Here is a 368,311-nt window from a genome sequence, read left to right as displayed (position 1 = left end):
AGCCAGAGCGGGATGGGCCACTGCCTGCGATACTCGCCCAAGGCGACTACTCACGACCGTTTTTGCGCGGTATAAAGCCGTATCGTAGATGTATGACTGAAGCGGAGCGTTCTGCAGGTGCTGATGACGATAACCAGATTCGCGCAATGGAACACGTGCGCGGAATACGACTTGCATCGCGAGGACTGTACAGTGCAATGCATCATGCGTTCACGACCCCTGATGGGAGTGTGGATCGCGCTGCGGCGATGCTGGCTCTCGACGAGCAGATTAGCCGCTTTCTCTCTCTTCCCGGAAACTCTCCGGCGACTGCGTTACTTGCGGTTGGTCGTATTGCCTCTGAGATCGACGCTGAACTTGGCGCGCGATCCGGACTCACCTCGGAGCAGCTATCTCGGCAAATTGACCAGTACCTTCTCGCGTCGGGCTTCACGGCCTAATCTCATTCGCGGTATCTCCGTAATTGAGGTAAACTAGACGAGTTTACGTCTGCTGTCATGGGCGACGTGAATGACACCGCCTTCCGGAATGGCTGGGAGAGCGGGAGAGCTCGTGCGTAAGTACGTGTTCGAAGAAAGGAAAAATCATGGCTAAGGCAAAGAAGGTTACGGGTCTGATCAAGCTTCAGATCCCCGCCGGCGCTGCCAACCCGGCACCCCCCGTGGGTCCTGCTCTGGGTCAGCATGGCGTCAACATCATGGAGTTCTGCAAGGCGTACAACGCTGCGACGGAATCACAGCGCGGCAACATTGTTCCCGTTGAGATCACCGTTTACGAGGATCGTTCGTTCACGTTCGTCCTCAAGACTCCTCCGGCAGCTGAACTCCTGAAGAAGGCCGCTGGCGTTCAGAAGGGTTCGGGTACCCCGCACACCGTTAAGGTTGCAAAGGTTACCGCTGAGCAGGTTCGTCAGATCGCTGAGCAGAAGAAGGCTGATCTGAACGCCAACGATCTCGATGCTGCATCGAAGATCATCGCGGGCACCGCTCGCTCCATGGGCATCACGGTCGAGTAAGGGGTATCGCAATGGCTCAGAAGTCTAAGGCGTACCGCGCCGCAGCTGCCAAGATTCAGGCAGACAAGTTCTACGCTCCCAGCGAGGCAGTTGCTCTCGCTAAGGAGACCGGTTCCGCAAAGACCAACTCGACCGTTGAGGTTGCGTTGAAGCTTGGCGTGGACCCCCGCAAGGCTGACCAGATGGTCCGCGGCACGGTTAACCTGCCCCACGGCACGGGTAAGACCGCACGCGTCATCGTGTTCGCAACCGGTGCAGCAGCAGAGGCAGCAATCGCTGCTGGCGCTGATGAGGTCGGCGGCGACGAACTCATCGAGAAGGTAGCCGGCGGCTACACCTCGTTTGATGCAGCAGTCTCGACCCCCGAGCTCATGGGTAAGGTTGGTCGTCTCGGTAAGGTACTGGGTCCCCGTGGCCTCATGCCGAACCCGAAGACCGGCACCGTGACCCCCAACACCGCTAAGGCTGTTGAGGACATCAAGGGCGGCAAGATCGAGTTCCGCGTTGACAAGCACGCTAACGTTCACTTCATCGTGGGCAAGGCGTCGTTCACCGCTGAGCAGCTCGACGAGAACATCACTTCGGTACTCGAGGAAATCTCGCGTCTGAAGCCTTCGTCGTCGAAGGGCAAGTACGTCATCAAGGGCGCTGTCTCGACCACCTTCGGTCCTGGCATCCCCCTCGACGTTTCGGGTCTCTAAACCGAACGGTTGTACACAGGGCCTCCTCGCATCACTGGTGCGGGGAGGCCCTGTTCGGTATATATAGACTTATGTTTGGCTACTTCAAGCCAGCTTCGGCCGATGCGCCGATCCACCAATTCCACGATGGGAGCGTGATGACGAGGCTACAGGCGCACGCACCCCAGCTGACTGGCTACTCGGTCATCGGGCTGCTCGGGACTGGTGGGTACGCGCAGGTCTTCCGGTATGAACAGAACCTTCCTCGGCGCTCAGTCGCTGTGAAGGTATTGGACACCTCACTGGAAGCCCAGCAAGATCGTTCGATGTTCGAGGCCGAGGCAAACGTGATGGGGCTGCTCTCGAACCATCCTTCTATCGTCACGATATATTCGGCGAGTGTCGCAGCTGACGGTCGGCCATATATTGCGATGGAGTATTGTCCCGGCTCATTCCGTAGCGCTGCGAAGGGGGCTCCGATGACGCTCGACCGAGTGCTTGACGCAGGGGTGCGGATCGCCGGTGCATTGGAATCAGCGCATCGTTCCGGCGTGCTGCACAGGGACATTAAGCCTGCAAACGTTCTGCTCGGCCACGCTGATCGTCCGTTGCTCACAGACTTCGGCATCGCGTCGCTCCAGGGGAGCATGCGAGGAGAGCGGACGGAGCTTGCAATGTCGCCACAGTGGGCAGCACCTGAGGTGTTGACGCTGCAGACGAGCGGCACAGTAGCGAGTGAGGTTTGGTCGCTAGGCGCGACACTGTACGGAATCGCGGCCGGGCACCCGCCGTTCGCATCGCCAGATCCGGACCAAAATACCAGTACCAAGCTGCGTGACCGCATTCAGCGCGCACACTACGTCCCTGTCCAGGGTGCACAAGGGTATGAGCCATTTGACAGGGTAATTCAACGTGCGTTGGCTCGCGATCCGCGTGACAGATATGCGTCGATGCTTGAGTTCGGGGAATCGCTCCGGGCACTGCAGCGTGCGTACGGCTTCGAGCCAACAACGATGGACGTCGTTGATTTTGGCGCGCCACCTGAGCCCTCAGGTGCAACGCCAGCACGACTTGCTTCCGTGCGCACGAAAACGCGGGCGGATCGCAGGGAAGAGCTGAGATCCGCACACACCGGTTCGCCCCGAGCAGGTGTGACACGTGTTCGTCGACGCGACGAGCGACCCCGAGATGCTGGCTGGAAGCCGCGCACATTGGTATTCGCCGGCGCGGGGGCAGGCGCAGTCGTCGCATTCGGTTTAGCGCTCATGCTTGCTGCTCAGGGATTCATTTAAGCGATGGCTGAGGCAGGCTCTTCAAAGAAGACTCCAGTGCAGAGAAGACGTCGACGTTCAGTCCTGAACTGGGTGTGTGTCATCACCGTCTTGGCACTCGCAGTTACCGTGGCTATTGTGTCGCAAGGCTTTGACGCGCGTGAAGCTTCGCGTGAGGACCCAACGGTATGGGCGATGCGTAGCAGCGGGCAGTATGCGCGCGTGAACACCGAAACCGCCGAAATTGACACTGTGCGGATCGCAGAGTCTGCATCAGGGGTGCTGCAGTCTGGTTCGCGAACTGTAGTTCTTACAAACGGTGGCTCTCGGGCATGGGGAGTCAACCCTTCTGCGCCAGTCGACCTCCGCGCACAGGACATGCCGGCCAGTGGAGAAAACACGGCTGAAGAAGCTCGAACAGTGAGCGACAATCCAGCCACAGAAACTGAGGCAGAACCGACGGCTACACAAGATGTAGTAAACGGCGAGATTTCAGTGCCTCCAGGGACCAGAGAATCTCTCGTCGCCGGCGATTACGTCTTGTTTAGAACGGATGAGGGTAAGGCGTTCCTCGGTACATTGAGCGGTGGCCCGACGGGCCCAGCTGGAACAACGGCAGTCGCTGGTGAGATCCTTCTCGACCCATTTGCGGCATCGAACGATGTCGGCTCCGGTGAGAATGGAACTGAGGCTGACGATGCCGCTGCCGCCGCTGCGACATCCGAGAACCAGCGTGTCTTCACCACCTCAGCCGCAGCGCTCAATAGCGACGGCATTGTTGGACTGTACTCCGCGGAAACCGCAGAAGTCAGAATTTATGATGCGCTGCAGAATAGGTTCACGAAGACTGTGTTCACCTTGCCCGACGACGTGCCTGAAGAAGGCCTCGAGATGGCTCTCTTCGGCGAGGAATGGGCGTTGTATGCGCCGGCGACTGGCGCTCTGTGGAGTTCATTCGATCCGAATGGGATGGAAGTCCCTGCGAAGGGCCTGAGCCATCTGCAGCAGTCATCGGTTGCTGAATCGGGAAGCGATATGTTGATTGCGGATGAGCAAGGACTCATCCGGGTCTCCGCAGACGGGAAAATTCAGCGAGAAGAGGCAGCGGGTAAGGGCACGCCAGCCAGACCAATAGATATCGGTTCCAAGCGCTACGCTGCGTGGATCGGGGGAGACAGCGCCTCTCTGTGGGAGGAGGGCGCGGATCTCCGAACACTTGCGTTAGATAGCGCAGTGGCACTGCAAGGCATCGTCACGCCAGTACTGCAAAGCAATGGGACACGAGCGTTGCTTGCCGAAACGCAGACCGGCATGATGTGGACCGTACCTGCAGGCAAACTGATTCCGGTGGAGCAATGGTCGCTCTCCGAACCACCGAAACAAGAGGACGGCGCAGTTGTTGTCAACGACGCAACGGACCCTGAACCGCCAGTCGCAGTCGACGATTCATTCGGCGTACGTGCCGGAGAGCAGGCGCTCTTGCCAGTGCTACTCAATGACTACGACCCAAATCGCAAAGATGTTCTTACTATCGTCCCGGCAAGCGTCACAGATGCGGATCTCGGAGATTTTGGGACAGTTGAACTCCTTTCAAACTCGCAACTGTTGACCGTGCGTGTTGCACCAGGAGCAACAGGTTCTGCGAAGTTTACTTACCGCATTACCGATGGCGTATATGTGTCAGAACCAGCGACGGTGACACTGACCGTTAAGGCAAAAGAGATCAACACCGCACCTGAATGGTGCGCGGTTGAGTCTTGTCAGCGTGAATGGCCAAACCCAGAAGTTGCGCCAGGGGGCACCCTCGTACTCCCTATTCTTGAGGGGTACGTTGACCCTGAGGGTGACCCGATGGTGCTGCAACGCGCAGAACTTGTTGATCCCACCGTTGCGGCACGAGTGCTTGTTTCTGCAGACGGACGACTGGCCTTCCGCCATGACGACCCCAATGCAGCTGACGAAGACATTGCAGTGAAAATCAACGTTGCCGATTCACGCGGTGCGTCTGCCAGCCGCGAAATGTGGATTCGAGTGCGAGGTGACGCTCAGCCAACGATGGAATCTATGGCGGTAACTGTTGCCACCAATGAGCCAGCAACAGTACGGCCGCTTTCGCGGGTGACCGGTGGATCTGGGGCCTACGTACTGCTCGACGCCGTAGTCACGAGCGGTGAGGCTACCGCAACGACGAACGTGGGCGCCGGTGCTATTGATGTGACCGCTACAGAAGAGGGTGAGACACTTCTCACCGTCACGATTCGTGACAGTATCACTGGTAGCGAGACGAGCGGTGTTGTGCGGGTCACCGCCGTTGCCTCGCGTCCAAAACTCGCTGTACCGCCCCTGCGCGCTTTCGTGCAGCCACTTTCTGACGCGACGGTGGACGTGTTAGAAGCTCTTCCAGGAGCCAACCATCGAGGGCTGGTCGTGACAGATGTGCAGATTGCGGACGGTGAGCTCACTGCAGACGTACTCGAACACGCTCGTATTCGTGTCTCTGGTACGACTGCTGACGGTGGACCAGGACGCATCGGCTCAGCGCAGGTCTTCGTGTCTGAGGGCGGCACGACTGCGACGGGGCAACTGACCGTTTTCCAGGTACCTGATGGCATCAGTTCGAGTGCGATTGCGGTTGCTGACACAGCGACCGTGCGAGCCGGGTCCGTCGTTGATATCGGTGTGCTGGACAACGACCTAGCGCCGGCGGGTGAACGTCTCGTGCTGCATCCACAGGTCACAGGAAGTGGAGCGAAGGGAGAACTCGCATTCGCTTCAGGAAATACGCTTCGATATCTTGCCCCAAAGGTGCCAGGCGAGTACACGCTGACCTACACGACCTACGGGTCAAGCACACCTGAATCAAGCGACACGGGAACCGTTCGAGTAACCGTGAAGCCTGCTGAGGGCAATAGAGACCCCCAACCAACGGCACTGACTGTGCGACTTGCTGCTGGGGAGAAGAACACGGTGAGGGTGCCGTTGTCAGGTGTGGACCCAGATGGGGATCGGGTTCGACTCGTCAGCGTGAGCAACAGCGGCGACGCACAGATCACCGCGTCAATTGCGCCTCGGTCTGCCTCAATCGATGTGCAGGCATCTGCGCAAGCGACACCCGGGACTCACGAACTCTCGTATCTCGTGCGCGACGGTAACGGAGGTGAGGCCACCGGGCTGTTGCGGGTAGTGGTGACCGCGACCGCAGCACCGAGCATTCCTGTTGCATATACCGATCATGTGCGAGTGCAGCGAAACACCTCAGAGCCTGTCGTCGTTCGACCACTTGACAACGATGTTGACCCGGCTGGCGGAAAACTCCGAATTCTTGAGGTGGCTCCTAACGTCCCTGGCGGCAAGGATTCGCCGGTATACGCAGATCTGATGGAACGCATCGACCTTTCTGAGATGAAGAAAGGCCGGATTGCCGTCTCTGCGGGCGAGCTTGGAACGGTGTCGTATCGGTATCGCGTGCAGTCGTCTGAGACAAAGAGCACAGCTGACGGCTTGATCGTGGTGCAGACCTCAGAGCGCATTGGACAGATGGCGCCGACTGTGCGAGACACTCTCCTCACCACCCGTGACCGCGTTGATCTTTCGAATAATGGTGTCGACGTCGTCAGCGATCGCGTGTTCTGGTCTGGCGGCGACGTCAATACGCTCAAGCTTTCAGTCTGGGGGAAGTCTGCCTCACGCTTTACCGCAACAGGAAAGCGGATCTCAGGTGAGTATCGTGCATCGGGCGACCTCGTACCGTTCAAACTGAGTGGCCTCGACGCGAATGGTGCAGAGGTTGAGGCTTTTGGGTTCCTGGTGATTCCGCCACTAGATGACCTCAGGCTAACCCTCAAGCCAGGATTGTCTCCGCTGTCAGTGAAAGAAGGCAAGAGCGCGACGGCCTCGCTCGAGAGCATGGTCGATCTCGGCAGAGGAGACGTCGTTGAGATGTCGGCGGGTAAGCTTCCCGTGCAACGGTCACAGGCATCCTGCACCAGTGATGGGGCTGGAATTGTGTACCAGGCGGGTAAGAACGGTCCGTGGACTGATAGCTGTGTCATTCGAGTGAAGCTTGCAGAGCAAACACAATGGACAGAACTCGCGGTTCCCATCGCGATCGTGCCGAACGAACCTGTTGCGACACTTGAGCCATTGAGCCGGTCGATTAGCCCTGGCACGACCGAGAGCATCAATCTGACGGATATGGTGCGCTGGGAAGGGAATCGGACGGGCAAGCTGTCCAGCCTACGTTTCACGTTAAACGGTGACGACGGGCAGTTTGAGATCTCACAAAGCGGCAGCAGTCTCTCGGTTCTGGCACCTGCAGACGCGGTGCCCGGTACTGAACGAGCCCTTAATGTCACTGTGACAGGTGCAGGTGAAAGTCAGTCCATATTGAACCTTCGGGTGGGCGTTGCTTCGAAGGACGCTCCGGTCGGCGGGTCTGCCGCGCTGAGTTGTGTAGTCGGATCTCAGTGTGCGACTCCCGTAACGGAACTCCCGGGGAACCACGACCCGTTCCAAGGGAAGAAGGGCGGCGGGCTCGAGCTTGTTTCCGTTGCCGGAGGTGAATGTGCAGTCGCAGGGTTTGCCGTCGAGGGAGACCGCGTTGTAGTCACATGGCCAAACGGGTCTGACGGTTCGGGCGGAAAGTGCACTGCAACCTTCACCGTGCGTGACGCCCAAAAACGAGTTGGTACGGGCACGGTAGAACTGGACGCACGAGGCGTCCCACGTGCACCAGTCTCAGTTGTGCCTACTGCGGCTGGCAGAGACAGCGTCACCCTGGCCGTAACGCTCAGTCAGCAAGCTGCACACCCAGCAGTCACTGGTGTGGACCTCTTTGCAGACGGCGCTCGAGTTGGAGACTGCAGGTTGTCGGAGAACAACGTCGCAACGTGTACGCATAGTGGCCTCCGACCAGGTGATAAACACACTTACACGGCTCGTTCTGTCAACGGAGTTGGCCAATCACAGCCGACGGCGAATGGGGTAGAGACCTGGGCGTACGTTGCTCCTGAAGCGCCATCAGTCTCTGCCTCAGCAACCGGCTGGCCAGAAAATGAAAGCCAGAGCCGTGGGCGCTTACGGATCACGATTGGTGACGCAGGCGATGCGGAGCGAAAGCTCTGGATCGGTGGCGTGGAGACTCCGCTAAATGCAAGCGGTGTCTACGAAGCAACAGCAGGAGTGCAGACGGTCGCGGTGATGGCGGTTGACCCTGCTTCCGCGTTGCCTCCAGCTTACGCAGGGGGCAACGAAAGCCAGCAGAACCGTATTGAAGCAGAGGTTATCGGTGCGCCAGCCCTTTCTGCGAAGCTGGCCAGCAAGGGTGACACCGGATACGTGTTCACTACCAAGGCAACGGGTAGGGGAAATATCGCATTGACCTATGGGCTTACGCCCGGACGTGGCGATGCCCAGTGCACTGGCGCATCAGAAAGCGGTGAAGGATTGAATGCCTTCTCTTACTACGCCGGTGCGGTGTGCGCAGCGTCCCCATACGGAAAGGTGAAGGCTCAGGCAGGTTGGATTTTCACGAGTGGAGCGGTCCCTGCACTCACTGGTGGTCAGTACCAGGTGAACTCCACACCGAATGTCCGCCCAGGTGGGCTCGACATTGACGGAGTCGTCACATACGGTGCGACACAGCCTGAGCTAAACGGCAAGATTGAAGGCGCGGTGCTTGAATGGTCTACACCGCTTGAATCGTTGAATTCAAGCGTGACCGAGACAACTGTGAAGCAGTGCTTTCGCAAGGAAAGCGTTGATCGGTGTTCAGACCCGCTGGGTGTGACTCCAGCAGGTGGAAAAACACCGTTCGAGGTTTCGTTTACCGGAACGTGCGTGACCACTGAAAGCGAGCTCGGTCTCGGAGGTGCTTTCACGCTTGCGGGAACTCCGGGCGCTGAGCCGGTATTCACTCAGATTCCAAATACACAAAACGTAGAAATGTCTTGGCCAGGTGGACAGTACGGTAGCGCGACATTCACAGGAGTGATGTGCTCAATACAATCACCAACGGCCAGCATTCCAGATCCGACACCGGGTCACCAGGTCAATCAGTGAGATGAAAGAGCGAGAATCATGAGCGCAACAGATCTGAAGAACGTTGGCCCCCTCACCGATGAGCGCGCCCAGTGGGCAAGGGATGCGGTTGGTACTGTTGCGACGGCAATGGAACAAGCAATCCACGGCAAACGCCGTGTTATTGAGCTCGTGCTCACCACCATGATTGCCGAAGGACATGTACTTCTTGAGGACGTGCCTGGAACGGGAAAGACCGCGCTCGCGCGCTCGCTTGCGAAGGCGGTACAAGGACAGTCCTCCCGTATCCAATTCACACCTGACCTGTTGCCCTCAGATGTCACCGGCACGACGGTCTATCACGAGCGCGAGCATCTGTTTGAGTTCCACAAGGGGCCGGTCTTCACCAACGTGCTCCTTGCCGATGAAATCAACCGTGCGAGCCCAAAAACGCAGTCAGCGTTGCTCGAGGTAATGGAAGAACACCAGGTCACCGCAGACGGTAAGACGCACGAGGTTCCTGCGCCTTTCATGGTGATTGCGACACAGAACCCAGTTGAACAGGCAGGAACATACCGACTTCCAGAAGCGCAGCTTGATCGCTTCATGCTCAAGACATCGATCGGATACCCAGATGAGGTTGCGATGCGTCGAATCTTGGAGCGCGTCGTGCCAGCCGAGGTACCCGAGGTGTTGAGCCTTGGATCGCTCGTTCAGCTTCAACAGTTTGCCAAGCTCGTACGCGTCAGTCCGCTGCTGACCGAGTACGTGACGCGAATCGTTGAAGCAACGCGTCGATCACCCGAGGTCAGATTGGGAGCCAGCGTGCGCGGAGCGTTGGCGCTCGTACGACTAGCGAGTGCTTGGGCCTTGCGCGATGGCCGAAATTATGTGGTCGCGGAGGACATTCGGGAACTCGCAGTCCCGGTGCTTGCACATCGACTGGTACTTGAGCCTGAGGCAGAATTTGAAGGAGTGACCCCAGAAGCAGTTGTCGGCCAGGTGCTGCTTGAGACACGCGTTCCGCAGGAGAACGGCACCGCGTGACCCCCGACCCATTCGTCTCTCCGGATCAGGTAGCGGTATCCACCGTGTCTGAGGCGGACTCGCGCTTGCGTAGAAGACCCCACCGGGAGGAAACACAGACGGGGAACCGAACTGGTACGCGTACGAGAACACGAACCCGCACTCGGACTCGTGGCGGAAGCAACAATGGGACAGGTCCCAATTCCGCACCAGCAGCGCTCAGCCGGAGAACACGTGCCAAACGATGGGCTCGTGATGCGAAGGAGACGCTTGTCACCTGGGCTCAGGCAATGCTTCACGCAGTTACTCCGTTGGGGTGGTTCGTCATTGGTGTGACCGTTGTCGGCCTCATTCTTGGATCCGCATATGGTTGGGTAGAGGCTTGGTACGTTTCCCTCGTCGGCATAATTCTTCTGCTCATCGCAGGCCCGTTTCTTATCGGCAGCCGCACGTATGAGGTCGCCATCAACTTGGATAGAGACCATGTTGTGGCAGGAGGCGCCATCGAAATTGGCATCAAGGTGCATAACAACAGTGCGCGACCGGCATTTCCCGCGCTCGCAGAGCTTCCGGTCGGACCTGCGCTGCGTGAGCTCGCAATCCCATTCCTCACACCTCGGCAAGAGAAATTGCTCCCGACTTCGGTGCCGACAGTACAGCGAGGGGTGATCCCGGTTGGCCCGTTGACTATCGCACGCCGAGATCCGTTGTCCCTGCTCCGGCGCGAGGTCACCTGGGAAGATCGGAAACTCGTCCACGTACATCCGCCAACCGTGCAGCTTCCAACGAGCTCATCTGGAATGGTGAGAGACATCGAAGGCATCGCTAGTCGCCGAATTGTTGACTCAGACCTCTCGTTCTATGCCGTCCGCGAGTACGTGCCCGGTGACTCAATCCGACATATCCACTGGAAATCAACGGCACGCACCGGTAAAACGATGGTGCGACAGTATGAAGAAACTCAGACTGCTCGGGTGGCGGTGCTGTTCGATGCGATCCGTGATGAGTACGCCAATGATGAAGAATTCGAATTGGGTGTAGGGCTCGCTGCGTCACTCTCGCTGCAAGCGGTGCGTGAGGGACGCGATCGTTTCGTCGCGAGCGGCTGGGTGCCGAACGGACGTCGAGCGCGGATCGACGGCCTTGAAGAGATCCCTTCGCGTGAGGCAGTGCAGCTGATGAACGCTTGGTCTGCCTTACAACCGATGCCTGAAGCACAACCGATTGAGGTGCTCGCCAACACGCTCGCACATTCACTGCGTGACCTATCGGTTGTCATGATCGTTACAGGATCACACGTGAGCTTCGAACGGTTGCGTCGGGCTGCGATAACATTTGCGGGCGACGTACACGTACTTGCTATTCGTGCGGACATGCATGCCGATCCGCGCATGCAACGTCTCGGGGCAGTGTCACTGTTCACAGCTGGCGCGCTTGAAGACTTGCCACAACTCCTCGTGAGGAGCCTGCGATGAACCGTTCAGACGGACGCAAGGTGTGGCGTAAATCCCCTCCTGTGTGTGTAGCAGGGGCGATTGGGCTCTCGCTCGGAGTAGCAAGTGCATGGCCGATTTACGAGACGTCTTGGCTTGGCATCGTCGCGTTGAGCGCATTCGTGTTCGCGGGAATCCTCGGACTTGTGCGGGAGCGATTCGGCCTGCGCACGCCTGTATACCTCGCGCTCGCGGTGGTTACCTTCGTGGTGACTTTGGTTCCTGTCGCGCGACCACAGTCATTTACGCAAGGGCTTCTCGCGGGATTGGTTGATGGGCTTAGTGCGATCGTGCTTGGCTGGAAACAGCTGCTGACACTTTCGCTCCCCGTTGGGTCATATCAATCCGTGCTTGTTCCGGCATATGTTGTGTTCTTCGTGAGCATGCTCGCGGTAATGCGGATCGGCTTCATGCGCCCGCGACTGGCTGGGTTCGCGGTGGTCCCGATGCTCATGCCACTCGCGTTCGGAACTGTGTTTGGAAGCTCGGCCGTCAGCGCTCCTGTAGATCTTGGCATGATGACTCTCGTTGCGCCTCGCGAGATCAGCTTGTGGGTCCTTGGGGCAGTTGCATCTGCATTGTGGATCCTCTGGGTGACCGGTGCTGAACGTCGAGCAGCTCTTCGTCTCGGGCGTCAGCAGGCCGCAGACTCGGTCACGCGCACGAGTTCAAGCAGATTGTTAGCTGGCCGTGGCGGGCGCCTGTTCTTTGGCGCGGTGACTGTGATTCTCGCGTTTGGTATCGCTGCCGTGGCCGTGCAGACGGTTGACGCTGGTGCTCGCGCAGTTCCGCGTGATGCCGTAGCCCCGGAAATCGTCGTACGTAAGCAATCGAGCCCCCTCTCGACATATCGAGCTGCAAAACAGGACGAGGCGATTGATGCACCGCTGTTTTCAGTCGAGTCCGCTTCCGCTGATGGCGCGCTTCCAGATCGACTTCGTATCGCGGTGCTCGATGAATATCACGGTGTCGACTTCCATGTTGGTTCCGGTGAAGCCGGCCGATTCGCTCGACTCCCGAGCGGTAAGGCGAACGCAGACGATCCGGTAGTGCGGGTGCGAATTGATGATGCATATACGGCCATTTGGCTGCCGACTGCCGGGCTGAGCGAACCACCTTCGTTCACCGGGGCTAGGCGTGCGGATCTTGCTGACGCGCTGTATGTGAATCAAAACACAGGCACTGCAATCGTGGTGCCCGACGGTAGTGGGCTGCAAGGTGGTGACGGGTTTACCTCACACATGCAACGCACAAGTAACACGGATGTCTCGAAGTTGCCCGCCCAGCGCTCGTCACTTGTGGATCTTGAGACGATGCCAGAGCTTGACGCATGGCTGAAACGTCAGAACCAGAGTGCGACAGGTGAAGGACTCACCGAGCTCATTGAGCGATTACGAGCACGTGGGTATCTCAGCCATTCTGTCTCGCCAAGCGAGTCCGGCGCAGATGGTGTTCCTGCGAAGTGGCTCACGCGTTTGTCTGAGTCATATGGAACGAGTTTCAAACCGAGCCTTGGCGGTCACTCTCAAACACGTGTTGAGTCGCTGTTCGCAGAATTGAACTCGCAAGAGATTGCGGCAGGCGAGAACGCTGATCCTGCTGCGCTCGTCGCTGGTGTAGGCGACGATGAGCAGTTTGCCGCAGCAGCAGCCCTCATTGCACGTGCACTCGGATATGAATCACGGGTGGTCGTTGGGGTGCGTCTGAATGAGTCTGACGTGCAGGGCGTCCCTGCGTGCGAGGGACAGTGCACTGGCGAGAATCTTGCCGCCTGGATCGAGGTGCGGGGCGCTGACGGAAATTGGGCTGTGATCGACGTGACACCCCAGCTCTCGATGCTCCCGCAACTCATCGAACAAGGCGAGCAACTCCCAGAATTTCCAACTGCCGCTGAACAACGTGACGCGCACGAGGTAGATCCGCCGATCGGAACAACGGATCAGAATGAATCTGATGATTCCCGAACAGAGGAAGCCTCAAACTCTTGGCTGTGGCCGATAGTTCAAGGCATTGGGCTATTTGCAGGTGGACTCGCGTGTATTGCTGTGCCCGTCCTGTTCCTGCCCTTCGCGAAGCGATTCAGAGCGCGCAAGCGAAGAGCTGAGGCTGTGCCTGAGCTTCGCGCACTCGGTGCCTGGGCTGAACTCGTTGATCGTGAGCGAGACGCTGGCTTCGATATTGATGAGCGTCACACCCGGCCCCGAATTGCCGCTGAGATCGGTCATCCCGCCGTTATCTGGGCAGCGTCACAGGTGGACCGGGCGGTGTTTTCATCGGCTGGTATCGACAGCGAAACTGCGGACTGGATCTGGAAGGCTGTTGAAACCCACACTGAAGAAAGACGAGAAAATCTTTCGAAGCGTGAAAGGCTCAAGGAAGCGTTTGCGTTGCACTCGCTGTGGCCGTTCGGCGTGAACGGCCCGGCAGCTCGACGTAGCTCTCAGAGAAAGGCAGGGTGATGGCTGCAGCGATTCGGTTGGAGTACGGTGCCCAGACACATCCAGGCATGCGCCGCACGGTCAATGAAGATGCCTTTCTTGCCGCTGACCCTGTGTACGTCGTTGCCGATGGCATGGGCGGTCATGAGGCAGGCGATCGCGCGAGTGCCGCGGCCGTTGCCGCTTTTGACACGCTTGTTGGTAGGAACGACCTGACGTATCTCGAAATTGACGAGGCCTTGCAGAAGGCACGTCTCGCAGTACTCGAAGTTGCGGCAACTACTCAACGAGGCGGTGGCTGCACACTCACTGGTGTTGTGCGCATTATGCACACTGGTGTTCCACAATGGCACGTACTCAACATTGGCGATTCGCGTGTGTACGAGTATCTTGACGGTGAACTTCGCCAGATTACTCGTGATCATTCGTTGCGGCATGAGCTCCTTGCGCAGGGAAGCCCGCAGGCGAATCTCACCCCGCGCAATGTCATCACCCGTGCACTCGGTTCGGAGGACAGCCGGCACGATGCGTGGCTCATTCCGTTGCAAGTGGGTTCTCGTTTGCTGGTGTGTTCCGACGGGCTCACCACCGAGCTACAAGACATTGAGATTGCGGAGGCACTGTCAACGAGCCAGGAGCCAGATGTGCTCGTGTCACAGTTGATTTCGCTCGCGTGTGAACGTGGCGGGCGGGACAACATTACGGCGATCATCGTTGATACTCTCGCACTAGATCTGGCCCCAGTTGCCCCGCCTGAGACGAATGACTTTCTTGACCTCGGCGATGACACAGAAGACAACACTGCTGAACAGGATCACACGGTTCGCGTTGCTCCCGCTGATCGCTTCCGAGCAGAGGAACAACGATGACGACTCCGCCGCCTCATAGCCTGGAGAGCGACGCAGACGACTTGACGGTCGTGAGCCCGCGATCGCTTCCCACGCCAAGTCGAGCGGCAGCTCACGGAAGACCCGATCCGCACACCGATCTCCACACTGGAACACGCACCCGGGTGCGGGACCGCACCCGCACCCGGGACCGCACGCTACCGGCTGAGCGTAAGCCATGGGAACCGTCGCCCTCGGTGCTTGCCGAGGAAGCTTTGGCCAGCCAGGAGTCTGATCCTGGAAAATATCAGGCGAACGTTCTGCCGGTTGTTTATGGGGTGCGTACTGGCGACCTCGTCAGTGCTGAAGGCCTTACCGGTGCGCCGACGCTCCGTCGGGTTCCCCCTGCGCCTTCGACAGTGGGGGCGGATCCCGGATCCCAGACAGAACCTGTCGACCGGAGCAAGCTGGTCTCAATCGCGAGCCGCACACTGCGCGGCAGAGTCGTGACGATCCTCACTTTTGTGGCCGTGATTGTCGCAAGTGTGAGCGGGATCGTCGCTATTGCGCGTGTCGTAATGGGATAATCGACATCACTGGAAACTGACACAGTGGATAAGGGGCGTGAGGTTCGACATGAACGTACCGATGGTGCTGCCGATTGAGGTTGGCCAACCAGACCCCGTCGCAACGATTTCGATGGCATTCGTCGTGATTTCGGTGATCTGGTCGCTCGTGGGACTCGCGTTCTTTGTGTGGTACCTCTGGTCACTCAGCCGTTTGTTCCCACTGTTGGGGCTGCCAGCAGGCCAGGGTTGGATTCCGGTTTGGAACCAAGTACGCCTGATCTCTCGCGGAGGCTTCCCCGGCTGGATCATGGCGCTTGTGATTATTCCTGGCGTGAGCATTGTGCCATTGGTCTTCTTGTTCATGGCGATTCACCGCCTGCATAAAGAATTTGGTGCGAAGACTGCGTACATTTGGTTTGCAATCTTCCTGCCTCCCGTCTGGGCAATGGTGTTTGCGGCTCACATTGAGCAGTCAGCACTTGGCAGCAGTGCTGCCGCTCGCCCAAGCGCTAACGGCCAGATTCCAGTGAAGGCGACTGCCACCGCGGTGTCGCGTCCAGCCTCTCCAGCCCCTGTTGCTGCTCGTGCTGCCCAGGTAGCTCCAGTGCGGCCTACCGCGGCTCCTGCAGCGCCTGTCGCTCCTGCAGCGCCTGTCGCTCCTGCGGCTCCTGCAGCACCTGCTGCCCCGCCCGCGAGGCGTCAGGCCGCACCGGTGCCGCCGCAGCAGGTAACGCCTGCGGCCACTGCTGCACCTGTCCAGCCTGCAGCGCCTGTCGCCCCTTCTGCGCCAGCCGTCTCGGTTGCGCGGCAGAATCCGCCCGAAGAACCTTGGGCCGCGGTTCCGGAGGAGGCCCCACAGAACGAGGACTGGGGATTCAGTCGCACAACTGAGGAAGCCTTCCATCAACTTGCTGAAGAGGGAGCCAAAGCGGCCCCTTCGACTCCTCTCGAACCGACCGCTCCGCCTCGGCCATTCATGTGGCCGGAACCAGACTTTGCAACACCGGTGAGGCCGAAGCCGGTTGCTCCTGCTCAGCCGGTTGCTCCTGCACAGCCTGCTGCAGCCGCCGTGCCACCGGCCACAGTTGATTCGGCAGCAGTGCAGACGCCTCCCGTCGCTCCGACGCAGGAAGCACCAGCACCGATGCCAATCACACAAACTCCAGCCGCCCCGCAGACTGCTGCGTCAGCGCAGAGTTCAGCGCCAGTGCCGCCCAAGGTTGTGACGACACCTCCTGCTGGCATCGTGCCACCGGCTGAGCCTGCACCGGCATCACCGGCAGCACCTCCCGCTCCAGCTCCTGCACAAACACCAGAGCCTGCAGCGAAGGCAGCATCTGCGGTCCCATCAGTGTGGCCGATCCTGCCAGAAACGGTCGCGCCTCCCGTCGCACCCGCAGCGAATCGACTGTTCTCGACCGACGATGATGACGATGATCACACCATCGCAGTCGTGCGTGGCCCCCGCTGGGGTCTCGTGCTTGCGAACAACGAGGTACTGGTCATCCCCGGTGAGGACGTCATCATTGGGCGAAAGCCAACACCAACAGATGAGTCAGTGACAATGATCGTTGCGGATCCCACCCGTACACTCTCGAAGTCGCACGTGCGATTGGTGCGCACACAGACTGAATGGCACGTCGTCGACCTCAACTCGACGAATGGTGTTGCCACTCAAAATGCTGACGGAGCATGGGCCGAGATCGCGCCAGGTGCCCGTGTACCTGCGAGTGAGCGCATGATGTTTGGCACGCTCGAGGTGCGACTCATCCCGATCGACTAATCCAAGTTTTGATGTTGGATCCCCGCCAACGGTGCCGGCTGGGGTGTGTCGCCAATCGAGGAATAGCTCCCACCCGCTGCTTCCTACGAGCGGGCAGCGGGTGGCTCTGACGCTGTCAGATCCGCGCCCTTGCTTTCTGCGCGCCAGAACGCTCGAGCCGCAGTGAACTCAGCATCGATCTCTGCGTTGTGCTTGCGCGTGAAGAGACTGACCACAATGGCCGCGATCATCGCAAGCACGAAGGCAGGGAGTAACTCATACAGACCAGTGCCAAGCGCTTTCCAAATGAAGACCGTTGCGGTGCCGACAACCATCGCGGCGAGTGCGCCCCAGGTGGTGAGCCTACGCCAGTACAAACTCAACAGCATGACCGGGCCGAAGGCGGCGCCAAAGCCGGCCCACGCAAATGCGACGAGCGCCAGGATTGAATCGTTCGGGCTGAACGCGAGCGCGCCAGCGATCAGCGCGATCAACAACACACCAAGGCGACCGAAGTTGAGCAGCACCTTTTCGCTCGGAGCTGGCTTGCGGATGAGTCGGTAGATGTCTTCCACGATTGCAGACGAGCACACCAGCAGCTGGCTCGAGAGCGTGCTCATGATCGCAGCGAGCACTGCAGCCAGTACGAGACCAGCGACCAGGGGATGCAGCAGCGTCTGAGCGAGCAACAGGACGATGGTTTCTGGGTTGGCAGGTGCGCCACCAAACGTGTCGAAGTATGCGATTCCGACGAGTCCTGCCGACAATGCGCCAGCGAGTGACAAGAACTGCCAGCTCGTGCCAATCAGACGGGCACTCCGAGCTTCAGCGGGGGAGCGCAGCGCCATGAATCGGATGACGATGTGTGGTTGCCCGAAGTAGCCAAGACCCCACGCCAGGCCAGAAAGCACCACAAGAACGACGGCGCCGGTGGAGAGGTCTGATCCGCCAAAGATTGAGAGGTTGCCGGGACTTACGGACTGCACGATCGTTGCCGTCTCACCGAGACCGCCAATATTGATGATCGCGATGACGGGAACGACGATGAGAGCCGTGACCATCATGAGTCCTTGGACGACGTCGGTCAGCGACGCCCCAAGGAAGCCTCCGAAGAGTGTGTAAACGAGTGTCACGGCCGTGATGAGTAGCACGCCGGTGACGTAGTTGCCGCCGAACGCGCTCTCAAAGAACACGCCACCGGCAACGATGCCGGATGATGCGTAGAGGGTGAAGAACACCAGAATGATCGCGCTAGAGACGATCCGGAGCAGATGAGTCTTGTCACGCAACCTGTTCTCAAAATAGCTGGGAATCGTGATTGAGTTCTTTGCCACCTCACTGTATGCGCGAAGACGCGGCGCAACGAGACGCCAGTTGAGGTACGAGCCGATGAGGAGGCCAACTGCGATCCACCCCTCGATAAGGCCGGTCGCGTAAATCGCGCCGGGCAGACCCATGATGAGCCAGCCAGACATGTCAGACGCTCCTGCGCTCAGCGCGGCCACCCAAGAGGGCAGGCCGCGGCCTGCAAGCATGTATCCCTCGTGGCTGTTCGTGCGCCGGAATGCCAGGAATCCGATGAAGAGCAGCACCGCGAAGTACGCACCAAGCGCAATGTAGAGGAACAGCTGATCCGACAAACGGATTCCTTTCGTCGAGCGGGAAGGCCAGAAAACTCAGCTACAACTCTATTCCCCACAGGAAAAATGGCTGCTCCCTTGTGCGCCATCACATTTCTCAGCGGGTTTCCGGTTTGACCACGGACAATGAGTGAACCCGTGCAGGGCTCAATAGGGCGCTATGCAGTGAGACACGCCCGTCAATTGAGCTGTGCGTCCCTCTCTGACTGCAGGCGTAATGTGTGAACTGCAACGAAGCCAACCGGAATCTCGAGGAGAGTGACCGTATGAAGACGATCAGCTACAACCTGCGCAAGAACCGTGCTGCCTGCGAGCTGCACGAATTGGTTGACGCGCACGATGCTGACGTACTCTGCCTACAGGAAGCCGATGCGATGGCTTTGCCTGAACGCCTCGGCAAGCTCAAACTCGTACACGCAACCGAGAAGAACCGTCTTGGTCTTGCAATGTATGTCGACAGTGAGCGCTTCCACGTGCGTGAGTCGCGCACGTTCCAGCTCAAGAAGTCAATGCACGACCGTGTGCTTGCGCCAGCTCACGAGCGTCTGCTCGGCGTGCACATGCATGACTATGAACGCGATTCAGATGTGGTTGCCGCGTCATTCCATGCTGCGCCGCTGACCGCACTGAACTCGCTGCGTCGGAGTCAGATCCACGCCGCCCTTGCTCAGCTGCGCACGTTTGGTCATGGTCTGCCCGTGCTGATGGTTGGTGACTACAACTACCCGGTATTTAAGAAGCGCCTCGATGCTGAGATGCGTGACACTGGCTACAACTTGAACCTCAGTGACAAGCGCACGTACACGCGGTACGGCATGTTCCGTGGCCACTTCGATTTCGCGACTTCACAGGGATTTGACGTCGCAAGCGTGCAAACCCTTGGGCGAGGCATCTCTGATCATCTGCCAATCATGGTGACGTCGCTCATTAACGAGCCCGTCGTCTACACGGCCGCACCCGAACGCAAGCTGGAGCTCATCTAGCAGAAACACACAACTACCTCGGGTGGCTGGTACGCCGCGCTTCCGCGGTGACTCAGCCGCCCGCGGTAGTTGTGTGTTTCAGGCCTTAGCTTTGGACGTCAGCGATCCCGAGCCGTGCCGGAATGTCTGCGACGGACGCGATGACCTCAGCAGTACGCGGTGCTGAATCGCACAGATCCGCGAAGTCGGTGGGACGAAGCTCACCGGTCAAGACGCCAAAAGTGAGCGCGGCACCAGAATTGATGCCGGCCTGCACGTCGACGAGTGTGTCGCCCGCTGCAAGCACAGATGAGACGTCGTGAACTCCGGTGGCCTCCATCGCACGTTGGATCATGTACGGGGCGGGACGGCCTTCAGCAACCTCATCGCCGCACACAAGCGCATCGACGACGACCGCGCTCGCTGCGGGAGCTTCAGGGCCAACGCCCCATGCGATCGCGTCGAGAATGCCGGTCGCGATGTCGCGTGAGAATCCGGTAGTCAGTGCCACTTTGATCCCTGCCGCGCGCAACTGGGAGATCGCAGTCGCGATACCGGGGAGTGGCGTCGGAGGCTGCGCGGTGTACTTCTCGGTCAATAGGGCGCTGAAGCGATCGTATGCGCGTGACACACGATCCGCTGGCATCTCTGGGTCACCGCCACCGAGCTCGATGAGCGCGGTGATCGCTGCGCGCTTCTCTGTGCCCATCCAAGTTTGGAGGTCGGCTGGGGCAACCGATACACCGGTCTCCTCGACTGCCTCGCGGAGCGCGTCATAGACAGCTCCGCCGTCGTTGATAGTGGTTCCTGCCATGTCGAATACGGCGAGGGTAATCATTCTGAAGTGCTCCTTATGACGGTGAACGATTGCGTAGGTGAAGTGTTAGGCGGCACTGTGCCTGGTGAATGCGGTGCGGTGTTCTGCGCTGTTTTCGATGACGAACGTCGCCATCGCGGGGAGATACCGGTCGTCGGCGGTCTCGATGATCCTGCCGAGTCCGTCGTACGCGATGCGGCGAACTCGAAGCAGGGGAGAGCCCGGGGCGACACTGAGCTGTTCACACTCGAGCGGAGGAGCCGCGATTGCGTCGATCGTGTGTCTGGCGCGGATCGGCACCACACCCTGCTGCAGGAGATGCTGGTAGATGCTGCCAGCGTTGAGGTCGGCGGTCAGGAGGGTGTGTCCGATCGCGTACGGATATACCGAACGCTCAAGCATGGCTGGCTTGTCATTGAGGAGCCGCACACGGGTGATTTCAACGATGACGTCGCCTGCATCGATTTGCAGTTCGCGCGCGATGTCGTCTGGTGCGGGGCGCGGATCCTGCGTCACGACGCGCTGCCCGGGGGTCAGCCCGAGCTCTCGTGCCCACTCGGTGAATGACAAGAACGTGTCAAACGATTGCGTTGGAGCGGTGCGTTGTACGCGAGGTGGGGCGCCCCTGCGGCCGATGATCATGCCTTCTGAACGCAGTGCCGCAAGTGCTTGCCGGACCGGACCGCGCGACGTGCCAAATTCTGCAACGAGTGCCTTCTCACTCGGCACACGGTCGCCCGGCTGCCAGATGCCTGCGCGAATGCGTCTGGCCATCTCGTCGTACAGCTGCGCATGCAGTGGTGATCGGTCATCCATGGCTGTCAGCATATGAGTTGTATGTACTAGTTTTCGGGTCTAACCAGTGACGCAATGGTGAACGAATAGTGACGGTTTTCTGGCCGAAAATGACCACGGTGAACGCCTTGCGAACAGACCCGAAAAAAGTTGTCATGACTACTTTTCGGCGCGCATCATCGAAACATGATCACCACGCACCAGCCGGAACACGTCGTCATTGTCGGCGCCGGCATCATTGGCCTCGGCCACGCAGTTGCTGCGCTTGACGCGGGCTACCGCGTCACCGTTCTTGAGCAGGATCACGCTGCGGTCCTCGCAAGTGTCCGAAACTTCGGCCATGTGTGCGCCTCAGTGCAGGCAGGGGAGCTCGGTGAGCTCGCCCAGGAGAGCCTGCCGATCTGGAGCGGCCTTGCTGAGCGTGCGGGCGTCGAAGCACGCCGCTCGGGAACCCTCGCAGTTGCGCGCACCGAAGCCGAAGAAGCCGTATTGCAGGAACTCATCGCCGAACGTGCTCCAGAAGGAGCGCGCCTCCTCACCGGGGCGGAAGTGAGCGACCAGTTGCGGCTGGACCGTTCAGCGCTGCGGCCGGTGCACCTCGCTGGCGCGTTGCTGCCGAGTGATGTGACCGCTGATCCGCGCACAGCTGTTGCGCGCATCGCGGCCTGGGTCGCGGCCCACGAACGTGGCGCTGTGCAGTTCGGTACGACCGTATTTGGGGCGGATCACGGTGCAGCGCACGTTACGGTCGCGACCAATCAGGGTGACATCGTCGCCGACCGCATCGTCATCGCGGCCGGACACCTGGTTGGCCGCTTGTTCCCAGAGCTCGCTGAACAGCATGCGGTGCGCGAGTGCGTGCTGCAGATGACGCGAGTGCGAGCACCACACAACATGGACTTTGGCCCGGCCGTGCTCACTGGAACATCCATGCTCCGGTACGGCGCGTTTGCGGGTCCTGCCGCTGATGCACTGCGAGCTGAGATGCAGAAGAATCGCCGCGACCTCATCGAGATCGATGCAAACGCGATGTTCACTCAGCAGGCAGACGGGACGCTCCTGGTCGGTGACTCGCACGAGAGCCATACCTCGGCACCACCGTTTATGCGCGAAGCGTGGACGGAGCTCCTCCTTGCCGAAGCAGCGCATGTACTCGGTGCACCGCGACTTGAGGTGATCGAGCGGTGGCAGGGCATCTATGCCACGAGTTCGAAGCAAGACATTTTGCGCGCGACACCCGCACCGGGTATCGACGTTGTCTCGCTGACGACCGGTGTCGGCATGACCGTCGGACTCGGCCTTGGCGCTCGCACCGTTGCGAGCTGGGGCTAGGCCTGGCGCCGGTCCCACTGGGAGCCACGACGCGGCACTTGGCCATTAACACTTACTTATCAACTTTCCGTTTTACTCACTGACCAACAACTCCCAAGGAGAATCGTGAAGAAAATTACTCTTGCTGCGACCGCGGCACTCACCCTGCTCGGTCTTGGCCTGACGGGCTGCTCGGCGGCCGGCGAAGATCAGACGAGCGCTGAATCGGTGACCTGCCCTGGCGGACAGATCCGTTTCGGAGTGCTGCCCTATGAGGATCCTGAAGCACTCGAGCCTGCATATCGTCTTCTCGCAGATGCGCTCTCCGAGAAGCTTGATTGCCCGGTAGAGGTACAGATCACCGAGGACTACGCGGCTGAAGTGCTCGCGATGGAAAATGACCAGCTCGAAATCGCGCAGTTCGGCCCGCTCGGCTTCGTCTTCGCAAATGAGCGTGCAGGTGCAACCGCACTCGCCTCATTCGGTGACGCAGAGGGACAGCCGACCACTTACACCGGTGGTATCTGGGTGCCGAAGGACTCGCCGGTTAAGACGATCGAGGATCTCAAGGGTAAGACCCTTGCACTCGGTAGCCCCGGTTCAACCTCGGGTGATGCGCTGCCGATGTCGGCACTGGTCGACGCAGGCGTCGACGCTGATGTGCAGTGGGACTACGCAGGCGGCCACCCCGAGGCGCTCCTCGCGCTCGTGAACGGCACCGTTGATGCCGCACAGATCAACTCGCAGACCCTCGCTACTGCAACCGAGGCTGGCACCTTTGACCCCGCGGGCTACCGCCAGGTGTGGGAGTCGGAAGAGATCCCGAACGATCCGGTCACCGTGCGCAGCAACCTGCCCCAGGAGTTCCAGGACGCAGTGAAGGACGCCCTGCTCGGACTCGATTCGGCCGATGTCGCAAAGGTGAGCAAGTTCCTCGGTGTCGACCCCGCGGGCCCCATGATCGAGGTCTCGAACGACACCTACCAGCCGCTCTTCGACCTTGCGAAGACGATGAACCTCACTGAGAAGGACGTATAACCCGTGAGTCTCGCCGCACCCCACGCGACCGGTATCGCCACAGTGTCTGGCACCGCATCGCTTTCGACCGCTGAGGCAGCAGGCGCGATGAGCGCAGGCGCACACGGCGCAGCAGAGGTTCTCCTCGACGTGCAGGCCATTTCGAAGAGTTTCGGCGATCGCGTCGTACTCCAAGACATGAGCATGCGCGTGCACGCAGGTGAAGTGGTGGCTTTCCTCGGAGCCAACGGTTCTGGAAAGTCCACCACCCTCCGCGCGGTCAACGGCCTCATCGAGGCCGACTCTGGCGATATCGAAATCGCTGGGGTGCGGCTCCACGAGGCGAGCGCACAGCGTCGTGCTGATGCACGCCGTACCGCTGCCACGGTCTTCCAGAAGATCCACCTCGTGCAGCGCCGAACCGTGCTGCAGAATGTGTGCGCTGGCGGTCTCGCTCGGGTCCCGCAGTGGCGGTCTGTGCCCGCGCTGTTCCCACAAGACCTCAAGCGCGAAGCAATGGTCTGCCTGGAACGTGTGGGATTGGCGGATCGCGCACACGACCGCGCTGGCAGTCTCTCTGGCGGTCAGCAACAGCGAGTAGCTATTGCACGCGCACTCTGCCAGCGCCCGCGAATGATCCTTGCAGATGAACCAGTGTCTGCGCTCGACCCGAAGGCAGCGGACGACGTCATGTCGCTGCTGCACGAACTCGCTGTCGAAGAAGGCCTCGGCGTCGCAGCAGTGCTGCACCAGCCGCAGCTAGCCCGCAAGTACGCGCACCGCGTTATCGGTCTGCGTGACGGCTCGCTCGTCTTCGACAAGCCCACCGACACCATCGACGATGCCGAACTCGCATCGCTCTACATCTAAGGATTCCCGTGCTGACTAACGCACCTGAGCAGCCAGTGCCCGCCGCTGCCGTATCCGATGTGCCTGTCGATGGCGCCCTTGCAGGGCCCACCGGCGGCAAGAACAGCGACGGGCGCGCTCGCCGCATGGACGTGCCTCGTGATCCGCGCACGGCAGGCCGAGCCACCTCGTGGGTGACCCTTGCGGTCGTGTTGCTTGCGCTGCATTGGTTCGCGTTCCAAGCGACCGACTTTAGAGTCGACGCGCTCGTGACCGGCGCGAACGGAATGGCTCGCTTCATTAGCGAAGCGTTCCCGCCCGACATGAGCTCAGAAACCCTGTTGAAGGGCATCGAAGGGGCACTGACGACGCTCTGGATCGGTCTCCTGGGTACGACCCTTTCGGTGCCGTTCGCGCTCCTGCTTGCTGTCTTTGCGGCTCGCACGACCACTCCGAATGCCTTCACCTTCCAGGTGGCACGTGGCATCCTGTCGTTCTTCCGTGCGGTGCCAGACATCGTCTTCGCGCTGATCTTCGTCACCGCGGTTGGTCTCGGACCGTTCGCAGGCGTGCTCGCGCTCATCTGTCACAACACCGGCGTCATGGGCAAGCTCTGGGCAGAAGCGATGGAAGACATCGATCCAGGACCAGAACAGGCGCTTCGCACAGCTGGTGCTTCGCGTTGGCAGGTCGTTTCGAACGCAACTATCCCAGGTGTGCTGCCGCAGCTCACCGGCCTGCTGCTGTACCGCTTCGACGTGAATGTGCGTTCGTCGCTCGTGCTCGGTCTCGTCGGTGCCGGTGGCATCGGCCTCCTCATCAACAAGGCGATCAAAACCTTCCAGTTCAACGAGATGTTGACTTACCTCATCATCATCCTCATCGTGATTGTGGCGGTAGACCTGCTGTCGGGTTGGATTCGAAAGCGGCTGCAGCAGTAGCTTCGTGGACGTCGATTCCGAACAGAGTCGCGAGGGCCAGCGCCGCATCGTCGCTGCGACCCTCGCGTCCGAGTGTGCGGATCCGCGTCATCGGCTCGTGCAGTAATTTTCCGGTGAAGCGCCGCAACGCGGTGGCAGCCTGATCGGACTTGCAGATCTCTTCTTCGAGGATCGCTGCAACGTGTGTTCGCAAGGCGAGCAACGCTGGCACGGTGTCTCGTTCTGCTTGTGACGCGTGAAACTCGGCAGCTGCGGCTCGCACAATCTCGCGGGCCTCTGTCTCTGCGCTCAGCTCTTCAACTGGCGCATGCTGTGCGATGGTTTCGAGGTCGAGTAGGGAAACCCCAGGAAGCTGCGCGACCGCCGGATCAATGTTACGGGGCATACCGAGGTCGATGAGCAGGAGCTCCTGGCCATCCGGGCGTGCTGACTGAGACTGATCCGCCGAGTACGGGGCCGCCGCAAGAAGCTGCGCCGTGAGCACTGGCTCTTCTGCCCGTGTGCAGGCGACGACGAGGTCGGCATCGGCGATCGCGGCCGCAAGATCTTCCTGCGCTACTGCGGCAAGCTGGTGCTGTTCGGCATATTCGTGAGCGCGACCAGATGGCGAATAGACGCGAATGGACTCAGCACCTCGTGCTCTCAGCGCCGCAACAGAGGCGCCAGCGTATGCACCGGTGCCGATGAGGAGCACATTCGCGCGTTCCCAATCTGGGATGCGGGCCTCTGCGATCCGCAACGCAAGACGTACGAGGGAACGGCCGCTCGTACGAATATCGGTGCGATGGCCAACCTCGCGCGACGTTCGGGTGGCGTTGCGAAAGAGATGCTCAAGATCGTGCGTCAAAGTGCCGTGCTCGCGTGCGGCATCGTGTGCACGGCGCACCTGGCCAGCGATTTCGCTTTCGCCGACAACCGCCGACCGCAACCCAGCTGCAACCTCGAAGAGGTGCTCGACGGTGCCGTGTCCAGAGCTTGCCCGCACCACCTCGCCCAAGTCAGCCACGGGAACTTCTGCCGCCTGCGCAATGCGTGCAACGAGCGGATCTGCGATCCAGTCATCGGGCGAAGCGGCAAGATCCGCGTACACCTCGAAACGATTACAGGTTGCGAGCACGACGGTTCCCCGGGTGAGTGCCGGGTCGGCAAGTTCTGACGCGATGGCTTCGTGTCGCAACGAGAGACGTTCGAGCAGTCCGAATGGCGCGCGATCGAGCGGAAATGACAGAGAAATAAGCATGTAGGGCGAGATTTCAGGCTGGTGGTCAAGGATCAGAGATAAGCAAATCATCACTTTCTGTGTACATCTGATCTAATACATCAGACGTGGGTATTAGTATCTGGTGCGATGAATGCACTATCGACAACCCACCCCTTGGTTTCGGGCCGCACGAGCGGTTCGCCGTTGATCCGCGCCCTGCGCGGTGACCGCCCAGAGCGCGTGCCCGTGTGGTTTATGCGGCAGGCCGGTCGCTCGCTTCCTGAGTATCGCGCACTGCGTGCCGAACACCGCATGCTCGATGCGTGCCTCAATCCTGAACTTGCAGCCGAAATCACCCTGCAGCCCGTGCGCAGGCACGGTGTAGATGCGGCGGTGTTCTTCAGCGACATCGTTGTCCCGTTGCTGCTTGCGGGTGTCGACGTCGACCTTGTCGCTGGCACGGGGCCGGTGTTTGCGCAGCCGATTCGTACGGCGGCAGATGTGGCTCGTGTTCGTGCGGAGCACTCGCCTGAACGCCTGCGTGCCGCACTTGATCCGATTCGTGAGGCGGTTGCGCTGACCGTCGCCGAGCTGGGTGACGTGCCGCTCATCGGATTTGCGGGTGCGCCGTTCACCCTCGCGGCGTACCTCGTGGAGGGTCGGCCATCGCGGGAGCACTTGCGAGCTCGTACGCTCATGCATGCTGATCCCACGGTGTGGGCAGCGCTGCTCGATTGGGCAGCTGATTTGAGTGCGGTGTTCCTCGAAGCGCAAGTTGAGGCTGGCGCGAGCGCGGTGCAGTTGTTTGACTCGTGGGCTGGCTCGTTGAGTGTTGCTGACTACCGCTCGGCGGTTGCGCCAGCGTCTGAGCGCGCGCTGTCGCTTGTGCGCGCGATGACCGCTGGCGACGCGACGGTCCCGGTGATCCACTTTGCAGTAGGGTCGGGGCACCTCCTCGAAGCGCTTGCAGAGGTTGGTCCAGACGCGGTGGGCGTCGACTGGCGGATCCCCCTCGACGAAGCGAGCGCTCGCCTCGGCGACGCGTTCCCGCTGCAGGGCAACCTTGACCCAGCGTTCCTCGCGGCTGGGCCCGCTGCGCTTGAGGCGCACCTGGCCGAGGTGCTGACCCGCGGCGAGCGCGCTCCTGCTCATGTGTTGAACCTTGGGCACGGGGTGCCGCCAGAAACCGACCCTGCGGTGCTCACACGGATCGTTGAGCTTACGCATGCCTGGCGTTCCTGAGATGCATGCCTTCCGTGCTGCGAACGCACCGTCTGTGGCGGTCGTTGGTGGCGGCATCGCCGGTCTCGTGGCCGCGTGGGAACTCGCCAGTGCTGGTGTCGGTGTGACGCTGTTCGAGCGTGAGCCGACCCTGGGCGGGCGTATCGCGAGCGCAATGCTTGCGGGGCATCGTGCTGATCTCGGTGCTGAGGCCTTCGCCACCAGGGGTGGCGGAGTGCGAGCGTTGCTCACAGAACTGGGAATCGCTGATGAGATTGTGTCGCCTGCGGCTCTTGGGTCGTGGGTGTTCTCGGGCGGTCACGCAATGCGGTTGCCTGCAGGCGGTGCGGCCGGTATTCCCGCCGTGCCCCTGTCTCGCGAATCGCGCAGCGTGCTGGGGTGGGCAGGGGCACTGCGTGCTTCGGTTGAGCGTGTGTGGCCGATCCGCACCCGTGTGACTGGGGATACCTCGCTTGCAGAGCTTGTGCGCGGGCAGCTGGGGCAGCGGGTGCTTGACCGGCTCGTGCGTCCGGTGTGCCTGGGGGTGTACTCGCGGGAGCCTGAATTGATGCAGGTTGACGCGATCCCGGGGCTGCGGGCTGCGTATGCGCGCACCGGAGGCCTGGTGCGTGCCGCGCGTGAGCTGCGTGAGTCTGTGAAGTCGGCGGGTGGTGCGGTGGCGGCGCTTCCCGGTGGCATGTTCAGGCTCATCGATGTGTTGGAGGCTGAGCTGGACCGTCTCGGGGTGAAGATACGCACCGGTGTGACGGTTGCCTCGGTTGCGGGTGCGGATCGCGACCGTCACACACTTCTGGACGAGCAGGGCGAGTGCCTCGCGGAGGTTGACGGTGTCGTGATTGCTGCGCCTGGAACCGTGGCGGGCGCGTTGCTTGATCGTGGTGAACGCGGGCCGGTGCCGACCGCACGTGATTCCCTGGTTGAGGTCGTCGCGATCGCGCTCACGGATGCGCGCTTGGATGCCGCTCCGCGTGGAACTGGCGTGCTTGTCGCCCCAACTGCTGAGCGATCGGTGCGGGCCAAAGCACTGACCCACGTCACGGCGAAGTGGCCAGATCGTGCGGCGCAACGCGGTGCCGGTGAGCACGTCCTGCGGCTTTCGTATGGTCGTGCTGGTGCTGCACCAGACACCCTTGGAATGTCTGATGCCGAAGTGCGTTCGCTTGCGTTGCGGGATGCTTCGGCGCTGCTCGGAGTGGCATTGACTGACGCGTCAATTCATGCATGCGTTCGGCAGCAATGGCATGCCGGGCAACAGCCGAGCGGAACGATCGAAACGCCGCCACGCATTGTTGTCGCTGGTGACTGGGTACACGGCACCGGTCTTGCCTCAGTCATCCCTGGCGCGCGCACGGTTGCGCGCGACCTCATCTCTACTTTGCAGAACCTCCACACAGAAAGCACGGCGCAATGAGCTCCAACACCGTCACCCGCGCTTCAGGCCCCGTCGCCGCAGCTCCCAACCGTATTCGAGTGGGAACCAGGGGGAGCGCCCTCGCTGTGACCCAAACCACCACAGTTGCCGAAACCATTGCCGAGGTCACTGGGTGTGAGGTGGTGCTGGTCACCATCAAGACGCACGGCGATGTATCGCGAGCCCCCCTTGCGCAGCTCGGCGGCACGGGAGTGTTTGTGAGTGCCCTTCGTGACGCACTCCTCGCTGGAGAGTGTGATGTTGCGGTGCACTCGCTCAAGGACTTGCCGACCGGTCCGTGCGAAGGAATCACACTCGGTGCGGTGCCTGAACGCGCGGATTCACGTGATGCGCTTTGTGCACGCGACGACCTCACCTTTGCGACGTTGCCTGCTGGCTCACTCGTGGGAACCGGATCTCCTCGCCGCACCGCGCAGCTGCTCGCGCGCAGACCTGACCTGCGGGTCACTGACCTTCGTGGGAACGTCGATACCAGGCTCGGTCGTGTTGGCGCCGATCTTGATGCGGTCGTACTTGCGTGCGCGGGACTTGACCGGCTGGGGCGTGCTGACGCGATCTCGCAGCGCTTCTCGCTCATCGTCGCGCCAGCGGCTCCCGGCCAGGGCGCGCTCGCGGTGGAAGTGCGTACCGCTGACCTCGCAGAGCCTGCGTTGCGCCGGGCGCTCGAGGCGCTCAACAACTCCGAGGCGCGAGCTGAGTCGCTCGCCGAACGCGCGCTGCTTGGCGTGCTCGGGGCGGGGTGCGCAGCCCCCGTGGGAGCGTCCGCGTGCGTGACTGATGGTCGACTCGAACTCACTGCTGCCGTGTATTCCGAGGACGGCAGTGATCACGTCACGGTCACCGCGCACGAGCAGTGGGACGCAGGGAACGCGGATCGATCCGCCGCCTACAATCACAGCCTCGCAGATGCGGTGCCTGTCTGGCTGGGGGAGCGGGTCGCGCGCGAGCTCATCGATCGCGGCGCCCTAACGGTCGCGCCAGCAGGCACGCTCGGCGTGACGGGGCCGTACGATCCCGCATTGCAGGGCGTCGCGTGAGTGCGCCGCTTGCTGGTATCCGTGTGCTCGTTCCTCGCGGCTTGACAGACGGCGCTCCCATCGCTGAGCGCGTGCGCGAGCTTGGTGGGGAACCCATATGCGTACCGTTGCTCACAGCCGAGGCGCCGACAGGAGAGGACGCCGAAGCGTTCACTCATGCCGTAACTCGTTGGAACGCCGGGCAGTACGACTGGGCTGCGCTGACGAGCGCGCGCGGAGCCGAAGCCTTTGTACTGGCCGGTGCACTGCCGCACGTCGGTGCGCGGATCGCCGCCGTCGGCCCAGTGACTGCTGCTGTGCTGCGTGACGCCGGGTTCGAGGTGGAGGTCATGCCAGAGACATTCACCGGAGCGGCGCTCGGCGACGCGCTCGTTGCTGTGCTTGATGACCGGTCTGGCGATGCAGGTGCCAGGGCTCGAGTGCTCCTGCCGCTCTCGGACATCGCGGCACCCACTGTCGAGCGAGCGTTGCTCACAGCGGGTCACCGCCCAGAGCGGGTGACCGCATATCGCACGGTTGCCCTGCCAGCGACTCCAGTAGAGGATGCTGCGCTCGCCGCCACGGTCGACGCGGTGCTCGTACTCAGTGGCTCTGGCGCACGAGCGACACTGGCGCGGTTTCCTTGGCTTTCTACCGATGTTCGATTCGTGGCGATTGGTCAGCCGACGGCGACTGAGCTTGAACGGCTTGGGCGATCCGCCCCCATTACTGCAACTATCCACAGCGGCACGGGCACGGTTGACGCGCTCGCCGCTTCGTACTTGACTCACACCACTCACCCATCTCAAGGAGTAACCGCATGACTCACCACACCGTACCGATGCAGCGCCCGCGGCGACTGCGATCGACGCCAGCAATGCGACAACTTGCTGCAGAGACCCGGCTGCACTCTCGCGATCTCGTGCTGCCGATGTTCGTGCGCGAAGGCATCACCGAGCCGCGTGCGATCTCATCTATGCCTGGGGTGGTGCAGCACACGATGGACTCGCTCCGCGCAGCGGTAGTCGATGCGGCTGAAGCAGGGCTCGGGGGCGTTATGCTCTTCGGCATCCCCGAACACCGCGATGCGATGGGAAGCGCGGCGACTGACCCAGCTGGTGTGCTCAATGCTGCAACACGTGCAGTGGCAGCAGAGGTGGGTGATGCGCTCGTCGTGCAGACTGACCTGTGCCTCGATGAGTTCACCGACCATGGGCATTGTGGGGTGCTTGCAGGCGACGGAGCTGTAGATAATGACGCGACGCTCAAGCGGTATCAAGACATGGCGCTCGCGCAGGCGGCATCAGGTGCACAATTGCTCGGGCTCTCGGGAATGATGGACGGTCAGGTTGCTGCTGTGCGATCCGCGCTCGATGAACAGGGATACACCGACACCGCGATCCTTGCGTACTCCGCAAAGTACGCATCGGCGTTCTACGGCCCCTTCCGAGAAGCCGTTGACTCGCAGCTCACCGGCGACCGACGCACCTACCAAATGGACCCGGGCAATCGACGCGAGGGGCTCCGCGAAGCAACGCTTGACATGGCTGAAGGCGCAGACGCTGTCATGGTCAAGCCAGCTATGAGCTATCTTGATGTGCTCGCCGATGTTGCAGCGGTGAGCACGGTTCCCGTTTGGGCCTACCAAGTATCGGGTGAGGCCGCGATGATCGAAGCCGCGGCGGCAAACGGCTGGATTGACCGCGAAGCGGCAATTACCGAGTCGCTGATCGGTATTCGACGTGCGGGGGCTGATGCCATCCTCAGCTACTTCGCTACTGAGGTTGCGGGGTGGCTGCGATGAACAACGCACACCAGTCGGGCATCGGTGTACCTGCCGTGAGTAACGCCTCCCTTGCCGCGCGAGCGGCACGCGCCATTCCCGGCGGCGTGAATTCCCCAGTTCGCGGGTTTGGCTCTGTCGGTGGCACGCCGCGCTTCATGGTGAGTGGGCAGGGCTGGCGGATGACCGATGCAGAAGGCACAGAATACGTGGATCTCATCGGTGTATGGGGCCCAGCACTCTTGGGACATGCGTTCCCCGAAGTAATCGACGCCGTGACGCGAACCGCAGCGCAGGGACTCGGCTTCGGCACGTCTGTCCCTGCCGAAGCAGAACTTGCTGAAGAGATCATGCAGCGCATGCCAGAAGTTGAGCGAGTGCGCCTCGTATCGACAGGCACTGAGGCAACAATGACCGCGATCCGTATCGCGCGTGCAGCGACCAATCGTCCACTCATCATCAAATTCGCAGGGCACTACCACGGGCACTCAGACGGACTACTGGCAGCCGCAGGTTCTGGGCTCGCCACTTTCGGGCTCCCCGGCTCTGCTGGAGTCACCGCAGAGATCGCTGCGCAAACCCTCGTGCTTCCGTACAACGACCTCACGGCGATCGAGGCAGCATTTGCTGCGCACTCCGGCGAGATCGCTGCAATCATCACCGAGTCCGCTGCTGCAAACATGGGCATTGTGCCACCGGCGCCCGGGTTCACTGCAGGGCTGCTACGCATCGCGCATGAACATGGTGCGCTCGTCATCACCGACGAGGTACTCACCGGGTTTCGGGCAAGTGCCGCTGGGTACTGGGGTATCGAACGAACAGACATGGTCCCAGGGCAACGCCCAGACCTGTTCACGTTCGGAAAAGTCATTGGCGGTGGCCTCCCACTCGCGGCACTCGGCGGTCGCGCTGAGCTTATGGACCTGCTTGCCCCGCTGGGGCCGGTCTACCAAGGCGGCACCCTGTCAGGAAACCCGGTCGCGGTAGCTGCTGGCCTGGCAACAATGCGCGCAGCAGATGCTGGGGCATATACGCAGCTCAACTGGTTTGCTGACGCACTCGCACGTGAAACTACTTCCGCGCTCGCCGCAGCTGGGGTCGCGCATCGGGTGCAGCGCGCGGGAACACTCATGAGCGTGCTGTTTGGTGACTTTGACACACCGCCGAGCGGCTATGACGAGGTGCTCCGTCAAGACACTGACCAGTACCGAGCGTTCTTCCACGCCATGCTTGACGGCGGAGTGCACTTGCCACCGAGCCCCTTCGAGACCTGGTTTGTCAGCGCAGCGCATGATGCGGTGGCACTCGACCGCATTGTTGCTGCATTGCCAGCAGCAGCGCGGGCAGCGGCAGCTGCAACTTCGTAGGCGGCAACTTCGTAGGCGGCAACTTCGAGGGCGACAGCCGCGGGGGAATAAGTCGCTGGGGAGTAAGCCGCTGAGGCGTGAGCCGCCGAGGAGTGACCCGCAACGGTCGAACGTGAGTTTGAGAATCCCAGTAAAGTTCTAGGACGAGCCAATGAAAGTGCCGCTACGATGCACTTAACAGCAAGGAGAAAGGCACCCCAGAGCTCATGTGTACACGAGTAGTTTGGCCAGATGCGAACGGCGCAGTCATTGTCGGCCGCAACATGGATTTCAACATTGACCTCCTCACGAACCTCTGGAAGCTTCCCCGAGGCGTGGAGCGCAATGACGGCGTGAACGGCAAGCTCACCTGGACGGCAAAGTATGGCAGCGTCATCGCCACCGCGTTTGACATGGTCGCGTGCGATGGCATGAACGAAGAAGGGTTCGCCGGTCACATTTTGTGGCTCGCAGAATCGCACTACGGTAAGCCAGCAGAAGATGATGTGCAGCTCAGTCAGGCGCTCTGGCTGCAGTACTACCTCGACAACTTCAAGACGGTTGCAGAGGCCGTCACCTGGACCGAAGAAACACAGATTCAGATCGCTGAACTCATGGATCCGATTCGTCGCACCCCGCCGACCCTGCACCTTGCCATCAACGATGCAACCGGCGACTCAGCGATCATCGAGTACACCGATGGGCGGCCCAAGGTCTACCACAGCCGTGAGTACCAGGTGATGACGAACTCACCGACCTACGATCAGCAGCTCGAACTGGTGAAGCAGTATGAAGGGCTTGGTGGCAATAAGCCCATCGGTGGCAGCACGCTCGCAACCGACCGATTTGCGCGAGCGGCTTACTACGTAGGGCGGCAAAAGCAGCCGAAGACGCAGCTTGAGTCGATGGCTGCGATGCTCAGCATCATGCGTAATGTGGCACAGCCCTTCCGTATCCCAGACCCGGGAAAGCCTGACGCGTCACAGACTATTTGGCAGACCGTGCTTGACCTGACGAACAAGCGCTACGCGTTCGAATCGACGACTCGACCGAACACTGTGTGGGTAGATTTCAACGAACTTGATTTTTCAGAGGGTCTGCCCGAGATGAAGCTTGATCTGGTTGGCAAGATGGCACTCGAGGGTGGCATTGCTGGCAATGTCGGCACCCAGTTCAAGGCTGTTGGACCGCTCATGAACAAGGGGCTGAAACTGGGTCTCAAGTTCCTGCAGGTTGCTTCGCAAAAGCAAGACGAGTTTGCAGTTCTCATGAAGGAGTTTCAGGGGATGATGAAGGCCTCTTGAGCCTGACCGCTATGGATCCGCGCCCGCACTCCTCTCCTGCATCGGGCTCGGAGCAGCGCAACGCCTAGACAACGCAGAAGCGCCGGTACTCACCTGTGTGAGCACCGGCGCTTCTGCTGTGTGCCGAACTAGTGCTTCTCTGAATGCTCAGACGAGGGTTCGCGACTGCACTCGTACTCGTTTGCTTCATTAAACTTATGCAGCAACGTTCGAAGTGCGGTGAGCTCGTCAGGCGTCCACGCTGCGAGACGATCAATGTAGTTGGTCGCTTGAATGGTACGAAACTTCTCGATGAGTGCCTCAGCCTGGTCGGTGTGGGCGAGGAGCATGACACGTCGGTCTTGCGGAGACTCGGACTCGGTGATGAATCCCTGCTTACGCAAGAATGCCACCTGCCGACTCACCGCCGCCTTGTCGATGTCCATTCGCGTCGAAATCTCTTTCGCGCTAATCGGGCCAGACCGCATGATGATCTGCAGAGTAATGAGACCGAGGCCACTCAATCCTGGGCACATACCCTCAGATACATGAGCCCAACGCCGCCGTGTCAAAGCGACGGTCTGACCAAGCTCAGAGAGGAGACCGGTGACGAGAGATGTGCGCTCGTCACCGTCTGAGATCATGCCTGGTCCTTCTGCTCTTCAGTTTCCGAAGCAGTCTCAGCTGCTCGAAGCTCTGCGATCCGCTCTGCATTGCTCTTCGTCTTGAGTGGCAGGTTCGGGAGGAACAAGATCGCAACGATCGCAACGATTGCGACCGGGCTTGCATACAAGAAGATATTACCAATTGCGTGACCGTACGCCGACTCGACGACCTCACGAATGGGCGCGGTGAGCTCGGCGATCTTCGGAAGCTGTCCGCCTGCGAGCGCTTCAGCTCCCTTCAGATCTTCTGGCGCCAGATGCGCAATGCCATCGCTGACAAAAGTCGTGACCTTCTGAGCCAGGATCGCTCCCATGACCGAGATACCAGCGGTACCACCGATGGTGCGGAAGAACGTCACTGCCGAGCTGGAAGCGCCGAGCTGTGTCGGGTGCACAGTGTTCTGGACGACCAGCACCAGGTTCTGCATGGTCATGCCGACGCCTGCACCGAGGATCGCCATCGAAATGCCGACGTACCAGTAGTTGGTGTCGTACCGGAGCTGGCCCATGAGCAGCAACCCCGCCAGTAGGAGGAAGCCGCCGGTGACGACGTAGCCCTTCCACTTGCCGGTTCGGGTGATGAGCTGACCAACGACTGTTGAAGAGATGAGCACGCCGGCCATCATCGGAAGAGTCAAGAGGCTCGACTCGATCACCGTGCGACCGCGAGCGAGCTGCATGTACTGGCCGAGGAACACTGCGGTGCCCATCATTGCCAGGCCAACAGCGATCGATGCGATGGATGCCATGGTGAACGTGCGGTTCTTGAAGAGGTCAAGCGGGATGAGCGGCTCTTCTACCTTCAGCTCAACGAACACGGCGATGACAAGCAAGACGATGCCGCCACCAACCATGAGCACGGTCTGCCAGGACCACCAGTCGAAGTTCGACCCTGCGAGGGTGACCCAGATGAGCAAGCTCGAGAAACCCGTCGAGATGAGAGCGGCGCCCCAGTAGTCAATCTTGATCTTCTGTTTGATGACGGGGAGGTGCAGCGTCTTCTGCAGCATGATGATCGCAACGATTGCGATGGGGGTTGCGACGTAGAAGTTCCAGCGCCAGCCGACAGTGTCGGTCAGGAGGCCACCGAGGAGGGGGCCGCCGACAGTCGCGACTGCCATGATCGCGCCGAGGATGCCCATGTACTTGCCGCGCTCAAGCGGGCTGACGATCTCTGCGAGAACAATCTGACCGAGAGCACCCAAGCCGCCGACGCCAATGCCCTGCAGCACGCGGAAGGTGATGAGCCAGGTCGAATCATGCGCGAAGCCAGCCATTGCCGAAGCAATGATGAAGACGATGAGTGCGACCTGCAACAGCACCTTCTTGCTGGTGAGGTCGGCCAGCTTGCCCCAGATTGGGGTCGAGATTGCACTCGCAAGCATGGTTGCTGTGACCACCCACGTAAACGATGCCTGGGTGCCACCAATGTCGGCAATGATGATCGGCATCGAAGTGCCGACGACGTTCATTGCGAGCATGGAAACAAAGTTTGCAAGGAAGAGGCCTGCGAGGGCCATGTTCTTCGCGCGTCCGGTGAGGACGCCTTCGAGGTGTGTCTTCACCGACCCGGTTGTTTGGGTACTACTCATTCGCGGATGAGATCCTCTCAATTGGTTGACGAAGATCAACTATAGAGGAATTGGTTGTGAAATGACAACTAATTGTGGTGATGGGTTTTGGGTGGGTGGGTGGTGCGACTCGTCGTTCGGCTACCCGGCTGGGAGTTGATCCGCCCTTGTATGCCGCCTTCAACTGCAAAACAGCCCTAAGTCTGAACGAATTTGGCACTAATCGTCCTGACGATGGCCGATTTGCAGACGTGGGGCCGCGTAATGTTACGGCCTCACGCACATGGTGATGCGCGGATCGGCACCCCACGCATGCTCAGTCAGCAAAAAGCGGTGCGGCACAGGGACAACCTGTACCGCACCGCTTGGGGCGGGAGAACCGACCAGCGCCGGCCTCGCTCCGCCGGCCTCGCCCTAAACGTCAGACTCGCGCTGCGCCCGCTGCGAGAAGTACACGGGGATGAGCGACAGCAAAATCATGAGCGTTGCAACGACATTGACCTGGTTTACCTCGTTCGGGCGCCCCATCTGGTTGAGGATCCAGAGTGGGAGCGTCTCGACGCCAGGTGGCGCGGTGAAGATCGTGACAACAATCTCGTCAAATGACAGGGCGAAGGCGAGCAGGCCGCCCGCGATAAACGAACTGCGGAACTGTGGGAACGTCACGAGCTTGAACGTCTGCATGATGCCTGCACCGAGGTCCATGGACGCTTCTTCGAGGTTCGGGTTCATGCGACGCAAGCGAGCGATCACATTGTTGAACACCATGACGACGCAGAAGGTGGCGTGGGCGATGATCATGCCCCAGTACCCCACGTGCAGTCCCATGGGCTTGAGCACCTGATGGAACGTGTTCGAAAGCGCGACACCGGTGACAATACCTGGCAGCGTGATCGGCAAAATGATGAGCAGATTGACGGTGTTCTGACCAAAGAACTTGAAGCGCTGCAGCGCAAAGGCTGCGAGTGTACCGAGCAGCAGGGCGATTGCCGTTGCAATAACTGCGACGATGACCGAGTTCAAGAACGCGGCGTGCGCTGCCGGGTTCACCAGCGCCTTATGCCACCACTCGAGTGAGAAGCCCGGAATGGGCCAGCCCGAGACGCGGCCTGAGTTGAACGAGTTCATGATGATCACGAACATCGGGATGTACATGAAGCCCAGCACAACTGCGGTGATCGCGCCGAGAATGATTTTGGTTGAGCGGCTCAAGCGAAGCATGACGTTTCCTCCGACTTACTGGGGCTTACAGGTTGTTCAGTGCGCCGGTGCGGCGGACTGCCCAAAGGTAGACAACGACGAGCACGATCGGGACGATCGCGAATGCTGCTGCGAGTGGTGGGTTGAGGTTGATGTTCTGTGCGATGACGGTGCCGATCATCTGGGTGCTACCGCCGACGTACTGTGCCGCGATGTAGTCACCAAGGCTGAGCGAGAACGTGAAGATCGAACCTGCGATGAGCGAGGGCATGAGCAGTGGGGTGACGACGGTGCGGATCGTTCGTCCGCCGCGAGCACCAAGGTCAGAGGATGCATCGAACAGGTTGGGCTGGATCTGCGAGACCGCAGTAAAGACGGGGATCGCCATGTACGGGAACCACAGGTAGACCAGCGTGAGCGTCACGGTGACGATGCCGAAGCCCGGTCCTGAAATGCCGAGCGGTTCGAGTGCCCAGTTGAAGAAGCCCTGCTCTGTCCAGACGAGGCGCATGCCGATGACCTTCACGAGGTACCCAGCCCAGAGGGGGAGTGTGACGAGCACCGCGAGCACGGCGCGCAGCTTCGGGCCTGCAACCTGCGCCATGAAGACCGCGAGGGGCACTGCGAAGAGCGCACAGATGAGGGTCACGGCGAGCGCGATGCCGAGCGTGCGGCCTGCGGTGGCGAGATACGCGGGGATCGTGAAGAGATCCTGGAAGTTTTCAAGGGTAAAGCCTGGCTTCACACGTGAGGTGAAGGGATCCGTCGTCCAGAACGCTGTGATGAGCAGCAGCGCGAGTGACAAGATGTAGACGCCCACAAGCCAGACCATGGGAAGTGTGAGGAGCGCTGCGAGGCGCGACTTGGGGCGCCGGTAGAGCGCGGTCGAGAGCGGCTTGGGGCGGCGTTCGAGAAGAGATGGAGTACTCACGGGGTGTCCTCATTGACTGGCTGCGTGCGGGGGAGCGCGCGGGGGGGGGGGCTACGTGCGGGGTATCGCGCTCACTCCGGTGGAAGCCGTGCGCGGTGAGAGGGGGCGTGGGGCGGATCGCCAAGCGGTCAGATCCGCCCCACGAATGTCGGGTGGTTAGCCCTTCACGGTCTGCCAGGCCTTGGTCCAGTCCTGGTAGTTGGTGCACTGAACGTCCGTGCGGCCGTCGATGCACTGATCGATCGGGGTGGTCCAGAACCACACCTGGTCGTAGTAGTTCTCGTCGGTTGCGTTGAACGCGTCGCAGTGTGCCTTTGCCTCATCGCTGGTGTCGCAGAACGCGGCGTTTGCGGGGGCCATGCCGAAGTTCATTGCGATCGCGCCGTTGACCTCGGGGGAAGAGGTGTAGTCCATCCACGCGTATGCGCAGTTGGGGCTCTTCGCGTCAGCTGCGAGCATCCAAGCATCTGACCAACCGGTCGCGCCCTCTTCTGGCAGCACGCTTGCGAACTTCGCGTCATCGCCGGTTGCTTTGCGGAGCACTTCCCACGAGGTTCCAACAACGGAGTTGCCGCCGGTGAACGAGGTGACGTTGGTTGCGGGGCTCCAGTACTCCGAGACCATCGGGTTCTGCTGCTTGAGGAGCTCGGTTGCTGCCGCCAGCTGATCCGCATCAAGTGCGTATGGGTTCGTGATTCCCAGGTCAGGCTGGTGCTTCATGAGGTAAATCGCGGCGTCAGCGATGTAGATCGGGCTGTCGTATGCAGCGATCTTGCCTGCGTACGGGCTGTCCTTCTCCCAGACGACGTCCCAGCTCGTGGGCGCTTCCTTCACTTCTTCAGTGTTGTACTGGAGGATGTTCGCGCCGCGGCCGATCGGTACACCGTAGGCGTTGCCGTTCAGCGTGTCATAGAGCTGACCCTGCATGCCGGCAACGATGTCGTCACCGAAGTTCGGGATGAGGTCGGTGTTGATGGGCTGAACGTTGCCATCGACAATGAGGCGGAGGCTCGCGTCACCCGAAGCTGAGACGAGATCGTACTCGCCTGTACGCATGAGAGTCACCATTTCATCACTGGTTGCGGCAACCTTGCGGTTGACGACGCAGCCGGTGTCTGCAGTGAACTGGTCAGCCCATGCGGGCTCGACGAAGCCAGACCATGCAACGATGTTGACTTCCTTTTCGAGGTCGCCGAGCTCCGTCATCATGGGGATCTCGGGGACATCGATCTGCAGGCCGCCGGCTTCGCCTGTGCCGCCTGCGTCGCTGCTTGAGCAGCCGGTGAGTACGAGACCCAGTGCAGCCGCAATTGCGAGCGGCGCAATGAGTGCCTTCTTCTTGTTCATCAGAACTCCTTTGTTGATGTGTGTACGGGGATGAAAGTTTGGTGACGTGCGATGTTCGCCCCGATGTGGGGCGCGGATCGACCTAGGCCGCGGCTGCCGCAGCTGGCGCGGTGCCTGGGATCGCGGTTGCGAACTCGCGGGGGAACTGCAGTCGCACGTTGTCGCCACGAGCGATGGTGATGCTGGTGGTCGGCAGGTGTGCGTTCTGGCTTTCCGCGATGTATCGCTGGCCATCTTCGCCGTCGATGAGGTAGCGGGTGTGTGCGCCTGCGTAGACTGTTTCGGCGATTGCGCCTGCGATTTCAACCGTTCCTGCGGTGGCGGCGGGCGCACTCGCGTCGACGAGCGAGATGCGCTCTGGGCGGAGGCTGTGGAGATCCGAGCTGCCAAAGTAGTGCTGTGAAAGCTCTGGCGAGATGATGTTCGTGACGCCGAGGAAGCGGGCGACGAACTCAGTCTCGGGGAACTCGTAGACCTCGCGGGGCGATGCCACCTGTTCGATCTTGCCGTTGTTGAAGACGGCAACGCGATCTGAGAGCGTCAGCGCCTCCTCCTGATCGTGTGTGACGAAGATGAAGGTGATGCCAACTTCACGCTGGATCTGTTTGAGTTCGACCTGCATCTGCTCGCGGAGCTGCTTGTCGAGGGCACCAAGCGGCTCATCAAGCAGCAGCACCTTCGGGCGCAAAATGAGTGCACGCGCGAGTGCGATTCGCTGACGCTGGCCACCTGAGAGCTGTGATGGCTTGCGGGTTGCGACCTGGCTCAGACGAACCTGCTCAAGCGCTTCGCCGACGAGCTTGGTGCGCTCTGCCTTTGCAACGCCGCGAACCTTCAGGCCGTAGCCCACGTTTTCTGCAATCGAAAGATGCGGGAAAAGGGCGTAGTCCTGGAAGACGGTGTTGACCTCGCGGTCAAAGGGCGCGGATCGGGTGACGTCGGTGCCGTGCAGCACGATCTGTCCCGCGGTGGGCTCTTCAAAGCCGGCGATCATGCGGAGGACCGTGGTCTTGCCTGAGCCTGAAGGGCCAAGCATGGAGAAGAACTCGCCGTTGCGGATCTCCATGTCGAGATCCTTGACAGCGGTGAAGTCACCGAACTGCTTGAGAATGCCGCGAAGTGATACCGCGCTCTCTGTGGAATTGAGTGTGGGGGCGGAGTGGTTGGCCATGTCGCGGTCTCCTCAACAACGATGTCGAAAACTGGAATGCTATGAAAACTAACATATGGGATTAAATGATTTAAACCGAAAGTCAACAATTTCGATCACAGTTCGGTTACGTTGTTACACAGGATCAGCAGGGTGATGTGTGCCAGACTCGTCCTCGGAAGCAATGATCCGCACCCACAGGAGCTCGGAGGACGACGTGACTGAGACCCCCGCGCAGCTGGCGTACACGGGTGATGCAGGTGGCGAAATGGTTCACGGTACCTCTCGCTTGCGCACGGCGGCCTTTGCCCCGATTGGCGAAGAGGGTCGCGCTGAGCTGGTGATTTCGCGGATCATCCAGGCCATCACGGTTGGTGCGTTCGTCGAGGGTGAGCGGCTGCCAAGCGAGACTGAGCTGTCGCATTTGTTTGGTGTCGCGGTTGTGACGGTTCGTGAAGCGCTCGGCGTGCTCCGAACGCGTGAGCTGATTGAAACAAAGCGCGGCCGTAACGGCGGCAGCTTTGTGCGCACGAGCCATGGTGCCGTTGAAGAGGTGAACGCACGATCGCTCGTTGAGCTGCCGCGACTTGCCCTTGCTGATCTTGGCGTGCATTACGAGACCATCGTGACGGCATGTGCGGAGTACGCATGTATGCGCGCCACCGATGATGAGCTCGCAGTGGTGCGAGAAATGCTCGATGCGGCCCACGGGCTCCCGGCGGATCTGTGGCGACGCCGCATCACCGAGGTGCAGCTTGAGCTGTCAGCGCTGAGCCAATCTGTTCGCTTGACGACCGAGCATGTGCGGCTGCAGACGGAGTTCACCCCCTTGCTTGCCTTGCAGGATGGCGACAGGGTGGCGCGTGAGGAGACACACGCGTACTTGAAGGCTCAGATTTCTGCGACAGAACGTGGCGATGTTGATCTTGTGCGCAGCGCGGTGCGCGAGAGTGTGCGAGGATCGGTTCGCTGGCTTGTAGGATTCCGAGCAGAGTTGCTCGCCGGTAATACAATCAGCGAAGTACGCGCAGCTGCAGAGCAGAAGCGCACAGATCAGCAGTCAATGGAGCAGGTGGATCTTGAGTGAAAGCGTGTCGGTAGACCACGCTGAGCGTGACGCAATTGCACGCGCAGCGATGGCACGCATTGATGGCTTCTTTGATGGCGTCTTTGCCCCGCTTGATGCGTGGGTGCCAGGGCTTGTCGATACGCTTCGGCCGCATCGTCAGGCTGGCCTGACAGGTCAGCAGCTTGCCGCAGTTGTTGAATCGGAAGCGCATCGCATTCTCGATTTTGGCGAGCGCCCAATTTATGGCGCAGGTTTCTGCGCAAGTGATGTGTTGGTTACGGAGGGCAACCCGCTCGCGTGGTGGCAGGGTCCTGAAAAGCTGCTGCTTGCCTCGTCGACGTTTGGTCCTGGCAAGGCCGCGATCGACCTTGAGCGACTTGAGTGGTACCGCATCCCTCGTGAGACCGGTGAACGACACTGTGCTGGTCCCTTTGTTGATTACTTGTGCTCAAATGAGGTCACGATTACCTCAACTGTGCCGGTGCAGGTCGACGGCGAATTCTGGGGCGTGGTGTGCGCTGACGTGCTCGTGGGTGACATTGAAGAACAGCTTCTCGAACGTGATCTTGGGCTCACTGATGCGACGCTCGTGAACTTGAGTGGTCGAGTGGTGGTGTCGTCGTCAGACGAGTACGAGACTGGCGATCGGTATCGTGGATCTCAGACGCACGCGGTCCGCTCGGAACGCTACCCGTTTGTGTTGTATAGCGGATAGGGCAGCGAGAATCGTCAGTCGGATGCCATTCTGAATTTTCCCAGGTTTTATGTTTATCGTTATGACATGCGTAACGATAAACATAATGCGTCGCCGATGGTGCGCCGTTCGATATCAACGATCACGATCGCCTGGGTGGGTCTGCTCTTTGCCGGTGGAGCCGCTGTTTTTGCAGTCATTGACCTCGCTCAGACACTGAACTCGCTTGCGCGCGGACAGGTACACACGAGCATCCCCCTGCCGTACGATGAGGTTGAACGAATGGGAGCTGCCTGGGGAACCCAAGTCGATTACTTGGCAAATGGATACGCAGATGTTGGCGTCACGGGGGTGTCAGCGGATCTCATTGACCTCTTCCGAACCTCGGCGCTGATGGAAAACCTTGTGACCATTTCGCTTGCGTTGCTTGCGATTATCGCGATTCTCTTGCTCTTCGTTGGCAAGTTGCGGTGGAACGCGCTTGCCGGCCTCACGATTTCAGGAGGGCTGCTCTTTGCCGCTGGATCGGTCTTCGCTGGTAAGGCTGAGAAGTTTGCCTCAGAGTCGCTGTCGATTGACCTGTATGCGCAGAACAACGTGTGGCTTGAGCCAGGGTTTCTGTCTGGACTCAGCGCAGTCCCATTCTTCGTGGGGATTGGCATCGCTGTGATTGGATGGTCAATGCGGACGAGTGGCCGATTCGCGAGCCAAGCAGATGGGGTGGTCTAGTTGCCAGAGACGCGAATTATCGTCTCATTGGATGCGCTCTTGAGTGAAAAAGAGATGACGCTGACGGAACTCTCAAAGCGAGTTGGAGTATCGGTCGTGAATCTCTCGTTGTTGAAAAACAATCACGCAAAGGCGATCCGGTTCTCTACTCTTGAGGCCATCTGTGACGCACTCGAATGCCAGCCGGGAGACCTCTTGTCGTTTCAGCCTGAGGTGAATGCGATAGGTGAAGAGCTGACCTAGAGCTAGGCCTAGATTGGCCTAGAGCAGGTGGCCGCCACCAGTGACGCGCATGCGCTCGACAAGCTTCTTCACGTCCTGTGCCTTGCTCTTCGTGGTGACAAGGAGCACATCTTGGGTGTCGACGACCACGGCATCTTCAACACCGACAAGGGCGACGAGTCGGTCACTCTCAGAGACGACGATTCCGCTTGAGGCGTCTGAAAGTACCTGAGCGCCGTCACCAAGGACAGCAAGATCGCTCCCACTTCCGCGACCGCGGGTGAGGAGGTTCGCGACGGAGGCGAAGTCACCGACATCATCCCAGTCGAAATGTGCGGCCACACACACCATCTTTCCGGCAGCTGCGGCCGGCTCGGCAACCGTGTAATCGATCGCAATTTTCTCGAGTGTCGGCCACAGGCACTCGCGCACCGCGGCACCCTTCTTGGTGTCCCAGGTTGCGGCCATCTCGCGGAGCGCAGTGACAAGCTCGGGACGTGACTCGGCCATTTGGTCGAGGAGTACCGTTGCGCGTGCAATAAACATGCCGGCGTTCCAGAGGTAGTTGCCGCTTTCGAGGTATTGCTCAGCGCGTTCCTGATCAGGCTTTTCTACGAACTCGGTGACGCTGTATACGTCGAATGGAGCGATGTCATTGCGTGCGGGACCGCACGCAATGTAGCCGAAGCCCGTCGATGGGTGGCTTGGGTGGATGCCAATGGTGACGATTGAACCCTGATCCGCCGCGTGCGCGGCAGCGGTGACTGCGCGCCTGAAGAGGACATCGCCGCGGATCACATGGTCTGCAGCGAACGAGCCGATGATTGCATCTGGGTCGCGGAGCTCAAGAATTGCAGCTGCGAGACCAATCGCCGCCGAGGAATCCTTTGGCTCAGATTCGGTGATGAGATTGTTCGTCTGAAGTTCAGGAAGTTGCACCTGGACCGACTCCCGATGCGCATTTCCGGTCACCACCATGATGCGATCAGTGGGGGAGATGGGGCGCAAGCGATCCCACGTAGCACGCAGCAACGAGTCGCCTGAACCGGTGAGGTCGAGGAGAAACTTCGGTGCATTCGCCCGGGAAAGTGGCCACAGTCGAGAACCGACACCTCCAGCCGGAATCACGCATGTCAGGCGATCAAGAGCGGAGCTGGTGACAGTCGAATCGGTCATGGCTCACAAGCTTACGTGGATCGGATTCCTGGCGCTGTAGGGAAAACCAGAAGACTGTGGGACATCGGGGTGCTCAACATGGTGTCATAATGGAAGGCAGCGGAACTCTACTTCGACGCCCGCGACCCGTTCGTGTGCCCTGTTGGCGGCGAGCGGATTTCTTGCGTCGAAGCATCGTTCTGATCTTCAAACGCCGGCGACGTCGGCGCATGCGGAGCTAAGGAGGAAGCTCGTGACAGCCCAAACTGCACAGGCCGCGGCGGCGAAGCCGAAGACGAAAGTCGGCGGCACGCTCTATCGCGGTAATGAAGGAATGTGGTCGTGGGTGTTGCACCGTATCACCGGTGTCGCGATCTTCTTCTTCCTTCTCGTACACGTGCTTGACACTGCACTCATTCGTGTGAGCCCTGAGGGCTACAACGCGGTCATGAGCGTCTACAAGACTCCGATCATGGGTCTTGGCGAGGCAGCACTTGTCGCGGCAATCGTGTTCCACGCGTACAACGGCATCCGTGTGATTCTCGTTGATTCCTGGAGCAAGGGTCCGAAGTACCAGAAGTCCATGTTCTGGATCGTCATCGCACTGTGGGCTGTAACGATGGCAGGCTTCCTGCCCCGTCACCTCATGAACGTGTTCGGTCACTAAGGCGGAGGAGAAAAGATAATGACTATGACTATCGACGCTCCCCGTTCGCAGAAGCCTGCGAAGAAGAACACTAACTGGGAGAAGTGGGGCTGGATCTACATGCGCGTTTCGGGCGTTCTGCTCGTCGTGCTCGTGTTCGGTCACCTTGCATCAAACCTCCTCCTCACCGAGGGTGGCGTTCATGCAATTAACTTCGGCTTTGTTGCCGGCAAGCTTGCAAGCCCGTTCTGGCAGGTCTGGGATACCCTCCTGCTCTGGCTCGCACTCATTCACGGTGGCAACGGCATGCGCACCATCGTGAACGACTACGTCACCCGTCCCGGTGTCGCAAAGACTCTTAAGGTTCTCCTCTTCATCTCGGTTGCAGTGCTGGTCCTTCTCGGCACGCTCGTGATTTACACGCTGAACCCTTGCCCGGCCGGCACTCCTGCCGACCTGCTTCCGTCGTTCTGCCCGGCTGTCTAAGCCTGACCAACGACTTACAGACGTACTGAAACGAAGTTAGGACTAACGTGACCACCGATACCCATGCGGGCGAGGAAGTTACCGTCAAGGACGGCATCACTTATCACCAGTTCGACGTAGTAATCGTCGGCGCTGGTGGCGCAGGAATGCGCGCAGCGATCGAGGCAGGCCCCAAGGCTAAGACCGCGGTTATCACCAAGCTGTACCCGACCCGTTCGCACACTGGTGCGGCACAGGGCGGCATGGCAGCAGCCCTCGCAAACGTTGAGGACGACAACTGGGAATGGCACACCTTCGACACCGTCAAGGGTGGCGATTACCTCGTTGACCAGGACGCGGCCGAGATTCTTGCAAAGGAAGCCATCGACGCGGTCATCGACCTCGAGAACATGGGTCTTCCGTTCAACCGTACGGCTGACGGCAAGATTGACCAGCGTCGCTTCGGTGGTCACACTCGTGACCACGGCAAGGCAGCTGTTCGCCGTGCTTGCTACGCAGCAGACCGCACCGGCCACATGATCCTCCAGACGCTGTTCCAGAACTGCGTCAAGCTTGGCGTGAACTTCTTCAATGAGTTCTACGTGCTTGACCTGGTGATGACCGGTGAGGGCAAGGATCGTAAGCCTGCTGGCGTCGTTGCATACGAGCTTTCGACTGGCGCAATCCACGTGTTCCAGGCAAAGTCGATCGTCTTCGCGACCGGTGGCTTCGGCAAGATCTTCAAGACCACCTCAAACGCACACACCCTGACCGGTGACGGTGTTGGCATCGTGTGGCGCAAGGGTCTTCCCCTCGAGGACATGGAGTTCTACCAGTTCCACCCGACCGGCCTCGCCGGCCTCGGCATCCTCCTCACCGAGGGTGCACGCGGTGAAGGTGCAATTCTGCGTAACGCGAGTGGCGAGCGCTTTATGGAGCGCTATGCACCGACCATTAAGGACCTCGCGCCTCGTGACATCGTTGCTCGCTCGATGGTTCAGGAAGTGCTCGACGGCCGCGGTGCTGGTCCACACAAGGACTACGTCTACCTCGACTGCACGCACCTTGGTGCTGAGGTTCTCGAGACCAAGCTTCCTGACATCACCGAGTTCGCGCGTACCTACCTGGGTGTCGACCCGGTAGTTGAGCCTGTCCCGGTCTTCCCGACTGCACACTACGCAATGGGTGGTATCCCCACCAACGTTGACGCAGAGGTGCTCATGGACAACGACACCGTTGTTCCCGGTCTCTTCGCTGCTGGCGAGTGCGCGTGCGTTTCGGTTCACGGCGCAAACCGCCTCGGTACCAACTCTCTCCTCGACATCAACGTCTTCGGCAAGCGTTCGGGCAACCGCGCAGCTGATTACGCGAACGAGGCAGAGTTCGTTGCACTCCCTGAAGACCCGGCAAAGGAGGTGCGCGAGCTCGTCGAGGGCTTCCGCACCGGCACCGGCACCGAGCGTGTGGCGGATCTCCGCCGCGAGCTGCAGGAAGCAATGGACCGTGGCGCTCAGGTGTTCCGCACCGAGGACTCGCTGACTGAGGTTCTCCGCGTGATCCACGACCTGCGTTTGCGCTACAAGAACGTCGGTGTTCAGGATCGCGGCTACCGCTACAACACTGACCTCCTTGAGGCGATCGAGCTCGGCTTCCTGCTCGACCTTGCAGAGGTGCTCACGTACACCGCTCGTAACCGTAAGGAGAGCCGTGGCGGTCACATGCGCGACGACTACCCGAAGCGTGACGACGAGAACTACATGCAGCACACCATGGCGTACCTCTCAGGTGATCCGCACTCAGCGAACCCTGAGGACCACATCCGCCTTGACTGGAAGCCAGTCACCTTCACTCGTTATGAGCCCATGGAGAGGAAGTACTAGGTCATGAGCACCGCTACAGCAGAGGCCGCAACCACGGCAGCTCCCGAGGCGCCAAAGCCTTTCACCGTCACGCTCCTCATCCGCCGCTACCTTCCTGAGCAGAAGGATGAGGCGTACTGGGAAGACTTCGACGTCGAGATGTACCCGACCGACCGTATTCTCGATGCGCTCCACAAGATCAAGTGGGACGTTGACGGCACGCTCAGCTACCGTCGCTCGTGCGCACACGGCATTTGCGGCTCGGACGCCATGCGTATCAACGGCCGCAACCGCCTCGCGTGCAAGACCCTCATCAAGGATCTTGACATCACGAAGCCCATCTACGTTGAGGCAATCAAGGGCCTGCCCCTTGAGAAGGACCTCATCGTCGACATGGAGCCGTTCTTCGCGTCATACCGCGAGGTGCAGCCCTTCCTCGTTGCGAACACGGCACCTCCCGAGGGTTCGGAGCGCATCCAGGACATCGCTTCACGTGAGCGCTTCGACGACACCACCAAGTGCATCCTGTGTGCTGCGTGCACCTCGTCGTGCCCCGTCTTCTGGACCGATGGTCAGTACTTCGGCCCCGCAGCGATCGTGAACGCACACCGCTTCATCTTCGACTCGCGTGATGACAACGCTCAGGTCCGTCTCGACATCCTCAACGACAAGGAAGGCGTGTGGCGTTGCCGCACCACCTTCAACTGCTCTGAGGCATGCCCCCGCGGTATCCAGGTCACCAAGGCAATTGCTGAAGTGAAGTCTGCGATCCTCAGCGGCAAGACGAACTAGTTCAGATAGGTTTGTGCCTATCGCACGAACTCTGAGTTCACTATGACGACAGACCCCACCAACCTCCGCCCAGTACTGGCTGAGATTGGTGGGGTCTCGTCGTCTCGCCAGGAACGTGTGCGTGGCGTACAAGCGCTCTGGGCGTGGGTGCAGCACACGCGTCCGTTCCGGGCCTGGTCACACTTTGTCGACATCGGCGGTGTCGTGATGGCGTCTGGTATGAGTTACCAGGCGCTCTTCGCCGTCTTCTCAGCACTCTGGGTCGGCTTCGGCATCTTCGGAATCTTCTTGCGCGGGCAAACGGAGCTCATCGAGACGATTGTCGCCCAGATCAACACCTTCATCCCCGGACTGGTGGGCGAAGAAAACGCCGCAGTATCGCTCAAGAGCTTGACCACCAATCGAATCATTGACTGGACGAGTCTCGCTGCCGGTGCCTCGCTGCTCTGGATCTCGATTAACTGGTTCACGGGCACCAGACGTTCGGTCCGCATCATCTTCGGTCTCGAAGTTAAGCGTTATCGCAATGCCGCGATTCTCAAGCTTCGTGACTTCGGCCTCGCCTTTCTGCTGCTTCTCGCGGTCGTGCTCTCTGCCGCATTGACCATTCTCAGCAGCAATGTCATGCACTGGCTGTTGGGTTTGTTCAGCGAGCCGCACTTCACCTGGTTGCTCACCTGGCTTGGCACAGTGATCCGCTACGCCCTGCTCTTCCTCGTCGATATGCTCGTGCTCGTCGCAATTCACCGCATGCTTGCCGAGATCCGCGTTCCTTGGCGTCCACTGCTGTTTGGCTGCGGCCTTGGCGGCGCAGCGTTGCTGGTGCTGAAGATTCTCGGCGGCGTCCTCCTTGGTGGCGCGACCAGCAATCCGCTGCTCGCATCTTTTGCAGTATTCATCGGTTTGCTCCTGTGGTTCAACCTCATTTGCCGCGTGATTCTTCTCACTTCTTCATGGATCGCCACCGGGCTCCATCCGAGCTACGGGCTCCCCATGCAGTGGGTGCACTCACCGACGGAAGAAACTTCGAGCATCACGCACGTGAGCCCTGCGAACCAAGTGCTTGCTGCCGAGAATCGCAGTCCTGGTGGATACCGCTTCGGGCAGGCTGCTGCACTCGCATTTGCTGCGGTGTCTGGTGATTCCGTTGTGGACGACAGTCTTGAACCAACGGATCACACACTCGAAGTGCGGGCCGGTATCTCCGGTCGCGTCAACGAGTGGGCTGTTCCTGACCGTGCCTTTATTGGTTCAGGGGACTTGCTCGTGACGGTGTCAGGGAAGAGCGGCGCGCGGATCACCGAAGAGGCCAGTGACACCCCGCAGAATCCGTTTGCAGGCTACGTTGCAGAGGAAGCGATCCGCGCCCCCGGCACCGGGTACGTCAGCTTCACCATGCGTGCCGGTGAGAAGGTGCAGGCAGGCGACTTGCTCGCGCGAATCGAGCCTAAACGCCCGCAGTCGTCCTGGAAACAACGACTGCGGCAAACAGATCGCAAGAGTACGGCAGAATAGTAGCTGTTGGCGCACTGCGCGCCGCGTGCGACGTACATAACCACTGAGAGGCAAATGTGGCGAACGACAGCATCAAGATCGGCGTGATTGGTGGGGGCCAGCTGGCTCGCATGATGGTTCCGCCCGCAATTCACCTTGGCCTGCGTATCAGCGTGCTTGCTGAGGCAGCGGGTATGAGTGCAGCTCGTGCGGCAGACGCCGTTGGCGACTACCGCGATCCGGAGACCGTCTACGCGTTTGCCGAGACGGTCGACGTGATTACCTTCGACCATGAGCACGTGCCAGGGGAGATCCTCCGCGAGCTTGAGGCTCGTGGCAAGCAGGTCCATCCGCGCCCAGACGCGCTGCAGTTCGCACAGGACAAGATCCTCATGCGCGAGAAGCTTGAAGAGCTCGGCGTTCCTGTTCCGGCCTGGGCAAAGGTTGCTGATGAGGCGGCGCTGCAGAACTTCATCGATGCGCACGGTGGCCGTGCTGTCGTCAAGACTGCTCGCGGCGGCTATGACGGCAAGGGTGTCCGTGTGGTGAGCGAAGCCGCCGAGGTGCGCGACTGGTTTACCGCACTTGCCGAGGACGCTCGTGGCGGGTTCTTGCTCGTTGAAGAGCTCGTTGATTTTGTGCGCGAGCTGTCGCAGCTCGTCGCTCGCCGGCCGAGTGGTGAGATCCGCACCTGGCCCGTCGTTGAAACGATCCAGCGTGACGGTGTGTGCGCTGAGGTACTCGCACCCGCTCCGGTACAGCACGCGTCGACGCTTGACGAGGCTGCCGAGATCGGACTGAAGGTTGCGGAGGGCACTGGCGTGACCGGTGTGCTCGCGGTTGAGATGTTTGAGACCCGCGATGGCCGCGTGCTCGTGAATGAGCTTGCGATGCGTCCGCACAATTCGGGCCACTTCTCTATCGAAGGCTCGGTAACGAGCCAGTTTGAGAACCACATCCGTGCAGTTGCGGATCTCCCGCTCGGCGACACTTCGATGACACGGCCTGCTGCCGTCATGGTGAATGTGCTTGGTGGCCCGTCGGAGGGCACCATGCTTGCTCGCTACCAGCAGGCGCTTGCTGAACACCCAGCCGCTAAGGTGCACAGCTACGACAAGCAGTCGCGACCGGGCCGCAAGGTTGGTCACGTGACCGTTACTGGCGCGGATCTTGAGACCGTTCGCGCGGCTGCGGTCGCGGCAGCGGCGGTATTCGAGTAGATCACTGCTTCGACGTCACGAATGACATGAAGCGAGCAAGAGATTGCTCGTAGTCACCGTGGTGAGAGCAAACGTCGAGGTCTGGCAGCAATGCTCGGCCTCGACGTTTGTTGTTTCTACGCCGAGGGATCCTCACCAGCGGCACGGAGGCCAGCGACGAGCGCGCGCAGGCCAAACTCGAACGTGGCGAGCGCTGGAGTCTGGCCCGCGGCGTCTGCTCGGGTTCGCGCAGCGAGTTCCGTGCGTGCAAGGACCGGAGCGACATCTGAGCCGTCCGGGAGCGCGGTGTGGGGGCGCAGATTGTCGTCTGGGGCCAGGGCGTCGAGTGCCGCTCCGATGACAAACGATTCGATCGCGACGATTGCGGGTACGACGAGCTGCTCAGGATATCCGCCGCGCACCATTGATGCTGCGATCCGCTCGTAATCAGCGACGGACTCAGGCTCACCGGCGACTGGCATCGTCGCAAGTTCAGCGATGAGAGCGGGGTGTGAGCCGAATGTGTCGCGGTAGTCCGTTGCCCAGTCGATGATTGCCTCGTACCATGGCCGATCGGCGAATCCGTGGTCACCTACCCGGAGTGTGAGCTGGCCCCGCATACCGGCGATGAGCGCGTCTCGGCCGTGAAAATGATGATGCAGTGCTGATGGCTGCACCCCGAGCCGTCTCGCGAGCGCAGCGAAGGTGAAATCGGCGCCGCCCTCTTCTGCAAGCGCGAACGCTTCAGCAAGAATGAGCGATTCTGAAAGCACAGCCTTTCGTGGCCTACCTGCGCCCCGTTTCGGCTGTCCATCCATCACGTCTTCACACATCGTTCCTCAATTCGGGACGTCTCAGATTGCGGCATTTATTGAATGCGCGTAAATTGGCACCTGTCCCGGTTAGGAACACAGCGGAGAAATGTCTCCCTCATCATATTCGGATAGCGAAGGAGCAGTCGTGTCACCGACACTAGCGGAGATCATCATTGAAGGCGCGACGGTACGCTCGCAGGTACCCGGAGATGACGATCCTCGTACTCGCTCGATCGCAATTGCCGACGGTCGCATTCTTGGCGTTGGCGAAGCAGCGGCGATACGTGATGCATTCGCGGGAGCGGGGACGCGGATCGATGACGCGGCCGGGCAAACCGTCACACCCGGGTTAATTGATGCACACTTGCACCCCATTCAAGGTGTTGAGCTTTGCCAGGGCATTGACCTGGGGGCAATCACCAATCGACGAGAGCTCGATGAGGCCTTGCGTGACGAAGCAGCGCGTTTGCGCGCCCACGGTGCTCCCGGAGACAACCTCTGGGTGCGCGGTTGGAACCTCGACTACGCCGTGTTCGACGGGGTGCCACTGACCTCCGCATTGATTGATGAGTCCGTCGGCGAACTTCCGTCGCTCCTGTTCTTCTTTGACTTCCACACCGCGCTCGCGAGCACACACGCCCTCGCCCGTGGTGGCATTACTGGTGCGCGAGAATTCGACGATAGCTCTGAGATTGTCGTCGACGGCACCGGTCGCCCGACCGGTGAACTCCGTGAAGAGACCTCATACCAGTCGGTTGTTGCCGCAGCACCGACTCCGACGTCGGAAGAAACGCTTGAAGCGTCCCGCGCGACCTTCGCAAAGATGCGACTCAGTGGGCTCACGGGTGGCACGATCATGGACGGCAACTCCGGGACGCTTGACCTCCTCGAAGCGCTCGACTCCTCTGCAGCTGGGCTTCCGGTTCGAATCGTAAGCGCAATGGACGTACGCCCTGCATACAGTGACGATGAGCGCGCAGCGATCCGCGCACAGCGTGATCGCGCTGGCAAGCGGTGGCGCGGCGGCGTCATCAAGCTGTACGCAGACGGCGTGATCGATACCGGTGCAGGTTGGCTGTACGAAGCCGACATCGACGGTCAGGGCCTCGCTGGTTTCTGGGATGACCAGTCTCGCTTCGTTGATGCTGTGCGCGAGTTCACTGCAGCAGGTTTCCAGATTGCAACGCACGCAATCGGTGACCGTGCGGTTGGCGAAACGATCACAGCGTATGAGGCGGTTGGGTGCCGTGCGGCCGGCCGTCCGGCACACCGCATCGAACATCTTGAGACGTTGGACCCAAGGGACATCGCACGACTTGCGCAGCACGGCATCACTGCTTCGATGCAGATTCCGCACCTCCAATGGCGGATCGCTGACGGAAGCGACGAGTGGGCTCGTCGTCTCGGCCCGACACGAGCCGCGCGCGGCTGGAATGCCGGAGCCGTGCTTCGATCCGGGGCACCGCTTGCGCTTGGATCAGACTGGCCGATCGCAGATCTCGACGCGCGCTACGGCCTGGCATGGTCGGTCTTGCGGCGCGAACCGGGCAAGCCAGAGAACTTTGTGTATGAGCCCCACGAGCGGCTCACCGGTGCAGAAGCGCTGCACGGATACACTCGAGGCGCAGCCCTCGCTCAGGGCGATACCGATCTTGGCGTGATCCGCCAGGGGGCAATCGCCGACCTCGCTGTTTGGAGTGAGGACCCGACGCTGGTGAATGGCGATGATCTCGTCGACCTGCCAGTCGTAGCCACCTATCTCGACGGAATTCGGGAGGATAACGCCGCGTAGACGCGGGGTACCTCACGGGCTCTGGCTAACCCTCGAAAGATTGTATGCAGATTCAAAACACTGCACTGGCGCTGTTGCCAGTACTCACCGTACTCATCGTCTCTGTCCTGACGAAGCGAGCGCTACTCGGCCTGCTGTCGGGCACCGTGGTGGGCGCGGTGTTGCTCGGTGGCTGGGGATTCTTTGACACCCTCGTCGCTACGTTCGGCGCTTCACTGTCGAATGAAACCGTGCACTGGCTCGCACTCGTTGTCGTGCTCTTCGGCATTCTCATTGCCTATTTCAACGTTTCAGGCGCGGTCAACGACTTTGCCCGGTGGACCGAACGCTTTGTGAACTCGCGACGCAAGTCGCTGCTCCTCACTTGGTTGCTCACCATTGCGCTGTTTATTGACGACTACCTCAACGCTTTGACCGTTGGCACGTCGATGAAGCGAGTCACCGACCGGTACGGTGTGCCGCGCACGATGCTCGGCACAATCGTCAAGCTCACCAGCGCCCCGATTGCGGTCATCATTCCGTTCTCAACGTGGGCAGTCTTCTTCGCAGCCCTGCTTGAACAGGATGGCGTTACCGTCAACGGCTCTGGCTTCGGCGCCTACCTGTCAGGACTGCCGTATGTCTTCTTCGGTTGGTTCGCTCTTGCAATCGGCCTGCTGCTCGCACTCGGCGTGCTCCCGCTCTTCGGGCCGTTGAAGCGTGCACAGCAGCGTGCAGACGAAACCGGTGACACCCTTCCTGCCGGGCTTACCCCAGAGGAACGCGCGTTCGAACTCGCAGAGTCGAAGGACACCGGTCACCGCCCGCTTCCGTACAACTTCCTCATTCCGATCATCACCCTCATTACGGTCACCATCGTGAGCGGTGTTGACATCGTCAAGGGTTCTGCAGCAGCGGTGATCGTGGCGATCATTTTGTACCTCGTGCAGAAGCGCATGACCATCAAGGATGTTTTCGAGCAGGCGTTTGAAGGCATCATGAGCATGGGCTACGTGATTGTGCTTTTCGTGCTGGCATTCATGGTGCAGCAAATCAACACCGAGCTCCAGCTCGTTGAATGGGTTGTTGGTGCAACTGAGCCAATCATGCACGGTGCATGGTTGCCCGCAATCGTCTTCCTCGTGTGCGGTATTTACGCATACGCAACGGGTGCGTTCTGGGACCTCGCAGCTGTCATCACGCCAGTGGTCTTGCCGCTTGCCATCGCTGTCGGCGTTGATCCCGTGCTCGCTGGTACCGCAGTGTTCTCGGGCGCGGCACTCGGCTCGACGACCTGCATGTACGGTGACGGCATCACGCTCGCATCGAAGTCGGTCGGCGTGAAGCCGCTGAGCCTGATGCTCTCGATCCTTCCGTACGCTGCAATTGCTGGTGTACTCACACTCATCGCGTACATCGTCGCAGGGTTCGTGCTCGTCGGCGCATAACTCACCATCCGATACAGACGGCCCGGGTTGCCACGACACAGTGCGTGGCAACCCGGGCCGTCTGTATTGGATCTCTTGTTGGACCTACGTCAGTCAAGAGCAGTGCTGTGAGCGCCTGGCCGTTCTAGCGATCAGCGCGCCGCAGCGTGCAGCGTGCGCCGCCGAAATCGATGGCGAGTACCTCATCAAGGAGATACCGCACGTGCGGTTCGCAGAAGGCAGTGCCCTGCGCGGTGATCAGCGCCGTGCCGTTCGTGGAACCGAGGTCGGTGAGGCAAATGCCGTCTTCGTTGTAATCAATGACCGCGTGCACACGTGAGAGTAGCTTGTCTGGGTCTGCAAGGCGAAGGAGTGCTGCTCGTGGGTATGCCGAACGTGGATTTGGTTTGCGACCAACGAGGGTGAGGGGCGCAAGCACGTAGGTTTCGTCGGTGTCAGTTGTCAACAGCCAGGGGATCAGTGGAGCCGGTCGGTTCATGATGACCGTCGTCTCGTCGGTGGTATCGCAGTCGGTCGCCTCAAGGTAAGAGGTGCCGGGTGCTGGACCAACGACCTGATTCGTCACAGCAGGAGGTGTTTGCAGCGCAGCGGGAACTGCAGCAGATATGGTGCCGGTGTGCTGTGACGCGTGCGAAGGATGCACCTGGGGTGCATCTGGCAGCGGTGACAGCTTCGCAAAACTGGGGACGATCTTTTCGGGATGCAGCCCAGGGCCAACCGGTGTGGTGGGGGACTCAACGACGGCTGCGCCGAAGGAAGCCTTTGGCGCTACCGGTACGAGGATCTCGTCCTGCTCGGGCGCGCTTGGGTGCTGTGTCATATACTTCGTCTCCGGGTTACGTTCCGGAGTTTGCGCTGCAGTGTGAGTGATAACCCGTCAGCAGACCCGGTTCGCCAAGGTAAGCATTAAGCTTACTCTTTTCGTTAGATACGCGCACGCTGTACAGGGGATGTGCGAAAGCAACCATGTCTGCCGAATCTTCTGTCACCGGGTGGCGAGCTTTGGCGTTTTACACACATTCGTCAGACACCACAGGTACTCTTAATGCATGGCAGACAGCGCGGCAAAAAACGGTACCAAGAACAGCGAGAAAAGCGTTCCACAGAATGAGCAGCACCGTCGACGTGCGCGTCGTGAGCAGAAGAGTTCTTCTGCGAAGGTAGCGGCTCCGCTCGTCGGTGTGATCATGGGCTCAGACTCTGATTACAACGTCATGTCAGAGGCGGTCCAGGTGCTTCGCGACTTCGAGGTTCCGTTTGAAGTCGAGGTCGTTTCGGCGCACCGTACCCCTGAAAAGATGGGGACATACGCTCGCGAGGCTGTTGGCCGCGGTCTGAAGGTCATTATTGCTGGCGCCGGTGGCGCAGCTCACCTGCCTGGCATGGTCGCATCGATGACCACGCTGCCCGTCATTGGTGTTCCGGTTCCGCTTGCAAAGCTCGACGGTATGGACTCGCTCTTGTCGATCGTGCAGATGCCTGGCGGCATCCCCGTTGCAACCGTCTCGATCGGCGGTGCAAAGAATGCTGGCCTGCTCGCAGTACGAATTCTCGGCGCGAGCGACCCTGAACTCGCAGCAACTCTTGATGAGTACGCGCGTGGGCTGAGCGAAATGGTCGAAGAGAAGAATCTTGCGCTCCAGGAGCGAGTCGCCGCTGAGGCAACTGACAAGAAGTAACGAAAATGTCTGTCGCTGCGTCGCGTCAGTAGACAGTTCACGGGCCGGGTCTTTCGAAAGAGAGGCCCGGCCCGTTGCGTGAATAACCCGTTGCGCGCAGGCGCTTCGGCGCCAGCGATTCAGGACATCAACGAGTTGTCACGTCCTGTCAACGGCCTGTCAATGCAGTTCGCTTAGATGTCTGCGTGGGTCTGCCAGAGATGCCAGGCTGTGTTCTGCCATGAGAACGTGCGACCGCGATCGCCCGCGAGCACCGTGAGATGCTCGAGTGCGTCATTGTGGTTCGTGCACAGACGTGCGAACTCTGCGGTGAATTCCTCAGAGGTGGGAGCCGCTGATCCTGCCTCGAGCACGAGCTCTTCAGTGGCAGCATGGCCCGAGTGCAGTACGGGAACCCCGGCAGCAAGCGCTGCAATCACTGCATAACCGGAGGCCAAGAACGATTGCGGCTGCAAGAACAGTGAGGCGCCATCGATGATTGCGCCAACATTCGAGAGGTCACCTGGATCCACAACAGTGACTCGGCCGGCGAGATCTTCGGGAACGGTGATCGTGCCCAGACGGGTTGCCTCGGGAGCTGCGTCTTCACCTGTCGCGTTCTTCTGGGCGCGAGGCTTCTCAGCAGTCGCTGACCTTGTAAACACCGCAGGATCAAGACCATCAATAATGACGAGGTGCTCAGCTTCGGTATGAGCGCGCAGCGCGTCAAACGCCCACGACAGTCGGCCGCGTTCGTCGGGGAGCGCAGTGGTGACTGCATAACGTGCTGGAAGTCCGAGCGCCTCACGGCGTTCTGCGGCGTCGCTGCCAGCCAAGAACTCGCGGGGGGCCGCGAAAGGAACGACCTGCACCGGGAGGTCCGATCCGCACACCTCGGTGAGGGTGTTTGCGGTTGCGTAGGTTGTGGTGAGGATGACGTCGGCGAACTTCGCGGCGCGGCGAACGAAGGCACGCAAGAGGCGCGCCTGGTTCGGGCTCATGAGCTCGGGGGCCTCCCACTGCAACAGGTGGGGGATCGTGATGGTCGACTGCGTGCCGAAGTCTTCTGCGCGTGCACGCAGCGGAACCATCGGAGTGAGCGCGTGGAAGAGTTCGCCGTCGAGTGGTCGAGCGGTCGCACGCGACTGCCACAGCATCGGGAGAAGATTCTTACGCAGAGGCAGCTGCTCTGCCGAGATGCGCGCAGAGGGGAACACTGGGAGTTCGGAGTCGCTTGCTGCAAGGTAACGGACGCTGCAGGAGCGGGGAGCGTTTGCAGAAAGCGCGACCGCAAGGTCTCGGGCGGCAAGGCGCTGCACGGGAGCCTCCCAATCAGGGAACGGTTCTGCAACAACCGTAAGCCTCGCCATTTCGCCCCCTTCAAGCCGCTGTTTTGTGATGCACGTATGACCATCTGAAACAACGCGCGTACGCACATACTATCTTTCAGCGAGGTGTAACTTGTGTTTTCCCACAGCGAGTGCGAGAGTTCACCGGATTTTTTGAGTGATCCGCACCTGGAAACCAGGGTGAGCGAAGTACGCTGGGGAACATGCGTGTGTTATTGACCGGTGGAGCGGGCTACATTGGCTCGCACACTGCCCTGGTGTTGCTCGAGCGTGGCCATGAGGTTGTCGTTCTCGATGATTTCTCAAATAGCAGCCGTGAGGCTGTGCGCCGTGTCGAGGAGTTGACCGGTAAGACCATCCCAGTCATCGAGGCGGATCTGGCGGATCGAGAGGTCGCGACGGCAGCGCTCGCAGACGTGGCGTTTGACTCCGTGGTGCATTTTGCCGGGCTCAAGGCTGTCGGCGAGTCGGTCGCGCAGCCAACTCGGTACTACCGCGTCAACATCGATTCCACGCTCGTGCTGCTCGACCTCATGCGCGAACGCGGCGTTGACAAGTTGGTCTTTAGCTCATCGGCAACCGTGTACGGCGACCCGGAGTATGTGCCCCAGGACGAGGCGCACCCCGTTGGCGTCGGCCTGACGAATCCGTACGGCTGGTCGAAGTTCATGAACGAGCAGATCATTCGTGACGCACAGGTTGCCTGGCCCGAGCTCGGTGCCGTGCTCTTGCGATACTTCAACCCGGTCGGAGCACACCCGTCCGGTCGGATCGGCGAGGACCCCTCGGGCATCCCGAACAACCTCATGCCGTTCATCGCGCAGGTTGCTGTGGGAAAGCGCGAGCACCTCAGCGTGTTCGGCGACACCTACAACACTCCCGATGGCACCGGTGTACGCGACTACATTCACGTGATGGACCTCGCTGAGGGCCACGTGGCCGCACTCGAACGCATTGCCGCTGGCGTGACAACTTACAACCTTGGATCGGGAACAGGTTCGAGCGTGCTGGAAGTCGTTCGCGCGTTCGGCGAAGCCGCAGGTCGTGAGATTCCCTACGTCATCGCTCCAGCACGCGGCGGCGACGTCGCAGAGACTGTCGCAAACCCCACCAAAGCAAACGTTGAGCTTGAGTGGCAGACCACACGCACGCTCGCAGATGCCTGCCGCGACTCCTGGGCATGGCAGTCGGCGAACCCCCAGGGCTACACCGCATGAGCGGAACTCAGGTAGACCTCGAACGGCCCCTGCGGTATCCCGATACGTCATCGACCCCGGTCATGACCAAACGGGCACTGTGGCTCATCATCATCGGATTCCTCCTTCCAGGTAGCGCGCAGATGCTCGCGGGCAACAAAAAGCTTGGACGCTTCGGCATCACCGTCACGATCGTTATGTGGCTTGCGGCTATTGGTGCGATCGTTGGTGCGCTGAATGCTCGTGTTGCGACGCTTTCGGTGTTTACGAACAGCTTCTTCCTGCTCGGTCTGCAGATCGTTGTCGTCTTCGTGGCGATCATGTGGCTCATCATCGGTTTCGACACGCTCCGCATGGTGAAGCTCGTGAAGGTCAAGCGCAGCTGGCGCATTCCCATCGTCCTCCTGTCGGTCATCCTCACCGTGGTGCCCTCGGTCGGTGCGGCTTGGGCGGCGAGCACCATCAGCGCGGGCCGCGAGGCGATCTCTAGCCTGTTCCGATCCGCGCCCCCTGTAGACCCGATCGATGGGCGCTACAACATTCTCTTGCTCGGTACCGATGCGGGCGCGGATCGCGAAGGTCTACGCCCAGACAGCATCTCGCTTGTCAGCGTTGATGCAGAGACGGGCCAGTCGGTGATTGTGGGTATTCCGCGCGATATGTACAACGTGCCGTTCCCAGAGACATCGCCGATGTACCAGGACTTCCCGAACGGCTTTGGTGTTGATTGGGGATGTGACGTCGGTGATTGCAAGATCAACGGCGTGTACGCGGAGGCAGAGTTCTTCTATGACGAATCGCCGTACCCGGACGCTGAAGCGAACGGCTCCACGCCGGGCATCGAGGCCACGCGAGACGCTGTTGAAGGTGTGACCGGTCTGAAGCCACAGTTCTACGTCCTCCTCAACATGGACGCGTTCGAGCACATGATTGACGCGCTCGGAGGCGTGACCATCAACGTTGAGGAAGATCTGCCGATCGGTGGCGACGCAGATGGCAACGGTATTACCGGCTGGGTGGAAGCTGGTGAGCGCAAGCTCAGCGGTTACGAAGCTCAGTGGTACGCGCGTTCACGTTATGGCTCAGAGCGCGGTGACTGGGATCGTATGGACCGTCAGCGCAAGCTGCAGGCCGCAATTCTTGCGCAAATGAAGCCACAGAATGTGTTGACCCGTTTCCAGGAGATTGCCGCGGCAGGCACCGAGCTCGTCGAGACGGACATTCCTGACTCGATGCTCGGCCCGTTCGTCGATCTCGCTGCGAAGGCAAGCGGCCACACCCCGGTCAATGTCGAGCTCACCCCGCCGGCGGTCGACCCGGACGACCCCGACTTCGACGTGGTGCACGATCTCGTCAGGCAGGGCGTCGCCGCGGCGACACCTGTCAAAGAAGAGTAAAACTCGGCGCGTCTCAGGCAGTTACCGGGCAGTAAATGACATCGTGCATTTCCTGCCCGGTTTTGCTTTTCTGCGCAATCTTCAGCATGAAATTGTCTGTATGGCGTATGCTGGGTTGGTTTGCCCGCGCCGCTGAGAGCTGTGGGACCGTGTGCGGATCGTTCGCCCACGAGAACAGACAGGAAGGACGCGCACGTGAAGGTAGCAGCCGTGCTGGTCGCCTACAATCGCCGCGATCTGCTGCGTGAGGCCCTCGAAGGTCTAGCCGCACAGGAACGCCCCGTCGATCGACTCATCGTTGTAGACAACGCATCCGACGATGGTTCACCCGAGGTCGCTGAGGCGATGCTCGAGAGCTGGGGCGAGCGCGCCCGGCTCATCCGTCTTGACGCAAACACTGGTGGTGCCGGTGGATTCGCTGTAGGTATCGCCGCGGCCGTCTTGGACGCCGAGGTTGACTGGGTCTGGGTCATGGACGATGACACCGTGCCCGGTCCGCAGGCGCTCTCTGGCGCGCTTCGCGCGCATGAAAAGTACCGGGCGACCGGTCCTGACAATCTTGCGGTCATGGGTTCGCGTGTGGTGTGGACCGATGGCAACGACCATCCCATGAACACACCGAAAGCAAAGATCGGTGCTGATCGCAACGAGCGGCAGCGGGCAGCATCGGCTGGTGGCATGGAGATCCGCTCGATCTCATTCGTCTCTGCGTTCTTGCGCGCGGAGCGCGTGCGTGAACTCGGGCTCCCGATCGCGGACTACTTCCTCTGGAACGACGACTTCGAATTCTCGGCACGCCTGTTGCGTGACGCACGCGGCCTGTACGTTCCCGACTCGGTCGTGACGCACAAGACCGTGAAGCGTGGATCAAGCGACCAAGACCCCGGCCCCCGTTTCTTCTTTGAGGTGCGCAACAAGCTTTGGGTGTTCCGCTGCAGTCGTGCGCTCACTCCGTGGGAGAACCTCATGTACACGGCGGCAACCGTACGCCGCTGGTATCGCACCTTCAAAGCCTCGGAGGAACGCGCCCAGTTGCGCGACTGCCTCAAGCGCGGCTGGAAGGACGGCTGGGGCACGAACCCTCGCGCGACGCGTCTCGTGCTGCGCGACGTTGGCGTTCCCGTTGACGTGCAGATCGAAGTTGACCGACTCTCAAAGGTCGAACGTCGACGCGGACTGTCTCGCCTCGGACTGTTCAAGCCCGCAGATCGTTAAGCTTGAGGGGTGACTTCAGACACCCCTACCGCGCCGTTCTCGCTCCTCCTTCCGGTGTACGCCGGAGATAACGCGGAGTTCTTGCGGCTCGCGTACGCGAGTTCAGTCGATGATCAAACGCTTCGCCCAGCGGAAGCCGTCATCGTGCAAGACGGACCGGTCGGTGCAGAGCTCGCTGGTGAGTTGGTGCGGATCGAGCGTGACAGCGTCATCCCTGTGCGTATTGTCCGCCTGGAAACGAACCAGGGGCTTACTGCAGGACTGAATGCCGGACTCGCTGCGTGTGCGCACCCGATTGTTGCGCGTATGGATGCTGACGACGTGTCAGAACCAGAGCGGTTTACGCGCCAGTGGCAGGTAATGTCCCAGGGGTACGACCTTGTCGGTACCGGCATGAGCGAGTTTGAAAACGACCCCGACGTTGTCGCGGCGGTGCGCGTGCCACCGGTGGGGGAGGAGCGGATCCGCGCCCACGCGAAGACCCACAACCCGTTCAACCATCCCACGATGATGTACCGGCGCGAGGCGCTTGCGGCGGTCGGCGATTACCAGACGTTCGGCAAGATGGAAGACTACTGGCTTGGCGTGCGCCTGCTCCAGAACGGTGCACGCTGCGAGAACATTGCAGAGCCCCTGGTGCGGTATCGCGTCGGAGCTGGTGCCTTTGCTCGCCGAGGCGGTTGGACCGAAGCCCGCACGGAGTGGGCGCTCCAGCGCGAACTGTTGCGCATGGGCTTTATCGGGCGTGGTGAGTACGCGCGCAACGTCGTCGTGAAGGGCGCGTACCGCCTGATGCCAGCTTCGGTGAAGCGCGTGCTCTTCCGACGCTTTGTCGGGAGCGGGCTGCCGGGGGATAAGGCCTCAGATAACTAAAACCTCTCGCGGTAGGATCGAGGGATGAAGTTGTTGACGGTTGCTATCCCGGCGCACAACGCAGAGCGTTATCTTGATGACTGCCTGGCATCGGTACTTGACCAAGGTATCCCAGAGGACGACCTCGAAGTCATTGTCATTAATGATGGGTCTACAGATAGCACGCTCATCACCGCTCAGCGTTGGGCAGCAGCCCACCCCTCGATTCGGGTGCACGACCAGGTGTCACACGGAATTGCCTACAACCGAAATCTCGCGCTAGAACTCGCCTCAGGGGAGTATTTCGCGTTTCTTGATGCTGATGACATCGTTGCGCGCGGTTCCTATCGCAAGCTCATCGATGCGCTTTCTGCGTCAGGGTCTGACTTCATTACGAGTCCGGTCTACCGTTTCACTGATTGGCAAAAACAGGCGTGGATTTTTACGAGAAACGCTGACTTGTTTGACGAGCCTGCAATAGGGCTTCGGTTCACTGAGGAACCACAGTTTGTTCGTGACTTTATGGTCTGGAATAAAGTCTTTCGTAAGAGCTTCTTGGACCGTTCGGAGATCCAGTTCCCCGAGGGAATGATCTATGAAGATGTCGCTGTAATGCCGCGGCTCTTCATGGCCGCCGAACGGTTTGACGTCTACAACAAGCCTGTGGTTTTCTGGCGAATCACTGACGGAAGTATTACCCAAACTCTTCGCCCGGCGAAGGCGCTTGACCGACTAGAAGTCCTTGCGGGACTGCGTGAATTCTTCCTCTCGAGTGGAGCTGACGATGCACTCATTGATGAATTCGACTTTGCGGTTCTCGACTACAACCTTCGTTGGTTGTACCAAGAGTTCTACCGTTACGATGATGCGACCCAGTTGGAAATTCTCACGCGCTCACGCGAGCTGATTCGGCCGATTCATGAGACGGTGATCCAACGTGTTCCTGAACCACTTCGTACTTGGGTACATCTTTCCCGTGGTGGGCATGACCGAGAACTCACGAGGACTTTGGAAGATGCTCCGCAGCTTGTGAATCTGCGAATCGATGCCACTCCAGACGACGTGCGGAAGGGTGAAGCTGATGCGCGACGGAAAGCAGTGCAGATCCGCCGTGCTGAGCTGCGGCACAAGTGGCTTCGCCGCGTCCGCAATGTCTGCATCTATCTCGTTTTTCGTCCCATCGTCTTGCTCCTACCGATCGACCAACGTCGTGTGTTCATAGCGAACTATTGGGGGAACAAGTTCTCGCTTTCCGACGGGCCCGCAGCACTTGCGGTGCGTATCGCCCAAGAACGCCCTGACATGAAAATTACGGTGCTGAGTACGAAGCGAAACAAGCGCGAGATTCAGAGCTCGGTACGGGAGCTGATCGGACCCAATCCCAGGGTGAGCGTGGTCAAGAACAACTCATTCCGATACTTCTATTATCTTTGGAGAGCTAAGCATCTCTTCAACGATGTGAACTTTTCAATTGGTTTCAACGTGGACCGTTTTGTTGAGAAACGACCAGGCCAGATCGAAATTCAGACAACCCATGGCACTCCGCTGAAAAAGATGGGCGTGGATTCTGAAGCCGCGATCAGCGCGGAGGAGATGCCGAAGTTTCTCGCGAAGAGTAAGCGCTATGACTACCTGGTGGCGCCAAGTCCGATGGTTGGAAAGATCTTCGCAGACTCGCATGCGGTCTCACCGAAGCTGTTGCCAACGGGACTGCCGCAAAATGATGGATTGTTTGATTCAGTCACCAGTGATGAGATTGCTGCAATCAAAGCGAAGTACGACATTGACCCATCTCGGAAGCTGCTGGTCTATGCTCCGACGTATCGCTATCGGGGCGGTACGGCCTTCCCCTATGCAATTGACTTTGCACGTCTCAAGGCAGAAATTGGCGATGAATACCAGGTCGTGATTAAGACTCATCCATTTACGCATACTCGACTTGATGCGCTCTACTTCCGCGAGCTAACCGATCGTGCCCTTTCCCCAAGTGGTAAGCCGTTTGTGAAGCTCTTTGGCGAGTTGCGCGAGGAGAAACCGCGCGTACCCGTCTACTTCAGTGCAGACAAGCTCGACATTCCGTTGCTCAAGCAAGAAATTCCAGCTGATATCAACCAGCTTATGCGTGCAGCAGATGTACTGGTCACTGACTACTCGTCGATTCTCTTCAATTTCCCTCACCTTGATAAGCCACTCATCGCTTTTGCCCCAGATGCGGAACTGTACGAATCAAGCCGCGGCATGTACTTCCGGCTTGCAGATATCGTGCCGGGCGCGTTTACTCGCAACACCGAAGAACTTGTCATTGCCTTGCGCGAGGCTGCATCACCAGAGCAATGGGAGGCATCATACGGTTCGCGTATTAGGGAGTTCACTCAGCAGTTCCACCTCTGGGAAACGGGTGATGCGACCGGACGAATTTTGCGTGAACTCGGAATTCTGAATGAAGCGGACGCAGGGACAACGGCGCGAACACGGTAACCGCTGATTGCCTCCACCCCGGAATCCTAGAAGTTGGATATGAAGGCGAACATGAGGACCTGGCGTTACTCGTTCAGGACTTTGGTGGGACATTGAGGTGGTTGTAGTGCGCATAGGAATTGCCTCAAGAATTTTTGAGCCCGAATCGAGTACGGCATCCTTTCGATTGCGCGCATTGGCAGAAGCTCTGACCGAGGCGGGGCACGATGTGACCGTACTCACTATGAAGCCCCCGAAACGTCTTGCTGGCGTGAGGAGCGAGACTCGGGGATATCGGGTGAAGCGGGCGCCAGTATTGCGCGACAAAGCGGGATACGTTCGTGGGTACGTGCAGTATATGAGCTTCGACATCTCTTTGTTCTTCCGATTGCTATTCTCACGGAGCTTGGTATTAGCAAGCAGGTGAAAACGATCGGAAACGGTGTCGCTGCAGAAACGTTTGCTGCCGGAATGCGACCCTGGACATCTTGCAGGGTGAGTTCTGATTTTGTCTACGCAGGAACGGCGTCAGAGTGGCACGGTGCATCGGTGTTTGTCACAGCTATGCCGACGGTTGTTCAGTCGTTCCCGAATGCCCGATTGCGCTTCATCGGAGGGGGATCAGAACGCGATGCACTCATTGAGCTTTCGCAAAGATTGGGCGTCGCAGAAAACGTCCTATTCGAACCATCTCGTTCGCCGGGTGATCTTGAGCCTGTTCTTCAAGAAGCATGCGCGACGGTAGGAAGTGTACGACCTGCAGTCGGGTATGATTTAGCGTTTCCGAGTAAGCTCTATAGTGCTGCGGTATGCGGTGCACCGAGGATCTTTGCAGGAGTTGGACCTGCACGTGCTCTTCTCGAGCAGAAGGTTGCTGATCTGCCAAATGGCGGATCGGTGAGCTTTGATTCGGAAGAAGTAGCGAATGCAATGATGCGTGCATTACAGACACCGGTCAGCATCGAACGATGCACTGCGGTCTCCGCGTGGGCCCAAAAAATGTGTCATTACGCGCTGTAGCTCACAGCGCAGTAGCAGAACTGTAGGTGGACGCTGTTGTGAGGTCCGTGTCACACGTTTCACGCACCTCTACAGCACAGGCTCACACTCAGGCTAGTTCGGCAAGAAGGTAATGCCCGCTGCAACTGTGAACTGGGCCTCGCCATGCTGGAATGGCATGCTGCGCACCCCACCGTCCTGGAACGAGCCGCGAGGGCCGCTGACAATAAAGCCCCAGGAACCGGAAGGGCCGCCTGCTTGGCGATACCCCTCCGAAAACAGTCCAGTGCCCACGCCAGCCGTTCCTACGAGCGGAGAACTCGTAATGAGTCCACGTTCGAAGTGCTGTACCCAGCCTCCACCGTTTTCAGTGATGCGTTCTGCAGGCCCACGAGGAACGCCCCACTGGCCAGGGCTTTCCATGTAGTAGTCGTAGATTGCGCCCTCAATCGGGTAAGGGCTCTGCAAATCATCGAGGGATTCTGCGCGAACGTACTCAACTGCCTCATCAATTGGGCCGTCAAACATCATCTTGCCGTGATTCAAGACAATGCCGCGTTCGCAAAGTTCCTTCACCTGGGAAGCATTGTGGCTCACGACAAACATTGTTTTTCCGTTTGCCTGAAACTCCTTCATCTTCGAAGTGCATTTCTTCCGGAACTGGGCATCGCCGACTGAGAGAATCTCATCAACAAGGAGAACGTCGAGCTCAGTGTGTACCGCTACTGAGAATCCCAAACGCGAGTACATGCCGGATGAGTAACGCTTGACCTCGGCATCGATAAACTCGCCGATCTCAGAAAATGCGAGTATTTCGTCGAAACGGGCATCAGTCTCTTCTTTTGACATGCCGAGGATTGCCGCGTTCAAATAAACGTTCTCGCGGCCGGTGAGATCAGGATGGAAGCCAGCACCAACCTCAAGTAGGCCAGCGACACGGCCACGTGTGCGAATCCAGCCTGCGTCTGGACGCATGACGCCAGAAAGCAACTTGAGAGTTGTGGACTTACCGGAACCGTTGCGTCCCAACAAGGCAACTGATTGACCCTCAGGTACCTCGAATGAAACATTATCGACAGCGTTGAAGGTGGTCTTGAGATTCTTCCGCTTCAGTGCCGAAATTACGGTCTCTTTCAACGAGCTCGTATGGTTGATTTGGAAGGTCTTCATAACCTCATTGAAGACGATCGCAGGCTTAACCTGCGGCTGGTCGTTAGAGAGTCTGGGCAAACTTGCCCTCCAATCGGCGGAAAACCAGCTGCCCGACTAGCAGCGTGATGATAGAAATGGCCAGACCGATGCCGATGTTGAGCAGCATATGGTCGGGTCTTGAGGTGTTTCCTGCCATAGGAAGCCAGAAAGCGTCATGGAAGAGCTCGACAGCAGTTGTCATCGGATTCGCCATGTACAAGTTGTAAAGCCAGTCAGGGGCACGGTCGCGGATCATCGTCCATGAATAGAGCACCGGTGAGGTCCATGTGGCAAACATCAAAATGAGATCAACGAAGTTTCGAGAATCTCGATATGCGACGTTCAATGCACCAAAAAATAGGCCGAGTCCCAGGGCAAAGAGCAGAATGATGAATACGCCGAGCAAGAACGCTCCAACTGCTGCAAAACTGATCGTCCAGCCCAAGAAGAGTGCAACAACCAGCAAAACAAGCGCCTGAGGCAAGAAATGTACGAGCGCGACACCAACAGCGGCAACAGGAAATAGCTCTCGTGGCATGAAAATCTTCTTCACGAGAGCTTTGTTATCAACGATGGCACTCGTTGTATTGCGTAATGCTTCACTAAAGAGATTGACGGCGACGATACCAGCGACCAGATAGACAGGGAATAGCGGCAGACCCTTGTTCGTATCGAGAATGACGCCAAACACGAGGTAGTACATCAAAAACTGGGCAAGAGGTCGAATGTACGACCAGACCCATCCAAGCGCTGACCCGTAGTAGCGGGTCGAAATGCCCTTCTTCAGCAATAGCTGTAGAAGATATCGATGTTTGAAGACATCAACAAGGCCTCGGCTTGCACCGGGTGTTGAGAAATCGGAGTCGTTGATCGCCGCGTTCTCAGTCATAAGGATGATCCTATCGTGGGAAGTGCAGTCGAAAAAGAGGCGGTGATCACCCTGGCGTTAATGCGAGGTAACCGGACGGATATCTTCGAATTCACGCCAGGTCTCAATCGCTTTGGTGAGTGATCCGAGCGCAGTCGGAAGCGCTTCGTCGTTGAGGAAAAAGTCACCGGTTGAATATCGCTCAGCGAGTATGGAGATCGCCATCTCCTCATGACCAGCGCGCTCAGCGCCAACTAAATTTACGCCTGTAAGTCGTGGAGGAGTTCCGTACACCTTGGCAAAGGGTGGCACATCACGAGTCACAGGTGTTCCCATGCCAATCATCGAACCCTCCGCGATGATTCGTCGCTGGTGCACGACCGCGTTCATACCAATGTTCACCCGGTCACCGACGATACAGTGACCTCCAATTGATACTCCTGCGGAGATAGTTGTCTGCGCCCCGACAAGCACATCGTGCGCGAGGTAGGCACGATTCAGGATCCAGCTGCCTGCGCCGACTGTAGTCTCACGGTTGCTTCCCTGATGAATGACGACGTTCTCGCGGATCACGGCTCCGCAGCCAACACGAACACCTGCGTGCAGTAACTCACCGGACCATGCAGTGTTCTGTGGAAGGTTCGACATTTCCGGAGGCGCACCAATCTGTGCTCCAGCGCCAATCCATACGTCGTCTTCGATCACGCAGGGGCCGAGAATGACAGCCCCTGGGCCGATGCTCACACCTGAGCCAATTGTTACGCCTTCACCAATAAAGGCCGTTGGGCTGATGCGGTTACTCATGACGCACTGACGTCGGAAAGCCGAATGGTTTCACCCGACTTGCCAGATTCAATCGAAGCCTCGATCACTCGCAGAGTTTCGAGTCCCTCACGCAAAGTAACTGCGTCATGCCGGACACCGAGGATGGCATCACGGAATGCTTCATGCTCGCTCTTGAGTGGCTCTCTCTTTTCGAGTGCGAACCGAGTAACCGTTCCTTCGCTCACACCTCGGAACGCAGAGACGGCGTCCCACGACGTACCAATGGTGCCATTTTCGTAGAATGTCAGATCGGCCGTGAGAGTATCTGCAACCATCGCTCCACGTTCGCCAGTCACGATGGTGAGACGTTCCTTAAAAGGAGTAAGCCAGTTCACAACGTGATTGACGATAATGCCGTTCGAAAGCTTGCCCGAAATAAGAATCATATCTTCGTGTTCGCGGCCGCTTTGGTGCGCAGTGTCAGCTGATACACGATCGTAAGAGGACTGCGCAAGCCAGGCCGTAAGATCCACATCGTGGCTACCAAGATCCTTAGCAACCCCAACGTCAGCGATGCGTGCGGGGAACGGGCCCTGTCTGCGAGTCTGGATCTGGTAGACCTTCCCGAGATCGCCGTTTGCAATGCGCTCCCGAAGGCTCAATAGGGCGGGGTTAAAACGCTCAACATGACCAACGGCTGCAACAAGTCCGTTCTCTTCGAACGCATTGACAAGTCGGTGGGCTGCATCAATGTTGTGTGCGACGGGCTTTTCAACGAGAGTGTGAATTCCAGCGGACGCAAGCTTCAGCCCGACCTCCTCATGGAACTTTGTCGGCACTGCCACAATTGCTGCATCAATGCCGGCGCTGATGAGGCCTTCGACAGAGTCAAACATGGGAGTGTCACCTGAAACACCGTGTGGGTCGCCCATGGCGTCTGCAACCGCAACGAGATCGATGCCTTCGGTTTCACGGATTACACGCGCATGGTGGCGACCCATCATGCCAAGTCCGATGAGTCCATATCGAATGCTCAAGTTGTTGCTCCTTACCAATTTTGGGGTGATACACAACGGCCAGCGGGCCGAGGAGATCTATCAAATTCTATCGAAGTGAGATCGTCACTGGTTGCTATCGCATCCAGTGACCTCATACAGTACGGCCTCACCTTCGCGATCAAGCTCGGTGAACATGTCAGAGAGGGATACGTCGGTCACTCCTAAGAACGGAACCGCGCGTTTCGTTCCCTGGAATACATATTTGGTCCCGAAGTCAAGTACATAGTGAGCATTAAGCTCATCTACCAACTCGCAGGCCCGCGGGGTGCCGTACTTGAGCTCTGAAGAGAGCTCAGTAATTCGTGGGTCGTAGTTGCCACTTGCATGCGGGGTGAGTACAGGAACGCCTGCGATTGCGTAGGCGAGAGCGCTACCGTTCCAAGGATTACTGATAATGACCGCATCTGCTGGCAACGTCTCTGGCAGACGCTCAAGTATTGCGCGCTCATCGTTGTCGAGGAGATACGCTGCTTCTCCAGAGGACTCGTACTTCGAACTGACATATTGAATTCCCGCGTGGGCACCAGCTCCTTGGGTGGACGCGAGCAGGAACAGAGCTGCGAGCACTGAGGCTCCGCAGTAGAAGAGTTTTGGGCGCTGTGAAAGGCGTGTCCATCGGATGATCCCACCACGCAAGATACTCCAGCTGGTACTGGCTCCCATCACGAGGAATGGGAAGAGTCCCATCCAAGCGAGAGCTGAGAGCCGCCATGGGGTGTTGTACCACGGAGTCAAGAAGAATGTTCGCCACTCAGCAGGCGGAAAACCGTCAGAAATGATGTACAAGCCGAGGAAGAGCATGCCCGTGATAACAGTCCAGCGTAGTTTCTTGAGCAGGATCACTGAGATGAATCCGACAATGAAGAGCACCGTAAGCGGCCACGCGTGTCCCTCTAGATGGGGGCTCATCCCAATAGCATCGAGCGCTGCGCCAAGAGGCTTGTGGTCCCCGCCCCATGGAGCAGTAAACGTGCGTCCAATGAGCCAAGCGAAGTAGACCAGAACGATGAGCGAGACGAACCCACAAACTGCGAATGCTTTTCGTAGCGTTGGAGGAAGCAAAGCGGGACGCAAGGCTCCATCTCGCTGCATCACTGGGACTCGGCGGAAAGCGCGCACAACGAGGTAGATGCTCGGCCCAATCATCCATACCAAGACGCTGTGGAGTCCATTCGGGTGGGCGAGCATCACTGCACCTATGGATCCGAAGATGAGGAGCAGCGAGGAACCAGGGGAGTTTACATCGCTTCGGCGGGCCTGCGCCAAAGCGAAAAACTGCATGAACCCGATAAGGAAGTATGGGATCAGCGCAAATGAAAGCAGGTTTGGGTAAAGGATTCCGTATCCAGTGAGCGCGAGCGGGAAACTCGGGATTGCGACTGAAAGGATCCCTGAAATGACAGTAACGCGAATGCTCGGCCCGGCAAAGGCGCGACCGAGACCCACCATGCCGATGGTCCAAACAACGGCAACAACACTGAGCAACGCTGCGTTCGTGGCCAGCGGAATAGAAGCCCCGCAAATTTGCACGATGAGGGTTACGAATCCGTGCCAGAGCGCCGGGTAGGAGACTACTGATCCTGGGGATGACAGGTCCATATCAAACGGTGATGCGCTGCCCTCCTCGAGGATCATTCGCACCGCATTGAGGTGGAAATTTACGTCATAGGTCTGTGAGATCGCGTCCGGTGTCTTGAACGACAGAATCACTGCGGTTGCAATTGCAAGCCCACCAATTGCTGCGGAACACACTGGTATCCAGAGCCCTTGGCCAGATGTCGTGTTCCTGCTCGACACATGACGAATTACAAAAACCTTACGGAGGAGCAAAAGAACCAGGCTAAACGCTGCAGAAACAACGACGAGCGGGACGATCGACCAAAAGACACCGAGGGCAGGAGCGGCGAGGGAAGTGATCCCCATTACTGCGAAAGCAGCCGGAATTGTGATGATTGCAATGGCGAAGCCACGTGCTCGAAGGGCGAACGCAGCAGGAAGGCCAAGGAGCGCGATGATGCCGAGCGCAGTGAGTACCGGCGCGACAATGCTGAGCCAGGCGAGCATTAGATGTGATCCCCAGTCGTTTCTGAAGGCTTCGAAATATTCATATTTTCGGTGAGGCGAGCGTCCATGAGCGCTACAGCTCGGGCCAATTCTGTGACGCGAGCGTCAGAACGGGCCTTCGCCCTGATCGTCGCGACAGCAAATACAAGCACCATGATGATAAATACGTATAGAAGGAGGTCAGCGCCTCTTCCAATCCCAAAGAAATGGGCTACAGAGGTGAGCATCCCGGGGAAAATGATCGCAAGCACTGCTGCAAGGACGAAGAGTAATGCGAAGATGCGCTTTAGCGCGAGAGAGCGCTCGCCTGGCAGAATCTTGACGGCATAAGCAGCAGCCCCGATGACTCCGGCGATGAGCAAGAATTGAAAGAAAAACATGTTGCCCCGTTACCGAATGATGAGGTCAATGAGAATGTTGACTGAGTTCAGGAGAGACTGTCCCTTGGCGCGAGAGTAGTCAGTGTAGATGACTTCGACGGGCTGCTCGACATAAGGAAGTCCAGTTCTGCCCAGTTGTACGACGATCTCAGTGCCGTGTGCCATTCGGTCCTGGCGCAGTTTGATGCGACGAAGTGCATCAGCACGAATGACCCGAAGCCCATTGTGTGCATCCGTGAGTCGAGTACGTGTTGTGAAGTTGGTAACAGCCACAGCGGTTTTCAAGACAATCTTCTTCAAGAAACCGGGCTTGGTCCGGTCGTCGAGGAATCGCGAGCCAAACACGATTGCGAGCTCTTCGTCACGGGCGCGCTGCAACATTGCCTTCGCATCAACAACACGATGCTGGCCATCAGCGTCAAACGTAACCACATACTTGGCGCCGCGTTCAAGCGCGTATTCGAAACCTGTTTGTAATGCCGCACCCTGTCCAAGATTGATTGGGTGAGTTACGATCCGCGCTCCAGCCGCGCGCGCATTACTTGCGCCCCCGTCATGTGATCCGTCGTCAATGCAGACAACGTTTGAGAAGGCTGGGGTGAGATCTCGAACGACATCTCCGATGACCTGAGCCTCGTTGTACAGGGGTATAACGACCCATGTGTCCGCTTCAAGGGATGCGCGGGCGCGAGTTTCTGCAGTGGGCATACGTCCTATTCTGGCAGATAAGCAGATTTTTGCCTGTGATCTGAGGGGCTTCGCTGCTTGAAGGGCCGCAGAAGAGTGGATATCGTATGTCAGTACGAGTCTCAACTTCAGGTAGAAGGTTGGTCGAAATGCCACACCGCTCGGTTTCCCGCAAAACCGCAAGTCAGCGGCAGCGCTGGCGCGGTGTGCTCACCGCAATTGTGGCGGTGGCAATTGCCGCGAGCCCGCTTGTTGGCAGTACCTCGGCACAGGCCGCCAACATCACGGACGGTTTCAACCCGGGCAAAATCATTGCGGACGACCTTTTTTACGACGGTTCAGCAATGAGCGCCGCGGCTGTGCAGACGTTTTTGAATCAGAAGGTGACACGATGCATCATTGGGGATCCAGGCTATAGGCCAGGTGATCTGTCTCCGAACGGAACGGGAAATCGTATTGCGACATCCTGCCTCAAAGACTTCAAGATGACGACCCAAAGTCGGCCTGCAGATAAGTACTGCAAGGCTTATACCGGGGTGAAGAACGAGACCGCAGCGCAGATCATCGCAAAGGTTGGCCAAGCCTGTGGCATCAGTCAGCGAGTGATCCTGATCATGCTCGAAAAGGAGCAGAGCTTGGTCAGCGACAGTTGGCCTGTGACCCGTCAATACGATTACGCAATGGGCATGGACTGCCCTGACAGTGGGCCTGGTAATTCCGCAAACTGTGATGCGTCTGGCGCAGGCTTCTATCAGCAGGTTCTGCGCGGAACGCGCCAGTTGCAGGTCTACCGGTTGAACCCCGATTCGTTTGGATACCAGCCGTACAAGACACACACGATTCAGTGGCATCCCAACAGTAGCTGCGGTACCTCACAGGTGAAGATCGAGAATCAGGCGACTTCGGCGCTCTACATCTACACTCCGTACCGTCCGAACCAGGCAGCACTGAATGCGGGTTGGGGAGAAGGAAATGTCTGCTCGACATACGGCAACCGAAACTTCTACAATTTCTATAAGTCTTGGTTCGGCGACCCCCTAGGCGCACCAGTATTCCCGATCACGGGAGATATGCGTACCTATTGGAACGCAAATAAGTCCTGGCTGGGGGAGCCGACAGGCGAGGCGAAGAACGTCGCCAGCGGTGGCGGCGGAAAACTGCAGTATTTCACCGGTGGTTTCATGTATCGCGCCAATAATGGCGCACCGGTCGGGTTCACAAAGAACAGCCCGATTATTTCCGCATTTGGTGCAGCTGGAGGCATCGAAGGTTCATGGGGCTGGCCCCTGTCGCCTGCGGTGAGTCAAGGCTCTGGGAATAGCGTTGTGCGGTTCCAGGGTGGCGCCGTTGTTGAGACCAAGTCTGTCGGTGTCTTCCTCGTCCCAGAGGGAACCCGCCCTGCATGGGAAGCCACTGGCGGCTATACAGGCACCTTGGGATACCCACGGGCCAGTGCTACCTCGATTTCGAGTGAAGGGACGTCGCAGACGTTCAAGAGCGGAACGCTCTACAACTCCAACAAGCAGGGTGTTGTTGGCCTGGTTTCCGGTCAGATCTCGGCCGCATTCTCCGAAGCGGGTGGCCCGAAGGGCGCCTGGGGTTGGCCGCGAGGACGTCAGGTGTGTCGAACCGATGGAACACAGTGTCAAGCGGATTTCGCAGCAGGAGTTGCGACGTGGACAAAAGCGAATGGAACCGTGTTCTCACATCTGCCGAGCGACGCCGAAACAAAACCCGTGAAGCCTGGAAGCGGCGAGAGCGTCAAGGGAGGCGCAGCATGAAAACTCGAGTATGCAATCTATTGCTCTCAGGGGCGTTGGTGCTCATGCTCACCGCCGGGGTGCCGAGTATCGCGATCGCAAGCCCAGCTGTGGTCTCGCAGGAGCCGGGGCATCAGGCCCCAGAGAGCGGCCAGAGTACCGGCACAAGTGATGGTGCTTCACAGCCTGAGCAGCCCGGTGAGAGTGGCGGCGACACCGCCTCCGCCAACGCGCAAGGCGATGGTGACACGACAGCGGATCCTGTCGTTCCAGACGAGGAAGCTTCAGCTGATGCTGACGGTGTTGCTCCGGCTGAGCCGAGCATTGAGGCACCGCTGGAAGAATCCACAGTGCCTCCCAAAGCGCAAGCAGAGCTGCGCGCAGTGATCCCACCTTCAGTCCAAAAAGTCATGCCGATGGCGGGCGGGACGTGGACAGAAGGTACGAATCAGAGACTCTCGGGAGATGATCGGTACGCGACTGCAGTCTCGATCTCAAAGTACGCGTATCCCAACGGTGCGAGCACTGTGTTGCTTGCAAACGGCCTCGACTATCCTGACGCACTGAGCGCAGCAGCGTTCGGTGCAAAAATTCAAGCTCCTCTGCTGCTTACTGACCCAAATACCCTGCCCACGAGCGTGAGCGCGGAAATCAAGCGACTGCGTCCTTCACAGGTGATCATCGTTGGTGGTGAAGCCGTAGTGAGCGCCAAAATTGAGCGTGAACTAGGGGGCAGCGTCTCAAGTGTGCAGCGAGTTTTTGGTAGCACACGGTATGAAACTTCGGCAGCGATTGCACGAGCTGGGTGGAAGACGTCGAATGCTTCGTTCATTGCAACAGGTACTGCGTACGCAGATGCGATGTCAGCAAGTGCAGCGGCAGGAAAACTCGGCGTTCCGGTGATCCTCGTACCTGGCACATCGACTCAGGTACCAGCATTTACAGCGCAAGTGCTCTCTGACTTGGGGGTCAAGGACCTGCACGTCGCCGGCGGGACAGCTTCAGTGAGTACCACGATGTTGCAACAAGTTTCCATCGGGGGCCGCACCTCAGTGCGGTACGGCGGAGCAGATCGCTACGAAACCTCTGCGAAAATTGTGAACGGAGTGTATTCAGGCTCGTTCGACACGTACTGGGCTTCGGGAGTTAACTATGCAGACGCGTTGACCGGAGCGGCCGCAGCAGGAGCTCAGGGTGCGCCGTTGATGCTTGTGACGCCGACTTGCGTGCCACCCTCTATCTACGATGCGAATGATCGAGTCGGAAACGGAAAGACACGCTTGCTCGGCGGTGCTGGCGTACTCACACAAGAAGTCCTGCTCGGGAATGAGTGCATGACCCAGCCTGTTGGAAGTTCAACTGCGGAATGGACCGGTGCGCAAAAGATGTACACCCGCGTGAATGAAGCTCGATACTTCGCGGGTGTATCGCCTGGCCGCCTCTATGGCCCCGATGCTGACAGTCCAGCGCTGACATGGTCACGCGGAAGAGTAAATACCAGTGCGCAGTTGAACAATTCCTTGCGTAAAGAGCAGCCATGGACTCAGTACCAAACGGTCGTGCAAACCAGTGCAAGCGGTGACAAAGCTTCGCGCCTGGTTGCACTCGCCACTGGTGACAAAAACGTAGGGTCCTGGCTGGTGAAGCCGTCTGGCGGTATGCGGACGGTATACAACATTGGATATGCCGTGTCGGGCAGCAAAGCAACCGGAACTATTTATATGGGCGTCAAGCTGAAATGACAGTCAGGTTGTTTTGCAGGTAATCTGTTCTTTGGGTTGACTGAGGTATGGCCAGTCCCAAATTCACTTCAAGAGTGGGAGTTTTCCATGACTACGTCTTTTATCCCTGCGGCAAAGCCGATCATTGGTGACGAGGAGCGCGCAGCGGTAGACCGTGTGTTGCGCTCAGGCATGATTGCCCAGGGGCCCGAGGTGCAGGCATTTGAGCAAGAATTTGGTGCTCATTTTGTGAATGGCCTCCCCACAGTCGCTGTGAACTCGGGTACGAGCGGTCAGCATCTTGGCCTCCTCGCAGCTGGTGTCGGCCCAGGCGATGAGGTAATTGTTCCTTCGTTTACGTTTGCGGCCACGGGAAATTCGGTTGCTCTCACCGGTGCAACGCCGGTCTTCGCCGATATTGAACCCAACACGTTCACCCTTGACCCTGAATCAGTGCGCGCAGCGATTACGCCACGCACAAAGGGCATCATGCCTGTACACCTCTACGGACACCCGTTCTTGGTTGACGATATCGAGGCAATCGCGCGTGAACACGGCTTGGCCATCTATGAGGATGCGGCACAGGCGCATGGTGCCCAATGGGGTGGACGCCCAGTTGGTACAATTGGTGACTTCGCAATGTTCAGCTTGTACCCAACGAAGAACATGACGTCAGGCGAAGGCGGCATGATCACCTGCGCAACGGCTGAAATCGCTCGCAATGCCCGACTGCTACGCAACCAGGGTATGGAGACGCAGTATAAGAACGAGGTCATCGGCTTTAACGCCCGTATGACTGACATTCACGCTGCGATCGGTCGTGTGCAGCTGACAAAGGTTGATGCGTGGACTGCCCAGCGTCAGCAGAACGCCTTGAATCTGAATGAAGGCTTGGCAAACATTGACGGAGTCACCGTCCCGTATGTGCACCCACAGGCTGAACACGTGTACCACCAGTACACGGTTCGACTAGATTCCTCCGAACGAGACCGTATCCACTTGGCTCTGAAAGAGGAGTATGGCATTGGCTCGGGAGTGTATTACCCGATTCCTAATCATCGTCTTCCGTCGCTTGCACGCTTCGCGCCCGGACTTGAACTTCCCGAAACTGAACGCGCAGCGAGTGAGGTGCTTTCGCTTCCGGTGCATCCCTCACTTACAGAGGAAGAGCTCGACCGTATCGTGACAGCGGTTCGGAAGGTCGCCCGCGCGGGAGCCTAATGCAGGGCGAAAACGAAAGCGCTGCCGAATTGCTTGCAGGAGCTGCCCCAAGCTCCAGACCCGTCGACGTCGTGATTGCGAGCCGAATTTATTCGCCAGAGCCATCCGCTGCGTCATTTCGACTTGGGGCGCTCGCGCGCGCGTGTGTCCGTGCAGGTGCACGGGTGCAGGTGCTGACTTCGCGCCCACCGGCCGGCATTGCTCTGCAATCAGAAGAAGTCGGAATCACTGTTCGACGCGCGCGAGTGTTGCGTGACAAGGCTGGATACGTGCGTGGATACGTACAGTACATGAGCTTTGATATCCCCCTCTTTTTCCGCCTGCTTTCGGTTCGCCGGCCGTCGCTTGTCGTTGTTGAACCCCCGCCTACAACGGGGGTGATCGTGCGGGTTGTGTGCCGAATTCGACGGATTCCATACGCGTACTATGCGGCAGATGTCTGGTCAGACGCAGTTGGGGCAGTGGGCACGCCAGGCTTCGTTGCACGTGTGGTGCGGTGGTGTGAGTTGTTTGCCATGCGAGGCGCCTCTCGCGTGCTCTCCGTGAGCACGGGGGTCTCTGAGAGACTTGCAGAACTCGGTATTACTCAAACCGTGGAGACTATAGGTAACGGCGTCGAAGCTTCGGCATTCGCCCAGGATGGCGAAGCTGTGGACCTTGGCTCTCCCTATTTTCTATATGCGGGCACGGCATCAGAAGTGCATGGTGCGTCTATCTTCTTCGACGCATTTAGCTTGGTTCATGCTGAACGTCCCGAGGCAAAACTCGTCTTTCTCGGTCAAGGAACCGACCTGGAGTTGATCCGAGAACGTGCGGCACAGTTGCCCTCAGGGACGGTCCGATTCCTTCCTCGGGAAGAACCAGCGGGAGTCGCGCGCTGGCTCAGAGGAGCGGTAGCTTCTCTGGCGAGCGTGAGACCTGGGCAAGGGTATGACTTTGCGTTTCCCACCAAGATGTACGCCTCTGCGTGCGCTGGAACAAACATCATCTTCTCAGGAGTTGGCCCGGGAGCCGATTTTATTTCTCAAAGCGAAGCTGGTTGGGCGACACCGTATGACGCTGACGCTGTTGCTGATGCGATGCGTCAGGCACTTCAGGTAGCCAAACGTGACGATGCAGGCGTCAGCCGTGATCGCCTCGCTTCCTGGAGCCGTGAACATGTGGATCTTGACCGGGTAGCTGACCGTGCGGTCATGACGCTTGTCGACGGCCCTGAGGGGACAACCTTGAACGAAGGACGTGACCGGTGAAGGTTTTGTGGATCACGCTGCAACGGTTGTTGCCGCTTCTACCGCCGAAAGCTCGCAGTTTTCTCACCGGATATAGCGTGCTGAGCTCGCTGCTCGCACTGCTAGATGTTGCGGCGCTCGGACTCCTGGCGATGTCCATGGGGGGAATGGCGCAGGGGAAGCCTGTGCAACTGCCACTCATTGGCGAGGTAGCACCTGACGGATATATTTGGATTCTGGCAGCTGCATGCGGGCTCATCATTGGAAAGTCTGTTGCCCAGGTCGCGCTCCAGTGGCGCGCAACTCGACGGTTCGCTGCCTTCGAACTCGAGATTGGTGATCACCTGTTCAACGCGTATATTCGTGCGCCCTGGACAGAGCGACTCCAACGCAGTACCTCGCAGCTGGTTCGAATGGCAGACGTTGGAATCGCTGCGGTCATTGCAGGTTTCCTGTTGCCACTCACCACACTGCCCTCATTGCTCACAACTGCGGTCGCCGTGATTGCGGTTATTGTTGTGGCTCAGCCAATTACTGCGCTTGTCACACTGGTCTACTTGGGCATCATCGCAGTGATCCTGTTCCTGTGGGTCTCTCGGAAATCGGTTGAGGCTGGCCGCGTAAATCGCGACTACTCTTTCAAAGTCGCCGGGCTGATGACTGAGATGGTGGGCGCCCTCAAAGAAATTACGCTTCGTGACAAAGCTGGCGAGGTAGCCGATGTCATCCACGAAAATCGCATTCATACGACGCGTGCCAGAGCGAACCTGAGCTTTTTGGGAGCGGTACCGAAATTTGTACTCGAGTCAGCACTGATTGGTGGATTCGTGCTGGTTGGCGGCGTTGGATACCTCACCGGCGGCATGCCTGAAGCATTCTCCGCGGTCGCATTGTTTGGTGTAGCCGGGTTCCGACTCGTTCCATCGCTCACGGGCTTCCAAGCAATCATCACTCAGACGCACTCCAATCTTCCCCAGGTTCAAGCCGTCATGGATGACATAGACCTTGCGCGAGGCTATCTCGAGCGCGCTGAGGTAGTTGGACATAAGCCACTGAGAGGCGAACCTCAGGTGCTTGAGTTCGCTGATGTTGCATTTACCTACCCTGGTGCAGAACAGCCTGCAGTGAAGGACATTTCGCTGTCGATTCCGATTGGCACGACCGTAGGTCTTGTTGGATCTTCCGGCGCGGGCAAATCAACGATTGTCGATCTCATCCTTGGGCTGCTTGTGCCGTCGTCCGGACGTATCTTGGTAGACGGTGAGCCGATAGAAAACGTTCTCGCAGACTGGCGTTCTCGGGTGGGATACGTACCGCAAGACGTTGCGCTATTTGACGGAAGCGTCGCTCAGAACATTGCACTTACCTGGGGTACCGAAATTGACCTTGATCGTGTGAAAGTGGCGCTTCAACGTGCGCAGCTATGGGAGGTTATCGAGCAGCGGCCAGGTGGACTGCACGGACGCGTAGGTGAACGAGGCATGTCGCTTTCTGGCGGCCAACGACAGCGGCTTGGCATTGCTCGGGCTCTCTATTCTGATCCGCTCATTTTGGTCATGGACGAGGCAACCAGCGCGCTCGATACGAAAACTGAGTCTGATGTTGCCGCCGCAATCCATGAGCTGCGCGGCGAGGTCACCGTTGTGGCGGTCGCACATAGGCTTTCGACGATCCGCGAGAGTGACCAGGTCCTGTTTATGAAAGACGGCCGTATCGAAGCCAAGGGCACGTTCGATGAGCTCGTCGAACAAGTACCTGACTTTGCTGTACAGGCCGCGCTCGCAGGGCTGGCGGATGATCCGCGCCCCACCCAACAGCCAGAGGAGGGTCGTGATGTCTGAAGCAAAGCCCTCGCTCCTGATCCTGTCATTTTCACCGATCGTGAATGATGCACGTGTGCTGAAACAGGTGAAACTGTTCGCGGAGGACTACATCGTCACGACCTGTGGGTATGGCGAAGCGCCAACCGGGGTCGCACACCACATCCGTATTCCAGATGACCAAGTGATCTGGAACTTGTACGGTCGGTACATCACCCTCAAACAATATCGTGCCGTGTACGGCCGTCTCGGTGGAGTGCGTTGGTGCCGTCAGCACCTGCCTCGGGGAGAATGGGACGTCGTGCTGGCCAACGATGTGGAGTCTGTGCCGCTTGCGCTCGAACTGCGTGCCCGTCGAGGCGTTCACGCCGATCTTCACGAATATACGCCAAGGATGAAAGAACATAATCTGGCGTGGAAGAAGAAGATCTCTCCGTACTACGTTTGGTTGTGTCGAAAGTACGTTTCCCGTGCAAACTCATGGACGACCGTGAGTGGTGGGCTGGCACGTGAGTATGAACGAGTATTCGGGTTTGCGCCGAAACTTGTCACGAATGCTGCCCCGTACCAAGAACGGGTTCCAACTGCTGTCAGCGAGCCAATCCGACTCGTGCACAGTGGCGCGTGCCTGCGTGACCGGAACCTGTTGGACATGATTGATGCAGTGGCGCTTGTTCAGCGACCAGTGACACTCGATCTATTCCTGACAAAGAATGATCCCGCCTACCATGCAGAACTCATTGCGCGTGCGGCAGAAGTACCAGGGGTCACCGTACATGAGCCAGTTCCATATGCGGAGCTGGCGGAGACGCTCGCGAAGTACGATGTCGGCGTATTCGTGCTGAAACCGATCAACTTCAACTATGAATGGGCTCTTCCAAACAAACTCTTTGACTTTGTGCAGGCTCGTCTTGGAATCATCGTCGGGCCTTCTGCGGAAATGGCGCAGATCGTGCGAGAGAGGGGACTTGGCGCTGTGACCCACGATTTCAGCGCGGAGAGCCTGGCCTCGGCAATCAATGACTTGCAACCAGAACACGTTGCTGCTTGGAAGCAAGCGTCACACGCTGCCGCTCAGGAGCTGTCAGCCGAGCAGCAGGTTCTTGGCTGGAAAACCGCGATTGATCGGCTCGTCAAGGACACTGTGTGAGTGCTCACCTGCTCATCGATATCGTCATTGCGGTACATGACCCGCGTCGGCCAGTACTGCGTGCGGTCGACTCGATATTTGCTGCGTCGCGGGATGATACCCGTGTGACAGTCGTATGCCATGGGATCGACGTCGATAGCGTGCCCGGACTTGCTTCGCGCATTAACGAACGAGTGAGGGCGGTACGTTTTGATGACGGCGTCCGCAGCCCCGCTGGCCCGTTCAATCATGGAATCGAGCTTGCAACTGCCGAGTATGTCGCCATTATGGGGAGCGATGATTGGCTAGATACTGGGGCGTTGGATGCCTGGGCGCAACTTGCGTTGAAGAATGACGCAGATGTGCTGCTCGCAGGACTCTCACATCAAGGGGGCGGTGCGATCCGTAACCCGCCTGTGCGGCCGTGGCGACGAGCCGCACTCGACCCGGTACGTGATCGACTATTTCATCGTTCTGCGCCGCTTGGGCTTATCCGCCGCACGCTACTTTTGGATCCTTCACAGCGGCTCACAGCTGGTCTTCCAACGGGGGAAGACCTTGCGCTGAGCACACGGTTGTTTGCCACAGCGAACAACCTGTGCGTCGCGCTTGATGCGCCGCGTTACGTTATTGGTGCTGACGCAGATGGACGCGTCACCTCCGCTGCATACTCACTCGCTGAGCTGGTCTTACCCGTCGAGATGCTTTTTGCAGAGGGGTGGTTTCAGACGCTCCCTGAGCGTGTGCGTTGCGCTGCGGTCCTCGCGCGTATTCGGGGAAGCGTTCTGTCACATCTCTCCGCGTACTCAGATGCAGATTGTTGGTCAGCAGAGAATCTCGCGGCTGTGCGCCGGATACTTACGCGCGCGATTGAGCTCGTACCAACAGCGTTTAGGCCACTGCCGCTTGCTGACACTCGTATGCTGAATGCACTTGTCGAGAATGACGTCACAGCCGACTCGGCGGCTGCAGCGGTACGATCTTGGACCGGGGCCGGCTTTCGAGAACGTTTATTTCCTGCACGAATCACATATGTGCTCCACCCCGAAAGTACACCGGTGCGGTATCTGGGATACGCACTCGCGAAGCTAGGAGCTTGAAATGGAAAGAACGGAGTACAGATTATGCTTCCGCGCGGTGTGACTCAGGTAGCTGGCCGGGTTCTCAGGCTGTTTCCTGATTCCTGGATACGAGCGCTGCTCCCCGCTCGATTTGGATACGACGCCGAAGCAATGACTGTGCCTTCCGCTCCGGATTCACAGGTGCGCTTGTTCATAGGTCCGGTGAATTACGCAGGTCAGGGATTTGCCTGGGCCCGTGCTGCAGAACGGCACCTTACATCGGTCGGGGCAGTCTCGATGGCTTACACCGGCATCGGTGAATTTGGCTTCCCAATCGATCAGGCGGTGCCAGCAACCGGGTATGTATTGTCGTCGCAATGGCAGCGACGTCAATTTCATGCTGTTTCCGGTGGGTTTACTCACGTTTTGATCGAAGCCGAACGCAATCTGTTTGGAAGGGTGTTCGACCAGACAGTTGTACATCAGGCACACGCATTGATTGAGGCAGGTGTGAGCGTAGCAATGCTCGCCCACGGCACTGACTTGCGGCTCCCTTCACGACATGCAGCAACTGAGGAGTTTTCTCCCTTCCGCGAGGGGGAGTGGGACCAGACATCGGGGCTTGAGCAAGAGGCTCAGCGGAATCGTCGGATGCTTGATGAACTTGGGTTGCCAGTATACGTTTCGACGCTCGGACTTTTGGCAGATGCGCCGGACGGAGCGCAATGGCTACCTGTCGTGGTCGACCCTGAGGTTTGGAAACCTGGCACTGAAGCTGGGAGGCGAGACGTGCCTGTGGTGGTACATGCTCCGAGCCGAGGAGTGGTGAAAGGCAGTGATCTTATCGAACCAGTCATGCAGCAGCTCCATGATCAGGGGGTCGTCGAGTACCGGCGGATCTCTGGTGTCCCAGCACACGAGATGCCCGAGATCTACCGTGGTGCTGACATCGTGCTAGACCAGTTCAGGCTTGGCGATTACGGTGTTGCAGCGTGCGAAGCGATGCTCGCCGGAAGAGTTGTAGTGGGGCACGTCTCTTCTGCGGTTCGCGAGCAAGTACGGCTTCGTACTGATCTGGACCTCCCCATCGTTGAGGCGACACCTGATTCGTTGGAATCGGTGCTTTTGGGCTTGTGCGCGAATCCCGACAGGCTGAGTCAGGTAGGGGCTGCAGGCCACTCCTTTGCCTCTGCTGTGCACGATGGCCGGCTGTCTGCAGCGGCACTTGAACCGTTCCTTCGACAGGGGGAGTCAGCGCGTGTCTGAACGACCAACCCTTCTGATTATCTCCTTCTCACATCTCGTCAATGACGCCCGACTCCTCAAGCAGATCGAAGCGTTCCGACTCGATTACCGCGTGGTCACCTGTGGGTATGGGCCAACACCCAACGGGGTTGTCGAACACATTCGGTTGGCCGAAGAATATCCGGTGTGGGCATATGATCGTCTGTCGCTCATACTTCGACAATACAAACGGGCGTACTGGCAAAATCCAGCTATTGCTGATGCGCGCAAGCGGCTCAGTGGTCGAGAATTCGATATCATTCTTGCCAATGATGTCGATCCCATGGGCATCGCTCTCGAACTGAACCCCACATACGGAGTGCACGCGGATCTGCACGAATACTCGCCGCGCCAGAAAGAGGACCTCCTGCGTTGGAGGCTCTTCGTAGCCCCCTTTGTCTCGTGGATGGTGCGAACCTTCGTGACACAGGCAGATTCTTGGTCCACTGTTTCTGGTGGCCTTGCGCGTGAGTATCATCGGGTGTTTGGGTTTGAACCACAGGTGGTTACCAATGCGACGCCCGGACGGGACTTCGAGGTTGAACCGGTGGGTAAACCGATTCGCCTCGTGCATTCTGGTGCTGCGTTGCGGGATAGAAAACTTGAAATCATGATCGATGCACTCGAGCAGACCAACAGTGCGGTCACACTCGATCTGTATCTGACACACAACGACCCAGAGTACGTGCAGGAGCTTCGCGAACGCAGCGTGCAGCTACCAACGCTCACGGTGCACGATCCGGTGCCGTATGCGCAACTCGTTGAGACCTTGCACGCATATGACGTGGGAGTGTTTGTGCTGGAACCGCTGAACTTTAGCTACCGCTGGGCACTGCCCAACAAACTCTTTGACTTTGTGCAAGCGCGTCTGGGAATGGTCGTAGGGCCTTCTCCTGAGATGGTGAGCTTGGTCCAGGAGCACAGGTTCGGTGCAATATCAGATTCCTTTACGGCCGCGGATCTTGCCGCACAGTTTGACGCGTTGACTCTTGACAAAGTGACTGACTGGAAGCATGCGGCAAACGCCGCAGCGCACGCTCTGTCTGCGGAAACACAAACCGCGAAATGGCGGATTGCGATCGAGCGACTTCTTGATTCAAAGGGCGGCCCCAGTGGGCCACCGAAGTCGCTCAGCAGATGATCGCATGGAAAATAAGGTTAGAGACGTTGATCACTCAAGCTAAGCGGATCGTCGGCGCGCTGATTGATGCGCTTCCAGAGCGGTTAGCGGTTCGTCTAAACCCAGCAAAGTACGGCTATGCCTGGAACGACGTCCCGCAGCCTCCTGAAGCGCCTCAGACACCGGTGCGGCTATATATCGCCCCAGTAAATTTTGCTGGCCAGGGCTGGGAATGGGCGCGTGCAGCAGAAATGCTTCCCGGTGTCGGTGCCGTGAGCATGCATTACTTGGTTCCTGGCGACTTCGGGTTCCCTGGAGACAACATCGTGCCGGTCAACGTTTTCGCCCGATCACGCAGTTGGCAACGGGATCAATTTGAACGAGTCGCGAGTTCGTTCACCCATGTGCTCATCGAAGCTGAACGACCGATCTTTGGAAGCCTCTTCGGGGGCGATGTGGTAGCCGAAGTGCATGCGCTGCAGGGCCGAGGAGTCAAAGTCGGTATGATCTCGCATGGCAGCGATCTGCGCCTCCCCTCTCGGCATCGTGAACTCGACAAATGGTCCCCGTTCCACGACGTGGAATGGCGAGAAATCGACGTGCTTGAGCGGCAGGCAACTGCACACAGGGAGGTTCTCGCTGCTATATCGGCACCGGTATTCGTGTCGACGTCGGACCTTGTCGAGGATTGGCCTGCGGCACAACTCCTTCCTGTTGTCGTTGAGCCGACGGCATGGCAAGGTGGCAATGCGCCACTGCGGAACCGTGTGCCTGTCGTGCTTCATGCTCCGAGCAAGGCGCATATCAAGGGGACGCATCTGGTGGAGCCGTTACTACAGCGCCTCCACGTGGCAGGTCTCATCGAGTACCGGCAGGTTCAGGGAATCCCTGCCGCAGAAATGCCTGCGCACGTGAAACAAGCTGACATCGTAGTCGAGCAATTCAGGATCGGCTGCTATTCACGTGCTGCGGTAGAGGGACTCGCAGCAGGAAGAGTCGTCGTTGGACATGTGCACGACCAAGTACGAGAACATGTGCGAGAAGTCACCGGGCGAACGCTGCCCATTGTGGAAGCAACCCCAGAGACGCTCGAAGAAGTCTTGCATGACATGATGACCAATCGTGAGCGGTTTCAAGAGGTTGCCGCTGCCGGCCCGCGGTTTGCCTCAGAGATCCACGATGGCCGATTCTCAGCTCAGGTGCTTGCGCGTGCATTCTTAGAGATCGATGAGGTGAATGGCTAAATGGGGGACACCTCACATTCCAAGACACCGTTTTCGTGCACACACGATGTGCCTGATATTGACCTGATCGTTGCGGTGCATACCCCACAGCGCGATATTGCACGAGCCGTAGGGTCAGCCCTGCTGGGAACACAGGCGCGAGTGAGAGTAACCGTCGTCTGTCACAATGTGAGCACAGAAGCCATCAAACCAGGCCTTGGCGCGCTCGCAGACGATGAACGCGTTCGCACAGTCGGCTATGACGACGCGCTTCGAAGCCCTGCTGGACCGTTTAACCACGGGCTGGATTTAGCAACGGCACGATACGTGGCAGTGCTTGGATCAGATGACGAGCTCGAATCTGGTGCACTGGATTCGTGGCTGCGCGTGGCCGACGCAAGCTCAGCCGGTGCAGTGATCGCGGCCGTCCGCCATGTTGGCGGAGCGCGTGTACCTTCACCTCCTGCTCGGCCTATGAGGCAAAGAAACCTTGACCTTGTGCGTGACAGACTGAGCTATCGGAGCGCGCCCCTTGGACTCGTATCACGAGCGCAGTTTCCTGACCTCAGGTTCACGCCCGGACTCCGTACCGGTGAAGACATTGCATATACTGCGGCCCTGTGGAGTGCTGCCGTCAACCTTGCATACGATCGTCACGGACCTGCATACCTCATTCATGCAGACGGCGCTGAACGTGTGACTACCGCTGCGCCGCCCATCGCCGGGGATCTCGAGTACCTGGAACCGTTGCTTGCGAGCAATACCTTCAACGGTATGGACGCTGCGCAACGAGGCAGTCTGCTTGTAAAGACCATGCGAAGCTCGTTGTTCGGGCTACTGTACAATCGACCGCTCACAGAACAATGGCCTGCGAGTGAGCGTAGCGCCCTCGCGGTGGTCACCACACAGGTGATGAGCGAACTTGATCGCACGCCGCAGAGCGATCGGGTGTTCTCGCGGGCTGAACGTAGGCTGATAGCTGCAATGCTTACGCCAGACGTGTCGGCTGAGCGTCTGTTGAGCCTTGTTCAGGAGCGCAAGCGATTTACTTCGCCGGGAGCTTGGCTGACGCCTCGACTGCGCGATACGTTCAGGCGGGAAGCGCCCGTTCGGTTTGTCACCGCTTCATTCTGGGCACGAGTAAAGTGAGCGTCCCGAAGAATTCTGTCGAGCGGTAGACTTGCAACGTGAAGATCGCTGTAATCGCCACCGGAAAAATTGGCCTCCCTCTTGCTACGCAGTTCGCGAGTATGGATCACGAGGTCGTTGGAATCGACGTCAACCAGGCACTCGTTGACTGCATCAACCGTGCGGAGGAGCCATTCCCTGGCGAGTTCGGGCTGGCTGAAAAGCTCGCGGATCAGGTGCCTGCCGGCAAGCTGCGTGCGACAACTGACTACGCCGACGGTATTCCCGGTGCTGACGCAGTCGTTATCGTCGTGCCGCTGCTCGTTGACGAAGAGACCTGGCAGCCTGACTTTAAGTGGATGGACGCTGCGACCCGTTCGCTCGCAGAGCACCTCACTCCCGGCACGCTTATCTCGTACGAGACCACCCTGCCAGTAGGAACGACGCGAAACCGCTGGAAACCACTCATCGAAGAGGTTTCTGGCCTCACCGAGGGCGAAGACTTCCACCTGGTCTTTTCTCCCGAGCGTGTGCTCACCGGCCGCGTGTACGAAGACCTGAAGAAGTACCCGAAGCTCGTCGGTGGTCTCAATGAAGCAGGCACGAAGAAGGCGATCGAATTCTACGAGCAGGTGCTCACCTTTAACGAGCGCGACGATCTTCCTCGCGCGAATGGTGTCTGGGACATGGGCACTGCAGAAGCAGCCGAAATGGCAAAGCTCGCTGAGACTACCTACCGCGATGTGAACATCGGTCTTGCGAACCAGTTTGCGCGTTACGCGGACACGATTGGTGTTGACGTCTACAAGGTCATTGAGGCGTGCAACTCACAGCCCTTCAGTCACATCCACCGTCCTGGCATCGCCGTTGGCGGACACTGTATCCCGGTCTACCCCCGCCTGTACCTCTCGACGGACCCCGCAGCAGACATCGTTCGCACCGCGCGCAACTACAACGCGACCATGCCGAACTATGTGGTTGACCGCGTCGAGCAGACGATCGGTGACCTCGCAGGCCAGCGTATCGTTGTGCTTGGAGCGTCATACCGCGGTGGCGTGAAGGAGACTGCGGTCTCCGGCGTCTTCCCGACCGTTGCAGAACTCACCAAGCGTGGAGCAGTTGTGACCGTGCATGATCCCGTCTTCTCAGACGAAGAGCTCGCGGCATTTGGCTTTACTTCACACAAGATTGGTGACGCAGTTGACGTGGCAATCTTGCAAGCAGACCACGCGGAATACCGCGCGTTCGGTCCAGCGGACTTCCCTGAGATCAAGCTCTTCGCAGATGGTCGTAACTACACCGACCCGGCTGCATGGAAGGGCGTTCCCCGTATCGTCATCGGTGCCGGTAACTAAATAGCCTGTGCTCGCGGGGTTACCCGAGAGTACAAAACGGCCTCCTGCCGAATGAACCACAGCGGTTCATTCGGCAGGAGGCCGTTTTCGTGCGATCGAGCAAAGCATACGATTGTTCTCCCGCGAGCTTATGAGGGAGGCAAGCTACGTCGTTGGAGGCTGATCTCTCGTGGCGTCATCATTGTCCGCTGCACGGCCCGCGCCGAAGCTTTGCTCCGCGAGATCCATGAGCTCTGCAACGCGTAGGCTGTTGCGTCGATACTCGTCGAGCTCGTCTTCAAGCTCAGTGATACGGTTCGTGAGCGCTTCTAGCTGGGCACGAGTGCCTTCTGGGCGTGTGCGCATAAATAGTCGCCTCAGGCGCTGTCGCATGGAAACCTCCGGAGTTGGGAATGGGCGCTCTGAGAGCGTAAAACGCACGCCGTAAGGTCGGCGGTCGGCGCTCGTGAGCGAAGATTTCAGCATGAAATAGTCGAATGACAAACCGAATTTGTGGGCTTCGTTAGCGAGCTCAAACTGGTTCAGATGCCAGGTAGTTGGGTCACCAAAGCTTACGTCGGTCGCAGGCTTGGCATGCAACGTTGCATAGGCTGATCCGCCAGACTGTAAAGCCATGCGAATCAAGCGGAGCAGGTTTTCACGCGCAAGGTGCCCAAGCTGTTCGAGGACGTGATTCGCTACGACATCGAAGCGGCCATCGACACCATTCTGCCTAGGAGAAGCAAGGGAAAGTGTGCGGTACAGATTCACGTGTGCGGTCTGAAAGGGTGTTGATGTGCTCGAGGAACGGTCTTGGGCGAGCTGAAGGGCCGCATATGAGTAGTCTGCCGCAATGACCCGTCGGCGCGAAAGCACACCAGCTGCTGCAAGGCGTTCGCTGAGAATTCCGCTTCCAGCACCGATATCAAAGAGTGTCGGAGAAGTGAGCTCGGGAGAGTGCTCAAGAATCCAGTTGGCGCCGTCGCTCCAGGTGGCATCGGTTTGTTCACCGCGGTTCAAATATCTGGTGTTCCAAAAATCGCGACCGAAATGGAATGAACCAAACCAAGCATTGAAGCGGCGAGAGGTAGCAGACGGGGTCTGTAGCCGGTACCCGGGGATCGGTGTGCGCCAGTTCTCGTCATAGTTGATGACGAGCCAGGCCTCAGGGTCCGCTGGCGCTGGGAACTCACGTCCAGTAATGGTTACCGCGCCGAAAGGAAGCATTTGGTCAGGCCGCAGATCACCGCGAACGTGGAAAGGCTGATTGATCTTGCCGTCCTCGGTGAAGAACGCTGTGAAAACATCGACATAGTGGTCGACGAGGCCGGAATCAGCGCGGAAGTACAGCTGCATGTGCGTTGCGCTGTGGCGCACGAGTTCGTACCCGAGCGCAATGAGGGCGTGGCCGACCCGGAACCCTTCGCGGGCGACGTCTACCGGGTTCGTGAACTCCGACAGATAGGCAACGTCTGCGTCATCGTCGTGGGGGAGCAACGCTCCCTCTCGGATTCCGCCGAGCAAGGTTCCGCCAACGACAAATGGGCGCAGCCCGAGATCGTGAAGATGAGCGATAACTTCTTGGGTGCGATCAAGGATGCGCTCTTGAACGCCGGGATTGCCTGCCTCAAGCGTCTTTCCGAGCAGGCCCCATTTGTTGACGGCAAGAGGGATCCCATCAGCGTCGCGTACCTGGGTGCGGATCTCATCAGCAGAGAACATCACATCAGACTGGGCGAGAACTTCGCCATCCGCGCTATTGCGTACGGTCAAGTGCGTTGCGCCGCGGAGGTACGGTCGGAGCGAGTCAGGCCATGGGAAGGCATCTTCGTCTGTGCGCTCGTTCTCGACGAGGTCGATTGACCAGATGCGGTCCTCATCAAAGTAGACGTCGACTGACCTCACTGCATCCGAAATAGGAGGCAGCGTGAGCGATGAAGGAGTTACGAGAATTGCCATAGAGAAGTGGGTGTTCTGAGCCAGCCTGGTCGCCAGAACTACCCACTCACTCTATCGGGTGCGCGTCAGAAAGAAATTCGGCGGGTGTCGCAGACTGTCGTCTGCGACACCCGCCGAATTCCGAAACGTGCAAGAAGCACGCGACGTTCCTGTGTGCGAACGCGTGGTCAGCTACTACCGGCCTTCGAACGTCGCTTCCCACTCCTCTGGGGTGGTGAGACGCGGCATCGCGCTGCGGTACTCAGCCGCAAGACGATCCCAGTCCTTCACAATCTTGCGGTTGAGCTGCATCGCCTCTCGCAGGAGTCGACGGAACTTCGCCTGATCGTGGCGGTACCACATCTTGCCTGCGCCATCTGCGGAGCCAACGATGACGCTCTCATGCTGGGGAATCGTCCACCAGAATGCATCACGCTTCGCGTACTCGAGCTCAGGCTCACGGGCTTCAGCCTCTGACGACTTGCGCAACCACGCCTTGGGAATACGTTTTGCCGTGAAGAGTGCAAGTTTCGCGCCGCCGAACGCCTCCGGACGCTCCCCGACATTGGGAAGTGCGCGGCCTCCGGTAGAAGTGGGCGCGTCAGCGTCACTCGTGCGGTACACGCGAGTCTCGGGGTAGTCCTTCGCCGTTGCGCGTGCTGCAGGCATGTCTTGTGACATGGTGGCGTGGAGCTGCTCGGGACCAGCGAGTACCGATCGCATGCCATCAACGGCAAGCTGGACCGCGTAGTACTGCATGTTCAGCAGCTGCTTCACATTGATACGGTTGAGGTTCTTCAGCATTCCGCGACCGCACGATGGTGTCGCATGCAGGAGGCCTGCAACAATACGGTTGCGCGTATGGAAGAAGGACTGCCAGTCCTGGGTGTCATCTTTGTCAAGCCATGACACGTGCCAGAGCGCGACGCCAGGCATGGAAACGGTGCGGTAGCCGGCAGCCTTTGCGCGCAGACCATATTCTGCGTCATCCCACTTGATGAAGACCGGGATCGAGAGGCCGATATCTTGAATGACCCGCTTCGGGATCATGCACATCCACCAGCCGTTGTAATCGGAATCGAGACGCGAATGCATCCACGGAGTCTGGCGGAGGTTCTGCTTGCGGAAATCGTGGCGGTGCTGCTCAGGGAATGATGGACCCCAGACAAATGCATCTGGACGGACGACCTCTGCCCAAGCGTGCATGACTGGCTTGTCGAGCAGATCAAACATATGACCGCCAACGATCACCGGGGTCCGGCTGAAACGGCCGAACTGGAGCGCTCGCAACGCGCTCTCCGTCTCAAACTCAATGTCATCATCAAGGAGGAGGAGGAAGTCTGTATCTTCACGCTTGAGGGTCTCAGCCATCGAACGCGAGAATCCGCCTGATCCGCCGATGTTCGGCTGCACGATGAGCTGCAGCTTGTCGCCGAGCTGATCCGCGATCTCGGCAAAGCCAGGCTCATCTGCAACCTGCTTTGAGCCCTGGTCGACGAGGAAGATGCGGTCAAGGTTCTCAAGCAGGGTCGGATTCGCGGCAATGTTGCGCAACGTCACGACACAGTAGTCAGCCTTATTGAAGGTCGTCATGCCAAGGCTGAGTTTGCCTTCTGTCACCGGAGCTGACTCGGTGGTCCAGTTGCCCTGAAGCAGCGTCAAGTCTTCGTCACCCGCAACGAGATCGAACCACAGCCAGCCGCCGTCACCGAACATCGTGAGGGGGAGGGAGAATTCGGTCTCAGCGGTACCAGTCACCTGGGCTGAGTCGACGCGCTGCTGGGCACCGCTCGCATTTGACCGGTACACGAGGATCGTGCCCGTGCCAGTGGTCTGTAGTCGCAGACGAACCTCGGAGACTGTTGTCCACCGCTGCCAGTACGAAGCGGGGAAAGCGTTGAAGTACGACGCGTAAGAGACGCGCTCACCAGCGCGAACGCGCGTGCTCTCACGTGACAGCACGCTGTCGATGCTTGCGACATCACTCAGACGAACGGGAGATTCATCAACTTCGGTCCAAGTTTCAGCATCTGCGTACAGCGGCAGCACATCTGGGTCTTGGGCCTGCGGGAACACGACATGCTGGAGCGTAGTGGTCATAACTCTCAATTCTACCGAGACGACACTCTGGGGAGCGGAGTTTTGCGCGTTCTTGGAGGTGATTCACGAGAAGTTCAGCAAGCCCTTACCTAAAACCTGCTGCGAAGTGCGGATCAGAGCGCGGCAATGTCGGGTGCCCCGCATAGACTGGTGCGCATGGATCTTCTTGTAGTTGGATCAGGTTTCTTTGGTCTCACCATTGCTGAGCGCGCGGCGAACGCGGGCAAGAAAGTCGTGGTGATTGACCGTCGTTCACACATTGGTGGCAATGCGTACTCAGAGGCAGAGCCCGAGACTGGCATTGAGGTGCACCGGTACGGTGCTCATCTCTTCCACACCTCAAATGAGCGTGTGTGGGAGTACGTGAATCGCTTCACGAGCTTCACGAGCTACCAGCACAAGGTGTATTCGAACTTCAAGGGTGAGATTTACCCGTTGCCGATCAACCTCGGCACCATCAACCAGTTCTTCCGCGCCGCCTACGGCCCCGAAGAAGCACGCGCACTCATCGCTGAGCAGGCAGGCGAGTACGACACAAAGACCGCGCAGAACCTCGAAGAAAAGGGCATTTCGCTTATCGGTCGCCCGCTCTACGAGGCGTTCATTCGTGACTACACCTCGAAGCAGTGGCAGACGCCGCTGACTGAGCTTCCCGCAGAGGTCATTTCGCGCCTTCCCGTTCGTTACAACTACGACAACCGCTACTTCAGCGATAAGTACGAAGGTCTGCCCGTCGACGGCTACACCGCGTGGCTTGAGAAGATGGCCGATCATCCGAACATCGAGGTTCGACTCAACACTGACTTCTTCGATGAGTCGCAGCCGCTCAACAAGCGTGACGTTGTCGGCAAGGTTCCGGTTGTGTACACCGGCCCCGTTGACCGTTACTTCGACTATGCAGAGGGTGAGCTCAGCTGGCGCACGCTTGACTTCGAAGAAGAGGTTGTCCCTGTTGGTGACTACCAGGGCACCAGCGTGATGAACTACGCGGGTGGCGAAGTTCCATACACGCGCATCCACGAGTTCCGCCACTTCCACCCTGAGCGTGACTACCCGGCAGACAAGACGGTCATCATGCGCGAGTTCTCGCGCTTCGCGACCCGCGAAGATGAGCCGTACTACCCGGTTAACACTCCTGAAGACCGCGACCGTCTGCTGAAGTACCGCGAGCTCTCAGACGTTGAGCCGCAGGTGCTCTTCGGCGGTCGACTGGGCACCTACCAGTACCTCGATATGCACATGGCCATTGGTTCAGCACTCTCGATGTTTGACAACAAGCTCGCAGAGGTTCTCGGGGTAGACCCAAGCAACTAACGATTCCCTCGTGTGAGGTGGCAGCCCGCGCATGTGTGTTGCCGCCTCACACGTAACGGTGGGATCCGCGCCACGGCAGGCACCGCACCCAGGTAATACCGCGCTTGGACGATATCCCGCTTGGGAAGGCAACTCACCTGTTGGTGGCCTTACTCAGATACGAAAGGCACAGTATGAAAAAGACGATTCTTGGGAGTTCAGCTGCCCTGGCACTCGCCGGAATGCTGGGCCTGTCGGGTTGTTCCGTTGTGAACGAAGTCACAGCAGGTGGCTGCACCGTGCTGTACGACCAGATTGACACTGCGCTCGGCCAGCTCGGCACAGGCGACGTGCAGATTTCAGCTGCAGAAGTGCAGCAGTTCTTCACCGACCTTGAAGCGCAGCAGCCCGACGCGTATGCCGCGCTTCGAGACGGCACCTTCAGCGAATACGTCGCAAGCCAGAACATTGATGTTCAGGCGCTCACCGGTGGCGCGTCTGAGATCAATGTTGGCGATTTCATTACACCTGACAATCTCTCGCAGATCGATCAGGTGATGCCCTCAGTAATTGGCACCATGGAAAGCCTCGGCTCGGTCTGCGAGCCCAAGTAGCGGGCTAGCGCCCCTCAGCGGAGGGCTAGCCTCTCGAAAGGCCCCCGTTCCTGCGAACGGGGGCCTTTCTTACGCATGAATGGCCTGTTCTCGCAAAAACCGCCCAGTTTCGCGGGGTCGGTGTCGCTGGCTTCGCGGCGGGGGCTTCGCCTCGCTGGCCTAGCCTCCCAGCAGCCCCAGCCCCAGCCTCGCAGGCTTAGCCTCACGGGGATGAGCGGGCTCGAGCTGACAGCCCGCCCCGGCGAGAACCCCTAGGAAACGGCGGTTTCTGAGTCGGGGCCGTTGTAGCGAATCCCAACACGATCCGCGACCCGCCAGACTGCAAGAATCAGCTCGGGAACCTCGTCTGCAATTTGCTGCAGCAGTTCGAACTCAACGCGATCAGCATTTGCCTTGTGTTCGGCTGCTTCGGCGCCGTCGCCTCGTCCGGCAACGCGTGCAAGGGCGAATTCAGCGAGCTGACCTCGATCTTCGAGCGTCTCTGTGACGAGCTCACGAACGACAAGATCATCTTCTTCTGGCACGTCGATGACGGCCTCTGCAGGATCCCAGCCTTCGCGCATGCGGTTTTCGAGCATGGTCATTCGTTCAATGCGTGCGAAGGTGCGTAACCGCTGGAGACGGTTGGTGGTCATGCCGATGCTCACGACTGCACCTGCGAGTCAGGGTCACTGACTGATGGCTGAGCAGCCTTTGCAGCGGCCGCTTGTGTCGCCGAAATTGTCGGAATGGTTCCCGTCGCCGCGTCGCGAGTGATCGGGACATGCCGCCAGGGCACCTTCACCGGCTCGGAATCGGGCGATGGCAGCTGGAAGTCGAAGCGTGACTTCACCGCGAGCACAACGAGCAGCACCCAACCGCCCTCAATGAGGAGACGGCTCTCGGTGAGCGACTGCACGAGCAATGCTGCGAGTATGAGCAGCGGCCAGAGCGCGCTCGTTGCGTAGGGGAGTGGAGGACCGTAGCCGCGGCGAGGCTGATCCACTGCACGGAACCACACACGCCAGAGCGTCAGTGCAACAAGCGGGATGAACGCAAGCAGACCGACGATGCCGACCTGGAACCACACGTCGAGCCAGGCATTGTGCGCGTGCGGGACGGGCAGCCCAACCTTCGTGTCGAGGCTCTTGAACGGCTCAACCCATGTTGGCCAGTAGCTCACCCAGCCCCAGCCAAACCACGGCCGCTGTTCAGCGAGCTCAATGACGCGTTCCCAGATCTCGGTGCGACCGGTGAGGGTTGCTGACTTGCCGAGCAGGCCAAACACCTGGGTGCGCCAGAACAACGAAACCGCGATAGAACCAAAGAGCAGTACGCTGCCAATGATGTAGAGCGGCGTGCGCTTGCCCGGTGGCATTCGACGTGCCCAGAGCGCAAAGGCGAGGGTAATTGCGATCACAATGAGCGCGACCATAACCGTTGCCGCACGGGTGAGCGCGATCGAGAGAAGTGACATCGCAAGCCAGAACCAGCCGTTGAACCGACCAACGAGTCCGGCACGCAGCTGCACGCTGAAAATCACAACACCGAGCACGCCAAGGAAGCAGAACATGGCGGAGTTGCCGAGTAGCCCCTGGATAGGTCCGCCTGAGAAGAGCAGGTCGCGGCTCCACCACAGGAGCTTTGAGGGAGTTTCTCCCTCGGGAACGTCAACCCACCACGCAACAACATAGTGCCCAACGAAGAGCGAAACATACAGCTCGAATAGGAACGACAAACCGATGAGGTACCGCAGCGAGGTTGCGAGCGTGCGCAACACCTCATGCCACGTGAGGGTGAACGCGAGCACAATGGCAACTACTGTGGTGGCGAGCTGTGCGAGCACGCCAAGTACAGACTCAGCCCGATACTGCGACCAAATGATCGACAGCGTCGCGATCGCGAGGAACCAATATAGCGGTGACGGGAGCCGGTACCAGCGAAAGCGGGCAGGCTTCACCTTGATAAAGAGCACGACGCCGATCACGGTCAGGACGCCGGCGAGGGCGAAGTAGATGGGCACACCGGTGATCCAACGCACAGCGTTCCCGCCGAGCGTGAAGATGAACACGCTAATTGCGTAGGCGCTTACGCCGAGTCTCGTTTTACCGGAAGCCATAGTAGGTATTGTAGAGCGTGGTCCCTCGCAGATCCTTATGCGAGGTTCGCTGGGTGCGGCAGAATGTGCGCACCGACCAGGAGGCCCAAGGAGCCGTGTGCTGATCTTCATCGAGAACACTCCGCGCGCATATGCGTGGGGTTCCTCTGAAGCGCTCGCTGAAATGCTCGGCCGAGCGCCGAGCGGCGCGCCCGAAGCTGAGCTGTGGCTTGGCGATCATCCGGGTAGCCCGGCGAATGTCGCGAAGGCCGCTGGCACGTCACTCACCCTCATCGACCTGATCGCGAGTGACCCCGAACGTTATGGTGTGCGCGGCGGGCCGCTTCCCTTCCTCACGAAGCTCTTGGCTATCGGCGCACCGCTCTCACTGCAGGTGCACCCAAACCTTGAGCAGGCGCGAGCTGGGTTTGCCGCTGAGGAAGCCGCAGGAATTCCGCGTGATGCGGCCAATCGCAACTACCGTGATCCGAACCACAAGCCTGAATTGCTCGTTGCGCTGACTGAGGTGCGCGCGCTCAGCGGGTTCCGTCCGTTGAATCAGGTGGGCGCGGATCTTGCCACGCTCATCACCGTCGCATCCGAGCATGCCGCGCAGCTCACCACACCAGCCGAACACACGGCTGCGGCAGAGCTACGATCCGGTATTGAGCTGCTTGAGGTGCTCCATGAACACCTCTCGCGCACGCAGCGGACGGACGCTGAGTTCCGTGCATGGCTGCTCGAAGTCATGCAACATGATCCGCGCGTCCCGCTCGCGATTACTGCGGTTCGTGCCGCAGCTGAGGCAGGGAGCGGAAGCACGCTCGATGCCGCGCTTGCATCGGGTCGTGCTCAGGTGCTTCGTGAGCTCTTGCAGGCATATCCGAGTGACCCTGGTGTGCTCGTGTCCTTGCTGCTCCACTTGCTCGTCCTCGAGCCAGGCCAAGCGATCTTCCTTCGCGCAGGCCAGTTACACGCCTATCTCAGCGGTGTCGGTGTCGAGGTAATGGCGGCGTCGGACAATGTGTTGCGCGCGGGGCTCACCTCGAAGCACGTCGACATTGCTGAACTGTGCCGGATCGTGGACACCAACGATCTCTCGGACCCGTATCTTCCCGGCATCGCGATCGCACCAGGTGTGACCGTGTGGCGGCCGGAGGTGGAAGACTTCCAACTGTTCCGAGCGCGACTTTGTCCTGCGCCTGAGGAATGGGACGATCCGCCCACGGAACCGATGCCGCGCGCGATTGAATGTCCGGCTTCGGAGATTGAGATTGCGGCCGAATATCCGCTCGTGCTCGTCGTCACTGACGGACGTGTGCGCGTGGATCGGCCAGACGGTGAGATCTCTGAGGTGGCCAATGTGCGCCGTGGGCAGTCGCTGTACGTTTCAGCTGGGGAGCCGATCCGACTGACCGGCTCTGGTGAGGCGTATCTGGCGACGGTCGGTGTCGCTGGCACCTCAGCTGGGTAACCAGTACGGTTTGCGCGGGCTGCGCGGGCTGCGCGGGCTGCGTGTTCCGTAGCGCGCGGCATGCTTGACCCGCGCGGCGTGCGCTCTGCGGAGCCCGCAACACACGTCAAAACGGGCCGTTCTCTCGAACACGACGCTTTCTTGCGTAAGAAAGCTGGTGTTTCGAGAGAACGGCCCGTTTTCGAAGAGTTGGGGTGGGTGCGGAGGTGATCCGCCCCCACCAGCAACTGCTAGCGGCGGTTGCCCTCCAGCGGGTATTCCTCGCCGAGCACGTCGATCTGCTCTGTTGTCGGATCGCCCTCTGAGAAGTCCATCATCGGAACTGGCTTCCTGAAGCCCTTGGTGACAAGTGCGATGATGACGACACCGACGACGATCCAGATACCGCCGACGAGCCAGGTGAGTGCCTCAAGCGAGGTCCACAGCCAGATCGTGAGGCCGAAACCGATGAGCGGCGCAATGATCTTGGTCAGCACGGTGCTGAACTTGATGGGCTCGCGGCGTCCGCCCTTGGGGAAGATGTAGGTGCGGATCACCGACAGGTTCACCATTGCGAATGCTGCAAGTGCGCCGAACGAGATCATGAATGCCACGGTGTCGAGCGACAGGAAGAGTGCCGAGAGCGCGAAGATCGAGACGACACAAGCCGCAATGATCGGGGTACCGAAGCGGTTGTGCAGCTTCGCGAGTGGCTTCGGGAGCATGCCGTCACGGCCCATTGCGTAGAGGATTCGCGAAACAGAAACCTGACCGGTCATGCCTGAACCGAACGCGCCGACAACGTAGATCGCTACGAAGAACGCAGTGAAAGCTTCGCCGCCGATGTTGTTCATCACGGTCACGCCAGCAGCGTCAACCTCGGTCGCCGAGAGCGATGCCCAGTCTGGCTGGTACGCAAGTGCGCCTGCCCACGAGACGAGGATGAAGAAGAGACCACCGAGCAGGGTCGAGAAGATGATGGCGCGGGGGATGTCGCGGCGCGGGTTCTTTGCTTCCTCAGACAGGGTTGAGACCGCGTCGAAGCCGAGGAACGAAAGCGCGAGAATCGCAGCACCCGAGGCGATTGGGCCGAGGCCACCCTCACCGAACGTGAATGGCTCAACGAGGCTAACTGACATGTCGCCGCCGAATGCGTGCTTGAACGCGAGCACCATGAAGATGACGACGAGCAGGACCGAGAGGGCAATGATGACGAAGTTGACCTTGTTCACCAGGTTGATGCCGAGGATGTTGAAGAGCAGCACGAGCAACAGGGCAGCGAGGGTGAAGACCCAAACCGGGATCGCGGGGAACTGCGTGTTCAAGTAGATGCCGATGAGCATGAAGTTGATCATCGGGATGAACAGGTAGTCGAGCAGCATGACCCAACCGGTCAGGAAGCCTGCGGCACCGCCGAAGGACTGCTGCGTGTAGGTGTACGCCGAGCCCGCGACCGGGTAGCGCTTCACCATCGCTGCATAGCTGCCTGCGGTGAAGAGCATCGCGATCACTGCGATGACGTACGAAGCTGGCAGGTGGCCATCAGTTACCTGGTTCACGATGCCGTAAGTAGTGAAGACCGTGATGACGGTCATGTAGGTCACGCCGAAGAGGGTGAGTCCGACAACACCGAGTGAACGGTGTAGCTTCGGGGTAGCCTGCGAGCCGGTGGATGTAGTAGCCACGAGTTCTCCTTTGAACGGTAGGTCGTCCCATACATTAGTGGAATTTTTCGGCGAAATTTGACACTTGTTTTGAAAAGAAGTGAACACCGTACGTTTTCCACAGAATCGCTTCGGAATTTTGTGGTTCTGCTCAGTATGGATCCGCAAATTCGGTGGAAATGCTCCTTGTCGCGCGCAGAAAATTTACGCACAAAATGTGTCGTTTTCGGTGGGTCGCGCGTCGCTGGATGGCATGCTGCTGTCTCCAACCCCGCGAGATTGGTGCTTGCTGACAACGATGGCCCGTATTTGCGCATGAAAGGGGCTGCTGTGTCAGAAAGGCCTGGTTTCGCTGGGTTGGGCAGGTTCTCGCGGGCAAGGGGGCGGTGAAGCCGGAGCACCCAGGAGCTGAACCTGCCTGGGCTGTGGCTGGGGCGGGAGCGCCCAGAAACAGAACCGGGCGGGGCGCGGATCGAGATCCACACCCCGCCCGTAGTTCAGCGGAGAGAGTCAGCGGCACTGACCAGCAGTCAATGTCGCGAACGAAATGCCGGTGTTAGCGGCGGTTGCCCTCGAGGGGGTATTCGTCGCCGAGGGCGTCGATCTGCTCGGTCGTGGGGTCACCCTCTGAGAAGTCCATCATCGGGACGGGCTTCTTGAAGCCCTTCGTGACGAACGCGATGATGACGATGCCGATGATGAACCAGACGCCACCAACGAGCCAGGTGAGGGGCTGCAGCGAGGTCCAGAGCCAGATAGTGAGCGCGAAGCCGATGATCGGCACGACAAGCTTCGTGATGACGAGGCCAGCGGTGAGCGGCTCGCGACGTCCGCCCTTGGGGAAGATGTACGTGCGGATCACCGACAGGTTCACCATCGAGAATGCTGCGAGTGCACCGAAGGAGATCATGAACGCTACGGTGTCGAGCGACAGGAAGAGCGAGGCAAGCGCAAAGATCGAGACAACGCACGCAGCAACAATCGGGGTGCCGAAACGGTTGTGCAGCTTCGCGAGCGGCTTCGGAAGCATGCCGTCACGGCCCATCGCGTAGAGGATTCGTGAGACGGAAACCTGGCTAGTCATGCCTGAGCCGAAGCAGCCGATGACGTAGATTGCCACGAAGAACGCGGTGAGCGCGGATCCGCCGATCGATTCCATCACCGTGACACCAGCGGCATCGAGTTCGCCAGCCGACATTGCATTCCAGTCAGGCTGGAACGCGACGGAGCCGGCCCACGCGACGAGGATGAAGAAGAGACCGCCGAGCAGCGTCGAGAAGATGATTGCGCGGGGGATGTCGCGGCGGGGGTTCTTTGCTTCTTCAGAAAGCGTCGAAACCGCGTCGAAGCCAAGGAACGAGAGCGCGAGAATTGCTGCGCCAGCTGCCACGGGGCCGAGGCCGCCATCGCCGAAGGTGAACGGCTCAAGCAGGCCAACGCTCATGTCGCCGCCGAGTGCGTGCTTGAAGGAGAGTACGACGAAGATCACGACGAGCACCGACGAGAGGGCAACGATGATGAAGTTGACCTTGTTCACCAGGTTGATGCCGATGATGTTGAACGCGAGAACGAGCAGGAGCGCCGCGAGTGTGAACGCCCAGATCGGAACCGCGGGGAACTGCGTGTTCATGTAGATACCGATGAGCATGAAGTTGATCATCGGGAGGAACAGGTAGTCGAGCAGCATGAGCCAGCCCGTCAAGAAGCCAGCTGCGCCGCCAAAGGACTGCTGCGTGTAGGTGTAGGCCGAGCCAGCGACCGGGTAGCGCTTCACCATCGCGCCGTAGCTTGCTGCAGTGAAGAGCATGGTGATGACGGCGATGACGTACGACGCGGGCAGGTGCCCATCGGTGAGCTTGTTCACGATGCCATAGGTCGTGAAGACGGTGACGACCGTCATGTAGGTCACTCCGAAGAGCGTGAGGCCAACGACGCCAAGTGAGCGCCGCATCTGCGGCCCCTCTGTGGTCTGTGCGCGGTTTGACAAGGCAGTTCTCCTATGAACGGGGTGCTGGGTAGGTGAAACCCGCCAGCGGGTGGAGGTGCAAACGAGCGGGCATTGCGCGCTTGCTCCGGGTAAATCGGCTCGGCCAAGCCGGCTGGTTCAGTCATAAGTGCTGAACCAGCCGCGCTTGCCGAGTGAAGCGGAGGTTAGAAGGTGCGGTCGCCCGCGAGCCAGGTGCCCTGCACGCTGATCTCGGGGATGGTCTCGGGTTCGACGCTCAGCGGATCCGCGCTCAGCCAAGCCGCATCAGCGGTCTGGCCGATGGCGAGCGTGCCGCGGTCAGCGGTGAGTGCCTGGCGTGCGATGCCCGAGGTGTAGGCAGCGAGTGCTTCGGCAGCGGAGACGCGCTCCTCTGGGAGCCACGAGTCGCCCTGCAAATCGGCCTTGCGAGTGACCGCGGTCGCGAATGCGGGACGCCAGTCGACCGTGGTGACCGGCCAGTCGCTGCCGAAGGTGACAGTTGCACCGCTGCGCTGCAGCGATCCGATGCTGTACTGCCAGCCCGCGCGGTCGTGGCCGATGTGTGGGATCGTGAGGTCGCGCATGATCGCGTCGCACTGCGCCCAGTACGGCTCGAAGTTTGCGACGACGCCAGCCGCTGCGAAGCGAGGGGTGTCTGCGGGGTTGAGCAGTGACACGTGCGCGATAACGTGTGCGCGCTCACGCTCGGGGTTGGTCGCGTTCACGTTTTCAAGTGCGGTGAGTGCGAGGCGGTTCGACTCGTCGCCGATTGCGTGAATGTGCAGCTGGAACTCCGCAGCGTCGAACGCGAGGGTTGCCGCCTCAAGCTCTGCGTAGGTCCAGTTGGGAAGGCCGCGGTCTTCGGGACGATCCGCGTAGGGCTCGGTGAGTGCTGCGGTGTGGCTCTCGATGACGCCATCCATGAAGAACTTGATGGTGTTTGCCGAGAGGCGATCCGCGCCCTCGTTCTGCACGCGCTCACGAAGCGCGATGACGATGTCGAGCTGCTCGCGCCAGTTGCTTGGCTCAGCGCGGAACGCGATGTTCACGCGGGTGTGCAGGCGGCCAGCGCGAACCGCAGCGAGGTAGATCTCAAGGTCAGGGCAGCCAGCGGCGCTTGCTTCGACCCAGGCATCCTGGATCCAGGTCATGCCTTGCTCGGCATAGCCACGGGTGGCTGACTCAATTGCGCCAAGCTTCTGCTCGGTTGTGAACGCCGGCGCGACGTCGGCGAGGAAGTTGTTTGCTGCGGCCTCCTGCAGGGTGCCGAGCGGGGTTCCGTCCTCGCGGCGCACGATGCGACCGAGGTGCGGATCGGCCGACTCAGACGTGATGCCACCCGCGCGAAGCGCTGCGCTGTTGACCCACGCCGTGTGGTAATCAAACGAGCGAAGAATGGTGGGGGTGTCACCGGTGACCTCATCGAGGCGCTTTGCGTCGAAGAGTCCGCCGGGCTCGAGGGTCGCGTCGTAGCTGCCGCCAACGATCCACTCAGCCTCGGGGTGAGCCGCCTTCCACTCGGCAACGGAGGCAAGAATGCCGTCAACGCTGTCGTGGTTGCGGATCTCGGGACCGAGCTCTTCGAGGCCGCCGAGCAGCGGGTGAGCGTGACCGTCACCAAGCGCGGGGACGAGGGTGCCACCCGCGAGGTCGATGGTCTCAGTGCCAGGCTGATCGATCAGTGCAACAGCGTCGTCACCGTGTGCGACAACGGTTCCGTTCGAGAATGCGATTGCAGAGGTCGTGGTTTCGTTCTCTGCCGAGATGATCACTGTGCCACCGTGGAACACGGTTGTGGGTGAGGACATGGTGAGCTCCTTTGCTCGAATCGCGGTTGGGTTGGCCTGCCGGGTTGGCGTCGCCACGTCTGATTAAATGAACGATGTTCGTTTAGGGATACTAGCCTAAGAATTGTTCGATGACGAAATGGGGATGCACATGGCGGCTGCAAGGTCTACATCGCGACGCGTAGGGCGCCCCAAAACACCGGTGTTGTCGCGCGAACTTATTTGCGAAACGGCGCTGCACTTGCTTGATACCAAGGGCGAAAACGGCGCAAGCATGCGAGATATCGCTGAAGAGCTTGGCGTGCGACCCTCAGCGCTCTATAACCACGTGCGCGGTCGGGATGACATCTTCGACGGCGTACGCGAGCTGGTTGTTGCGCGGATCGATGTCTCGTGCTTTGCCGAACAGCCATGGGAAGAAGCCCTGGTGACCTGGGCGGATTCGTACCGCGGAGCCTTCGTTGCGCACCCGCCGACGGTCACACTGTTCGCAACCAGGCCGATTGCACCCGACGCCCAGACAAGTCACATGTACGAGGTTGTAGTTGGGGCGCTTGTTGATGTGGGGTGGCCACGCGAACGCGTGCTGTCAATTATTGTTGCGTTCGAGAACTTCCTGATCGGAGCGACACTCGATGCGCTCGCAGCACCGGACATGATGGATCCTGGTGAGCGCGAAGACGTTCCGAAATTTAGCGCAGCGTATTCAGCGCGCGATGTGATGCTGGATGACATGCCGGGCGTGTCTCCCGCGGATGATGCGTACCGCGTTGGGCGCGACATGCTGCTTGCTGGGCTGCGGGTCGAGTTCGACCGGTTGTAGGCGGGTTCGTGCGTTCGCTGGTTCGCGAAGCCATGGAGCGCGCCCGTGGCTGAGCGCCCGCAGCGGAGTGCGTGTGCAGCTGGGGCAGTCCGCGGCTGAGCGCGCCCACAACACAAACGCGCACGGGCGCGGAGGCGCGATCCGCACCCCCGCGCCCGTGCGCGTACTGCCGTGTCGAATTACTCGAAGATGATCGTGCGATCGCCGTCGAGCAGGATGCGGTTCTCTGCGTACCAGTTCACGGCACGACGCAGCACGCGAGACTCGACGTCCTGGCCCTGCTGCATGAGCTCCTGCGGGTTGAACGAGTGGTTCGCGCGCAAAACGTCCTGCTCAATGATCGGACCCTCGTCGAGGTCGGTCGTCACAAAGTGCGCCGTCGCGCCGATGAGCTTTACGCCACGCGAGTGCGCCTGCTTGTAAGGGTTTGCGCCCTTGAAACCAGGAAGGAACGAATGGTGGATGTTGATCGCACGACCCTCGAGTGCTGCGCAGAGCTCGGGGGAGAGGATCTGCATGTAGCGCGCGAGCACGACGAGCTCGATGTTCTCCTGCTCGACAACCTCGAGCACACGTGCCTCAAAGGCCGCCTTCTCTTCGGGGCTCTTGACTGACTTGTACTCGAACGGAACGCTGTTGAACTCGGCGATGTCGCGCACGGTCTCGTGGTTTGAGAGGACAAGCGGAACATCAATCGCGAGCTGACCTGCGCGCTTGCGGTACAGGAGGTCGTTCACGCAGTGCGTTGCGGTCGACGCGAGGATGAGGGTGCGCACCGGACGTCCGGCGCGATCGAGGCGCCAGTTCATGTGGTAGCGCTCGGTGACGGGCGCGAGAGCGTTCTCGAAGCGCGAGTCAAAGGTCTCTGGCTGGGCAACGGCCTCAACCTGCAGACGCATGAAGAAACGACCGGTGTCAGTGCTTGCGAACTGCTGGCTTTCGAGGATGTTTCCTCCGGCTGCCACGATCGCTCCAGAAATCGAATGCACGATGCCGGGGCCGTCGATGCAGGAAAGTGTCAGCACCCACTGGGTGTCTTCAGGAGTCGTAGCAATGGTATTCACATGCCTCAGGGTAGTAGATCACGCGCGCGACCGCACTTGCGCGGGTTGGCTGTGTAACAAGGTGGGCGGATCAGCTCCGCACTTGGTAGACTCAACACGTCGTGACTGGCGTAGGTGGATTAACCATCGGGAAGCGACACATTTACCTCAAAAGGCCGCTCGCCTGGGCTGCACGAGATACGGGTTCTCCCGTGCCTCGTGAAACGACGCTGAGGCGTCGAATTCCATTTCGATTGATATTGGAGAGCACATGTCAACCCAGTCAGAATTCTTCAACGAGCCGCTCGCGGTTGTTGACCCTGAGATCGCACAGGTACTCGAGCAGGAGCTCGGTCGTCAGCGTTCGACCCTCGAGATGATCGCGAGTGAGAACTTCGTTCCCCGCGCTGTTCTCGAGTCGCAGGGCTCGGTTCTCACCAACAAGTACGCAGAGGGCTACCCCGGTCGCCGCTACTACGGTGGCTGCGAGTACGTTGACGTTGCTGAAGAGCTCGCACGCGAGCGCGCAAAGTCGCTCTTCGGTGCACAGTACGCAAACGTTCAGCCACACTCGGGCGCTTCGGCAAACGCTGCTGTGCTCTCGGCAATCGCTGAGCCTGGCGACACGATCCTCGGTCTTGAGCTTTCGCACGGTGGTCACCTGACTCACGGCATGAAGCTCAACTTCTCGGGCAAGTTGTACAACGTTGTTCACTACGGCGTTGACCCCGAGACCATGCTCATCGACATGGACGTTGTCCGTGCAAAGGCACTTGAGCACAAGCCCAAGGTCATCATTGCTGGCTGGTCGGCATACCCCCGCACGCTCGACTTCGCTGCGTTCCGCGCGATCGCTGACGAGGTTGGCGCGACCCTCTGGGTTGACATGGCGCACTTCGCTGGTCTCGTTGCTGCTGGTCTGTACCCCAACCCGGTACCTCACGCACACGTCGTTTCGTCGACCGTGCACAAGACCATCGGTGGCCCCCGCTCGGGCTTCATCCTCACGAACGATCTCGATCTCTTCAAGAAGATCAACTCGAACGTGTTCCCCGGCCACCAGGGCGGCCCGCTCATGCACGTGATCGCTGCAAAGGCGACCGCGTTCAAGCTCGCAGCGACCGATGAGTTCAAGGACCGCCAGGTTCGTACGCTCTCGGGTGCGAAGATCCTTGCAGAGGCGCTCACTACCGAGGCTTCGAAGGCTGCAGGCGTTGACGTGCTCACCGGCGGCACTGACGTGCACCTCGTGCTCGCAGACCTCCGCAACTCGCCGCTGGACGGCCAGCAGGCAGAGGATGCGCTTCACAACGTCGGCATCACCGTGAACCGTAACTCGGTTCCCTTCGACCCCCGCCCGCCGATGGTCACCTCTGGTCTGCGTATCGGTACCCCCGCGCTCGCAACCCGTGGCTTCGGCGACGCAGAGTTCGCAGAGGTATCGGACATTATCGCGCTGACTCTGCAGCAGACCGGCGACATCGAGGCGCTCAAGGCTCGCGTCACCGCACTCGCTGAGGCATTCCCGCTGTACCCCGGCCTCGAGACCTGGTAATTCGAACCTGGTAATTCGAGACCTGGCAAGCAATCCTTTGTGAAGGACTGCTCGGTGCGTCAGCTTGGCTGGCGCACCGATTCCACTTTCGTCAAGCTTTGCTGATTGAGCAGAGCAGGGTGAAGTGACGAGTCGCAGTGCCGCACCCCGCCGGGGTCGGCCTGCGGCTCGTGCGCTTTTGCCCCTCATCTAGAAAACAGCCATAAACCAGAAGGTTTTGGCCGAATTCATGCAGACGAAGGTCAAAACTCAAGACGTGGGGACGTGCTGGGCGCGGAAGCGTCGCATCAGCACCAGCGCACGCACCCCGCGCATCACAGACTTTTGGAGAACACACCATGACCGCACAGAAGCTGGACGGCACCGCAGCAGCGGCCGCCATCAAGGCAGAACTCACCGAACGCGTCGCGAAGCTTGCAGCGCGCGGCATCGTCCCCGGTCTCGCGACTGTCCTCGTTGGCGCAGACCCCGGATCACAGTGGTACGTCGCAGGCAAGCACCGCGACTGCGCTGAGGTCGGCATCTCGTCGATCAAGCGCGAGCTGCCAGAGACCGTGACGCAGGAAGAGCTTGAAGCTGTTCTCGACGAGCTCAACGCAAATCCTGACTGCACTGGCTACATTGTGCAGCTTCCGCTGCCGAAGCACATTGATACCGACCGGATCCTCGAAAAGATTGACCCGGCGAAGGACGCTGACGGTCTGCACCCGACGAACCTCGGCAAGCTTGTCCTGAATGCGAACACCGAGATCACCTCGCCGCTGCCTTGCACCCCCCGTGGCGTGATTGAACTCGTTGAGCGCAATGGGCAGTCTTGGGCAGGCAAGAACGTCGTCGTTGTTGGTCGTGGCGTCACCGTCGGTCGTCCGATCGGACCGCTGCTCACGCGCCGCGAGTACAACGCAACCGTGACCCTCACGCACACTGGCACGGCTGACCTGTCAGCTGAGCTTCGTCGCGCAGATGTGATCGTGGCGGCTGCTGGCGTCGAAGGGATTGTGAAGCCTGAAGATGTGAAGCCCGGTGCGATCGTGCTCGACGTTGGAGTTTCACGTAAAACCGACCCTGAAACTGGCAAGAGCCGTGTCGTTGGTGACGTGGATCCTGCGGTCACCGAGGTCGCAGCGTGGATGTCACCGAACCCCGGTGGGGTCGGCCCCATGACTCGTGCGCTGTTGCTCAAGAACGTTGTCGAGATGGCCGAGCGCGCACACGCCTAATTCCAGGCAAGCTGGCAGTTTATCCCCGTTGAGCGAGCCGAGCGCTCGTGCATGAGGCGTGAATCGACAGCCGTATTGACTGAGGGGCGCGGATCCGCACACCCCCTGAACTGAGTCCCCGTGACGCACCGCGCGCCACGGGGACTCAGTCGTTTCATCTCGGAATCGGTACCGGGTTGCCCGTAAAATTTCCTCAACCGCAGCTTGCAGACAGGCGACGCTGGTACTCTCAACTCGTGATGATCACTGAAGCATTGAGCGCGTTGCAGCAGTTTCCTGCCCTCCTCGGTATTAGCTGGCTCGACCCTGAGACCTTGCTCGAGGCCGGTGGCTGGGCAGCGTTGATTCTTGCGTGTGCCTTTGTGTTCCTTGAAACTGGCGTGCTGGTCCTGGCATTCTTGCCAGGCGATTCGCTGCTCTTTACGGTTGGGCTTTTCAGCGCAACCGGGATCATCAATGTGCCTATCTGGGTGACCTGCATTGCGCTCTTTATCTTCGCTTTTGCTGGAGACCAGATGGGCTTCATGATTGGTCGGAAGCTCGGTCCGACGATCTTTAAGAAAGAGAAGAGCCGCTTCTTCAACCCAGAAAATGTCGAGCGCACCCACGCCTTCTTTGAGAAGCACGGAGCGAAGTCGATCATTATTGCGCGCTTCCTCCCGGTATTCCGCGCGTTTGTGCCCGCTGCCGCGGGTGTCGGCAAGATGAGCTACAAGCACTTCGTCGGTTATAATGCGATCGGTGCCTTGCTGTGGGGCGTTGGTGTGACGCTGCTCGGATACTTCCTGGGTCAGATCCCGTTTGTACGTGAGTACAGCGAGGTCTTCATTATTGTGCTCGTGCTCATCCCCGGCATTCCCATCTTGATTGAGGCCATCAAAGCGTTCATGCACTGGCGTCGCAATCGTCGGGCAGCGGATTCCCAGGCTGAGGTGCTGCCCGCGGCAGAGACTGCCCAGACTTCTGACTCAGCGCAGTAGGTAACTTTTCAGCAAGAGTTCTGGTCAATCTGAAGTTCGCTGCGTACGATCAAGCCATGATTGATAGCAGCAAGATCCGCACCCCGCGCACTTCGATCGGTCGCCGCGCGACCGCGGCGATGGTAGGCGTTGGCCTTGCGATGTCGTTTGCGCTCGTGGGTTGCGCACAAAGTGATGGAAATACTGACGCTGGGGGAGAAATTACCAACCCGGTGGTGGCTCCAGAGATCATCGCTGTTCGAGATCTCGAGGGCGCCGATGTAAATCTCATCGTTGGGCAAACCTTGGTTGCGAAGATTCCTGAAGACGACCTCGGTGGCTACCTGGCCGAGCTCAGCGATGACTCTGTCGTGGAGTTCTCACCCGACAGTGAGACAGACTCTGCCTCGTTCAACCCTGGGTTCACTGCACTCAATGTCGGGACGACAGAGGTGCGACTCATTGCAGCAAACGACATGGCGTACGAGTTTACGATCCACGTAACTGCGAAGTAACGCCGCCATGGTTCAGGTGTCACAGCAGGGCACCTGGCCATAGTTCCGAAATTTGGCAGAAGCGCAAGTCGGTGTTGCCGCAAACTTTCAGGAAAGCACTGAGCATCGCAGGGTAATGTGAACCAATGTGCTGAGCGATCTTGAGACTTATTCGACCCTCGCCTTGTATTCATCGATGATGGTGTACGCAATTGCGTTCGTCTTCTACGTCGTTGACCTGGCAAACCGAAGCGGTGACGCTGCCGTCATTGGCACCAAGCGTTCACGATCGGTTCGTATTGGCTTCTCGCTCACGGTGCTGGGTTTCGTCTTGCACGCTGCTGCGACCGTACTTCGCGGTATCGGCGCGGGTCGTGTGCCCTGGGCAAACATGTACGAGTTTGCGCTCACGGCGACCCTCGCAATCGTGGCGATCTATCTCGTCGTTCAGTTCTTTGTTGATCTGCGATTCCTCGGTGTGCTGATCACCGGCATGGCAGTGCTGTTCCTCGGTATTTCGAAGGTCAACTACTACGTCGCGATTGTGCCGCTTCCGCCGGCACTCGATTCGTACTGGCTCGTGATCCACATTTTGGTTGCGGTACTTTCGGTCGGTTTCTTTACGCTTGCCTTTGGCCTTGCCATCATGCAGCTGCTGCAGACCCGTCGTGAGAACCAGATCAAGAATGACGTTGAGCCCAACATGAAGTTCCTCGCGAGCTTCCCAACCGCAGTGCGCCTCGAGGATGTTGCGTACCGTCTCGCAATCATTGGCTTCGCCTTCTGGACCTTCACCTTGATCGCTGGTTCGATCTGGGCAGAGGCTGCATGGAGCCGTTACTGGGGCTGGGACGTGAAGGAAGTCTGGACCTTCGTGATCTGGGTGCTTTACGCTGGCTTCATTCACGCACGTGCGACGCGCGGTTGGCGCGGTACCCGTTCGGCTTGGCTGAACATCATCGCGTATGCTGCCGTCATCTTTAACTTCACAATCGTGAACGTATTCTTCAAGGGCCTGCACGCTTATTCGGGTCTGTAATCCGAAAGGACCCGCGCGATGACATGGGAACTCGTTCCTGGCTCTGGTGAGTCTGCAAGTGCGAAGAGCCGTGGGCCCTGGTGGGGTCTGCTCATCGTTGGTGGCATCGCGGCGGTTGCCGGCATTGGTCTCATGACTTGGCCGTGGGTGACTGCCAAGTGGCTACTGTCAATCTTGCTCGGTGCTGCCCTCATCGCGAATGGCCTTGCGATGGTGCTGCGCCGAGGCACCAGGTCTTCTGGCGCGACGAACGCTGTTGGCGTCTTGTTGATGATCGCTGGTGTGGTCATGATCGTGTTTGCTGAGACTGCTGTCGCACTGCTGGTGTCGTTCATGGGTGTCGCCTTCACGATGCTCGGCGTGCTGTGGCTGGCGATCGTGTGGGGATCATCGATGCGCGAACGTGTCGCGCTGTGGATTCCGCCGATTCTCATCATTCTTGCGGGACTTGCAGCGTGGATCTGGCCGCAGACGGCGACGAGCTTCCTTGCCGTGTTGATTGGCTTCTTCACGCTCGTGCTCGGCGGAATCTTGATTTGGTCAGGGTTCGCGCTCCGAAAGTTCACGCTCACCACTGAGGGCTAGCCATGCCCGGCCGAGCAGGGGCGCGGGTGCTGATCGCTCCAGACTCGTTCAAAGGGTCGCTGGGCGCGGATCGTGTGGCCGCGGCTATTGCTCGTGGGTGGCACTCGGTGCGGCCGAGTGACGAGCTCGTGCTGCGTCCGATGGCTGACGGGGGAGAGGGCACCCTCGCCGCGCTGAAGTCTGCGATCCCAGACTCAGTGTTGGTGCCGGTGACCGTGCCAGGGCCGATTGGTGAACCGGTCTTCGCACACTGGCTCCATCTGCCAGACGGAGACGCCGTTGTCGAGCTCGCCGAAACCAGCGGCATGTTGCGACTGCCCCATAGCGAATCAGGCGAACTCATGCTGCACCCGCTCGAAGCGCATACCCGTGGTGTGGGAGAGGCGATCCGCGCCGCGCTTGCAGCTGGTGCCAAACACGTGCACGTCGCGCTCGGAGGGAGTTGCTCGACCGATGCAGGGGCCGGGATCCTCGTGGGTCTTGGCGCAAGACTCCTCGATGCGAGGGGAGTTAAGGTTCCGCTCGGGAACCGCGGCCTCGGTGACGTTCACGTCATTGACACACGGAGAATGGCTGAGATTCCCAACCACTCCCTCACGGTGTGGAGTGACGTTGCGGCCCCGCTACTCGGACCGCGTGGCGCTGCAGCACAGTTTGGGCCTCAGAAGGGAATTACTGCGGAGCTGTTGCCTGGCGCAGAAGCCCGCCTCGCCCACATTGCACAGGTGTTTGAGCTTGACCCCATGACGCCTGGTTTCGGCGCTGCAGGGGGCGCTACGTGCGCTCTCGCATGGCTTGGAGCAGAGATTGTCCAGGGTGCGTCAGCTGTTGCGATGCTCGTTGGCCTCGCCGAGACCATGACTGACGTCGACGTGGTCATCACGGGCGAAGGCGCCTTCGACGCGCAGAGCGCTGAGGGAAAGGCACCTGCGCTCATCATGGAGCTTGCATCGCGCGCTCACGTCCCTGTCTCGCTCGTCGCTGGGCGGATCGATCCACGCGCAGACACCTTGCCTCTGGCGCAGGCAGTTTCGCTCACAGACATCGCGGATCGCGCATCGGGTGAGGATCCGATGCGCGATGCCGAAACGCTCCTCGTTCGTGCGGGCCGAAGCCTCGCCGCGACTACCCGCGTGAAATGACCGGCATCGTGCCGGTCGGGGTCTCACCGTCGTCATAGACGTCTGCGGGCGAGCCGATGATTTTGGCATCGGGAGTGCCGACAACCTCGAAGTCCTTTTCGGGGTAATCGAACTGCGCGAGTACCCAGCGCATTGCCTCAAGGCGTGCACGCTTCTTGTCGTTGGACTTCACGACAGTCCAAGGTGCGTGCGGAGTATCGGTGTAGAAGAACATCGCGTCTTTGGCCGCGGTGTAGTCGTCCCACTTATCAAGGCTCGCGAGATCCGTTGGCGAGAGCTTCCACTGCTTCACCCGGTCCTGTGAACGTGACTGGAAGCGGGCGCGCTGTTCGGCCTTGCCGACGGAGAACCAGAACTTAATGAGGTGAATACCAGACTGCGAGAGCAACCGCTCAAAGTCTGGCGCGGAGCGTGTGAACTCGAGGTACTGCTGTGGGGTGCAGTAGCCCATGACGCGCTCGACACCGGCTCGGTTGTACCACGAGCGGTCGTACATGACGATCTCGCCAGCTGCAGGAAGGTGTGAAACGTAACGCTGGAAGTACCACGACGTGCGTTCCCGCTCCGTTGGGACCTCAAGTGCGACGACGCGGGCGCCGCGAGGGTTGAGGTGCTCGGTGAAGCGCTTGATCGCACCACCCTTGCCAGCAGCATCTCGTCCCTCAAAAATGATGACGATCTTCTCGCCGGACTCTTTGACCCAAGCCTGGAGCTTCAACAGCTCGATCTGCAGCTTGCGCTTCTCTTTTTCATAAGCCTTGCGCGTGATCTTCTCGCTGTAGGGGTACCCCTGTCGCCAGGGAGCGTCAGGCCCATCGTCATCCGAAGTGTCGACGGCAAGCAGTTCAGCAAGCTCGTCAATCTCGGGTGTGAGGTCGATCTGGGTGTTCTTCGAGTCCGTGTTCATTCGTGGTCCTTTTCCACTCTGGACGGGCTCTTATTATCCCATTTAGCCCACGAAACGTGCGATAGCTTGTGAGGCTTCGCGCAGCTTTTCGGCCGCAACGTCGCCACCTTCTTTAGCTGCTGTTGCAACGCAGTGGCTGAGGTGGTCTTCGAGCAAAGCAAGGGCGACTTTCTCAAGTGCTTTCGTCGCTGCAGAAACCTGTGTGAGGACGTCGATGCAGTAGGTGTCCTCTTCGATCATGCGGTGTACACCGCGCACCTGGCCCTCGGCGCGACGAAGACGCTTGAGAAGATCACTCTTGTGATCCGAATAGCCGTGATGTTCTTCCATGTCTGAATAGTAACGTCAGAGCATGGGCGTTGGCGCGGATCCACCGTTGCGTCTGTGGCGAACAGCGATCGATAGGCCGCCTCCGATGAGCACAAAGACGGCAATCCAGATCGCGATGTACAACGGGAACTCAGCCGCGGGGATCCGCTCACCGATCAATACCGAGGCCACAACGAGCAGTGCGGGTTCGAGGTAACTCAACAAGCCAAAGAGACTGATGGTGAGCAAACGAGACGCAAGGATGTAACACATCAGTGCGACGCCGGTCCAGACCGAGAAGAGTGGTGCGGCCCACCAGAGCACGGGGTTCGCCTCGAGTGCGCTGCCGTCTCGTACAGCCATCACCACGAAGGTAAGGGCGAATGGAGACATCGCGACGAACTCCCAGAACATGCCGCCGAGATCGTCCAACCCAAGCGCGCGCCGCAACACGAAGTAGCACGGGTAGCCCAGGCAGACGAGCAGCGTCTCCCAGGAGATTGAACCAACACGCACAATCTCAAAGGTGACGCCAACTGCGGCAATGCCCGCGGCGAGCCACTGCCACCACACAAGTTTGTCTTTGTAGAGGAACTTGCCGACGAGAACAAGCACGAGTGGCAGCAGGAAGTAGCCGAGTGCGACCTGCAGGCCACGGCCATGCAGAGGAGCCCAGGTAAAGATCCAGAGCTGCGTCGCGACAAGCATTCCGCACAGCACGATGCCGAGAATCAGCAGTGGCTTTTTGAGGATGCGCTGCCAGATCTCAGCGATACGGGTGCGCTGGCCAATGATGAGCAGGCCAAGCGCGATGATCGGAATCGTGACGAGGTTACGAATTCCCCAGATTGATTCAGCAGATGCTGGGGCAAGCATTGGGGTCGCGAAATAGACGCCACCAAAGCAGACTGACGAGGCGACCGAGGCGATAATACCCCGCTTCGCCTCGATGTTAGAGCTCAATTGCTCCGATGACCTCGCCGTATGGGGTCTCGCCTGTGGGCTTGAAACCCATGTGCAAGAAGAACTCTTCAGGGCCATCTTCGCCGCGCTCCCAGAGCACGGTGAGGCGGCCGACATTGCGGCGACGAGCCTCTTCGATGAGTGCCTGCACTGCGAAGGTGCCGACACCAGTGCCCTGTGCGTCAGCGTCGACATTGATTCGCCACAGTGCTGCACGGAACTCTTCGTTCGCGGCATTGGGGTCGAAATTGCCGTGAATGAACGCGACAACGTGACCTTCCTCATTGAGGATCACGCGCTGCCACGCGCTGTCAGGGGGAGTGACAGCGGCAGCCGCTGCGTAGGACACAGGCGTAATGAACTGCTCCTGGCCAGGCTTCAGGCCCAGCCGGTTAACGGCGACAATGGTGGCTGCAGAGAGCTCTTCGATGGTGAGGTTGCTCATAGTCACAGAGTATCGCTGTATGTGTGTTCGGGGTAGTAGACGAATGTCCATTTCGGTAACGGTCTTCAAACGTCCGTGAATTCTGCGGTTGGTGGCCGTGAAATTTCTCTCGATGTCGAGATACCTCTCTGACTCCGATAGACTCGGGGATATGGGCCACAAGCCCCGTTCTATTGCACAATCAACAGGCTGGAGCATCGTTGGAAAAGATCAAGGTTGCAGGTAAGGTCGTCGAACTCGACGGCGACGAGATGACGCGAATCATCTGGCAGTTCATCAAGGACCGTCTGATTCACCCATACATCGACGTTGATCTCGAGTACTACGACCTCGGCATCCAGCACCGCGATGAGACCAACGACCAGGTCACCATCGATGCTGCACACGCGATTCAGAAGCACGGCGTTGGCGTGAAGTGCGCGACCATCACCCCTGACGAGGCGCGCGTTGAAGAGTTCGGCCTCAAGAAGATGTGGAAGTCGCCCAACGGCACGATCCGCAACATTCTCGGTGGCGTGATCTTCCGTGAGCCGATCATCATCTCGAACATTCCTCGCCTGGTGCCAGGCTGGAACAAGCCGATCATCATCGGCCGCCACGCATTCGGCGATCAGTACCGTGCGACCGACTTCCGTTTTGAGGGCGAAGGCACGCTGACCGTTGAGTTCACCCCGAAGGACGGGGGTGAGCCTCAGAAGTTCGAGGTCTACCAGTCGCCGAGCGATGGCATTGCCCAGGTGCAGTACAACCTCGACGCATCGATCCGTGACTTTGCTCGCGCATCGCTGAACTACGGCCTCTCACGCAACTTCCCCGTCTACCTCTCGACGAAGAACACCATCCTCAAGGCGTACGACGGCCGCTTTAAGGATCTCTTCCAGGAGATCTACGACACCGAGTTCAAGGAGCGCTTCGAGGCTGCAGGCCTCACCTACGAGCACCGCCTCATCGACGACATGGTCGCTTCGGCCATGAAGTGGGAGGGCGGCTACGTCTGGGCTTGCAAGAACTACGACGGCGACGTTCAGTCGGACACCGTCGCACAGGGTTTCGGCTCGCTTGGCCTGATGACTTCTGTACTTTCGACTCCTGACGGAAAGGTCGTCGAGGCAGAGGCAGCACACGGCACCGTGACCCGTCACTACCGTCAGCACCAGCAGGGCAAGCCGACCTCGACCAACCCGATTGCGTCGATCTTCGCTTGGACCCGTGGCCTGCAGCACCGCGGCAAGCTCGATGAGAACCAGCCACTCATCGACTTCGCAAAGACGCTTGAAGACGTCGTCATCAAGACCGTCGAATCGGGCAAGATGACCAAGGACCTAGCGATCCTCGTTGGTCCTGAGCAGGGCTTCCTCACCACTGAGGACTTCCTTGCAGCAATTGACGAGAACCTGCAGGCACGCCTGAGCTAAGTCATTTCGCTTGAGTGATCAAGCTACGAAGAGGGGCCTGTTGTTGCACATTTGTGCGGCAACAGGCCCCTCTTCGTGTATGTTATGGCGAATACACCGGTGCGATTCAGTGCGAGAACTCACTTCGCGTCAGTGCGCTGTGCTCGCGTGACGTCGCGACCTGAAGCGTGACGGTATCGGGGAGGTACCGGTCCTCACCAAACTCAATCGGAACGCCGCTCGGGGTGAAACTCACCCGGCGAACTCGCAGGAGCGGGCTTGAACGCCTGACATTCAGGAGCTCAGCGTCGGTGCGAGAGGCAGCGACCGCATCAATCGAGTATTCCGCATGTGCAGTCTCAACATTGAACTGGCGCTGAAGCACGTCAACGACTGACGCTTCATCATCTGGAATGCTCGCGACCTCTTGCGCGATCCACTCGGGGTATGCGGTGCGCTCGAGCATCACCACGCGACCGTCAAGCGTACGTGTGCGCGTGACCCGGCAGATATGGCTACCCGATGACACTTTGAGCTTTCTCGCCTCGCCAGATGAAGCCGTGCAGAATTCGACTTGGTGCACTTGGCCACCAGGGGTCATGCGCTTGCTTCGTGCCCACTGTGCGAACGAACGAAGCTCCATAAATGACTGGTTGTGTCGGCTTGAACGCACCACCCAGCCAGAGCCCTGCACCGGTGAGACCAGACCACGCTCCTCCAACGCTGCAAGCGCGAGTCGCACGGTCCCTCGTGCTGCACCGTAATGCTGACCCAGCTTGGTTTCGGACGGGAGGGTGGTACCGGGCAAGAACTCGCCCTCGATGATGCGGGCGAGTAGGTCGCGCATGATCTCTTTGTTGGGGCGGCCGGTTTCTAACGACATAATGCCAGCGTAGAGCGCTCAACAGGGGGAATCTGACGGCGCCGGGACAGCTGTGAACAGCTGTCCCGGCAATTCGCGGATCCTTGAGATCTGTTTGACAATCGTTTACCGAACTGTCGCACGCTCGACACCCGGTCGCGGGGTAATGATCAGGTGATTCAGCGGAACTCTTTCTCGGCAGGTGCCCAAGCCCTGCCATCATTCGCCGTACTATTCGACCTCGATGGCACGCTCGTAGATAGTGAACGGAGCTGGCTTGAAGCCGTACGAGCGTACGCTGCAGACGCCGGGCTGTCGCTCTCACCTGAGGTTGTTCGAACCTTTCAAGGTGTTTCTGTAGAGGACGCGAGCCGGCGACTGAAAGCGGTCCATGGGATCACCGCGTCAACGCGGGACATCGGTGACGCGCTTGAATCGCGGTCAATTGCAGCATTCTGTGGCAGGCTTCGGTGGCTTCACGGCGCAGACCATGCCGTACGCGGTATGCGTGAGGCTGGCGTACGCCTGGGACTCGTGACGAGTTCAACCCAGCGCTGGGTCAATGCTGTGCAGGAGCACATCCAGCTCGGGTCCTTCGAAGTCATGATCACTGCTGACGACGTCGACCGAACAAAGCCAAGCCCCGATCCGTATGTTGAAGCGGCGAAGCGGCTTGGCGTGTCAGCGGAGTCGTGCCTCGTGTTTGAGGATTCCCCAGTTGGTGTACGTGCGGCGCTCGATGCAGGCTGCCAAGTAGTCAGAGTCGGCGCAGCTGAGGGGCTTGAAGGCCAACGAGACACGCACCAAATCGCTGACTTCAGCCGTGTGAATGCTGCGTGGGTTCGAGCGATTCTCTCAGACGATGGCGCGCTTCGCTCACTCTCAAACTTCTAGTTTCTGATCTTTCTTAACTCTCATCCCTCTCAACCATTTCTTCCAATATTTTGTGAAAAGGAACACCGTGAAAAACGTACTTACCCGCAGCCTTGCGCTCATCTCTGGCCTGGCCCTCGCGGGCTCGCTTGCTGCTTGCTCTTCTGCAGCTCCCGCCGAGAGCGCGGAAGGCTTTGCACAAGACTCGGACACCTTGGTCATGGGTATGGTGCCTGATCAGCAGTCGGTCGACAGCACGTGGCAGCCGTTGGTTGACTACATTGCAGCGAAGACAGGCAAGAAGGTCGAGCTCGTACAGTCAACTGACTACGCCGCACTCGTCGAAGCATCGATTGCCGGCCGCATTGACATCGGTAACTTCTCAGGCTTCACCTACGTCGCTGCGACAAACGGCGGCGCGAAGCTCGCACCGATCGGCGTAACCGTGACTGAGGCAGGTGCGGAGCCAGGCTACGAATCGCTCGCAGTCGTGCCCAAGGGTTCTGACATCAAGACGATTGCTGACATGAAGGGCCGCAAGGTGTGCTTCGTGGATCCCGGTTCAACCTCGGGCTACTTGTACCCGAGTGCTGAGCTCCTTGCTGCCGGCCTGAACCCAGAGACCGACATCACCCCGGTGTTTGCGGGCGGTCACGACGCGTCAGCGCAGAAGACCGCGCAGGGGATTGAGTGCGAGGCTGGCTTCGCAGAGGACGCAGTTATCGAGACCACCGGCATTGCAGACGGTCTCTTCGCAGAGGGTGACCTTGAGGTCATCAACGAGGTCACCGTGCCTGGTGCTCCGCTCGTGATGTCGACGAACCTGCCGACTGATGTGCAGAAGTCGCTGCAGGACGCCCTGCAGAGCGTGACAATTGAGGACATCAAGGCTGAGGGCATCGAGGTCCCTGAAGCATTCGAAGCATTCTTCTACGAGTTGATCCCCGTCGAGGATTCCTACTACGACAGCGTGCGCAAGGTCTGCGAGGAGACCGGCGCTGCGCAGTGCCAGCCGTAATACCCCTGACAGGGTGCCTGGTCTCCCGCGCGATGCGCGCTGACCGGGCACCCCACCTCTCGCCCTCACTTTTTGCGTCTTGAAAGCCTGAACCATGCATCCTCATCATCCAGATATTCACCTTGAGCACGTCAGCAAGCGCTACGGTGCGACGGTCGCGCTCGACCACGTAGATCTCACTATTCGGGCCGGTGAACGAGTGGTCTTGCTCGGGCTTTCAGGCTCAGGAAAATCAACATTGTTGCGTCATGTGAACGGCTTGGAATGCCCCGATTCTGGCGTCGTTCAGGTATTGGGTGAACCCGTTCATTCGGCGACAGGTAAAGATCTGCGCGCGGTACGAAGCCGAATCGGTTTTGTATTCCAGCAGTTCGAACTCGTCGGGCCTCGTACCGTGCTTGAGAACGTACTCACTGGTGCTTTGGCCGGACTACGCGGGCCTCGCCTCGGGCTCTTTGGATATCCGAAAGCGTTGCGGATCCGCGCCGCCGAACTGCTTGCTGAAGTCGGCCTTGAGGATCGCGCATTCCAGCGAGCTGACACGCTCTCCGGGGGCCAGCAGCAGCGAGTGGCGATCGCTCGTGCACTGATGCAGAACCCTGAGGTATTGCTCGCTGATGAGCCTGTCGCATCGCTTGATCCGGAGTCGTCGCAGCAGATCATGACGCTGTTACACGAGCTGGCGTCGCGGCGTAATCTCACCGTCGTATGTAGTCTGCACCAGGTTGAACTCGCGCTTGCATGGGGAAGCCGAGTTGTCGGTCTGCAGCACGGTCGCGTCGTGCTCGATGCTCCTGCCTCGGATCTCGACGAACGCGAAGTCATGGAGATCTACCGCCGAATTGATCCAAGTGCTGAGACGAAAGCTCCTGAGGGGTCGCGTAAGCCTGTTGCCGTGCACGTGATGGCGGGTGCGGCTGCATGAGCGCCCCGCGAGTACACATCGCTCCTCGGACGTCGGGCGAAGCACTGGTGGTAGGGAAGCTCCCACGACCCACACGTGACTCTGTCGTTGCGACCACACTTCTTGGAGGACTCCTCGCGATCTCACTGTGGTCACTGAGCAACGTCGGGCTTTCGTGGCAGCAAGTGCTTCGAGGTGGCGAGTATGCTGCTTCATTCCTGTCGCGAACCGTTCCTTTTGTGTGGCCAGAGCCGATCGCGACATTGCGTCTCTCTGCGCTGACACTCGCAATCGTGTTCTGTGGAACTGCGATGGCTGCGGTGCTGTCAATTCCGGTTGCCTATATCGCAGCCAGAAACACAACCCCAAGCCGCGTACGCGGAGCGTTTGGCAGATTCCTCGGCGTCGCAACGCGTGCTGCGCCTGACGCGATTATGGCGATGATCTTTGCCTTGGTCATAGGCCAAGGCGCGCTAGCGGGCGTGCTCGCACTCGGTATTCACTCAATCGGCATGATCAGCAAGCTCACCGCAGACGCCATTGAACAAATTGACGACGGACCGCGGCTCGCCTTGCGCGCAGCTGGAGCCACGCGATCGCAAGAGTTCTGGGGTGCTGTGTGGCCGCAGATTCTGCCTGCGTACATCGCGATTGTCTTGCACCGAGCAGACATCAATCTGCGGGTGTCTGTCATCTTGGGTTTCGTTGGCGTTGCAGGCCTTGGACAGGAACTCAGCGTTGCGATGCAGACCCTCAACTACCGCGAGGCAATGCCGTTCGCAATCATCATCTTCGTGCTGTGCGTGGCATTCGAGATTGCCTCTGCGCTCATTCGGCGCTTCTTGCTTGGCACCCCGGTCGCCGGACGTAGCCTTGCACATCGTCTCGTGCGCAGCCTCCCTGATCCCGCTCAGTCAACGAAGAAGCTGGCTGAGAGCCACACCATCGCCGCACAGCGCGGGCGGGTGCCGTGGATAGCGGATCGCCTGCGATCAGCCATGCTCAGCTGGGGCGCGCTCACCATCCTGTTGTCTTCGATCGTGCTTGCGAGCACACAAGAAAGTGACTTCACGTATTTCTGGAAGAACCTGGGCATCGCTTGGGGCCGTATCTGGCCGCCAGCACTCGCGCAGTCGAAGTGGGAAGAAACGGCACTTGCCCTTGCCGAGACTGTGCAAATCGCTTTTGCAGCCACCCTGCTTGCGCTCGTCGGTTCGTTCATTATTAGTGCGTTCGCCGCACGAAATGTGGCACCGAACGCAGTGACACGGAGTACGGCGAGGCTGATGCTCGTGGTGATTCGCGGGCTACCCGAACTGTTGCTCGCGCTTTTCTTCATTATTCTGACGGGACTCGGGCCGGGTGCTGCGGTGCTTGCACTCGCAATTGGTGGGGTGGGTCTCCTTGGCAAGCTATTTGCCGATTCACTTGAAGAGGTGAACCCAGGCCCGGAGCGAGCACTACGCGCGACTGGCGCCACTCGTCTGCAAGTGTTCAGCGCTGCAACGCTGCCACAGGCCGCACCTGCACTCGTTGGACACACGCTGTATCTGCTCGACACCAACATTCGGTCCGCCACGGTACTTGGCATTGTCGGTGGCGGTGGCATCGGATACATGTTGTCGACGGCGGCGCGGATCAACCAGCATGAGCTGCTCTTCTTGCTGCTCTGCGTGCTCGTGATCGTTTTTGCGGTCGAAGCGCTCTCATCTTGGATCCGACGCCTGATTTCGTAGATCGTCTTCGCTGGTTACTTATTGGGCAACTGTGCACACCGGTGCATGCGCCCACGCGAATGTACCGGGCTCGTTTGCCCCGTGTTCATGCGTTCGCCACGTTTCAATCTCTTCGTCATGAATCAATGAGACAGCAGCTCGCAGCTGGCTCAACACCCCTGTGAAAGGAATCCCATGTTGTCGAAAAATCGCTCGTCGTTCGAGCGTCCCGAGTGCGGAAAGCTCTCGCGTCGGACCGTGCAGGGAAGCGCTGTCGCAGCGCTCACGGCTCTTGCACTCTTTGCTCCGACGCTTCCCGCGGTTGCCGCTGGGCCTTCCGCCCCCACTGCGGTGGAAGCGCCTGCCGAAGCGATGACGCAAGAAAAGATTGATGCCGCAAACAATGCTTACAACGGCGTCGATGCGAAGCTTGAACTCATCACCATGTCAGACACCGAGCTCGGGGGCAGCGCTACCGCTGAGAAGAGTGCTGAACAGGTCGCATATGAGGGTTCGCTGAAGCATTTCCAGACGCTGAAGTCTTGGGCAGCAGACAAGAAGTTTGACCCTCAAGTGATCATTGACAACGGTGACGTTGTTGGCGCGAATGAGCCTGAGTACTCGGATCATCTGAATGGCAAGAGCGAGAAGGTCGATGGCTGGTATCGAGCAATCGAGCGCCTCTTCCGTGAGAGTTTTCCTGATGCCCAGGTGCTGCTCACCCAAGGCAATCATGACATTGCCGATCTCATGGGTAAGAGCATCGATGCAGCACGGTCAGAACGAGCGGGTGCAAACGCTCCCGAGTGGTTCTACCCTGACGCAAGCACCGGCTATGTGAGCAACTTCCACACCACCATCGCAGGCATCGACTTCATCGGGCTGGACTACAACGGCAAAGAGACTTTTGGGTACGCGGGTCAGCAGCAGGGGTATCAGGAGTTCTTGAAGCAGACGCTTGCTGACATCTCTTCGCAGCCAGACTATGACCCCGCTCAGCCGATCTTCGTCTCGATTCACAGCGGATATGCCGGCACAACGCTCGGTGGACCCTTCCACGGAGACTACGACACCGCCGGGAAAGATCTGCAGAAGATCTTGGCTGATTACCCTCAGGCCATGCTCGGTTCGGCCCACACACACTTCTCGTCAAATCCTGAAACCAGCATCTATCAAAAGGACTTCACTGTCTACGAGAATGCGTCCATGAATTACATCTACCAAGATGTGCCTGGCGACTTCATCGGAGGCGGGTACTTCGGTGGGAATCAAGGCGATGCTGAAAATGGCACCCCGCAGAAGTCGGCCAACTTTGTAACGGTCATGGAAGACGGCACGACAGTGATCCGCCGATTCGATGTCACCCACAAGCGTTGGATCGGTATGCCCTGGGTAGTCGACGCCTCAAAGGGTAAGGAGAGCTTCACCTACACCAGTGACAAGCGCAGCAAGGTGGCTCCGTGGTGGGGCACCTCGCAGGTGACGAGTCGCGATGTGACGGAGACCTCGCTCACGTTGGGCTTTGACCATGCGAAAGATGACGAGCTCGTGAACTACTACGAAGTAGAGATCACTGACGCTGAGGGGAACCGAGTTCCCTTCTCTGCCAACCAGGTTCCTGACTTTGGAAAGAACAAGCCCAAGTCGGTGACCGGCAGCTTCAAAGCGTACTCCCGGTTCTACATGACACCGAACACGATGGGCTTCACCGTTGAGGGTCTGAAACCCGCAACGAACTACACCGTGAAGGTACACGCGTTTGATGACTTCCAGAACAAGTCTGAAGCACTCACCGGGACCGTGCGCACAGCCGGCGAGTTGACGCTCCCTGAGTTCCCGGCCGAGCCCGGAACGCTGCCGGGTGATGGCTTCCTGAACATGGCATTTGAGGGTGACCTGAAAGACACCGGTACCGCAGGAGCTCAGGCGACTCCTGAGTCGAGGGGCACCGTTGAGTATGTTGACTCTGACCGTCCTGGCGCTCAGGGCAAGGTAGCTCGTGTGGGCGCCGGAAACAAGAACTACATTGATCTTGGTGCGCGCCCAGAGTTCGACCTTGGTACGGACAAAAACTTCACCATGAATTTCTGGACGAACGTGACCGGTGTGAGCGGATACGGCTCGATCATCAGTAATAAGAACTGGACCAACTGGTACCGCTCAGGCATGAATGTTGCGCCGAGCGGAAGCGATACCAGCAAGCTTGAGTTCACCCTTGGCGATGACACGAACGGCGTCTATGCGACCGGAGACGTGACAAATTACAAGGGTTCCTGGCACATGATGACCTTCTCTGTGGACCGCGAGCGGAACATCGCGAGCACATACATGGACGGGGTGCTCGTGAAGGAAGCAGATATCTCACAGGTAGGCAGCCTCACGAGCGGGTTGAACATGCTTGTTGGTGTTGACGGTGGGAAGAACTATGGTGTCGGCCTCGACATGGATGACCTTCAGATGTGGGAATCAACGCTTTCAGCAGATGAGATCGCGGGACTGTACGCCGATTCAGACATCACCGCAGAACGCGACGCGCTAGGCGGGGCAATTGCGTACGCAAAGGACCTCATTGCAGCGAACGAAGTTGCGGCAGGCAACGGACGCGTGTTCGATGAGCAGCTCACGAAAGCGCTCGCCGCAGCCGTGTCAGAAAGCGGTGCACTGCTCAGCGCTGGTAGCGCCGACGCAGTCGAACTTCAGACGAGTTACGAAACTCTTCGCGCTGCGGTGCAGGCCGTGAAAGATCAGACTGTGCGTTACAGCTACACCGCTGAAGCCCACAACGGTACGATCTCGCCTGAAACTGGTATCGCAGACCTGAACGGTGAGGTGCGGTTGCAGCTTGCACCTGCAGCTGGCTACCAGATTGAAGGTTCGATTGTCGACATGACCGGTGCAGCGAGCTATACGTTCGAACAGGACGATCTCGTGCTGCAGGGCGTGGAAGGCAAGCTGGCTGTGTCTGTCAGCTTCGCAGATGCGAACGACGGGGGAACGGACCCTGGCACCGGAACTGATCCGGGCACCGGTACTGACCCTGGCACAGGCACAGATCCCGGGACTGGCACAGATCCTGAACCCGGCACCGGTGGAGCAAACGGCGCAGGAAACAGTGCAGGGAACGCTGATCCCGGAACGACGAAGGATCACCTGGCCGCGACCGGTACGAACGCCGCGACTGGTTGGGTAATGACCGGTATTGCGTCAGCGTTGGTACTGGCTGCTGGTGCGGTGCTGTGGGTGAAGACCCGCCTGCGTAAGCGGTCGTAGTCAACATAAGCGTGTGGGGGTGGGGTGCCAAGAGTGGCGTCCCACCCCCACACGCTTATGTGTGAGTGAAGGTGTATGCGTTTAGCGCATTGCCTTTCTCCGGGCAGTTGCAACGACTCCTGACCCAACAAGTAGGAGCACTACTGCACCACCAAGTGCCCACGATGACAGATCCGCTCCGCCGGTATTTGCGAGTGCGGGGTCCTTCTTCTTTGCATCTGGCGCGAGGGGGAACTTCGTGCCCGGAGTGACCGCCCCTTCAGCGGTTCCTTCGCCGTTGGCGGTACCACCGGCATTTGCATCAGTGCCTGGGTTGGGATCAGCCATGACCTTGATCAACACTTCTTGCGCCTGTGCGAACCCACCAAGCGAGACTTGTGGTGTGAGGGTGAAACTTGCTGAGAATGCATCTGCTTTCACGACCAAGGGGAAAGTGGCCGAGACTGACTCGCCCGGTGCGGCCTCGGGCAATGTCCAGGTAAGAAGATTGCCGTCGAGGGAGAACGCTGAGCCAAGCTTCGACGCATCAAGCGTCACGTAGGGAAGGGCAGAAGTGAGATCGACCGAAGCTGTACCGGTGAGTGGTACGAGGCCAGTATTTGTTGCCTGGAAGGAGTAATTGACTGTGGCCCCAGGAGCGACCGCTTCGAGCCCTTGTGATTGTGTACTGGTGTCTGCAATCGATGCGGCCTGTGTCTGCTCCTCTGGACTTGCCGAGAACGTGAGATTCCAAACGGAAGGCCATGCCGGCTTCGCAGGTTCTGCGAGCCAAGCGGCAAAGAAAGCGCTCAGGTCCTTGCCTGAGATTTCTTCTGCATATGCAATGAAGTCATCGGTAACGAAGCTACCGCCCAGGTGCTCTTGCGGCCAGCCAGTCATGAGTAGCGTGAAGACATCATCACCCAGTACCTCGCGGAGCGCTGCATAGGTCATTGCGCCGCGGTTGTATGTCTGCCAATCGAAGAGCTGAGTCTGAGCAGTCATTCCAGTCGGCGGTACTGTCCAGCGGCTGTGATCCGCGGGAGTGCTTTCCCACATTGCAAAGTAGCGCGCGGCGGTTGAAGTGGCTGGGTTGTTGTTGGAGATGGGGATTCCGTGTACTTCGTTGTAATAGGCAGATGCGAAGCTCGCCTGCCCCTCACTGATCCAGATGCTGTTCCAGTCGGCTGGGGAGACCCCGTCACCAAACCACTGGTGAGCGATTTCGTGTACCAGTGTTCCCTTGCTCACTGAACCAGGGAAGAACGAGCGGTCCTGGGTCTCAAGCGCGTATCCCACAGGGTTCACATCGACCACAATGCCAGTGCTGTTACCAGGGTACGGGCCGTACAGCTTTTCAAGGGTCTGCGTAATCTCTTCAATTTCTTGGCGACGCTGTTCGATGGTTGCTTTGCCTGCGTCAGGGAGCGAAGAATCGATGAATGACCACTCGGGTATCTTGCGGCCATCACTGAGCGTGATTTCGTCACTGACCACATCGAAATTGCCAATTGAGAGCATTGTGGCCATTGTGGCCATCTGGTTCTTCTGCGACCACACCCAGGTGGTCCGCGATCCATCATCAGATTGATCTTGCGAGATGAGCTCACCGTTGCTCGCAGCTGCCGCTGGTTTCTCCAGGATTTCGGTGGGAATCGTGATCGCGAAGTCGAAGGTCGCTTTGTCGGCAGGAGTGTTGTTGCTCGGTATCCACGTCATGGTTCCGACCGGCTGTCCGAGCGCGGTGGTGCCGTCAGCGGTCGCCACCCAACCTTCTGGAGAACCATCGTTGTCGATGTGCTTTTCTGGAATACCCGAGTAATTCACCTCGACGGTGAACTCGCCTGAGACCGGCTGTTGCGGGGTAATGATGAGTTTGAATGCCTCAGATGGCTTGTCTGCTGTTCGCTCATAAGTTGCGGGTTCACCATTGACAAGCAGGCTGTCGATCTCGAGCCCTTCAAAGTCCAGCGAAAACGACTTGAGCTCTGTCTCGGCCCGCGCTGTCATCGTCGAAGTTGCCACGATCGAACCGGCCAGCCGTTCGGCCGTTTCTTCGTTGACGTAGTCAATTTTGACGTCGTAGTGCAGCGCATCGTAGCCAGTGTTTCCAATGCCGCTAAACAATGAGTCACCTATTGATGGGCCGCCGTCAATAGGTGCAGCCTGTGCGGCAGTGGAGCCCAGAGCCGCCAGCGAACACGCAAGTACGCCTGCTGAAGCAATACGAGTCGCCCGCTTCAATAGCGCTGGCGGAGGGGTATCACGTGCTTGCCGCGGCTTCTTGCCACGTGTGAGAGCCAAATCTGGCATATGTCGATCTCCATTGATTCGAGGGGTGAAATTGTGCGTATTGCCCGAGCATGAACCATCAGTCAGCCGGTCTTGCGTCGTTGCCAGAACGGTGATTGGGCGCGCTCAAGCGGCACACCCAATCACCGTATCAACCAGGTGCGGTATTGGATAGACCACCGGCTGAGTCAGAGGAGCAGCCGGTTGGAGGGGTCTCTCGGACATCCCATCCAGAGAGCACAGCAACAGAATGCAGCTGTGCGTAGGAGATTGGACTACGCGTTGAGCATCGCGCGAACCCTCGGGATCACCTCAGTCCCGTACAGCTTGATGCTTTGCATCAGGAGATCATGCGGCATCGTCCCGTTGGCGTACTTCAGATCGAAGCGTTGTGCGCCGAGTGCCGTGATGGTGTTGGCGATCTTGGTGGCGACAGTCTCGGGTGAACCAACATGGAGCGCGCCGCTATCGGCTTCTGCCTCAAATTCTTCGCGTGTGGTCTCTGGCCAGCCACGTTCCTGTCCGATGCGGTTGCGGTTTGCAGCAAAGTGAACCCACAGTTCATCACGTGCCTGCTCATCAGTCTGAGCAATATGACCGGGTGAATGTACGCCGAGCGGCATGCGGGCCGGGTGACCTGGAGTGCCGTATCCTGCCTCGTCCTGTGCCTGTCGATACAGGTTCGCAAATGGTGCAAATCGGGCTGGGTCGCCGCCGATAATTGCGAGCATCATTGGGATGCCCATGCGTACGGTGCGCAGCACCGAGTGAGGGCTGCCTCCGACGCCGATCCAAGTTGGCAGGCCATCTGCATGTTCCGTCTTTGGGAAGACTTCCTGACCCGTGAGCGAACTTCTGTGACGACCAGCCCAGTGGATCGAGCCCTCGCTACGAAGCTGCGCGAACAACTCGAGCTTCTCGGTGAACAATGAATCGTAGTCGTTCATGTCGAAGCCGAAGAGCGGAAATGACTCGGTGAAAGATCCGCGACCGAGAATGATCTCTGCCCGACCGTTGCTCACAGCATCGAGGGTGGCGAAGCGCTCGTATACTCGGACGGGATCGTCGCTCGAGAGAACCGTCACGCCGGTGCCGAGGAGGATCCGCTCGGTGCGGGAGGCGATTGCTGCCAAGACCATTTCTGGTGAGGAGATCGCGAAATCATCTCGGTGATGCTCGCCGAGGGTAATTGCGTCAACCCCAACTTGGTCTGCAAGCGTGGCCTGCTCGACGACGTCACGAATGACCTGCGCGGCATGCACAGGGGCTCCCGTTTTGTCGTGCGAAATGTCGCCGAAGGTGTCAAGTCCGAGGACGACATCGCTCTGGTGCTGCTGAAGTTCGCTCATGGTTGGTGTAACCGGTCGCGGGGTGCGGGTATTCCTTGCGGTGTGTGGATCGTGCGCAGCTCAGATGGTGCGTAGCGCTTCGTGTCTCATGCATCGGCGTCCCAGCATTGCGAAAACAGCTGTTCCAGACACAACAGGCACTTTCATGCGCCAGTAAGACCATGTTTCGGCGGTTAGGCCCTGTTTCGGGGCACTGGCACTGGCTCCGGCACTGGCTCCGTTTGCGGGCGCAAAACTGACTCCGGCTTTTGGTGCTCCCAGGCAAGCATTACGTGGGGGAATGGGAAGAGGCCCGGCCGTCGATGGCCGGGCCTCTCTAGCGGGCTTGGACACTTATAGGGGTGGGGTCCGAAAAGCCACGCCCCGGGAGAAACTCACCGGAAAACACCGGGCCGCAGAATTTGGGGAACGGCCCGATGCTACTGCCGCGGGATATCCTTCGCGACAGGCTTATGAAGTTGTGAGGCGCGCAAATGATTTGCCTTGAGTATGATCGAGGCGTTCCTTTCGTGCGTTGTCAGAAGCATACTTTTCTACGTACAGCAATGCAATAGTTTGTACAAACTATTCACCAATACTCTGCTTTGGCAAAGTGCTAGGCGAGTTGAACGTGCCAGATCGTAAAACGCTCATGGCACTATAGAAAAGCTCACCTGTCAGTAGCGAAGATCCCACGTCGAAGCTGAGCAAGTCATGAATCCCGGAGGAAGAAACCACGTGTCAAATGAGGTTCGCCTTTCGTCAAGGAAGTTCATCTTGGCGATGCGAGTGCTTGCCTGTGCGGTGCTTCTGGGGATTTGTGTTGTGGCCGCGGATCGCCTGATTACTGAGACGAAGAGCGACAGCGGTTTCAGTGCAGAAGCCATCGGGATGACCTTTGGCCTGCTACTTGTCGGTGTACTCATCTCAGGATTGATCTGGTTTCTGAGCTGGGGGTACGAGTACTCAGTGTTTGATGCTGGTGATGTGCTGTTTGTCGGGCGCCGTCGACGTCGTCTCCCGTTGGAGTCGGTCACCGATGTTGTTTTTGTGGTGCCTTCAGGGAGAGGCGGCCGTGTCCACGTGCGGATTGAACTGCCACGCCGACTTGGTCCTGAGATCAGCTACATTCCACGTGACCTTGAGTTTGAATGGTCGGGAGTATCCGAGCCTCGCTCTGTCGTGGAGCTTCGGGCACGAGTGCAGCATGCAAAACTGTCACCGAATGAATAGCTTTGCTGAGTCGACCCGAATTCGTACCGACCGTTGTCGGAAGACGTGGTTGGGGCTATCGAACGCGAATTGACGCGATGTAGCCAATGACGACGGCGATCACGCCGAATGCCACGGGCAATGCCCAGTGCACGCCGAGCGCGAGCATCGAGGCTACGGCGCCAGCAATGAGTACGAGCTCTACAAGCGCCTGGGCGAAGCTGTCTGCGCGCAGTACCGGCTTGGGCGACAAGAAGAGCGCCCACAGGAGAACGGCAACGATGAGAGCTGCAATGCCGGTGATGATGCCAATGGGCATTGGCCACGCGAGGAAGCCCCACACGGTTACTGTGAGCACAGCGACAACCTGGAAGAGGCCGCGAATCAGCTGCAGAACCGCAGTGGTGCGGGCGCGCTTCACGATTGCGGTTGCTTCAGCGGGAGTCATCTCGGTGCTCGTTGCGTCGTTCATCACCCCGCAATTGTAGCTAACCAGCCGATGGTCTACCCGAGAGCTCGCCTATTGGTCCACTGTACTCGCGAGACTTACCGTGTAATCATGAACCGTTCAAGCTTCCCTCGCCGCTCCGTGCGTCGCCTTGGCCTTGCGCTACCTGCCGCGGCCCTGGCAGCTGCGCTCACCTTGACTGGGTGCGCCGGATCCGCCGAACCCACTCCCACTGCCGGTGGCACGCTCACCTATGGCCGCTTGGCGCCCGTTGACAACCTCGATCTGCATACACAGATCACGGCAAACAACGCGTTCGCCATCGACAAGATCTTCGAGCCGCTCGTCTCGTTCACGGAGACCGGCGAGATCGTTGACTGGCTAGCTGAGAGCCATGAGATCTCGGAAGACGGGAAGACTTACACCTTCACACTGCGCGATGGAGTGCAGTTCTCGGATGGCACTGACGTCACCTCCGCAGATGTGGTCTTCTCGCTCAAGCGTCACATTGAAGTTCCTGGCCCCCTCGCGTTTACTGCACCGGTCACTGACGTTGTGGCGAAGGGCGACAACCAGGTCGTGATCACGCTTGACACGCCCTACACTCCGTTCCTTTCAGAACTCGCAAACTTTGCGGCAGGTGTCGTTCCTGCCGACCTTGGCGGAAAGAGCGAAGAGGAGTTCTTCAAGGCTCCCGTCGGAACTGGCCCCTTCGTCGTGAGCGCGTGGGATCCCGCGGGTGACCTGACGTTCGTGAAGAACGAGCACTACTGGCAGGATGGCAAGCCTGCAATCGACGAGCTCGTGTACAAGTTCGTCGCCGATGATAATCAGCAACTGCAGCAGCTGACGGCCGGCCAGCTCGACGCAATCGAGCAGGTCCCCGCGGCAAACGCTGAGTCGGTGAAGTCAAACGCATCGACCGAGCTGTCACAGAGCGATTCGTGGGCGATCGAGCAGATCTTCTTCAATACACAAAAGCCCGAGTTTGCAGACCGCAATGTGCGTCGCGCTATCGCCCAGTCGCTCGACCTTGACGGCATCGCGAAAGCGACGACCTTTGGTACCTCGCAGGCGGCAACCTCACTGATTCCGCCATCCATCGAGTATTCGGCGGCAGATCCGGGTGTTGCGCTTGCGTATGACGTTGATGCAGCGAAGAAGGATCTTGCGGCCTCGGCCTACCCAGACGGTTTCACCGCGAAATTGCTCATCCCGAGCGGCAATGCGCAGCGCAACCAGATCGCTCAGATTGTTCAGGAGTCTGTCGCCAAGATTGGCATCACGATCGAGATTGAACAGGTCGATATCGCAACATTCCGTGATCGCTTTAAGGCCTTCGACTACGACCTCATGATCAACTCGGGCCAGTCAGATGCCCCGGATCCGAACGGTCTTATCAGTTTCCAGGCAGACCCAGAGGGCTTTAGTAATTCGTTCTGGACGCACTACACGAACGAAGAAGTTACGAAACTTATGCATGAGGGCCGCACGACTGCTGAAGGTCCTGAGCGCGAGAAGATCTACACCGACATCCAACAGATCCTCGCTGACGATGCACCGTACATCCCGCTGTACTTCGCTTCGAACTTGAAGGGTACGACGACGAAGGTGAATGACTTTGTCGTGCTGCCGAACGGTAGCGTCCGCTTCCAGGACGCATGGCTTTCGGAGTAGCTGCGGATCGGTGAAGGTGACCTGGTGCTAGGAAACCTATCGCCGCGCTGAACCGGCCCGTTCGTGTGCGGGCCCACACCGTAGGGGCGGATCGCGGGTGACTGCGATCCGCCCCTCTTCGTATCTTTTCCACAGGCACGCGCAACCGGACCAAGCGCGCCGCAAACAAAATAGGATTGGTGGGATGAAACGGGCAATTCGGGCAGTAGGTCGCACCCTTGCGATCTTGCTTCCCGTCATGTTCGGAGTCGTGACCGCGGTGTTCTTGCTCTTGCGGATCGTGCCGGGGGATCCGGCGGTCATGATCCTTGGTGAGCGTGCAACAGACGAACAAATATCTGCGCTTCGTACTGAGCTCGGTCTCAACCTGCCATTGTGGCAGCAGTACCTGTCCTTCCTCGGGCAAATCTTCCTGCACGGGGACACCGGCGACTCACTCGCAACTGGGCTCTCGACACGCGAGCTTGTGCTGAGTCGTGCTCCCATCAGCCTCGGCATTGTGGGACTCGCAGTCTTGTTCGCATTACTGATTTCGGTGCCACTCGCGCTCGCAGCCGCGAAACGGCAAGGTAAGGCCGTCGACCATATTGTGCGGGTGCTGCCGACGATCACGATGGGCATGCCACTGTTCTGGATCGGTTTGATTCTCATTCTGATCTTTGCCGTGCGCCTTGGTTGGTTCCCTGTGGGCGGCGTTGGGTCGTCACCATTGGATCCGCTGTACAGTCTGGTGCTGCCTTCGCTTGCGGTCGCATTAGGAATGGCGCCACCACTCATCAGATCGCTGCGTGCGCAACTGCTTGAAGCGATGTCACTCGACTTTGTCACGACGCTCCGGGTCGCTCGCGTCCCTGAACGGACGATTACCTGGAAGCACGTACTTCGAAACGCAGCAGTGCCGACGCTCACCTTGCTGAGTGTGAATACCGCGGCACTCGTCGGTGGCACACTCGTCGTCGAACGGGTCTTTGGCATTAATGGGCTCGGCACGCTGCTGTTCCAAGCCATCAGCACGCGTGATTTCCCGGTTGTGCAGGGGGTAGCGCTGTACTGTGCGGTGTTTGTCGTGTTGATCGGTCTGGTTGCTGGGGCAGTCTCGGCACTCATTGATCCGCGGCTGCGCGCTGAGGAAAGCAGGCGAAAGTGAGCGCGGAAACACCCCAAAGTATGCCGAGCGTCCCGAGTCCACATCGGGTGCGTCGGTCACGTCTCGCACGTGCATGTGCGTCACCATCATTTGTCGCTGGATCGTTGCTCACATTGATGATCGTCGCGGTAGCGGTCTTCGCACCGCAGCTCGCCCCGCAATCACCTAATGCTCAAGATCTCAGCGCGGGATTGTTGCCACCGTCAGCAGATCACTTCTTCGGAACGGATCAGCTTGGCCGTGACCTGTTTTCCCGGGTCCTCTATGCCGCCCGCACCGACATTGGCATCGCAGTTTCTGCTGCGATTGCGCCGTTCATTATTGGTGTGACAGCGGGGTTGGTTGCTGGCTATTTTGGGCGGGCAACCGACTGGGTGATCTCTCGGATCACCGACACGGTCATCGCGTTCCCTTTCTACGTCATCGTCATTGCGCTGGTGTTCGCAATTGGGGCCGGGCCCCAGGGCATTATCGTTGCGTTCGCTCTCGTCGGCTGGGTGGGGTACGCCAGGGTGATCAGAGCGATGACTGCGACACTTCGTGAACTCGGCTGGGTGCGTGCTGCCCGAGGAGCTGGCCTGAGCGATACGCGGGTCCTGATCCGCCACATTCTGCCAAACGTGCTGCCACAAGCGATCGTGCTGCTCACCACCGAGATCGTGCTGATCATGGTTGCAATCGTGACGCTTGGCTATCTCGGAATGGGGATCCAGCCGCCGACGCCGGACTGGGGCACCATGATCGCTGACGGGCAGGCTTTCGTCACGACACACTGGTGGTTGACTCTGCTGCCGGGCCTCGCCGTCGTGATCACCGGCGTCGCGCTGTCTCTTCTTGGCGATGGAATCGGTGATGCACTGCGCATCCGTCAGGCACCACCAAGGTCTACACACGCACCCATTCGTTGCGCGGGCGTCGTCGCACACCCCGTAGCTCGTGGGCAGGTCTGCGTGCGAGATCTGCGCATTGCCTCCTCAGCTACAGGCGCGCCCATCGTCGGCGGAGCGACCGGAATAGACATCGATCTGCAGCCCGGCGAAGCACTCGGCATCGTGGGGGAGTCAGGCTCAGGGAAGAGCCTGACATTGCGTGCGATTCTGGGGATGCTTCCCGTGGGAGTCGAATTCGGGGCGATGCACACGAAGCTTCCGGCCGACCGAATTGAAGTGTCGGTGGGAGGGCCAGTAGGAATGGTCTTCCAAGATCCCGCTACTGCGCTTGATCCCCTTGCTCGAGTCGGGGCACAGGTATTCGCGGCTTGCCAGGCAGCTGGTGCCAAAGACCCTGCCGCTCGGACGCTCGAACTCCTCGCAGCTGTACAGCTGCCAGCTGAAGAGCGCATTGCTCGCGCATTCCCGCACGAGCTATCTGGTGGGCAGCGGCAGCGAATCGTCATTGCGATTGCGCTGGCGGGAAATCCTGCCGTGCTGCTGTGTGACGAACCAACAACAGCGTTAGATGCCACAGTGCAACGTGAAGTACTTGCGTTGCTCACCAGGCTTCGCGCCGAGCGCGGTCTTACCCTCGTCTTTGTGTCACACGATCTTGCTGTTGTCGCGACGGTGTGCGATCGCATCGCGGTAATGTACGGCGGCGATATCGTCGAGCAAGGCTCGGTCGAACACATCGTCTCTGCGCCAGCCGCTGCCTATACGCGGCAACTCCTCGCCGCTGTGCCCGACGGCTCAACAATGCCGGTTCCCGCAGACGCCGACGCCTCGCAGATATTGACCGTTGATGCGCTTGAGGTGCGATATGGGGCGCGGATCGGCGTCACCGACGTCACCTTCTCCCTTCGCCGCGGAGAAGTCATCGGACTTGTCGGCGAATCTGGCTCGGGGAAGACGACCATTGCTCGCGCTCTTGTTGGTGAGCTGCCCATTGCGTCAGGCACGGTGCGTTTTGGACCAGCCGCAGGGGCATTTGAGGGCACAGTCCGAGCTGGTGACGGTGGCAGCAGCGCAATTCACCCTGGGATGTCGAGCCGCGCTCGGATCCGCGTCGCCAGCGCCCGCGCGCAACTCGTCCCGCAAGACCCGGCGGCTGCGCTCAACCCGAGACTCACCGTCGGCACCGTGCTTGCTGAACTCGTGCATCTCCGAGCACGTGAAACCGGCGAGACGGTCGACCGTGCACAGGCACGCTCACGTGCCAACGCCCTGCTCAGCGAAGTTGGGCTAGATATCGCCATTTCGAAGGCCTACCCGCACGAGATCTCTGGCGGTCAGCGTCAACGTGTGGCAATCGCTCGCGCGCTCGCCGTTGAGCCAGACGTGCTCGTCGCAGACGAGGCAACAAGCGCGCTCGACGTATCGGTGCAAGCGGGAATTCTTGCACTGCTTGACCGGCTGCGCGCCGAGCGCGGGCTCGCGATGGTGTTCGTCTCGCACGACCTCGCAGTTGTCAGGGAGATTTGCTCCCACGTGCTCGTCATGCGTGATGGATGCGTTGTCGAAAGTGGCGGCTCAGAGTTCTTTGCGAACCCGCGCACCGCATACGGGTGCGAACTGCTTGCTGCCGTGCCAGTGCTGCCGAAGCGACACTGAGCCTCTCACGTTAGCCAGCGATGCCAGGGTTCGTGGCAACCAATCCGTCGTATGCGGCCTGCACCTGGGCCTCCGGTTCGTTGTCAGTAAGAATGATGACCCATGCATCCTGCAAGAAGAGGTGCGTGGTGTACTGGTAAGGGTTGTGGCCGGTTTCACTGTATTCCGACCAGGTGAAGTAACTCGACGAACCGATCGAAACTTCCGAGATGTCTGGGTCAGCCTTGAGCGTTGCAATGAACTCATCACGAGCGTCTTTCGGGAGTTCAGAGACGATTTCGCGAGTGCCTGATTCCATGCTGAACGCGTACTGGCAGGCACGTGTCTGCGTTGTTTTGTCGAGTGCAGCACGGGTCGCATCGCCGATCAGCACGTCTTTGTTGTTTGTGCCAAATGGAGCCTCGCCATTGTTCACTTCAAGTCCGCGCGCAAGGACCTCATCGGTCTTTGCTTGGGCGAAAGCGTTCAGCTCTGCGCATTCCGGCAGTACGAGGGGCGCGTGCTTCTGCGGTTCTTTGTCCTTCGAACCCTGCTCAGCCGTCCCAGTGCCAGCATCCGGTTTCTTCCCTGACGCATCAGTCGTTCCAGTGTTGCCAGAGGTCGTGCCCTCTGCGACTGCATCGGGGTCTGCCCCGCGTGAGTTTACGGCGAGTGCGGCGGCGCCGATGCCAAGCAACACAACAACGGCCGCTGCGATCCACACCCACGGCAGTTGGCGCTTTCGCGTGAGGGGAGGAACGGGAGGCTCAGTCCCACTCCCAGCACTACCCATCGGCGCGCCGACGTTCGATGATTGATCCGACTCGCTGGGTGCAGCGCTGTCGGCAGCGTCAGAAGCTTGAGGTCCGGGCTGCCCACCAGTGTTGTCTGCCGGGGGAGTCAGGGTCGCCGCAAACATCTCATCGAGTGAGACGTCACCATCTTTGTACAAATCATCGGTTGAATACGGCGGATCAAACTTCGGCGACGTCGCCTGAGTCGGGTCGGACGCAGCATCGCTGTTGCGTGAGATGTCTTCGGGAGTGTTCGTCATGGCCGTCGCCTTTCGTCGAGGATGTGAACGCAAGGTGCCTGTAGCTCCAGAGTATCCGGCACAATGGGAATATGCGTCAGTCTTCTTCACCGGATTTCTCTGACCCGAACGCAGATGTCGCTGCTCCGGGGGAATCCGTTACGTCCGCGCATACGACCGTTCTTCCTGAGACAACCGTGCTGCAGGGTGACGATCGCAGGGGACGCCGCCGATTCGGTCGCGGCAAGCGGGACGCGGATCTCGTAGCTGCACCGATGCCACGCTCTGAGGTCGCGGTCGAGCCAGTTCAGGCGCCAGCGTCTCACACTGCTGTGGGACGAGAACGACCGGCTGCTGTACGCGGCCCAGAAGAAGTTATCCTGCGGCTGCGTCGACACGGGAGGCACCTGTTTCTCCCCGTCTTCATGTTGGTTGCGATTGCAGCGCTCGCGGGGTTCTATGTTGGGAGTTTTGGTGAAGCCTGGCAGAACCTGCTCGCTGGGGGCGGCGCGCTCGCGCTGGCAGTGTTGTTCGGACTCATGCCAATTCTTGGCTGGTTGAACCGTCGAGTGATTGTGACGTCAGAACGTCTCATTGCGAGCCGCGGGGTGCTCGTACGCACACGGAGCGATGTTTCGTTGTCTCGCGTGCGCGAGATCCGTACGCAGCAGCATCTCGGTCAACGAATGTGGGGGTCGGGTGACTTGCTGCTATTCGTCGGGGCAGAAACTCGGAAGTATCAAGATCTTCCAGATATCGAGCAGGTTCGTCGTGCGGTGCAAGTGCTTTCTGAGGAAAGCTTTGCGAGCGCGGATCAGATTGCGGCCCCACAAACGATCGGCAACACGCCGAAATCGTTTTTTGATTAAAAATACTTTTTGACTCGAAATGACGACAGGTGTCGCGTTATGTCGTCCGTTGAATGAGCACGTCAATGAGGTCGCCTGCGAGTCCGACGAGCTTCTCAATCTCTGATTCGTCCCGATCAACCCATCGACATTCAGGCTCGCCGACGGGGACGAAGTTCTCGTGCCGTTCCCACACCATGAGCGTTCGCTCGGCGCCAAGTACGTACTGCTGCCACCAGATTTGCCGCATGTAGTTTCGTGGAATCGTTCTCCACGATTTGTTCGTGGTTTTGATTTCCGCGAGCTCAAGATGGCCATTTTCCCGCTCAACTAGGCCATCCGGCGTCGCGAGGTGGCGCAAATCGTACTCGGCATGGAAAAGTGCCTGGCTAGGCGCGATGCCGTATTCACGAAGCACCCAGTCTGCGATCACTGGTTCTCGGAGGTTGCCATGTTCAGTGAATGCATTGCCGCGGAAGGTGCTGCCGAAGAGCTTTTCGTTCGCCGCATTCTGAATGGAAAGCGGTGTCGAGAGCTTGGCGACATCGGTCGCGGTGATGCCACGGCTACGAGCTTGGAACCAGGCTGCACGGTCCGTGCCGTCTGTCACGATTCGATTGGAGTACGGGAGACCAGACACGACGTCCATTGTGGCACGTCGTTTCACTGTTAGTATTCAGAGTTGCTTTGTAGCGTAATGAGACTCATGTAGTAGTCATTGTATATTCAGCGACTCTTCAGTGTGATGAGAGAGTATATTGACATGTCCACCGATAATTTGATAAGCGATCCCGAAAGCAGGGTTCGCGCCCTCGTAGTAGATGATGAAGCGTCGATCACGCAGCTCATTGCTATGGCGCTTCGTTATGAAGGTTGGGAGGTAGAAACCGCCTCGAACGCAGCGGAAGCACTTGAGCTGGTATCGAGCTTCAAGCCTGATGTTGCCGTGTTTGACATCATGCTGCCCGATATGGATGGTTTGCAGTTGCTGACTCGCACCCGCGAGGCTGGCGCGCTGTTCCCTGTCCTGTTCCTCACTGCGCTTGACGCAGTAGAAGATCGAGTAACCGGCCTGACTGCTGGTGGCGACGACTACGTCGTGAAGCCCTTCAGCCTTGAAGAGCTGCTTGCTCGACTTCGTGGCCTCGTCCGCCGTGCTCGCATGGGCGCAACTGGCGGCCCGGCTGCAATTCTTCAGGTTGGCGACCTCGTTCTGAACGAGGACAGCTATGAAGTAGAACGTGGTGGCGAGATTATTACCCTCACGAGCACCGAGTATGAGCTGCTGCGTTACCTCATGCGTAATGTTGGCCGAGTGCTGTCCAAGGCGCAGATTCTCGACCGCGTGTGGGCCTACGACTTCAAGGGGAAGCCCACCGTCGTAGAGCTGTACATTTCGTACCTCCGCAAGAAGATCGACACCGGTCGCCCGACGATGATCCACACCGTTCGCGGCGCGGGATACATGCTGAAGCCTGCGGTCTAACCAAATACCGCCGGCTGCACGAAAATCACCTCCACCGACAAAGTGGGGGTGATTTTTGTGTTAAGCTGATCCACGGCCCAAGACCGCCGGTAGGAATCTTCACAGATTTCCGTAATGTCTGCATATGCAGAAACCAGCGCAGGTACAGATATTCCTTGAGTAACTTCTCTCAGTGAAGCTCCGTGCATGCGCGCCGGAGCTTTTTCTTGTTTTAAGAACAAGTTTCGTGCGGCGCGGCCACCGACTAACGACCGTTGGTCGGAGACAACAACTAAGGGAGCGCCATGGCTACAAAGGACGCTACGGTTGCCGATCTTCAGCGCAAGTTTGAAGAGTCGAGTGCCGTTCTGCTGACTGAGTACCGCGGTCTCTCGGTTGCTGAGATGGGTGAACTCCGTAACAGCATCCGCGAGCACGCGACGTACGCTGTGGCGAAGAACACGCTGACCAAGATTGCGGCTAACAACGCCGGAATCACTGCGTTCGATGACGAGCTTGCCGGTCCTTCGGCACTCGCTTTCGTACACGGTGACACCGTCGCTGTCGCAAAGGCAATGCGTGACTTCGCCAAGGCACACCCTCTTTTGGTAGTAAAGGCCGGCTTCTTTGACGGAAACGCCCTTACTGCCGCTGAGGTAGGCAAGCTTGCCGATCTCGAGAGCCGCGAGGTTCTGCTGGCGAAGGCCGCAGGCGCTATGCAGGCTGCTCTGGTCGGTGCTGCACAGCTGTTCAACGCACTGCCCGCCAAGGTCGCTCGCGGCCTCGGTGCGCTGCAGGAGAAGCAGGACGCGTAAGGTTCGGCTCTCGCCGGATCCGCATTAACAGAATCCGCCTCGTTCACTGAGTGAATGAGGCAAACATCAAGGAGATACAAATGGCTAAGCTTTCGACTGAAGAGTTGCTCGCACAGTTCAAGGAGCTCACCCTCATCGAGCTCTCGGAGTTCGTTAAGGCTTTCGAGGAGACCTTCGACGTTTCGGCTGCTGCTCCCGTCGCAGTTGCTGCAGCACCCGCTGCAGCTGCTGAGGCTGTTGAGGAGAAGGACGAGTTCGACGTCATCCTCGACAACGTAGGCGACAAGAAGATCCAGGTCATCAAGGTTGTGCGCGAGCTCACCAGCCTGGGCCTCGGCGAAGCAAAGGCACTCGTTGAGGAAGCTCCCAAGGCTGTCCTCGAGGGCGCTAACAAGGAAGCTGCTGAAGACGCAAAGAAGAAGCTCGAAGAGGCTGGCGCAGGCGTCAAGCTCGTCTAAGTTTTTTCGCACTTACGCGATTCTTCGGAACGGGGTCACCTTCGGGTGGTCCCGTTCTTTTTTGTCTACATTTGCGCTGTTCGAATGCGTCTTCGAAATGTTAGACTTTTCCACTCTGTTTCTTGCGTTCTGGCAAACGTGCGAAACCTCGTTCTGTGAGTTCCTGAAAGGTGCACGTTGGCTCTGCTCTCACTCACGCTGAAACATGCAAAGCGCTATTGGTGGCTGATCGCGCTCGTTGTTGTGTTGCAGCTGGTGTCTACTATTTGTGGTTTGTGGCTTCCCAGCCTCAACGCAAAAATCATTGATGTCGGTATTGTCAATGGCGATACTGACTACATCTGGAGTACCGGCGGGTTCATGCTCGTCATTGCTCTCGCCCAAGTTTTTGCCGCGGTTGCCGCGGTCGTATTTGGTTCACTGACCGCTATGGGCGTCGGACGTGACCTGCGTCGCGAGGTCTACCGCAAGGTTGATTCGCTCTCAACGCTCGAAACCACGTCATTCGGCGCTGGCACGCTCATCACCCGCGGCACAAATGACGTGCAGCAGGTGCAGATGCTCGTGCTCATGACGCTGAACTTCATGGTGTCAGCACCGATCATGTGCATCGGTGGCATCATTATGGCCCTGCGTGAAGACGCGGGAATGTCATGGCTCGTGTGGGTCTCAGTGAGCCTGCTCGCTCTCATCGTTGTTTTCCTCGTGTGGCTTCTGCTTCCGCTGTTCCGCACGATGCAGGACCGCGTTGACGACATCAACTCTGTTCTGCGCGAGCAGATCATGGGTATTCGGGTGGTCCGCGCATTTGTCCGTGAAGACTTCGAAGCCGAACGGTACCGAGGCGCGAATGAGCGCATCACGAAGGTGTCGGTCAAGGTGGGTAACATCTTTGTGCTGATGTTCCCCATCATCATGATGGTGTTGCACCTCGCCACCGCCGCTGTGCTCTGGTTCGGCGGTCACCGTGTGGATGCGGGGGACGTGCAGGTCGGTTCACTCACTGCCTTCCTCCAGTACCTCCTCCAGATTCTTGCGGCAGTCATGATGGGCGTCTTTATGACCATGATGATTCCGCGTGCTGTTGTCTGTGCAGAACGAATTCGCGAACTCCTCGACACCAAGCCGTCGTTGACGTTCAATGAAAACGATGTTGTTGCGACACCGACGAGTGGCCGCATTGAATTCGCCGGGGTCACCTTTGGATTCCCTGGTGCTGAGCAGCCGGTGATCAAGAACGTCAGCTTTGTTGCTGAGCCGGGGAAGACGACCGCCATCATCGGTTCGACTGGCTCTGGCAAGACGACTCTGCTCAACCTCGCCCTTCGCCTGTTCGATCCACAAGAGGGAACGATCCGCATTGACGGACAACCCATCGAAAAGCTCACGCGCGCCCAGCTTGCGCAGACAATGAGTCTCGTGCCTCAGCGTCCGTACTTGTTTAAGGGCTCGATCGCCTCGAACCTCCGCTTCGGTGATGCGCAGGCGACTGACGAACAGCTGTGGGAAGCGCTTCGCGTAGCCCAAGGTGAGGACTTCGTTCGCGAGAAGGATCTCGGTCTCGATGCGCCAGTTTCTCAGGGTGGAACCAACGTCTCCGGTGGCCAGCGTCAGCGTCTGTCAATCGCGCGTGCGCTTGTAGCAAAGCCTCGGGCCTACCTGTTCGATGATTCCTTCTCGGCGCTTGACGTCGCGACTGACGCGCGCCTTCGCGCAGCGCTTCCCGAGGCCACCAGCGGCGCAACCCGCATTATCGTTGCGCAGCGTGTCTCGTCGATTGTGGACGCGGATCAGATCCTCGTCCTCGAAGACGGCGAACTTGTTGGCCGCGGTACCCACGATGAACTGCTTGAGTCTCACGAGATCTACCAGCAGATTGTCGCTTCTCAGATGGATACGGTGGGAGCAGAGTAATGGCAAGAAAGTCACGCACTCAGTCAGCCGTCGCTGAAGCTGAGATCGCAGAGAGCATCGAAGAAGAGTTCACCCCGGGTGAGCTTGACGGCGACATGTTCGGCAATGCCTCGGCCAAGAAGGCAAAGCACTTCTGGCCATCGGCGAAGCGACTCTTCGGTTTGTTGAGCCCCGAGAAGTACACGTTCATGCTGGTCGTGTTGCTCGTTGTCGCTTCAGTCGTGTGCACGGTCATCGCCCCGAAGATACTCGGCCAGGCGATGGACGTCATCTTCAACGGGGTGAGGGGCGATGGCATTGACTTCGGTCACCTGTCGCGCCTGATCCTCCTTGTGCTGGCGCTCTATCTCGTTTCCTCGTTCCTGATGTGGCTCGAGGGCTACATCCTGAACGGGCTCGTCATGCGGGTCGTCTACAAGCTGCGCCAAGATATTGAAGAGAAGATCAACCGCCTGCCGCTGAGCTACTTCGATAAGCAGCAGCGCGGTGACGTGCTCTCACGCGTCACCAACGACGTCGACAACATTCAGCAGGCGTTGCAGCAGGGGTTCTCTCAGCTCATCAGCTCGTTCTTGACGGTCGTCGGCATCATCGCAATGATGTTCATCGTTTCTTGGCAGCTCGCACTCATCGCGCTGATCGCGCTTCCGCTGTCGGCAATCATCGCTGGCATCGTCGGCGTGCGTGCTCAGAAGCTCTTTGCTGCACAGTGGAAGAGCACTGGCGAGCTCAACGGTCACATTGAGGAATCATTTACTGGCCACGAGCTTGTACGCATCTTCAACCGCGACCGAGAAATGGCCGAGCTCTTTGACGAGCGCAATGAACGCCTCTACAACTCGGCGTTCAAAGCACAGTCGCTCTCTGGCTCGATCATGCCGTCGATGCAGTTCGTTTCGTACCTCTGCTACGTGCTCATCGCAGTCGTCGGTGCGCTTCGCGTCACCGCCGGTCAGCTCACCCTGGGTGATGTAACCGCGTTCATCCAGTACTCACGTGAGTTCTCGCAGCCTCTCGGCGAGATGGCCGGTCTTGCGAACATGATGCAGTCCGGTATTGCATCGGCTGAGCGCACGTTCGAGCTCATGGACGCTGATGAAGAAGCACCCGACAGTGAAGCTTCGACGAAGACCCATCTGCCAGAGCGAACGAGCGGGCGAGTGGTGTTTGAGAACGTGTCGTTCAGCTACACGTCTGAGAAGCCGCTCATCCAAGACCTCTCACTCGAAGCTGAGCCGGGCAACACGGTTGCAATTGTTGGCCCGACAGGTGCTGGCAAGACGACTCTCGTGAACCTCATCATGCGCTTCTATGAGCTTGATGGCGGGCGGATCACGCTCGACGGCGTCGACATCACCGAGCTGTCGCGTGCTGAGCTGCGTGGACACGTTGGCATGGTGTTGCAAGATGCCTGGCTCTTTAAAGGCACGATCCGCGAAAACATTCGCTACGGTCGCCTCGACGCAACCGATGACGAGATCATCGAGGCAGCACAGGCCACCATGGTGGATCGCTTCGTGCGTCAGCTCCCCGAGGGTTATGACACGGTCATCGATGAGAACGGTTCGTCGCTTTCGACTGGTGAGCGTCAGCTACTGACGATTGCTCGTGCGTTTATCGCTCGTCCGTCCTTGCTCATCCTTGACGAGGCAACCTCGTCCGTTGATACGCGCACTGAGGTGCTCGTGCAAAAGGCGATGCAGACCCTCCGTCAGGACCGCACCTCGTTCGTGATCGCGCACCGTCTCTCAACGATTCGTGACGCGGACACCATCCTCATGATGGAATCCGGCCGCATTGTCGAGCAGGGTACCCACGAGGATCTGCTTGAGCGTGATGGGGCATACGCCGCACTGCACATGGCGCAGTTTGCTGGTACGGATGCCGACGAGGCGGATCCCGGTCTTGACGAGTCGGGTGCTTCTGCCGATGCTGAGGGGGTTGCGGTCGCTGAGCGTTCTGCGAACTCTGAAGCCTCGAACCCAGGCTCAGGCGAGGCGAAGGGTGGCAACTCACCCGAGGTTGAGGCTGGTTCCTGATTTCGTGAATTGATCAGCTAGAATACAAGAAGCCCCTCATGTGGTGGCATCTCGGCGAACTCCCCCAGGTCGGAAACGAAGCAAGGGTAGTCGGGCTCTGTCAGGTGCATGAGGGGTCTTTTGTGTTTTCAGACGATGCTGGCTCTCTGGCGCATGGCAATCTGGCGCATGGTTCTCTGGCGCATGGCATTTCTGTGCGGGGCAGACCTGCCTGATGCCTTGAAACAAGGCGTTTCTGTCGAGAAGCCCCCTTATTTGCGGCAGAAAGCCTCATTCTCGAGAGAAAGGGTCGTTCTCGCGCGGGTGACGGACGAGGGAGCTGCGACGGGCCCGAGAAGCACCCGCGCAGCACCGGTGAAGCGCGTGAACTCGCACAAAACCCCTGATCCGCATACGCGCGGGCCGCGACTGAGTGAGCTCGCTAGCCGCCATGCGTCCGCACGCCTCACGCGCAGAGTAGTTTGATGTCGAATGAACCTTGTTTTGACGTCAAGAAATCAAGCTGTGCGGGGCCTGCAGGCTGACTAGGCTGGAAGAATGGCAGCAAGCATTTACCTGACTTCCGCCGAGGGACACACCGGCAAAAGCGCGGTCGCGCTCGGCATTCTTGAGTCTCTCGTCTCGAAGGCAGCGCGTGTGGGCGTATTCCGCCCCGTCATTCGTTCGGCGTCAACGCCCGATCGTGTGCTCGAACTCCTGCGAGATCGAACGACCGCCAACTTGCCCTATGAGGCGTGTGTTGGCGTTACCTACGAAGAGCTGAATTCAAAGCCAGAAGCATCGATGGCGCGGATCGTCGCGGCATATCGGGCGATGAAGCGTGAGTGCGATGCAATCGTTGTTGTCGGCTCTGACTACAGTGACATTGCTTCGCCAACCGAGCTCGCGGTCAACGCGCGTATCGCGGCAAATCTTGATACGCCTGTGCTGCTGGTGCTCGGTGGTCGCCGCCCCGAATCTATCGCGGTGCTTGGCCAGTCGGTTGCACGTTCTGCTCCGGAATTGTCGCTCGTCGCCGAGCTCGGAATCCACGAGCTGCACGCCGAGCATGCGACCCTGCTTGCGACCATTGTGAACCGTGCCGACCCCGACCAGCTCGTCGAAATTCGTGAAGAGGTTTCACGGGTCGTTCCCGACGGTGCTCCGGTATGGGTGCTTCCCGAAGAGATTCTGCTGGTTGCCCCGCAGGTGTCTGAGATCATGCGTGCGGTCGACGGCCGACTTGAGCGTGGCAGCACCGACCTGCTCGCCCGCGAAGCAACGCACGCGGTTGTCGCTGGTATGTCGATGCCGAATACGCTTCCGCGTCTCATCGAGGGGTCAGTGGTCGTTCTCGCCGCCGACCGTTCTGAGCTGTTGCTTGCCGTCACTATGGCGCACGAAAGCCCGACGTTCCCGACTATCGGTGCGGTCGTGTTGAACGGTGACTTCGAGTTGCCAGAGTCAGTTTCACTCTTGCTTGATGGCATCGACTCGACGCTTCCGGTGATCCGCACCGATCTTGGCACCTTTGACACCGTTCAGCGGATCTCAAATACCCGTGGTGTGCTGACCGAAGAGTCGCCGCGTAAATTCGATACGGTACTTGCCAACTTCCGTGAGCACGTTGACGCTGACCTGCTTCGTGAGCGTCTGAGCCTGCATCGTGGTGGCGTGCAAACGCCTGCAATGTTCACCTACGACCTGTTCCAGCGAGCAGCTGAGGCGAACGCCCACATCGTGCTTCCCGAGGGAAGTGACGACCGCATTCTCCGTGCCGCGAGTACGCTTCTGTCGCGCGGCACCGTGCGCCTCACCATTCTCGGTGAGGAAGCCGTGGTGCGTAAGCGCGGTGCTGAGCTCGGTCTCGCAATCGACCGTGCGAATGTGGTGAACCCCAAGACGAGCCCGCGCCTCGAAGCGTATGCGCAGGAGTACACGAAGCTTCGCGCACACAAGGGCATCGACCTTGAACAGGCCTACGAACGAATGGCGGATCACAGCTACTTCGGCACCATGATGGTGCACCTCGGTGACGCCGACGGCATGGTCTCTGGCGCTGCAAACACGACCGCAAACACCATTCGTCCGAGCCTGGAGTTCATTAAGACGAAGCCGGGTGTCTCGGTGGTGTCGAGTGTGTTCTTCATGCTCCTCGCTGATCGTGTGTTGGTCTATGGCGACTGCGCAGTGAACCCTGATCCGACCGCTGAACAGCTCGCGAGCATCGCGCTTTCTTCGGCAGAGACTGCCGCAGAGTTCGGGGTGGATCCGCGCGTCGCAATGCTCTCGTACTCGACAGGTGCGTCTGGTTCTGGTTCTGGCGTCGACAAGGTACGTCAGGCCACTGAGCTTGCGCAGGCTGCACGTCCTGACCTGCTGATCGAAGGTCCTATTCAGTACGATGCCGCGGCAGATCCCGAGACCGGTGCGTCGAAGCTGCCGGGTTCTGAGGTTGCAGGGCGCGCGACGGTCTTCGTCTTCCCTGATCTCAACACGGGAAACAACACGTACAAGGCAGTGCAGCGCTCAGCTGGCGCAGTAGCTGTCGGCCCGGTCTTGCAGGGCCTGAATAAGCCGGTCAACGACTTGTCGCGTGGCGCCACTGTCGAAGACATCCTGAATACCGTTGCGATTACTGCTGTGCAGGCCGGAATGGCTGCTAGCTCGGAGGCCGTGTGAACACGAACATGACCGATTCGGCAAAGATTCTGGTGCTGAACGCAGGGTCCTCGTCGATCAAATATCAGCTGGTTGATCCCGAGACTGGTGTGCGACTCGCAAACGGGCTGGTCGAACGTATTGGCGGTGAAGCTGGGCAGATCCGCCACAACACTGGCGAAACCACCGTCGTACGCGAGTTCCCGATCGCTGATCACACCGAAGGCTGCCGTGCCGTTGTCGAGGCGTTCGCAGAAGCCGATATGCCAATTCACGAACTCGGCATCGTCGCGGTCGGTCACCGCGTGGTGCAGGGCGGCGATGAGTTTATCGAGCCGACGCTCATTGATGACCACGTTGCAGAGCGGATCCTCGCGCTTGCCGAGCTCGCGCCCCTGCATAACCCTGGGCATTACGCGGCGATTGTGGCCGCCCGTCAGGTGCTGCCAGACCTGCCGCACGTCGCAGTGTTCGATACTGCCTTCCACCAGACGATGCCGGCTTCCTCGTACACGTACGCGATCGATCGTGAAGCTGCGCGCGAACACGGGATTCGCCGCTATGGCTTCCACGGCATCTCGTATCAGGTGGTTTCGCGGCGTACTGCTGACTTCTTGGGCGAGCCCGTTGAATCGCTGAAGCAGATCATTCTGCACCTCGGTAATGGCGCTTCAGCATGTGCAATTGACGGCGGTAAGTCGGTCGACACCAGCATGGGCCTCACCCCGCTCGAAGGCCTCGTCATGGGGACTCGATCAGGAAACATCGACCCGGGTGCGATGCTGCACATGCTGCGCCGTGGCATGTCAGTGGACGAGCTTGACGAGCTTCTGAACAAGCGTTCCGGCTGGCTCGGGCTTGCCGGGTCAAACGATTTCCGTGACATTCGCGCCGGTGCTGCTGCCGGTGAGGCGGCTGCAGAGCTCGCTATCGAGGTGTACGTGAAGCGGATCCGCGAGTATCTTGGCGGCTTCCTCGTTGACCTCGGGGGAGCGGACACGATTGTCTTCACCGCAGGGGTCGGTGAGAACGCACCCGACCTCCGCGAGCGCGTGTGCGCGGATCTGGCCTGGCTCGGCATCGAACTCGACCACGAACGCAACTACGCAGACGCCAGCGGTCCGCGAGTGATTAGTACCGATGCATCACGCGTGCGTGTGCTCGTGGTTCCCACCGACGAGGAAACTGAGATCGCGCGCCAAACGCAGCAGCTCGTCCATTTGACTTCGCACTGAGCGGCATACACACACCACTCAGTGCGTTCACACGTAGGGCGGAACCGATCATCGGTTCCGCCCTACGTGTACATACGGCATGAAGTTCCTCGCATGTGGGATCCGTGGCTGCGCCGGTCAGCCTGGTTTTCCACCTGCGTATTCATGCCGTTTCTTTCTCGCCGTAGCCGCTGACACACGTAGTGGTTGCGGACTTCAACGAGAACAGTGCGATCTTCCACGGATTCCGCAGGCAAAACACCTTTGCTCTGGCCGTGGAGTGAGCAGTATTGAAATACATCAATCACCGGCGATTGCAAAGGAGCAACGTGACATCTACGACGCAGATGATTTATCTCGGTCGAAAGGAACGGCCCAAACGGGGATCTTTGCTCTTGCTGATCCCAGGGGTAGCTTCGGTGGTACTTCTTGGCATCCTTCCGCTCTTTATCGTTGCTCGGAACAGTTTCGCGGTCGCAGATGACTACGGCGGAATCGTGGGTGGATTTACCTTCGAGCATTACGCAAAGCTGCTTGACCCTGTGTATTCGAAGACGATGCTTTTCTCCCTTGGCCTTGGTCTCCTCAACACGCTTGTGTGCGTGGTTGTTGGGTACATCACCTCGTACTACATCGTCTCCAGGCCAGAGGGCATGCAAGGCTTCCTGCTGCTGCTCATCATCATTCCCTTCTGGACTGATTTCTTGGTGCGTACGTTTGCGTGGATCACCATTCTTGGTTCTGGCGGACCCATCGCAGGCGTGCTTGGCATTTTTGGAATCTCAGGGTTCTCGATGATTCCGAGCAACGTCGCAGTGGTGCTTGGGCTGCTGTACTCATTCCTGCCGACCGCGATCTTCCCCATCTATGCGTCCATGCGGTCGATCGATGGTTCGCTCAAGGAAGCGGCGACTGACCTTGGATGCAGCTGGTGGGGCGTGCACCGACGAGTGATTCTTCCGCTGAGCCGACCAGGAATTCTGGGTGCAGCATTGCTCACCTTTATTCCCACTATGGGGGTCTTTGTGATCCCAGTGCTGCTGGGCGGAGGCAAGGATCCGCTCGTGGGAAACCTCATTGTGACCCTGTACACCGAATTCCGTAATCAGCCCATGGGCGCAGCCGTTTCGATGATGCTCCTGGTGCTCATGGTGCTTTCGATGGCACTCATCGGACTCCTCTTGAAGCGTTCTTCAGGAAAGAAGCAGGGGGCCTAACAACATGGATCGCATTGTGAACGGCATTGCTCGTGCCGTCTTCGTTTTCCTCTACATTCCCATCGTTGCGGTGATCGTTTACTCGTTCAACGCAGCCGGAACAAACAGCAGGTTTGATGGGTTCACCCTGCAGTGGTACTCGGACCTCTTTGCCGATGGCGCGCTGATGCAGACGCTCCGTACGAGCGCACTTGTTGCGGTGCTTGCTGCAACCGTGGCCACCGCCGTTGGCATCATGTACGCACTCGGGCTGGCCAGATATAAGGGCCGTGGCAAGGCCGGCTTTATGGCGCTCATTGCGCTGCCGCTTATTGTTCCAGAGATCGTGCTCGGTGTTGCGCTGCTCAGCGTATTTAGCGCGACGAAGATGCCGCTTGGCATTACCACGCTCGTGCTCGGTCACCTGATCGTCTCACTCCCGCTGGCGACCCTCGTGCTGATGAGTTCAGCAGCGATGCTCGACCCCAGCCTGCCTGAGGCAGCCACAGACCTTGGCTGCTCACCCTGGCAGACCTTCACGCGTGTCTACTTCCCGCTGCTGCGGCCGGCCGTGATCGCAGCGTGGCTGCTGAGCTTCACAACCTCCTTTAGCAACATCGTGATGTCGACGTTCTTGAGTGGCGTCGGGTCAACGACCCTTCCACTCAAGATCTACTCCAGCCTGAAATCCGGTCTCACGCCGAGTATCAACGCACTGGGAGCACTGCTCATCTTGCTCACGCTTGTCATTGTGCTTGCGGTCGGTGTCACCCAAATGCGCCGAATCCTTGTCGACTCGCGTTCATAAGACCTCAACAATTTACCCTCCTCATTTCACCTGTTCGAAAGGAACATCATCGTGAAGAAAACAACTTTTGCTGCAGCTGGCATCGTCGCCGCGCTTGCACTTTCCGGTTGCAGCGCAACGAGCGGCGAAGGGGCCGCTCAGCAGCTCAACGTCTACGCCTGGGCCGACGAGATTCCGCAGAGCGTATTTGACGCGTTTACCGAAGAGACCGGCATCAAGGTCAACGTTGACAACTTTGACAGCAACGAAACCATGATTTCTAAGCTCGCGACCGGCAGCTCCGGATACGACATCGTCGAGCCAAGCCAGTACGCGGTGCAGCAACTTGTCGGTCAGGGGCTTGTGGAGCCTCTGGACAAGTCAAAGATCGAAGGGCTCGACAACATTGCCGAGAAGTTTAGCGACCCGATTTACGACCCGGGCCTCGAATACTCGGTGCCTTGGGTGTGGGGTACCACGGGACTGTTGTATAACTCGGAGTGCACTGGGGGCGAAGAAATCACCAGTTGGAAGTCACTGTTTGATAAGAAGTGGGAAGGCAAAGTGAACATGCTTGACAACATGCTCGCTGCCTACATCGCTGGTCTGCAGGTCAACGGTTATCCCGCGAACAGCAAGGACGAGAAAGAGATTGCCGCCGCAACTCAGTCGTTGATTGATCAGAAGGCAATGCTCTCGGGCTACAACTCAACGAACTATGGCGACCTTGTCGCAAGCGGTGATGTCTGCATGTCCATGGCATGGGGCGGTACCCAAACAGCAAAGATCGTTGATGCCAATGAGCAGGTTGAATACGTCTTGCCGGAGGAGGGCGGCAGCCTGTGGGTCGACGGTATCTCGATCGCAAAGGGTGCCCCGAACCAGGAAGCGGCATACGAGTTCATTAACTTCCTCCTTCGCCCAGAGATTGGTGCGATGGCGACAAACGATGCCGGTCTCGCGAGCGCGAACGTCGCTGCTGCAGAGCACGTCTCCGATCAGGGACTGCTCACGAACGCTGCCGTGTACGCATCGGACGAGCAAGTAGCGAACGCAGACTTCATCGTCGATCCAGGCGCAGCAATGAAGTTCTATCAGGACGGCTGGACCCGAGTTAAAGCGTCATAACGCTTGCTGTCCCATCGACGTTAGAACGATAAGCGATTAGGTTCATGAATACTCAGACCACCACCCTCACACCGCCCGCAGTAGAGATTTCAGGGATCTCAAAGTCCTTTGGTGAACATCTCGCTGTGCACCCGCTTAACCTGGAAATTGGCGAGAACGAGTTCTTCTCGATTCTCGGCCCATCTGGTTGCGGCAAGACGACGCTCATGCGCATGATTACGGGCTTTGAAACTCCATCTTCCGGACGAGTGCATCTCGGCGGAGTCGACGTAACAAACGTCTCCACCCGCCACCGTGACCTCAACATGCTGTTTCAGAGTTATGCACTGTTCCCACATCTGTCGGTGTTTGAGAACGTCGCGTTTGAGTTGCGTGTCCGTAAAGTGCCGAAGGCAGAAGCAAGCCAGCGTGCGCAGGAAGCGCTCGAACTCGTGAAGCTTTCGCACCTTGGGGACCGAAAGCCGGACCAACTGTCAGGCGGCCAGCGCCAGCGAGTTGCGCTTGCTCGTGCGGTCGTATCTGGCCCCAAAGTGGTGTTGCTCGATGAGCCGCTTGGCGCACTCGACCAGCAGCTTCGGAAAGAGATGCAGTACGAGCTCAAGCGTATGCAGCGCGAAGTCGGCATCACATTTATCTATGTGACGCACGACCAAGAAGAAGCGCTGACGATGTCTGATCGCATCGCTGTGATGTCCGACGGTGTCGTGCAGCAGGTTGCAAGTCCGGAAGACATTTACAACCAGCCCGAGACTCGGTTTGTTGCTGGATTTATTGGCAGCTGCAATCTCATTGATGTCACTGTGCCCGCCGGTGAATCTGGTCAACAGGTCACCGTGAACGCCGAGGACATCGGTGCACTCGTCGGAGTACTTGCGGAGGGTGTTTCCCACGAACAACGTGGAACCCTGCTGCTCCGACCAGAACGAATCGATGTCAGCCGCACTGGCGACGGGTTGCGCGGAACCGTGGAAACCCTGACCTTCCTCGGTGAAGAGTGGCACGTTCATCTGCGCGTCGGTAGCGAGATCATCAAGATCTCGCTCTCAAGCCTGGTTCGCGAACGTGATCTTCCCGGTCTCGTTGAAGGCGAAGAGCTTGTGCTGTCTTGGCGTCCACAAGACGCACGAATTGTCATTCGTTAACCCAGCCGCACGGCAAACCAATCAGTTAGGAGAGTTGTCTCATGAGAGTTGCAGTGGCGCAAACATCACCGGGTATTGATGTGGAAGCGAACTTTGAAACGATCGGCCGTTACGTTGCAGAAGCAGCGAGTGCTGGTGCAAAGCTGGTGGTCTTTCCCGAGGAAGCCGCACTCCTTGCGGACGACTCAATTAAGCCGCAGATGCCGGAGATTCTTCGAGAGATGTGGCCCCGCTTCGAAGCGCTCATTGCAGATCTTGCGCGTGAGCACGGTCTGACAATTATCGCTGCGGGGTACGAACCAAACGATGCTGGGATGCCGTTCAACACGATCCTTGCAGTGGATCCATCAGGTGCGGAAATCGCTCGGTACCACAAGATGCACACGTACGACGCGTTCGCATATCAGGAGTCGGCGTACGTCACTCGTGGACGTGAACTGCCTCCCGTCATCGATGTCGACGGCTTTCGGGTCGGAATCGCAAACTGCTATGACGTTCGATTCCCTGAGCTGTTCCGCAGTCTTGCTGATCGCGGGGCTGATGTCATCGCGCTCTCAGCTGCGTGGGTGTCAGGTAAGGGCAAGGAAGAGCACTGGGAGGTGCTCACCCAAGCACGTGCAATCGAGAACGTGAGTTGGGTGCTGGCCTCTGGCACCGTTGGCGAGGACTCAGCGGGGCTGAGCCGGGTGATCGATCCACTCGGAGTCGTCGTCGCCGGCGCGAACGCGCATACCGAAGGACTCGTGTTTGCTGACCTTGATCAGTCTCGCACCGAGGCAGCTCGCCGCATGCTTCCTGCTCTCGACAACCGACGTATTGAACTGAGCTACAACGTCGCTTAGACGTTGCAGCAAGAAAAGAGAACGACATGTTTTTCCATACTGGGGATGCCCCAGCCGGGCTCTCAGCAGAGCTGCGCCAGAAGCTCGAGAACCTCAGCTTCCCAACTCTCGGTCACTACCTTGAGGAGGGATTCACTTCTCCAGAGATCCGCCGTATCGTCGCGGCTGGAGGACGCGTGATCGGAACCGCGTTCACCGTTCGCACGACTGCGACGGACTCAACCGCACTGCACCACGGCGCTGGTCTCATTGGTGAGGGTGACGTCATGGTCATCGATACCGGGGGCGACCGTATGCATGCGCCGCTTGGAGAAGTGGTTGCAGCCCAGCTTGTTCATCGTGGCGCGGCTGGTGCGGTGGTTGATGGTGTCGTGACCGACATAGACGAGATCGCAGATCTTGGCCTGACCGTGCACGCTCGTGGCACGAGCATGCTGACGACCAAACTGCACGGAATTGACGCCGGTGGTGTGAACGTTCCTGTGACCTGTGGTGGCGCGGTCGTGCACCCAGGAGACATCGTGCTGGCTGACGCGAATGGCGTGCTGTTTGTTGCACCAGACGTATTGGCGCGGATCGTCGACATTGCACTCGCAGACGACGCCGAAGAGCCCGAACTCGTTGCGGAACTGCGCACAGGTAAACCACTCGGAAGCCTCACCGGAGCGACAGAGACGGTCGCCGAACTGCTCGCGCTCGCTGAACCTCAGTAACTGATTACTGAGTCTGCGATACACCCCTTTGTGTGGCGAGCACGCTGCTCACACTCGTCTCGCCACACATCACTCCTGAAAGGAACAATTACTCTCATGCTTCTCAAAGCAGCAATTAACGGCGGTCGTACGCTCGAAGAACATCCCGCTGTCCCGCGCACCACGCAAGAAATCGTTGATGCGAGTCTCGCTGCTGTAGCGGCTGGTGCCGACGTGGTGCATGCCCATGTGCTGACCGAGGCTGGAGAGCAGACCATTCACCCCGATTCCGTTGGCACGTGGGTGCGTGCAATGCGTGCAGCTGACCCCAGTGTGGTCATTGGCACGACGACGGGCTTGTGGACTGTCTCATCACACGAGGAACGCATGGCGCATGTCGCAGGGTGGCCAGCAGACGCGTTGCCTGATTTTGCGTCAGTCGCATTTTGCGAGGAGGGCGCTGCGGAAGCTGCTGAACTCGTGCTTGAGCGCGGCATGATTCTTGAGTCTGCTGTCTGGTCGATGGCCGATGTTCCTGCGCTGCTTGCTGCGCCGAGCCTGCACAAGAACGTTCGTATTCTTATTGAGCCAGAAGTGGAAGACGTTGCTGAGGCCGTCGCGCTTTGCCGAGAGATTGCTGCGCTTCTGCGAGCAGAGGGGGTTACCGCCCCAATTCTTTACCACGGCTACGACGCGACCGTGTGGCCGATCGTTGAAGCAGCAATTGCTGATGGCTGTGAAACTCGAATCGGGTTTGAAGACGGCGTTGAACTGCCTGACGGCTCAGCGCCGGCAGACAACGCTGACCTCGTGCGTGCTGTGCGAGAGCTGGAGTCACGCTGAACTTGAACGGTCCCGATCAAACGCCCCTCCCGAACGAAGAGATAACCTGGAGTTCTTCAGCGAGAGGGGCGTTTGGGATGCTTGACGAGCTCGATAGGCGATTGATCATGCTGCTTGCCCGTGATGGGCGCAGGAGCTTTGCATCGCTCGCTGAGGAGCTTGAGGTCTCGCAGTCAACAGTGCGTTCTCGCCTTGCCAAGCTCCGGGAAGATGACGTGCTTCAGATCGTGGCGCTGTGCAACGCGTTGCTTCTCGGACATCAGGTGGTTCGACTGCTGCTCCGAGTGCGAAACCTCACCCCGCGGTCTGTTGCAGACAGCCTGCTCGGAATTCAGCACATCAATCACGTAGCGCTCGTTGCAGGTTCGCATGACTTGTACCTCGAGGCAACCTGCCGCGATCAGCCCCAGCTGATCGAGCTCATGGATGAGATTCGCCGTCAACCAGGTGTTGCTTCGATCCAACCGATTATCGTCACGTCACTCGCGAAGGACTACACCTGGGAAGGCCTGCGCGGTACCGCGGGCCAGAATGCAGGCGACCCCGAAGCTGAGTAGTGAGTGCACGCCCTCACTAACGGCTTGGGCGAGCAATGAGTCGCCCTGCACGATTCGCTGGGATTGCGTCTCGGAAGCCCTTCCACAGGTAGTCGTCTTTCATGACCTCGAGCACGGTTAGCGTTTCTAGTTCAGAAATGCCCTTGATGCGTCGCAAATCTTGGAGAACGATACGTCCGAGTTCTTGCGCGTCTTGTGCGAAGACATCCAAGATGATGTCGTAATATCCGAGCGCACAAGCAACGTATTTGATGTTTGGGTGATCCGCGATTTCCTTCGCGACCTTGGCAACAGGCACACCGGCGATTCGAATTCCGACGTGCGCCGAAATGCCACCAATCTTTGTCTCGTCATACATCGCTGCTACGTAGATGATGCCCATCGAAACGAGACGGTTATAGCGTTGACGGACGGTCGGCTCAGAAAACCCGATGCGGCGGCCAACCTCGGAAAACGAGAGTCTGCCGTCGACGCGCAGGACATCGATGATGTCGCGATCCACATCATCAAGGAGGTGGCCTTCTGAGCGCGTCGATGCATCCATGCCTCGAATACTAGTGGATTCCCACAGCGTCGTTGCGCTCGCAAATTTGGCGCGCGTACGGAAGAATCGCTGCCATGAGGATCGCCGCAATTCAGCTCACACCGTCCACGGATCCTGCCGCGAATATCGCGCAGATGCGTGAGCAGGCGGCTGTGGCTGCTGCGCAGGGTGCACAGGTGCTGGTGTTCCCAGAGCAGACGATGCTGCTCCTACAGTCAGTCACGGCTGAATCACTCATCGCAGCTGCCGATGAGTGGTGGGACGCGTTCGTCCGTGCAACGTCCGAAATCGCGGTTGCGCATGACGTGACAGTCGTGAGTGCCGGATTTGAGCCCTCAGATGCCGCACTGCCGTTCAACACGATGCTCGCGGTCGGTCCCGACGGTCGTGAGCTGGCGCGCTACCGCAAGCTGCACCTGTACGTTGCGTTTGCAGCGAGCGAGGCTGACCACACTCGGGCCGGCGACGAGTTGCCTCCCGTGTTCGCCATTGAGCACGCGGGGGAGCAACTGCGCGTCGGACTCGCAAATTGCTACGACGTGAGATTCCCTGAGTTGTTCCGCAGCATCTCTGAGCGCGGGGCAGAGGCGACGTTGCTCGCTGCAGCCTGGGCCTCAGGGCCAGGCAAAGAAGATCACTGGGATATTCTCACCCGCACCCGCGCACTTGAGAACGTGCAGTGGGTGGTGGCATGCGGTGCCGTCGGCGGCGGATCACGAAACTCTGCAACCACGGGACTCAGCCGCGTCATCGACCCACTTGGCGTTGCCGTCACCGGCCTCGGACCGCGTGAGCCAGGCATCGTGATCGCTGATGTAACTGCAACAGCGGTTGCCCGCGCCCGCGCAGCACTCCCTGCTGTGGCGAATCGACGCATTGCGCTCACCTATGACGTTCGCTAACCAGAACGCGATCGCTGTCGCACCTCTCGACGCTCGAGGCCACGATGCACACTGAGTTCCCACGCGATGCATCCCTCGCAGACGTACGTGCCACCTGGCCAGATCGGGTGAAGTGGCAGGAAGTGCGCGAAGCGGATCCGCGCGCCTTTCGCACCGCGCGGCGAGGGGTGCTCCTGCTGCTTGCTGCGCTCGCCGCCGTTTGTCTGACCGTGTTCGTCTACCAAGATCCGGTCTTCATGCGGGGGATTCCCGGCTGGGACGGGTTAGTGTTTCCGCTCCTCTGCGTTGCCTTGCCGTGGTGCGCAATTGCATTGGTGGTCTTCGGCACGATCTGTGTGTCGATGCCAGGTGATACACGGCGCGAGATCACCATTCGTCGGTTTGCGGAACCGCGCGGCTTGACCGTCTCGCGGTTCGGTTTTACACCACCACGAGCTGGGGTGATGTTCGCCGAGTCGCCCGCGGCCTTGCAGATGTCTCACCGGAGACGCGCGATACAGATGCGACAGCAGGACCCATACGAGGACCCCTCACTCTTCCGCTCGTCATTTGTGATGTGGCGAGGCGGATCCGCGTACGACCCAGATCTTCAGGTTGCGATCGCGAGCTTTAGCGGACAGAAGGGTGACCCTCAGGGGCCACGTCACACGTTCAGGTACTTGACGCTGCGGCTCCCACGAGACCTCCCGCATATCGTGGTGGACTCGCGTCGCAATGGAAAGCTCCGCCAGTTCTCGCCAGCCGTGGTACCGATGAGTCTGGAAGGCGACTTCGACAGGTTCTTCACGGTCTATGTGCCGACAGGGTACGAACGCGACGCGCTGGAACTCTTCACCCCTGATGTGATGGCTTGTCTCATCGACTTTGGGAGCGGCTGGGACATGGAGATCGTTGAAGACCGAATGATCGTCGCATCTGGAAAGACCCGCAAACGGCATGACCGCGACGAGATCACCGCTTTGCTCAGGTTCGCCGAACTCTTCGGTGCAGAACTCGAGCATCAGGCCAAGACGTACTCTGATCCGCGCGCCGCATACCCGCGCACAGAGGTCGCACGCGGCGGTCAACGACTTGCCCGAAACTCCGGGGTCGTGCGAACACTCCTCATCTTGCTGGCTGGGGCAGTGGCAATTGCGTTGCCGAACATCATCTCGTGGATCATCGAACGCTGATAGCGACACCAGTCGTGACCCCTGAGCCGCAGATAGTGGCACACGAATCACTCTGCACTCGTCTCAATGTCAGTGGCCACAGGTAGCATGGACTTCGTGGTTGCAGCTCTTTATCGTCGGTACCGGCCCGAGAATTTCGCCGAGATGATTGGTCAGTCCCAGGTGACTGATCCGCTCATGACTGCGCTGCGCACTGGGCGCATCGGGCATGCGTATCTCTTTAGCGGCCCACGAGGCTGCGGCAAGACAACGTCAGCGCGTATTCTCGCGCGCTGTCTGAACTGTGCGCAGGGCCCGACGGACACCCCGTGTGGCACCTGCCCGAGCTGTGTCGAGCTGAGCCGCGGTGGCGGTGGTTCTCTCGATGTCGTTGAGATCGATGCTGCGAGCCACGGTGGCGTTGACGACGCCCGCGACCTGCGCGAGCGTGCAGTGTTTGCACCCGCGCGCGATCGCTACAAGATTTTCATCATTGATGAGGCCCACATGGTCACCGCAGGCGGTTTCAACGCGCTGCTGAAGATTGTTGAAGAGCCGCCGCCCCATGTGAAGTTCATCTTCGCGACGACTGAGCCTGAGAAGGTCATCGGGACGATCCGCTCCCGCACGCATCACTACCCGTTCCGTCTGATCGCTCCGGGAACGCTCGTCGACTACGTGCAGCAACTGTGCGATAGCGAGGGCGTGCAGGTTGAGCCTGGCGTGCTGCCCCTCGTCGTTCGCTCTGGCGGCGGTTCTGTGCGCGATACGCTGTCGATTCTCGACCAGCTCATTGCCGGTTCAGAAGGCAACCTCGTGCTCGCAGAACGGGCAGCTGGCTTGCTCGGCTTCACCAGCACTGAGGTGCTTGACGACGTCGTCACCGCGCTCGGTCAACGCGATGCCCGTGCAGCGTTTTATGCGGTTGATCGAGTGGTGCAGACCGGTCAAGATCCGCGCCGCTTTGTCGAAGACTTGCTTGAACGCTTGCGAGATCTCATCGTGGTGAATGCAACGAATATTGACGGGGCGACCGCGGTGTTCCGTGGGGTTCCACAGGACCAGCTTGCGCGAATGTTCGAGCAAGCACGCGTGTTTGGTGCGGCTGAACTGTCGGCGCTTGCAGACACCGTTGCGGCAGCCCTTGACCAGATGAGCGGTGTCACGACACCGAAGCTGCAGCTCGAACTCATGATTGCGCGAGCGCTCGTTGGTATGGGTGCGCCTGATGCGGGCGCAGCCGACTCCGGGTCAGCGGCACCGGTGACTCAGGCGCCTGCGGCTGCTGTCGTCCCCTCGCAGCGGCGGCCTGCTCCGCAAGCTCAGACAAGCCCTGCTCCGTCAATGGCAGCCCAGGCACAGCAACAGGCTGTGCCGACTCAAGCTCAGCCTCAGCCTCAGCCTCAGGCAGTTGAGCAGCCAGCCGCAGTGCCGAACGCCGCTCAGACGGCGGCATCGATTCGCGAGTTCCTGCGCGAGAGTGACAAGGCCCCACAGGCGCCCGTGGCGCCATCAACGCCGCCAGCTGCTGCTCCGCATGCCCAGCCGCAGCAGGCGCCAGTGCAGCGACCAGAACCGGTGCAGCAGCAGACTCCGGTGCAGCCGGTTCAGCCTGCCCAGGCAACTGCGCACTCGCAGCAGCAGCCTGCGAGTGCGCAGCGCCAGGCGGCGGCCCAAGCTCCTGCCGACCAACGCTCACAGCCGCACCCGAACGAGGGCGCTGCGAAGTTTGGTCGCCCGATCTCTGACGTGCTCAGCGCAGCCCAGATCGAAAGCATCGGAACTGAGCCGGTCGCTGCGCAACAGCCGAAGCCTGCAGCACAGCAACAGGCCGCTACACCGGTCGTGCCCGCGGCACCAGAAGTCCAGCTGACTCAGCCGATGCAGTCCTCTGCTGAGGGCCAGGCTGCTGCCGCACAACCCGTCCCTCTCGCTACCGGTGACGGCGAACAATTCGAAGAGACCGGTGAGCCAGACATTTCAGATCTGCAGGAAGTCTGGAGCGATCTGCTCGACGAGATCCTCGAACAGAACCGTGCGGCTTGGAACGCCGTTCGCCCGGTGCAGCCCCTGTCTCTAACTGGTGACGTCCTCGAACTCGGTGTTGCCTCTCGGTCAGATCTTGCAGCGTTCAAATCTGAGGGTGCTGGCCCGCTTCGCGAAGCTATCTTCGAAGCGGTTGGCATTCGTGTGAAGTACAAGCCGACCCAGGTGTCACCGCAGGCTTCGGTGCGTGAGGCGGCAGCCCCTGCCGCGCCCGCAGAGCCCGCAGGTTCGGCTCCCGAGGAGCCTCACCGAGCTGGCCCTGCTTCAGCCACTGATCCGACTGCAGACCGAATCTCCGCGCGCCTCAATGCGCTTGGACCTGCACTTGCTGCACCCGCATGGGCGGATCCGCAGCCCCCTGCACCCAAGCCAGGATCGATTGCGCCCTTGAACCCGACGGCACCAGCGGCACCCGCTGAGCCCACGACTGCAGAAACCGTTGACAGCCCAGCGTCACCGCCTCAGCCTGCGGAGTACGCCGAGGCAGCAGCGGTAGCTGTTGCTGAGTCGGTCGCTGTTGTTGAGACGGTCGCTGTTGTTGAGACGGTCGCCGTTGCCGAGCCTACTGACGATCCGGCTCCTGCAGTCGAGAACGCTCCTGAGACCTCTTCAACCGATGCTTCGGTTGAGGGTGCTGATCCTGAACCGGCAACGGTGTCGCCCCCGACTGAAGTTGCGGCTCCTGCAACCGTTGAGGTGCCAGCTCCTGTTGAGGTGCCAGCTCCTGTTGAGGTTCCGGCACCGGTTGATGATCCCGCTCCCGTAGTCATGCGCGACCCTGCCGACGACTACGAGCCGTACTTCCCTGATGAAGACGAAGATGCGTACTCTGATCCCTATGCGGGCATGTCGTCACAGGCGCCCCAGCAAGAACCCGAAGCAGATCGCCAGCGAGAAGAAGTAACTGCGGCATCGAAGGCTGCAGACACCGCAATCGCGGCCCGTCTCGCAGCTTTTGCGGCGCACTCGCAGGCACCTTCGACCCCCCAGCAGCAGGAGGTCTCCTCGCCTGACGTGTCAACTGCTGAATCTGTCGGCGTTGATGGTCCTGCCCGGGAAATGCAGACTCCTACTGCGCCCGTCGAAGCGCCAGTCGCTGCAAGCGCAGAAAGCGCGGCAGATGAGACTCCCGCGACGGAGCAGCGCAGCAAGCCAGCACCCTCATTCACGCGCTACGGTGAGGCCGTCGTGCGCGAAGTGCTTGGCGCCGTTTTCCTTGAGGAGCGCGAGCTTCCAAACCGAGCCGAAAGGTAACGCATGTACGACGCAATCGTGCAGGATCTCATTGATGAGTTCGGACGCCTTCCCGGCATCGGGCCCAAATCAGCACAGCGGATCGCATTCCACATCCTGCAGACCCAGAGTTTTGACGTAACGCGTCTCGCAGAACTCCTCAGCACGGTGCGCGAGCGAGTGCGCTTCTGTGATCTCTGCGGCAACATTACAGAGAACGAGCGTTGCTCAATCTGTAGCGACCCGAAGCGCGACCAAACGCTCATCTGCGTCGTTGAAGAACCCAAGGACGTCGTGGCGATCGAACGCACCCGCCAGTTCCGCGGTCTCTACCACGTGCTCGGCGGAGCGATCAGCCCGATCGATGGCATCGGCCCAGATGATCTCAATATTTCTGGTCTGATGCGTCGCCTCGGTGAGAACCAAATCCAGGAAGTCATCCTCGCGACTGACCCCAACCTTGAGGGCGAAGCGACTGCAGCATATTTGTCCCGCCTGCTCTCCAGCATGGAGGTTCCTGTGTCGCGCCTTGCCTCCGGCTTGCCGGTAGGTGGGGATCTGGAATTCGCTGACGAAGTCACGCTCGGCCGCGCATTTGAAGGCCGTCGCGTACTCGGCAACGCATAATTACGCCATTCTTACACGTCGCAGACGAGAGAAGTATGCCGCTCGTTGTAGACTGTGAGGCGGTATAGACCCTAAGGAGAGGACCCCACGTGGCTTTGATCGTGCAGAAGTTCGGGGGTTCATCGGTTGCCGACGCAGAGAGCATTCAGCGAGTTGCGCGGCGCATTGTAGAAACTCACGAAGCCGGCAACGAAGTTGTTGTTGTTGTGAGCGCAATGGGAGATTCGACCGACGAGCTGCTCGACCTCGCATCTGAGTGCACCGCATCCCCAGCTCCACGCGAGCTGGACATGTTGCTCACTGCAGGCGAGCGAATTTCGATGGCGTTGCTCGCCATGACCATTAAGGGCATGGACGTCGACGCCTTCTCGTTCACCGGCAGCCAGGCTGGCATGATCACGACACCCGATCACGGTTCTGCCAAGATCGTCGATGTCACTCCGGGTCGCGTGCGCGAAGCGCTCGACAAGGGTGCTGTCGCCATCGTCGCTGGTTTCCAGGGCTTCAGCCGTGACTCGCGTGACATCACTACGCTCGGTCGCGGCGGATCCGACACGACGGCAGTGGCACTCGCAGCAGCGCTGAACGCTGACGTCTGCGAGATCTACACCGACGTCGACGGTGTCTTCACGACCGATCCGCGCATGGTTCCCCTCGCGCGCAAGATCGACTCGATTACTGCGGAAGAGATGCTTGAGCTCGCCGCATCGGGCGCAAAGGTGCTGCACCTGCGCGCTGTCGAATACGCACGCAGGCACGGCGTAGTCCTGCACGTCCGTTCGTCGTTCACCGGCGAAGAGGGCACCATTGTTTACGACCCCGCAAAGGGTCACCCGAAGGGAGTCCAGGTGGAAGAGTCAGTCATCACAGGTATCGCAGCTGAGAAGAGCGAGGCGAAGATTACCGTTGGCGGCGTTCCCGACGTCCCTGGGAAAGCCGCGCAGATCTTCGAGGTCGTCGCAAAGACCGACGCGAACATCGACATCATCGTGCAGAACATCTCAGAAGAGGGTCGCACCGATATCTCCTTCACTGTCCCCGTTACTGACGGTGAGCGCGTGCTCGCGGCACTCGAGGCTGAGCGCGAAGCTCTCGGCTTTGGTCGCCTGAAGATGGACGACCAGATCGCAAAGATCGCTGTCGTCGGTGCAGGCATGCGCACGAGCACCGGTGTTTCGGCGCAGCTCTTCCGCGCTCTGTACGACGCAGGCATCAACATTGAGATGATCTCGACCTCTGAGATCCGCATCTCGGTCGTTACCCGCGCAGACCGCATGGAAGAGGCAGTCCGCGTACTGCACACGGCATTCGGCCTTGATGCAGAAGACGAAGCAACCGTATACGCCGGTACCGGCCGATAAAGGAGCACAACGTGGCTGAAAACACTGTTTCCGTAGGTGTCGCTGGCGCAACCGGTCAGGTTGGCGCTGTCATTCGTACGCTCCTTGAGCAGCGCGAGTTCCCGGTCGGCAAGATCCGCTTCTTCGCAAGCGCGCGTTCGGCTGGCAAGACCCTCACCTTCCGTGGCGAAGACATCGTTGTTGAGGACATCGATACCGCAGACAAGAGCGGCCTTGACATCGTGCTGTTCTCGGCAGGTGGCGCGGCTTCGAAGAAGTACGCCCCTGAATTCGCAGCAGCCGGCGCGACCGTCATCGATAACTCGAGCGCATGGCGCCTCGACCCCGAGGTTCCCCTCGTGGTCAGTGAGGTCAACCCACACGCGATCGACGAAGCGGTGCGCGGCATCATCGCAAACCCAAACTGCACCACGATGGCGGCAATGCCCGTCATGAAGGCACTCGACACGGCCGCTGGCCTCGAGCGTCTCATAGTGACGACCTTCCAGGCGGTCTCGGGATCCGGTCTTGCGGGTGCGGCTGAGCTCGAAGGCCAGATCACCGCTGCGGTCGAGACCGGCAATCTTGCAAAGCTCGTCCACGACGGCTCGGCGATCGACTTCCCAGCTCCGAACGTCTACACGAAGACCATCGCCTTCGATGTGCTGCCGCTCGCAGGCTCGATCGTTGACGACGGCGAAGGCGAGACGGACGAAGAGAAGAAGCTCCGCAACGAGAGCCGCAAGATTCTTGAGCTCCCAGAGCTCCTGGTTGCTGGCACCTGTGTGCGTGTTCCTGTCTTCACCGGTCACTCGCTGTCGATCCACGCAGAGTTCGCAAACAACATCACCCCGGACGAGGCACGTGCGGTGCTCGCATCGGCTCCCGGTGTTGAGCTCAGCGATGTTCCGACCCCGCTCGAAGCGGCAGGTAACGATCCTTCATACGTCGGTCGTATCCGCCAGGATCAGTCGGCACCAGCTGGCAAGGGTCTCGTGCTCTTCATCTCGAACGACAACCTCCGCAAGGGCGCAGCGCTCAACGCTGTGCAGATCGCAGAGCTCGTCGCAGCGAAGAAGCTCGCAGCGTAACTCGTCACGTTCATAGCAACGCAGAAGGCGCGGCTCCCGACAGGGATGCCGCGCCTTCTGCGTTGCAAACGACTACTGGTCGGAGTCGCTCGCTTCAAGCGTGATGAGTGATGCCTCAGGGCGGCATGCGAAGCGCACAGGCGCGTAGATGGAGTTGCCGAGGCCAGCACTCACGTTGAGGAACGCTGCGCGGTGGGCGTCGTACCACACGCTGAGCCCACGGGCCTGCGTCACTGGGAGGTCACAGTTAGACACGAGGGCGCCGAGCCCAGGAACGCGAACCTGGCCGCCGTGCGTGTGACCTGCGAAGATTGCATCGACCCCGTCATCCAACAGATCGCCGAGCGCGCGCTGATACGGCGCGTGCACGACACCAATACGCACGGGAGATGACTGAGACGCATCGGCACCGTCTGACTGCGTCAGATCCGCCAATGACTCCCGCATCGCGGCAGCATCATTCAGCTCAATGTGCGGGTCGTTCAGGCCGAGCAAGTCGAGCGTCGTTCCACGGAGCGTCATGCGCGCCGCTGCGTTGTTGAGGTCGGTGAAGCCGAGCTCCTCGAACCCGCGAGTGAGCGCGTCGGTATCGAGATCGTAGGGCCGCTTGCTGTGCTGACTCGGAGAGAGCAGGTACTTGAAGGGGTTCTTCATGACCGGCTTGAAGTAGTCATTTGACCCGTGCACGAACACCGTCGGCACGCCAGCGAACGCCCGCAGGGTCGAGATCAGTGATCCGCGCGCCTGCTCGTGCCCCATCATGTCACCCGTCAGCACAACGAGGTCTGGGCGAAGCTCGGCGAGCGACCGAACCCAGTTCATCTTGCGTGTCTGCCACGGTGCGAGGTGCAGATCTGAGAGGTGTAAAACCCGCAATGGAGTGGCGCCCGCTGGCAGCACGGGCAGCGTTTCACGGCGGATCGTGAAGAGCTGACGCTCCACGACAGTTGCGTAGAGACCAACTCCGAGGGCGAGCGCGCCCACCACCTTGCGCGTAGAAGTCATAGAATCAACTTTAGGCGACTTCACTGACCGCCAGTGAAGCATGAACCCGTACACTTACGTGTTCAGCATGATGATGAGAAGGAGCACCGTGACCGAGACGTCAACGCCCGTGCGATGGGAATACTTTGTAACGCCGCTGTTGCTGCACAATGAGGCCCAAATTCTCAATAATTGGGGTGCCCAAGGGTGGGAGCTCGTTCAGATCATCGATGGCCCCGCCGGCGGCAACGTCGCGTACATGAAGCGAAAGGTACAGAACGCATGAGCTCTGTCATTGAAGACCGCATCCGCGAACTTGGTTTCGAGGTTCCCGAGGTAGCTGCAGCTGTCGCAGCATATGTTCCTGCACTCCGCGAGGGTGACTACGTGTACACCTCGGGTCAGCTTCCCTTTGTTGCTGGCAAGCTCCCCGTCACCGGCAAGGTCGGTAACGGTGAAGGCCAGGTATCGGCTGAGAAGGCTGAAGAGATGGCGCAGCTGTGCGCTCTCAACGCGCTCGCAGCTGTGCGCGGCCTCGTCGGCTCGCTCGACAAGGTTGCTCAGGTTGTGAAGGTCACCGCATTCGTTGCATCAGACCCAGAGTTCACTGGCCAGCCCGGTGTTGCGAATGGTGCTTCGGTGTTCCTTGGTCGTGTCTTTGGTGACAGCGGCATTCACGCTCGTTCGGCTGTTGGCGTTTCGGTGCTGCCGCTTGACGCTCCTGTTGAGGTTGAGTTCATCTTCCGCGTGACTGACTAATCTCGCAGTGTTGGCAGGGGCCGTGGTTCGATATGAACCACGGCCCCTGCTCGTTTGTGGAGCGTTTGCCTGGGCGAGGTTGTCGCGTCAGCCGTCAGCAGCTTGATGGACCCTCGGCTACCAGATGATTGCGAAGCGGGTGATGGCGTCGATGAGTACTCCTGCTAGACCCTTCTCGTTTTGCATTTCTGCACGAGCTGCGAGTGCGACGTCTGGGTGGTCAGTGATGATGCCGTCGGCACCGCGGCGAAGGAACTCTCGGATGCCCTCTTCGTCGTTCACCGTCCAGCTGTAGAAGCCGAGCCCCTGTGACCAGGCTTCGCGCTGCATCTTTTCACTCGCCGTGAACTCTTCAACGACGACGAAATCTGCGCTTGTTTCTGGCAGGCTCACACCGGCGAACGCGAGAATGTAGCCGACAGTCAGATCAGGTCGAAGCTGCTTGAGACGTTCAGCACTGGGGTAATCGAGTGTGTGGAAGATGTTCTGCTCGAGGGCGTCAAGGTCTTCGAGTTCAGCGACGAGGCGGTCGACGTGGTCATCTGTCTCTGCCCCGCTGAGCTTGATCTCGATCAGTAAGGGTTGCTCGAGCTCGCTCGCACGCGTGACATAGTCGGCGAGCGACGGGATCTTGCCCGTATGCCCGTATTGGTCGGTCACGGTCATTGTGGTGAGCTCATCAGACGTGAGGTCTTTCACCATGAGGTTTTCACCAGTGAGCCTGGCGAGAGACGTGTCATGCATGACAATGAACTGTCCGTCTTTCGACTGCATGACATCGATCTCCACGAGATCGACCCCGGCGGCGTGAGCGGCCTCGAGGCCCTCGATGGTGTTTTCTGCGGCTTTGTCGCTAAACCCGCGGTGGCCGAGGACGAGTGTCTCTGGCGCCTCTGCGAGCTGCTGCATCGTCGTGATACTTGCGGCGCCAAGGCCGAGAGCCATCGTGACGCAGACCAGTGCGAACGTGCGTTTCGATCGTCGAGATGTCTGGGCAGATGGCCCAGGTGAACCAGGTGCGATCGGTTCGAGAACCTGATCGCCTGATCCGCTCATATGCACGAGGACCGCGCCGATCATGGCCGTTGTGGCAAATATCACGAGCATGCCGAGGACCTCTGCGAGCCCGAGGCAGAACGCAGCGACGACTGGTGAGGCCGTGGGCCAGATCGTATCGTTCAACAATGTGGGGAGAATCACCACAGCAACTGATACCGCCATGACGATGACAGAGCACACCATGACGACAGCAATCGCAAGTACCAGACGCACGCCTGCCCAGCCCGAGGTACGTCGCCAGCTCTGACGCATTGCGCGGCCGCCGGTTGCATCACTCAGCACGAAGATTGGCATGCTCAAGGCGAAGCGTACGTTCAAGAACGCCAACACGAAGATGAATGCGTACCAAATGGTCGAGCCGGTGGGGCTCTTGAGAAGTTCGCCAGAGACGAAGTGCGGGATCGAGATGCCCTGCGACAAGGTGGAGATGAACCCGAAACCGCTGAGCGGCACAACAAGCAGTACGTAGAAGAACAGTGCAGCTGAGGAAGGCCTGAGGAGCTTTCGTGCTGCGGTGCCAAGCTGACGCAGCACGGGCCGCATTTCGAGTAATTCGCCCGAGCGAATACGCGCAAGCATGATGATGAGCAGCATGAGCTGCACAGACATCAGCCAGAACGCAACCACCATGAGCACAACGATGAGTGCGATGGTGATGCCGATCCCGTCAGTGACCGCGAATGTGCCGATATCGAGGGCGAGCATACCGTTGGCGCGCAATGCTTCACGAAACAGCCAGCCAATGAGGGGAGCGGCGAGAAGCAGCATCACCATGTGGATTCCGAGGAGTACCCACGCGAGTGAGCTCCAGCGTGTGCGCACCGTCGTGAGGCTCGCACGGAGCGTCGGAAATGGGTTGATGATGTGCATTCTCTTGATAGTACGCGAGGCTCGCTTCAAACCAAGCAGCGGAGGGTTCGAGCGCGAATTGCGCTCGAACCCTCCGCTGTCATCAGGCAGGATCGTGTGAGGCGCTAGATGCCTGTGCCCACCTGCTGCTGGATCTGGGTGATTGCCACAGTATCTGCAAGGGTCGTGGTGTCACCCACGGTCTTACCCTCTGCAACCTGCTTGAGGAGACGACGCATGATCTTGCCGGAGCGGGTCTTTGGCAGCTCGCTCACAATGAAGACGCGGCGTGGTCGGGCGATCGCACCGATCTGCGTTGCGACGTGCTTGCGCAGTTCGAGCTCGGCCTCTTCGATGGAGAGGTCGTGCTGCTGCGACTTCAAGATCACGAACGCCACAACAGCCTGGCCAGTCGTCTCGTCATCGGCGCCGACAACGGCAGCCTCAGCCACCGAGTGGTGACCGACGAGGGCTGATTCAATCTCTGTTGTCGAGAGACGGTGGCCTGACACATTCATGACGTCGTCGACGCGACCCATGAGCCAGATGTCACCGTCTTCGTCGACGCGAGCGCCGTCGCCTGCGAAGTACTGATCACCAAACTGGTCCCAGTACGTTTCTTTGAAGCGTTCGTCGTCGCCCCAGATCGTGCGCACCATCGACGGCCACGGGCGGCGGATCGTGAGCAGTCCACCCTGGTCGCGATCAACGCGCTTGCCCTGCTCGTCAACGATGTTGACGTCGATGCCGGGCTGCGGCACCTGAGCCGAGCCTGGCTTGAGCGAAGTCAGGCCGGGAAGCGGCGAGATCATGATCGCGCCAGTTTCTGTCTGCCACCAGGTATCGACGATGGGGGCTTTTCCGCCACCGATGATGTCGTGGTACCAGCGCCATGCCTCTGGGTTGATCGGTTCGCCAACCGATCCGAGTACGCGCAGCGACGAAAGGTCGTACTGTTCTGGGACCTGACGGCCCACCTTCATGCATGAGCGGATCGCCGTGGGGGCGGTGTAGAGAATCGTGACGCCGTACTTCTGCACGACGCTCCACCAGCGACCCCAATCGGGAGTGTCTGGGGTGCCCTCATAGATGACCTGGGTGGCGCCGTTTGCGAGGGGGCCGTAGACCACGTAGCTGTGACCGGTAATCCAGCCAACGTCAGCGGTGCACCAGTAGACATCGGTCTCTGGTTTCAGGTCGAAGATGTTCTTGTGGGTCGTAGTGACCTGGGTGAGGTAACCGCCCGAGGTGTGCAGGATGCCCTTGGGGCGACCGGTTGTGCCCGATGTGTAAAGAATGAAGAGCGGGTTCTCTGCTGGGAATCCCTGGGGCTCGTGCTCTTCAGAGTAGTTGGTGATTTCGTCGTGCCACCAGAGGTCGCGACCCTCGACCATATCGATGTCGTTCTCGGTGCGCTTGACGACGAGCACGCGTTCGACGGTGTTCACGTCGCTCTCAATGGCGAGGGCAGCGTCGACTGTCGGCTTGAGCGCAGATGCCTTGCCCTTGCGGTAACCACCGTCAGCGGTGATGACGAGTTCAGCACGTGCGTCATCGATGCGTGAACGCAGGCTGTCTGCGCTGAAGCCGCCGAAGACGACCGAGTGCGCAGCACCGAGGCGTGCACAGGCGAGCATGGCGATGACCGTTTCGGGGATCATCGGCATGTAGATCGCAACGCGGTCGCCCTGCACAACGCCAAGCGCGGTGAGCATGTTCGCGGCACGCTTCACCTCAGCGGTGAGTTCAGCGTAGGTGATGGTGCGCGTATCGCCTGGCTCACCCTCAAAATGGATCGCGACGCGGTCACCAAGACCTGCAGCGACGTGACGGTCGAGGCAGTTTTCTGCGACGTTGAGTTCGCCGTCCTGGAACCACTTCGCGAAAGGTGGGTTTGACCAGTCGAGAATCTCGGTAAATGGCTTCCGCCACACCAAATTGTCGGCCTGCTTCGCCCAGTATGCTTCGGGTTCTTCTGCCGCCGTGACATAGATGCTGGGGTCTTGCTGATTTGCCTGAGCCGCAAATTCGCTGCTCGGGGGGTAGGTCTCGATGGTCTCTGCCAGGGGCAGGCTTTCGATGGTGCCGTAGTCGCTACTCATGAGTCGCCCTTCGTCGCTGAATTTTAGGTAGAACATCGCGTCGTTGCGTTGTCTTACCCGTTGAGGCTGACCTCAGGCTACCGCGATGACGAAGAGTGACTACCTCCGAAAGTTGTTGTTCTGTGGAGAATATATGCATCTGTTCTGAACTCTTAAACAGAACAAAACTTCCGGGAGTGTTTGTGGGACTTCCACGTTTTTCCGGAAAAGTGTGGTCGTGATAGCGAATCGGCGGCTCAGCGCAAGCGATGTCGTTCTCTCAATACCGTCGTTCTGGCCTACTGAGATGGCACGACGAGGCCGCCGGTTTCCTTGTCGCGCTTTCGTAGTCGGTGAGCCGCGACGCGCGTGCGAGTCGCGCAATTTGCCGAGCAAAAGCGTTGTGGTTCGCGTCGGCCCTCGTCAACGAAGGTATTGCTACATCCGTCGGCGGTGCAGATTCCCCAGGCGCAGCGACCGCATTCGGCAGCCCATTCAGCGAGCGCATGCACGGTGAGGTTGCGCAGCGTCGTTGCTGCGCTGTGTGTGTCAATGGGGGGACGGAGCGCCCAGCGACTGTCGGGGAGCTGATGGAGCTCGAGTGACGTGTTTGACGTGCGGAGGAGGGTGTTGAGTTGATCTGCCGCTCGTGCAAGGTCCTGCTCAGCGAACAGGTCGCGCAGTTCGGTGATGGCGCACGCGAAGGCGTCAGGGTCGAACGGTAAGTCTGCAAAATTCGCGTCTCCGTGTTCGATTGTGAGTGCCCGCCACTGCTGCGCTGTCTGCACGGTGTTGATTGCCGCCGTGGCGAATCGGAGGCCAAATGGTCGGCTATGCGTGGTGGAAACCGTGTTCATACTGCTAGTGTAACGGTATTAATCAGTTTTGGCGTTACAAAGGAGGTGGTGTATGAAACCGACTGTTGTGATTGTTGGTGCTGGGCCCATCGGACTCACACTTGCTGGACTCCTGTCGCAGCGAGACATCGAGGTGCTGGTTCTCGAGGCGCATCCAGGTCTGTCGAAACACCCGAAAGCGCGAGGTATCTCAGCGCGATCAATGGAGGTATTCCGCGCGCTTGGAGTGGAACAAGCAGTGCGAGAGGTCTCGCTGCCTAATGCACACATCCGGTTCTTCCGGGCAGATACGCTCGCGTCAGAAGAGTTTGTGCTGTCTGATCCGCCAGCTACCCAGGAGCGGGGGCATACCCCGGCACCTGGCGTGTTGTGTTCGCAGGATCTCCTGGAGCCGGTGCTCCTTGCGCATGCCAAGACAGCTGGCGCGACGGTCCAATTTGAGAGTCGAGTCACCGAGGTGGCAGACCTTGGGGACCGGGTGCGTGTTGGGTACACGCAGGCTGGGAAGCAAGCTGAGGTTGAAGCGGCGTATGTGATTGGTTGTGACGGCGCAAGGAGTATCGTGCGCGAGGCAGCTGGCGTTGGTCTCACTGGGCAGACGGATCTTGCGCGATTCCTCTCTATCCGGTTGAGCGCACCACTGACAGACGTAGTGCGTGACCGCGCTGCGGTTTCCTACTTCCTTGGGGGCGGGAAGGGCGGCTTTCTCGCGGTTGATAACCAGGACGAGTGGATCTACCAGTACCCGGTCCCGGACGGGATGAACGTTGCAGAGCTCCAGGGCGATGCAGGGCAGCTCACTGAGCTGGTGCGTGTTGGGGCAGGCCTGCCAGAACTTGAGGTGAAGATCCGCGACACGATGGTCTGGCGCATGTCAGCGCTCCTGGCAGACACGTTTGTTCGGGGGCGGATGATACTCGCAGGCGATGCGGCACATCAGACTCCGCCCACAGGCGGGCACGGGATGAACGTGGGAATTGGAGATGCTGACGCATTGGCTTGGCGGCTCGCTGAAGTGTTGGGTGGGCGGGCATCCGAACGTGTGTTTGCACAGTACTCACATGAGCGTCGTGCGGTTGCGCGCGCGGTGATTGATATTTCACTTGGCAATGTCTCTGGTGGATATGCGATCGACGACGAGCTCTTGTTGGGCACCCATTACGGTGCAGAGCCGCCAGTCACCGCTGAACCGTACGCTGCATCCCTCGATGCTGGGCGTCGACTGCCCCACGTAGTGGTTGGCGAGGCAGAAGGAATAGGTGCGTTGTCCACACTTGACCTGTTGCCTGGTCGGCTCGCAATAGTGACGGAGCTGCCAGATGCTGCGTGGGCAGCTGCTGCACGTGCATACGGGGTGTCGTATGTGCCGCTTCGCTCATCTGCCGCTGGTGAGCGTGAGCGCGGGGGTCGGTGCCCAAGCATTGGACTTGCAGCCGGCGAGGCACTGCTGGTCCGAGGTGACGGGCACATCGCAGCAAGGCTCAGTGCTGGAAACGTGGACGCGCTCGTGTCTGAGCTTGCGCACACACGGGGGCGCTGAACGGGGCGCTGAAGCCCGGGCGTGAGCACGCGTCGCGAAGTTTTCCACAGCGTCCGCGCACTGCTGTTGTGTGGGAGAGGAGGAGCCACTTGACTCCTCTCTTATGAGTAACCGTCAAGAAATGGGGAGCGGGGCCGCGCGTTCGGCTTCGCTTCCCATTGCGGCTCGACGTGCACTTGGCGGAGTGCTTGAGCTGGTTGACGACCCCGAGGTTCGTGACATCTTTGTTCAGGCGGTGGCTGGTGAAGGGCAGCTCTGGGTGGATCGAGCGGGTGTCGTCGCACAGATTCCGAACTGGCGAGTCACGCCAGAGACCGTGAATCAGCTCGCGCGCACGCTCGTCGCAGCTGGTGGGCGACACCTCGACGAACTACACCCGTGCGGCGACGTGCGACTCGGGGACGGCGTTCGCGTGCACGCAGTGCTCGATCCCATCGCGGTCGAAGGCGCCGTCGTATCTATTCGACTGCCTGCGGTCACGGTCTTGTCATTCGAGGAACTCCTTGCATCAGGGCTTTGCTCGTCAACTCACGGGTCGCGGATCAGGCAACTTGTTACTGAGCGCAAGAACTTTCTGGTTACTGGAGGCACCGCCAGCGGAAAGACCACTCTGCTCACTGCGCTGCTCGAACTCGTGCCAAGCGCTGAGCGGATCATCACGATTGAAGATGTTGCAGAGCTTCGCCCGAGACATCCCCACCGCATCGCCCTAGAGACCCGCCAGGCAAACAGCGAGGGGGTTGGTGAAGTGACGCTCGAGCAACTGCTCCGGGAGTCCTTACGAATGCGTCCAGACCGCATTGTGCTCGGCGAGTGTCGCGGCCCAGAACTGGCAACGTTGCTCACCGCGCTGAATACCGGACATGACGGCGGTGCAGGCACCCTGCACGCAAACGGTATCGCAGACGTCGCCGCGCGACTTGAGGCGCTAGGCCAAATGGCGGGCCTCGGCATCGAACTTCTCGCCCGCCAGGTGGTGTCAGCCGTGCACTGCGTCATACACGTTGAGCGGCGAAACGGGGTGCACCGCATTGCTGGGGTGGGGCGGCCTCGCATTGGCGAGGGCGGGCGGTTGTGTATCGACGAGACCCCATGGTGAGGTGGTGGCCAAAGAGTGGGGTGAGGCGTGATGATTCGTCAAGCGGAGATGCAACGTATGAGGAGCTCGTTTGGCTATTGCGACGATCCGCCGCCCTCATGCGTGGTGGCATACCTGCACACCGTGTGCTCGCACTCGCGATCGAAGGCGATGTTGTGCCGCCTGCTCCTGGATCATGCCTGCACCAGATCGTCACGAGGATTGTGGGCGGCGACTCACCCTCCGGCGCGCTCGCCGCAGTTGCGTCGCCTGCGTGCAAGGTGGTCGCAGCTGCGTGGCTCATTGGAGAGCGGAGCGGAGCCCCGTTGGCAGTTGTGCTTGACAGGCTGGCTGTCGCGTTGAATGCGCTCATTGATCTCGCGCACCGACGGGCAGTACTTGTGGCCGGCCCAACTGCGACTGTGAAGCTGGTCGCTTGGCTGCCGCCGGCTGCAATCGGAATGGGTCTCCTGCTCGGGCTGAACCCGCTGCCTGTTTTCGTCACTCCGCTTGGCGGGTGCCTGATTGTACTCGGCGCATTGCTGGAGTGGGGCGGGGTGTGCTGGGCGAGGCGCATGATGGCACGTGTTGAGCGCGCAGATCGGCTCGTCGGGGTCGAGTGCGAGCTGTTGTGGATCGCGCTCGCGGGAGGGGCTCCTCCCGCACTGGCGCGCAAGTGGGTGGCGAGTGCCACTGACGAGGCCGGTGCAATTTGGGTGCCATTTTGCTCGCTTATGGACGTGTCAACAGCAGGCAGGCTGCTTGCTGTCGCAAGCCAATCTGGCGTCAGGGCCGGAGGCCTGCTCCTTGAAGCGTCATCGCTCGCCCGTGCGCAAGCGATGACGCAACTTGAACGGCAGGCTGAGCGGCTAGGGGTGCGCGTGTTGGTCCCGCTCGCGACCTGCATCCTGCCAGCGTTTGTGGTGCTTGGCGTGATACCTGTGTTGGTATCTCTGCTCTCAGGAGTGGGGAGTTTGCCGTGAAGAAAATGCGGCAGAACACACCACCCACTTGAACATCTGATGAATGTGAGGCTAAGGTAATTTCTTGTCGCCTGGAGTTAAGTTTGGGCTTGACCTCTGGGTGCGACAGGTCGGTGTGACCCCCGCACCGACTCCTGCGGAAAAGAAACTGAGGAGCGTTCGTGAATCGCCGAATGACCCGATCCGCGTCCGTTGTAGCGCTTGCGCTCACGGCCGCACTGACCATGGCAGGCTGCTCGTCAGCTGCGTCTGACTCAAAGACTGACGAGGCTGCTGCATCGTCGGTCACGATCACCGACAACCACGGTGAGATCGAAGTACCGGTTAACCCTGAGCGTGTTGTCGTGCTCGACAACCATGCCTTCGAGACGTTGAGCGAGTGGGATGTCCCGCTTGTCGCTGCGCCGAAGGACGTCATGGGTTCTGTCTGGCCGAACTACACCGATGATGAGGCAGTCGCAAACGTGGGCAACCACCGCGAGCCAAACCTTGAGGCCATCGTTGCGGCTTCGCCGGACCTGATCATTGGTGGCTACCGCTTCGGCGACTACTACGACGACCTCGTGAAGCAGAACCCGCAGGCAAAGGTCATCGAACTTGCACCCCGTGAAGGTGAAGATATCTTCACCGAGCTCAAGCGCGAGAGCACCATTCTTGGCCAGATCTTCGATCACGAAGAAGAGGCTGCAGCGCTGAACACTGACCTCGACGAAGCTATCGCAGGTGCGAAGCAGGCATATGACGGCAAGAGCACCGTCATGGCAGTCAACACCTCGGCTGGCAAGATTGGCTACCTCGCGCCCGGCATCGGCCGTGCGGTCGGCCCGATCTTCGGCGCACTTGATTTGAAGCCCGCACTCGAGGTTGACGGTGCATCTGACGACCACATGGGCGACGACATCTCGGTTGAGGCAATTGCAGCATCGAACCCAGACTGGATCGTTGCGCTTGACCGCGACGCATCGTTCGCCGTTGATGAGCGTGAAGAGGGCTCAAAGCCCGCAGCTGAGCTCATCACCAACTCAGAGGCACTGAAGAACGTTACCGCAGTCACCGAAGACAACATTGTCATCCTCGACTCGAACTTCTACCTCACTGAAGACATTCAGGCCTACACCGACCTCTTCAACCAGTTGAAGGCAGCGTTCGCAGGTTAATGAATCAGCACGACCACGCGGCACCCTTAGGGGAGTCGCGGCCGGGGGTGTCCGCTCGCGAGAGTGGGCACCCCATCCGGCGTTTTACAGAAACCAAATCCATTGCCGCGATTCATGCTGCGGCCCAAACTGACGAAGCTGACGCGGGGGTCGCGCCGGCGAAACGTCTCTCCTGGCAGTTCGCACTCGCAATTCTGATTACTGCGGGCTTGCTCGTGGCATCTTTGCTTGTTGGTGCATACGACCTTCAAGCAGACTTTGGCAGCGAGATGTTCTGGATCACCCGTGTCCCTCGCACCCTTGCACTGCTCCTCGCTGGTGCGGCGATGGCGACGAGTGGCCTCGTGATGCAGATGCTCACCCAGAACCGCTTTGTTGATGCCACGACGTCTGGCACTACTGAATGGGCAGCGCTCGGGCTCCTGCTCACCGCGCTTCTCACTCCGAACGTCGGACTCGTCGGGCGCATGATCGTGGCGAGCATTTTCGCGTTTGTCGGCGCGATGGTGTTCATGCTGATCTTGCGCCGTATCGCGATCCGCCAGACCCTGGTGGTCCCGCTGATCGGCATCATGCTTGGTGCGGTGGTCAGCGCGCTCACCACGTTCATCGCCGCGCAGTACAACCTGCTGCAGATGATCAGCACGTGGTTCCTCGGGAGCTTCACCCAGGTTGTGCGCGGCCGCTATGAGGTGTTGTGGATCGTAGCGATCGTCACGTTCCTGGTGTTCTTGCTCGCAGACCGCATCACTGTTGCTGGTCTTGGTAAAGACGTCGCCACCAGTGTTGGTGTGCGATACGAAGCGATTCTCATCACTGGCACGGCGCTTGTCGCGGTAGCTGCGGGCGTGACGACCGTTGTTGTCGGCTTTCTGCCATTCCTTGGCTTGGTAGTGCCAAATATTGTGTCGATGATCCGCGGGGATAACGTGCGCACGAATCTTCCGTGGGTGTGCCTCGGCGGAATCGCGCTGGTTACTGCCTGCGATCTCATCGGCCGTACGATCATCATGCCGTTCGAGGTTCCTGCGTCACTCGTACTTGGAGTGGTCGGTGCGGTTGTGTTTATCACGATGCTGCTGAGGAGAAACAATGGCTAGTATCGTTCAGCTCACGAGTACTGGCGAGAGTCCAGAGATGGCGGATCCGCCCACTCGCTGGTTCACACGCAATTGGCCGATCCTGCTCGCCTTCGGTATTGCCCTACTACTGGCGATAGCAATCGTGACTTACAACAATCCAGCCCCACTCGGGAGTACAGGATTCTGGTCGATCGTGCGCTCACGCGGCGAAACCATCTGGACCATCGCCCTCGTTGCCGTTGCTCAGTCGGTGGCGACCGTGCTGTTCCACACCGCGACCTCGAACAGAATCTTGACACCGTCGATTCTTGGCTTTGACGCACTGTATGTGCTTATGCAGACGGTGCTGGTGTACCTCTACGGAACGTCGTCCACGAGCATGGAAGGCATTCCAAAGATCATTGCGCAGAGCGTGCTCATGGTCCTCTTTGCGACCGTGCTCTACGGCTGGTTGTTCTCGCGCAAACGGGCGAATCTCCATCTGCTGCTGTTGGTAGGTATCGTGCTCGGCGTCGGGTTCGGGTCGATTTCGTCGTTCTTGCAGCGCATGCTCACTCCAAGTGAGTTCGATGTGCTGAGCGCACGCCTGTTTGGCTCGATCAGTAAGGGAAATATTGAGTACCTCCCGATCGCTTCGGTGATTGTTGCGGGTGTGCTCGTTTATATTTGGTCGCGTCGTCGCACCTATGACGTGCTCGCACTCGGACGCGACGTCTCGACGAGTCTCGGGGTGCGATACAAGCGTGAAATTGTGACAGTGCTGGTGTTGGTTGCGGTGTTGGTATCGGTATCGGCGACCATGGTTGGGCCGATGACGTTCTACGGCTTCCTTGTGGCAACACTCGCTTACCAGTTCGCTCGTGGCCAGACCCACGCTGAAATCTTGCCGCTCGCTATCGGCATCGGTCTGATAACACTGCTCGGCGCGACGTTCGTGCTCAAGCACATCTTCTCTGCTGCCGGGCTCGTCACTGTGATTATTGAGTTCTTGGGCGGTCTGCTCTTCCTCATCATTCTGCTCAGAAAGGGACTGCGTTGATTGAACTCAACGAGATCAATAAGAATTACGAGGGGCGACACGTACTCGGTCCGATCAACCTCACGATCCAGTCGGGTGGAGTGACCGCACTCATTGGTCCGAACGGTGCGGGCAAATCAACGATGCTCACGATCATTGGCCGCCTGCTCGATGCAGACAGTGGCCGAGTGACAGTTGGTGGGCTAGATGTTCGTGCGTCTAAGCCACGGGAGCTTGCGAAGGTCGTATCGATTCTCAAGCAAGAAAACCATTTCATGGCCCGTCTGACTGTGCGTCAGTTGGTGACCTTTGGTCGTTTCCCTCATTCGGGTGGCAGGCAGACTGAAACGGACCGCCGCGCGATTCATGCGGCCATCGCGTTCCTCGACCTTGCCGGGATGGAAGACCGCTTTATCGATGAATTGTCTGGCGGGCAGCGGCAGCGTGCGTTCGTCGCGATGGTGCTTGCGCAAGACACCGACTATGTGTTGCTTGATGAACCTCTGACAGGGCTCGATATGCGCCACGCGGTCGGCATGATGGGGCAGGTGCGCGCAGCGGCTGATGCGCTTGGGAAGACCGTGGTCCTGGTGATCCACGATGTGAATTTTGCCGCAGCTTATGCCGATCGCATTGTTGCGCTTGCGAACGGTCAGGTGGTTGCGTCAGGTACCCCTGACGAGATCATTTCGCCAGAAGTCCTCGAACGCGTCTTTGAAACCCCCGTGCAGGTCGTGCGACACAACGATCATCCGGTCGCCGTGTATTACCGGCCATAGAGACGTTCGATCAAGGATCGAATGTCCACGATCCACGATCCACGATCCACGATCCACTGGCCGCTGGCCACGAATCACGGACCTCTGGGGCGGTGAGGGCGCTGGGTTGCCTGTAACCGTGAGAGAGCACGGCGCGACATGTCTATGCGCTGACCTCGCGAGTACATATACAACTGGACTCAGTGAATAGAGAAAGGAATCCGTGGTCATTTAGTTACAAAAAACATAGGCTTTTCACGTTCAGGCAACTGTGTCTGCACAATGTCACAGAGGAGTGCGTGATGAAGCCGACGCCCGAAACGACTGATCCTGTACAGCGGGCTGCCACAGCGCGCCCGATGGGGGTGCGCCTTGGAGCTGGAATAGTTTCATGCGCTCTCCTGGGGCGGGACTGCTGTTCGTGCCCGCTACGGCCCAAGCAGCAGACGCCGTGTACTCAGTGACTGATGCCTCTGATGACGGCATGGACCCGGTTCCCGGATCATTGCGCTATGCGTTTGAGGAGATCGCGGCTGACTCTGCGGCGGGCGGCCCCGCCAAAGACTACGTCGTCGAAATCGCTGCTGATGTTGACACCATTGAACTGGAGACAGACCTCGAAGCGATGCTGCTGGATGGTGCGAAGTCTTTTACGCTTCGTAGTTTGGGGGCCGAACATAGCCTGATTGATATGGGTGAGAACGCGGTCCAGGTCAGTGCAGAAGGAGGGGACACCGGCGTAAGCTTCTCCGACGTCGACTTTGTCAATGGGCATGTCTTAGGTGCCAGGTTTGCCGAAGGTGGCACACTCACGCTGAGTGACGTAAGTGTTTCAGGTGTCGAGCAAGGCCTGATCGACGGCGCGTCCGCGACAACGCTGGCCAATTCAACGTTGGTGGACAGCGACTGGCAGGTCATTGGCGCTGAAGGTGGCGAGTTGTTGCTGAATACCTCGGAATTCAGCAACGCTCCGGTGTCTGCTGATCTCCCCGGCGGTGATGCGCTCGTGAAGGGGTCACGTTTCCATTCGAACACCCTTGATGAAGTACTCCAGGTTACGGGTGCCGTAGGAGACCAGGAAGAACTGCAGAGCTTTGTGTTTCAAGGCAATTCAGTCGTTGGGAACCAAGCCGGCGGCGTGCGCGTGAGCCATGCCGTGGAAACGCAGGTCACGGATAGCACCTTTGAGGATAACCAGGGAGCATCGGGAATCTCTGTCGAAGGGGCAGACGTGCCGGGATCGACCTTGGTGGTTTCTGATGTCACCTTCACAGGCAACTCGTATGCTGAAGCGCCCCTGATGGTCATCGGTTCCCTACATGCAGCGACGGTGGCGAATTCTACGTTCGTCAGGAATAGTGGTGAGCAATCAGGAACGATTCGCTTCGATGCTGCGCTTGAAGAACAGGGGGCGACGCTCACTGAGGATCTCCTGGCCCCACGTACGTTCCGCGTCGCAGACAACGTGCTGCAAAGTAACGACAGCCACTACGAGTCAGTGGTCACGGTTGGTGAATGGTTGCAACATGTTGGCGCAGCGGTCAACGTTGAGCGCAATCTATTCGCAGAAAACATTTCGTAAAGTGCCGCAAGTGACATCGATATCGAACAACTGGGTGAGGGGCATGAGGATTCCGACGAGGTACTGCGTCTCGTTGACAACACCTTTACTGGATCGATGAGCCTGCCAGGCAAAGGACAGTCGATTCATTTGGGCTGGGTAGATGGCGCACGGGTTTAGGTGCACAACAACACGTTTGATGTAGAAGCAGACGGAGAACCCGCGCTTCACATTGATGACCTTGACAGTAACGGCGAGCTTGATATTGCCTTCGCAACGTTTTCTGGTGGTGGCGTTCGCGTCGGATACTACGAGGACATCGAGTCGAGTCCCGTGACATTGCAGTCAACGGTATTTGACACACCGAGTGACCCCATGTTGGTTGACTGCGACTGCGATGTCACGCTGAGGAGTGCTGACATTGTGACGACAGAACTCTCTGAGCGGATACCGGACGCGGAGGTGCAGACATCTCAGGCAATTGCGTTGCTCCCGCTTGCCGACAACGGTGGGCCGACGCCAACCCAACTGCCTGATGCAAACTCTGTGTTGCTAGGGAAAACGCAGACTGCTCCAACCGTCCCGAACGATCAGCGTGGAGTTCCGCGCCCCAGTGGCCCGGGGAGCGACATTGGCGCAGTCCAGCGTGTGAGTGGTTCAGTTGCGCTCAAGACTGATGTGACCGTAACTGAGGGGGACGACGTAGTAATTCCAGTGGTTCGTACCGGGAGCAGCGGGTTCGTGTTCGAGCTTGCTACCGATGTGGAGCTCACTACTGAAGACGGCACCGCGAAAACTGGAGTTGATTTCACCGGACAGGGTGGGACCGTAAGCTTCGCTGGCGAGAGCGCAGTACTTGACCCCGCACAGCAGGATGGCGTCCTGACGATTCCGACGCTTGCGCGTTCAGGCGCGCAGGGCGATCGGAGTTTTACGGTGTCGATCGTTTCGACGACGAATGGCGCGGTTAATGGCGAACCGAAGATGGTGACGGTGACCATTCAAGATTCCGACAGTGGTGCGAATGCAAATGCGAATGCAAATGCCAACGCTGGAGCTGGGGCCGGTGCAAACGCGAACGCCTCGGCAGCGAGCAACGCTACTGCGAACCAGGGAGCAGATGGAGCGAAACCCCACACGAACCTTGCACGCACCGGCGATGACGGTGCAGCGGCAGGATTCGTGGCTGGAGCGGTCCTGTTGCTACTCGGTATAGGCGCAGTGATGGTTGCGCGTGCACGACGGTCGGCGCTCAATCGGCAGTAGCGTGCGATAAACGCACACATCGCAGACCCACAGCGGCGTGCCACCGGTGGCTCAATGTCGGCCTACCGGTGGCACGCCGCGGTGTGCGGTGCGAAATGCGTGGATCCTAGGGGGTGTGTGCCGGGGCAATAACGGTAGTGGTGAGCGTATCGTCGCTCTCGGCCGTCTCAATGTCGAGGCCGGGCGCAGGGCGAGTGAAGCCACGAGTGAGGAACGCGAGATACACGACGCCGATAGCGAGCCAGACGCCGCCGATGAGAAGTGCGAGCGGGCTGAGATGGAACAGTAGGTAGAGATCGACCACAATGCCTAGCGCTGGGATGAGCATGTAGCCAAAGAAATGCATGGCCACCGGCATGCTCGAACGGTTCTTCCACCACAGCACAAAGACGCAAATATTTGCGATGGTGAAGGCCAAGAATGCACCGAAGTTGATGAGTGATGTTGCATCGCCCATGCTCAAGAACTGGCCAGCGAGCCCGATGAGCGCGATGAACACCAGGTTGAACGTCGGAGTTCGAAACTTCTCGCTCAGGTGACCAAACACCTTCTTTGGGAATACGCCGTCGCGACCCATGACAAAGAGCAGCCGGCTACCGCTTGCTTGAACTGCGATGCACGATGCGAGCCCGCCGATGAGCACAGTTGAGTTCACGAGGTCTGCAAAGACCGGTCCGCCGATGACGTTGAGTACCTCGAATCCTGCAGTATCGATGTCTGCGAATTCCAGACTCGGGTGCGCCCACTGCATCACGAACGCAGACACCACGAAAATAATGCCACCGCTGAGCACCACCGCGACGATGCCGCGAGGCACATTCTTACGGGGTTCTTTGACCTCTTCGCTGAGCGTGCTGACTGCGTCAAAACCGAGGAAGGAATATGCTGCGACGGCGGCACCTGCTGCGACGAGTGAGAACGTCGTCGACTCTGGCCACATCGCGACTGCTGGTGAGACCCCGCTTCCGCCTGCAAAGGCCATGCCGAAGCCGACGAGGCAGAGAATTCCAGCCATCACGAAGATGAGAAGGAAGCGGTTGAAGCGATCCGCCACCTTCATGCCGAGGATGTTCATTGCCGTGCAGAAAACAATGACAATGAGGCCCCACGCCCAAGGAGGCAGGAACGGGAACTGGGCAGAGAAAAACAGTCCGATGATGAGCCAGGCCACCATTGGCAGGAACAGGTAGTCGAGCAGAATGATCCAGCCGGCGAGGAAGCCGAGCTTGCTGCCGATGGTACGACGGGCATAGGTGTAGACCGACCCAGAGGCGGGGAATCTGCGCGCGAGCTTCCCATAGCTCATCGCTGTAAGCAACATGGCGAGGGTCGCGAAGACGTATGCCATCGGAGTGGCGCCCTGCGAAATGGTGGCAATGACACCGAATGTTGCAATCACAACTGCGGGAGCCATGTATGAAAGCCCAAAAACGATAAGGCCTGCAAGGTTGAGCTGGGGGATGAGTTTCTTAGCGGGGTCAGACACGGTCGATCGCTCCTTTGAGATCTTGGTCTATGACATGCACGTGTCGCCTCTTTGCGACTTCCGTACATCGTACGGATTGCGTGTCATGACAAGTACACGCAGAATCGTTGCGTTCGTCAAGTCTTATTTCGGGGCGTGTTAGCCGGGAAAGTGCCAGGGGGTTTGCGATTGAGAAGCTAGCCTTACTATCATCTGATGATGTTCGGACTTGTTGTTTCTGCAATGAAAGGCACCCCTTATGCGCACCTCTCGACTACTCGCGGTTGGCGCCGCGCTGGCGCTAACACTTGGTATGAGCGCATGCTCATCGGGATCAGCCGGAGACGCAACGGCAGGGTCTGACGGTGGCGGATCTGCATCGAGCGGCACGTTCCCGGTGACGATTGAACATGTCTACGGCGAGACTGTCGTGAAGAAGAAGCCAGAACGTGTGGCGACCGTTGCCTGGGCAAACCACGAGGTTCCTCTCGCGCTCGGTGTTGTGCCAGTCGGAATGAGTAAAGCGACCTGGGGGGATGATGACAACAACGGCGTGCTTCCCTGGGTCGAAGACAAGCTCGAAGAGCTGGGTGCAGAGACTCCGGTGCTCTTTGATGAAACCGATGGTATCGATTTCGAAGCAGTCGCAGACACACAGCCTGACGTCATCCTCGCCGCCTACTCGGGGCTGACAAAAGAGGAATACACGACGCTGTCGAAGATCGCGCCAGTCGTGGCGTATCCAGACGTTGCGTGGGGCACGTCGGTGAATGACATGATCCGCCTCGACTCGCAGGCGCTCGGTCTTGCGAAGGAGGGCGACGCGCTGATTGCAGACTTGGACGTGCAAGCAGATGATGCGCTTGCTGCGAATAGTGCGCTCAAGGGCAAGAAGGTGCTGTTCGCGTACATCGACCCGAACGACTTCAGCCAGATCGGCTACTACACCGCGAGCGATACTCGACCCGGCTACTTGCACGAGATCGGACTGCCCTACCCAAAGGTTGTTGAAGATAGCGTCGGGAGCAAAGACTTCTACCTCACGGTGAGCGCTGAAGATGCTGAGAAGTTTGATGACGTCGACCTCTTGGTGACCTACGGCGATGCTGAGTTCGTGAAGCAGCTGCAAGCTGATCCACTCCTCTCAAAGATCCCGGCAATCGCGGCAGGAAACGTCGCGATTCTGCCTGACGCAACACCTATTGCTGCGTCAGCGAATCCCTCACCGCTTTCGATCAGCTGGGGCCTCCAGGATTACCTGGAGCTACTTGCTGAGCCGCTGACCGCAGAGTGATCTCGCTCGTCCCTGCTGCTGTGCCGGCCGTTGCAACGCTGCGGCGACCGGTACAGCAGCGCCTGCTCTGGTTGCTTGCGGGCTGCCTGATTCTCACGGTGGTAGCGGCGCTCTCGGTGTCGTTCGGGGTGCGCTCGGTGTCTGTACATGACATCTTGGCAGCGCTCGCGGGAAACGACGGAACCATCGAGCAGGCCGCCATTGTGAAGCGGATTCCGCGTACCGTTCTTGCGATCCTCGTCGGTGCTGCGCTCACGATGTCTGGCGCGACGATGCAGGCAGTGACGAGAAATCCCATTGCGGATCCTGGCATTCTCGGTGTGACCACTGGAGCCTCGCTCGCGGTCGTCATCGGGATCGCGTTTTGGGGCCTCGCCGACCCCGTGAGCTTCATCTTGGTCGCGATCTGTGGAGCTGGTGTTACCGCGGTGTTTGTCTACATCATGGGCTCACTGGGCAGCGGTGGAGCGACCCCGCTCAAACTCGCGCTTTCAGGGGCAGCGGTCACCGCGGCGCTGACATCGCTCATCAGTGCGATCATGTTGCCGCGGGTGGAGCTGCTCCGTTCGTTTCAGTCGTGGCAGATTGGCGGTGTCGGTAGCGCAGAGTGGCCGAAGATCGCGATGCTTCTCCCAGCGCTCGCAGTTGGTACAGCGATCTGTTTGCTGTGTGCTCGCGGCATGAACACCCTCGCGCTTGGTGATGACATGGCAGCGGGCCTCGGTGAGCGGATCATGCGTACCAGACTGCTGTCTGCGCTCGGTGCGGTGATCCTCGCTGGTGCCGCCACCGCAATCGCTGGACCCATCGGGTTTGTCGGTCTGGTCATCCCGCATGTGTGCCGCATGCTTGTTGGCCCAGACCATCGCTGGTTGCTGCCGTTCTCTGCCTTGCTTGGGGCAATTCTGCTCACTGGTTCTGATGTGGTCGGGCGGGTTATTTCGCCGGCATCAGAGGAAATCCAGGTGGGAATCATCACCGCAGTTATTGGTGCGCCGTTCTTTATCTGGATCGTTCGCCGACAGAAGGTGCGTGAACTGTGACCGCCGTCATCATTGCTGGGCGTCGGAGCAGACACCGGAGACATGCGAGCGCGAGCATGGTGCTTGGAGCGCTGCTGATCGTGCTGTTTTCTGTGGCGCTGATGGTGGGCAACACGTTCTACGGGCCTACCGAGGTGCTGCAGGTGCTCACCGGTGAAACGGTGCCTGGTGCGTCGTTCGCTGTGGGGGAGTTGCGGCTGCCGCGCGCCGTTCTTGCGATCCTCGCTGGTGCTGCGTTCGGCATCGCAGGTGTGTGCTTCCAAACGCTGCTGCGAAACCCTCTCGCATCGCCAGACATCATCGGCATTTCTGGTGGGGCAAGTGCGGCTGCGGTCACTGGCATTGTGGCGTTCGGGCTCAGCGGCCCATCAGTGTCATTCTTGGCACTTACTGGTGCGTTGCTCACCGCAGCCGTGATTTTTGTTCTTGCGCGCAAGGGTGGTTTTGCTGGGACGCGGTTGATCCTCATCGGTATCGGGATCGCTGCGATGCTGCAGAGCGTGACTTCTTACTTGCTCTCGCGGGCCGCGCAGTGGGACATCCAGACTGCGATGCAGTGGTTGACCGGCAGTCTCAACAATGCGTCATGGGAGCGGGTAGTCCCGCTTGCGTGCGCGGCGATCGTGCTCATGCCGCTGCTGCTCTCGCAAGGGAAGAACCTGACGGTGCTTCGCATGAGCGACGAATCTGCAGCCGGGCTCGGTGTACATGTGACCAGGGCACGTCTGCTCGTGATCTTTGGTGCGGTTGCGCTGCTTGCGTTTGCGACTGCAGCAACGGGACCGATCGCGTTCGTCGCATTCATGGCAGGGCCTATCGCGGCTCGCATCACTGGCCCCGGCGCGAATCTATTACTGCCATCTGCACTCGTTGGCGCGGTCCTCGTGCTCGCTGGGGATCTGATCGGCCAATTCTTGATTGGCACCCGCTACCCAGTTGGCGTGGTAACCGGGGTGCTCGGTGCCCCGTACCTCATCTACTTGCTTATTCGTACCAACCGTTCAGGAGCATCTCTATGACGACGGCTCATTCTCTCGCCGCAGCCGATCTCACGCTTACCTACGGCGACCGCACGATCATTGATGAGCTCGATCTCACCCTTGCACCGGGAAAGATCACCGTCATCGTCGGCGCGAATGGGTGCGGAAAGTCGACGCTCCTGCGGGCGCTGGCTCGGCTGCTGCCGCCCGCAGCGGGTTCGGTGATGCTCGACGGCGAACCCATTCACGCTCGCCCGACGCGTGAAGTGGCTCGGGTGCTTGGGCTCCTGCCGCAGTCGCCCGTTGCCCCTGAAGGAATTCCAGTTGCGGATCTGGTCGGTCGAGGCCGTCATCCACATCAACGTGCCTTTGCGCGGTGGAGCAGCCGTGACTACGAGGTGGTTGCAGAAGCCCTCGCTGCAACGGGAACCGCAGAGCTTGCGGATCGCAGTATCGATGAGCTGTCTGGTGGTCAACGACAGCGGGTGTGGATCGCAATGGCCCTTGCGCAGGAGACTGACATCCTGCTGCTCGACGAGCCAACGACATTCCTCGATGTCGCGCACCAGGTTGAGGTGCTCGATCTCCTCACGGATCTGCGGATCGCACGCGGCACAACGATCGTCATGGTGCTGCATGATCTCAACCTTGCTGCCCGCTACGCCGATGAGCTTGTCGCGGTCAAAGATGGCCGGGTCTTCGCAGCTGGTGCGCCACGTGAAATGCTTACCGCTGACCTCGTAGAAGAGGTTTTCGGGCTTCCCAATCAGATCGCCATCGACCCGGTTTCTGGGGCGCCGATGGTCACCCCGAAAGGACGACATCATGTCTGTTAAGTCTGCTGCCCGATCGAAGCCGTCGTACGTGCTTCGCACCGCCGCCGTGCGAGCCGTTGAACGCGTCTCTCCGAGCTTTGCACGGGTGACCTTTGCGGGGCCAAGCCTTGACGAGTTTGGCAATTTTGGCGACGTCTTTGATGCCCGTATCAAGATCGTTTTTCCACCAGTGAGTGGGGTTCTTCCTCATATCGATGAGGAGTCTGACGACTGGTGGGCCGCGTATCTGGCAGTGCCAGAAGAGGAGCGCGGATCGATGCGCACGTACTCGATCCGCGAGCTACGAGAGACCGACACTGGTACCGAGGTCGTCGTCGATTTCGTGTTGCACCTGGAACCGGGGCTCACCGGCCCCGCATCGCTCTGGGCAAGTGCTGCCAGCGTGGGTGATGAGGTGTTCCTTGTCGGACCGCGCCGCGGAAGCACGGACCGTGCCGGTATTGAGTACGCGCCAGGAGATGCTGCGACCGTACTGCTCGCTGGTGACGAAACCGCTGCCCCTGCGATTGCCCGCATTTTGGAGGATGCGCCGCGCGACCTGCGCGGTATCGCGTTCATTGAGGTTCCAGAAGCGGCCGATGAATTGGCGATTGACGCCCCTGGCGGCGTAGACGTGCGATGGCTGGTTCGCGGCGCGCAGGACCACGGCACCTTGCTGATTCCTGAGGTGCTGAAGCACCTGGGAGACGATCAGCGTGAGCAGATTGTCGTCGAAGACCTCGCTGATGAGCAGCTCGTGTGGGAGACTCCGGTCTACTCAGGGCTCGGTGAAGAACTCGAGCAAGCAGCCGCGCCCGCGCATCGCTATCACTGGATTGCGGGGGAGAGCGGCGTGGTGACAACCCTGCGGCGACACTTGGTACGTGACCTTGGTATCGACCGCACCCAGGTCGCTTTCATGGGCTACTGGCGTCGCGGCGTCGCGATGCGCGGTTAACTGCCGGCTGGTTGCTCTGCGCGTCGACAGGACGCTCGGTGAGCGCAACGTTGACTCGTTGCACCCTAGTTTTTTGACTGTGCTGTAGGTACATTGCTCATATGACGGCAGAGCAGCTTGACCTCATCCCGGCAGGGACCGTGTTTACCCCGGACGACCTGACCTTCTATGCGAACAGTGAGCAGCGTTCACTTGCAGAGGCTATCCGCGATGCCGATGTGCTCGTGTCGTGCCCACACTCTGGGGCGCGGATCCCAGCTGAGGTCGCCCCGTTCCTCGCCCCGAATCTGACCCGGCGCTTGCAGTACGACTTCACCGATATGGCGACGAGCGCGATTTGTCGACGCTGGGCAGAGATTGATCCGCGGATCATCTATGTCGAGAATCCACATCCGCGTCTGATCCGTGATCCGAATCGCGCGAAGCCAGCGGATCCCGGTGCAAAGCTCCGAGAAGCAATTGCGCGGGTGCGTGCTGCCGGAGCGTGGCAAAAGGTCGACCTTACTGGCGTCGACGCGATCCGCCCTGTGACGTTCTCGTTCTATCCCGTGCTCGTCGTGCCAGAAACTGATGCCGAGCTCGACCACTTGGTGTCGACGTTTACCAGCGTCGCGGGCGCTGGCCTCGAGGTGTATGAGCGCACTCGTGACGAGCTCACGGAACGCATGCTTGCTGAGAAGCTCAAGACCGGTGGCAGTCTGACGCGACTGTCATTCCACGACACGATGAACACGACGACAACGCGAGACGGCGCGGTGAATGTTCCGCGTGCCGAGGCGGATCGTCTACCCAACGTGGTTTCGCTGTCCAACAGAGGAGACGGCTTCGGCGAAGAACGTACGGCTGACGACCCCATTGTGATGGATGCGGGTCGCATTCGGTCGCTGGCAGCGGCTCACCGTGAAGCGTTCGACGTCGCTGATCCAGCAGATGTCGCACTGAACAAGCCCTATCTGGGCAGTCAAGAGATCATCGCTGCTGGCGCGCGCTTCCGAGCTGCGGCAGCTGACGCTGATGCGGCTGGGCTCGTGCTCTCAGCGGTGCAGGCGGAGTTCCTTCGTGAGTTCCTGCTTGGCGAAGCTGCGGTGCGTGAACTTCATGAGCCAGGCGAACGGTGGATCACGGAAGATCCGGCCCGCATTGAGCAAATCGCACAGGCGTGCAAGCAGGCGTGGGACCTGTATCGCGGATCCGCGCCCCGCTAAACCCTGCAGAACGACGGCGGCCGGTCAGCTGATATGTGCTACCGGCCGCCTTCGTTCTGTGCGCGTTAGCCGCCCCAGATGACGCCGAACAGCGCGCCAACAGCGATCGTAAAGCCCGCGAGTACGAGCGTCGGGACGAAGAACGAGTGGTCAACGAGCTTCGTGCCGAGCTTGGTGCTGCCAGAAGTGTCAAAGTTCGCCGCAGCGATCTGAGAACCGTTGGTGGGGAGCAGATAGATGCCTGCGAAGGCACCGGCCCACATGCCGCTGAGGAGACCGAGCGGGATTCCCGCAGTGATGCCGATCGGCACGATGGTTCGGGTCGCCGTCGATTGGCTGGTCGTGAGTACACAGACGATGAAGATACCGAGGGCAAAGATCCATGGGGAGTTGCTGACCAGCCCGCCGATGCTTTCGGTGATGAGGGTGGTGTGTGCACCGAGGAAGGTGTCAGTGAGCCAGGCAAGGCCGAAAAGCGCGATCGCCGAAACCATACCGGCCTTGAAGACCGTCATCGTGGGAATCTCTGCCACCTTGGGGCGCGAGACCAACAAGATGATCGTGCCCGTGACGAACATGACGATCTCGATGATCGGGGTCATGCCGACTGCGACACCTTCGCCGTCGAGCGGGCGAAGATCCTTGAACAAGCCGAAGACCACGATTGCGAGGACGCCGAGCAGGAAGATGATCGCTGCCCACTTTCCCTCGCGAGTGACGGTGACTTCGGCCTCAACTGCCTTCGAAGCTGCTGTTGGGGCGGGGATCTTTCCTTCAGCGATGCGCGCCTGAATCTCAGGATCCTCTGCGATTTCTTTGCCGAGTCGCGAAACGACAAAGCTTGCGAGCACGATGCCGACAATCGCTGCGGGAAGCGTCACCTTGATGACATCGAGAAGTTCGAAGCCTTTGACCTCTGTGAGCGTGATCATTGCTGCCATCGCCGCGGAAACCGGGCTACACGCGAGCGCGACGCCGGTTGCGACAACTGAAAGTGAGAGCGGCCGGGATGGGCGGATCCCGTTGCGGTAGGAGAGATCCTGAATGACCGGGAGCAGCGGGTACAGAATGTTTGATGTGCCTGCGCCAACTGAGAACAGGAACGCCACGAGTGGAGCGACGAGGGTGATCTGTTTGGGGCTGCGTTCAATGAGCTTCGCTGCGATTGTGACCATCCAGTCGATGCCACCAGCAGATTGCATCATCGAAGAAGCAAGCACCACGGAAAGGACAATGAGGAGCGCGTCAACTGGGGGACTGCCAGGCGCAAGTCCGAAGACGAAGACGAGGATGGCGACGCCGGTTCCGCCCCACAGGCCGAGCCCAACACCGCTGGATCTGGTGCCCATAACAATGCATCCGAGGACAACAATGAGTTGAGCTGAAAAGAGCAGAATGTCGCTCATTGGACCTCTCCTTTGAACAGGGAATGTCTTAAGAATAGATAAGACATAGGCAGTTGCCTAGCATTGTAAAGAAAGAGTGGGTGTGTGGAGCTGCTGTTTGCTCCACACACCCACATATTTTGGTGCAGTTTCGTGGTTACTGCGCGATCACCTTGATGAGACCGGTGCGGCTCGTCGGCCGCGCCTTCCACAGCACGGCATAGATGGCGGCAGACGACACCGCGGTGAGGATCGGTCCCCAAGTGGAGCCAAGCCCAGCAAGCCCAGGCGCAAACGTGCCGATCTGCAACATGAACAGTCCGATGACCGTGCCGATCGCCCAGGCAAAGAGTCCATTGCTGTTGAACGCGCGGTAGTTCTTGTCATCAATCGCAGCGTGCTCAGGGTTCCGGCCGCGGTCAAGCAGCACGTGCACGAGTGCAATCGCCACCCACGCCGTGACGAGCACGCCCTGCCAAGCAAGCGCCAGCAGCAAATACTGCACGATGGGCAGCAGCATGAGCAGATAGATAATGACCGACGAGGCGATGACCCACGCGACGTTCGACATCTTGATGCGAAGCACGCGCTCGCCGAAGGCGCGCAGATTCGCGGCACCGAGGTAGTAGTTCGCGGTGTTGATGCGAGTCTGTGACGCGATGATGACCACGAGGCCGAAGATGCCCATGAGGCTGACCAAGCCGCCGGCAAGCCCTGTCTCAGACACTTCAAGATCAGGAATCGTGAACGTGAGGAAGATACCGATAAACGCCGAGAAGCCGAACGCGAGTACGTAGAACACCGGGCCGAAGGTGAAGCGCTGGTGGAACTTGATGTCCTTGCGCTTGCCGAGTGCTGCGAAGTCCATGGTGAACATCATCATGATCCAGACGCCCATGTACCCGGCGAAGGTGGCGAGCCAGCCAGGGCCGCCCATGGTGAATGGCAGCTCCATCTCAGGAGCATTGGTCAGCCAGGCATCTCCGAATCCGTAGACGACACCCGCCCAAATGACGGCCGCGATGAGACCGAAGAAGTAGATCGGCATGAGCCAGCCGTTGAGCTTGTCAATGAACCGGCGTGCACCGCCGATGATGAGTGGCGTTGAATACGCGACGACGATGAGGCTCCATACCCACATCTCGCCGCCGAATGCTGCCATGAGTGCGTAGGCCACAATCGAGCCTTCGAACACGGCGTAGTAGATGGCGACGAGTGCGAAGATAATCGTGGCAATCGAGGAGCCTGCCGTGCCGAGAATGGTGCGCGAGAACTGTGCAACAGTCGTGCGGTTGGTCATGGCATATCGTGAGAGCACCGCGTTGATCGCGCCGTACACGATGATCGTGAGCACGATGCCGATGAGTGCGTTCACGGTGCCGTAAGCGGCAGCCATCGCAGCTCCGATATATACGAAGAAGAACGCGCTTGCGACGCCGTACCAGGCGAGCGAGAGCGATCCGCGCGACATCTGGTCTTCGTCATTGCCCTCGCGGGCGAGTGCGTCAGTAGCTTCGACGTCTTGATTACTGCCGGTGAGATTGAGAGTCATGCGTCATACCTCCATTGGTATGTGCCAGTGCTGCCTACTGTGCGCATCGTTGCGTGTCGTGAAAGTAGGCAGCATTGAAGTGGGGTGCAGCTGAGGCTGCGGCGCCTGAAACCGGGTGACATCGTTGTCGTGTTTCAGGTGTCGGCGCACGAATGCCTGGCATGCGCGTGCCGGAGCGCCCGGGTCACAGGCTCCGAACCGAAGCTCGTGAGTCGGTGACCCGGGCGGGAAGGGCTGGGCGAGGGCTAGTTCGTCCAGTGATCCGCTGAACGGCGGATCATCTGCTCGCGGTGCTGCTTGGTGGTCTCGGCGAAGAGTTCACCGGTTCCCCAATCGAGGATGACGCCGTAGCGGCGAATCACATCGAGCATCTCAAGCGTGCCTGCACGGTACTGGGCTGCGATGTCGGCGGCATCGGCTTCGAGCCATGCGCGACGGTTCTCGCGGATCCACGTACGCTTTGCGTTCGTCGCATCCCGGTCGATCTCGTACTGATCAATATCTGGATCAATGGGAATGATGACGACGCCGTAATCTTCTGCAGCTCGCGCGACCGAAACGTAGTCGTCAATGACGTCTTCGAGCACTTCCTCTGGCGTGCGAGCGAGCGGATCGCCAAACCCGCCACCACCAGCAGACGGGCGGAAGAAGGTGTCGCCTGGCTTGACCGGTACCGATGAGAAGATTGAGCCGAGGAAGCTCTCATCTTCGGTGTCCTTGTTCAGCCAAACACCGTGCGGGATCGAAGGCAGGCCGCCCTCGATACCCCAGGTGATCGAGCGCGCGCGGTCGCAGCAGTAGCTCATGACAGTGGTGTCAGCGTCGGTGAGCGTGCCACCCTTTTCGACGCCGCAGCCACCGCGGAACCGACCGGGGCCGCCAGAATCAGTACCTATCTGGTGCATGGTCGTGAGCACGGGGGTCAGTCGTTCCTGGCCCTCACACGCCTGCACAGCGAGGCCTACGCCAAACACGGGAGCGGTTGCGCTCGAGCCGTCCTTGGTTGCGCGGCCACCCCAGCCGCCTGCCATCCAGTCGTACCACATGAAGTACGGCTTCTCTTCGGTGCGTGCATCGCGGCCGCCAACGAGGAGGTATTCGAGGTTGAATGCACACGCCATGGCGCGTTCGGGCATGATCTGTGACCACAGTTCGAAGATGCCGTTCATGATCTTCTCGTACGGACCCGAGACCGTGCCGGTGACCGCGAGGGGCCAGCCAGCGTTGATGACGGTGCCCTCTGGGCCGATGTCGGCGGTGACCGCGGCGTAGAAGCCAGAGTTCAGCGGTACGTCTGGGAAGAAGGTCTTCGTGCCAGCGTAGATCGCCGAGAAAGTCGTGCCGTATCCCGAGTTCAAGAATGCCTTGATGGCAGGGCCACCCTCGAGTGCGTAGTGAATGCCCTCGCCATCGAGCGTCATGGTGATGTCGATGGGGACGAGGCGTTCAGATTCACCCGGATCGAGATCGAGGTAGTCGGTCGTCTTCCACGTACCGCGGGGGAGATCTTCGAGGCGGCGAAGCACCGTGCGCTCGACGTAGTCCTGGGTCTCCTGCATTGCTGCTTCGACGGTCTCGGTGCCGTAGCGCTCGACGAGGCGAAGAATCTCGCGCTCACACACGGCGGTCGCTTCTGACTGCGCGTGCAGATCGCCCATCGCCTGCTCTGGTGCGCGGGTGTTGCCCACGAGCAGGTTTGCGATGTCGTGGAGATACACGCCCTTCGACCAGATACGAACGGGGGTGATACGCAGGCCTTCGCCGAAGTGCTCGGTTGCCGCAACGTTGAACGAACCGGGAACCGGGCCACCAATATCCGCCCAGTGACCCTTGTTCTGCGCGAAAGCGATGATGCGTCCGTCAGAGAAGACGGGGCGAATGAACGACACGTCATTGATGTGGGTACCGCCGCGGTAGGGGTCATTGACTGCGAAGACGTCGCCCGGATGAATATCATCACCGAACTCTTCGATCACTGCCTTGCACTGGAAGTGCAGGGTGCCAACGTGCACCGCGATATCGCCAGATCCCTGCATGACCGTGTTGCCCTGCGCGTCACAGAGCGCTGATGAGAAGTCACGTGAGTAAATGACGAAGGAGTAACAGGTGCGAAGAATCTGCTCGCTCATGAGGTCGACACTCGTCGCGAATGCGTTCTTCAGAACTTCAAAGGTGACGGGATCGAGAGCAGCTGCAGAAGCCACGGTCTGCGGCGCCGGTGCCGCGAGCGTGTCAAATGGGGTAGTCATCGGGTGACCTCCTCAAGGTGAATGCGAATGTTGAGCCACTCGTCGATCTCTGCGCGAGTGAACGGGGGAACGACCGTGGTTGAATCAAGCTGGTTGATGATTGCGGGGCCAGCGAACTGGGTACCTGCAGGCAGCGAGTCGCGGTCGTAGACGGGAGTGTCGACCCAGCCGGTGGTGCCGAAATAGACCGGGCGACGCTCTGCGGGAGCGCCGGGTGCCTGGACCACGGGCTCTGCCGGGCGGAACGACGGCTTCGGAATCTTGCCGACAGCTGCAAGGTGCAGCTGGTATACCTCGACGGGAGCGTCGTCCTGGCGGAATGCGAACTCGCGCTCGTACTGTTCGTGGAAGGTACGAACCGCCTGCTCAAGTGCCCCAGGGCCGGCGCCCATCGGAACCTGCAGCGAACGCCACTGGCCGAGGTAGCGCATGGAGATTTTGCGCTGCAGCATCGCATTCTCGTCAGAGACACCCTCGTGACGCAGTCGAGTGCTTGCTTCCGTTTCGAGCTGAACGAATGCCTGCTCGATGCTTTCCTCATCAGCCGCTGATGCGAGGCCGGTGAACATCTGGGCGAGGTCGTGCTGAATGTCGACGAGCAGGCAGCCCATCGCCGAGGTTACGCCGGGGTTCGGCGGTACAACGACCGAGGGAATACCGAGTTCACGGGCAACGTCGGCGCCGTGCAGTGCGCCTGCTCCGCCAAATGCGAGCAGTGCAAAGTCGCGCGGATCGTACCCACGACGAATCGAGACGAGACGAACAGCGTCAGCCATGTTTGCGTTCGCAACCGAGACGATTGCCTGCGCGGCTTCTTCGAGACCCATCTCGAGCGGCTCTGCGATGACGCGGCGGATCGCATCCTCGGAGAGGCTCTTATCGAGCTGCTTCACGCCGCCAGCGAGTGAGGTGCCGAGGCGACCAAGGACGACGTTTGCATCGGTGTTCGTCGGCTGATCGCCGCCGGTGTTGTAGCACGCTGGGCCGGGATCCGCGCCAGCTGACTGGGGGCCGTTACGCAGCGAGCCTGCGATGTCGGTGTACGCGAGTGAGCCGCCGCCAGCGCCGATCGTGAGCACCTCGATCGAGGGGAAAATGATCGGGTGGCCGTACTCAACCTGCCACTCCTGCGAGACGCGTAGCTCGCCGTCTGCGACGAGTGCGATGTCGGTTGAGGTGCCGCCCATGTCGAGGCTGACCGCGTTGTCGTAGCCACACTGCTGCGCGATGTGCTTTGCAGAGATCGCACCGGCTGCGATGCCAGACGCTGCGAGACGAACGGGGAACTTCTCGACAAGGCGAGGAGTCATGGATCCGCCACCCGAGTGCAGCAGCAGCAGATCGCCCTTGTATCCGCCATCACGCAGCTGATCGGCAAGGCGGTTCACGTAGCCCGAGACGAGCGGTGCGAGCACAGCGTTTGCGACCGCGGTGTTGAATCGGGGGTACTCGAAGATCTCGGGAAGTACCTCAGCCGAGGTGGTGATGGTGGCATCAGGGATGACCTCTTGGAGAATCTCCCGCATGCGGAACTCGTGCGCGGGGTTCGCGTAGGAGTTCAAGAAACAGACGGCGATGGTCTTCACATCGCGTCGCTTCAGCAGCTCTGCGAGATTACGTGCCTCGGCCTCGTCGAGCTCGTGCACGGTGTTACCGTCGGCGTCGATACGCTCGGTGACCTCGAAGCGGTCGCGGCGACGGATGTACGGGTCGGACACGTCATTGTACGCGTCCCACAGATCGTCCTTGGTGCCATCGCGAATCTCGAGCACGTCGCGGAATCCGCGAGTGGTGACCAGTGCTGCTGAAGGGAAATTGCGGGTGATCAGTGCGTTCGTTGCCACCGTGGTGCCGTGAGTGAAAAGTTCAACCTTGTCGAGGTCGATCTCGCCACGCTTCACGCCATTCATCACCGCGATCATGGGATCGCTCGGTGTCGATGGCACCTTGGTGACGCGCATCTGGTGCGTCTCCTGATCGAAGATGCAGACGTCGGTGAACGTACCGCCTACGTCTACCGCGACTCGAATATTGCTCATGGGTCCTCCTGAAATTCGTCATTGAGTTCGGGATGCATCCCAGAATCGACGGTTTTCGGCCGCTGGTCACTAGAGAAAACTAAGGATTCGAACAATCTGATTGTAGTATTTACAAGAATTGCGAAACTTCCTGTTCGGAACTCGTGTCGTACCGCGCGAGATTGCGTGGTCGACGCCGTAGCCTCGGCCGCAGGTTTCGTGGACTTTCACCGTTGAAAGGGAATTCTCACATGACCGAATCTGGGCGCACTGAGATTGATCGGCTGAAGACGACGCTCGAAATCACGCATTCGTTGCTTGCAGCAGTCTCATCGACGGATCCCGTTAAAGCGCTTGTCTCTCGCATCGCAAACCTGTGTCGAGGTGCAGCTGCGGTCTACAACGCAGAAGGCGATGTCGTCGCGAACACGGGAGAAGCGCCTGCAAGTCTCATTTGGTATGAAATTGCCGAGACGGTGCAACCTGATCATCAGTTTGTGGTTGGCAGATGGACGGTGCGTACGCGGCGCGTGGCCCTGCAAGACGGGGTGCACGTGATCGCGATTTCAAGCCGCGGCTCCGAGACGATCGAGCTCATTGGTGACCTGCTGCTCGATACCGCTGAACGGCTGCTTGGCGCGGTACATGGCATCCAATACGGGGCGAGCCAGCGAGACCGACGTGAAAATGAGCAGCTGCTCTCGGTACTGCACGATGGGCTCCTGCCAGCACGTGAACATCGAATCTGGAACAGGCTGGGGCAATTCGGCTTCACCGCATATGCGCCAGTGCGCGTGCTCGAAATTGCGCCGCGAGAGCACGAGCCAGCATCTGGGGTGCATCTTGAGCAGCTCATCGCCCAGGCACGCGCCGATCAAGTGCCAGCACTCATGATGTTGCGACGGCCAGATCTTGATACTCCAACGGTAGCGTCCGCGGTCGTGCCAGATACCCCAGCAGCGGACCATTGGATGCGCATTATCGCGAAGGACTTTCTTGTTGGCGCAGCAGCGCCGACGACCTCGCTCTCCGCCGTGCCAAGCTGTGTGCGCGAGGCCGAGACCGCACTCGATATTGCGCGTGGATGGGCCTCCGCAAGCGAGACCGTTGCGCCGCTTGATCCGGTGCTCATTGACCAGATCGACCTCTCGACGTGGTTGCTCGCGCACGTTAGTAAACGTGAATTGCAGCGCCGGATCGAGCGCACCCTTGCGCCACTCGAATCGTCGCAGTTGCAAGACACGTTGGTGACGTACCTCGCAAGCGATCAGAGTATTACACGTACGGCAGAGGCGCTGTTCGTGCATGCAAACACGGTGCGATATCGCTTGACCAGAATCGAGGCGGCGCTTGGGTATCCGATTGCGTCGGCCTTCGGGCTCTCAAACCTCATCCTTGCGCTCTACCCAGCACTCATCGGCCGGTACGCAGCCTTGGGACACACGAGCGTGGGGGCTGTGCACCCCGTTGGTGATGTGCACGGCCCCCACAGTGCCGCGAGAAGCTGAGAGCGCGGCCTAGTTCGACGCGGTTCGGGACTTCCTGCGTACCAACAAGGTTGACGCACCTGCCGCTACGAGCAGTGCAGCGATTCCGGCAGCTGGGGCCCAGTCAAACCCGCCGGTGTGTGCGAGCGGGGTGGGGGTTGCCGGGTCAACTGGTTTTGGGGTGGGTCCAGGGCCAGGCTTGGGGCCTGGGCCAGGTGGCACGACAGATCCGTCGGTGACTTTCAGGTTGAAGAGCTTGCTGTGAGTGCCGAACACGTCTGTCACTGTTACAGTGAACTGGCTCGCACCTGAGGCGGTTGGCGTGCCAGTAATAGCACCGGTCTGCGCATCGAGAGTGAGGCCTGCTGGGAGATCACCGCTTGACCAGACCATGTCTGACTGACCGGTGGCTGTGATTGTCTCGCTGGGGTATGCCGAGCCTTTCGTTGCGTTCGGCAGGTCATCGGCGCGGGTGATCTCTGGAGCCTTGCCTTGCATCTTTGCAGGCGAAGAGCTTGGTGCCTTGCCCCAGAATGGGTCAAGGAAGTGCCTACGGTACTGCAGCGGGTAGGTTTCGGCGTTGACGGTTCTCGTGAGTGTGTTGTTGGTTTCCCCTGGAATATCGGTCCAGGTTTCCCCGTCAGGTGACGATTGCCAGATCGCGCCAAATGGGGCACCGTATGCTGCTCCCGGCTCGTCTTCTGTGAGTGCAAGGCCTTCGGCATCGGAAGTGAACATCACGGTATCGCCGAGACGGTCGACGACGGCATCTACTGGGTGGGTGATGCTTGGTGCAGTGATAAATCCGAGCCTGCGCATCTCAACGTCGTAGTAAATGACGTCACCGTTCTCTGGCATTCGATACATGCCGGTGAGGCAGCAGCCGGCATCGCGCGCACCGATTTCAGCATCAGGCCCAAGGCCACCACCGGGGGTCGGGTTGCCGCTTGCGATAAACCAGTCGGCCGCCGAGTCGGCGAAGACCACGCCAAACCCATTCGGGCCAACCTCGGTGCGTCCGAGCTCTTCTCCTGAGGGGAGAGCCAGGTTGACGAGTGTTTCGGGATCGTCGAAGTAGGTTCCCCAGAGCGAGTCTTCTGACACATCAAATCCCAGTGGATCGAACTGACCTGCTGGCCCCTCTGGGAGGGTTGCGATGACTTCACCAGAGCTCATGTCGATGACATTGATGAGTGAAGAATACGGGGGATTTGGGTCGTAGTAGGTTTCGAAATACAGGTTGCCATTGGTAGAAACACCGGTGATCGATGGCCAACCATCTTCGTCACGGATGCGCTTTGACGAAGTCACAGTGGCACCATTAAGCGTGAGATATTCGCCTTCGGCGGTAATTGCACTGATGTCACCCGCTGCGTTCGCAACGATGTGAGTAAATGAAGGTGGGTACGACTCTCCTGGGAGCGGGTCAATGACGAATTGCTGATGGGTACGAGTGGCGAGGTCGAAGAGCGCGTACCCGTCGTATGTGACGATTGGATAGACCGGGCCCTGAGCCTTTGGTGTCTGGGTCATGAGGTAGCCCATGTTGTCGATTGCGGGGAACGAGCCGGTGATTTGCCGAGTTTCGGTGTCGATGGTGTTGCCCTCGCCCCACGAGTTCAGCACGAACACGGTGCTGTCATCTGGAGATACGAAGAAACGGTCGGGTCCAGCAAGCTCCTCGACAATCTCGATAAGCGGCCGAGGGTCCGCTGCCGAAGCGATTGCCGGCGATGCAGCGACACCGAATGTTAGGAGACCTGCGACAAGGGCGAGGCCGGTAGCTCTGTTCACATCGACGTGCAAGACTTCTCCTTCTTGAGGGCATTCTTGCTCGTAGGCTAACCACTAAAACTTCATAGAGTCAATGGTTTTGTGCGACAGAACAACTCATCTTGCAACAGGTGTCGTTTGCGTAGGAGGTAGTCACATTGCGCGTGCAGATAAGGTTGAGCGCTGCAGGCCGTCAAAGAATATGACGGCCTGCAGCGCTCAGTGTTGTGGTGTTATGCGCGGCGACGCTTGATGAAGATCACTCCACCCGCGGTGAGCAGTACCACGGCCAGTCCGATGGTGAGCGCAGCCTGGAACTCGGATCCACCAGTGTTTGCGAGAGCCCCTTCGGCACCTGCATGTGCTGCTGTTCCGGTTCCGTTGCCGCCGTTGCCGTCAGCGCCGGTACCGCCGGTACCGCCATCAGATCCACCGTCACTGTTGCCACCGTCGCCAGGGGTTCCTGGGCCGCCCGGATCAACAGGTCCAGTGGTGTTGTCTGCCACGGTAATGGCGTGTGCGGTAGTGACGCCGTTGACAGTGACCTGCAGGTGAGCGGTGCCCGGAGCGATCGCGGTGAGGGCGCCGGTTGCAGGGTTGAAACGAACCACGCCTTCGCCAGCCTTCTCGCTCGCGGTCGTGCTGACTGCGGCTCCGCGCTTGTCGGTTTCGACCGAGCCATCATCGATGACAACGGCTTCGCCGCCCCAGTTCGCGCTCATTGGCCAAGCGACAGGAACGATCCGCCCACCATCCTGTGAAATGGTCGCGTCGACAGCGACAGTCTCGCCGACAGTCATCGCACCTGGCACCGCTGCGGTGGCGCCAAGGGTGAGCTCGTCGACCCGCGGCTTCACCTCTGCCTGCAGCCAGTTGGTACGGCTGGTGACTGGCGCCGGATCGAGTCCGACAATGCCCGAGTTCGGGTTAATGCCGAGCATGGCCCAGCCAGTGAACCCGCCCTGGTTTGGTGCGCCCGATGGTGATTTGCCCGAGTTGCCGGTGAGCAACGTCGAGACACCTTCGTGGCTCGTTGCGTGGAAGACACCCGCGTGGCCATTGATCGAAGCGATCGACTTGCCGGTGTCTGCACGGAACTCTGCGAGGCGATCCTGGTAACGCTTTGCCTCGATGCGGTCAGAGATCTGGCTGTCCTTGCTGCTCTTCGGATCATCGACCGGGTGATGCGCGAACACGAGTACGCCGGTAATGGTCGAATCCTTCTCCGCTTCAGCGAGCGCGTCCTCAAGGAAGCGCATTTGCTTCTTGTCAGAGCCGTTGAACGAGCCGTTTGCGGTGTTCAACGTGACAACCAGCGTGCTTCCGACCTGCTGCTTGGTCTTGGTTGGGCCGAACTCTGCGATGAAGTTCTCAATCGGGCCGCCCATGACCTCATGGTTGCCTGGCACGTATACCCAGGGCAGCTTGTCGCCGATTTCTTCGTCGAGGATCTTGCGTGCGAGATCGAAGTCCTCTGGGGAGGCCTCGTCAACGAAGTCACCGGTGATGACAAACATCTCTGGCTTTGCCGCGAGAATCTCACGCAGTGTCTGACGTGCGCCCTGTACATTTGCGCCATCTGGGTTGCGTGCAACGAACTGTGCATCGCTCATGACGGCGATTCGCTGTGCACGCTGGTCCACAGTGCCGTTGGTCACGACGAGCGGATCATGCACCACCGACGCCTGCGGCTGCGCGACCTCAGGAGCAACGACCGCACGAATATCAGCGAACATGGTTTCGCCCGTGTACTGCTTTGCAGCGGAGGTTTCCATCATGCGTACTCGCTCGAGCTTGAGCGGGTACGCGGTGCCGACTGGAACGTTGAACGTGAGTTCCTGCCAACCAGTCCAGCTGGTGTGAGGGCCATCAATGTTGATGGTGGTACCGGCACCGGTCTTCATCTGCAGGCGGGGCCACGTGCTATTGCCGTCACCGTGTACCCACATCTTGAGCGCCTTGGGCTGCCCCGGAATTTCGATGGGTTCAGGCGCAACGGCATATGCGCCACGAGTGCCTGTTGAGGAGGCGAAATCGTAGGTGAGCTTCAGTGCGTTTTCACCGTTCGGCCCGGTGGCGCCTTCGAGTGCGCCGGTTGCGCGGTCAGAACGGAATGTCCAGTCCTTGGCGTTACTGAGGTCCGAGACAGGGACTTCTTCAAGACCAATGGTGACCGCAACATCGACACGGCGGTCGCCCGCCGAGAACGACACAGTGGCTGCACCAGAAGGGGTGTTCGGGGTAATGGTGAACGTGTTGCCATCTACTGACTCAACCGTGACGTCTGCGCCAGCGGTGACCGTGAGATCTGAGGCTTCGAGGGGAGCGCCAAAGCCATCCTTGTCGAGACCGGTGATCGTCACAGTGGCGCTGTCACCGGCATCAACGAGCGAGATAACGCTCTGGCTAGCGCGGAGGCGGTCGAGCTCGCCGAGGACACGAAGTTCGGTCGTTGCGGATTTGCCCTCTGCAGTGAACGTGACAGGGGCGGTGCCTGGTGAGACACCCTTCACCCTCACGGTGTCAGCATCGACTGGCTCAAGCGTTGCGTTGTCGCCATCGATCGTGAACTCGCCTGCGGTGGTGAGGGCGCTGCGGTTTGCATCAAGTCCAACACCCGCAACCGTGCGTGAGAAACCGGGGAATACTGCGTCGGCGTCCTCAAGGTCAGACTGTGGCTTCGCCATCACATCTGCGAGGCCAGTGTTCTCGGCAGTCGACGAGAACACGAGACTGTTTGGAACGCTGCGCAAATGCCCATCTGAAGGCGCATTTGCAACGCTCAGTTCGTCAGTCCCTGGCTCGCGCAGCAGGAGGGTGCTCGATCCGCCGCCGTCAAGATTGACCGCATTGTGCGCGCCGAGCTCAACCATGAACTCACCAAGCTCGTCCAGTGCCATGCCGCGTGAGTGGCTCTGACGGCCATCGAGCGAGACAACGTAGACCGTGCTGCCGTCTGCACTCACACCTACCGCCGTACGAGGTTCGCCCTTGCCAGGCTCGCCCACAACCTGGCCATCAGCTACCAGACGTTGGTTACCGCTGATTGCCAGGTCGACATCAGCGCTCGCCGCGACGGCCACTGGCAGCGCATCGCCGGGTTGTACATTTGCGAAGTGATCGACGCCAGCGCCTCGAGCCAGCAACACCCCGGTGCCAGCTGGGATGGCAGTCGGGCCAGTGATTTCTGCGAGGTCAGAGGTCATGCGCGAAACAACGCCGTCAACGACTTCGACTCGAAGGAACTTCGGATCGATGTTTGCCGGGCCGCCAATGGCGCGTGAGATGGGGTACTCGCCCCACATTGTGGTGAAGTACCCGATGCCATCTTGCGGAATGCCAATATTGTTCACCGTACTGACGTGCTGCTGTACGCCAGCGATGTCGACGGTCGCGGCAGAGGTGAGTGCCTGAATTGCGGCGAGTCCCTGAGCGACAGTGAAACTCTCAACGGGTGAACCGCTCGTGGTCTTCACACCTTCAGTGGAAGAAACGTTTGTGCCCTGTGCCACGCCAGAATTGTTGATGTCAAAGAACGAGCCGTTGACTGCGGCAACTGCATGATCACCCAGCGTGTGTTCGGTGACAGGTGCTGGGCTCGTGAGGCTGCCAGAATCTCGAACGTCCATGCTGAGGGACGGGGTTGACAGGTCGGCGACCAAGACGTCTCCGGTCACCCAACCCTCGCCCTGCAAACGATCAAAACTGGTGGCTTTGAGACCAGGCGCGACCTGACGGGTGTCTGCACGCAGCAGGCTGGACTCACGTCCACCGAGATCGAGTCCGCCAGTATCTGGTGCTGCATAGCTGGCGGTGACGGGGAGCGGAGCAGCGAGGGCAACGCCGCTCGTGACAAGCCCGAGGCAGAGACCTACTGCGAGCGTTGTTCTTGTTGAAGTGCGGGAGAACCAAGACACGTTATTGCCGGAAACCTTTCCTTAATCCCAAAAGGCGCGCGAATCTTGATGTTGCTGTCTTGCAGCAGATGATCGCACGCGATTATTGAGCGTAGGGAGGCGAGCTTTCGCGCTGGTGAACGGACGGTAACAACCGAACGACGGTTAGGCATCGCATGCCGGAGGCCCGAGCTCGTGTTGAGCCCGGGCCTCCGGCATGCGTGATTCGCGCTGTGCGCGGTCGCGGCTACTTGCTGTAATCGTAGAACCCACGACCGGTTGCGATGCCGAGGTAGCCCTTGTCGATGTACTCAGTCTTGATGAGCTCAGCGAACTTGCGCTTCTCGGGGTCGGCGCTGTCCTTTGACAGGTTGTAAGGAGTATTCATACCGACGATGTCGTAAATCTCGAACGGCCCCTTGGGAGCGCCGGTCGAAATGCGCCAGGTCTTATCGATATCTTCCACGCTTGAGACGCCACGCACGAGCAACTGAGCAGCTGCATCGAGGAAGGGGACAAGCAAGCTGTTGAGCACGTAGCCTGGCTGTTCCTTATGGATACGCACTGGCTCCATGCCAATTTCGGTTGCGAACCCGACTGCCGCGTCGAAGGCTACCGAATCAGTGCCGGGATGCTCCATGATCTCGCAGACGTTGAACATCCAGATCTGGTTTGCGAAGTGCATCGCGAGGAACTTTTCGGGACGGTCGGTGAACGGTGCGATGTCACTCGGCAGCAGCGTTGAGGAGTTGGTCGCGAAGATTGTCTTCGCTGGGGCAACCTTGCTCACCTGCTCCCAAGTCTGCTGCTTAATGTCGAGGCGCTCAGGGACAGCCTCAATAATGAGGTCTGCGTCCCTCACGGCATCGGCGAGGTCTGATGATGGGCGGATCCGCGCAACTGCGGCGTCAAGCTTTTCAGAGGTGGCGCCTGGCACATCGCGCAGATACGCGGGCTTGAGCTGCTCCCAACGAGCAGGAAGCTTTGCCAAGATGTCATCGTTGATGTCGTAAGCTACGACGGTCTTACCCGCGTATGCCGACTGGAAAATGATCTGTGACCCGAGCACTCCGGTGCCGAGGACGGTGAGATTCTGCATACTTCCTCCAAGATGTTGTCGCATCTCGGTGGGTGCGCCGAGACGCTACGCCGGCGTTGGATGGCAACGACCTTGGCGATACATAGATTCTCGCAGAATTACCTGATCAAACTGTGTAAAACAGTGAAATTGTGACGAGTTTAAACATCCTTGTGCGCCCCTCACAAAAGAGGGTCGTTTTCGCGCGATGCAAGCCCTGGATTTGTGTAGGTTTCGCGACCTATTGGTGCGCCCATCGGCCCGAATTAACAGCGTCTTTTAAGCGTCTATGTGGCCGTAAATCGGTAATGTGAGGCTACTGCAACTTGACCCACGTGAAGGAACACTGTGAGCCATCGAAGTTCATCCTCTGACCAGGAGGGTCGATCTCCCGACCCCCTCGTTGTTCGAGGGGGTGAGATCAAATGATTGTTGCGGCACTGACGCTCCTGCTCGGGGTGCTTCTCACACTGGCCATCATCGTGGCCTGCGGCTTCTTCGTTGCCCAAGAATTCGCCTACATGTCGGTAGACCGGTCACGCATGACCGCGCTTGCTGAAAAGGGCGACGCCCAAGCGCAACGGGTACTCGCCATTACGAAGCGCACCTCATTCATGCTGTCCGGTGCTCAGCTCGGAATCACGGTGACCGGTCTGATGATCGGCTACGTCGCCGAGCCGTTGATTGGTGAATCACTCAGCACGCTACTCGGCGGCGTTGGCATCGACCCTGTCGTGTCTGTGCTCATTGGCACGGCAGCTGCGCTCGTGCTTGCCACGGTCGTCACCATGATTTTTGGTGAGCTGTACCCGAAGAATCTTGCGATTGCGAGCCCAGAGAAGCTGGCGCGGATGCTCGCAGTACCGACGCGCATCTATCTGTTGCTCTTTGGCTGGCTGATTACGATCTTCGACAAGGCCGCAAACGTGCTGTTGCGACTCTTGCGCATCGAACCGCTCGAAGACGTTGACGAGAGCGCGAACTCGCGTGATCTCGAAGCGATCATTGAGGAATCCCGTCGTAGCGGTCACCTTTCGGACGATCTATCGAACGTCTTTGACCGCATTCTTGACTTTCCGCAGCGCGACGTTGGGCACGCGATGGTTCCGCGTTCTCGGGTCGACGCGGTGGCAGCGGCCACCACAGTGGGGGAGATCCGCTCATTGATGGCGGCAGGACACACTCGTTATCCGGTCGTCGGGGCAAAGGACGAACCGGTTGGTCTCGTTGAACTCATCGACGTGTTGCGCGGTGAGTATGCAGATGATGCGCCGGTCACCGAGATGATGCGGCCTGTCGTTGTTGTACCGAACGCCATGCGACTCCCGTTGGCACTGCAGCGCATGCGTGAGACTGGCAACGAGCTGGTCTGCGTGATCGACGAGCACGGCAACTTCGATGGCATTCTGACGGTTGAAGACCTCACCGAAGAAGTCATTGGCGAGCTCGCTGACGAACATGACACCGACGCTGAGCCGTCTCGCGCTGTTGGTGCGAATGCATGGGAGCTCGCTGGCGATGTCCACCTTGATGAGGTCGAACGACTCATCGGCCACGACCTCGACGCTGACAGAGACGAGACCGTCGCAGGCCTGCTCATCCGTACACACGGTGACTTGGTGCCTGTGGGCACGCGGGTGCGGATCACGCTGCCCGCAAAACCCGGCGAGGTCGCGCAGGGCGTTCTTGTCGAACGCTGGCTCGAAATACAAGTGACCGAGGTGGAGCGCCACGTACCGGCGCTCGTCAATGTGGAGCTCCTTGAGCGCACGGATGTAGCGGACGCGGGCGCAGCGGACGCGGGCGCAGCACCGTTGAATGTCGCGAGTTCGGATGAGGAGGTGTCCCGATGAGTTGGTGGCTTGTCACACTGATTACCGTCGCGCTGATCATCGCGAGCGCATTCTTCGTGATTGTCGAGTTCGCGCTTCTTGCTGCACGCCGCCATCGACTGGAGGCTGAGGCCGACCAGAGCCGATCCGCGCGGGCCGCACTTCGCAGCATGAACGAACTCACCGTGCTCCTCGCGTTCGCGCAGTTGGGCATTACGATCTGTACGTTCTTGCTTGGTGCAATCACCAAGCCAGCGATCGACTATGCGCTGTCACCGGTGTTCCTTGCGTGGGGCATTCCCGCCGTGGCCGCTGACATCACCGCGTTCATGCTCGCACTGATTTTTGTCACCTTCTTGCACCTGGTGATTGGTGAGATGGCGCCGAAGTCCTGGGCTATCGCGCATCCGGAGACCGCTGCAAAAGCAACAGCGATTACCGCTCGCGCCATGACGTGGCCGCTGCGACCGTTCCTGCTGTGGATCAACCGGATCGCGAACCGTCTCGTGCTCGCCTCTGGCGTTGAGCCAGTGGAGAAGGCCGCGGCCGGCGGCCAAGATGCTGACACAATCAGGCAGCTCGTTGCGAACTCGCGTGCGGCTGGCGCGCTCGAAGAACAGCTCGCAGAGCCGATCGCGCACACGATCTCGTTGTCGACACTCACGGTGCGTGACGTGATCGGTGACGGTCAGCGCCCGACTGCAGTGCCGCTCACCGCCACTGTGCGTGATGTGCAATCCGCAGCTGCAGCGTCCGGGCATCTGCGCATTCTGCTGGGAACCGACGCTGACTGCCAAGTTGCACACGTGCGCGATTCACTCACGGCGGCACCTGAGGCCCCGGCAGCGAGCATCGCACGTCAGCCGGTTGTGCTCGCTGCTGATGCCACTGCATATGACGCGCTCGTGCAGATGCGTCAGGCACGGCAGCAGCTTGCGGTGGTGACCGACGCGGATCGACTCGTCGGCGTGGTCACCCTTGACGATCTGTTGCGCGAGATCCTGCCTGGAACAGGTGAAGCGCAAGCTGAGGCACCGCAGGTCACTGCATAGACCAAGCTCGTGCAGAGACCAGAGCCCGTTCACCGACAATATGTTGATGAACGGGCTCTGTTCACGCATCAGTGCGCCTGATAGCCTCGCCTCATGCGGAACGGCAATGATGCAACACGTATTCCTGGTGCTTTGACGAGCACGAAACTCGCGAAGTGGGACGCGGCGTTTGCCGCTGACCCAACAGCGAAACTTGCGATGAACGCGGTCACGCGCACCTCAATTGAGGAGGTTGCACTCGACCGTGATCGTTTGCTTGGTGTGCAACTCAGCATGTCGAACCGGCTTGATGACTGGAAAGCAGCAGACCAGAAGAAATCTGGTCGTTGCTGGTTGTTTGCCGCGTTGAACCTGCTGCGAACAGATGCGCGCAAAAAGCTCAAGCTCAAAGACTTTGAGTTCAGTCAGAACCACGCGATGTACTGGGACAAGATTGAGCGCGCAAACTACTTCCTCGAAGACATGATCGGCCTCGCTGATCGCGAGCCGAACGACCGTACGGTCTCGTTCTTGTTGGCGAGCGTCGCCGATGACGGCGGTCAGTGGGACATGGAGGTCTCGATCTTCCAGAAGCACGGCGTCGTTCCCAAAGAGCTCATGCCAGAGACTGAGTCATCGTCGTGCACAGCGGCGATGAACACCTCGCTGCGCACGCTGTTGCGCAAGGGGGCCAGGTTGCTGCGCGAGGCGGTCGATGACGGCGCGAGCGACGCTGAGATCTCTGCGCTCAAAGACTCGATTCTGCAGGATACCCATCGGGTGCTCACGATCCACCTCGGGGTCCCGCCACGCAGCTTCGAATGGCAGTGGAATGATGACGACCGCGAGTTCCACTCAGGCGGAACCTTCACACCGCAGTCCTTCCTCGCATCCTTCACCGACATCAATCTGGGGGACTACGTGTGCCTCGTTGACGACCCACGGGTCGAGCATCCGAAGGGTCGCACACTCACGGTCGCTCACCTCGGCAATGTCGTTGGCGGTCAACCCGTGCGCTACCTGAATACCGACACCGGCACGATGAAACGCCTCGCCGCAGCGAGCATCGTCGCGGGGGAGCCGGTGTGGTTCGGTTGTGACGTCGACCCGCAGATGGAAGCCAAGCAAGGCATCTGGTCGGCCGACCTCATCAACTATTCTGCGACCTACGGTGTCGACCTCGCCACGACGAAAGAAGATCGCGTGCGCTACGGTGACTCGGCGATGACGCACGCAATGCTGTTCACCGGTGTCGATTTGGTGGGCGGATCGGCCCGCAGGTGGCGCGTGGAAAACAGTTGGGGTTCTGAAAAGTTCGACAAAGGCTTCTGCACCATGGACGATTCGTGGTTCGACGAGTATGTCTTTGAGGTCGTCGTCCACAAGGACTCGTTGCCCGCAGACCTAGCGGCTGCGTTGCATGAAGATCCGATCGTGCTCGATCCGTGGGATCCGATGGGCGCTTTGGCCTGATCCGCGCCCCACGAGGAAAATACCTCGCGCAGAGCGTGCGTCCGCAAGGCCTGCGGCCGTAAGAAATACGATGGCGGCCCCTCAGGAACTGAATCCTGAGGGGCCGCCATCGTGTGCTGTCAGCTGCTACTTCGCGGTCGCGAACTCGAAGCTGTTATCGGCGTTCGATACGAAGCTCGTGATCGAGTTGTCGACGACAACCGTCTGCACGGGCTGTACGAGCGGAATGAACGGACCAACCTGAGCTGCCTTCTCGAAGAGCGCCTCGTATGCGGGTCCACGATCGTCGCCCGAAGCTTTCGCTGCGGCTTCCTTCAGCGCCATAACCTCGGGAGCGGTCGATGCTTCCCAGCCTGCACGAAGTGAGACCGAGTCACCAGGGGTGAACGTGAGGTAGTTGGTGGGGTCAGGGAAGTCTGCACCCCAGTTACCGATGCCCATGGGCTGCTTGCCTGAGCGGTAGCCATCGAGCTGGGTTGCTGCAGGTGCTGGCTTGAGGTCGATATTGATGCCGGCTTCCTTCAGGTGTGCCTGGAGCGACTCTGCGAGGAGCGCGATGTTCACACCGAGCACGGTTGAGTCGCTGTTGTAGTGGAACGGAATCGCTTCGCCGTTGTAGCCAGCCTTCTCGAGGGAAGCTTTGACCTTCTCGAGGTCGCGCTGTGGTGCTTTATCGACGGGGACTGCGCCGAGGAACTCGTTGGGCACGACACTTGCCATGCGCGATGCGCCCTTGCCCGCGAGCTCGAGTACCTTGTCGTAATCGACCGCGTAGCGGAGTGCTTCACGGAAGTCCTCGTTCGAGGTGATGTCGCTGACCTCAGGATTGTCATTCGAGAAGATGTAGATGGTCTTGGTCGAGGGAACCGACGAAACCTGCACCGAGCCTTCTGGCAGGCTTGCGACCTGGTCAGGGCTGAGGTCGAGCACGACGTTTGCCTGGCCCGACTGGATATCGGTGAGCTGTGTTTCTGCCGAAACATTGTTCATGACCACGCGCTTGAACTTCGGCTCGGGGCCGTTGTAGTGCTCGTTGTAGGTGAGTACAACGCGGCTGTCTGGTTCGTAGGTTTCGATGACGTACGGGCCTGAGCCCTGCGAATTGGTGTTGAGGAACTGCTCAGCACCGTCCGACTCATCGGTGGTGCCACCGTTCTCCTTCACCACCTTTGAATTCAGGATGCCGAGGTTCGAGTTCGGAAGGATGTAGGGAATCGCTGGGTTGGCAGTCTCGCTGGTGAGCGTGACAGTCTTCTCATCTACCTTCGCGACGGTCACGCCGTCGAGGTAGAACGAGGGGTTGCCCTTCACACCCTGCAGGCGCTGGAACGACCAGACGATGTCATCGACGGTGACGGGGTCACCATTCGAGAACTTGGCGCCAGAGTCTTCACAGGTGAGGGTGGTCACGAGGCTGTCATCGGTGATGTCATATGAGCACAGGCCGTCGATCGGCTTGGTGAAGTCACCGTTGTCGAAGTTCAATACGGTCTGGTAGATCGCGTCATCGACGGTCGAGCCGGTGAACTCGAACTGGCGAGCCGGGTCAATCGTCATGAGGTCGAAGCTGGTCTGCACGACGAGGGTGTCGCCACCCTTCTTCTCACCGGCGTCGCCGCCCTTGTCGCCGCTACTGCACGCCGTCATGGAGGCTGCGAGGCAAGTAATTGCTGCAGCCGAGATCATTACTTTTGGATACCGCTTCATTGCGTACTCTCTTCTTCATTGAATCAAGCAGGGTGATCTCATCAGAGGAATCTGATGAGGGTATATAGATTTTTCCGAACTGAAACATCGCGTGGGGCCGAGTGGCTCGGCACCCATCACTGTGCGGGCGTCATACCCCGGGAATGACCCCCTTCCCATCGACGATCGGAATCGCCCCGAGCAGACGCTTCGTATACGGGTGAGCTGGAGTGTTCCAGATGGTTTCGGTGGGGCCGGACTCGACAATCTTGCCGGCCTCCATCACCGCCACACGGTCGGCGATTTCACGCACAACTGAGAGATCGTGGCTGATGAAAATCATTGATGCTCCCGACTCAATCGCGAGGTCGCGCATGAGTTTTGCGATCCGCGACTGCAAAAATGCGTCGAGTGACGCGATCGGCTCATCACCGATGAGCACCTTGGGCCCCGCAGCAAGTGCCCGTGCGATCGCGACGCGCTGTCGCTGACCGCCAGAAAAGGCGTGCGGGTACCGGTCGGCAGCGTTTGCTGGGAGGTCTACGGCATCGAGCAAGGCCTCGACGTTCCAGCGTCCTGATGGGTCGAGCGCAAGCGCATCTTCGATCTGGGCGCGGATCTTTCGTCGCGGGTTCAGCGAGGCGTACGGGTTCTGGAACACCATCTGAATGCCCATCATCGCTGCACTTCGTTTCTTGAAGCCGAGTGGCTTGACCTGATTGCCTTGGTACTCAATCGAGCCTTCAGAAGTCTTTTCGAGACCACAAATGAGCTTTGCGAGCGTGGATTTGCCGCAGCCGGACTCACCGACGAGACCGAGCACCTCGGATTCACCGAGCTCGAGTGAGACGCCGTTCACCGCGCGGAATCGGCCGCCACCGTTGAGTTTGTACTCGCATTCCACGTCTGTGAGCGTGAGGAGGGGTTCACCAGTGTTCATCGTGCGAGCTCCGTTCCTGGCAGCGATTCAATGAGCGAGCGCGTGTATGCGTGCTGCGGGGTGACGATGACCGACTCACGGTCGCCGATCTCGACGACGCGGCCGTGCTGCATGACGACGATCTTGTCTGCGACCGATGACAGCACGCCGAAGTCGTGTGTCACGAGGAGGACCGCGAGGTTGAACTCGTCGCAGAGATCGCGCAACAGCTTGAGCACGCCAGCTTGAACGGTCACGTCAAGTGCGGTTGTCGGCTCATCAGCGATGAGCACGCGGGGCGAGGCGATGATCGCGGTCGCGAAGGCGATGCGCTGCAGCTGGCCACCAGAGAACTGATGCGGATACTTTTTCAGCGCCTCTTCTGGGTTCGGCACTCGCGTTTTCGCGAGCATCTCGGCAGCTCGCTTGAGCGCATCTTTTTTACTGATCTTTTCGTGGTGTCGAATGTGGTCAGTCACCTGCTGGCCGATCGACAGCATCGGATGGAAGGCCGACGCCGGGTCCTGGAAGACCATCGCGAGCTGGTTTCCACGCAGATCGTTGTGCTGCTTTGGCGGGAGGCCGACGAGCTCCTGGCCATCAAAGTCGATGCTGCCGGAGAGCTTCGCCCCATCAGGGGAGAGCCCCATAATCGCCATGCCGGTTTGTGTCTTGCCTGAACCTGATGCGCCAGCAACTCCGGTGATGGTGCCTGCCTCAAGCGTGAAGGAGACATCGTGCAAGATGTGATTCGCACTCGGTCCTTCACCAACAACGAGGTTGAGGTCTGTGAGCTTGATGACGCTCATGCGTTCGCCCCCTGTACTTGCTTTGCAGTGCGCGGGTCAAGGGCATCGCGCAGGCTGTCACCGATGAAGTTGAAGCCCATGACCACCGTCAAAATACAGATGCCGGGGAAGAGTGCGATCCACCATGCATTGAACTGTGAGACGCCTTCGCTGATCATTGCACCCCAGTCGGGTGTTGGTGGTACCACGCCGAGGCCGAGGAATGACAATCCCGCCATGGTGAGGATGGCTTCGCCGACGCCGAGCGTTGCGAGCACAACCACCGGTGACACCACGTTGGGCGAGATATCACGGAAGAGCGAACGCCACGGACTAAATCCGAGGAGCCTGCCTGCCACGACGTACTCACTGTTGCGGGCTGACATGACGAGTGCGCGGGTGGTTCGCGCATACCCCGGCCATGACACGATGAGGATCGCAATGATCGCGTTCTTCAAGCCTGGGCCGAGGGACGCGGCGATGACCATCGCGAGAATGATGGTGGGGAAGGCGAAGACGAGATCCGCCAAACGCATGATTGTCTCATCGACCCACTTGCCGAAGTAGCCCGCGATCGCACCGAGAATCGAGCCGATAAGGGCCGAACAGAACACCACGAGCAGTGCAGCAGGAAGGCTGGTCTGCGCCGACATGATGACGCGCGAGAGCATATCGCGGCCGAGGCTGTCGGTACCGAGTGCGGTGACTTCACCTGGTGCGGTGAGGCGTGGGAAGACCTGGGCGAGCGGATCATGCGGTGCAAGGAGCGGCGCAAAGATCGAGACGAGGATCCAGAACACGAGAATGATCGTCCCTGCGATGCCAAGGGGAGTGCGGAGGGACTTCGGAAAGCGCCAACGCCAGCGACGGATGCCGAGGTTGATTGCCTCGGTAATGCTTGTAGTGGTCACTTGACCCTCACTCTCGGATCGACGAGACCGTAAATGACATCGACGAGGAAGTTCACGGAGATGTAAATGATGCCGATGATGAGGCCGACACCCATGATGACGGGGAGATCGAGGGCTGTTGCGCCTCTGAACGCGAATTGTCCGAGGCCGCCCCATGCGAACACCGTCTCGGTGAGCACGGCGCCAGAGAGCAATGATCCAAACGCGAGACCAACGACCGTGATGATCGGGACAAGGGCGCCGCGGAAGATGTACTTAAAGGTGACGGTGCTGCCCGGGAGGCCCTTTGCCCGGGCCGCGGTGACGTAGTCGAGGTTCATAACATCGAGCACGCTCGAGCGGCTGAAGCGGGCGAGCAAACCGACGGTGAAGAGGGCGAGTACGCACGACGGCAGAATGAGGTGCTGCAGCGCGTTGGTGAAGACTTCCATGTCTCCCGCGAGCAACGAGTCAATCGTGTACATGCCGGTCACGTGCGGTGGGGGAGTGACCCACGGGTCGAGACGGCCAGCACCACTGATGATTCCGAGCTTGAACGACAGCACGTAGTAGCTCACGGTTGCGACCCAGAACGTCGGTGCTGAGATGCCGATGAGGCTGATCGCGCGAACGATGTAGTCGGTCGGCTTGTTGTGACGCAGCGCGGCGAGAAGCCCGAGCAGCAGGCCGAAGAAGATCGCGATGAGGATCGCACCGAGGCCGAGTTCAGCCGAGGCCGGGAAGACTTTGCCGATCGATTCGGTCACTGGGATGCGGGTCTGGTTCGAAATCCCGAGGTCGCCGTGGAGCAGGTTCGTGAGATAGGTCCAGTACTGCACGATGAGTGGCTGATCGAGCCCAAGATCGATGCGAGCCTGGGCCACCTTTGCTGGGTCTGCCGATGCGCGGTCGCCCAGGATTGCCTGGACGGGGTCGGCGGGGACGAGGTTGGTCAGCAAGAAGGTGACGACGGTGACGCCCCAGATGAGGAGCAAGCTGATTCCTAAGCGAATCAGGACGTAGCGCAACAGGGGGTGCAGTTTCGGCGGGCGGATCCGTGGCTGCGAGCCTGTATCGGTGATGGTCGTTGTTGCCATGGTGCGGCCTACATCACGTATGAGCTGGTCGGGGCTGCGGAGCTGGGTCTTGCGGTGGAACGTTTGTGGGGGAGCGAATGGGTGATGTAAAGATCGCGTCGTTGCGTCATAGTCACTTTCGTTTCTGGAGCTGGCGTGCTGGTGCACGCGCTGGTTCCGGAAGGATTCAATTGTTGAGGGCAACCCCTGCTCGACTTTGAGAGGGCTGAGTGTTGACCATGCAACATCATTTATGCGACTTGGTCAAGAGATTTGTGACGTATGATCCCAAGCTTGATTGAAACTGGCGTGTTTCAGCGCGTAAATTGCATTGCCTTGGCGTGTAGGTCAGGGGGATACGAATCGTAAAACTTGTCGCTGGGGACCTCTGCGATCGGCGCGGAATCGGACGATGGAAGTCTTTCTCGCAGCCGCAGCCGCAGCCGCAGCCGCAGCCGCGGCTGCAGCCGCAGCCGCCGCAGCCGCAGCCGCAGCCGCAGCCGCCGCAGCAGTAGCGAGACACATGGTGCTGTGACTTTGCGCGGGAGGCTGTTGCTCACACCCAAAACGCAAACCCTGTATTCCGGTTTACTCACCGTCGTTGTGGAGAACGAATTCAAGCGGTGCTGCAGCGCTGCATCATTGCAAGACCAACTTCGGTCACACGCGATCCTGCAGGAGGAAAACTACATGAACACAACTACGCGCAACCGCCATACGCCGTTCGCAACACACGTACGCCAACTGCGAAGACACCTCGAACGTATACGCCTTCGCATGTTCTACAAGATCCGCAGACTGCGGCGAGAAGAACGCGGGGCGGTCACCGCAGAATACGCACTGATCATCATGGCAGCGGTTGCATTCGCCGGGCTACTCATCGTCATTATGCAATCTGGCGAAGTGAAATCGATGCTCATGGACATTGTTCAGAAAGCCTTGGGCGGCGGGTAGGTGCTTGCAAAGTTCCTACGCGAAGAACGGGGCAGCGTGACTGCTGAGTTCGCACTGACCTTGCCCATGGTGCTGCTGGTGTTTGGCATCGTCGTTGGCGGTGTCTCCATGGTCGCCTATCGAACCGGGCTCACAGGTCTTGCCGGGGCTGTGGCTCGCCTTGAAGCGCGTGGGGATGCAGAACTCGCGGCTCAACTCATCGCGCAGTTCCCTGCAAGGCCAGATATCTCACGTGAACGGCGGGGCGAACTACTTTGTATCTCCGCAGCAGCGAGCCCAGGCACCGGGCTACTCAGCATGCTGCGGCTCAGCGCTCGGGGCTGTGCGGCAGTCAGCGAGGGAAGACCATGAGCGTGCCGGTCGCGGTCGGGTGTATCGCTGCAACCGTGGTGTGTGGGGGCGTCGTGCTTGGCGCAGCGCAGTATTCGGTTGCAGTTGCCGAGGCGAGCGCAGCATCAGATGCTGCTGCGCTCGCCGCAGCTGACGCGTTGCTAGGTCTGTTTGAGCGGGAACCATGCGACCTCGCTGGAGAAGTCGCTGTGGCTGGAGCAGCTGAGCTGGTGTCTTGTGAGGTGGACGCCAGCACCCTGTCTGTTCGCATCACCGTGCATGCGACAGGCGTAGGGCTCGTTGCCACCGCATCGGCACGCGCCGGGCCACCTGACATGCAGAAAGCACCCTCGTAAGAAACCCACTGGGTCAACAGCTCGACACCCGTGAGAAACCTGACGTACGTGAGCGAACCACGCTGTTTACCTCGCCGCCGATTCGTGGTTAGCGACCGTTAAATTCACGCTGGTCAAATAGTTCACGACCGGCCGATCTGTCGGTCTTTTTTTACGAAATTTTGACCTTGAAGGGCTTACGGAATGAAGCTGCTCCCCCTTTCCGCCACCGCGCTTGTTGTTGCGGCGCTCACACTGACCGGATGCTCAAGCTCATCTGATCAGTCGGCGGAGTCACCCTGGGCAACTGCCACCACCGCTGAAGCGGGCGGTGGCATGGAAGCCCTCATCAGTGCAGCGCAAGAAGAGGGCACCCTGAACACCATGGGGCTCTTCGACGATTGGGCCAACTACGGTGCGCTGAAGTCGGCGTTCACCGAGAAGTACGGCATCGAAATCAACAACGATGTCTCGATGAGTTCAAGCCAAGAACAAATCAACGTGATTCAGCAACGTGTCGGCCAAGACCGTTCAATTGATTATCTCGATACTGGTGTGTCTTTCGCTGAAGACGGCGCGGCTCAGAATCTGCTCGCTGAATATCGTCCTGCCGGCGCAGAAAACCTTGATGGCGCGTTGCGTAGCAAGACTGACCAGTGGACGAGCCAGTATGGCGGCTACATGAGCATCGGCTGCGACACCACGCGTATCGACAACTGCCCGACTGCCATTGCAGATCTTGCAAAGCCTGAATACAAGGGCAAGATTGGCGCATTTGAGGATCCAACCTCCGGTGAACTCGAGTTCAACATCGTCTGGGCGATGTCTCTCGCAAACGGTGGTTCGCTCGAAGACATCCAGCCGGGCGTTGACTTCTTCCAGAAGCTTTCTGACTCAGGCAACATGACGAAAGTCGTGGCAAACGACGGCACCATCGAGCGCGGCGAGACGCCCATCGTATTGAGCTGGGACTACCTGAACGTTGCCTCAGCGGCAAAGCTTGCTGACGCAGGCATTGACTTTGCAGTGAACGTCCCCACCGATGTTCTCTGGTCGTCCTACTACGCGGCATCGATTAACGCCGATGCCCCACACCCCGCGGCAGCGCGTCTGTGGCTGGAGTTCATCTTCAGCGAAGAAGGTCAAAACATTTTCCTGCAAGGGCAGACCCGTCCGGTTCGCCTCGCAGAAATGACGGAGGCAGGCACCGCAGACGCAACCGCGCTCGCCGAGCTTCCTGCCGCAACCGGTGAAGCTCTCATCCCGTCCGGTGAACAGCGCGAGGCTGCCAAGCAGCAGCTGACTTCGGCATGGCTGGCGGTCACTACAGCATGACCTCTCAGGTCACGAGCGCGGGGCCTCAGGCGAATCGCCTGCGGGTCCCGCGCGGCACCCTCGGGCTGCTGCCGTTCTTCGGGTTCACGTTTGTGTTCCTCGGGATACCCCTGATCGGCATTCTGGTCTCGTCGTTCAGAGTTCCCGTTGTAGGTGCCCCTGGCGAAACTGCGTTTGGACTCGACAACTTTGTGTTGAGCGTGACGGGTGGCCAAGGTGAAGCGATTCTCAACAGCATCCAAATCAGTCTCATTGCCGCCGTCATCGGCACCGTGTGCGGGGCGCTTCTTGCTCAAGCCATCGTCACACTCAACTCTGAACGGCTTGATGGCGTGACGAAAGTGCTTGCGACCGTGCTCGCAAACTCCGGCGGAATCAGCTTGGCGTTCTCGTTCATAGTGGTGCTTGGCACCGTCGGCATTCTGACTCAGGCGCTCCCACTCGAAGACTGGGGATTCTCGCTCTACAGCGCGCAAGGCCTGGTGTTGATGTATCAGTACTTCCTCATTCCGACGATGATCATGCTGTTCCTCCCCACCCTCCAGGGCGTCAAACGCGAATGGAAGGAAGCCGCGGCATCTCTCGGGGCGCCATCTCATCAGTTTTGGCTACGCGTTGGCCTTCCCGTTGTGACACCTGCGCTACTCAGCGGCTTCGTGTTGCTCTTCGGCGCCTCGTTCGCCACACACGTCTCTGCTGCGGCATTGATCGGTGGCGCAAACTTCCCACTCGTCACGCTCAAGATTGCTGGTCTGCTCACTGGCGGCAACTCTTCCGGTCAAGAAAACGTCGCCATGGCGCTCAGCGTGAACATGATTCTTGTCGCAGCGGTCACGCTCGCGATTTCGCTCCCACTACAGAAACGGAGTCGCCGGTGGCTCTCCTCGAAGTAGATCCCGCTGCTCAGCAGCAGCTTCATGGCAATGCCTCACGAGAAGCGGTGGCCCCAGAAGCTCGTCCGTACCGTGCGCCGCGCTGGCCACGCGTCGTTGCGGCTGCCGCGCTCATCGCAATGGCAGCATTCATCGCCATTCCTATGCTTGCGGGTCTGTGGTTTAGCTTCTGGATCCCGTCAGAAGGCCTCACCCTTACCGCGCTCACCGATGCGATCTCCTCGCCAGCGGTTATGGGGAGCCTGGGTCTCTCCCTGGGTCTCTCGCTCGTCTCAGTCGCGCTCCTGCTGGTGATCTTGGTGCCAACGGTGGTGTTGTTGCACGTGTCGGCACAGCGGTATCGTCCGCTTGTTGAAGCAATCTGCATGGTTCCGCTCGTCGTCCCAGCTATCGCCCTTGTCGCCGGTGTGCTTGCGGTGCTCCGCGCCGGTGTGAACGCGGGTGAAGTTGGGCGTGCGGTGAGCCAGTTCCTGCAGGACCCTTCGTTCCCACTCGTGTTGCTCGGCTGCTACGTCATTGTGTTGCTGCCGTTCACTTTCCGCATCATCGATAATGCCCTTGCCGCAATCCCCGTTGCGCAGTTGCTCGATAGCGCGCGTGGACTCGGCGCTCCATTCCCGGTCGCGGTATTTCGCGTGATTGCGCCGAACATTGGTGCGGCGCTCTGGTACTGCGCATTCTTCGGGCTCTCGGCAGGACTCGCTGAATACACCTTCTCCATTTCTCTCGGCTTCCACACGCTCTCCGTTGAGCTCATGACGCTGTCCGGAAGTAACTTCCGCACCTCAATTGCAGTGTCACTGCTCGTCACGTTGCTCTCGTGGATGCTGATGATTCTCGTTCTCCAAGCTCCCCGCCGGGTAGCACGTCGAAAGGTCCGTTCATGACTTCACCACTCTCCGTAGCTCCCACGGTCCAGCAAACTGCGCCGGTCGGCGCGGCCATCGAATACCGCAATGTACAGAAGTCGTACGGCTCCACGAGCGTTCTCAAGGATCTCTCACTCGACATCAAAGCCGGTGAGTTTATTGCACTCCTTGGCCCTTCGGGTTGCGGCAAGACCACCGCGCTCCGCATTCTCGGTGGGTTTGAAACTCCCAGCAGCGGCGATGTCCTCGTCAATGGAAAATCTGTGCTCCCGTTGCCGCCGCATCGTCGTGAGATCGGGATGGTCTTCCAGTCGTACAGCCTCTTTCCCAATCTCACCGTTCGCAAGAACGTAGAGTTCGGGCTCGCCCTGCGCAAGGTGTCGCGCGCCGAACGTGCACGCATCGCACGCGAGATGCTTGCACTCGTCCGCCTCGATGGCTTTGAAGACCGCTACCCAAACCAACTCTCTGGCGGTCAGCAGCAGCGCGTTGCACTCGCGCGCGCACTCGCGATCAGCCCAGGAATTCTGTTGCTTGACGAGCCGCTCTCGGCCCTCGACGCACAGGTGCGCTCGGAACTCCGTGAAGAGATCCGCGAGCTCCAGTTGCGTACCGGCATCACCGTTGTGTTTGTGACACACGACCAGGAGGAAGCCCTCGCAATGGCCGATCGCGTTGCGGTCATGCGTGACGGCCAGATTCAACAAATCGCGGCCCCTGACGAGCTGTTCTTCCGGCCAGAGGACTCGTTCGTTGCTGGATTTGTTGGCGTCACCAACGAGCTTCCTGTCACACCACGTGCCCCGCAGCCAGATGTTTGGCGTGCACCTGAGTCTGGCAAGGCGAGCGACCGGATCTTCGTCCGGCCTGATGCGCTCATTTGTGAACCATCGATGGACCCGGTCGGTACCGTGACGTCCCATCTGTTCTTGGGTGCGACCACACGCGTGACGGTTGAGACATTCGACCAGGCACATCGCATCAAGATCGACTTGCCGACGCACCAGATCGTGCAGGTCCCGGTTGGCGAGCGCGTCTCGATCCGCCTCACACAGCCCGCGATTTACCGGGTTGCTTCCGACGCCACGATCCCAGAGTGGTTGCATGCGCCGGTACCGCTTGCGGTGCCCGAACCCGCAGCATTCGAGCGGGAGCAGTCAACGCTGTAGCAGGCTCGCCGCAGGGGTTCACACGCGAGGGAGGCTCCCACGGTGACCTCATCGCAGCACGAAGCGGGGCGGATCAAGGCAATGCCTGATCCGCCCCGCTTCGTGCTGTCTTGAGCCTGCCCGGTTTGCCCGAACGAGCTACGATGCTGAGGCGCTGCGAGTGGTCGCGTCTGCTGTGTCTCCTGCGGCTGCAACACCATGAGCACCCTGAGCGCCCTGAGCGCCCTGAGTACCGGATCCATCCGACGCATCTCCGGCATCCGAGACACCGCTGTTGAGGAAGTCGAGGAGTCGCGGCGTCACCTCGGTCGGCGCAATCTCGGCCGGCCAGTCAAGGGCACCGGCCCCTGGGCGGTGCAGAATGACAAAAGACTCGCGTTCGATGGCGCTGTCGCCGCCGTGGCCGCCAGCATCCAGGTGCCCGTGATCACTGGTCACCGCAAGTACCCACTCATCTCCGGTTTCAGCCGCGAGCCGAGCGACCTCAGCGGAAAGTCGCCTGAGGTGCGCGTCGATACCTGTGAGCGCGGCAGCGTACTCAGGGAGTGCGGTCCGTGCAGGTGCCCGGCCTCGTCTGCCGCGCAGAGATGCAGGAAGCACACGTCAGGGGTGTCGAACCGGAGCGACCACATCACATGGTCGACCATTTCTGCGTCGAGCGGGACGTATCCTCGTGTCTCACCGTCACGGACGACGACCCTGTGAAGCCCAGCCCTGTGCTGCTCAGCACGCTCGTGAATGATCGGGCCAAATCCACGTGGATCCACGAGTGGCGGCCAACTGGCTGCCGCGAACGTGACGCGCCGCTGATCCGCATAGAACGCTCGACTGAGCAGATCGGGGTAGCGAGGCAGCGACGATGTGAGGAACTGGTTATCGACCACACCATGTTCAGCGATGGTCGCGCCAGTGAGGATCGTTGCCCAGCTCGGCCCTGAGAGCGTCGGTGGCGCGACGACCATACGGTGACGGCTTCCACGTATCGCAAGGTCGACAAGGGTGGGCATGAGCCCGGCGTCGACTGCGAGGTCGATGCGCAGGCCGTCGATGCCGACCAGAAGGATGCGGCGGCGTCGCGCGGGAAGCGGTGCGAGATGAAATGAAGCGGGGGAGTAGCTCATACGTGGCTCCAGAAAGTAATGAGAAAAGCGTGGAGTGGGTGCGTGAACACACGAAACGGTGCGGTTGATCAGAGATTCTGTTGATCAACCGCACCGTTGTGGCGCCTCTGGGCGAGCCAGAAGCAGACGTTAGAACCGGTTCAACACCGACTCAGCAAAGCCCATGCCCGTGCTCATGCCGGTGCCGTTTGTGACGCAGGCAATGAAGACACCCGGGTGAGGTTCGCGCACGTAGAAATCATCAGCAGCGGCGGTCGCGTATTCGCCGTGCCACCTGCGTCGTACCGTGAGCGGTGCGCCGAGGAGCTGTTCGAATTCGCGAAGCAGCAGCAGATCGAGTGCCTCGTCCTTAAACGGCTCATGCGTCTGCGCGTAGGCGTGTGTGTCCCCAATCACCAGACGGCCATTCGGGCGCTGTGACATCTTGATATTCACGTGCGCTTCGATGAGTTCAGGAGCGTCATTCGCCATGCGCTCCCGAATGCTCTGCGCCTCAGGGAGTTGCGAGAGCCCGTCATAGCGGGTGACCGCGGTCCCGGTGAGGATGACCGGATCAAAGTGGCTGCCCTCGGGCGCATCCGTTTCCAGCATGTGCAGGAGGCACCGAGTGAAGCCATCCTGCTCTGCCAGCTCAGGGAAGAGCACGTCGAGGTCGTGCCCGGTCGCAACGACGATCCGATCCGCGTGAACGTCGCCACGGCTGGTCTGTACGATGCCTGTTGCAACCCCGGTGACGTTCGTCTGGAACCGGAATTCAACCCCGGTTGCGGCGAGATGAGCAACGAGCGCCGGAATCGCCTCAGGCGAGTTGATTCGCAGATCGTTGCCGCAGAATGCTGCGCCGACGAGGCGCGGATCCGCAATCGTGGCATGCCCCTGCACCCGCGCGGGTGAGAGCAGTTCAACGGCGTCGCCGCGCATGTCTGCAAACCGCTCAAGCAGCGACCATTCATCGTCAGCGCGAGCGACGATCATGGTGCCTGCTGGGCGGATCCAGAACCCAGCACGCTCAGCGAAGCGGAGCCAGTGGGCGCGGCCTGCGAGCGCATACTCCAGACCTTCACCGTCCTGGGTGGTGATGCCGACGTGCCCGAAGTTGCGGATCGAAGCGCCAACCGGTCGATCAGTTCGCTCGAGCACGACGACCCGCAGGCCTCGCTCAGCTGCAAGCGCAGCGTGAGCGAGGCCAATAACGCCGGACCCAACGACCGCGAGGTCGAATGTGTGGTCGGTCATTACTCAGCTGCGACTGCTGCGGGGACGCCGAGCAGTTCGGGCAGATCGCGAACGTCGCACACGTGGGTGTGCGGGAACTTCGCGAGGTGATCCGCCGCCTGTGCACCGGTCGTCACTGCGACGACGTACTTCGCACCGGCGTTCATGCCTGCCGCGAGGTCAAGCTCGGTGTCGCCAGCCGCGACAACCTGCTCGGGGTCGGTGACGCCAGCACGCTGCATTGCAACCTGAATGAGCTCGGGAGCGGGGCGGCCGGTCGAGACGTCATCAGAGGTGATGGCGAAGTCAACGGTGTCAGTTGCCTCTGGGCCAACGGTCCAGCCGAGCGCGTCGAGGATCATCTGGGTGACTCCGCGATCAAATCCGGTGGTGAGCGAGACCTGCATGCCTGCGGCACGCATACGGCGGATCGCATCAACCACGCCAGGCAGCTCTACTGGCGGCTGCTCGCGGTAGGTCTGCTCAAGCAAGCCACGGAACTTTAGGAAGAGCTCATTGACGAGTTCGGGGTCAGCCTCGCCGCGGAACTTGGTGAGGAACCCAGCGATTGCCTCAGCCTTGTTCGCGCCGAGTGCGGGGCGAAGATCGTCGTCAGAGAGTGTCACAGACAGCGCCTCTTCAACGACAGCCTTCAGCGTGTCGTATACCGCACCGCGCTCGTTGACAGTGGTGCCGGCGACGTCAAGAGTGACGAGTGAAACCATTACAGAAAACCTCTTTCGTTGTGCAGCCATGCACCCTGTGGTGCTGGCCCTGGCCAACGGTATTGACGCAACATCAACGGAGGTAAAGCGGGCGGGGAACACCGGGTAAATGGCTGGAGAACACTGTGCGCAGACCCCAAACGACAACGAAAGAATGTCAGCTGACTGTGGTGAGGCCTGTCTGTACAACCTTTGTGACGGGGTGCAGAGCCGGGCAGATTGCGCGCCGTCCCGCACCGGGTTATCGCTCTTGCTGCACACGGCGGTACGATGCAATGACGTGCAATTGCGCCTGAACTTGGGTGAAAGCGCACAGCATGTAAGTGGCATCTCGCAACGAACTGCAGGTCAGGCTGTGTATCGTAGCCTTGCAGGTACTGCCTACCGCCGTCGTCAGGAGGGTTCCCGTGGGGGAGACAAAGAAACTCGTCATTGTCGAGTCACCGACCAAAGCAAAAACCATTGGTGGGTATCTTGGTGACGACTACGAGGTGATTGCGTCTGTCGGTCACGTGCGTGACCTCGCAGAGCCCTCGGCGCTTCCGGCGGATCTCAAGAAGGGCCCCTTCGGTAAATTCGCTGTCGACGTCGACAACGGTTTTGCGCCCTATTACGTTGTCAACGACAACAAGAAGAAGACCGTCTCAGAACTCAAGCGTGCTCTGAAGGAGGCGGACGAGCTCTGGCTCGCAACAGATGAGGACCGCGAGGGTGAAGCCATCGCGTGGCATCTGCTTGAGGTTTTGAAGCCCAAGGTTCCTGTCCGCCGAATGGTGTTCCACGAGATCACCAAGGACGCGATCGAACAGGCAAAGGCGAACACCCGTGACCTCGATCACGCGCTGGTCGACGCACAGGAAACGCGTCGAATTCTCGATCGTCTCTACGGTTATGACATTTCGCCTGTGCTGTGGCGAAAGGTTGCACCGAAGCTTTCTGCTGGCCGTGTGCAGTCGGCTGCAACGCGTCTGGTTGTTGATCGTGAGCGTGAGCGTCTTGCGTTCGTGACCTCTGAGTACTGGAGCCTCACGGCTCGCTTTATGCCTGGCGATGATGCGGCGGATCGCGTTCCTTTCGACGCGAAGCTTGCCCGCCTCGACGGCCGCCGTGTTGCCACCGGTGGCGACTTCACTGACGACGGTGAACTCTCGGAGAAGGCGCAGCGTGCAAACGTCGTGCGTCTCGACTCTGCGCGCGCGAACGCGCTGCAGGGTGCGATGGAGAACGCTGCGGCAACGGTCGCATCGATCGAGACGAAGCCGCACACGCGTCGCCCGGCAGCTCCGTTCACTACCTCGACCCTGCAGCAGGAGGCGTCGCGTAAGCTCCGCTTCAGCTCGCGTCAGACGATGTCGTTCGCGCAGTCGCTGTACGAAAACGGTTACATCACCTATATGCGTACTGATTCGCCGACGCTCTCGCAGCAGGCGATTGCGGCGGCTCGTTCGCAGGCCGCCGAGCTCTACGGCGCAGAGACCCTGCCAGAGAAGCCACGTGTGTACACCGGCAAGGCGAAGGGCGCTCAGGAGGCGCACGAAGCAATTCGTCCCGCCGGTGACAAGTTCGCCCGCCCGAGCTCACTCAAGGGCAAGCTCACCCAGGGTGAGTTCGCGCTCTATGACCTCATCTGGAAGCGCACCGTCGCAAGCCAGATGGCCGACGCAAAGGGTTCGACCGATACCGTCACGCTGAACGTCCCGCTCGCTGAGAACGGCGCGCAGACCCGTGCAGAGTTCACCGCAAGTGGCACGGTCATCACCTTCCCCGGCTTCATGCTTGCGTATGAAGAAGGTAAAGACGAGAAGCGCGGGGATGCAGAAGCAAACATCTCGCTTCCGCAGCTTCATGACGGTCAGCCCCTTGGCATCGCCCACCCCGAGGCGAAGGGCCACCAGACGAGCCCGCCGCCCCGCTACACCGAGGCGAGCCTCACGAAGCGTCTTGAAGAGCTTGGTGTCGGCCGACCTTCAACCTACGCGGCAATTATCTCGACGATCATGGATCGCGGATACGCGACCAAGCAGGGCCAGGCACTCGTTCCAAGTTGGATCGCGTTCTCGGTCGTGCGCTTGCTCGAAGACCACTTCTCGGAGCTCGTGAACTACGACTTCACCGCTGAGATGGAAAGCGATCTCGATGAGATTGCAGCTGGTAAGACGGACCGTGAGCAGTGGCTCAAGGAGTTCTACTTCGGCAGTGACAATCATCCTGGCCTGCGCGGCGTCGTCGATAACCTCGGCGAGATCGATGCGCGAGCAATCAACACGATCCGCATCGATGATCAGATCTCGCTCCGCAACGGCAAGTACGGCCCCTACCTCGAGGTCTTCGACGAGAAGAGCGAGGTCGACGAGAACGGTGAGCTGAAGCCTCGCAGTGTGAACATTCCAGACGGAATGGCACCTGATGAACTGACGCCAGCAAAGGCACACGAACTCGCAGATGCTGAACCTGCTGAGGATCGCGTTGTCGGTCTCCACCCCGAGACCGGAAAGCGCATCATCGCGAAGAATGGCCGCTTCGGCCCGTACGTACAGGAGATTCCTGACGAGGGCGAAGAGCTGCCGAAGGGTGAGAAGCCACGCACGGCATCGCTCTTCAAGAGCATGGATCCAGCGACGGTTGATCTCGACACTGCGGTAGCGCTGCTTGAACTGCCACGTGTCGTCGGCACTGACGCAGAATCGGGCGCTGAGATCACCGCTCAGAATGGTCGCTATGGCCCGTACCTGAAGAAGGGCGTTGATACTCGCTCGCTCACGAGCGAAGACGCGATCTTCTCGATCGATCTCGCAGGTGCACAGGAGCTGTTCGCGCAGCCCAAGTACGGCGCTCGCAAGGCGTCTGCTGCGCTGAAGGAGTTCGAGGCGGATCCCGTCAGCGGTAAGCCCATCAAGGTGAAGGACGGCCGTTTCGGTCCGTACGTGACCGATGGTGAGACGAACGCGACGATTCCTCGTGGCGACAGCGTCGAAGACATCACGTTCGAGCGTGCCACTGAGCTGCTCGCAATCAAGCGTGCCAAGGGCCCGGCGAAGAAGAAGGCGCCTGCGAAGAAGGCAACTGCCAAGAAGCCTGCAGCGAAGAAGACCGCTGCAAAGGCAGGCGCTGCCAAGAAGGCTGTCGACCCTGCGCGCTCTGCTGCCGCAAAGAAGGCAGCTGAGACCCGCAAGGCCAACGCTGCCAAGAAGGCTGCTGAAGCAGCTGCCGCGGCAGGCGAATAATCTGCGTCAGCAGAATTAGCGAGTAGGCACACAGTGCGCGGAGTATTCATCACCTTCGAGGGCGGCGACGGCGCGGGGAAAACCACGCAAGTCCGCCTCCTCGAAGAGTGGCTCACTGAGCGTGGCCAGGAGGTCGTGCGCACGTTTGAACCGGGCGCGACTCCGCTCGGCGCAGAGGTGCGTAAGCTCCTCTTGCACGGTGGCGACGAGATCGGTGCAATTGATCCGCGAGCCGAGGCGCTCCTCTATGCGGCTGATCGCGCGCAGCATGTCGCCCAGGTCGTCAAGCCCGCGCTCGCGCGCGGAGCTGCTGTCGTGCAGGATCGCTACATCGACTCATCGCTCGCGTACCAAGGGGCGGGGAGGGTGCTTCAGGTCGATGACGTGCGTCGCATCAGCGACTGGGCTGCTGTCGGCCTCTGGCCTGAACTCACTGTTCTGCTCGATATCGATGCCGAGACTGCGGCTGAGCGGCGTCGTCAGCGCGGGGGAGCCGACGACCGCCTCGAAGCTGAAGCTGTTGAGTTCCACGAGGCAGTGCGTGAGGCGTTCCGTGGATTCGCAGACGCGGATCCCCGCCGCTTCCTCAAGCTCGACGCGTCGCGTTCGATTGAAGAGTTGCAGCAGGCGATCCGCGCCCGTGTCGCGAGCTTGCTCGACGACTGAATCAGTGGCCGTGAGGCTAACTGACTCTGGGTGAGCCGATTTGGGCTCGTGGTGTTAGGCCATCGGCAGTGCTGCGGCGCTCTCGTGGTCGCTGACGAGCTTGAGACCGATCACGCATGCAACGATGCCAAGCAGCAGCAGAATCTTCAGCAGGCTGGCCTGCTCTGCTCCGGTAATCATGGCGTAGATGACGGTGAGTGATGCGCCAACGGCAACCCACACCGCATAGCCGGTACCTGTCGGGATCTCACGCAAAGCAAAAGCGAGTCCGCCCATGCTGATGACCACAGCGACACCGAATACGACCGATGGCCAGAGCTTGGTGAACCCCTCGGACTTGCCGAGTGCAGTAGCCCAGACGGCCTCGAAGGCACCAGAAATAATGAGAATGATCCAAGCGAGCACGCTTACCTCCTGTGGCAAGTCTTGTCGCTGTCGGGGTACTTGACCGTCGTCCCGTGGTTCGGATCAGAACCTATTTCCACTGTACCTGATTTCGGAGTATTTGGCAGGGGTGGGTGTTTGCGCTCCGTGATTTGGAAGCCCCTCACGGCCTCGCCACAACCCGGTGAAACGGGCGCTTTCTCTCGAAAAGTGGGGTTTCTGCGCGTAGAAACCCCACTTTTCGAGAGAAGCGTCCCTTCTCGCGGGGTCAGAGTGCTGCCTGCTGCGCGTCAGCCACGATCCCTGGCTCCACGTACTCCAAACCTCAACGGTCCACCAAACATGCGAGGCCCCCACTCACCAAAGTGAGCAGGGGCCTCGCATGAATGTAGAACTGTGATGCCAGCGGATCGACTCCGCAGGCAGTCCGCGATTAGCCTACGGTTGCACCGAAACGCTCGGGAAGCGTCGCACGAACCGCGCCGCCGAGCTCAGCGAGCGGCAACGTGAAGCGGTCCTGAACCTCGAGGGCAGCATCTGCGCCAGCGAGATCGGTAACACCGATGCGGAGAACGGGGAAGTCGCGGCCTGCGCAGAGGCCACGGAACTTCACATCTTCCTCATGCGGGACAGCAACGAGCACACGGCCCTGCGACTCTGAGAAGAGTGCTGCGGTAGCGTCAACGCCGTCACGCTCGATGATCTCTTCGATCCAGACGCGTGCGCCAACACCGAAGCGGAGCGCACCGTCGGTGAGTGCCTGCGCGAGGCCACCCTCCGAAAGGTCGATTGCTGCCGAGAGGATACCGCCCTGCGAAGCTGCGTGCAGCAGTTCAGCGAGACGACGCTCTACGCCGAGGTCAACAACGGGGGGCTTGCCACCGAGGTGATCGTGAATGGTGCCAGCCCATGCCGAGCCATCAAGCTCGGTGCGGGTCGTACCAAGGAGGTAGAGGTGCTCGCCCTGATCCTGCCAGCCCGACGGTACGCGGCGTGCCACGTCGTCGATGATGCCCATAACGCCAACAACAGGAGTCGGGTGGATCGGGCTGCCAGCGGTCTGGTTGTACATTGAGACGTTGCCGCCGGTGACGGGCACCTCGAGCTCGAGGCACGCGTCTGACAGGCCTTCGACGACCTGTGAGAACTGCCACATAACCTCGGGGTCTTCTGGGCTGCCCATGTTCAGGCAGTCGGTGACTGCAGCCGGAACTGCGCCAGAGGTTGCGACGTTACGGTAAGCCTCTGCGAGTGCGAGCTGTGCACCAGCGAAGGGATCAAGCTGGCAGTAGCGGCCGTTTGCGTCGGTCGAGAACGCAACGCCAAGGCCCGACTCCTCGTCAACGCGGATCATGCCTGCGCCATCGGGGAATGCGAGCGCGGTGTTGCCGCCGACGTAGTAGTCGTACTGGTTCGTGATCCACGAGACATCAGCCTGGTTGGGTGATGCAGCCACAGCGACAAGCTGCTCGCGCAGTTCGTCGTTGCCTGCAGCGCGGGGAAGCTTCGCCGCGGTATCAGCCTGGAGTGCGTCGATCCACGTCGGGTATGCGACGGGGCGATCGTAGACGGGGCCGTCAACAGCAACGGTCGAAGGATCAACGTTGACGATCTCTTCGCCGCGCCAGTTGATGATGAGGCGGTTGGTGTCGGTGACTTCACCGAGCACACTGGTCTCAACGTCCCACTTCTGTGCGACTGCGAGGAACGCATCGAGCTTCTCGGGAGCGACGATCGCCATCATGCGTTCCTGGCTCTCTGACATGAGAATCTCTTCTGCAGTCAGTGAGGGATCGCGGAGGAGCACGCTGTCGAGCTCGATGAACATGCCACCGTCGCCGTTTGCTGCGAGCTCGGAGGTTGCGCATGAGATGCCTGCAGCGCCGAGGTCCTGGATGCCCTCAACGAGCTCACCCTGGAACATCTCGAGGCAGCACTCAATGAGGACCTTCTCAGCGAAGGGATCGCCAACCTGAACTGCGGGACGCTTGGTGGGGCCGCCCTCTTCGAAGCTGTCCGAAGCGAGGATCGATGCGCCACCGATACCGTCGCCACCGGTACGTGCGCCGAAGAGTACGACCTTGTTGCCGAGACCCGAAGCGTTTGCGGTGTGGAGATCTTCGTGACGAAGAACACCAACACCCATTGCGTTCACGAGAGGGTTCTGCTGGTAGACCTTGTCGAAGACGGTCTCGCCACCGATGTTGGGCAGGCCAAGGCAGTTCGCGTATGACGAGATGCCCGAGACGACGCCGTGCACAACGCGCGCGGTGTCGGGGTCATCGATATCGCCAAAGCGAAGCTGATCCATGACAGCAACGGGGCGTGCGCCCATCGAGATGATGTCGCGGATGATGCCGCCAACGCCAGTCGCTGCACCCTGGAAAGGCTCGATGTATGAGGGGTGGTTGTGGCTCTCCACCTTGAAGGTGACAGCCCAGCCTTCGCCGATGTTCACAACGCCGGCGTTCTCGCCCATGCCGACGAGCAGGTTTTCCTTCATCTTGTCGTTGACCTTCTGGCCAAACTGACGAAGGTACTTCTTCGAGGACTTGTACGAGCAGTGCTCGGACCACATAACGGAGTACATAGCGAGCTCGCCCGAGGTTGGGCGGCGGCCGAGGATCTCACGGATCATCTCGTACTCGTCCGGCTTGAGGCCAAGCGCCGCGTAAGGCTGCTCTTTCTCAGGGGTGGCAATCGCATCTGCGACGGTGTCAGGATGATGGCCGGGAACGGCAGAAAGGTCAGTCACGCTCGAATTGCTCCGTTTGTCGAATGTGGATCGGGCGGCTCAAAAAGAGCTCCGTTGACCAGTCTACCTGGCTTCTGAGGTTCCCGGGACGCCCTGTGAAAACCAGGTGAAGACGCGCCTGGGACGGCGAAACATTTAGCTATATGTAGCTTTTTGCATGAGGGCACGGAAGACTTAGGAGTATGACCGATACGAACACTCCGCAGCCGTCTGAGACGGTGAGCGCCAAGCGCCGCAAGCGAGTCACAGCAGATGCGAATCCTCGCAAACTGTCTGGCTTCCTGAAGGTGAGCATTGCGATGCTCATCGTCATCACGTTGCTCGCTATCGTGATGCTCTTCGTTGACCAGATTGATGCGAAGTTTGCTCGTGTCTTCGCGACCTTCTTGCTGTTTGTCGTGTTCTCGGTATTCACCGCGGTTGATACCTCGCGCCATCGAGTCTCTGACTGGTATGCGCCGGTCGCACTCATCGCAAACTCGTACATTCTTGCGATTTTGCTCGCCGTCATTTGGGTGACTCCAAACCACAGTCTCCTGTTTATGGAGATCTTCTGGAAGTCGCTATTCGTCATCGTCGTGGTGCGTATCGTGCTGATCTTCAGCGAACTGTTGATGACTGTCTCCGCACGTGCTGGGGAAACGGTGCTTCGTTTTGCGTTCATCTCGAGCGCGCTTGCAGTGCTTTCAGGCATCCTGTTCACTGCACCCGCAGGCGTCGACGCGTTCGGCCTCGTCATCCCTGACCTGTACTGGCGGATCTCCGTCGCAATCCTTATCCTCACTGCACTCGGCCTGTCGGTGACGCTGCTGCTCCGCTGGGCGTACGGTTCGGACGAACGTGCAGCACGCCGACAGCAGGCGTTTGAAGCGCAGCAGTACGCGACTCAGCAGGCAACTGCGTATCGGGCGGCTCATCCCGGTGGCGTGGCACATGTTGCAGCGGTCAGTGTTGCTATCGACTCGCAGGTTCCTTCGGCTCAGGCTGCTACTCCAGCCCCTGCAGCCACCCCCGCGATTGTGCCTGTTGCGCATGAAATCCCCGTGGATCCCGCAACACAGCAGGCAGCAGCGCCAGTTGAGTCCGTGCCTGCTGCGCCTGCCGCTGCACCCGCAGGACTGCTTCCGTGGCCACGCTACGCCGATGGCAGCCCGCTGCCAATCGGTCCAGATGGCCAGCCTGACTTCACCGCACCGCAGCGTAAGCACTAGGTCAGAACGACCAGGCTTCATTCAGGACGCCCCGCGAAACTTCTTCGAAAAGTATCGCGGGGCGTCCTGTTTCCGTCGCGTAGACTTCTCGCGTGAATGAAGCTCCACTGATCCGCCGTATTGCTCCTGAAGAATATGAGACTGTTGGGCGCCTGCTTCGTGACGCGAATGAGCAGGACTACGATCTGCCAGATGGCTACCTCGCTCAGATGCAGCGCACTGAGGAGCGCGACACCACCTCCGCAGTGATGGTCGCAATCGATCAAGAGTCCGGGGCTCTGCTCGGAACTATCACGTTGCCGTTCGTCGGTGAACGTTTGCAAAGTGACACCGCTGACGATGAACTCGACATCCGCTTGCTTGGAGTTGCACACGCTGCACGCGGCAAGGGTGTGGCTAGGCATATCTTGAACTACTGCGCCGACATCGCTCGTGAACGTGGACTTCGACGTGTCGTCCTCCACACTGGCTCACACATGCCTGGCGCGCAGCGCCTGTATGAGCGTCTCGGGTACCACCGCATTCCTGAGCGGGACTTCGAGATTTTTGAGCAGGAAGAGCAGCGCTTCGTCATCTCGTACGGGTTAACGGTGTAGCTAGGCGCTGGCTTCCAGCTACACGACCTAGCAACGACTTCGGCCCGCCACCCCTGAAGAGGAGTGGCGGGCCGAAGTCGTGAACCTCAGAGTTTAGATCTGAGCGAGCGAGCGCAGAACGCTCGTGAAGAAGCGGATGCCGTCTTCGCCCGAGCGCATTGCGTCGGGCATGTCAGGGCCGAAACCAGCTTCAATAGCGTGCTCGGGGTGCGGCATGAGACCGACCACGTTGCCGCGAGCGTTCGTGATGCCCGCAATGTCATCAATCGAACCGTTGGGGTTGATCTCTGCGTAGCGGAAAGCGATGAGGCCATCGCCCTCAAGCTGCTTGCGAGTCTCTTCGTTGGCGATGTAGCCACCGTCAGCGTTCTTCAGCGGGATCGTGATGGTCTCGCCCTTGGTGTACTCGTTTGTCCAGGCAGTCGAAGCGTTCTCAACGACGATGCGCTGGTCACGACGAATGAACTGCTGGTGAGCGTTACGAATCAGACCGCCAGGCAGCAGGTGCGACTCAACGAGCACCTGGAAGCCGTTGCAGATACCGAGAACAGGCATACCCTTGTTCGCAGCATCGATAACGTCGGTCATGATCGGCGAAACTGCAGCAATAGCGCCTGCACGCAGGTAGTCACCGTAGCTGAAACCACCGGGAAGAACGATGGCATCAACGTTCTTCAGATCGTGGTCAGCGTGCCACAGGGGCACAACCTCTGCACCGGCTACGCGAACCGCGCGCTGTGCGTCACGGTCATCAAGCGAGCCAGGGAAGGTAACGACGCCAATACGAGCGGTCATTATTAACGTGCCTCGCCGTCAACGGTGATCGCGATGACATCTTCGATAACCGAGTTCGAAAGGATCTCGTCAGCTACCTGGCGAACCTCAGCCAGAACCTCGTCGGTAACGGGGCCGTCAACGGTGAATTCAAAACGCTTGCCAATGCGAACGTTCTGGAACTTGCCGTGGCCGAGGCGGTTCAACGCACCGGTGGTTGCCTTGCCCTGGGGGTCGAGCAGTTCGGCCTTAGGCATGACATCAACAACAATCGTGGGCAAGGAGAGCCTCCAACTCGCAAGCGAAACAGTCTATGAGTAGTTTAGCCGGATATTTTCGGGAGCAATTCCCACGCCTCGGCCAGAGCGCAAACCTATGCGTTGTGCGGATCGTTTTCTGTGACGCGCACGTAGAGCTCGCGGTAGCGATCATGCGTCTGCGAAACGATTTCTGTGGGGAGCTCGGGTGGTGTGCCCTGCTTGTCCCAGTTGGCGGCTAGCCAGTTGCGAACGATCTGCTTGTCAAATGAAGACAGACGATCCGCGCCGGTCAATGAAGCATCAGCATAAACTGCGGCATCCCAATAACGCGAGGAATCACTTGTCAACACTTCATCTGCAAGCACCAATTCGCCGGTGCGCGGATCGCGTCCAAACTCGAACTTGGTGTCTGCCAGTACGACGCCGCGTGCCGCTGCCAGTTCGCGTGCCGACGTGAAGATGTCTAGTGACGCCTCGCGCAGAGCTGAAGCAACATCTTCACCGACGATTTCTACTGAGCGCTCGTAGGTGATGTTTTCGTCGTGCTCACCGAAGGGAGCCTTGTACGCGGGCGTGTAGATGGGCTCGTCAAGGAGATCACCATCGGTGAGACCAGCGGGCAACTCGATACCGCAGACGGCACCCGTCTCGAGGTACTCCTTGTAGCCAGAACCGGTGAGCGCTCCGCGAACCACGCACTCGATTGGATACATCTCGAGACGACGGCTGACAACCGCACGATCCGCGACCTCGGCGGGGATCTCGGGCACGTCTTCGCCCGAGGCGAGGTGATTCGGCATATCGATTTCGGAGAACCACCAGTTTGAGAGCGCTGTGAGCAAAGCTCCCTTGCCCGGAATCGGGGGCTCAAGAACGAAATCAAACGCGCTGACGCGGTTCGATGCCACGACGAGCAAGTATGGCGAAGCTTCTGCCGTCTCGCCGACGGGCACGTACAGGTCACGGACCTTGCCCGAATAGATGTGGGTCCAGCCCTCTAGGGGAAGCGGTGCGGGGAGCGTCTGCGTAGTCACCGGTCTATTGTCCCATTAGCCCGAGGTGGTTGCGACCAGAGATCCGCTCGCTGTGGAAAACGGTCTTCGAACAGTGCGCGGATCGGCTCCGCCCAACGCGACACGGCAGGGCAGAACTGCGTTGTCAGTGGCCCCGGCTACCATCAAAGCATCACGTTTTCACCACGTGGTGGGCGCCGCTCAGGCGCACCGAAAGCTGAGATCGTATGGAGTGTGCAGCATGATTCCGTTGGGCCCAGTCGTAGCTCGAACTCGCACTTCTGTATCTCGCGATGTGGTCTGGTCATTCATCGCCGACGCCGACAAGCGGGCGGGGTGGTGGCCTGACCTTGTGCTGCGGGCTGAACTCGGTGCAGATGTCACCGAATGCTGGAGCGAAGGCGAAGGCGACGAAAAGGTCGGCCGTGATGCCTTTGGCGAGGTTGACGTGTGCTCAGCTGGTCATGCAATCGGCTTTCGTTGGCGTGAGCGAGGCGACGAGACTGAAACGGCTGTGCTCATTACATTGCGTGCGTATGAAGACGTGACCAGCGTGACGGTGACCGAGACCGGCTTTGACAAGCTGCCCGAAGGTGCATCGCGAGCAGCGGCCTCGCTCGACGGCTGGAACACACTGCTGCAGTACCTCATTGAAGCATTGCCGGGGGCGGCAGAGGCGCCAGCGTAGTCAATCGCGCTCGTAAAACTGAAAATCGGCCGTAGTCAGCACGAAATAATCAAAATTTGTGCTGACGACGGCCGATTTCAAGACGAGGGCAAATTTAGCTTCGCAGCCGGAAGCCAAGACCCACTCGAGCACTCCATGCTGCCGCCCCGACTTTGAGTGACGGCAACTGCCCTACGCGACGCGGGCAGCGATGTCAGTGCGGTGCTGCGAACCTTCAAGTGAAAGCTTGCCAACAGCGTCGTATGCGCGGTCGCGCGCAGCAGCGAACGATTCACCGCGCGCAACAACGCCGAGCACTCGACCGCCGGTAGCAATCCAGCCACCGTCTTCGGTGCGTGCGGTCGCAGCGTGTACGAGGTGTACGCCCTCGCTCGCGCCCTCAACCTGACCGGCCTCGGTGATACCAGCGATGGGGCGACCTGAGACGACGGTGCCGGGGTAGCCTTCGCTCGCGACAACAACGATTACGGCGGGCTCATCGGAGAACTCGGGAGCCGGAACCTCAGCAAGCGTGCCCTGAGCCGAAGCGAGCAGGTAGCGGCTGAGTGGCGAAGTCAGGCGTGCGAGTACGACCTGCGTCTCGGGATCGCCGAAACGCGCGTTGAACTCAATGACGCGAATGCCCTTCGCCGTGACGATCAGGCCGCAGTAAAGCAGGCCCTTGAATGGAGTTCCTTCTGCAGCAAGCTGACGCACAGTAGGAAGTGCAACGGTCTCAGTGATCTCCTGGATAAAGGCGGCGTCGCCACCTGGCAGCCAGGGGAGAGGGGAGTACGCGCCCATGCCACCAGTGTTCGGGCCTTCGTCACCGTCGAAGATGCGCTTGTAGTCCTGTGCAGGGGTGAGAGGGACGACGTTTTCGCCGTCAGCGAAGAAGAAGAGGGAAACTTCCTGGCCGTCAAGGAACTCCTCGACCAGCACCTCACCGTGGGGTGCCCAGGTCGCAACGTGCTCGATGGCCGCGTCACGATCTTCAGTGACGAGTACGCCCTTGCCCGCTGCAAGCCCGTCTGCCTTGACGACGTACGGGGCGCCAAACTCGTCGAGCACTGCGCCCGCTTCTTCGGCTGATGCGACGCGTGCAGCGCGGCCGGTTGGCACGTTTGCCTCGTCCATGATGCGCTTCGCGAATGCCTTTGAACCCTCAAGTTGCGCGGCCGCAGCGTCGGGGCCGAAGACGGGGATGCCGGCAGCACGCAGCGGATCCGCCACACCGGCAACAAGCGGCGCCTCAGGGCCGACAACAACAAGGTCGAAACCGCGGTCAGCTACGAATGCTGAGACGGCAGCGGGATCGGTGTAAGCGAGGTCAGCAACCTCTACACCGCTGGCTGCGATACCCGCGTTGCCGGGCGCGCAAACGATCTCGTGCTCGGCCTGTTCAGCGAGCAGAGCAAGGACGATGGCGTGTTCACGGGCACCCGGGCCCAGTACGAGAATCTTCACCTCAACAGGATACCCGGGCTGGCACCCATTTTCGGCAGCCTGTGAGTTTGTAGGGTGGAGGTATGGCAAAACGGCGAATCCCAGTGGCTGATGGACTTTCTGCATGCCGCGAGGTGCGAGCAGGAGAGTCCGCGCGGAGCGTGCGCGCGACCGCCGTGCGTTTTCTACTCGAGGAGCTTGGTGAGCTCGCACCAGGCCACACGGTCGAGGTGCGCGTGCCGCCGTTTGGTGCGGTGCAGTGCGTTGAGGGCCCGCAGCACACTCGCGGCACACCCCCGAATGTCATCGAGATGGACGTTGACACATGGCTTGGACTCGCGCTCGGCCAGCTCTCCTGGGAACGGGCGGTCGAAGACGGCAGCCTGCGTGCCTCCGGCTCACGAGCAGACATTCAAGGACTTCTTCCAATATTGCGGTTGTGAGCAACGCTTCCGCGGTGTTAATAGCGTTGCTCACAACCCGTGAGGGCGCGGATCGCTTCGCGCACAATCCACACCTCGGCAGGCCTGAGCTACATGCACAGCCGAACCTGAGAGAATAGAAGACATGACGACGTCAAGTACTGAACCGACTGCCTCTGAGCAGGCGACAGACCCGGTCCTGGTGAGCCCTGTGACGCCCGAAACGAACGCAACAAACGAAGCGACTGCAGCGACAACAGAAGCACCTGAAGCGCCTGAAGCGCCTGAAGCATCTGAAACACCTGACGCTGAGCAGACGGTCACTGAGACGAAGCAGCAGGTTGAGCTCGTTCGTTCCGTGCGCTTCGGCCGCATCTTGGTTGTGTTCTCAGTGCTTGGCGGCGTGCTCGCAGCGCTCGCGTGCGTATTCTTCCCGGTGAACCCTGAGCAGCATTACACGCTCGGGCAGATCATGGGCTTCTCGGCAATCATCGGTGCGGCCATCGGTCTGTGCATTGGTGCGCTCGTGAGTCTGGTGCTCGGCGCCGCAGCAAAGCGACGCCGCGGCACTGCGGTTGCCATCCAGTCTGACGTGCAATAATCGCGCACAGAGGCATCGGCCGCACGGCCTGATCCGCGCTCGTGCGTGCCATAATGAACTCACTCGTAATGATCGGAGATCACCGCAATGATCGGTAACCTGTCTGGCCCTACGCTGGTCGTCATTCTCTTTATTGTCCTGCTGTTGTTTGGTGCACCGAAGCTCCCCGGTCTCGCGAAGAGCCTGGGTCAGTCGATGCGCATTCTGAAGAAGGAAGTATCGAACAACACTGACGAGACAGCAAAGGGCGACGCTGCGAAGAACGAGTCAGACGAAGGCGAGAAGAAGGACGACACGAAGTAGCTTCTTCGCGCCGCAGGGGGCGCTCAGGCACCTCCCAAGTGACGCACCCACGTACTCAACGGCGAGACACGAGGGATACCAGAAAGGCCCGGTCAGGAACTCCTGACTGGGCCTTTCTGTGTTGAGATTAGCTCTCCTGCGTTGCCTCAACCCACGCGAGGTAGGCCTCGTCAATGTTGCCTGCGATGTACTCGCCAGTGAAGCAGCTCTCCTCGAGGCGCTTCACTTCAGTCTGCCCATCGAGGATCGCACGGTTCATGCCTTCAACGGTCTGGAAGACGAGGTGATCCGCGCCGATCTCAGCCGCTACCTCAGCGGTTGTGCGACCGTGCGCGATGAGCTCCTTGCGAGACGGCATGTTGATGCCGTACACGTGCGGGAACAGCACAGGGGGAGCTGCCGAAGCGAACGTCACCGACTTGGCGCCAGCTGAGCGTGCCATCTCGACGATCTCGCGCGAGGTGGTGCCACGCACGATCGAGTCATCGACGAGCAGGACGTTCTTGCCCTTGAACTCAATGCCCATGGCGTTGAGCTTCTGGCGCACGCTGCGCTTGCGCACTGCTTGGCCGGGCATGATGAAGGTGCGTCCGACGTAACGGTTCTTGAAGAAGCCCTCGCGGTACTCGATGCCGAGCTTCTGGGCGACCTGCATCGCGCTCGGACGAGCCGAATCAGGGATCGGCATGACGACATCGATATCGAGGTCAGGAAGCTCTGCGCGAATCTGCTCTGCGAGCACGTTGCCGAGGCGAAGACGTGCGTCGTAGACCGAGATGCCGCTGAGCACGGAGTCGGGGCGAGCCAGGTAGATGTACTCGAAGGCGCAAGGCACGAGTTCGGCGTTATCGACGCACTGACGCGAGAAGATCTTGCCCTCGGGGGTAATCATGATCGCCTCGCCCGGAGCGACATCACGCACGATTTCAAATCCGCCAGATTCAAGCACGAGCGACTCAGAAGCGACGACCCAGTCATCGTTGCCGTTCTCGTCGGTGCGACGACCAAGCACGAGCGGGCGGATGCCCTTCGGATCGCGGAACGCGACGAGGCCGTAGCCAGCAATGAGCGCGATGGTTGCGTATGAACCTTCAACGCGCTTGTACACGTTCGTGACAGCTTCGAAGAGCTGGTCCGCGTCAAGCTGTGGGCCGCGAATGCTGGTCTGCAGCTCGTTCGCAAGCACGTTGAGCAGCAGCTCGGTGTCGGAGTGCGTGTTGAGGTGACGACGGTCAACGTTGTACAGCTCTTCGGTGAGCTCACGGGTGTTCGTGAGGTTACCGTTGTGCACAAGTGTGATGCCGTAGGGAGCGTTCACGTAGAAGGGCTGTGCCTCTTCTTCGCGGTTTGCGTCGCCCTTGGTTGCGTAGCGAACATGGCCAATGCCCATGTTGCCAATGAGGTGGCGCATGTCGCGGGTGCGGAAGCCCTCGCGAACCTGCCCCTTGGCCTTAACCGAGTGGAAGAACGAATCTTCAAGCGTCGTGATGCCAGTCGAGTCCTGCCCGCGATGCTGCAGAAGCAGGAGCGCGTCATAGATCTGCTGGTTGGCTGGCTCCGAAGAGACGATTCCGACAATGCCGCACATAGTGGTGTGTTGCTCCCTGTGATTTCAATTGTGGTGAGCGCCGATGCTCCACGCGTGCGGCGGGAGCGCGGCCTAACTTGTCTAGTTTCTCACACCACCAGCTGAGCAGGGTACGCTTGTGGTGTGAGCGAACAGTCATCGATCTATGCGCAGTCCGGAGTAGATACCGCGGCAGGCGATCTTGCCGTCGAACTTATGAAGTCGGCGGTCTCTAAGACCCACGGCCCCGAGGTAGTCGGCGGTGTTGGCGGTTTCGCCGGCATGTTCGATGCCTCGGCACTCTTGGGCTACAAGAAGCCCCTGCTTGCCTCGTCTACAGACGGCGTTGGCACCAAGGTAGCGATCGCACAGGCGATCGACAAGCACGACACCATCGGCCAAGATCTGGTCGCAATGGTCGTCGATGACATCGTTGTGGTGGGCGCAAAGCCCCTCTTCATGACTGACTACATTGCCTGCGGCAAGGTCGTCCCCGAGCGCATCGCTGACATCGTGCGCGGTATTGCTGAGGCATGTGCCGCAACGGGAACCGCGCTCGTTGGCGGCGAGACCGCAGAGCACCCTGGTCTTCTCGGCCCAGACGACTACGACGTTGCGGGCGCTGCGACCGGTGTGGTTGAGGCGGATCGCATGCTGCATGCTGGCCTCGTTCGCGACGGTGACGTCGTACTCGCTATGGGCGCCTCGGGTATCCATTCGAACGGTTACTCGCTCGTCCGTCACATTCTTTCTGAGAAGGGCATCGGCTACGGTGACCACTCGAACGAGCTTGGTGCGACCTACGGTGAGGCACTCCTCACCCCGACCGCGCTGTACACTGGCCCGCTGCTGAAGGTGCTTGAAGATCCTTCGCTTGATGGCGCGATCCACTCGCTCAGCCATGTCACTGGCGGCGGCATCGCCGCGAACCTCGCACGCGTGCTTCCTGTCGGCTCGTGGGTAGAGCTTGAGCGTTCGACCTGGTCGCCGCTTCCAGTGTTCCGCCACCTCGCTGACCTGGGCGGCCACACACTCGAGTCGCTTGAGGGCGCATGGAACCTCGGCGTCGGCATGTTTGCCGTCGTTGAAGAGGCACGCGCGACTCAGGTTGCTGCAGCTCTCACCGCTCAGGGACTCGACACCTGGGTCGCTGGCAAGATCTCGACCGCAGCGCGTGATTTCACCGGCTTCGAGCAGGGTGCAAAGGGCGTCAACGGCGGCGCTGTGCGCCTCGTCGGCAACTTCGCAAACTAACTTCTGATACGAAAGCGGCTCCCGGGAAATCCTGGGAGCCGCTTTCGTATGTACACACGGTGGGGCGCGGATCGCCTCAGCGCATAATGAGTGCAGTTGCAATGGCTGCGAGGCCTTCGCCGCGACCGGTGAACCCGAGGCGGTCTGTTGTGGTCGCCGAGAGGCTCACTGGAGCGCCGACGAGCTCCGTCATGACTCGCTGAGCTTCTTCGCGGCGCGGCGAGAATTTTGGTCTGTTGCCCACGACTTGCACGGTCACATTGACCGGTCGCCAGCCTGCTGCTGCGAGCTTGGCGAGCGCCAGCTGCACGAAACCAGTGCTTGCCGCATCAGCCGTGTCTGGAAGGTCGACGCCGACGAGCCCACCGATGTCTCCGAGGCCAGCAGCCGACAGCAAGGCGTCGACAATTGCGTGACAGACAGCATCGCCATCGCTGTGGCCGGAAAGCCCAGGCTCGCCTGGCCAGTCAATCCCGGCAAGGCGCAGGGGCGAATCTGCATCGTAGGCGTGCACGTCGAAGCCGTTGCCGACGCGAATCTCTGGAAACACGGGTTCGCTCATGCCGCATCACCAGCGTCGATTGCCGTATTGGCATGTTCGTCAGCCGTGCCGACGATTGTGGTGTGCACATTTTCAGCGAGGAAATGCTCGAGCACCGCAAGATCTGCCTGGGTCGTGAGTTTGTGGGCCCGCTGTTCACCGGGCACCGTGCGCACGGTGCCGCCGTTGCGCTGTACGACCTCTGCATCATCGGTAGGGAGCGTTGCGTGGCGCGGATCCGCCGCCTGCAACTGCGCAGTCTCATGCGCCGCCGAAAGCGTCTCGAACGGGAAGCCCTGCGGAGTCTGCACAGCAACGAGCGTGCTGCGATCAACGGTCTCATGCACGACGCCATCTGAGTCAACCCGTTTGAGAGTGTCAACGACTGGAAGTGCGGGGACGACCGAGACTCCGGTGCGCTGGACCTCAGCGATCACACGATCACAGAGCTCGACACTCGCGAATGGTCGAGCTGCGTCATGCACAATAACGGTTTCAATGCCCTCTGGGAGTGCAGCGAGACCGAATCGTACCGACTCGTGACGCTCGCGGCCGCCTGGCTGCACTGAGATCTGCCAGTTCGAATGCTCGGGGAGCACACGCTTGGCCATCTCCAGAGTCTGCGCGGCGTATGCCTCTGGCACGACAACCACAAGATGACCAGCGTGGGGGAGAGATGTGATGACACTCATCCCAAACTCGATCAGTGGCCTGCCGTGGAGCTCGACGAACGCCTTTGGGACGTCCATGCCGAGTCGCTCGCCACGGCCGGCGCCGACGAGAATAGCGCCAAGGGTTGGCAACTCGTGCGGCGTAGCGCCGCTCGCCGCCTGTTCGTTGTTGAGTACGCTCATGGCCCCCAGGCTACCGGTGTCGGCGGCCTGGAGGCCATGAAATGTATGCGTGTTAGGCGTGAACGCCAAAACCTCTGGTTAGGAAGCGAGAACCTCGTCGAGAAGCTCCGAAGCCTTGTCCTCATCAGTCTTCTCAGCGAGCGCGAGCTCCGACACGAGAATCTGACGAGCCTTCGCAAGCATGCGCTTCTCGCCAGCTGAAAGCGACTTCACTTCCTGATCACGGCGCCACAGGTCGCGAACAACCTCGGACACCTTGATGACGTCACCCGAAGCAAGCTTCTCGGTGTTCGCCTTGAAACGGCGTGACCAGTTGGTGGGCTCTTCGGTGAACGGGGTGCGAAGCACCTCGAAGACCTGCTCGAGGCCGTCCTTGTCGATAACGTCACGAACGCCAACAAGGTCACAGTTCTCTGCGGGCACCTCGATCGTCAGATCGCCCTGGTCGACCTGCAGCTTCAGGAAGAGTTTCTCTTCGCCGCCGATCTTGCGCGTCCTCGCCTCAATGATCTTGGCTGCGCCGTGGTGGGGGTAGACAACTGTCTCACCGACCTCAAATTGCATTGAGTCACTCCTTCTTCAGTCCAACGACTAGAATACCACAGCTATGGCTATAGACTTAGGGTGACCTAAGCTGCGCCTGCTATGCGCATGTCGGTAAGATAAAACCAAACTGTCGCCCCGGAACCACAGTGGGCGTGGAACCTACGGCTCGGAGGAACCCCTTGAAGATTCGGATTGCCGCATCGATCGCACTCGCAGCTGGCCTTGCTTTTGGCGCAACTGGCTGCAGCCTCATTGCACCGGTGGCTACCGTCGATCCCTACGCACCGAGCGACGGCATTACGGTGTCGACTGACGGTGTTGACGTTCGCAACATGATGCTCGTTGCAGATGAGACTGGCGAGAACCAGAACGTTGTGTTCGGCTCGGTAAACAACAGCGGTGCTCCCGCAACGCTCAGCGTGAAGTTCGTCGTTGACGGCTCGGCAGCAGCAACTGCTGAGTTCAAGCTCGACGAGGGCGCACAGCTCTTCGGCAACCCTGAGGACGAAGCAAGCATTCAGCTCGTTTCTGTTGACGCAATCGCTGGCTCGACCGTAAAGGCATACTTCTCGGTGAACGGCGGCGCTGAGGTTGAGCACAACGTGCCCATCCTTGATGGCACCCTCAAGGAGTATCAGGCATACGTCCTCTCGGCTCCTGTCGAGGAGGCTGCTGACGATGCAGTTGCAACCGACAAGGCTGCAACCGATAAGGCTGATACCAAGACAGAAGCTCCTGCAGCGCAGTAACTCTGTCGGGCCTCGGCCCACCGCAGACTGGCTCTGCAACATACGAAGGCGCCCCGTCACGTTCGACGGGGCGCCTTCGTATGTTTTGCGGCGGAATATGCGAGGGGCGCCGAGTGGGGCGCGCGAGAAGGGGCCTTCCCGCCCAAAACGGTCGTTATTTGCGCCAGAAGCGGGCGCTTTCGGCAGAAAGTGCCCTTCTCGAAGTGGTGGGGTGGTTTCCGCAGCGGTGATCCGCACCCAACGCGCCGCGGACTCACTCCAAGCTCACCGTGAGCTACCCGAAGCTACCCAAAGCGGTAGCCGACGCCGCGCACGGTTGAGATGAGCTTCGGAGTTCCCGGCTCTTCCTCGATCTTCGCGCGAACGCGCTTAATGTGTACGTCGAGCGTCTTGGTGTCACCGAAGTAGTTGCTGCCCCAAACGCGGTCGATCAGCTGACCGCGAGTGAGCACGCGGCCGGCGTGACGCATGAGCATCTCAAGGAGTTCAAACTCGCGCAATGGCATCGTCACCTCGTCACCTCGCACGAACACGGTGTGCCGGTCGACGTCGAGCCTGATGCCCTGTTCCTCAATGATCGCGTCACCCGCGGGTTCTGGCTCGGCTGCTGCCGTGGGGGCGGATCCGCGCCTCACTGCAGCACGCACGCGCGCAAGCAGCTCGCGGCTTGAGTACGGCTTGGTGACGTAATCATCTGCACCAAGTTCGAGGCCTACGACAATGTCGATCTCACTGTCTTTTGCAGTGAGCATGATGATCGGTACCTGCGAGGTGAGGCGGATCTCCCGACAGACCTCGGTGCCTGGAAGTGAGGGCAGCATGAGGTCCAGCAAGACGAGGTCTGCTGGCTCGGCTGCAAACGATCGCACCGCTTCGGCGCCGTCGTCGACAACGGTGACGCGGTATCCTTCGCGCTCGAGCAAGAACGCGAGCGGGGTGGAGATGGATGGTTCATCTTCGACCAAAAGAATGTGGGCGCTCATGCGGATTCCCCCTTCACGATACGTTTGGCTAGTTTGAGGCGTTTTGCCTGTTTCGGTTTCGCGCGGCCCTTATGGACCGGGAAGGTCAAAGTGAACGTCGAGCCAACGCCTGGCTGTGACCAGACCGACACATCGCCGCCGTGCGCCCGCATGCTGTGACGCGCGATGCTCAGGCCAAGCCCGGTACCGCCGTCCTCGCCCTTGCGGGTGCGTGAGTCATCGACCCTGTAGAAACGCTCGAAGATACGTGGCTGATGTTCGAGTGAGATGCCCTTGCCCTGATCCGTCACCGACACCTCGAAGTTGTCGCGTTCAAGGTGCATGCCGACCCCGACGTGGCCACCCTCAGGTGAGTAGCGCACAGCGTTTGTGAGCAGGTTGGAAATCGCGGAGGCAAGCGCGGTTGGGCGGCCATAGATCACCGGGTCGTTTGCTGCCTTGGCGGATCCGCGCGTGACGTCGGTCATCGTGATTTCAACGTTGTTCTGTACCGCGTACTCCCGAATCGCATCCACCTGCTGTTCGACGAGAGACAGGAGGTGCACCTCTTCGCGGTCTTCTGGGCGCAAGGTTGATTGCGCCTCTGAGAGCTGAATAATGTCGCGAGAGAGCTCGCCGAGTCGACGGGACTCCTTGATCAAGCTCTGCGAGAAGTTCTTCACGATCTCGGGCTCATCAGCGGCCTCATGCACGGCTTCAGACAGCAGACTGATTGCAGCGATTGGGGTCTTCAGCTCGTGGGAGACGTTCGCGATGAAGTCGCGGCGCATCGCGTTGACGCGCTGCTGCTCGCCGAGGTCCTCAGCGAGAACGACGAGGAACCTTGACTCCACTCGAACAACCGAAATTCGCACGGTGTCGTGAGGATCATTTGGGTCCGGCTCTTTGGTGTAGGGAACGCCTGTTGTGAGCACGCTTCGTGCCTGCTTCAGGAAGTATTGGCCCTGCAGTTGGCTCGCGTTCACGTATCGTTCAACCCGCGCAATTGAATTCGCATAGACCGGGGTGAGCGACGCATCAAGGATGACGGCGAAGGTGTCAATCGCGTCGAGAATTGAGGTCGCAATGACCGGTAGCTCAGGTCGCATGGCCTCAGCACGTCGGCGACCAGAGGCACGTGCGATAGTGATTGCAGCGACGAGAGCGGCGCCGGCAACAACGCCAAGTGCGACCGAGAGAAGTACGAGCGCGGTCGGTGTCATGTTTCTTATCGTAGAGCGAGCGTCGCATGATCACTGGAAGAAATCTTTGCTGTTCAGGCATTGTTCACTTTGCGTATGGTTCGGGTTAACCCGCAGCATTCACAGTAGATTGAAGAAACGGGCGTACAAGGTCCGCAAGAATTTGCGTGCGCGCAAGCGCTAGCACCAGCAGAAGGGGTACCGATGCGCGAGGTATTTCAGCAGTCGCTTCAGGAAGTTCAGGAGCGCCTCGTCGGCATCGCCGAACTCGTAGAAGAATCCATCACGCAGGCGACGGCCGCATTCGGAAATTCCGATGTCGCACTCGCCGAGAACGTGCTCGATGACGCAGAGCAGATCGGCGAGCTGACGCTTGCCCTCGACGAACTCGCCATCGACATTCTTGCCCGCCAGCAGCCGGTCGCATCCGATCTGCGCCTGGTGGTTGGCGCATTGCGTATGGGAGCATCGCTGCAGCGCATGGGCGATCTCGCTGAGCACATCGCGCAGCTCTCGCGTTACCGCTACCCAGAGAGCGCGATTCCGAAGGGCCTGAGCAAGACGTTCGCACGCATGGGTGAGCTCGATGTGCAGATGGCAAAGCTCGTCGTGCAGCTCCTCTCGACGCAGGATCCTGCGGTGATCGATGCGATCCGCGACCTCGACGATGATCTCGATGAGTTGCACGCGAAGGTCTTCGAAAAGGTCCTGAGCGACAAGCTCGCAAACAACCCGATGGGCGTCGTTGATGCGACCCTCGCAAGCCGCTACCACGAGCGTTTCGGCGACTACGCGGTCAGCGTTGCGAAGCAGATGCGCTATTTCCTCGTGGGTGAACTGGCCTGAGCCAGACCGTAACTGAACGACGGCGCTTGCGTCGTGCGGGTAAGCTAGTGGCGTGAAACAACGCATCTACGACTCGCGCGCGCAAGACGTCGTCGACTTTATTCCCCTCGAAGCGGGCAAAGTTGGCATGTATGTCTGTGGTCCGACCGTGCAGTCGGCGCCGCATATCGGGCACCTCCGCAGTGCCTTGGTGTACGACCAGATCCGCCGTTGGTTTGCTGCCACTGGTCACGATGTTCGGTTGATTCGTAATGTCACCGACATTGACGACAAGATTCTCGACAATGCGCGGATCGCGCAGGCAGACGGGTCTACCGAAACTTGGTGGGCGCTTGCCTACCGTGTCGAGCGAGACTTCACCGCTGCATACGATGCGCTGGGTGTGCTTGCGCCGACCTACGAGCCTCGAGCAACCGCAAACATTCGCGAGATGATCGACCTCATTTCGTTGCTGATCGAACGTGGCCACGCATATCAGGCCAACGACGGCACGGCGAACGTGTACTTCGATACCGCGAGCTGGCCAGAATATGGTGCTCTGACGCGTCAGAAGCGCGACCAGATGGAAGACGCTGCAGACTCTGAGACAATGGGCAAGCGAGCGCCGCAGGACTTCGCGCTCTGGAAGGCTTACAAGCCAGCTGAACCCGAGAGCGCTTCTTGGGATTCACCGTGGGGCAAGGGCCGTCCGGGCTGGCACATCGAGTGCTCGGCAATGGCAACGCGTTATCTTGGCGAATCGTTCGATATTCACGGCGGCGGCCTCGACTTGCGGTTCCCGCATCACGAGAACGAACTTGCGCAGTCGTCAGCTGCTGGTCAAGCGTTTGCGAATCACTGGATTCACAATGGGCTCGTCAACACAGGTGGCCAGAAGATGTCGAAGTCGCTCGGCAATTCTTTGTTTGCCGCCGATTTGTTGGGCAGCGCTCGTCCGATTGTGGTGCGCTACTTCCTCGGATCCGCGCATTATCGTTCAGTGCTCGAGTACTCTGCAGATTCGCTCACCGAGGCTGCTGCGGCGTATGGCCGCATCGAGTCATTTGTCGGTCGTGCCAGCGAGAAACTTGCGAGTATCGGCGCCGAGGTGCCCGTATTTGCCGGTGGCGCGACGACTACCGAATTGCCTACTGCATTCACCACAGCGATGTTCGATGACTTCGCACTGCCGCAGGCGCTTGCTGCAATCCATGACGCCGTTCGCGCAGGCAATTCTGCGATCGATGCGAATGACATGGAATCTGTGCAGGCACGCGCCACCGAGGTCGCAGCAATGCTCGATGTGCTCGGACTTGATCCGCGCGCCGCAGAATGGGGTGACACAGCGGCAGGCGAATCTAGCGATGCGGCGACGTCTGCTCTTGAAGAACTTGTCTCAGCGCTCATTGAGGAGCGCCGTGATGCCCGATCCAACAAGGACTTCGCCACAAGCGATGCGATCCGCGACCGACTCGCGTCTGCCGGAATCGCCCTTGAAGACAGCCCGACCGGAACCCGCTGGAGCCTGACATGAGTAATAAAAGTAGCCGTACTGGAGCAGTCCGTAAGAAGGGACTCGGTAAGGGCGTAGGTTCTGGTGGCCAGGGTCGCCAGGCGCTTGAGGGCCGCGGCCCCACGCCGAAGGCAGTGGATCGTGAGTACCACCCTGCCCACAAGCAGAAGATGGCGCGGGAGCGTTACGAAGCAGCCAAGGCGCGTCGTGCCGGTGGCCGCAACACCGCTCCCATTAAGCGTAAGGCTGGTGACGAGAGTGAACTCGTAACGGGCCGCAATGCGGTGCTCGAGGCGCTGCGTACGAAGATTCCCGCAACGACGCTCTACGTTGCTGCGCGTATCGAGATGGATGATCGCACCCGTGAGATCCTCCGCCTTGCGACGAACCGCAACGTTCCAGTGCTTGAGATCATGCGTCCTGAGATGGACCGTATGGTTGAGCGTGACACCGTGCACCAGGGCATCATCCTCAAGGTGCCGCCGATGGAGTACGAGCACCCGCTTGATGTCCTCCAGGACGTTATTGCCAAGAACGAGACTCCACTGCTGGTTGCGCTCGACGGTGTGACCGACCCGCGCAACCTCGGTGCGATCATTCGTTCGGTTGCTGCGTTTGGCGGTCAGGGCGTTATCGTTCCTTCACGTCGTTCGGCAAGCCTGAACTCTGCAGCGTGGAAGACCTCCGCTGGTGCTGCCGCTCGTATTCCTGTTGCGCGAGCTGCGAACCTCACCCAGACCATCAAGGAATTCAAGAAGCAGGGCGTCTTCGTGATCGGCCTTGACGGTGGCGGCGACGTAATGATCCCGAACCTTGAGCTTGCTGATCGTCCGCTGCTCGTTGTTGTTGGTAGCGAGGGCAAGGGCCTGTCACGTCTCGTCACCGAGACGTGTGACGCAGTGGTGTCGATTCCGATTTCGTCGGCGACCGAGTCGCTCAACGCAGGTATTGCTGCCAGCGTGGCACTGTACGAGATATCGAAGCTGCGTGCGGAGCGCTCAGCAGAGTAATTACAAAACAGTGACTGCGGTCACGCGCCACCGGCCACGGTCGTGTTCGGCGCGGAGCGCAACAGCAAGTGCGGAGGCCGCGGTGTTGAGAATCACCGCGGCCTCTAGCGTTCCTGGGGTAGGGGACGAACGGTGTACGCCTTGCACCGTCGGCACGACGCGCTTTGCTGATGCCGTTTGCATCGCATGCTCGCAGCGGAGCGCACGTAACTGCGCGAGGTTCTGCGCGACCTCAAATGTGACAAGTTTTCCGAGTTGAGCGACCACACGCACGCCAGTGATGACCTCAAACACCATGATCGCGATCCGCCCCAGCAACGCTGAATCGGGGAGTTCGGGCGCGCTCCCAACTGTCGCAGTGGGAGCGGACGGAACAACGGAACTGCGTCTACGCCACGCGCGGGTGGGTGCGGGCTTTGCTGCCCGCGGAACGCTGTGAGCAAGACCTACTTCATCGGATGCGAGAACGGCGGCGGAATGTGTGGCTGACATCGGGACTCCTGTGATTGTCGGCGCTGAGACGGCCAGTTCCCCTGAAAATCTGGGTCGCACGCGCGCTGTGTGAATGGGAAACCCACGATATGTGTAGGCGATTGAGGCTCGTCAAGAGAGTCTGCGCCCTGCGAAAAATCTCATCGCCAGTGTCTTCTTTCGTGATCTCGACGCGATGCCATGCACACTTGGTTAGGCTTATGACATGCCAACGTTGCGCTCACTCACCACGAAGTACTCGACTCTTTCACCAGAAGAGATCGATTGGCTCGAGCGCCTCGGGCTCGACCTCCCGCTGCTTGCTGATCTCTCGCTCAGCGACGTAGTGCTGTGGGTACCAACCGAAGAGAACAGCTATCTCGCGATTGCGCACAGTCGCCCAGCTGGCTCGATCACGCTTTTCTACCGCGACATCATCGGTGAGTTCTTGCGCCATGACTGGCGCGAGGTCGTCGATAAGACGATGGAGACCCAGAAACCTGCTGCGTCGACATCGCCTGCTTGGTACGAGGAGCATCCGATGCGCCTGACCGCCTACTCGGTGAGTCGTCGTGACGAGCAGGGTGGCGTGCACGGTCCATTCGCAGTGCTCACCGTGCACACGAGCGCTGAAGATACGCAGGTCGCATCGCGCATCGCAGCCGCTTCGAAGGAGATCGCTGAGGATCTCTTCGGCATGGCGCAGACCGGTCTCTTCCCCTCGATGAACTCAGAGTGGGGAAGTGCTCAGGGAGCGCCGCGCGCCGCTGACGGGCTCGTGCGCATCAACCTCGAGGGAACGGCAACGTTCGTAAGCCCAAACACCCAAACCACCTTCTCGATGCTCGGCTACCGCGACGAGATCGAGGGCGAAAATTTTGCTGAGGTGATTGCTGAGATCGTCAAGGGGCAGTTCGATACGAACGAGTCGCTGCCGTTGATTGCGCAGGGCAAGGTTGCCCGTCGTCACGAGATCCACGCTCGCGGCAGGTCAGTGACCCTGCGTTCGATTCCGATCTATCACGGCAACACCCGCGTTGGCGGTGTGGTGCTGTCACGCGACGTGACCGAGGTGCGCCAGCAGGCGCAGGAACTCATTACGAAGGACGCAACGATTCGTGAGATTCACCACCGCGTGAAGAACAACCTGCAGACTGTGGCTTCACTACTGCGCGTGCAGGCTCGCCGTGCGCGCAGCGAAGAAGCGAAGCAGGTGCTGGGCCAGGCCATGCGCCGCGTTGCAGCTATTGCGGTTGTGCATGACACCCTGTCGACAGGACTCTCACAGATCGTTGACTTCGATGTGGTCTTCGACCGTGTGCTCGGGCTCGCAGCTGAGGTCGCCTCGCTGCACAATACGACCGTGCAGCTCAAGCGCATGGGCAAATTTGGTGAGCTCCCCTCTGAGTATGCGACGCCGCTCGCCCTGGCGCTCACTGAGATTGTGACCAACGCGGTCGAGCACGGCCTCGCTGGCCGTGAAGGTGAAGTGTTCATCAAGGCGGATCGCACCGAGGAACGACTCGCAGTTGAGGTCATCGATTCCGGTACCGGCCTGCCAGGCGGCACGGTCGGCGACGGCCTGGGCACGCAGATCGTTCGCACCCTGATCGAGGGTGAACTGGGCGGTTCGATTGTCTGGGGAGCTGACGTTGCAGGCGGCACCCGTGTCGCCATTGAGGTGCCGCTGCACTGGCTCGCGGCAGAAACGCGTCCGATTCCCACACTGTAGCTTGGTGCGGGGGTCGTTCCGAGAGGTACGATAGACGGGTGATTACCCGGCTCAGCTCATTCTTTCTGAAGACCCTCCGCGAGGACCCTGCAGACGCAGAGGTCGCCAGCCACAAGCTCATGGTCCGTGCAGGATACATTCGTCGCCAGTCGCCGGGTGTATTCGGTTGGATGCCTCTGGGCTTGCGTGTTCGTCGCAAGCTCGAGAACATCATCCGTGAGGAGATGAACGCAGCGGGTGCGCACGAAGTGCACTTCCCTGCGCTGCTGCCGCGTGAGCCGTACGAGGCAACCGGTCGTTGGGAAGAGTACGGTGACGCGCTCTTCCGCCTCCAGGATCGCCACGGTGCGGACCACCTGCTTGCTCCCACGCACGAGGAAGCCTTCACCACGATGGTGAAGGACATCGTCTCGTCGTACAAGGAGCTGCCGGTCACCCTGTACCAGATTCAGGATAAGTACCGCGATGAGGCTCGTCCCCGCGCAGGCCTGCTGCGCGGTCGCGAGTTCACCATGAAGGACGCATACTCGTTCGACGTCTCGGACGAGGGCCTTGCTGCGAGCTACGACAAGATGCGCGACGCGTACGAGCGCATCTTCAGCCGCCTCAACCTGAACTACGCAATCGTTGCGGCTGATGCCGGTGCGATGGGCGGATCACGAAGCGAAGAGTTCCTGCTCCCGATCGAAATCGGTGAGGACACCTTCGTGCGCTCGGCTGGCGGCTACGCGGCAAACGTTGAGGCCTACCAGACTCCGGTTCCCGCAGAAATTCCCTTCGACGGTCAGCCTGCTCCGATCGTCTACGATTCGCCGAATACCCCGACGATCGACACCCTCGTCGCGCACACCAACGCTGTGCTCGCTCGTGAGGACGGCCGTGAGTGGACCGCTGCCGACACGCTCAAGAACGTTGTGCTCGCTGTGACGGATCTCGAGGGCAATCGTGAGGTCGTTGTTATCGGCCTGCCCGGTGACCGCGATGTCGACATGAAGCGCGTTGAGGTCGCCTTCCCCAACTGCGAGGTTGAACCCGCAACGGCCGACGATCTCAAGAAGCATCCTGGCCTCGTCCCTGGCTACATCGGCCCGTCACTCGACGGCGCTGCTGTGCTCGGTGAAGAGGGTTCGACTGGTGTTCGTTACCTGCTTGATCCCCGTGTAGTTTCGGGCACCTCTTGGGTGACCGGTGCAAACATCGCTGAGAAGCACGTTGCGTACCTCGTTGCAGGCCGCGACTTCACCGCTGACGGTGTTACAGACGTTGCAACGGTTCGCAACGGCGATCCCGCACCTGACGGCTCAGGCCCCATCGAGACTGCACGCGGTATGGAGATCGGCCACATCTTCCAGCTCGGTCGTAAGTACGCAGAAGCGCTCGGCGCCAAGGTGCTCGACGAGAATGGCAAGCTTGTCACGGTCACCATGGGTTCGTACGGCATCGGCGTCACCCGCATCATGGCGATCCTCGCTGAGCTCAACCACGACGACCGCGGCCTCATTTGGCCTCGCGAGATCGCTCCGTTTGACGTGCACGTTGTCGCAACGGGCAAGGATCCCGCGATCCAGGAGATCGCGACCGAGCTCGCAGAAAAGCTCGACGCAGCTCGCATCGAGGTCATCTTCGATGACCGCCCCAAGGTCTCGCCAGGCGTAAAGTTCGGCGATGCCGAGCTGATCGGTGTGCCTCGCGTTGTCGTGATCGGACGAGATGCAGCTGAGGGTTTCGCAGAGGTCTGGGATCGTGCCGCTGGCACCAAGGAAAAGGTTGCTATCGCTGACGTGCCCGCACTGTTTGGTGCGTAATACGTCATTCACGTTGTAGTTTCAGCCAGGTCTCTGGCTTGGGAGCGCGCTTGCCCTTCGGGGTGAGCGCGCTTTTGCGTTTCTGCGTGTGTTTGCTTGGTTGGCGTGCGTTGATTTGTGCCCTGCCTGAGTGAGATTGGCGGATCATTGTGGCCAGGCCCTTGAAATGAAGGGTTTCTCCCGAGAAGGCAAGTTTCATGCGCCAAGAATTGGGATTTTGAAGAGAAAGTGTCGTTTTCGGTGCCTTTGGCCCCCGCTACGCGCAGGAATGGTGCTGCTCTGAGCTGTTCTGCGCTGCGCACAAAGCTGAGCGTGCACGAGATAAGGCCAGTTATCCACAGATTTGAGTTCGCCGCTTCAGACAGCACTGGTTTCTACTAACGTCATGGATATCAGCACTACTCCCTGGCGGGGATGGCACGAGAGAGCTGCTGAAGCACCACCCTGGTGCGACACCATTTTGGCTGACGGGGGCGTTGCCAAACCATTTGAAAGGAACGCCCCATGGCAAACGTCACAATCTCCTACGATGAGCTCAACGCTGCGGCTGGTCGGCTCGATGCAGGTAAGACCGAAATCATCGGCAAGCTGAGGGAAATGCAACAGCAGATCCAGTCACTCGTGTCCTCGGGGTTCGTTACGGACAGCGCGTCTCAGCGCTTTGAGTCCTCCTATGCCGAGTACACCGCATCGACGAACACCGTCGTTGAGAAGCTCACCGAAATCCGTCAGTTTGTTCTGAGCGTTGCGCAGGCGCATCAGGAGATGGACGCGCAGATCGCATCTCGCATTCAGTAGTCCCAACTTTGTGGGGTCGCTGACGCTGCAAGCCGTTGAACTGTGGGCGGCGGTGTCGGCGACCCCAATCGTGATTGTGAATGACAATTTCTTCCACCTGGAGGTACTGAATTGGTGCTACTCAACATCGGGCTGAACGACCTAACAGAAGCAGCAAACAAGCTGGTCTACGGCGGTAATCTCATGGTGCAAAACAACGTTGCCCGGCCCCAAGACCTGGCGGCCGGCGTAACCGGAATTGGCCATGAAATTACAAGATTCCTTCTTGGCTTGCAGGTCGCTCGTGCTGCACTTGCTGACGCCGCGAAGACAACTCACAGCGATATTCGCGGGCTGTGCGGGGAGCTGACCTCGCTAGACAAGGAATTTGCGGGTGTGCTTGCGACGGGATTTGCTTTGCGGGGTGACGGGAAGTGAGCATCGTGCTTCCAAACATCCGTCAGCATCTCGGTGCGTCACCCATCAGCGGCGGTACGGCAGAGCTAGAGGCGGTACGGAAGTTTATTGCCGATGTTGAACGCGACACATCAGGGTATGACTCCGCCGTGCGCTCCGCAGCAGAATGGCTTTCACACCAAACATCGGAGGCCGTTGATCGACTTCGAGTCCGGCTGCAGGAAACACTTTCAGCCGGTGCACAACGTGTAGTCGCTACTGCGAATGATGCGAAGACCGGATTAGCCTCCTACGCTGACGAGATCTCAGTCATCCACCGTGAGGCACGTGCTGTCATGATCGACACCGAAATGGCATTCTCCTCGATCCGCACCGCTGAGGCGAAGCTCTCAGAGATTGCTGACGAAATTGGCAGAGTTGGTGCTGTGCCGCGGTATTGGAACGAGGTTCCCACACCATTTCCACCTCCTTTGCTCGATTCTCGCGGTGATGCAATGGACACGGCGGCCAGAGAAGCCATGATCTCCCACATACGCAACATGTACGAGTACTCCTGGACGGCTGCCACCAACGAATGGAAGCAAGCCATCGAAGTTGCGCTCAATGCACCACAAAAGTGGGGTGCGCTGTGGGAACGAAGGCGAAGCTCAGAAGACAAGTTGCGGAGTTCGCTGCGAGATACGCCGGTCGGGCATCTGTCAGTGCTTAGCGGGAACTCGTCGAGTGTAGGCGCGAAGAGAACAATCGCACTTGGGCTCACGGGAGAGATCAGGGGTGTGAAAAGTGAGGGCGCAAACTTTGAGATTCAACACCATTTGTTTGAGAATCTGTTCGGCACTCGTGTCCCTGATGACTGGTGGGAATCACCACCGGCGCCAGATCAGGTAGCTGGATGGTGGTCTGCGCTCGAGCCAGCACAAAGGGACCTGCTGATTACCGAGAGATCCCTGCTCATCGGCAACCTTCCGGGGCTGCCGTTTGAGGTCCGGGACCAAGCAAACAGAGAAACACTTCGAAGAATTGCGGCAAACCCTGCCGGTATCTCGAGTGATGTTGCAAGGCTGCTTTCAGGCATTCAACTGGCAGTGGACAGAGAAAACAATGTTGAGATCGGTGATGTTGATCGTCAAGTTGTCTCGTTAAATATTTATGCAGACACGGTATGCGCCTCTCTCAGCTACGGTGACCTGGATCAGGTCGAACGCATTACCTGGCTGGCTGCTGGAATGGAAAGTGATGCAGCCGCCGCAATTCGTACTTGGGATGATGCCAGTCAGAATGTGCATACGGTCCAGAGTCGAATTTTGGGTGCAGCAGGGAAGCATGCGGTGGTGCTTTGGCTGGGGTATGACACTCCCAAACTTGCTGATGTTGCGACTTCCAAAGGAGTCTTGAGTTCCTCGAAGGCGGAGCGGGGCTCTGTACGTTTTGCAGCGGAACTCGATGGGGCTTTCGAATCGAGGAAGGCATTTACGGCAGGCTTACCTGTCATGAACGTAGGCGCGCACTCATACGGCGTGAACACCGCTGCGATTGCACTGACTCGCACGAAGTATCCAGTGGATTCGTTTACTTCGTTTGGAAGTGCGGGGGTCGACACATCGTTTGTCCCGGAAATTCGTGCGCTCAACGTTAAGGATCGAGCACCTGGCCAACCCGCTGTGTTCGCGGTGCACGCAAATGACGATCTGCTGGCTTCTACAGGAGCAATGCTATCGGGCCGAAAGACATTTGACGATCATGCGCAAAGGGTTATTGGATCCGCAGGTCCGCGGAGCATGCCTGGAGTTTTGATCTTCTCTGCTGAAGGCGATAACAAGCAAGGTTTTACAGAGACGGATGGTCACTCTGTCATTGGTGAGGCCGGTGCAACCAGAATCGCAGGCAGTTCGGCCACCGTCGGGCATGGGTATTTGGATCTTGGAACTCAATCGCTCGAGTCATTCGCGCTCATCACTTCACGTCCAATTGGCACAGACACGTTCGATGGATTTAGCGAATCTATCGGCAAAAGATGAACGAAGGGAATGCAATTTGAAACTCAAGCAATACAGAGGCATCTCGATCTTCAGCATTCTTGCTCTGCTCCTCACGGGGTGCACGTACTCGGAGGACATTTCGATTTGGCGGAGTGGAGCGACCACGGTCGAATCGCGACGGTGGATCGGGGCGCAACTCGATGCTGTGATCAACGCAAGTGGAACCTCAGCCTCGTGGAAGAACTATGAAGGTTCCTCCGTCATGGAGTGGTCCGACGAACGTGAGGCACGCGCTCGGCTACTCAACGGCTTAGGGGTCGGATATTGCCGTAATGAAACCCCGGATGACATTGATGGGAACCAATCACGTGTGGTCCTAAAAAACAGCGATAGCGGAAACGGGGCACCTGTTGTGGCATTGCGGGTTGCAGCGCTGTTATCGAGTGACGGCTGGGACGTGCACCTTTCACCGGAAACTGAGGCTGATGACTGGAGCGTGCGTGCATCTAGAACTGACCGGGCACGAGTGATTCTGAGCGCCTTCCCCTATGGCCTCTCGCTGATTATTGACGCCCCCTGTTCGTCCAGGCCAGTGCACTACGGCGGCATCGACCGGGATACTGTGCCGAGTGTCTTGGAGCCAGTCTTGGAGGAATTTCGAAGACTCCCCGCTACCAAGGAAGAACGTGCTGTTTGGAGCCCGATGCAGAGGGATCCAGCTGAACCACAAGAAGAACTCGATCTCGACGAAGAAACGAAGCGATGACGAATCGATCTAAAGCTTGGAGATCCGCGCTGACCGTCCTCATGTGCGCGAGCGCGCTGATGATCACCGGCTGTAGCGTCAGCACAGAAGCCAAAGACTCTCGTTGGCCTACCGACTCCGAACTCGTGGATCTCAGACGCTGGATGGGCCTCACCTATGATCAATTGGTTTCGGCCACCGGCGTTGGTACTGGGTGGACCGTGACTTCCCCAAACGGTGATGTTGCTTGGGACGGAGAGCCCGAGAACAGACTGCTTGCGCTTGATGCGCTTCGCCCAGTTGCGTGTGAAGTGCGTGATAACGAGCGTGAGAGCAGAAACCGTCTCCACGAGAAACTCACATTGACTGGGACTGACGTTGACTACGTAGAATCCGCGGAACGCATGTTCGCGTACCTTGATGCAGATAGCTGGCTCGTCGTGTTCTATGACGAGCCAACGCCAGGTGAGTGGGAGTACGAAGCCACAGTAAACGGAGAGGCAACCATCACCATTCACGTTAGCGAAGAGTCACTTTTTGCGACGGTGGAATCACCTTGTTCCTCAGCCCATTCGATGCTGAATCTCAAGGGCCTCGACAGACAGCCAAGCGTGATGGATGCCGAGTGGTGGCAAGGCATGCGGACATGAGCACCGTCGCCGCGAGCTGGAGTACGAACCAGTGAAACTCCACGTGACCACGGTGATGCCTGACGGCTCACCACGCGACGTCAGCATTGAATGTGTGGCGACAAGTACGGTCTCGGATGTCGCTTCTGCACTGGTGCGAGCCGGCGTGACCGGGAATCCTGAGCTGGAAAAGATCGCACTTTACGGAGCTGCTCCGTTGACCCTGAGTGTGCGTGTGGCTGGGCAAGCACGGGAGTGGATCTGTGATCCACACTCCCTCATAGGCCGTGCAAGCAACGTAATGGGGGCGACGATACGACCGGTCCTGGAACAAGCTGTCCAGCCGGACGCAGTGAGAGAGATTCAGCCTGTCGGGGAAATTGAGGTGCTCTGCGGTGAGCAACACGGTGCGAAGTTCAGTCTTGTACCAGGGACGAACACGATTGGGCGTGATTCAGGAAACCGGATCCGTCTGCTCGACCACAGCGTCTCGCGAAGGCACGCCCTACTGGAAGTGCGCGACACAGGGCATATTGAGCTTCGCGACCTCGGCTCTGCCAATGGCCTTTTCATCTCAAACAGGCAGGTCGACGTCTTCCCCGTGGACGCTGCTGTCACGGTTGATGTCGGTGTGGTCAAGCTACAAATAACACCTTGGGGAGCGCACTCAGAGGGGCAACGAAGAGTTGAGCCGGGTGCACATGTGTGTTGCCCCAGAGTCGAGCCGCGGTTCCCCTCTTCAGAGCGTGAACTACCTCCCGCACCGAAGCCACCTGAGCCTGTTCGAATTCCAACAATTGCGTTGATTGCTCCCGTCCTGTTCGGAGGGGCGATGTTCGCATTCACAAAGTCACCTCTCAGCCTCGTCATGATGGCTCTCTCTCCGCTCATGATGTTGGGAACCTGGCTCGACAATAAGTCGACGAGCAATCGCAAATTTCTCCGGCAGACCAAGCAGTTCGTTGATGAGCTTGCAATCGAGAAGCGGGAACTACAAGCTCTCTCAGCCGACGAAGTGGAAACCAGAAATGAGGAACATCCGGGGAATAAGGCGACCGAACATGCCGTTGCCGTTCGAAACCAACTCCTGTGGTGCCGACGATCTGAGCATGAGGCGTTTCTGACCGTCAGACTCGGAGAAGCAACACTGCCGAGTCGAACACAAGTGAGATTGCCGACGAGAAACGAGGCGACCTCAGAATCGTGGGGTCAGCTCAAGACTGTAGCCGCTGCGTACGGCACAGTTGGACCAGTTCCCGTCGTAGAAAAGCTCACCAGATGTGGAGCTTTAGGCATTGCAGGCGAGTTATCGACTGCGAGCCGAATGACACAGTCCTTAGTGACCCAGCTCGTCACGCTGCATTCTCCGCTTGAAGTTGGAGTGGTGAGCTTTGTCGATGCACAGATCGCAGAGGATTGGTCTTGGTTGAAGTGGATTCCGCACACTCGATCAGCTGAATCTATGCTCGGGCACTGGCCCCTAGCTGAACTCGGGGACGGTACGACGGAGCAGGCAACACAAGTTCTCATTGCCGCAGTAGAAGAGTTGATTGAGTACCGGGCCGGTTCGAACACATTTGGCGCCAAATCCAGCCAATTTCAGCCACTAATCGTGTTGGTGCTTGGTGAACCGAGATACGCCCGAGCGAGGCTTATCGGGATCGCAGAGCGCGGACCCAGCGTCGGCGTTCATGCAGTCTGGATGGCTGACAGTCCCGCCAAACTGCCAGGCGTATGTCGAACTTTTGTGACGGCAGACGAACAGGGAACCCGCGTCCACTTTGTGCATGAACACCAGGTGGTCGTGCTCACCGGCATAGAACGCACGGAACCCCAGAAGGCGCACACTATTGCGCGGATGCTTGCGCCCGTTGTGGACGCTTCTGAGATCGACCGGGTCAGCGCTGAATTGCCAGCCAGGGTGAACCTCAGTGCTGTCATTCCGCAAGATATCTTGAGCGGGCCTTCGCCGATACAGGTCGCATGGCAGCTCTCGGGGAGCTTGCGAAGATGCAGAGACAACCAGGGATTCGGGCAGACCGTTACGCTCGCCGCAACGGTAGGGCAAGGTTCCGCGGGGCCGGTCAGCATCGATCTAAAAGCGGACGGCCCCCATGCCCTCGTCGGCGGGACCACTGGCGCAGGGAAGTCGGAGTTCCTACAGACCTGGATCATGAGCTTGGCCGCCACGGTGAGTCCCGAGCGGTTGAACCTCCTGCTTGTTGACTACAAAGGTGGGGCAGCATTTGCTGAGTGCGTGGAACTCCCGCACACAGTGGGGCTTGTGACCGACCTCAGCCCGCACCTGGTGCGGAGAGCCCTCACTTCCCTCAGAGCTGAGCTGAGGAAACGGGAAGAACTCCTCGCCGAATATGGCGCAAAAGATCTCGCCGTGTTGGAACGCGAGGGGAACTCAGCTGCACCGCCGGCGCTGGTCATAGTGATAGATGAGTTTGCTGCGTTAGCAGCAGAAATCCCAGAGTTCGTTGATGGGGTGATCGATATTGCCCAACGTGGAAGATCACTGGGACTGCACCTCATCATGGCGACGCAGCGACCGGCAGGTGTCATCAACGACAATCTCCGCGCGAATACCAATCTACGAATTGCGCTCCGAATGGCTGACGAATCAGATAGCAGAGACGTGATCGGAACAACAGAGGCCGCCTGCTTTCCGCCAGAAAATCCCGGCCGGGCGATGGTCAAGACTGGACCAGGTCGAGTGACCCACTTCCAGAGCGGGTATCTTGGCGGGGTCGCAACCGATGATGACAAACCAGAGATCATCATTCGCTCCTTTGGAGTGAGTGAAGGAGCGCCATGGCCGATACGTCCTGAGGAACGGCAGTCACGGAAAAGTCGGCAGCAGACACGAGATATCGAACGACTTCGGGATGCCATCATCGATGCGGCCAGGGCAGAGGCGATGCCAGCACCAAGACGTCCGTGGCTTGACGAACTTCCCACCCGGTTGACGCTTCAACAGCTTCACCAGTTGAGAGAAGCTGAATCGGGGCTGCAGCAATACCTACCTGGTGATGAGCCAGTCATTGGTCTGTGCGATGACCCAGCACAGCAGGCGCAGTATCCGATCGCTGCGCACTTTGAATCTGACGGGAACATCGTTATTTATGGGGCGAGCGGCACGGGAAAAACTACAACGTTGATCGCGCTCGCCGCAGAGCTGAGCGAGGCAGACAGCGGAACACCAGTTGAAATCTACGGGATCGATGCGAACAACGGTGGGCTAGCAGCAATCGCAGTATTACCAACGGTCGGGGCAGTGGTGCCACTACACGATGAGGAACTGGTGGAGCGGACATTGCGTCGTCTCACAGAGTACGTTGCCAAGCGGGGGAGTCAGTTCGCCGCTGCGCGAGCGGCATCACTCACTGCCTATCGAGCTGTAAATCCTGCGGATCCAGTGTCCCGGGTGTTCCTATTCGTGGATGGGATTGCGGCGTTCCGGCAAGCTGCCGAGCGTGAGAGTGAAACCGCCAAGCTGATGGATGCGCTTGGCGAAATCATGATGCATGGACGTGCGGTGGGGGTTCACGTGGTGTTGACCGCGGATCGGCCAGCAAGCATGCCGCACCGGCTTGCTGCACACGTGCAGCAACAGTTCACCCTTCGTCTCGCACATGCGATCGATTACGCGGCCGTCGATGTGAAGGGTGATGTATTTGAAGACGCCGGACCTGGGCGTGCGTTGGCAGCGGGGGACACCCGGCTGATCCAGTTCGCCCTGCCTGCAGCGGCATCCGACCTCCGGGAGCTTGACGACGAATTGCAAGGGCGAGCTGCGCAATTGCTGGCCAATGGTGTCAAGCCCGTAGCCACGGTGCAAAAGGCTCCGGTGCATCTCATGCTTGATGCCCTGCATAAGTGGGCAGCGCGCGCCTCGAGCTTGACGGAGCGGTTAGGAGTCGGATTGCGAGTGCGTGACCTATCCCTCGCGAGGATCCCGGCGCGGGGGCTGGTGGTTGTAGCCGGTGGAAGCGGGCACGGAGCCACAGAAGCGGCGCTCACATGCACTGCTGTTGCCTCGGCAGCGCATGTGAGCGAACCACAAGAAAACGTGCTGCTTACATTTGCACAGCCCGGGTTAGCAAGTCGGTTCCTATGGGACCGAGTCATTACGGGTGCCGACGAGATCGCAACTGCCGCGCGAAGCCTCGCAGATTGGTGCGCAGCTGACCAAGCCGGTGTGAGGCGAATCATCGTGGTTGAACGATCCGCGCTTGCAGAAGGAACCGCCGCGCTGGCTCCGCTCGCGGCACTCTGCCAGGCAGCCAAACGAGCTCAGCACGCCAATATATTGGTGATTTGTGAGTTTGAATGCGGATCCGCGGGCGGAATCTGGGAGCTCGCGCAAGCGGTGAAGCATCCGACCTGGGGTGTGCTGCTGCGACCGGACGAGAACGAGATGCAACAGCCCTTCGCTGGACTGGGCCGCGTGCCGAAGGAGGAGTATCCACCTGGACGGGGAATTGTGATTGAAGATGGCAAGTCCTATGCGGTGCAACTCGCCCGTACGGGCGAAAAAGATGAGTGATCAGGCCAATAGCAGCCTGGTGCGGTAGACTGAACGATCTGCTCTGATGCTGTGATGCATCCGAGCAACATCTGAATAGACATTTGAATATTTCATAGGAGGCCACGGTGAAGATCGAACTCGTCACTCTGCGACAGATCGAGCGCGAGAAGGAAATTCCCTTCGACGAGCTGGTCGAGATCATCGAACAGGCAATCCAGCAGGCTTACCTGCGTCACGCAGAAAACCAGAAGCTCTCCGTCCCCGACGAGCGCGACGTACGCGTGATCCTGGACCGCAAGAGCGGCGAAATCTCGGTGAAGGTTCCCGAGGTTGACGCAGACGGTAACGTCATCGGTGAAGCGTTCGTGACCGCAGATGAGTTTGGCCGAGTGGCGTCAAGCGCGGCAAAGCAGGTTATCAATCAGCGTCTCCGCGACCTCTCTGACGACGCGGTGCTTGGCCAGTTCAAAGACAAAGAAGGCCAGATCCTTTCTGGTGTGATTCAGCAGGGCCCGAACCCTCGCATGATCCACGTTGACCTTGGCGAGGTTGAAGCAATCATCCCTCCTGAGGAGCAGATTGCAGGCGAAGAATACGCACATGGCTCACGCATTCGCGTGTATGTCACGAGCGTTTCAAAGGGTCTTAAGGGCCCCCAGGTCACTGTCTCGCGCACCCACCCGGGTCTTGTACGTCGTCTCTTCGAGCGCGAAGTTCCTGAGATTGGCGAGGGCCTCGTTGAGATCGTTTCACTCGCCCGTGAAGCAGGTCACCGTTCGAAGGTTGCTGTCCGCGCGAAGCAGGCGGGCATCAACGCAAAGGGCACCTGCATCGGTGAAATGGGCAGCCGCGTGCGCGCTGTCATGAGCGAGCTCGGCGAAGAGAAGATCGACATTGTTGACTACTCGCCCGAGCTTCCCCGCTTCGTGGCAAACGCGCTCTCGCCTGCAAAGGTGACCGACGTGTTCATGCTCAACGAATCGCTCAAGCAGGTTCGTGCACTTGTTCCCGATTTCCAGCTCTCGCTGGCAATCGGCAAGGAAGGCCAGAACGCCCGACTCGCAGCAAAGCTCACGGGCGCGAAGATCGACATCCAGCCAGATTCGATCATGAACGACTAACAAAACGCATTTTCCTGAGGCCGCCACGCGTAGGCGCGCGGTCTCAGGAAAGTCAGGGTTCTCGGGCTGGTCTGGGCATTCATCGTCCCAGACCAGCCCCAGTTCCCGAGCCTGAATGCATGCACTACGGAAGCTGGTAAGATGGACGCGGTTCGAACATGCGTCGGATGTCGCGCTCGTGCGGAGCGCGATGTACTTCTGCGGGTTGTAGTAGACGGGGGTCAGCTCATAGCTGATGACCGCGCAGTACTTCCCGGCCGCGGAGCATGGGTACATCCCACCGCGAAGTGCTTGAGCCAGGCAGTGCAACGTCGTGCTTTTGTGCGTGCGTTGAAAGTGTCCGGGCAACTAGACACAACACCCCTAGAGAACAGGCTGAAAACGCTGATGGATAAGTAATGAACGGCTCACGATGAAGCCCGTCCGTTAATAATGGTTCTCGCCTGTCTGGGCGTGAACCCAGACAGGAGAAAAGTGGCAAACCCACGCGTAAGCGAGATCGCCAAGAAGCTCGGCATCGAAAGCAAGACTGCTGTTGATGTTCTGAACAACGTACTGAACGAATACGTAAAGAGCCCGTCTTCAACGATCATGCCCCCCACCGCTCGTAAGCTCACGGCTTACGTCGGCGAGCATCCAGAGCTCGTAAAGGCACCGGCAGCAGATGCTGCTGACGAGAAGCCTGCTGCGCCCAAGGGTGCAGCAAAGCCCGGCGCTCCCAAGCCCGGACCCAAGCCTGCAGCGAAGCCCGCTGCAGAAAAGGCTGAGAAGCCTGCTGCGCCCAAGGCGGCACCGAAGGCAGCGGCTGCAAAGCCCGCAGCTGAGAAGCCTGCCGCTCCCAAGGCAGCAGCTCCCAAGGCTTCTTCGCCAAAGCCCGGCGCACCCGCGCCGAAGGCTCCCGAAGCAAAGCCTGCTGCTGGTAAGCTAGCAGCAGCAAAGGGTGGTGCTCCGAAGCCCGGTGCTCCGAAGCCCGCAGGCCCGAAGCCCGCTGGACCCCGTCCGGGTAATAACCCGTTCGCGTCGAGCCAGGGTATGGGCATCCCCCGTCCTCCCCGCCCCGGTAACAATGCCTTCTCGGGCAACCAGGGTGGCGGCGAGCGTGGTGGCAACCGTCCGAACCCGGGCAACATCCCACGTCCCGCACAGCGTCCCCAGGGTGGCGGCCAGGGTCGTCCCGGTCGTCCCGGTGGCGCAGCTCGTCCCGGTGGCGCAGGTCGTCCCGGTGGCGGCGGCGGATTCAACCGTCCCGGTGGTGGCACCGGCGGTGCACCAGGTGCAGGTGGCGGCTTTGCTGGCCCCCGTCCCGGTGGTGGATTCGCAGGTCGCGGCCGTGGCGGTCGTGGTGCTGGCACCGCAGGTGCATTCGGCCGTGGCGGCTCTAAGAGCAAAGCACGTAAGTCGAAGCGGGCAAAGCGCGCAGAATTCGAGATGCGTCAGGCGCCGTCGATTGGTGGCGTCCAGGTACCTCGTGGCGACGGAACCACTCCGATTCGCCTGCGTCGTGGCGCTTCGCTCTCGGACTTCGCAGACAAGATCAACACCAGTGCTTCAAACCTGGTGACGATTCTCTTCCACCTTGGCGAGATGGCTACGGCAACGGAGTCGCTTGACGAGGCAACGTTCGAGATCCTTGGCGACGAGCTGGGCTACAAGATCCAGGTTGTTTCGCCCGAGGACGAGGATCGCGAGATCCTCGAAGGCTTCGATATCGATATCGATGCTGAGCTCGAAGAAGAGGGCGATGACGTCCTTGAGAAGCGTCCCCCGGTTATCACCGTCATGGGCCACGTTGACCACGGTAAGACGCGTCTGCTTGACGCGATCCGCCGTGCAGACGTCGGCGGCGGCGAGGCTGGTGGCATCACCCAGCACATTGGTGCTTACCAGGTGCACACCACTCACGACGGCAACGATCGTGCACTCACCTTCATCGATACCCCGGGTCACGAGGCGTTTACCGCTATGCGTGCCCGTGGTGCTCAGGTCACCGACGTTGCAATCCTCGTGGTTGCAGCAGATGACGGCATCATGCCGCAGACCATTGAGGCGCTCAACCACGCGCAGTCGGCAGGCGTTCCCATTGTGGTCGCTGTAAACAAGATCGATAAGGAAAGCGCGAAGCCTGACCAGGTTCGCCAGCAGCTCACCGAGTTCGGTCTCGTTCCTGAGGAATGGGGCGGCAACGCAATGTTCGTTGACGTTTCGGCGCGCAACAACATTGGCATCAACGAACTTCTCGACGCTGTTCTGCTCACCGCAGACGCAGGTCTTGACCTCCGTGCGAACCCGAACAAGGCAGCACGTGGCGTCGCGATTGAGGCGAAGCTGGATAAGGGTCGCGGTGCGGTTGCTACCGTCCTGATCCAGTCGGGTACTCTCCGTGTTGGCGATGCAATCGTTGCGGGTACCGCATACGGTCGCGTTCGTGCCATGGCAGATGAGAACGGCGATGCTGTTCTCGAAGCGACTCCGTCACGTCCGGTCCAGGTTCAGGGCCTTTCGAGCGTTCCCCGTGCAGGCGATAACTTCATCGTTACCGCTGAAGACCGCACCGCACGCCAGATCGCTGAGAAGCGTGAAGCTGCAGAGCGCAACGCAATGCTCGCTAAGGCACGCAAGCGCCTCAGCCTCGAGGACTTCACCAAGGCACTCGAGGACGGCAAGGTTGATTCGCTCAACCTCATCATCAAGGGTGACGTTTCGGGTGCTGTTGAGGCACTTGAAGAGTCGCTCATGAAGATCGAGGTCGACGAGTCGGTTCAGCTCCGTATCCTCCACCGCGGTGTTGGTGCGATCACCGAGTCCGACATCGACCTTGCAACGATCGACAACGCAATCGTCATCGGCTTCAACGTGCGCCCAGACGTCAAGGCACGCGAGCGTGCACAGCGCGAGGGTATCGACGTTCGCTTCTACAACGTCATCTACAACGCGCTTGATGATATTGAGGCGTCGCTCACTGGCATGCTCAAGCCTGAGTACGAAGAGGTCCAGTCGGGTGTTGCAGAGATCCGCGAGGTATTCCGTTCCTCGAAGTACGGCAACATCGCAGGTGTTATCGTTCGCAGCGGTGTCATCACTCGTAACGCGAAGGCACGTGTCATCCGCGAGGGTGTCGTGGTCGCAGACGGACTCGCTATCGAGTCGCTGCGTCGCTTCAAGGACGACGTCACCGAGGTGAAGGTTGACTTCGAGTGCGGTATCGGACTCGGCAAGTTCAACGACATCCAGGAAGGCGATGAAATCGAGACCACTGAGATGGTTGAGAAGCCACGCGGCTAATACCCGCGAGCTCCCGATACGGGGCGCGGATCGACACAGACCCGCATCCCTGAATCGGCTCGATTGAAACAGCAGAGGGCTTGGCCCGGCACTACGCCGGACCAAGCCCTCTGCTGTTGTTTCTGATGGTGATCTTGAGCGCGTGGATGGGGTGGGCTTCTGGGGCGTTGCTTCTGCGCATGCCAATTTCGCGACCCTGGTCTGTGTCATCACGCAGTCGAACGATCCACGTGGACAAGCCTGCGTATCGGCACGGGCGGCTGGGTGCTGCCAGCGTCACGTCAGTGTCAGCCCGACGACTTCGAATATGGCCTCACTAGTGGAAGTCCGGCGAAGCCTTCGAGATCCGCGCCCATACATACACAAAAAGGGGCTGCCCGCCGAACTGGTGAGTTCGACGGGCAGCCCCTTGAAGCGCGTGTGTGAGCTACTTCGTTGATACGAAGCGGCGACCCTCAGGCTTCGACGGGAAGATCGTCAGCACGAGGTAGGCGATGCTTGCGAGCCAGCCAACGTAGTTGACGACCGGAATCATCGATGCCAAGTTCAGGAGCCAGAGCGTACCAGGCAGGTTCGCGTCGTGCAGACGGCGCCACCCAATCGCGATGCTCGGGATGATCGTTGCGAGCGTGAACAGACCAACGAGAATGCCACCGATAACGGCGAGCACGACAGTGCCACCGCCAGCGACGACAGCAGCGTTGTTTCCGTACTCCGAGCCGAACGCTGCTGCGGCAATTCCTGCGAAGCCAATGAACATCAGAATCGCGGGGATGAGGCCCACAAGGAAGAGGAAGAGTTGCGCGTACCAGTACTCGCTGCGTGAGGCACGTCCGCTGAAGTTCACGTAGTTCTTGAAGAAACGACGAACTGCATCACCGAATGAAGCGCCGTACAGCGGGCGGGTGAGATCGTCAGCGTTGACTGCGCCGTCGAAAGGCTCGCCCGGTCCGGGGAGCGGAAGCTGCTGAGGCGCCGCGTACTGCGGAGCTGCAGGCTGCTGTGGTGCCGCGTACTGAGGCGCCGCGGGCTGCTGCGGTGCAGCAGGCGGGACGGGCGGAGTCGACGGCTGCGCAGCGTTGTTTGCTGCCTGCTCGTTCGGGTCAACCGGGGGTTCGGGGAAACTCATGATCCTGTCGCTTTCGGTAATCTTGGGCCTTCTGTGGACTGCCCATGTACTTTCAGGGTATGACATCACAGCCAAGTGCGCGAGGGATGTGACACATTGACGCCATTTTGTGAACTTTCTTGGTCAGGAACAGGGCAGCGCCAGACCCCAAGAATCGCAAGATCCTCTAAAGTGGAGGTATGAGTAATCCACGTGCCGGAAAAGTTGCCGAGCGCATTCACCAGATCATCGCGCGTCGGCTGGAGAAGGGGCTGCGGGATCCGCGCCTTGGTTTCGTGACGATCACCGATGTGCGAGTGACCGGAGATCTGCAGCACGCGAGCATCTTCTACACCGTCTTCGGTGATGATTCGTCACAGGCTGACACAGCTGCTGCGCTGAAAGCCGCAACTGGCATGCTTCGCAGCGAAGTTGGCAAGCAGCTTGGCACTCGCCTGACCCCGTCGCTTGAGTTCATTCACGACGAGCTTCCTGACACTGCGCAGCACATGAACGAGCTGCTCGCTGAGGCGAAGCGCCGTGACGAAGAGGCCGCTGCGCTCGCGCAGGGCGCTTCGTATGCGGGAGAGGCTGATCCATACGAGAAGCCACGCGATGCCGATGAAGGTGAATCTGCTGGCTTCGACGAGGATGCGTTCTTTGCAGCGGCAGACGACGATGACGAGGACGACGAGCGCTAGAAGATAGCGTCTCAAGCGCGAGCCTGGTGCTGCGTCACTGGGTGCACGCGAGCTTGGCTCTCATGTCGCGCTCCCGTGCGTGAGCGTCGTGCTCCCATGCGTGAAACGGCCCCTTTCTAACAAAACTAGGTGTTTCTGACGGCAGAAACGTACCTTTTTGTCAGAAAGGGGCCTTTTCACGTGGTTGACACTCAACTTGGGCGCGAGACGGACCCGAAACCGGCGCGACATCGACCTGGCCCAACCTGACCCAACGCAACCCGATCTCGCCTTCTACGGCAGCCGTACCTTCCCGTCATATTCAACAATCAGTCCGTCTGCAATGAGTGAATCGTAAGCCCGCTGGGCCTGATCGGAACGAGCGCCAGAATCGACACCGCCAGAACCAACACCGCCACGACCAGCACCGCTTTCGACCCCAGCCACAATCGCTGCTTCTCGCGTGAGCGGGCCTGCGGCAGCGCGCATAGCCGCCATGATGAGTCCTCGCACTTGGCGATCGCTGCCCTCGAACTTGGCTTGCTTCGGACGTTTGACGGGAGCATTGTCGGGGAATCCGGATCCGCGCCATTCACACAGCTCTGCGATCGGGCATGCTGAGCACGCTGGCTTGCGCGCGGTGCAGACGATAGCCCCGAGTTCCATGGCTGCAGCGTTGAAGACTGCCGCTTCGCGATGATCTGAGGGAAGCAACGCAGACATGTCCTCAAGGTCACGCGCCGCAGGCATGCCCGCGGCAGCAATTCCGTGTACCGCGCGCGCGATCACCCGTCGCGTATTGGTATCGACAACAGGTTCGGGGGCGCCAAATGCAAAAGCAGCAACCGCGCGGGCTGTGTATGGTCCGATACCAGTGAGGGACAACAACACATCGACGTCGTGCGGCACTACGTCATTGTGCTCGGTCGCGATCTGGGTCGCAGCCTTGTGGAGCCAGAGCGCGCGGCGGGGGTAACCGAGTCGTTTCCATGCGCGCACCGCTTCGCCAGGAGCATCGGCCGCAAGGTCTGATGGCTTCGGCCAGCGGCTCATCCATTCTTCCCAGTGTGGTATCACGCGCTCGACCTGGGTCTGCTGCGACATAAACTCCGACACAAGAATGCCCCAGGCAGAGGTCGATGGGTCACGCCACGGCAGATCGCGAGCATTCTGCCGGAACCACTCGTTCAACACCTGAGTCATCTCTTGCGCAGCCATCCCTCCAAGTGTAATCAAGGTGCCGTGCAGGGCCGCAGCTGACGCTCACAGCGGGGTAGGCTGTTCGGGTGAGTATTGCAGCGGAATATCCCCAGGGCGGCATCCTGTTGGTTGACAAAGCAGGGGAATGGACAAGTCACGACGTTGTTGCCAAGTCGCGACGGGCACTCGGTACTCGCAAGGTTGGCCACGCTGGCACGCTCGATCCGATGGCAACTGGTCTCCTTGTGCTGGGGTTTGGCCCAGCCACCCGCCTCCTTACGCATCTCGTAGGCCTTGACAAGACGTACGAGACGACGATTCGCCTCGGGATCACGACCGTGACCGATGACCGTGAGGGCGAGATACTTGCGACCGCAGAGTCTGACGCTGTGCGAGCAGTCGCCGCAGACGGTGCGCGGATCGAGGCCGGCATCGAGGCTCTGACTGGCGCAATTGAGCAGGCTCCGAGCGCAGTGAGCGCAATCAAGGTCGATGGCGTGCGCGCATACGACCGTGTGCGCGCTGGTGAACAGGTCGAGCTCAAGAAGCGTCCGGTGACAATCCACCGATTTTCGGCGGGTGAGCCGAAGCTCACAAACACCGATGATTTCTCCGTCGTTGACATCGAAGCGGTCATTGACTGCTCATCTGGCACGTACATTCGCGCCCTCGCACGCGACCTCGGCGCTGACCTTGGCATCGGCGGTCACCTCACCGCACTGCGTCGAACCGCAGTTGGTCCGTTTAGCGTTGCCGACGCGAACTCGCTCGCTGAGTTGGCAGAGGGGCGGATCGCTCAGATCCTGACCCCGGCTAAGGTCGCGGCGACGCTCTTCCCAACCATTGAGCTGGACGCCAAGCAAACGCTCGATCTTGGCAATGGAAAGCGCGTGGAGTTCGGGACGACCGAACACGACGCACCGCTGGTGGCAGCGCTCGGCCCTGCGATCAATCCTGATGCCGACACGAACGACCCGGCTGCGGCTCCTCGTCTCGTCGGACTCATTGAAATCAAACGCGGTCGCGCCCGCGTGATTACGAACTTCCCTGTTCCCGAAGGAAACGCAGCATGATTCTCTGGTTCACAGTTGTCACGATTGCAGTGTCACTGATCGCTGCAGTGGTGTGTGCGCTCTACGCCGCGAAGAAATCTGGACCGAACGACTACACCCTCGGTGCGATGCTGCTCGTCGCTGTGCTCTTGCTCGTGCAGATCGTCATCTCGATTGTTGCCCCGATGACCGGCAATCATGCGCTTGGCGATCCACTCGAATTCTGGATGTACCTGATCGTCGCGTTCATCATGCCCATTGGCGCAGGGTTCTGGGCGCTGATCGACCGTACACGTTGGGCAAATCTGGTGCTTGCGGTGATTGGGCTCGCGGTGGCGGTCATGACCTATCGCATGTGGGTGATTTGGGCGATCGGCGCCTAACGTACTCAGCTTCACTGTCGTACCTCGGTTAGACTGCTGGGGTGTCAAACGTCGATCAGGTAACCACCGGCACCGGTGAAGTAACAGCAAGTACAGAGCGCCTTGGTGGGTTGGGCAAGGTCCTCATCTCGGCATACATTGTGCTTGCGCTTGCAGCAACGTTCCGTTCGGTCTACCAGATCATTTCGAAGTTCGACGAAGCGCCCGTCGCGTACTCGCTTTCGGCGCTTGCTGGCGTCGTCTATATCGTCGCTTCAATCGCGCTGATCAAGCGTCACGGAGTCTGGCGCAAGATCGCCTGGATCGCACTGTCGTTTGAGCTCGTCGGCGTGCTGGTCGTTGGGACGCTCAGCTTCACGGTGCCACAGTACTTTGCGCACGCTTCCGTCTGGTCGCAATTTGGCTCTGGCTATGTGTGGATCCCGCTCGTTCTTCCCGTTCTCGGCCTCATCTGGCTGTGGCGCACGCGTCCAGTAGCGAAGGCGTAATTCATGCTTACGGTTTCATCGGCAGATCAGGTCACGCCCGATCTGGTGAGTGGCGGATCGGTCGTAGCCGTCGGCAAGTTTGACGGCATTCACCTCGGCCATCGCAGCATTCTCGCGCGCATGCAGGAGGTCGCTGAGGCGGAGAACCTCACATCGACGGTCCTCACCTTCACCGATCATCCGATGCGGTTCTTGCGACCTGAAGCCTGTCCGGTCGCGCTCACGAGCCCTGAACAGCGGCTCGAACTTCTCGCGGATATCGGCGTAGATATCTGTGTCATGGTGGACTTTACTGCAGAGTTTGCGGCCATCCCCGCTGACGAGTTCATCTCCAATGTTTTGGTGCAGCAGCTCAATGCAAAGCACATCATTCTCGGCGCAGACTTCCGCTTCGGACACCGTGGGCAAGGTGACTCCGCGATGCTTATTGCGGCCGGGAAAGAGTTTGGCTTCACTGTCGAGGTCGTTGACGGCGTGACCTGTCCTGGCGTCGGGAACGTGTCTTCGTCGATGATTCGTGAGGCGTTGCGAGATGGCGACATGGAGGCCGCTGCACGAATGCTCGGTCGAACCTATGCGATCCGCGCCACCGTCGTGCACGGGGACGCGCGTGGCCGCGACCTCGGGTTCCCCACGGCGAACCTTGGTGGAGTCGTCGAAGGCAAGGTGCCGGCAGACGGCGTCTATGCGGGTTGGACCGTCATCGACGGTGAACGCAGGCAGGCCGCGATCTCGGTCGGGAACAACCCGACGTTCACGCCCGATGCTGAATCCCGAGTAGAAGCCTTCATTCTCGACTTCTCTGGTGACCTGTACGGAAAGTCGATTGAAGTGCAGTTCCTGCAACGTTTGCGAGGCATGGAGAAGTACGACTCGCTCGACGCGCTGCTCGAACAGATGCATGATGATGTGGTGCAGACCCGCAGGGTGCTAGAATCTGCGTAGACCGAGGTTTCGGTCGATAAGGTGTTGCGCCTCCGTGTTATTCACGTTGCTAGGCGCGCAACAGCACACCCCGCCGATCAGGAGATCCATTGGCAAGCAACGCTGGTACGCGCAAGTCTGCTTCGAAGAGTTCGTCGCGCTCGAATGGCCGTCGCAAGCACACACATAACGAGGGCATTATTCCGCTTCTCGCACGTGCAGTGCGCGAAGTTGAGGCTTCCGCTCAGCGGGGTAAAGCGACGCCGCAGAACCGCGCAAAGTTCCAGGCAATCGCGCTGCTCATGCGCGAAGAGCGTGCACGCGTGAAGACCGATGAAGAAGTCAGCGCGGCCGAGCGTGCTGAGACGCTCAAGCGCCTTGACGGTGTCGCTTCGATTCTCGCGAAGACCGCGGCTCGTGACACCAGCCTGATCACGCTGCTCGAACCGGCGGCAAACGTGCCAGAGGCAACGCGCGTGCTCAAGCGCAAGATGCTCGTTCAGGCAGGCATTGATGTTCCAGAAGAGGCGCCAGCTCCCGTTGAGACTGTCGTCGCGAAGGCTGTCCCTGCCGAACTTGCTGAACGCCAGGTCGAGCCTGCAGGCATTGAAGCCCGCATGCTCTCGAACCCCTTCCTCGCACCTGGTTTGGACGCACAGCGCGGCCCGACACCAGTTGTCCGGCTTGCGAACTGGGAGTTGTTGAGCCCACTACTGAAGTCATTCGAGCAGGGTGGCCAGGGGGCTGCGTGCATGGCGTTGCCTGATCCGCCAACCCCTGATCGACTCGCGCCACAGGGTCGCGAACTCATGCAGCATCAGGCGAAGTTCCTCGCGAGCGTGCGTGACGGCCACCGGAGCTTCTTGCTCGCTGATGAGCCTGGTCTGGGTAAGACGGCGCAGTCAGTGCTTGCTGCCTCCGTTGCGGACGCGTACCCGCTTCTTGTTGTCGTTCCGAACGTTGTGAAGATGAACTGGGCGCGCGAGGTTGAGCGCTGGACCCCGCAGCGTCGGGTCACGGTCATCCATGGTGATGGTCGCGACATGGACGCGTTTGCAGACGTGTTTGTCGTGAACTACGACATCTTGGACCGCCACCTCAGCTGGATCTCACGCTTCGGCTTCAAGGGCATGGTCGTTGATGAAGCGCACATGATCAAGAACGTGCAGTCGCAGCGCTCGAAGGCGGTGCTGTCGATTGCGGAAAGCATTCGTGAACGCACCCCAGGCATTCAGCCGTTGACGATTGCGCTGAGTGGTACCCCGCTCATCAATGAGGTCGATGACTTCCGTGCAATCTGGCGCTTCCTCGGTTGGACCGACGCTGAAAAGCCCGGCCCAGAACTGATGGCCAAGCTGGAGAATAACGGCTGGACTCCCGCCGATCCGGCGTTCTACCCTGCGGCGCGCGAAAGCGTCGTTTCGATGGGCATCGTACGTCGCCGCAAGATTGATGTTGCAGCGGATCTTCCCGCGAAGCGCGTCGTTGATCTTCCTGTCGAACTTGATGACGAGGTCGGCCGCGGTATTCGGGACGCTGAGACAAAGCTTGCTCGTAAGCTGCTTGATCGCTTCACTGTGGTGAAGAACGGCAAGCTGGGGGAGAAGCTCTCTGACGAAGCGATCATCCGCATGGTCTGCCTCCAGGAACTCGAAGAGGCGAACGCTTCAGCCGAGGGCCTCAACGTCTTCTCGATGGTTCGAACCATTGGTGAGGCCAAGGCCTCGCTTGCCGCCGACTACACGGCACAGCTTGCTCGCTCGGTCGGCAAGGTCGTATTCTTCGCGAAGCATATTCACGTGATGGATCGCGTCGAGGCGCAGCTCGCAGAGATGGGTCTGAAGACCGTGTCGATTCGCGGCGATCAGACGGCGACGTTCCGTCAGGAACAGATCGATGCGTTCAACAAGGATCCAGAGGTTGCAGTCGCGGTTTGCTCGCTCACGGCGGCTGGCGTTGGTGTCAACCTGCAGGCTTCCTCAAACGTCGTCCTTGCTGAACTCAGCTGGACTGATGCCGAGCAGACTCAGGCAATCGACCGCGTGCACCGTATCGGCCAGGTCGAGCCTGTCACCGCATGGCGAATCATCGCGGCGCAGACCATTGATGCGCGGATCGCTGAACTCATCGATGGCAAAGCCGGTCTTGCGGCGCGTGCACTCGATGGGGCTCCAGCGCAAGAAGAGAACGCCGATCCGGTCCAGCTGCTCGCGCTCATGAGCGTGCTCGAGCGAGCAACCGCAGCGAACTAGTCCCTGCGGGCTGTCACGGCACGGCTCACCGCGCACGACTGACAACACACGACACACGGTAGCCAGACTGTTGGTTGGCTAGGCTGACGCTATGAAGATTGGTGTCTTGTGCTCTGGTGGCGACAGTCCGGGAATGAACGCGGCAATTCGTGGAGCGGTGCTTCGCGGTACTGAGGTACACGGCTTTGAGATGGTCGGCTTCATTGACGGCTGGCGCGGCTTTCACGAACACGAGTGTGTTGAGCTGAATCGTCAGGCCGTTCGTGGGCTCTCCCCACGCGGCGGTGTGTTTATTGGCACGAGCCGGTGGTCTCCATTCCCTACGAAAAATGGGACGGAAGAAGAATTCGCAGGCTTGCGAAGCAAGATGGCCGATTACGGCCTTGATGGCATGATTCTCATTGGTGGTGACGGGACTCAACGGGTGGCAGGACTGCTCGCCGGGGCAGGCTTCAACGTGCTCGGACTGCCAAAGACCATCGACAATGACCTTGCTGGCACGGATTACACCTTTGGTTTCGACACCGCGGTAGGCATCGCGACCGAGGCTATCGATCGACTTCGCACGACTGGAGAGTCGCACAACCGGTGCATGGTGCTCGAAGTGATGGGCCGAGACGCGGGGTGGATCGCGCTGCACGCTGGTATCGCAGGTGGTGCTCACGTCATGCTCATTCCAGAACAACCTGAATCACTTGACCAGGTATGTGAGTGGGTGACCCACGTTGCTGATCGTGACCGATCAGCGCTTGTTGTCGTCGCAGAGGGGTTCGACTTCGCAGGTGAGGAGCCAGCGGAACTGCGTGGCGGCGCGCACGGCATCGGCGACCAGCTTGCCCAGCGCATCGAAGCATGCACGGGTATTGAGACGCGCGCAACAGTTTTGGGCCACCTGCAACGGGGTGGCTCGCCTTCTGCATTCGACCGGGTGCTTGCAACTCGGACTGGTATCGCCGGGGCTGATGCAATTGCTCGGGGCGAATGGGGCAACCTCATGGCATTGCGTGGCGACGAGATCGTGGCAGTCCCCATTATGGAGATTGCGGGAAAGCTCAAGCGCGTACCTGAAGAGCGTTACGCTGCGGTGCGGACGAACTTCGGATAGCGCAGAAAATGAGTGGGGGCGGATCCGCGCAAGCAGATCCGCCCTCTTGACCTTGTGGCGCTACGCAGCACCACAGTATGGAGCGTCTAGGCGCCCAGGCGTGCCTGGACGTCCTGGAGCGACGGGTTCGTCGCGGTAGTTCCGTCAGGGAACACCACGGTCGGAACGACTGCGTTGCCACCGTTGACTGACTTCACGAGTTCTTCAGTACCTGGAGTGTTCTCAATGTCAACGATCTCGTAGGCGATGCCAGTTTTGTCAAGCATGGTCTTCAGACGCTTGCAATAGCTGCACCAGCTGGTCGAGAACATAGTGATTGCGCCGCTTTCTGGGGTGAAATCGGCAATTTCAGCTGCACTCATGAGGTGCTCCTTTCAGGGCGTTTCAAGCCAATTCCCAGTTTATGATTTTCTGGCTGAGAACGCCTGGAAAATCCATATCTCTTGACGTGCGCGCTCAGCTTGACCTCTGGTTACTGAGGTGGAAACATTAAGTGACGAGCGTATGACTGGACGGCCACTCGCGGTTGGTTTCTCGCGCGTCGACATTCGCATTACATGCAAACGAAAAGAGACCGGTGGAACTCACGATCGTCGTCTTGCTAGTCATCGTGCTAGCGCTTTTCTTCGACTTCACGAACGGCTTCCATGACACCGCGAACGCGATGGCGACGCCCATCGCAACCGGTGCACTGAAGCCAAAGACCGCAGTCGCTTTGGCGGCCATTCTGAATCTTGTCGGCGCATTCCTCTCAACGGAGGTGGCGAAGACGATTTCAAACGGTCTCATCAATGAAGGCGAAGGTGGCGTGCTCATCACGCCAGAAATGATCTTCGCGGGCCTCATTGGTGCCGTTGTTTGGAACCTGGTGACGTGGCTCTACGGCTTGCCTTCGAGCTCATCGCACGCGCTCTTCGGCGGACTGATCGGCGCAGCGGTTGTCGGTGCCGGTTTTGGTGCTATCAACGGCGGCGGATTGGTCTCGAAGATCCTCCTCCCCGCTCTCATCGCACCGCTCACTGCGGGCATCGTGGCGTTCACGGCAACGAAGGTTGCGTATGCGATCACGCGTCGACACGACGGCAAGAAAGATGGCCGTGGTCGATTCCGTTACGCACAGATCGTTTCTTCGTCGCTGATCGCACTTGCCCACGGTACGAACGATGCGCAGAAGACCATGGGCGTGATTACCCTGACCTTGGTCGCCGCCAAGATGCAGGCCCCTGATACCGGGCCGCACCTGTGGGTCGTTATTACCTGTGCTCTTGCAATTGCAATTGGCACCTACTCAGGTGGCTGGCGAATCATCCGCACGATGGGTTCAGGCCTGACCGACGTCAAGCCGGCACAGGGCTTCGCAGCTGAGGTCAGCACCGCAGCGACCATTCTTGCGTCAAGCCATCTTGGTTTTGCGCTTTCGACGACGCAGGTCGCTTCGGGATCGGTCATTGGCTCCGGTCTCGGCCGACGTGGATCGACCGTTCGTTGGCGCACCGTTGGCCGTATCGCCTCGGGTTGGCTCTTTACCCTTCCGGCGGCCGGTATTGTCGGTGCGATTGCAGCATTTATCGCGCACCTTGGCATGGTCGGCATCATCATTGATGCGGTCGGTGGTGCGTTCGTTATTGGTTTCATCTTCTTCCGCTCACGTCGTAACGCCGTCACGGCATCGAACGCAATTGCCGATGTTGCTGAGGCAGGACACGCGGTTCGTATTCGTAAGAGCAAGGTCAAGCGTGTTCGCACGAAGACCGGCACTATTCCTCCACTCACTCCTGTGGCGCAGAGCGCAGTGCGTTCTGACAAGGCCGTCCGCGAAGCTGAGAAGGCCGCACGTGAGGCCGAGAAGGCAGCCGCTGCAGCAGAGAAGACGCAGAAGAAGGATGGCGACAAATGATCATTGACTGGATCGCATTCGTTCAGGTCTTCGGCGCAGCGCTCTTCGCGTCGGTCTTCGTCGTTGCCCTGTACTCGCTCGGTATTCGGTTCCTTGCGACACCGAAGCCGGCCCCGCGTCTTGCTGACGGCTCGACAGCACCCAACGGCCCCTCACGTGATGCTGAGGACGACGACCTCGAAGAGGACGGGCGCCCTGCATGGGCAACCGCAGGAGCATACGTTTGCTTCGGCCTCTCTGGCGTTGCCGTGCTTATTGGCATCTACTTGATCGTCCCTGCACTGCACGGTTAATCGCACTGTTTTACGGGCGGATCGGCGAAAGCTGATCCGCCCTTTTGCATTGTGTTGCCTCGTATCCATACTGTGAATTACATGCACCAGTAGGAAGCGCACCTCACTAGACTGATTCCTGTGGAAGAACAACGTGGTGAATCCCCGGTAGAACCGGTGGACCAGCGAAACGCGGCATATGAATTACCGCTCGGTATTCGTGTTGCCGCGGCCTGGTCGTGGCGACTGATCATTATTGTCATTGCCTCAGCAGCGCTGCTCTGGGGCATTGTGCAGGTGCGCATTATTGTCGTGCCTGTGCTGATTGCGATTTTGCTCACTGCACTGCTGATGCCTATTGTCAGCTGGTTCGAGCGACGTGGTTTGCCACGCTGGTCAGGCGTGATTTCTTCACTCGTGCTGCTGTTTGCGACGCTCTGGGTGCTCGTGACGCTCATCGTGTCGCAGCTCCGAAACGGTCTTGACGATCTCGTCACTCGCTCTGAGCAGGTGTGGCTGGAGTCTCTGCACTGGGTTGAACAGAACAGCTGGGGCCTTCCCGTCGATCAGATGAAGGGCTGGCTGCAAGAGTTCGTTTCGAGTCTCGGCAAATACCAGGGTGAAATCTGGAGCGGTGCCATGGGTGTTGCCGTCTCTGCTGGTCAGCTCATCACGGGTGCGTTGCTCACGTTCTTCACGCTGATCTTCTTGCTCATTGATGGTCGCCGAATCTGGATCTGGGTTGTCGGCTTCCTGCCAGCGAAGGCGCATTCGCCTGTCGACGCTGCGGGCCGCGCTGGTTGGCTGTCGGTTGGCCAGTACGTTCGCGTTCAGATCTTCGTCGCCTTCGTCGATGCGTTCGGCATTGGCATTGGTGCTGCAATTCTTGGGGTTCCGCTGCCGATTCCTATTGCCATCTTGGTGTTCCTGGGCTCGTTCATTCCGTTCCTTGGCGCAATCACCACTGGCATGCTTGCTGCGTTCATCGCGCTCGTCTACAACGGGCCAGTCAACGCCCTGCTGATGCTCGGTGTGGTCATTCTCGTGAACCAGATCGAGGGGCACGTTTTGCAGCCGCTCGTCATGGGTAGCGCCGTGCGCGTTCACCCGCTCGGGGTCGTGCTTGCGGTCTCGGCTGGTGCATTGCTCGCTGGCATTCCTGGCGCCTTGTTTGCTGTACCGCTCGCCGCATCAGCGAACGCAATCGTGAACACGCTCGTGCAGAAGAAATGGGACCCAAATATAGACCCGGCGGCTGAGTTTCATCGAAGAGACCACGTCAAACACGAAGCAAAATCTCGAGCGAAATACATTGCGCGGATCACGCGCAGAGGAGGAAACGCATGACCTGGCAGAACGGCTCACCCGAACTCGCTGACTTTGAGCGGACGCTCGGTGTTGTGCACCAGGTGACCCGCAAGACCCCGCTTGAGTCTTCGCGGTATCTCGCTGAGCTGCTCGATGTACCCAACGTGTTCTTGAAGTGTGAGAATCTTCAGCGCACTGGTGCATACAAGCTTCGCGGTGCATACAACCGACTCTCGCAGCTCACCGCTGAGGAGCGGGCACGTGGCGTCGTTGCAGCATCTGCGGGCAATCATGCACAGGGCGTCGCTTACGCCGCGCGTGAACTCGGTATCACCGCAACGATCTTCATGCCACTTGGCGTTGCACTGCCCAAACTTCAGGCGACCCGTGGGTACGGCGCAAATGTCGAACTCGTCGGTCAAACCTTTGACGCGACGAATGCCGCGGCGCAGGCCTTCGTCAAGAAGCAGGGCGCAATCTTCATTCCACCGTTCGATGACCCCGCGGTTGTCGAGGGGCAGGGGACCGTTGCGCTCGAGATGCTTGAGCTTGAGCCTGAGATCGAAAACATCGTCGTGCCGATTGGTGGTGGCGGTCTAATCGCTGGCATCGCTGTTGCTGCGAAGAAGTGGGCTGCTGAACATGGTCGTCAGATGCGCGTCATTGGCGTACAAGCTGAGAACGCCGCACCCTACCCGGTGTCGCTTAAAGCTGGTGAGCCTGTCACAATCGAAACTCGTCCGACAATCGCCGATGGCATTGCCGTCGCGCGTCCCGGCTCGTTGAACTTCGGACTGATCCGCGACTACGTTGATGAAGTGGTCACAGTGAGCGACGATGATATTGCTCGGGCGATCGTCATGCTCATCGAGCGCACAAAGCTCGTTGTTGAGCCTGCGGGTGCAGCGGGTGTGGCTGCGATGCTCGCTGGAAAGATCAAGGTCACGGGTAAGACCGCGACGATCCTCTCCGGTGGCAACATTGACCCGCTGCTGCTGCAGCGCGTGATCGGTCATGGTCTTGCTGCGTCGAAACGCTACCTGAAGCTGCGCATCCTGCTTCCTGATGTTCCTGGCCAGTTGGTGCGCACAGCGACGATCGTTGCAGAGCACAATGCGAATGTCGTTGAGGTCTTGCACACCCGACATGCGACTGAACTTCCTATCAGTGAAGTCGAGCTTGAACTTCATATTGAGACGCGGGGTTCTGATCACGGTGCCGAGGTGGTCGAGGCACTTCGTGCAGAGGGCTACTCAGTTAGAGTCGGTGAACGCTACTGACGTTCGCAGGTATTTGCACACCTGAAGGCGCCCTTCCAACAGTCTTGTTGGGAGGGCGCCTTCAACTCTGTGTCGTGCGTGTCGCTATGTGTGGAAGAACCACAAGTTGCACACCACATCTTTTGATGCGTCCGATTTCACCCCCTAAGGTGGTGGGTTAAGGGGGCACAACAGAGAGGTGTACTTCCGGTGGAGATTCTGGTTGTCGAAGATGACGAACGGGTTTCAGATGCGTTGAGCGCGTTTCTGGCGAGGTCTGGGTATAGCGTGCACCGAGCAACAGACGGCGCAGCTGCGATTGACGCTGTCGTTCCTGAGACCGAAGCGGTGATTCTGGATCTTGGTCTGCCAGATATTGATGGAATTGATGTGTGTCGGCGGATCCGCGCCTTTTCTGGCGTGCCGATTATTATCGCAACTGCCCGAAGCCAAGTGGAAGAACGCATTCGAGGTTTGCACGCTGGGGCAGATGACTTCGTGGTGAAGCCATACGACGTGCGTGAACTCGTCGCTCGAATTGAGGCGGTGACCCGACGCTCTCGTACGGTGCCTGGCCTCGGCGAACCTCGCCTCGTGATTGACGCGCAGGACGTCTACATTGACATCACGAATCGCTATGCAACGGTGGCCTCAACCGCGATTGAACTCACGCCAAAGGAGTTTGAGATTCTTGAGGTGCTCGCACGATACCCGGGAGTCCCGGTACCACGGGACCGCATCATTCGAGAGGTGTGGGGCACAGACTGGTCAGGCTTCAACCGGTCGCTCGAGGTGCACGTTGGGTCGATCCGCCGCAAACTCGATCCCAATTCGCTCATTGAAACCGTGCGCGGGCTCGGGTATCGACTCGCAGTGAGCTGAGAGATGCGAAAGCGGTTTGTCATCGCGTTCCTCACGCCCTTCATCGTGGTGATCATGGTGCTCGGCGGGGCGTACGCCTGGAGCCTCGCACGTACTGCGGAACAACGGCTTTCGAACCAGCAACTCGGCGATGCGCACTATTTCTTGTCGGTTGCACGGCAGGCACTCACCGACAACAATCCAACCGGTATTGCGTCTGACATGGAACGATACGGAGAACTGTACGGCGCAGAGATTGCGGTGTTTGACCGTGCCGGTGAGGTCTGGGCAGCTACGGACTCCTGGGACGTTGCAACGACTGAGGCCATTCGGCCTGCCGTGACGCTTGCGCTCTCGGGAAGGCGTGGGGAAGTGGCGACAGGTGTGTTGCCCTGGTCCCAGCAGCCAGCGACGATCGTCGAACCGATTGTGAAAGACGGGTTCGTCACCGGCGCCGTGTACATCGGCGTGAGCGTCGAACAGACGAGTCGTAATATTTGGGGTCAGTGGTTGCTGCTCGGTGGGGTCTCAGTTCTCATCGTTGGGCTTGCGACCCTGGTGATTCTCAGGCTCTCGACGTGGGTGTTGGCTCCGCTGCGGAGAGTCGATGATGCCATGCAAGCCTTCGCCCGAGGAGAGATGGAGGCACGCATCGTCGACACAACGGGACCGCCGGAATTACAATCTCAGATTCGACTTTTCAATACGATGGCGGCCGAGATTGACCAGGTTGTGACCCGGCAGCAGGAGTTCGTGCTCAACGCATCGCACGAACTACGGAATCCGCTTGGCGCACTGCTCATGCGCGTCGAAGTACTGGCAACTGGGCTTGGCGAGGAGTGGGCAGACGACATCGAAAAGACAAGAGATGATGGCAAGCGGATGACGCAGATCCTCGACACTCTCCTGCGTCTTGCCAGGTCGAACCAAAAAGAAGTTGCTTGTCTCACCGTGGATCTTGGTGAAATTGCCCGCGGTCGCGCGCTGGCGTGGCGGGAAGTCGCGCGCCAAAAATACATTCGAGTGATGGTGCAGTCTGAACCGGGACTCATGCTCGTTGGTGATCGCACTGCGATTGAAAGCGCGCTTGACGCTGTACTCGATAACGCAGTGAAGTTTTCACCAAGGGGCGGTCGAATCGAGGTGAGCGCTGAAAAGACTGTTGACGGGGCGCGGATCATCGTTTGCGATAGCGGACCAGGTCTCGCAACGTCAGACCTTGAGCGAGCAAAGGGGAGATTCTGGCGTAACACCCGAGACCAGAACGTTGCGGGATCTGGTCTCGGGCTGTCGATTGCGACCCAACTCCTTGAAAGCACCAATGGGCAACTGCTCTTGGAATCACCAGAGGGTGGTGGGTTGCACGTGGAACTTCGATTCACTGCAGTGGGTGATTTGGTATGAACACCGGGCGTTCGCGCAGAATCCTATCGACCGTCCTCGCGCTCATCGGGATGTTCATGCTGACTTCCTGTAATCAGCAACACGACCCTGTGGTGATCGCTGGTGGTAACCCTGGCGGGGTGTATCACGCCTACGGCAGCATGCTGGCAACCGAGCTTTCGGCGAACACTGGCCGTGAGGCAACGGTTGTCCAGACAGACGGGTCGGTAGAGAATCTGCAGCGTATCGGGAGTGGAGAGGCGCTGCTTGGCTTCGCACAAGGTGACACCGTCGCAGATGCGCTGACGGGAGCGGGCGACTTTTCTGAGCAGCTTGAGCTCGCAGCGGTGTCCCGACTGTATGACGAGTACGTCCACATCGTGGTTGCGAGGGACTCGGAGTTTGTGTCAATTTCTGACCTTGCAGATGCCAGAATTTCGCTTGGCTCGCCCGGATCTGGCGTGCAGGTCATTGCACACCGAATTCTCGAAGCCGCTGGTATTCGAGCGGGAGATGGCCTGAGTAGCGATGATGTCAGCGATTGGGTGACCCTTGGCACACAACAAGCTGCGAAGGCGTTGCAAAGCGAAGAGATCGATGCGTTTTTCTGGGTTGGTGCGATTCCTACGCCCGGCGTATCTGAACTGGCGGAGGCATTTCCGATCCGCATCCTTCCTGTGACACCTGACATCCTTGATCAGCTCAATGCGGATCATGCTGACGTCTATGGCCTATCCGAACTGCCACGTGGCACGTACGGCATCGACGACGGGACTCGAACCATGACAATCCCGAACTACCTGGTCACGGCGGCCGATGCTGACCGAGGTGAGATCCGCGAGGTCGCGAACAGCCTGTTTGCTGGGCGTGCTGCGATTGCTCGGCAGGTGCCTGCCGCAGCGCTGCTCGACATACGCGAAGCAATCTTTACTGGCCAGCTGCCGTTGCATCCTGGTGCAGCGGAGTACTACAGATCTCAGCGTCACTAGCAAGCCACGCAAGCGGCAAACTGGCTGCCAACTTCACCCAAATGAGCACAAACCTCAAGTAATGCTCAAGCGCTTCCTCAAGATCAGCTCAAGTGGCTGAACCCGAGCAACATCCACCTCTAACGTGATGATCTGACCGGTTCAACGATGAAGCGATCGACCCCCTGATACCGCGAGATCGATACATGTCTCGCGATGCCTCTGCGTTGAACCGTCGAATGACCAACGTCCCAGCGCACTCGCTTCGGACGAACGAATCCAACGGTGGAGGCAAGATGAGCGCGAACGAACCGCTTGTCGTCGTAGAGAACGTGCAAAAGCACTATGGCGAGTTTCAAGCATTGACTGATGTCAATCTGTCGGTGAATGCTGGCGAAGTCGTGGTGATCGTTGGGCCATCCGGCTCTGGCAAGTCAACGCTGTGCCGCACGATTAACCGGCTTGAAACGATTACGAGCGGTGCGATCCGCATCGACGGTACGGAGCTCCCCGCGGAGGGGCGCGGACTTGCACAGTTGCGTGCAGATGTTGGCATGGTGTTCCAATCCTTCAATCTGTTCGCGCACCTCACGATTCTCGAAAATGTGACGCTCGGTCCGATCCGCGTCCGAGGAATGAAACCGGCAGATGCTGAGCGCGAGGCGATGGAACTGCTCGCCCGTGTTGGCGTCGACAAGCAGTCAGCGAAACTGCCAGCACAGCTGTCTGGTGGTCAGCAGCAGCGCGTGGCCATCGCTCGGGCGCTCGCGATGCAACCGAAGGTCATGCTTTTTGACGAGCCAACGTCTGCCCTTGATCCAGAGATGATCACTGAGGTGCTCGACGTCATGGTGCAGCTCGCGCAGCAAGGAATGACGATGATCGTCGTCACCCATGAGATGGGGTTCGCGCGCAAAGCGGCGGATCGCGTGGTGTTCATGGCTGACGGCCGCATTATCGAGCAGGCGACTCCTGACGAGTTCTTCCTGCACCCGCAGAGCGAGCGCGCAAAAGACTTCTTGTCCAAACTCATCACCCACTAAGTCACGTGCGTGGCCGTCTCTCGGCGCGCACACAATGAAAGGAAGACACCATGCGACGTACACGTCTCATTGCGGGGCTCGGCATTGTGGCCGCTCTCGCACTCACCGGCTGCGCGAGCGGCTCTCCAGGTGACTCGTCGACGGATTCAGCAACAGATGGCGCAGGCGCCACCAGCACTCCATGGGAGGTGGCAACTGACGTATCACTCGAAGGCAGCCCAACGTATGACGCGATGGTGGAACGTGGTGGCGTCATCGTCGGTGTGAAGGAAGATCAGCCTGGCCTCGGGTACCTCGATGTCACCACGCAAGCACGCACGGGCTTCGACGTTGATACCGCGCGTTGGATCGCAGCTTCGCTCGGCTTCGACGAAGAACAGATCACTTTCAAAGCGATCGCTTCGGTGAACCGTGAACAGGCAATTAAAAACGGTGACATCGATTACTACGTCGGCACGTACTCGATAAATGACAAGCGCAAGCAAGACATCGACTTTGCTGGGCCGTACTTTGAGACCGGCCAGGGCCTGCTCGTTGCACAGGATGCGCCAGAGGTCACCACGATCGAAGAGCTTGACGGCAAGACTGTCTGTTCTGCAACTGGTTCGACCCCGATTCAGAACATCAAGGCAAACTTCCCCGGAATCAAGACGCAGGAATATGACCTGTACTCAGCGTGTGTCGAGGACCTCATCAACGGGCAGGTAGACGCTGTCACAACTGACCAGGCGATCCTCATCGGCTATGCAGCGCAGTACCCAGAAGACATCAAAGTCACGGGAGGCCTCTTCACACAAGAGCTGTATGGCGTCGGCCTTCCGAAGGGTGACGATGCATTGCGTACTTGGATCAATACGGTGCTGACTGATGGTGGCGACATCTGGAAAGCAATCTTCAAGAACAATCTTGGCTCCTCAGGAATCGTTGTAGATCAGCCCAAGGTCGACGCCTACTAGGCGACGTCGAATTCCTATCGTTCCTGAGTGTGGGGCGGGCTCGCCCCACACTCAGCCTGTTTGAGAGAGGAAGACGCATGGACGTCATCTTCGGAAACCTCGACCTTTGGGGTACCGCCACGAAGAACACCCTGATTGTGTTCTTCGGCGGTGGCATCATCGCGCTCATTCTTGGCAGCCTCATCGGAGCAATGCGTGTTTCGCCGGTTCCTATCGCTCGTGGCGTCGGGGCCGCGTATGTGAATCTCATTCGAAATACGCCGTTGACGCTGGTCTTTTTCTTCTTTGTGCTCGGTTACCCCGCACTTGGTCTCCCAAAGCTCAGCACGATTGTGCTGTGTGTTCTCGCGATCGGCATTTACACGGCGACCTATGTCGCTGAGGTGCTGCGCGCGGGGATCTCAACCGTGCCGGTGGGGCAGGCAGAGGCTGCGCGGGCGATTGGCCTGCCATTCGGCCAGGTGATGACGCTTGTCGTACTGCCGCAGGCTTTCCGATCGGTCGTTCCGCCAATGATGAGTGTGTTCATCGCGCTGCTGAAGAACACGACGATCGCTGCAGGGTTTTCTGTCGCGGAACTCGCCGCGTTGCGTGCAACGATCAACGATGCTGCCGACCGTCCTGGCAGCCCAATGGAAGTGCTGCTTTGGGTAGCAGCGGTGTTTGTGGTGCTGGTGTTCATCTTGAGTGTGATGCAGAACCGGCTTGAAAGGAAGTGGAGGATCGTGCGATGACCGCAATGCTGTACGACGTTCCTGGCCCAAAGGCCGAGCGACGCCATCGGGTACTTGCGGTGGTGACGGTCGTGGTGGTCGCCGCAATCGTTGCGGCCATCGTGTATCGCTTTGCGCTGTCGGGCCAATTTTCAGCGGCAAAGTGGCAAGTGTTCACCTACACAACGGTGTGGGTCCAGATTGCCCAGGCACTTGGCAAAACACTTGCGGCGTTCGCCGCAGCAGCCGTGCTCAGTATGGTCTTTGGATTTGTGCTCGCGATCGGTCGGCTGTCGGACCACGCATGGGTTCGGCGTCCAACACTGGTGATTACCGAAATCTGCCGTGCGGTCCCAGTTCTCGTCATGATGATGCTGTTGTACTACGGACTACCGAGTGTTGGTATTCGAATGGAGCCGTACTGGGCAGTTGTGCTTGCGCTGATGGTCTACAACGGCTCAGTCATTGCAGAGACCATTCGCGCCGGGGTCGAAGCCCTTCCACAGGGACAAGCTGAGGCGGGCTATTCGATTGGCTTGCGAAAGAGTGGCGTGATGCGACTGATTCTCCTGCCGCAGGCGATCCGCGCAATGCTGCCAGTGCTTGTGGCTCAGCTCGTTGTCACGATGAAAGACACTGCGCTTGGCTTCATCATTACCTACCCAGAGCTGTTGTATCTCGCGAAGCTGATGAGTAGTTCGCCTGGGCGACCGCTGTTGCAGTCGGCGTTTGTGATCGGCGGTATCTACATCGTGCTCTGCGTCATTCTGTCGGCGTGTGCGCGTCTCGTTGAACGTCGCATGCGCCAGTCTCACGCGCGAGTGAGCGCTGGCGGCAGTGAAGCACCTGATCCGCGTCAGCATGATCGTCCCGTGACCGAGGTGCTTGCAGTGCAGTATCTCGAGGACGAACGCGACCGCTCGTAGAGGCAGCTCTCTTCGCCCGAAACAGTGGTGCCCCGGTGCTTGCCAAGCTGGCAAGCACCGGGGCACCACTGCGTGAGGAGTTAGCCCTGGTAGGTCTCAACCTCGAGTACCTGAACTGGAATCTGGTTGCCGTTGGGTGCGGCGTAGCTGACCTTGTCGCCAACCTTCAGGCCGAGGATTGCCTTCCCGAGAGGGCTCTCAGCGCTGAATACGTCGAGGTCGGATCCGTCAGCAAGCTCACGGCTGCCAAGGAGGAAGCGGGTCTTGTCGCCGAAGATTTCAGCGGTAATGATGGTGCCGATCTCGACAATTCCCTGCGCCTCCGGCGCCTCGCCGACGACGACGGTCTTGAGGAGCGCCTCGATGTCGCGAATACGAGCTTCCATCTTGCCCTGCTCATCTTTTGCGGCGTGGTAGCCGCCATTCTCCTTAAGATCGCCTTCTTCGCGCGCAGCTTCGATGCGTGCCGCGATGTCCTTGCGACCGGGGCCCGACAGTTCGTCGAGCTCTGCCTGCAGTCGGTCAAATGCCTCCTGGGTCAGCCAGGTCTGCGTGGTGTCTGCCATGTGATGGGCTCCATTTTCGTGGGGAGTGGTGCCCGCTAAATGCGGGAGCGCGCCCGGTCTGCGAATATCGCAGTGGACGCGCGGCAAGCTCGGGGATGGATGCCCGGGCTCCAACCAGGGTATCAGCGAGCGCCGATAAGGTGGGGAGTAATGTCCATGAAGCTTGCGATTGCCGATCACGCCACACGTGATGATCTTCGAATTTTCCTCGAACGTCTCCAAAAAGCCGGAGAAAGCGAGGTGCGGATCGTCACACGCGATGCCGTGCTCGCTGTGTACGGGTGCACCCAAGCCCCGACGACACTGCTTGACTCTTCACCGGTGGTGCTGGTCATGCGCGCCTTCGCGCTGAAGGAAGCGCCGGAATCCGTCGTCGATGTTGTTGTGCAGGGACGTGCCCTGCTCGACAGAATTGCTCACATGGGCATGCTCGGTTTGAGCCTCGACGTTCCTGACGTGACCGCGATGGCCGCATGGACCGGAGTATTGCCGCCAACCGCTGGTTGGGATCCGATGTGCGTCGTCGATGCACAGTCGCTTGCGACCGTTGCGGAACAGGGGATTGAACGCGTCAATACCGCGTTGCCAGAATCACCCGGCGAAGCCGTGGTGCAGCAGGTGCGTCGCTCGGTGTGGGGCGCTGAAATTGCGCCTGGTCTGCCGGCGGCAGCAGCATTTGCTGCGGAGACCATGGGATTCCTGCGTGATGAAACGACATTGCGCGTCGTCAAATCGCGAACATGGACACGCATGTCTGGTTCGCGCGGGCACGTACTGATCCGTACGTCAGGGCTGTAAGGTCACCCGCCGCTTTAGGGGAGTAGCCATGCGGCTGCAATGCGCGGTGTTTAGCTGAGCCGTATCGACAAGCCCATTGGGGCGTGCAACGGGGCGTCTACTGAGTGTCGACAGCCCAGCATTCGTGCGCAGCGGCAGATACTGCGGGGCCAGTCGTCTTCAGCTCGGTCGACACCTTGTGGTTCGTGGCCTGATCGGTGGGGATCTCAACGACCTTCCACCCAACAGTTGCCTTCGCGCGGTTCAGCGCTTCGACGGAACATGCCACTTTCACGTCGGCAGGCGCAGTCACCGAAAAACGTGCAGAAACGGTCTGCTCATCGATGATGTCCATGCCGATGTTTTGCATGTTGATCTGGTTGTTTTTCTCCCAGCCGCCAAAAAAGACGACCGCGAGACCCGCGAGAATTGCGATGGCTGCAATGCTCCAGCCGACACGGCGATCGATCCGCTTATTGCGGCCAGCGCCATACCGATCAGCGAGGGCGTCATGCGACGTCACGGGAACCTCCAGCTTGATAATTTTTGGCCTACTAGAATTGAGTCCAAATGCCAGCGTAGCGGTCTCTCCCGGGAGAGACATGGAAGGGATGCGGATGACGCTCAGGCTTATCGCGGTGCATGCGCACCCTGACGACGAGTCCAGCAAGGGTGCAGCAACGTACGCGCACTACCTCGAACAAGGGGTAGAAGTGCTGATCGTGAGTTGCACCGGTGGGGAACGCGGGGATGTGCTCAACGAGCTCGTCGCGCGCGATCCACGCAGCCGTCGTGACCTCGCGGGAGTGCGACGCGCAGAAATGGAGCGTGCGCAAGAGATCATCGGGTTTGAGCACACGTGGCTCGGCTACGAGGATTCTGGGTTGCCAGAGGCTGGCGATCCGCTGCCTGAAAACTGCTTCGCAAAGGTGCCGACCGAGATCTCTGCAGAGGTGCTTGTCGGCATCGTGCGTGACTTTCAGCCGCACGTCATGATTACGTACAACGAGCAGGGCGGCTACCCGCACCCTGATCACATTCGTTGCCACGAAATCAGCAAGATCGCTTGGGACCTTTCGGGCGACGCAGAGTCATTCCCAGAGGCCGGCGAGCCGTGGACGATCAAGAAGATGTACTACGAAGAGATCTTCAACTCTGAGCGTGTGAACGCCGTGTACAACTGGCTTGAAGCGAATGATCCTGAGTCAGAGCTGCTGCCACAGTTCACTGAGCTGCGTGACTGGATGAGTAAGCGCGGCTATTCCGGTACAGCAAAGGTCGACGTGAGTCGCTTCTTTGAGAAGCGAGATGAGGCGCTTCGCGCACACGCGAGCCAAGTTGCACCTGACAGCAATTTCTTCTTCTGGCCAAACGACCTGCAACGCCAGGCCTGGCCGTTCGAGGATTACCGCCTTGCCGCATCACGAGTGATGACGAGCGAGTTTGAGACTGATTTGTTCCAAGGAATTGAGGAGAACGCGTGAGTATCACCGCACTGACCACCTGGGCGCTTGAGACCGAGACTGAGTTCGACGCGAACGCCGTCTCACCGGGTGTAGAGGGCTTCCTGTTTACGGCGCTGTTCGCTGCAGCGGTGATCGTCCTCGGCTTCCTGCTCGTGCGTCGCATTCGCCGCAGCCAGTACCGCGCAGAGGTTCGGGAAGACATCGCCAACGAGCTCGCAGGTGGCGAAGCTTCGGCAACGCCAGACGCGAACCCGACCGCCTAATCCGGCGCGCTTCCTGTGGTGACACCGGAGTCGGTGCTGCGGGACGTCTTCGGCTATGAAGCGTTCCGCGGCGAGCAGGCCGCGATCATTGACCACGTTGTTGGTGGTGGTGACGCGGTCGTGCTCATGCCGACTGGCGGCGGTAAATCGCTGTGTTACCAGATCCCCGCGCTTGTACGTGAGGGAACCGGCGTCGTTTTGTCGCCCCTGGTCGCGCTCATGCACGACCAGGTTATGGCGCTCCGGCTAGCGGGGGTAAACGCAGGCGCACTGAATTCGGCGATGTCTCCAGAAGAGCGGGCCGACGTTGAACGACAGTTTCTCGCGGGGACGCTTGAGGTCCTCTATCTGGCGCCTGAGCGGCTTGCTGTTCCAGCGACCGTCGAGTTCTTGCAGCGCGGCAACATCTCGCTCTTCGCGATTGATGAGGCACACTGTGTGTCACAGTGGGGCCACGACTTCCGCCCTGACTATCTTCGGCTCGGCATGCTCGCTGAGGTGTGGCCCGAAGTGCCTCGGATCGCGCTGACAGCGACCGCAACTCCGGCGACGCACCAAGAACTGACCGAGCGCCTCCATCTTGGCAACGCCAGACACTTCGTCTCGAGCTTTGACCGTCCGAATATCAAATATCAGATCGCCTCGAAGCAGAACGCACGTGCGCAGCTCATTTCGTTCGTGCGTGATAACCATGCAGGAGACGCAGGTATCGTCTACGCGCTGAGCCGGAAGAAGGTCGAACAGACTGCGACGGCTCTTCGCCAAGCAGGCATCGATGCGATGCCGTACCACGCGGGTCTGCCTGCAGAGCAGCGATTGAATACGCAGCGTCGATTCCTCGGTGAAGACGGCGTCGTCGTGGTGGCCACAATTGCATTTGGCATGGGCATCGACAAGCCAGACGTGCGCTTTGTTGCACACATTGACCTGCCAAAATCGATCGAGGGCTACTACCAAGAGACCGGTCGCGCAGGTCGCGATGGCGCCCCCTCTGAAGCCTGGATGGCATACGGCCTGCAGGACGTCGTGCAGCAGCGCCAGATGATCGAGAACAATGACGGCGATGTTGCCACCAAACTGAATCAAACCCAGCACCTCGGGCATATGCTCGCGCTGTGTGAGACCGTGACGTGTCGACGTGGTTTCCTGTTGAACTATTTCGGCGAGAGCAACCGGGCGGCAGATGAAAACTGCGGCAACTGTGATGTCTGCCTCGATCCACCAAAGCTCTGGGACGCGACGATTCCTGCCCAGAAGCTGCTCTCCACCATCATTCGTATTCACCGGGAACGCGGCCGGACATTCGCCGCAGGTCAGCACATTGATGTGTTGCGCGGTACCGCCTCAGAACGAACGAGTTTGCTCAAGCTAGATGAGATTTCTACGTGGGGGATCGGTAAAGATCTCTCCGTTGCACAGTGGCGCGGAGTAGTTCGCCACCTCATCGCAGTTGGCATTGTCGAGTCACGCGGCGAGTGGGGCGTCTTGCAGCCCACTGAGGAAGCCGTCGCCGTGCAGCGCGGAGAACGCCAGGTCATGATGCGCGAGGAAGTGGTGGCACGCGCAGCGGCAAGCGGTTCTGCACGTGGTGGATCCGGCGGCAGCGGGAAAAGATCCGCGGCAGCAGCCGAACTCACCCCGGAACAGACTGAGGTCTTCGAACGGTTGCGTGTGTGGCGAGCTGGCGAAGCGCAGGAACAGGGCGTGCCAGGGTATGTCGTGTTCGGAGATGCGACACTCGCAGCGCTTGCGAAGCATCAGCCACAGGACGACGTCGGGCTGCTCGCCATCTCAGGCATTGGCGAAGTGAAACTCGAGCGCTACGGTGCCGCTGTGCTCCAGGTGATGGGCGGCCGGTAGTCACTTCATCATTGAACGTGTGGTCGCTGCTGCGATCCGCGCCCACAACTACCGCAGGTAGAAAGGATCGAGCGCAAGCAGCAGGGCTGATGTCCAATGGCAGAGGAACGCGAGCACGGTCAGCGTGTGGAAGATCTCATGGAAGCCGAAGACGCCGGGCACGGGGTTTGGGCGCTTGAGGGCATACACCACCGACCCGACTGAATAGAGCAAGCCGCCGACCACAACGAGAATCATCGCGGCTGGGCTCGCTCGGTAGATATCGCCGAGGTACATCACTGCGACCCAACCGAGCGCGAGATACAGCGGGACGTAGAGCCAACGCGGGGCGTTAATCCAGAAGACGCGGAATCCGATGCCAAGAAGCGCGCCCGCCCATATGACGCACAGCAGAATAATGCCGGTCTTGAGTGGTAGCGCAAGGAGCGCGATCGGGGTGTAGGTGCCTGCGATGAGCAAGAAGATGTTCGCGTGATCGAGGCGGCGGAACAGCTGCTTCGTCGAATCTTCCCAATTAATGCGGTGGTAGAGCGCCGAAATTCCGAAGAGCAGAGAGCTCGAAAGGAGATACACGACCGCTGCCCACTTGGCAACTGGTCCGTGCGCGAGCGCGATGAGGACGATACCTGCTGCGACGGCTATCGGGAATGTTCCTGCGTGGATCCAACCGCGCCATGCTGGCTTGGGTTGGCCATGCACGTCCAGAGCGGCAGAGGCGTGCGCTGTGTGTTCGAGTTCCTCAGCGAGGAGCGGGATCGACAGCTTGTCTGGCTCGGGGAAACGACGGCCCGCACTGTCAGGCGCACCAGGGGCATCGTCATCTGACTGGAGTGGGGCGCCTGAAGTGGTCATAGGTCGAGTGTATGTTCCCAACAGTTTTGCATGGGTATATGTGTTGAGGATCGCCAGCTAAATTTCAGCTCAACAGAGTTTGCTAAGGCCGCAGACAGATAGACTTTGTCAGTGACGAAAACTCCATCACAGCCTCGTACCGGGCTGCTCTACCGCCTCTATCAGCGGCGGCTTCGGCGCGAGATCGACGTTGCGCGTGTGCCTCGGCACATCGCGGTGATCGTTGACGGTAATCGTCGCTGGGCAAAGCTGCGCTTGCAAGAGCGTGCGGCCTTTGGGCACCGTGCTGGAGCACGTAAGATCCCCGAGTTTCTTGGCTGGTGTGAAGAGTCTGGCATTGAGGTGGTCACCCTCTACTTGCTCTCTGCGGATAACTTGAAGGGGCGCGGGAGCGTCGAGCTTGAAGATCTGTTTGGCATTATCGGGGAGCTTGCGACGCTGCTGTCTGAGCATCCTGGCTGGAAGGTGAAGCACGTCGGTGCAAGTGAGGGACTTGAGTCCGGCCTCGCTGCTGCCCTCTCTGCCGCAGAAGAGCGCACAAAAGATCGCACGGGTCTGCACATCAACCTCGCCGTCGGATATGGCGGGCGCAGTGAGATCGCGGCAGCCATGCGCAGCGTGATTGCTGAGCACGAGGCTGCTGGCGGTTCGATCGATACGCTCGGCGAGCGACTAACCCCTGAACTCATCGGTGAACACCTGTGGACGAGCGGTCAGCCTGACCCTGACCTTGTGATCCGTACCTCCGGTGAGCAGCGTCTCTCAGACTTTATGATTTGGCAGGCGGCACACTCAGAGTTCTATTTCGTTGACGCGCTCTACCCTGACCTGCGTGAGGTTGACTTCTTGCGCGCCCTCCGTGATTACTCGACGCGGCAGCGTCGGCTGGGTGCGTAGTTCGTCTGACCCGGCTAGCCTGGCGGTATGACTGAGCACACGGTGATTCGCGCGGCCGCAATGTTGACACCAGCGGGGATTATTGCTGACGCAGAAATTGAGTGGGACGAGCACGGACGCATCACTTTTGCAGGCCCTTCCCGCCCAGATTCCAAACCGGACCGTGTGCTGCACGAGCAGCTCCTGATGCCCGGTCTCACGAACGGGCACACGCACTCGGCGATGACGCTCATGCGCGGAATCTCGGATGACGATGGATTCATGCCGTGGCTTGCAGCAGTACAGGCTGCAGAGCAGCAGCTGACACCTGACGACATCGCGACCGGGCTCGATCTTGCCATGCTTGAAATGATTGAGACGGGCACGACCGCATTCGCTGACCTGTATGCGTGGGACGCCGCACTCATCGACCGCGTGCGCACGGCAGGCATGCGCGTTTTTGCCTCGCTGGCCGTGACAGCGTTTGACCATGCACCATTCCCTGCGGTGACACCGGCGACGGGCCGTGAATTGCTTGCAGCGACGGTCGACCTTGCTGCACAGTATGCGGCGGATCCGCAGGTCCGTGTCGGCTTTGGCCCGCACGCGCCCTACTCATGCACCCCAGAGTTTCTTCGAGAAGTGCGTGACCTTGCGCTCCGCCACGGCATTCCCGTGCACACGCACATCGCTGAGTCGGCTGCCGAAGTCGAGACGATTCGCGCGAAATATGATGCGACGCCAGTTGGCTTCCTTGCTGACCTCGGCTTTTTCGACGCTGAGGTGCACGCCGCGCACTGCGTACAGCTCGCGGCTGATGAACCGACGGTGCTCGCGGAGGCCGGGGTGTCTGTGAGTCATAACCCGGTCTCGAACCTCAAACTCGGCTGCGGAATTGCGCCCTTTGCTGGAATGCTCTCTGCTGGCGTTGAAGTCGCTCTCGGGACCGATTCGGTGGCGAGTAATAACTCACTCGACCTGTTCGAAGAGATCAAACTTGCTGCGTTGCTCCCTCGTCGGGAACCCGGTGTCACGGTGACTGCCTCACAGGTCTTGCACGCGGCAACAGCTGGGGGATCCGCCGCCATTGGATTCCCAGAGGCTGGAGTACTCGAGGCAGGCAAGCTCGCGGATGTCATTGCGGTCGATTTTGGTGGCACCGCAGCCGCGCCGATTCGGGCAGCGGAGGCGCTCGCATTTCTTGGCTACGGAGCAACGGGAGCGGACGTACGTGAAGTCTGGGTGGGCGGTCGGCACCTCTATGAAAATGGAAAGCACCTCACACTGGATAAGCATGAGGTGCTTGAGCGCGCCAGATCGGCGCGTGAACGTCTGATCGGTTAGGCAGCGATCGCGAGGTCGCGTCGAGTCAGCGAGATGCGTGCGCCCTCGCCAAGGGGCTCAACGTCAACGTCCCAGCCAGCGCGAGAAATCGTCGCAAGGTCTGAGCGTGCCTCATCGAGGTCAGCAGTTTCTACAATGTAGAGGGTGCGTCCCTCGCTGCGATATACCGATCGCTTTTCAGCCCACGCGGGAATCTGGACGACTCCTGCCTTGGTGTCCTGATCAAGCGCATGGTACGGAGTACGAGCGATTCGCTGCTGAGCAGAAATGTTCTTGAAGGTGTGCATGAGAAGTCCTTTCTTCTTGTGCATTTGGGTTGGTGTGATTACGACGAAGCACAGGTGGGTACACCACGGGTTGGTTCGCCGAAACCGAGCCGGATGCTCGGTGGAGTCGAAAGTCTGGAGTGAAGAACGAGAGCGCGTGGGCCCGGGAGGCGGACCAATCTCAGTTCAAGATGAGGCGCGTGCGCAACGATTTCGAGTTGTTGTCGACTTCTGTAAGAGAAGAAGTCTGTGGAAGAATTCGAGCTGCGAAACGCAAACTCCGACTTAGCCTGTAAGAATAGAACAGGTATTCGATGCATGTCAAGCATTTACTTTTCGCATCGCGCATTTCGAAGGTCAACATCAACTTAGAGGAGTCCCTCATGGCAGCACACAACACCCTGCTCGTCTTCGCACACAGCGACGAAGCAGCTGCGTTCTCTGATGTGCCGCACCTGGTTACGGGTGTGGGCAAGATCAACGCGGCAGTCGGGCTCGCAGACGTGCTTGCTGAGGGCAATATTGATCGCGTTGTCGTGCTCGGCACCGCAGGTGTGGTTGGTGACGGGGACGATCGTCTCGACCTCAACACGATCTACCAGGTGACCGGACTCGTGCAGCACGACTTCGAGCTTGACTCACCGACGATTGAGCCTGACGGCGATGTGATTCTTGCAGCTGAACACACGACGACGATGGCAACCGGCGATCAGTTCGTCAGTGATGATGTGCAGCGCGCGACGATCTCAGGTCTCGGTGCGCAGCTCTGCGACATGGAGGGCTATGCCTACGGCGCGATGTGCGAGCGATTCAACGTGCCGCTTCAGGTCTTCAAGGTGCCTTCAGACTTTGCAGATAGCTCGACCACGCAGGAGGAATGGGACCAGATCGTCGCTCACAAGAGCGAGCAGCTGCGTGCGTTCTGGAACGAGCGCTTTGCGGCGTAACTGCGGTTGCAGCTCCGTAGCTAGTCCGCAGTGACGTATGGCGGCGTGAGCCCGAGTTCGGCGATGCGACGCTCGACGAACTCGGGTATGCCAGCCTTCACCGTCTCAACGTCCTCAATGGTGCCGAAGATCTCAAATCGATAGAGCAACGGAATCTGGAGCTTGTTCGAGATGATGTCTCCTGCAATGCCAAATGCCTCGCCAAAGTTGGTGTTTCCAGCCCCGATGACCCCAATGACGAGATCACGATTCTCTTTAATGTTGAGAAACTCGATGACCTGCTTGGGTACGGCCTTGGTCGCAGGACCAGCGCCATACGTTGGGACGATCAGCACTGACGGCTCAGTGAGGCGGATCATGCCGTCGACGCGAGGTCGGATCGGGATACGTCGCGCAGGAATTCCAAGCTTTTCAACGAACCGGTGGGTGTAGCCACTCACTGAAGAAAAGTAGACAATCATGCTGCTCCTGACCTCGTGCGTCTCTTCAGCCTAGCCCCGAAAAGTGCACGCGCCGGGTGAGTTATCGGCCAGCCGCACTATCTTCATCATGGACCTTGATCTGGCGTTGGAGCTCGTCAACCAGGGCGGCAAATCGGCCGTTGCTTTCGGCAATAGCGGCCTCGAGCTGCGCCGTGTTTACTGCGGTCGGCGAGGTCTCGAGTGCGATCGCGCAATCACGCACAAGGTCGAGCTGAATGGCGATCTGCGCGACGTGGAGCAACACTGGATCATCATCGCTGTTGGTCGCAAGAAACTCTGCCCACGAGCTCAGCGCACGTGAGAGATCCTGCCTGTCACGCAACGCTTGGTCGCGCAACGCCTCAAGCTCAGCATGGCTTGCGTGATCCGCGCCCCCATTGGTGGGGAGCTCGAGCGAACGAGCGACGACGATGCCGCGTGAGAGTTCACTGCGTTGCTCGTCCGCGATTGCGTGCAGGAACTCCGTCAGCGCGAGCCGATTGACTGGCGCCCACCGGCGGGCGTTTGCGCGCGCGAGCGTACTGCGAAGCACGAAGGCGGTGAGTAGGAACGTGATGAGACCACCGACGATGCCTGAGAGAACGACGACCTCGCTCCAGAGCCCGGTACGAAGATCGATCCACAGCACAACGAGGCACGCAATCACGGCGAGTGCCGAGAGAAATCCCTGGCGGATCAACTGACGTCGTGAAGACTGGCGCGTCATGTATTCACTCCCTTGAAAAACGAACCCCTCGCAGGCCACCATATATGGGCGGGCGAGGGGGACGCGGGAGGTCGAGCTTTGGCGTGCTACGCCCCGATGAGCTCGGCAGGCAACTGCGAGGCAGCCGCGGTGTCGAGGCACCAAATCACGTGCGGGTGGCGCTGAAGAATGCTTGCGGGCATGTCTTCTGTCACGTCGCCGGTAATCGCTGCAGCAACGGCAGCAGCCTTCGCTTCGCCGATCGCAATGACGAGCGCGATGCGTGCGTCGAGGATTGTGCCCAGTCCCTGCGTAATCGCCTCAGTGGGTACCTCTTCGACGGAATCGAAGAAGCGCGCGTTGTCTGCAATAGTTTCGTCGGTGAGACTGATGCGGTGCGTGCGCGAGTCGAAGGTTGTTCCTGGCTCGTTGAAGCCGAGGTGGCCGTTGCGGCCGATGCCGAGGATTTGCAGGTCGATGCCGCCCGCCGCCTTGATCGCAGCGTCGTACTCAGCCGCATCCGCGTCGGTTGCCGTCGACGGCGGTACCCGCACAAACTCGGGAGTGAGTCCAATGGGAACCACTGCTTCGTTGGTGATCACCGAGCGGTAGCTTTCGGGATGCTCTGGTGAGATGCCCGCGTACTCATCGAGCGCGAAACCCCGAACCTGTGAAACGTCGAGGCCACGTTCAGCGACGGAGGCTGCCCACGCGCGATACAGCGGGAGTGGGGTCGAACCTGTAGCGAGGCCAATGACCGCCTGCGGGTTACGTTCGATCGCCGCGACGACGTGTGACGCTGCAAGTGCGCCCAACGCTTGCGGGTCTTCGATGACGTGAATCTCCATTTAGAAGCGAGGTCCTCTCTCGTGTGAACTTCACACGAATTTACTGCGTAAATCCTACGGGCTAGCTCGACTGATGAGCCGAGTGCGCGCTGAAAACGCCAAACAAAAAGCCGAGAACCCGGAGGAACAGATGCCTCCGGGTTCTCGGCTGGCGGAGGCTTAGTGGCCTTCTGCCTGCAGGCGCTCCTGCGCCTCTACGATGAGCTTCTCAGCGTCTGCTGCCGAGCCCCACGCGTCAACCTTGACCCACTTGTTGGGCTCAAGATCCTTGTAGTGCTCGAAGAAGTGCTCGATCTCCTTGCGGGTGTACTCAGGGATGTCAGCGACGTCCTGAATGTGTGCCCAGCGGGGATCCTTCACCTGAACTGCGATGACCTTGTCGTCGCCGCCAGCTTCGTCGCTCATCTTGAGGACGCCAACGGGGCGAACCTTGATGCCAACACCGGGGAATACCGGGTAGTCAAGCAGTACGAGAACGTCGAGCGGATCGCCGTCTTCGCCAAGGGTTTCCTCAAAGAAACCGTAGTCGGTGGGGTACACGAAACCGGTGTAAAGCACGCGGTCGAGGTATACCCGGCCAGTCTCGTGATCTACCTCGTACTTGTTACGGCTTCCCTTGGGAATCTCGATGACTGCGTCGAATCCGGCGGCCATGGGCGCTCCTTCAGACTGGTCTGGGCGGTGATCCGCCGTGATGTGCAAATGTGCAAAAGCGTTCCAATCGTACCCGACGTCTCGTGCGAGTACCTTAGGAACCATGCCCCAACTCGTGCATTCACCCGCTGGCATGCGGATCCGTGCCGCGATCCGCCCTGCACTCCAGGCACGGACGGGCGAAACGATCCTTGTCGGACTGTCTGGCGGGGCAGACTCACTCGCACTTCTCGTCGCCTGCGCAGAGGAAGCGTCCTCGGCAGCATTCCGGGGGAGTGGGGTGCGGATCCGCGCCGCCGTCATTGACCACGGGCTTCAGCCAGGTTCTGCCGCGATTGCCGAGCATGCTGCCGCTCAGGCACGTGAATACGGTGTTGAAGTTGATGTCCGTGCGGTTGAAGTGCCCGGCGGCACAGGAGTGGGCGGGATGGAAGCGGCCGCGCGATCCGCCCGCTATGCCGCGCTTGCCAAGATCGCGGACGAGCACGGCGCAGGAACCGTGCTGACTGCGCACACTCGAGACGACCAGGCCGAGCAGGTGCTCTTAGCGCTCGCCCGCGGATCAGGCACACGCGCAATCGCGGGGATTCCCCTCGAGCGAGAACTTGCGCCCGGGGTGCGGATCGTTCGACCGCTACTCGCTGAAAGTGCCGAGATCACTCGGGCAGACACCATTGCCTCTTGCGTGGATCACGGACTCACGCCGTGGCACGACCCCCACAACGTTGACACGGCGTTTGCGCGGGTTCGCGCTCGGAGAGTGGTGTTGCCGGTGTGTGAGACGGAACTTGGCCCCGGCGTATCCGCAGCGCTTGCCCGTACTGCTGATATTGCACGCGAAGACGCGGACACGCTCGACGCACTCGCCGCCGAAGCAATGGAAAGCGTGCTCCAAGTAGCAGGCTCCGCAACCCACTCGAACGCCGACCCACGGGCGCTTTCGGTCGCTGCTCTGGCGGATCTCCTCCCCGCAGTACGACACCGCGTCATCCGCAGATTCGCAACAACGCAGTGTGCTGCGAGCATGACGCGTGAACAAACCTTGCAGGTTGCTGCGCTGGTGACGGACTGGCGTGGTCAGGGTGCAGTAAACGCATCGGGCGTCACCGTACGGCGGGTGCGGGGCGACCTGCTGTTCGAGGCGCATGCGTGACCGTGCAAATGTCCAGCTCGGACGAGTAATATATCCGCATGGATTCAAAGCAACTGGGTGACGATCTCACAACCGTTCTCCATACGGAAGCGGAGCTCCACCAGCGCCTCGCTGAAATGGCGCGCGAAATTGAAGCAGATTACGGTGATGAGCCGCCGTTGCTCGTAGGCGTACTCAAGGGTGCGGTCATGGTGATGGCCGACCTTGCACGTGAACTGCGGTTCCACGCGCAGATGGACTGGATGGCAGTTTCGTCGTACGGCAAGAGCACCAAGTCGAGTGGTGTCGTCAAGATCCTGAAGGACCTTGACGCAGACATCACCGGTCGCGACGTGCTGATTGTCGAAGACATCATCGACTCTGGTCTCACCCTCGCCTGGCTCAAGGAGAACCTTGAGAGCCGCGGCGCGAAGTCGGTGCGGATCTGCACCATGCTGCGCAAGCCGGAAGCGCTCAAGGTAGACGTCGACGTTGCATACGTCGGCTTCGACATCCCCGTCGAGTTTGTCGTTGGCTACGGTCTCGACTACGCGGAGGACTACCGCAACCTGCGTGACGTCGCGATTCTCGCGCCGCACGTATACACCTCGGAAGATTAATCGAGGCAGCGTGTGTGGCGGCTCCTGGTTGTCACACACGCGCTCATACTCACATGTCGCACTCAGGCATGATCCGCCCTGAGCGGAACCCGCGACGAGATGAAGACTGCTGTCAGTGGTTCGGGATACGCTAAACGTCGTGTCGAGACCCGCCGGCACAACGATCCCGGAAAGGCCCGGACTTGGCTGACAACGCAAACCAGGCACCCGCAAAGCGGAAGAGCATCTTCCGCGGCCCCCTCGTCTACTTGATCCTTGCACCGCTTATCGTGCTCTTGGGTTGGTCGCTGCTGTCTGGCAGTGACACCCGTGAGATCTCGACTGATCGCGGCTTGGAGCTCATCGCCGATGGCGCTGTCAAGAAAGCCGAGATCGTTGATGGCGATCAGCGCGTCAACCTCGAGCTTGCGAAGGCAGACAAGAAGACCGGCACCGAAAAGGTGTTCTTCTACTACGTCGAGCCGCGCGGCGACGCGATCGTGAGTGCAATCGACGATGCGGCACCGAAGGACGGCTTCACCGATAAGGTGCCGAAGCCGAACCCGCTGTGGTCGCTGCTCGGATTCTTGCTGCCAATGCTGCTGATTGGTCTGCTGCTGTGGTGGATGCTGTCGTCCATGCAGGGCGGTGGCCGCGGGGTCATGCAGTTCGGTAAGAACAAGGCGAAGCTCGTTTCGAAGGACACCCCGAAGGTCACCTTCGCTGATGTCGCTGGCGCAGACGAAGCCGTTGAAGAGCTTCACGAAATCAAGGACTTCCTGCAGGACGCGACCCGTTTCCAGGCGGTTGGCGCGAAGATTCCGAAGGGCGTACTGCTGTACGGCCCTCCCGGTACAGGTAAGACCCTGCTTGCTCGCGCAGTCGCTGGCGAAGCAGGCGTCCCGTTCTACTCAATCTCAGGCTCAGACTTTGTCGAGATGTTCGTCGGTGTCGGTGCAAGCCGAGTTCGCGACCTCTTCAAAGAAGCGAAAGCAAATGCTCCTGCCATCATCTTCATTGATGAGATCGACGCCGTTGGACAGCGTCGTGGTCAGGGCATGGGCGGCGGTCATGACGAGCGTGAGCAGACCCTGAACCAGTTGCTCGTCGAGATGGACGGCTTTGATCCCAAGGCAAACGTCATCATGATCGCGGCAACCAACCGTCCAGACATGCTTGACCCTGCACTGCTGCGACCCGGTCGTTTTGACCGCCAGGTCGGCGTAGATGCGCCTGACATGAAGGGCCGTCTGCAGATCCTCCAGGTGCACGCCAAGGGTAAGCCGCTCTCGAAGAATGTGGACCTTGACGTTGTTGCACGTAAAACACCTGGCTTCTCGGGTGCAGATCTTGCAAACGTTCTCAACGAGGCAGCACTCCTGACCGCGCGCTCGAACGCGCAGCTGATTGATGACCGCGCGCTCGATGAGGCTATTGACCGTGTCATCGCTGGACCGCAGCGACGTACCCGCGTCATGAAGGATCAAGAAAAGCTCGTCACGGCGTATCACGAGGGCGGACACGCGCTCGTCGCGGCTGCGATGAACCACACTGACCCCGTGACAAAGATCACCATCCTGCCGCGAGGTCGTGCACTCGGCTACACCATGGTGATTCCGCTTGAAGACAAGTACTCGGTTTCGCGCAATGAACTGCAAGACCAGATTGCATATGCACTCGGTGGCCGCGTAGCGGAGGAGATCGTGTTCCACGACCCCACTACGGGCGCTGGCAACGACATTGAGAAGGCGACCTCGACCGCCCGCAAGATGGTGACCGACTACGGCATGTCTGCCACCCTCGGCCCGATCAAGCTTGGTCAGGCGCAGCAGGGTGCGTTCCTCGGTGACTTCGGTCAGAGTCGAGACTACTCAGAGGGAATCGCTGTCAAGATCGACAACGAGGTGCGCGACATCCTCGAGCAGGCACACAACGAGGCGTACGAGGTGCTCAACCTCAACCGCGATATTCTCGATGATCTCGCTCGTGAGCTTCTCGAAAAGGAAACTCTCGATCACAACCAGATCGCAGAGATCTTCAAGAACGTGCAGAAGCTCCCTGAGCGTCCGGTTTGGCTGTCTCACCAGGATCGCCCAGTGTCTGATCGGCCGCCGATTGAGGTCCCCGCTGCGCTCCGCACTGATGGCCCACTCGCTTCGATCGAGGCACCGGCAAGCACTGACTCTGATGCAGAAGCGTCCGCAACCGACGGTACTGTCGTAGGCGATACTTCAGCTGAGGTCAACGACAAGGACTAACACCGGTGACTGCACCAATCGACAGAGCACGGATCGCGGCAGCAGTTCGAGAGCTGCTCGCCGCGATCGGTGCTGACCCCGAAAGCCAAGAACTTGAAGCGACGCCCAGCAGGGTGGCCGAGTCATACGCGGAGTTCTTTTCGGGTGTTGGCGAAGACCCTGAACTGTTTCTGACGGACGCGATCCCCGTTGAAGGTGGTATCGGAGAGATCGTCATCATGCGTGACATTGAGCTGCGTTCGATGTGTGAGCATCATCTGCTGCCGTTCCGCGGCAAGGCGCATGTCGCATATCGACCGGGTGCCAAGATCGTGGGGTTGAGCGCGCTCCCGAAGGTTGTCGGATCACTTGCCTCCCGACCGCAGGTACAAGAACGTCTGGGCGAGCAGATTGCGCAGACGTTGGAAAACGGGCTCGACCCTGAGGGCGTACTCGTGGTGCTTGAAGCTCATCACGGGTGTGTAGCTGATCGTGGTGTACGCGAGTCAAACGCAGTCGCGATCACCGTTGCCGCCCGTGGCAGCTTGGCTGAGCCTGCCGCTCGAGCAGAAGCAATCGCGCTCATCGCGCCCGGACGTAAGGACTCGTAACATGACTGAAGCGCTCATTATGGGGGTGCTGAACGTCACGCCCGATTCCTTTAGCGATGGCGGCGCATACGTTGATCTCGAGGTTGCAGTTGCGCAGGCTGAAACCCTCGTTGCACAGGGTGCCGACATCATTGATGTTGGCGGTGAATCAACTCGTCCGGGATCGACCAGGGTCGATCCCGCAGTCGAGCGCGCTCGTGTGATGCCCGTCATTCAAGCGTTGACCGCGCGCGGGATCGTTGTCTCGATTGATACGCTCAACGCTTCGACCGCCGCTGCTGCGGTGTCGGTTGGCGTTGACTACATCAATGACGTTTCCGGTGGCCTGCACGATCCTGAGATGCTCACAGTAGCTGCACGTGCAAGCCAGCAGCTGGACGTCACGTTTATCGCTGGTCATTGGCGCGGAATCCCCGATCCCGAGCACACCCGCTCCGCATATACCGACGTCGTTGTCGAGGTACGTGATGCCCTCGGCATGTGCGCACACAACGCCATCAACGCTGGCGTCGCTCCCGACAACATCGTGCTCGACCCAGGCTTCGGCTTTGACAAGACCGGCGCACAGGCGTGGGAGCTGCTGACCAATCTCGAAGCACTGACCGACCTTGGCTTCCCGGTGCTCATCGGCACCTCACGCAAGCGCATGCTTGGCGAAGTGCTTGCTGATGTCCCTGAAGCGGCTCGCAACCTTGGACTCGTGCACGAGCGTGACCTGACAACCGCGGTCTCATCGGTACTTGCGGCACAGAAGGGCGCCTGGGGAGTGCGCGTCCATGACGCCGCGGGTACCGCTCAAGCCATGGCAGTGTTGCGCGCGTTTGAAAGTGCGCCAGTTCATGTGTCTGAGGCTGAGACGGCACCAGTCGGTGCTGATGCGCAGGCGATGACAGCAAAACCACTTGACCGTGTCACACTCACCGGCCTTGAGGTGTTCGCGCACCACGGTGTGTTCGATTTCGAACGTGAGCAGGGGCAACGCTTCCTCATCGATGTGGACGCCGCTGTTGACCTCAAAGCTGCGGCATCTGGAGACGACCTTGCAGCAACGGTCCACTACGGTGAGCTTGCCGAAGCGATTGTTGCCGCTGTCGCACAGGATCCAGTGGATCTCATCGAGACAGTTGCAGAGCGCGTAGCCCACGTGACGCTCGGTTTCGCGGGAGTGCACAGTGCCCGCATTACGGTGCACAAACCCCAAGCTCCCATTGACGCGGTGTTCGCCGACGTTTCTGTGAGCGTCGAACGCTTCGCGGGAGGTCAGACACGATGACCGTCGAAGTCGTCCTTGCGTTCGGAGCCAACCTTGGCGACCGAGGCGCAACGATCCGCGCCGCTCAGGCTGAGCTTGCCACTCACGAAGCAATTCTGTCATTCGAGCCCTCGCCACTGCGCGAGACGATCGCGATGACGCTTGCTGGCCCAGACCCCGACGCGCCACGGTACATCAATGGTGTCGCTCGACTCACCACAACGCTCACGCCTCACGCCTTGCTTGATCTCGCCCAAAGCGTTGAAGCCTCGCATGGCAGAGTGCGAGACGTGCGGTGGGGCGATCGAACGCTTGACATTGATGTCATCACATTTGGTGACCAGTTCATCACTGATGACCGACTTGAGGTGCCGCATCCGCGTGCGCATGAACGTGACTTCGTGCTTTCTCCATGGGTAGCGCTGGATGATTCAGCCGTGATTCCTGGGCGCGGATCAGTGGCCGCCTTGCTTCTGGGCCTTGGCGATACGACGATGCCGCTTGAGCCAGAGGAGGAATAGGGTGCGTCCAATGCAACGAATGAGTCAGCTCGCGCTTTGGGCTGCCCTCAGCATCGGCATGGCCATTGGACTCTTTGTCCAGTTCTTCCTTGCTTCGCGAGGGAAAGCGCCGTTGTCACCACCGCTTTCGATGCCGCTGATGCTCGTATTGCTTGTTGCTCTGATGCTTATTTTTGGTCTGCGACTTCGGCAACAGATTCGTCGCGGTACCGGTGCAGTCAACCCGTTCCAAGCGGTGCGGGTGCTTGCGCTTGCGCGCGCCGGTCAAATCGTTGGCGCCGTGTTTGGCGGCTTTGGGATTGGCTTGCTACTTTCCCTACTTGGGCGAACCGTTCCAGCCGCGCTTGAGGTCTGGCTCCCCATGCTGCTTACCGTGCTGAGTGGGTTCACGCTTGCGGTGTGCGGCATCATTATCGAACGAATCTGCCAGATCCCGCCTGGTGATGATGGAAACGCGGACGGCGCGGATGAACGTGGATCAGAGCCGGGCGGCGCTGGAAACGATCAGCCAGCGTTCCGTGATGGTGGCGCCGACTAAAGCGTGACGGTGGTGCTGACTAAAGTAGGAAGTATGACGCATCACGCCATGCCCCCAGAAATACAGCACGCTGCCACACAAGATATGTGGCATCGAGTGTCGCCACGCTACGTGTGGTCAGACCTGATCTTCAATCTCCTGTGGGGTCTCATTGTTGCTGCTGTAGTGACCGCTATCGTGATTCTTTCTGACGATGATGATGCAGTACTTGGCGCCCTCATCATCGGTGGCGCCCTCTTGGTGATCTGTGTGTTGAGCGCCTTCTTCTCCTTCCGGCGCGTACGCACCATTGGCTACCAACTGCGTGAAGATGACTTCTTGTTCCGTCGCGGGTTCATGTTCGAACGTATTGTCGCGGTGCCCTACGGACGTCTGCAGCTCGTCGATATGAACCGTGGCCCAATCGCGCGCATGCTTGGTCTCGCAACGCTGAAGTTTGTGACGGCTTCTGCTGCAACCGGTGTGAATCTGCCAGGCTTGGCTGTCGCTGACGCAGAAGAACTGCGCGACCAGCTCGTGAAGCTTGCTGAGACCCGTAGGTCGGGCCTGTGAACGAGAACATTCCTGGACAGCCAGCTGCCCCCGCATCCGTCGCGTTGCCTGGCAAAGCAGACGCTGAGGGCTGGCGGCATTTGCACCCGCTTTCGCCGCTGCTGCGAGGCGGTCTCGCGCTCCTCGTCATCATTGGCATTGTGGTCGCAAACATGCGCGACCGTGTCATTCAGTTCTTCATGAGCGATGCCTTTTCAAATGGTGGTGACGGGCTACCGCCCGAGGTCAACGAATATTCTGGCGATCCCATTGATTTCATCGTGGCGCGCAGCCTCGTTCCGATCGCTCTTGGTGGAGTGCTCGTCGTTGTGCTGCTGATCGTGTTGTTCTCGTGGGTGGTCTGGAAGTTCCAGACCTATCGCATCACGGCAGACACCGTTGAAGAGCGGAGCGGCGTGCTCTCGAAAAAGCATCGCCGAGCGCCCCTAGAACGCGTCCAAAGTGTCAACCTGCAGCGCAGCCTGTTTGCACGAATTCTCGGCCTGGCGAAGGTCGAAGTCGTGACGGCTGGCCAGGGCGGCAAGGTCGAACTTGCATACCTCTCGTTTGCAGATTCGAAGCTCGTACGCGGTGAGATTCTGCGACGTGCTGCTGCCGCCCGTGGAGGAAGCGGAGCCCAGGTTGCTGGAGGAACCCAGGCAGCCGGTGGGGCAACTGCTCATGGAGTAGTTGCTGCCGGTGGAGCCGGTGTTGGACCGGTGGCACAGCAGGCGCCCATGGGAATGCCTGTTGCCGGTGTGCCCCTTGCCGGCGACCTTCACGCCGGGTCTGGCGAAGCCGCAACTCACGCATCAACGACTGACCCAAAGCTGCTGAGCGCTGCTGGCCTTTCAGATCGCGTCGACCAGATTCTGGATGCAGATATTGCGCCCGAGGCGATCGCTGAGCAGACCCTGGTCAAGGTTCCTGTTGGCCGTCTGATCGCGTCCATCTTGCTGGGCTGGGAGAGCATCATGCTTATCCTCTTCGTGCTGCTCGCGGTTGGCGGGTTCGTCTTTGGTGCCTTTAAGTTCTTGTTCAGTGACGACACTGGGGTTGCGGGTATCGCTGCGGGCCTAGCATTCGCTGCTGGTCCTCTGGTTATCGTCTTCGCGACAATTCTCATCTCGCAATTCAATAAGGGCTACGGCTTTACGCTTTCACGTGGCGCTGATTCCGTGCGCATTGGAGCCGGTCTGACGTCGACGGTCACTGAGTCGATTCCATTCGGCAAAGTGCACGCCGTTGAGGCACGGCAGCCACTGTTCTGGCGCCCGATCGGCTGGTGGAAGGTACGTATCACGCTCGCTGGTCAGTCTGTTGCCCAAGGTGGCCAGAATGCGACCACGCAGAACCTTGTGCTCCCGGTTGGCAAGCTTGAAGATGTCATTCGCGTCATTGAAACGATCATGCCTGGCCTTGGCGGTGAGCAAGCCGCGGCTGGCATCATTGATGGACTTGTCGGACGCGGGGAGGGATACCTGGGGGCGGGGCCGCGATCCGCACCCGTTCTGTGGTTCGGGAAGCGACGTGCTGGCGTGCGTATCGAGACCGCTGGCGCACGTACAGAGGTATCCACCACTGCAAGCGAAGGAGAAGAAGCAACGCTTCGAATTCGTCGTGGGGCGCTCAACCGTGTGCTCGTGATTATGCCGCTCGTGCGCGCACAGTCGGTTCAGTTCAGACAGCCCGTCGTGCACCGTTTCCTCGGGCTCGCGTCGGTGCAAGCGCATACCGTTCTCGGGCCAGTGCGGGTGGAAATGCGTGGCCTTGCCGAAGCAGACGCGCGAGTGCTGTTTGCCGACCTTGAACACGCCGTGCTCGCCGCTCAACTTCAGGACTCGCGTCAACGCGATGCACTCCGTGGGAGTCACGCATGAGCTTTGGCGCAAGTCGACTTGGAGTCGGCATCATTGGTGCAGGGAACGTCGGGCCCGTGCTTGGACGTGCGCTTGCCGGAGCTGGCCACGCCATCACAGGCGTAAACGCGATTGGCGATGAAGCGCGAGAACGCGTGGAAGCGATGTTGCCCGGGGTACCGATTCTTGAGGTGCCTGAGATCGTGCGTCGATCTGAACTCGTGCTCTTCGCTGTTCCGGGAAGCGAACTTCCTGCGATTGTCGAAGGACTGACCAAGCTGGGTGCATGGCAGCCAGGTCAATTGGCGATCCACACCGCACCTGAGTTTGGTGCGGGAGTATTTGCCGACGCACCGGGTGTGATTCCCATTGCGCTCACGCCTGCGATTGTATTTACAGGCACGAGTCTTGACCTCACCCGACTGTCTGGTGCGGCGGTAGCTGTCACCGCGCCAGCGCCGGTATTGCCGATCGGGCAAGCCCTCGCTGTTGAGATGGGGGCAGAGCCGGTGGTCGTTGCAGAAGCAGACCGGCCGACATATGCCCGGGCGCTCGACGCTGCGCTCAGCTCTGCGCGGGCCGCCGTCGCAACTCCAGCCGCGATCTTGGCAAGTATCGGAATCTCGCGTCCCGACCTCCTCCTTAGTGGGGTCGTGGGAGCAGCCATCGATGAAGAACTACGAAATGTCGCTGGACTTGAGGCTGATCCTCGCGATGCCGAAGAAACCTGGGACGAGCGCGGCTAAGATGGTGTGGTGCGTCACTCACGTTCGTGTTTGGCGCGCTTCAAAAACGATCTGACGGAGGAACCCGCCCATGAGCGAGCAGACCGCGCCCACCACCCCGGCCGAGACCGAGGAAGATGTCTTCGAACAGAAGCGGGTGCGACTGGAGAAGCGTGACAAGCTCAACGCCTCCGGTGATCTCGCTGGCGGCGCATACCCCGTAGCTGTTCCTGTGACCACTTCGATTCCTGCCGTGCGCGCACAGTGGGGTCACCTCGAGGAGACTCCCGACACCGCCTCGGGCGACATCGTTGGTCTCGCAGGCCGCGTGGTCTTCCAGCGCAACACGGGCAAGCTGTGCTTCGTGTCGCTGCAGGCAGGAGATGGCAGCCGCATTCAGGGAATGGTGAGCTTCGCCGAGGTTGGCGAAGAGTCACTCGCTGCGTACAAGGAACTCGTCGATCTTGGCGACCACCTGTTCATCAAGGGTGAGGTTATTTCCAGCCGCCGCGGCGAACTCTCGATCATGGCAACCGAGTGGCAGATTGCGTCGAAGGCACTTGCGCCTCTTCCGAACATGTACAGCGAGCTGAATGAGGAGACCCGCGTGCGTGCGCGCTACCTCGATCTCATCCAGCGTGAGCAGGCACGAATCAACGTTGTGACCCGCGCTCGCACCATGGCCAGCCTGCGTAAGACCTTCGCCTCGCACGACTTCCTCGAGGTCGAGACCCCGATGCTGCAGACGATGCACGGTGGCGCATCGGCTCGTCCGTTCATCACGCATTCGAACGCGTTCGACATGGAGCTCTACCTGCGTATCGCACCCGAGCTCTTCCTGAAGCGCGCGGTCGTTGGCGGCCTTGAGCGTGTCTTCGAGATCAACCGTAACTTCCGCAACGAGGGCGCTGACTCGACGCACAGCCCCGAGTTTGCAATGCTCGAGTCGTACCAGGCGTACACCGACTACAACGGTATCGCCGACCTGACGCAGGAGCTCATTCAGAACGCGGCGCTCGCGGCAAACGCTGGCACCGAGCGCGAAGGCAGCCACGTCGTGAAGTGGGCAGACGGTACCCTCTTCGACCTTGGCGGCAACTGGGACCGCATCTCGATGTACGGCACCCTCTCTGAGGCATGCGGCAAGGAGATCACCCCGAAGACTTCGGTTGAAGAACTGCAGGCAATTGCAGACGCCGAGGGCGTTGAAGTGAAGCTTCCCAACCACGGCAAGCTCGTTGAAGAACTCTGGGAGCACTTCGTGAAGGACGGCCTCACTGCGCCGACCTTCGTCATGGACTTCCCAGTTGAGACCAGCCCGCTGACGCGTCATCACCGCTCGATCGAGGGCGTCGTTGAGAAGTGGGACCTTTACGTCCGTGGCTTCGAGCTTGCAACCGGTTACTCGGAGCTCGTTGACCCCGTGGTGCAGCGCGATCGCTTCGTGCAGCAGGCTGCTGAAGCGGCTCGCGGCGATGATGAGGCAATGGGCGTTGACGAGGAGTTCTTGCGCGCACTCGAGCACGCAATGCCACCTTCGGGAGGCATGGGAATGGGCATGGACCGTCTGCTGATGGCTCTGACCGGCCTTGGCATTCGCGAGACGATCCTCTTCCCGCTCGTGAAGTAGTTCTTGAGTTCTTGAGTTCTTGAGTTCTTGCTTGAACTCGGCGCCGTCGATTCCTTGAATGGAGTCGGCGGCGCCTTTCTCTTTGCCCTGTGTTTTGTGCTCGGGGCGCTCAATCGAGTGAGTATGCCGCGCAATCGGGTGAGTGTGTCGTGTTGCCAAGTGAGTATGTACCGCAAAGTGGCGCGAAGGCTGCAAGGCTTGGCACGAAAGGTGCACAGCTTGGCGTGAAGGTTGCACGGCTCGGTGCAAACTTCAGTGACCTCGACGAAAATGCCCCTTTCTGACACTGAGGTTGGTTATTTGCGTGAATAACGGGTGTTTTCGGCGGTAACGGGTCATTTCGGTGGAGTTGAGGTGCGGCGGATGGTTCGCAGCACCTGCAGAACCCGGCGCACCCGCAGCACCCGGCGCACCCGCAGAAAAGCCCAAAGCTGCGGAACACGCAAGACACGCGGAACCGTGAGTTCACAGGAAGCGCCCGGGCCAGAAAGCTAGGCTTACTCATTATGGATAACTGGTGGGTGAACGCGGTCTGGTCGCTAATTCCGACTGTCGTGATCGGCATCTTCTTCTGGCTCGTCATTCGACTCATCCTTCGGGCTGATCGCACCGAACGACGCATCTACCGCGAGATTGAGGCTGAAGAGCGCGCGAAGGCTGGCCTACCCGCCCGCGAGGAATAGCCGAAAACAGTCCTCCACCGCTACAGTTGAACGAAACTGTACCGGCGAGAGGGCATTCTAGTGGCGGCTATTAACTGGGCGTACCTCGGGGCGGTCTCGCTTCTGACGATCGAGATCATCATTCGAATCGTTGCCTTGTTTGTGGTGCCACGTAATCGCCGCCCAACGTCAGGAATGGCGTGGCTCCTCGCGATCTTCCTGCTCCCAATCCCGGGACTCATCCTTTTCCTCATTATCGGGAGTAAGCGTCTCCCAAAGCATCGTGAGCTCAAGCAAGAGGCAATCAACCAGTTTGTCTCAGGCATTTCTGAGGTCGACGGTGGCCGGCTCACTACAGATCCAGAGGATCTGCAGATCGGCGTACTCAACGCCGTAGAGCTTGGCAAGTCGCTTGGCGCGCAGCCCATGCTGCGTGGCAACCGCGCAAGCATGTGCATCGATTACGAACGTTCGTTCGCTTGGATGGCTGATGCGATCCGCAGCGCGAAGAAGTACGTGCACGTCGAGTTTTACATCTTGGTGCATGACGCGACGACCGATGTGATCTTTGAAGCTATGCGAGAGGCTCGCGAACGAGGCGTTCAGGTACGTGTCCTCCTCGATCACATCTCGGCTGTGCGTAACCCTGGTGCCAAGCGGACCAGAGAAACACTTGACGAGATTGGTGTCGAGTGGGCGTACCTGTTGCCGGTGCGCCCGTGGCGCGGTGAATATCAGCGCCCTGATCTCCGCAACCACCGCAAGTTGTTGGTCGTCGACGGTCGAGTCGGATTCATGGGTTCGCAGAACATCGTGGACTCGAGCTACAACAAACGCTCGAACATTCGTCGCGGCCTGCATTGGCGCGACATCATGGTGCGCGTTGAAGGTCCGATCGTGCTCGGATTGGAAGCCGTGTTCCAGGGCGACTGGTACCTCGAGACGGGCGAGTACCTCGAACACCTGAACCTGCCAGAATTGACGCCGTCGTTCCCTGGCACGCTCGACTGCCAGATCGTTCCGAGCGGACCGGGATACGCCGCTGAAAACAACCTCCAGGTGTTTGTTTCGCTGCTGTACACCGCGCAGGATCGCATTAGCATCACGAGTCCCTACTTCGTTCCAGAGGGATCGATCATGAACGCGCTGCGCGCGGCGACTGCCCGTGGGGTCGAGGTCGAACTTTTCGTGTCAGAAACTGGCGACCAAGCGATGGTGTACCACGCACAGCGTTCGTACTACGAAGAATTGCTGCAGGCCGGTGTGCGGATCTGGATGTTCCGTCCGCCATACATCCTGCATTCAAAGCACTTCACTGTGGACCGCTCGGTCGCCGTGATTGGCTCATCAAACATGGATCAGCGTTCGTTCGGACTGAACATGGAAATCTCCATGGTCGTCTACGGCGAGAGCTTCATCAGCGATCTTGACCAGGTCACCGAGTACTACCGAGACAACTCACGTGAACTCACCATCGAGGAATGGTCAAAGCAGCCTTTGCGCTCTCAGCTGCTCGACGGACTCGCGCGACTGACCAGCGCTCTCCAGTAGCAAGCTGTCCCCTGCTAGCTGATGTAAGAGCCAACCTTCGGGATCCGCTGTAGCAGCCACGCCACGACACCGCTCGGGATCAGGATCATGAGCGTCAACAACGGTACCGAGACGATCGTTGGGGCAAACGACGCAGAAATATCAAACTGCTGGTACAGCCACTGGAAGAACGGGTGTACCAGATAGATTCCGAATGACAGCGTGCCAATGAGCGCGAGCACGGGATGTGGTTTAGCGTCGCTCGGAGCTCGTCGTGTGCTTATTGCACGCACCAGGGTAAATACGGCAACTGCGGCGACGACCACGTTCGGCGTAAGGAAGTCGTAGAAGAAGGCGGTTGGTTCTCCAGCTCGAAGCGAGAACAGTGAGGTCAGAGCCGCAGTGGCGATGACCCCGACCACGCCAAAGACGCTAATGAGTGTTACGCGCTTTCGAGTGAGTCTCATGGTGCTGAGGAGATACCCGAGGACGAAGAACAGCGTGTACCCCAGGACAAGATGCATTCGAGTGGTCTCAAGGACACTGGAGATAAGGTAGCCGACCTGCGGCAGGTGCGTGAGCACTGGCAAGACCGAGGCGAAGATGAACGCGAGTATGACGAAGTACCACGCGTTTGTCCGGTCTTTGGTGATGGCCCGAAGCAAGGGGGTGACGAGGTACAGCCCACCGAGCACAAAGAGGAACCAGAGGTGATAATGCCCGAGCACAAACTGCGCAATGAGTGAACGAATTGACCCGTTCCCACCAGGGCCATACGTGCCGAGCACCGCGTAGAACGCTGACCACACCACATAGGCGACAAGAATTCGAGGGATGTACTTACGCAGGATCGATGTCAGCGTGATGTTTCGTTCAGGCTGCAGGAACAGTGCACCGCTCACCATGAAAAAGACCGGGACACAGAACCGGACGATGCTGTCGTAGATGTTGAGTACCTGCCATCCCACAGTGTCGACCGGGGTGTGGTACCAGTTCCATGCTGCTGAATGCAGGAGGACTACGGCGACAATTGCGAGGGAACGCAACGTGTCGAGGTAGAGAATACGTTGGGGTCGAGCCACGGCCGGCTGTTGACCAATCGATGAAGAAACAGTCATGATGCGGCGACTTTCGGCTCAGAAACTTGGGTACGCAGACAGCTCACACAAACGGAGCAGTGTGTCCGTCCTCTAGCGTACTGAGTGAACGGCGACTTCTCAGGCTGGAGAGAACTCTTCCGACACAGACGCGCGCTCAACTGAGTAACGGACCTCGACGGCGCCACCGCTGTGCTCACGTCGCAACAGCCAGATTTCACCGTTCAAGATTCTGGGGATCTCGGAGTTGGTGATCCGCGCCAGGCCCGCTCGCAGCATCGCACCGTGAGCGACGACAATCGAACCTGGCGCGGTCGTGAGCACTCGGTCGAACTCGCGAGCGGTGCGTTCGGCAAGTACGTCGAGTGACTCCGCGCCAGGAATGACGAGGCCTGGCCAGCGTTCCATAGCTTCGGCGACGTCCATGCCTTCTGCCGGGCCAAAGTCGCGTTCGATGAAGGCCTGGTCAACCTGCGGGGGAGTGAGGCGGAGAGACGCTGCAATAATCGCCGCGGTCTCGTGTGCGCGGCTGAGAGGGGAAGACGTTACCGAGTGCCACATGTGGCCGGTGTCTGTGCGCGGGGTGACGTCAGCCCCAGCACCCAAAGCGAGTGAGACGAGGAGCTCACCTGTTGCTCGTGCTTGTTCCCGACCTGTGTCGTTCAGCGGTACCTCAGTGCGCCCTTGGATGCGGCGTGCATTGTTCCAATCAGTTTCCCCGTGACGAACGAGTGCAATTACCGCGGGCGTGAACTCAGTCATGCCGCAAGGCTAGCTGGTTCACGCTGCTGCGTCGAAAGCAGCGGCGTCGAAGTCTGCTGTGAATCCGAAGGATAGACGGTGCCGCCAGTGATTTCGACGCGCACCCGATCACCGACTGCGGCGCGAGTACCGCTCACCCGACTGCGCAATGTGAGGGTGCCCCACTCGATGATGAGATCGTCGCATTCGCGGCCAAAGAGAGAAGAACGCACGGTTGCGGGGCCGTGCGGATCAGCAACGACTCGCACCGATTCAGGACTCACCGCAAGCTCAACATGACCCTGGTGCGCGGTGAATTGGTCACGCGTGAGCAGACTTGCCTGGACACGCAGCGGGTGCGAGTCCGCGAAGAACTCGACGTCATGGCAGTTCGCAGGTGTACTTGTGCTTGTCCCAGAGGCAGGAACGGACGCAGGGGCAGGACCAGACGCAGAGGCTGCGGCTGAAGCTGCTATAGCGGTAGCGGTGCTCGCTGTCTGTACAAGGCGCCCGGGCAAGACTGTCGCGTCAGCAATGAACCTGGCAACGAACGGTGTCGCTGGATTTGCGAGAAGGTGAGCTGGGGTGGCCTGCTGCTGAATACGTCCTGCGTCGAGCACGACGACCCTGTCTGCGATGGCCAGCGCCTCGCCACGGTCATGGGTGACAAATATGACTGTCAGGCCGAGCTCTCGAGTGAGCGCGCGCAACTCGAGTCGAAGGCGATCGCGTAGCGGTTCATCGAGCGCTGAGAGCGCCTCATCAAGGAGGAGGACCCTGGGCTTTGCGATGATGGCGCGTGCAATTGCGACGCGCTGTCGCTGTCCACCTGAGAGTGTCGCCGGGTTTCGCTTCTCTGTGCCTGCGAGACCGACGAGATCGAGTACCTCGGCTACACGCCGGTCGCGTTCTGCACGACTCACGCCTGCACGCTTGAGCGGGTAGGCCACGTTTCGAGCAACATTCCAATGCGGCCAGATTGCATGCTGCTGAAAAACCATTCCGAGTCCGCGATGCTCTGGCTCGATAGCACGATCCGCGCTCGCGACGATCTCTTCACCGACGCGGATCGTGCCAGCTGTCGGCCGCGCGAATCCAGCCACGGCGCGTAGCAGTGTCGTCTTGCCTGACCCAGAAGGGCCTACCAGCGCGATGAACTCACCATCACCGATTGAAAGGTCGATATCGGCGAGGCCAAGATGGCCATCTGGAAATGCGAGGCTGACAGATTCGAGAGTGACAGAAGACATGCAAATACCTAACGAGGGGAGCGCGCGGTGAGACCGAGTCCGGCCAGACCGACAAACGCAACGATGAGCGACAGTGCCGACGATGCGTTGTACGCACCGGCCTGTTGCAGGTTGAAGATGACGACGCCAAGGGTCTGCGACCCCGGCGAGAGGAGGAGCACGGAGAGCGTCAATTCACGCACGGCGGTCAGACCAACGAGTACTGCGCCTGAGATCGCAGCGGGAACGGCCATGCGGCAGGAGATATCCCAGAGCGCTCGGAGCCTTGATGCACCAGAGACCCGAGCAGCCTCTTCGGCAGTTGTGGGTGTGGCCGACAGGGGCGCACTTACTGACTGCACGACAAGCGCAAGGAACGACGTGAGGTACGCGCAGAGAATGATCCACGGAGTATCGCGGAGCCCGATGAAGGGCGCGATGACGAGCCATGCAACTGCGATGACCAGACCCGGGATCGCCTGCGGGAGCAGCGCGAGCCCGAGCATCGCAGGGTTTGCGCGAGACCGTGTGCGCGTGACGAGCGTGCCGATTGCGAGTCCAAGGACGCCACAGATGACTGCTGCTGTCACCGCGAGAAACAGCGAGTTCGAGACTCCGGTGAGCGTGCCAGAAGCGCTGAGCGCACGGGCGAAGCTGTCGAGCGTGATGTTCTCAACAGTGAAGGGGACTCCGGGAGCAGGGAGAAGCGCCTGCATCGCGAGCGTGACGAGCGGCAAGACGGTGAGCGCCGCGATCGCAAGCGCCGCAATCACTCCGATAGTTTGGCGCGCGCGACCAAGCGGGAGCAGCGCGGGGGCGGCAGCTTGCACGTCGAGTTCTACCCTCGTCTGCGCGCGCAAAAGATCAACAACCACGCCTAGCAACGCGATAACGAGCAAGACAAACCCGATTGCTGCGACCACAGCGAGCGGGTCTTCGACCGTTCCCGACTGTAGATAGCGGTATACAAGCGTCGAAAGCGTCGTGTACTTGCCAGGCGAGCCAACAAGCGACGGAATACCAAAGTCTGCGAGGTTCGCGACAGCGACGAGTGTGAAAGCTGACAGCATTGCGGGACGCAAGAGCGGCACGGTGACCTCCCACAAGGATCGCATTGCAGATGAGCCCGCGATGCGTGCCGCTTGTTCAAGGTCGGCTGGCACCCGCTTCAATGCTGCAGTCACGATCATCATGGCAATTGGAAAGCTGTGGAGCGTCAGCAGGAAGATCACGCCGTCGCCACCGTAGAGGTTCCAGAGCGGGTGCCCGAAGTGGGCCTCCCACCACCGGTTGAGGCTTGAGCTCGGGCCGAGCAAACTCAACCACGCAATTGCTCCGACGAAGGGTGGTATGAGCATAGGGCTGAGGGCCAACACCCGTAGCGCGCGGCGCCAAGGGAGATCGGTGCGTTCGAGCAGGATTGCGAGGAATGTTCCCACTACAACTGCAAGCGCACCAGACAGGGTGGCTGAGACGAGCGAATTGACCGCAGCCTCAAACACCTTGGATGAGAGCAGCTCGCTCCACCCACCGCCGGTCGCTGCAAGCACAATAATTGCGCAAATCGGCACGATGACGAGCGCCGAGAGCACCAGCCAGAGTGCACCTCGGGTAAACGTGAGTCCGTCTATGCGGCGCACCCCGGCGCGGGGGCGACCCAGGTGGGCCGCCCCCGCTACTCGGAATGTATTACTGGAAGAGGCCATTGAACGTCTGTACGGCGTCAGCCTGGGTAGCGCGGATCATCTCAAGATCGGGCGAAAGGAACGTGATGTCTGCCACCTTCGGTGCACCAGCTGGGCCGGAGACGTCCTCACGGATTGGCAGGTACGACTGCTTGGCAGCAATCTCCTGGCCTTCCTTGCTGATGAGGAAGTCGACGAAGAGCTTCGCAGCCTCAGGCGAGTCAGTGTTTTCAAAGATGCCGACAGGCTGAGTGACGTAGGGAACACCCTCGCTCGGGTAGACAGCCTCGATGGGTGAGCCAGCAGCAGCAAGATCGCGGACGAGCGAGTCAACCACGATACCCACGGGGTTACTTCCGTCAGCGACAGCCTGGGAGACAGGACCGTTGCTGTCAGCAATCAGCGGCTCGTTCTTTGCAAGCGCCTCGAGCCAGGTCTTGCCCAGCTTCTCATTGTCGAGCCACACAGCTGCGTTGTATGCTGCAGCGCCCGAGACATCAGGGTTTGGCATTGCAATCTTGCCTGCGTACTGCGCGTCAGTGAGATCCTGCCACGACGTTGGGGCGTCAGTAATGACATTCGTGTTCACCGCAATGACGGTTGGCAGCATGCGGGTGCCAACGTAGAAGCCTTCGGGATCCAGCATCTCCGGCAAGATGTTTTCGGCCTCGGCCGATTCGTACTGCAGCAACAGATCGCGTGCTGCGTAGTCCTCAAAGGTTGCTGCGTCTGCTGCGAGCAACAGATCCGCACCGATATCGCCTGACTTCTCTTCTGCCGCGATACGTGCCGTGAGGTCGCCAGTGCCTGCGCGGAAGACCTCAACCTCGATCTCCGGGTGCGCGGTGCCGAACGCCGAGACGATCTCATCGATCTTCTCCTGCGGCTCAGAGGTGTACAGCGTGAGGGACGAAGGCTCTGCGTCCTGCTCTGGCTTGGCGTCAGCAGCCGGTGACGAGCAACCCGTCAACGCGATCGTGCCGAGGGTGAGCGCGGCAATCGCGCCAAGTGCATGCTTACGAATCATTTGGTTCTCCTGGATAACAAGAAATGAGAGATATGGGAAAGACAAAAAGACAAGGGTCAGCCTTGAGCAGACGCTCGCGCAGCTGGCGCGCTCGCCGCGGGCGTGAGTGGCTTTCGGAAGAGTGGCTGTGGTTCACACAGGCTGACGGTGGCGACGCTCACATCGTGAGCGGTAAGCCTGACGAGCGAAAACATGGGGGAGTCGTGACCCGCAACGGAATCCGGATCCGCGTCCATGACCTGGTGATACGCAAGGGACGGCCCGACAAACACCGGGATACCGTCGGCCGTGGCACTCAACGGGTGATGAAAATGGCCAGCGAGCACGGCGCGCACGTCACTCCCACGCAGCACGCGAAGCAAGTCATCAGCGTCGCGTAGCCCCTGCTTGCGGAGCGCTGGCAGTGGGGAATCGAGCGGCGCGTGATGGATCGCGACGATCGTGCCACGGCCATGTGGTGTGCGGATCGTCTCTGCAAGCCAGGCAAGCTGCTGCTGCCCGAGACTGCCCGTGTGGGAATCGAGCCGGATGATGCGGAAGTCCTCGATGTATGACACGTCGAAGTGACGGTGTTCGTGCCCCGAGAGTGTGCGGGCGGCAACTGGATCGTCGTGATTCCCCAGCACAGTGAGAACAGGGGCGCCAAGCTGGAGTTCGAGTCGCCGACGTGCAGCCTCAAAGGCGATGTAGGCGCGGGGATTATCGCGTTGCACGAGATCCCCGGTAATAATCACGACCTCGGGAGTGATTCCGGCTTCAACTGCGTACTCACCAACGCTGCACAGGCGTGCGAGGCCATCGACGGCACCGTATAATTCCCCAGACTCAGTCGCATGGACATCACTCAGGTGCAGCACCGTGAAGCGCCCAGTCTCGCGACTCATCGCACTGCACCAATACGAGCGCGAGACCGTAGTTCGTTGAGCGCCTCCTCAGGCGCGCCGTGTGCCAGAAGGTACTCGGTGGCGCCACCGAGCGCATCAAGTTCTGAGAGTGCGATGCTGATTGCCGCCGCAGGGCTGTCGAGATGGAGCCGTTCTGCGGCAGCGCGGTCTTCGCCAGCGATTCCGAGACCGTTGAGTTGGCGAGCGACCAAGTCACTGCGCTGCGGGCGCACGCGATCGCCAGAAAGCTCGTAGTCCGCGATCACTGTCGCGCGGTTTTCACCAGCTGCCAGCCTGGCGAGGGCGACGACCAGACCTGTGCGATCCTTGCCGGCCGCGCAGTGCACCAGACTTGCTCCGGTGGTTGCTGCGAGCTGCGTCACAGCGAGTGCAAGCGCCCGTCCGTTGTCGCGGAGGAGACCGAGGTAGACCGACTCGAGCGTGCCGTCTGACGGTGGTGTCGAGCCATACAGCGGTACCGAGACCACGGGGAACGAATGCCGTCGCTGTGCGTGTTCAGAGGGCTCACGCAGGTCGATGATCTGGGTCACACCAAGTTCACGCAGATGTTGTTCGTCGGCGGCAGTCATGGCGTCGACTGCCGCAGTGCGCACGAGCCAGGGAGCATTCGGATCACCAATGCTGCGTGCGTTGTAGGTTCCCTGCAAGGCGAGCTCGTTCACCAAGTGTGTCTCCTGATCGTCGTGTAATTCGTGTTGCACCGCCGTTTCACATTGGATGAAATGCGTTACAGGAATCACTCTCACTGGTGCATGTGACTGCTGAGTGAATGACGAGGGAACCGGAAATGAAGAGTCGGGGCGAGCTTCGTTTTAGGACTCTGCTGAGTCAGAGAGTGCCGTTGCGACAACGTCAAACATGCCAGTTGCGTTGCCGCCACCTGCGAGATCTGTGTACGCAGTGAGGAGCGCGTGGAGGGCGACGGAATGGTTGACACGCGAAAAGAACGGGTCAACTGCCTGCTGCGCACTGCGCGAACCTGTCGCGATGACGGTATCGGCGAGTTCGGGAATCGGAGCATGCGAATAGCTGCACACCACGATGACGGTTGCGCCTGCCTGCTGTGCAGCGCGCACCGTTGCCAAGGTGTGAGCGTTCGCACCTGAATGCGTCAGTGCAAGACACACATCTTCAGGACCGAGTGTGTGCGCAGTGAACTGTTGCGCGAGGATATCGAGTGGCGACTCAACAGGCCGCCCCACGGTCGCGAAACGCATCGCTGCGTCCTGCAGCGGTGGTGCGGAAAACCCATTCGCCGTAAACATGATTCGTCGAGCACTGAGCAGAGTTTGCGCTGCCCGCAGCACCGTCGAGCGGTCAATCGCTGCGGCGCTCAGGCGCAGGGCTTCTTGCGCTCCAGAGAATGACTGAGTGACAGCATCGAGGTGTGTGCCAGATTCAGATGTCTGTAGGGGAGCGCCTTCGCGTGCGAGTTCAAGGCGCAGATGCTGATAGCCCCGGAACCCCAACCGTTGGCACGCGCGCACTACCGTTGCGGCCGAGGTGCCTGCCGCTGCAGCGAGCTCCTGCGTTGACCAGTCAGGGATATCGGAGCACCGTTCCAGAATGACTCCCGCTACTGCCCCCTCGCTTGGGCCAAGGCTGGGTCTCAGGGCGCGGATCAGCGCAAGCGTCGGCGGAACGATATCGGTGTGCGCGGGAACTCCAGAAGATTGCTGCATGGCAGCAAGGTAAGGAGCAGGCAGGATCCGCGCATCCTCGCGCGCCGTGCGTTGCCTGCTGTTCATGAGCTGGACGCTCATAACGGGAATCGGGGGAACCTTGCACGCCTCTGGCGAACAAATCCCCACACTCCAATATCAGCGCGTAGCCTGGATTTATCGACCGGGAGGCTGCCGCCATGTGTCCCCGGAAACAGGAGGTATTCGATGTTTGAGAGATTCACCGACCGCGCTCGGCGCGTGATCGTCCTCGCCCAAGAAGAGGCGAAGATGCTGAATCACAACTACATCGGCACTGAGCACATTCTGCTCGGCCTCATCCACGAGGGTGAAGGTGTAGCCGCGAAGGCGCTTGAGCAGCTCGACATCTCACTTGATGCCGTGCGTGAGCAGGTGACCGAAATTATCGGCACTGGCCAGCAGCCACCCGCCGGCCACATTCCCTTCACGCCGCGTGCGAAGAAGATGCTTGAGCTGAGCCTCCGTGAGTCGCTCCAGCTCGGTCACAACTACATCGGCACTGAGCACATCCTGCTCGGCCTCATTCGTGAGGGCGAGGGCGTTGCCGCTCAGGTGCTCGTCAAGCTCGGCGCTGATCTGAACCGCGTACGTCAGGCTGTCATTCAGCTGCTTTCTGGCTACCAGGCTGGCAAGGAGAACGCGACCGTTGGCGCGCCTGAACAGCAGGGTGAGACCAAGGGTTCGCAGGTGCTTGACCAGTTCGGTCGCAACCTCACCCAGGCAGCTCGTGACGGCAAGCTTGATCCGGTTATCGGCCGTGAGAAGGAAGTCGAGCGGGTCATGCAGATCCTCTCGCGCCGTTCGAAGAACAACCCTGTCTTGATCGGTGAGCCTGGCGTGGGCAAGACCGCAGTCGTCGAGGGCCTTGCACAGGCAATCGTCAAGGGTGAAGTTCCCGAAACGCTGAAGGACAAGCAGCTCTACGTGCTTGATCTTTCGTCGATGATCGCTGGTAGCCGTTACCGCGGTGACTTCGAGGAACGCTTGAAGAAGGTCACCAAGGAAATCCGCAACCGCGGCGACATCATCATCTTCATCGATGAGATTCACACCCTCGTCGGTGCGGGTGCAGCTGAGGGCGCGATTGACGCTGCGAACATTCTGAAGCCGCTGCTCGCACGTGGTGAGCTCCAGACCATCGGCGCGACCACGCTCGATGAGTACCGCAAGCACTTCGAGAAGGACGCAGCGCTCGAGCGCCGCTTCCAGCCGATTATCGTGAACGAGCCTTCGCTGCCGCACACGATTAACATTCTCAAGGGTCTCCGTGACCGCTACGAGGCGCACCACAAGGTGTCAATCACCGACGGCGCAATCGTTGCAGCGGCAAACCTTGCTGACCGCTACGTGCAGGACCGTTTCCTGCCGGACAAGGCGATCGACCTCATCGATGAGGCAGGCGCGCGCCTGCGTCTCTCGATCCTGTCGAGCCCACCCGAGCTTGTCGAGTTTGACGAGAAGATTGCTGTCGTCCGTGCCGATAAAGAAAAGGCGATCGAGGATCAGGACTTCGAGAAGGCCGCTGGCAAGCGTGACGAAGAGAAGAAGCTGATCGCAGAGCGTCTCCGCATGGAGAAGCAGTGGCGTTCGGGTGACGTTGAGTCTGCTGCTGAGGTCGATGAGGGACTCATCGCCGAGGTGCTCGCACAGGCGACCGGTATTCCCGTCTTCAAGCTCACCGAAGAAGAGACCTCGCGCCTGCGTTTCATGGAAGAGGCACTGCACCAGCGTGTCATCGGCCAGAACGAGGCAATTTCGGCGCTCGCGAAGACGATCCGCCGTCAGCGTGCTGGCCTCAAGGATCCGAAGCGTCCGTCGGGCTCATTCATCTTCGCCGGCCCCACTGGTGTCGGTAAGACTGAGCTTGCGAAGGCACTCGCTGAGTTCCTGTTTGACGATGAAGATGCGCTCATCTCGCTCGACATGTCTGAGTACGGTGAGAAGCACACTGTTTCACGCCTGTTCGGTGCCCCTCCAGGGTTCGTCGGCTTCGAAGAAGGCGGTCAGCTGACCGAAAAGGTACGCCGCAAGCCGTTCTCTGTCGTGCTGTTCGACGAGATCGAGAAGGCACACCCTGACATCTTCAACTCGCTCCTGCAGATCCTTGAAGAGGGTCGCCTGACCGATGGTCAGGGCCGGATCGTCGACTTCAAGAACACCGTCATCATCATGACGACCAACCTCGGCTCGACCGCGATCGCGGGCGGCCCCGTTGGCTTCCAGATCGAGGGTGATGTTCGCCACGGCTACGAGAAGATGAAGGGCAAGGTCAACGAGGAGCTCAAGAAGCACTTCAAGCCCGAGTTCCTTAACCGTGTCGATGACACGATTGTCTTCCCGCAGCTCACGAAGCCAGAGATACTCAAGATTGTCGACCTCTTCGTCAAGCAGCTCAAGGATCGTCTGCTCGATCGCGACATGTACATCGAGATCTCGCAGGCTGCCCGCGAGCGCCTCGCAGACCTTGGGTACGACCCCGCGCTCGGTGCACGTCCGCTGCGCCGCGCAATTCAGCGCGAGATCGAGGATCAGCTCTCCGAGCGCATTCTCGGTTCGGAGCTCGTCGCAGGCGACACCGTTGTGGTTGACATCGAGGAGGAGAGCGGCAAGTTCACCTTCGAGACCAAGAGCCAGAACCCGAAGTCACACGGTGAGTCCTCAGCGTCGGCAGCTGCCGCCGCAGCCTCAACCGCACCCACCCCGGGTGCGACCGACTAAGCAGTCGTAACCGCTCACGGCTAGCTCGCTAGTCGCATGCGAGAGACCGGCATCCATTGGGTGCCGGTCTTTCGCGTTTCTGTGACGAGTTGGGTCGGGAAGCTGCCGACCCGAGCGCGGATCGAAGCAGGTACAGAGACGAGTAGACTCGGGGCATGGAAATTCAGGCATCGGCAGTGACCATTCGCCAGGCGCGCACCCAGGACGTGCGCGCAATGGTGGCACTCATGGAACCGCTGATTGCCCGACGAATCTTGCTCGGCAAGGACCTCGTTGACCTATATGCGGCCGTCCCTGAATTTCTCGTCGCGGTAGATGCAGAAGATCGCGTGATTGGCTACGGCGCAGTACACGTCATGTGGGAACAGCTTGGCGAGGTACGCACGCTTGGTGTCTCTGACGAATGGCTCGGCAAGGGTGTTGGCCACTTGCTGCTCTCTGCCCTGCAAGAGCGTGCACGTGAGCTTGGACTCGAACAGCTGTTCTGTCTCACCTTCGAGACGCGATTCTTTGAGCGTCACGGCTTCTCACCCGTGGAAGAGAACGAGTCGCTCGTCGCAGTAGAGGTGTACGCAGAGCTGTTGCGCTCAACTGACGAAGGTATTGCAGAGTTCTTGGATCTCGCCCGAGTGAAGCCAAACACGCTCGGCAACACGCGAATGATCAAGCGTCTGCTCGAGTAATGGCGGTAGCCTGAGACTATGTCAGGCAACGGAAATCAGACACCACAACAGGCCCCCGGCGAGGGCGGTCTGGGGTCTGCGATCCGCAACCCCGTTGGCAGCCAAGCAAAGAGCGTCTACGTGCGGCGCCGACTTGCGGTGCTCGGAATTCTGGTTGCGATCATCATTGCGATCGTGCTGATTATCGTGCTGCCTGGACGGTCAGCAAAGCCGGATGCTGATGCTTCGGGCGCGCAAAAGGTTGATGTGCCATCAGACATCACCGCACAGGAGCAGGCGAAGCAAGAGTCAGCGAAGAAAGAGGGTGAGCCACGGGAGTGCGCTCAGGCCCGTGTCATGGTGACCTCGCTGGTGAACCATGATTCGTACGATCCAGGCGAACTTCCCGAGCTCTCCCTCTCGGTGGAGAACACCAGCGAGGCCGAGTGCGTGATTGATCTTGGCACAGCTGCGATGTCATTTGAGATATCCAGCGGTGACGACATTGTCTGGCGATCATCTGACTGCCAGACCGATCAGACCAAGCGCCCGATTATTCTTGAGCCTGGCAAGCCACTCGAAACTGAACCTATTGTGTGGGATCGCACCCGCTCAGACCCTGAGACGTGTGACATCACGCGCGACGACGCGTTTGGCGAAGGCTCGACGTATCACCTGCGCACCGCCGTGGTCGGAACGACGAGTAAGGCTTCCGCGCAGTTCTTGCTGTACTAGACACGGCGTGCTCCCCAGGCCGGGCGCAGCCTGGGTCGGCAGGTGCCTGGGTCGGCAGGTGCCCGGGTCGGCAGGTGCCCGGGTCGGCAGGTGCCCGAAAATAGGCCTTGTTTGCGAAGAGGGGCTCTATTTGCGCATGAAAGGTCCCTCTGTGTCAGAAAGGGGCCATTTCGCGGGGGTGCCCGCGTGGTGGCCCAGGAGATTTGCCCGCGATGCGCCCGCGATGCGCCCGCGAGCGGTGGCACCGCACTCACTGCGCGAACGTTTGCTCCTCAAGACGTAGCGCGATCCAGATCTCGGCCCGATCATCTGGGTCGCTGAAGGATCGACCAATGAGCCGCTCGATGCGCTGCATACGGTCACGCAGCGTGTTGCGGTGGATACCGAGGGCGGTCGCCGCCGGGCCACGTTGGCCGTCAGCCTCGAACACTGCACGAAGGGTAACTCTGAGCGTCTCGCGATCCGCATCTGCAAGCACCGTTGCTTCACGAGCGAGCGGGCCGAGCACGCGCGCGGCAAGCTCAGCGCCGGGTGCTTCGTTGCCGCCGAGGGTGCGCATGCCACGCTCGCCGGTGAGCTCACCCGTAACGCGAAGCGTCATGAGGGTCTCAAGTACCGGGGAGGTGCGATCGGCCCAAATCGTCTCGGGCACACGAGGGGCAATGTAGAGCGGCGCCGTGGTCGACAGCGTCGGAAGTTTGGCGAGCGCGGATCGCCGACTGAGCGGTGCATCCGCCGCACCGACCGGCCGACCGAGTACGACGTCGAGCCCGTGCGCGTGGGCGGCAGCAATGGCTGCTTCGAGAGCAGCTGACGTATCAGGCACGAGCTGCCAGGCTTGCGCGATGCCGGGAGCCGAAATGTGAGGCAGTGCCGAAGTGACGAGTCGTTCGAATCCTGAGCGGGCGCGCGAACGCCACTCGACGAGGTCTTCCGCAGCACCCTGCACGGCTACAGCTCGCACTGTTGCTGGCAGCGGGTGCGAGGGGAACAACACCGACAACGCTGCTGGTGCTTGGGAGCCGGTGAGGAGCCCTTCAGTCAGCCTCGCCCACTGCTGGCGTTCGCGCGCTTCTGCCGCGCTACTCCCGCGAATGCCGAGGCCGAGCACGATTGCTCCTGCGGCAATGACTGAGCGGCCCTCGGGTGAGAGGGGTGTGCCACCAGAAATATGGAGCTGGAGTGAGCCTGCGGAGTTGAGTGGCACCTGCTCCATCGCTTGTGGCGATCCAGGCGCCGCGCCATGCGCCGATGCCTGCGCCGCAGCAAAGCCGCCCGTACCAGCGAGCACACTGCCGTCACTGCTCACCACGGCGAGCTGACGACCGGTTGCTTGGGCGATACTCGCGAGTACGGCCGCTGGCTCCTGCTCACTACGAGCGCTGTCAAGCAAGCGCTCCTGAATGCGAAGTGCATTGCGAGTCTCACGCAGCTCATCGGTGCGCAACAGTTCAGCGATTGCCTTGCTGATCGCGATGAAGGGCGTCGGGAGCGCGATCTCAAACAGCGCGACCTGATAGGTGCTTGCGGCTTGTACGAGCTGTGCCGGAACCTGGTCGTGGTTCACGCCGACGCCGAAGCCAATGGCTGCGACCTGCGCGCGACTCAAGCTCGCGACGAAATCACGCCAGCGCGGATCATCGCCGTCAAGTGCGAGGCCCGTCGTCATGATGATCTCACCGCCCTCAAGATACTCCGACAGTGTGAGAAGCTCGGTCACTGAACCCCAAGTGAGCTCGGGGTCGCGACGGCCAGCCTGGATGAGGCGAAGCCCCAGATCGGGAATTGCGAGGAGCTGCGACAGTGTAGCCATGGTGCCATCATTGCACAGTTGATACGGGACAAGATGTGCACTTTGTCGAACTGAGGTGTGCGGATCAAACATAGACTGAGAGCGTGACCGACGACGTACATGCACAGCAGGGGCCGCTCAGCGGCATTCGAGTAGCCGACTTTTCGCGAGTTCTCGCGGGACCGCACGCGACGATGATCCTCGCCGACTTCGGGGCGGATGTCATCAAGATCGAAAGTCCAGAAGGCGACGGTACCCGGCAGTGGAACCCGCCGACCAACGCGATCGGTCAGAGCACCTATTTCGCAGGTGTGAACCGTGGCAAGCGTTCGGTCGTTTGCGATCTGCGCTCGGAAGAAGGCAAAGCACGCGCTGCTGAGCTCGCGCGCACTGCAGACGTCGTTATCGAGAACTTCAAACCAGGCACCATGGCGAAGTTTGGTTTGAGCTACGACGAGGTCGCAGCTGAGAACCCAGGCGTGGTGTACTGCTCGATTTCAGGCTTTGGCGATGCGGAAGGAAAGAACCTTCCGGGTTATGACCTGCTCGTCCAAGCCGTCGGCGGCCTCATGAGCATCACCGGTCGAGCAGACGCCGACGGCGGCGAACCGACAAAGGTTGGCGTTGCGCTCGTCGACATTCTGACCGGCCTCAACTCGGTGATCGGCATTCAGGCGGCCCTTCGCGCTCGCGAGACCCCCGGCACTGAGATGACCGGCCGTGGTCAGCATGTCAAGGTGACCCTGCTCGGTTCATTGCTCTCGGCCCTTGCGAATCAGACGTCTTCAACGCTTGAAACCGGTGTTTCGCCAGGCCGGATGGGGAATGCCCATCCGTCGATCTCGCCCTACGAGACCTTCGCGGCAGCGGACCAGTCGATCGCCCTCGCAGTCGGCACTGACGGCCAGTTCGCCCGGCTGTGCGACGTGCTCGGTATTTCTGAGCTTGCGACCGATCCGCGCTATGCAACGAACGTGGATCGCGTTGCGAACCGTGTGAGCCTACGCGTGGCACTCGAAGAACGATTGCAGACGCGCCCCGCAGCCGAGTGGATCGAGGAGTTCACCGCTGCGGTTATCCCCGCAGGTCGTGTGAACACGATCGCACAGGCCCTGGAACTTGCAGACTCGCTCGGCCTCGAACCCGTCGCCGAGACGCACGCACTGGATGATGAGGGTGTTGAACGGACCCTGCGCTCAGTTGCCACCCCAATCTCGTTCTCTGCAACCCCACCGCGCTACGACACTCCGCCGCCGCGCGTGGGAGAACACCAGGATGCGGAGTGGCTGCCGCGCTAGGCGCCAATTCGCGTACATCTTTCACATCTCATTTGCATTCATTCGGAAGTGAGCCAAAGGAGCATCATGACCACCACGATCGACAAACTGTTTAACGTCTCTGACTTCGTCACCGAAGAAGAGCGCGAGTGGCAGATGAAGGCGCGCGAATTCGCGCAGACCAAGATCAAGCCGATCATCGACCAGGCGTTTGAGGACCGTCGACTTCCTGTCGAGCTCCTGCCAGAGGTTGGCGAGTTCGGCGCGTTCGGCATGTACATGGATGGGTACGGGCTGAAGGGCGCATCTTCGGTCGCGTACGGCCTGGTTGCTATGGAGTTTGAGGCTGTTGACTCAGGGTTCCGTACGGCGCTTTCGGTGCAGGGATCGCTCGCAATGGGCGCGATCTACAAGTTCGGCTCTGAGGAGCAGAAGCAGCGCTGGCTGCCCGCAATGGGCCGCGGCGAAGCAGTCGGCTTCTTCGGTCTCACCGAACCCCAGGGTGGTTCTGACCCCAACACCATGCTCACCACCGCACGCCGTGACGGCGACGAATGGGTACTCAACGGTAAGAAGCGCTGGATCGGCCTTGCAACCATCGCACAGGTCGGCGTCATCTGGGCGAAGGACGAGGAAGGCATCGTGCGCGGGTTCGTCGTGCCGACCGAGACTCCGGGCTTCAAGGCCACCGCGATCGAGAACAAGCTGTCGATGCGCGCCTCGCTGCAGACTGAGATTGAGCTCACCGATGTGCGTCTGCCGCTCGATGCAATTCTCCCCGGTTCGAAGGGGCTGTCGTCACCGTTCAAGTGCCTCAACGAAGCACGCTACGGTATCGCATGGGGCGTCATGGGCGCCGCACGCGCGTGCCTGGAGGTAGCGGTCGAGCGTTCGCAGACCCGACAGGTCTTCGGTGCGCCCATCGGCTCAAAGCAGATCATTCAGGCGCAGCTCGCCGACATGTTCGTGGAGTACGAGAAGGGCATGCTGCTCGCACTGCACCTCGGACGACTGAAGGACGCAGGCAACCTGTCCTACGGCCAGATCTCGGTTGGCAAGCTGAACAACGTGCGTGAGGCGATCAAGATCGCTGGCACCTGCCGCGGAATTCTCGGTGGTGACGGCATCACGAGTGATTTCCCGGTCATGCGCCACATGGCAAACCTTGAGTCGGTTCGCACCTACGAGGGTACTGACGAGGTGCACCAGCTCGTCATCGGTCGTGAACTGACGGGTATCGCCGCGTTCTAAGGTTGCGCTGGCTCGGGCCGGGTTGGCTCGGACTGGGCTGGCTGGAGCGGGACGGGTTGGGCTGGACTGGGTCGCGCTTATGACTGCGGTCGAGCCGGGACCCTGTAACCCGGTGCGACCACGAGACCCGGCAACTCGGCAACTCCGCGACCCCGCGCCCCGGCAACCCCGCGCCCCGGCAACCCCGCGAAACACGGCGTTTCTGACACTGAGGGCACTTTCATGCGCATGAAAGTGCCCTCAGTGCATGAAAAGGTCGTTTTCGCGGGGGCGGGGGCACTTTCGCGCGGTGCGTGAGGTGCGCGCGGTGATGCGGGGCTTAACTTACCGAACGAGGGGTGCCCGCAGCCGCCTCACCTACCGAAGTGTGGGGAACAGCGCGTCGCGCGGAATAACCTTGCCGTCTGGCTCAGTTCGCATCCACTCGGGGTACACCACACTGAAGTTTGCCCGGAGGTCATCACGTGTGAATGATGCGTCACCGAGCCAATAGCCGATCGCTGTTGCGAGCGCGCTAGAGAGTACCCACGCAACCATGTCAATGTCGATGTCAGCTGGAGTTGTTGGCCAGTTGCGTCGCATCTCAAGATGCCGCAGCAACGACTCGTACACGTGCTTGGTGAGCGCTTCTCGAACCGTGCCGTCAAGCGGGTCTTCAAAGCCGAGGCGATACAGCTCTTCGTTGTCTTCGACGTGGTCGACGAGGTGCGCGAAGCCCTCCCACATTTCGAGAATGCGGGGTGTTGACTCATCTGCGAAGGCGTTGCGGTCATCGCGGCCGCTATCGGTTTCTGCGAGCATGCCGCTGATGACATCGGCGAGCGTCTCTGACGGGGTCGCGTAGTGCTTGTAGAAGGTCACCCGGTTAATTCCGGCTTCAGATGCCAGTTCAGAAACGGTGACGGTACTGATTGGTTTTGCACTGGCGAGATTGATCACGGCCCGGTGAAGGGCAGCTCGAGTTCTCACCACGCGCGCATCAGTCATGGGTTTAAGGGTATCCCAGAACGAGACGAAAATTTTCTTGCTGAGCGGGGAAGAATCTGAATCGTGACAACTTTTTCAGGCGTTGAGTCGTGGATACACAACAAGGAGCTTGGTTGCGAGTTGGCAACCAAGCTCCTTGTGCGACGAATAACGCCACGTAAAGTAGTGAAACTACTTTGCGACACCCGGGTGGGTCATCGAGAGCAGATCAAGCGCCTTGTCGAGATCAGCCTCAGTGACCTCGCCACGCTCGACGTAGCCGAGATCGATCACTGCGTCGCGCACGGTGATGCCCTTGGCAACTGAGTGCTTCGCGATCTTCGCAGCTGCCTCGTAACCGATGAGGCGGTTCAGCGGGGTAACCGTCGAGGGGCTCATACCAGCGAGTGCTGCAGCGCGCTCGAGGTTTGCCTCAAGACCCTTGATGGTCTTGTCTGCGAGAACCACCGAAGCGTTCGAGAGCAGGCGGATCGACTCGAGAAGTGCGGTGCCCATAACGGGGATCTGAACGTTGAGCTCGAAGGTGCCTGATGCGCCAGCGAACGCAATTGCAGCGTCGTTGCCGATAACGCGCGAGCAGACCATGAGGACTGCCTCGGGGATAACGGGGTTGACCTTGCCTGGCATGATCGAGGAGCCGGGCTGGAGATCTGGGATGTGGATCTCGCCGAGGCCAGTGTTGGGGCCCGAGCTCATCCAGCGGAGATCGTTGTTGATCTTCACGAGCGAGACAGCGATCGTGCGGAGCGCGCCCGAAGCCTCGACGAGGCCATCGCGGTTTGCCTGTGCCTCAAAGTGGTTGCGTGCCTCGGTGATGGGCAGGCCGCTCGATGCAGCGATCTCAGCAATGACCTTCTCGGGGAAGCCGAGGGGAGTGTTGATGCCGGTGCCGACTGCGGTGCCGCCCTGGGGGACCTCAGCTACGCGGGGGAGTGCAGCCTCGACGCGCTCGATGCCGTAACGGATCTGAGCAGCGTAGCCGCCGAAGACCTGGCCGAAGGTGACAGGGGTCGCGTCCATGAGGTGGGTGCGGCCTGGCTTGACTGCGGTCTTCCACAGTTCTGCCTTCTCTTCGAGCGCCTCAGCGAGGTGCACGAGTGAGGGCTTGAGCTGCTCGATGAGCGCGCCAGTCACAGCAATGTGAACCGAGGTGGGGAAGACGTCGTTCGACGACTGCGAAGCATTGACGTGGTCGTTCGGGTGAACGGTATCGCCACGGTGCTTGGTTGCGAGGTTCGCGAGAACCTCGTTCATGTTCATGTTCGAGGAAGTGCCCGAACCCGTCTGGTAGGTGTCCACCGGGAACATATCGTGGTGTGCACCACCAATGATCTCGTCTGCCGCTGCGACGATCGCGTTTGCGATGTCAGCGGGGAGGATATCGAGCTCCTGGTTTGCGATCGCTGCGGCGCGCTTGATGCGTGCGAGGGCGACGATCTGTGCGGGCTCAAGACCCGAGCCAGAAATCGGGAAGTTCTCAACTGCGCGCTGGGTCTGCGCCGAGTAGAGCGCATTCTTCGGAACGCGCACTTCACCCATGGTGTCGTGCTCGATACGGTATTCGATCTGTTCGGTCACTGTCATCCTTTGTTTGACGAGATGAAAGAAGGGAATTACAAAGTTTCTGAAGTTGACTGGATCACTGGCGATGCTGCCGGTTAGCCAATCAGGTCGCTGGTCTCGATGCTGAGGCGGCCAACAGCAGTGTATGGCACCGCACGGCCTTCGAGAAGGCGGTACTGGCAGCCAACAACGGCGACCTCACCGCGGTCTACTGCCGCGCTGATGGTCGGCGAGTTACGGAGCAGCTCGTTCACGGTCGACTGCAGATGAAGGCGGCCAACAGTGTTCGCGTCGATTTCTTCGGTGACAACGTAAGGCGACTCGTGGTGATCACGGTGCCACAGCGCCTGCACGGCTGGCTGGATCGGTGCGAGCGTATTCCGCACGGCAGGAGTCACATCACCCGGGGTGCGTGTGGTCTGATCGATTGCCGCTGCCACTGCGCCACATGAGTCGTGAGCGAGGACCACGATGAGTGCAGCACCCAGGTGCTGAACCGCATATTCCATCGAAGCGGTGATCGACTCCGCCACCACGTGCCCCATATTGCGTGCGATGAACATGTCGCCGAGGCCGCAGTCGAAAATGATCTCTGCGGCGAGACGCGAGTCTGAGCAACCGAAGAGAGCGACGTCGGGTGACTGCTGATTCACCAGCTCAGAGCGGCGCTCAACGTTCTGGTTGGGATGGTTTGAAGTACCACCAACGAATCGTTCGTTGCCTGCGATGAAGGTGTCCCAGGCTTCTTGCGGGGTGACGCGAGGTGCGGTCATGCGGCTTCCTTTGCGGTTGTTTCGGCGGATCCGCCCGTCGCCTGGTCGCTAGATACCGCAAGGGAATCCATGACCTGGGTGGCGAGCACGCGAATGGTGCCAGCATTGTCGGTGCCGGAGACGATGACCGCGTCGTTGCCGACAGCGCCTGAGAGTGCAAAGCGAATGTTGCTCTTGTCTGTTGCCCGGTTGGGGTAGTCGTAGAGCGTCCAGTCGGTTCCCGCGAGGGATTCCTGACCGGTGGGTTCGAGCGCCTCAAGTACCTCAGCGTTCAGGTACGTTTCAACGCCGGGAACCTCAAGTACTGGTTCACCGTCTTCGGTGAACAGCTGGGTGACCGAGGCGTATGCCTGGTCTGCCGTGGTGAAGTGTATGCGCCACACGTAGAAGCCATCTTCGTGCTTGAGGGTCGCGGACTTTGCCATCCAACCCTCATCAACGGCAGGCACAGCAAGGTCGACATTGAGTCCAGCGCCTGACTGCTCAGCGATTTCGGCAACGTTGACCGAGCGCTGGTCGAAGTCGCCAGTGCTCTGCGGCATCATGAAATAGATGACGAGCATAAGGCCGAAGCTCACGAGCAACGAGAAGACCAGGTTGTTCACGGTCTTGCGGCTCTTGTAGAGCCTGCTGTTCTCTGCCTTGCGGGCTGCTGTTTCGGAAGCGGTCTCGGGCCTGCCGAGCTCTGCAACGATCGCAGGAGCCTTGGTCTTCTTCGCCATCGTTAGTTGCCGGCCTCCGTCGGTGCAGCTGAATTTCGTGCGGCCTCGAGGCGCTGGCGCGCGCCAAGGAGCCATTCCTCGCAGCGCTGCGCGAGCTGTTCGCCGCGTTCCCAGAGCTGGAGTGAGTCTTCGAGGGTAATGCCACCCTGCTCAAGCTTGCTGACTACCTGAATGAGTTCGTCACGAGCCTGCTCGTAGCTGAGCGTGCTCGTCTCGCTTGTGGCAGCGGGCCCCATGTCTGACATGCCTGCAAGCTTACTCGCATCCGCTGGGGATTCACATGCGAGCGCGGATCCCTGCAAGCAGGATCTCGATCCCCGCCTCGTATGCAGGCCATGCGCTCTCCGCGAGGTCCTCCGCAGGGTTGTTCGCGCGACGTGGGAGGCTCGGCTGTGCGCGCACAATGAGGAACCCCGTTGCGAATGCGTCTGCGGTGTCCAGGATGATCCGCGCCCGCTCTTCTGTGAACCCGAGGGTAGCGAGATGCGTGACGATGCTGTCGAGGTGTTCGGTGACGTGATCTGCGTCAGCTGGAGCGAGCGCAAGAAGCGCGAATGAGCGGGGGAATGTGAGCGCGAGGTTGAAGTATGCGCGCAGGACCGCGGTGGTGACTGTCTCCCAGTCGCCTCCGGCTGACTGAATGACAGCGGGGATGTTCAGCTCTGCGATCAGGCGTGCAACGACGCCAGCGATGAGATCGTCCCGGTTTTTGACGTGCGTGTAGAGCGACATGACGGCACAGTCAAGTTCGGCGGCGACGGCTCGCATGGTGAGTCGATCCGCGCCTTCTGCCTCAATGCGTGAAATCGCGGTGGTGACGATGACGTCGCGGGTGAGCGTGCCGCGCGCACTGGTGGGCCGCTGCGTTGGGGCTTGACTGTTTGCCATGCCTGTAGGTTAATAGACACACCACGTTCCGTACAATGTACGGATTGCAATGACGCATCACGAACGGAAGTCAACATGGAACTGCACCACATGTCAGCCTCTGAAGCGGTCAGCCGCTTTGCACGTCGCGAACTGTCGCCTGTCGAGCTGCTCGACGCGGTGGTCGCGCGCGGTGAGGTCACAGAGCCAGCGGTGAACGCGATCACGGAATCGTTCCTGGAGGAGGCATATACGGCCGCGCGAACATCCGAGGCTCGATATGCCGCGGGCACCGCCCGCCCACTTGAAGGTGTGCCGACGATCATTAAGGAGGAGCAGCCGATTGCTGGGCGCACGGCAGAGGAAGGTTCGCTCCTGGAAAAGGGGCAGATTTCTGACATCACTCACCCGATTGTCGAGCGCATCTTCGAAGCTGGCGCAGTCGTGCACGGGCGAGCGTCGACGCCAGAGTTCTGTTGTGCGCCGGTCACCCACACCAAGCTTTGGGGAGTCACGCGCAACCCGTTCAATCTCGAGATGAGCCCAGGTGGGTCCTCTGGCGGATCAGGCGCGGTGCTCGCCGCGGGCTCGACCACGCTTGCGACCGGTTCTGATATCGGTGGATCGATCCGCATCCCCTCCGCGTACTGTGGTGTCGTCGGATTCAAGCCGCCGTTCGCCAGGGTGCCAGGGCTCGCACCGTTTAACAGTGATACCTATTGCGCAGACGGGCCAATGGGACGGAGCGTCGCCGATGTCGCGATGCTGCAGAATGTCATCTCTGGCTCATGGCGTGGGGACGCTGCGTCGTTGCCAAAGATGACGGTCTCTGCTGAAGTGCAGTCACTCACCGGCATGCGAATCGCGTTGAGCTACACGCTTGGTGGCTACGAGGTGGAGGCTGACGTGATTGCGAACACGCAGCGTTTTGCTGAGGCGCTGCGTGCAGCTGGCGCAACTGTTGTCGAGGTTGACCTGCCGTGGGGGCCGAAGCGGGTGAAAGAAGTTGCGTGGGCGCACTTTGGCGCGATCATGGGTTCGTTCATCGATAGTGTGGGAAATGATTCCCCTGAGCGCGTTGAATTGCTGATGCCGTACACCCGTGCGTTCGCGGAGTCTGCAAAGACCGGCGGTGATTATGTTGAGGGGCTTATCGCCGAGTCGGCATTCTACGAGCCGTTCGGGGAGCTGCTTGAGGAATTTGATGCGCTTATCTGCCCGACAACTGCCAATACTGGCTTCGCGGCGGATGAACCTTGCACTGACTCAGAGCGTGTGTTTGGTCAGCTCATGACCTTGCCGTTCAATATCGTCGGTCGTGCTCCCGTGCTCGCGGTGCCGTCTGGCAAAGCAGCGAACGGTGTGCCGACGGGCGTGCAGATTGTTGGCCGCACGTTTGATGACCAGACGGTCTTCAAAATTGGTGCTGCAGCTGAATCGGAGCTCGCACTGTGGACCGCCGCTGATTGGTGGCCGTCAGTGAACGAGCGTCCGTAGCTTGTCGAGCGGGTCGGTGCGTTGTTGCGTGCCGGCCCGCTCGGTGTTTCGCTCGGCGACGTCCGTTTCGCGCAGGAGAAATGGCACAGGATATGCTTACCCCCGGCATAGCGTGCCGTTTGTTGCTGGTGAAAGCTTGCACAGTGGCCGCACACTGGGCTCATTCATCAGGAGGAATGCAGTTGGAACCCACGCTCAACCGGAGGCTCGGCGTCGCCGGAATCGTGTTTATGGTGATCGCCGCTGCGGCGCCCATCACGGTCGTCGCCGCGAACTTCCCGATCATCATTCTGAGCTCGAGTTCCATTGGCGTTCCGTCGATGGTGCTTGCGGCAACCATCATCCTGCTGCTCTTTGCTGTTGGATATACCTGGATGACGCCGCGAGTGCCTGACGCTGGCGCGTTTTACTCGTATGTTGACCGTGGTCTCGGGCGTCGCGCGGGCCTCGGCACCGCGGCAATTGCGCTGGTGTGCTACGTCCTGCTGACAGTGTCGATGACCTGTTACCTCGGGGTGCAGGCGGGCAACCTCATCAACCTCTGGCTTGGTGTGACGCCGCCGTGGTGGCTCATTTCAGGCATCATGATTGCCATCGTTGCGTTCCTGGGATACCGGGATATTGAGCTTTCGGCAAAGGTGCTCGGAGTTGTCCTTGTGCTCGAAGTCATTGCCGTCGTTGCAATTGATCTCGGCGTGCTGTTCTCAGGCGATGAGTTGTCGCTGAAGCCGCTCTTCCCGAGCGAGGCGCTTGTTGGTGCACCAGGCCTCGGCCTGCTCTTTGCGTTCCTCGGCTTCTTTGGCTTCGAGGCGACCGCAGTCTTCCGGAATGAGGCAAAGGATCCTGAGCGCACGGTTCCGCGAGCAACGTACATCGCGGTCATCACGATTGGCGTGCTCTACTTCATCTCTTCTTGGCTCGTTATCTCGGGTCTTGGCGTCGACACTGCGGTTGCTGATTCCAATGCCGCTCCTGACAGCATCGTGATCGCTCTCGCTGGCAACGTGGTTGCTCCCATTTTTGCTGACATTGTGCAGGTGCTCGTCGTGACGAGCATGTTTGCGTGCATGCTGTCGTTCCATAACATCGTCACGCGTTACCTCTTCACGCTTGGTCAGCGTGGGGTGCTGCCGAAACGTCTGTCAGACGTGCACCCGAAGCACCTTGCACCTTCGAGCGCGTCGCTGTGGGTGACCATTATCACCGCGGTTGTCGTGCTCGTGTCGGCGCTCGCCCAGCTCGACCCGGTGACTCAGATCTATACCTGGTACTCGGGTGCGGGTGCGGTCGGTGTGATCTTTATGATGGCACTCACCAGTATCGCCGTACTCGCCTTTGGTCGCTCGCGTTCGACTGGCTCAAGCGACGGACGCCCGCCTGCTGGTGTCGTTGTGGCGGCGGTATTGGGTGGTCTTGGCCTGCTCGGCGTGCTCGCCATTTCAGTCTCGAACTTCCCAGTGCTCGTTGGCGGCACCGTGGAGTCGTTCATTTGGGGCGGTGTGCTTGTCGCCGTGTTTATTGGTGGCATGTTCCTGCCTGGACGTACCTCGGTTGAGCAGGCGGCGCTGGTGGAAGCGCGTGCTGCGCACGCAGAGCCAAGCGACATCGAGGCCTAACCTGAGCGACCTGGAAGCGAGGAGCCCCAAGCTTGGGGTGATCCGCGTCCCGGTTGCTGTTGCCTGTCAGCGCGTGTAGCAGTTTGTCACACGACTTCGCCGAACGCTTGTGGTTCGTGATACTTGAGCTATGACACAGGCAAACGTTACCGGGGCACACCTCGTAGGCAGCATCAACTTCGACACCGCTGAAGAGACCATGCGCACTGCGGCGGCTCACCTTGGTGACCACCTGAAGCGCATCCCAGACGGTGAGGTTGGGGAGCGCTTCCACTGGATTGCCTTCCAGCCTGGGCGCCTCGCGCAGACGGAAGGCCTCGAGCAGATCGGTGATCAGCCGATTCTGCTGCGTACGCTCGACCTGCGCCCGATTCGTATTGCGGAGGGCGTCGAGGCGGCAGACCTGAAGATTGCAAACCTCGGTTATGCCGATGCGGCACTTGAGTCGTACGCGGTGTTTGCACGTCTCCAGGAGGAAGGCGTGATTCCAGCGGGCACCCGCTTCCAGGTGTCACTCCCGACTCCACTCGCAACGCTCGCGAGCTTTGTGCGGGAGGAGGACCGGGCGGATCTCGAGCCGGTGTACGAGGCAGCCCTTGCGGCCGAACTTGAACAGATCCTTGCTGAGATTCCCCATGGCAAGCTTGCGGTGCAGTGGGACGCGGCACTTGAATTCGCGATTCTCGAACAGACCGCATACGCGGAGCGCGGCGGAAAACGCTACGAGTGGTTCGATGATGTCTGGACCGGCACGAGCGAGCGACTCGCACGCCAGCTCGACCGCATTCCCGCAGACGTCGAAGCAGGCGTGCATCTTTGCTATGGCGACGTAGCTGAGAAGCACTTCGTTGAGCCCCGGGACGCTGCACATCTCACCAAGTTTGCGAACCTCGTTGCGGCAGCCACGAAGCGTGACATCAACTGGGTGCACTTACCCGTACCCATCGAGCGTGACGATGCAGAGTTCTTTGCCCCACTCGCAGGGCTCGACCTTGCGCCGTCGACTGAGCTCTACCTCGGTCTCGTGCACCGTGAGGACGGTGCAGCAGGTGCTGCGCGTCGGCTTGAGGCAGCACACCAGCACGTCACCCGCGACTTCGGCGTCGCGACCGAGTGCGGCTTCGGCCGTTCACCAGAAGGCACGACGGTTCCACTGTTCGAGGCACACCGCGCGGTCGCAGCGGCCTGGTAGCGCCGTCACAGTATCGAGACGTGGGCGTTCACGTCGGCGGTGGCTGACCTGCCGAGTGCTTTGTCGAGGAGTGCTATGCGTGAGTGGCGGTAAAGTCTGGTTCCGGTCTAGTGTGCTTGCCGCAGGCGTGCGATGAAATCAGCGACCTGGTCTTCGAGGATCTGAGCTCCGACTTGTTCGGGGCTGACGGCACGCACGACGGCAGCGCCGATGTTCAGCAAGATGACTTCGAGGACGATTTGCTCGTCAGGTTTCGCGGTAATGATGTCACCGTCGTCGCGCCCTTCGCGCAGGTACTCAAGGTAGCTTGTCTGCCACGCCCTGAGGTGCTGACCGTAACCCTGCTGAATCTCGGTGCTGAAGGCGCAACGTTCCCAGAACGAGAGCAGCACACGTGCGGTCGTCGACTCGTCGTCGTGGGTGAGGGTGTAACGCATTGCCGTTTCAAGCGCATCGATGCCGCGTTTGCCAAGCACCTGAGTGGCAAGACGCTTCTCCAAGCTACTGAGTGAACGCGCGTATGCGCCCTCGATGATTGCGTCTTTGCCCGAGAAATAGTGTTTGAGTGCGCCGTTGGCGAAGCCTGCCCTGGTGGCGATTTCGCGCATCGTTGCGGCTTCGATACCGCCCTCAACGATGAGCTGCGATGCTACCTCGATGATTTCTTCGCGGCGCTTATCGTGGTCGACGATCTTGGGCATTCGTCCTCGCAGTTTCAAAGGTCAAGTGTCGGGTCTCGTCTGCGGATAGAGGTGAGCAATTGATCCGCGAATCATGGCCGCTGATATTCAACGTTGTGGAAAATAATCTACAACTGGAGTTGGAAAATTGTCACTGAAACCCCGTCTCTCCGGTCATCCTGTTTCAGGGCTGTTCGAGGCTGTGAGCGGAACAAGTGTTGGGCCTTGATACACGTATGAAACGAGTACCAAGGCCCAACGGTGTGAGTGCAACTCCGGTGAGAGTGCGTCCTCTGAGCGAATGCTTAGAGGGTGTTGCCGAGCTTGAAGCCCTGCTCCTTGTCGCCGTCGCGGGTGTATGAGAACCCGTCGGCGCCGATCGTGACAGCCATCTCAGAGTTATCGGTGCGGCTGATGACGGGCTGGGGGTTGCCGTCGAGGTCGAGAACGAGCGACGCGTCGGTGTACCACGACGGGACAACCGGGTTGCCCCACCAGTCACGGCGCTGGTTGTCGTGTACGTCCCAGGTGATAACGGGGTTATCGGGGTCGCCGGTGTAGTAGTCCTGCGTGTAGATCTCGACGCGGTGTCCGTCGGGATCGCGCAGGTAGAGGTAGAACGCGTTCGATACACCGTGACGGCCGGGGCCGCGCTCGATGTGGTCGCTCAGGCGCAGCGAACCGAGCTTGTCGCAGATCGCGAGAATGTTGTGCTTCTCGTGAGTCGCGAACGCAACGTGGTGCATGCGGGGGCCGTCGCCACCGGTTGCAGCGGTGTCGTGCACGGTGGGCTTGCGGCGCAGCCACGCAGCGTAGACGGTGCCTTCTTCGTCCTGAATGTCCTCAGTCACGCGGAAGCCGAGATCCTGGTAGTGACGGACCGCGCGGGGAACATCTGGCGTGACCTGGTTGAAGTGGTCGAGGCGTACGAGCTCACCTGGAGTGTGCAGGTCGTAACGCCATGAGAGACGCTCGACGTGAGTGGTCTCGAAGAAGAACTCGTATGGGAAGCCGAGGGGATCAACGACGCGAACCGAGTCGCCGATGCCCATGACGAAGCCCTCTGGGTTGCGACGAACGTCGCAGCCGAGTTCGGTGTAGAACGCAACCGCGCGGTCGAGGTCTTCTGCTGAACGGACGCGGTACGAGAATGCGGCCACCGCAGCAATCGGGCCCTTACGGAGCACGAGGTTGTGGTGAATGAACTCTTCGGTTGAACGGAGGTAAACGACCTCGTCGTCCTCAGCGGTGACGTACAGACCGAGTACATCGACGTAGAACTGACGCGACTTCGCGAGGTCGGTCACGACGAGCTCCATGTACGCGCAACGCAGGATGTCGGGTGCCTGCGACTGTGGAGTCGAGACCGGGTTATCGGTCTTGATGGGGGCTTCTTCAGTGACCCAGAAACCGGACGAGGTCTTCTCACGACCCTTGAGATCTGACATTATGCTTCCTTGCGTAATTCGTAAATGTGGTGGGTGCGGATCGGCTACTTGCCGAGTCCAAACTTGGGCGAGTGTGCCTCGTTCAGCGTGATGTGGACAGCCTGCTGATCGGTGTAGAAATCGATCGAGCGGTAGCCGCCCTCGTGGCCGAGGCCAGAAGCCTTGACGCCGCCGAATGGCGTGCGCAGATCGCGGACGTTGTTCGAGTTCAGCCAGACCATGCCTGCCTCGACCGACTGCGCGAAGTTGTGTGCACGCTTGAGGTTCGACGTCCAGATGTATGCCGCGAGGCCGTACTTCGTGTTGTTTGCGAGCTCGAGCGCCTCTTCATCGGTATCAAACGGAGTGATGGCAACGACCGGGCCGAAGATCTCTTCCTGGAAGATACGAGCATCGGGGGCGACGTCTGCAAAGACGGTCGGCGATACAAAGTTTCCAGTGGGGAACTCTGCTGGGCGACCGCCGCCTGCAACGAGACGACCCTCGGTCTTGCCGAGTTCGACGTAGCTCATGACCTTTGCGTAGTGCTCGGGGTGCACGAGCGCGCCAACCTCGGTGGCTGGATCGCTGGGAAGCCCCACGACGACGTTCTTCGCGCGCTCTGCGTACCGCTCGACAAACTCATCGTAGATGTCGCGCTGCACGAGAATTCGGCTGCCAGCGGTGCACCGCTCACCGTTCAGGCTGAAGACGCCGAAGACGGTCGCATCGAGTGCGGCGTCGATGTCTGCATCAGCGAACACCACTGCGGGGCTCTTGCCACCAAGCTCCATTGAGAGGCCCTTGAGGAAAGGTGCCGCGTTACCGAAGATGAGCGAGCCAGTGCTGCTCTCACCGGTGAACGAAATGAGCGGAACATCAGGGTGCTTGACGAGCGCGTCGCCAGCCTCTTCACCGAAGCCGTTGACCAGGTTGAAGACACCGTCGGGAATGCCTGCCTCGCGGAAGATCTCGCCCCACAGCGAAGCCGAAAGGGGAGTGAACTCTGCGGGCTTGAGTACAACGGTGTTACCGGTTGCGAGTGCGGGACCGAGCTTCCATGACTCAAGCATGAAGGGGGTGTTCCACGGGGTGATGAGACCAGCAACACCGATGGGCTTACGGTTCACGTAGTTGATCTGGCGACCGGGAACCTTGAAGGTGTCGTCGTGCTGCGCAACGATCAGATCAGCAAAGAAGCGGAAGTTCTCAGCTGCACGACGTGCCTGGCCCTTTGCCTGCGTGATGGGCAGACCCGAGTCGTAGCTTTCGAGCTGTGCGAGCTGCTCGTCGCGTGACTCAACAATGTCAGCGACCTTGTGCAGAATGCGTGAACGCTCGCGGGGGAGCATCTTGGGCCAGGGGCCCTCGGTGAATGCACGGCGTGCAGCTGCAACAGCAAGGTCAACATCGGCCTTCTGTCCTGCAGCAGCCTGAATGTACGTCTCGTTCGAGACGGGATCGAGCACGTCGAATTCTTCGCCGCCAATCGAGTCAACGAACTTGCCGTCGATAAAGTGGCGGATCTTGTCGGGGAGGCCGGCAGGCTTTTCCTGAATCATGAGTCCTACTTTCTTGGAGGATGAAAATTGAAGTGAATGAAACTAAGCGACCGCTTCAGCGGTGTCGTGGCGCGACTCCTTGCGGTATGCGAGCACGGCGTTGAGCGTGTTCAATCGGTGCTCGCGAGCCGCGAGTTCGATGTCGAACGGGTCAGCATGCGATTCGAGGAGTCGGAGGAGTTCGTCGTGTTCTGCAACGGACTCCTGGGCGCGGCCGGGCACGAAGCTGAACGAAGAATCGCGCAGTACCTTCATGCGGTTCCAGCCGCGGTGAACAAGATCGAGAATGTGCGGGTTCGGGCAGCTCTCAAAGAACACCGAATGGAATTCCTTATTGAGCTCGGTGAACCGGCGTGGGTCAAAGCTTTCGAATGTCTCGCGCATGCTCTCATTGATTGCACGGGCACGAGCAATTTGCTCCGGGGTGACCGAGGGGGCCGCAAGCGCGGTGGCGGATCCTTCAACGAGCGCGAGCGTCTGCATGGTGTGCAGGTATTCGGTCTCTTTGAAAAGTGCGACCTGAGCGCCAACGTTTCGTTCAAAAGTCACTAGCTGCTCTGCCTCAAGGCGTCGGATCGCCTCGCGAACCGGTACCACGGACATGTCAAACTCGGAAGCCAAGCTTGCAAGCACGAGGCGGAAGCCTGGGCCGTACTCGCCGCTCTCGATCCGCGCCTTGATCTTGAGGTAGGCAACCTCAGACTTTGAACGTGTGGTCATGATTACGCGCCCTTGCCTGCAGCGAGCTCTGCCTCATAGCGCGCACGCCACTCAGCATTCATGGGGAACAGGCCGTCGACCTTGGCTCCCGCGGCAACCTGGTCAGCTACCCATGCGTCCTCTGCCTCCTGCTTTGCGGAGTCGCGGGCGACTTCTTCGAGCAGGAACGGCGGGATGACGATGACTCCGTCACGGTCGCCCATGATGACATCGCCCGGCTGAACTGCTGCGCCGCCGCATGCGATGGTGACGTCGGTCTCCCATGGCACATGGCGACGGCCAAGCACGCTGGGATGCGCGCCCTGCGAGAAGACTGGAATTGAGAACTCCTCAACTGCTGAGTAGTCGCGCACGCCTCCATCGGTGACGATGCCAGCCGCTCCCCGGAACTGTGCCCGGAGCGCGAGTACGTCGCCGACGGTGCCGGTCTCACGAACGCCACGAGCCTCAACGACGAGCACTTCACCCTCGTTGACGCTGTCGAATGCACGCTTCTGAGCGTTGTATCCGCCACCGTACTTCTTGAACAGATCGGGGCGGAACGGAATGAATCGAAGCGTCTTTGCGATACCGAGAATGCGATCGCCCTCGTGATTCGGGTGCACGCCATCGATGAAGATGTCGACATAGCCGCGCTTGCGCAGCGCAGCAGAAACGGTTGCAACCGCAACGCCGTCGAGCAGCTCGCGAAGTTCTGCGGTGAGCGGGTGTGTCTCGACCGGAGCGTCAAGCGGAGACGCCTTGCCAGCCGCAACCGCCGCAGCGTGCTCGTCTTCACTGCCCCAGGCCTCGATGCGCTGGAGATCGTTGATCGCAGGCTTCGAACCGAAATCGCCGAATGCCTTGGAGCCCTGCGTGACGGTCGTGACGAGACGACCGGTGGTCGGAGCTCCTGGCGCGTTTGGCGCATCGACCTCGACCTCGACGACGTCGCCTGGCACGACAACTGAAGAGCCAGCCGGAGTTCCGGTAAGAATCACGTCGCCGGTCTCGAGCGTCATGTGCTGAGAGAGGTCAGCGACGAGCTGACCAAAGGAAAACTTCAACGTATCGCTGGTGTCGTTCTGAACGAGCTCGCCGTTGACCCAGGTGCGAACGCGCCAGCTGTCTTGGTCAATACCATCGGTCGAGATCGCGACAGGACCAATGGGAGTGTAGCCGTCGCCGCCCTTGTTGCGAACGTTTGAGCCCTTGTCTGCTGCACGCAGATCGTACAGGCCGAAATCGTTTGCGGCGGTCACATGCGAGACGTGGCTCCAGCCGTCTTCGGGGGAGACCCAGTGTGCTGGCTTGCCAATGACAAGCGCCACCTCACCCTCGAAGCCGAGGAGTTCGGTGCCAGCCGGGCGTTCGATCGTTGCGCCGGTGGGGGCGAGTGATGACGCGGGCTTGAAGAAGTACGAGGGGAACTCAGGAGTGCGACCGCGCTGCGCAATGCGCGACGGGTAATTGAGATGCACAGCAATGATCTTGCCGGGGGTCTCAATTCCGAGTGAATCGATGCCGAACGTCATGACAACCTCTGCTTCTTTGCTTAATGATATTTCTTATCGTATACGATCTGGAGAGATTTGTGAACTTCCAGACCCTGGGAGCTTGTTAGTAGCTTGCGCGGGGCGCGGATCCGCCCGCATCGCCGCGGAAGCTGTCAACCAATGCCTCGGTCTGACGTGCAAGAATCGCGACATCCGCACCAACTGCCACGAAGGATGCACCGGCAGCGATGTACCGATCCGCATCCGCGCGGACAAACGCGTTCACGCCGACCGGCTTGCCAGCGGCTCGTGCAGCAGCGATCACTTCGAGAACGCGTGTGACAACATCAGGATGGTTCTGCTGGCCGAGCAGACCCATTGACGCAGCAAGGTCGGAGGGCCCGATGAAGATCGCATCGATGCCGTCGACCGCGAGGATTTCGGCCGCATTACGGACAGCTTCGGCTGACTCGATTTGCACGGTGAGGCTGATCGTCTCGGATGCGCGACCAAGGTAGCCCTCGACGCGATTCCAGCGTGCGGATCGGGCAAGCGCCGAGCCAACTCCGCGCACGCCGCCATTCGTGCTCCCGTCCGGGTATCGCACTGCGCGAACGAGTCGAGCAGCCTGCTCGGCGGAATCGACCATGGGGATGAGAAGGTTCTGTGCTCCGAGGTCGAGGTACTGCTTGATCGTTACCGTGTCGCCATGAGGTGGGCGCACGAGTGGTGCGACTGGATACGCGGACATTGCGTAGAGCTGAGCGAGCACAGACTCGAGTCCATTTGGTGAATGTTCTGCGTCGAGCAGCACCCAATCGCAGCCGCTGCCTGCCACGATCTCAGCAGTAATGGGACTTCCGGCACACGCCCACAGGCCAATCAGGGGACGGCTTGCCTCGGCTGTTGTCGACTCGGCGATCCGCTGAGTGAGCGTCGCGGGAAGGTTTAGACGAATCGGCATGTGACTGATCCAAGCTCTGCGTAGTCAGCGTGAACGGTGTCACCGCGTTCCACCCACATGGGCTTCGTGAACGAACCAGCGAGGATGATCTCACCAGCTTCAAGCGACTGCCCGTGCTGGGCAAGCTTGTTCGCAAGCCATGCCACGCCAAGTGCGGGGTGACCAAGAATTGCGCCTGCAACGCCCGAGTCCTCGATGGTTTCGTTGCGGTAGAGGAGTGCCTTGGCCCAGGTGAGGTCGATTTCGTCAACCTTGACCGGGCGTCCACCGATGACCATTGCGCCCATTGCGGCGTTGTCGCTGATGGTGTCGACAATCGTGCGACCCTCAAGCTCGAGATGCGAGTTGAGGATTTCGAGTGCGGGAACAACGTAGGCGGTGGCATCGAGAACGTCAAAGATTGTGACGTTTGGGCCCGAGAGTGGCTTCGCAAGCACGAATGCGAGCTCGACCTCAATGCGCACATTTGAGAAACGGTCAAACTCGATGACTGCGCCTGACTCGTGCACCATGTCGTCGTGAATGACGCCGTAGTCCGGCTCGGAAATGCCAGTCGCGACCTGCATCACCTTCGAAGTGAGGCCGATCTTGTGGCCGACGAGCTTTGCGCCGTTTGCGATGCGGCGGTCTGACCATTCCTTTTGGATGGCGTAGGAGTCTTCGATAACCATGCCCGGGTAGCGGCTGGTGAGCTTGGGGAGGATGGTGCGGTCGCGATCCGCCTGCACCAATTCCTCTGCAATTGCTGTGATCTGTGCCTGCTCGAGCATGTGCCCTCCCAATCTGCGACTGCGCTGCCGCGTAAGACTTGCTCAAATCGTATACGATCCACTGGCTTGTGTGCCAGCGTGATCCTGAGGGAAATGTGTTCGATAGTTAAACACTGCTCTGGTCAGGTATTTTCTCCGAACGGAGATGTCCGTTGGGTGAGTTGCGCGCGCGGGGTGATCCCCTTTACGATGTGGGGAATCGTATACGATCTCGTAATTTCGGTGATCGTCTACGCACAGGCGCTAAATAGGGTGGCGCCGCAATGTAGCGGCAATTCGGGCGCCGTTGCACTCAACACACATTCAGACAAGGAAGTCGGAACAACGATGTCTTCATCAACTGTCACGGCGGCGCAACAACGTGAGTTGCGCAAGGTGGCCGCGGCCACAGTTATCGGTACCACCATTGAGTGGTACGACTTTTTCCTCTACGCAAGCGCAGCGGGACTCGTCTTCAACAAGCTGTTCTTCGAGCCGGTGGGTTCGGAATACGGCACCATCATTTCCTTCTTCACCGTCGGTGTGAGCTTCCTCTTCCGTCCGCTTGGCGCATTCCTCGCAGGTCACTTTGGTGACCGTCTGGGACGCAAGAAGATGCTCGTCCTCACACTCGTCTTGATGGGTGCGGCGACAACCCTCATTGGTCTGCTCCCGACCTACGCGCAGATTGGTGTCGCGGCGCCGCTGCTGCTCGTACTGTTGCGCGTACTGCAGGGCCTTTCGACCGGCGGCGAGTGGGGCGCTGCCGTGCTCATGGCAGTCGAGCATGCGCCAGCTGGCAAGCGCGGCCGTATGGGTGCGTTCCCGCAGATCGGTGTGCCCATCGGACTGCTGCTCGCATCTGGCATGCTCGCCCTCATGACCGGCGTCATTTCGCCAGGTGAAGCCTTCCTCGAGTGGGGCTGGCGTATTCCGTTCCTGCTGAGCATCGTGCTGGTTATCGTGGGCTTCGCGGTTCGTCGCTCGGTCGAAGAGAGCCCCGTCTTTACCGAGATATCTGAGCGCAAGCAGCAGACCAAGGTACCCGCAGCACAGCTCTTCAAGAAGCACTGGCTGCTCGTGATCTTCGCCGCATTCACCTTCGCGGGCAACAATGCTGCGGGCTACATGACCACCGGTGGCTACATCCAGAACTACGCGACCACTCCGATCGCAGAAGGCGGCCTCGTCGGCATGGAGCGCACACCGGTGCTGCTCGCCGTCGCTGGCGCATCGGTTGTCTGGCTGATCGTCACGTACTTCGCGGCAGTGATCTCAGACCGCATCGGCCGAAAGAAGACCTACATCTTTGGCTGGATCGCATTCCTCGCGGTCATCTTCATTCTGTTCCCGCTCGTCAACACCGGAAACGTCTGGCTACTCTTCCTCGGCCTGTCGCTCTTCGCGATTGGTAACGGCTTCACCTACGGACCCCAGGCTGCGTACTTCGCTGAGCTGTTCCCTGCGTCGATCCGCTACTCGGGTGTCTCGATCACCTACGCGATTGGTGCAATTCTCGGTGGTGCGTTCGCTCCGATGATCGCGACCTGGCTCGTGAAGAGCACGGGCAGTGCGTCATCTGTCGCGTTCTACATTGCTGGCGTGCTCGTCGTCGCGTTCATTGCGACGCTGCTGCTGCGCGACCGCACGGATATTCCGCTTGATCCTGACAGTGAAGAGATCCAAGAAAAGGGGCACTTCATCTGGGAAAAGGCGCACAACGCCTAGTTCTCTGAACTGCGGAGCGGGGGCTCGGTGCATTGCGCGCCGGGCCCCCGCTTTGTGCGTTGTGCGTGGCCGCGGCTGGGGTGAAGTGAGCTGAGCTTCGTTGAGTCGCGCCGAGGTAAGTGCTCCCCAACTCTGGAGAACGGCCGTAGACCAGACGAATCTGGAGCTTTTCATGCTGATGAAGGCCGCTTTGCAGACGAGGGTGCGAAGGCTGCCGCGGTTGGCCGCGGGCCAACCTTGCCATTTGCTGGGTGCGGTGCGGTAGCAATGGTAGGCCTATGGGTGGCGGGGCTGTGTGCGGGTCGGGCAGAAGGGTCTCCGGAGATATGTAATCGGCCTCCAATATGTTGAATCTCCATGAAAACTACATATTGAAGGCCGATTCCAGTTTGGAGGCAAAAGTCTGGCTTTCAGTTGGACCAGAAAGCACCCGCAAGCGGCGTTTGGTTCTCCGCCGATGTTGCCCGCGGGTTCCGACCGAGGCTTTGCTGAGTGTCCGCCGCTCCGCTGAGTGTCCGCCGCTCCGCTTAGTGTCCGCCGCCCGTGTACGGGCCGGTCTTCGCGAGGCGCTCCATATGAGCTGCCAATGCAAAGCGCGGATCGATGGTGTGCTCCTCACCCGTGACGAGCTGCGCCGCCCACTCGCCAATCTTCGGAGCGAACTTGAACCCGTGACCCGACAGGCCTGTCAGCGTGACGACGCGGCCACTCTCGCTTCGGTCGACGACGGGGAGACGGTCTGGCGTGTACGCACAGTGGTGCACGCTTTCGCGGACGGGTTCGGGATTGATGCCATCAAAGAGTTCCGCGGCGCGCTGACCGATTTTGATGAGTTCCTCGCGCGTGTGGTGCTTCGGTACCTCGGATACATCACGGAAAACAGGCCACTCTGGGTTCGTGCACGCCTTGAATGCGTAGCCGTCGAAGCTTGGCGCACCGAAGAAGTGCACTGGACCCGAGTCGCGTAGAAACACGGGGAACTTGTCTGGCACAAACGCAGCAGGATCGCGGGGCATGAACCAGGTGAGGCCGAGCACCTGCAAGCGCAGGAGCTCATCAAGCTCGGGCGAGAGTCGCGTCGACCATGACCCCGACGCGACGACGACCGACTGCGTGAGCCACGACCCCTGTGTGGTGCGCACGACGACACCGTCCGCACGCTCTTCAATTCCGATGACTTCGGTATTGAAGAACAGACGGGCGCCATTGCGCTCGGCGACATCGAGCGCGCTCATGACGGCGACCTCTGGGCGCAGCCCACCACCCTGCTCATCGAAAAGCGCGATGTCATCGTCGCCGATGATGTGCTGCGGGTATTCCGCGCGCAGTTCCGCTGCTGAAAGGACTCGGTGCGGGAGGTCGAATTCCTTGACAGTTCCAAGCGCCACCTGCAGGTCTGGGAAGTCAGCAGGAGCAATACTCAGGCAACCGACCTCGGTGTAGATATCGCGCCCGGAGTCCGCCTCAAGTTCGCGCCACAGCGTACGCGAGCGCTGAATCATGCGAACGTACGTGCCACCCTCGTGCACCGCGGTGCGGAAGACGCGCGACTCACCAGCGTAGGAGCCGTGCGAGTGGACGCGGCCGTATTGCTCGATGCCGACAACGTCGAGTCCCTCTCGCTTACTCAGCTGCCAGAGCGCCATCGAGCCAACCGCGCCAGTGCCGATGACGAGAACGTCAGTTTTCTGGAGTTCCATTTCTCTTTCCTCCGTAATTCTGTGTGCGTTGTGCACAAGACATGCGTTGAGGGGCGCGGATCGTCTCCCACGTTCGCGATCCGCGATCCGCGCCCCGACAAGGCGTCTAGGCGAGTGCGGGCTTGTCCCACAGGTTCAGCTTGGTGCCGATACCCAGCTCGAGTGCGTTGCGGTAGAGCTTTGTGGCCCAGGCTACGTCTTCGGTTGGCATGCCACCGACCGAATAGATGAAGACCTCATCGTCATGTGCGCGACCTGGGGTGTGCCCCAGGAGAATTTCACCCATATCTTCGAACTGCTCGGGCTGCATGCGACCGTCGCGGATACGGTCGACAAGGTGCATTCCCCAGATGCCCACGGTTTCGTGTGCTGGGGCGGGAAGTTCCTCGGCCCACGCCTGGTAGATCTTGCGGGCGTCGGCGACGTGACGTGAACGAAGGGTGAGTTCCTCGTCGAGGGCAAGGTGCGCTGAGCAGCAGATGAATGCGCCCGGCTTCACCCATTCGCTCGCGATGAACGGATAGTGCTCTGATCCCATCGGGCTTGGCACCGCGATGCTTACGATGTCGGCGTCGCGCACCGCGTGTTCGATGTCAGCAACCTGCTCGACGACGAGGTGTGGGAAGGTCGTGTTTGTCCACTCAGTGAATGCATCAATGCTGGACTGGCTGCGCCCGGCCACCTTGACAGTGGTGATGCCTGGACGTGCGGCGATAAAGGCTTCGAGTGAGGTGCGATTCATCGGTCCCGGCCCGACGATACCGACGACCTTGGCATCTTCGCGCGCGAGTTCCTTGGCACCGACGCCAGGGATCGCTCCGGTCCGATACGCGCTCAGCAGGTTGGCGCTCATGATGGCGAGGGGAGCGCCCGTGTCCTTGTCGCTCAGGGTGAACATGAGGATGGAGCGTGGCAGCCCCTTCTTCTTGTTCTCCACGTTCGAGCCGTACCACTTGCAGCCAACGGTCTGGAACTCGCCTCCGAGATAAGCGGGCATCGCCATGAAGCGGCGATCGGGGCCATCGAGCGGCATGCCTGCGAAGGGCGATTCTGTCGGGAAATAGATCTGTGCACCGTGCGAATTATTCTCGCTGCCTGCCATGCGGTAGTCACCTGCCGCGAACAGCTTGAGGAGGTCACTCATGGTCTCGACGCATGCGGCCATGTCGGTCACGCCGGCAGAGATCATGTCCTTCTCATCGAGGTACAGGAAGTCGATCTGGGTGTCGGTCATGTGAATCTCCAATGATCTGTGAATGACGTGTGTGGGGCGCGGATCGCGAGGATGCTGATCCGCGAAAGCTGTGGGGCCTCAGGTGTCGAACTGGGCAGCAGACTTGATGATCTGGCGCAGGTAGTGGAGCGCTGAGTCGATTTCACCCGGTGCGACGAGCTGTTGAAACACCATGCCGTCGAGCGCGAACCAGATGGTTTCTGCGAGTCCGGCCTGGTGCAGACCGAGATGGGCGAGCTGAGTTGAGATTGCCGTGCGGTAGGTCTCGTAGTACCGATCAACGTGTGGCTGGAGCTCAGGTCGGCGGCGCGATTCGAGAAGCAGCTCATATTGGAACGCGTGGATGTCTTCTTGGCGGCGAGCGAGCGTTTCGAGCCCTGCAGCGAAGTCGCGGTAACTTGCAGCCGGCTGACGCATGCTTGATGCTTCAAGGCTTTGGTCGATCGAGTAGTCGAGCGCCTGCGCGATGAGTTGGTCGCGGCAACCGAAGTGGTACCTCACGAGGCTGTGTGAGACACCGGCCTCAGCAGCGATCGCGCGGTAGGTGAGGGCGCGCAGCCCACCCTGCGCGACGACGGTGACCGTCGCACGAAGGAGGGCCTCGCGGCCCGGTTGAGCAGGCGCATTCTGCTCAACCGGGAGAGTGGCTGTCGACATTACTCGCCTACGACCTCAATGAGTTCGGTGCCGTAAGCACCGGGCTCTGTGCCGTGACCGATCTGCTGGTACAGCTCAGGCTTACGCTTGCGCAGCACGTTCGCCCAGATGACGCCGATGACGAGCGCGAGCACGATGATGCCTGGGAGCAAGAATGTGGTGACATCGGCCTGTTCCTGATCGAGCATGAGCTGGAAGTTCATGAGGATCATGACGAACATTGCGACAAGCAGGATGCCTGAGAGTGCTGGGGCGATGATCCGCACCCATGCGCTCTTGCCGTGCGGCATGCGTCGGAAGTACCCAATCACCGCGAACGCAGCGAGGCCCATGAGGAGGACAAGACCGGCAGCGCCAGTATTCGTCAGCCAGGTAAACATGGTGAGCACGGGGAAGAGGAATGACATGTCACCGAGCATGGCCTCGGCACCGCCGAAGGCGTCTCCCGCGAGTGCGAAACCAGCGACGACGACTGCAGCGATGATGGTCTGTGTGACCGAGCCAGCCCAAGGGGCTCCCGACTGTGACGTGCGCGCGAAGCTCTGCGGAAGCACGCCCTCGCGGCCGAGTGAGTACAGGTAGCGTGCAACTGCATTGTGGAAGGCCTGCAAGGCAGCGAAGAGGCTCGTGATGAAGAGAATCGTCATGATGTCAGCAATGAGGACACCGACGTGGTCAGTCATAAACACGAACATGAGGTCGGGGCCGAATTCGCGTGAGGAATCGACGATGCTGCTCGGGCCAATACCAACCGAGAACGCCCACGCGCTGAACGCGTAGAAGAGGCCGATGATTGCGACTGCCGCATAGGTGGCGCGAGGGACGGTCCGCTTCGGATCCTTGGCCTCTTCGCCATAAATTGCGCCCGACTCGAAGCCCATGAATGCTGCGACGCCGAAGACGAGAATGAGACCGAGCTCAGGGCCGAAAAGTGCCGCCGGGTTCAGCGCGGCGGTTGTGACGCCTTCTGGGGCGACGGTGAATGACACGATATCGAAGACGATGACTGCGACAAACTCGAGCGCGACGAGTACGCCGAGCACCTTTGCGCTGAGGTCAACGCGATTCACGCCGAGGATCGCAACGACGACAATGCACAGGCCAACCCATACCCACCACGGCGATGCGAAGCCGAACTTGGCTTCGAGGAACACCGAGAGCTGGAATCCGAAAAGTCCGTAAATGCCGATCTGCATTGCGTTGTATGAGACGAGTGCGATGAACGCGCCGCCAACGCCGAGTGCGCGACTCAGGCCCTGTGAGACGTATGCGTAGAACGCACCCGCGTTGGTGACGAAGCGTCCCATTGCGGTGTATCCGACGGTGAACAGAGCGAGGATCGCAGCAATGAGCAGGAAGCCGAGCGGCACACCGAGGGAGCCAGTCACCGCGAACGAAGTGGTGACGCCGCCAGCGACCACGGTGAGTGGTGCCGAAGCGGCGATGATCATGAGCGTGATCGATGGCACGCCCAGTACGCGACGGCTGAGGCCCTCATCACTGGCCTCGGTTGGTTGCGAAAGTTTGTGGTCTTGCAGGGTCATCGTTGATCTCCTTCACGGGCTGGCAACGCTGCCGATTCGCTCCATGTAGCGCGAGAATCCCGTTCTTCTCAACGAGTGTAAATACGGGACTGTCCAACTGGAAAGTCGATCCGTGTGCTGGCAGTGCAAGGGGTATGACAATCCGTGCAGGGTTCGTGTGGGGTGATGATCCGCGCCCAAAAAACGCACAAAGGGCGTCGTAGGAATTCCCTACGACGCCCAATTGAGCGATCGGTGTGACCGGAGTGATCCGTGCTCGCGACTCGTTAGCCGCTGATGACGTGCGGCTCTGCGACAGCCTTCAGACCCTCAACACCGAACTCCCGACCGTAGCCCGACTGCTTTGCGCCGCCGAAGGGAATCATCGGGTGGAGTCCGCCATGCGAGTTGATCCAGGTGGTGCCTGCCTGCATGCGCGATGCAATCGCAAGGGCCTTCGCGCGATCGCTCGACCAGACCGATGAGCCAAGCCCGAATTCGAGCGCGTTTGCCTGCGCGACCACATCATCAAGATCGGAGTAGCGGATCACGGGAAGCGCGGGGCCGAACTGCTCCTCAAGTACGAGCTCGTGCTGCGGATCAATATCGGTAATGATCGTCGTGGGGTAGAAGTTGCCAGCTGCATCACGATCAGGGTTGCCGCCGAGCGCCACGGTTGCGCCGGATGCCTTCGCAGATTCGACCAGCCGGTCGACGACCTCAAACTGCTTGCGGTTCTGCAGCGGACCGAGCAGGTTCTGCTCATCAAGTCCAACGCCCATTGGCACAGCCGCGGCAAACTTCACGAGCTCCGCGACGACTGCATCGTAGACATCGTCATGCACATACAGACGCTTCAGCGCTGCACAGGTCTGGCCGGTGTTGATAAACGCGCCCCAGAAGAGATCTTCGGCAATTGCTGCCGGATCCACATCTGGAAGCACGATGCCAGCATCGTTACCGCCCAGCTCGAGCGTGAGGCGGGTGACGTTGGGAGCTGAAGCCTCAATGATGTTCTTGCCGACCGGGGTGGACCCGGTGAACATAATCTTGCCAATCTTCGGGCTGCGGGTCAGGGCGTCACCGACGGTGCGGCCAGGGCCAGCGACGATGTTCAGCACTCCCGCTGGCAGGACCTGATTCATGACCTTCACGAGTGCAAGCACCGAAAGCGCGGTCGTGTCGGCTGGCTTAATGACCACCGTATTACCCATGCGCAGCGAGGGAGCGATCTGCCAGATCGAGATCATGAGCGGCCAGTTCCAGGGCGAGATCGCGCCGACGACGCCGATCGGACGGTAGTGCATCTCTGCATAGCCTGACTCGTCATCGACGAGCACTTCAACGGGAAGGGGAGTGTCAGCTGGCGTGCGGGTCCAGGCAACGCATCCGCCAACCTCGAAGCGAGCGTTCGGGCCGTTGAGTGGCTTGCCCTGCTCGCGCGAAAGCAACTCGGCGAGCGCCTCAGCTGAAGCTTCGATCGCGTCGGCTGCCTGGTGCAGGTACGCCGAACGTTCCTCGTGGCTGAGCGCTGCCCACGCGGGCTGCGCGGCTTCGGCGGTGTCAATTGCGGCTTCGAGATCGGCGATGCCCTGCACTGGCGCATCACCAATCTTCGCGTCGGTCGCCGGGTCGAATACCTCGCGCGTCTCACCGCTGGTCGGGGTGATCGCTGCGAGCAACTTCTCGTAGGTTTCCATTGGAGCCTCCACTTTGAGTCCTGTAGTTCGTTCCAGGCTACGCTTGCCTGCGCAGCGGAGGCTTGTCGCCGCAGGAAGCGTCGTTGACTTTCCGTGCCGAGGTTGCCGGATTGGGTTCGTGCCGCGCGCTGGTCGCTAGCGCTTCGCTTGCCGCTTGCCCATCTTCTGCCCTTCTTCGCCCATCTTCTGCCCTCGTCTGCTTTTCTTCGCCCCTCGTCTGCAAAACGGCCGTAGTCATGATGCTTTTGGCCGGTTTCTATGAGGCGAAGGTCGAATCTACAGACGAGGGGAGATGGGTGGCTGCTTGTAGTCCGGGGCGACAGGACTCCGGGAGGCCAGCCTTCGGGAGACCAGCCCTCGGGAAGCGGGGCTCCGCACAGCAAGGTACCGGCGGGGCAGGGAAGCGGAGAGGCAGTGAGCCGCGGCGGCACTTGGCCTACATGTGGCGAAACTCGCTCGGTGCAACTCCATACGTTGACTTGAAAACACGGCTGAAGTGCGCCGCGTCGGGGAAGCCCCAACGGCTGGCAATTGCCGAGACCGTGCGATCCGCCAATACGGGGTCGAGCAGGTCGGTACGGCAGCGCTCGAGACGGCGCTCGCGGATCCACGTCGACACCGTCGAACCCGACTGCTTGAACAGAGCGTGCAGGTGGCGCGTGGAGATGAAGTGCGCACCAGCGATTGACCCGGGGGACAGTGTTGGGGAACCGAGATTGAGCTCGATGTAGCTCGTGATCTTCTGCAGCATGACTTGGTGCGGATCGCGCTGGGCAGGATCCGCGTCAAGAATGCTTGAGAAGAGGGTGCTCATGAGGTCGAGGCTCGTGTGCGCGAGCTTTGCGCGGAGCCGCTCATCAAGAGGTGCGAGCTGCGTTGGGAACTGAGACAGGAACGCGGTGATGACGGGCGCGAGTCCCTGGTGTTCTGCGTTGAGCGAGGTCGCAGTCAGCTGCTCGGTGAAGGGGATCGGGAGTTCGAGACTGTCCTTGGGGAACATCATGATGAGGTTGCGGAAGTCCTGATCGAACAGCAGCGAGTACGGGCGCGACGTGTCGTACACCGACAGATCGCCAGCGCGAAGGACGATTTCGCGGCCATCCTGCACAAGAATGCTTGAGCCTGAGAGCATGAGGCTGACTTTGTAGAATCCGCTCCCGCCGGCTGCGATGGTCTCAGGGGTGCGTTCGACAAGGTGTGGGCGTGCCACGACCTCGGTAAACATTACGTCATCGGCTGGCTCAGCAGAGGTGCGACCGACGAATGGTTCGTCCTGTTCGGTGCTGATCTTGAGCGGCACGAATGAGGAATTGATCAGACTGTTGAATTGCTCGACACCACTGGTGTTGCCTGCGATCTGCATCTGTACTCACCTCATTGTTGTGCAGTGCGGCGGGCGAACCCACCTTCTTGCCGAGAGACTACACCTTGATGCTCAGAAGTCCACTTCCGCTCGGGCGGTCGGCAGGGTGTGGGCCTCACGGTGACTGGGTCCAGTGAAAATGACGCCCGGCCACGGGCCGGCCCACTTCTTTTCTTGGCGGTAGTGGTTTTAGGTGAACCAATGAGGCCGCTTGTGCGCCAAAGTGCATCGAGGTCGTGCTGAGCGGGCGTCGCGCGGGTGTCACCCCGGCGAAAAGGGGCCTTTCTCGCAAAAACCAGGGTTTCATGCGCATGAAACGGGTGTTTTCGGGAGAAAGGCCCCTTTTCGCCGAGTTGGACCGGGCGGAAGTGGAGCAGGGCAGGACCGGGCAGAGGTGGAGCAAGGCAGGGCAGGTCGGGGCGAGAGAGAAGACGCAGCCAGCCGCGTGACCCCAACCCCGACGCAACCACCTACTCCACGTCGAGCCCATTCACGCGCTGAATCTCTCGCTGATATTCGGCAACCACCGACTGCGAGACGCGGCAGTCGAGCACGATGGTGCCACGCGCGCCAGCCTCGGTCCAGTCGCGCAGGGCATCGAGATCCGCCAACGAAGACACGACAACGCCGGTCGCACCAAGCGCGGCAGCCATGCCAGCGAAGTTCGCATCGGGAATCAGCATCGGGCCCTGGTCGAGTCCCATCACGCCGTACAGGTGCACCTCGGCTCCGTATGCTCCGTCATTCCACACGACGACAACCAGGCTCGCAGCAGTGCGAATCGCGGTCTCCAAATCAGCAAGCGCCATGAGACCGCCGCCATCGCCCGTCGTAAGCACGGTCGTGCTCCCAGGCGCAGCCGCCGCGACGCCAGCGACCGTCGAGAACCCAAGGCCGATAGTTTGATACGCGGTGCCCACCATGATCATGCGCTCAGGAGACGCGACCGGCCAATACATGTTCGCCCAGCCAAGGAAGTGCCCGCCGTCAGAGGTCACATGGCGATCCGCTGGAAGCAGCTCGCCGATGCGCGTTGCGACAGAGCGCGGATCAAGCCGGCCATCAGCGCACACCCCATCAGCGTGCTCTTCAAGGCCCGAGCTGCGGTGGCGGCGCTCGCCGCCGGGTTCGAGCCCTGACACTGTTTCGCGCCACGGTGCAGGGTTGCGTGGTGCAGCCGTGATCCGCGCACCCAGTTCGGCGATCACATCGCGGGCGTCACCCCACAGCAGGGTGTAGTCGATGGGAGCGTTCGTTTTGGGCGGGGCGACACCGTCGATATCGACGCGGATCACTCGTGTGCCCGCGCTGAATAGGTCGCCGAAGCGCATCGTGAACTGGTTGAGGCTTGCACCGACGACAAGTACGACGTCTGCCGCTTCGATGACTTCCATGGCCTGGATCTGGCCGAATCCGCCGGTGACACCGAGATCGGTGGCCTGGTTGGCGAAGAGGCCGCGAGCGAGTGCCGTGGTTGAGGTGATTGCGCCGAGATGCTCGGCGATGGTGTCGAGCTGAGGTGCCACTCCCGCAAGGTGCGCACCGCGGCCCGCGATGATGACCGGGCGGGCAGCTTGCGTGAGGGCGAGCGCCGCCTCGTCGAGCTGGGATGACGACACCGGGGCGGTGACGCCGAGCGGCTCGGGGGAGTCGGTTGCAGCGCTCCCGGTTCGCTCGCCTGCATGGGAAGCGCCGGCGCCTACTTCGACCGGTGCCGCCACCAGGTCGTACGGGATTGCGAGGATCGCTGGCCGACGAGTGCGCAGCGCATAGGACGCGGCTTCATCGACGGTGCCCTCGACATCGGCCAGGCTGAGTTTGAACGTGCGCACCCCGATTGCGGTCGCGTGCATGGTCTGGTCAACGTCCCAGGGGCGGGGGCCGCTGCTCGGCTCGTCGCCAACAACAACGAGCATGGGGGTGCGGGCTTGCTCGGCCTCCGCGAGTGCGGTGAGTGCGTTGGTGAATCCGGCACCGTAGGTTGTCGTCGCGATCGCGAGCTTGCCGCTCACGCGCGTGTATGCGTCAGCAGACGCAACCGTTGCTGCCTCGTGGCGCACTGCCGTGTACGGAACGCCGACCGAGCCGAGGTGGTCAATAAGGTGAGCGTTGCCGTTGCCCATGAGGCCGAAGCTGCGATCAGCGTGCTTTGCGAGTGCGGTAGCGAGCGAGCGCGTCAGGGTAGGGGTCAGCGTCTGAAGGGGTGAAGACATCACAGGTCCTTAGGGTCGAAAAAATCGAGCGAAGAGATTCCGTGTATGTCTCGTCTGCGGCGTCAGCGCCGTGACAGCAGTGCCCCTTTTTCGCGCACCTTCGCCGGCCGGGCCGGGATGAACCTGGCCGAGCTGGACGACCTTAGTGTAATGACTTGTCGGCGTTAGCGGTAGTTCTGTGTGATTCGTGTTGCGGCAGTCTGCAGCGTTGCAACGATCTCGTCGAGCGATTCTGGCAACGAGAAGTGCACGATCGCGAGGGCTGCTGGTGGTTCGCCGACGATCCGAAGTGGCACGGCGAGGCCCGAAACTCCGTTCACAACCTCGTTGCGGCTCACTGCGTATCCGGCCTTTCTCGCTTCGATTGCGGCGGTACTGAAATCGGCGGATCCGAGCAGCTCCAGCCGCTCTGGCGCCGACAGCGAGCTCTCGATTGCGTGGCCAGGGGCGCCGCGGTCAACCGAGTGCCTGACGCCTGGGTCGCGTGCAATTGACACTTCAACATTCGAAGGTTCGACGGTTGCGAGCGTGACGACTTCGTCAGCGTCAAGCACGGTCAGGAATGCGGTCATGCCGAGCGAGTAGGCGACATCGGTCACCACCGGGAGCGCGGCGGCGTGCAGTTCGGGTGCGACGCCGCGTGAGAGGGCGGTGAGTTTTGGGCCGAGGCGGATCCGCCCAGCATCATCTCGCACCACGAACCGGCGATGTTCGAGTGTGCGAAGGATGCGATACGCATTCGAGCGGTGAACGCCGAGGCCCTTCGAAAGCTCTGCAATTGTCAGCGGAACCTTTGCATCAGCGAGCAGTTCAAGCGCCTCAAGGCCGCGGAGCAGTGTGAGGGACATCGCAGCAGCCTCGGCCTGGGTTGGAGCTGGCGCTGTGCTGGGTGCGGGCGCTTTGCCGGTTGCGGGCGTCGTTGCCATGAATCCTCGATTCAAAGTTGTGTCATCTCAGGAAGCGATTTATGCTGAATGTGCAATTATCGGAATCACTGTTCGATAGTTGAACAATATCGCAAACGAAGGCTGTTCGCGATACGAAATGGAGAAACAATGCAGTTCCACCACCACGGGTATGTGTCGACCGATCCGCGCGTTCGCCCAGCAGCAGGCGTTGGCCTTGACCGCCCAGCAGACTTGCCCGATGAGATCGACGTGCTCATCGTCGGATCCGGCCCCGCAGGTATCGCCGCGGCAGCTCAGCTCGCTGAGTTTCCGAATGTGGTGACCCGCATTGTTGAGCGTCGCGATGGCCGACTCGTGCTTGGTCAGGCAGATGGCATTCAGGCGCGGAGCGTCGAGACTTTCCAGGCGTTTGGTTTCGCCGAAGAGATCATTCACGAGGCCTACCAGATCACTGAAACATCATTCTGGAACCCTGACCCCGCGCAGCCCGAGAACATCATCCGTACCGGCGTTACTCCTGACGACCCCGCTGGCATCAGCGAGTTCCCGCACCTCATCGTGAACCAGGCCCGCGTCATCGACTACTTCGCCCAGTTCGCGCGCCAGGCGCCGGCCCGCGGTGAAGTCGACTACGGCTGGGACTTCGTTGGCCTCGAAGTTGGCGAGGGGGAGTACCCGGTGTCGGTGACCCTCCGCAAGGTCTCGGGTCACACCGGCGCTGGTCTGAACGCTGAGCGCACCGACGACGCGAACGACGGCGAAACTCGCGTCGTGCGCGCGAAGTACGTTATCGGTGCCGACGGTGCGCGGTCAAGCGTTCGTCGTTCAATTGGCGGATCGCTGCAGGGATCAGCGTCCATGCATGCCTGGGGCGTCATGGACGTGCTCGCAGTGACCGACTTCCCTGACATCCGCAAGAAGTGCATCATTCACTCGGAATCCGGCAGCATTCTGCACATCCCGCGTGAGGGCAACCACCTCTGCCGCATCTACGTTGACCTCGGAGAGGTCGACGAGAACGATCATGGCAAGGTGCGTGAGACGAGCCTGGAGCAGATCATTGCGCAGGCGAACGCGATCATGCATCCCTACAGCCTCGACGTTCGTGACGTAGCCTGGCACAGCGTGTACGAGGTGGCGCATCGCCTCACCGACCGCTTCGACGACGAAACCACGTCGCCCGATGGCAAGTGCCGCGTGTTTTTGATGGGCGATGCCTGCCATACGCACAGCGCGAAGGCCGGTCAGGGTATGAACGTCTCGATGCAGGACGGGTGGAACCTCGCCTGGAAGCTCGGCTATGTGCTTTCGGGGTTGAGCCCTGAGTCGCTGCTCAAGACTTACTCCGAAGAGCGCCAGGTCGCGGCGAAGAACCTCATCGATTTTGATCATGAGTGGTCGACGCTTATGGCGAAGAAGCCAGAAGAATTCGGCTCCCCAAAGGAAGTCGAGGAGTTCTACGTCCGTACCGCGGAGTTCCCCGCTGGCTTCATGACGCAGTACGAGCATCCGATGACGACCGGGGGCGCGGATCACCAGCACCTCGCAGCTGGCTTCCCCCTCGGCAAGCGTTTCAAGTCGGTCATGACGACTCGTGTCGCCGATGCGGTTGACGTGCACCTCGGGCATCATCACCGCGCTGACGGGCGCTTCCGCGTCTACGCATTCGCGGATGCATCTGGCGAACAGCTCGAGAAGTGGGCATCTTGGATGCTCAGCGACGAAGCCTCGCCCGTGCGTCGGTTCACGCCTGCGGGTGCAGACATCGACTCTGTGCTCGACGTGAAGGCCGTGTTCCAGCAGGAGCATCATGGCGTAGATATTTCGAAGGTCTCGAAGCTGTTCTTGCCCGCGTCTGGCCCACTCGGTCTTACTGATTACGAGAAGATCTATGCTGCTCACCCTGGCGAGGAAACTGACATCTTTGACCTTCGCTCGGTGTCGCGCGATGGTGCGGTCGTGATTGTGCGCCCGGATCAGTACGTGTCTGCGGTGCTTCCGCTTGACGCGCCTGAGCTTGTCGCGGAGTTCTTCGCCGGGATCCTCACGCCGCAGGTGTAGCGCCTCGGTCGGGTGCGGGCGAAACCGTTCAGCCCAGCGACCAAGTACCGGTCAACCCAGCGAGATCGACCCTTTCTCTCGAGATCACTAGTTTCTGCGCGCAGAAACCCCGCTTCTCGGCAGAAAGGGTCGATCTCGCGGGGCTGACTGCGTTTGCGCCCCCTGCGAAGTGCGGGTTGGCTTCACCCCTGCCAACCTTGGGCTGCTTCGTCGCATGTACACAGCCAAAAGAAATCCACCAGGATAGGCAAAGGTGGCGCATCCTGCGCCGCCTTCCCATCAAGAGGGCGCGGCCTGCGGCCGCACGAGACTCCTACAGCCAGCGCATATTTGAGGTGGACTGGTGCCCAGCACGCCTCAACGGGTGCCGATTTGGGGCCTCATGGCCGAGTCAACCCCTCGAAAACCGCCGCTTCTCCCGAAACGGGCCCCTTCATGCGCATGAAACACCTTGTTTCGGCGGGAAGGCCCCTTCTCGTGGGGCTCGCGCGGGTGAGCTGGCGTTGGCGAGCGCCAGCCTACGCGACCCCGCCAGACGTCGCAGCGATCCGTCCACCGGCGACGGTCACCCGCAAGGCAGTACCAGCAGGGGCATCCTCAGGCGAAGCCACGACTGCACCGGGGACGCCAGAAGCATCAACCACCTGCGCGATCGCGTACCCGCGAGCCAAAGTCCCCTGCGGAGACAACGCCGCCAGCCGGGCCGCCAAATGCGAGCCCTCACGCGAGCGCTCGTCAATACCGCGCTCAACAAGTTCTTGGCCGCGAGCGATCCAACGCACAAGCTCTTCAGAGCGTTCGTCAACCAACCGCTCCGGAGTCGCCAGAACAGGGCGACCGCGTAGCTGAGCCAGCCGATCCGCTTCGTGCGTTAAATACTGCGTGATGCGTGAGGTCATGCGCGAACGCGCCTGGTCGATTCCCGCGAGCTCTTCGCCGACGTCGGGAACGACGCGTTTCGCGGCATCGGTCGGGGTGCTCGCGCGAAGATCGGCGACCTCGTCGAGGAGGGGGCGATCCGCCTCATGCCCGATCGCGCTCACAATCGGAGTCTGGGCGTTTGCGGCAGCCCGCACAACACTCTCGTCGCTGAAGGGGAGGAGGTTCTGGAAGTCTCCGCCGCCACGCGCGACGATGATGACATCGACCTCTGGATCCGCGTCCAGAGCAACAATGCCAGCCGTCACCTCGGCAGCAGCGCGATCGCCCTGCACCGCCGAGTAATGAATCTTGAACTGTACGCCTGGCCACCGCAGCGTTGCGTTCCGAATGACATCTTTCTCGGCGTCTGAGTCCCGACCGGTCACGAGGCCGATCTTGCCAGGCAAGAAGGGAAGCTGGCGCTTCCGTGACGCGTCAAACAAGCCCTCGCTCTGCAACTGGCGGCGCAGGCGTTCAAGACGCTCAAGCAGGTCGCCAATGCCGACGTGCGACAGGTCGAAGACCTGCATGCTGAGCGATCCGCCCTTCACCCAATAGCTTGCCTTGACGAGCGCGATGACGCGATCACCTGGCGCAAACTCGCCCGTGAGGCGCGACGACACCGAACGCCAAATGTTGAAGCTAATGGTGGCGTCTTGGGTGAGGTCTTTGAGCTTGCCGTAGACGTTTCCGCCACGCACGTTCCACTGTGTGATCTCGCCTTCGATCCACACCTGACCGAGTCGGTCGATCCACCCCGCGAGCTTTTCACTCATGAGCCCAACGGGCCACGGGGCATCACGGGTCGCTGGGGTGGTTCCTGCTTCGGCCATGACACCCAGAATACCCGCGTAGTATCTAAGGTTATGAGCGACGTTCTGACTTCTGCATCCGCCGACTCTCCTGCTGTCAATCAGCGCACCATCGGTGCCCCTGTTGTCAGCTTGGCAATGCCCCGTATGCGCCGCGTCGAAGGACGCCTGAAAGAGACCACCGTTGATGGTCCGAAGCAGCTCCTGCTGGCGGCTCCTCGCGGGTACTGCGCTGGCGTGGATCGCGCCGTTGTCGCAGTTGAGAAAGCACTCGAGCGCTTCGGCGCGCCGGTCTACGTGCGCAAGCAGATTGTGCACAACGTTCACGTGGTCGAAACCCTCGAAAAGATGGGTGCGATCTTCGTTGACGAGATTCACGAGGTCCCTGAGGGGGCAAACGTGGTCTTCTCGGCGCATGGTGTCTCACCGGCAGTGGTGCAGGCGGCCGACGATCGTGGCCTCCACGCAATCGATGCCACCTGCCCGCTCGTGACCAAGGTGCACCGCGAGGCGGTTCGTTTCGCAAAGCAGGATCTTGAGATTCTGCTCATCGGTCACACCGGACACGAAGAGGTCGAGGGCACCGCAGGTGAGGCCCCTGAGCACATCACCATCGTGAACTCGCCAGACGATGTCGACACCCTTGAGGTGAAAGATCCGGAGCGCCTCGTGTGGCTCTCGCAGACCACCCTCTCGGTTGACGAGACCATGGAGACGGTGAACCGCCTGCGAGCGAAGTTCCCGAAGCTGCAGGATCCGCCGAGTGACGACATTTGCTACGCAACGCAGAACCGTCAGGTCGCGATCAAGAAGATTGCCCCGCAGGCGGATCTCGTGCTCGTCGTCGGCTCGAAGAACTCATCGAACTCGGTTCGCCTCGTGGAGGTCGCGCTTGAGTATGGCGCAAAGGCCGCGTACCTCATCGATTACTCGCACGAGGTCAAGCAGGAGTGGCTCGAAGGTGTCCGTACGGTCGGTGTTTCGAGTGGCGCATCGGTTCCAGAGAGCCTCGTGCAGGATCTGCTCGATGACCTCGGTGACGCTGGTTACGACGATGTTCGTGCGGTTGTGACCGCAGAAGAGGACCTGGTCTTCTCGTTGCCGAAGGAACTCCGCCAGGATGCGTCCGGCAACAAGGACGCTCGCGCACTCGGTGGTCGCGTGCGCCGCTAATCGACATGGCGTGACAGGAAGGCCCGGGTGTTCAGAGCCCGGGCCTTCCTGCTTTTTGTACGCCGAGACAGCGTACAAAAGAGGGGCGGTGCAGGATCTCGAAAGAACCTGCACCGCCCCTCTTGCGTGGACGCCGACCTTACGGCTGCGTCGTCGACATGTAGTCCATCATCTTCTGCACTGCGTCAGGATCGCTGAGCGCGGTCATCAGTTCAGGCATGCTCGAAACAGCGATGGTGGTCGCGATGAAGAATCCGATCGTCACGACAACACCCGCAACGAGGGGCACCCAGAACGTCACCTTCTTCGCGCGCAGTCGGCGGATCGAGAAGATCAACGTGAGCGCATAGATCGCGAGCACAATAAGTGCGCTCACGGTGCCAAGGGTGCCGATCGACGCGGGAACCGCGCTGCTCGAAACCTCAAGCGCCTCTGCGATCATCGCGAACGATGAACGCAACACCAGCATGGTCTGCGCGGTGAAGAGTGCGCCCATCGCGCCAAGCACCAGCAGGATGATGGTGAACACCTTGTCAGCGCCACCCTTCTGCTTCGGTGACTGCGTCTGGTACACGGGCTGCGGTGCGCCTGCGGGCTGCTGGGGAGCAGCGCCGCGGTACGGAGCGCCTGGTGCCTGCGGAGCAGCTGGCTGCTGGGGAGCCTGGGCTGCGGGCTGCTGGGGAGCAGCTGCTGGGCGAGCGGCGCCAGCACCTGCGCTTCCGCCTGAGCCGAGGTTGTGCGGGATTCCGGGCAGTGGGCCTGCAGCAGACGTCGCCGTATCAACAGGCTCGGCTGCACCCGCTGCCGCGTTTGCTTCACCAGGAGGTGTCCACTCCCAGCCTTCAGGCGCGTACTCGCCGAACTCGGGCTTAGGGCGCGCAGCTGCAGGCTGTGCTGGTGCAGATGCTGGCGTTGGCTGATCCGCCCCCTGTTCGGGGGTTACTGGTGTCGTGGGTTCGTCGCTCATGCGCTGATCGACTTTCCTGCTGAACCAAGCTGTTCAGCCGCGAGTGCGATACGAGCGGCCATGCCGGTCTCGGCGGCGCGGCCGTATGCGCGCGGATCGTATGCCTTCTTGTTTCCGACCTCGCCGTCGATCTTCAGCACGCCGTCGTAGTTCTTCAGGATGAAGTCAGCTACTGGGCGGGTGAACGCGTACTGGGTGTCGGTGTCGATGTTCATCTTGATGACACCGTGCGAGACTGCCTCAGCAATTTCCTCTGCCGAAGAGCCCGAACCTCCGTGGAACACGAGATCGAGGGGCTTCTCGCCGGTACCGTACTTAGCCTGCAGGCCGTCCTGGATCTCCTTAAGGAGCGACGGGCGAAGCTTCACGCCACCGGGCTTGTACACGCCGTGCACGTTGCCGAAGGTGAGTGCGGTGAGGTAGCGGCCCTGCTCGCCAAGACCGAGTGCCTCGACAGTTGCTACTGCGTCTTCGAGGGTCGTGTATAGCTGGTCGTTGATCTCAGCAACGATGCCGTCCTCTTCGCCGCCCACGACACCGATCTCGACCTCGAGCACGATGTTTGCAGCAGCCATGCGGGGGAGCAGCTCCTTCGCGATGTCGAGGTTCTCAGCGAGGGGAACAGCCGAGCCGTCCCACATGTGCGACTGGAAGTAGGGGAGGCCGTCGCCGTTCTTGACGCGGTCTTCGCTCGCAGCAACGAGCGGAAGCACGAAGTTCTCAAGGTGCTGCTTGGGGCAGTGATCAGTGTGCAGTGCGACGGTGATGTCGTATGCCTTTGCGACCTCTTCTGCGTACTTCGCGAATGCGAGTGCGCCGCCGACACGGTTCTTCACAGTGTGGCCGGCGAAGTAATCAGCACCGCCGAAGCTCACCTGAATGATGCCGTCCGAGCCAGCCTCAGCAAAACCCTGCAGTGCTGCGTTGAGCGTCTGCGAGCTGGAAACGTTTACTGCGGGGAATGCGAAACCGCCGTCCTTAGCGGCGTCGAGCATGGCTGCGTACTGCTCCGGTGATGCGACGGGCATGTGTCTACTCCTTGACGTCGAGGGGTTCCGGCGCTTGGCCGGTGAAAGGTTCCGGCGCCTAGCCGGTATCTTTACCCAGTCTACGCGGTAGGATTAGAGACATGAATGAACCTGTATCGCTCGGCGATTGGCAGCCGGACCGCAATCTCGCTATGGAGCTCGTACGCGCAACGGAGGCCGCAGCGATGCGGGCTACCCCCTGGATTGGGCGCGGCGACAAGAATGCAGCCGATGGCGCTGCGGTTGACGCGATGCGTCGTTTCCTCGCAACCGTGAACATGAAGGGCACCGTTGTTATCGGTGAAGGCGAGAAGGATGACGCGCCCTGGCTCTACAACGGCGAGGTCGTTGGTAACGGCGACGGCGCAGAGTGCGACGTTGCAGTTGACCCGATCGACGGCACCCGTCTTACCGCTGAGGGTCGCCCCGGCGCACTCTCGGTGATTGCAGTTGCGGATCGTGGCAGCATGTACGACCCCTCGGCAGTCTTCTACATGGACAAGCTTGTGTGTGGCCCCGAGGGCGTTGGCGTTGTCGATATTCGCAAGCCCATCGGTGAGAACATTCGTGCACTTGCTGAGGTCAAGGGTGTTGACGTCTCAGACATCCGCGTTGCTGTGCTCGACCGCCCCCGTCACGAGCAGCTCATTGCTGACATTCGCGCAGCTGGTGCAGGCACCCGCCTCCTCATGGACGGCGACGTTGCAGGCGGCGTGAACGCAGCTCGCTGGGACTCCGACATCGACATGTGTGTCGGTATCGGTGGCACCCCCGAGGGCATCATCACCGCGTGTGCTGTCAAGGCACTCGGCGGCA

Annotated in this window: 318 protein-coding genes, 1 other RNA gene, 2 pseudogenes and 2 riboswitches (1 of these 323 running past the window's edge); of the genes and pseudogenes, 202 read left to right on the top strand and 119 right to left on the bottom strand. The window is 59.8% G+C overall.

Annotation, left to right across the window (positions count from 1 at the left end; all coding sequences use genetic code 11):
* Positions 1–92 precede the first annotated feature (92 nt).
* The 11 genes from FW756_RS03160 (at position 93) to FW756_RS03110 (ending at position 17,120) form a co-directional block, all read left to right on the top strand.
* Positions 93–440, top strand: coding sequence for a hypothetical protein (locus FW756_RS03160; RefSeq protein ID WP_446428720.1), 348 nt, complete (start codon positions 93–95; stop codon positions 438–440).
* Positions 441–586: 146 nt separating this feature from the next.
* A complete protein-coding gene (gene rplK, locus FW756_RS03155) occupies positions 587–1,015 on the top strand; it encodes a 50S ribosomal protein L11 (RefSeq protein WP_188023173.1) in 429 nt (142 codons plus the stop codon).
* 11 nt (positions 1,016–1,026) lie between these two features.
* A complete protein-coding gene (gene rplA, locus FW756_RS03150; protein ID WP_188023172.1) occupies positions 1,027–1,716 on the top strand; it encodes a 50S ribosomal protein L1 in 690 nt (229 codons plus the stop codon).
* A gap of 137 nt (positions 1,717–1,853) precedes the next feature.
* Positions 1,854–2,987, top strand: a complete 1,134-nt coding sequence (locus FW756_RS03145) for a serine/threonine-protein kinase (protein WP_446428742.1) — start codon at positions 1,854–1,856, stop codon at positions 2,985–2,987.
* A gap of 3 nt (positions 2,988–2,990) precedes the next feature.
* Positions 2,991–9,026 (top strand): Ig-like domain-containing protein, encoded by a 6,036-nt coding sequence (locus FW756_RS03140; protein WP_446428719.1) that lies wholly within the window; start codon positions 2,991–2,993, stop codon positions 9,024–9,026.
* A gap of 18 nt (positions 9,027–9,044) precedes the next feature.
* Positions 9,045–10,031: an AAA family ATPase gene (locus tag FW756_RS03135; RefSeq protein WP_446428718.1), complete on the top strand. Its 987-nt coding sequence runs from the start codon at positions 9,045–9,047 to the stop codon at positions 10,029–10,031.
* A gap of 269 nt (positions 10,032–10,300) precedes the next feature.
* A complete protein-coding gene (locus tag FW756_RS03130) occupies positions 10,301–11,485 on the top strand; it encodes a DUF58 domain-containing protein (RefSeq protein WP_446428717.1) in 1,185 nt (394 codons plus the stop codon).
* Positions 11,482–13,962: a DUF3488 domain-containing protein gene (locus FW756_RS03125; RefSeq protein ID WP_446428716.1), complete on the top strand. Its 2,481-nt coding sequence runs from the start codon at positions 11,482–11,484 to the stop codon at positions 13,960–13,962. The genes FW756_RS03130 and FW756_RS03125 overlap by 4 nt, the downstream gene beginning before the upstream one ends.
* Positions 13,962–14,810, top strand: a complete 849-nt coding sequence (locus FW756_RS03120) for a PP2C family protein-serine/threonine phosphatase (RefSeq protein ID WP_446428715.1) — start codon at positions 13,962–13,964, stop codon at positions 14,808–14,810. Before FW756_RS03125 ends, FW756_RS03120 begins: the two co-directional genes overlap by 1 nt.
* Positions 14,807–15,355, top strand: a complete 549-nt coding sequence (locus FW756_RS03115; protein WP_446428714.1) for a hypothetical protein — start codon at positions 14,807–14,809, stop codon at positions 15,353–15,355. The genes FW756_RS03120 and FW756_RS03115 overlap by 4 nt, the downstream gene beginning before the upstream one ends.
* A 49-nt stretch (positions 15,356–15,404) precedes the next feature.
* Positions 15,405–17,120, top strand: coding sequence for a DUF5684 domain-containing protein (locus FW756_RS03110; protein WP_446428713.1), 1,716 nt, complete (start codon positions 15,405–15,407; stop codon positions 17,118–17,120).
* An 83-nt stretch (positions 17,121–17,203) separates the two neighbouring features.
* Here the strand turns inward: FW756_RS03110 and putP are convergent, their stop codons facing one another.
* A complete protein-coding gene (gene putP, locus FW756_RS03105) occupies positions 17,204–18,739 on the bottom strand; it encodes a sodium/proline symporter PutP (RefSeq protein ID WP_446428712.1) in 1,536 nt (511 codons plus the stop codon).
* 266 nt (positions 18,740–19,005) lie between these two features.
* Between putP and FW756_RS03100 the strand changes: the two genes are divergently transcribed.
* Complete coding sequence (locus tag FW756_RS03100; RefSeq protein WP_446428711.1) at positions 19,006–19,722, top strand: endonuclease/exonuclease/phosphatase family protein; 717 nt, start codon at positions 19,006–19,008, stop codon at positions 19,720–19,722.
* An 85-nt stretch (positions 19,723–19,807) separates the two neighbouring features.
* On the opposite strand, the gene FW756_RS03095 is transcribed toward FW756_RS03100, so the two are convergent.
* Positions 19,808–20,539 carry a phosphonatase-like hydrolase gene (locus tag FW756_RS03095; protein ID WP_446428710.1) on the bottom strand — a complete coding sequence of 244 codons (732 nt, stop codon included), beginning with the start codon at positions 20,537–20,539 and terminating at the stop codon, positions 19,808–19,810.
* Between the two features lie 45 nt (positions 20,540–20,584).
* Complete coding sequence (locus FW756_RS03090; RefSeq protein ID WP_446428709.1) at positions 20,585–21,334, bottom strand: GntR family transcriptional regulator; 750 nt, start codon at positions 21,332–21,334, stop codon at positions 20,585–20,587.
* 165 nt (positions 21,335–21,499) lie between these two features.
* Here FW756_RS03090 and FW756_RS03085 point away from each other — a divergent pair, with 165 nt between their 5' ends.
* The 4 genes from FW756_RS03085 (at position 21,500) to phnE (FW756_RS03070) (ending at position 25,431) form a co-directional block, all read left to right on the top strand.
* Positions 21,500–22,645, top strand: coding sequence for a TIGR03364 family FAD-dependent oxidoreductase (locus FW756_RS03085; RefSeq protein WP_446428708.1), 1,146 nt, complete (start codon positions 21,500–21,502; stop codon positions 22,643–22,645).
* A 105-nt stretch (positions 22,646–22,750) separates the two neighbouring features.
* Complete coding sequence (locus FW756_RS03080; protein ID WP_446428707.1) at positions 22,751–23,662, top strand: phosphate/phosphite/phosphonate ABC transporter substrate-binding protein; 912 nt, start codon at positions 22,751–22,753, stop codon at positions 23,660–23,662.
* A gap of 3 nt (positions 23,663–23,665) precedes the next feature.
* Positions 23,666–24,511 carry a phosphonate ABC transporter ATP-binding protein gene (locus tag FW756_RS03075; protein WP_446428706.1) on the top strand — a complete coding sequence of 282 codons (846 nt, stop codon included), beginning with the start codon at positions 23,666–23,668 and terminating at the stop codon, positions 24,509–24,511.
* 8 nt (positions 24,512–24,519) lie between these two features.
* Positions 24,520–25,431, top strand: a complete 912-nt coding sequence (phnE, locus tag FW756_RS03070) for a phosphonate ABC transporter, permease protein PhnE (RefSeq protein ID WP_446428705.1) — start codon at positions 24,520–24,522, stop codon at positions 25,429–25,431.
* On the opposite strand, the gene FW756_RS03065 is transcribed toward phnE (FW756_RS03070), so the two are convergent.
* On the bottom strand, positions 25,370–26,722 hold the full coding sequence (locus FW756_RS03065; protein WP_446428704.1) for a glutamyl-tRNA reductase: 1,353 nt from the start codon (positions 26,720–26,722) through the stop codon (positions 25,370–25,372). The two genes, phnE (FW756_RS03070) and FW756_RS03065, sit on opposite strands and share 62 nt — an antisense overlap.
* Positions 26,723–26,779: 57 nt before the next feature.
* Between FW756_RS03065 and hemE the strand changes: the two genes are divergently transcribed.
* The 7 genes from hemE (at position 26,780) to FW756_RS03030 (ending at position 34,755) form a co-directional block, all read left to right on the top strand.
* Positions 26,780–27,874 (top strand): uroporphyrinogen decarboxylase, encoded by a 1,095-nt coding sequence (gene hemE, locus FW756_RS03060; RefSeq protein ID WP_446428703.1) that lies wholly within the window; start codon positions 26,780–26,782, stop codon positions 27,872–27,874.
* Positions 27,858–29,285 carry a protoporphyrinogen/coproporphyrinogen oxidase gene (locus FW756_RS03055; RefSeq protein WP_446428702.1) on the top strand — a complete coding sequence of 476 codons (1,428 nt, stop codon included), beginning with the start codon at positions 27,858–27,860 and terminating at the stop codon, positions 29,283–29,285. Before hemE ends, FW756_RS03055 begins: the two co-directional genes overlap by 17 nt.
* Complete coding sequence (gene hemC, locus FW756_RS03050) at positions 29,282–30,343, top strand: hydroxymethylbilane synthase (protein WP_446428701.1); 1,062 nt, start codon at positions 29,282–29,284, stop codon at positions 30,341–30,343. The genes FW756_RS03055 and hemC overlap by 4 nt, the downstream gene beginning before the upstream one ends.
* Complete coding sequence (locus FW756_RS03045; protein ID WP_446428700.1) at positions 30,340–31,146, top strand: uroporphyrinogen-III synthase; 807 nt, start codon at positions 30,340–30,342, stop codon at positions 31,144–31,146. Before hemC ends, FW756_RS03045 begins: the two co-directional genes overlap by 4 nt.
* A complete protein-coding gene (gene hemB / locus FW756_RS03040) occupies positions 31,143–32,126 on the top strand; it encodes a porphobilinogen synthase (RefSeq protein ID WP_446428699.1) in 984 nt (327 codons plus the stop codon). Before FW756_RS03045 ends, hemB begins: the two co-directional genes overlap by 4 nt.
* The gene (hemL, locus tag FW756_RS03035) at positions 32,123–33,472 is read left to right on the top strand and encodes a glutamate-1-semialdehyde 2,1-aminomutase (RefSeq protein ID WP_446428698.1); all 1,350 of its coding nucleotides are present in this window, start codon (positions 32,123–32,125) and stop codon (positions 33,470–33,472) included. The genes hemB and hemL overlap by 4 nt, the downstream gene beginning before the upstream one ends.
* A 206-nt stretch (positions 33,473–33,678) precedes the next feature.
* Complete coding sequence (locus FW756_RS03030; protein ID WP_446428697.1) at positions 33,679–34,755, top strand: linear amide C-N hydrolase; 1,077 nt, start codon at positions 33,679–33,681, stop codon at positions 34,753–34,755.
* A gap of 128 nt (positions 34,756–34,883) precedes the next feature.
* Here the strand turns inward: FW756_RS03030 and FW756_RS03025 are convergent, their stop codons facing one another.
* The 6 genes from FW756_RS03025 to FW756_RS03000 form a co-directional block, all read right to left on the bottom strand.
* Positions 34,884–35,378 (bottom strand): MarR family winged helix-turn-helix transcriptional regulator, encoded by a 495-nt coding sequence (locus tag FW756_RS03025; protein ID WP_446428696.1) that lies wholly within the window; start codon positions 35,376–35,378, stop codon positions 34,884–34,886.
* On the bottom strand, positions 35,375–36,991 hold the full coding sequence (locus FW756_RS03020) for a DHA2 family efflux MFS transporter permease subunit (RefSeq protein ID WP_446428695.1): 1,617 nt from the start codon (positions 36,989–36,991) through the stop codon (positions 35,375–35,377). Before FW756_RS03020 ends, FW756_RS03025 begins: the two co-directional genes overlap by 4 nt.
* Before the next feature lie 393 nt (positions 36,992–37,384).
* Entirely contained in the window at positions 37,385–38,191 is an 807-nt protein-coding gene (locus FW756_RS03015) for an ABC transporter permease (RefSeq protein ID WP_446428694.1), read from the bottom strand.
* A 25-nt stretch (positions 38,192–38,216) separates the two neighbouring features.
* Positions 38,217–39,101, bottom strand: a complete 885-nt coding sequence (locus tag FW756_RS03010; protein ID WP_446428693.1) for an ABC transporter permease — start codon at positions 39,099–39,101, stop codon at positions 38,217–38,219.
* 156 nt (positions 39,102–39,257) lie between these two features.
* Positions 39,258–40,448, bottom strand: coding sequence for an extracellular solute-binding protein (locus FW756_RS03005; protein WP_446428692.1), 1,191 nt, complete (start codon positions 40,446–40,448; stop codon positions 39,258–39,260).
* 82 nt (positions 40,449–40,530) lie between these two features.
* Positions 40,531–41,619 carry an ABC transporter ATP-binding protein gene (locus FW756_RS03000; RefSeq protein ID WP_446428691.1) on the bottom strand — a complete coding sequence of 363 codons (1,089 nt, stop codon included), beginning with the start codon at positions 41,617–41,619 and terminating at the stop codon, positions 40,531–40,533.
* Positions 41,620–41,815: 196 nt separating this feature from the next.
* Between FW756_RS03000 and FW756_RS02995 the strand changes: the two genes are divergently transcribed.
* From FW756_RS02995 to FW756_RS02980, 4 genes are all read left to right on the top strand, one after another.
* A complete protein-coding gene (locus FW756_RS02995) occupies positions 41,816–42,685 on the top strand; it encodes a FadR/GntR family transcriptional regulator (protein WP_446428690.1) in 870 nt (289 codons plus the stop codon).
* A 4-nt stretch (positions 42,686–42,689) separates the two neighbouring features.
* A complete protein-coding gene (locus tag FW756_RS02990; RefSeq protein ID WP_446428689.1) occupies positions 42,690–43,382 on the top strand; it encodes a PDC sensor domain-containing protein in 693 nt (230 codons plus the stop codon).
* 66 nt (positions 43,383–43,448) lie between these two features.
* On the top strand, positions 43,449–44,090 hold the full coding sequence (locus FW756_RS02985; protein WP_446428688.1) for a hypothetical protein: 642 nt from the start codon (positions 43,449–43,451) through the stop codon (positions 44,088–44,090).
* A 39-nt stretch (positions 44,091–44,129) separates the two neighbouring features.
* Positions 44,130–44,333, top strand: coding sequence for a helix-turn-helix domain-containing protein (locus FW756_RS02980; protein ID WP_446428687.1), 204 nt, complete (start codon positions 44,130–44,132; stop codon positions 44,331–44,333).
* An 18-nt stretch (positions 44,334–44,351) separates the two neighbouring features.
* Here FW756_RS02980 and FW756_RS02975 read toward each other — a convergent pair whose 3' ends face one another.
* Positions 44,352–45,488, bottom strand: a complete 1,137-nt coding sequence (locus FW756_RS02975; protein ID WP_446428686.1) for a mannose-1-phosphate guanylyltransferase — start codon at positions 45,486–45,488, stop codon at positions 44,352–44,354.
* Between the two features lie 232 nt (positions 45,489–45,720).
* On the opposite strand from FW756_RS02975, the gene sdhC reads away from it, so the two are divergent.
* From sdhC to FW756_RS02945, 6 genes are read left to right on the top strand one after another with little or no spacing between them, the layout of a single operon-like run.
* Entirely contained in the window at positions 45,721–46,134 is a 414-nt protein-coding gene (gene sdhC / locus FW756_RS02970; protein WP_446428685.1) for a succinate dehydrogenase, cytochrome b556 subunit, read from the top strand.
* A gap of 18 nt (positions 46,135–46,152) precedes the next feature.
* Complete coding sequence (locus FW756_RS02965; RefSeq protein WP_446428684.1) at positions 46,153–46,599, top strand: succinate dehydrogenase hydrophobic membrane anchor subunit; 447 nt, start codon at positions 46,153–46,155, stop codon at positions 46,597–46,599.
* Between the two features lie 47 nt (positions 46,600–46,646).
* A complete protein-coding gene (gene sdhA, locus FW756_RS02960) occupies positions 46,647–48,458 on the top strand; it encodes a succinate dehydrogenase flavoprotein subunit (RefSeq protein WP_446428683.1) in 1,812 nt (603 codons plus the stop codon).
* 3 nt (positions 48,459–48,461) lie between these two features.
* Positions 48,462–49,229, top strand: a complete 768-nt coding sequence (locus FW756_RS02955; RefSeq protein ID WP_446428682.1) for a succinate dehydrogenase iron-sulfur subunit — start codon at positions 48,462–48,464, stop codon at positions 49,227–49,229.
* A 42-nt stretch (positions 49,230–49,271) separates the two neighbouring features.
* A complete protein-coding gene (locus tag FW756_RS02950) occupies positions 49,272–50,744 on the top strand; it encodes a YhjD/YihY/BrkB family envelope integrity protein (protein WP_446428681.1) in 1,473 nt (490 codons plus the stop codon).
* 56 nt (positions 50,745–50,800) lie between these two features.
* On the top strand, positions 50,801–51,943 hold the full coding sequence (locus tag FW756_RS02945; protein WP_446428680.1) for a 5-(carboxyamino)imidazole ribonucleotide synthase: 1,143 nt from the start codon (positions 50,801–50,803) through the stop codon (positions 51,941–51,943).
* 116 nt (positions 51,944–52,059) lie between these two features.
* Here FW756_RS02945 and FW756_RS02940 read toward each other — a convergent pair whose 3' ends face one another.
* On the bottom strand, positions 52,060–52,755 hold the full coding sequence (locus FW756_RS02940; RefSeq protein WP_446428679.1) for a TetR/AcrR family transcriptional regulator: 696 nt from the start codon (positions 52,753–52,755) through the stop codon (positions 52,060–52,062).
* A gap of 127 nt (positions 52,756–52,882) precedes the next feature.
* Here FW756_RS02940 and FW756_RS02935 point away from each other — a divergent pair, with 127 nt between their 5' ends.
* Positions 52,883–54,529 (top strand): amidohydrolase, encoded by a 1,647-nt coding sequence (locus FW756_RS02935; RefSeq protein WP_446428678.1) that lies wholly within the window; start codon positions 52,883–52,885, stop codon positions 54,527–54,529.
* A 44-nt stretch (positions 54,530–54,573) separates the two neighbouring features.
* The gene (locus FW756_RS02930; RefSeq protein WP_446428677.1) at positions 54,574–55,956 is read left to right on the top strand and encodes a TRAP transporter large permease subunit; all 1,383 of its coding nucleotides are present in this window, start codon (positions 54,574–54,576) and stop codon (positions 55,954–55,956) included.
* 124 nt (positions 55,957–56,080) lie between these two features.
* Here the strand turns inward: FW756_RS02930 and FW756_RS02925 are convergent, their stop codons facing one another.
* Positions 56,081–56,776, bottom strand: a complete 696-nt coding sequence (locus FW756_RS02925) for an FHA domain-containing protein (protein ID WP_446428676.1) — start codon at positions 56,774–56,776, stop codon at positions 56,081–56,083.
* A 367-nt stretch (positions 56,777–57,143) separates the two neighbouring features.
* Between FW756_RS02925 and purE the strand changes: the two genes are divergently transcribed.
* A complete protein-coding gene (gene purE, locus FW756_RS02920) occupies positions 57,144–57,635 on the top strand; it encodes a 5-(carboxyamino)imidazole ribonucleotide mutase (RefSeq protein WP_446428741.1) in 492 nt (163 codons plus the stop codon).
* 173 nt (positions 57,636–57,808) lie between these two features.
* On the opposite strand, the gene FW756_RS02915 is transcribed toward purE, so the two are convergent.
* On the bottom strand, positions 57,809–58,984 hold the full coding sequence (locus FW756_RS02915) for a mannosyltransferase (protein WP_446428675.1): 1,176 nt from the start codon (positions 58,982–58,984) through the stop codon (positions 57,809–57,811).
* A 182-nt stretch (positions 58,985–59,166) separates the two neighbouring features.
* On the opposite strand from FW756_RS02915, the gene galE reads away from it, so the two are divergent.
* The 6 genes from galE (at position 59,167) to FW756_RS02885 (ending at position 67,100) form a co-directional block, all read left to right on the top strand.
* Positions 59,167–60,180: a UDP-glucose 4-epimerase GalE gene (gene galE, locus FW756_RS02910; protein ID WP_446428674.1), complete on the top strand. Its 1,014-nt coding sequence runs from the start codon at positions 59,167–59,169 to the stop codon at positions 60,178–60,180.
* Entirely contained in the window at positions 60,177–61,556 is a 1,380-nt protein-coding gene (locus FW756_RS02905; protein WP_446428673.1) for an LCP family glycopolymer transferase, read from the top strand. The genes galE and FW756_RS02905 overlap by 4 nt, the downstream gene beginning before the upstream one ends.
* Before the next feature lie 195 nt (positions 61,557–61,751).
* A complete protein-coding gene (locus tag FW756_RS02900) occupies positions 61,752–62,771 on the top strand; it encodes a glycosyltransferase (protein WP_446428672.1) in 1,020 nt (339 codons plus the stop codon).
* A gap of 9 nt (positions 62,772–62,780) precedes the next feature.
* Entirely contained in the window at positions 62,781–63,644 is an 864-nt protein-coding gene (locus FW756_RS02895) for a glycosyltransferase (RefSeq protein WP_446428671.1), read from the top strand.
* Positions 63,645–63,668: 24 nt separating this feature from the next.
* A complete protein-coding gene (locus tag FW756_RS02890) occupies positions 63,669–66,101 on the top strand; it encodes a bifunctional glycosyltransferase/CDP-glycerol:glycerophosphate glycerophosphotransferase (RefSeq protein WP_446428670.1) in 2,433 nt (810 codons plus the stop codon).
* A gap of 450 nt (positions 66,102–66,551) precedes the next feature.
* On the top strand, positions 66,552–67,100 hold the full coding sequence (locus FW756_RS02885; protein ID WP_446428740.1) for a glycosyltransferase: 549 nt from the start codon (positions 66,552–66,554) through the stop codon (positions 67,098–67,100).
* Positions 67,101–67,193: 93 nt separating this feature from the next.
* Here the strand turns inward: FW756_RS02885 and FW756_RS02880 are convergent, their stop codons facing one another.
* The 7 genes from FW756_RS02880 to FW756_RS02850 form a co-directional block, all read right to left on the bottom strand.
* A complete protein-coding gene (locus FW756_RS02880) occupies positions 67,194–68,249 on the bottom strand; it encodes an ATP-binding cassette domain-containing protein (RefSeq protein ID WP_446428669.1) in 1,056 nt (351 codons plus the stop codon).
* A gap of 43 nt (positions 68,250–68,292) precedes the next feature.
* Entirely contained in the window at positions 68,293–69,159 is an 867-nt protein-coding gene (locus tag FW756_RS02875; protein ID WP_446428668.1) for an ABC transporter permease, read from the bottom strand.
* Positions 69,160–69,216: 57 nt separating this feature from the next.
* On the bottom strand, positions 69,217–69,942 hold the full coding sequence (locus FW756_RS02870) for a DapH/DapD/GlmU-related protein (RefSeq protein ID WP_446428667.1): 726 nt from the start codon (positions 69,940–69,942) through the stop codon (positions 69,217–69,219).
* Positions 69,939–70,940 carry a Gfo/Idh/MocA family oxidoreductase gene (locus FW756_RS02865; RefSeq protein WP_446428666.1) on the bottom strand — a complete coding sequence of 334 codons (1,002 nt, stop codon included), beginning with the start codon at positions 70,938–70,940 and terminating at the stop codon, positions 69,939–69,941. The genes FW756_RS02870 and FW756_RS02865 overlap by 4 nt, the downstream gene beginning before the upstream one ends.
* A gap of 84 nt (positions 70,941–71,024) precedes the next feature.
* The gene (locus FW756_RS02860; RefSeq protein ID WP_446428665.1) at positions 71,025–73,025 is read right to left on the bottom strand and encodes a DUF6541 family protein; all 2,001 of its coding nucleotides are present in this window, start codon (positions 73,023–73,025) and stop codon (positions 71,025–71,027) included.
* The gene (locus FW756_RS02855) at positions 73,025–73,405 is read right to left on the bottom strand and encodes a DUF2304 family protein (RefSeq protein ID WP_446428664.1); all 381 of its coding nucleotides are present in this window, start codon (positions 73,403–73,405) and stop codon (positions 73,025–73,027) included. The genes FW756_RS02860 and FW756_RS02855 overlap by 1 nt, the downstream gene beginning before the upstream one ends.
* Before the next feature lie 9 nt (positions 73,406–73,414).
* Positions 73,415–74,113 (bottom strand): glycosyltransferase family 2 protein, encoded by a 699-nt coding sequence (locus tag FW756_RS02850; RefSeq protein WP_446428663.1) that lies wholly within the window; start codon positions 74,111–74,113, stop codon positions 73,415–73,417.
* A 128-nt stretch (positions 74,114–74,241) separates the two neighbouring features.
* On the opposite strand from FW756_RS02850, the gene FW756_RS02845 reads away from it, so the two are divergent.
* The 12 genes from FW756_RS02845 (at position 74,242) to FW756_RS02790 (ending at position 90,143) form a co-directional block, all read left to right on the top strand.
* The gene (locus FW756_RS02845) at positions 74,242–75,873 is read left to right on the top strand and encodes an LGFP repeat-containing protein (protein WP_446428662.1); all 1,632 of its coding nucleotides are present in this window, start codon (positions 74,242–74,244) and stop codon (positions 75,871–75,873) included.
* Complete coding sequence (locus FW756_RS02840) at positions 75,870–77,594, top strand: cell wall-binding repeat-containing protein (protein WP_446428661.1); 1,725 nt, start codon at positions 75,870–75,872, stop codon at positions 77,592–77,594. Before FW756_RS02845 ends, FW756_RS02840 begins: the two co-directional genes overlap by 4 nt.
* 87 nt (positions 77,595–77,681) lie before the next feature.
* Positions 77,682–78,794 (top strand): DegT/DnrJ/EryC1/StrS family aminotransferase, encoded by a 1,113-nt coding sequence (locus FW756_RS02835; protein WP_446428660.1) that lies wholly within the window; start codon positions 77,682–77,684, stop codon positions 78,792–78,794.
* A complete protein-coding gene (locus FW756_RS02830) occupies positions 78,794–80,044 on the top strand; it encodes a glycosyltransferase (RefSeq protein ID WP_446428659.1) in 1,251 nt (416 codons plus the stop codon). Before FW756_RS02835 ends, FW756_RS02830 begins: the two co-directional genes overlap by 1 nt.
* Positions 80,041–81,864 carry an ABC transporter ATP-binding protein gene (locus tag FW756_RS02825; RefSeq protein ID WP_446428658.1) on the top strand — a complete coding sequence of 608 codons (1,824 nt, stop codon included), beginning with the start codon at positions 80,041–80,043 and terminating at the stop codon, positions 81,862–81,864. Before FW756_RS02830 ends, FW756_RS02825 begins: the two co-directional genes overlap by 4 nt.
* On the top strand, positions 81,857–82,993 hold the full coding sequence (locus FW756_RS02820) for a glycosyltransferase family 1 protein (RefSeq protein WP_446428657.1): 1,137 nt from the start codon (positions 81,857–81,859) through the stop codon (positions 82,991–82,993). The genes FW756_RS02825 and FW756_RS02820 overlap by 8 nt, the downstream gene beginning before the upstream one ends.
* Positions 82,990–84,072: a glycosyltransferase family 2 protein gene (locus FW756_RS02815; RefSeq protein ID WP_446428656.1), complete on the top strand. Its 1,083-nt coding sequence runs from the start codon at positions 82,990–82,992 to the stop codon at positions 84,070–84,072. The genes FW756_RS02820 and FW756_RS02815 overlap by 4 nt, the downstream gene beginning before the upstream one ends.
* A 132-nt stretch (positions 84,073–84,204) precedes the next feature.
* Entirely contained in the window at positions 84,205–85,299 is a 1,095-nt protein-coding gene (locus FW756_RS02810) for a hypothetical protein (RefSeq protein ID WP_446428655.1), read from the top strand.
* Positions 85,292–86,458, top strand: a complete 1,167-nt coding sequence (locus FW756_RS02805) for a glycosyltransferase family 1 protein (RefSeq protein ID WP_446428654.1) — start codon at positions 85,292–85,294, stop codon at positions 86,456–86,458. Before FW756_RS02810 ends, FW756_RS02805 begins: the two co-directional genes overlap by 8 nt.
* Positions 86,459–86,484: 26 nt before the next feature.
* Positions 86,485–87,681: a glycosyltransferase gene (locus tag FW756_RS02800; protein WP_446428653.1), complete on the top strand. Its 1,197-nt coding sequence runs from the start codon at positions 86,485–86,487 to the stop codon at positions 87,679–87,681.
* A gap of 48 nt (positions 87,682–87,729) precedes the next feature.
* On the top strand, positions 87,730–88,809 hold the full coding sequence (locus tag FW756_RS02795; RefSeq protein WP_446428652.1) for a glycosyltransferase: 1,080 nt from the start codon (positions 87,730–87,732) through the stop codon (positions 88,807–88,809).
* Positions 88,810–88,847: 38 nt separating this feature from the next.
* Entirely contained in the window at positions 88,848–90,143 is a 1,296-nt protein-coding gene (locus FW756_RS02790; protein WP_446428651.1) for a nucleotide sugar dehydrogenase, read from the top strand.
* Positions 90,144–90,287: 144 nt separating this feature from the next.
* On the opposite strand, the gene FW756_RS02785 is transcribed toward FW756_RS02790, so the two are convergent.
* Both FW756_RS02785 and FW756_RS02780 read right to left on the bottom strand, forming a co-directional pair.
* The gene (locus FW756_RS02785; protein ID WP_446428650.1) at positions 90,288–92,081 is read right to left on the bottom strand and encodes a methyltransferase domain-containing protein; all 1,794 of its coding nucleotides are present in this window, start codon (positions 92,079–92,081) and stop codon (positions 90,288–90,290) included.
* A 174-nt stretch (positions 92,082–92,255) separates the two neighbouring features.
* Complete coding sequence (locus FW756_RS02780; protein ID WP_446428649.1) at positions 92,256–94,160, bottom strand: glycosyltransferase; 1,905 nt, start codon at positions 94,158–94,160, stop codon at positions 92,256–92,258.
* A gap of 156 nt (positions 94,161–94,316) precedes the next feature.
* Here FW756_RS02780 and glf point away from each other — a divergent pair, with 156 nt between their 5' ends.
* Both glf and FW756_RS02770 read left to right on the top strand, forming a co-directional pair.
* Positions 94,317–95,474 carry a UDP-galactopyranose mutase gene (glf, locus tag FW756_RS02775; RefSeq protein ID WP_446428648.1) on the top strand — a complete coding sequence of 386 codons (1,158 nt, stop codon included), beginning with the start codon at positions 94,317–94,319 and terminating at the stop codon, positions 95,472–95,474.
* 173 nt (positions 95,475–95,647) lie between these two features.
* Positions 95,648–96,067 (top strand): hypothetical protein, encoded by a 420-nt coding sequence (locus tag FW756_RS02770; protein ID WP_446428647.1) that lies wholly within the window; start codon positions 95,648–95,650, stop codon positions 96,065–96,067.
* Between the two features lie 251 nt (positions 96,068–96,318).
* On the opposite strand, the gene FW756_RS02765 is transcribed toward FW756_RS02770, so the two are convergent.
* Together FW756_RS02765 and FW756_RS02760 are read right to left on the bottom strand one after the other, a co-directional pair.
* Complete coding sequence (locus tag FW756_RS02765; RefSeq protein ID WP_446428646.1) at positions 96,319–96,714, bottom strand: hypothetical protein; 396 nt, start codon at positions 96,712–96,714, stop codon at positions 96,319–96,321.
* Positions 96,711–98,165, bottom strand: coding sequence for an O-antigen ligase family protein (locus FW756_RS02760; RefSeq protein WP_446428645.1), 1,455 nt, complete (start codon positions 98,163–98,165; stop codon positions 96,711–96,713). The genes FW756_RS02765 and FW756_RS02760 overlap by 4 nt, the downstream gene beginning before the upstream one ends.
* Positions 98,166–98,262: 97 nt before the next feature.
* Here FW756_RS02760 and manA point away from each other — a divergent pair, with 97 nt between their 5' ends.
* The gene (gene manA, locus FW756_RS02755; RefSeq protein ID WP_446428644.1) at positions 98,263–99,618 is read left to right on the top strand and encodes a mannose-6-phosphate isomerase, class I; all 1,356 of its coding nucleotides are present in this window, start codon (positions 98,263–98,265) and stop codon (positions 99,616–99,618) included.
* A gap of 230 nt (positions 99,619–99,848) precedes the next feature.
* Here the strand turns inward: manA and FW756_RS02750 are convergent, their stop codons facing one another.
* The 3 genes from FW756_RS02750 to FW756_RS02740 all read right to left on the bottom strand — a co-directional run bounded on the left by FW756_RS02750 (position 99,849) and on the right by FW756_RS02740 (position 105,035).
* Positions 99,849–101,282 carry an APC family permease gene (locus tag FW756_RS02750; RefSeq protein WP_446428643.1) on the bottom strand — a complete coding sequence of 478 codons (1,434 nt, stop codon included), beginning with the start codon at positions 101,280–101,282 and terminating at the stop codon, positions 99,849–99,851.
* A gap of 535 nt (positions 101,283–101,817) precedes the next feature.
* Positions 101,818–103,212, bottom strand: a complete 1,395-nt coding sequence (locus FW756_RS02745) for an APC family permease (RefSeq protein WP_446428739.1) — start codon at positions 103,210–103,212, stop codon at positions 101,818–101,820.
* Between the two features lie 200 nt (positions 103,213–103,412).
* A complete protein-coding gene (locus tag FW756_RS02740; RefSeq protein WP_446428642.1) occupies positions 103,413–105,035 on the bottom strand; it encodes an amidohydrolase in 1,623 nt (540 codons plus the stop codon).
* A 118-nt stretch (positions 105,036–105,153) separates the two neighbouring features.
* On the opposite strand from FW756_RS02740, the gene FW756_RS02735 reads away from it, so the two are divergent.
* The gene (locus FW756_RS02735; protein ID WP_446428641.1) at positions 105,154–105,837 is read left to right on the top strand and encodes a TetR/AcrR family transcriptional regulator; all 684 of its coding nucleotides are present in this window, start codon (positions 105,154–105,156) and stop codon (positions 105,835–105,837) included.
* A gap of 179 nt (positions 105,838–106,016) precedes the next feature.
* On the opposite strand, the gene purU is transcribed toward FW756_RS02735, so the two are convergent.
* Positions 106,017–106,901 (bottom strand): formyltetrahydrofolate deformylase, encoded by an 885-nt coding sequence (gene purU / locus FW756_RS02730; protein ID WP_446428640.1) that lies wholly within the window; start codon positions 106,899–106,901, stop codon positions 106,017–106,019.
* A gap of 91 nt (positions 106,902–106,992) precedes the next feature.
* A riboswitch (ZMP/ZTP riboswitch) is annotated at positions 106,993–107,077 on the top strand.
* 74 nt (positions 107,078–107,151) lie between these two features.
* On the opposite strand from purU, the gene glyA reads away from it, so the two are divergent.
* The 7 genes from glyA to FW756_RS02695 all read left to right on the top strand — a co-directional run bounded on the left by glyA (position 107,152) and on the right by FW756_RS02695 (position 113,874).
* A complete protein-coding gene (glyA, locus tag FW756_RS02725; RefSeq protein WP_446428639.1) occupies positions 107,152–108,435 on the top strand; it encodes a serine hydroxymethyltransferase in 1,284 nt (427 codons plus the stop codon).
* 338 nt (positions 108,436–108,773) lie between these two features.
* A complete protein-coding gene (locus tag FW756_RS02720; protein ID WP_446428638.1) occupies positions 108,774–109,655 on the top strand; it encodes a bifunctional methylenetetrahydrofolate dehydrogenase/methenyltetrahydrofolate cyclohydrolase in 882 nt (293 codons plus the stop codon).
* 239 nt (positions 109,656–109,894) lie between these two features.
* A complete protein-coding gene (locus FW756_RS02715; RefSeq protein WP_446428738.1) occupies positions 109,895–110,635 on the top strand; it encodes a DedA family protein in 741 nt (246 codons plus the stop codon).
* Between the two features lie 56 nt (positions 110,636–110,691).
* Positions 110,692–111,129 (top strand): hypothetical protein, encoded by a 438-nt coding sequence (locus tag FW756_RS02710; protein ID WP_446428637.1) that lies wholly within the window; start codon positions 110,692–110,694, stop codon positions 111,127–111,129.
* A gap of 175 nt (positions 111,130–111,304) precedes the next feature.
* Complete coding sequence (gene ccsB, locus FW756_RS02705; protein WP_446428636.1) at positions 111,305–112,147, top strand: c-type cytochrome biogenesis protein CcsB; 843 nt, start codon at positions 111,305–111,307, stop codon at positions 112,145–112,147.
* An 18-nt stretch (positions 112,148–112,165) separates the two neighbouring features.
* Positions 112,166–112,732 (top strand): HdeD family acid-resistance protein, encoded by a 567-nt coding sequence (locus tag FW756_RS02700; RefSeq protein ID WP_446428635.1) that lies wholly within the window; start codon positions 112,166–112,168, stop codon positions 112,730–112,732.
* A 2-nt stretch (positions 112,733–112,734) separates the two neighbouring features.
* Positions 112,735–113,874, top strand: a complete 1,140-nt coding sequence (locus FW756_RS02695) for a glycerate kinase (protein WP_446428634.1) — start codon at positions 112,735–112,737, stop codon at positions 113,872–113,874.
* Here FW756_RS02695 and ppk2 read toward each other — a convergent pair.
* The 4 genes from ppk2 to FW756_RS02675 are packed head-to-tail and all read right to left on the bottom strand — an operon-like array spanning position 113,858 to position 116,498.
* Positions 113,858–114,781, bottom strand: a complete 924-nt coding sequence (gene ppk2 / locus FW756_RS02690; protein WP_446428633.1) for a polyphosphate kinase 2 — start codon at positions 114,779–114,781, stop codon at positions 113,858–113,860. The two genes, FW756_RS02695 and ppk2, sit on opposite strands and share 17 nt — an antisense overlap.
* Before the next feature lie 42 nt (positions 114,782–114,823).
* On the bottom strand, positions 114,824–115,111 hold the full coding sequence (locus FW756_RS02685) for a metal-sensitive transcriptional regulator (protein ID WP_446428632.1): 288 nt from the start codon (positions 115,109–115,111) through the stop codon (positions 114,824–114,826).
* A gap of 15 nt (positions 115,112–115,126) precedes the next feature.
* Positions 115,127–116,053: an EamA family transporter RarD gene (gene rarD, locus FW756_RS02680; RefSeq protein WP_446428631.1), complete on the bottom strand. Its 927-nt coding sequence runs from the start codon at positions 116,051–116,053 to the stop codon at positions 115,127–115,129.
* Positions 116,043–116,498 carry a GNAT family N-acetyltransferase gene (locus tag FW756_RS02675; protein WP_446428630.1) on the bottom strand — a complete coding sequence of 152 codons (456 nt, stop codon included), beginning with the start codon at positions 116,496–116,498 and terminating at the stop codon, positions 116,043–116,045. Before FW756_RS02675 ends, rarD begins: the two co-directional genes overlap by 11 nt.
* 200 nt (positions 116,499–116,698) lie before the next feature.
* Between FW756_RS02675 and FW756_RS02670 the strand changes: the two genes are divergently transcribed.
* Positions 116,699–117,913, top strand: coding sequence for an NADP-dependent isocitrate dehydrogenase (locus tag FW756_RS02670; RefSeq protein WP_446428629.1), 1,215 nt, complete (start codon positions 116,699–116,701; stop codon positions 117,911–117,913).
* A gap of 106 nt (positions 117,914–118,019) precedes the next feature.
* Here the strand turns inward: FW756_RS02670 and FW756_RS02665 are convergent, their stop codons facing one another.
* Complete coding sequence (locus FW756_RS02665) at positions 118,020–118,775, bottom strand: GntR family transcriptional regulator (protein ID WP_446428628.1); 756 nt, start codon at positions 118,773–118,775, stop codon at positions 118,020–118,022.
* Positions 118,776–118,928: 153 nt separating this feature from the next.
* Here FW756_RS02665 and FW756_RS02660 point away from each other — a divergent pair, with 153 nt between their 5' ends.
* The 5 genes from FW756_RS02660 to FW756_RS02640 all read left to right on the top strand — a co-directional run bounded on the left by FW756_RS02660 (position 118,929) and on the right by FW756_RS02640 (position 126,534).
* The gene (locus FW756_RS02660) at positions 118,929–119,648 is read left to right on the top strand and encodes an HAD family hydrolase (RefSeq protein ID WP_446428627.1); all 720 of its coding nucleotides are present in this window, start codon (positions 118,929–118,931) and stop codon (positions 119,646–119,648) included.
* A 67-nt stretch (positions 119,649–119,715) separates the two neighbouring features.
* Positions 119,716–120,645 carry a phosphate/phosphite/phosphonate ABC transporter substrate-binding protein gene (locus FW756_RS02655; RefSeq protein WP_446428626.1) on the top strand — a complete coding sequence of 310 codons (930 nt, stop codon included), beginning with the start codon at positions 119,716–119,718 and terminating at the stop codon, positions 120,643–120,645.
* Positions 120,646–120,739: 94 nt separating this feature from the next.
* Positions 120,740–121,570 carry a phosphonate ABC transporter ATP-binding protein gene (gene phnC / locus FW756_RS02650; RefSeq protein ID WP_446428625.1) on the top strand — a complete coding sequence of 277 codons (831 nt, stop codon included), beginning with the start codon at positions 120,740–120,742 and terminating at the stop codon, positions 121,568–121,570.
* Complete coding sequence (gene phnE / locus FW756_RS02645; protein ID WP_446428624.1) at positions 121,567–123,285, top strand: phosphonate ABC transporter, permease protein PhnE; 1,719 nt, start codon at positions 121,567–121,569, stop codon at positions 123,283–123,285. The genes phnC and phnE (FW756_RS02645) overlap by 4 nt, the downstream gene beginning before the upstream one ends.
* A 174-nt stretch (positions 123,286–123,459) precedes the next feature.
* Complete coding sequence (locus FW756_RS02640; protein ID WP_446428623.1) at positions 123,460–126,534, top strand: LamG-like jellyroll fold domain-containing protein; 3,075 nt, start codon at positions 123,460–123,462, stop codon at positions 126,532–126,534.
* 81 nt (positions 126,535–126,615) lie between these two features.
* Here the strand turns inward: FW756_RS02640 and FW756_RS02635 are convergent, their stop codons facing one another.
* Both FW756_RS02635 and FW756_RS02630 read right to left on the bottom strand, forming a co-directional pair.
* A complete protein-coding gene (locus tag FW756_RS02635) occupies positions 126,616–128,826 on the bottom strand; it encodes a M1 family aminopeptidase (protein ID WP_446428622.1) in 2,211 nt (736 codons plus the stop codon).
* A gap of 254 nt (positions 128,827–129,080) precedes the next feature.
* Complete coding sequence (locus tag FW756_RS02630; protein WP_446428621.1) at positions 129,081–130,154, bottom strand: LLM class flavin-dependent oxidoreductase; 1,074 nt, start codon at positions 130,152–130,154, stop codon at positions 129,081–129,083.
* A gap of 717 nt (positions 130,155–130,871) precedes the next feature.
* On the opposite strand from FW756_RS02630, the gene FW756_RS02625 reads away from it, so the two are divergent.
* Positions 130,872–131,366, top strand: a complete 495-nt coding sequence (locus FW756_RS02625; protein ID WP_446428620.1) for a hypothetical protein — start codon at positions 130,872–130,874, stop codon at positions 131,364–131,366.
* A 55-nt stretch (positions 131,367–131,421) separates the two neighbouring features.
* Here FW756_RS02625 and FW756_RS02620 read toward each other — a convergent pair whose 3' ends face one another.
* The gene (locus FW756_RS02620) at positions 131,422–131,817 is read right to left on the bottom strand and encodes a DUF2568 domain-containing protein (protein ID WP_446428737.1); all 396 of its coding nucleotides are present in this window, start codon (positions 131,815–131,817) and stop codon (positions 131,422–131,424) included.
* An 87-nt stretch (positions 131,818–131,904) separates the two neighbouring features.
* On the opposite strand from FW756_RS02620, the gene FW756_RS02615 reads away from it, so the two are divergent.
* The 3 genes from FW756_RS02615 (at position 131,905) to FW756_RS02605 (ending at position 137,163) form a co-directional block, all read left to right on the top strand.
* Positions 131,905–133,470, top strand: coding sequence for an ABC transporter substrate-binding protein (locus FW756_RS02615; RefSeq protein ID WP_446428619.1), 1,566 nt, complete (start codon positions 131,905–131,907; stop codon positions 133,468–133,470).
* Between the two features lie 184 nt (positions 133,471–133,654).
* A complete protein-coding gene (locus tag FW756_RS02610) occupies positions 133,655–134,617 on the top strand; it encodes an ABC transporter permease (protein ID WP_446428618.1) in 963 nt (320 codons plus the stop codon).
* A gap of 20 nt (positions 134,618–134,637) precedes the next feature.
* Complete coding sequence (locus FW756_RS02605) at positions 134,638–137,163, top strand: ATP-binding cassette domain-containing protein (protein WP_446428736.1); 2,526 nt, start codon at positions 134,638–134,640, stop codon at positions 137,161–137,163.
* A 10-nt stretch (positions 137,164–137,173) separates the two neighbouring features.
* Here FW756_RS02605 and FW756_RS02600 read toward each other — a convergent pair whose 3' ends face one another.
* Positions 137,174–138,196, bottom strand: a complete 1,023-nt coding sequence (locus FW756_RS02600) for a hypothetical protein (RefSeq protein WP_446428617.1) — start codon at positions 138,194–138,196, stop codon at positions 137,174–137,176.
* Between the two features lie 71 nt (positions 138,197–138,267).
* Between FW756_RS02600 and FW756_RS02595 the strand changes: the two genes are divergently transcribed.
* Positions 138,268–139,044 carry a PH domain-containing protein gene (locus FW756_RS02595; protein WP_446428616.1) on the top strand — a complete coding sequence of 259 codons (777 nt, stop codon included), beginning with the start codon at positions 138,268–138,270 and terminating at the stop codon, positions 139,042–139,044.
* Positions 139,045–139,081: 37 nt separating this feature from the next.
* Here the strand turns inward: FW756_RS02595 and FW756_RS02590 are convergent, their stop codons facing one another.
* Positions 139,082–139,672, bottom strand: a complete 591-nt coding sequence (locus FW756_RS02590) for a YqaJ viral recombinase family protein (protein WP_446428735.1) — start codon at positions 139,670–139,672, stop codon at positions 139,082–139,084.
* Positions 139,673–139,786: 114 nt separating this feature from the next.
* On the opposite strand from FW756_RS02590, the gene FW756_RS02585 reads away from it, so the two are divergent.
* The 16 genes from FW756_RS02585 to FW756_RS02510 all read left to right on the top strand — a co-directional run bounded on the left by FW756_RS02585 (position 139,787) and on the right by FW756_RS02510 (position 156,755).
* Complete coding sequence (locus FW756_RS02585) at positions 139,787–140,509, top strand: response regulator transcription factor (protein WP_446428615.1); 723 nt, start codon at positions 139,787–139,789, stop codon at positions 140,507–140,509.
* Positions 140,510–140,793: 284 nt separating this feature from the next.
* Entirely contained in the window at positions 140,794–141,303 is a 510-nt protein-coding gene (gene rplJ, locus FW756_RS02580) for a 50S ribosomal protein L10 (RefSeq protein WP_188023077.1), read from the top strand.
* An 80-nt stretch (positions 141,304–141,383) separates the two neighbouring features.
* Entirely contained in the window at positions 141,384–141,761 is a 378-nt protein-coding gene (gene rplL, locus FW756_RS02575; protein ID WP_188023076.1) for a 50S ribosomal protein L7/L12, read from the top strand.
* A 177-nt stretch (positions 141,762–141,938) separates the two neighbouring features.
* The gene (locus tag FW756_RS02570) at positions 141,939–143,675 is read left to right on the top strand and encodes an ABC transporter ATP-binding protein (protein WP_446428614.1); all 1,737 of its coding nucleotides are present in this window, start codon (positions 141,939–141,941) and stop codon (positions 143,673–143,675) included.
* Positions 143,675–145,714, top strand: coding sequence for an ABC transporter ATP-binding protein (locus FW756_RS02565; protein WP_446428613.1), 2,040 nt, complete (start codon positions 143,675–143,677; stop codon positions 145,712–145,714). The genes FW756_RS02570 and FW756_RS02565 overlap by 1 nt, the downstream gene beginning before the upstream one ends.
* A 27-nt stretch (positions 145,715–145,741) precedes the next feature.
* An RNA gene (ffs, locus tag FW756_RS02560) (signal recognition particle sRNA small type) lies at positions 145,742–145,838 on the top strand.
* A 413-nt stretch (positions 145,839–146,251) separates the two neighbouring features.
* Positions 146,252–148,375: a phosphate acetyltransferase gene (gene pta, locus FW756_RS02555; protein WP_446428612.1), complete on the top strand. Its 2,124-nt coding sequence runs from the start codon at positions 146,252–146,254 to the stop codon at positions 148,373–148,375.
* Between the two features lie 8 nt (positions 148,376–148,383).
* Positions 148,384–149,589 (top strand): acetate/propionate family kinase, encoded by a 1,206-nt coding sequence (locus FW756_RS02550; RefSeq protein ID WP_446428734.1) that lies wholly within the window; start codon positions 148,384–148,386, stop codon positions 149,587–149,589.
* Between the two features lie 308 nt (positions 149,590–149,897).
* The gene (locus FW756_RS02545; protein ID WP_446428611.1) at positions 149,898–150,785 is read left to right on the top strand and encodes an ABC transporter permease; all 888 of its coding nucleotides are present in this window, start codon (positions 149,898–149,900) and stop codon (positions 150,783–150,785) included.
* A 4-nt stretch (positions 150,786–150,789) separates the two neighbouring features.
* Positions 150,790–151,572 (top strand): ABC transporter permease, encoded by a 783-nt coding sequence (locus FW756_RS02540; protein WP_446428610.1) that lies wholly within the window; start codon positions 150,790–150,792, stop codon positions 151,570–151,572.
* A 51-nt stretch (positions 151,573–151,623) separates the two neighbouring features.
* Positions 151,624–152,679 (top strand): ABC transporter substrate-binding protein, encoded by a 1,056-nt coding sequence (locus FW756_RS02535; RefSeq protein ID WP_446428609.1) that lies wholly within the window; start codon positions 151,624–151,626, stop codon positions 152,677–152,679.
* Between the two features lie 44 nt (positions 152,680–152,723).
* The gene (locus FW756_RS02530) at positions 152,724–153,821 is read left to right on the top strand and encodes an ABC transporter ATP-binding protein (RefSeq protein WP_446428608.1); all 1,098 of its coding nucleotides are present in this window, start codon (positions 152,724–152,726) and stop codon (positions 153,819–153,821) included.
* 41 nt (positions 153,822–153,862) lie between these two features.
* Positions 153,863–154,663 (top strand): carbon-nitrogen hydrolase family protein, encoded by an 801-nt coding sequence (locus tag FW756_RS02525; RefSeq protein ID WP_446428607.1) that lies wholly within the window; start codon positions 153,863–153,865, stop codon positions 154,661–154,663.
* A gap of 26 nt (positions 154,664–154,689) precedes the next feature.
* Positions 154,690–155,376: an RraA family protein gene (locus tag FW756_RS02520; RefSeq protein ID WP_446428606.1), complete on the top strand. Its 687-nt coding sequence runs from the start codon at positions 154,690–154,692 to the stop codon at positions 155,374–155,376.
* 96 nt (positions 155,377–155,472) lie between these two features.
* Positions 155,473–156,198 (top strand): 3-keto-5-aminohexanoate cleavage protein, encoded by a 726-nt coding sequence (locus tag FW756_RS02515; RefSeq protein ID WP_446428605.1) that lies wholly within the window; start codon positions 155,473–155,475, stop codon positions 156,196–156,198.
* Between the two features lie 77 nt (positions 156,199–156,275).
* Positions 156,276–156,755, top strand: a complete 480-nt coding sequence (locus FW756_RS02510) for an Lrp/AsnC family transcriptional regulator (protein ID WP_446428604.1) — start codon at positions 156,276–156,278, stop codon at positions 156,753–156,755.
* 16 nt (positions 156,756–156,771) lie between these two features.
* Here the strand turns inward: FW756_RS02510 and FW756_RS02505 are convergent, their stop codons facing one another.
* Complete coding sequence (locus FW756_RS02505; protein WP_446428603.1) at positions 156,772–157,299, bottom strand: Lrp/AsnC family transcriptional regulator; 528 nt, start codon at positions 157,297–157,299, stop codon at positions 156,772–156,774.
* Positions 157,300–157,373: 74 nt separating this feature from the next.
* Here FW756_RS02505 and FW756_RS02500 point away from each other — a divergent pair, with 74 nt between their 5' ends.
* From FW756_RS02500 to FW756_RS02475, 6 genes are all read left to right on the top strand, one after another.
* Entirely contained in the window at positions 157,374–158,201 is an 828-nt protein-coding gene (locus FW756_RS02500) for a nitrilase-related carbon-nitrogen hydrolase (RefSeq protein ID WP_446428602.1), read from the top strand.
* A gap of 44 nt (positions 158,202–158,245) precedes the next feature.
* Positions 158,246–159,373, top strand: a complete 1,128-nt coding sequence (locus tag FW756_RS02495; RefSeq protein ID WP_446428601.1) for a hypothetical protein — start codon at positions 158,246–158,248, stop codon at positions 159,371–159,373.
* Positions 159,374–159,460: 87 nt separating this feature from the next.
* Positions 159,461–162,652, top strand: coding sequence for a DNA polymerase III subunit gamma and tau (locus FW756_RS02490; protein ID WP_446428733.1), 3,192 nt, complete (start codon positions 159,461–159,463; stop codon positions 162,650–162,652).
* A gap of 3 nt (positions 162,653–162,655) precedes the next feature.
* Complete coding sequence (gene recR / locus FW756_RS02485; protein ID WP_446428600.1) at positions 162,656–163,258, top strand: recombination mediator RecR; 603 nt, start codon at positions 162,656–162,658, stop codon at positions 163,256–163,258.
* 89 nt (positions 163,259–163,347) lie between these two features.
* Positions 163,348–164,619, top strand: coding sequence for an aspartate kinase (locus FW756_RS02480; protein ID WP_446428599.1), 1,272 nt, complete (start codon positions 163,348–163,350; stop codon positions 164,617–164,619).
* A gap of 11 nt (positions 164,620–164,630) precedes the next feature.
* Entirely contained in the window at positions 164,631–165,689 is a 1,059-nt protein-coding gene (locus FW756_RS02475) for an aspartate-semialdehyde dehydrogenase (protein ID WP_446428598.1), read from the top strand.
* Between the two features lie 72 nt (positions 165,690–165,761).
* On the opposite strand, the gene FW756_RS02470 is transcribed toward FW756_RS02475, so the two are convergent.
* The gene (locus FW756_RS02470; RefSeq protein WP_446428597.1) at positions 165,762–166,694 is read right to left on the bottom strand and encodes a metallophosphoesterase; all 933 of its coding nucleotides are present in this window, start codon (positions 166,692–166,694) and stop codon (positions 165,762–165,764) included.
* 88 nt (positions 166,695–166,782) lie between these two features.
* On the opposite strand from FW756_RS02470, the gene FW756_RS02465 reads away from it, so the two are divergent.
* Together FW756_RS02465 and FW756_RS02460 are read left to right on the top strand one after the other, a co-directional pair.
* Positions 166,783–166,959, top strand: a complete 177-nt coding sequence (locus FW756_RS02465; RefSeq protein ID WP_353055485.1) for a DUF4177 domain-containing protein — start codon at positions 166,783–166,785, stop codon at positions 166,957–166,959.
* Positions 166,956–167,432 carry a RidA family protein gene (locus tag FW756_RS02460; RefSeq protein ID WP_446428596.1) on the top strand — a complete coding sequence of 159 codons (477 nt, stop codon included), beginning with the start codon at positions 166,956–166,958 and terminating at the stop codon, positions 167,430–167,432. The genes FW756_RS02465 and FW756_RS02460 overlap by 4 nt, the downstream gene beginning before the upstream one ends.
* A gap of 117 nt (positions 167,433–167,549) precedes the next feature.
* Here FW756_RS02460 and FW756_RS02455 read toward each other — a convergent pair whose 3' ends face one another.
* The 3 genes from FW756_RS02455 to FW756_RS02445 all read right to left on the bottom strand — a co-directional run bounded on the left by FW756_RS02455 (position 167,550) and on the right by FW756_RS02445 (position 172,278).
* Positions 167,550–169,361, bottom strand: a complete 1,812-nt coding sequence (locus FW756_RS02455) for a glycerophosphoryl diester phosphodiesterase membrane domain-containing protein (RefSeq protein ID WP_446428595.1) — start codon at positions 169,359–169,361, stop codon at positions 167,550–167,552.
* A 104-nt stretch (positions 169,362–169,465) separates the two neighbouring features.
* Positions 169,466–171,442 (bottom strand): acetate--CoA ligase, encoded by a 1,977-nt coding sequence (gene acs, locus FW756_RS02450; RefSeq protein WP_446428594.1) that lies wholly within the window; start codon positions 171,440–171,442, stop codon positions 169,466–169,468.
* Positions 171,443–171,720: 278 nt separating this feature from the next.
* The gene (locus tag FW756_RS02445) at positions 171,721–172,278 is read right to left on the bottom strand and encodes a CGNR zinc finger domain-containing protein (RefSeq protein WP_446428593.1); all 558 of its coding nucleotides are present in this window, start codon (positions 172,276–172,278) and stop codon (positions 171,721–171,723) included.
* A 52-nt stretch (positions 172,279–172,330) separates the two neighbouring features.
* Here FW756_RS02445 and FW756_RS02440 point away from each other — a divergent pair, with 52 nt between their 5' ends.
* The 9 genes from FW756_RS02440 to FW756_RS02400 all read left to right on the top strand — a co-directional run bounded on the left by FW756_RS02440 (position 172,331) and on the right by FW756_RS02400 (position 182,721).
* A complete protein-coding gene (locus tag FW756_RS02440; protein ID WP_446428592.1) occupies positions 172,331–173,818 on the top strand; it encodes an FAD-dependent monooxygenase in 1,488 nt (495 codons plus the stop codon).
* Positions 173,819–173,921: 103 nt separating this feature from the next.
* Entirely contained in the window at positions 173,922–174,917 is a 996-nt protein-coding gene (locus FW756_RS02435; RefSeq protein WP_446428591.1) for a CpaF family protein, read from the top strand.
* 20 nt (positions 174,918–174,937) lie between these two features.
* The gene (locus tag FW756_RS02430) at positions 174,938–175,879 is read left to right on the top strand and encodes a type II secretion system F family protein (protein WP_446428590.1); all 942 of its coding nucleotides are present in this window, start codon (positions 174,938–174,940) and stop codon (positions 175,877–175,879) included.
* A 161-nt stretch (positions 175,880–176,040) separates the two neighbouring features.
* The gene (locus FW756_RS02425) at positions 176,041–177,036 is read left to right on the top strand and encodes a siderophore ABC transporter substrate-binding protein (protein ID WP_446428589.1); all 996 of its coding nucleotides are present in this window, start codon (positions 176,041–176,043) and stop codon (positions 177,034–177,036) included.
* A gap of 47 nt (positions 177,037–177,083) precedes the next feature.
* Positions 177,084–178,136, top strand: coding sequence for an iron chelate uptake ABC transporter family permease subunit (locus FW756_RS02420; RefSeq protein ID WP_446428588.1), 1,053 nt, complete (start codon positions 177,084–177,086; stop codon positions 178,134–178,136).
* Positions 178,129–179,157, top strand: coding sequence for an iron chelate uptake ABC transporter family permease subunit (locus tag FW756_RS02415; RefSeq protein WP_446428587.1), 1,029 nt, complete (start codon positions 178,129–178,131; stop codon positions 179,155–179,157). Before FW756_RS02420 ends, FW756_RS02415 begins: the two co-directional genes overlap by 8 nt.
* A complete protein-coding gene (locus tag FW756_RS02410) occupies positions 179,154–179,915 on the top strand; it encodes an iron ABC transporter ATP-binding protein (RefSeq protein ID WP_446428586.1) in 762 nt (253 codons plus the stop codon). Before FW756_RS02415 ends, FW756_RS02410 begins: the two co-directional genes overlap by 4 nt.
* 370 nt (positions 179,916–180,285) lie before the next feature.
* Positions 180,286–181,476 carry a right-handed parallel beta-helix repeat-containing protein gene (locus FW756_RS02405; protein ID WP_446428585.1) on the top strand — a complete coding sequence of 397 codons (1,191 nt, stop codon included), beginning with the start codon at positions 180,286–180,288 and terminating at the stop codon, positions 181,474–181,476.
* Positions 181,477–181,635: 159 nt separating this feature from the next.
* Positions 181,636–182,721, top strand: coding sequence for a choice-of-anchor Q domain-containing protein (locus FW756_RS02400; RefSeq protein WP_446428584.1), 1,086 nt, complete (start codon positions 181,636–181,638; stop codon positions 182,719–182,721).
* A 106-nt stretch (positions 182,722–182,827) separates the two neighbouring features.
* On the opposite strand, the gene FW756_RS02395 is transcribed toward FW756_RS02400, so the two are convergent.
* A complete protein-coding gene (locus FW756_RS02395; protein ID WP_446428583.1) occupies positions 182,828–184,207 on the bottom strand; it encodes an APC family permease in 1,380 nt (459 codons plus the stop codon).
* 238 nt (positions 184,208–184,445) lie between these two features.
* On the opposite strand from FW756_RS02395, the gene FW756_RS02390 reads away from it, so the two are divergent.
* From FW756_RS02390 to FW756_RS02365, 6 genes are all read left to right on the top strand, one after another.
* Positions 184,446–185,480 carry an iron-siderophore ABC transporter substrate-binding protein gene (locus FW756_RS02390; RefSeq protein ID WP_446428582.1) on the top strand — a complete coding sequence of 345 codons (1,035 nt, stop codon included), beginning with the start codon at positions 184,446–184,448 and terminating at the stop codon, positions 185,478–185,480.
* Positions 185,477–186,523, top strand: coding sequence for a FecCD family ABC transporter permease (locus tag FW756_RS02385; protein ID WP_446428581.1), 1,047 nt, complete (start codon positions 185,477–185,479; stop codon positions 186,521–186,523). Before FW756_RS02390 ends, FW756_RS02385 begins: the two co-directional genes overlap by 4 nt.
* The gene (locus FW756_RS02380; RefSeq protein WP_446428580.1) at positions 186,520–187,542 is read left to right on the top strand and encodes a FecCD family ABC transporter permease; all 1,023 of its coding nucleotides are present in this window, start codon (positions 186,520–186,522) and stop codon (positions 187,540–187,542) included. Before FW756_RS02385 ends, FW756_RS02380 begins: the two co-directional genes overlap by 4 nt.
* Complete coding sequence (locus FW756_RS02375; protein WP_446428579.1) at positions 187,539–188,339, top strand: ABC transporter ATP-binding protein; 801 nt, start codon at positions 187,539–187,541, stop codon at positions 188,337–188,339. Before FW756_RS02380 ends, FW756_RS02375 begins: the two co-directional genes overlap by 4 nt.
* Positions 188,329–189,276, top strand: a complete 948-nt coding sequence (locus FW756_RS02370; RefSeq protein ID WP_446428578.1) for a siderophore-interacting protein — start codon at positions 188,329–188,331, stop codon at positions 189,274–189,276. The genes FW756_RS02375 and FW756_RS02370 overlap by 11 nt, the downstream gene beginning before the upstream one ends.
* 101 nt (positions 189,277–189,377) lie before the next feature.
* Positions 189,378–190,481, top strand: coding sequence for an N-formylglutamate amidohydrolase (locus tag FW756_RS02365; protein ID WP_446428577.1), 1,104 nt, complete (start codon positions 189,378–189,380; stop codon positions 190,479–190,481).
* Positions 190,482–190,546: 65 nt separating this feature from the next.
* Here the strand turns inward: FW756_RS02365 and FW756_RS02360 are convergent, their stop codons facing one another.
* From FW756_RS02360 to FW756_RS02345, 4 genes are all read right to left on the bottom strand, one after another.
* Positions 190,547–191,887, bottom strand: a complete 1,341-nt coding sequence (locus tag FW756_RS02360; protein WP_446428576.1) for an anaerobic C4-dicarboxylate transporter family protein — start codon at positions 191,885–191,887, stop codon at positions 190,547–190,549.
* Between the two features lie 136 nt (positions 191,888–192,023).
* Entirely contained in the window at positions 192,024–193,418 is a 1,395-nt protein-coding gene (locus tag FW756_RS02355; RefSeq protein ID WP_446428575.1) for a purine-cytosine permease family protein, read from the bottom strand.
* A gap of 245 nt (positions 193,419–193,663) precedes the next feature.
* Positions 193,664–195,667 (bottom strand): hydantoinase B/oxoprolinase family protein, encoded by a 2,004-nt coding sequence (locus FW756_RS02350; RefSeq protein WP_446428574.1) that lies wholly within the window; start codon positions 195,665–195,667, stop codon positions 193,664–193,666.
* Complete coding sequence (locus FW756_RS02345; protein WP_446428573.1) at positions 195,664–197,706, bottom strand: hydantoinase/oxoprolinase family protein; 2,043 nt, start codon at positions 197,704–197,706, stop codon at positions 195,664–195,666. The genes FW756_RS02350 and FW756_RS02345 overlap by 4 nt, the downstream gene beginning before the upstream one ends.
* Before the next feature lie 230 nt (positions 197,707–197,936).
* Between FW756_RS02345 and FW756_RS02340 the strand changes: the two genes are divergently transcribed.
* On the top strand, positions 197,937–199,193 hold the full coding sequence (locus tag FW756_RS02340; protein ID WP_446428572.1) for a PucR family transcriptional regulator: 1,257 nt from the start codon (positions 197,937–197,939) through the stop codon (positions 199,191–199,193).
* Positions 199,194–199,202: 9 nt separating this feature from the next.
* Here FW756_RS02340 and FW756_RS02335 read toward each other — a convergent pair whose 3' ends face one another.
* The 3 genes from FW756_RS02335 to FW756_RS02325 form a co-directional block, all read right to left on the bottom strand.
* Positions 199,203–200,978, bottom strand: coding sequence for an Ig domain-containing protein (locus tag FW756_RS02335; protein WP_446428571.1), 1,776 nt, complete (start codon positions 200,976–200,978; stop codon positions 199,203–199,205).
* A gap of 200 nt (positions 200,979–201,178) precedes the next feature.
* On the bottom strand, positions 201,179–204,862 hold the full coding sequence (locus FW756_RS02330) for a phosphodiester glycosidase family protein (RefSeq protein WP_446428570.1): 3,684 nt from the start codon (positions 204,860–204,862) through the stop codon (positions 201,179–201,181).
* A gap of 226 nt (positions 204,863–205,088) precedes the next feature.
* Entirely contained in the window at positions 205,089–205,940 is an 852-nt protein-coding gene (locus FW756_RS02325; protein ID WP_446428569.1) for a 3-hydroxyacyl-CoA dehydrogenase, read from the bottom strand.
* A gap of 404 nt (positions 205,941–206,344) precedes the next feature.
* Here FW756_RS02325 and FW756_RS02320 point away from each other — a divergent pair, with 404 nt between their 5' ends.
* The 3 genes from FW756_RS02320 to FW756_RS02310 all read left to right on the top strand — a co-directional run bounded on the left by FW756_RS02320 (position 206,345) and on the right by FW756_RS02310 (position 210,255).
* Entirely contained in the window at positions 206,345–207,772 is a 1,428-nt protein-coding gene (locus FW756_RS02320; protein ID WP_446428568.1) for a hemolysin family protein, read from the top strand.
* Positions 207,769–208,803: a CNNM domain-containing protein gene (locus FW756_RS02315; protein ID WP_446428567.1), complete on the top strand. Its 1,035-nt coding sequence runs from the start codon at positions 207,769–207,771 to the stop codon at positions 208,801–208,803. Before FW756_RS02320 ends, FW756_RS02315 begins: the two co-directional genes overlap by 4 nt.
* Positions 208,804–208,896: 93 nt before the next feature.
* On the top strand, positions 208,897–210,255 hold the full coding sequence (locus FW756_RS02310) for an aminopeptidase C (protein WP_446428566.1): 1,359 nt from the start codon (positions 208,897–208,899) through the stop codon (positions 210,253–210,255).
* Between the two features lie 126 nt (positions 210,256–210,381).
* On the opposite strand, the gene FW756_RS02305 is transcribed toward FW756_RS02310, so the two are convergent.
* The 5 genes from FW756_RS02305 to FW756_RS02285 form a co-directional block, all read right to left on the bottom strand.
* A complete protein-coding gene (locus FW756_RS02305) occupies positions 210,382–211,962 on the bottom strand; it encodes an ABC transporter substrate-binding protein (RefSeq protein WP_446428565.1) in 1,581 nt (526 codons plus the stop codon).
* Between the two features lie 130 nt (positions 211,963–212,092).
* Positions 212,093–212,881, bottom strand: a complete 789-nt coding sequence (locus FW756_RS02300; protein ID WP_446428564.1) for an ABC transporter ATP-binding protein — start codon at positions 212,879–212,881, stop codon at positions 212,093–212,095.
* A complete protein-coding gene (locus FW756_RS02295) occupies positions 212,878–213,669 on the bottom strand; it encodes an ABC transporter ATP-binding protein (protein ID WP_446428563.1) in 792 nt (263 codons plus the stop codon). The genes FW756_RS02300 and FW756_RS02295 overlap by 4 nt, the downstream gene beginning before the upstream one ends.
* A complete protein-coding gene (locus FW756_RS02290; RefSeq protein ID WP_446428562.1) occupies positions 213,666–214,559 on the bottom strand; it encodes an ABC transporter permease in 894 nt (297 codons plus the stop codon). Before FW756_RS02290 ends, FW756_RS02295 begins: the two co-directional genes overlap by 4 nt.
* The gene (locus FW756_RS02285) at positions 214,556–215,635 is read right to left on the bottom strand and encodes an ABC transporter permease (RefSeq protein ID WP_446428561.1); all 1,080 of its coding nucleotides are present in this window, start codon (positions 215,633–215,635) and stop codon (positions 214,556–214,558) included. The genes FW756_RS02290 and FW756_RS02285 overlap by 4 nt, the downstream gene beginning before the upstream one ends.
* A 391-nt stretch (positions 215,636–216,026) precedes the next feature.
* Between FW756_RS02285 and FW756_RS02280 the strand changes: the two genes are divergently transcribed.
* The 8 genes from FW756_RS02280 to FW756_RS02245 all read left to right on the top strand — a co-directional run bounded on the left by FW756_RS02280 (position 216,027) and on the right by FW756_RS02245 (position 221,499).
* A complete protein-coding gene (locus FW756_RS02280; protein ID WP_446428560.1) occupies positions 216,027–216,149 on the top strand; it encodes a hypothetical protein in 123 nt (40 codons plus the stop codon).
* 155 nt (positions 216,150–216,304) lie between these two features.
* Positions 216,305–216,568, top strand: a complete 264-nt coding sequence (locus FW756_RS02275) for a DUF4244 domain-containing protein (protein WP_446428559.1) — start codon at positions 216,305–216,307, stop codon at positions 216,566–216,568.
* Positions 216,569–216,604: 36 nt separating this feature from the next.
* Positions 216,605–216,919: a TadE family type IV pilus minor pilin gene (locus FW756_RS02270; RefSeq protein ID WP_446428558.1), complete on the top strand. Its 315-nt coding sequence runs from the start codon at positions 216,605–216,607 to the stop codon at positions 216,917–216,919.
* Positions 216,916–217,254, top strand: coding sequence for an Rv3654c family TadE-like protein (locus tag FW756_RS02265; protein WP_446428557.1), 339 nt, complete (start codon positions 216,916–216,918; stop codon positions 217,252–217,254). Before FW756_RS02270 ends, FW756_RS02265 begins: the two co-directional genes overlap by 4 nt.
* 183 nt (positions 217,255–217,437) lie before the next feature.
* Positions 217,438–218,568, top strand: a complete 1,131-nt coding sequence (locus FW756_RS02260) for an ABC transporter substrate-binding protein (RefSeq protein WP_446428556.1) — start codon at positions 217,438–217,440, stop codon at positions 218,566–218,568.
* Positions 218,565–219,461 carry an ABC transporter permease gene (locus tag FW756_RS02255; RefSeq protein ID WP_446428555.1) on the top strand — a complete coding sequence of 299 codons (897 nt, stop codon included), beginning with the start codon at positions 218,565–218,567 and terminating at the stop codon, positions 219,459–219,461. The genes FW756_RS02260 and FW756_RS02255 overlap by 4 nt, the downstream gene beginning before the upstream one ends.
* The gene (locus FW756_RS02250; RefSeq protein ID WP_446428554.1) at positions 219,443–220,348 is read left to right on the top strand and encodes an ABC transporter permease; all 906 of its coding nucleotides are present in this window, start codon (positions 219,443–219,445) and stop codon (positions 220,346–220,348) included. Before FW756_RS02255 ends, FW756_RS02250 begins: the two co-directional genes overlap by 19 nt.
* Positions 220,345–221,499 carry an ABC transporter ATP-binding protein gene (locus FW756_RS02245; RefSeq protein ID WP_446428553.1) on the top strand — a complete coding sequence of 385 codons (1,155 nt, stop codon included), beginning with the start codon at positions 220,345–220,347 and terminating at the stop codon, positions 221,497–221,499. Before FW756_RS02250 ends, FW756_RS02245 begins: the two co-directional genes overlap by 4 nt.
* 138 nt (positions 221,500–221,637) lie before the next feature.
* On the opposite strand, the gene FW756_RS02240 is transcribed toward FW756_RS02245, so the two are convergent.
* The 4 genes from FW756_RS02240 to FW756_RS02225 form a co-directional block, all read right to left on the bottom strand.
* Positions 221,638–221,937 (bottom strand): hypothetical protein, encoded by a 300-nt coding sequence (locus FW756_RS02240; protein WP_446428552.1) that lies wholly within the window; start codon positions 221,935–221,937, stop codon positions 221,638–221,640.
* Complete coding sequence (locus tag FW756_RS02235) at positions 221,934–222,620, bottom strand: alkaline phosphatase family protein (RefSeq protein WP_446428551.1); 687 nt, start codon at positions 222,618–222,620, stop codon at positions 221,934–221,936. Before FW756_RS02235 ends, FW756_RS02240 begins: the two co-directional genes overlap by 4 nt.
* A gap of 129 nt (positions 222,621–222,749) precedes the next feature.
* A complete protein-coding gene (locus FW756_RS02230) occupies positions 222,750–223,856 on the bottom strand; it encodes a TIGR03364 family FAD-dependent oxidoreductase (RefSeq protein WP_446428550.1) in 1,107 nt (368 codons plus the stop codon).
* Complete coding sequence (locus FW756_RS02225) at positions 223,856–224,560, bottom strand: phosphonatase-like hydrolase (RefSeq protein WP_446428549.1); 705 nt, start codon at positions 224,558–224,560, stop codon at positions 223,856–223,858. Before FW756_RS02225 ends, FW756_RS02230 begins: the two co-directional genes overlap by 1 nt.
* Positions 224,561–224,967: 407 nt before the next feature.
* Between FW756_RS02225 and topA the strand changes: the two genes are divergently transcribed.
* Together topA and tmk are read left to right on the top strand one after the other, a co-directional pair.
* Positions 224,968–227,784: a type I DNA topoisomerase gene (topA, locus tag FW756_RS02220; RefSeq protein ID WP_446428548.1), complete on the top strand. Its 2,817-nt coding sequence runs from the start codon at positions 224,968–224,970 to the stop codon at positions 227,782–227,784.
* A 33-nt stretch (positions 227,785–227,817) separates the two neighbouring features.
* Positions 227,818–228,450 (top strand): dTMP kinase, encoded by a 633-nt coding sequence (gene tmk, locus FW756_RS02215; RefSeq protein WP_446428547.1) that lies wholly within the window; start codon positions 227,818–227,820, stop codon positions 228,448–228,450.
* Positions 228,451–228,504: 54 nt separating this feature from the next.
* Here the strand turns inward: tmk and FW756_RS02210 are convergent, their stop codons facing one another.
* Together FW756_RS02210 and purL are read right to left on the bottom strand one after the other, a co-directional pair.
* Positions 228,505–228,855: a DMT family transporter gene (locus tag FW756_RS02210; RefSeq protein WP_446428546.1), complete on the bottom strand. Its 351-nt coding sequence runs from the start codon at positions 228,853–228,855 to the stop codon at positions 228,505–228,507.
* A 10-nt stretch (positions 228,856–228,865) separates the two neighbouring features.
* A riboswitch (guanidine-III (ykkC-III) riboswitch) is annotated at positions 228,866–228,931 on the bottom strand.
* 336 nt (positions 228,932–229,267) lie between these two features.
* A complete protein-coding gene (purL, locus tag FW756_RS02205; protein WP_446428545.1) occupies positions 229,268–231,589 on the bottom strand; it encodes a phosphoribosylformylglycinamidine synthase subunit PurL in 2,322 nt (773 codons plus the stop codon).
* Positions 231,590–231,771: 182 nt separating this feature from the next.
* Here purL and FW756_RS02200 point away from each other — a divergent pair, with 182 nt between their 5' ends.
* Positions 231,772–232,800 carry a hypothetical protein gene (locus tag FW756_RS02200; protein ID WP_446428544.1) on the top strand — a complete coding sequence of 343 codons (1,029 nt, stop codon included), beginning with the start codon at positions 231,772–231,774 and terminating at the stop codon, positions 232,798–232,800.
* A gap of 92 nt (positions 232,801–232,892) precedes the next feature.
* Positions 232,893–233,396: a GNAT family N-acetyltransferase gene (locus FW756_RS02195; RefSeq protein WP_446428543.1), complete on the top strand. Its 504-nt coding sequence runs from the start codon at positions 232,893–232,895 to the stop codon at positions 233,394–233,396.
* 93 nt (positions 233,397–233,489) lie between these two features.
* Here FW756_RS02195 and purQ read toward each other — a convergent pair whose 3' ends face one another.
* The 3 genes from purQ to FW756_RS02180 all read right to left on the bottom strand — a co-directional run bounded on the left by purQ (position 233,490) and on the right by FW756_RS02180 (position 235,464).
* The gene (purQ, locus tag FW756_RS02190) at positions 233,490–234,191 is read right to left on the bottom strand and encodes a phosphoribosylformylglycinamidine synthase subunit PurQ (protein ID WP_446428542.1); all 702 of its coding nucleotides are present in this window, start codon (positions 234,189–234,191) and stop codon (positions 233,490–233,492) included.
* A 2-nt stretch (positions 234,192–234,193) separates the two neighbouring features.
* Positions 234,194–234,451, bottom strand: coding sequence for a phosphoribosylformylglycinamidine synthase subunit PurS (purS, locus tag FW756_RS02185; RefSeq protein WP_446428541.1), 258 nt, complete (start codon positions 234,449–234,451; stop codon positions 234,194–234,196).
* A 92-nt stretch (positions 234,452–234,543) separates the two neighbouring features.
* Positions 234,544–235,464: a phosphoribosylaminoimidazolesuccinocarboxamide synthase gene (locus FW756_RS02180; protein ID WP_446428540.1), complete on the bottom strand. Its 921-nt coding sequence runs from the start codon at positions 235,462–235,464 to the stop codon at positions 234,544–234,546.
* Between the two features lie 220 nt (positions 235,465–235,684).
* Here FW756_RS02180 and FW756_RS02175 point away from each other — a divergent pair, with 220 nt between their 5' ends.
* Complete coding sequence (locus FW756_RS02175; RefSeq protein WP_446428539.1) at positions 235,685–236,131, top strand: SRPBCC family protein; 447 nt, start codon at positions 235,685–235,687, stop codon at positions 236,129–236,131.
* 171 nt (positions 236,132–236,302) lie between these two features.
* Here the strand turns inward: FW756_RS02175 and purD are convergent, their stop codons facing one another.
* Positions 236,303–237,577 (bottom strand): phosphoribosylamine--glycine ligase, encoded by a 1,275-nt coding sequence (gene purD, locus FW756_RS02170; RefSeq protein WP_446428538.1) that lies wholly within the window; start codon positions 237,575–237,577, stop codon positions 236,303–236,305.
* A 62-nt stretch (positions 237,578–237,639) separates the two neighbouring features.
* Here purD and FW756_RS02165 point away from each other — a divergent pair, with 62 nt between their 5' ends.
* The 3 genes from FW756_RS02165 (at position 237,640) to tatA (ending at position 238,882) form a co-directional block, all read left to right on the top strand.
* A complete protein-coding gene (locus FW756_RS02165) occupies positions 237,640–237,999 on the top strand; it encodes a sterol carrier family protein (protein WP_446428537.1) in 360 nt (119 codons plus the stop codon).
* A gap of 124 nt (positions 238,000–238,123) precedes the next feature.
* Positions 238,124–238,579, top strand: coding sequence for a hypothetical protein (locus FW756_RS02160; protein ID WP_446428536.1), 456 nt, complete (start codon positions 238,124–238,126; stop codon positions 238,577–238,579).
* Between the two features lie 87 nt (positions 238,580–238,666).
* Complete coding sequence (tatA, locus tag FW756_RS02155) at positions 238,667–238,882, top strand: twin-arginine translocase TatA/TatE family subunit (protein WP_446428535.1); 216 nt, start codon at positions 238,667–238,669, stop codon at positions 238,880–238,882.
* Positions 238,883–239,009: 127 nt separating this feature from the next.
* On the opposite strand, the gene purF is transcribed toward tatA, so the two are convergent.
* Positions 239,010–240,470: an amidophosphoribosyltransferase gene (gene purF, locus FW756_RS02150; protein ID WP_446428534.1), complete on the bottom strand. Its 1,461-nt coding sequence runs from the start codon at positions 240,468–240,470 to the stop codon at positions 239,010–239,012.
* A 123-nt stretch (positions 240,471–240,593) separates the two neighbouring features.
* On the opposite strand from purF, the gene purM reads away from it, so the two are divergent.
* Positions 240,594–241,703, top strand: a complete 1,110-nt coding sequence (gene purM / locus FW756_RS02145; protein ID WP_446428533.1) for a phosphoribosylformylglycinamidine cyclo-ligase — start codon at positions 240,594–240,596, stop codon at positions 241,701–241,703.
* A 76-nt stretch (positions 241,704–241,779) separates the two neighbouring features.
* On the opposite strand, the gene ispF is transcribed toward purM, so the two are convergent.
* From ispF to FW756_RS02130, 3 genes are all read right to left on the bottom strand, one after another.
* The gene (ispF, locus tag FW756_RS02140; protein WP_446428532.1) at positions 241,780–242,265 is read right to left on the bottom strand and encodes a 2-C-methyl-D-erythritol 2,4-cyclodiphosphate synthase; all 486 of its coding nucleotides are present in this window, start codon (positions 242,263–242,265) and stop codon (positions 241,780–241,782) included.
* Positions 242,262–243,098 (bottom strand): 2-C-methyl-D-erythritol 4-phosphate cytidylyltransferase, encoded by an 837-nt coding sequence (gene ispD / locus FW756_RS02135; RefSeq protein ID WP_446428531.1) that lies wholly within the window; start codon positions 243,096–243,098, stop codon positions 242,262–242,264. Before ispD ends, ispF begins: the two co-directional genes overlap by 4 nt.
* A 78-nt stretch (positions 243,099–243,176) precedes the next feature.
* On the bottom strand, positions 243,177–243,662 hold the full coding sequence (locus FW756_RS02130) for a CarD family transcriptional regulator (RefSeq protein WP_188022936.1): 486 nt from the start codon (positions 243,660–243,662) through the stop codon (positions 243,177–243,179).
* Positions 243,663–243,823: 161 nt separating this feature from the next.
* On the opposite strand from FW756_RS02130, the gene FW756_RS02125 reads away from it, so the two are divergent.
* Entirely contained in the window at positions 243,824–244,393 is a 570-nt protein-coding gene (locus FW756_RS02125; protein WP_446428530.1) for a DNA modification methylase, read from the top strand.
* A 284-nt stretch (positions 244,394–244,677) separates the two neighbouring features.
* Here FW756_RS02125 and FW756_RS02120 read toward each other — a convergent pair whose 3' ends face one another.
* Both FW756_RS02120 and FW756_RS02115 read right to left on the bottom strand, forming a co-directional pair.
* On the bottom strand, positions 244,678–245,376 hold the full coding sequence (locus tag FW756_RS02120) for a winged helix-turn-helix domain-containing protein (protein ID WP_446428529.1): 699 nt from the start codon (positions 245,374–245,376) through the stop codon (positions 244,678–244,680).
* Entirely contained in the window at positions 245,373–246,578 is a 1,206-nt protein-coding gene (locus FW756_RS02115) for a sensor histidine kinase (RefSeq protein WP_446428528.1), read from the bottom strand. The genes FW756_RS02120 and FW756_RS02115 overlap by 4 nt, the downstream gene beginning before the upstream one ends.
* A gap of 183 nt (positions 246,579–246,761) precedes the next feature.
* Between FW756_RS02115 and phoU the strand changes: the two genes are divergently transcribed.
* Genes phoU through rlmB form a run of 3 tightly spaced genes read left to right on the top strand, consistent with a single transcriptional unit; the run spans position 246,762 to position 249,905 of the window.
* Positions 246,762–247,403, top strand: coding sequence for a phosphate signaling complex protein PhoU (phoU, locus tag FW756_RS02110; protein WP_446428527.1), 642 nt, complete (start codon positions 246,762–246,764; stop codon positions 247,401–247,403).
* 52 nt (positions 247,404–247,455) lie between these two features.
* Positions 247,456–248,916 (top strand): cysteine--tRNA ligase, encoded by a 1,461-nt coding sequence (gene cysS, locus FW756_RS02105; protein WP_446428526.1) that lies wholly within the window; start codon positions 247,456–247,458, stop codon positions 248,914–248,916.
* Positions 248,913–249,905, top strand: a complete 993-nt coding sequence (gene rlmB / locus FW756_RS02100; RefSeq protein WP_446428525.1) for a 23S rRNA (guanosine(2251)-2'-O)-methyltransferase RlmB — start codon at positions 248,913–248,915, stop codon at positions 249,903–249,905. Before cysS ends, rlmB begins: the two co-directional genes overlap by 4 nt.
* Here the strand turns inward: rlmB and FW756_RS02095 are convergent, their stop codons facing one another.
* Positions 249,906–250,397, bottom strand: a complete 492-nt coding sequence (locus FW756_RS02095) for an Rv3235 family protein (protein WP_446428524.1) — start codon at positions 250,395–250,397, stop codon at positions 249,906–249,908.
* A 205-nt stretch (positions 250,398–250,602) separates the two neighbouring features.
* Between FW756_RS02095 and FW756_RS02090 the strand changes: the two genes are divergently transcribed.
* Both FW756_RS02090 and FW756_RS02085 read left to right on the top strand, forming a co-directional pair.
* Positions 250,603–252,108 carry a sensor histidine kinase gene (locus tag FW756_RS02090; protein ID WP_446428523.1) on the top strand — a complete coding sequence of 502 codons (1,506 nt, stop codon included), beginning with the start codon at positions 250,603–250,605 and terminating at the stop codon, positions 252,106–252,108.
* A 38-nt stretch (positions 252,109–252,146) separates the two neighbouring features.
* Entirely contained in the window at positions 252,147–253,913 is a 1,767-nt protein-coding gene (locus FW756_RS02085; protein ID WP_446428522.1) for a proline--tRNA ligase, read from the top strand.
* 4 nt (positions 253,914–253,917) lie between these two features.
* Here FW756_RS02085 and FW756_RS02080 read toward each other — a convergent pair whose 3' ends face one another.
* The gene (locus FW756_RS02080) at positions 253,918–254,112 is read right to left on the bottom strand and encodes a hypothetical protein (protein WP_446428521.1); all 195 of its coding nucleotides are present in this window, start codon (positions 254,110–254,112) and stop codon (positions 253,918–253,920) included.
* 305 nt (positions 254,113–254,417) lie between these two features.
* Between FW756_RS02080 and FW756_RS02075 the strand changes: the two genes are divergently transcribed.
* The 10 genes and pseudogenes from FW756_RS02075 (at position 254,418) to infB (ending at position 267,400) form a co-directional block, all read left to right on the top strand.
* The gene (locus tag FW756_RS02075) at positions 254,418–254,711 is read left to right on the top strand and encodes a WXG100 family type VII secretion target (RefSeq protein WP_446428520.1); all 294 of its coding nucleotides are present in this window, start codon (positions 254,418–254,420) and stop codon (positions 254,709–254,711) included.
* A gap of 114 nt (positions 254,712–254,825) precedes the next feature.
* Complete coding sequence (locus FW756_RS02070; RefSeq protein WP_446428519.1) at positions 254,826–255,128, top strand: hypothetical protein; 303 nt, start codon at positions 254,826–254,828, stop codon at positions 255,126–255,128.
* Positions 255,129–255,442: 314 nt separating this feature from the next.
* Complete coding sequence (locus tag FW756_RS02065) at positions 255,443–257,125, top strand: alpha/beta hydrolase (protein ID WP_446428518.1); 1,683 nt, start codon at positions 255,443–255,445, stop codon at positions 257,123–257,125.
* A gap of 16 nt (positions 257,126–257,141) precedes the next feature.
* Positions 257,142–257,852, top strand: a complete 711-nt coding sequence (locus FW756_RS02060; protein ID WP_446428517.1) for a hypothetical protein — start codon at positions 257,142–257,144, stop codon at positions 257,850–257,852.
* Entirely contained in the window at positions 257,849–258,481 is a 633-nt protein-coding gene (locus FW756_RS02055) for a hypothetical protein (protein WP_446428516.1), read from the top strand. Before FW756_RS02060 ends, FW756_RS02055 begins: the two co-directional genes overlap by 4 nt.
* A pseudogene (locus tag FW756_RS02050) lies at positions 258,450–259,100 on the top strand (FHA domain-containing protein); the annotation flags it as partial. The gene FW756_RS02055 and the pseudogene FW756_RS02050, both read left to right, overlap by 32 nt.
* Positions 259,101–259,292: 192 nt before the next feature.
* Positions 259,293–263,015, top strand: coding sequence for an FtsK/SpoIIIE domain-containing protein (locus FW756_RS02045; RefSeq protein WP_446428732.1), 3,723 nt, complete (start codon positions 259,293–259,295; stop codon positions 263,013–263,015).
* A 107-nt stretch (positions 263,016–263,122) separates the two neighbouring features.
* Positions 263,123–264,118, top strand: a complete 996-nt coding sequence (gene nusA, locus FW756_RS02040; RefSeq protein ID WP_446428515.1) for a transcription termination factor NusA — start codon at positions 263,123–263,125, stop codon at positions 264,116–264,118.
* Positions 264,119–264,259: 141 nt separating this feature from the next.
* Positions 264,260–264,517, top strand: a complete 258-nt coding sequence (locus FW756_RS02035; RefSeq protein WP_446428514.1) for a YlxR family protein — start codon at positions 264,260–264,262, stop codon at positions 264,515–264,517.
* 75 nt (positions 264,518–264,592) lie between these two features.
* Positions 264,593–267,400, top strand: a complete 2,808-nt coding sequence (gene infB / locus FW756_RS02030; RefSeq protein WP_446428513.1) for a translation initiation factor IF-2 — start codon at positions 264,593–264,595, stop codon at positions 267,398–267,400.
* 427 nt (positions 267,401–267,827) lie between these two features.
* On the opposite strand, the gene FW756_RS02025 is transcribed toward infB, so the two are convergent.
* Entirely contained in the window at positions 267,828–268,529 is a 702-nt protein-coding gene (locus tag FW756_RS02025; protein ID WP_446428512.1) for a DUF805 domain-containing protein, read from the bottom strand.
* A 179-nt stretch (positions 268,530–268,708) separates the two neighbouring features.
* Between FW756_RS02025 and rbfA the strand changes: the two genes are divergently transcribed.
* Positions 268,709–269,209, top strand: coding sequence for a 30S ribosome-binding factor RbfA (gene rbfA, locus FW756_RS02020; protein WP_446428511.1), 501 nt, complete (start codon positions 268,709–268,711; stop codon positions 269,207–269,209).
* Between the two features lie 273 nt (positions 269,210–269,482).
* Here the strand turns inward: rbfA and FW756_RS02015 are convergent, their stop codons facing one another.
* Positions 269,483–270,406 carry an A/G-specific adenine glycosylase gene (locus FW756_RS02015; protein WP_446428510.1) on the bottom strand — a complete coding sequence of 308 codons (924 nt, stop codon included), beginning with the start codon at positions 270,404–270,406 and terminating at the stop codon, positions 269,483–269,485.
* Between the two features lie 68 nt (positions 270,407–270,474).
* On the opposite strand from FW756_RS02015, the gene truB reads away from it, so the two are divergent.
* The 6 genes from truB to FW756_RS01985 all read left to right on the top strand — a co-directional run bounded on the left by truB (position 270,475) and on the right by FW756_RS01985 (position 276,592).
* The gene (gene truB, locus FW756_RS02010; RefSeq protein ID WP_446428509.1) at positions 270,475–271,461 is read left to right on the top strand and encodes a tRNA pseudouridine(55) synthase TruB; all 987 of its coding nucleotides are present in this window, start codon (positions 270,475–270,477) and stop codon (positions 271,459–271,461) included.
* Positions 271,458–271,823, top strand: a complete 366-nt coding sequence (locus tag FW756_RS02005; protein ID WP_446428508.1) for a hypothetical protein — start codon at positions 271,458–271,460, stop codon at positions 271,821–271,823. Before truB ends, FW756_RS02005 begins: the two co-directional genes overlap by 4 nt.
* 41 nt (positions 271,824–271,864) lie before the next feature.
* On the top strand, positions 271,865–272,311 hold the full coding sequence (locus tag FW756_RS02000) for a hypothetical protein (protein WP_446428507.1): 447 nt from the start codon (positions 271,865–271,867) through the stop codon (positions 272,309–272,311).
* 3 nt (positions 272,312–272,314) lie between these two features.
* On the top strand, positions 272,315–273,256 hold the full coding sequence (locus FW756_RS01995; protein WP_446428506.1) for a bifunctional riboflavin kinase/FAD synthetase: 942 nt from the start codon (positions 272,315–272,317) through the stop codon (positions 273,254–273,256).
* A gap of 89 nt (positions 273,257–273,345) precedes the next feature.
* Complete coding sequence (locus FW756_RS01990) at positions 273,346–275,487, top strand: DEAD/DEAH box helicase (RefSeq protein WP_446428505.1); 2,142 nt, start codon at positions 273,346–273,348, stop codon at positions 275,485–275,487.
* A gap of 91 nt (positions 275,488–275,578) precedes the next feature.
* Positions 275,579–276,592, top strand: a complete 1,014-nt coding sequence (locus tag FW756_RS01985; protein ID WP_446428504.1) for an ATP-dependent 6-phosphofructokinase — start codon at positions 275,579–275,581, stop codon at positions 276,590–276,592.
* An 86-nt stretch (positions 276,593–276,678) separates the two neighbouring features.
* On the opposite strand, the gene FW756_RS01980 is transcribed toward FW756_RS01985, so the two are convergent.
* Entirely contained in the window at positions 276,679–276,954 is a 276-nt protein-coding gene (locus FW756_RS01980) for a mycoredoxin (protein WP_446428503.1), read from the bottom strand.
* 215 nt (positions 276,955–277,169) lie between these two features.
* Between FW756_RS01980 and FW756_RS01975 the strand changes: the two genes are divergently transcribed.
* From FW756_RS01975 to FW756_RS01925, 11 genes are all read left to right on the top strand, one after another.
* Entirely contained in the window at positions 277,170–278,489 is a 1,320-nt protein-coding gene (locus FW756_RS01975; protein WP_446428502.1) for an anion permease, read from the top strand.
* The gene (locus FW756_RS01970; protein WP_446428731.1) at positions 278,489–278,782 is read left to right on the top strand and encodes a hypothetical protein; all 294 of its coding nucleotides are present in this window, start codon (positions 278,489–278,491) and stop codon (positions 278,780–278,782) included. The genes FW756_RS01975 and FW756_RS01970 overlap by 1 nt, the downstream gene beginning before the upstream one ends.
* Before the next feature lie 120 nt (positions 278,783–278,902).
* Positions 278,903–280,108, top strand: coding sequence for an AI-2E family transporter (locus tag FW756_RS01965; protein ID WP_446428501.1), 1,206 nt, complete (start codon positions 278,903–278,905; stop codon positions 280,106–280,108).
* Positions 280,105–281,349: a threonine ammonia-lyase gene (gene ilvA / locus FW756_RS01960; RefSeq protein WP_446428500.1), complete on the top strand. Its 1,245-nt coding sequence runs from the start codon at positions 280,105–280,107 to the stop codon at positions 281,347–281,349. The genes FW756_RS01965 and ilvA overlap by 4 nt, the downstream gene beginning before the upstream one ends.
* A gap of 189 nt (positions 281,350–281,538) precedes the next feature.
* Positions 281,539–282,210, top strand: a complete 672-nt coding sequence (locus FW756_RS01955) for a response regulator transcription factor (protein ID WP_446428499.1) — start codon at positions 281,539–281,541, stop codon at positions 282,208–282,210.
* A gap of 3 nt (positions 282,211–282,213) precedes the next feature.
* Positions 282,214–283,593 (top strand): sensor histidine kinase, encoded by a 1,380-nt coding sequence (locus FW756_RS01950; RefSeq protein WP_446428498.1) that lies wholly within the window; start codon positions 282,214–282,216, stop codon positions 283,591–283,593.
* Complete coding sequence (locus FW756_RS01945; protein WP_446428497.1) at positions 283,590–284,561, top strand: TAXI family TRAP transporter solute-binding subunit; 972 nt, start codon at positions 283,590–283,592, stop codon at positions 284,559–284,561. The genes FW756_RS01950 and FW756_RS01945 overlap by 4 nt, the downstream gene beginning before the upstream one ends.
* A gap of 275 nt (positions 284,562–284,836) precedes the next feature.
* A complete protein-coding gene (locus tag FW756_RS01940) occupies positions 284,837–285,583 on the top strand; it encodes an amino acid ABC transporter ATP-binding protein (protein WP_446428496.1) in 747 nt (248 codons plus the stop codon).
* A gap of 50 nt (positions 285,584–285,633) precedes the next feature.
* A complete protein-coding gene (locus tag FW756_RS01935) occupies positions 285,634–286,539 on the top strand; it encodes a glutamate ABC transporter substrate-binding protein (protein ID WP_446428495.1) in 906 nt (301 codons plus the stop codon).
* Between the two features lie 77 nt (positions 286,540–286,616).
* Positions 286,617–287,273, top strand: a complete 657-nt coding sequence (locus FW756_RS01930; RefSeq protein WP_446428494.1) for an amino acid ABC transporter permease — start codon at positions 286,617–286,619, stop codon at positions 287,271–287,273.
* A complete protein-coding gene (locus FW756_RS01925; RefSeq protein ID WP_446428493.1) occupies positions 287,270–288,178 on the top strand; it encodes an amino acid ABC transporter permease in 909 nt (302 codons plus the stop codon). The genes FW756_RS01930 and FW756_RS01925 overlap by 4 nt, the downstream gene beginning before the upstream one ends.
* Positions 288,179–288,258: 80 nt before the next feature.
* Here FW756_RS01925 and greA read toward each other — a convergent pair whose 3' ends face one another.
* Positions 288,259–288,744, bottom strand: coding sequence for a transcription elongation factor GreA (gene greA, locus FW756_RS01920; RefSeq protein ID WP_446428492.1), 486 nt, complete (start codon positions 288,742–288,744; stop codon positions 288,259–288,261).
* 150 nt (positions 288,745–288,894) lie between these two features.
* Between greA and FW756_RS01915 the strand changes: the two genes are divergently transcribed.
* Entirely contained in the window at positions 288,895–289,542 is a 648-nt protein-coding gene (locus FW756_RS01915) for a hypothetical protein (protein ID WP_446428491.1), read from the top strand.
* 97 nt (positions 289,543–289,639) lie between these two features.
* Here the strand turns inward: FW756_RS01915 and FW756_RS01910 are convergent, their stop codons facing one another.
* Positions 289,640–290,044, bottom strand: a complete 405-nt coding sequence (locus FW756_RS01910) for a DUF4307 domain-containing protein (RefSeq protein WP_446428490.1) — start codon at positions 290,042–290,044, stop codon at positions 289,640–289,642.
* A 94-nt stretch (positions 290,045–290,138) separates the two neighbouring features.
* On the opposite strand from FW756_RS01910, the gene mca reads away from it, so the two are divergent.
* The 3 genes from mca to recQ are packed head-to-tail and all read left to right on the top strand — an operon-like array spanning position 290,139 to position 293,110.
* Entirely contained in the window at positions 290,139–291,005 is an 867-nt protein-coding gene (gene mca, locus FW756_RS01905; protein WP_446428489.1) for a mycothiol conjugate amidase Mca, read from the top strand.
* Entirely contained in the window at positions 291,002–291,250 is a 249-nt protein-coding gene (locus FW756_RS01900; protein ID WP_446428488.1) for a hypothetical protein, read from the top strand. Before mca ends, FW756_RS01900 begins: the two co-directional genes overlap by 4 nt.
* Before the next feature lie 15 nt (positions 291,251–291,265).
* Complete coding sequence (recQ, locus tag FW756_RS01895; RefSeq protein WP_446428487.1) at positions 291,266–293,110, top strand: DNA helicase RecQ; 1,845 nt, start codon at positions 291,266–291,268, stop codon at positions 293,108–293,110.
* Between the two features lie 48 nt (positions 293,111–293,158).
* Here the strand turns inward: recQ and trhA are convergent, their stop codons facing one another.
* A complete protein-coding gene (trhA, locus tag FW756_RS01890; protein ID WP_446428486.1) occupies positions 293,159–293,962 on the bottom strand; it encodes a PAQR family membrane homeostasis protein TrhA in 804 nt (267 codons plus the stop codon).
* A gap of 111 nt (positions 293,963–294,073) precedes the next feature.
* On the opposite strand from trhA, the gene uppS reads away from it, so the two are divergent.
* Positions 294,074–294,859: a polyprenyl diphosphate synthase gene (gene uppS / locus FW756_RS01885; protein WP_446428485.1), complete on the top strand. Its 786-nt coding sequence runs from the start codon at positions 294,074–294,076 to the stop codon at positions 294,857–294,859.
* Between the two features lie 27 nt (positions 294,860–294,886).
* Positions 294,887–296,182, top strand: coding sequence for an amidohydrolase (locus tag FW756_RS01880; protein ID WP_446428484.1), 1,296 nt, complete (start codon positions 294,887–294,889; stop codon positions 296,180–296,182).
* On the opposite strand, the gene FW756_RS01875 is transcribed toward FW756_RS01880, so the two are convergent.
* Positions 296,179–296,469: a hypothetical protein gene (locus FW756_RS01875; RefSeq protein WP_446428483.1), complete on the bottom strand. Its 291-nt coding sequence runs from the start codon at positions 296,467–296,469 to the stop codon at positions 296,179–296,181. The two genes, FW756_RS01880 and FW756_RS01875, sit on opposite strands and share 4 nt — an antisense overlap.
* A gap of 362 nt (positions 296,470–296,831) precedes the next feature.
* On the opposite strand from FW756_RS01875, the gene FW756_RS01870 reads away from it, so the two are divergent.
* Positions 296,832–297,395 (top strand): phosphorylase family protein, encoded by a 564-nt coding sequence (locus tag FW756_RS01870; protein WP_446428482.1) that lies wholly within the window; start codon positions 296,832–296,834, stop codon positions 297,393–297,395.
* 20 nt (positions 297,396–297,415) lie between these two features.
* On the opposite strand, the gene nrdI is transcribed toward FW756_RS01870, so the two are convergent.
* From nrdI to ppa, 4 genes are all read right to left on the bottom strand, one after another.
* Entirely contained in the window at positions 297,416–297,856 is a 441-nt protein-coding gene (gene nrdI, locus FW756_RS01865; protein WP_446428481.1) for a class Ib ribonucleoside-diphosphate reductase assembly flavoprotein NrdI, read from the bottom strand.
* Positions 297,857–297,917: 61 nt separating this feature from the next.
* A complete protein-coding gene (locus FW756_RS01860) occupies positions 297,918–298,583 on the bottom strand; it encodes a hypothetical protein (RefSeq protein WP_446428480.1) in 666 nt (221 codons plus the stop codon).
* An 86-nt stretch (positions 298,584–298,669) separates the two neighbouring features.
* Positions 298,670–299,410, bottom strand: a complete 741-nt coding sequence (locus FW756_RS01855; protein ID WP_446428479.1) for a glucosamine-6-phosphate deaminase — start codon at positions 299,408–299,410, stop codon at positions 298,670–298,672.
* 159 nt (positions 299,411–299,569) lie between these two features.
* Positions 299,570–300,064, bottom strand: coding sequence for an inorganic diphosphatase (gene ppa, locus FW756_RS01850; RefSeq protein ID WP_446428478.1), 495 nt, complete (start codon positions 300,062–300,064; stop codon positions 299,570–299,572).
* Positions 300,065–300,167: 103 nt separating this feature from the next.
* On the opposite strand from ppa, the gene tilS reads away from it, so the two are divergent.
* From tilS to cls, 13 genes are all read left to right on the top strand, one after another.
* Complete coding sequence (gene tilS / locus FW756_RS01845) at positions 300,168–301,217, top strand: tRNA lysidine(34) synthetase TilS (protein ID WP_446428477.1); 1,050 nt, start codon at positions 300,168–300,170, stop codon at positions 301,215–301,217.
* Between the two features lie 38 nt (positions 301,218–301,255).
* A complete protein-coding gene (gene hpt / locus FW756_RS01840) occupies positions 301,256–301,816 on the top strand; it encodes a hypoxanthine phosphoribosyltransferase (RefSeq protein WP_446428476.1) in 561 nt (186 codons plus the stop codon).
* Positions 301,817–301,998: 182 nt separating this feature from the next.
* Positions 301,999–304,053, top strand: coding sequence for an ATP-dependent zinc metalloprotease FtsH (gene ftsH / locus FW756_RS01835; protein ID WP_446428475.1), 2,055 nt, complete (start codon positions 301,999–302,001; stop codon positions 304,051–304,053).
* A 5-nt stretch (positions 304,054–304,058) separates the two neighbouring features.
* Positions 304,059–304,643: a GTP cyclohydrolase I FolE gene (folE, locus tag FW756_RS01830; RefSeq protein ID WP_446428474.1), complete on the top strand. Its 585-nt coding sequence runs from the start codon at positions 304,059–304,061 to the stop codon at positions 304,641–304,643.
* A gap of 1 nt (position 304,644) precedes the next feature.
* Positions 304,645–305,916, top strand: a complete 1,272-nt coding sequence (gene folP / locus FW756_RS01825; RefSeq protein WP_446428473.1) for a dihydropteroate synthase — start codon at positions 304,645–304,647, stop codon at positions 305,914–305,916.
* Complete coding sequence (gene folK, locus FW756_RS01820) at positions 305,913–306,416, top strand: 2-amino-4-hydroxy-6-hydroxymethyldihydropteridine diphosphokinase (RefSeq protein WP_446428472.1); 504 nt, start codon at positions 305,913–305,915, stop codon at positions 306,414–306,416. The genes folP and folK overlap by 4 nt, the downstream gene beginning before the upstream one ends.
* A gap of 10 nt (positions 306,417–306,426) precedes the next feature.
* On the top strand, positions 306,427–306,954 hold the full coding sequence (locus FW756_RS01815) for a DUF3180 domain-containing protein (RefSeq protein WP_446428471.1): 528 nt from the start codon (positions 306,427–306,429) through the stop codon (positions 306,952–306,954).
* Positions 306,955–306,987: 33 nt separating this feature from the next.
* The gene (locus FW756_RS01810; protein WP_446428470.1) at positions 306,988–307,506 is read left to right on the top strand and encodes a PH domain-containing protein; all 519 of its coding nucleotides are present in this window, start codon (positions 306,988–306,990) and stop codon (positions 307,504–307,506) included.
* Positions 307,503–309,365, top strand: coding sequence for a PH domain-containing protein (locus FW756_RS01805; protein ID WP_446428469.1), 1,863 nt, complete (start codon positions 307,503–307,505; stop codon positions 309,363–309,365). The genes FW756_RS01810 and FW756_RS01805 overlap by 4 nt, the downstream gene beginning before the upstream one ends.
* Positions 309,362–310,090 carry an NAD(P)-binding domain-containing protein gene (locus FW756_RS01800; RefSeq protein WP_446428468.1) on the top strand — a complete coding sequence of 243 codons (729 nt, stop codon included), beginning with the start codon at positions 309,362–309,364 and terminating at the stop codon, positions 310,088–310,090. Before FW756_RS01805 ends, FW756_RS01800 begins: the two co-directional genes overlap by 4 nt.
* Positions 310,091–310,160: 70 nt before the next feature.
* Positions 310,161–311,699: a lysine--tRNA ligase gene (lysS, locus tag FW756_RS01795; protein WP_446428467.1), complete on the top strand. Its 1,539-nt coding sequence runs from the start codon at positions 310,161–310,163 to the stop codon at positions 311,697–311,699.
* Positions 311,700–312,205: 506 nt separating this feature from the next.
* A complete protein-coding gene (locus FW756_RS01790; protein ID WP_446428466.1) occupies positions 312,206–312,382 on the top strand; it encodes a hypothetical protein in 177 nt (58 codons plus the stop codon).
* 60 nt (positions 312,383–312,442) lie between these two features.
* On the top strand, positions 312,443–313,912 hold the full coding sequence (cls, locus tag FW756_RS01785; RefSeq protein ID WP_446428465.1) for a cardiolipin synthase: 1,470 nt from the start codon (positions 312,443–312,445) through the stop codon (positions 313,910–313,912).
* A gap of 14 nt (positions 313,913–313,926) precedes the next feature.
* On the opposite strand, the gene FW756_RS01780 is transcribed toward cls, so the two are convergent.
* The 8 genes and pseudogenes from FW756_RS01780 to FW756_RS01745 all read right to left on the bottom strand — a co-directional run bounded on the left by FW756_RS01780 (position 313,927) and on the right by FW756_RS01745 (position 322,323).
* On the bottom strand, positions 313,927–315,009 hold the full coding sequence (locus FW756_RS01780; RefSeq protein WP_446428464.1) for an acyltransferase: 1,083 nt from the start codon (positions 315,007–315,009) through the stop codon (positions 313,927–313,929).
* Between the two features lie 99 nt (positions 315,010–315,108).
* Entirely contained in the window at positions 315,109–315,750 is a 642-nt protein-coding gene (locus tag FW756_RS01775; protein WP_446428463.1) for a histidine phosphatase family protein, read from the bottom strand.
* Positions 315,747–316,892: pseudogene (locus FW756_RS01770) on the bottom strand (ABC transporter ATP-binding protein); the annotation flags it as partial. The gene FW756_RS01775 and the pseudogene FW756_RS01770, both read right to left, overlap by 4 nt.
* A 95-nt stretch (positions 316,893–316,987) precedes the next feature.
* The gene (locus FW756_RS01765; RefSeq protein ID WP_446428462.1) at positions 316,988–318,664 is read right to left on the bottom strand and encodes an ABC transporter permease; all 1,677 of its coding nucleotides are present in this window, start codon (positions 318,662–318,664) and stop codon (positions 316,988–316,990) included.
* Positions 318,648–319,670: an ABC transporter substrate-binding protein gene (locus tag FW756_RS01760; protein ID WP_446428461.1), complete on the bottom strand. Its 1,023-nt coding sequence runs from the start codon at positions 319,668–319,670 to the stop codon at positions 318,648–318,650. Before FW756_RS01760 ends, FW756_RS01765 begins: the two co-directional genes overlap by 17 nt.
* 56 nt (positions 319,671–319,726) lie before the next feature.
* Entirely contained in the window at positions 319,727–320,554 is an 828-nt protein-coding gene (locus FW756_RS01755) for a metallophosphoesterase family protein (RefSeq protein WP_446428460.1), read from the bottom strand.
* Positions 320,551–321,237: a tyrosine-protein phosphatase gene (locus tag FW756_RS01750; protein ID WP_446428459.1), complete on the bottom strand. Its 687-nt coding sequence runs from the start codon at positions 321,235–321,237 to the stop codon at positions 320,551–320,553. The genes FW756_RS01755 and FW756_RS01750 overlap by 4 nt, the downstream gene beginning before the upstream one ends.
* A 150-nt stretch (positions 321,238–321,387) precedes the next feature.
* Positions 321,388–322,323 carry a MurR/RpiR family transcriptional regulator gene (locus FW756_RS01745; RefSeq protein WP_446428458.1) on the bottom strand — a complete coding sequence of 312 codons (936 nt, stop codon included), beginning with the start codon at positions 322,321–322,323 and terminating at the stop codon, positions 321,388–321,390.
* 141 nt (positions 322,324–322,464) lie between these two features.
* Between FW756_RS01745 and FW756_RS01740 the strand changes: the two genes are divergently transcribed.
* The 3 genes from FW756_RS01740 to FW756_RS01730 all read left to right on the top strand — a co-directional run bounded on the left by FW756_RS01740 (position 322,465) and on the right by FW756_RS01730 (position 326,393).
* Positions 322,465–324,996: an ATP-dependent Clp protease ATP-binding subunit gene (locus tag FW756_RS01740; RefSeq protein WP_446428457.1), complete on the top strand. Its 2,532-nt coding sequence runs from the start codon at positions 322,465–322,467 to the stop codon at positions 324,994–324,996.
* 155 nt (positions 324,997–325,151) lie between these two features.
* Positions 325,152–325,679 carry an amino-acid N-acetyltransferase gene (locus FW756_RS01735; protein WP_446428456.1) on the top strand — a complete coding sequence of 176 codons (528 nt, stop codon included), beginning with the start codon at positions 325,152–325,154 and terminating at the stop codon, positions 325,677–325,679.
* 18 nt (positions 325,680–325,697) lie between these two features.
* Complete coding sequence (locus FW756_RS01730; protein ID WP_446428455.1) at positions 325,698–326,393, top strand: hypothetical protein; 696 nt, start codon at positions 325,698–325,700, stop codon at positions 326,391–326,393.
* A 250-nt stretch (positions 326,394–326,643) separates the two neighbouring features.
* Here FW756_RS01730 and FW756_RS01725 read toward each other — a convergent pair whose 3' ends face one another.
* The gene (locus FW756_RS01725) at positions 326,644–328,206 is read right to left on the bottom strand and encodes a PucR family transcriptional regulator (protein WP_446428454.1); all 1,563 of its coding nucleotides are present in this window, start codon (positions 328,204–328,206) and stop codon (positions 326,644–326,646) included.
* Between the two features lie 83 nt (positions 328,207–328,289).
* Here FW756_RS01725 and FW756_RS01720 point away from each other — a divergent pair, with 83 nt between their 5' ends.
* Both FW756_RS01720 and FW756_RS01715 read left to right on the top strand, forming a co-directional pair.
* Positions 328,290–329,483 carry a CaiB/BaiF CoA transferase family protein gene (locus tag FW756_RS01720; RefSeq protein WP_446428453.1) on the top strand — a complete coding sequence of 398 codons (1,194 nt, stop codon included), beginning with the start codon at positions 328,290–328,292 and terminating at the stop codon, positions 329,481–329,483.
* A gap of 66 nt (positions 329,484–329,549) precedes the next feature.
* Positions 329,550–330,713 carry an acyl-CoA dehydrogenase family protein gene (locus FW756_RS01715; protein WP_446428452.1) on the top strand — a complete coding sequence of 388 codons (1,164 nt, stop codon included), beginning with the start codon at positions 329,550–329,552 and terminating at the stop codon, positions 330,711–330,713.
* A 357-nt stretch (positions 330,714–331,070) separates the two neighbouring features.
* Here FW756_RS01715 and FW756_RS01710 read toward each other — a convergent pair whose 3' ends face one another.
* From FW756_RS01710 to FW756_RS01685, 6 genes are all read right to left on the bottom strand, one after another.
* Complete coding sequence (locus FW756_RS01710) at positions 331,071–331,700, bottom strand: TetR/AcrR family transcriptional regulator (RefSeq protein ID WP_446428451.1); 630 nt, start codon at positions 331,698–331,700, stop codon at positions 331,071–331,073.
* Positions 331,701–331,871: 171 nt separating this feature from the next.
* Entirely contained in the window at positions 331,872–333,278 is a 1,407-nt protein-coding gene (locus FW756_RS01705) for a class II fumarate hydratase (protein WP_446428450.1), read from the bottom strand.
* Positions 333,279–333,358: 80 nt separating this feature from the next.
* Complete coding sequence (locus FW756_RS01700; protein WP_446428449.1) at positions 333,359–334,036, bottom strand: carbonic anhydrase; 678 nt, start codon at positions 334,034–334,036, stop codon at positions 333,359–333,361.
* Positions 334,033–334,758, bottom strand: a complete 726-nt coding sequence (locus FW756_RS01695) for a DUF4245 family protein (protein WP_446428448.1) — start codon at positions 334,756–334,758, stop codon at positions 334,033–334,035. The genes FW756_RS01700 and FW756_RS01695 overlap by 4 nt, the downstream gene beginning before the upstream one ends.
* A gap of 2 nt (positions 334,759–334,760) precedes the next feature.
* On the bottom strand, positions 334,761–335,003 hold the full coding sequence (locus FW756_RS01690; RefSeq protein ID WP_446428447.1) for an exodeoxyribonuclease VII small subunit: 243 nt from the start codon (positions 335,001–335,003) through the stop codon (positions 334,761–334,763).
* A gap of 31 nt (positions 335,004–335,034) precedes the next feature.
* Positions 335,035–335,646, bottom strand: a complete 612-nt coding sequence (locus FW756_RS01685) for a TetR/AcrR family transcriptional regulator (protein ID WP_446428446.1) — start codon at positions 335,644–335,646, stop codon at positions 335,035–335,037.
* A 75-nt stretch (positions 335,647–335,721) separates the two neighbouring features.
* Here FW756_RS01685 and FW756_RS01680 point away from each other — a divergent pair, with 75 nt between their 5' ends.
* The 3 genes from FW756_RS01680 (at position 335,722) to FW756_RS01670 (ending at position 339,930) form a co-directional block, all read left to right on the top strand.
* Entirely contained in the window at positions 335,722–337,122 is a 1,401-nt protein-coding gene (locus FW756_RS01680; protein WP_446428445.1) for an amidase, read from the top strand.
* Between the two features lie 176 nt (positions 337,123–337,298).
* Positions 337,299–338,738: an APC family permease gene (locus FW756_RS01675; protein ID WP_446428444.1), complete on the top strand. Its 1,440-nt coding sequence runs from the start codon at positions 337,299–337,301 to the stop codon at positions 338,736–338,738.
* A 130-nt stretch (positions 338,739–338,868) separates the two neighbouring features.
* Positions 338,869–339,930, top strand: coding sequence for a hypothetical protein (locus tag FW756_RS01670; protein WP_446428443.1), 1,062 nt, complete (start codon positions 338,869–338,871; stop codon positions 339,928–339,930).
* Positions 339,931–340,037: 107 nt separating this feature from the next.
* Here the strand turns inward: FW756_RS01670 and FW756_RS01665 are convergent, their stop codons facing one another.
* The 7 genes from FW756_RS01665 to hpaH all read right to left on the bottom strand — a co-directional run bounded on the left by FW756_RS01665 (position 340,038) and on the right by hpaH (position 347,528).
* Positions 340,038–340,631 carry a TetR/AcrR family transcriptional regulator gene (locus tag FW756_RS01665; RefSeq protein WP_446428442.1) on the bottom strand — a complete coding sequence of 198 codons (594 nt, stop codon included), beginning with the start codon at positions 340,629–340,631 and terminating at the stop codon, positions 340,038–340,040.
* Between the two features lie 284 nt (positions 340,632–340,915).
* Positions 340,916–342,058: a 3,4-dihydroxyphenylacetate 2,3-dioxygenase gene (gene hpaD, locus FW756_RS01660; RefSeq protein WP_446428441.1), complete on the bottom strand. Its 1,143-nt coding sequence runs from the start codon at positions 342,056–342,058 to the stop codon at positions 340,916–340,918.
* A 44-nt stretch (positions 342,059–342,102) separates the two neighbouring features.
* Positions 342,103–343,599, bottom strand: coding sequence for a 5-carboxymethyl-2-hydroxymuconate semialdehyde dehydrogenase (gene hpaE / locus FW756_RS01655; protein WP_446428440.1), 1,497 nt, complete (start codon positions 343,597–343,599; stop codon positions 342,103–342,105).
* A gap of 42 nt (positions 343,600–343,641) precedes the next feature.
* Positions 343,642–344,319 (bottom strand): GntR family transcriptional regulator, encoded by a 678-nt coding sequence (locus tag FW756_RS01650; protein ID WP_446428439.1) that lies wholly within the window; start codon positions 344,317–344,319, stop codon positions 343,642–343,644.
* Positions 344,320–344,321: 2 nt separating this feature from the next.
* Positions 344,322–345,833: a fumarylacetoacetate hydrolase family protein gene (locus FW756_RS01645; protein ID WP_446428438.1), complete on the bottom strand. Its 1,512-nt coding sequence runs from the start codon at positions 345,831–345,833 to the stop codon at positions 344,322–344,324.
* A gap of 85 nt (positions 345,834–345,918) precedes the next feature.
* Positions 345,919–346,758 (bottom strand): HpcH/HpaI aldolase family protein, encoded by an 840-nt coding sequence (locus FW756_RS01640; RefSeq protein ID WP_446428437.1) that lies wholly within the window; start codon positions 346,756–346,758, stop codon positions 345,919–345,921.
* Positions 346,743–347,528: a 2-oxo-hept-4-ene-1,7-dioate hydratase gene (gene hpaH / locus FW756_RS01635; RefSeq protein WP_446428436.1), complete on the bottom strand. Its 786-nt coding sequence runs from the start codon at positions 347,526–347,528 to the stop codon at positions 346,743–346,745. The genes FW756_RS01640 and hpaH overlap by 16 nt, the downstream gene beginning before the upstream one ends.
* Before the next feature lie 327 nt (positions 347,529–347,855).
* Here hpaH and FW756_RS01630 point away from each other — a divergent pair, with 327 nt between their 5' ends.
* The gene (locus FW756_RS01630) at positions 347,856–349,235 is read left to right on the top strand and encodes an MFS transporter (protein ID WP_446428435.1); all 1,380 of its coding nucleotides are present in this window, start codon (positions 347,856–347,858) and stop codon (positions 349,233–349,235) included.
* A gap of 527 nt (positions 349,236–349,762) precedes the next feature.
* On the opposite strand, the gene solA is transcribed toward FW756_RS01630, so the two are convergent.
* The 8 genes from solA to FW756_RS01590 all read right to left on the bottom strand — a co-directional run bounded on the left by solA (position 349,763) and on the right by FW756_RS01590 (position 360,551).
* Positions 349,763–350,935 (bottom strand): N-methyl-L-tryptophan oxidase, encoded by a 1,173-nt coding sequence (solA, locus tag FW756_RS01625; RefSeq protein ID WP_446428434.1) that lies wholly within the window; start codon positions 350,933–350,935, stop codon positions 349,763–349,765.
* Between the two features lie 106 nt (positions 350,936–351,041).
* A complete protein-coding gene (locus FW756_RS01620) occupies positions 351,042–352,169 on the bottom strand; it encodes a tyramine oxidase subunit B (protein WP_446428433.1) in 1,128 nt (375 codons plus the stop codon).
* A 78-nt stretch (positions 352,170–352,247) separates the two neighbouring features.
* Positions 352,248–352,826 carry a TetR/AcrR family transcriptional regulator gene (locus tag FW756_RS01615; protein ID WP_446428432.1) on the bottom strand — a complete coding sequence of 193 codons (579 nt, stop codon included), beginning with the start codon at positions 352,824–352,826 and terminating at the stop codon, positions 352,248–352,250.
* Positions 352,826–354,370 (bottom strand): APC family permease, encoded by a 1,545-nt coding sequence (locus FW756_RS01610; RefSeq protein WP_446428431.1) that lies wholly within the window; start codon positions 354,368–354,370, stop codon positions 352,826–352,828. Before FW756_RS01610 ends, FW756_RS01615 begins: the two co-directional genes overlap by 1 nt.
* Before the next feature lie 266 nt (positions 354,371–354,636).
* Positions 354,637–356,049, bottom strand: a complete 1,413-nt coding sequence (locus tag FW756_RS01605) for an aldehyde dehydrogenase family protein (RefSeq protein ID WP_446428430.1) — start codon at positions 356,047–356,049, stop codon at positions 354,637–354,639.
* A gap of 436 nt (positions 356,050–356,485) precedes the next feature.
* Complete coding sequence (locus FW756_RS01600) at positions 356,486–357,412, bottom strand: AraC-like ligand-binding domain-containing protein (RefSeq protein ID WP_446428429.1); 927 nt, start codon at positions 357,410–357,412, stop codon at positions 356,486–356,488.
* Positions 357,413–357,882: 470 nt separating this feature from the next.
* The gene (locus tag FW756_RS01595) at positions 357,883–359,625 is read right to left on the bottom strand and encodes a thiamine pyrophosphate-binding protein (RefSeq protein ID WP_446428428.1); all 1,743 of its coding nucleotides are present in this window, start codon (positions 359,623–359,625) and stop codon (positions 357,883–357,885) included.
* A gap of 164 nt (positions 359,626–359,789) precedes the next feature.
* Positions 359,790–360,551 (bottom strand): IclR family transcriptional regulator, encoded by a 762-nt coding sequence (locus tag FW756_RS01590; protein ID WP_446428427.1) that lies wholly within the window; start codon positions 360,549–360,551, stop codon positions 359,790–359,792.
* 129 nt (positions 360,552–360,680) lie between these two features.
* Here FW756_RS01590 and FW756_RS01585 point away from each other — a divergent pair, with 129 nt between their 5' ends.
* Positions 360,681–362,594: an FAD-dependent monooxygenase gene (locus FW756_RS01585; RefSeq protein ID WP_446428426.1), complete on the top strand. Its 1,914-nt coding sequence runs from the start codon at positions 360,681–360,683 to the stop codon at positions 362,592–362,594.
* Positions 362,595–363,112: 518 nt separating this feature from the next.
* Here the strand turns inward: FW756_RS01585 and xseA are convergent.
* Complete coding sequence (xseA, locus tag FW756_RS01580) at positions 363,113–364,348, bottom strand: exodeoxyribonuclease VII large subunit (RefSeq protein ID WP_446428425.1); 1,236 nt, start codon at positions 364,346–364,348, stop codon at positions 363,113–363,115.
* Between the two features lie 117 nt (positions 364,349–364,465).
* Between xseA and FW756_RS01575 the strand changes: the two genes are divergently transcribed.
* Positions 364,466–365,500, top strand: coding sequence for a 4-hydroxy-3-methylbut-2-enyl diphosphate reductase (locus tag FW756_RS01575; protein ID WP_446428730.1), 1,035 nt, complete (start codon positions 364,466–364,468; stop codon positions 365,498–365,500).
* A gap of 139 nt (positions 365,501–365,639) precedes the next feature.
* Here FW756_RS01575 and FW756_RS01570 read toward each other — a convergent pair whose 3' ends face one another.
* On the bottom strand, positions 365,640–366,467 hold the full coding sequence (locus FW756_RS01570) for a DUF6264 family protein (RefSeq protein ID WP_446428424.1): 828 nt from the start codon (positions 366,465–366,467) through the stop codon (positions 365,640–365,642).
* A complete protein-coding gene (gene fbaA / locus FW756_RS01565; protein WP_446428423.1) occupies positions 366,464–367,495 on the bottom strand; it encodes a class II fructose-bisphosphate aldolase in 1,032 nt (343 codons plus the stop codon). Before fbaA ends, FW756_RS01570 begins: the two co-directional genes overlap by 4 nt.
* Before the next feature lie 101 nt (positions 367,496–367,596).
* Between fbaA and glpX the strand changes: the two genes are divergently transcribed.
* Positions 367,597–368,311 carry the 5' portion of a class II fructose-bisphosphatase gene (glpX, locus tag FW756_RS01560; RefSeq protein WP_446428422.1) on the top strand. The gene runs 269 nt beyond the window's last position, so the window shows 715 of its 984 coding nt (coding positions 1–715); its start codon is at positions 367,597–367,599; the stop codon falls past the right edge of the window.

It is taken from the genome of Leucobacter sp. 1207-22 (assembly GCF_052850455.1).
Note: the sequence above shows the minus strand (reverse complement) of the source record. Positions and strands in the feature narration are given on the sequence as shown.

Excerpts from the sequence above, each read along its gene's own strand:
- FW756_RS02955 (WP_446428682.1), top strand. The coding sequence starts at position 48,462 with ATGAGCACCGCTACAGCAGAGGCCGCAACCACGGCAGCTCCCGAGGCG.
- FW756_RS02930 (WP_446428677.1), top strand. The coding sequence starts at position 54,574 with ATGCAGATTCAAAACACTGCACTGGCGCTGTTGCCAGTACTCACCGTA.
- FW756_RS03120 (WP_446428715.1), top strand. The coding sequence starts at position 13,962 with ATGGCTGCAGCGATTCGGTTGGAGTACGGTGCCCAGACACATCCAGGC.
- solA (WP_446428434.1), bottom strand. The coding sequence starts at position 350,935 with ATGGAACTCCAGAAAACTGACGTTCTCGTCATCGGCACTGGCGCGGTT.
- FW756_RS01875 (WP_446428483.1), bottom strand. The coding sequence starts at position 296,469 with ATGCACACCTTCAAGAACATTTCTGCTCAGCAGCGAATCGCTCGTACT.
- FW756_RS01765 (WP_446428462.1), bottom strand. The coding sequence starts at position 318,664 with ATGGCCTCTTCCAGTAATACATTCCGAGTAGCGGGGGCGGCCCACCTG.
- FW756_RS02360 (WP_446428576.1), bottom strand. The coding sequence starts at position 191,887 with ATGAGCGACATTCTGCTCTTTTCAGCTCAACTCATTGTTGTCCTCGGA.
- FW756_RS01745 (WP_446428458.1), bottom strand. The coding sequence starts at position 322,323 with ATGAACAGCAGGCAACGCACGGCGCGCGAGGATGCGCGGATCCTGCCT.
- FW756_RS02880 (WP_446428669.1), bottom strand. The coding sequence starts at position 68,249 with ATGAAGACCTTCCAAATCAACCATACGAGCTCGTTGAAAGAGACCGTA.
- FW756_RS01665 (WP_446428442.1), bottom strand. The coding sequence starts at position 340,631 with ATGCCCAAGATCGTCGACCACGATAAGCGCCGCGAAGAAATCATCGAG.
- FW756_RS01600 (WP_446428429.1), bottom strand. The coding sequence starts at position 357,412 with ATGCAGATCGCAGGCAACACCAGTGGTGTCGAGCAATTCAACAGTCTG.
- FW756_RS03110 (WP_446428713.1), top strand. The coding sequence starts at position 15,405 with ATGAACGTACCGATGGTGCTGCCGATTGAGGTTGGCCAACCAGACCCC.
- FW756_RS01925 (WP_446428493.1), top strand. The coding sequence starts at position 287,270 with ATGACCGCAATGCTGTACGACGTTCCTGGCCCAAAGGCCGAGCGACGC.
- FW756_RS02255 (WP_446428555.1), top strand. The coding sequence starts at position 218,565 with ATGACCTCTCAGGTCACGAGCGCGGGGCCTCAGGCGAATCGCCTGCGG.
- FW756_RS02875 (WP_446428668.1), bottom strand. The coding sequence starts at position 69,159 with ATGACTGAGAACGCGGCGATCAACGACTCCGATTTCTCAACACCCGGT.
- FW756_RS01695 (WP_446428448.1), bottom strand. The coding sequence starts at position 334,758 with ATGGCGAAGAAGACCAAGGCTCCTGCGATCGTTGCAGAGCTCGGCAGG.
- FW756_RS02770 (WP_446428647.1), top strand. The coding sequence starts at position 95,648 with ATGAAAAAGACGATTCTTGGGAGTTCAGCTGCCCTGGCACTCGCCGGA.
- FW756_RS01780 (WP_446428464.1), bottom strand. The coding sequence starts at position 315,009 with ATGACTGTTTCTTCATCGATTGGTCAACAGCCGGCCGTGGCTCGACCC.
- purF (WP_446428534.1), bottom strand. The coding sequence starts at position 240,470 with ATGTGCGGCATTGTCGGAATCGTCTCTTCGGAGCCAGCCAACCAGCAG.
- FW756_RS01640 (WP_446428437.1), bottom strand. The coding sequence starts at position 346,758 with ATGCCGATTCGTCTAAACCTTCCCGCGACGCTCACTCAGCGGATCGCC.
- purE (WP_446428741.1), top strand. The coding sequence starts at position 57,144 with ATGGGCTCAGACTCTGATTACAACGTCATGTCAGAGGCGGTCCAGGTG.
- FW756_RS03140 (WP_446428719.1), top strand. The coding sequence starts at position 2,991 with ATGGCTGAGGCAGGCTCTTCAAAGAAGACTCCAGTGCAGAGAAGACGT.
- galE (WP_446428674.1), top strand. The coding sequence starts at position 59,167 with ATGCGTGTGTTATTGACCGGTGGAGCGGGCTACATTGGCTCGCACACT.
- FW756_RS01730 (WP_446428455.1), top strand. The coding sequence starts at position 325,698 with ATGTCAGGCAACGGAAATCAGACACCACAACAGGCCCCCGGCGAGGGC.
- FW756_RS02370 (WP_446428578.1), top strand. The coding sequence starts at position 188,329 with ATGTCTGTTAAGTCTGCTGCCCGATCGAAGCCGTCGTACGTGCTTCGC.
- FW756_RS02300 (WP_446428564.1), bottom strand. The coding sequence starts at position 212,881 with ATGAACACTGGTGAACCCCTCCTCACGCTCACAGACGTGGAATGCGAG.
- FW756_RS01935 (WP_446428495.1), top strand. The coding sequence starts at position 285,634 with ATGCGACGTACACGTCTCATTGCGGGGCTCGGCATTGTGGCCGCTCTC.
- tatA (WP_446428535.1), top strand. The coding sequence starts at position 238,667 with ATGATCGGTAACCTGTCTGGCCCTACGCTGGTCGTCATTCTCTTTATT.
- FW756_RS02550 (WP_446428734.1), top strand. The coding sequence starts at position 148,384 with ATGACCGATTCGGCAAAGATTCTGGTGCTGAACGCAGGGTCCTCGTCG.
- FW756_RS03160 (WP_446428720.1), top strand. The coding sequence starts at position 93 with ATGACTGAAGCGGAGCGTTCTGCAGGTGCTGATGACGATAACCAGATT.
- FW756_RS03100 (WP_446428711.1), top strand. The coding sequence starts at position 19,006 with ATGAAGACGATCAGCTACAACCTGCGCAAGAACCGTGCTGCCTGCGAG.
- greA (WP_446428492.1), bottom strand. The coding sequence starts at position 288,744 with ATGGCAGACACCACGCAGACCTGGCTGACCCAGGAGGCATTTGACCGA.
- FW756_RS02975 (WP_446428686.1), bottom strand. The coding sequence starts at position 45,488 with ATGACCGATTCGACTGTCACCAGCTCCGCTCTTGATCGCCTGACATGC.
- FW756_RS01755 (WP_446428460.1), bottom strand. The coding sequence starts at position 320,554 with ATGAGTCGCGAGACTGGGCGCTTCACGGTGCTGCACCTGAGTGATGTC.
- FW756_RS03115 (WP_446428714.1), top strand. The coding sequence starts at position 14,807 with ATGACGACTCCGCCGCCTCATAGCCTGGAGAGCGACGCAGACGACTTG.
- FW756_RS01930 (WP_446428494.1), top strand. The coding sequence starts at position 286,617 with ATGGACGTCATCTTCGGAAACCTCGACCTTTGGGGTACCGCCACGAAG.
- FW756_RS02610 (WP_446428618.1), top strand. The coding sequence starts at position 133,655 with ATGAAACGGGCAATTCGGGCAGTAGGTCGCACCCTTGCGATCTTGCTT.
- FW756_RS02615 (WP_446428619.1), top strand. The coding sequence starts at position 131,905 with ATGAACCGTTCAAGCTTCCCTCGCCGCTCCGTGCGTCGCCTTGGCCTT.
- fbaA (WP_446428423.1), bottom strand. The coding sequence starts at position 367,495 with ATGCCCGTCGCATCACCGGAGCAGTACGCAGCCATGCTCGACGCCGCT.
- FW756_RS01715 (WP_446428452.1), top strand. The coding sequence starts at position 329,550 with ATGACCACCACGATCGACAAACTGTTTAACGTCTCTGACTTCGTCACC.
- hemL (WP_446428698.1), top strand. The coding sequence starts at position 32,123 with ATGAACAACGCACACCAGTCGGGCATCGGTGTACCTGCCGTGAGTAAC.
- FW756_RS03145 (WP_446428742.1), top strand. The coding sequence starts at position 1,854 with ATGACGAGGCTACAGGCGCACGCACCCCAGCTGACTGGCTACTCGGTC.
- pta (WP_446428612.1), top strand. The coding sequence starts at position 146,252 with ATGGCAGCAAGCATTTACCTGACTTCCGCCGAGGGACACACCGGCAAA.
- FW756_RS02925 (WP_446428676.1), bottom strand. The coding sequence starts at position 56,776 with ATGACACAGCACCCAAGCGCGCCCGAGCAGGACGAGATCCTCGTACCG.
- FW756_RS02440 (WP_446428592.1), top strand. The coding sequence starts at position 172,331 with ATGAAACCGACTGTTGTGATTGTTGGTGCTGGGCCCATCGGACTCACA.
- FW756_RS03030 (WP_446428697.1), top strand. The coding sequence starts at position 33,679 with ATGTGTACACGAGTAGTTTGGCCAGATGCGAACGGCGCAGTCATTGTC.
- FW756_RS02810 (WP_446428655.1), top strand. The coding sequence starts at position 84,205 with ATGACTGTGCCTTCCGCTCCGGATTCACAGGTGCGCTTGTTCATAGGT.
- FW756_RS02915 (WP_446428675.1), bottom strand. The coding sequence starts at position 58,984 with ATGGCGAGGCTTACGGTTGTTGCAGAACCGTTCCCTGATTGGGAGGCT.
- phnC (WP_446428625.1), top strand. The coding sequence starts at position 120,740 with ATGCATCCTCATCATCCAGATATTCACCTTGAGCACGTCAGCAAGCGC.
- FW756_RS02890 (WP_446428670.1), top strand. The coding sequence starts at position 63,669 with ATGAAGTTGTTGACGGTTGCTATCCCGGCGCACAACGCAGAGCGTTAT.
- folP (WP_446428473.1), top strand. The coding sequence starts at position 304,645 with ATGACTGAAGCGCTCATTATGGGGGTGCTGAACGTCACGCCCGATTCC.
- FW756_RS01735 (WP_446428456.1), top strand. The coding sequence starts at position 325,152 with ATGGAAATTCAGGCATCGGCAGTGACCATTCGCCAGGCGCGCACCCAG.
- FW756_RS01590 (WP_446428427.1), bottom strand. The coding sequence starts at position 360,551 with ATGGCAACGACGCCCGCAACCGGCAAAGCGCCCGCACCCAGCACAGCG.
- FW756_RS02640 (WP_446428623.1), top strand. The coding sequence starts at position 123,460 with ATGTTGTCGAAAAATCGCTCGTCGTTCGAGCGTCCCGAGTGCGGAAAG.
- FW756_RS02165 (WP_446428537.1), top strand. The coding sequence starts at position 237,640 with ATGGCAAAACGGCGAATCCCAGTGGCTGATGGACTTTCTGCATGCCGC.
- FW756_RS02710 (WP_446428637.1), top strand. The coding sequence starts at position 110,692 with ATGATTGATAGCAGCAAGATCCGCACCCCGCGCACTTCGATCGGTCGC.
- FW756_RS01810 (WP_446428470.1), top strand. The coding sequence starts at position 306,988 with ATGACGCATCACGCCATGCCCCCAGAAATACAGCACGCTGCCACACAA.
- FW756_RS01945 (WP_446428497.1), top strand. The coding sequence starts at position 283,590 with ATGAACACCGGGCGTTCGCGCAGAATCCTATCGACCGTCCTCGCGCTC.
- FW756_RS01950 (WP_446428498.1), top strand. The coding sequence starts at position 282,214 with ATGCGAAAGCGGTTTGTCATCGCGTTCCTCACGCCCTTCATCGTGGTG.
- acs (WP_446428594.1), bottom strand. The coding sequence starts at position 171,442 with ATGAGTAGCGACTACGGCACCATCGAAAGCCTGCCCCTGGCAGAGACC.
- FW756_RS02595 (WP_446428616.1), top strand. The coding sequence starts at position 138,268 with ATGCGTCAGTCTTCTTCACCGGATTTCTCTGACCCGAACGCAGATGTC.
- FW756_RS02295 (WP_446428563.1), bottom strand. The coding sequence starts at position 213,669 with ATGAGCGTCATCAAGCTCACAGACCTCAACCTCGTTGTTGGTGAAGGA.
- FW756_RS01915 (WP_446428491.1), top strand. The coding sequence starts at position 288,895 with ATGTCCATGAAGCTTGCGATTGCCGATCACGCCACACGTGATGATCTT.
- ppk2 (WP_446428633.1), bottom strand. The coding sequence starts at position 114,781 with ATGAACACGGACTCGAAGAACACCCAGATCGACCTCACACCCGAGATT.
- FW756_RS02940 (WP_446428679.1), bottom strand. The coding sequence starts at position 52,755 with ATGTGTGAAGACGTGATGGATGGACAGCCGAAACGGGGCGCAGGTAGG.
- FW756_RS02700 (WP_446428635.1), top strand. The coding sequence starts at position 112,166 with ATGACATGGGAACTCGTTCCTGGCTCTGGTGAGTCTGCAAGTGCGAAG.
- hpaH (WP_446428436.1), bottom strand. The coding sequence starts at position 347,528 with ATGCTCGAGCAGGCACAGATCACAGCAATTGCAGAGGAATTGGTGCAG.
- FW756_RS02460 (WP_446428596.1), top strand. The coding sequence starts at position 166,956 with ATGAGCTCTGTCATTGAAGACCGCATCCGCGAACTTGGTTTCGAGGTT.
- FW756_RS02855 (WP_446428664.1), bottom strand. The coding sequence starts at position 73,405 with ATGTTTTTCTTTCAATTCTTGCTCATCGCCGGAGTCATCGGGGCTGCT.
- FW756_RS02715 (WP_446428738.1), top strand. The coding sequence starts at position 109,895 with ATGATCACTGAAGCATTGAGCGCGTTGCAGCAGTTTCCTGCCCTCCTC.
- ccsB (WP_446428636.1), top strand. The coding sequence starts at position 111,305 with ATGATGGTGTACGCAATTGCGTTCGTCTTCTACGTCGTTGACCTGGCA.
- FW756_RS03005 (WP_446428692.1), bottom strand. The coding sequence starts at position 40,448 with ATGAACAAGAAGAAGGCACTCATTGCGCCGCTCGCAATTGCGGCTGCA.
- FW756_RS02530 (WP_446428608.1), top strand. The coding sequence starts at position 152,724 with ATGAATACTCAGACCACCACCCTCACACCGCCCGCAGTAGAGATTTCA.
- FW756_RS02285 (WP_446428561.1), bottom strand. The coding sequence starts at position 215,635 with ATGGCAACAACGACCATCACCGATACAGGCTCGCAGCCACGGATCCGC.
- nrdI (WP_446428481.1), bottom strand. The coding sequence starts at position 297,856 with ATGATTGTCTACTTTTCTTCAGTGAGTGGCTACACCCACCGGTTCGTT.
- FW756_RS02495 (WP_446428601.1), top strand. The coding sequence starts at position 158,246 with ATGCACACTGAGTTCCCACGCGATGCATCCCTCGCAGACGTACGTGCC.
- hemB (WP_446428699.1), top strand. The coding sequence starts at position 31,143 with ATGACTCACCACACCGTACCGATGCAGCGCCCGCGGCGACTGCGATCG.
- FW756_RS01870 (WP_446428482.1), top strand. The coding sequence starts at position 296,832 with ATGGCAGCACACAACACCCTGCTCGTCTTCGCACACAGCGACGAAGCA.
- FW756_RS01575 (WP_446428730.1), top strand. The coding sequence starts at position 364,466 with ATGCCCCGTATGCGCCGCGTCGAAGGACGCCTGAAAGAGACCACCGTT.
- FW756_RS02540 (WP_446428610.1), top strand. The coding sequence starts at position 150,790 with ATGGATCGCATTGTGAACGGCATTGCTCGTGCCGTCTTCGTTTTCCTC.
- FW756_RS02005 (WP_446428508.1), top strand. The coding sequence starts at position 271,458 with ATGATTCTCTGGTTCACAGTTGTCACGATTGCAGTGTCACTGATCGCT.
- FW756_RS02565 (WP_446428613.1), top strand. The coding sequence starts at position 143,675 with ATGGCAAGAAAGTCACGCACTCAGTCAGCCGTCGCTGAAGCTGAGATC.
- FW756_RS02345 (WP_446428573.1), bottom strand. The coding sequence starts at position 197,706 with ATGAGCAATATTCGAGTCGCGGTAGACGTAGGCGGTACGTTCACCGAC.
- FW756_RS02965 (WP_446428684.1), top strand. The coding sequence starts at position 46,153 with ATGACTATGACTATCGACGCTCCCCGTTCGCAGAAGCCTGCGAAGAAG.
- FW756_RS02245 (WP_446428553.1), top strand. The coding sequence starts at position 220,345 with ATGACTTCACCACTCTCCGTAGCTCCCACGGTCCAGCAAACTGCGCCG.
- tilS (WP_446428477.1), top strand. The coding sequence starts at position 300,168 with ATGCCCCAACTCGTGCATTCACCCGCTGGCATGCGGATCCGTGCCGCG.
- FW756_RS02415 (WP_446428587.1), top strand. The coding sequence starts at position 178,129 with ATGGCTAGTATCGTTCAGCTCACGAGTACTGGCGAGAGTCCAGAGATG.
- FW756_RS02025 (WP_446428512.1), bottom strand. The coding sequence starts at position 268,529 with ATGAGTTTCCCCGAACCCCCGGTTGACCCGAACGAGCAGGCAGCAAAC.
- FW756_RS01790 (WP_446428466.1), top strand. The coding sequence starts at position 312,206 with ATGGATAACTGGTGGGTGAACGCGGTCTGGTCGCTAATTCCGACTGTC.
- FW756_RS02985 (WP_446428688.1), top strand. The coding sequence starts at position 43,449 with ATGCGTAACGATAAACATAATGCGTCGCCGATGGTGCGCCGTTCGATA.
- FW756_RS02850 (WP_446428663.1), bottom strand. The coding sequence starts at position 74,113 with ATGCCCACTGCAGAAACTCGCGCCCGCGCATCCCTTGAAGCGGACACA.
- ispD (WP_446428531.1), bottom strand. The coding sequence starts at position 243,098 with ATGAGCGTACTCAACAACGAACAGGCGGCGAGCGGCGCTACGCCGCAC.
- FW756_RS01815 (WP_446428471.1), top strand. The coding sequence starts at position 306,427 with ATGCAACGAATGAGTCAGCTCGCGCTTTGGGCTGCCCTCAGCATCGGC.
- FW756_RS02505 (WP_446428603.1), bottom strand. The coding sequence starts at position 157,299 with ATGGATGCATCGACGCGCTCAGAAGGCCACCTCCTTGATGATGTGGAT.
- FW756_RS02350 (WP_446428574.1), bottom strand. The coding sequence starts at position 195,667 with ATGACTACCCCATTTGACACGCTCGCGGCACCGGCGCCGCAGACCGTG.
- purQ (WP_446428542.1), bottom strand. The coding sequence starts at position 234,191 with ATGACCGCTCGTATTGGCGTCGTTACCTTCCCTGGCTCGCTTGATGAC.
- FW756_RS02950 (WP_446428681.1), top strand. The coding sequence starts at position 49,272 with ATGACGACAGACCCCACCAACCTCCGCCCAGTACTGGCTGAGATTGGT.
- FW756_RS02600 (WP_446428617.1), bottom strand. The coding sequence starts at position 138,196 with ATGACGAACACTCCCGAAGACATCTCACGCAACAGCGATGCTGCGTCC.
- FW756_RS02315 (WP_446428567.1), top strand. The coding sequence starts at position 207,769 with ATGAGTTGGTGGCTTGTCACACTGATTACCGTCGCGCTGATCATCGCG.
- FW756_RS03130 (WP_446428717.1), top strand. The coding sequence starts at position 10,301 with ATGCTTCACGCAGTTACTCCGTTGGGGTGGTTCGTCATTGGTGTGACC.
- FW756_RS02860 (WP_446428665.1), bottom strand. The coding sequence starts at position 73,025 with ATGCTCGCCTGGCTCAGCATTGTCGCGCCGGTACTCACTGCGCTCGGC.
- FW756_RS02665 (WP_446428628.1), bottom strand. The coding sequence starts at position 118,775 with ATGTCGTTAGAAACCGGCCGCCCCAACAAAGAGATCATGCGCGACCTA.
- FW756_RS01605 (WP_446428430.1), bottom strand. The coding sequence starts at position 356,049 with ATGGAAACCTACGAGAAGTTGCTCGCAGCGATCACCCCGACCAGCGGT.
- FW756_RS02470 (WP_446428597.1), bottom strand. The coding sequence starts at position 166,694 with ATGACTTCTACGCGCAAGGTGGTGGGCGCGCTCGCCCTCGGAGTTGGT.
- rplJ (WP_188023077.1), top strand. The coding sequence starts at position 140,794 with ATGGCTACAAAGGACGCTACGGTTGCCGATCTTCAGCGCAAGTTTGAA.
- FW756_RS02035 (WP_446428514.1), top strand. The coding sequence starts at position 264,260 with ATGGACGCGGTTCGAACATGCGTCGGATGTCGCGCTCGTGCGGAGCGC.
- FW756_RS01775 (WP_446428463.1), bottom strand. The coding sequence starts at position 315,750 with ATGACTGAGTTCACGCCCGCGGTAATTGCACTCGTTCGTCACGGGGAA.
- FW756_RS02310 (WP_446428566.1), top strand. The coding sequence starts at position 208,897 with ATGCGGAACGGCAATGATGCAACACGTATTCCTGGTGCTTTGACGAGC.
- FW756_RS02365 (WP_446428577.1), top strand. The coding sequence starts at position 189,378 with ATGACGGCAGAGCAGCTTGACCTCATCCCGGCAGGGACCGTGTTTACC.
- FW756_RS02080 (WP_446428521.1), bottom strand. The coding sequence starts at position 254,112 with ATGAAACTTGCCTTCTCGGGAGAAACCCTTCATTTCAAGGGCCTGGCC.
- FW756_RS03135 (WP_446428718.1), top strand. The coding sequence starts at position 9,045 with ATGAGCGCAACAGATCTGAAGAACGTTGGCCCCCTCACCGATGAGCGC.
- FW756_RS02870 (WP_446428667.1), bottom strand. The coding sequence starts at position 69,942 with ATGAGTAACCGCATCAGCCCAACGGCCTTTATTGGTGAAGGCGTAACA.
- FW756_RS02840 (WP_446428661.1), top strand. The coding sequence starts at position 75,870 with ATGAAAACTCGAGTATGCAATCTATTGCTCTCAGGGGCGTTGGTGCTC.
- lysS (WP_446428467.1), top strand. The coding sequence starts at position 310,161 with ATGAGCGAGCAGACCGCGCCCACCACCCCGGCCGAGACCGAGGAAGAT.
- FW756_RS01595 (WP_446428428.1), bottom strand. The coding sequence starts at position 359,625 with ATGTCTTCACCCCTTCAGACGCTGACCCCTACCCTGACGCGCTCGCTC.
- FW756_RS02820 (WP_446428657.1), top strand. The coding sequence starts at position 81,857 with ATGTCTGAAGCAAAGCCCTCGCTCCTGATCCTGTCATTTTCACCGATC.
- rplA (WP_188023172.1), top strand. The coding sequence starts at position 1,027 with ATGGCTCAGAAGTCTAAGGCGTACCGCGCCGCAGCTGCCAAGATTCAG.
- FW756_RS02225 (WP_446428549.1), bottom strand. The coding sequence starts at position 224,560 with ATGGTTTCACTCGTCACTCTTGACGTCGCCGGCACCACTGTCAACGAG.
- FW756_RS01680 (WP_446428445.1), top strand. The coding sequence starts at position 335,722 with ATGGAACTGCACCACATGTCAGCCTCTGAAGCGGTCAGCCGCTTTGCA.
- ispF (WP_446428532.1), bottom strand. The coding sequence starts at position 242,265 with ATGAGCGAACCCGTGTTTCCAGAGATTCGCGTCGGCAACGGCTTCGAC.
- FW756_RS02455 (WP_446428595.1), bottom strand. The coding sequence starts at position 169,361 with ATGCACATCATCAACCCATTTCCGACGCTCCGTGCGAGCCTCACGACG.
- FW756_RS03055 (WP_446428702.1), top strand. The coding sequence starts at position 27,858 with ATGCCTGGCGTTCCTGAGATGCATGCCTTCCGTGCTGCGAACGCACCG.
- FW756_RS01880 (WP_446428484.1), top strand. The coding sequence starts at position 294,887 with ATGACTGAGCACACGGTGATTCGCGCGGCCGCAATGTTGACACCAGCG.
- FW756_RS02045 (WP_446428732.1), top strand. The coding sequence starts at position 259,293 with ATGTTCGCATTCACAAAGTCACCTCTCAGCCTCGTCATGATGGCTCTC.
- hemC (WP_446428701.1), top strand. The coding sequence starts at position 29,282 with ATGAGCTCCAACACCGTCACCCGCGCTTCAGGCCCCGTCGCCGCAGCT.
- FW756_RS01710 (WP_446428451.1), bottom strand. The coding sequence starts at position 331,700 with ATGACTGATGCGCGCGTGGTGAGAACTCGAGCTGCCCTTCACCGGGCC.
- FW756_RS01760 (WP_446428461.1), bottom strand. The coding sequence starts at position 319,670 with ATGATTCGTAAGCATGCACTTGGCGCGATTGCCGCGCTCACCCTCGGC.
- FW756_RS03015 (WP_446428694.1), bottom strand. The coding sequence starts at position 38,191 with ATGCTTCGCTTGAGCCGCTCAACCAAAATCATTCTCGGCGCGATCACC.
- FW756_RS02265 (WP_446428557.1), top strand. The coding sequence starts at position 216,916 with ATGAGCGTGCCGGTCGCGGTCGGGTGTATCGCTGCAACCGTGGTGTGT.
- FW756_RS02325 (WP_446428569.1), bottom strand. The coding sequence starts at position 205,940 with ATGCAGAATCTCACCGTCCTCGGCACCGGAGTGCTCGGGTCACAGATC.
- FW756_RS02585 (WP_446428615.1), top strand. The coding sequence starts at position 139,787 with ATGTCCACCGATAATTTGATAAGCGATCCCGAAAGCAGGGTTCGCGCC.
- FW756_RS02320 (WP_446428568.1), top strand. The coding sequence starts at position 206,345 with ATGATTGTTGCGGCACTGACGCTCCTGCTCGGGGTGCTTCTCACACTG.
- FW756_RS01670 (WP_446428443.1), top strand. The coding sequence starts at position 338,869 with ATGACACAGGCAAACGTTACCGGGGCACACCTCGTAGGCAGCATCAAC.
- FW756_RS02055 (WP_446428516.1), top strand. The coding sequence starts at position 257,849 with ATGACGAATCGATCTAAAGCTTGGAGATCCGCGCTGACCGTCCTCATG.
- FW756_RS02520 (WP_446428606.1), top strand. The coding sequence starts at position 154,690 with ATGTTTTTCCATACTGGGGATGCCCCAGCCGGGCTCTCAGCAGAGCTG.
- FW756_RS02695 (WP_446428634.1), top strand. The coding sequence starts at position 112,735 with ATGCCCGGCCGAGCAGGGGCGCGGGTGCTGATCGCTCCAGACTCGTTC.
- FW756_RS01700 (WP_446428449.1), bottom strand. The coding sequence starts at position 334,036 with ATGACCGCACCTCGCGTCACCCCGCAAGAAGCCTGGGACACCTTCATC.
- FW756_RS02175 (WP_446428539.1), top strand. The coding sequence starts at position 235,685 with ATGATTCCGTTGGGCCCAGTCGTAGCTCGAACTCGCACTTCTGTATCT.
- FW756_RS02375 (WP_446428579.1), top strand. The coding sequence starts at position 187,539 with ATGACGACGGCTCATTCTCTCGCCGCAGCCGATCTCACGCTTACCTAC.
- FW756_RS02905 (WP_446428673.1), top strand. The coding sequence starts at position 60,177 with ATGAGCGGAACTCAGGTAGACCTCGAACGGCCCCTGCGGTATCCCGAT.
- FW756_RS02785 (WP_446428650.1), bottom strand. The coding sequence starts at position 92,081 with ATGGCAATTCTCGTAACTCCTTCATCGCTCACGCTGCCTCCTATTTCG.
- FW756_RS02340 (WP_446428572.1), top strand. The coding sequence starts at position 197,937 with ATGACCGAATCTGGGCGCACTGAGATTGATCGGCTGAAGACGACGCTC.
- rplL (WP_188023076.1), top strand. The coding sequence starts at position 141,384 with ATGGCTAAGCTTTCGACTGAAGAGTTGCTCGCACAGTTCAAGGAGCTC.
- FW756_RS02685 (WP_446428632.1), bottom strand. The coding sequence starts at position 115,111 with ATGGAAGAACATCACGGCTATTCGGATCACAAGAGTGATCTTCTCAAG.
- FW756_RS02620 (WP_446428737.1), bottom strand. The coding sequence starts at position 131,817 with ATGAACGACGCAACGAGCACCGAGATGACTCCCGCTGAAGCAACCGCA.
- FW756_RS02515 (WP_446428605.1), top strand. The coding sequence starts at position 155,473 with ATGCTTCTCAAAGCAGCAATTAACGGCGGTCGTACGCTCGAAGAACAT.
- trhA (WP_446428486.1), bottom strand. The coding sequence starts at position 293,962 with ATGACCACTTCAGGCGCCCCACTCCAGTCAGATGACGATGCCCCTGGT.
- FW756_RS02630 (WP_446428621.1), bottom strand. The coding sequence starts at position 130,154 with ATGAGCGAACTTCAGCAGCACCAGAGCGATGTCGTCCTCGGACTTGAC.
- FW756_RS01675 (WP_446428444.1), top strand. The coding sequence starts at position 337,299 with ATGCAGTTGGAACCCACGCTCAACCGGAGGCTCGGCGTCGCCGGAATC.
- FW756_RS02115 (WP_446428528.1), bottom strand. The coding sequence starts at position 246,578 with ATGACACCGACCGCGCTCGTACTTCTCTCGGTCGCACTTGGCGTTGTT.
- FW756_RS02445 (WP_446428593.1), bottom strand. The coding sequence starts at position 172,278 with ATGAACACGGTTTCCACCACGCATAGCCGACCATTTGGCCTCCGATTC.
- FW756_RS03025 (WP_446428696.1), bottom strand. The coding sequence starts at position 35,378 with ATGATCTCAGACGGTGACGAGCGCACATCTCTCGTCACCGGTCTCCTC.
- FW756_RS01860 (WP_446428480.1), bottom strand. The coding sequence starts at position 298,583 with ATGACGCGCCAGTCTTCACGACGTCAGTTGATCCGCCAGGGATTTCTC.
- hpt (WP_446428476.1), top strand. The coding sequence starts at position 301,256 with ATGGATTCAAAGCAACTGGGTGACGATCTCACAACCGTTCTCCATACG.
- FW756_RS02490 (WP_446428733.1), top strand. The coding sequence starts at position 159,461 with ATGGACTTCGTGGTTGCAGCTCTTTATCGTCGGTACCGGCCCGAGAAT.
- FW756_RS02435 (WP_446428591.1), top strand. The coding sequence starts at position 173,922 with ATGAGTAACCGTCAAGAAATGGGGAGCGGGGCCGCGCGTTCGGCTTCG.
- FW756_RS02305 (WP_446428565.1), bottom strand. The coding sequence starts at position 211,962 with ATGAAGCGGTATCCAAAAGTAATGATCTCGGCTGCAGCAATTACTTGC.
- FW756_RS03000 (WP_446428691.1), bottom strand. The coding sequence starts at position 41,619 with ATGGCCAACCACTCCGCCCCCACACTCAATTCCACAGAGAGCGCGGTA.
- FW756_RS01685 (WP_446428446.1), bottom strand. The coding sequence starts at position 335,646 with ATGGCAAACAGTCAAGCCCCAACGCAGCGGCCCACCAGTGCGCGCGGC.
- FW756_RS01620 (WP_446428433.1), bottom strand. The coding sequence starts at position 352,169 with ATGACCGACACCCAGATCGACTTCCTGTACCTCGATGAGAAGGACATG.
- phnE (WP_446428624.1), top strand. The coding sequence starts at position 121,567 with ATGAGCGCCCCGCGAGTACACATCGCTCCTCGGACGTCGGGCGAAGCA.
- FW756_RS03085 (WP_446428708.1), top strand. The coding sequence starts at position 21,500 with ATGATCACCACGCACCAGCCGGAACACGTCGTCATTGTCGGCGCCGGC.
- FW756_RS01585 (WP_446428426.1), top strand. The coding sequence starts at position 360,681 with ATGCAGTTCCACCACCACGGGTATGTGTCGACCGATCCGCGCGTTCGC.
- xseA (WP_446428425.1), bottom strand. The coding sequence starts at position 364,348 with ATGGCCGAAGCAGGAACCACCCCAGCGACCCGTGATGCCCCGTGGCCC.
- rlmB (WP_446428525.1), top strand. The coding sequence starts at position 248,913 with ATGAGTAATAAAAGTAGCCGTACTGGAGCAGTCCGTAAGAAGGGACTC.
- FW756_RS02675 (WP_446428630.1), bottom strand. The coding sequence starts at position 116,498 with ATGAGCAACCTCACCATCGAAGAGCTCTCTGCAGCCACCATTGTCGCC.
- phoU (WP_446428527.1), top strand. The coding sequence starts at position 246,762 with ATGCGCGAGGTATTTCAGCAGTCGCTTCAGGAAGTTCAGGAGCGCCTC.
- FW756_RS03125 (WP_446428716.1), top strand. The coding sequence starts at position 11,482 with ATGAACCGTTCAGACGGACGCAAGGTGTGGCGTAAATCCCCTCCTGTG.
- hpaD (WP_446428441.1), bottom strand. The coding sequence starts at position 342,058 with ATGTCAGATCTCAAGGGTCGTGAGAAGACCTCGTCCGGTTTCTGGGTC.
- FW756_RS03020 (WP_446428695.1), bottom strand. The coding sequence starts at position 36,991 with ATGAGTAGTACCCAAACAACCGGGTCGGTGAAGACACACCTCGAAGGC.
- FW756_RS02065 (WP_446428518.1), top strand. The coding sequence starts at position 255,443 with ATGATCGACACCGAAATGGCATTCTCCTCGATCCGCACCGCTGAGGCG.
- mca (WP_446428489.1), top strand. The coding sequence starts at position 290,139 with ATGACGCTCAGGCTTATCGCGGTGCATGCGCACCCTGACGACGAGTCC.
- FW756_RS01995 (WP_446428506.1), top strand. The coding sequence starts at position 272,315 with ATGCTTACGGTTTCATCGGCAGATCAGGTCACGCCCGATCTGGTGAGT.
- FW756_RS03095 (WP_446428710.1), bottom strand. The coding sequence starts at position 20,539 with ATGATTACCCTCGCCGTATTCGACATGGCAGGAACCACTATCAACGAC.
- FW756_RS02740 (WP_446428642.1), bottom strand. The coding sequence starts at position 105,035 with ATGTCCTCACCCACAACCGTGTTCCACGGTGGCACAGTGATCATCTCG.
- FW756_RS02390 (WP_446428582.1), top strand. The coding sequence starts at position 184,446 with ATGCGCACCTCTCGACTACTCGCGGTTGGCGCCGCGCTGGCGCTAACA.
- FW756_RS02090 (WP_446428523.1), top strand. The coding sequence starts at position 250,603 with ATGCCAACGTTGCGCTCACTCACCACGAAGTACTCGACTCTTTCACCA.
- FW756_RS02280 (WP_446428560.1), top strand. The coding sequence starts at position 216,027 with ATGGAAGTCTTTCTCGCAGCCGCAGCCGCAGCCGCAGCCGCAGCCGCG.
- FW756_RS02590 (WP_446428735.1), bottom strand. The coding sequence starts at position 139,672 with ATGGACGTCGTGTCTGGTCTCCCGTACTCCAATCGAATCGTGACAGAC.
- FW756_RS02525 (WP_446428607.1), top strand. The coding sequence starts at position 153,863 with ATGAGAGTTGCAGTGGCGCAAACATCACCGGGTATTGATGTGGAAGCG.
- rbfA (WP_446428511.1), top strand. The coding sequence starts at position 268,709 with ATGAGTAATCCACGTGCCGGAAAAGTTGCCGAGCGCATTCACCAGATC.
- FW756_RS01985 (WP_446428504.1), top strand. The coding sequence starts at position 275,579 with ATGAAGATTGGTGTCTTGTGCTCTGGTGGCGACAGTCCGGGAATGAAC.
- FW756_RS03065 (WP_446428704.1), bottom strand. The coding sequence starts at position 26,722 with ATGATTTGCTTATCTCTGATCCTTGACCACCAGCCTGAAATCTCGCCC.
- FW756_RS02200 (WP_446428544.1), top strand. The coding sequence starts at position 231,772 with ATGACCGATACGAACACTCCGCAGCCGTCTGAGACGGTGAGCGCCAAG.
- FW756_RS01725 (WP_446428454.1), bottom strand. The coding sequence starts at position 328,206 with ATGGCTACACTGTCGCAGCTCCTCGCAATTCCCGATCTGGGGCTTCGC.
- FW756_RS02260 (WP_446428556.1), top strand. The coding sequence starts at position 217,438 with ATGAAGCTGCTCCCCCTTTCCGCCACCGCGCTTGTTGTTGCGGCGCTC.
- FW756_RS02510 (WP_446428604.1), top strand. The coding sequence starts at position 156,276 with ATGCTTGACGAGCTCGATAGGCGATTGATCATGCTGCTTGCCCGTGAT.
- FW756_RS02830 (WP_446428659.1), top strand. The coding sequence starts at position 78,794 with ATGCAGGGCGAAAACGAAAGCGCTGCCGAATTGCTTGCAGGAGCTGCC.
- FW756_RS02405 (WP_446428585.1), top strand. The coding sequence starts at position 180,286 with ATGCGCTCTCCTGGGGCGGGACTGCTGTTCGTGCCCGCTACGGCCCAA.
- FW756_RS01650 (WP_446428439.1), bottom strand. The coding sequence starts at position 344,319 with ATGACCACACGTTCAAAGTCTGAGGTTGCCTACCTCAAGATCAAGGCG.
- FW756_RS02160 (WP_446428536.1), top strand. The coding sequence starts at position 238,124 with ATGACGACGTCAAGTACTGAACCGACTGCCTCTGAGCAGGCGACAGAC.
- FW756_RS02780 (WP_446428649.1), bottom strand. The coding sequence starts at position 94,160 with ATGACCACTACGCTCCAGCATGTCGTGTTCCCGCAGGCCCAAGACCCA.
- folK (WP_446428472.1), top strand. The coding sequence starts at position 305,913 with ATGACCGTCGAAGTCGTCCTTGCGTTCGGAGCCAACCTTGGCGACCGA.
- FW756_RS02500 (WP_446428602.1), top strand. The coding sequence starts at position 157,374 with ATGAGGATCGCCGCAATTCAGCTCACACCGTCCACGGATCCTGCCGCG.
- FW756_RS02095 (WP_446428524.1), bottom strand. The coding sequence starts at position 250,397 with ATGTCAGCCACACATTCCGCCGCCGTTCTCGCATCCGATGAAGTAGGT.
- FW756_RS02845 (WP_446428662.1), top strand. The coding sequence starts at position 74,242 with ATGCCACACCGCTCGGTTTCCCGCAAAACCGCAAGTCAGCGGCAGCGC.
- FW756_RS01980 (WP_446428503.1), bottom strand. The coding sequence starts at position 276,954 with ATGAGTGCAGCTGAAATTGCCGATTTCACCCCAGAAAGCGGCGCAATC.
- glyA (WP_446428639.1), top strand. The coding sequence starts at position 107,152 with ATGTCAACCCAGTCAGAATTCTTCAACGAGCCGCTCGCGGTTGTTGAC.
- FW756_RS01740 (WP_446428457.1), top strand. The coding sequence starts at position 322,465 with ATGTTTGAGAGATTCACCGACCGCGCTCGGCGCGTGATCGTCCTCGCC.
- FW756_RS02885 (WP_446428740.1), top strand. The coding sequence starts at position 66,552 with ATGCGACCCTGGACATCTTGCAGGGTGAGTTCTGATTTTGTCTACGCA.
- FW756_RS02635 (WP_446428622.1), bottom strand. The coding sequence starts at position 128,826 with ATGCCAGATTTGGCTCTCACACGTGGCAAGAAGCCGCGGCAAGCACGT.
- FW756_RS02075 (WP_446428520.1), top strand. The coding sequence starts at position 254,418 with ATGGCAAACGTCACAATCTCCTACGATGAGCTCAACGCTGCGGCTGGT.
- hemE (WP_446428703.1), top strand. The coding sequence starts at position 26,780 with ATGAATGCACTATCGACAACCCACCCCTTGGTTTCGGGCCGCACGAGC.
- FW756_RS01940 (WP_446428496.1), top strand. The coding sequence starts at position 284,837 with ATGAGCGCGAACGAACCGCTTGTCGTCGTAGAGAACGTGCAAAAGCAC.
- FW756_RS02355 (WP_446428575.1), bottom strand. The coding sequence starts at position 193,418 with ATGACTCTCAATCTCACCGGCAGTAATCAAGACGTCGAAGCTACTGAC.
- ppa (WP_446428478.1), bottom strand. The coding sequence starts at position 300,064 with ATGGCCGCCGGATTCGACGCAGTCATCGAGATTCCCAAGGGAAGCCGT.
- FW756_RS02275 (WP_446428559.1), top strand. The coding sequence starts at position 216,305 with ATGAACACAACTACGCGCAACCGCCATACGCCGTTCGCAACACACGTA.
- FW756_RS02230 (WP_446428550.1), bottom strand. The coding sequence starts at position 223,856 with ATGACCGACCACACATTCGACCTCGCGGTCGTTGGGTCCGGCGTTATT.
- FW756_RS01615 (WP_446428432.1), bottom strand. The coding sequence starts at position 352,826 with ATGTCGACAGCCACTCTCCCGGTTGAGCAGAATGCGCCTGCTCAACCG.
- FW756_RS03090 (WP_446428709.1), bottom strand. The coding sequence starts at position 21,334 with ATGGATGACCGATCACCACTGCATGCGCAGCTGTACGACGAGATGGCC.
- FW756_RS02735 (WP_446428641.1), top strand. The coding sequence starts at position 105,154 with ATGGGGATGCACATGGCGGCTGCAAGGTCTACATCGCGACGCGTAGGG.
- FW756_RS01645 (WP_446428438.1), bottom strand. The coding sequence starts at position 345,833 with ATGACGTTCGGCATCGATTCACTCGGAATTGAGACCCCCGGCAAGATC.
- hpaE (WP_446428440.1), bottom strand. The coding sequence starts at position 343,599 with ATGATTCAGGAAAAGCCTGCCGGCCTCCCCGACAAGATCCGCCACTTT.
- recR (WP_446428600.1), top strand. The coding sequence starts at position 162,656 with ATGTACGACGCAATCGTGCAGGATCTCATTGATGAGTTCGGACGCCTT.
- FW756_RS02760 (WP_446428645.1), bottom strand. The coding sequence starts at position 98,165 with ATGGCTTCCGGTAAAACGAGACTCGGCGTAAGCGCCTACGCAATTAGC.
- FW756_RS02235 (WP_446428551.1), bottom strand. The coding sequence starts at position 222,620 with ATGAGCTACTCCCCCGCTTCATTTCATCTCGCACCGCTTCCCGCGCGA.
- FW756_RS02745 (WP_446428739.1), bottom strand. The coding sequence starts at position 103,212 with ATGCGGCGCTCACTTGGCGTCGTTGGCCTCACGCTCTTCGGAGTGACC.
- FW756_RS01800 (WP_446428468.1), top strand. The coding sequence starts at position 309,362 with ATGAGCTTTGGCGCAAGTCGACTTGGAGTCGGCATCATTGGTGCAGGG.
- FW756_RS02835 (WP_446428660.1), top strand. The coding sequence starts at position 77,682 with ATGACTACGTCTTTTATCCCTGCGGCAAAGCCGATCATTGGTGACGAG.
- FW756_RS02120 (WP_446428529.1), bottom strand. The coding sequence starts at position 245,376 with ATGAGCGCCCACATTCTTTTGGTCGAAGATGAACCATCCATCTCCACC.
- FW756_RS01690 (WP_446428447.1), bottom strand. The coding sequence starts at position 335,003 with ATGTCAGACATGGGGCCCGCTGCCACAAGCGAGACGAGCACGCTCAGC.
- FW756_RS01570 (WP_446428424.1), bottom strand. The coding sequence starts at position 366,467 with ATGAGCGACGAACCCACGACACCAGTAACCCCCGAACAGGGGGCGGAT.
- FW756_RS02015 (WP_446428510.1), bottom strand. The coding sequence starts at position 270,406 with ATGGCTGCGCAAGAGATGACTCAGGTGTTGAACGAGTGGTTCCGGCAG.
- FW756_RS01855 (WP_446428479.1), bottom strand. The coding sequence starts at position 299,410 with ATGGAGATTCACGTCATCGAAGACCCGCAAGCGTTGGGCGCACTTGCA.
- rplK (WP_188023173.1), top strand. The coding sequence starts at position 587 with ATGGCTAAGGCAAAGAAGGTTACGGGTCTGATCAAGCTTCAGATCCCC.
- ilvA (WP_446428500.1), top strand. The coding sequence starts at position 280,105 with ATGACCTGGCAGAACGGCTCACCCGAACTCGCTGACTTTGAGCGGACG.
- FW756_RS02605 (WP_446428736.1), top strand. The coding sequence starts at position 134,638 with ATGCCGAGCGTCCCGAGTCCACATCGGGTGCGTCGGTCACGTCTCGCA.
- FW756_RS01630 (WP_446428435.1), top strand. The coding sequence starts at position 347,856 with ATGTCTTCATCAACTGTCACGGCGGCGCAACAACGTGAGTTGCGCAAG.
- FW756_RS02130 (WP_188022936.1), bottom strand. The coding sequence starts at position 243,662 with ATGCAATTTGAGGTCGGTGAGACAGTTGTCTACCCCCACCACGGCGCA.
- glf (WP_446428648.1), top strand. The coding sequence starts at position 94,317 with ATGGATCTTCTTGTAGTTGGATCAGGTTTCTTTGGTCTCACCATTGCT.
- FW756_RS01610 (WP_446428431.1), bottom strand. The coding sequence starts at position 354,370 with ATGACCCTGCAAGACCACAAACTTTCGCAACCAACCGAGGCCAGTGAT.
- FW756_RS02720 (WP_446428638.1), top strand. The coding sequence starts at position 108,774 with ATGACCGCACAGAAGCTGGACGGCACCGCAGCAGCGGCCGCCATCAAG.